This window comes from Amycolatopsis viridis, from assembly GCF_011758765.1.
Taxonomy (GTDB): Bacteria; Actinomycetota; Actinomycetes; order Mycobacteriales; family Pseudonocardiaceae; genus Amycolatopsis_E; species Amycolatopsis_E viridis.
The window spans coordinates 1568801-2022012 of sequence record NZ_JAANOU010000001.1; the positions used below are offsets into that span (position 1 = coordinate 1568801).

Sequence of the window (453212 nt, forward strand, 5' to 3'; positions counted from 1 at the left end):
TCCGCGGTGGCGTCGGTGAGCACGTCGGGCGTGTTGGTGACTGCGACACCCCGCCCGGCCAGCGCCGGCACGTCGATGTTGTCGTAGCCGACCGCGACGTTCGCCACGACCTTCAGCTGCGGCCCGGCCGCCTCGGCGACGGCGCCGTCGATGCGGTCGTGCAGCATGCTGACCACCGCGTCCGCGCCGCGCACGGCCTTGCGCAGCTCGTCGGGCGTCAGCGGGCGGTCCTCGCCGGACACCCACACCTCGCCGGCTTCGCGCAGCACCACCAGTGCCGCCTCCGGAACCTGCCGCGTCACCACGATTCGCATGGCCCCACTGTCGCAGCCCCGGGGTCGGGCGGCGACCGCTACCGCGGGTCCATCCCGCCCGGGCCGCCCTCGCCCTCGGGCTCGGCCTCGTCGGTGCCGACCTGGGGGTCCTGATCGCGGTAGGTGGGTTCGCTGTGCTCGCCGCCGACGTCCGCGTCCTGCTCTTCGCTCTCGGCGGTGACGGGATCTATCTCGGGTCCGCTCATGCCTCCACTCTTCCTTGCACCGCCCCGGTCGGCCAGCTATGTTCATATGAAGAACTTGTGTGCGTAATGCGAACACATCGAGTGAACGAGAGCAGCGCAATGGCCGAGACAACGTCGCTCCGTGATGCCGTCGCCCAGCTGGTGCACGACGGGGACACGGTCGCCCTCGAAGGGTTCACCCATCTGATTCCGCACGCCGCGGGCCAGGAGATCATCCGCCAGCGGCGCCGGGACCTCACGCTGGTCCGGATGACCCCGGACATCGTCTACGACCAGCTCATCGGTGCCGGGTGCGCCAAGAAGCTGATCTTCTCCTGGGGTGGCAACCCCGGCGTGGGCTCGCTGCACCGCTTCCGCGATGCCGTGCAGAACGCCTGGCCGGCGCCGCTGGAGATCGAGGAGCACAGCCATGCCGGCATGGCCAACCGCTACGTCGCCGGTGCCTCCGGTCTGCCGTTCGCGGTCCTGCGCGGCTACCGCGGCACGGACCTGCCCAGGCACACGGACACCATCAAGACCATCACCTGCCCGTTCACCGGTGAGGAGCTGGCCGCGGTCCCCGCCCTCAACCCGGACGTCTCGATCATCCACGCGCAGCGCGCCGACCGCGCCGGCAACGTGCAGATGTGGGGCCTGGTCGGCGTGCAGAAGGAAGCGGTGCTCGCCGCTCGGCGCAGCCTGGTCACCGTCGAGGAGATCGTCGACGAGCTGACCCCGGTGCCCGGTCAGGTCATCCTGCCGGCCTGGGCCGTCACCGCGGTCGCGGAGGTGCCCGGCGGGGCGCACCCGTCCTACGCCGCGGGGTATTCCGAGCGCGACAACGACTATTACGCGTATTGGGATTCCATTGGGCGGGAGAGGGACTCGTTCCAGCGGTGGCTGGACGAGAAGGTGTTCAGCCAGGAGGTGGCGAAGTGACCGCGACGGCCGAGCGGGCGTACACGTCCGACGAAATGATGTCGGTGGCCGCGGCCCGCGCCCTGTCCGGCGGGCAGCGCGTGTTCGTCGGCATCGGCCTGCCCTCCACGGCAGCCAACCTCGCCCGCCGCACGCACGCCGGGGACCTCGTGCTGGTCTACGAGTCCGGCACCCTCGGCTCCAAGCCCACCCGGCTGCCCGCCTCGATCGGCGACGGCATCCTCGCCGACACGGCGGACGCCGTCATCAGCGTCCCCGAGGTGTTCAACTACTGGCTGCAGCCCGGCCGCATCGACATCGGCTTCCTCGGCGCGGCCCAGCTGGACCGGTTCGGCAACATCAACACCACCGTCATCGGTCCCGACTACGCCAGCCCGAAGGTGCGGCTGCCGGGTGCGGGCGGTGCGCCGGAGATCGCCGCCAACTGCCGCGAGGTCTACGTCGTGGTGCGGCAGAGCAGGCGCAGCTTCGTCGAGCAGGTCGACTTCATCACCTCCTTCGGCCACGGCCGGGGCAAGGGCGACCGGGAGAAACTGGGCCTGCCCGGGGCCGGTCCGACGCTGGTGATCACCGATCTGGGCGTGCTGCGTCCCGACCCGGAGACCGCCGAACTCGTGCTGACCCAGATCCACGAGGGCGTCACGGTCGAGCAGGTCAGGGCGGCGACCGGCTGGGACCTGACGGTCGCGCCGGAGCTGACGACCACGCCGCCGCCCACCGAAGCCGAGCTGACGGCCCTGCGCGAGCTGAAGGCGGCACGGTGACACCGAACAACGCGACCGGCGCATTCGTCCTCGACGCCGTCCGGACCCCGTTCGGCCGTTACGGCGGCGCACTCGCCGGGGTCCGTCCGGACGACCTCGCCGCGCACGTGCTGCGTGCGCTCGCCGCCCGCACCGGCCTCGACCCGGCGGACGTCGACGAGGTCGTGCTCGGCGACGCGAACCAGGCCGGCGAGGACAACCGCAACGTGGCCCGCATGGCGGCGCTGCTCGCGGGCTGGCCCACCTCGGTGCCCGGCACCACGGTGAACCGGCTGTGCGGGTCCGGCCTGGACGCGGTCATGCAGGCCAGCCGCACCATCGCGACCGGCGACGCGTCCCTGGTCGTCGCCGGTGGGGTGGAGTCGATGAGCCGGGCGCCGATGATCCTGCTCAAACCCGAGAAGGCGTACGCGGCCGCGAACCAGACGTTGCACTCCAGCACGCTCGGCTGGCGCATGGTCAACCCGGAAATGCCCGGGCAGTGGACGATCTCGCTCGGGGAGAGCACCGAGCGGCTGGCGGAGAAGTACGGCATCACACGCGAGGCCCAGGACGAGTTCGCCCTGCGCAGCCACCGCAACGCGGCGACGGCGTGGGACGCCGGCTTCTACGACGACCACGTCGTCCCCGTGCCCGGCACCGGCCTGACCCGCGACGAGGGCATCCGCCCCGACTCGACGCCGGAGAAGCTCGCCGAGCTCAAGCCCGCCTTCCGCGCCGAGGGCACCATCACCGCCGGCAACGCCTCGCCGCTCAACGACGGCGCCTCCGCCGTCCTGCTCGGCAACCAGGCCGCGGCCGACCGGCTCGGCATCACGCCGCTGGCGCGCATCGCCGGGCGCGGTGCGGCCGGCGTGGATCCGGACGTGTTCGGCATCGGCCCGGTGCGCGCGGCGGAGATCGCGCTGGAGCGGGCCGGGATCGGCTGGGATCAGCTGGCCGCGGTCGAGCTGAACGAGGCGTTCGCCGCGCAGTGCCTGGCCTGCTTCGCCGACTGGCCCGAGCTCGACCCGTCGATCGTGAACGTCAACGGCGGCGCGATCGCGATCGGCCACCCGCTGGGTGCCTCCGGTGGCCGGGTTCTCGCGTCGCTGGCCCACGAGCTGCGCCGCCGCGGCGGCGGTTACGGCCTGGCGGCCATCTGCATCGGCGTGGGCCAGGGGCTCGCGGTCGTGCTGGAAGCGTGAGGAGAAAGGAAGACCGTGTCATGGCAGCACCGACGGGCAACAAGCTGATCCTGCCGCGATACCGGCGGGACCCGGAGGGCACGCACCCGCCGCTGGACTCGCCCGGATACCGGTCGACGGCGCTGCGGCACCCGAAACAGCCGCTCGTGCTGCTGCCGCAGATGCTCACCGAGATCACCGGCCCGCTGCTCGGCCCGGGCCGGATCGGTGAGCTCGACAACGACCTGACCCGCCAGCACGCCGAGGAGCCGCAGGGCCAGCGGATCCTGGTGCACGGCCGCCTGCTGGACGGCGACGGGCGCGGCATCCCGGACTCGCTCATCGAGATCTGGCAGGCCAACGCGGGCGGCCGCTACCGGCACATCGGCGACAACTGGCCGGCCCCGCTGGACCCGAACTTCGACGGCGTCGGCCGCACCGTCACCGACGCCGACGGCCGGTACGAGTTCACCACCATCAAGCCGGGTGCCTACCCGTGGAAGAACCACGACAACGCCTGGCGGCCCGCGCACATCCACTTCTCGGTGTTCGGCCAGGCGTTCACGCAGCGCCTGGTGACGCAGATGTACTTCCCGGACGACCCGCTGTTCTTCCAGGACCCCATCTTCAACTCGATCCCGGACGAGAAGGCGCGGCAGCGGATGATCTCCCGCTTCGACTACCGCCGCACCACCGACCACTGGGCGCTGGCCTTCGAGTTCGACATCGTGGTCCGCGGGCGTGAGCAGTCCGTCTTCGAGAACGAGGAAGAGGAAGAATGACGACCCCGTCGCAGACCGTCGGCCCCTACCTCGCGATCGGCCTGCCCTGGGCGGACGGCCCCACCGTGGTGCCCGAGGGCACCCCGGGCGCGGTGTGGATCCGGGGCACCGTCACCGACGGCGCGGGCAACCCGATCCCGGACGCGATGATCGAGACCTGGCAGGCTGATCCGCAGGGCCGCTTCGACCACCCGGACGACCCGCGTGGCCGGGTGCCCGGGTTCCGCGGCTTCGGCCGGTGCCCGACCGAACCGGACGGCAGCTACGCGATCCTGACCCTGGTGCCGGGCGCGATCCCGGGCGAGAGCGGGTCGATGCAGGCGCCGCACATCGACGTGTCGGTGTTCGCGCGCGGACTGCTCAACCGGGTCGTCACCCGCATCTACTTCCCGGACCACGCCGAGGCCAACGCCGCCGACCCGGTGCTGAACGCGGTTCCCGCGGAGCGGCGCGGCACGCTGATCGCGGAACGGACCGCGGACGGGTACCGCTTCGACGTGCGGTTGCAGGGCGCGGCTGAGACAGTGTTCTTCGATGTCTGAGCTGTTCGACCCCATGCTGGCCGCCGGGCCGGTCCGCGCCGAGGTGTCCGACGCCGCGTGGTTGCGGGGTCTGCTCGAGGCGGAGGCGGCGCTGGCCGCTGCGGAGGCGGACGCGGGCGTGATCCCGCGGGAGCACGCGGACCGGATCGCGGCGGTGGTCCGGGACAGCAGCTTCGATGCCACGGCGATCGGAGAGAAGTCCGTGGGCGTGGGCAACCCGGCCGCGCCGCTGGTGCGGGAGCTGACCGCGCAGGCTGGCGGCGAGGCGGGCCGGGTGGTGCACCTCGGTGCGACCAGTCAGGACATTGTGGACACCGCCGCGATGCTGGTGTCCCGGCGTGCCTCGGCGGTGCTGCTCGACGAGGCCGCGGCCTGTGCGGACCGGCTCGCGGAACTGACCCGGGAGCACGCCGGGACCGTCCAAGCGGGACGGACGCTGCTGCAGCAGGCGCTGCCGGTGACGTTCGGGTTCCAGACCGCCGGCTGGCTGTCCGGGCTCGACGCGGCGGCCGACCGGTTGCGCGCGCAGCGGTTCGCCGTGCAGCTGGGCGGTGCCACCGGCACACTCGCGTCGCTCGGCGAGCGGGGCCCGGCGGTGCTGGCCGCGTTCGCGCGGCGCCTCGGGCTGGACGAACCGGTCCTGCCCTGGCACACCGAGCGCACCCGGATCGCCGAGCTGGCCGCCGCGCTCGGCGAACTGTCCGGAGTGGTCGCCGGGATATCGCGGTCGCTGGTGCTGCTGGCCCAGACCGAGGTTGCCGAGGTGGCCGAGGTGGCCGAGGGCAGCGGCGGTTCGTCGACCCTGCCGCACAAGCGCAACCCGGTCGCCGCGGTCGCCGCGAACGCCGCCGCCCAGCAGGCGCCGGGGCTGGTCGCGACCCTGCTCGGCGCGATGGCGCAGGAACACCAGCGCGCCGCCGGGTCGTGGCACGCCGAGTGGCGCCCGCTCACCGAACTGTTCCGCAGCACCGGATCCGCGGTGCACTGGCTACGCACCAGCCTGGACCGTCTCCAGGTGGACGCGGACCGGATGCGGGCCAACCTGGACATCACCGGGGGCGCGCTGCTGTCCGAACGGGTCACCACCGCGCTGGCGGCCGAGACCGGCCGGCTCGAAGCGCACGACGCCGTCAGCGCGTGCACCCGGCGCGCCCTGGCCGGCGAGGGTGAGCTGGCGGACTTGCTGGCCGGGGACCCGCTGGTGGGCGAGCACCTCACCCGCGCGCGCATCGACGAACTGCTCGACCCCGCGGGCTACCTGGGCAGCGCCCGCCTCTTCACCGAACGGGTGCTGGCCGCGCACGAGAAGCGGGAGGAAACGCGGTGAGGGTCCACCACCAGACCACCGGCGACGGTGCATCCGGTGAGGTCGTCGTCCTCAGCAACTCCATCGGCAGCAACCTGCGCATGTGGGACCCGCAGGTGAAACCGTTGACCGACAACGGATTCCGCGTCGTCCGCTACGACACGCGCGGGCACGGGAACTCGCCGGTGCCGCCCGGCCCGTACTCCATCGCCGATCTCGGCGGCGACGTCGTCGAGCTGCTCGACACGCTCGGCGTGGCCTCCGCGCACTTCGTCGGCCTGTCACTGGGCGGCATGACCGGCGCCTGGCTCGGGCAGCACGTGCCGTCGCGGATCCGGTCGCTGACCCTGGCGTTCACTTCGGCCCGGCCGGGCAACGTCGACATGTGGACGCAGCGCGCGCAGCAGGTGCGGGCCGGGGGCATGGCGCGCGTCGCCGAGGGCAGCATCGGCCGGTGGTTCACGCCGGGCTGGATCGCCGCGCACCCGCAACGGGCCGCGGAACTGCGGCGGATGACCGAGACCACCCCGGCCGAGGGGTACGCGTCGTGCTGCGAAGCGATCGCCGGGCTCGACCTGACCGCGGGACTGGGCAGGATCGGCGTGCCGACCCTGGTGGTCTCCGGCGCCGACGACGCCGCCCTGCCGCCGTCGCACGGCCGGCTGATCGCCGAGGGCATCCCGGGCGCGCGCTTCGAGGTCCTCGCCCACGCGGCGCACCTGGGCAGCTACGAGCAGGCGGAGAAGTTCACCGAGCTGTTGCTGGAGCACCTGAAGGGGGCGCGATGAGCGACGAGCTGTACGAGGCGGGCATGCGGGTCCGGCGCGAGGTGCTGGGGGACGCGCACGTCGACCGCGCGGCCGGCAACGCCACCGACTTCACCCGCAAGTTCCAGGACTACATCACGCGTGCCGCGTGGGGCTCGATCTGGACCCGCGAGGGCCTGGACCGCAAGACGCGCAGCTGCATCACGCTGGCCGTGCTGACCGCGCTGCACTGCCACGGCGAGATCGCCATGCACGTCCGCGCGGCGATCGGCAACGGCCTGACCGCCGACGAGATCGGCGAGGTGCTGCTGCACGCCGGCGTGTACGCGGGCGTCCCGGCGGCCAACGAGGCGTTCGCGATCGCGCAGCAGACCCTGGCCGAAATGGGCGAACCCACCGCCCAGCCACGCGACCGGTAACCCCACCCGCACCCTCGACGCCGGTGCTTCGCACCACGTTAGATTGGCGAGCATGGCGGAACCGACCGAGCGCGGCGCGCACCACGTCCAGTCGCTGGAACGCGGGCTGGCCGTGATCCGCGCGTTCGGTGCCGGCGCACCGGAGCTGACGCTGTCCGACGTGGCCCGCTCGACCGGGCTCACCCGCGCGGCGGCCCGCCGGTTCCTGCTGACGCTGGCCGACCTCGGCTACGTGCGCACCGACGGCAAGCACTTCTCGCTGACCGCCCGCGTACTGGAACTCGGGTACGCCTTCCTGTCCAGCATGACGCTGCCCGAGGTCGCGCAGCCGCACCTGGAGCGCCTGTCGGCGGAGGTGCGCGAGTCCAGCTCGGTGTCGGTGCTCGACGGGGCCGACATCGTCTACGTCGCGCGGGTCGCGGTGTCCCGGATCATGACGGTGAGCATCAACGTGGGCACCCGGTTCCCCGCCTACGCCACATCGATGGGGCACGTGCTGCTCGCCGGTCTCGGCGAGGAGGGCTTCGCGGCGTACCTGGAGCAGGCGAACCTGGAGCGGCTCACCTCGCACACGCTGACCTCCCCGGCGGCGCTGCGAGCGGAGCTGGCCGCGGTCCGGCAGCAGGGGTGGGCGCTGGTCGACCAGGAGCTGGAGGAGGGCCTGCGGTCGGTGGCGGCGCCGATCCGGGACCGGCACGGCACCGTCGTCGCCGCGGTGAACGTGTCCACGCACGCCGGCCGCACCGCGCGCGAGACGGTGGTCGAGGAGATGGTGCCGCCGCTGCTGGCCGCCGCGAAGCGCATCGAGGACGACCTGGCCGTCGCGCCCGCGCAGGCCCGCCGTGGCTGAGTGCGCGGGTCTGCTGCTCGCGGCGGGTGCCGGGCGCCGGTTCGGCAAACCCAAGGCCCTGGTCGAGCTGGCCGGGGAACCGTTGCTGCGCCGGGCGTTGCGTGTCCTGGCCGACGGCGGCTGCGCGCCGATCCGGGTCGTGGTCGGCGCCCAGGCGGAGGACGTGCGTGCACTGCTGCCGTCCCCGGAACTGGCCGTGGAATCGCCGGACTGGGCCACCGGGATGGGCGCCTCGCTCCGCGCCGGACTGCGGGCCTTGCCCGAGGCGGACGCGGTGGTGGTGCACCTGGTGGACCTGCCGGGGGTGGACGCGCGGATCGTGGCGCGGCTGCGTGAGCTGGCCGCACCCGGGGTGGTCGCGCGCGCCGCCTACGACGGGGTGCCCGGTCACCCGGTGCTGCTGGGCCGCCGCTGGTGGCGCGAGGTCGCCGACAGCGCCTCCGGCGACCGCGGCGCGCGCGACTGGCTGCGCGGTCGCGCCGACCTGCGGCTGGTGGAATGCGCCGACCTGGGCGGCGGCGAGGACGTGGACACCCCGGCGGACCTGGCTCGTTAAGCGGCGACGACCACCCCGCCCACGCCGCTGCGGCCGACGGGTGTACCCACCAGATCGACGGTGACCCCGGAGCGGACGCCTTCGCCGCACACGGCGACGATCGCGCCGGTCACCTCCGTGACCAGCCGCGCGACGATTTCGTCCGCGTCCGGGCGGGCGAAGACGCTCTCCTTGATGCCGAAGGTGACGGCCGGCGCGGGCGACTCGGCCGGCTTGCCGCCGATGCCCCACCGGTTCGGCGGCAGGCCGATCAGCCGCACGTCCACGAGGTCACGTGCCCAGTCCCCGTACACCGCGACCACGGCGTCGGTCAGCGCTTCGATCAACGCCGTCTCGCGGCCGGTGAGGTCGCTTTCGAGGGCGTGGACGGTCAGGTGCGGCATGCCGACTCTCCTTGATGACAAATCATATTTGATGACAAAGCTAAATGGCTCCGAGTGGTGTGTCAACCACCCGCCGACCCCTTAGGGTGGAAGGGGTGAAGGTCAACTCACCCGAAGAGCTGGCGACGGAGCTGGACCGGGTCGGCTACCTCGCCGACGAGGGTGTCGCCACCGCCGCCTTCCTGGCGCTGCGCATGCAGCGCCCGTTGTTCTGCGAAGGCGAACCCGGCACGGGGAAGACCTCGCTGGCCGTGTCCCTGTCCGAGGCGCTCGGCCTGCCGCTGGTGCGCTTGCAGTGCCACGAGGGCATCGACGCGGCGCAGGCCCTGTACGAATGGGACTTCCCGCGCCAGCTGCTGCACCTGCGTGCGCTGGAGGCGGGCAGCGAGCGGCTGGACGTCGACACCGCCGAACAGTCGCTGTTCACCGAGCGGTTCCTGCTGGCCCGGCCGTTGCTACGCGCGCTCAAGGAGGCGCCGTGCGTCCTGCTGGTCGACGAGATCGACCGCGCCGACGACGAGTTCGAGGCGTTCCTGCTGCAGCTGCTCGACGAGAACGCCGTGACGATCCCGGAGTTCGGTGAGGTCCGCGCCGAACGCCCGCCGCTGGTGCTGCTGACCTCCAACCGCACCCGCGAGGTGCACGACGCGTTGAAACGGCGGTGCCTCTACCACTGGCTGGAGCACCCCGACCTGGCCCGCGAGGTCGCCATCCTGCGCCGCCGGCTGCCCGGCGTCGGCGAACGGCTCGCGACGCAGATCGCCGCGGCCGTCCGCCGGCTGCGTGAGCTGGAGCTGCTCAAGCCGCCGGGCATCGCTGAGTCGCTGGACTGGGCGCAGGCGCTGGTGACGCTGAACCGCTCCGAGCTGGACGCCGACATCGCCGCCCGCACGCTCGGGGCGGTCCTCAAGTACTCCGAGGATCTCGACCGCGTCCGCGCCAAGCTGGACGCGGTCCTGGCCTAGGCACCGTCCGTGGTGCCACGGCTCAACCACCCCCTCAGCGGGCGCGGTGGGCGAGCAGGTAGGCCTGCGGCGTCCCCTCGTGCTCGAAGGCGGGCTGCCGGACCAGCCGTGCGCTCACGGAGAACCCCGCACCGGCCAGCAGTTCCGTGATGCGGTCCGGCGGCAGCCGGTAGGCATCGTAGGAAACCGCGTGCCCGTAGGCCTGCTCGAAGCTCCGGCGCTCGTCGCCCACCTGGAAGGCCAGCATCAGGTGGCCGCCCGGCACGAGGACCCGCGCGAACTCCGCGAACACCTCCGGCAGCAGCTCGGGCGGGGTGTGGATGATCGAGTAAAAGGCGAGGATCCCGCCGAGGCTCCCGTCCGCCAGCGCGAGGTCCGCCATCGCGCCGACCTCGAACCGCAGGTGCGGGTAGCGCCGTCGCGCTTCGGCCACCATGCCGGGCGAGAGGTCGATACCGAAGACGGGGAGCCCCAGCGAGTCCAGGTAGGTCGTCACCCGCCCCGTGCCGCAGCCGATGTCGGCCACCTGCCCGCCGTCCCGGCGCACGTAGTCGGCGAAGAGCCCCAGCATGGCGCGGTCCTCGGGGGTCTGTTCCAGAAGCCCTTCGAGGAGCCGGGCGTAGTCGGCGGCCACGGTGTCGTAGGCGGTACGGGTCCGGTCGAGATGAGTCACACGGCGACGGTATCGAGCACGGGGTAGTCGGTGTAGCCCGATTCACCGCCGGTGTACATGAATTCTCTGCCCCGCAACGGGTTCAGCGGCGCGCCGGCCCGTAGCCGCGCCACCAGGTCCGGGTTGGCGAGGAACGCCCGCCCGAGCGAGACGAGGTCCGCGCCCGCCGCGAGCAGCCGCTCGCCCGCCCGCCTGCCCCCGTCCTCGGGCAGCGGGCCCGGCCACGGCAGTGCCGGGTTCGCGATCAGCACACCGGGCCACTCCGCGCGGAAGAACCCGTCCTCCGGATCGGCGAAGGCGACGTGCAGGTAGGCCAGCCCGTCGCCGGCCAGTTCACCCAACAGGGTCCGGTAGATCGCCCCGGTGTCGCCCTCTTCGATGCCGTTGGCCGTGTTCCCCGGCGACACGCGCACCCCGACGCGCTCCGCCCCGATCGCGCCGGCCACCGCGCGCACGACCTCGACCACGAACCGGACGCGGTTGGCGACCGGGCCGCCGTAGGAGTCGGTGCGGTGGTTGGTGTTCTGCGCGAGGAACTGGTGCAGCAGGTAGCCGTTGCCCGCGTGCACCTCGACACCGGCGAAGCCCGCGTCGATCGCATTGCCCGCGGCGGCCGCGAAGTCCGCGATCGTCGCCCTGATCTCGCCGGTGGTCATCTCCCGGGGTGTCACGGTGGGCTGGTGGCCGTCGCGGGTGAAGATGGTGCCCGGCAAGGGGATCGGCGACGGCGCGACCGGGTGCAGGCCGCTGTTGTCCGGGTGCCCGATCCGCCCGCCGTGCTGCAGCTGGAGGAACATGCGCCCGCCGGCCGCGGCGGTGACCCGGCGCCAGCCGTCCACCTGCGCGGCCCGGTGGATGCCCGGGATGTCGGGGTAGGTCTGCCCGACCTGGTTGGGGGTGGTCGCCTCGGCGATGATCAGGCCGGCTGTCGCGCGCTGCCGGTAGTAGGTGGCCATGATCGGCTGCGGGACGCCGTCCGCGCCCGCACGCGTGCGGGACATGGGTGCCATCACGAGCCGGTTGGGCAGGAGCAGTGAGCCGAGGCGGACCTCGTCGAACAGTGTGTTTGTCATGCGCCGAAGGTAAAACCTAGTATTGGTGCGAAGTTCAAGTCCGGAGGTGACGATGCGGATCGGCGAGCTGGCGCGGCGCACCGGGGTCAGTGAACACTCGCTGCGTTACTACGAGAAGCAGGGGCTGCTGACGGCCGAGCGCACCGCGGGCGGTCAGCGGGAGTTCGCCGAGGCCGCGGTCGACCGCGTCATCCGCATCCAGGAGCTGTTCGCCGCCGGGTTGTGCAGCGCGAAGATCGCGCAGCTGCTGCCCTGCATGCACGACGGCGGCAGCGGCCCATCCGAGATCGCCGGTGAGAAGCTGGTCGCCGACCTGCGCGGCGAGCGCGAGCGGATCAACCGGATGATCGGCGACCTGCTGCGTTCGCGCGAGGTCCTCGACGAGGTGATCGCCGCGGCCTCGGCCCGCTGAGGCCGTTCTCCGGCAGCGCGCGAGCCGCGAACCCCTTGCATCGGATTTTCGCGTAACAATGGGCGGGTGAGCACCAGCGACCCACTGCCGGGTTTCGTCGGTTTCGCGACCGCGCTGCGCGTGGCCGGCGTCGACTGCGGACCGCAGCGGGTGCAGGCGTACCTGGACGCGGTCGAGCGGCTCGACGTCGGTGACGCCGACCAGCTGTACTGGGCCGGGCGGCTCACGCTGTGCTCCGAGCCGGACGACCTGATCCGCTACGACGACGCGTTCGCCCAGTGGTTCGCCGCGGCGCCGCCGGAGCCGCGGCCGGCCACGGTCCGCCGCGAGCAGCGGTCCCGCATCGCGGCCCTGGTTTCCCAGTCCGCGGGCGAGGGCGAGTCCGGCGCGGACGACGACGAGCTGCGGGTCGCCGCCACCGACGCCGAGGTGCTGCGCGAACGCGACCTCGCGGAGCTGACCAAGGCCGAGCGGGAACACCTGCGGGAGCTGATGGCGGTGCTGCGCCCGCAGCCACCGATGCGCAAGTCGCTGCGCGTCCGGCCGGCGCGGCGCGGATCGCTGGACGGCGGACGGACCCTGCGGGCAATGCTGGCCGGCGGCGGGGAACCGGTCCGGCTCGTGCACCGCGACCGCGCGACGCGGCCGCGCCGGGTGGTGCTGCTGCTCGACGTGTCCGGCTCGATGAGCCCGTACGCCGACGCGTTGCTGCGGTTCGCGCACGTGGTCGTGCGCCGCGCGCCGGCCGCGGTCGAGGTGTTCACCCTCGGCACGAGGCTGACCAGGGTGTCCCGGCAGCTGCGGCAGCGCGATCCGGAGCGCGCCATGCTCGCCGCCGGCACCGCGGTGCCGGATTTCGCGGGCGGCACCCGGCTGGGCGAGACGCTGCGGATCTTCCTCGACCGCTGGGGGCAGCGCGGGCTGGCGCGCCGGTCGGTCGTCGTGGTGTTCTCCGACGGGTGGGAGCGCGGCGATCCGGCGCTGCTCGGCGAGCAGATGGCCCGGATGCGGCGTCTGGCGCACGCGGTGTTCTGGGTGAACCCGCACGCGGGACGCGAGGGCTACGCTCCGGTGCAGTCCGGCATCGCGGCCGCGCTCCCGCACGTCGACCGCCTGCTGGCCGGCCACAGCTTGGCGACCCTGGAACGACTGCTGCAGGAGATCCGCGATGCATGACGTACTGGACGAGTTGTACAAGCGCTGGAACGCGGGTGAGGCCGTCGGCGTGGGCACGGTGGTGGCCACGTTCTCGTCCGCGCCCCGCGCGCCCGGTGCGGCGATGCTGGTCGGCGAGGACGGTTCCGCGACCGGCAGCGTGTCCGGCGGGTGCGTCGAAGGTGCGGTGTACGAGCTGGCGCAGCAGGTCGTGGCCGACGGCGAGCCGGTCCTGCAGCGCTACGGCGTCAGCGACGACGACGCGTTCGCGGTCGGCCTGACCTGTGGCGGGATCATCGACATCTACGTCGAGCGGATCGACCGGCAGACCCTGCCCGAACTGGGTGACGTCGTCGATTCCGTCCACCGGGGGGAGCCGGTCGCGGTCGTCACGGTGATCGAGCACGAGGACCCGGCGCGGCGCGGGCGGCACATGATCGTGTGGCCGGACCGGACGGCCGGCACGCTCGGCACGGACCGGATCGACGACGCCGTGGCGGACGACGCGCGGGGCCTGCTCGCCGCCGGGCGCACCGGAACCCTGCACTACGGGCTCGAGGGTGAGCGGCGGGGCGAGGGCATGGCGGTGTTCGTCAACTCCTTCGAACCACAGCCGCGGATGCTGGTGTTCGGCGCGATCGACTTCGCCGCCGCGATGGCGCGCATGGGTTCCTACCTCGGCTACCACGTGACCGTGTGCGACGCGCGTCCGGTGTTCGCCACCGCCTCCCGCTTCCCGGACGCGGACGAGGTGGTGGTGGACTGGCCGCACCGCTACCTGCAGGCGGAGGCCGAAGCGGGCCGGATCGACCAGCGGACGGTGATCACGGTGCTCACCCACGACCCGAAGTTCGACGTGCCGTTGCTGGAGGTCGCGCTGCGCCTGGACGTCGGTTACATCGGGGCGATGGGTTCGCGGCGCACCCACGAGGACCGCCTCGCCCGGCTGGGTGAGGCGGGACTGTCGGAGGTGGAACTGTCGCGGTTGTCCTCCCCGATCGGGCTCGATCTCGGCGCGCGGACACCGGAGGAGACGGCGGTGTCGATCGCCGCGGAAATCATCGCGTTGCGGTGGGGCGGCGGCGGGCGGCGGCTCACCGAGCTGTCCGGGCGCATTCACGGCTGAGCCCTCCCGTGGGTCCGTGAGTGGGCACTTCGTGCACGGCAGTTCCGCGGATGCGGTGGTGGAGCAGGGATTCGCGCGCATCTGCGGGAGTCCGGTCCAAGCGTCACCCAACCAGGACTTGTCCGAACGGCATGGACGTAGCACGCTCGGTTGTGAAGCCGATCACCCAGCTCCCACCACTGGAGGCCTCATGCGCATCACCGTCACTGTGGACGGAACCGGCTACACCGACGAGGTCGAACCCCGCACGTTGCTCGTTCACTACCTGAGGGAGACGCTCGGGAAAATCGGCACCGTGGTCGGATGCGACACCAGCAACTGCGGTGCCTGCACCGTGCACCTCAACGGGCACAGCGTGAAGTCCTGCTCGGTCCTGGCCGTGCAGGCCGACGGCGCCGAAGTGACCACCATCGAGGGTCTGGCCCGCGACGGCCGGCTCCACCCGGTGCAGGAAGCGTTCCACGACAACCACGCGCTGCAGTGCGGGTTCTGCACGCCGGGCATGATCATGCAGTCCATCGACCTGCTCGCCGACAATCCGGATCCGGACGAGCAAGCCGTGCGCGAGGGACTCGAGGGCAACCTGTGCCGCTGCACGGGATACCAGAACATCGTCCGGGCCGTGCGGGACGCGGCACAGCGGATGAGCCCCGGCGCGGGGCCCGAGGCCGAGCGCGTGGCGGGCGACGACGTCAGCCGCACGTCCGGCGCGTTTGCGGGCGGAGGCGAGTGACATGACGTCGACGATCGAACCCGAGGTCGGCAAGGCGCGCACCCGCAAGGAGGACGCGCGGCTCATCACCGGCCGCACCCGCTGGACGGACAACATCACCCTGCCCGGCATGCTGCACGTGGCGATCCTGCGCAGTCCGTTCGCGCACGCCCGGATCAATTCCGTCGACACGTCCGCGGCACGGGACATGCCGGGCGTGGTGGCGGTCTACACGGCGCGCGATCTCGACCCGGACAGCGCGATCGGCATGCCCTGCGCGTGGCCGATCACGCCGGACATGAAGCAGCCGCGGCGGCCGGTGCTCGCCGCCGACCAGGTCAACTTCGCCGGCGAGGGTGTCGCCGTGGTGGTGGCCCGCAGCAAGGCGGAGGCCGCCGACGCGCTCGAGGCCATCGACGTGGACTACGAGGAACTGCCCGTGGTCCTCGGCCTGGAGAACGCCCTCGCCGAGGGCGCGCCGCTGGTCCACGAGGAGCTCGGCACCAACAAGCAGGCCACGTGGGTCTTCGACTCGGCCGAGGCGGGCACCGGGGAGAACGTCGAGGAAGCCATTTCGAGCGGCGAGGTGGTGCTCCGGCGCCGCTTCCGCCAGCAGCGGCTGGTGCCGGCGTTCATGGAGCCGCGGTCGGTCGTGGTCGACCCGACCGGCACCCAGATCACCATGTGGTCGGCCACCCAGGTCCCGCACATCCTCAAGACGATGACGGCCCTGACGCTCGGCATCCCCGAGCACAAGCTGCGCGTCATCGCCCCGGATGTCGGCGGCGGGTTCGGTGGCAAGATCGCCGTGCTGCCCGAGGAGACCATGGCAGTCCTCATCGCGCAGCGGCTCGGCAAGCCGGTCAAGTGGACCGAGACCCGCTCGGAGGCGATGCAGACCGCGCACCACGGCCGGGACCAGATCCAGGACATCACGATCAGCGCGACCCGCGACGGGAAGGTGACCGGCCTCAAGGTCGAGCTGATGGCCGACATGGGCGCCTACAACGGTCTCGTCGGCCCGGGCGTGCCGATCCTGGGCGCGTTCATGTTCAACGCGATCTACAAGATCCCGGCGTACCACTTCGCCTGCACCAACGTGTTCACCAACACCACGCTCACCGACGCCTACCGGGGCGCCGGCCGGCCGGAGGCCACGTTCGCGATCGAGCGGATCATGGACGAGCTCGCCGCCGAGCTCGGCATGGATCCGCTGGAGCTGCGGGAGAAGAACTGGATCAAGCACGAGGAGTTCCCGTTCACCACGGTGTGCGGGCTGACCTACGACTCGGGCAACTACGAGGCCGCCACCGCGAAGGCCAAGGAACTGTTCGACTACGAGGGCCTGCGCCGCGAGCAGCGGGAACGCCGGGAGCGCAACGACCCGGTCCAGCTCGGCATCGGCATCTCCACGTTCACCGAGATGTGCGGTCTCGCCCCGTCACGGGTGCTCGGCTCGCTCGACTACGGCGCGGGCGGCTGGGAGCACGCGGCGGTCCGGGTGCTGCCCACGGGCAAGGTCGAGGTGGTCACCGGCGCCTCGGCGCACGGACAGGGGCACGAGACGGCGTGGAGCCAGATCGTCGCCGACCGGCTCGGGGTGGCGTTCGAGGACATCGAGGTCATCCACGGCGACACGCAGTCCTCGCACAAGGGCATGGACACCTACGGGTCGCGGTCGCTGGCGGTCGGCGGCATCGCCGTGGTGAAGGCGGCCGAGAAGGTGGTCGACAAGGCCCGGACGATCGCCGCGCACCTGCTGGAGTGCTCGCCGGACGACCTGGAGTTCGAGGGCGGCAAGTTCACCGTCCGCGGCACCGACACGTCCACGACCATCCAGGACGTCGCGTTCGCGACGTTCGCCGCGCACAACCTGCCCGAGGGCATGGAGCCGACGCTGGACTCCGAGGCCGTGTTCGACCCGGAGAACTTCTCGTTCCCACACGGCACCCACCTCTGCGCGGCCGAGGTGGACACCGAGACCGGGCGGGTGCGGTTGCGCTCGTACGTCTGCGTGGACGACGTCGGCAAGGTGGTCAACCCGCTGATCGTGGAGGGGCAGGTGCACGGCGGTCTCGCGCAGGGCATCGCCCAGGCGCTCTACGAGGAGGCGGTGTTCGACGAGAGCGGCACGCTCACCACCGGCACGTTCGCCGACTACCTGCTGCCCTCGGCGGCCGACCTGCCGTCGTTCGTCACCGACCGCACGGAGACGGCGGCGACGTCGAACCCGCTGGGTGTGAAGGGTGTCGGCGAGGCCGGCACGATCGCGTCCACCCCGGCGGTGGTCAACGCGGTCGTGGACGCGGTGCGGCACCTCGGCGTCAACGACATCGAGATGCCGTGCTCGCCCATGCGGGTGTGGTCGGCGGTCCACCGCGGCCGGACCGACGCCGGTGGTGTCGGCTCGGAGGCCGGTGGCGGTCTGGGTTCCATCGACGCTTCGGGAGGTGCGCAGTGATCCCCGCTGCCTTCGACTACGTCGCTCCGTCCACTGTGGACGAGGCGGTGCAGGCCCTGGCCGCGGCCGGTGAGGACGCCAAGGTCCTGGCCGGCGGGCAGAGCCTGCTGCCGGTGCTGCGGATGCGGCTGGCGGCGCCGACCACGCTCATCGACCTGGGCAAGATCTCCGAGCTGCGGGGTGTCCGCGACGACGGCGAGGCGATCGTGATCGGGGCGATGACCACGCACTACGACGTGCAGCGTGATCAGCTGATCGCCGAGCACGCCGCGTTGCTGGCCAAGGCGACCGACACGGTGGCCGATCCGCAGGTGCGGCACCGCGGCACGTTCGGCGGCTCGATCGCCCACGCGGATCCGGCCGGTGACCTGCTGGCCCCCGCGCTCGCGCTGGGCGCCGAGATGGTGATCGCCAGCAGCAGCGGACGGCGGACGGTGCCGGCGTCGGAGTTCTTCCAGGACTTCTTCACCACGGCACTCGAGCCGGCGGAGATCCTGGTCGAGGTCCGGGTGCCCAAGCACACCGGCTGGAAGGCGCACTACGAGAAGTTCAACCGGGTGGCGCAGGCGTGGTCGATGGTCGCGGTTGCGGCCACGGTCCGCACCGACGGCGACACGATCGCCGAGGCCCGGGTGGCGCTGACGAACATGGCGTCGGTGCCCGTGCGGGCCACCGCGGTCGAGCAGGCGCTGGTGGGCCAGTCCGCGTCGGACGAGACGATCCGCTCCGCGGCCGCGCACGCGGCGGAGGGGACCAGTCCCACCGCCGACGGCAACGCGGACGTCGAATACCGGCAGGAGCTGGCGAAGGTGCTGACGGGCCGCGCGGTGTCGGCGGCGCTGGCCGGGGTGTAGGCCGGGCGGGCCCGCGGCCGTCCCGCCGGGGACGGCCGCGGGCCTGGCACCGTGCTCGACGGGGCGCCGATGCCGGTCCCGCGTACGCACCGGGCGCCGGTTCCGGCACTAAGGTGGTCCGAGGGACTCGAAGCTTTCTGGAGAAGGGAGGTCGGCCCGTGCGGCTCGACCATGAATTCACCGTTCCGGCCCCGCCTGCCGAGGTGTGGAAGGCGGTCACCGATCCGGAACGCGTTGCGCCCTGCATGCCCGGTGCCACCCTGACGAAGGTCGAGGGCGAGACGTTCACCGGGACGGTCAAGGTGAAGCTGGGCCCGATCTCCCTGCTGTACAAGGGTTCCGGCGAGTACCTGGAGACCGACGAACAGGCTCGCAAGATCGTGATCAAGGCGTCGGGCAAGGACTCCCGCGGAGCGGGCACGGCGGCCGCGACGGTCACGGTGACGTTGTCGGAGAACGACGGTGGCACGAAGGGCACCGTGGCCACCGATCTGAACGTCACGGGCCGGCCGGCGCAGTTCGGCCGCGGCATGATCTCCGAGGTCGGTGGCAAGATCCTGGACCAGTTCGCGGCGAACCTGGCGGACCGGCTCGGTACCGCGGAGAGCCCGGCCGCGGAGGAGAAGCCGGCCGAATCCGGGGTGACCACCGAGCCGGCGCCGGAGAAGCCCAAGCTCGAGTCGGTGAAGCCCCAGCCCCACGAAGCCGAGGCGATCGACCTCTTCGAGTACGCCGGGAGCTCCCTGACCAAACGCCTCGCGCCGATCCTCGCCGGGGTCGCCGCGGCGCTCGGAGTGGTCGCGATCGTCCGCCTGCTCCGCCGCCGCTGACGTCCGCCGCGGCCGGCAAGACCGGGTGGCTGCTGCGCTGACACCGCGCCAGCAGACCGGAGCGTCGCCCCGGGCACCGCATCAAGGTGCCCGGGACACCGGCCGCGCACGGTGGCCGCGACGGCTGTGCGCGCGGCCGTCGCCCACCTGGCGTCCGCGCACCGCCTGCCTGCAACCACCCCGCGGCCAACCGCGCACCCGTGTGCCCCGCCACCACCGGGAAGCGGCACGGCCCGGCGGCGGTTGTAAGCGGTGTGCGCAGCGAAACGGACGTGGTGGTGATCGGCGCGGGGCAGGCCGGCTTGTCGTCCGCCTACTTCCTCCGGCGGTCGGGTCTGGAATTCGTCGTCCTCGACGCGAACTCCCGGCCGGGCGGTGCGTGGCAGCACCGGTGGCCCTCGCTGCGGCTGGACAAGGTCCACGGCTTCCACGACCTCCCCGGCCTGGCCTTCCACGAGCAGGACGAGCACCGGATGGCGTCCGAGGTCGTGGCCGAGTACTTCGCGCGCTACGAGCGCACCTTCGACCTGCCGGTTCACCGCCCGGTCGAGGTGCTCGCCGTGCGTGATGCGGGTCCCCGCCTCCTCGTCGAGACCACCGGCGGTACCTGGGCCGCCCGCGCCGTCATCAACGCGACCGGCACGTGGACCCGCCCGTTCTGGCCGCACTACCCGGGGCAGGAAACCTTCACCGGCCGCCAGTTGCACACCGCCGACTACCGCACCGCCGAGGAGTTCCGCGGGCAGCACGTCCTGGTCGTGGGCGGCGGCACCTCGGCCGTGCAGCTGCTGATCGAGATCGCGGACTTCGCGAGCGGCACCACCTGGGTCACCCGCCGGCCGCCGGTGTTCCAGGACGCGGAGTTCGGCCCGGAACTGGGCCGCGAAGCCGTTGCGAAGGTCGACCAGCGGGTCCGGGCCGGGCTGCCACCGGCGAGCGTCGTGAGCGTCACCGGGCTGATGCGCACACCCCAGGTGCGCGACGCGCAGGCCCGCGGGATCCTCACCCGCAAGCCGATGTTCGACCGCATCACCCCGACGGGCGTGGTCTGGGCAGACGGCACCGAGCAGCAGGCGGACGTGATCCTGTGGGCCACCGGGTTCCGCGCCGCGCTCGATCACCTGGCGCCGCTGCACCTGCGCGAACCCGGCGGCGGCATCCGCATGGACGGCACCCGCGTGGTCGCCGAACCGAGGCTGCACCTGGTGGGTTACGGCCCGTCCGCCAGCACGATCGGCGCGAACCGCGCCGGCCGCACCGCCGTCCGCGAGATCCGGCAGCTGCTGACGACCCGGCCGGTGGAGACCGCGGCCGCGAGCTGAGCGCCCCTGCCCGCCGCGCCGCGCAAGCGCACCACCGAGTGCCACGCGCCTGCGCGGCGGCGAACCGGGTACGCGCTGCTCAGTTGGGCAGTGCGAACACCCGCCGGGCGTTGCCGCTCAGGTACAGCTCCGTCGCCGCCGGTCCCAGATCCAGGTCCGGCAGGCGCTTCAACGCGTCGGCCGGGGTCATCATCGGGTAGTTGCTGCCGAACAGCACGCGCTCCCGGCCGCGCCCGCGCATGAACTCCACCAGCTCCCCGGGCAGCCGGTGCACCGCGTACGCCGAGGTGTCCACGTGGAAGTTCGGGTACTTCGCGGCCAGGGACAGCACCTCCGCCATCCACGGGTAGCCCACGTGGCCGCCCACCACGGTCAGCTCGGGGAAGTCCAGCAGCACCTCGTCCAGGTACGGGATCGGCCGCCCCGGCTCGGACGGGCACAGCGGCCCGGTGTGACCGATCTGCGTGCAGAACGGCACGTCCTCCTCCACGCACGTCACGTACACCGGGTAGTAGCGCCGGTCGTTCGGCGGCAGGTTCCACAGCCACGGCACCACCCGCACCCCGACGAACCCGAGCCGGATGCACCGGCGGATTTCCCGCACCGCCCGCACCGGGTCGCGCAGATCCACCGACGCCACCCCGGCGAACCGGTCCGGGTGCGCGGACACGATCTCCGCCACCTCGTCGTTGGTGATCAGCGCCCCGTCCGGCCCGTGCCACGCGGACAGCAGCGCCACCCGCACACCGGCCTCGTCCATCGCGTCGAGCGTCCCGGACAGCTGGGGCGCGCGGCGCGCCATGCCCGTCCAGCGCACCAGCGTCTCCAGCCACGGCTGGTCCATGAACCGCTGGTTCGGCTGCTGCATCCACACGTCGATCACGTCAGCCATCGTTCGTCCCTTCCTTGGTCGACATCGTGCGGGCGACCCGCGCCACCAGGTCCACGGCGGACTCCGGTGGTGGCCGCCCCTGGGCCAGGTACCGCCGCACGACCGCGTACGGCAGGTCGACCAGCACCAGCAGCAGCTCGTCGGCACTCGAGCCGGTCTCAGCACGCAGCCGCCGCACCACGATGCGCAGCGCCTCGTCCAGCGCGGCGTCGTACCGGGCGTCCTCGGCGCGGTCCTCGGCCGACCAGGAGCTCGCGCCGAGCAGCCGTTTTCCCGCGTACAGCACCTGCGCCTCCCCGGGGCGCTCCCGGCACCAGCGCACGGCCGCAACCGCTGCGTCCAGGGGCCGTTCTCCGCACAGCACCGCGAGGTAGTCGCGGTGGAACCGCTGCACGGTGCGCAACCACAACGCGGCTTGCAACGCCGGCCGTCCCGGGAAGCGGTGGTAGACCGATCCGCTCGGCGCGCCCGCCTCGCGCGCCACCGCCGACATGGTGACCGCTTCCGGCCCGCCCGTGGCGAACAGCCGGACGGCGGCGTCCAGCAGTTCGTCGGCGGTATGCCGTGGTGGTCGGCCCATGTTTGTGGAGACTAGCCTCTAAAACTCGCGCTCGACAGCCCCTGTGTGCATCTCGATGGTGTTCCACGGACCCATGGGGGCTGTCCCGGCGACGCTGCGGTGTTCATCACGGCTTCGCGTTTCCGGTGGACGGCGGCATCCCGGCCGCGTACGTTACGCCGCTGTAGACTGAAGCCGGACAACTGAACACCAGGCCGTCACGAGCCGGAGCGGGAGAGTCCCCGGGTCACTGGGGCACCGAAGGAGCAACTTCCCCGTCAATCTCTCAGGTACCAGTTACCGCTCCGCGCCAGGCCACTCTGGAAAGCAGGCGCGCGCATCGCGCCTCACCCAAGGTGAAAGCCGCGAGCGCGGTGAAACTCTCAGGTGCCGATGACAGAGGGGGAGTTCCCGCCACCCGCAGATGAGGAGCTCCCGATGTCCTTCGCCGATCGTCACATCGGACCTTCCGAGCACGAACAGGCCAAGATGCTCGCCGAGTGCGGGTACGGGAGTCTGGACGCCCTGGTCGAGGCGGCCGTCCCGGCCGCGATCCGCACCTCGGGTGCGCTGGGCCTGCCCCCGGCCTCCGAGCAGGAGGCGACCGCCGAGCTGCGTGCGCTGGCGGCGAAGAACCGCCCGATGACCCAGATGATCGGCCTGGGCTTCAGCGACACCGTCACCCCACCGGTCATCCGCCGCAACGTGCTGGAGAACCCGGCCTGGTACACCGCGTACACGCCGTACCAGCCGGAGATCTCGCAGGGGCGGCTGGAGGCGCTGCTGAACTTCCAGACCATGGTGTCCGGCCTGACCGGCCTGAACATCGCCAACGCCTCCCTGCTCGACGAGTCCACGGCGGTCGCCGAGGCCGTTCTGCTGATGCGCCGCGCGTCGAAGGCGAAGTCGTCGCGCGTCGTCCTGGACGCCGAGTGCCTGCCGCAGACCATCGCGGTGGTGCGCACCCGGGCGGAGGCGGTCGGCATCGAGGTCGACGTGCGCGACCTGGGCACCGGGCTGCCGGAGGACTTCTTCGGCGTCGTCGTGCAGTACCCGGGCGCGTCCGGTGTGTTGCGCGGCAAGGGCTTCTACGAGGCCATCGGCAAGGTCGCGAAGGACGCCGGCGCGCTCTACACGGTGGCGGCCGACCTGCTGGCGCTGACGCTGATCACCGCACCCGGCGAGTTCGGCGCGGACATCGCGGCCGGGACCACCCAGCGCTTCGGTGTCCCGCTCGGCTACGGCGGCCCGCACGCCGGGTACCTCGCCGTGCGCCGGGGCCTGGAGCGGTCGCTGCCCGGCCGGCTGGTCGGCGTCTCGGTCGACGCGGACGGCAACACCGCCTACCGGCTCGCGCTGCAGACCCGTGAGCAGCACATCCGCCGCGAGAAGGCGACCTCGAACATCTGCACCGCCCAGGTGCTGCCGGCCGTGCTGGCCGCGATGTACGCCGTGTACCACGGCCCGGAGGGGCTCACCGAGATCGCGCGGCGGGTGCACGGGCTGGCCGCCGGGCTGGCCGGGGCGCTGCGGACCGCGGGCGTGGAGGTGGTGCACGAGGGCTTCTTCGACACCGTGCTCGCGCGGGTGCCGGGCCGGGCCGCCGCGGTCGTCGCCGCCGCGCGCGCGGCGGGCATCAACCTCGGCCGGGTGGACGACGACCACGTCCGGTTGGCCTGCGACGAGGTGACCACGGTGGACGTCGTCGACCGCGTGCTGCGGGCCTTCGAGGCCGGCCCGGGCATCGCCGAGGACGCCGCCGCGCTGCCCACCGGACTGGCCCGCACCAGCGAGTTCCTCACCCACGAGGTGTTCCACACCCACCGCTCGGAGACCGCGATGCTGCGGTACCTGCGCCGGTTGTCCGATCAGGACTACGCCCTCGACCGCGGCATGATCCCGCTCGGGTCGTGCACCATGAAGCTCAACGCGACCGCCGAGATGGAGCCGATCAGCTGGCCGGAGTTCGCGAGCCTGCACCCGTTCGCCCCGGCGGAGGACGCCGCCGGGTACCGGGAGCTGATCGACCAGCTGTGCGGCTGGCTCGCCGAGGTCACCGGCTACGACCAGGTGTCGCTGCAGCCCAACGCCGGCAGCCAGGGTGAGCTCGCCGGGCTCCTGGCGATCCGCGCGTACCACCGCGCCAACGGCCGGCCGGAGCGTGACGTCTGCCTCATCCCCTCCTCGGCGCACGGCACGAACGCCGCGTCGGCGGTGCTGGCCGGGATGCGCGTGGTCGTGGTGGCCTGCAACGACAACGGTGACGTCGACCTGGACGATCTGCGCGCCAAGGCCGAGCAGCACCGCGAGACGCTGTCGGCGATCATGGTGACCTACCCGTCCACGCACGGCGTGTACGAGGAGGGCATCGGCGAGATCGCCCGTATCGTGCACGAGGCCGGCGGTCAGGTCTACGTGGACGGTGCGAACCTGAACGCGTTGCTGGGCCTGGCCAAGCCGGGCGAGTTCGGCGGCGACGTGTCGCACCTGAACCTGCACAAGACGTTCTGCATCCCGCACGGCGGTGGCGGCCCGGGCGTCGGCCCGGTCGCGGTGCGCGCGCACCTCGCCCCGTACTTGCCGAACCACCCGCTCGCCGACGGTGCCGGCCCGGACACCGGGGTCGGCCCGATCTCGGCGGCGCCGTTCGGTTCGGCGTCGATCCTGCCGATCTCGTGGGCCTACATCCGGATGATGGGTGGCGCCGGCCTGACGAGCGCCACCAAGGTCGCCGTGCTCGCCGCGAACTACGTCGCCGCGCGGCTGTCCCCGCACTACCCGGTGCTCTACACCGGGCGGAACGGGCTGGTCGCCCACGAGTGCATCCTCGACCTGCGGGCGCTCACCAAGCGCACCGGCGTGACCGTCGACGACGTCGCCAAGCGCTTGGTGGACTACGGTTTCCACGCCCCGACGATGTCCTTCCCGGTCGCCGGGACGCTGATGGTCGAGCCGACCGAGAGCGAGGACGTCGGCGAGCTCGACCGGTTCTGCGACGCGATGATCGCGATCCGGCGGGAGATCGAACAGGTCGCCGAGGGCACCTGGCCGATCGAGCGGAGCCCCCTGCGCAACGCGCCGCACACCGCGGAGATGCTCACCGGCGACTGGGACCTGCCCTACGACCGCAAGACCGCGGTCTACCCGGCCGGTGTCTCCCCGAAGAACAAGTACTGGTCCCCGGTGCGCCGCATCGACGGCGCGCACGGTGACCGCAACCTCGTCTGCTCGTGCCCGTCCATCGAAGCCTACGGGAGCTGATCCATGCGGACCCCTCTGTACTCCGTCCACAAGGGACTGGGCGCGCTGTTCACCGATTTCGCCGGCTGGGAGATGCCGGTGCGCTACGGCAGTGAGCTGGCCGAGCACCGCGCGGTGCGGGAGGCCGCCGGGCTGTTCGACCTGTCGCACATGGGCGAGATCGAGGTGACCGGACCGCAGGCTGCGGACGCGCTCGACCACGCGCTCGTCGGCAAGCTGTCCGCGGTGAAGCCGGGCCGTGCCCGCTACACGATGATGTGCAACGCCACCGGCGGGGTGATCGATGACCTCGTCGTCTACCGGCTCGAGGACGAGAAGTACCTGGTGGTGGCCAATGCGGGCAACGCGCCGGAGGTGGCCGCGGAGCTCGCTGAGCGGGCCGCCGGTTTCGACGCGCGGGTCACCGACCGCTCCGCCGAGTTCGCGCTGATCGCGGTGCAGGGACCGCGGGCGGTGGATGTCCTCGGCGCGGTCACGGACGCCGACCTCGCCGGCCTGAAGTACTACGCGAGCGTCCCGGCGACGGTCAAGGGCCACGACGTGCTGCTCGCGCGCACCGGCTACACCGGTGAGGACGGTTTCGAGTTGTACGTGCCGCCGGACGAGGCGGCGGCGGTGTGGCACATCCTCACCGACGCCGGCGAGCCGCACGGGCTGGTGCCGGCCGGGCTCGCCTGCCGCGACACGCTCCGGCTGGAGGCCGGGATGCCGTTGTACGGCAACGAGTTGTCCACCGAGCGGTCGCCGTTCGAGGCGAACCTGGGCCGCGTGGTCAAGCTCGACAAGCCGGACTTCGTGGGCAAGGCGGCGCTGGCGGAGCGGCAGGATCCGGCCGAGGTGCTGGTGGGCCTGCGCGGCAGCGGGCGGCGCGCGCCCCGGCACGGGTACCGGGTGCTCTCCGGCGGGGAGCCGGTGGGCGAGGTGACCAGCGGCGCCCTGTCGCCGACGCTGGGCTACCCCGTGGCGATGGCGTACGTGCCGGTCGCGCTGAGCGCTCCCGGCACCGAACTGGCGGTCGACATCCGCGGCCGGGTGGAGCCGGTCGAGGTGGTCGGGCTGCCGTTCTACCAGCGGGAGACGGCTACCCGGTGAGTTCGCCGCGGCGGTGCAGCTCGTCGAAGACCAGCGCGCCCGCCGCGGAGAGCCGGTCGCGGTCGCCCGGACCCAGCCAGGCCAGCTCCGCCACTTCCGCCGAGGCCACGAGGGTGCCGCGGTACTCGGCGGTGTAGCAGGCCATCCGCACCACCCCGGCCTGCCCGTGGGCCGGGGCCTCGACCGTGCCGAAGTGGTGGACGGTCGCCGGGTCGATCGACACCGACAGCTCCTCGGCGACCTCGCGCGTCAGCGCCGCGAGGTCGCTCTCGCCCGGTTCGCGCTTGCCGCCCGGCAGGTACCACACCGTCTTGCCGTGCGAGCGCGCGGCGAGCACCCGCCCGGACTCCACCCGCACCCACGTCACCTTGTCGATCACCCGCCGGTCCCCGCCGGTCATGCGGTCACCAGCGCGAGCGTGAACCCGTCGTAGCCCTTCACACCCACGGTCTGCACCACGGTGGCCTCGACCCGCGGCTCGGCCGCGATCAGGTCGTGCATCTCCCGCGTCGCGACGATCGCGGGGTCGGTGCTGCCCGCGTCGGCGAGCGCGCCGCCGCGCACCACGTTGTCCACCACGATCACCGAACCCGGCCGCGACAACCGCAGTGCCCACCGGAAGTACTCCGGGTTGTTCGGCTTGTCGGCGTCGATGAAGACCAGGTCGAACGGGCCGTCGAGGGTGGGCAGCGTGTCCAGCGCCGCGCCGACCTTGACCTCGACGATCTCGCCGAAGCCGGCCGCGTCCAGGTTGTTGCTCGCCACCTCGGCGTGCTTCGGGTCGGCCTCCAGGGTCACCAGCCTGCCCTCCGGGGGCAGCGCCCGCGCCAGCCAGATCGTCGAGTAGCCGCCGAGCGTGCCGATCTCCAGGATCGACCGCGCGCCGTGCATCCGCGCCAGCAGGTGCAGCAGCTTGCCCTGCGCCGGGGACACCGCGATCTCCGGCAGCCCGGCATCGGCCGCGGCGGCCCTGGCGTCGTCCAGCACCGCGTCCGCGGCGATCAGCGTCCGGCCCACGTAGTCGTCGACCGCGCTCCACACGTCCTGGCTCACAGGAGCCGAAACTACCGGCGCGCCTTCGGGATCACCAGCGGAGTGCCCGTCTCCGGGTCGGGGATCACCGAGCACGGCAGGTCGAAGATCTCCTCGACGCACTCGGCGGTCACCACCTCCGCCGGCGTGCCGGTCGCCACCACCGCGCCGTCGCGCATGGCGATCAGGTGGGTGGCGTAGCGCGCCGCCTGGTTGAGGTCGTGCAGCACGGCGACCAGGGTGCGGCCCTGCTCGGCGTGCAGCTGCGCGCACAGGTCGAGGATGTCCATCTGGTGCGCGATGTCCAGGAACGTGGTCGGCTCGTCGAGCAGCAGCAGCTCCGTCTCCTGCGCCAGGGCCATCGCCAGCCACACCCGCTGCCGCTGCCCGCCGGACAGCTCGTCGACCATCCGGTCGGCCAGGCCGGACACCCCGGTCGCGGCCATCGACCGCTCGACGACCTCGGCGTCCTGGCGCGACCACTGGCGCAGCAGCCGCTGGTGCGGATACCGGCCGCGGGAGACCAGGTCGGCGACCGTGATGCCGTCCGGTGCGATCGAGCTCTGCGGCAGCAGCCCGAGCTTGCGCGCGACCTGCTTGGCCGGCAACGACGTGATGACCTCGCCGTCCAGGTAGACCATGCCGCGCCGCGGTTTGAGCAGCCGGCTCAGCGCCCGCAGCACCGTGGACTTGCCACACGCGTTCGGGCCGACGATCACCGTGAACGAATGGTCCGGGATGGTGACCGACAGACCCTCGGCGACCACGCGTCCGTCGTATCCCAGCGTCAGGCCGTCACCGCGCAGCCGGGTGCTGGTGATCGGCTCGGCGGCGAGATCCACGGTCTGGGCCATGGAGGTTAGGCTAACCTACCGAGCTGGCGAACGGTACGGACCGCGCCTACCTTGGCAGGGTGTTCGACGTCACGGATCTGACTCGCGTCGCGCCGGTGCTCGACTCGCGCGCCGTCACGTTCGAAAACCCCGCCGGCGAACGGGGCGCGGGTGGCCGGGCCGGCGGCGGACGCAAGGGTGCCCCCAGCCGGGTGATCGAGGGCGGTGAGCGCGTCACCCTGGCGGACCTCGCCGGCCCGGGCACCATCCGGCACATCTGGATGACGTTCCCGCCGGACCGGCCGGCCCGGATGCGCGCCGTGTACCTCGAGATCCGCTACGGCGGCCTGTCGTATCCCAGTGTTTCGGTGCCCTGCGTGGACTTCTTCGGTTCGCCGCACGGCCGCCCGGTCGCCTACGCCAGCGCGCTGACCAGCATGCCGGAAGCCCGCGGGTTCAACAGCTACCTCCCGATGGCCTTCGGCGAGCGCATCCGCGTCGACCTGGTCAACGGCAACCCGGACCCGATCGTCCTGTACTTCCAGATCGACTACACGCTCGGCGAATCCGCGTCCGGGCGCCTGCACGTCAGCTTCCGCCGGGAGAACCCGACGGTGGCGAAACGGGATTTCGTGGTGACCGAGGGTCTGCACGGCCCCGGCCGGTTCCTCGGCTGGGTGGGCGGCGTGCGGCCCATCGACGGCGGCCAGTGGTATGGCGAGGGCGAGGTGAAGGTCTACCGCGACGGTGATCGGGAGCTCCCCACGATCTGCGGGACCGGACTGGAGGACTACGTCGGATCGGCCTGGGGGATGGGACCGCACGCGGGGTTGTACTCGGGTGCACCGCTGGAGGTGCCCGGCCGCGGACCGATCCCCAAGTTCGTCGGGTTCTACCGCTGGCACGTGCTCGACCCGATCATGTTCAGCACCGACCTGCGGGTCACGCTGCAACAGATCGGCGCCGACCGGGGCGGGCTCGTCGAGCGGGTCGACGACTACTGCGCAGCCGCGTTCACCGTGTGCGAGAACGCCCAGCCGGTGCCGCCGGTGGACGTCGCCGCGGTCATCGCGGATCTGGAGTGACCTACCGGGACTGTTCGCCGACCACCACGACCGCGTCGCGCAGCGCCGCGCGCAGCCGGCCGACGTCGAGCGGTTCGAGCACCGCGGCTTCGCCCGGCGGTGCCACCAGGACCACCCGGCCGCTGCTCACCAACACCGTCAGGTCCCGCCGGCGCCCGGCCAGGTCCCGGCAGCTGATCGACCATTCGTCTGGAGCCGCCACGTCCGTCGCCTTCCTTCGGTGGGGGTGCGGATGATGAAGGGACGACCCCGGGAGCGGCGTGTGACGCGGTGGCGCGGAAAAAATGTCCGCAGTAACGTCAGGTGACTTGGTTCACTCTGTTGGGAGGGCACATGTCCGAGCCGAAGCGGATCGTGATCGTCGGGGCCGGTCTCGCCGGTGCTTCGGCCGCGGCCGCGCTGCGGGACAACGGCTACGACGGCGAAATCGCCGTTCTCGGCGCCGAGGCCCACCGGCCCTACGAGTTGCCGCCGCTGTCGAAGCGGATCCTGCTGGGCCAGTCGGACGAGCCGGACTGGGTGCGGGACGCGGACTTCTACTCCGGGCACGACATCGACCTGCGGCTGGGCACTGGCGCGACCCGCGTGGAGCTGGGCGCGCGGGTGGTGCAGGACGCGCGCGGCGGGCGGCACTCCTACGACCGGTTGCTGCTGGCGACCGGCTCGCAGCCGCGGACCCTGCCCGTGCGCGGGGTGGACCTGCCGGGCGTGTACTCGCTGCGCACCCTCGACGACGCGCTCGCGCTGCGGTCGGCGTTCGCGGGTTCCCCACGGGTGGTCGTGGTCGGCACGGGCTGGATCGGGACGGAGGCCGCGGCCGCGGCCCGGCAGCAGGGCGCCGAGGTGACGATGGTCGACGTGCTGCCCGGCCCGCTGTGGGTTCTCGGGCCGGAGATCAGCGAGGTGTTCGCCGGCCTGCACACCGAGCACGGCGTGCAATGGCGGCTGGGCAGCGGGATCACCGAGCTGACCGGCGGCCCGAGCGGGGTGACCGGGGTGCGGCTGGCCGACGGGAGCGAACTGCCCGCCGACGTGGTGCTGGTCGCCGTCGGCGCGGTGCCGCGCGTCGATCTCGCGCACGCCGCCGGACTCGAACTGGCCGACGAGGGCGGGGTCGCGGTCGACGCGTCGCTGCGCACGTCGGCGCCCGACGTGTACGCGGCCGGGGACATCGCGGCGCAGTGGCACCCCCGTTACGGGCGCCGCGTCCGCGTCGAGCACTGGGCGAACGCGAAGAACCAGGGCGCGCACGTGGCGGCGAACCTGGCCGGCGGGCAGGAGCCGTACACGCGCTCCCCGTACTTCTTCACCGACCAGTACGACCTTGGCTGCGAGTACCGCGGGCTGGCGGACCCGTCGCGCGACGAGCTGGTGGTCCGCGGTGACCTGGGCAAGCGTGAGTTCACCGCGTTCTGGTTGCGCGAGGGCCAGGTCACGGCGGCGATGAACGTGAACATGTGGGACGACGGCGACGCGCTGCAGGCTCTGGTCGACGGCGAAGCGAAGGTGACCCCGGAGCAGTTGCGCAATTCCGACCTCGCCGCGCTGCCCTGACCCTCCGAGCGGCCAACACGCCGCCCGGTGCGGCGAACACGCCACCCCCAGCGGCCAACACGCCACCCCCAGCGGCCAACACGCCACCCCCAGCGGCCAACACGCCGCCCGGTGCGGCGAACACGCCGCGCGGAGCGGCGAACACGCGGTGGTGGCGTGTTGGCCGCTCCGGGCGCTGTGTTTGCTGTTGCGGGCGCTGAGTTTGCTGGTCCGGGCGTCGTGTTGGGCATCCGGGGACGGGAGCGGTCCGCGCCGTGCCACCTGCTCGGCTGAAACGCGCTCGCGTACCACCCGTTTGGACCAATCTGCCCCTACCCTCTTGTGGTGACACACGGAGCGGCCAGGCGGGGCCGCGTCGCCAGTTGCCCGGATCCGGCGGCCGGTCCGGTGGCCGCGTTCGCCCATCGGCTGTGGACCCTCAAGCGCGCCGCCGGGGACCCCTCCTACGACCGGATGCGCACCGAACTGGGCGCGCTCGCGTCGAAGTCGGCGCTGTCGGCGGCCGCGCGCGGTCAGCGCCTGCCGTCGTGGGACACGACATGGGAGTTCGTGCGCGTCCTCGCGGTCGGCGTCCTCGGCGAACCCGAGGACGAGACCCGGGCCTGCTGGCGCGCCGCCTGGGAGCGGGCCCGGGACGGCGGGACGGCACCGGCTCCGGCGCCGCGGAGCGGGGGACGGGTGGTGGTGCTCGCCGCGGCGGTGGCCGTCGTTCTCGCGCTCGGCGTGGTCACGGCCGTCACCATGCTCCGCACGACCGAGCCGTCGGCCACCCCGCCCGCCCCGGCCGGGCCTGCCACGACGGTGCCTGCCACGGCCGGGCCCGCCACGACGGGGTCCGCTGTGGCCGACGTGCCGCCGCCGGCGCTCGCCCTGGCGCCGCTGGTGCCCGGGGACGCGTCGGAGTTCGGCGGCGACGTCACCGTGCCCGACGGCACGCAGGTGCCCACCGGTGGGCGGTTCGTCAAGACCTGGGAGTTGCGCAACACGGGCACCGTCCCGTGGGTGGACCGGTCGCTGCGCCGCGAGGGCGCTTTCGGTCCGGGCGACGGTTGCCGGACCCCTGCCGAGGTGCCCGTGCCGGAGACGCGGCCCGGCCAGGTCGTGCGGGTCTCGGTGGAGGTGCGCGCGCCGGCGGAGCCCGGGTACTGCCAGGTGTACTTCAAGATGGTCGACCGGGCCGGCCACGTGGTCCTGCCCGGCACCCGGGCGGTCTACTTCTTCGTCCAGGTGACCGGCTGATTCGGCTACCCGATCCGGTGGTCAAAGCGCTGAACTGCGCGAACATTGGTATTTGGCCGCCGGACAAGCCGTGGCCGACCGCGAGCTTCCGCACAGTGGTTCAGACCTCTTAGCGTCGTCGGCACCAGCTCGATCCGGCGAAGGAGATCCCCGATGCGGAACCCGATCAGAACCCTGGCGGCCGCGCTGCCCCTCGCGGTGGCCCTCCCGCTGCTCGCAACGCCCGCTGCGTCGGCCGTCGCCAACGTGTGCGTCGGCGGCCCGCTCATGGGTGGCCAGACGACCACCATCGGACTGGCTGCCGACCAGGCCATCAACATCAACGTGCACAACCACGACTGGCGCGGTCTGGCGCTCGTCATCCGTGACGTGCGGTGGGGCAACCAGCTGTGGAAGGGCATCGTCGCGCCCGGCGGCGACCAGAACGTGCGCACCGACGTCTTCGGTGAGCCGCCGATCGGCTACGAGATCGCGTTCGAGGTGACCTCGAACCTCAGCAACAACTACACCTTCGCCATCTCTTCGACCCGCTGCTACTGAGAGGACCCGACATGCGCACCCTCCTGCTCGCGGCCATCGCCGCCACCGCCGCCGCGACCGCCGCCGCACTGCCCGCCGCGGCCGCGGCCAGCCCCGCCTCGGCGGCGCCCGTCGCAGCCGGCAAGGACATCATCACCACCTGCGGCCCGGGCTACTCGGGCTACATCCGCCGCCCCGCCAAGGACGCGTTGTGCCTGCGTCCCGGCACCCGCAACTGGAACAGCTTCCAGGCGTTCGAGTGCCGCGGGAACCTCACCGTCTACTTCGCCAACGGCAAGCAGGTCGAGTGCGGTGCGGGGATCGACTTCGACTTCAACGGCGGGGTCGTCAAGACCGTGGCCCGCTGAGCGCTCCGGCCCCCGGGGCGACCCGGGGGCCGGGCGGCCGGGTCAGCGTCGCGAACACCAGCAGCGCCACCACCGCGAACGCGGCCATCACCAGCCCCATCGGCACGGCGCTCGCCGCGCCCCCGATGCTCACCAGCGGCGTCGCGAGGCCGCCCACCACGAACTGCATCACCCCGAGCAGCGCCGACGCCGCCCCGGCGTTGTGCGGGTGCTCGGCCAGCGCGAGCGACGACGCGTTCGGCATCACCAGCCCGATGCTGGACACCATCACCAGCAGCGGGACCAGCAGCACCCCCAGCGGCAGGCCGGTCAGCGCGGCCACGAGCACCCCGGCGCCGCCCACGGCCGAGGCGCACAGCCCCACCGTCAGCAGCGTCCGCTCCCGGAACCGGCCCACGATCCGCCCGTTGACCTGTCCGGCGATCACGATGCCCAGCCCGTTGGCACCGAAGACCAGGCTGTACTCCTGCGGGCTCAGCCCGTAGACCTCCTGCAGCACGAACGACGACGCCGAGATGTAGGCGAACAGCCCGGCGAACATCAGCCCGGCCGACAGCGCGTACCCGATGAACGACCGGTCCCGCAGCAGCCGCGCGTATCCCCGCAGCGTCCCGCCGAGGCGGGCTGGGCGCCGGCGCTCCGCGGGCAGCGTCTCGGGCAGTGCCAGCGCGGCGGCGAGCAGCAGGGCGGCGCCGAACAGGGTCAGCACCACGAACACCCCGCGCCACGACGTCAACCGCAGCACCTGCCCGCCGATCACCGGCGCCAGGATCGGCGCCAGTCCGCTGACCAGCATCAACATCGAGAAGAACTTCGTCATCGCGGTGCCGGCGAACAGGTCGCGCACGCAGGCCCGCGCGATCACCATCCCGGCCGCGGCACCCAGCGCCTGCACCGCGCGCCCGGCGATCAGCAGCTCGGCCGACGGGCTCAGCGCGCACAGCACCGACGCGACCGCGTACAGCGCGAGTCCGGCCAGCAGCGGGCGGCGGCGGCCGAGCGAGTCCGACAGCGGTCCGGCGACCAGCTGCCCGATCGCCAGGCCGATGATGAACGCGGTCAGCGTGAGTTGCAGGGTCGGTGCGGAACTGTGCAGGTCGTCCGCCATCCGGGGGAGGGCGGGCAGGTACATGTCGATCGACAGGGGCGCGAACGCGGACAGGCCGCCGAGGATGAGCGCGTAGCGCAGGGTGCCCGGGGTCCGCCCCACCTTCGCCGGTGCCGTGACCGCTGCCGTGCTCAATGCGCCTCCACTCGACGAGATCAACCCGGCAACTCGAACACCGTCCCGGCCGCCGGAATTCCCCCGTGTGGCCGCGACCACCCGGAAAGTCCACACTGGACGGTGACGCGATCAGCGGCTCCCCGGTGAAGCGGCCGGGCCGAGTGCGACGGGCATCACCAGCGTGGTGAACGAGCCCTGGTCGGCCGATCGCACCCGGGTGACCTGCAGCGGCCCGGCGAACTCGAGGAGCACGTCGGGTCCGACGCTCGCCTCCAGCGCGGCGCCCAGCACGGCCGGGTCGAACCCGATGCGCAGCTCACCACCCCCGATCGCGGGCAGCGCGGTGCCGCCGGCAGTGAGCCGGTCCGGACCGAGGAGGAGTTCGGCCGGGCCGGAGGCGGGCAGCGCGTCCCGCAGCGCGACGCGGTCGACGACGACCCGCTGGTCCGGAACGGGCAGCGCGTCGAGCAGGGTGCGGTAGTCGGGGAACTCGTCGTCCAGCAGGGGCAGTGGCCGCGACTCGCCGTGCGCGTGGAGGGCTCCGTCGCCGAGGATCACCTCGTCGTGGCGCGCCGCCCACGGGCCGAGTGCGGCCAGTTCGCGGGCGGGCACCACGAACCGGCCCGCGCCGCCGTGCGACGGGTGCAGGACGCGCAGCGCGAGCCGGTACCGGTCGGTCGCGACGAGGCGGACCTCGTCGCCGTCGGCCTCGATCAGCACGAAGTCCAGCGGCGCCCCGGCGGCGGGCGCGACCTGCCGGATCGCGCTCGCCAGGTCCACGCCGGGCAGCCGGACCGGTCCGGCCAGCAGTCGTCCGACGGCCTCGGTGGCGGCGCGGAACTCCTCCCGCAGCCGGCGCCGGTGCGCCTGGAGAACCGCGCGCGCCTCCGCCGGCGGCCCGTCCAGCACGGTCGTGACCTGCGCCAGCGGCAGCCCGGCGGCCCGCAGCTCGCGGAGCCGCAGGGCCCGGCCGACCTGGTCCTCCCGGTAGTAGCGGTAGCCGGTGACCTCGTCGACCCGCGCCGGCGTGAGCACCCCGCAGTCGTCGTAGAAGCGCAGCGCGCTCGGCGTGAGCCCGGCGCGCCGGGCGAAGGCGCTGATGGTCAGCATGCCGTCGATCCTGCGGCTTCGAGCGGGTCGAAGGTCAACAGCGGTTCAGCATGTCCGTCAGCGCGGCCTGCTCGGCCGTGGTCACACTGAGCTGGTAGTAGTGCTTGACCGCGATCCAGTCGGTCGCGTACGTGCACCAGAAGGACTCCAGCGGCGGCCGCCACTCGTCCGGGGCCTTGTCGCTCTTGGACTGGTTCACGTTGTCCGTCACCGCCCACAACTGCGGCCGCACCAGGTCGTTCGCGAACGCCTCGCGCTGCGCCTGGGTCCAGGCCGAGGCCCCGCTGACCCAGCTCTGCGCGAGCGGCACCATGTGGTCGATGTCCACATCGGACGCCTTGGTCCAGGTCGCGCCGTCGTAGGGGCTGACCCAGGTGCCGGAGACCGGCGAGCAGTCCGTGCCGACCACCACGTTGGTGCCCGCCCGTTTGAGCATTTCCTCGCGGGTGTTGCAGGTGCCTTCGACGGTGTCCCAGTGCGGGAACTTCTCCCGCGAATAGCCGTTGAGCGTTCCGCGCGGCTTGACCTGCAGCTCCGCGAGCTGCTGCCGCGCCACGCCCGGGTCGGTCCCCGGGTTCGCCCTCGACGGGGGCACCGGCCCCGGCCGCCACACCACCACCAGAACCGCCACCGCCACCGCCACGACCAACGGCACCCACACCCGAGCCTTCACGCCGGTGAGGGTAAGTGATCGACTACCGGCGGTACGCTGCTTCCTCCGGCGTGTCGACGCGGGGTGACGAGGAGGTGCGCATGGCCGAGCGCTTCGGTGGCTACCAGAGCGAGATCTACCTGCACGGTCTCGGCGGGACGACACCGCCGTTCACGACCGATCCGACGCGGCTGGCGGACTCGGCCCGCGAGGTGATGACCCCGCAGGCGTACGACTACGTCGCGGGCGGTGCGGGCTCGGGCGCGACGATGGCGGCCAACCGCGCGGCGTTCGACCGGTGGCGGCTGGTGCCGCGCATGCTCACCGACGCCACCCGGCGCGAGACCTCCGCCACGGTGCTCGGCGCGGAACTGCCCGCGCCGGTGCTGCTCGCGCCGGTCGGGGTGCAGTCGATCGTGCACCCGGACGCCGAACTGGCCACCGCCCGCGCCGCCGCGGCGCTGGGCCTGCCGATGATCCTGTCCACCGCCTCCTCCCACACCATCGAGGAGGTCGCCGCCGCCTCCGGCGACGGGCCGCGCTGGTTCCAGCTCTACTGGCCCGCCGACTCCGACGTCACCGCTAGCCTGCTGAACCGCGCGCAGAAGGCCGGCTACACCACGCTCGTGGTCACCCTCGACACCTGGACGCTGGCCTGGCGGCCGCGCGACCTCGACCGCGCCTACCTGCCCTTCCTCACCGGTGAGGGCCTGGCCACGCCGCTGTCCGACCCGGCCTTCCGCGCGCTGCTGGACACCCCACCCGAGGACGACCTGCTGTCGGCGGTGCTGCGGTGGGTGTCACTGTTCACCGGTACCGACCACAGCTGGAGCCAGCTGCCGTTCCTGCGCGAGCACTGGGACGGCCCGATCGTGCTGAAGGGCATCCAGCACGTCGACGACGCCCGCCGCGCGGTGGATGCCGGCGTGGACGGGATCGTGGTCTCCAACCACGGCGGCCGCCAGGTCGACGGCGCGATCGCGTCGCTGGAGGCGCTGCCGCCGATCGTGAGCGCGGTCGGCGACCGCATCGAGGTGCTGTTCGACTCCGGTGTGCGCACCGGCGCGGACATCCTCAAGGCGCTGGCGCTGGGCGCGAGGGCCGTGCTCGTCGGGCGGCCCTGGGTGTACGGGCTGGGCCACGCGGGCGAGGAGGGCGTGCGGCACGTGCTGCGCGGCCTGCTCGCCGACCTCGACCTCAGCCTGGCGCTCACCGGGCACCGCGGGATCGCCGAGCTGGGACCGGACTCGCTGCGGCGGTCCTGATCACGGGATATTCGCAGGACCCCGGGATCGTGCGCAGCTATCCTGGAGGCCGTATGTCTACCCGATCCCCCCTCGACGACCTCCGGGCCCGGCTGCCCGGCTTGATGCTGCGCGACGAGCACCGGTTGCGCCGCCGGCTCGACGGTGCCCGCCGGGCGCGTGACCGCGACCGCGTGACGCGGGAGATCGCGGCCGACATCGAGGCGGCCGAGGCCCGCGTGCAGCGCCGCCGCGCGCCGCGGATCCGCTATCCGGAAGAGCTGCCGGTCAGCCGGCGCAAGGACGACATCGCCGCCGCGATCCGCGACCACCAGGTGGTGATCGTGGCGGGGGAGACCGGCTCGGGCAAGACCACCCAGCTGCCGAAGATCTGCCTTGAACTGGGCCTGGGCGTGCGCGGGCAGATCGGTCACACGCAGCCCCGCCGCCTCGCCGCGCGCACGGTCGCGGAACGGATCGCCGAGGAGCTCGGGACCGAGCTCGGCAGCACCGTCGGCTACAAGGTGCGGTTCACCGACTCCTCCGGTGACGACACCATGGTCAAGCTGATGACGGACGGCATCCTGCTCGCCGAGATCTCCAGCGACCGGATGCTGCGCCGCTACGACACGCTGATCATCGACGAGGCCCACGAGCGCAGCCTCAACATCGACTTCATCCTCGGCTACCTCAAGCAGCTCCTGCCGAAGCGGCCGGACCTGAAGGTGATCATCACCTCGGCGACCATCGACCCGGAACGCTTCGCCGCGCACTTCGGCGGGGCGCCGATCGTCGAGGTGTCCGGCCGCACCTACCCCGTCGAGGTCCGCTACCGCCCGATCGTCGACCCGGACGCCCCCGAGTCCGATCAGGACCGCGACCAGGTCACCGCGATCGCCGACGCCGTCGGGGAACTGTGCGCCGAAGGCCCCGGCGACATCCTGGTGTTCCTGTCCGGCGAGCGGGAGATCCGCGACACCGCGGACGCGCTGAACAAGCTCGACCTGGCCAGCACCGAGGTGCTGCCGCTCTACGCGCGGCTCTCGGCGGCCGACCAGCACCGCGTGTTCAGCCGCCACGCCGGCCGCCGGATCGTGCTCGCCACCAACGTCGCCGAGACGTCGCTGACCGTGCCGGGCATCAAGTACGTCATCGACCCGGGCACGGCCCGCATCTCCCGGTACAGCCACCGCACCAAGGTGCAGCGGCTGCCCATCGAGCCGGTCTCGCAGGCGTCGGCGAACCAGCGCAAGGGCCGCTGCGGCCGCACCTCCGACGGTATCTGCATCCGGCTCTACAGCGAAGCGGATTTCCTGTCCCGGCCCGAGTTCACCGACCCGGAGATCCTGCGCACCAACCTCGCGTCGGTCATCCTGCAGATGACCTCGCTCGGGCTGGGCGACCTCGCCAAGTTCCCGTTCGTCGACCCGCCGGACCGCCGTCAGGTCACCGCGGGCGTGCAGTTGCTGCAGGAGCTCGGCGCGCTGGAGCAGTCCACTTCGGAGCGCCGGCTCACCGACATCGGCCGGCGGCTCGCCCAGCTGCCGGTGGACCCGCGCCTGGGCCGGATGGTGCTGGAGGGCGCGCGCACCGGGTGCGTGCGCGAGGTGATGATCATCGCCGCCGCGCTGTCCATCCAGGACCCGCGGGAGCGGCCGGCGGACAAGCAGGAGGCCGCGGCGCAGCAGCACGCGCGCTTCGCCGACAAGACCTCGGACTTCCTGGCGTACCTGAACCTGTGGGAGTACCTGCGGGACCTGCAGAAGACGTTGTCGAACAACCAGTTCCGCAAGCGCTGCAAGGCCGAGTTCCTCAACTACCTGCGTGTGCGGGAGTGGCAGGACATCTACAGCCAGCTGCGGCAGCTCGCCAAACCGCTGGGCGTCACGCTCAACTCCGAGCCGGCCGACCCGCAGCGCGTGCACACCGCGCTGATCGCCGGGCTGCTCTCGCACATCGGGCTCAAGGACGTGGAGAAGGGCGACTACCTGGGCGCCCGCGGCACCCGGTTCTCGATCTTCCCCGGCTCGGCCCTGTTCAAGAAGCAGCCGCGCTGGGTGATGTCGGCCGAGCTGGTGGAGACCTCGAAGCTGTGGGGCCGGGTCAACGCGCGCGTCGAGCCGGAGTGGATCGAGCCGCTGGCCCAGCACGTCGTCAAACGCACCTATTCCGAGCCGCACTGGGAACGCAAACGGGGCGCGGTGGTGGCCTCGGAGCGGGTCACCCTCTACGGCATCCCGCTCGTGGTGGGCCGCAAGGTCGACTACGAGCGGATCGACCCGGAGACCTCGCGTGAGCTGTTCATCCGCCACGCGCTCGTCGACGGCGACTGGGACACCCGCCACCGGTTCTTCACCGAGAACCGGGCCCTGCTCGACGAGGTCGAGGACCTGGAGAACCGGGCACGGCGCCGTGACCTGCTGGTCGACGACGAGACGCTGTTCGAGTTCTACGACCAGCGCGTGGGTCCCGAGGTCGTGTCCGCGCGGCACTTCGACAGCTGGTGGAAGAAGGTTCGCGAGCAGCAGCCGGACCTGCTCAGCTTCGAAAAGGCCATGCTGCTCAACGACGCCGCGCGGCAGGTGTCCGAATCGGACTACCCGGACACCTGGACGCAGGGCTCGCTGCGGTTCCCGCTGACCTACCAGTTCGAGCCGGGTGCCGACGCCGACGGCGTCACCGTGCACATCCCGGTCGCGGTGCTCAACCAGGTCACCCCGGACGGCTTCGACTGGCAGGTGCCGGGGCTGCGCGAGGAGCTGGTGACCGCGCTGATCAAGTCGCTGCCGAAGCAGCTGCGGCGCAACTTCGTGCCCGCGCCGGACACCGCCCAGGCGGTCCTGGCCCGGGTGGCGCCCGGCGACGGGCCGCTGCTCGACGTGCTGGCCCGCGAACTGGAGAGCCTGCGCGGCGTGCCGGTGCCACCGGGCGCCTGGCAGCTCGGCGCGGTGCCCGACCACCTGCGGATGACCTTCCGGGTGGTGAACGACAAGCGCCGCAAGCTCGCCGAGGGCAAGGACCTCGCGGTGCTCAAGGAGCGGCTGAGCGGCGAGGTGCGGGCGACGATCTCCGCGGCCGCGGACAGCATCGAGAAGGCCGGCCTGACCACGCCCGCGTTCGGGGAGCTGCCGAAGGTCTTCGCCGGCACACGGCGCGGGCACCAGGTGAAGGCGTACCCGGCGCTGGTCGACGAGGGTGACACGGTGGCCGTGCGGATGCTGGACACGCCGGTGCAGCAGCGGCAGCGGATGTGGCAGGGCACGCGGAAGCTGTTGCGGCTCAACCTGCCCTCGCCGATGAAGTTCATCAACCGCAGCCTCACCAACCAGGCGAAGCTGGCGCTCAGCCGCAACCCGCACGGCAGCGTCGCGGCACTGCTGGAGGACTGCGTCGACTGCGCGGTGGACAAGCTGATGGCGGACAACGGTGGACCGGCGTGGGACGAGGCCGGGTTCGGGGTGCTGCTGGAGAAGGTGCGCGGGGCGCTGAACCCGGCGGTGCTGGACGTGCTGTCCGAAGTGGAGAAGATCCTCGCGGCCGCGAACGAGGTGGAAGTGGCGCTGGCGGGCGCCCGTGGCCCGGCGGAGTCGCTGGCCGACATGCGCCGGCAGCTGTCCGGGCTGGTGTACCCGGGTTTCGTGACGGCGACGGGGTTCGACCGGCTGGCGAACGTGGTCCGCTACCTGCGGGGCATCGGCCGGCGGCTGGAGAAGCTGCCGTCCACGGGCACCAAGGACGTCGAGCTGATGCGCGACGTGGAGTGGGTGACGGGCGAGTACGAGGCCGCCGTCGCCGCGCTCCCGCCGGGTGTGCGGCCCGGTCCGGAGCTGCTCGAGGTGCGGTGGATGATCGAGGAGCTGCGGGTGAGCTTCTTCGCGCAGACCCTGGGCACCGCGCACCCGGTGTCGGTGAAGCGGGTGATCCGGGCCCTGGACGAGGCGGCCTAGCGCCGCACCGGATCGACGTCCGCCCTGGATGGTCCGCAACGATGGCTTCCCGAACGGGGAAGTCATTCCCATTCTTCGTGTCGAGGACGTCGAGGACGCTGCGGCGGCGGTCGCCTGGTACGAGCGGCTGGGCTTCGCCAAGCAGTGGGAACACCGCTTCGAACCGGAACGCCTGGACGAGTTCGGCCCGCTCAACCCTCAGCTCCACCCCGGGCCGCAGTGGGCTGACCGCGGACGGACGACGTTGCCTGACCCGGCCTGGCACCGGTTTTTGTCGGTGCCCCGGAGCACAATGGTGCGGTGCAGGTGATCGTGGCGGAAGAGGAGGGCGGGGCCTTCGTCGTGCTCGGCCCGGCCGGGCGGCGGGAGGTGCCCGCCGGTGAGCTCGCGGGCCACCTCGGCGCGATCGAGCGCGCGCACGCCCCGCGCTGGGTGTTCCCGGCTGTCGACCGCCTGTACCCGGTGCTGCTGCGCGCCGGGCTGCGCGTCAGCCGCTGCCACGACCTGTCCTTGACCGAGGGGTTGCTGCTCGCCGCCGAGAACCGGGCGGGTCAGCCCAAGATGCTCCCGGCGGCGTGGGCCCGCCTGCACGGCCGGGAGGTACCGCCGGACCCGCCGTCCCACGCCGATACCCAGCCGGTGCTGTTCGAGACCCGCGAGTCCGGTTTGCCCTCCGGCGTCGGTGCCGCCGAGGCCGCGCGGGAAGTGCTCGCCGACCAGGAGCGGCGCATCCGGGGCGTCGAGCACCCGGACCGGTTCCGCCTGCTGGTGGCGGCCGAATCGGCGAGCGCCCTCGTCGCTGCCGAGATGGCTGCCGACGGTCTGCCGTGGCGGGCGGACGTGCACGACGCGCTGCTCACCGAGCTGCTCGGTCCCCGGGTGCCGGCCGGGCAGCGGCCGAAGAAGCTGGTGGAGCTCGCGGCGCGGATCAGCGAGGCGTTCGGGGGGAAACCGGTCAACCCGGACAGCCCGCAGACGATCGTGCGCGCGTTCGGGCGGGAGGGTATCTCGATCCCGTCGGCGCGGGCGCACGTGCTGCGGAAGGTCGACCATCCCGCGGTGCCGCTGCTCATCGAGTACCGGGAGCTGTCCCGGCTGCACTCGGCCAACGGCTGGGCGTGGCTGGACGAGTGGGTCGCCGACGGGCGGTTCCGCCCGTCGTGGGTGGTGGGCGGTGTGGTGTCCGGGCGGTGGGCCAGTTCGGGCGGGGGCGCGCTGCAGATCCCGAAGACGCTGCGCGTGTGCGTGCGGGCCGATCCCGGCTGGAAGCTCGTGGTGGCCGACGCCGCGCAGCTGGAGCCGCGGGTGCTGGCGGCGTTGTCCGGCGACCGGCGGCTGGCCGAGGCGTCGGCGTCGACGGACTTGTACGCGCGGCTGTCGGAGGCGTTGTTCGCCGGCACGATGACCGCCGAGGAGGGCCGGCCGCGCGCGAAGATCGCGATGCTGTCCGCGATGTACGGCGGCACCGCGGGGGAGGCCGCGTCGCTGCTCGCGCTGTTGCGCCAGCGTTTCCCGGATGCGGTGTCCTATGTGGAGCGCGCGGCGCAGGCGGGGGAGCGGGGGGAGCGGGTGCGGTCACGGCTGGGCCGGGTGTCGCCGGCGCCGTCGGAGGCGTGGCGGGCCCTGACCGGCGGCGCGGACGAGGACGAGGGCCGCGCCCGTCAGGCGGCGCGCAACTGGGGCCGGTTCACCCGGAACTTCGTGGTGCAGGCCAGCGCGGCCGACTTCACGGCCGTCCTGCTCGCCACCCTCCGCCGGAAGCTCCCGGAGCCGGCGCACCTGGTTTTCTTCCAGCACGACGAAGTCGTGGTGCACACCCCCGCGGACCTGGCCCCCCGGGTGGAAGCGGCCATCACCGAGTCCGTGGCCGAGTCCGCGGCGCTGACGTTCGGGCCCGGGTGTCCGGTGCACTTCCCGATGGCCCCCACCACGGTCGACACCTACGCGGACGCCAAGTAGCGGCCGTGGAGGCCCGCTGCACCAGCCTGACCGGTGCACCTGCCCGGCGGATTCACTGCCCGGCCGGCCCGCGCAGGCAATCGCCACCCATCTGCCTGAGGCGGTCTTGGACTGTCGAGTCGCCCCCAGCTTCTCCAGCCGGTGGCGCATTCGCACGCCGTTCCGCTACTGTCCAGTAACCAAGACATACCCTCAGTACGGCCGGCCCAATGGAGGTGCTGTCCATGCGCATTCCGCCCCGCTTGTCCGTTCTTCCTGGCAAGGTGGCGGAGACCGCCCGCGGGATCGAGGTGATGTGGCGCGCCGGGCTCATCCCGTTCCCCCGTCTGGACGAGGGTGTGCGCAGCGTGATCGCGACCCAGAAGGTGGGACCGTTCGCCGCGGCGGCGCAGGTGTCCGCCCGGCGCGCGCCGGGCGCGATCGGCCTGGTGGACGAGCTCGGGCCGCTCACGTTCCGGGAACTGGACCTCCGGTCGAACGCGCTGGCCCGCGCCTGGGCGGAGCGCGGGGTCCGGCCGGGGACGGTGATCGCCGGGTTGTGCCGGGACCACCGCGGCCTGGTCACGGTGATGATCGCCGCGGGCAAGATCGGTGCGCGGCTGCTGCTGATGAACACCGGTTTCGCGAAACCGCAGCTCACCGACGTCGCCGCGCGGGAGAACGTCGAGGTACTCGTCCACGACCAGGAGTTCACCGGGCTGCTGTCCGGCGTTCCGGACACCGTCGACCGGTACCTGGCCTGGGTGGACGACCCCGACCCCGACGACCGCATCCCGGTGCTGGACGAGCTGATCGCCAGCACCGCCGACCGCCCCCTGCCGCCGCCGCCCCGCCGCGGCGGGTTCGTGCTGCTCACCAGCGGCACCACCGGTACGCCGAAGGGCGCCCCGCGGGACCGGACCTCCGTGCTGGGCACCGTCCAGTTCCTGGACCGCATCCCGCTGCGGGCCGGCGAGGCCACGTTCCTCGGCGCGCCGATCTTCCACGGCACCGGGATCTCCCAGTTCATCCTGTCGTTCGCGCTGGGCTGCAAGGTCGTGCTGCGCCGGCGGTTCGACCCGGAGGCCACGCTGCGCGGCGTCGCCGAGCACCGGTGCACCGCGCTGGTCCTGGTGCCGACCATGCTGCAGCGCATCGTCGACCTCGGGCCGGAGGTGCTGGGCAAGTACGACACGTCGTCGTTGCGGATCATCTTCGTCGCCGGCTCCGCGCTCTCCCCGGACCTGGGCAACCGGGCCACCGAGGCGTTCGGCGAGGTGATCTACAACCTGTACGGCTCGACCGAGGTCGCGGTCGCCACCGTCGCCACCCCCGAGGACTGGCGCCGGGCCCCCGGCACCGTCGGCCGCCCGCCGGTGACCTGCCGGGTGCACCTGTACGACGAGCAGGGCAGGCGGATCACCGAACCGCACGTGACCGGGCGGGTGTTCGTCGGCAGCGGCCTGTCGTTCGAGGGCTACACCGACGGGCGGCACAAGGAGATCATCGACGGGTTGCTGTCCACCGGCGACGTCGGCCACTTCGACGGCAATGGGCTGCTGTTCATCGACGGCCGGGACGACGAGATGATCGTCTCCGGCGGCGAGAACGTGTTCCCGGTCGAGGTGGAGAACCTGCTCGTCGAGCACCCGGACGTGCTCGAAGCCGCGGTGACCGGGGTGCCGGACGACGAGTTCGGCCAGCGTCTCAAGGCGTTCGTCGTGATCAAACCGGGCTCCCGGCTCGACGCCGACGCGATCCGCGACTACGTCAAGGGCAACCTGGCCCGGTACAAGGTGCCGCGCGACGTCGAATTCCTGCCCGAGCTGCCCCGCAACGCCACCGGCAAGGTCCTGCGCAACAAGCTGACCTGACGCGGTCACCCGATTGAGGTAGGGATCTACCGGGACGAGCCGTTCGGCGACGCTGTCTTGCCGGTCGGCGCTGGTTCCGGCTGGTCAGGTGACGGTACCGATCCGGTTCGGCACTATGAGTGATGTCGCGGCAGGCCGCGGCGGAATGCGCGGCCCCCTGCTGCCACAGGGAGCCGCGCGGGTTGTCGACCCATCCGGAGAGGAAGGCATCAACGTGCCCACCGTACAACCCGGGCCGGAACGGCACCGGATAGTGCTCGACGAATCGTTCTACGCCGTCGATGCGGCCACAGTGGACACCTCGCCGCCGGTGCTCCGCCCGGCGCTGAGCCGCACCGTCGCGCACTGCGGCCGGCTGTGGCGGGCGGTCCTGATCGGGCTGGCGGCCGTGTCGGCGCTGGCGATGATCGCGTTCGCCCTGGTGAAGGCCATCCAGCCGGCCGTGCTGTGCATGCTGGTGCTGGTGCTGGTGAAGGCGGCCGACCACGTGGCCGGCCGCCGGTTCGAGCGGGCGTGAGCGCCGGGCCGGTCCACCGTGACCGGCTCCTTCACTCCCAGGAGATGCCGAACACCCCGGGCCCGTAGTCGAGCGCCACGGCGTGCACGCCGCCGGCGGTGTCCAGGTGCAGCGCACGCCGTTCCTCGTTCTCCGCACCGGCGCGGCGCGCGTACTGCCAGCACTTCCGCAGCTCCCCGGCCTCGTCGAAACGGATCTCCAGCAGGTACTCCCGGATCGGGCGGCGGAACTCGCGGTAGTAGGTGTTCTCGCAGTCGGGGTAGGGCGGGCCGCCGTTGGTCAGCGTGTATTCGATCAGGTACGTCTCCCCGCGGTGGATCGGGCGGTCGAACACCAGTTCGGCGACGGTCAGGCCGTGCTCGGGGTCGACCTCGACCCGCCCGCTGCGGCAGTTGCGCAGCTCGTGCAGGGTGGGCGCGGGCGCACCGCCGTGGTCGTAGACGAGGATCCAGCGGTCCTGCTGGTCGGCCGTGGCGTGGAAGACCGAGCGCGTGGTCAGCGACCGCTGCCGCCCACCCGCCGCGATCTCGCACCGGTCGTGCAAGTTGAGCAGGTTGAGCCGGTGCTGCTGCTCCAGTGCGTGCGGTGCGCCGACCCGTTCCAGCAGGATGCGCAGCGCCTCCATCGGGAACTTCACGACCCCGTCCGCCTGGCGCCGGGACGGCAGCCCGCGCGGCCGCGGCGGCGGCAGCAGGGACAACAGCTCCCCGTGTTGCAGGCCGAGGACGTCTTCGAGCACCCGCACCGCGGAGATCGAGCTCGGCCGCTCGGGCTGCCGCTTGCCGGACTGCCAGTAGCTCAGCGCCGTGACGCTGACCGGGACACCGCCGGCCTGCAACCGGGCCTGGATGCGGTCCAGGCTCAGACCACTGCGGGCGATGGCCGACCGGAGGGTTTTGGCGAACGGGCTCGGCACCGCGCGCTCGGACGTGGACACCTGTTACCACCTGGAAATCGACTTCGCCACCCCGATCGTAGCAGTCAGTGACGCCCAGCCGCCGGACAAGATCCGCGGCGCAACCCCCGGACAGGCCCGGCCGTCCTTTCGGCACCGCTGGTTACGCTGCCGGTGGGAACCGGCGAGCGAAAGGACGGCCGATGGGCGCCATCTACCTGATCCGGCACGGTCAGGCTTCCTTCGGCGCGGCCGACTACGACCAGCTCTCCGGTACCGGCGTCGAGCAGGGCGCGGTGGCCGGCGCCGAGCTGCTGCGCCGCAAGGTTCGCTGCACCGAGGGCCGGACCGGGTCCCTGGCCCGCCAGCGCGCGACCGCCGAAATCGTCCTGGACTGGCTCGGCAGCGCCGCGCTGGCCAAGGAGGACCCGCGGTGGAACGAGTACGACCACGTCGACATCGTCGCCAACCACGGCGGCGGGGTGCGGCAGGACCCGGACGACCCGCGCGGCTACCAGGAGGTGCTCGACGCCTCGCTCGCCGCGTGGGCGCGGGCCGGCGACCGCGGTCCGTGCGCGGAGACCTGGCCCCGGTTCGCCGAGAGGGTGCGCGCCGCGCTGGCCGACCTGGTCGCCGTGCTGCGCAAGGGGGAGAGCGCGGTGGTGTTCACCTCCGGCGGGGTGATCGGGACGATCGCCGGGCACCTGCTGGGCGATCCGGAGATGGGGTTGCTGCGGCTGAACCGGGTCACCGTGAACTGCGGGATCACGAAGCTGGTGTCCGGACGGAGCGGGGTCTCGCTGGTGTCGTTCAACGAGCACTCGCACTTCGAGGGCCGGGACGCACGGCTGCTCACGTACCGCTGATCGCCGGGAACACGTCCTCGATCAGCGTCACCAGCGCCCGCGACAGGAGCGTGTGCACCTGGTCGCGGTCGAGGTCGCCGCGCAGCAGCCATTCCCGTCCGGCCGCCTTGACCATGCCGCCGTAGGCGCGGACCAGCGCGTTGCACGTCTCCGAGTGCACGCTGTCGACCTTGACGCCCAGCGCCTCCAGTACCCGCGCGGCGGAGCGCCGTTCGGCCTCGACGAGGATCGCCTCCACCTCGGGATCGCTGCCCAGCCCGTCCGGTGCGGTGGCGACCAGCCACGTCTTGCCGTGTCTGGTCACCAGGGTGAGGAACCAGTCGACCACCACCCGCGCCTTTTCCTCGAGCGGACCGTCGGTGACGATGTCCAGCGTAGCTTGCGGAAGTGTCACGGCGCGGCGGAGAACCGCCAGGTACAGCTCGCGTTTCGTGCCGAAGTAGTGGTTGATCAGCCCGCGGGCGACACCGGCAGCCGTTGCGATGTCCGACGTGGACACGTCGGCGTAAGGGCGCTCGCCGAACAAGCGTGCGGCGCAGGCGAAGATCTGCTCCCGGCGTTCGTCCGGTTCGAGTCGGCGCCACCGGGGCTCGGAGTCCGTCATGGCCGCCATGCTGGCACGGGCCACGCGGCCGAGTTGTCCTTTTCCGACAACTCGTGGAATACGTCATTCGATCGGCTGCCGGTATCAAGAGCGTTTCCCGGCGAAACGGGCCGGGAATACATGACGAAATTCTAACGGTATTGGAATTGCCCGTCGAATCTCCATTGTGCTGGTGGTCGTCACCCCACTGTGGATTCGCGGCCGCTCTGCGGCTCCGGCTACCGGTGCACGGGAGTTCGGCGAAGGGTCCGTGGTGGACGTCCTCGACCGGCGCGACCGGGCAGCGGCAGTGAGGCCGCCGCGCAGGTGTGCCCGGCCCTGGTCGAGCCCGGCCACTGCGGGGGACCGGCTACGCGCGGCGCCGCCGGCGGGGTCTCGCCGTGCTGCCCCGCAGCAGCACCTCGCCGGGCAGGCGGCGCACCCGGCCCCGGCTCGCGCTGCCCGGGTCCAGCGCCAGCTCGAGCGCCTCCGCACCGAGTCGTTCCAGCGGCAACGCCACCGTGGACAGCGGCGGCGCCAGGTCCCGCACCAGCGGCAGGTCGTCGAACCCGGTGACCGACACGTCGTCCGGCACCGAGAGCCCCGCTTCGCGCAGGGCGCTGACCACCCCGAGCGCCATCACGTCCGACGCGGTCAGCACGCACGTCGCCCGGTGCCGGGCCGCCAGCAACGCGCCCGCTGCCGCGTAGCCGCCGTCCCGGTCGAACGAACTTGTGAACACGTCCCGTTCGGACAGTTCGATCCCCGCCGCCGCCAGCCCTTCCCGGAACCCGGTGACCCGGTCCGCCACTGTGGTCAGCCGCTCCGGCCCGGTCACCACCGCGAAGCGGCGGTGCCCCAGCCGGTGCATCGCCTCCGCCATCGCCCGTGCGCCGCCGCGGTTGTCCGGCGCGACGGTGTCCGCCTTGAGCGACCGGTGGCGCGTCACCACCGCAACCCGCCCGCCGCCACGCCGGTACGGGTCCAGCTCGGCGGCCATCCGCCGCTCCCACGCCCGGTCCTCGAACGCCGACCCGGTCAGCAGGATCGCCGTCGCGCGCTGCGCCCGTAGCGCCGACACGCAGGCCAGCTCCCGATCCGGATCGGCGAACGTGCCGGCGAGCATCACCAGCAGCCCGTGGCTGTCGGCCACTCGCATCACCCCGCGCGTGATCGCCGCGAAGTACGGGTCGCTGATGTCGTGGCAGATCACGCCCACCGTCCGGCGCGAACCGCCGGCGAGCGCCTGCGCGTGCGCGTTCGGTGTGTACGCCAGCTCCGCGGCGGCCGACAGGACCCGCTCGCGCAGGTCGTCGCGCACCCGGGTGGTGCCGTTGAGCGCACGCGACGCTGTCGCGAGCGAGACCTCGGCGGTCCTCGCCACGTCCTCGAGCGTCACGTGCTGCCGGTCGCTCATCGTCCCTCCCCGCGGTCGACGTTGCGCCGAATTCTAGGTTGGTTTCCGGATTTTGCCTGGTCACGACCACCCGAGCGAGTGGGTGTCACTGTTCGCCCCGGCGGAAATACCAGCGTGGCTCACGGTGTTGCGCATTGGCGGAGAACCCTGTCCCCGCGAAAGGACCCGCGCATGCTCTACGGTGACGAACACGTCCGCCGGTACGAGGAGACCGATGGTGAAGTCGGTCACGACTGGGAGAACGGCGCCCCGACGCTGATCCTCACCACCCGGGGCCGCAAGACCGGTCAGGAGCGCAAGTTCGCCCTCATCTACCAGGAGCACGAAGGCGCTTACGCGTTGGTCGCGTCCAATGGCGGCGCGCCCCGGCACCCGGGCTGGTACCTCAACCTGCAGGCCCACCCCGAGGTCAAGGTGCAGGTCAAGGCCGACAAGTTCACCGCCAGGGCGCGCACCGCGACGGACGCCGAGCGCGAGGCGCTCTGGCCGAAGATGACCGCGGTGTGGCCGGCCTACGACGAGTACCAGACGAAGACCGACCGCAAGATCCCCGTCGTGGTGCTCGAGCGCGTCTGATCCGGGGCCGGTCGTGGGTCCGAGCACCCACGACCCGCCCGTCCCCGAAGGCATAGGGTGGCGGGTATGAGTGCGCATTTCGACGTTGTGGTGCTGGGCGCCGGGCCCGGCGGGTATGTCGCGGCGATCCGGGCTTCGCAGCTCGGCCTGAAGACGGCGATCGTCGAGGAGAAGTACTGGGGCGGCGTGTGCCTGAACGTCGGGTGCATCCCGTCGAAGGCGCTGCTGCGCAACGCGGAGCTGGCCCACCTGGTCACCCAGGAGGCGAAGACCTTCGGCATCAGCTCGGACGGGCCGATTACCTTCGACTACGGCGCCGCGTTCGACCGCAGCCGCTCGGTCGCCGACGGCCGCGTCAAGGGCGTGCACTTCCTGATGAAGAAGAACAAGATCCAGGAGTTCACCGGGCGCGGCACGTTCACCGACGCGCACACCATCGAGGTCGCCGGGGAGAACGGCACCGAGACCGTCACCTTCGACCACTGCATCATCGCCGCCGGCGCCACCACCAAGCTGCTGCCGGGCACGCAGCTGTCCGAACGCGTGGTGACCTACGAGGAGCAGATCCTCTCCCGCGAGCTGCCGGGCAGCATCATCATCGCGGGCGCCGGCGCGATCGGCGTCGAGTTCGCCTACGTGATGCACAACTACGGCGTCGACGTCACGATCGTCGAGTTCCTGGACCGCATGGTGCCGCTGGAGGACGCCGAGGTGTCCAAGGAGCTGGCCAAGCGCTACAAGAAGCTCGGCATCAAGGTCCTGACCGGCACGAAGGTCGAGAGCATCGACGACAGCGGCGCCAAGGTCAAGGTCACCGTCTCCAGCAACGGCAGCCAGCAGACCCTGGAAGCCGACAAGGTGCTGCAGGCGATCGGTTTCCAGCCCCGGGTCGAGGGCTACGGCCTGGAGAACACCGGGGTGGAGCTGACCGAGCGGCGCGCCATCGCGGTCGACGGCCGGTGCCGGACCAGCGTGCCGCACATCTTCGCGATCGGCGACGTCACCGCGAAGCTGATGCTGGCCCACGCGGCCGAGTCGATGGGCATCGTGGCGGCCGAGACGATCGGTGGCGTGGAGACCATGGAGCTCGACTACCGGATGATCCCGCGCGCCACGTACTGCCAGCCGCAGGTCGCCAGCTTCGGGCTGACCGAGGAGCAGGCGCGCGAAGAGGGCTACGACGTCCAGGTCGCCAAGTTCCCGTTCACGGCCAACGGCAAGGCCCACGGTCTCGCCGACCCGGGCGGGTTCGTCAAGATCCTGTCCGACGCCAAGTACGGCGAGCTGCTCGGCGCGCACCTGATCGGTCCGGACGTCACCGAGCTGCTGCCGGAGCTCACGCTGGCGCAGCAATGGGACCTGACCGTGCACGAGGTGGCACGCAACGTGCATGCGCACCCGACGCTCGGCGAGGCGGTCAAGGAGGCCATCCACGGTCTCGCCGGTCACATGATCAATTTCTGATTGACCTCCAGTTAACTGGAGGTGCCATCCTCGTTCTCACAGGTCGAGATCGAGGAGGTACCTCCATGAAGGCGGCGGCGTTCACCGAGCCCGGTGGCCCCGAAGTGTTGCGCACGATGGACCTCCCGGACCCCCAGGCGGGTCCGGGACAGGTCCGGGTCCGCGTGCGCGCGGCAGGCGTCCAGCCGTTCGACGCCGCGGTCCGGGCCGGCTGGGCACCACCCACTGCCACGGACTTGAGCTGGCCCCGGGTACCGGGCAACGAGTTCGCCGGAGTGGTCGACCAGGTCGGCGACGGAGCTGGGTGGTCCGTCGGCGACGAGGTGCTCGGCTTCAACGTGCTGCGCTGCTATGCCGAGTACGTGGTGGTCGGGGCGGACCAGATCACCGCCAAGCCGGCGAACATGCCGTGGACCGTGGCGGGTGGTTTCACGGCCGGCACCCAGACCGCGTACCTGGCGTTGCGGCAGCTCGGCGTAGGTCAGGGCGACACGGTGCTGATCCACGCCGCGGCGGGCTCGGTGGGCACCGCGGCGGTCCAGCTCGCGCGCCGGTGGGGAGCGAGCGTGATCGGCACGGCGAGCGAGGCGAACCAGGAGTACGTGAGTTCACTCGGCGCCACCCCGGTGGTCTACGGCGAGGGGCTGGCGGACCGGGTGCGCGCGCTCGCACCCGGGGGAGTGCACGCCGTCCTGGACGGCGCGGGCGGGGACGCGCTCGACCTGTCACTCACCCTGGTGAAGGAGCGTCAGCGCGTCATCACCCTGGTGGACCACGGCCGGGCGGGGTCGCTGGGCGTTCAGCTGGTGCGGGGGGAGCGCACGCCCGAGCGGCTGGCCGAGGTGGCCGCGATGTACGCGCGGGGCGAGCTGAGCTTCCTGGTGCGGCGCACGTACGCGCTGGACGAGGCGGCCGAGGCGCACCGGGAGATCGAGACCGGCCACGGACGTGGCAAAGTCGTGCTGACGGTGTAGGTGGCGGCAGCCTCGGGAGGTTCTGCGTGGGTGGGGTCGCGGTCGTGACGGGCGCGGGGTCGGGAATCGGCCGCGAGGTGGCGCGGGAGCTGCTGCGCGCGGGCTACCGCGTGGCGCTGAGCGGCCGGCGGCCCGGTCCGCTGGAGGAAACCGCGGCCGGAGCGCCGGACGCCCTCGTCCACGCGGCGGACGTGGCCGACCCCGCCCAGGTCCAGGCCCTCTTCGAGGCGGTGGCGGACCGCTGGGGCCGGGTCGACGTGCTGTTCAACAACGCCGGCACGTTCGGCCCGGCCGGTGACCCGGACGACATCCCGGTCGAGGCGTGGCAGCAGACGGTGGCGGTCAACCTGACCGGCGCGTTCCTGTGCGCGCGGGAGGCGTTCCGGATGATGAAGCACCAGGACCCGCGCGGCGGCCGCATCATCAACAACGGCTCCATCTCGGCGCACGCGCCGCGCCCCGGAAGCGTCGCGTACACGGCGACGAAGCACGCGATCACCGGACTGACGAAGTCGCTGTCCCTGGATGGGCGCCCGTACGACATCGCGTGTGGCCAACTCGACATCGGCAACGCGGCAACGGACATGACGGCCGGCATCGCGCGCGGCGCCCGCCAAGCGGACGGCCGCGAGCTGCCCGAACCCACCTTCGACGCCAGACACGTGGCCGAAGCCGTCCGGTACATGGCGGACCTGCCACTGACCGCGAACGTGCAGTTCATGACGGTGACGGCCACGAAGATGCCGTTCATCGGCCGAGGCTGAAACGTTCCCCCGCCATCCGGCGATAGGGGAAGTGACGTTGACTAAACTGCCAGGTCAGAACAGCCGGCGGGGTCGTCGGCGCCAGGCCCTCGTAGCTCAGCCGGATAGAGCAAGAGCCTTCTAATCTCTAGGTCGCAGGTTCGAGTCCTGCCGGGGGCACATCTTGGCCGGTCAGGACCCCGACATCCGATCAAGGCCCTGACCGGCCCATGCTCAACCCTCGTTTTTCGGCGGCTCGATCGCGGGTCGCGCTACGCCGCTTGAGCAAGTCCATGACCCAGCTCGGCGGCTGGATGGTGCGCATTCCGGCGATGGTCTTGGTGTGTTCCTGGACCAGCACCCCGCGGCCGGCGACCCGGATGACCGTTCCCCCGAACGTCACGGTGCCCTGCTCGAAGTCGAGATCGTCCCAGGTGAGGGCCAGCAGCTCACGAGCCCGGACAGCACGTCCACCATGTCGACGAGGTCCCATCGGCCGGCATCCGCCGAGGCGTGGAAGACGTCGAGCACCTGGCCGATCGTCTTGTCGTTGACCAGGCGTTCCCGCCTGCGCTTCTTCTTACCCAGGCTCTCGATCCCCCGGACCGGACAATCTTGACGCGCCCCCAGCGGTCGCCGCCCGTCGGGCCGGTGAACGCGTCGGAGACCGCCGCCCCGCATTGACCGGCGAACAATCCGCTCACCTCACCTGGGTCGACCACGCCTGCGCACTGCTCGCCGAACGAGACCCCCAACTCACCATCCTCGATGTCACCGAGCTCGATCCGGTCGACACCCGCCACGCTATTCACGCCACCCTCCGTCAGATCAGCCAGACGGGCGACATCGACCTGGTCTCGTGTGCGGGGCACCACGAAACCGCTGAGCCTGTCTCCTGCGCTGAGTCCTGCCCATCCGCGCCGAGTCGAAACCGACAGTCCGAAACGATGACCACGTTGGCAAAGCCACTGCGAGCACGCCGCCCCCATCGACCTGCTCGGCGCCCTGCGCATCGCCCGTGCCGCCGGAGCCGACGCACTGGCCGCCACGACCGACCGGCAGCGCGTCGAGCGCGAGTGGCACGGCCTCACCCACGTCGCCGCCCTGGGCAGCGCACCGAAAGCGCTGTGGCTCGACCAGGACCCTGGCCCTCGGCATGACGCTGCTGCCCGGCTCCCCGATCCTCGACGTCCTCGACCCGGCGTCGGCCATCAAGTCGTTCGCCAACACCACCCGCGCTCTCCAGAGGATTCCGCTGACAGAGCCGCTGGCCAGTCTGGAGCGCGTCGACTCCATCGGCCCCTCCATCGCCCGGCTCGCCGATGTCCGGCCCGGCCAGCTCGCCGACGCCGCCGACGATTCCCAGACCCCAGAGATGCTCGCTCGCCTGCACCGCTGGGGAGAACAGCGGCGACGCCGAACTGCTCGCGCAGCCCGCTGCCCGCGTCTACTCCCGTGGCGACGCAAATCTGCTCAACTGGCTCCACGATTGGCGAGTCCACTATGTCGCGGACTTCGAGTTCAGCGGCTTCTCCGATATCGCCATCGACGCCGCCGACCACATCGAGCAGATCGGCGCCCGATTCATTCCCGACGAAGTCTGGGCCGGCGCCGAAGCCACCTCGGCGTCACGCCGGAGAACCGCGCCCGGTTCGCGGCCGCGCAGCGCACCATCGCGCTGCGCTGGCTCGCCGTGCTTTGGAAGCCGCGCACCAAGCGGGTCGAGGAGTTCACCGCGCAGTACGAGTGGGTTTGGGCCCGTGCTGGTGCGGGAGGCGGATTCGTAGAGCATCCGCAAGAGTCTTCTCCCGCAGCGGCACGCCCCGCGTCGGCACAGCCGGTCGATCCGGGAGCGCGACACGGCCTTGGTGTCCTTATTGTTGTTTCGCGCTGCCGTTCGATGGATGCCGGCCGTTCCGGCGCGGTCCAGTTCTGTTTGTCGGCGCACCAGGCCAGCCAGGAGCCGATCGCGGCGCGATTGCGCTCTCGCCGGGTTGATCCTTCTGCGGGGTGGGTGCGACGTGCTCGTTTCGCTCTATGACAAGCTGTTCGTCCGCACGCCGGTCACCTGAACGCGGCGGCGTTGCGTGCCGCCCAGTCCGCGAACGGACGCGGCGCGCGGCCCAGCATCTGTTCGATGTCGGGGCTCACCTGCTGGATCACGGCGGGTGGCGTGCCAAGCAGGTCCAGGGTGTTCTCCACGACTGGCTCGGGCATGAATCGCACCATTGCGGACTTGGCCTCGGCGCGGGTCAGTTCCACGAACTCCACCGGTTCGCCCACTGCGTCGCCGATCGCCGCGGCTTGCTCACGGGGTGAGATCGGGGCAGGCCCGGTCAGGTCGTAGATCTTGCCGACGTGGCCGGGTTTCCGCAGCACCACCGCCGCGACGTCGGCGATGTCGAGCGGGTCGACGGCCGGCAGTGCGACGTCCCCGAACGGAGCCGCAACAATTCGTTGCGTGCGCACTGAATCCGCCCACTGGAAGGCGTTGGAGCTGAAGTTGCCGGGGCGCAGCATCGTCCACTCCAGGCCCGACGCGGTCACGGCGTCCTCCAGTTCGGAGGAATGGTTGCCGCTGCTGACGCCTTGCGAGGACAGCAGAACAACGCGGCGGACGCCGGCGGCCCGCGCGACGTCCATGACCTCGCCGAGGTTGCCGCCGGAGCTCACGAAATCGCCTGAGGTCAGCAGGAACACCGCGTCGGCGCCGTCGAACGCGCCCTTAAGGTTCACCGGTTGGGCCAGATCTCCTTGCCAGACACGGACTCCCGCTGGCACGTCTGTCTCGGAGATGCGCCGCGACACCGCCGTCACTACTTCTCCCGCGGCCGCCAGCGCCTGCACCAGCGGCCGTCCGACATTTCCGGTTGCTCCCGTAATCACGATCATGCGGACGACGCTAGCAACCGTTGTATAGTAGGTACCTAGAGGAAAGTATTGGACCGGAAGGGCAATCGTGACCGAGACCACAGTGGTGCGGGACTCCGCATGCGAGATCTCGCCGGTCGTCGACATCGTGTTCAGCCGCTGGACCACGCCCATTCTGTGGGCGCTCAACAACCATGGCAGGCAGCGGTTCGTGGAGCTGGAACGGCGAATCGGCGCGATCACGCCGAAGGTGCTCACTCAGCGGTTACGGCAGCTCGAACGCGACGGCCTGATCACTCGTACCTATCACGCCGAGGTGCCACCGCGGGTCGAGTACGAGATCAGTGCGCTCGGCCGCAGCCTCGGTCCGCTGTTCGCGACGTTGTCGCGCTGGGCCACGGCGAACCTGGACCACGTCGAGCAGGCGCGTCGCGAGTACGACGAGGCCGGCCTGCCCCGGCCGTAGAACGGTTCCCCAACATCCGCCAGGTCTACCCGCCCGAACGCGAAGCCCTCGGCGTGGTCGCGCTCGGCCTCTGGGACCACCGACACGTCCAAGCCGTCCACGCCCATGCCGCGCAGGAACCGGATCTTGTCCAGCTCGCCCTTGATCCCGCCGGGCGAGTAAGTGGTGGAGCCGCGGTGCAGCTCCACCATCCGTGACACGTCACCACGAGGCACCATTCGAATCCCCGTAGCGCGCCAGAGAAACGAGAATATCGAGGTGGGGGTCCACCTGCGGTTCTGGCCCCCGCGGCGCGGGGCGGGCGCGTCACCCTTCACGTGGTCGGCGACGCGCGCTCCAGGAATCGCAGCACGGCCAGGACTCGCCGGTGATCGCCCTTCGTGCTGGCCGGGCTCGCGATGATCCCGTGGGTGTTCTACCTCTCGGTCACCCTGCCGGCCAGCGCGCGGGACGCGCACTGGTCGCTCGCCTGGGTCGGCCTGGACAGCTGCGAGGCGCTGGCGCTGTTCGCCACCGGCCGGTTCCTGCTGCGGCGGGACAACCGGTGCATGCTGACCGCGGTCGGCACCGCGGTGCTGCTGCTCGTGGACGCCTGGTTCGACGTCACCTCGGCCGCGTCCGCCGCGGACCTGGCCACTGCGATCGTCACGGCGGTCTTCGTCGAGATCCCGATCGCGCTGGTCTGCGCCGTGCTCGCCGCGCGCGTCCTGCGCACCCCGTTCCCGCGCGGCTGACCGGCCGACGCGTGTCCGTTCCGTTCGCGCCCTGTCGCGCGTCACCGAGCAGAGCTGACCGATGCCGCTCATCAGCCGTCCCCCGGGCGAGACCGTCCTCGCCGGCGGCGCTGGCCTGGGTGGATGCCCAGACCGAGCGGCTCGGGGTGGCAGTGTCGCCCACGAACGGGTCAGATGCCGAACGTCGCCACCGGCGCCGTGGTGGGCTGGGGTGAGCCGCCCGCGGGTTCGACGGTCATCGCGATCTGCCGGACTCCTCGCAGCCCGTCGAACAGCAGGGGCTCGCCGCCGAGGACGCCGATCGAGCGCGGGGTGCCGCCGACGATGGTCCACGCCTGGTAGGCCGAGCCGGGAGGTGTGGCGGGCATGCCGGATACCAGCAGCAGCCCCCGGTCCAGCCGCTGCGAGACCAGCACGCTGCCGTGCTGCCCGGGCACGGCACGCAGATCCGGCGCCGACAGCAGTTCGGCGATCGCGTTGTCGCGGGCCTGGGTCTGGGCCAGCTCGCTGCGGGCGGCCGTGAGCTGGCCGGAGGTGCGGACCGCCACCACGCCGAGCCCGGCCGCCACCGCGACGGCGACCGCCGCGGCCACCGACACGAGGCGCAGCGCGAGGCGACGACGCGGCCTGCCGGACGTGACCGGTGGGTCTTGGCGCGTCTCGGCGATCCGGGTGAGGACCTGCGACTTCAGGTCCGGCGGCGGGGGCTGCGACACGGCGAGCCCGAGGCGGGCGGTGGTGGCCCGCAGTTCGGCGACCTCCTGGGTGCACTCGGCGCATTCGGCCATGTGCCGTTCGAACCGGCGCCGCTCCACCTCGTCCAGCGCGTCCAGCGCGTACGCACCGGTGAGCAGGTGCACGTCGGGCGTGGTCATCGGGTCACCCCCAGGCAGTCCCGCAGGCGGATCAGCCCGTCCCGCAACCGCGTCTTGATCGTCCCCAGCGGACAGTCCAGCAGCTCGGCGACCTCCGGGTAGGTTTTGCCGCCGTAGTAGGCCAGCACGACGGACTCGCGCTGCAGCTCGGTCAGCGTGGACAGGCAGCGGCGCACCTGCTCACGCTCCAGCCGGGCGGTCACCGCCTCCGCAACCTCGTCGAACTCCCGCCCCGATGCCATCGCCTGCGTCTTCTGCTCGCGGTCCACGCGGGCTTGCGCCGACCGCACCCGGTCGACCGCCCGGCGGTGCGCCAGCGTCAGCGCCCAGTTCACCGCGCTGCCCCGCGCGGGATCGAAACGCGCCGCGGTCCGCCACAGCTCCACCAGTACCTCCTGCGTGACCTCCTCCGACTGGGCCACATCACGCACCACCCGGCGCACGACGCCGTACACCGGCCCCGCCACCACCTCGTACAGCTGCTCGAACGCGACCTCACTGCCCCGAGCCACCTCGACGAGCAGGTCGTCGGCGCCCAGGCCGGCGCTGCCCGGCGCAGGCGCCGGGACTGCCCGCACGGAGTCATCCATCGCCCCATCCTCTCCCGGCGGGAGTGCGCCGGACAGGTGTGATTCGCACCGCGCGGCGCCGCGGATTGGCCTGTTCAGCGGTCCGGGAAATATTTCCGCCGCCCGGGACCAATACTCCGGGCCGTGGGCTCCGAAGACCGGACATGACTGCGCGCGATCCGACCACGACGGAACCTCCGGCCCGGACGAGGCCGGGTGTGCTGGTGGCGGCCTTGTGCGGGGTGCTGGCGTTGCTGGCCGCCCTGGCGGTGGGGCATCTCGTCGCGGGGTTCATCAGCGTCAACGCCTCTCCGTACCTGGCGGTGGGCAACGGGGCGATCGATCTGACCCCGGTGGAGTTGAAGGACTTCGCCGTTCGCACGTTCGGCACGCACGACAAGCTGGTGCTGCTGTCCGGTATGGCGGTGGTGTCGGTGGGGACCGCCGCGCTGGCCGGGCTCGCGTCGCGGCGTTCGCCGTGGCCCGGCACCGCCGTGGTCGCCCTGTTCGGGGTGGTGGGGATCGTCGCGGTCGCGGTCCGCCCGGACCTCGGACCGGTCGCGATCCTCGCCCCGCTCGCGAGCCTGGTGGCGGGGGTGGGAGTGTTCCGGCTGCTGCACCGGGCGGCGCGAACCCGGAGCGGCGGACGTGACGAGCCAGGGGCAGGCAAGTCCCGGCGATCGTTCCTGGTCACCGGCGCGGGGGTGCTGGCGGGCTCGGCGGTGGCCGGAGTGGGGGGCCAGCTCCTGGGTTCCGCCCGCGACGCCACGGCGTCCCGGGCGGCGGTGGGCCGGCTGGTGCCCGTGCGCACGGCTCCGGCGATCCCGGCCGACGCGGACTTCGCCAAGCTCGGCACCCCACCGTTCCTGACCCCCAACCGGGAGTTCTACCGGGTGGACACCGCACTGACCGTGCCGCAGGTGCGCACCGAGGACTGGTCGCTGCGCATCCACGGCATGGTGGAGGCGGAGAAGACCTACCGCTATTCCGACATCCGCAACCGGCCCCTCGTCGAGCGCACCATCACGATGACGTGCGTGTCCAACGAAGTCGGGGGACCGTACGTGTCCACGGCGAACTTCGTCGGTGTCGATCTGGCGGACCTGCTGGAGGAAGCCGGTGTGAAGCGCGGAGCGGAGCAGTTGTTGTCGTCCAGTGTGGACGGGTGGACCTCCGGGACCCCGGTGGCGGCGGTGCTGGACCGTGGTCGTGGTACGATGCTGGCGCTGGGTATGAACGGGGAACCGTTACCGCTGGAGCACGGCTTTCCCGCCCGGCTGGTGACTCCCGGCCTGTACGGGTATGTGTCGGCGACCAAGTGGGTCGTCGACCTGGAGGTCACCACGTGGGCGGCGCGGCAGGCGTACTGGCTCGAGCGCGGCTGGGGTGAGCAGGCGCCGATCAAGACCGAGTCCCGGATCGACACACCAACAGGGTTCCAGAAACTGCCCGCCGGAACGGTGCGCGTCGCGGGCGTGGCCTGGGCCCAGCACACCGGCATCGACAAGGTGGAAGTCCGGCTCGACAACGGGCCCTGGCAGCAGGCGACGCTTTCCGCACAGGTCGATGTGGACACCTGGCGTATGTGGTGGTCCGAATTGGAGGTCCGCCCTGGCTTGCATCAGGTCACCTGCCGTGCCGTCGATCGCAGTGGCTACACCCAGACTCAGGACCGTGCCGGCACCGTTCCCGACGGAGCCACCGGCTGGCACACCATCACCTTCACCGCGAAGTGAGAACCTTCGGTATTTCCCCAGTTTCCGCCAATCCGGTGCCGCACCGGCTTCGAATAGCGGATGACAGCACGGACACGGCCCTTCGCCCCCGTGACACCTTGGAATGGAGTGATTGTTGTGAAGACTGCTCGTATCGCTGGTGCCGCTCTCGTCTCCGCCGCCGCCCTCTCGCTGGCCGCGTGCGGCACCAACGACAACTCCGGCAGCGCGTCCGGGCCGCCAACAGCAGCGCGATGGCGCCCTCCGGTGCCAAGTCCGCCCCGATGACCAGCGGCGCGGGCATGGGCAACGGCGCCACCACGAACGCGGACGTTTTCGGGTCCGCGTGCGGTCAGCTGCCGCAGGGCAACGCGCCGGGCAGCCTGGACTCGATGGGCCCGGAACCCGTCGCGTCCGCGGCGTCAACCAACCCGTTGTTGACCAAGCTCGTCGCCGCGGTGAAGGCCACCAACCTGGTCGACACCCTCAACAGCCAGCAGGCCATCACCGTGTTCGCCCCGGCCGACAGCGCGTTCAACGCCCTGGGGGACGCGAAGTTCACCGAGCTCGCGCAGAACCCCAGCCAGCTCGCGCCGATCCTGCAGTACCACGTGCTCCCGCAGCGCTACGACGCCCAGGGCCTGCAGGCCGCGGGCAGCGTACCGACGCTGAACACCGACGGCGGCCCGATCAAGATTTCCGGCACCGGGGCCAACATGACCGTCAACGGCGCCAAGGTGCTCTGCGGCAACATCCACACCAAGAACGCCACCGTGTTCGTCATCGACACCGTGCTCAACCCCGGCACCAACAGGTAACCACGCACGACGTGGCGGGTCCCGTGAGCACGGGCCCGCCACGTCGCTTTCGCCGTCCTGGCCAGGAAGATGCGCTCCGCCGCAACAAGGTCAAGGGGTCTCGGGTCAACTTGGTGCGCACCTGCTGCATGCTGAAGCCATGGGTGCGGATGGCCTGGGTGCATTGCATGACGCGGACCTGGACGCAATCGAAGTGCGGGTCAGTGTCGCGACTGTCGTGGCCGGCACGCTCGTGCAGCGCCCCCGATACGTCGATGTCGCTGATCAGCGCTGGGACGAGAACTCTCAGTTCATCGCCGGGCGGCCGACGGCCAATACGCTGCCGCCCTACACACCACCCGGCGCAACCGAACCGGTCGTCGCGACCAGCTCCGTCGGCTACGACCCCGCCGGCCGGGTTATCACCACCACCGACGGCCGCGGCAACACGACCACCTACGGCTACGACGAACTGGGCAACCAGCGCCGCAAGACCGACCCGCCCGCCCTCTACGGGCAGGCCGGCGGCACCTGGATCGCCACCTTCGACCCGCTCGGCGAACAACTCATGGTCAGCGACCCGACCGGTGCGCAGACCTACGCCACCTACGACAAGCTCGGCAACCGGATCACGAGCACGGTCACCGAGCGAGTGCCCGCCCCCGCGCGCACATTGACCACCCGCTTCACCTTCGACACCCTCGGCAACCCGACCTCGGTCACCACCCCGTCCGGGGTGACCACCAAGGCCACCTTCGACGACGTGGGCCATCAGCTCACCGCCGTCTCCGGCGCCGGTAAGACCACCACCAGCACCTACAACGGCGCCGGCCGCGTCACCTCGGTCACCAACCCGCTGGGGGAGAAGACCACCACCAGCTACGACTGGGCCGGTCGCGTCACCGCCAGCACCGACCTCGACGCAGCCGGCACCGTGCTCCGCACCCGCAGCTTCGGCTACGACAACGCCGGCAACCAGACCAGCGCGACCGATGGCCGCGGCAAAACCACCACCCAGACCTTCGACGCCGACAACCGCCTCACCTCGATCACCCGCCCGGTTTCCGCCACCGAGTCGATCACCACCAGTTACGGCTACGACGCCACCGGGAACATCACCCGCGCCACCGACGGCAACAACCACACGACGGTCTTCACCGTCACGCCGTGGAACCTGGCCGAGTCCACCATCGAACCGGCCACCGCCCAGCACCCAGGCGCCGCCGACCGCACCTACACCGCCACCTACGACCGCAACGGACAGCTGGCCAGCCTGACCAAACCGGGCGGCGTCGTGATCACCAACACCTACGACGCGCTCGGCAACATCACCAAGCAAACCGGCACCGGTGCCGCCGTCGCCACCCCGGACCGCACCTTCACCTACACCGCCCGCGGCGACCTCCGCACCGTCTCGGCACCCGGCGGCACCAACACCTACACCTACGACGACCGCGCCAACCTCACCTCGGCCACCGGCCCGTCCGGAAACTCCAGCGCCACCTACGACGACGACAACCGCCTCGCCACCGCCACCACAGCGGCCGGCACCACCACCTACGGCTACGACACCGCAGGCCGCCTGGCCACCGCCGCCGACCCGCTCACCGGCACCACCGCCACCTACGGATACGACAACGCCGACCAGCTCACCACCACCGGCTACGGCACCGGCAACGCCACCCGCACCTACGGCTACGACCCACTCGGCCGCCTCACCAGCGACACGATCAAGGCCCCGGACGGCACCGTCACCGCGTCGGTGAGCTACGGCTACGACCCCGAAGACCGGCTCACCAGCAAAACCACCACCGGCACCGCCGGCGCCGCCGCGAACACCTACGGCTACGACGACGCCGGCCGCCTCACCTCCTGGACCGTCGGCAACACCACCACCGACTACGGCTGGGACGGCGCCGGCAACCTCACCCGCGACGGCCCCGACACCGCCACCTACAACGAACGCAACCAACTCCAAACCAAGGGCGGCACCAGCTACACCTACACCGCACGCGGCACCCTCGACACCCGCACCACCGGCGGCGCCACCACCCAGCTGGCCTTCAACGCCTACGACGAACTGACCACCGACGGCGACACCACCAACACCTACGACGCGCTCAACCGGCTCGTCACCACCGGAAACTCTGCCCTCAGCTACGCCGGTACCAGCCAAAACATCACCAACGACGGCCCCACCAGCTACACCTACACCCCCGCGGGTGCCCTGCTCGGTGCGAAGCAAGGCACGAGCGCGTCACTGGCCTTGACCGACCTGCACACCGACCTCACCGCACTCATCAACCCCGCCACCGGCGCCGTCACCGGATCCCGCAGCTACAGCCCCTTCGGAAAGGTCACCAGCACCGGCGGAACCCAGACCGCACTCGGATACCAGCACCAATACACCGACCCGGCCAGCGGCAACACCAACATGGGCGCCCGCTGGTACGACCCAACACGGGTGGGTTCAGTTCCCGCGATACCGCCGGCCTCGACCCCCGCGACCTAACCAACGGAAACCGCTACGCCTACGCTGCAAACAATCCGCTGAAGTACATCGACCCAACTGGTAATAGTGGGACTGACACCATTGTCCCGCCTGGTCTTGATAGAGACGAACAAATACGGCAATGGGCTGAGCGAGAGGGTGTGGGCCGGGACCCGCTGCGAGGAGCAAGGTTTGGCCGCGGCGGCTGGATCGGGGTTGGGTTCGCGCTGTATGAGCTTTATGAAAAGCTCACCAGACGCGGTGACGGTTTCAAGCATCCGTGGAAATGGAATCTCAGCCGTCGAATGCCGGGTGGCGGGGCTCCTGGTCCGAACGTGAACGAGCCTTGCTGCGGACTTCGCGGCAACACCCCCAATCGATCTCCCGGGAGGCTGTCGAAAAACTCCCGCTATCTCAGCAACCCTGGCAACTCTGCTGTTGCCGCGGCCGCAGCTGCCGCGGCAGCAGCCGCCAGGAAAGCTGCACGTCAACATCGTGTAGAGCAGGACGCGCGAACTTGGCACGCTCGGCCCGTCACCACACCAACCCTGGCGGAGGGCATTCAGGATCTGATCAACACGGTCCTCCCCAGCATCGACCTTGGCGTCCTTGACGCGACGCGCGTCAACGGCGATGACGATCCGTACCAGCCTGGAGTTGCTGCTGGATCCGGCGAGCCGGCAGCGCTCCCTGGGGCGCGGGGATATTTGAGCGACGCTTGCGCACAGCGAGGCAGTACCTCTGACAACGTCATTTGGTCATGCGTAGGATCGTCTGCGACGCCCCACGGCTTCGATGGTCGAGATCAGTTCGAGGCATTCGCCGCACTTCTTCGAGAAGGATTGGGAGACGCGGGTTTTGAGGGTACTTTCGCTGCTTTCCAGGGTAGTGCCGTCACCGGCAAGAGCTACAGGACTGGAGAACCGTTCGACGTTGGCAGGACAAGTGATTTCGACATCGCACTTGCCGGTCCAGAAATCTTTGCGGCAGCACAGGCCGCGGGAATCGGATTGCGAGGCAAGGGGACGCGCACAGGTCCGCTTCGCGCTCACGACCTGGCCGCTTTGGGTTTGACTGACTTGCGCGCAGACCTCAGCGATCTGGCTGGGAGGGATGTCAACTTCATGATCTATAGATCTAGCGAGGTCGCGCTCGGCAGGGCTCCGAGTATCATTGTCCCGTGACTAAACCTTCATATCTGTTGTTCGGAAGTTCAACTGTGAATATCGATGAGCTGTGTTCGTCGTTGCGCGATGTGCTAGATATAGACTTTGAACCTCGTCGTAGTGACTATCATGGCGGAGACTATTACCGGGCAGGCAAGCTTCGTGGTGAACACTTCATTCTTGAGAAAAATTGGCGGGACGAAGATGGCGAGTTGTTTGAGCCAGCGTATGAGGACTTCGATGTTATATTGGAGGTCAACGGCACTGCGAGGCCTGATGTGATTCGTGAGAGGCTTGCCGAAATAGAGGGGCTGATCTTTCTGGCCGAGCGTTGAGATGCTGTCAATTCAGAGAGCCTCCGGTTGTCCTGTGCCGGCCGTATGTCAGTGTCCGTGCGCACAGCGATGCGGAGCTCATGTCAGCTGGGGGCGCTAGCTGATTGCTCCGTTACTCCGGAGCAAATGCGGTACTGCATGAGATGTCGACAGCATGTGGCGGTAGGGCACAGCATGATGCCTGCCGCGGGTCGAGGCGGTGCGTCGCTCCTCGGTGCTGGCGCCGTCGCTTCGGGGGCGGACATGCCCGCCGATATGGCCGGGCCACCGCGGACGGCCGGCGGCCTGACACGCAGGCCGCCGACCGCGGCCGTTCTACGCGGGCGCGCCGGATCGGTCGGTGTTGACGTCCGCCAGCGGCACCGACGGGTCGGTGAGCCGGTCGATGTCGACGGCGCTGCCGGAGCGGATCAGGGCCTTGATCGGACCCGTGACGTCCCAGACGTTGACGTTCATGCCGGCGACGACCTTGCCGCCCTTGAGCCAGAAGGCGATGAACTCGCGGGCTGCCACGTCGCCGCGGAAGACGACCCGGTCGTAGCCGTCGGGGTGGCCCAGGAACTCCATCCCGAGGTCGTACTGGTCCGTGTAGAAGTACGGCAGCTCGTCGTAGACCGCGTCCACGCCGAGCATCCCGGCCGCCGCGACCGCGGGCTGCTTGAGCGCGTTGGCCCAGTGCTCGACGCGGAGGTGGCGCCCCAGCAGCGGGTGGTAGGCGTTGGCGACGTCACCGGCGGCGAAGATGTCGGGATCGCTGGTGCGCAGGTGCTCGTCCACCTGGATGCCGTTGTCCACGTCCAGCCCGGCCGCTTCGGCCAGCGCGGTGTTCGGGATCGCGCCGATGCCGACGAGGACCGCATCGGCCTCGATACGCGTGCCGTCGGCGAGGCGGACACCGCCCGGGCCGGCTTCCGCGACCTGGACGCCGAGCCGCAGATCGACACCGTGCTCGACGTGCAGGTCCGCGAACACCCGCGCGGCTTCGCGGCCGAGTGCGGGCAGCAGCGGCAGTTCGAGGGCCTCCAGCACGGTGACCTCCAGGCCGGCCTGCCGGGCCGCCGCCGCGACCTCGAGCCCGACCCACCCCGCGCCCACCACAGCGAGCCGCGACCCGGTCGCCAGCACTTGCCGCAGCGCTTCGGTGTCGCCGAACCGGCGCAGCCGCAGCGTGGCGTCCGCGCCCGGCAGAGAGCGGGGTTCCGCGCCGGTGGCCAGCAGGAGTTTGGTGTAGCCGACCCGGCTGCCGTCGCCCAGCACGACTTCGCGGGCACCGCGGTCGATCGCCGTGACCGCGGCGCCGAGCCGGAGATCGACGTCGTGATCGGTGTACCAGTTCTCGGGGTGCACGAACGCGCTCTCGCGGTCAGCTTTGCCGGTGAGCAGGTCCTTGGACAGCGGAGGCCGCTCGTACGGGCGGTGCTGCTCGTCGCCGAGCAGGACGATCCGCCCGTCGAAACCCTTCTCCCGCAACACCTCGGCGGCCTTGGCGCCGGCCAGCCCGGCCCCGATGATCACAAACGTCGGCGGTACCACAATCAGCTCCTCGATGACGACTTCGAATGGATGGGTCAGCTACCGACGCCCAGGGCCGCGAGCAGGACGAGGACCACGGTGGCGACCGCGACCAGCCCGTGCCCCGCGACCACGGCGACCGGGAAGTGCTGTTCAGGCGCCGCCTCCTTGCCCGAGGCGGGCGCGGTGCGGGCGCGGTAGCCGGGGACCCACCGGGCGAACATGGTGAAGCCCAGCAACGCCACCGGCACCAGCAGGACGAACGCGATCCACGCCAGGGTGGCGCCGCCGACGACCAGGTAGATGATCCACAGGACCAGCCCGGCCGCCGCGATGGCGAAGTGCCCGAAGATCAGCCCCGGGGAGAACCGGGAGCTGCCCGGTTCGCGAGTGCCGCCCTTGGCGATCCAGGTGCCCAGCATGACGAACCCGCCCACGGCGGTGACCAGCCAGGCGATCAGCGCGGCGATGTCCATGAACCCTCTCCTCGGTGTGGTGGTGTGGAACGGAACGCTCAGGACGAGCGGCGGGCCGCGGTGCGGTAACCCTCCGCCTGGGTGGACTCGGCGGCGACGCGGACGCCGTAGTGGTAGGCGAGCTTCCCGCCGAGGTAACCCGATGCGGCGAGCGCGACCAGCGCGGCCGCCGACAGCACCAGCGGGCCGATCCCCACCGGCCCCGGCTGGTCGTACGCGGCACGGCGCCAGAAGAAGCCGGCGATGTAGGCGGCGGTGACCGCGAGGTTGAGGCTCATGTGCGTCAGCCCCGTGCGGAACGCGGGAGTCCCGCTGGGGATCGCCAGCAGATCCAGCGTGCCCACCAGTGCCGCGGCGAGCGCCCCGACGACGCCGATCGCGACGAGCCACAGCGACCCCCTGGCCAGGAAGCCCGGGTCCGCCACGATCCGCGACCCGATGTCGAAGACCAGGCTGGACACCCAGGCGCCGATCGGCACGGTGACCAGGATCGGGTGGAAGGGGTGCCCGTAGGGGCCGGCCAGCGCCGCGCTCACCGGCCGCTTGGCCTGCTCGATGTCGTTGGCCATGTCGCCCTCCTTTTAGCCAACGAAGTTTGGTCTTATCGGCGGCCGAGGTCAAGGGGTCCTGCTCGGTGCGACCCGATCGGTTTTTTCGTCCAGTCAGATCGGCGCAACCACCGGCCGTTTCGCTGGTCGTGGGACAGCCGGTGGCCGGGACTCGGCGGGCGGTCACCAGCTGTGCGGGTGGAACCGGACCGCGGCCAAGGCCGACTTCGCCCGCGATCGCGCGGGCGGTGGCGCCGAGGAAGGCGGCGGAGAAGCCGTCGGTGAGGGCGGCCGGATTGCCGAGCTCGACACGCGGGCGCTCCAGCACGACCCGGCGGAACCGTCAGGCTGGTGCTCGTTGTGGTTGTGGTGTATTCGTCGAGGTGGCGGAACGATTCCGGGGTGGTGGCGCCGATGATGTTGCTGGTGGTTCTGCTTTGCTGTGTCGGCGCGCTGATTCTGGCCGCGGCCGGGTACGACCGGCGATTCCGGCGCGCCGGGCGGCGGAACGGGTTCTGGGAGCAAGTGACCGAACATCGTCGTGACCTGCACGCCACCCGGCACGTCCGGAACTGGATCTGCGACGACAAGTGGATGCGTGTTCGCCGGCGCCCCTAGTCCCGCGCGGACCGGCGGTGATCCCCGGCGGTTCGCTGCTCAGGGACGAGGTTTCCGGAGCGGCGCGGTTGTCGTGACGCTTTCCCCGGTATAGCTTGCCGCGAATGGGGATACCGGCAGTGGTGTTCGACATCGGCGGCGTCCTGGAAATCACCGGGGAGATGACCTTCAGCCGGGAGTGGGAATCGAAACTGGGGCTTTCCCCGGGCGAAATCGGGCGGCGGCTGGCCGATGTGTGGGCCGGGGGAACGGTCGCCAGGATTTCCGAGGACGACGTCCACCGTGCGATCGGTGACGAACTGGGTCTCGCCGGTGCGCAGGTCGAGCTGATGATGTCGCAGATGTGGACCGAATACCTGGGTGTCGCCAACGACGAGCTGATCGAGTACGTGCGGGGGCTGCGGCCCCGGTATCGCACCGGAATCCTGAGCAACAGTTTCGTGGGCGCACGTGAACGGGAGCAGGAGGCTTACGGCTTTCCCGCGCTCGTCGACGACCTCGTCTATTCCCACGAGGTCGGGATGACCAAACCCGATCCGCGGATCTACCAGCTGACCTGTGCCCGCCTCGGTGCCGCCCCGGAAGAGACGATCTTCGTGGACGATCTCGACGCCAACGTCACCGGTGCTCTCGACGCCGGCCTGCACGCGGTGCGGTACCGGGACAACGCAGACGATCGCCGGGATCGAGGCTGTTGCCTCGTCCACCGCGGCGGGCAGCGGAAGCCGAAACCCTGTCAGGTCCGCGTGAACGCGGTGACCGCCGTCTGGAAACCCCGCAGCGTCCAGTGCGTGTCGGTACCCAGGGCGACCATGTCGGCCCCACGGGCAGCCCACCGGCGGGCGGCTTCGATTTCGGTGGCGAAGACACCGGCCGATACCCCGGCTGCCTGAGCGGCGGCGATGATCCCCGCGGCGGCCTCGACGACGGTGGGATGGTCGAGTTCACCCGGCACACCGAGGGCGTGGGAGAGATCGACCGGTCCGACGAAGATCCCGTCACAGCGCGAGGTCGCGAGAATCGCGTCGAGCGCATCGAGCCCGGCCTCGCCCTCGATCATGAGGTGCACCTCGGTCGACTTGTTCGCATTGGCGAACCATTCGGGAGAACCGGCGAAGCCGGCTGCGCGGACGAACGGATTGGCGCCACGGTGCCCGGCCGGCGCGAACCGGGCGGCGGCGACGGCCCGCTCCGCGTCGGCGAGTGAGGCGATCTGCGGCACCAGGACGCCGTCCGCCCCGAGATCCAGCGCGGCGCCGATCGCCTGCGCGTCGTTGCTCGCGACCCGGACCAGCGCCGGCAGGTCGCGGGACCGCGCGGCGACGACGAGCTGAGCCAGCTGCGGCAGCCCGAGCGGCCCGTGCTCGGCGTCGAGGATGACCGTGTCGAAACCGGCGAGGGCGATCAGTTCGACCACCTCGGTGGCGTCGAGCAGGGCGAACGTCGCCAGTTTGGTGCGGCGAGCCATGGAAGTCCTCCCAGGTGAGTCAGCCGCGGCCGAAGAGGGGCATCGCGGTGGCCATGATGGTGATGAAGGGGATGTTGGCTTGGAGGGGAAGGCCGGCCATGTGCACGACCGTCCGGGCGACCTCCTCGGCGTCGAAAGTGGGTTCGGCGGCGCGGGTGTCGTCGGCCTGCCGGGTGCCGGCGGCGATGGTCCGGGTCATCGGGGTGTGTGCGTTGCCGATGTCGATCTGGCCGCAGGCGATGTCGTGGCGGCGGCCTTCGAGCGCCAACGCCTTCGTGAGCCCGGTGATCGCGTGCTTGGTCGCGGTGTAGGCGACGGTGTGCGGCCGGGGCACCTGCGCGGACACGGACCCGTTGTTGATGATCCGCCCACCGCGGGGCCGCTGGCGCAGCATCAGCCGGTAGGCGGCCTGCGCGCACAGGAACGCGCCGGTGAGGTTGGTGTCGACGGTGGCCGTCCAGTCCTGTTCGGACACCTCCTCCACCGGCTGCGCGGGCCCGGTCACGCCCGCGTTGTTGAACAACAGGCCGAGCGGTCCAAGGTGGTGGCGGGCCTGGTCGAACAGCGCCCCGACCGACGCCGCGTCCCGGACGTCGACGGGCACGACGGTCGCAGCGCCCGGCCCGGTGGCGTCGGCAGCGGTGTCGTGCAGGTGCGCCTCATTGCGGCCGGCGAGCACGACGTGGTACCCGTCACGGAGCAGTGCGTGTGCGACGGCCCGGCCGATCCCGGAACCGGCTCCGGTCACCACCGCTGTCTTCGGGGCGTGGGTGGTGGTGGTCAATGGCTGTCCCGGGGGATCGCGGCACCACGCGCGCCGGTGAGGAAGTCGAAGTCGGCACCGTGGTTGGCCTGGGTGACGTGGTCGACGTAGAGGCGGGTGTAACCACTGGCCGCCGCTGGTGTCGGCGCGGACCAGCGGGCGCGGCGCGCGGCGAGTTCGTCCGCGCTGACGTGCAGGTGGAGTGAGCGGTTGGGGACGTCGAGTTCGATCAGGTCGCGGTCCTCGACGAGGGCCAGCGGCCCGCCCACGGCGGCTTCGGGGGCGGTGTGGAGGACGACCGTGCCGTACGCGGTACCGCTCATCCTCGCGTCGGAGATGCGCACCATGTCGGTGACACCGCCCTGCAGGAGTTTCGCCGGGATGGGCAGGTTTCCGAGTTCGGGCATGCCCGGGTATCCGCGCGGCCCGGCGTTCTTGAGCACGAGCACGCAGGTGGCGTCGACATCGAGCGCCGGGTCGTCGATGCGGGCGTGCAGATCGTCGACCCCGTCGAACACGACTGCTCGCCCGCGGTGCCGGAGGAGTTCCGGTGACGCGGCCGATGGCTTGATGATCGCGCCGTCCGGGGCCAGGTTCCCGGTGAGCACGGCGATTCCGGCGGACTTCTGAACCGGTCGCGTGCGCGGCCGGATCACCTCCGGGTTCCAGCACTGCGCGTCGGCGAGGTTCTCGCCGAGAGTGCGTCCGTTGACCGTGGGTGCGTCCAGGTGCAGCAGATCGCCGAGCTCGGCCAGCAGCGCTGGGAGGCCGCCGGCTTCGAAGAAGTCTTCCATCAGGTACTGGCCCGCGGGTTGCAAGTTCGCCAGCAGCGGCACGTCGTGGCCCAGGTCGTCGAAGTCGGACAGGCTCAGCGGAACACCGAGCCGCCCGGCGATGGCCAGCAGGTGCACGACGGCGTTGGTGGAGCCACCGAGAGCGGCGACGGTCCGGATGGCGTTCTCCAGGGCGGTCCGGGTGAGGATGTGCGACAGCCGGAGGTCTTCGCGGACCATCTCGACGATGCGCCGTCCGGAGTCGTGCGCCAGCACCGCCCGCCGCGCGTCCGGCGCGGGGATCGCGGCGTTGCCGGGCAGGCTGAGCCCCATCACCTCGACGATGCTGGCCATCGTGGATGCGGTGCCCATCGTGTTGCAGTGCCCCGCAGAACGGGACTCGCACGCTTCCGCGGCGATGAAATCGCACTCGCCGAGGGTGCCTGCGCGAACTTCGTCGCTCATCGCGTACATCGCGGTCCCGCTGCCGATCGGCCGGCCCCGGAAGCGCCCGGTGAGCGCCGGTCCGCCGGAGACGACGATTGCCGGGATGTCTGCGCTGGCCGCACCCATGAGCAGCGCGGGAGTCGTCTTGTCGCAGCCGCAGAGCAGCACCACCCCGTCGAGCGGGTTCGCGCGCAGCGATTCTTCGACGTCCATGCTCGCCAGGTTGCGGTAGAGCATGGAGGTGGGGCGCAGCAATGTCTCGCCCAGGGACAGGACGGGGAATTCCAGCGGGAAGCCACCGGCTTCGTAGACACCCCGCCTGACGTGCTCGGCGAGCGTCCGGAAGTGGGCGTTGCAGGGCGCGAGTTCCGACCACGTGTTGCAGATCCCGATCACGGGCCGCCCGTCGAACATCCGGTGGGGCATGCCTTGCGATTTCATCCGGGAGCGGTGCAGGTAGCCCGACTTCCCGCGACGGCTGAACCACGCGTGGGAGCGCAGCCGGGCGGATTCTCCCTCGGCTGGGGGCACTGTCATGGGCGGTGAGCTCCATTCTGGACGGTCGTGACCGGGGCGGAGGTGAGGCCGAGCAGTTGTCGTGCTTCGGCCGGGGTGGCGGGTTCGAGGCCGAGCTCACGGATGAGGCGGACCGCCTTCTCGACGAAGTGGACGTTGTCCCGCAGTTCCCCATCGGTGTCGCGGATGTTGTCCTCCAGTCCCACCCGGATGTGGCCGCCCAGCAGGAGCGCGTGCGTGGTGGCCGGGAGCTGCGCCGCGCCGTGCCCGCTGACCGTGAAGATGCTTCCCGCGGGCAGGAGGTCGACCAGGTACTGCAGCGTTCTCGGGGAGTACGGCATCGCGCCCTGGAAGACCCGGTCCAGGCCGAAGCAGAAGTTCACCGCGTGCGGTGCCTCGTCGTAGCCGGCCTCGATGAGCGTGGTGACGTCCTGCACCAGGTGGGTGGGGCTGAAGACCTCCCACTCGGGCTTGACCCCGGAGTCTCGCATCGTGGTCGCGAGCTCGACAGCCTCTGCCGGGGAGGTGCTCATCAGCACTTCCCGGCCATCCACCGTGGCCAGCACCGTCATGGCGTTGAACGAGCACATCTCGGCGCCGGCCAGCGCGCCCAGTGCGCGTTGTCCGGCGGACGATTCCCAGCGTTGCGCGCCGCGCACGACCAGGTCGCCGTTCAGCCCACCGCCCGTCGAGTTGTTCACCACGATGTCACAGCGTTCCCGGACGAGCCGGTTGATGTGGCGGTAGATCTCGGGGTCGCAGGTGGCTTCGTCGTCCGGCCGCCGTGCGTGCAGTGCGGCCACGCTCGCGCCGGCGTTGTAGCAGCGGTAGACGTCCTCGGCGATCTCCTCCGGCTGGGTGGGGACGTGCGGTGTGTCGCGTTTGGTCAGGAAGCCCCCGGTCGGGGCGACGGTCACGATGACTTTCCGGGATGGCAACAAAACCTCCGAAGGATGCGCGCTAGCTCGCGGCACCGGGCTGGACGTTCGCCGTGCGCGCCTGTTCGCTGATGCGCTCCACGGTCCGCGGGACGACGGCGGTCAGTTCGGCGAGCTTCTTGTGGAAGGTGGATCGGGGGGCCGTGATGGACACCGATGCGACAGCGTGCCCGTCGGCGTCCAGGATGGGAGCGGCGATGCAGCACACCTCCTCGAGGATCTCGCCTTCGTCCAGCGCGTAGCCGCTGCGCCGGACCTCGGCGAGCTGCTCGCGCAGCGTTGCCGCGTTCGGGGTGGTGAACCGCGTGTAGGCCATCGGGGTGAAGTCACGCAGGTACGCCGCCACCGTGGTGGGATCGCTGAAGGCGAGGATGGCCTTGCCCATCGCCGTGCAGTAGGCGGGCAGCCGGCTACCCGCGCGCACGTCGATGCGGAACATCTGGCTGGACGGGATGGTGTCGGCGTACAGGATCGAGTCGCCGGAGAGGACGCCCAGGTTCACGGTTTCGTGGAACCGTTCCGACAGCTCGACCAGGTAGGGACGGGCGATGTCGATGAACCGGATCCGGGGGCGCACGCTGTCAGCGAGGCTGACCAGTTTCACAGTGAGGCGGTACTTGCGGGTTTCCCCGTTCTGCTCGACGAACCCGGCGCTCACCATGGTGGTGAGCAACCGATCCACCGACGGTTTGGTCAGCCCGAGCTCACGGGCGAGTTCCGACACGCCCGCCTCCGGGGTGGCCGCAAGCGCTTCGATCAGCCGTAGCGCGTTGGCGACCGAGCCGAGCCCGCGATCGCCCCGCACCGGGGTGTCCAATTCCTTGTCCATCAGCGCCCTCCCAGTTCGCTCTTGCGGTGCTCCGGCGAGCCCCCCGGCATCCTGCCCGGAACCGCGTCGGTTCGCGTGGCGTGGTGCTCCCGCTCCAGCGCCAGGCTGTCCCGGAGAGCCGAGTGGCGGCCAAGCACGAACACGAGTGCCGCGGCGATCAGCGACGCGACACCCAGCACGAGCACCCCGCCGGCGAAACTGCCGGTGGCGCTCTTGATGACGCCGATCAGCTGCGGGCCGAAGTAGCCGCTGGAGTTGGCCACCGTGTGGATCAGCCCGATGCCGGCGGCAGCGGCACCACCGGTGAGATAGGCGGTGGGCAGCGACCAGAACACCGACAACGAGGCGAGGATCCCGAACAGCGACACGCAGAATCCGGCGATCGCGAGCACCGGCACGGCCAGGCTCAGCCCGGCAACGGTCAACCCGGCCGCTGCGATCAACGCGGGGATGACGAAGTGCACCACGCGTTCCCGGCTCCGGTCGGAGTGCCGCAGCCACCACAGCAGGGGACCGATCGCCAGCAGGGCGGGCAGCGCTGCGAACCAGCCCACGGCCGTGTTGCCCAGGCCGAGGCTGTGCAGGACCTGGGGCAGCCAGAGGCTGTACCCGTTGTAGCTGAAGGCGATGAGGAAGTAGACCGCGCACAGCGCAAGCAGCCGCGGATCGCGCAACGCAGTGCCGATCGAGTGCTTCTTGACCGCGTCCTGCTGCCGGCGCTCCTGGTCGAGGGTGTCCTGCAGCCAGCCGCGTTCGGCTGGGGACAGCCACTTGACCTGGTGCGGTCCGTTGCGCAGCCACACGGCGCACGCGATGGAGACCACGACCGCGGGGATGCCGGTCAGGATGAACAGCCACCGCCATCCGGCCAGGCCGGCCACGCCGTCCATCTTCAGGATGTAACCCATGGCCGGTGAGAAGAGCGCCGACACCGCCAGCGAGGCCACGAACATCCCGTACATCCGGGCGCGGATCGCCTTGGGGAACCACCGGCTGATGAAGTAGATCGCGGCGGGTGAGTACCCGGCCTCGGCGGCGCCCAGCACGACGCGCATGACGATCAGGCTGGTGCCGCTGTGGATCAGGAATGCGGAGGCGATGGTGATCAGGCCCCACAACAGCATGATCCGGCTGATCCAGACGCGGGAGCCGACCTTGGTGAGGATCAGGTTGCTGGGCAGTTCGAGCAGGCAGTAAGCCCAGAAGTAGATCCCGGCCGCCAGCCCGTAGGTCGCCGCGGACAGCCCGAGATCGGCGTTCATCGTGAGCGCGCCGATGCTGATGTTGTTCAGATCGATCTTCAGGACGATCTCGCCGGCCATCAGCAGCGGGATGAAACGCCACACGACCTTGCGGACGACAGCGGCCTCAAGGTTTTCGGTCATCGTCACCTACCGGTGTCAACAGTGGACGGGGTGCGATCAGCTCGATCCGTATAGCGAACCGTTGGATCGCTAGGGTGAGCAGACGGTAGCCCACGTTCCTGGCGTCGGTCAATCTTCTGAGGCAAAGCAGGCGCGCTCAGCCTTGCGTTGACAAGCGCCAGCGGCGGAGGTTAGCGTCCTTTTCGCATCGTGAACTGATGGTACGTATAGCGATACGTTTTGGCAGGGAGCTCATGAAGAAGCTGATCATCGACGTGCGGCTGAACGAGTACGCGACGCGCGAGGAGAATCCCAACGTGCCGTGGTCGGCCGAGGAGATCGTGCGGGACGCAGCCGAATGCGCCGAAGCCGGAGCGTCCGCCGTGCACTTCCACGGCCGGGACGGCCGGACCGGCGCTCCCTGCAACGACACGTCCTACTACGCCGACGTGATCACCGGGATCCGGGAGGCGTGCGACGTCCTGGTGCACCCCACCCTGGGCTACGTCACCCAGCCCCCGGAGGAACGGCTGCAGAAGATGATCGATCTGGCGGCCGATCCGCGGACCAAGCCCGACATCGCTCCGGTCGACATGGCGAGCATCAACGTCGACGTCTACGACAGCGTCCGGCGACGCTTCGAGACCGAGGACCTGTTGTTCGCCAACCCCACCAGCAGGTTGCAGTACTTCACCCGCGAGCTCACGCGTCTCGGCATCAAGACGATCCACACGTGCTGGAACATCCAGTGCTCCCGGACCGTGGACGCGTTCATCGAGATGGGGCTGATCCCGGGACCCGCCTACCTCGCCGTGCTGATGTCCGAGCGCGGGTTGTTCGCCGGTCATCCGGGGAACCTGCGCGGCCTGCTGGCGCACCTGGACTTCCTGCCGCGCAACGGCCCGGTGGAGTGGATCGCGGGGTGTTACCCCGGCAGCGTCCTCCCGGTCGCCACCGCTGTGATCGCGGAAGGCGGGCACCTCACCCTCGGGCTCGGCGACTACCCGTTCCCCGAACTCGGCAAGCCGCGCAACGCCGACATCGTCCGGCTCGTCGCGCACCTGGCGCGCTCGATGGGCCGCGAGGTCGCCACTCCCGAGGAGGCGCGTCAGATCCTCGGGATCGGCGCGTGACCGCGGCCGGGCGGACGGGCCGGCTCAGCGGCAAGGTCGCGCTGGTCACCGGCGCCGGTTCGCGCGGCGAGGGGATCGGCATCGGCCGTGCCACCGCGATCCTGCTGGCCCGTGAGGGCGCCCGAGTCGGTCTGCTGGACCGCAACCGTGAGTGGGCGGACCTGACGCACCGGATGATCATGGACGAGGGTGGCGAAGCGGCGGTGATCGAGGCCGAGGTGACCGACCCGGGATCGTGCCAGGACGCGGTCCGCGCCGTGACCAGCAGGTGGCATGGGCTGGACATCCTCGTCAACGTGGTCGGCACGGTCGGCCCGCCCGGCACGGCCGTGGACGTCGACCTCGACGCGTGGGACCGCGGCATGCGCGTCAACGTGACGTCGATGGTGCTGACTTCGCGTGCCGCGATACCCGCGATGCGAGAACGCGGCGGCGGGGCCATCGTCAACATCTCGTCCATCGGCGGTCTCCTGGGTGGTGACCCCGCCCTGCTCTACCCGACGTCCAAGGGCGCGGTCGTCCAGCTCACCCGTGCCATGGCGGCACTGCACGGCCGCGAGGGGATCCGGGTGAACTGCGTCGCGCCGGGCGTCGTGTACACGCCGTTCGTCGTCGAAGCGGGCGGCCTGGATGAGGAGATGCGCGAAATCCGCAGGGAGAGCACGCTGCTCGGCATCGAAGGAACCGGGTGGGACGTCGGCTACGCGGTCCGCTACCTCGCCAGCGACGAGGCCCGGTGGGTCACCGGCGTGATCCTGCCCGTCGACGGTGGCTTCACCTCCGGGCGGCGCACCCAGCTGGTCGTCGGGTTCCACGACGACCAGCCGGCTGGGACGTAGGTGTGCGGCTGACCCGCGCACGGGAAGACCCCTGCCCCGCGACCGGGACAGGGGTCTTCCCATGCGACGGTTCGGCCGTCAGTACCACTTCTTGTCGCAGATGCGGCCGTCGTTGCCGTTGAAGATGCAGGGCTGCGCGACGAGGTCGTGCGCGGTGCCGGCGAACGTCGCCTCGAACCGCTTCACGAAGCCGGCCGGCTTGCCCTTCGTGCTGGCCACGTCCTGGGTGAAGGTCTGCTCGTGCCAGGGGATCATGTCGTCGGGGGTGACGTACCGGATGCGGAACACCGCCTCGTGCTTGTCGGCCGCCGTGTCCTTCACCCAGCCCTTCACCGTCCAGTAGTGCCCCTCGCACAGGGTGCCGTCGATCTCCGCGCCGGGGAACGCCCCGTGCACCTTGCGGCACTTCAGCGGCCCCGCCGCCCACGCCGCAGGCGTGGTGGCCAACGGGAGCAACACCGCGGACAGCACCGTCAGTGCGGTCATGGTGAGGGCTCGCAACTTCATGGAATCCCCTTCAGATCAACACGGGCCCGGGAACAGATGTGCTCTTCTCACGAAGAACGCAGACATCGCGGCAGAGACTAACAGAACCCGCATGTCGGAAAACCATCCGAAAGGGCGACGAACCAGACGCAACCCCCACCGTGCCTCCTGCGTCAGGCGGCGGTCTCGGCGACCGGGGTGGACCGGCGCTTGGCCAGGCGGTGTCCCAGCTCGGACAGCGCCAGGGCCAGCACCGCCACCACCGCACCGATCAGGCTGATCCACCGGGAGCCGATGGCGCCGATGCCCACCGCCCCGATCACGCCGGAGAAGGCGATCGCGAGGTAGAGGAACGCCGCGTTGAGCGAGATGAGCAGCGGTGCCGAGGCCGGGTTCAGGGCGATGAGCCGGGACTGCTGGGGCGTGGTGATGCCCCACGCGGCGATGCCGTAGACCACCGTGATGACGAGGGCGGCCGGGAACGAACCGGTCGCGAACGGCAGGACGACCAGGCTCGCCGCGAGCAGTGTGACCGCACCGCCGACCACCAGGCGCGCGCCGAACCGGTCGGCGAGCGTCCCCGCGTAGAAGTTGCCCGCCGTGCCGGTCAGGCCGAAGGCGAACATCAGCACCGCGAGCCGGGTGCCGTCGCCGCCGGTGGCCGGGGCGAACACCTCGGCCATGTAGGTGTAGACCACGTACGCGGCGGTGAACGCGACCAGTGTGGTGGCGAGGACGACGACGACGCGACGGTCACCCAGCGGCGCGAGGCGCTGGCGCAGCCCGCCCGGGGCCGCCACCGAAACCCGCGGGACGAGCGCGAGGACGCCGACCAGGCTCAGGACGGTGAGCAGGGTGATGAACCACATCGTCGCCCGCCACCCGAGCGCGCTGCCCACGACGGTGCCGATCGGTGCGCCCAGGGCGGTCGCGGCGGTCAGTCCGGTGGTGACGGCCGCGATGGCCCGGCCGCGGCGCTCGGGTCCCACCAGCGCGGAGGCGGTGACGCTGGCCGCCGGGATGTACAGGCCGGCTCCGGCGGCGGCGACGACCTGCGCGATCAGGACCCCGGGGAAGTTCGGGGCGAGCCCGGTGCCGACGACGCCAAGCAGGTAGAGCAGGACGGACAGCTTGAGCACCCGGTGGCGGGGCCACGCGGCGGTGAGGGTCGCCAGGATCGGCGACATCACCGCGCAGGTCAGCGCGAAGACCGTGACCACCTGGCCGGCGGTGGCGATGGAGACGTCCAGCGACCGGCTGAACTCGGGCAGCACGCCGGCCAGGACGAACTCGTCGGTACCGATCGCGAACGTGCCGAAGCCGAGCATCAGGACGCTCCGCCAGTGCGACGCGGCCGGGCCCTTTCCCGGCGTGGCGCCGCCACTGTCGGGTGTGGGCGTGCGAGTCATGACCCCTCCTCGGTACCGATCAGTTCCATTTGTCAGATGGTACTGATCGGTTCCGTTTTGCGTCAAGCGGGGCCGATCACCGCTCCCCGAGCAGCGCACGCAGCGCCTTGTTCTGTTCCTCCAGTTCGGCGATCCGTGCCCGGACGGGCGCGAGTGCCTCGGCGAGCTCGGCCTCGGAGTAGCGCGGGGTGATGTGCTGGTGGCAGTTCCAGTTGAAGCCCTCGACGCGGATGACCATCAGGCGTTCCACCCGCCCGTCCGTGCGCGTCTCGGTCAGCGTTCGCGTCAGCCCGGGATCCTCGTCGAGGGGGACGGCCCGGGCGTGCCCGAAGATCTTCAGGCGGGCCTGGTGCGGGTAGTCCATGAAGAACAGGGCCACCCGCCCGCCGGCCCGGACGTTGCCGGTGGTGATGTACTGCCGGTTGCCCCGGACGTCGGCGAACCCGAGGGTCTGCTCGTCCAGTACGTGCACGAAGCCCGCCGGGCCGCCGCGGTGCTGCACGTACGGCCACCCGGTCTCGCTGACGCTCGCCAGGTAGAACCCGTCCCGGGCCGCGATGAACGCCGCCTCGTGCGGGCCCAGCGGATCCGGCACCTCGCCCCCGGTGAGCGCGCGGGCGGCCGCCGCGGCGCTGCCGTTCTGTTCCTGTTCCCGGCGCACGCTCTCGGTGTACGCCAGGTGTGCGTAGCGGCTCATCTACTGTCCTGCCCCCTCGGTGTCCGCCGGGTCCGCCGGGTCGTCCGCGATCGCGGGCCGGGCGTCGAGGACGGCGGCGAGCAGCCCGGGGAAGCGCTGGTCGAGCTCCTCCCGGCGCACCTTGCTGACGCGGGTATTGCCGCGCAGCTCCATCTCGACCAGGCCGCTTTCCCGCAGCGTGCGCATGTGGTGCGTGACCGTGGACGGCTTGACCGGGAGGTCGAGCGCGCCGCAGGCGGCCTCGCCGACCTCGGTCAGCATCCGCACGATCCGCAGGCGCACCGGATCGGCCAGGGCGTGCAGCACGGTCCCGATGTCGACGCGAGCCAGGTCCGGTTGTGGCAGCCGGACGGCTTCCGACACGCGCATCCTCACCCCCCGGGTTCGATGACTGTTGAATCCTACGATAGCCATCGAAATAGCAGGTGTCATGCGCAGCCTCGTTGCTCGTGCCGGGAACCCCCCGGCACGAGCAACGAGGTGGTCAGCGCACCGTGCGGAAGAACGCGCGCACTTCCTCGGCGAACAGGCCGGGTTGCTCCCAGGCCGCGAAGTGCCCGCCGCGGTCGGGTTCGCTCCAGTGCCGGATGTCGGTGTAGCGCTGGGCCGCCCAGCGACGGGACGGGCGCGGCATCTCCTTCGGGAACACCGTGCAGCCCGTCGGCACCGGGACCGTGTCGTCGGTCGCCGTGTTGAACCACTCGCCGACCTGCCGGAAGCTTTCCCAGTACAGGCGCGCCGACGAGGCGGCCGTGCGGGTGAGCCAGTACAGCGTGATGTTGTCGAGCATCTCGTCGCGGGTCAGCACCTTCTCGGGGCGCCCGCCGCTGTCGGTCCAGGACGCGATCTTCTCCACGATCCACGCGCACAGCCCGGCGGGGGAGTCGGTCAGCGCGTAACCCACCGTCTGCGGCTTGGTGGTCATCTCCTCCGAGTACCCGGTCTCGTGCGCGGCCGCGTGGCGCAGGTCCGCCAGTGCCGCCTCCTCGGCCGGGGTGAGGTCGTCGAAGGTGGCCGGGTCCGGCGCCGCGATCGGGGGCATCACGTGGATGCCCGCCAGCTGGCCGCGGTCCTGCTGCCCCATGCTCGTGGTGACGCTGGTGCCCCAGTCGCTGCCCTGCGCGCCGTACCGCTCGTACCCGAGGCCGGCCATCAGCTCGCGCCACGCGGCGGCGATCCGCTGCACGCCCCAGCCCGGTGTGGTCGGCCGGTCGCTGAACCCGTAGCCCGGCAGCGACGGGACCACCACGTGGAAGGCGTCGGCCGGATCGTCCGGTTCGGTCAGCAGCGGGATGGCCTTTTCGAACTCCAGCACTGATCCGGGCCAGCCGTGCGTGAGGATCAACGGCAACGCGTTCTCGTGCGGCGAGCGGACGTGCAGGAAGTGGATCCCGACGCCGTCGATCTCCGTGCGGTACTGGGGCAGCGCGTTGAGGCGCCGCTCGGTCGCCCGCCAGTCGTACTGGGTGGCCCAGTACTCGCACAGCTCACGCAGGTAGGCCAGCGGCACGCCCTGCGACCAGTCGCCGACCGGCTCCTCGTCGGGCCACCTGGTGCGCAGGAGCCGCTCCCGCAGGTCGGTCAGCTCCTCCTCCGGGATGTCGATCTGGAACGGGATCACGTGCCGGTCCTCCTCGGTCGGTGTGGTGCGGCGGCGGCCGCCAGTGCGGACAGGATGTGCGGGGTGAACGGCTCCCCGGCGATCGCGGTGAGCGCACCCGCCCACCCGGCGACGAAATAGTCCCAGCCATCCTGTGTGGACAGTCCGTGGGTCGCCGCCTGGTGCAGGAACGTCAGGTCCCCCCGGTAGTTCAGGTCCCACACCACCGTGCCGGGGGTCCACGGGGCGTGGCCGGTGACCGGACTGCCGGGCCGGTCCTTGCCGAGCCCGGTGGCGTTGACCACCAGCGTCGCGTCCGGGACGAGGTGGTCGGCCGGCCCGGACAGGTGCACCAGCTCCGGCCGCGCGCCGATCCGCTCGGCGACCCGCTGCAGCGCGTCGAGCGCCGTCGGATCGATGTCGGCGAACACCAGCCGCTCCGGCGGATCCGGGCGGGGGACCCCCATCTCGACGTCCAGGTGCAGCGCCAGCAGCAGAGCGGTCGCTGCGCCGCCCGCGCCGAGGCACACGATCCGGCTGCCCGCGGGCGAGCCCAGGATCGCGGTCAGCGAGCGGGCGTCGTTGGCGTAGGCGGCCACCCGGTCGCCGGTGGCGAGCGTGTTGATCTCGCCGGTCAGCTCGACCAGCCGGTCGCGTTCGGACAGTTCCGCCGCGCACGCCCGGTACAACCGCAGCTTGTGGGCGGTCACCACCGCGCCCTGGACCAACGGGTTGCCGCGCATCGCGGCGAGCAGCCGCCGGTAGACCGGCGGCGGGCTGTCCGCCGGCAGGTCGATCCCGCGCAGCACCCACGACCGGCCCAGGGCACCCGCCCAGCCGTCGAACACGACGTGCGCCAGCGATCCCGCCGTGCTGATGCCGGCGAACAGGACCAGCGGCGGGCCGGTCCAGGTCTCGACGTCCTCGACCGTGATCACGTGGTCCGGCATGTCTCCCCGTTCTGCTCCACGGCCCGCCGCCACGCGGTCACCGTGCTGTCCAGGTCCTGGGCTCGTTCGAACACCGAGGCCCCGAAAAATCCGAAGCGGACCCCATCCTGCCCGGTTCGCGGGAACGCGGCAGGATCGGTCAGCGGACCCCCGTGCGCCAGCAGCGGCACGGTCCCGGCCGCCTCCGCCATCGCGGCGAGGGTGGCGGTGTGCTCGGCGGTCAGCGCGCCCGCGCGGGTGATCCCCAGGTGGGCGACGACCGCGTCGGCGCCGTGCGCCACCAGCGCCGCCGCCTGCTCGGGCGTGCACGCATACCCCCACGCCAGCAGCCCGCGGTCGCGCGCCAGCGCCATCAGCTCGACCTCACGCCGGTAGCCGAGCCCGGCGTCCTCCAGCGCGGCCCGCACCGGCCCGGACAGCAGCGCGGTCGTCGGTGCGTTGAGCACACCCGCCACGCCGTGCCCGGCCAGTTCGTCCAGCACCTGGTCGGGCGGGCGCAGGGCGTCGTTGGCGCACACCGTCGCCAGCACCGGCCGTCCGCCGGCCGCGGCCACCACCTCCGGGGCGATCCCGAGGGTCAGCTCGTTGGCGTTGGCCCAGGGCAGCAACCCGGCCACCGACGGGAGACCGCGGCGGCGCAGCACGCTGGAGTGGTAGGCGACGATGACGTCCACCCCCGCGCGGGCCAGTCGCCTCGCGGTGTCCCCGTCCCCGGCGGCCGAGGCCAGTAGTGCGTTCACAGCAGGTTCGCGTGGCGCTCGTCGAGCGCCGCGTCCGGGATCGCGTGGTCTTCCTGGAAGGCCCCGCACAGGACGTCGCCGAGCAGCAGGCACGCCTGCTCGAACAGCGAGCCGCCGTGCTGACGGCCCTGGGCCGGGACGACCACGACGAGGTCAGCCTCCGCGGCGAGCGGGGAGTCGGGTGTCGCGGTCAGCACGGCCACCCGCGCTCCCCGGGCACGCGCGACCCGGGCGTTCGCGAGCGGGCCGGCGGTGCGGCCGCTCGCGGACAGGCAGACCAGCAGGTCGCCATCCGTGATCGCGGGTGAAGTGGTCTCGCCGGCCACGTGGACCCGCAATCCGAGGTGCATCCACCGCATCGCCAGGGCGCGCGCCACCAGACCCGAACGGCCCCGCGCGTCGAAGAACACCGTCCGCGCCGAGGCGATGGCCGCGCCGAGAGCGGTCGCCGCGGCCGGATCGACGGAGGTCACCGCGTCGTGGACCTCCGTGAGCACCGACCGCGCCCGGTCCAGTACGTCAGGCATGTGCGTGCCCCCCGATCTGCGCCCGCGCGGCGACGAGCAGACGGTTGGCCGCCCGGTCGTCGTCCCGGCTGGTGAACCTGGCCTGCAACGCCGCGGTCAGCACCGGCGTGGCGATGCCCTGCCGGACGGCCTCCTCCGCGGTCCAGCGGCCCATGCCGGAGTCGGCGACGGCCGTGCCGACACCGCTGAGCGCGGGGTCGGCGGCCAGCGCGTCGACGGTCTGCTCCAGCAGGAACGACCGGGCCGAACAGCCCGCCTGCCACACGCGCAGCGCCGTGAGCGGGTCGAGCCCGTCGCGCGCGGACAGCAGCGCGAAGCCTTCCGCGTACGCCTGCATCAGGCCGTACTCCACGGCGTTGTGCACGGCCTTGACGAAGTGGCCGGAACCCGTGGGCCCGACCACGGCGACCGCGCCCGGCGCGGCCAGGGCCGTCAGCACCGGCTCGATGCGCTCGGCGTCCTCCGCCGCGCCCCCGACCGTCAGCCCGTACCCGTGCCGCCAGCCCCACTGGCCCCCGCTGACGCCGACGTCGAGGAACCGGATACCGGCCGCGGCCAGCCGTTCGGCCCGCCCGGCCGCCTCCCGCCAGTCGCTGTTGCCGCCGTCGACGACGAGATCGTCCTCCTCGAGGAGCCCGGCGAGCTCGTCGAGCACCCCGCCGGTCAGGGGCGGCGGCACCATCACCCACACCGCGCGCGGTGGCGCCAGGGCCGCCACGAGATCGGCCAGTGAACCGGTGGCGGTGATGCCCGCCGCGCGGGCCCGCTCGACCGCGTCCGCGGACGAGTCGGCGCCGACCACCTCGTGCCCGGCCTCGGTGATGCGGCGAGCCATGGGCCCGCCCATCTTCCCCAGACCAACCAATCCGAGCTGCATTCCTCGACCTTCCGCCAATGGATTGACATCGGATACATCCTTGATGCCAATATGGCGTGTCTACCTTCGCTCTAGTAGGACCAATCAAGGTCCGATTGGTTGGAATCGTCATGCACATCCAGGACGCGCTCGCCGACTGGTCCGCGCGGTCCGGGCCGCTGTACGCCCGGTTGTCCGCGGCCCTCACCGCGGCCATCGAGCGCGGCGACATCCCGCCCGGCACCGTGCTGCCACCGGAGCGGTCATTGGCCAAACGGCTGGCGATCGGCCGGAGCACGGTGATGCACGCCTACGCCCGCCTCCGCGAGGCCGGGGTCCTGGAAACCCGGCAGGGCAGCGGATCCTGGGTCACCGGCGGGCACCGGAACGGGAACGCGGAAGCCCCCCGGGACTCGCTGCCCGTCGCGGCCCTGCGGAACCCGGCGGCGCTCGTCGATCTCGCCACCGCCGCGCTGCCCGCGCACCGCCGCCTGCGTGACGCGGTCGCCGCGCTGGGCGTGGCCGACCCGGACACCGCGGCCGCGCTCGACACCCCCGGCTACCACCCGGCCGGGCTGCCCGCGCTGCGGGCCGCGCTGGCCGACCGGCTGACCGCGCAGGGCCTGCCCACGGCCGCCGACCAGGTGCTCGTCACCACCGGTGACCAGCAGGGCTTGTCGCTGCTGGCCGGGCACGCGCTGCCGGACCGGGAACCGGCGATCGTGGAGGCACCGACCAGCCCGGGCATCCTCGACGTGCTGCACGGGCTGTCCGTGCCGCTGCGGGGTGCCCCGCCGGTGACCGCCGGAGGTGACGAACTGCCCGCGCTCGTCGACCGCATCCGTCCCGGCCTGGTGTACCTCGTGCCGACGCTCAGCCCGCTCGGCCGGGTCCTCGGTGCCGGCGACCGGAAGCGGCTGGCGACCGCGCTCGCCGAGCGGGACACCCTGGTGGTGGACGACGTCAGCCAGGCCGGGCTGGTGTTCGAGCAGGTGCCGCCGCCGCTGGCCGCGTACGCGGAGTCGGACAACCTGCTGACCGTCGGCTCGCTCAGCAAGCTGCACTGGGGCGGGCTGCGGCTCGGCTGGGTGCGCGGGCCGGCGCCGCTGGTGGCCGCGCTCGCCCGCGCCAAGGCACGCGCCGACCTCGGCACCCCGGTGCTCGACCAGGTGCTGGCCACCCGGTTGCTCGGCGTCGAGGACGAGGTGCGGGCCGAGCGCGTCGCCGAGCTCCGTGACCGGCTCGCGCACGCCGGCGCCACGCTGACCGCGTTGCTGCCCGAGTTCCGGTGGACACCGCCCGAGGGCGGGCTGAGCCTGTGGCTGCAACTGCCCGCCGGGACGGCGACCGCGTTCAGCGAGGTCGCCACCCGGTTCGGGGTGGCGGTGGTACCCGGTGGCGTGCTGTCCCCGCGCGGGCTGTCCGACGACCACGTCCGCATCGTGTACGCGCGGCCGCCGGAGGTGTTCGACGAAGGCGTCCACCGGCTGGCCGCCGCGTGGGCGCGGTACCGGCACAGCGGCGACGACCAGCCGGTGCTGCTGTGACCACCCTGGGCGTCGACCTCGGCGCGACCCACCTCCGGGCTGGGCTGGTGGACCGGGCGGGCCGGCTCAGCGGCGTGACCCGGCAGGCGCTGCCACCCGATCCCACCGCCCGGCTGGACGCGCTCCGGTCCGTCGTGGCGGCCCACCCCGAGGTGTCCGCGGTGGGCCTGGCGGTCGCCGGTACCGTCCGGGACGGCGTGCTGACCTGGTCGGCGAACCTCGGGCTGTCCGGTGTGGACTTTGCGGCGGAGCTGGGCCGTCCGGTGACCGTGCTCAACGACGCCCGCGCCGCCGGACTGGCCGAGGCCCGCCTCGGCGCGGGCACCGGTGCGGCCACGGTCCTGCTGGTGACCGTGGGCACCGGGCTGGGCGGGGCGGTGGTGACCGGCGGGCGGCTGCTCGAGGGCGCCGGGCACGCCGGCGAGGTCGGTCACCTGGTGCTGGAGGCCGGGGGACCGCCGTGCCGGTGCGGCAACAGCGGGTGCTGGGAACAGCTCGCGGGCGGCGTCGCGCTGAACCGGACCGGCGCCGCGCTGGGCCCGGCCGGGGACGGAACACCCGGTGCCGCGCGACTCGCCGCCGCTGTCGTGGCCGGACAACCACGCGCGGTGGCCGCGCTGGAGCAGCACGCCCGGCAGTTCGCCCGCGGGCTGGACAGCCTCTGCGCCGTGCTCGCGCCGCACACCGTCGTGCTCGGCGGCGGCCTCATCGCCCGCTCCGGCCCGATCCGGGACGCCTACCTCGCCGCCGCGCGTACCCTGCGGTGGCACACCGGGGCGGTGCTCCCGGCGCAGCTCGGCGACGACGCCGGGGTCCTCGGCGCGGCACTGGCGGCCAATCCTTGCTGATTGGTTCTGGAAACCCCCGCCGCGGCGAGGTTTCCTGGTGCCATGCGCGATCGTCCATGGTGGCAGGACGCCATCGGTTACCAGGTGTACCTGCCGTCCTTTCAGGACAGCGACGGCGACGGCTGGGGCGATCTGCCCGGTCTGATCAGCCGTCTGGACCACCTCCACGACCTCGGCGTCACCTTGCTGTGGATCAGTCCGTTCCACCCCTCGCCGATGCGGGACCACGGGTACGACGTCGCCGACTACCGCGGGGTCGACCCGCGCTACGGCACACTGGACGATGTGGACAAGCTGCTGTGCGCCGCGCACGAGCGGGGCATCCGGGTCGTCGCCGACCTCGTGGTGAACCACACCAGCAGCGAGCACCCGTGGTTCCGCAGCGCGCGCCGGTCCCGCACCGACCCGATGCGGGACCGCTACATCTGGCGCGACCCCGCGCCGGACGGCGGCCCGCCGAACAACTGGCTCTCGCACTTCGGCGGTCCCGCGTGGACGTTCGACGAGCACACCGGCCAGTACTACCTCCACCTGTTCACGCCGGACCAGCCGGACCTCAACTGGCAGAACCCGGAGGTCGCCGACGAGGTCGACGACATCCTGCGCTTCTGGTTCGACCGCGGCCTCGACGGCTTCCGCATCGACACCGCGCACTACCTCACCAAGCACCCCGGACTCCCCGACAACCCGTGGCTGGCGGCGGAAGACGTGCCGGTGCAGGGCGGGGTGGCGGCCGAGTGGCTGCGGCAGGACCACCGGTACGACATCGAGCAGCCCTCGGCGATGGACATCCACCGCCGCTGGCGCGCGATCGCCGACTTCTACCACGCGGTGCTGATCGGCGAGGTGTACATCCTCGACCCCGCCCGGCTCGCCACCTACGTGCAGGCGGACGGCCTGCACTCCACGTTCTGGTTCGGACTGGTCGAGTCCGGCTGGGCGCCCGAGCGGGTGGCCACCATGCTGCGGGCCGCGGCCGCCGCCGCGCCCAACCTCGCCTGGGTGCAGAGCAGCCACGACCGCAAGCGCGCCGTCACCCGCTACGGCAGCGCCCGGCGCGCCATCGCGGTGGCCACTCTGCTGATGGGGCTGCCGGGCATCCCGTTCCTCTACAACGGGGAGGAACTGGGCCTGCCCGACGGGACCGTCCCACCCGGACACGCCCAGGACCCGCTCGCCGCGGCCGACGGCGGCAGCCAGTCACGCGACGGCGCCCGCACCCCAATGCCCTGGGAGCCGGGGCCGGGCCTGGGCTTCACCACCGCGCCGGCGGCGTGGCTGCCCTTCGGTGATCGCCGCCCGGGGGACACGGTGGCGGAGCAGCGGGACGACCCGTCCTCGCCGCTGTCGATACACCGCAGGCTGATCGCCGCCCGCGCCCGCACCGCGTGCGCCCGCACCGCACCGCTGTGGCTCGAGGACAGCGGGGACGTGCTCGGCTACCGCACCGGCCCGATCGTGGTCGCCGCCAACCTGTCCGAGGCACCGCACCCGTTCGACCCCGGTCCGGGCCGGTGGCGATGCGAGTTCGACACCGACGACCCCGAGGCGGACCGGGTGCCCGCCGAACTGGCGCCCGGCCAGGCGGTGATGCTGCGGCAGGAGGCGGCGGCTGCGGGGTGATGTGCCGACGCACGTGCGGGTGAGTGCCGCGACGCCGCGCAGCGGCGCGCGGAGTGGCCAACACGGCGCGCGGAGTGGCCAACACGGCGCGCGGAGTGGCCAACACGGCGCGCGGGGTGGTGAACACGGCGCGCGGAGTGGTGGTCCGGCCCCTGCGAGGGGCCGGACCACCGGGGATCAGAACGGCAGCCGCAGCACGAGCGAGTCCCGCACCGGGGCGTTCGCCGTGCGGATGCTGTCCAGTTCGGACGGTGACAGGGCGCGGCGGTAGAGCCGGACCTCGTCCAGGTCGCCCGTCAGCCCGAAGGTGCCGTCGAGGCGGCGGCCCAGCCAGAACTGGAACGACACCGTCTGGGTCACCGAACCGGCCGCGGCCGGACCGGCGGCCACCTGCGCGCCGTCGACCCACAGCACCAGCTGCCCGCCGGTGCGCTGCAACGCCACGTGGTGCCACTGCTGATCCGCGTAGGCACCCGCGGAGCTGATCTGCTTCGTGCCGGAGGGGGTGGTCATCGAGGCGATCAGGCGGTTCGCGGCCGGTTCGCCGCGCAGCCAGATCTGCGGCGCGGTCGAGCCCATGCCGCCCATCCAGAAGAACACCTGGTTGCTCGTCGACGCGCCGTAGTTCACCCAGCCGGTCCAGGTGAAGTCACCGTCCCCGACCAGCTGCGAGCTGTCGTAGGGCACGCGGACGAAGTCGTCCACGCCGTCCAGTTCCAGCGCGCTGCCGTAGCGGCCGGGGACCGTCGCCGGGTCGCCGATCAGGTAGGCGTTGGACCGCTGACCCGACACGTCCCGGGTCGTCGGGCCGGGCGAGTTGCGCCAGCCGAGCACGTCCTCGGCGAAGCGCGCGAAGCGGATCTCGTCCCGGGCGTCCACCGGACCGCCCTCGTACATCAGCCCGATCTCGGTCGTGGCCGCGTGCCGGCCGGTGATCTGCACCATGTCCGAGTAGCCGGACCAGTCGTCGGTGACCCGGGTGCCCTGCTCGGCGTCCTCCCAGCTCCGGCCGCCGTCGTAGGACGAGCGGATCATCATCCACCGGCGCCGGTCGGTGTCCGACGGCGAGGCGAACAGGATGCGGTCCGGTCCCGGCCGGTCCAGGCGCAGCAGCGAACCCTGCACCATCGGCGTCACCAGGTCGGGGATCGTCCGGAACGGCTGGCTGAACGTCTCCCCGCCATCCCGGCTGATCGCGAAGTCGCGGTTGCCGATGTCGGTGCCGCTCTGCTCGCGGCCACCGGCGTAGACCGACCCGTCGGCCAGCTCCACGACGCTGATCTCCGACGGCTTCTGCGGGAACGGCCCCTTCGCCTGGAACGGGTAGCTGTCCACCGCGCCGATGTGCCAGGTCTGGCCGTGGTCGTCGCTGTAGACGAGCGCGCCGTAGTTGACCACCGGGTTGGTGCCCTGCGCGGTCTCCGCGTTCACACCGAACACCAGGCGCCCGCGGTGCGGGCCCTTGCTGAGCTGGATGCCGTGCACCGGACCCGAGGCGTACCACGCGTCCCACTCCGGCCGGCTCGCCTGCGCGCTGATGTCGACGGGCGCCGACCAAGTCAGCCCGTCGTCGTCGCTGTACTGCACGTGCGGGGTGCGGGCGCACGGCACCGCGCAGCCCTTGCCGTCCGTGCGGCCGGCGTTGTAGGTGGTGATCAGGACGATGCGCCCGGTGGTCTGGTCCACGATCGGCACCGGGTTGCCGTGCGTGTCGCCGTCGCCGGGGTTGACGACGCTCAGCGGCGACCAGGTCTTGCCGCCGTCGGTGGAGCGCTTGAGGACGAGGTCGATGTCACCGGCGTCGCCGCAGTCGTGCACCCGGCCCTCGGCGAAGGCCAGGAGGGTGTCGTGGGTGCTCTTGACGATGGCGGGGATGCGGAAGCAGGAGTAGCCCTGCTCCTGCTTGGGGTTGAACAGCGCCTGCTGGTCGAACCCGGGTCTGGCGGTGTCGGCGGAGGCGGGGGTGCCCCCGAGCAGGCCGGCGAGCAGCACCGCTACCACGAGCGGGACCGCGCGCCACGCTGCGGACGATCTCATCTGCCTTCCCTTCGGTCAGTGGATGCGCAAAACCGCGACCCCGCGCGGCGCCAGCGTGTGCCGGGCCGCGGGCGCCGAGCCGGTGAGCAGGTCGGGTGCCGGTTCCGGCAGGCCGATCTGGACCTTTTCGGTGTTGTGGTTCAGCAGGAACAGGAACTCCCGGTCCGGCCCGGCCCGGCGCACGGCCTGCACACCGGCCGGCAGCCCCGGCAGTACCGGTGCCACGCCCGCCTCGGCGGCGATCCGGTCGACCAGGCGCCGCATCCCGTCCGGATCGGGCCGGGTGCCGAGGTACCAGGCGACCCCGGCGCCGTAGCCGTGCCGGGTGATCGCGGGCGAACCGGTCAGGTCACCGCCGGTGAACGCGTCGACGACCTCCGCGCCCTCCGCCGACATCGCCTCCGACCACAGGGTGCCGGTGGCGCCCGAGGTCAGCGGCACGGTCGTGCCCGGGGCGAGCGGCCAGAACTCCTCCACCCGCACGCCGAGCGTCTCGCGCAGCGGAGCCACCGGGTACCCGCCCAGGTGGGCGCGGTCGCAGGCGTCGACGATGCCGGAGAAGAACGACACCAGCAGGTGCCCGCCGCCCTCGACGTAGCGGCGCAGGCCCTCGGCGACCTCGTTCTCGAGCAGGTACAGGTTCGGCACCACGACCAGCCGGTACGCCGACAGATCACGGGTCGGCCGCACCACGTCGCAGGTGACACCGGCGTCGAAGAACGGCGCGTAGTGCGCGAGGTGCGCGTCGAGCTGGGTGACGTCGGCCGAGGGGTGCGCGTCCAGCTCCAGCGCCCACCAGCTGTCCCAGTCGTGCAGGAACGCCACGTCCGACCGCACGCGTGTGCCGGCCACGTCGGCCAGCGCCGCGAGGTCCTGGCCCAGCGCGCGGGCCTCGGCGAACACCCGGGTGTCCGCACCGGCGTGCGGCACCATCGCGGAGTGGAACTTCTCCGCGCCGCCGCGGCTCTGCCGCCACTGGAAGAACATCGCCGCGTCCGCGCCGCGTGCCACGGCCTGCAGCACGCCCTGGCGCATCACGCCCGGCGGTTTCGCGCCGTTGTGCGTGCGCCAGTTCACCGCGCTGGGCGCGTGCTCCAGCAGCATCCACGGCCGGCCGTCCTTCAGCGACCGCACCAGGTCGTAGCCGAACGCGGCCTCCACGTGGCCGCGCGGGTCGTAGGGCTCGGGGTAGGAGTCCAGCGACACGACGTCCTCGTGCGGTTCCCACGCGTGCCAGTCCAGCGCCTTCTGCACCAGGCCGACGAAGTTGGTGGTGAGCGGGACGTGCGGGGTCAGCCGGCGCAGCACCTCCGCCTCGGTGCGGTAGCAGCCCAGCGACGCGTCGGAGGAGAACCGCTGGTAGTCCAGCTGCTGGGCCGGGTTGCGGAACGACGGCGCGACCCGCGGTGGCTGGATCTCCGCCCAGTCCGAGTAGCCCTGCGACCAGAACGTGGTGGACCACGCGGCGTTGAGGGCGTCGAGGTTGCCGTAGCGCTCGCGCAGCCAGGACCGGAAGTCGGCGGCGGAGACGTCGCAGTAGCACGCCCGGATGTGGCAGCCGTACTCGTTGCCGACGTGCCAGATCTTCAGCGCCGGGTGGTCGCCGTACCGGGTGGCGAGCTGCTCCACCAGGCGGGCCGCGTGCTCCCGGAACACCGGGCTGGACGGGCAGAACTGCTGGCGCGACCCGGCCGACAGCCGGGTGCCGTCCTCGCGGACCGGCAGCACCTCGGGGTGGCGGTGGGTCAGCCACGGCGGCGGGGACGCGGTCATGGTCGCCAGTGCCACGCCGATGCCGGCGTCGGCGAGCTTGTCCATCACCGCGTCGACCCAGCCGAAGTCGTACTCGCCCGGCCGCGGCTCCACCTTCGCCCAGGAGAACACGCCCAGCGTCACCAGCGTGACGCCGGCCTCGGTCATCAGCTTGACGTCTTCGTCCCAGACCTCGGGCGCCCAGTGTTCGGGGTTGTAGTCGGCGCCGTAGGAGATCACAGCAGGCCCGCCTCGGTGAGCGTGCCCTTGATCCGGAGCAGTTCCTCGTCGTTGAGCGGGAGCTGCGGGGGCGCCATCACCGGGTTGTCGATGAACCCGCGCATCTTCATCGCCGCCTTGAACGCGCCCAGCCCGGCCGAGCCGCGCCCCATCCGCTCCGGCGGTGCGGCGCACGTGATGTCGAACAGCCGCAGGAGCCGTTCCTGCTCCCGCCGGGCCGCGGCGAGATCGCCCGCGCGCACACTGTCCCAGATGGACACGTACCCTCGCGGGTCCACATTGGCCAGTCCGGGCACCGCGCCGTCGGCTCCGATCTGCAGCGCCAGGTCCACGACCAGTTCCGATCCGGTGAACACGGCGAACCCGGACAGTCCGCGCTCCTGCCGTCCCAGCAGCAGCGCGCTGAACCCGGCCTCGTCACCGCTGGAGTCCTTGATGCCGGCGATCACGCCGTCCGCGGCCAGGCGCAGCACCATCTCCCGGTCCAGCTTGGTGTGCACCGCCATCGGGATGTCGTAGGCGAAGATCGGCAGCGTGGCCTGCGCGTGCAGCAGCCGGAAGTGCTGCTCGATCTCCGCGACGTGCGTGCGCGTGTAGTAGGGCGCGGTGATGACCAGTGCGTCCGCGCCGGCCTCCTCGGCGACGCGGATGTGCTCGGCCACCCGCAGTGTCGTCATGTCGATGCAGCCGGCCAGCACCGGGACCCGGCCGCCGACGTGCTCCACCGTCGTCTCGATCACCACCCGGCGCTGCCGGTCCGGCAGGAAGGCCACCTCGCTGGACGAACCGAGCACGAACACCCCGTGCACACCCGCGTCCAGCTGGACGTCCAGGTGCCGCCGCAGCGAGTCGACGTCGATCGTGAAGTCGTCCCGGAACGGGGTGCACAGCGGCGGGATGATGCCGGTGAATCGAGTCATCGAACACTCACTTCGAGTTCTGGGTGGATGCAGTGGTAGGTGTGCCCGGCGCCGGCCTCCGACGCCGGTGGCACCGCCTCGGCGCACTCGTCCGTCGCTTTCGGACACCGGGTGCGGAACGGACAGCCGCTGGGTGGGTTGACCGCGGACGGCACCGGCCCGGTCAGCACTATCGGTTCGATCGGGTTGAGCAGGCTCGGCGTCGCCGAGAACAACGCCCGCGTGTACGGGTGCCGCGCCTCGCCCGGGATGGCCGCCGCCGGTGCGTCCTCGACGATGCGGCCGAGGTACATCGTGACGATGCGGTCGCTCATCTTCCGCACGGTCTGGATGTCGTGCGAGACGAAGATCATCCCCAGGTTCAGCCGCTCGCGCAGGTCGAGCAGCAGGTTGAGGATCTGGGCACGCACCGAGACGTCCAGCGCGGAGGTCGGTTCGTCGGCGACCAGCAGGGACGGCTCCAGCGCCAGCGCCCGCGCGATCGCCACCCGCTGCCGCTGCCCGCCGGAGAGCTGGCCGGGTACCGCGTCGGCGACGCTGGCCGGCAGGCCGACCAGTTCCATCAGCTCGCGCACCCGTTCGGCGCGCTCGGCCGGCGTGCCGACCTGGTGCACGTCCAGCGGATCACGCACGATGCGGGCGATGGACATGCGCCGGTTCAGCGCGGTGGACGGGTCCTGGAAGATCATCCCGATGTCGCGGCCGAAGTCGCGCCGCACGGAACTGCGCTCCCACAACGGTTTCCCGCGGAACCGCACGACACCACGGGTGGGCTTCTGCAGTCCGACCACGACCTTCGCCAGCGTCGTCTTGCCGCAGCCGGACTCGCCGACCACGCCGATCGTCTCGCCGGGGCGGACGGTCAGCGACGCGTCGGTCAGCGCGTGCACGGAGTCGCGCCCGAGCAGTCCGGACGACCGGATCTTGTGCACGACGTGCACGCCGTCGAGTTCCAGCAGGCTCATGCCGGGGCTCCCTTCACCAGGACCTCCGGTGCGGTGATCGGTTCGGCGGGGTGGTGGCAGGCGACCAGGTGGTGCATGCCGTCACCGGCGACCACCGGCGGCTCGACCCGGCAGTGCGCCCGCGCGGCGGGGCAGCGGTCGGAGAACCGGCAGCCGGGGGCGAACTCGGCGGGCGGGGGGACGACACCCTTGATCTGGGTGAGCCTCGCATCGTTCTCCTCCAGCGACAGCACCGCGCTGAGCAGGCCGCGCGTGTAGTGGTGCCGCGGCGCGCCGACGATCTCCGCGGTCGTGCCGGCTTCGGCGACCTGCCCGCCGTACATCACCACCACGCGGTCGGCGACGTCGGACACCAGCGCCAGGTCGTGCGACACCAGCACGAGCGCGAACCCGAGTTCCTCCTGCAGGCGCAGCAGCAGCGCGATGACCTGCGCCTGGACCGTCACGTCGAGCGCGGTGGTCGGCTCGTCGGCCACGATCAGCTTGGGGCTGCGGGACAGCGCCATCGCGATCAGCACCCGCTGGCGCTGCCCGCCGGACAGCTCGTGCGGATAGGCCCCCAACGTCCGGTCCGGGTCGAGGTTCACGAGCTCGACGAGTTCACGCGGGCTGCGCGTGCCGCCGCGCCGGGTGAACTGCTTGAGCTGCGCGTGGATCGTCATCGCCGGGTTCAGCGAGCTGAGCGCGTCCTGGTAGATCATCGCGATGTCGTGCCCGAGGTGCCGGCGCCGCGCCGACGGTTTCATCGTCAGCAGGTCGTGCCCGTCGAACATCAGCCGGCCGGACAGCTGCGCGGTCCGCGGTTGCAGGCCGACGACCGACAGCGCGGTCAGCGACTTGCCGCAGCCGGACTCGCCGATCAGGCCCAGCACCTCGCCCGGCCGGACGGTGAACGACACGTCGTCGACCACGTTGACGCCGTTGTGCCGTTCCGGGAAGGAGATCGTCAGCCCCTCCACCGACAGCAGAGGTTCGCGGTCGGTGAGGGTGCGGGAACGGCGGCTGAGCCGCTCGCCGACCTCACGCAGGCCGCGGATCGGCAGCACCGGCGCGACGTTCTCGGCCGCCTCCTCGGCGACGACCGCCTTCGCGACCTCCGCGGCACGGGCGGTGCGGGCCGACGGCGCGGCCCACGCGTCGGAAATCCCTTCCGACAGCACGTTCAGCGCCAGCACGGTGATCAGGATCATCAGGCCGGGGAACAGGGTGGCCCACCAGCCGCCGGTCAGCACCATGTCCTTGCCGTCGGAGAGCACCGAGCCCCACGACGGGTCGGGCGGCTGGATGCCCGCGCCGATGAACGACAGCGACGCCTCGAAGACGATGGCGTCGGCGACCATCACCGTGCAGTACACCAGGATCGGCGCGGCGCAGTTCACCGCGACGTGCCGCACCAGGATGAAGAACCGCCGGGCGCCGATGATGTGCTCGGCCGCCACGTAGTCCTCGCCGTACTGCGCGAGCACGTTGGCCCGGACCACCCGCGCCACCGGCGGCACGTTGACGAACGCGATCGCGAAGATCAGCACCTCGATGCCGCGGCCGAACACCGCCACGAACACCGCGGCGAGCGCGATGCCCGGGAAGGCCATCAGCACGTCCAGCACGCGCATGATCACCGCGTCCACCGCGCGCCCCGAGGTGGCGGCGATCGCGCCGATCAGCGCGCCGGCGAGCAGCGCGAGCACGGCGGCCCCCAGGCCGATCGCGAGCGACCAGCGGGTGCCGTGCACCACGCGGGAGAGGATGTCGCGACCGGACTGGTCGGTGCCGAACCAGTGCGCGGCGTTCGGCCCGGTGACCTCGGTGCCCAGCGCGTACGGGTCCTTGACCAGCAGCGGTCCGACGAGGGCGACCAGCGCTAGCAGGACCAGCAGCACGACCGCGACCCAGGACGCCGTGCCGAGCCGCCGGAACCGGATACCGGGCCGGGACAGCCGTTTCGTGAGCCCGGGCCGGTACAGCTGCCGCATCACGACCGGCTCCGCAGGCGCGGGTTCACGATCAGGTACAGCACGTCGACGATCAGGTTGACCAGGACGAATCCGACGGCGATCGTGATCACGAAGCCCTGGACCTTCGCGGTGTCACCGTCGGTGACGGCTCGGATCATGTTCTGTCCCATCCCGGGCAGCGCGAACATCGTCTCGATCACGACGGCGCCGCCCAGCAGGTAGCCGACCCGCAGGCCGAGCACGGTGAGGGGGTTGATCAACGCGTTGCGGAGCACGTTCCGGCCGACGACCACCACCGGTGGCAACCCGCCGCCGCGCGCGGTGCGGACGTAGTCCTTGTCCAGTTCCTCCACCATCGAGGTGCGGATGATCCGGGTCAGCTGCGCGGCCACCGGCAGCGCCAGCGACACCGCCGGCAGGGTCAGCGAGTTCAACCAGCCGCCGAACGAGTCGGCCGGGCTGACGTACCCGCTGGTGGGGAACAGGCCCTGACCCACCGCGAGCCACTGCACGAGCAGCACCGCGATCCAGAACGCGGGCGCGGCGACGCCGGCCAGCGTGACGATCCGGATCAGCTGGTCCGGCCAGCGGTCGCGGAACAGCGCCGACGTCACGCCGAGCACGAGGCTGGCGACGACCGCGATCAGCAGGCCCAGCAGGGTCAGCTGCACCGTCAGCGGCAGCGCGGTGGCGATGGTGTGCCCCACCGGTTCCCGGGTGATCACGCTCGTGCCGAAGTCACCCTGCAGCAGGTGCCACACGAAGTGCACGTACTGCAGCGGCAGCGGGTCGAGCAGACCGTTGTCCCGGCGGAACTGGTCGAGCTGCTCCTGGGTGGCGTTCGCCCCGTCGAACGCGGCCAGCGCCGGGTCGACGGGGGAGAACTGCATGACCACGAACACGAACAGGATCACGCCGAGCAGCAGCGGGATCAGGGCGAGGATGCGCGCGAGCAGCATCCGGAGGACGACGACCATGGCGGCTCCCGCGGATCAGGCCGGCTTGGCCTGGTTGAGGTAGATGCCCGGGTAACCCTGCGCGCGGACGCCGTTGATCTTCCGCGCGTCCCACGCGGTGCCGAGCTGGGTGAACACCACGGGGTAGATGACCGCGTGGTCGGAGATCATGTCGAGCAGCTGCTTGGTGAGCTGCCTGCGGCGGGTCTCGTCGGTTTCGGACGCCGCCTGGTTCTGCAGTTGCAGCAGCGCCTGCGACTCCGGCCCGGTCCAGCGGGCGTAGGTGGTCATCAGCACCGAGGTGGTGTCGTAGTAGTAGCGCGTGAGCAGGTCCGGGTCGTTGCCGAACTGCAGCGGGTTGTTCGTGGTGGCGACCACCTCGAAGTCCTTGCCGCTGTCCAGTTTGGAGAACAGCGCCTTGGTGTCCTGCGAGTCGAGGGTGGTGGTCACGCCGATCGCGTCCCAGCCCTCCTTGATGACCTTGACGCAGTCGGCGACGAGCGAGGTGTTGGTGGTGGACAGCGTGACCGAGAGGTTGGTGATGCCGGCCTGCTGCAGCAATTCCTTGGCCTTGGCCGGGTTGTAGGTGAAGTCGTTGGCCGCGGGCTGCGAGGCCGGCAGCTTCGGGTTGATGAAGGAGGTGGCGGCGGTGCCCGCACCCTGCAACCCGATCTGGATCATCTTCTGCTTGTCGATGGCGTAGTGCAGGGCCTGCCGCACGCGCTTGTCGGTGAACGGCGCGTGGGTGGTGTTGAACATCAGGAACAGGTTGTTGCCGCCGTCGGCGAACTCGACCGTGCGGCCGGCCTTGCGCAGCTGGTCGGCGTTGGCTGGCGGGATGTTGTCGACGATCTGCGCCTCCGGGTTGCTGCCCGAGATGGCGGCCACGCGTGGTGCCGCGTCGACGATGGACTTCCACAGCATCGACTGGTAGGCGGCCGGGCGCGGGCCGTTGTAGTCGGCGAACTTCTCGAAGCGCGTGTAGGACAACGGGGCCTGCTCGACGACCTTGTACGGCCCGGAGCCGACGACCTTGCCGCCGGCGGCGTCGCTCCACTTGCCCTCGAAGACGTGCTTGGGGCAGATCTTCGCGGTCTGGATGCGCTGCAGCGCGTACGGGAAGGGGTGCTTGAGCACGAACTCCACGGAGTTCTCGCCGGTCTTGCGCACCTCGGCGAGCCAGTCCGCGAAGAAGCTGTGCACCAGCACCTTCTCCTTCGGGTCGAGCACGCGGGCGTAGGTGAACACGACGTCGTCGGCGGTCACCGGAGTTCCGTCGTGCCACTTCGCGCCGTCGCGCAGCTCGAACTTCAGGCTGGTCCCGGTCAGGTCGGCGGGCAGCGCCTTGGCGAGCCCCGGGAACGGGTCGCGCGTGATCGGGTCGCCCTCGACGAGCGACTCGTAGCAGTGCAGGTTCGCCGCCATGGAGAACGCGGACGCGGTCTGCAGCGGGTCCCAGGTCTGGTTGTTGCCGTAGCCGATGACCGCGGTGAGCGTGCCGGTCGAGTTGCCCGTGGAGTTGGTGGACGAAGGTCCGCCACAGGCACCCAGGGTGACCGAGAAGGCCGCGGCCGTGCCGGCCAGCCCGGTGTACCGCAGGAAACTACGGCGGCTGAGCCCGGACAAGCTGTGCGACATGACGTCTCCTGACTTGTGCTTCGTTGATCAAGCCTCAGCGGGGAAGTAGGACGTAGGACGTCCTGCGTTCGGGTGACTGTAAACATCGCCGTGCCCGGCGGTCAAGGGTCTGACGTAGGATGTCCGGAAATTCGGCGGTCAGCAGGCGGGGAGTTGGATGTGGCACGCCCTCAGCTCGGCGACGAAATCAGCAAACGGATCATCGACCTGATCATCGAGCGGGATCTGCCGCCCGGGTCGCCGATGCCCACCGAGCTGGACCTGATGGCCGACATCGGGGTGAGCCGCAACTCGATCCGCGAGGCGATCCGCGCGCTGCGGGCGCTCGGGATCGTCGAGGTCCGGCACGGGTACGGCACGTTCGTCGGCTCGGCCGGGTCCGAGGCGCTGCGCACCTGGCTGCTGTTCCGCACGCGGACACCCGGGGCCGGCACGACCGGCCGGCTGCGGGACCTGCTCGAGGTGCGGGAGATGCTGGAGACCGAGCTGACGCGGCGCGTGGCCCGGCGGCACCGGCCCGAGCTGATCGCCGACCTGGAGGAGCGCGTCGCCCGGATGCGCCGGAAGGGCCCGGACAGCGCGACCGCCGACCGCGAGTTCCACGACCTGATCTGCGCCGAGGCGGGGTTCGACCTGGCGCGCGAGCTGACGCGGTTGTTCTGGGACGTCTACCAGGCGGCGGAGTCCGAGCTGGGTGGTCCGGCGGGATCGGCGGTGACCACGGCGAAGCGGCACCAGGCGATCGTCGATGCGCTGGTCTCGGCCGACCCGGACGCCGCGGAGGAAGCCGTGCACCGGCATTTCGACGAGGTCCGCAAGCGGGCGAAGGCCGGTGCGTACGGCGGGCTGGGCGCGGCGACGCCCTGCTGACGGGTGCGTGCCCGGCCGTGCTGCCGCCGGGCACGCACTGCCCGCTCAGGCCAGGGTCTTGGCGAGCCAGGCGGCCTGCTCGGCGACCTGCGCGCCCTGCCCGCCCTCGTGCTGGTTCCACTCCCAGACCCGGATCTCGCCGGGGCCGCCGTAGCGGTTGAAGGCCGCGAACACCGTGGACGGCGGGCACACCGGATCCCGCAGCGCCACGCTGAACAACGCCGGCGCCGATGCCCGCGGGGCCAGCACCGCAGCGTCGAAGTACCGCAACGTGGCGAACGCCTCCGCCGACCGCTGGCGGTGCGCGGCCAGCCACGTCACCAGTTCCAGGTAGGGGCCGTCGGTCGCGATTTCCGCTCCACGCCGGAAGTGGCACAGGAACGGCACATCCGGCATCGCCGCGGCGATGTCCGGCGCCAGCGCGGCCGCGGCGAGCGTGATGCCGCCGCCCTGGCTGCCGCCGGCCACCACCATCCGGTCCGCGTCCACCGCCGGGTGCGCCCGCGCCGCGGCCACCGCCCGCACCGCGTCCACGTAGACCCGCCGGTAGAAGTACTGCGCCGGGTCCAGGATGCCCAGGGTCATGAACCCGGGCACGTGCGGCCCGGGCGGCGCGGGCATCGTGTCGGCGGTGGCGCCGGGCAGCGTTTTCCCGCCCTGACCACGCGTGTCCACCACGAGGTGGGCGTAGCCGAACGCCGACCAGGTGAGGACGTCGTGCGGCAGGCCCCGGCCCAGGTTGTACCCGAGGTACTGCACCACGCACGGCAGCTTCTCCGGCCGCTGCCGGGGCAGCACCAGCCACGCCGAGATCCGCTGGCCGTGCGCGCCCGTGAACGAGGTGTCGAACACCTCGACCGTGCGCAGCAGCGTCTCGTGCGGGCGGAACACCGGATCGAGGTCGAACGCCGCCGCCTCGGACAACGCGGCGGCCCAGAACGCGTCCAGGTCCGGCGGCTCCTCCAGCGCTGGGCGGTATTCCGACAACTCGGACAGGGGCAGATCGTAGGTGGTGGTCACCGGCATCCTCACTTCCGCGGGGTCCCGGCCGAGACTAATGCCGGAACCCCGCGGAAGTCAGTGCTCCATCCGCGCGACGACGCAGCGTCCACCGTGTCCACTGTGTCCACTGTGTCCACCGTGTCTACTGTGTACCAGGGGCAGCCACCGCCGGGCGCGGCGGAACGTCCTCACTCGACGGAGAACGCCGACGCGTACGCGTTCTCCGGGCAGACGATCCACGCGTAGTAGGTGCCCGGGCGGTGCCGGCCGGGACCGTGGCGTTCCAGTGCGTCGGCACGCCGGAGGGTACGACGTTCTCCAATGCGACCGATTCCGGCGCCGCGGACGCGTTGACGCAGTGCGCTTCCACGTCCACCACCTGGCCCGCGTGGACGAAGTCCGGCTCGACGTTGATCCACCCGCACGAACCGGTGCTGCCCGGGTCCGGCACGCAGTACCGGTGCGCGGTGGCGCTCGCGGACGGTGCGGCGAACAACGACAGCCCGAGTGCCCCGGTCGCGGCCGCCAGGACGATTCCCTTGAGGTGCATGACCATTCCTCCCAGTTGAGGTCGTACACCTCTCCTTACGCGGAGCGTGATCACGCGGTTGCCCCGCGGCGGGGGAATTCCGGTGCACCGCGTCCCGGCGACCGGTCATACTGCACGCATGCTGGCGGAGCTGACCGAGCGCGTGCGCCGGGGTGAACCGGTCACCTTCCTCTTCTTCTGGGGACACCGACCGGAACGGGACGGCAGTGTGGGGCGGGGGTGCCTGAGCCAGTGGTGGCCCGCGCGGTTCACGGTGGACGGCCGGGAGTTCGCCACGGCGGAGCACTACATGATGTGGCGCAAGGCGACGCTGTTCGGCGACCGAGCGACGGCCGGGGAGATCCTGCGGACGCCGGACCCGGCGACGGCCAAGGAACTGGGCCGCCGGGTGGCCGGGTTCGACGAGGACCGGTGGGTGGAGTGCCGGTACGGCATCGTGGTCGCCGCGTCGGTCGCGAAGTTCGGGCAGGACCCGCGGCTGCGCCGGTTCCTGCTCGGCACCGGGGAGCGGGTGCTGGTCGAGGCCAGCCCGGTCGACGCCGTGTGGGGGACCGGCGTGGCCGCCGACGACCCGCGCGCGAGCGACCCGGCGCGGTGGCCCGGGCTCAACCTGCTGGGCTTCGCGCTGATGGAGGCGCGCGCGACACTCGCCGGCTGATCCCCCGCGTGGCCGCCGTGCCCGCGTTTCTCCCGGCAGCGGGGCGGGCATTCCGGGACATGGGCGCGACGACGGTGATCGAGCGGGAGCGGAAGTTCGACTTCGACGACGGGCGGCCGGTGCCCCGGCTGACCGGGGTGGGACCGGTTGCGGCGCAGGCCGACGCGCGTGAATCCCACCTCGACACCATCTACTACGACACCCCGGACCTGCGGCTGGCCCGCGCCGGCGTGACGCTGCGGCGCCGCACCGGCGGGGACGACGAGGGCTGGCACCTCAAGCGGCCCGGCGCCGCCGGGGCGCGCGAGGAGACCCAGCTGCCCCTCGGCGACCGCATGCCGCCCGAGCTCGCCGAGGCCGCGCGCGAGTGGACGGGTGGCGCGGACCTCGTGGAGGTGGCGCACCTGCGGGTCGACCGGTTCACCCACGACCTCACCGACGACGACGGCCGCCGCCTGGCGCTGCTGACCGACGACCACGTGCGTGGCGCGCGGGCCGGTGATCAGGCCCACCTGGACAGCTGGCGCGAACTCGAGGTCGAGCTGGACGCCGGGGACCCCGGCCTGCTGGACACCCTGACCGCGGCCCTGCTCGCCGGCGGGGTCCGCCCGGCGCACTGGCCGTCCAAGCTGCGCCGGCTGCTCGCGGCCGAACTGGCCGCCGAGGGCAAGCACGGCAACGCCGGCGAGGCCGTGATGTCTTACCTGCGCGACCAGGTCGACGCTCTCCGGGTGCACGACGCGGGTGTCCGGCGCGGGGACCCGGACTCGGTGCACCAGTTGCGGGTCGCGATGCGGCGCTTGCGCAGCGCCCTGCGCGGATACCGGCGCCTGTTCGTGCGGGAGCGGGCCCGGTGGCTGGCGGACGAGCTGAAGTGGGCCGGGCAGGTGCTGTCCCCGGCGCGGGACGGCGAGGTGCGGCGCGAGATCCTGCTGGACGCGCTGGCGGAGTTCCCGCCCGGCCCGCAGATCGAACACGCCCGCCGCAGCCTCCTGTCCGGTTTGGACGAAGTGGCCGCGCGCGACCGGGAGACGCTGCTCGCCCGGCTGAACACCGAACGGTACGCGCGGCTGCTCGGCGCGCTCGACGAGTGGGTGGCGGACCCGCCGCTGACGATGTCCGCCGAGTCCGGCCGGCGCGAGCTGCGCACGGCTCTCCGCCAGGCGGACGAGCGCCTGTCGGCAGCGGTCGCCGCGGCCCGGGAAGCGCCCGACCCGGACACCGCGTTGCACGAGGTGCGCAAGAAGGCGAAGGCGGCGCGTTACATGGCGGACGCGGCTCGGCCGGTGCTGGGCAACCGGGTGCGAAGGTGGCGGCGGGCGGTCAAGGCGGCGCAGCGTGAGCTGGGCGAGTACCACGACCTGGCGGGCGCGGCCCGGCTGCTGCACGACGGGTCGTGGGACTCGGTGAGCGATGCGTTCGTGTTCGGCCGGTTGCACGAACGGTTGCGGGCCCGCTGCACCGCACTGCGCGCGGACTTCGAGCGACGGGAGCGGCCGGCCGCGCCGTGACTTCCCGGGAAATTCGGTGGAACGCGCCCGGCCGCTGGGACAGAGTGTGGTCGTGCCGTTCATCCGCGCGACGATCAGCGACCCCCAGCTCGCCCCCGAACTCCGGTCGTCCCTCGCCAAGGGGCTCACCGACCTGGCCGTCACGGTCCTCGGCAAGCCGCTCGACCGGACCACGGTGCACCTCAACCTCGTGCCGGCGGACCAGTACTTCGTCGGCGGAGCGCCCGTCGGCGAGGCGACCGGGGCGCACGTCGAGGTCAGCATCACGGCGGGCACGAACAGCGCGGACGAAAAGGCCCGGTTCATCCGCCGGACCTACGACCTCCTCCGCGACACGCTCGGCCTGCTGCCACCGGTCGCGGGGGTGGCGCTCTACGAGATGCACCCGGAGAGCTACGGGTACAACGGCGTCACCCAGTTCGAGTTCCGCCGCGGTCGTCACTGAGCCGCGCGCCGCCGGTCCGCGCGCAGGGCCGTGGTCAGGGCGTGCGCCTCCTTCAGCAGCAGCGCGCCCATCTGCGCCCGCCGCGGCTCGCGGAACCGGGATTCCACCCCGGTGAGGGTCAACGCCCACGCCGGTTCCCCGGACGAGCCGAACACCGCCGCGGCCATGCCCCAGCTGCCCTCGACCACCAGGCCCGGGTTGACCGAATACCCGCGTTCCCGGGTCTGCGCGATCCGCTCGCGCAGCGGCCCGGGCGCGTGCGCCGCGCCCCACCGCTCGGTCAGGTCGACGCGTGCCAGGTACTCGTCGATCTCCCGGTCGGACAGCAACGACAGCACCACCAGCCCGGCCGAGACCACGCCCAGCGGGAACCGCGCGCCCTCGTACAGCACGAACGAGCGGATCGGGAAGTCGCCGTCCTCCCGCAGCAGGCACACCGTCTCGTCGCCGCGCCGGGCCGAGAAGAACGCGCTCTCGCCGGTCGCCGCCGCCAGCCGGTGCACGCTCGCCCGCGCGTGCTGCGTCACGTCGTAACGCGCCGCGGCGGATTCACCGAGCAGGTACAGCTCCGGGCCGAGGTACCAGCGGCCGGTGCGGTGGTCGCGGTCGACGAACCCCTCGTCGGCCAGCGCCGCGAGCAGCCGGTGGGCCGTGGGCCGGGCCAGGCCCGTCGTGCGGGACACCTCGGACGTGGACGCGCCGGGCTCACCGGCCGTGGACAGCGCGCGCAGCACCATCGCGGCGCGGCCGATCAGGTGGGCTGGCGGCATGCTCCCATGCTACGTCCACTCAGTGAACGCGGTGGCCGCGCTCGTTCACCTGACGAGCGATGCCGTTACCTCGCTTGACCCGGTTTTCCCAGCTCCGGTTCACTTTCGCGCAGTGCTCATTCCACGGACGCTCGAAGGAGAGTTTCACGTGTCCAAGGTGTTCGGCGCGGCCGCCGACGCGATGGCCGGCGCGTTGCGGGACGGCATCACGATCGCGGTCGGCGGCTTCGGCCTGTCCGGAATTCCCTACGACCTGATCGAGGTCGTGCGCGACTCCGGGATCCGCGATCTGACGATCGTGTCGAACAACATGGGCGTGGACGGCAAGGGCCTGGGGTTGCTGCTGGAGAACAAGCAGGTCCGCAAGGTGATCGCGTCCTACGTGGGGGAGAACAAGCTGTTCGCGCAGCAGTACCTGGACGGCGCGGTCGAGGTGGAGTTCGCGCCGCAGGGCACGCTGGCCGAGCGGATGCGCGCCGGTGGCGCGGGCATCCCGGCGTTCTACACGAAGACCGGCGTCGGCACCCCGGTCGCCGAGGGCAAGCCGCACGCCGAGTTCGACGGCGAGACCTACGTGCAGGAACGCGGGATCGTCGCCGACCTGGCGCTGGTGCACGCGCACACCGCCGACCGCGAGGGCAACCTCGTGTACCGGATGGCGGCCCGCAACTTCAACCCGGTGGTCGCCACCTGCGGCCGCGTCACCGTGGCCGAGACCGAGGTCCTGGCCGACGGCTACGTCGACCCGGACCTGGTGATCACCCCGGGCGTGTTCGTCGACCGGCTGGTGGTCGCCGCACCGCGGGTGAAGGAGATCGAGAAGCGCACGGTGCGCCCGCGGGCGCTGACCGGAACGGAGGCGTGACCATGGGCTGGAGCCGCGACGAGATGGCCGCGCTGGCGGCGGCGGAGCTGCGGGACGGGGACTACGTGAACCTCGGCATCGGCATCCCCACGCTGGTGGCGAACCACATCCCGGAGGGCGTCCGGGTCACCCTGCAGAGCGAGAACGGCATCCTCGGCCTCGGTCCGTTCCCGTTCGAGGGCGAGGAGGACGCCGACCTGATCAACGCCGGCAAGCAGACGGTCACCGTCCAGCCCGGCGCGAGCTTCTTCGACTCGGCGACGTCGTTCGCCATGATCCGCGGCGGGCACATCGACCTGGCGATCCTCGGTGCGCTGCAAGTCGCCGCGAACGGGGACCTCGCGAACTGGACCGTGCCCGGCGCGCTGGTCAAGGGCATGGGCGGCGCGATGGACCTCGTCGCCGGCACCAAGCGGATCATCGTGATCACCGACCACGTGGCGAAGGACGGCAGCCCCAAGATCGTCGAGACGTGCACGCTGCCGCTGACCGGCGCGGGTGTGGTCGACCGGATCATCACGGACCTCGCGGTGCTGGACGTGACCCCGGACGGGCTGCGGCTGGTGCGGACCGCGCCGGGCGTCACGGAGGACGAGCTGCGCGACAAGACGGGCGCGAAGGTCCTCGAACCCCTGGCGGGCTAGGACTTCGCGCGCGGCCCGGGGATCCGTCCCGCGCGGGGGAGGACTCCGGTGGCCACGCGCCACCGCGTCAGCGGTCCGCCTCCGCGAGGGCCCGCCGGGCCGCCTCGCGGGCCTCCGCGAGCGACGCCGTGATCGTCAGGATGCCGTCGAGCCCCGTCATCTCCAGCGGGCGGGTCACGACCGGGGTCGGGCAGATCAGCGCCAGCGCCTGGTCGGCGGAGTGGCATTCGGCGGCGGTCTCCACCAGGACGGCCAGCCCGAGCGAGTCCAGGTGCTCGACCTCGGACAGGTCGAGGATGAGGGTGGTCAGCGGGACCGGGCCGGTGCTGTCGCGCGCCTCCTTGACGGCTTCGCGGACCCGCGAGGCCGTGCCGAGGTCGACCTCACCGATGATCGCGACGATCGCTTCGCCTCCCTCGCGTGTCCAGCGGGTGGCGAAAGCCTGGGGCACGATCCCTCCATCATCCGTACGGTCAGCCTGCACACCTTACCGGCAGCACCGCTGGTGACGCGGAGCAGGACCGCCGGCGGCCGGGCCGCCGGTGACCCGTCTTGCGTGCGGCCACCGGTTTACCCGGTGCGGCAGCCGGTGAAACCGGTCCACAGTGCACGCCGCGGTGTCAGGGCAGTGCGTCCGGCAGGCCGAAGTGCGCGAAGTGTTCCCGCCCCAGGAACGATGTGATCCCGGCGATCCGGCCGTCCCGCGGTGTCAGCACGGTGATGGACCAGGCTTCGAACGTCCCGCCGGGTGCGGAGCGCAAGTACGCGGCGACGCCGGTCGATCCGTTGGCGCCCACCAGGCGGTGCCGCCAGTCGCCGCAGATGGCCAGCGGGTACTGCCGCGCGAAGGACATCACCGCGCCGGTTCCGCGGTACCAGTGCGGCATCGGCGGCATCGCCCACGTCACGTCCTCGGTCAGCAGCGCCACGAGCGCATCCGCGTCGCCGCGCTCCAGCGCGCCGGCGTAGGCCGTCGCCAGGGTGCGCATCGTGGCGTCGGACGGTGCCGGAACGCGTGCGGGCATGGCCCGCCGCGCCCGTTGCAGCGCCGAGTTCACCGAGGCGGCCGAGGTGTTCATCATCGTCGCGATCTCCGCCGCGGAGAATCCCAGGACCTCGAACAACACCAGCGCGGCCCGCTGGTTGCCGGGCAGGTGCTGCAACGCGGCCACGAACGCCAGCTCGACCGCCTCCCGCTGCTCGGCTCGCGGGCCCGGTCCGGCCGGGTAGGGACCGAGCCAGGCGACCTCCGCGCGGGGCGCGTTCCCGGTGACCACGTGGTCGGCGGCCGGCCCGAGGTCCATCGGCAGCGCCCGCCGGCCGCGCCGCTCCACGGCGTCCAGGCAGACCCGCGTCGCCACGGTGTACAGCCACGACCGCAGCGAAGCGCGGCCCTCGAAGCGCGCCAGCCCGCGCCAGGCACGCAGCAACGCCTCCTGCACCGCGTCGTCGGCGTCGTGCACCGAACCCAGCATCCGGTAGCAGTGCGCGTGCAGCTCCGGGCGCAGCGGCTCGACCAGCCGGGCGAACGCGGGTCCGTCGCCCGTGCGCGCCCGCTCCAGGTCCACGGCCAGTTCGGTCACGAGCGATGATTCTGCCGCACGACGGCGGTCTCCACTTCGGAAAGCCAATCCCGGGAGGAACCATGAACCACACCGTGACCGCGAGCTCACTGCGCGTCCCCGGCGCCGAGCTCTACCACGAGGTCCGCGGACAGGGCCCGCTCGTCGTGCTCGTCGGCGCACCGATGGATGCGCGCCCGTTCGCCCCGCTCGCCGGCCTGCTCGCCGACGGCCACACCGTCCTCACCACCGACCCGCGCGGCATCAACCGCAGCCCGGTCGACGATCCCGGCCTTGATGTGACACCGGAGACCCGTGCCGACGACCTTGCCCGGCTCATCCGGCACGTCGACGCGGGACCCGCCACCGTGCTGGGTTCCAGCGGCGGCGCGGTGAGCGTGCTCGCGCTCGCGCAGGACCACCCCGGGCTGATCAGCACCGTCATCGCGCACGAACCGCCGCTGCCGGAGCTGCTCCCCGACCGCGACGCTCTGCGCGCGCAGAGTGAGGACATCATCGCGACCCATTTCGCCGGGGATCGCGTCGGCGCGTGGCGGAAGTTCCTGGCGATGGCGGACATCGACCTGCCGGAGGCGGTGTTCCAGCAGATGTTCGCCCAGGAGCCCAGCCCGCAGGACCTCGCCGATGCGGACTTCCAGTACGCCCACCTGTACCGGCCGACGACCCGCTGGCTGCCGGACGTGGCGAAGCTGCGTGCGCTGGGCGACCGCCTCGTGATCGGCATCGGCGCGGACTCCGCGGGCCAGATCTGCGACCGCACTTCCCGCGCCCTCGCCACGCTCGTCGGCATCGAGCCCGCCCCGTTCCCCGGCGATCACACGGGTTTCGCCTCGCAGCCGGACGCGTTCGCGGCCCGGCTGCGCGAGCTGCTCTGACCGGCAGGTGGGGCCGGCTCCCGAGGTATCAGGACGGTAAAGGTGTGCGTCCACCACTGGTGCCCGCGCAGCGCGCGCTCTAGGTTGCCAGGGAACTAGTCAAACCTTTGATCTTCTTTCCAACGGCGGGAAGGGATGGACATGACGCAGACCCCCGAGGCCTCGGCCCGGATGAGCCGGTCGCGCGACCGCGGGCAGCTGCGCCGCGTCGTCGGTGCGAGCCTCGTCGGTACGACGATCGAGTGGTACGACTTCTTCATCTACGCCTCGGCCGCGGGCCTGGTGTTCGGCAAGCAGTTCTTCCCCTCGCTGGACGCCACCGCCGCACTCCTGGCGTCGTTCGCGACCCTCGGGGTGAGCTTCGTGGCGCGGCCGATCGGCGGGATCGTCGCCGGGCACCTCGGCGACCGGGTGGGCCGCAAGGCGGTGCTCGTGGCGACGCTGCTGCTGATGGGGCTGTCCACGATCGGTGTCGGCCTGCTGCCCTCCTACCACTCGATCGGCGTCGCCGCGCCGATCCTGCTCGTCGTGCTGCGGCTGCTGCAGGGCCTGTCCGCCGGCGGCGAGTGGGGCGGCGCGGCGCTGATGTCGGTCGAGCACGCCCCCGCCGGCCGGCGCGGCTACTTCGGCTCGTTCCCGCAGATCGGCGTGCCGATCGGGCTGCTGCTGGCGAACCTGGTGTTCTTCAGCGTCTCCGCCGCCACCACCGCCGACCAGTTCGCCCGGTGGGGCTGGCGGATCCCGTTCCTGCTCAGCGTCGTGCTCATCGCCGTCGGCTTCTTCGTGCGGGCCCGGGTTTCGGAAAGCCCGGTGTTCAGCGAGCTGCGTGAACGCCGGGCCCGCCGGTCCGCGCCGCTGGCCGAGCTGCTGCGCACCAACCGCCGCGAACTGGTCGTCGCGATCGGGCTGTTCATCGCCAACAACATGGTCGGCTACATCCTGATCGCGTTCATCAACTCCTACGGCACCCGCACGCTCAAGCTGTCCAGCTCGACGATGCTGTTCGTCGGCATGGTCGGTGCGGTCGCCTGGGGTGTGTTCACCATCGCCGCCGGGCACTGGTCGGACACCTGGGGCCGCCGGCGCACGTATCTGATCGGCATCCTCGCGATGGGCGCGTGGACGTTCCCGTTCTTCCTGCTCTTCGACACCCGCGCGCTGCCGCTCATGCTGCTGTCGGTGGTCGTGCTGGGGTTCGGTCTCGGACTGACGTACGGTCCGCAGGCCGCGGCGTACAGCGAGCTGTTCCCCGCCTCGATCCGGTACAGCGGTGTCTCTTTCGCCTACGCGTTCGGCGCGATCCTCGGCGGCGGGTTCGCGCCGCTGGTGTCGACCTGGCTGGTCGGCGAGACCGGCACGTCGCTCGCGGTGTCCGGTTACATGCTGCTGGCCTGCCTGGTGACGCTGGCCGCGGTGCTGGCCCTGCGGGAGCGGCCGGCCGCGGAGCGGGAGGCGTTCGTCACCGGCGCCCGGTAGCTCACCGGCGCCGGTCGGACGGGAACGAGGTGTCCACGCGTTCCTCCTCGTGGTACGCGCGTTCCTCCGCGTAGGACTCGTAGGCTCGGTGGTCGGCCTCCGTCTCCGGGGGGCCGGCCAGCGCGCGCGGGTGCAGCCGGTCCGTGAGCACCACGTTGAGCTGCGCCCCGAGCAGCGTCACGATGCCCTGCAGGTAGAACCACCACAGCAGGGTGATCACGGTGGCGAACGTGCCGTAGGTGCTCTGCGCGTTGTGCAGGTACCGGCTGATGATCAGCGACGACAGCGTTTGCAGCACCCAGAACAGCACACCGGACAGCACCGCGCCGGGCAGCACGTCCCGCGTGGTGACGTCCCGGTCGGTCAGGATCCGGAACGCCGCGATGAACAACCCGATGTCCAGCACGATCGCGATGGCGTACCCGAGGATGCTCCCCAGCCAGCCCAGGTGCAGCAGGTCCGTGCCGCTGGAGACGAACCCGCTGATCATCGTGCTGACGACCAGGCCGAGCCCGATCGTCACCAGCACGAGCACGCTGCGCACGATCTGCTTGGGCAGGCTCGGCCGGGCGTGGTAGGGCAGTTCCCACACCGCGTTGAACGCGTTCTGCGTTGCGCGCACCACCGCGATCCCGCTCCACAGCGCGGTGAGCAGCCCGACGGTCAGCGCCCACCACGACCCGCTCAGCCCCTGCATGGCCGACGGGTTCAGCAGCGGGAACATCCTGCTCACCTGCCCGAGGACGTCGTTCTTCAGGTGTTCCGGCACGAAGAACCCGAGCAGGGTGATCAGGACGAGGAACAACGGGAAGATCGAGAAGAACGCCCAGAAGGCGATCATGCTCGCCAGGTTCGTGGACCGGTCCTCGACGAACTTGCGGGCCACCGCGACCGGTACGGACAGCGCCGTGTGCTCCTGCTGCACCGCGTCCACGCGGTCGAGGCCGGCCTTGGCCCGGCCGGCAACGCTTTCCCTGCTGTGCTGGCTCACGGTTGCACTCCCACCATCGGCGTCTGCGCGTGGCGGTGAGCTACCCCGTGCGGCGGTGGGTCAACCGGCTTGGGGGATGCGGGCCTCGGCGAGGGTGGCGCGGAGCACCGCGCGGTGGGTCTGCTTCGCTTCCGCGTAGCGGCGGCGGCCTTCCTCGGTGATGGTGACGAAGATGCCGCGCCGGTCCTGCTCGCACATCGCGCGGTCGACCAGGCCCTCCTTCTCCAGGCGCGCGACCAGGCGCGAGGTGGCGCTCTGGCTCAGGTGCACGGCGGCCAGGAGGTCGGCCGAGCGGCACTGGTGGTCGCATGTCGCGAGCCGCTCGAGGGCCTCGAACTCGCTCACCCCGATGCCGTGCCGGTCCTGCAGGCGGCATTCCAGCTCGCCGGAGACGGTGGCGTGCAAGGCCATCAGGTTGTGCCACTGCTGCACGAGGGAGGCTTCGGCGACGTCACCCATGGCACACACCATAGCATGCACAGGAATTTGATGCAAAGTCATTAAACCCTCTTGCATTAGATGCGTATGCATGTAATCTCGTGGCCATGACTTCTCCCGCCCACCTGTCCACCACCTCGACGCGATGGGACGCCCGGCTGTGGGCCGTGCTCCTGACCGTGTCCACCGTCGTGGGCCTGGACGCCCTCGACGTCTCGATGGTCGGCGTCGCGCTGCCGTCCATCCGGGCCGACCTCGGCCTGTCGACCAACGCAATGCAATGGGTCGTGAGCGGATACGTCCTCGGCTACGGCGGGCTGCTCCTGCTCGGCGGCCGCACGGCCGACCTGCTCGGCCGGCGCCGGGTGTTCCTCGTCGCGGTGGCCGTGTTCGCGGTCGCCTCGCTGCTCGGCGGTCTGGTCGACGACGGCGCCCTGCTCATCGCGAGCCGGTTCGTCAAGGGCCTGGCGGCGGCCTTCACCGCGCCCGCGGCGCTGTCGATCATCACCACCACGTTCCAGGAGGGCCCGGCCCGCAACCGCGCCATCAGCATCTTCGCCGTGTTCGGCGCCAGCGGGTACTCGGCCGGCCTGGTCTTCTCCGGGTTGCTGACCGAGGTCGGCTGGCGGTGGACGTTCCTGCTGCCGGTGCCGATCGCGCTGATCGCGCTGGTGTCCGCGATCAAGGTGGTCCCGGCCTACGAGCGGGACCGTTCGGCCGGCGGCTACGACCTGCCCGGCGCGATCACCGGCGCGGCCGGTTCGCTGCTGCTGGTGTTCGGCGTCGTCGAAGCGCCGGAGGCCGGCTGGGCCGCACCGCGGACGCTGATCACCTTCGCCGTCGCGGTGGCACTGCTGGTCGCGTTCGTGCTGATCGAGAAGCGCAGCGCGCACCCGCTGCTGCGGCTGGGGATCCTGCGGTCCGGACCGCTGGCGCGGGCGAACCTCGGGGGCGCGTTGTTCTTCGGCGCCTACATCGGGTTCCAGTTCGTGGTGATGCTGTACCTGCAGGACGTGCTGCACTGGTCGGCGCTGGAGACCGCCCTCGGGTTCCTGCCCGCCGCGCTGATCGTCGCGTTCGTCTCGCCGCGCATCGAACCGCTGATCGACCGGGTCGGCACCCCGGTCACCATCCTCGGCGGCGTGCTGGCGCACGTGATCGCGTACGCGCTGTTCCTGCGGATCGACGAGCATTCCGGGTACGCCGGGTCGGTCCTGCCCAGCATGATCCTGCTCGGCATCGGCTTCACGCTGGCGTTCTCGTCCCTGAACATCCAGGCGACCACCGGGATCAGCGATAACGAGCAGGGGCTGGCCGGCGGCCTGCTGAACACCTCGCTGCAGGTCGGCGGCGCGATCGGGCTCGCGATCGTCACGGCGGTCCTCACCGGCAGCGGCAAGGGCTCACTGCTGACCGGGCTGACCCCCGCGCTGGCGGTGATCACCGGTATCGCCGCCCTCGGGCTGCTGATCGCGATCTCCGGCGTGGTGCGCCCACGCCGCCTCGCCGCGGAGCCGGAGCTGGCACGCGTCTGAGGATCCGGGGGATGTGCGGGGCCTGTCGTCGGGGGACGGGCCCCGCACACACGCGTCCGCACCCACCCGCATGCGGGTCGTGGAAACCGTCCCCGGCGCTCCTGAAACCGGCGTGAAGCCCGGCTGAAGCCGCTTCCCTCGAGAGTCGCTCCCACACGAGGAGCACTCACCACGAGGAGGGGCGTTGACCACCACCACGAACCCGGCGATCGAGGTCGCCGGGTTGCGCAAGGCGTTCGGGGACAAGGTCGTGCTCGACGGGATCGATCTGCGCATCCCGGCCGGCTCGATCTTCGCCCTGCTCGGGCCCAACGGCGCGGGCAAGACCACCATGGTCCAGATCCTGTCGACCTACCTGCGGGCCGACTCCGGCAGCGCCCGCATCGCCGGGCACGACCTCGCCACGCAGGCCGACCAAGTGCGCGCCGCCATCGGCGTCACCGGCCAGTTCTCCGCCGTCGACAACAAGCTCACCGGCGAGGAGAACCTGTGGCTGATGGCCGACCTGCACCACCTGCCCAAGGCCGAGGGTCGCCGCCGGGCCGCGGACCTGATCGAGCGCTTCGACCTGGTCGAGGCGGGCAAGAAACTCGCTGCGGTCTACTCGGGCGGCATGCGCCGCCGGCTGGACCTGGCGATGAGCCTGGTCGGCGAGCCGCGCATCATCTTCCTCGACGAGCCGACCACCGGACTCGACCCGCGCAGCCGCCACACCATGTGGGACATCATCCGCGACCTCGTCGCCCGCGGCGTCACCGTCTTCCTCACCACCCAGTACCTCGAGGAGGCCGACGAGCTGGCCGACCGCATCGCGGTGCTCGACCACGGCGTGCTCGTCGCCGAGGGCAGCCCGGCCGAGCTCAAGCGCCGCATCCCCGGCGGGCACGTCGAACTGCGCTTCGCCGACGCCCGCACCCTCGACCTGGCCGCCCGCACGTTCGGCGAGGTCTCCCGCGACGACGAAGCCCTCACCCTGCAGATCCCCGGCGACGGCGGCGTCCGCTCACTGCGCGCCCTGCTCGACCGCATGGACCACGCCGGCATCGAGCCGGAGGCCCTGGCGGTGCACACGCCCGACCTCGACGACGTCTTCTTCGCCCTGACCGGACACCCAACGGAAGAGAAGGTTTCCCGCTGATGCCCGCGCTCACCGACTCCGCCACCATGCTGCGGCGCAACCTCCGCCACGCGCTGCGCTACCCGTCGCTGACGCTGAGCGTCGCCGCGATGCCGATCCTGATGCTCCTGCTGTTCAACTACGTCTTCGGCGGCGCGATCGGCGCCGGCCTCACCGGCAGGCCCGCCGGCGGCGACTACCTCGCCTACCTGGTGCCCGGGATGCTGTTGCTCACCGTGGGATCGGCCACGATGCCGGTCGCCGTGGCGATCTGCACCGACCTGACCGAGGGCATCGTCGCCCGCTTCCGCACCATGGCGATCGCCCGCGCGTCCGTCCTCACCGGACACGTCCTGGGCAACGTGATCCAGGCCGTGGCGAGCCTGGTGATCGTCCTCGGCGTGTCCCTGCTGCTGGGCTTCCGCAGCTCGGCCGGGGTCGGGGACTGGTTGCTCGTGGCCGCTGTCCTGCTGCTGCTCACGCTCGGGCTCAGCTGGTTCTCCGCCGCGCTCGGCCAGATCTCCAAGACACCCGAGGGGGCGAGCAACATCGTGATGCCGATGACGTTGCTGCTGCCGTTCCTGTCCAGCGCTTTCGTGCCGCTGGAGTCGATGCCGGCCGGCATCCGCTGGTTCGCCGAGTACCAGCCGTTCACCGCGGTCATCGAGACCCTGCGCGGGCTGCTCGCCGGCACGCCGGTCGGGTGGTACGGCTGGGCCGCGGTCGGCTGGGGGGTGGGCATCGCCCTGCTCGGCTACCTGTGGTCGAAGGCGCTGTTCAACCGCGAACCGACGCGCTGACGAGCTCCAGCGCCGCGGCGAGCAGGTCCTCGGGGGCCAGGCCGGCGTACTCCGACACCGCGGCGGAGTACGCCGGCCCGTCCGCGTTCACGACCGCGGCCCGGATCCCGGCGGGGCTCATCGTGGGCTGGAAGTTGCGCAGGAACCCCATGTGTTCGGCCAGCGCGATCATCCGCACGCCGGTCGGGTCGCCGCGGTCCAAGGCCACCATGCCGGCCGCCACGAGCGCCGCCCCGCGCACCGGCATCCCGATCAGGTACGCGGGCAGCTTCGCCGCCTGCTCGCTGAACAACTGCGCGACCAGCACCGGCAGTTCGCCAATCAGGTCCCCGATCAGGTCCAGCCGGCCGTGCTGCGCGTGGGCGACCACAGTGACGGCGGTCAGCTCCAGCGTCCAGGCATCCAGCCCGGGCGCTTCGCGCAGGCCGAGGAAGCCGTTGGCGCGCTGACGGGCGACGGCCTGCCGCCAGAGCACGAGGCCGCGGTCGACCTCGTTCCGCGCCAGCGCGATCTCGGCGCGCACGCCCATGTCGAAGGTGAGCAGGTCGAACCGGTCTTCCACGCCGGCGGAGCCGGACCCGGCGAGCAACCGTTCTGCCTCGTCGACCTCACCCGCTTGCAGTGCGGCGAGCATCAGACCCCAGCGGAGCCCGAGCGTGTCGGGCCAGGGCGTCACATCCTCCACCAACCGGATGGCCGCCCGCAGGTGCCGGCTGGCCGACACCGCGTCGCCGCGCTGCAGGTACAACTCGCCGATGCGGGCGTGTGTCATCAGCCGTAGCCACGCACCGCCCGCCTCCGCAGCGGCCTCGAGCATGCGCAGGGCCGCGGTGAGCGCCTGGCCGGCATCACCCTCGGTTTCCCACCGGTAGCTGTCCACGGCGCGCGCGACGAAGGCGAGCAGCGGGAAACCGCTGTCGCACAAGGCTTTCAGGGCGCGGCGGTCGGGAAGCATGATCTCGGGGAACGCGCACAGCGTGATCGACAGCGCCCGGATCAGGGTCGTCGGCGGCGCTTCGGGCAGACGCCGCAGGACGATCAGCGAGCGCATTGCGCGGGGGCCGCGGAGCATGAAGGCCGTCACGGTGCACGCGGCGGCCGCGCTCCGCGTCACCTCGACGAACGCGGGCTCCGGGTGGAAGTGCGCCAGCACGTCCGGGACCTCGACGGCCAGGCCGGCGAGGCGACCGAAGTTGGAGTCGAACATCCACAGGGCGCCCAGCGCCGCAGCCGCGGCCGCGACCGTCGGGCCGTCGGCGCGTTCGAGGCCCAGCCGGAGCGCCGCCGCGAGGTTGTCCCGTTCGGCCCGGATCCGTTCGGTGGCCGCGGAGGGGTTGTCCGCGAACACCGCTTCGTGGTGCGCCCGACCGAAATCCTGCGCCCAGGCGAGAAAATCGCCGGTGGCCCGGTCGGTTTCACCCGCCTCGTCCAGGCGGGCGGCACCGAACTCGCGGACCGTCTCCAGCATCCGGAACCGGGTGCCGGCGGGAGTGTCGCTCACCTTGAGCAGGGACTGCCCGGTCAGTTCGTCGAGGACGTCGAGCGTGTCCCGCTCACCGAGCAGGTGCCGGGCGGCGTCCTCGGTGAACCCGCCGGGGAAGACCGACAGCGCGCGCAGTCCGGCCTGGGCGGGTTCGTCGAGCAGGTGCCAGCTCCAGTCGACGACCGCCGCCAGCGTGCGGTGCCGCTGCGGCGCGTCGCGCGGGCCGCCGCGCAGCAGCGCGAACCGGTCGGTGAGCCTGCGGGCGATCTCGGCGACCGACAAGACCCGCACCCGCGCGGCCGCCAGCTCGACGGCGAGCGGCAGTCCGTCCAGGCGGCGGCACAGGCCGGCCACGATGTCCGCGGGCAGGTCGGCATCCGGCCGTGCAGCACGGGCTCGCTGCGTGAACAGCTCGACCGTCGCGGCCAGGCCCAGCTCCGGCAGCGGGTAGACCGATTCCGACGACAGCCCCAGCGGAGCCCGGCTGGTGGTCAGCACCCGCACGTCATGGGTTCTCGAGACCAGCGCCCCGACCAGCTCGGCGACCCCGTCGAGGACCTGCTCGCAGTTGTCCAGGATCAGCAACGCCGGAGCGGCACCGAGGACCTCGGCGACGCCGGACAGTTCGTCGGGTGGGAGCGGGGACCGCGACCGCAGCAGCTCCCCGACCCCGAGCGCGCTCGCGACGTGCCGCACCACGTCGCCGTCGGCGCGGACGGCGGCCAGCGGGACGAAATGCACCAGCGGCTGTTCGGCGTCCCGCCCGACGGCGTGCGCGATACGGGTCTTGCCGATACCGCCGGGGCCGGTGATCGTGGTGACCCGGGACCGGCGCAGCAGGCTGCGGATCGCCGCGAGGTCGTCGGTGCGGCCGACCAGGGGATTGGACTCGTGCGGAATACCGTGCCGGACGGCCGGCGCGCCCGCGCGCAACGTTTCGCGGTGCCACGCCTGCAGCTCGGCGTCCGGGTCGGTGCCGAGGTCGTCGCGCAGCTTCCGGCGGTAGGCCTCGTAACGCGCCAGTGCGGCGGACGGGCCGACCGTGGCGGACTCCGAGCGCAGGAGTTCCAGCAGCACTTCCTCGTCGCGCGGGTGCTCGCGGGCCGCGTCGGTGAGCGGTTCGATCGCCTCGGCGTGACGGCCCAGCCGGGACAGCGCCAGCCCACGGGCGCGGACCAGGAACCGGTGCGCGGGACGGAGTTCGCGACGCAGGGTGGACAGCGGGTCCAGTGCGTCGTCCGCCGTGCCGTCCCACAACCGCAGCCCGGCCTCGGCTTCGGCGAGCGCGGTGCGCGGGTCGCCGGTGCGGGCTGCGGACGCGTGCCGGTGCAACGCGGTGGTGTCGACCTGGCCCGCGGTCAGTGTGAGCCGGTAGCCGGCCGGTGTGCTGGCGATCAGGTCGGCGCCCAGCTGGGCGCGTGCCCGCGAAACGAGGATCTGCAGGGCTTTGACGGGGTTTTCCGGTTGTTCGTCCGGCCACAGCCCCTCGATCAGGCGGCCGGTCCCGCACCCGCCGGGCAGGTCGGCAGCGAGCAGCGCGAGAAGGTCCCGCAGACGCGGCGCGGTGATTTCGCGGCCGCGGCAGACGACCTCCGGCAAGAGGCGCAGCTCGACGGTCACCGGAGTAGGTTAGTCCGTCCGCGGGGCCGCCTTCTCCTGGCTCAGCGCGGTCCAGTGGAGTTTCTCCTGTTCCCGCCGCGGCAGGCCGGCGACCACGAGGTCGTAGGAGTCCTCGATCATCTCCCGGACCAGGTCGTCGGGCACCGAGCCGTCCAGGACGACCGTGTTCCAGTGCCGCTTGTTCAGGTGGTAGCCGGGCGTGATGGCCTCGTGGTCGTGCCGCAGCTGCACCGCCAGGTCCGGGTCGCACTTGAGGCTGATCCGCAGCGGCCGGGACTTCAGCGCGCTGAGCGCGAACATCTTGCCGGCGACCTTGAACACGCTGCTGGCCTCGTCGAACGGGAACTCCTCGCGGGCCCCGGGGAACGACAGGCACAGCTCCTTCAGCGCGGCAGGCGTCATGGTCCCAGGCTAACGGGTTGACACATTCCCATATGGGTATATATTGGGTGCATGGCACGGGCAGCGACGACAGCGGACGCGTTCAACGCGGTGGCCGAACCGCGGCGGCGGCAGATCCTCGACCTCCTGGCGGGCGGGGAGAAACCGGTGAACGAGCTGGTGGCGGTGCTCGCGCTGGCTCAGCCGCTGGTGTCGAAGCACCTGCGGGTCCTGCGGGAGGTGGGCCTGGTGGAGGTTCGTGACTCGGGGCGCCAGCGGGTGTACCGGCTCAACGCCCGCCCGTTGAAGGACATCGACGACTGGGTGAGCGGGTACCGGCGTTGGTGGTCCGGGCGCTTCGACCGGATGGACGTGGTTCTGGCGGAACTGAAGGAATCGGAGGACGGAGATGAGCACGGTGACCAGTAGTGGAACGGCAGTGGTGACGCTCCCGGCGGACAACCAGATCCTGATCACGCGCGAGTTCGACGCGCCGGCACGCCTGGTGTGGAAGGCGTGGACGACGCCGGAGCTGATCAAGCGGTGGTGGGCCGGTGAGCGCGGTGAGGTGACCTCGGTCGAGGTCGATCTGCGGGTCGGCGGCCGGTGGCGGAACGTGATGATCGCCGACGGCGGGTTCGAGGTCGCCTTCCACGGCGAGTACCGGGAAATCGTGGAGCACGAGCGGATCGTGTCCACCGAGGTGTACGAGGGCCTGCCGGACGCGTCCTCGCTGAACACGCTGACGCTGGTCGAGCGCGACGGGCGCACCACGTTGACGGTGCTGGCCGAGTACCCCAGCAAGGAGCTGCGCGACGGGCACCTGGAATCCGGGATGGAAGGCGGCATGCAGGAGTCGCTGGACAGGCTGGAGCAGGTGGCGGCCTCGCTGGGCTGACGCGGCGGAAGCGACGGGTGGGGGCCACGTACGCGTGGCCCCCACTGTCACGCGTCCAGAACTCCGCGCGCCACCAGCGTTTCCCGCAGGCGTGCCAGCATGGGCACCTGTCCTTTCACGAGCAGCTCGGCGGCCCGGTCCGGGTCCGTCCACTCCACACGGTCGACCTCGGGGAACTCCTGCACCCGCCCGGAACCCTTCGGCCACTCCATCTGGAACGTGTTGCTCTCGAACCGCGCCGGGTCGAAGTCGCCCTCGGCGGCGAAGGTCGTGACGACCTTGCCGCTCGACTGGCGGAACGAGCCCAGGTCCACGGTTTCCCCCGTCAGCACCGGTTCGCCGACTTCCTCCGCGAACTCGCGGCGGGCCGCGAGCAGCGGGTCCTCGTCGGTGTACTCGCCCTTCGGGATGGACCAGGCGCGCTCGTTCTTGCGCGCCCAGAACGGGCCGCCCATGTGGGCGATGAGCACCTCGAGCCGCCGGTCGCCGGTGAGCCGGTAGAGCAGGAACGCCGCGCTCTTCCTGGGCACCGGGTCACCACCCGTCGTGGTGGAGGACCTCGGACAGCGGCTGGCGTTTCGCCGGCTTGAACGTCTCGCCGGTGTAGAAGGCGGTCGGGATCAGCGCGGCCTGGCGGACGTGGCCGGGGATGCCGAGGAGCTCGGCGGCCTCCCGCTCGTAGGCCAGGTGCAGCGTGGTCCAGGCCGTGCCGAGGCCCAGGGTGCGGGCGGCCAGCATGTAGCTCCACACCGCGGGCAGGATCGAGCCCCACAGACCGGCCTGGTTGCCGGCCGGGAGGTCCCCGCCCGGCACGTGGATGGCCGGCACCAGCAGGACCGGCACCTCCGCCATGTGCTCGGCCAGGTAGTCGGCGCTGCTCATCACCCGGTGCTGGGTGGCGGCGCGGTCGGCGTCGTCCCGGTAGCGCTCCTCCGGCGAGGGGCCGCTCGCCCGGTAGGCGCGGTAGGACTTCGCGTAGAGATCGGCGAGCTGGGCGCGCAGATCCGCGTCGGTGACCACGATCCAGTGCCAGTCCTGCCGGTTCGACCCGGTCGGCGCCTGCAACGCGAGGGTGATCGCCCGCTCGATCAGCTCGTTGGGCACCGGACGGGACAGGTCCAGCCGCTTGCGCACGCTGCGGGTGGTGGTCAACAGCTCCTCTGGTGTCATGCCCCCGATCCTGGCACGGGCGGAATCACGGGTGTGGCACGCGTGGGCGCGCGGACTCGCTGCGGGTCCGGGGCTACGGCGGGCCCCTCGGACGTGGCGAGCGGGATGCGGGTGCGGGTGCGCCGGGTGACAATGCCGGGGCCGGTATTCGCCGAGGGCAAGGAGGCCGTCATGGCCGGGCACACCTACCGCGTCACCGAGATCGTTGGTTCGTCCAGCGAAAGCCTCGACGCGGCGATCCGCGGGGGCATCGAGCGTGCTTCGCGGACGTTGCGGGAGCTGGACTGGTTCGAGGTGACCGAGATCCGCGGCCACATCGAGAACGGCGCGATCGGCCACTTCCAGGTCGGCATGAAGGTCGGGTTCCGCCTGGAGGACGCGGACTGATCGGCGCGCGATCGGCGTTCTCGCGCCAGGATGAGGACCAACGGTGGGAACTGGATCACCGAGGCGGACTCGTCATTCTGGTCGGTAGGACGGAGACAGCACGGTTCGCAGCGGCGCCATCACGTCAGGAGTCAACCGGCAGGACTCCGCGCCGAACTCGATCATGGGAACGAACCCGAACGCCGCGGCAACCTCGTTGAAGAACACCGCCAGCTCCCGGGGGCGGGAACCACTCAACTCCATCTCGCCGGCATCCAGCAGCTCGCGGAGAAAATCGATCCGGTCAGCCGGCGTGCTCCCCTGCACGATGAACGAGAGCTCGTTCCGGACACCGACCGAGTCCTCCCACCTTCTCGTGGGGTTCAACGCGGGGTTCGCAGAGACATCCTCGACCATTCGATGAGCACCTTCCCCTGGCCACGAACGGCCCCAACAAAAACAGCGCTCCGGCCGGGGAAAGGCCACCCGAACGAGTCGTCGGTGGCTCCTCACCCGGCCGGAGCAGCGGTGGTATCAGTCGGTCGAGAGCGCCTGGACCAGGTCGCCGACCTGCGGATCCGTCAGGGCGCGGGCGACGTCGGCCTGGGCGACGATCCCGACCAGGTCGTGGCCGTCGATCACCGGCAACCGCCGCACCTTGTGGCTCGACATCGTGCGCAGGATTTCCTCCGCGTCGTCGTCGGCACCGATGGTGACGGCCTCCCCCTGGGCCAGTTCCCCGACGCTCAGGGCGCGCGGGTCCTTGCCCTCCGCCAGCACCTTGACCACGATGTCGCGGTCGGTCAGCATGCCCTTCAACCGGTTGTCCTCACCGCAGATGGGCATTGCGCCGACCTGCAGCTCCGCCATCCGCTTCGCGGCGTCGAGCACCGTGTCGCTGGTGCGGACGCACTCGGGGTCGGACGTCATGATTTCGCGAGCCTTGGTCATCTTCTCTGCCTGCCTCCGATCCACGCCGAACTGGGCCCTCCCCGCATACCCGGCCCGACCGGGGGCAAACGCGTCCGCCCGCCGCTGCGCCGCGGCCCGTTGGTTTACTCGACGCATGCCCGACCTCCAGATCCACTACGACGTCCCGGCCGGCGGTGACCTGGCCACCCACTACGCCCGCGGCGAGTCGCGGCCCATCACCGTCGTCGGCAACCCGGTGCTGCACGAGCGCTGCGCCGACGTCACCGACTTCGGCGACGACCTGGCCCGTCTGGTGTCCGACCTGTTCGCGAGCATGCGCACCGCCCGCGGCGTCGGCCTCGCGGCCAACCAGATCGGCGTGCCGCTGCGCGTGTTCGTCTACCTCTGCCCGGAGAGCTACGACCGCGCCGAGGACGAGGTGTGGCACGCCGGGCACGTGGTCAACCCGGTCGTGGAGGTCACCGGCGACGGCACCGGCGCGCACGCGGAAGGGTGCCTGTCCGTGCCGGGCGCGCGGGCGGTCGTCCCGCGTGCCGCCCGCGTCACGGTCCGCGGCTTCGATCTGGCCGGCAACCCCGTCGAGGTGACCGGACGCGATCTGCTGGCGCGGTGTTTCCAGCACGAGACCGACCACCTCGACGGCCACCTGTACCTCGACCACCTCACCGCCGAGGCCCGCGAGACGGCCCTCGGCGAGATGAGCGAACCCGCCTACCCGGTCGTCCCGAATCCCACCGCCGCGCAGGACGCCACCCGGTCGTGATCGAGGCGCCGGAGGTGGTCTCCCCGGCCGGCGCGGTTTCGCCGCACCGGCCGGGCCGGCCCGTCCGATGACGGGCCCGCGCACGCAGCTCAGCGATCCGCCGGGCGCGCGCGGTGTGGAGCCGGCGCGCGGGAGCGGGCGAGCGTGCGTGAGGTTCCGGTGTCTCCACTGTCGTCGGTGGATCCGCGACCGTCAAAGGGTTTTCCGTTAGGTTGGGCGAATCCCCGGCCCGGGTGTCGATCCGCGGGGGTGCCGTTCGTGTAGGGGGTGCAGACCGACCCGAGGAGGGACCATGACGCACTACCTGCTCACCATCTACCAGCCCGACGGCGAGCCGCCGGCACCGGAGATCCTCGACCCGATCATGGCCGATGTCGCGGCGTTCCAGGAGGAGCTGCAAGCGGCGGGTGCCTGGGTGTTCACCGGCGGCCTGCACCCGCCGGACACGGCGACCGTGGTGCGGCCGCAGGATGACGACGTGCTCATCACCGACGGCCCGTACCTGGAGGGCAAGGAGCACGTCGGCGGGTTCACCGTCATCCGCGCGGCCGATTTGGACGAGGCCCTGGAGTGGGGCCGCAAGGCCGCCCGGGCGACCACGCTGCCCGTCGAGGTCCGGCCGTTGACCGACGGGTCCCGCGGTTGACCGTGCCGGCCGCGGAGATCGCGCGCGTGTTCCGCGAGGAGCACGGCCGCGCGGTGGCCGTCCTGGCCCGCGTCTTCGGCGACCTCGACATCGCCGAGGACGCGGTCCAGGACGCGTTCACGACCGCCGTGCAGCGGTGGCCCGCCGAGGGCGTGCCACCCAGCCCGGCCGGCTGGATCATCACGACCGCGCGCAACCGGGCCATCGACCGGTTGCGGCGCGAAGCCACCCGCGACGACCGGCAGGCCCAGGCGGCCCTGCTGCACGCCCGGGACCAACCGGCGGAGGAGGGTGCCGTGCCCGACGAACGGCTCCGGCTGATCTTCACCTGCTGCCACCCGGCGCTGGCCCCGGCCGCGCGGGTCGCGCTGACGCTCCGGCTGCTCGGCGGGCTGACCACCGGTGAGATCGCCCGCGCGTTCCTGGTGCCGGAAAAGACGATGGCGCAACGGATCGTGCGCGCGAAGGGCAAGATCCGCGCCGCCCGGATCCCGTACCGGGTGCCGGCCGAGGCGGACCTGCCGGACCGCCTGCGGGCCGTGCTCGCCGTGCTCTACCTGATCTTCAACGAGGGCTACACGGCCCGCCGCGCCGAGCTGTGCGCGGAGGCGGTCCGGCTGACCCGGGTGCTGGCCGGGCTGATGCCCGACGAGCCCGAGGTGCTGGGGCTGCTCGCGCTGATGTTGCTGACCGAGTCCCGCCGTGCCGCGCGGACCGGGCCGGGCGGGGAGCTGGTGCTGCTGGCCGAGCAGGACCGCAGCCGGTGGGACCGGGCGCTGATCGCCGAGGGGCAGGCACTGGTGCGGCGGTGCCTGCGCCGCGGGCGGCCCGGGCCGTACCAGATCCAGGCCGCGATCAACGCCGTGCACAGCGACGCGCCCACGGCGGCCGCCACCGACTGGCGGCAGGTGGTGGCGTTGTACGACCACCTGATGGTCGTCGCGCCGTCGCCGGTCGCCGCGCTGAACCGGGCGGTCGCGGTGGCCGAGGTCGCCGGCCCGGCGGCGGGTCTCGCGGCGGTGGCGGCGCTGGAGCCGGCCGAGTACTACCTGTACCACGCGATCCGGGCCGACCTGCTGCGGCGGCTGGGCCGCACGGCGGAGGCGGTGCGGGCGTACGAGGCCGCGCTGGCGCGCACCGACAACGCGGCCGAGCGGGAGTTCCTGACGCGACGGCTGCGTGAGTGCGCGGGGTAGTGCCCCGCCCGCCGGACCCGGCCGCGGGCGGGGCTCCCCGCCGTCACACCTGCCGGGCCCCCGCACGACCGGCTTCGATGACGAAACTCGCCCGGGTGCGGACCGGCGCGCCGGGCCGGCTCACGTAGTCCACGACCCGGTAGTCGGCCGTCCACGCGGCACGCGTGATCGTGTTCCGCACGTAACCGCGCCGGCGGTTGATGAACTTGATGTGCGGGTTCTCCTGCAGCTGCACGCGATCCCCGGCGTTCTGGTCCGTCCCGTCGCCACCGGAGGAGATCGACGTGCCCACCAGTTCGGTCGCCACCGTCGCCGACGTCGGGTCCTCGAAGTCGGCCTTGACGTCGGCCACGTAGTTCGCGTGCACGTCACCGGTGATGACCACCGGGTTGCTCGCCAGCGCCAGCCGGTCCCGCACCAGGTTCCGCTCCACGTAGTAGTTGTCCCAGGCGTCGTCGCTGAACGAGTCGGCGGCGCCGGCGGTGAAGTCGCGCTGCGCGAAGAACACCTGCTGCGCGAGCACGTTCCACCGGGCGGTCGGCCCGGCCAGGTTGCGCAGCAGCCACTCCTTCTGCCGCGCACCCAGGATGGTGCGCGACGGGTCGAGGCGGGCGTCCCCGGCGACCTGGTCGTCGCGGTACTGGCGGGTGTCCAGCAGGTGCACGTCCACCAGGTCACCGAAGGTGAGCCGGCGGAAGATCTGGATGTCCGGCCCGCTCGGCCGCTGCGCGCGGCGCAGCGGCATGTGCTCCCAGTACGCCTGGAACGCCTGCGCGCGCCGCTGCCGGAACACCGCCGGGTCCTGGTCCGGTTCGGTGTCGGGCTGGGAGATGTCGCCGGCCCAGTTGTTCTCCACCTCGTGGTCGTCGAACACGACCGCCCACGGGAACGCGGCGTGCGCGGCCTGCAGGTCCGCGTCGCCCTTGTACTGCGCGAGCCGCACCCGGTAGTCGGCGAGCGTGAACGTCTCCGCCGCCGGGGTGTGCCCGCGGCCGATGCTGCCCTGGCCGCCGCCCTCGTAGATGTAGTCGCCCAGGAACGCCACCAGGTCCAGGTCTTCCCGCGCGAGGTGGGCGTGGGCGGTGTAGAAGCCGTCCGGGTAGTTCTGGCAGCTGGCGAACGCGAACGAGAACCGCTCCAGCCGCGCGCCCGGCGCGGGTGCCGTCTTCGTGCGGCCCACCGGGCTGATCTGGTTGCCGACGCGGAACCGGTAGAAGTACTCCGCACCGGGGCGCAGACCGGACACCTCGGCGTGCACGGTGTGCGCCGACTCCGGCCGCGCCACCTCGGCACCGGCCCGCACCACCTGGCGGAAGTGCTCGTCGGCGGCGACCTGCCACTCGACCGGCACCACCTTCGACGGCATGCCGCCCAGGCCGTCTGCGGCGAGTGGCTCGGGCGCGAGCCGGGTCCACAGCACCACGCCGTCGGGCAGCGGGTCGCCCGAGGCGACGCCGAGCGTGAACGGGTCGCGGACGGGACTGGCCGAGGCGGTGCTCCAGCCGGAGACGGCGGCCAGGCCGAGGGTGGCGGTTCCGGCGAGCAGGATCTGACGGCGGGTGGGGGACAGCTCGGACATGCGTCACCTTTTCGGGATCCGGAGAAGGCGGGCAAACGGTAGATCGGCTCCGTGACGCGCGGCCGAATGCGCGGTGGACGCGGGGTGGCAGGTCACCGTCGGCGGATCACAGTTGGATCACCGCGGTAGCGATCTGCGCCGAACGGGCGATCAGCGGGGTGTGCGCGTGTTGATCGAGGTGGTGGTCCTGGCCGTGGCCGTGGGCGGGGCGTTCTGGCTGGGGCGGCGCTCGGCCCGGCCGCGCCGCAGCGGGCCGGTGCCGGTGTTCCGGCTCGAGGCGCAGCCGCAGCAGTGGTACCGGCTCACCAACACCGGACCCGTCGCGGCCACCGGCGTGCGCATCGACTTCGGCGAGCACTACGACCGGTCCCTCACGCGCCGCCTGCCGGACTCCGCCGACCTCCCGCCGGGGGAGTCGGTCACGTTCCTCATGCTCGGCACCTGGGCCACCCCGCGGCCTGCGGAACTGCGGGTGAGCTGCGCCGAACTCGCCAAACCGGCCGTCGTCGCCGTACCGGAAGGCGCCGAGCCGCTCGCGTCCTGACCGGCCGGGCTAGCTTGGACACCAGGAGGCCGTACCGAGTGCCTCCACGAGGAGGGTCATGGCTTCCGTTTCCCGCATCGGCCTGGTGGTGCACGGCGGCAAGGAGAGCGCGCGGCGCACCGCGGGCGAAGTGCGCGCGTGGGCGGCCGCCCGCGGCATCCCGTGCACGGACATCGACGTGTGGGACGACTTCGACGGCCACCGGCGCCACGCCAAGGAGGAGGCCGAGCGCGCGGGGAACCCGGATCTGATCGTCACGGTCGGCGGGGACGGCACGTTCCTGCGCGGCGTGCGGGTCGCGGCGCCGGTCGAGTCGCTGGTGCTCGGCGTGAACGTCGGGCGCGTCGGGTTCCTCACCGAGGTCGCCACGGAGGACGTGATCGCCGCGCTGGACGCGGTGAACGACGGCGCCTTCCAGGAGGACTCCCGGATGACGCTCACCATGTGCGCGTCCCGGCCGCTGAGCATCCCGAAGGGCATCGAGCCGATGCTGCGCTACGGGCGCGGCCCAGCCCTGCCCCCGCCGACGCCGCGGCGGCGCGAGATGTCCGACGGCGAAGGCATCCAGCTCGACGTGCTGGGGCTCAACGACATCGTGGTGGAGAAGCTGGCGCGGGACCGGCAGGCGAGCCTCGCGGTCTACGTCGACGGCCGCCAGTTCGCCGTCTACTCCACCGACGCGTTCGTCGTGGCTTCGTCGACCGGCTCCACCGCCTACAGCTTCTCCGCGGGCGGCCCGATCGTCTCGCCCGGCCTGGACGCGCTGGTGTTCACGCCGGTCGCGCCGCACATGGTGTTCAACCGCAGCGTGGTGCTCGCGCCGCAGCAGCGGGTCGGGATCCGGGTGCTGGAGCGGTCCGGGGAGGCCGCGGTGAGCGTCGACGGGCAGCTGCGCGGCGTGCTGGAGCCGGGCGACTGGATCACCGTGCAGGCGTCGAGCCGGCGGGCGCGGCTGGTCCGCCTGGACGAACCGGACTTCCTGTGCCGGGTGCGCGACCGGTTCGGGCTCGCCGACTCGGTGGCCGCCCTCGCCGACGAGCGGCCCCCGCGCTGAGCTCGCCCCGTGGGATCATGGGGCGTGCCTGGTCTCGGAACGCAGATCCCGCTGGTCGGCCGCGTCCGGGAGCTGGACACCCTGCGTGCGGCCCTGCGCCGGTCCCGCGAGGGCCACGCGAGCGCGGTGCTGCTGGCCGGTGACGCCGGGGTCGGCAAGTCCCGCCTGCTGGCCGAGTTCGTCGACGGCGCCGGGCGGGACGGCGTGACGGTGCTGTCCGGCCGCTGCCTGGACGTCGGCGAGGCGGGGCTGCCGTACCTGCCGTTCGCCGAGGCGCTGAGCACGCAGCAGGAGGCGGCGCAGCGGTGGCCGGTGCTCGGGGGCCTGGTGCCCGGCCTGGCCACGCCCGAGCCCGCCGACCAGAGCGTGGAGCGGCTGCGCCTGTTCGACGCCGTGCACGCGCTGCTCGCCGACCTCGCCACGCCCGGCCCGGTGCTGCTCGCCCTGGAGGACCTGCACTGGGCGGACGCCTCGACGCGCGACCTCGTGCTGTTCCTGCTGTCCCGGCTGGACACCCAGCGGTTGCTGGTGGTGGCCACCTACCGCACCGACGACCTGCACCGCCGCCATCCGCTGCGCCCGTTGCTGGCCGGGGTGTCCCGGCTGCCCGCGGTCACCCGCGTCGAGCTGGCCCCGCTCGGCGCGGCCGACACCGTCGCGTTCGTCACCGCCCTCGCCGACGGCGCGTTGCCGGACGCCACCGTGCACACGGTCGCCGAACGCTCGGAGGGCAACCCGTTCTTCTGCGAGGAGCTGACTGCCGCCGCCTCCCGCGGCGTGACCCTGCCCGGCGGGCTGGCCGAACTGCTGCTGGCCCGCGTGGAACGGCTCAGTTCCGAGGCGCAGCGCGTGGTCCGCGCCGTGTCCGGCGCGGCGCAGCTCGTGGCGCACACGAGCCTGCGCACCGTGTGCGGCCTCGGCGAGGACGCGCTGGAGAGCGCGGTGCGGGAAGCGGTGCTGCACAACGTGCTCGTCGCCGCTGGGGACGGCTACGCGTTCCGGCACGCGCTGCTGCGCGAAGCGGTTTACGACGATCTGCTGCCGGGGGAACGGGTCCGCCTGCACGCCGCGTACGCCCGCCTGGCCGAGGAGAACGGCACCCCGGCCGCGCTGGCGCACCACAGCCTCCGCAGCCACGACCTGCCGACCGCGCTCGCCGCGTCCGTGCGCGCCGCCGGCCAGGCCGCGGCCATGCACGCGCCGGGCGACGCGCTGCACCACCTGGAGCAGGCGTTGCAGCTGTGGGAGGCGGTCGCGGACCCGGAGCGGATCAGCGGGCGCGACCGGCTGGCGCTGCTGCGGTCGGCGTCGGCGATGGCATCGGCGGCCGGTGAGGTCGACCGCGCCGTCACCTACGCCGGGTCCGCGGTGACCGAAGCGGACCAGCGCGACGACCCCGAGCTGGCCGCGGAGACCCGGCACCAGCTGGCCGTGGCGTTGATCCCGATCCACATGCACCGTGCCGAGGTGTCCAAGGCCGTGGCCGAGGCGTGGGAGCTGGTGCGCGACCGCCCGGCGAGCCTGGTCCGCGCGAAGGTGCTGGCCCTGCGCGCCCGTGCCTGGGTGTGGGGCGCGCCGGATGTGGACGTCGACGTCCTGCGCGGCCACGTCGAGCAGGCCATCGCGGACGCGCGGGCGGCCGGGGCGCCAGACGTCGAGGCGGACGGCCTGGTCACGCTCGCCGCCTTCGAGCATTGGCAGGGCAACACCGGGCTCTCCACCGAGCTGGGCCTGGCCGCCGCGGCCCGCGCCGCCGAGATCGGCGCGGTCCGCGTCGAGCTGCGCGCGCTGCACAACGTCGGCTCCAACTTCGTGCAGAGCGGGGACCTGCGTGCGGCGGCGCGGATGGCCGAGCGGGTGTGGCGGCGCGCGGAGGAGTCCGGGCTCGGCTGGAGCGACCTCGGCGTCGAGGGGCGCATCGGCGAGCTGTTCGACCTGTTCGCGCTGGGCGACTGGGACACCGCGCTCGCCCGCGCCGAGGTGCCGGGCGCGCCCCGGTTCGCGCGTGCCCGCATCGGCGCGTACTCCGCGCCGGTCCTGGTCGCGCAGGGGCGGTTCGCCGAGGTGAGGGCCCTCGCCGCGCGGCTGGCCGATCAGCACGACGACTCCCGCACCGGCGTGCTGCTCGGGATCGCGCTGGCCGAGGCTGCGCAGTGGCGCGGCGACCCGGCCACCGCGGTCGCGGAGATCCACGGCGTGACCGACCGCATGCGGACGCTGTCCCGGTCGAGCCTGGCCGAGACCCGCTGGGCCGTCGCGGTGGGGGTGTCCGCGCTCGCCGACCTCGCCGAGCAGGCCCGGCGCCGCGGCGAGGACGCCGGCGCGCTGGTCGAGGAGGGCACTCAGTTCGCCCGGTGGGCGGCCGACCCGGGCGAGCTGGTCTCGCCCGTCCAGATCCGGCTCGAGGAACGCCACCCCGACACCGAGGCGCCGACCGCCCGGCTCGCCGCGGAGCTGAACCGGTTGCGCGGCGACGACGACCCGGACAGCTGGGCGCGCGCAGTGGACCGGGCCGCGCCGATCCCGTACTGGCAGCTGCTCGCCCGCTGGCGATGGGCCGCGGCCCTGCTGGCCCAGGGCGAGCGGGACGCCGCGGCCGAGCAGGTCCGGCTCGTGCACGACGCCGCGACCGGGCTGGGCGCGCGGCCGCTGCGGGCCGCGGTGGCGGACCTGGCGAAGCGGGCCCGCCTGACGACTCCGGGTGCGGCGGCGCCGGCCGGGGACGTGCTGACCCCGCGCGAGCGGTCCGTGCTGGAGCTGGTGGCCGGCGGCCTGACCAACCGGCAGGTGGGGGAGCGGCTGTACATCAGCGAGAAGACCGCGAGCGTGCACCTGTCGCGGGTGATGGCCAAGCTCGGCGCCGGAAGCCGCACGGAGGCGGTGTCCCTGGCGCACCAGCGGGGGCTGCTCGGCTGACCCGATTGGCGGCGGGCGGTGATCCGGCGCAGCATCGGGACATGCCGACGCCCGAGCCCGTCGCCCCGATGCTGGCCGTTCCCGGACCCGTGCAGGACAGCGAGGGCTGGGCGTTCGAGTGGAAGTACGACGGCGTGCGGTGCCAGGCCGCGGTGTCCGGCGGCGACGTCCGGCTCTACTCGCGGCGGCTGCGGGAGGTCACCGCCACTTACCCCGAGCTCGCCGTGCTGGGCCGGGACCGCCGGACCCTGTTGATCGACGGCGAGGTCGTCGCGCTCGACGAGGACGGCAGGCCGGACTTCGGGCGCCTGCAGCAGCGGATGAACCTGTCCGCGCCCACGCCCGCGCGGCTGGCGTCGGTGCCGGTGGTGTTCTTCGCGTTCGACCTGCTGCACGAGGGAACCGCCGACTGCACCGGCCTGCCCTACGAAGAGCGCCGGGAACGGTTGCTGGCCCTGGGGATCGACCGCCCGGAGGTGCGGGTGCGGCGGCACTTCCGGGCGTCCGAAGTGGAGGGTGCGGAGCTGCTGCGGGCCGCCCGCGAGGTGGGCCTGGAGGGCCTCGTTTCCAAACGGCTCGACTCGCGTTACCAGCCGGGGCTGCGGTCGCCGGACTGGGTGAAGACGCCACTGACCCGCACCCAGGAGGTGGTGATCGCGGGCTGGACCGCGGGCGGGGGACGACGATCGGGCACGTTCGGCGCGTTGCTGCTCGGGCTGCACGACGAGACCGGGTTGCGCTTCGCCGGTCACGTCGGCACCGGCTTCACCGACCGGATGCTGGCCGACCTGCAGGACCGGCTGCGCCCGCTCGCCCGTCGCACCAGCCCGTTCGCCACCCCGGTGCCCCGCGAGTACGCCCGCCACGCGCACTGGGTGGAGCCGGAGCTGGTGGGCGAGGTGGAGTTCCGGCAGTGGACCTCCGACGGGCGGCTGCGGGCGCCGTCCTGGCGCGGGCTGCGGCCGGACCGGCACCCGGAGGAGGTCACGCGCGCGTGAGCCGGGTCCGCACCGCCAGACCGGCGCAGGCGATCACCGCGAGCCCGCCGAGCACGGTCGGCCAGGTGATCGCCTCGCGCAGCAGGAGGACCGCCCAGCAGATGCTCAGCACCGGCTGGACCAGCTGGATCTGGCTGACGTGTGCCATCGGCCCGATCGCGAGCCCGCGGTACCAGGCGAAGAACCCGAGGAACATGCTCACCACGCCGAGGTAGGCGAAGGCCGCCCACTCGGCCACGCCGCCCGCTGGCGGGTGCTGTGCCGCCGACGTCGCCGCGAGCGCGGCCATCACCGGTGCGGACAGCACGAGCGCCCACGAGATCGTCTGCCACGCGCCGAGTTCGCGGGCGAGCAGCCCGCCCTCGGCGTAACCCACCCCGGCCGCGAGCACGGCCCCGAGCAGCAGCAGATCGGACCAGTGCAGCCCGCCGAACCCCCCGCCCTGCAGCACCGCGAAGCCGACCGCGGCGCCCGCGCCGGCCGCCGCCGTCACCCAGAACCGCACCGGCGGCCGTTCCCGGCCGCGCAGCACCGCGATCACCGCGGTAGCGGCAGGCAGCAGTGCGATCACCACCGCGCTGTGACTGGCCGACGCGCTGGTCAGCGCGAACGAGGTGAGCACCGGGAAGCCGACCACCACGCCCGCGGCGACCACGGCGAGCCGCAGCCACTGGACGCCGCGGGGCAGCCGTTGCCGGGTGGCCGCGAGTGCACCGGCCGCGAGCAGTGCGGCGATCACGGCGCGGCCGCAGCCGATGAACAACGGTGACATCGTCCCGACGGCGACGCGGGTGAACGGCACGGTGAACGAGAACGCGGCCACGCCGAGCAGTCCCCAGCCGGGACCGCCCCGCGCGGGAGATAGCACCGGGCGCCCGGGGAGAGTAGCGCTACTATCCTGCTTCATGTCCGACGATAGCAGCGCGCGCATCGTCGCCGACCTCCGCGCGTGGATCGCGACCGCCCAGCCCGGTGCCCGGCTGCCGTCCACGCGGGCACTGGTCGCCCAGTACGCGGCTAGTCCGGTGACCGTGCAGAAGGCGTTGCGGACCCTCGCGGCGCACGGGCTGGTGGAGAGCCGGCCCGGGGTGGGGACGTTCGTGCGCGCGGCACGACTGGCCCGGCCCAGCGACTACGGGTGGCAGACCGCCGCGCTGGGCTCCCCGCGCCACCGCTTGCCGCGCGGGTCGGCGGCACTGCGCACTATGCCCAACGACGTGATCGCGCTGCACTCGGGTTATCCGGACCCCGAACTGCTTCCCGAGCGGCTGGTCCGGGCCGCGTTCGCCCGCGCGGCGCGTGGCGACGCGGCCGTGCACCGCCCGCCCGTCGCGGGGCTGCCCGGGCTGCAGGCGTGGTTCGCGGCCGAGCTCGGGGTGGCGGCGCCGGGTGACGTGGTCGTCTTCCCCGGCAGCCAGAGCGGGTTGAGCGCGGCGTTCCGCGGGCTGGTCGGTGCCGGCCGCCCGCTCGTCCTGGAGTCGCCGACCTACTGGGGCGCGATCCTCGCCGCGGCGCAGACGGGGGTACAGGTGGTGCCGGTGCCCAGCGGCGCGGACGGTCCCGACCCGGACGAGCTGGCGCGGGCGTTCCGGCAGACCGGCGCCCGCGCGTTCTACGCGCAGCCGAACTTCGCCAACCCGACCGGCGCCCGCTGGTCGCCGGAGCTGGCCGGCCGGGTCCTCGACGTCGTCCGCGAGCACGGCGCGTTCCTCATCGAGGACGACTGGGCACACGACTTCGGCATCGACGCCGACCCGGTGCCGCTCGCTGCGCGCGACGACGACGGGCACGTGGTGTACCTGCGGTCGCTGACCAAGAGCGTGTCCCCGGCGGTCCGGGTTGCCGGGCTCGTCGCGCGCGGCCCGGCGCGCGAGCGCGTCCTGGCCGGTGTCCGGGCCGAGGCGCTGTTCGTCAGCGGCATCCTGCAGGCGGTCGCGCTGGACGTGGTCACGCAGCCCGCGTGGCGCGGGCATCTGCGGGGCCTGCGTGACCAGCTGGCGGCCCGGCGCGACCTGCTCGTCCGCGCCGTGCGGGAGCACCTGCCGTACGCGCGCCTGGAGTCGGTGCCGCGGGGCGGGCTGAACCTCTGGGTGCGGCTGCCGGACACCGTCGACCCGGTGCGCCTGAGCCGGGAGTGCGAGGCGGCCGGGGTCGCGCTCAGCCCGGGTGGCGAGTGGTTCCCCGCCGAACCGCCCGGCGCCTACCTGCGGCTCAACTACTCCGGCCCGAACCCGGCTGCGTTTGCCGACGGTGCCCGGATCATCGGCGAGGTCCTGGCCCGGCAGTGACGGTCGATCCGGCCCGCGCCGCGGTCTAGTCTGGCTGGATGCTGCGGGTCCGCCTGCTGGGTGAGCAGGCGATCCTCGACGAGGCGACCGGATCGGTGGTGACCCGCTCGCCGAGAACCCTCGCGCTGGTGGCGTTCCTGGTCGTGCACGCCGGGGTGCCGCAGCCCCGGCAGCGCATCGCCGAGCTGTTCTGGCCCGACTCCACCGAGGCGCAGGCGCTGACGAACCTGCGCCGCGAGCTGCACCACCTGCGCCACGCGGTGGGCGACGAGTGCCTGGTGGTGACCGCGAAGGACCTGTGCTGGCGGGACTGCGCTGGTGTTCGCGTCGATGTGAGGGAGTTCGACACGGCGTGCCGGGCCGCGCTGGACGGTGACGCGGCGGCGGTGCTGGCCCGGGCGCCGGTGGCCGTTTCGGCCTACCGGGGTGAATTCCTGCCCGCCACCAACGAGGAGTGGGTGATCCAGCCGCGTGCCGAACTGGAATCCCGGTGCGTGCGGCTGTGCGACCGGCTGTGCCAGGCGCGCCGCGCGAGCGGGGACCTGACCGGCGCAGCGGACGTCGCGCGCACCCGGATCCGGTTGCGCCCCCTGGAAGAGCAGGGCTACCGGACGCTGATGGAGCTGCAGGCCGCGATGGGCGACCGCGCGGGCGCGGTCAGCACCTACCACCAGTGCGCGTCCACAGTGGAGCGTGAACTGGGGGTGGCGCCGGACGAGGCCACCCGGCGGGCGCTGCAACGGCTGCTCGCCGGGCGACCCGAGGGGGCGCGGCCGGCCACCACCGGACTCGTCGGGCGCACCCGCGAGCTGGCCGCCCTCGTCCGCCGCTGGCAGGCCGCCGCCGGCGGACGGCCCGGACTGGTGCTCGTGCGGGGTGGCGCCGGGGTCGGCAAGAGCCGTCTGGTCGCCGAGGTCGCCGACACCGCGCGAACGCAGGGTGCGATCGTCGCGATCGCGCAGTGCTTCGGTACCCCCGGGCGGCTGCCGCTGGCACCGGTCGCCGAGTGGTTGCGCACCCCCGTCGTCCAGGCCGCCACGGCGACCCTGGACCCGGTGTGGCGCACCGAGGTGGACCGTCTCGTACCGTCCGGCAGGGCGCGCAGCGAGCCGGGAACCGGGCCGCGCGCGATGGTCGACGCGTGGCAGCGGCACCGCTTCTTCGAGGGACTCGCCCGGGCGCTGACCGGGACTGGACGGCCGATGCTGCTGGTGCTGGACAACCTGCAGTGGTGCGACCAGGAGACCCTGGCGTTCCTCACGTTCTGCCTCGGCCTCGCCCCGCGCGCGCCGGTCCTCATCGCCGCGACCCTGCGCACCGACGACCTCGGCGAGCGGCCGGACATCGGCGACTGGACCACCCGCATGCGCGCCGCCGGACTGCTGGCCGAGCTGACCCTGAGCCCGCTGGACGAGGCGGATTCGGCCCGTCTGGCCGGCCTGATCTCCGGACGGCCGCCGGCGCCGGCCGATCGCCGGCTCCTGCACGCCACCACCGGCGGGTTCCCGCTCTACGTGGTGGAAGCCGTCCGCGGCGGGGCATTGCCCGGCAGCGGCCTGACCGACGTGCTGCGCAACCGCCTGGAGCAGACGTCCCCGGCGGCGCGCGCCGTCGCCGGGCTCGCCGCCGCGGTCGGCCGCGATTTCACGCTCGCCCTGCTCACCGAGGCCAGCGACCTGCCACCGGACACCGTCGTGCGGGCCGTCGACGAACTGTGGCGGCGCCGCCTCGTCCGCGCGACCGGCGACGGCTACGACTTCAGCCACGACCTGCTCCGGGACACCGCCTACGCACTGGTCAGCCCGCCGCACCGCTGGCTGCTGCACAGCCGGATCGCCCAGGCGCTGGAACTCCTGCACGCCGGGGACACCGGCCCGGTCTCCGGCCTGCTCGCCGAGCAGTACGCCCGGGGCGGGCGGCCGGACCGCGCGATCGCCTTCTACCGGCGGGCCGCGGAGTTCGCGTCCAGCACGTTCGCCCACGCCGAGGCGATCCGGCTGCACGAGGAGGCGCTGGAGCTGGTCCGGGCGCAACCCGATGGTGCCGGTGAGTCCAGTGATTCATCCGCCCGTCAGGAACTCGCGATCCTGGAGACGATGGCGGCACCGCTGAACGCCCGGCACGGCTACGCCTCACCGCAGCTGCAGCAGGCGCTGGAACGGACCATCGAACTCGCCGAACGGCTGCGTCGGCACGACACGATGCTCACCGCCCTGGTCGGCCTGTGGGGTTCGCGGTTCGTGCAGGGCCGCACGATCGACGCCGGCCGCGTGGCGGCCGAGGTGCTCGACCTCGCCGGAGAGGACTCCGAGCTGCGCTGCTCGGCCCATTTCGCGTTCGCCGGATCCGCCACCAGCCTCGGACGGCACTCGGAGGCGGTGCGGCACTTCGACCTGGCGGTCCGGCTGAGCCGGGGCGCGCCGTCGCTCACCGTCGGCACGCGACCGGACGTGCACGCGCTCGCGTGGGCCGCGCACCCGCACTGGCTGCTCGGACACACCGCGGAGGCCGTGGCGAGCTGCCGCGAAGCCCTTGTCCGCGCCCGCGCGGCCGGGCACCCGTACAGCCTGGCCGTCGCACTGGCCTACGCCGGGATCACGCACCAGATGTGCGGCGACACCGGCCGGCTCGGCGACACCGTGCGGGAGCTGGCCGAGCTGTGCGACCGCTACGGATTCGCCTACTACCGCGAATGGGGCCTGGTGCTGGGCGGCTGGCGGACCGGTGACCACGCGACGGCGCGCCAGGGCGTCGAGAACCTCCGCGCCGCGGGCTCGTTCGCGCGGATGCCGTACTGGCTGGCGCTGCTCGCCGACACCTCCGCGCCCGAGGCCGCCCGGGCGACCCTGGACGCGGCGATCGTCGCCGGGCAGGCCCGCGACGACGTGTGGTGGCTGCCCGAGGTGATGCGCAAACGCGCCGCGCTCGACGATCCCGGTGGCGCGGTGCCCCGGCTGCGGTCGGCGATCCGGCTCGCCCGCGCCCAGGGCAGCGTCGCGCTGCTCCGGCGGTGTGCGCACGACCTGGGCGTTCGGGCCGGCACGCCGTGACCCGGCGCGGGCGAACGCTGCGCGAACGGCCGGTCCCTAGCGTCGTGGCGACCCACCGGAGGAGGAACCATGACGACCATCGTCACCGCACCGTACGACGAACTCGCGGCCACGCTGCGCGGCGACCTCGTGCGGCCGGACGACCCGGACTACGACACGGCCCGGGCCGTCTACAACGGGATGATCGACCGGCGCCCGGCCGCGATCGTCCGGGTCCGCGACACCGCCGACGTCGTCTCGTGCGTGCGGTTCGCGCGGGCGCACGACATCACGATCGCCGTCCGCGGCGGCGGCCACAACGCCGGTGGCCTCGGCGTCGCCGACGACGCCCTGGTCATCGACTTCGCCCTGCTGCACAGCACCACCGTCGACCCGCGGCACCACACCGTGCGCGTCGACGCGGGGTGCACGTGGGCCGACGTCGACCACGCCACCGTCCCGTTCGGGATGGCCGTGCCGTGCGGGTTCGTCGGCTCGACCGGTGTCGCGGGCCTCACGCTAGGCGGCGGGATCGGCTACCTGTCCCGCCGGTTCGGTCTCACCGTGGACAACCTGCTCGCGGCGGACGTGGTGCTCGCCGACGGCACCCTGGTCACCGCGACCGAGACCGAGCACCCGGACCTGTTCTGGGCGTTGCGGGGCGGCGGCGGGAACTTCGGCGTGGTCACCTCGTTCACCTTCCGCGCCCACGACATCGGTGAGCACGGCGTGATCATCGGCGGCCCGGTGCTCTACGACCTGGCCGACGCGGCGGACGTGCTGCGCTGGTACCGGGAGCTGGTGCCGTCGCTGCCCGAGGAACTGTCCGGCTGGTTCGGGTTGCTGACGATCCCGCCCGCGCCGCCGTTCCCGGAGCAGCTGTGGGGACGCAAGGCGTGCGGCATCGTGTGGTGCTACACCGGGCCGCACGACCGCGCGGACGAGGTGCTGGCGCCGGTGACGAGCTACGGTGCGCCGCTCGTCGTGGGTGTGCAGCCGATGCCGCACACCGTCCTGCAGACCGCGTTCGACGCGTTGTTCCCGCCCGGGCTCCAGTGGTACTGGAAGGCCGACTTCTTCACCGAGATCACCGACGAGGCGATCGACGTCCACTGCCGGTACGGGCAGACCCTGCCGACGCCGTTCTCCACGATGCACCTGTACCCGATCGACGGCGCCGCCGCGCGGGTCCCGGCCGGGTCGACGGCGTTCGCCCACCGCGAGGGGGGCTGGGCGGGCGTGATCGTCGGCGTGTCGCCGGACCCGGCGGACGTGGACGCGATGTCGGGCTGGGCGAAGGACTACTGGTCCGAGCTGCACCCGACCTCGGCCGGCAGCGCCTACATCAACTTCATGATGGACGACGAGGGCCAGGACCGGGTGCACGCTTCGTACCGGGACAACTACGCCCGGCTGGCACGCGTCAAGGCCGCATACGACCCGGACAACGTCTTCCACGTCAACCAGAACATCCGCCCCGCGCGGTGACGGTGGCGTGCGGACCCCGAGGTGACCGCCCGGCGGGACCGGGCGGTCACCACGACCGCCGGGTCGCCGTGGCAGACTGCCGGGAGTCGATCTTCCGGCGGTTCGCACCAGCAGTAACACCAGCCCCTCCAGCAACACAACACGGTATGTCGTGTGGGTCACATCCGGGGTGTCGTTACCCTTCGCCACGCGAATGTCCGAGTAGTACGTCCCGGGGGGTCAGGTGCGCAAGACCAGCTCACGGCCGTGGCAGCGCCGGCCGCCGAGCCCGCAGCCGCCGCCGAGCAAGCCGCAGCCGATGCCCGGCCGCATCAGCCGCTGACGCTCCGGCCCGGCGCGGGTGGTATCAACCAGCATCCACAACAGCCTCGCCGCCGCTCCGAACCACTCCAAAATGGACTATTCGGGACCGGTGTGTCTCGGCGGTTTCCGATGACGAGCACGGTGCCGCCGGTTAGGCTGGGCGCATGCGTTTCGGACTCTTCGTTCCCCAGGGGTGGCGGCTCGACCTGACCGGCATCGAGCCCGCCCGGCAGTGGCAGACCATGCTCGACATCGCCCGGTACGCCGAGAACGGGCCGTACGAGTCGGTGTGGGTGTACGACCACTTCCACACCGTCCCGGTGCCCACGGAGGAGGCCACGCACGAGGCGTGGTCGCTGATGGCCGCGCTGGCCGCGAGCACCAGCCGCGTCCGGCTGGGCCAGATGTGCACCTGCATGAGCTACCGCAACCCGGCCTACCTGGCCAAGGTCGCGGCGACCACCGACGTGATCTCCGGGGGCCGCGTCGAGATGGGCATCGGCGCCGGCTGGTACGAGCACGAGTGGCGGGCCTACGGCTACGGCTTCCCGCCGGCCGGGCAGCGGCTCGGCATGCTCGACGAGGGCGTGCAGATCATGCGGCAGCTGTGGTCCACGGGCACGGCGACGCTGGACGGCAAGCACTACCAGGTCGATGGCGCCCGGTCCTACCCGCTGCCGCTGCAGGAAGGCGGCATTCCGCTGTGGATCGCCGGCGGCGGGGAGAAGAAGACGCTCCGCATCGCCGCCCGCTACGCCCGCTACACCAACTTCGCCGGTGGTGCCGAGGACTTCAAGCACAAGTCCGAGGTGCTCGCCGCGCACTGCCGCGACCTCGGCACCGACTTCGACGCGATCGTCCGGTCGGCCAACTACAACGTGGTCATCGGCGAGACCGAGAAGGACGTGGCCGACCGGCTGGCTTGGATCCGCGCGCACTACGAGCCGCACGTGCCCGCCGACGTGCTGGAGAACACGGTCGAATCGTTCCGCAACGGTCCGCTGGTCGGCACACCCGAGCAGGTCGCCGAGCGGCTCACCGAGCTGCGCGGTCTCGGCATGACCTACGCGATCACCTACTTCGCCGACATCGCCTACGACCGCACGTCGGTGGAGCTGTTCACCAACCGCGTCATCCCCGAGCTGGCCTGACCGCGAACTCGTCCAGGGCGGCGCGCATCGCCGCCCGCATCGCGTCGCTGCCGGTGTGGCCGGCGTCCTCGATCACCTGCAGATCGGCGTCCGGCCACACCTTGGCCAGCTCCCACGCGGTCTCCACCGGGCCGGACAGGTCGAGCCGGCCGTGGATGAGCTTGCCGGGGATGCCCTTGAGCCGGTGAGCTTCCCGGATCAGCACGCCCTCCGTCAGCCAGGCTGCGTTCGAGAAGTAGTGCGCGCAGATGCGGGTTATCGCGAGCACCTCGCGGGACGGCCGGTTGCTGTAGACGTTCGGCACCCCGTGGGGTTCCAGCGAAATCGCGGTGTCCTCCCAGGTGCTCCAGTCCCGCGCGGCCTTCGCTCGTACGGCGGGATCGGGGTCGGCCAGCAGCCGTGCGTACGCGGCGAGGACGTCGAAGGTGCCGCCCTCGACGTCACCGGCCCCGGCCCGGAACCGCTCCCGCTCCGCGGGGAAGAACCGGCCGACCTCGTGGTAGAGCCACTCGAGCTCGCGGCGGTCGGTGGTGGTGACCCCGGCGATCACGATCTCGCTGACCCGTTCCGGGTGCCGCTGGGCGTAGGCGAGGATCAGGGTGGAACCCCAGGAGCCACCGAACAGCAGCCACCGGTCGATGCCGAGGTGCTCGCGCAGCAGTTCCATGTCGGCGATCAGGTGCTCGGTGGTGTTGTGGGTCAGGTCGGTGGCCGGGTCGCTCGCGTGCGGTGTGCTGCGGCCGCAGTTGCGCTGGTCGAACAGGACGACGTGGTAGCGGTCCGGGTCGAAGTAGCCGCGCGTGCTGGTCCACGCGCCCGAGCCGGGGCCGCCGTGCACGACCGCGGCGGGCTTGCCGTCCGGGTTTCCGCAGGCGGCCCAGTGGATGCGGTTGCCGTCGCCCACGTCGAGCATGCCCTCGGCGTAGGGCTCGGCGGTCGGGTGGAGCTGGGTCATGGTCCCTCCAGACACAACAGTGCTGTTATATTAGCGCTGTGACGATTTCCCGGTCCGACCTGCTCGGCACCCGGCTGCGGAACCTGCTGGACCTGCTCGACGGCGACGTCGCCGCGGTGTACGCCGATCTCGGTCTGCCCTGGTTCCGGCCGCGATTCACCCCGGTCGTGCGGTTGCTGACCGCCTCGGGGCCGCAGCCCATCCGCGACCTCGCCAACGCCCTCGGGGTCACGCACTCGGCGGCGAGCCAGACGGTCGCGCAGATGGTCAAGGCGGACCTGGTGACGCTGAGCCCGGGCGCGGACGCGCGGCACCGGATCGTCCGGCTGACCCGCAAGGCGGAGGAGCTGCTGCCGGTGCTGGACGCGGAATGGGCGGCGACCACCGCGGCGGCGCAGGAGTTCGAAGCGGAGCTGGCCTACCCGCTGAGCGCGCTGGTTGACGAGGCGATCGAGGCCCTGCGGGCCCGGCCGATGCGGCAGCGGATCGCCGACGCGGCGCCGGAGCTGCTGGGCTGAGCACGTTTCCGCTGCGTCGCCCGGGGTACCACAACCCTTCGCACCCGGTGACCGCAGCGGAGGGCCGTCGTGCCGGAACCAGCGCAACTCGGTGAGCGAACCACCGCGGTACCGCTGCTGGGCCCGGCTGGGCTCGCCGGGCTCCGGCGCCACGTGCGGGAGCTGCTCGACGGCGAACGTCCGGAGGCGGCCGAACGCGCGCTCCTCGTCGTCGACACCCTCGCCGGCCTGGCCTGCCGGCACGCCCAGCCGCCGTGCACCGTGCGCCTCCGGCACCGTCCCGGCGCCCGCCTGCGGGCCGACCTCCGCGAGCTGCGCTGCCGCGCGCTGCCCGGCCACACGGCGTTGCGGCTGCCGCTGCACGTCCTGGACCGGCTCGCGCGCAGCTGGTGCGTCGACCTGCACGGCCACCACGGCGTGCTGTTCGCCGAAGTGGACCTGCGCCGCTGAATTCGGTTGCCGCTCGGTCTGCGGCTGCGTGAAGCTGCCGCCCGTGACCGAAGCCTTCTTCGCGTTGTTCTCCGGCCTGCCGCGGCAGGGCCCGGGCTCCGACGCCACCACCCGCCGGCTGCTCGATCTCGCCGGGCCACTGCCCGCGCGAGCGCGCGCGCTCGATCTCGGCTGCGGACCGGGCCGCTCGGCGCTCGTGCTGGCGAAAGCGGGCGCCCGCGTGATCGGCCTGGACACGCACCGGCCGTTCCTGGACCACCTCGCCCGCGCCGCTGAGGGGCTCGACGTCGAGACCGTGCACGCGTCGATGGCCGCGCCGCCGTTTGCGGACCGGACCTTCGACCTGCTGTGGGCCGAGAGCTCGGTCTTCGTGCTCGGGTTCGACGCGGCGTTGCGGACGTGGCGGCGGCTGCTCAACCCGGGTGGGGTGCTGGTGCTGACCGAGTGCGAGTGGTCCACCGAAACGCCTTCCCTGGCGGCACGGGAGTTCTGGGACCGGCACTACCCACTTCGGACCCGCGAGGAGAACACCGCCGCCGCGACCGCTGCCGGTTACCGGGTGGAGGCCGTGTTCCCGCAACCGGACAGCGACTGGTGGGACGAGTACTACGGCCCCCTGTCCGCTCGCGCCGACGCGGCCGTCACGACCGACCCGGCGATGGTCGCGGCAGTGGCGGCGGCGAGGGAGGAGATCGCGATGCGCCGCGACAACGGTCACGAGTACCGGTACACCGGCTTTGTTCTCCGCGATTCTCGCTCTTCCGGCCAGTAGTCGAGGTGAGTTGCGGTCGATGGAAAGCGCTCGGCTCATTGTGGGGCGCGTGGAGCAGCAAGATCCGCCTCACCTGCTTCCACGATGAGCCCATCACCGCCGCAACACGGGATCTGCTGTTCAGCTGTCCGCCGGATGGTGGCCGCTCGCTGGCACCTGACGCTGCTCATTGTCACCGATCCCAGGCCTCTGACCTGTGAAGAGTTGACCAGGTGCGGTTTTCGGTGCTGCTTGGGTACGGAGATCGGTTGTCGTGTCTTTTTTGCCGCGGCCGGTTTCTGCTATGGTCTCGCCTCGACCGTGTTGTCCTGTTGCGACGCACAGTTCTACGGTTGTCTTTTTCGCGCGGTGGAGGAGTTTAGTATGCGGAAGACCATGGGGGCTTTGCTCGGGGTGGTGATGGCTGGTGCGTTCTCGGTGGCCGCTGCCCCATCGGCCTCTGCCATTACCTGGGACCACACCATGAAGACCAAAGATGATAATCCGGGCGGGATCATCAAGTTCCGGGATGCCGGTGACGTCGTCGAAATCTGCGACCTCCAAGCAGACGGATATAACGTCGTCGGCGTCGTCGATGACGGCGTATGGGGGCACGGCTACAAAATCAAGGAGTCCCGTGGCCAGGGCCACTGCACACGGGTTGATGCTAAAAAGAACCGTGAGTACGACCTCTCCGAGAACCGGTACGTATCTTTTATGGTGTGCCTCGAAAAGGGTGGCGATGACAGTTACTTTTGCCATGACGGTGGCTGGTTGAACAAAAAGCGCTAGGGAATATTTGGACGATTCCCCCGCTTGTCGGAGCGTAGTACCTGCGCGATGCGGGTGTTTTGTCTCGTCGGTGGTGACTGGAATATATTGAGCTACCGGAATTGATTTTCGATAGTGGTGAAGTACCGGGCTCGATTGTTGTGTCGTGTTCCCGGTGACCGATTCACGTCTGGATCTCGGACTTATCTTTTGTCATGCCTGTCTTGGTGCGCGACAAGGGCAGATGCTTTTTTTTTCGCGCAGTTGATGTGAAGGGAGATTTGGTATGCGGAAGACCATGGGGGCCTTGCTGGGGGTGGTGATGGCTGGCGCGTTCTCGGTGGCCGCTGCCCCGTCGGCCTCCGCCGTCACTTGGGACCACACTATGAAGACCGATGATGACCGCCCCGGCGGCATCGTGAAGTGGCACATGATCGGTGATGTCGTCGAGGTCTGCGACATCCAAGCCGACGGTTGGGATGCCGTTGCGCATGTCGACGACGCTGCGGGGCACAGTTACACGATCCAGGCAGTCGGCAATGGCAGCTGCACGCGTGTCGATGCCAAGAAAAAGGGCAAATACGATCTTGCCGAGGTTCGGTACATTGGCTTCAAAGTGTGCCTCAAGAAGGGTAAAGTGGAGGATTTTTGCGACAATGCTGCCTGGTTCAACTACGAGCCCTAGGCTAGTCGCAGCGGTGTTGGCCGGATTCGCCGCGAAATCGGCGCCGTCTCGACGGACGAACCCACAGCAGGCCCGTATCTTCCGGCTGGTTGACCGCATGATGACTGGCGGGATGGCTGATGCGTTCTCGGTGTCCGTTGGCCGGTCGGCTTCCGCCGTACCCTGGGGCTGCACCACGAAGACCGATGGTGCTGCTCCGCAGCATCATCAAGTTCACGGCGGACGATTGAGCGATCTTCACGAGAAGCAGTCCGTCAAGTGGTTCATGCAGGACTCCAAGTACGCATGTCTGTGATGAGGCTCGGTGGTGGAATCCCCGAGTCTCTGGACGGTCGAGGGGCTTGCGGCTGATCGGCTGGGACCTGCAGGGGTGCAGGCCGAGGGTTGCTGGCCATCACCTGCGTGCGGGTGATGGCCAGCCCCGTATCAGCACAACGGTTAGGTTCTCGCGGTCCCGCCGATCCGCATCCGCGGTGGTGGGGAACGGCGGAGGGAACGACCGCATTGAAAGAATATGTGGTGCTGGTAAACCTGAGCCGCTGAATCTGGTTGCCGCGCGGTCCGCGTCTGCATGAAGCTGCCGCCCGTAACCGAACCCTTCTTCGCGTTGTTCTCCGGCCTGCCGCGGGAGGGCCCGGGTTCCGACGTCACCGGGCGGCTGCTCGACCTCGCAGCGCCACGGCCCGCGCGACCGCGCGTGCTCGATCCCGGCTGCGGACCGGGCCGCTCGGCGCTCGGGCTGGCGGAAGCCGCCCGCGTGACCGGCCTGGACGCACCGGCCGTTCCTGGACCAGTGCGCCCGCGCCGTCAAGGGCTCGATGTCGAGACCGCGCGCGCGATTCTCGCTCTTCCGGCCGGTGGTCGACGTGAGTTGCGGTCGACGGCGGGATCATCAAGTTCCGGGAAGCCGGTGACGTCGAGGAATGCGGTCTCCAAAAGGACGGCTGGGATGTCATCGGCATCGTCTATGACATCGGCATCAAGGTGTGCCTCAGGGACGGCAGCAAGGACAGGTTCTGCAACGATGCTGCCTGGTTCAACTTCGAGCCCTAGCACTAGTTCGCGGCGGCTCCGGAAGCTTCGTCGCGAAATCGGCGCCGTCTCACCGAATGATCCTACGGCAGGCCGGTGTCTTCCCCTCGGTCGTCGCATGGTGAGCGGCGGCTCGCAGGCGTCTGATCTCGTGGCAGCGCCGGAGAGACGCTGATTTGGGAGGGTCATACTTCCGTTCTCCGACGCGGTTTTCGGTACTGGCTGCGCAGAGGACGGTCTCCGGGTTGGCCCGGGGAGTTCCCGCGTGATCGGTCCGGGGCTTGCGGGGGCTTCGCCCAAGGGTTGCTGGTCACCACCTGCGTGACGCCGGTGATGACCAGCCTCGTTCACAACCGTTGAGTTCGCACGTTTTCCGGATCCTCGCAGCTCGGCGACCGCGATGGCGGGGGTCGGCGGAGGCGAATGGCTGTGATGAAGGAATTTCATCGAGGGTGGTGCGGTACTGGCCGCAGGAAGCCAGTTGCCCCAACGTGATCCCGCGAGTGGATTCTGCTACGGTCTGACATCGATCCCCTTTCGGCATGGCGTCGAACAACTTGCCCTCCGGGGCATCAGTTGCTCGTTTTTCGGCGCCATGGACGCGAAAGGAATTTGTAGCGTATGCGGAAGACAATGGTGGCTCTGCTCGGCGTCGCGATGGCCGTGGCCTTCTCTGTGGCCACAGCCCCGGCGGCCTCCGCCATCACCTGGGACTACACCATGAAAACCACCGACGGCGATCCGGGCGCTATCCTCAAGTTCAGGGCACACGAAGACGTCGTCGAACTCTGCGACCTCGAAGTCGACGGCTACGCCGCCTGGGCCTACATCGACGACGGCGGGTCCCACTTGTACCCCCTCCAGATCGGCGGCGGCCACAACAACTGCCGGCAGGTGAGCGAGAAGAAGAAGGGGAAGTACGACCTCGACGAGCACCGGTACATTTCCGTCCAGGTGTGCCTCGTCAAGGAAAACAGCGCCGCCAAGGGCTGCCGCGAGGCTGCCTGGTACAACGACTAGTTCCCAGCCATTTCGGCCCGAGATGCAACAGAGGCGGGCATCGTCGAAGCCGTCTCAATCTGTCACATCGAAGCCGACAGCTGGGCTGCGTTCGTCCACAGGGGAGGACAGTGTTGATCTCGGTCACTTGGCGTGACATTGCCGCCTGCCGGATTGGTCCGCAGCCCGGGTTCCGCCGGTCAGCCCCCGCGCGACACGGGGGCTGACCAGCCCGGCGAAGGAGGCCAGCGGCCCCGGCCGAGCTCGGCTGGCCTGATCCACCGGCCGCGAACACCTAGCCCTTCACGCAGACGACCTGCTTGAGGTGCGCGACCACCTCGACCAGGTCGGTCTGCGCCTTGATCACCGACTCGATGTCCTTGTAGGCGGCCGGGATCTCGTCGACCACGCCCTCGTCCTTGCGGCACTCGACGCCGCTGGTCTGGGCCGCGAGGTCGGCGGCGGTGAACGTCTTGCGGGCTTTGGTCCGCGACATCCGCCGCCCGGCGCCGTGTGACGCCGAGTGGAACGACGTCTCGTTGCCCAGGCCCCGCACGACGTACGAGCCGGTGCCCATGCTGCCGGGGATGATGCCCAGGTCACCTGCCCCGGCGCGGATGGCGCCCTTGCGGGTCACCAGCACGTCCACGCCGTCGTAGGTTTCCTCGGCCACGTAGTTGTGGTGGCACGAGATCGGCTCGTCGAACCGCACCCCGGGCACCTCGGCGGCGAGCGCCCGCTGCACGAGCGCGACCATCGTCGCCCGGTTGCGGGCCGCGTACTCCTGCGCCCAGAACAGGTCCCGCCGGTAGGCCGCCATCTCCGGTGTCCCGGCGACGAACACCGCCAGATCGCGGTCCGGCAGGTCCGCGTTGTGCGGCAGCTTCCGCGCGATGTCGATGTGCCGCTTGGCGAGTTCGTTGCCGATGCCGCGCGACCCCGAGTGCAGCATCAGCCACACCCGGCCGGCGTCCGGGCCGCCCTGTTCGAGGCAGACCTCGATGAAGTGGTTGCCGCCGCCGAGGCTGCCGATCTGGGCCCGCGCCCGGTCCCGCAGGTTCTGCACGCCCTCGTGCAGGTGCCCGAACGCCGACCAGAACTCGTTCCAGCCGCGCGTGCCGGGCACCCGGGCCGGGTCGACCGGGGTCTGGTGCAGCGCGAAGCCAACCGGCACGGCGTCCTCGATGCGCCGCCGCAGCCGGCCCAGGTCGTCGGGCAGGTCCCCGGCGGTCAGCGAGGTGCGCACCGCGCTCATGCCGCAGCCGATGTCCACACCGACCGCGGCGGGGGAGACCGCGTCGCGCATCGCGATGACACTGCCGACCGTCGCACCCTTGCCGTAGTGCACGTCCGGCATCACGGCCAGCCCGTGCACCCACGGCAGGTTGGCGACGTTGTGCAGCTGCCGCATCGCGGCGTCCTCGACGGACGCCGGGTCGGCCCACATGCGGATGGGTACCCGGGCGCCCTCGACTGCGGTGAACATCGGAAGATCCTTTCGCTGCGGTGGATCCCCAGGGTTACCCGGGAAACCGGCCGGAGCAACCGGATTTCAGTAGTCGTCGCGGCCGGTGAGCTGTTCCTCGAGCAGCTCGGCGGAGCTGGTGACCAGCGCGAGCGGGTCGACGAACTCGTTGAGGTCCAGGTTGGCCAGCGGCAGCGAGTGGCGGAGCACCAGGTACTCGCCCATGACGACCACCCCGCCGACGACGGTGGTGTGCCCCACCTCGGCGAGCACCGCAGGGACGTCGACCTCGTCCACGCGCGCGAACGGGGTCGCGATCTGGATCCACTCGTCCCGCCGGTCGAGCACCTCCCGCGCGATGACCACGATCTGGGTGCGTTCCTCCTCCTCGGGATCGGACTGGAAGCGGATGCGGATGCGCAGCTCGTCCGGCTCGTCCCGGACGACCTTGTACTGCTGCCGGATGAACGTCGCGAGATCGCGCCAGCTCGTCACCCCAGTGGTTCCCTTCTCGTGCCCGGACGGTCACGGGAAGTGAAGCACAACGGCACGACGCACGGGCCGGAAGCATCGAATTCCGGCGTCACCAACGGTTCAGGACACGGGCGCGGTGCGCCGGGCGGCTTCCCGGCGGCGGGCGCGGACCGTGGACGTGGTCCAGATGCCCAGCGCGATCAGGGGCAGCGCGGCACCGAACAGGCACGGACCCGCCCAGGCGAAGCGGTCGTACAACGTGCCGGCCAGCGCCGAGGCCACCGCGCCGCCGACGAAGATCGTCGTCATGAACACCGTGTTGATGCGGGCACGCGCGTCCGCCCGCAGGCCGTAGATCTCCCGCTGCGAAAGCACCTGGTGGCCCTGTACCGCGAGATCCAGCACGATCGCCGCGAGCGCCAGCACGATCAGCGAACCGGCGCCCAGCCAGGCCACCACCATCGCCACCGCGGCCAGCGCCAGCGCGATCCCGCTGCCGAGCCGGCCGTGGCCGCGGTCGCCCAGCCGCCCCGCGAGCGGTGCCGCCGTCGCGCCCGCCGCGCCGACCAGCGCGAACATCCCGACCTCGGTCTGCGTGAGCCCGTGCCGGCCGGTCAGCTCGAACGCCACGGACGTCCAGAACGCGGAGAACGCCCCGAACATCAGCGCCTGGCACGCCGCGCGCCGCCGCAGCGCGGGTTCCTCCCGCGCCAGCGTCAGGATGGACCCCATCAGCCGCCGGTAGCCCTCGTCGTGCGAAGGCCGGCGGTGCGGCAGGATCCGCCGCACGGCGACCGCGACCACCAGCATCAGCACCGCCGACACGACGTAGATCGTGCGCCACCCGAACGCCCCGGCGACCACGCTGGACAGGGTGCGTGCGAGCAGGATCCCCAGCAGCAGGCCGGTCATCACCGTGCCGACGAACCGGCCGCGCTGCTCCTCGGGCGCGAGGTGCGCGGCGAACGGGATGAGGATCTGCGCCACCACCGACGTCACCCCGATCAGCACCGAGGCTGCCAGGAACAACCCGAACACCGGCGCCATGGCCGCCACCACGAGCGCGAGCGCGGTGAACACCAGCGTGCGCGAGGCCAGCGCCCGGTTCTCCACCAGATCACCGAGCGGCATGAGCAGCGCGAGCCCGGCCGCGTAGCCGAGCTGGGTCAGCGTCACCACCAGCGCGGCGCTGCCCTGGCTCACGCCGAACGTGGACGCGATCCCCGCCAGCAGCGGTTGCGCGTAGTACAGGTTCGCCACCGTGGTGCCGCAGGAGAACGCGAGCACGACCATGATCAGCCGCAGGGTGCGGTTTTCCGGCATGACAGTGCCGACACGCGCCGCGGCCGCAAGATTCCCGGTGTGACCGCGCTCACCCGGCGAGGACGTCCTATGCGGACCGGATCCGCAGCCCGTCGAAGGCCACCGCCGCCACGGTCTCGGCGAGCTGGCCGGCGCTCTGCCCACCGCGCGGCCGGTACCACTCGATCAGCGAGTTCACCATGCCGAACAGCAGCCGGGCCGCGGTCGGCGGGTCGATGTCCGGCCGCAGGTCGCCCTCCTCCACGGCCCGGGTGACCAGGTCGGAGACGATGTGGTCGAACTCCCGGCGGCGGGCCAGGGCGTCCCGCTCCACCTTGGTGTTGCCGCGCACGCGCAGCAGCAGCGTCACGAACGGCAGGCGGTCCACCAGCACCCGCACGCTGCCGCGGACCAGGTACTCCAGCCGGTCGACCGCGCGCCCGTCGACCGCGTCCAGCTCGGCCACGATCTCGAACAACCCGTCCAGTGCCCGGTTCACCGCCAGCCGCAGCAATTCCTGTTTGCTCGGCACGTGGTGGTAGATGGCGGACTTGGTGATGCCGAGCTTGCGCGACAGGTCCTCCATGCTGGTGCCGTCGTAGCCGCGCTCGTTGAACAGCTTGACCGCGACCGCGAGCAGGGACTCCAGGTCGTAGCCCGGCCTGCCACGCCGGGCGGGCCGGGCTGGCGGTGCGGTCGTCATGGCCCCAGTATCCCAAGCACGCTCAGGCCGGTGGCCGCTGGTCGATCACGCGGCGCAGCTTGCCCATCGACCGTTCGAGGGTGTCCGGGTCGAGCACCTCGACGCCGACGCTGACGCCGACGCCGTCCTTGACACGGGCCGCGACCTCCGCCGCCGCCGACGCCCGGCGCTCGGCCGCGGTGTCCGGCCGCGCCTCGACCAGGACCGTGAGGTGGTCCATCCGGTCCTGCTTGGTCAGCTTGAGCTGGAAGTGCGGCGCCAGCCCGGCGGTGGCGAGCACGATCTCCTCGATCTGCGTGGGGAATACGTTGACGCCCCGCAGGATGATCATGTCGTCGCTGCGGCCGGTGACCTTGTCCATGCGCCGGAACGACGGCCGCGCGGTGCCCGGGCGCAACGCGGTGAGGTCCCGGGTGCGGTAGCGGATCACCGGCATGGCCTGCTTGGTGAGCGAGGTGAACAACAGCTCGCCCGTCTCGCCCTCGTCCAGCACGTGTCCCTCGACCGGGTCGATCACCTCGGGGTAGAAGTGGTCCTCCCAGATGTGCAGGCCGTCCTTGGTCTCCACGCACTCCTGCGCCACGCCCGGACCCATCACTTCGGACAGACCGTAGATGTCCACCGCGTGCAGGTCCATCCGCTGCTCGATCTCCCGGCGCATCTGCTCGGTCCACGGTTCCGCGCCGAAGATGCCCACCCGCAGCGACGACGACGCCGGGTCGATGCCCTGCCGCTCGAACTCGTCCAGCAGCGTGAGCATGTAGGACGGGGTCACCATGATGACTTCGGGCCGGAAGTCGGTGATGATCTGCACCTGGCGCGCGGTCATGCCGCCGGAGGCGGGGATCGCGGTGCAGCCCAGCTTTTCCACGCCGTAGTGCGCGCCGAGGCCGCCGGTGAACAGGCCGTAGCCGTAGGCGACGTGGACCTTCTGGCCCGGCCGCCCGCCGGCCGCGTGGATCGAGCGGGCCATCACGGTGGCCCAGGTGTCGATGTCGGCCTCGGTGTAGCCGACGACGGTCGGTTTGCCGGTGGTGCCGCTGGAGGCGTGGATGCGGCGCACCTGTTCCTGCGGCACCGCGAACATGCCGAACGGGTAGTTGTCGCGCAGGTCGTTCTTGGTGGTGCAGGGGAACTTCGCCAGGTCCGCCAGCTCGCGGCAGTCGTCGGGGTGCACCCCGGCCTCGTCGAACTTGCGGCGGTAGAACGGGACGTTCCGGTAGGCGTGCCGCAATGTCCACTGGAGACGCTCGAGCTGGACGGCCCGCAGCTCGTCGACGCTCATCCGCTCGGCGGGGGAGAGGTCGTCCGGTGCCGGTGCGGTGCCGAGGCGCTTCGCGGAGGGCACGTCGCTGTGCGTGGTGGTCATGGGGGCCGGCTCCTCAGTTCTTCGCTTGGCCGATCGTGCGGCTGCGGCCGCGGAATTCGGCGATCACCTCGCGTCCCGCGTCGGTCTCGCGGTGCACGGTGACGTCGTAGATGCCGTTGCGCCCGTAGCGCGTGCGTTCCTCCGCCGTGGCGACCAGCCGGTCGCCGAGCCGGGCGCTGGCGACGAACGAGATCTCGGCGCCGGCGGCGACGGTCACCGGGCCGTGGCTGTTGCACGCGCAGGCGAACGTGGTGTCGGCCAGCAGGAAGAGGTAGCCGCCGTGGGCGATGGCGTGCCCGTTGACCATCTGCTCGGTCACGGTCATGCGCGCGACGGCCCGTCCGTCGTGTGCCTCGACGAGTTCGATGCCGAGCGCCTTCGACGCGACGTCGTCGGCGAACATCGCCTGCGCGGCGTGGGACACGGCGGCACCGCCTCCAGGTTACTGACCGAATGGACGGTTAATAATGTGCGTCGTGCCGGGACACTGTCAAGACCCGTGGAAGACGGGCTTCGACTTGGCCAGAAAGGCTTCCACGGCGCCGCGGTGGTCGGCGGTGAGCCCGAGCCGCGCCTGCGCCTCGCCTTCCCCGCGCAGCACGTCCGGCAGCGGCGCGCCCCAGGACTCGGCCAGCGCCCGCTTGGCCGCCGCGTAGGCGAGCGTGGGGCCGGCGGCCAGCCGGGCGGCGAGCTCCGCGGCGGTCGCGGCGAGTTCGTCGGCGGGCACCACGCGGCCGGCGACACCCCACTCGGCGGCCTGCGCGGCGGTGAACGTGTCGCCGAGCAGGACCAGCTCGCTCGCCCGGGCCGCGCCGACCGCCCGCGCGAGCGTCGCCGACAACCCGGAGTCGCAGGTCAGGCCGATGCCGGTGAACGCGGTGCCGAACTTCGCGGTATCCGCGGCGATCCGCAGGTCGCAGGCCAGGGCGAGGCCGAGCCCGGCGCCGACGCAGGTCCCGTTCACGGCCGCGACCACCGGCTTCGGCATGGTCGCCAGCGTGGTGACGATCGGGTTGTAGTGCTCGTCGATGGTGGTGAAGGCGGTGGCCGGATCAGCGCGCAGCGCGTCGGCGTGCTCGGCCAGGTCCTGGCCCACGCAGAACGCCCGGCCGGTGCCGGTCAGCACGACCGCGCGGACCTCGTCGTCGGCGGCCACCCGCTCGAGTGCGTCCCGCAGCTCGGTTTTCAGGTCGGTGGTGAGCGCGGGCCGGAGCAGGGTCACGGTGGCCACCGCGCCGTCACGGGAAACGGAAACAACGTCGCCGGTGCTTTCGTCAGCCATGTCGAGACGCTACCATGAATTCCTGAACGTTCGGTTGGTAAATCCGCGGAAGCGAGGAACGATGGCCCAGCAGTCGACGAGGATGCTGCGCAGCTACGTCAGCGGCGCCTGGCGGACCGGCGAGGGTGAGGGGGCGCCCCTGCACGACGCGGTCACCGGCGCCGAGGTCGCCCGGATCTCCTCCGCCGGCATCGACATGGCCGCCGCGCTCGACCACGGCCGCCGCGTCGGCGGCCCAGCCCTGCGGGAACTGACCTTCCACCAGCGGGCCGCGCTGCTCAAGGCCGTGGCCTCCCACCTGCGCGAGCACCGAGACGAGCTGTACGAGCTGTCCGCCAGAACCGGGGCGACGCTCGGTGATTCCAAGTTCGACGTCGACGGCGGCATCGGCGTGCTGTTCGCCTACTCCAGCAAGGGCAAGCGCGAGCTGCCCAACGACACGGTCTACGTCGACGGCGACGTCGAGCCGCTGAGCAAGGGCGGCACGTTCCTCGGCCGGCACATCGCCACCCCGCTGCGCGGTGTCGCGGTGCAGATCAACGCGTTCAACTTCCCGGTCTGGGGCCCCCTGGAGAAGTTCGCCCCGGCGTTCCTCGCCGGCGTACCGAGCCTGGTCAAACCGGCCAGCCAGACCGCCTACCTCACCGAGCGGATCGTCGAGCTCATCATCGAGTCCGGGCTCGTCCCGGAGGGCACCCTGCAGCTGGTCTCCGGAAGCGCCGGTGACCTGCTGGACCACCTCACCGAGCAGGACCTGGTGTCGTTCACCGGCTCCGCCTCCACCGCGCAGAAGCTGCGCACGCACCCGGTCATCGTGCGCCAGGCTGTCCGATTCAACGCCGAGGCCGACTCGCTGAACTGCTCGATCCTCGGCCCGGACGCCCGGCCCGGCACGCCCGAGTTCGACCTCTACGTCAAGCAGCTGGTCACCGAGATGACCGTCAAGGCAGGCCAGAAGTGCACCGCCATCCGGCGCGCGTTCGTGCCGGCGGACCTGCTCGACGCCGTCGCCGAGGCCGCGCGCGAGCGGCTGGCGGAGGTCAGGATCGGCAACCCGGCGAACGCCGAGGTGCGGATGGGCGCGCTGGCCAGCCTGGAGCAGCGCGAGGAGGTGCGCCGCTCGCTGAAGGCGCTGCAGGACGCATCGAGCGTCGTGTTCGGCGACCCGGAGCACGTCGAGGTGGTCGACGCGGACGCCGAGCGCGGCGCCTTCATCTCCCCGGTGCTGCTCTCCGGCGACCCGGAGCGCGCCGAGCCGCACGAGGTCGAGGCGTTCGGCCCGGTGTCCACGCTGATGCCGTACACCTCGGTGGAGCAGGTCGTCGACTACGCGGCGCGTGGCCAGGGCAGCCTCGCCGGCTCGGTCGTCACCGCGGATCCGCAGTTCGCCCGCGAGGTCGTGCTCGGCGTCGCGCCGTGGCACGGCCGGCTGCTCGTGCTCGACCGCGACGACGCCGGGGAATCCACCGGCCACGGCTCCCCGATGCCCGGCCTGGTGCACGGCGGACCCGGCCGCGCCGGTGGCGGCGAGGAGATGGGCGGCATCCGCGGCGTGCTGCACCACATGCAGCGCACCGCCGTGCAGGGCAGCCCCAAGGTGCTCACCGCGGTCACCGGCCGCTGGGTGGCGGGCGCGCCGCGGGCGACCGAGGACGTGCACCCGTTCCGCAAGTCCCTCGCGGAGCTGAAGATCGGCGATGCGGTGGTGGCCGGTCCGCGGACGGTGACGCAGGAGGACATCGACCACTTCGCCGAGTTCACCGGCGACACCTTCTACGCCCACACCGATCCGGCGGCCGCGGCGGCGAACCCGCTGTTCGGCGGCATCGTGGCGCACGGCTACCTGGTCGTGTCGTTCGCCGCCGGCCTGTTCGTCTCGCCCGAGCCCGGCCCCGTGCTCGCCAACTACGGCCTGGAGAACCTGCGGTTCCTCACCCCGGTCAAGCCCGGTGACGAGCTCACCGTGACGCTGACCGCCAAGCAGATCACCCCCCGCGAGAACGCCGACTACGGCGAGGTCCGCTGGGACGCCGATGTGACCAACTCCGCGGGTGACTCCGTCGCCAAGTACGACGTGCTCACCCTGGTGGCCAAGGAGAGCAACTGATCATGACGCTGTCCGCGATACCGATCGACGACCTCGAGCAGCACTTCGAGCACACCATCGAGAAGGACCAGCGGATCGAGCCGCGGGACTGGGTGCCCGAGGGCTACCGCAAGACGATGATCCGGCAGATCGCGCAGCACGCGCACTCCGAGATCATCGGCATGCAGCCGGAGGGCAACTGGATCACCCGTGCGCCGTCGCTGCGGCGCAAGGCGATCCTGCTCGCCAAGGTCCAGGACGAGGCCGGGCACGGGCTCTACCTGTACTCGGCGGCGGAGACCCTGGGCGCGGACCGCGGCGACCTGACCGAGAAGCTGATCAACGGACGGCAGAAGTACTCCTCGATCTTCAACTACCCGACGCTGTCGTTCGCCGACGTCGGCGCGATCGGCTGGCTGGTCGACGGCGCGGCGATCTGCAACCAGGTTCCGTTGTGCCGCAGCAGCTACGGCCCCTACGCCCGGGCGATGATCCGGATCTGCAAGGAGGAGTCGTTCCACCAGCGGCAGGGCTACGAGCTGCTGATGACCATGATGAAGGGCACCCAGGCGCAGCGCGACATGGTGCAGGACGCCGTCAACCGGTTCTGGTGGCCGTCGCTGATGATGTTCGGACCGCCGGACGCCGAATCGGCCAACACCGCGCAGTCGATGGCGTGGAAGATCAAGCGGCACACCAACGACGAGCTGCGCCAGCGGTTCGTGGACATGACCGTGCCGCAGGCCGAGGCGCTCGGCGTCACGCTGCCGGATCCGGAGCTGAAGTGGAACCCCGAGCGCGGGCACTACGACTTCGGCCAGGTCGACTGGGACGAGATGAAGCAGGTCGTCGCCGGCAACGGGCCGTGCAACGCCGAGCGCATCGCCCGGCGTCGCCAGGCGCACGAGGACGGCGCGTGGGTCCGCGAGGCGGCGGCCGCGCACGCGCGCAAGAGGGCGGAGGCGTCGGCGTGAGCAAGAGCGAGTGGCCGCTGTACGAGGTGTTCGTGCGCGGTAAGCGTGGCCTCAACCACGTGCACGTCGGGTCGCTGCGCGCGGCCGACGACCAGATGGCCCTGCACAACGCCCGCGACCTGTACACGCGGCGCAACGAGGGCGTGAGCATCTGGGTGGTCAAGGCGGCCGACATCACCGCCTCGTCGCCGGACGAGAAGGACCCGTTCTTCGCGCCCTCCGGTGACAAGGTGTACCGGCACCCGACCTTCTACGACATCCCCGACAACGTTCCCCACATGTAAGGGGTGTCCTGTTGTGTCTTTTGACAACGCGTATGAAGCGCTGATCGACGCGCACGACGACTCCCGGTGGGCGTTCGGCACCGGTTTCGAGGATCCGCTGGCCGGGGTGGACACCTCGGTGCCGTCCGGTGTGGACGGTGTGGAGCTGGCGCAGTACTGCCTGATGCTGGGCGACGACGCGCTGGTGTTCTCGCACCGGCTGCAGCAGTGGTGCACCCGGGCGCCCGAGCTGGAGGACGAGGTCGCGATCGCCAACATCGGCCTGGACCTGCTCGGCCAGGCCCGGCTGCTGCTCGCCCGTGCCGGCAAGGCCGACGGCAGCGACCGGGGCGAGGACGACTACGCGTTCTTCCGCGCCGAGCACGAGTTCCGCAACGTGCGGCTCGCCGAGCTGGAACGCGGCGACTTCGGGCAGCTCATCGCGGTGCTGCTGGTGTTCTCGACCTGGCGGCTGGCGCTGTTCCAGCGGCTGCGTGACTCGGCGGACCCGGTGCTCGCCGCGATCGCGGACAAGGGCGTCAAGGAGCTGACCTACCACCGCGACTACGCCGCCCAGTGGGCCGTGCGGCTCGGCGACGGCACCGCGTTCTCCCGGGAACGCATGCAGGCCGGGCTGGACGAGATCTGGCCGTTCGTGGACGAGCTGTTCGTGCCGCACGAGATCGAGTCGCGGCTGACCGCCGCCGGTGTCGCGGCCGACCCGGCGACGGTGTGCGCCGAGGTCGACGAGGTGCTGGCGCAGGTGTTCACCGCGGGCACCCTGAACCGGCCGCAGGTGAGCGGCAAGGCCGGGGTGGACGGGCAGACCGGCCGGGGTGGCCGGCACACCGAGGCCATGGGCTACCTGCTCGCCGAGCTGCAGAGCGTGGCGCGTGCCCACCCGGAGGCAACATGGTGAGCGCCCGCGCCGTCGCGGAAACGGTCCGCGACCCCGAGCTGCCGATGCTGACGCTGGCCGACCTCGGCGTGCTGCGCGAGGTGTCCGAATCGGACGGTGCGGTGACGGTGGCGATCACGCCCACCTACACCGGCTGCCCCGCCATGGACACCATGCGCGACGACCTGGTGCACGCGCTGCGTGGCGCCGGGTACGAGCGGGTCGAGGTCCGCACCGTGCTGCAGCCGGCCTGGAGCAGCGACTGGATCAGCGCCGACGGCCGCCGCAAGCTCGCCGAGGCCGGGATCGCGCCGCCCGGCAGCGCGCCGCAGCGGCCGTCCGGCCCGATCCCGTTGACGCTGCACCCGCCGGTGCGCCGGGTGTCCTGCCCGCGCTGCGGCTCGGCGGACACCGAGCTGGTGTCGGAGTTCGGGGCCACCGCGTGCAAGTCGCTGGTGCGGTGCCGGGCCTGCGACGAACCCTTCGAGCACGTGAAGGAGATCTGAGGTGACCGCCGGCATCAAGTCCAGGCTGCGGGGCGATTTCCACAACCTCACGGTGGCCGAGGTGACGCCCCTGTGCGACGACGCCGTCGCGGTCACCTTCGACGTGCCGCCGGAGCTGGCGGAGGCCTACGCGTTCCGCGCCGGTCAGTCGCTGACCCTCCGCCGCACGATCGACGGGCGCGAGGAGCGCCGGTCGTACTCGATCTGCTCGCCGGAAGGCAGCAGGCCGCGGATCGGGGTGCGCGAGGTCCCGGACGGGCTGTTCTCGTCCTGGCTGGTGCACCAGCTGCGGCCGGGTGACGAGGTCGAGGTCGGCACGCCGACCGGCAACTTCACGCCCGATGCCGCGACGCCGGAGCACCACGTGCTGATCGCCGCCGGGTCCGGCATCACCCCCGTGCTGTCGATCGCGGCGACCGTGCTGCGCCACCCGGAAGCGACGGCCACCGTGCTGTACGGCAACCGCCGCACCGACACCGTGATGTTCGCCGACGAGCTGGCCGACCTCAAGGACCGCTACCCGGACCGGCTCGAGCTGGTGCACGTGCTCTCCCGCGAGCCGCGCGAGGCGGAGCTGTTCACCGGCCGGCTCGACGGTGCGAAACTCACCGCGCTGCTGGCGTTGATCCCGGACGTCTCCGCGATCGGGCACTGGTGGCTGTGCGGTCCGTTCGGGATGGTCACCGTCGCCCGCGAACGGCTGCGGGACGCCGGCGTACCGGCCGAGCGGATCCACCAGGAACTGTTCTATGTGGACGATGTGCCGCCGGAACCGGTGCGGCACGAGGAGAAAGCTCTCGACGGGGTGGTCACCCAGGCGACGATCGTCCTCGACGGACGGTCCACCACGGTCGCCGTGCCGCGGGACGTCCCGGTGCTCGACAGTGCGCAGAAAGCCCGGCCGGACCTGCCGTTCGCCTGCAAGGGCGGGGTGTGCGGCACCTGCCGCGCGAAGGTGACCGCCGGCGAGGTGGACATGCGCCGCAACTTCGCGCTCGAGGACAGCGAGGTCGACGCCGGGTTCGTGCTGACCTGTCAGTCGCTGCCGGTCTCGGACCAGCTCACGGTCGACTTCGACGTGTGATCCGTGTGATCGGCATCGCTTTCGCCGCGGCGGCCAGCGAACCCGCCGCGGCGAACGCGAGCACGACCCCCAGCACGCCGGACAACCACACCGACATCGCGACCGCCAGGTAGAGCTGGACGGCCGCGGTCGCCGCGAACACCACGGTCAGCACGAGCCAGACCGGACGGTCGGTGACCGGTGTCTTGGACTGGCCGAACCCCACAGCGAAACCCTCCCGTACACTTCGGATACTGCTGGTATCGTCGCCGGCCCGTGTGGAGTTACCGCCGCGCAGCAGCCGTGAGCTTGTCAACATTTGCCAGTTAGCGGCCAACACCCCGCCGCCACCGGCAAACACGCCGCGTCGAGCGGCAAGCACGCCGCGTCGAGCGGCAAACACGCCGCGGCGGCGTGTTTGCCCGTCCGCGCGCCGTGTTCGCCGCTGCGGGCGGCGTGTTCGCCGCTCCGGGTGGCGTGTTTGCCGGTCCGGGCGGTGTGTTGGCTGGTTCCGGACGTGACGGCGTTCACCAGTGCGTGCGGCGGACTTCCCGTCGGGCAGAATCACGCCGTGACCGTCACCGCCAAGGCCGCGCCAGGCGCCCGGAAAGCCGTGCTGAGCTGGGCGCTGTGGGACTGGGGAGCGTCCGCGTTCAGCGCGGTGATCCTCACCTTCGTCTTCACCGTCTACCTCACCAAGGGTGTCGCCGCCGACACGGAGAGCGGGTCGCAGGCGCTGGGCGTGGCGACCACGATCGCCGGGGTCGTGGTCGCCCTCCTCGCCCCGGTCACCGGGCAGCGCGGCGATGCCGGCGGCCGGCGCAAGCTGTGGCTCGGCGTGCACAGCGCCGTCGCCATCGCGTGCACCGCGGGGCTCTTCTTCATCCGCGACGAACCGTCCTACCTCCTGGCCGGGCTGGTCCTGCTCGGCGTCGGCAGCGTGTTCTTCGAGTTCGCCGAGGTCAGCTACAACGCGATGCTCGTGCAGGTGGCCACGCCGAAGACGATGGGCCGGGTGTCCGGATTCGGCTGGGGCATGGGCTACTTCGGCAGCGTCATCGCGCTGGCGATCGTGCTGTTCGCGTTCGTGCAGCCCGACGTCGGGCTGTTCGGCGTGACGTCCGCGGGTGGCCTGAACATCCGCGTGGTGGCGCTGTTCGTGGCGGTGTGGTTCGCGGTGTTCGCGCTGCCGGTGCTGCTGTTCGTGCCGGAGAACCCGCCCGCCGCCCAGCGGAACCGGGGCAGCTTCTTCTCCGGCTACGCCGTGCTCGGTAAGCGGCTCGCGACGCTGTGGCGCACCGACCGGCGGACGCTGGGGTTCCTCGCGGCGAGCGCGGTCTACCGCGACGGGCTGGCCGCGATCTTCACCTTCGGCGGGGTCGTCGCCGCCGGCACGTTCGGGTTCAGCCAGACCGAGGTGGTGCTGTTCGCGATCGCGGCGAACGTGACCGCGGGCATCGGCGCGGTGAGCGGTGGCCGGCTCGACGACCGGTTCGGGCCGAAGACGGTGATCGTGACGTCGCTGACCGCGCTGGTCGTCATCGGGATCGCCATCACCGCGCTGCCCGGCAAGGCGACCTTCTGGGTGTGCGGGCTGTGCCTGTCGGTCTTCCTCGGCCCGGCGCAGGCGGCCAGCCGCACCTTCCTCGCGCGGATCGTCGAGCCGGAGCGCGAGGGCGAGGCGTTCGGTCTGTACGCGACCACCGGCCGCGCGGTCAGCTTCCTCGGGCCGCTGGCGTTCAGCGGCTTCCTCGCCATTTTCGGCAGTCAGCGCGCCGGCATGGCCGGGATCGTGCTGATCCTCGCCGCCGGGCTGGTCGCGGTCCTGCCGGTGCGGGCGCCGGCCAGGCATGATGGATGACCATGGAGTCCACGCGTGTGGACCGCTGGCTGTGGGCGGTCCGCCTGACCAAGACCCGATCGGATGCCGCGGCTGCCTGCCGCGGCGGGCACGTGCGGGTCAACGACCGGCCCGCGAAGCCCGCGACGGGCGTGCACCCGGGCGACACGGTCCGGGCTCGCGTGCACGACCGGACGCGGATCGTCGAGGTGGTGCGGGTGATCGAGAAGCGGGTCGGCGCCCCGGACGCCGCGACCTGCTACATCGACCGCACCCCCGCGCCGCCGCCGGAAGCGGCGATGCCGGTGGCCCGCCGCGAGCGGGGAGCCGGCCGCCCCACCAAGCGGGACCGCCGCTTGCTGGACCGGTTGCGGGGTCAGGGCTGGTAGCCGTCCTGCCCGGGCGGGCTCAGCCGTGGTCCGCCCGCCACTCGGCGACGACGTGCTCCACGTCGAACGGCGCCAGGTTCAGCGGCGGGCCGGGCGGCGGGCGGCGGATCGCCGCGACGATCCGCTCGTTGATGTCGGCGAGGATCCGCCGCACCTCGGCCTCGGAACCGGCCGCGGCGGCGGCCGCGCGGGCCTGCGCCGCGTCCTTGCGCAGGGCCAGCGACGGCGGCAGGTAGGTCACGTTCTCGCGCGCCAGCTTCTCGCGCAGCCACGCGTTCTCGTCGTGCGGTTTCCGCAGCCACGCCAGCGGTTTCCCCGCGCCGGGCAGGTCGTCGAACTCGCCCCGCTCGGCCGCCTCGCGGATCTGCTTCTCCACCCACGTCTCGAAGCTGACGTCCGGGGGTTTGCGCTCGGTCACGGCCGCCTCCTCCCGTCTGTGATACCTGTCTACCACCGGGCACCACGCGCACTCCCTGTATTACCGTGCGGTAATGCACGCCGTCAGTGAGACAGCGGTGGCCGAGCCCACCCTCGCCGACCTGCTCGATCTCGAGGAGATCGACCGCGACCTCTACCGTGCCACGCGCGTTTTCGACGATCCGCTGCCGCTCTACGGCGGCCAGGTCGCCGCGCAGGCCCTCGCCGCGGCCGGCCGCACCGTGGAGCCGGAGCGGCTGCCGCACTCGCTGCACGGGTACTTCCTGCGGCCGGGCGACGCGACCCGGCCGACGATCTTCCACGTCGACCGCGACCGCGACGGCGGCTCCTATTCCGCCCGCCGGGTCGTCGCCGTGCAGAACGGCGAGGTCATCTTCAACATGTCGGCCTCCTTCCACCGCCCGGAAGAAGGTGTGGACCGTGAGGCGCACCCGGAACGCCCGGAGGGCGACCCGGAGGAGCTGCCCAGCGGCGGCATGCCCCGGCTGTTCTCGATGCGCGGCGCCCTCCCGCCGCAGCCGTACCCGGACGGCCAGTGGCCGACCCGCTTCTGGGCGCGGTGCGAGCTCCACCTGCCCGATGACCCGTTGCTGCACGCCTGCGTCCTGACCTACCTGTCGGACATCTCCTCGGGCGTGGCCGCGTTCGGCGATGAGAAGGCGTCCGCGTCGTCCAGCCTGGACCACGCCGTGTGGTTCCACCGGCCGGGGCGCCTGGACGAATGGGTGCACATGGACCTGGTGCCGCAGAGCGTCGCGGGCGGCCGCGGCTGGTACACCGGCACCGTCCGCACCCGCGACGGGGTGCTGCTCGCGAGCCTCGCGCAGGAGTGCCTGTTCCGGAACCGCAGGCGGTGACGTTCGCCCGGTGAAGGTCGATTTCGCGGTGCCGTTCGACAGCCCGGCCGACACCCGGGAGCTGATGCGGCGCGCGGAGCGCGACGGCTTCGACGGGGTGTGGACGACCGAGGTCAAGCGCGACCCGTTCGTCCCGCTCGCCCTCGGCGCCACGGCGACCTCGCGGATCGAGCTCGGCACGGCGATCGCGGTGGCCTTCGCCCGCAGCCCGATGACGGTCGCGGCGACGGCGAACGACCTGCAGGAACTGTCCGGCGGCCGGCTGCTGCTCGGCCTGGGCACGCAGATCAAGGCGCACGTCACGCACCGGTTCTCGATGCCGTGGTCACGCCCGGCCGCCCGCATGCGCGAGTTCGTGCTGGCATTGCGCGCGATCTGGGACGCCTGGCAGCACGGCACCCGGCTGAACTTCCGCGGCGAGTTCTACACGCACACGGTGATGACACCGATGTTCACGCCGGCGCCGCACCCGTTCGGGCCGCCGAAGGTGCTGCTGGCCGGGGTGGGCGCGGGTATGACGCGGGTGGCCGGGGAGGTGGCGGACGGCTTCCTGTGCCACGGCTTCACGACGGAGCGTTACCTGCGGTCGGTGACGGTGCCGGCGTTGCGGTCCGGGCGCGGGTCGCTGGACGGGTTCGAGCTGGTGGGTTCGCCGATGGTGGTGACGGGCCGCTCGGCGGCGGATATCGCGGCCGCGGTGGCTGCGACGCGCCGGCAGATCGCGTTCTACGGGTCGACCCCGGCGTACCGGGGCGTGCTGGAGCTGCACGATCGCGGAGCGCTGGGGGAGCAGCTGCACGCGCTCTCCCGGCGTGGCGAGTGGGACCGGATGGCCGCCCTCGTCGACGACGAGCTGGTGCACGCCATCGCGGTGGTGGGACCGCCGGCCCAGGCCGCGGAAGAAGTGCGCCGCCGCTACGCGGATGTCTTCACCCGCGCGACCCTGTACACGCCGTACCCGGCCGATCCGTCGGTGCTGGCCGAGGTAGCGGCGGCGGTCCGGGGGTAGCCGCTGCCCGCGGGCTGCCGGGAGCCATCCCGGACTCGCTCAGGACGGCGAGAAGTGGTCGTCGTCCTCCTGGTGGGGCGGGCGCTCGGTGGGGGCGCCCTCGTGCTCGGCCTGCTCGTAGGGCCTGGTGAGGTGCGCTTTGCGTGCGGCTTCCTTCGCCTCGGCGAGCGCCTTCCTCGATTCGGCCAGCTCGTCGTGCTCGTGGTCCGGCACGGTCGCCTCCCTTCGCTGCGGTCCGGCCCTCGGCTACCACTTCCGCCCGTCGGCAAACCAGCCGTGGGCGGAGGCGGACGCCGAACGGGGTTCAGCCGCGCGGGGCGTACATGATGACCGCGACACCGGCGAGGCAGACGAGCGCGCCGATGACGTCGAACCGGTCGGGCCGGTACCCGTCGGCGACCATGCCCCAGACCAGCGATCCGGCGACGAACACACCCCCGTAGGCGGCGAGGATGCGGCCGAAGTTCGCGTCCGGTTGCAGGGTGGCGACGAAGCCGTACAGCCCGAGCGCGACGACTCCGGCCCCGATCCACAGCCAGCCCCGGTGCTCCCGGACTCCCTGCCACACCAGCCAGGCACCGCCGATCTCGGCGAGCGCCGCCAGCACGAACAACGCGATCGAGCGCAGAACCAGCACGCCCGACCCTAGCCGTGGCGATCGACGGAACGGCCACCCGGCCGGGTGTTGCGACCGCGCGGCCGGCACGGTGCACCCGGCCACCGGCGCCGGCGTGTCCGGTCTACGGGCGGGGGATGTTGCGCAGGTTGCTGCGGGCCAGCTCGACCATCTTGCCCACGCCGCCGTTCAGCACGGTCTTGCTCGCGGCCAGGGCGAAGCCCCGCAGCATCTCACTCGTGATCTTCGGCGGGATCGACATCGCGTTCGGATCGGTGGTCAGCTCGACCAGCGCGGGGCCCGGGTGCTCGAACGCCTTGCTCAGGGCCGAGCGCACCTCGCCCGGGTGGTCGACCCGGGTCGACCAGATGCCGCACGCGGCGGCGATCGCGCTGAAGTCGACCGGCGTGTGGTCGGTGCCGAAGGACGGCAGGCCGTCCACGAGCATCTCCAGCTTCACCATGCCCAGGGACGCGTTGTTGAACAGCACCACCTTCACCGGCACGTCGTACAGCGACAGCGTCAGCAGGTCGCCCATCAGCATCGCCAGCCCGCCGTCGCCGGAGATGGACACCACCTGGCGGCCCGGGGAGGACAGCGCGGCGCCGATCGCGTGCGGCAGGGCGTTGGCCATGCTGCCGTGCCGGAACGACCCGATCACCCGGCGCCGGCCGTTCGGCGTCAGGTACCGCGCCGCCCACACGTTGCCCATTCCGGTGTCCACTGTGAACACCGCGTCGTCGGCCGCGACCTCGTCCAGGACCGCCGCGGCGTACTCCGGGTGGATCGGCGTGCGGTGCTCGATGTCGCGCGTGTAGGCGTCGACCACCTTCTCCAGGCTCCGGGCGTGTTCGCGCAGCATGCGGTCCAGATAGGACCGGTCGGTGCGCTGCCGCAGCCGGGGGAGCACCGCGGCCAGCGTCTCCTTCACCGACCCGTGCACCGCCAGGTCCAGCGGCGTGCGGCGGCCCAGGTGCGCCGGGTTGGTGTCGATCTGCACGGTGTGCGCCTGCGGCAGGAACCCGTCGTACGGGAAGTCGGTGCCCAGCAGCACCACCCGGTCCGCCTCGTGCATCGCTTCGTAGCACGCGCCGTACCCGAGCAGCCCGCTCATGCCGACGTCGTAGGGGTTGTCGAACTGGATCCACTCCTTGCCGCCCAGCGAGTGACCCACCGGTGCGAGCAGGCGGCCGGCCAGCGCCATCACCTCGTCGTGCGCATCCCGGCACCCGGCCCCGGCGAACAGCATCACCTTCCCGCTGCCGTCGAGGACCTCGGCCAGCTCCTCGATTGCCGCGTCGCGGGGCACCACCGGCGACGGTTCCACCAGGTGCACCGTCTCGTCCGCCGTGCCGACGGCCCGCCGCTCCGCCACGTCGCCCGGGATGCTCAGCACCGACACCCCGCCCTTGCCGACGGCCGTCTGCATCGCGATCCGCAGCAGCCGCGGCATCTGCTCGGCCTGCGACACCAGCTCGCTGAAGTGGCTGCACTCGGCGAACAACTGCTCCGGGTGCGTCTCCTGGAAGAACCCGGTGCCGATCTGCCCGGACGGGATGTGGGAAGCGATCGCGAGCACCGGCGCGCCGCTGCGGTGCGCGTCGTACAGGCCGTTGATCAGGTGCAGGTTCCCGGGGCCGCAACTGCCCGCGCACACGGTGAGCCGCCCGGTGATCTGCGCCTCCGCGGCCGCGGCGAACGCCGCCGTCTCCTCGTGCCGCACGTGCACCCAGTCGATGCCCGGGGTGCGCCGCACCGCGTCGACGACCGGGTTCAGACTGTCCCCGACGATCCCGTAGATGCGGCGAACCCCGCACTCCCGCAGGATCCGCACCATCTGCTCGGCCACTGTCGCCATCGCCCCACCTTTCCGCGTCTGGGATCCAGGGTCCTCTCGCCGCAGCGCGGACGTCCAGCCGACTTCACTCGTTGCGGGCAGAATCGAACAGTGTGTTTCCGCACGTTCGGGTGAGCGAGCGGAATTCAGGCGCGGGCACACGGTTCGAGTCGGCCCCGGACCTCGTCGAAGTGGTGGCGCACGGCGTCCTCGATACCGTCCGGATCGCCCGCCGCGATGGCGTCCACCACCAGCTGGTGCTTGGTGACCAGGGCGTCCGACGGCGTGCGTGGCGCGCCGATGAGCACCTCCGTCTGCCGGTAGACGCTCCAGAACAGGCGGATCAGCTCGGCGGCTAGCTCGTTGCCCGCCGCGGTGCAGATCAGCTCGTGGAACTCGCCGTCCGCGACCGCCGAGGTGGCCGGGTCCGCCATCCGCCGCACCCGCTCCGCGAGCTGGTCGAGCAGCGCCTCGTCCCGCTGCCGGGCGAGTTTGCGGGTCAGTTCGGTCTCCAGGATCTGCCGCACCTCCAGCAGGTCGCGCAGCCCCTGCAGGTCGTCCCGGGAGCGCGCGCGGGTGCGGAACAGCAGGGACGGGCTGAGGGCCGTCATGCTGGCGGCACCGACGAAGGTGCCGTAGCCGTGCCGGATCTCCACGATGCCCAGGGCCTGCAACGTGCGCAGCGCCTCCCGCACCGAGTTGCGCGCCGCACCGAACTCCGCCATCAGCCTCGGCTCCGGCGGCAGGGGGTCGCCGGGACCGAGCTGCCGCCGGTCGATGAGCTCGACGATCGAGTCGGCCAGTTCCTGGCTGCGCAGTGTCCGCACTCTTGCCACCATCCGAGGTCGTCGGCTACCGTCCCGGGCATCATACGACGTCCAACGTCCCACAACCAGTCCTCGACGCAGAGGTAGGACGCATGACCTCCCCGATCCCGTGGTACCGCCGCCTGGGGCCCGGACAGTGGAAGGCGTTCGGCGCAGCGTGGCTCGGCTACCTGCTCGACGGCTTCGACTTCGTGATCATCACCCTGGTGCTCACCGAGCTGCGCGACGAATTCCACCTGTCCCTGGCCACCGCCGCCACGCTGGTGTCCGCCGCGTTCGTGTCGCGCTGGCTGGGCGGGCTCGCGCTCGGCGCGTTCGGCGACCGCTTCGGCCGCCGCCCGGCGATGATCGCCTCCATCGTCCTGTACGCCGCCGGCACCGCGTTGTGCGGTTTCGCCTGGAGTTACTGGTCGCTGTTCGTCTTCCGCGCGATCGTCGGGCTCGGCATGGCCGGGGAGTACGGGGCCAGCAGCACCTACGTGATGGAGAGCTGGCCGAAGGACCTGCGCAACCGCGCCACCGGTTTCCTGCTGTCGGCCTACCCGATCGGGTCCGTCCTGGCCGCTCGCGCGTACGACCTGATCGTGCCGCACCTGGGCTGGCGGTGGCTGTTCTGGATCGGGATCGTGCCGGTTTTCGTGGCGTTGTGGCTGCGCCGGGCGCTGCCCGAGGCCGGGGACTGGACGGCGGAGGTCGGCTCCGGCAACGCGCGGTCGACGAGCGCGACCGCGCTGCTCGACCGGCGCTGGGCGGCGGTCAACGTGGTTGTCACGCTGGTGCTCGCGACCAGCCTCGTGCTGATCTTCTCCGGCCACGCCGGCGCGTTCTACCCGCTGTGCATCGCCCTGTGCGTGATCGGTTTCGTCGTGTTCGCCGTGCAGATCAGCGGCCGGGCGTGGCCGATGGCGGTCGGGCTGATGCTGACCGTGTTCTGCGCGTTCCTGTACTCGTGGCCGATCCAGTCGCTGCTGCCGACCTACCTGAAGACCGTGCTGCACTACAACGCCGGTCAGGTCGCGAACGCGCTGACCTGGGCCGGGCTCGGCTACGCAGCCGGGTCCTGCCTGGCCGGCGTCGTCGGTGACCGGTTCGGCACGCGGGCCACCTACGTCGGCGGGCTGCTGCTGTCGCTGGTGTTCGTGTTCCCCGCGTTCGCGCTCGGGTCCGGCAGCATCGTGCTGGTGTGGCTGCTGCTGTTCGTGTTGCAGGGCACCAGTTCCGGGATCTCGGGGCTGCTGCCGAAGTACATCGGCGACCACTTCCCGACCCGGACGCGGGCGGCGAGCCTCGGGTTCACCTACAACGTCGGTGCCCTCGGCGGCGCGGTCGCCCCGCTGCTCGGCGCGCAGGTGGCCGGTCACCTCGGGCTCGGTCCGGCGCTGGGCTGGCTCGCGGCCGGCCTGACGGTGCTCACCGCGCTGCTGGTGGGGTTCGACGTGCCGGCCCGGCTGGGCAGGCTCGGGAAGCGGAAACCGGCACCGGTCGGCTGAACCGCGCGCCGCGGGCGTGGCGGCGAACCCGGCCACCTCAGGACTCGTTCGCCGTGATCCACGCGGCGATCTGGGTGCGCGAGCTGAAGCCCAGCTTGGCCAGGATGTGCTCGACGTGGCTTTCCGCGGTGCGCTGGGAGATGATCAGCCGGCCGGCGATCTGGCGGTTGCTCAGCCCCTTGGCGACCAGGCCCGCGATCTCCTTCTCCCGGTTGGTGAGGGGATGGCGGGACGACGTCGCCGGGGCGGTCCGGGTCCGCCGCTCGTCCAGGGCGAACGCCACCGCGTTCTCGAACGACATCGCCGCGCCGCGGGCGTACTCCTGCTCGAACGCCTCGTCGCCCAGGGCGTCCCGGGCCGGCGCCGCGGCGTGCGTTTCCGACACCTGCCGCAAGGCCCGTTCGATGCGTCCCGCGCCGGACAGCCGCCACGCGGTCGCGGCGGCACCGAGCAGGCGGGCGGTCCGGGTGAACCGCCGGTCCGAGGCCGCGCACCAGGCCAGTGATTCCAGGGCCAGCGCGGTCCCGGAATGGTCGGCCGCAGGCTCACGCAGCCGGATCGCCTCCCGGTGCAGGCGTTCCGCGCGCCGTACGTCGCCGCGCCGCCACACCGCCAGCCCCAGCACCCACACGGCCAGCGCGGTGTACCACGGCGGGTTGCCGTGACTGGCGCACAACGCGACCGCCTGCTCCCCGGCGGTTTCGGCGTCCGGTTCGCCCAGCACGAACCGCGCCAGGGCCAGGTAGGACAGGATCTGCAGTGGCAGCCCTTCCTTGCCGATCGCCGCACACTCCTCCTGTGCCTTCTCCAGCAGCTCACAGGCCCACCGCGGGTCGCCGAGGAAGTAGCGGCTGACCCCCTCGCACACCAGCAGTTCGACGTCGACCGCCGGATCGCGCAGCTGCACGGCGATCGACCGGTACTCCTGCAGCCGGTCGTCGAAGCCCTTGCGCACCCCCAGCCAGGTGCAGGCGAGCAGCGACGCGTGCAGGGCGCGCGCCCGTTCCCGGCACGGCCCGCTGTCGCGCGCCAGTACGCGGTCCAGCCAGCGGCCGCCTTCCACGAGGTGGCCGCCCGCGATCCAGAACGTGGACAGGTTGCCCGCCATCTCCAGTGCGGGCCGCGGATCGGGCTCCTCGAGCCACGACTCCAGGGCGCCGCGCAGGTTGGCGTGCTCGCTCTGCAGCCGCGCGATCCAGTCCTGCTGCCGCTCGGTGATCTTCTCCGTGGTGAAGCGGCGGGCGAGCTCGCGGTAGTAGTCGCGGTGCCGTCGCACCGGTTCGGCCGGGTCGCCGCGCTCGGCGAGCCGGGCCGCGCCGAACTCGGCGAGGGTTTCCAGCATGTGGTAGCGCGCGCTGTGGCCGTAGGTGTCCCGCTCGCGCACCAGAACCGATTTGTCGACCAGGCCGGCGAGCACGTTCAGCACGGTGCTGTCATCAGCGTCAGCACCGTCGGTGCTGCCCTCGCTCCGGCACACGTGCTCGGCGGCGGGCAGGTCGAACCCGCCGCGGAACACCGACAGCCGCTCCCACGCCCGCTCCTCGGCGGGCAGGCACAGCTGGTAGGTCCAGTCCACCAGCGCCTCCAGCCCTTGCTGGCGCGGCGGCGCGGTGCGCGTGGCCTCGGTCAGCAGCGCGAACCGGTCGGCGAGGCGGTCGTTGAGCTCGGTCAGCGACAGGGTGCGCAGCCACACCGCGGCCAGCTCGATCGCCAGCGGCAGCCCCTCCAGGCGGCGGCAGATGGCGGCGACCAGCGCCTCGTTGGCCCTGGTGAGGGCGAAGCCGGGCGACACCGCGGCGGCGCGGTCGGCGAACAACGACACCGCGTCCCAGCCGTCCGCGCGATCGCTCGTCCCGCTCCCGATGGGCAGGTCGAGTGGCTCGACCGGCAGCAGGTGCTCACCCTCCACGGACAACCGCTGGCGGCTCGTGGCCAGCACGCGCAGGCCGCTCGTCGAGGCGAGCAGCTTGCCGGTCAGCGTCGCGCAGGCGTCGGCGAGGTGCTCGCAGTTGTCCAGCACCAGCAGCACCTGCCGGTCGGCGAGGAACCGGGCCAGCCGGTCGGCGGGATCGACGGCCTCGTCCCGCAGGCCGAGCGCGGTGGCGATGGTCTGCGGCAGCAGCGCCGGATCGTCGAGCGCGGCCAGCTCGGCGAAGTGCACCCCGTCCGGGAACGCCCGGGTCAGCCCCGCCGCGGCGCGCACGGCGAGCCTGGTCTTGCCCACCCCGCCCAGGCCGGTGAGCGTCACCCGGCGGGCAGCGGACAGCAACCGCCGGATCTCGGCGAGTTCCTGCCGCCGGCCGACGAAGCTCGTGAGCTCGCTCGGAAGTGTGCCCGCCACTGCATCAGCCTAGTTGGCGCCGGCGTTGATCGGTGCGGTCCGGACAGCTCAAATACCGGGGGTATCCGTCGGCCGGGTGGCCGCCTGGTGGTGCGAGCGCTTCTCGCGTAACGTCCGACCTGCGGTTATCTCGGCAGGAGCGGAGGGCCCCGGCGATGCGATCGATGTGGAAGGGCTCGGTGTCGTTCGGGCTGGTCACCATTCCGATCAACCTCTACACGGCCACCGAGAACAAGAACGTGTCCCTGCGTCAGGTGCACGTGGCCGACGGCGGGCGCATCCAGTACAAGCGCTTCTGCACGATCGACGGCGAGGAAGTGCCCTACGCCGACATCGCCAAGGGTTACGAAACCGACGACGGCGAGATGGTCGTGATCACCGACGACGACCTCAAGGACCTGCCGCTGTCCAGTTCCAACGTGATCGACGTGCTGGAGTTCGTCCCGCTCGAGGCCATCGACCCGCTGCACTTCGACCGGCACTACTACCTGGAGCCGCAGAAGGCGGCGGTCAAGCCGTACGTGCTGCTGCGCGATGCGCTGCACAAGTCCGGCCACGTGGCGATCGCCAAGGTCGCGCTGCGCCAGCGGGAGACCCTCGCCCTGCTGCGCGTGCACGCCGACGTCATGGTGATGACCACCATGCTGTGGCCGGACGAGGTGCGCACCCCCGACTTCGGTTTCCTGCGCGACGAGCTGCCCCAGGTCCGGCCGCAGGAGCTCAGCATGGCCGGCTCGCTGATCGACTCGCTGTCCGAGCCGGTGTTCGACCCGGGCAAGTACACCGACCACTACCGCGAGGCGCTGGAAGCGGTCATCGACGCCAAGATCGCCGGCAAGAAGACCACGCGGCCCGCGGGCCGGTCGCCCAAGACCGACGTGGTCGACCTGATGGCGGCGCTGGAGGCCAGCGTCAGCGAGGCCAAGAAGGCCCGCAAACCGGCCAAGCGGACGCCCGCCAAGAAGTCCGCGGGGACCTCGTCCACCTCGTCCACCTCGGGGCGTGGCCGCCGCTCACCCAAGAGTGCCTGACCGCACACCGACACGCCGGGGCGCCCTCCCACCGTCCGGCCGGGCTGGGTGGTACCAAGGTGCCGCAACCCCTACCGGCGGAAGGTGTCAGACATGGAGTGCCCCAGCTGCGCACGGGACCTCGACCACTGCCACGGCACCCTCGTCCTGCACGTGGACGCCCTGGTGGACTGCACCGAACCGGACTGCACGGACACCGACCTGGTGCGGCACCGCCTCACGATCCGGTGCGACGAGGTGGACGGCGGCTGCATCTGCACGGCCGACCACACCGTCGAGTACGCGCAAGCGTCCTGATCACCGCACCACGTTGAGCAGCGGCTCGCCGCGCGCGAAGCGTTCGAGCTGCTGCTCCACCAGCCGCTTCGCCCGCGGGTAGAACGAGTCCGAACCCCCTGCCACGTGCGGGGTGATGATCGATCCCGGCAGCTGCCACAGCGGGTGCTCCGGCGGCAGCGGCTCCGGGTCCACCACGTCGAGCGCGGCCCGCAGCCGGCCGTCCGAGACCTCCTTCGTCAGGGCCGCGGTGTCGATCGCGGTACCGCGGCCGACGTTGACCACCAGCGCCCCGTCCGGCAGGGCCGCCAGTTCCGGTGCGCCGATCAGCCCGCGGGTGGCCGGGGTGTCCGGCAGGATCAGTACGACGATGCTCGCGCCCGGCAGGAGGTCCGCCAGCTCGTCGACGCCGTGCACGCCCGCGCGCGGGGTGCTCGCCACGCGCACCACATCGGCCTCGCCGGCCAGCAGGTACCGCTCGATGGCCTGGCCGATCGAGCCGTAGCCGACCAGCAGGACGCGCTCGTCGGCGAGCGAGCGGGTGTGCTCGCGGTCCCAGGAGCCGGTGCGCTGCTGGCGGAACCAGCGCGGCAGGTTCCGCTGCGCGGCCAGGATCAGCGCGAGCGTGTGCTCGGCGACGCTCAGGTCGTGCAGGCCACGGCCGTTGGCCAGCGTGACGCCCGCGGGGATCAGCGGCCGCAGGCTGTCCACGCCCGCCGACAGCGACTGCACCGCCTTCAGCGATGGCATCCGCGCGATGAGTTCCGGCGGTTGCGGGCCGCTGTCGTAGGGCAGCACGTAGAACTCGACGCCGTCCAGGCCGGGCGGCGTCCCGGTGCCGTCGTAGCAGGCGGCTTCCAGGCCGGCCGGGACGGCGACATCGGACCAGGGGAGCAGAACTCGGGGCGTCATGCGACCTTCCTCTTCGGGGAGCGAACGGCGAACAGGACCAGCGCGGATGCGGCCATCGTGCCCGCCAGCATCAGGAACGCCGCGGCGTCGGTGCCGGTGGCGGTGCGCAACCAGCCCACCAGGTAGGTGCCGAGGAAGCCACCCAGGGCGCCGGCTGCGTTGACCAGCGCGACGGCGACCCCGGCGGTGCGGCGCGGCAGCAGCTCCGGGATCATCGCGAAGAACGGCCCGTAGGGCGCGTACATCGCGATCCCGGCGAGGATCAGCAGCGGGAACGACAGCCAGAAGGCGTTGTGGCCCGCCAGGTAGGAGCCGTAGAACGTGATCGCGCCGGCGAACAGCCACGGCCACACGTACCGGATCCGGCGGTGGGCGCGGTCGGACAGGCGCGAGTTGAGCAGCATTGCGACCACGGCGAAGGCGTAGGGCACTGCCGACAGCAGGCCGGTGGCGCCGATGCCGGCCGATGAGCCGGCCTTCACGATCGAGGGCAGCCAGAACACGAACCCGTAGACGCCGATGCTCCACAGCAGGTACTGCGCGGCGAGGATCAGCACGGACGGGGTGCGCAGGGCCTCGCTGAGCGGGTGGCGCTCCCCGGTCTCCGCGGTCGTCGCGAGTTCGGCCTGTTCCGCGGCGATCGCGGTGTCGACGGCCGCGCGTTCGGCCGGCGCCAGCCACGCCGCGTCGGCGGGGCGGTCGCGGACCTGCGAGCGGAAGACGAACGCCCAGACCAGCGCCGGGATGCCCTCGATGATGAACATGCCCCGCCAGTTGGTGGCCTCGACCAGGTAGCCCGAGGCCGCGGACAGCCACATGACGGTCACCGGGTTGCCGAGGATGAGGAAGGCGTTGGCCCGCCCGCGTTCGGCCTTCGTGAACCAGCGCGCGAGCAGGACCACGAGCGCGGGCAGCACCGCGGCCTCGACGGCGCCGAGCAGGAAGCGGACCACGATCAGCAGCACGACGGAGCTGAGCAGTCCCTGCAGCGTGGCGAGCAGGCCCCAGGCCAGCACCGACCAGAAGATCAGGCCGCGGACGCTGCGGCGGTCGGCGTAGAGCACCCCGGGGACCTGCAACAGGAAGTAGCCGGCGAAGAACGAGGCTCCGATGAGGCCGGACGTCGAACTCGTGATGCCCAGGTCCTCGGCCATGCCCCCGGCCGCGGCGATGGAGAAGTTCGAGCGGTCGAGGTAGGCCAGGCTGTAGGTGACGAAGACGATCGGGATCAGGCGCAGCCAGCGCTGTCTCCCCGGCGTCGTCGCCCTGCCGGTCACTGGCGGGCTCCCCATGTCGGCCTCCTTGCCGTTCTTTCCATAATATGGAAAACTATTCCGCGATATGGTGCCCGATGAGTGTGGGACCTCGGCCGGACGGCGTCAAGGGGTGGTGTGTGGCCGACATGGTGGGCAAGGCCCTGCGGGTGCTGTCGCTGCTCGGTGAGTACCCGGACGGGGTCGGGCTGTCCGAGCTGGCGCGGCGCGCGGGCTACCCGGTGAGCACCACGCACCGGCTGCTGAGTTCGTTGCAGGAGCAGGGTTTCGCGCGCAGCGACCCGGGATCCAAGCGGTACGCGCTGGGGTTGCGGCTGTTCGAGCTGGGGCAGCGGGTGTCGCACGCCCGCGGCTTCGCCGGGGTGGCGTTGCCGGTGCTGCGGACGCTGACGGAACAGACCGGCGAGCCGACGCTGATGGCGGTGCTCGACGGGCACGAACAGCTGTACGTGCATTCGGTGCAGGGTCCGCGGCAGATCCAGATCCGCGGTGAACCGGGGCAGCGCGGCCCGTTGCACTGCACGTCGATGGGGAAGTGCCTGGTGGCGTTCGCCCCGGAGCGGGCAGCACTGGTGGAGTCGCTGGAGCTGACCGCGCTGTCGCCACGGACGATCACCTCGCGAGCGGACTTCGCCCGGGAGATCGCCTCCGTGCGGGCGCGCGGCTACGCGGTGGCCGACGAGGAGCACGAGCCGGGGATAAGGGCGGTCGGCGTGCCGGTCCTGGCCCCGGACGGCACCGCGATCGCCGCCGTGTCCACGGCCGCGCCCGCGTACCGCGTGACGATGGCCGAGCTGGAGGCGTTCGTGCCCGCCCTGCAGGCCGCGGCGCGCGAACTGGCCGCGTCCCTGCCCCGCTGAACCGGGGCGCCCGATAACCGGTTGAAGCCCGGACACCGGGGTTGACTACGCTGTTCACACCGTGTTTCGACCCCGAGGAGCACCCCAGTGATCACCAGGATGTCGTCGCTGTTCCTGCGCACGCTGCGCGAGGATCCGGCCGACGCCGAGGTTCCCAGCCACAAGCTGCTGACGCGGGCCGGCTACGTCCGCCGGGTCGCGCCGGGCGGGTACTCGTGGCTGCCGCTGGGTTTGCGGGTGCTGCGCAGGATCGAGAACATCGTCCGCGAGGAAATGGACGCGATCGGCGGCCAGGAGATCCTGTTCCCCGCGCTGCTGCCGCGCGAGCCGTACGAGGCGACCGGCCGCTGGCGCGAGTACGGCGACGCCCTGTTCCGCTTGAAGGACCGCAAGGGTGCCGACTACCTCCTTGGCCCGACGCACGAGGAGCTGTTCGCGCTCACCGTGAAGGGCGAGTACAGCTCGTACAAGGACTACCCGGTCGTCCTGTACCAGATCCAGACGAAGTACCGCGACGAGGCGCGTCCCCGCGCCGGCATTCTCCGTGGCCGCGAGTTCGTCATGAAGGACTCCTACTCCTTCGACCTCGACGACGACGGTCTGTCGCGGTCCTACCAGCTGCACCGCGACGCCTACATCCGCATCTTCAACCGGCTGGGCCTGGACTACGTGATCGTCGCGGCCACATCCGGCGCGATGGGCGGCTCGGCGTCGGAGGAGTTCCTCGCCGTCGCCGAGACGGGTGAGGACACCTACGTCCGCAGCACCGAGTCCGGGTACGCGGCCAACGTCGAGGCCGTCGTCACGCCCGCGCCGCCGGAGCAGTCCGTCGAGGACAAGCCCGCGGCGCAGGTGCACCACACGCCGAACACGCCGACGATCCAGACCCTGGTGGACCACCTCAACAGCCGCGCCGACCTGGGCCGCACCTTCACGGCGGCGGACACCCTCAAGAACGTGATGGTGAAGATCCGCCGGCCGGGCGAGAAGGACTGGCAGATCATCGGCATCGGCATTCCGGGCGACCGCGAGGTCGACCCGAAGCGACTGGAGGCGTCCCTGGAGCCGGCGGAGGTCGCGCTGCTCGAGGAGGCCGACTTCGCCGCCAACCCGTTCCTGGTCAAGGGCTACATCGGCCCGAAGGCGTTGCAGGACAACGGGATCCGTTACCTGGTCGACCCGCGGGTGGTCACCGGCACCGCGTGGGTGACCGGCGCCGACAAGGCCGACCACCACGTCGTCGACCTCGTCGCGGGCCGTGACTTCCGGCCGGACGGCTACATCGAGGCCGCGGAGGTCCGCGAGGGCGACGCGTCCCCGGACGGCCGGGGCACGCTGGTCGCGGCGCGCGGCATCGAGATCGGGCACATCTTCCAGCTGGGCCGCAAGTACACCGACACGTTCCAGGTGGACGCGCTCGGCGCCGACTCGAAGCCGGTCCGCATCACGATGGGCTCCTACGGCATCGGGGTGTCCCGCCTGGTCGGCGTGATCGCCGAGCAGAGCCACGATGAGCTCGGCCTGGTGTGGCCGCGCGAGGTGGCACCCTACGACGTGCACGTGGTGATCGCGGGCAAGGACGAGTCGATCGCGGCGGGTGCGGAGAAGCTGGCCGCCGACCTGGACGCCGCCGGGGTGCAGGTCCTGCTGGACGACCGCAAGGCCTCGCCGGGTGTCAAGTTCGCGGACGCGGAACTCCTCGGCGTGCCCACGATCCTGGTGGTGGGCCGCGGCCTGGCGAAGGGCGTCGTGGAGGTCAAGGACCGCAAGTCCGGCGAGCGCGAGGAGATCGCCGTGGACGCGGTGGCCGGTCACCTGGTGAAGCTCATCCGCGGCTGAGCACCGGGAGCGGCCCGCCGGGCAGGCCGCTCCCGTCCCGGTCAGCCCTCGCCGAAGACGGCTGCCAGCACCCGGTTCGTGTCGCTCAGGTCGCGCAGCACGACCTGGGCACCTGCGTCGCGCAGCGCCTGCTCGTCGAAGCGGCCGGTTGCCACCCCCACTGCGACGGCGCCGTGCGCCCGCGCGGCGTCGATGTCGTGCGGCGTGTCGCCCACGACGACCACCGAGGCGGGTTCGAACGGTGATCCGTGTGCCGCCCGTGCCCGGTCGACCGCGTACGCCACCAGGTCGGGCCGGTGCGCGGAGAGGTCACCGTAACCGCCGATCTCGAAGTCCAGGTGCGTGTGCAGGCTGAACGCGGACAGCTTGTGCCAGGCGATGTCCCGCAGGTTGCCGGTCACCAGTGACTGCAACGCCCCGCCCGCGGCGGCCACCCCGGCCAGCGCCGCGGCGGCGCCGGGGAGCGCCAGGCCCTGCTTGCCGAGCTCCGGCAGCGCGGTCTCGGACACCGCGGTCAGCGCCAGCCACATCCGTTGGATGAGTTCCTCGGTCGGCTCGATCCCGTGCCGGGTCAGCACCTCCGCGGTGATGGCGCGCTCGGTCCGCCCGAAGAAGTCCGGCATCTCGGTCAGCGTCACGCCGGTCACCTCGGTGAGCACCTGCCGGTACCAGCCGCGGCCGGCGCCACGCAGGTCGATGAGGGTCTGGTCGATGTCCCACAGCACCAGCCGGTGCGTACTGCTCGTCACGTCCGCCGACGCTACCAACCCCGTTATTCATCAAGCGTTGACTTCTGCGTGGAGCCGCGTCTACGCTGAAATTCAACATTGGAAGAATTCAGTCGGAGGTTCCCATGACCGGAACATCCACGCGGCGGATCGCCGGACTCGCCGCCCTGGCCGGTGCGGTGATCGCGGTGGTGCTGGGGTTCCTCACGGTGGGCGTGCAGGCGTCGGTCGCACCACACGGACTTCCCGTCGCGGTCGCCGTGCCGGACCAGGCCGCGCCCCCGGTGCGGGCCGCGGCGCAGCACCTCACCACGGCGGGCGGCGACGCCCTGAGCGTGCAGGTCACCTCACCGGAACAGGGCAGGCGGCTGCTCGACGACAAGACCGTCTACGGCGTCCTGGAACTCGCCCCGGGGCAGGTCGGTGTCGTCGTGTCGGGCGCGGTCAACCCGGCCGGCACCCAGGTCGTGCAGCAGGCGCTCACCGGGGCCGGCCAGGCGCTGTCGGCCGCGATCTCGCAGGCGACCGGCACCCCGGCCGCGCCGGTGCGGGTGGAGACCGTGCACCCGGCGAGCCCGGCCGGCCGGATCGCGCCGCTCGCGGTGAGCATCCTGGCCTGGGTCGGCAGCCTCGCCGCCGGTGCGCTGCTGGTGCTTCTCGGACGGCGGTCCGGCGCGCGGATCGGCACCGCGGCCCGCCTGACGCAGATCGCGGCCACCGCGGTGCTGATCACCGCGGTCGTCGCGGGGTTCCTGGCCCTGTGGGACTCGTCGCTGACACCCGGCTGGGACGTCCTCGGTTACGTCCTGCTGACCGCGGCGGCGTTCGCGGCCGTGCAGGCCGCGTTGCTGCGGCTGCTGGGTATCCGGGCGATGGCGATCCTCGGCCCGCTCTACCTGCTCGCGCCGAACGTGGCCGGGCAGGTGCCGGAGCTGCTGAACCCGGCCTACCGGATCCTGCTGTGGTCGTGGGCGCCGTTCCGGTTCTCCACCGAGGGCATCCGCAGCCTGCTGCAGGGCACCCCGGGCGCCCCTGACGTGACCACCGGCGTGTGGGTGCTCGGCGCGATGCTCGTCGCCGGGCTGGTCGTGGTCCTCTGGCCCCGCCGCGCGCCGCGGCCGGCGCCTGCCCCGGCGGCCGAGCTTCAGCCGGCCAGGTAGCTGAACCGGACGCGCCGGACCGGGTTGTCGATGTTGGTGTCCACCAGGCAGATCGACTGCCAGGTGCCCAGCGCCGGTGACCCGCCCAGCACCGGCACGCTCGCGTACGGCGGCACCAGCGCGGGCAGCACGTGGTCCCGGCCGTGACCGGCGCTGCCGTGCTGGTGCCGCCACCGCTGGTCACGGGGCAGCAGGTCGTCCAGCGCGGTGAGCAGGTCGTCGTCGCTGCCCGCGCCGGTCTCCAGGATCGCCAGGCCCGCCGTGGCGTGCGGCACGAAGACGTGCAGCAGCCCGTCGGCGGCCTCCGCCTCGGCGAGGAACGCCTCGGCTTCCTTGGTCAGGTCGTGCACGACGGCCCGGCCGCCGGTCTGCACCTCGATCTCCGTGGAGTACATGCCTCTCACCGTAGGCGTCCCAACGGGTGGTACGCGAAATAGCGCGTGCCGCCCGATCGCTGGACGGTGGGAGGCGAAAGGAGCGAGGCATGGTTCATCTCGCGGTGGCACTGGAGGGCGCGGGCTGGCACCCCGCCGCGTGGCGCGAGCCGGACGCGCGCCCGGACGAGCTGTTCCGCCCGCGCTACTGGGGCGATCTGGCGACCGAGGCCGAACGCGGCCTGCTGGACTTCGTGACGATCGAGGACTCCCTCGGCGCGCCCCGGGACGGGCGCACCGACCGGGTGGACGGGCGGCTGGACGCGGTGCTGATCGCGTCCCGCGTCGCGCCGCTGACCCGGCACCTCGGGTTCCTGCCGACCGCGGTCGCCACCCACACCGAGCCGTTCCACCTGTCCAAGGCGATCGCCACGCTCGACTACGTCTCGTCCGGCCGCGCCGGGGTGCGGGTCCGGATCGCGAGCAGTCCCGAGGACGCACGGCACTTCGGCCGCCGCGAGTTCCCGGTGCCGCTGCCGGACCTGGCCGAGGAGGCCGGTGACTGGGTCGAGGTGGTGCGGCGCCTGTGGGACAGCTGGGAAGACGACGCGGAGATCCGTGACGTCGCGACCGGCCGCTTCGTCGACCGCGACAAGCTGCACTACATCGACTTCACCGGCCGGTTCTTCAGCGTGAAGGGCCCGTCGATCACGCCGCGCCCGCCGCAGGGCCAGCCACCGGTGGCCGTGCTCTCGCACATCGACGAGATCCACCGGCTCGCCGCCCGCTCCGCCGACCTGGTGTTCGTCACCCCGCACGACACCGAACAGGCGCGGTCGCTCTCGGCGGAGCTGCGCGGGCTGCGGCCCGATCTGCTCGTCTTCGGCGACGTCGTGGTGTTCCTCGACGAGACCGAGCAGGCGGCGCGGGACCGCAAGGCGCGGCTGGACGATCTCGACGGGGCCGAGTACACCTCCGATGCCCTCGTTTTCACCGGCACGCCCGCCGGGCTGGCCGACCAGCTGCTCGCGTGGCGCGACGCCGGGCTGACCGGTTTCCGGCTGCGCCCGGCCGCGCTGCCGCACGACCTCACCGCCATCACCCGCGGGCTCGTGCCCGAACTCCAGCAGCGCGGTGCGTTCCGCCGCGAGTACGAGGCCACCACGCTGCGGGGCCTGCTCGGCCTGAGCCGTCCCGCCAACCGTTACGCAGGAGCGTCGCGATGAAGCAGATCCACCTCGCCGCGCACTTCCCCGGCGTCAACAACACCACGGTGTGGAGCGATCCGCAGGCGGGCAGCCACATCGAGTTCTCGTCGTTCGCGCACCTCGCGCAGACCGCCGAACGCGCGAAGTTCGACTTCTTCTTCCTCGCCGAGGGCCTGCGGCTGCGTGAGCACGCCGGCCGGATCTACGACCTCGACGTCGTCGGCCGCCCCGACACGTTCACCGTGCTGGCCGGGCTCGCGGCGGTGACCGAGCGGCTGGGCCTGACCGGCACGATCAACTCGACGTTCAACGAGCCCTACGAGGTGGCCCGACAGTTCGCCAGCCTGGACCACCTGTCCGAGGGGCGGGCCGGGTGGAACGTGGTGACCTCGTGGGACGCCTTCACCGGGGAGAACTTCCGCCGCGGTGGATACCTGCCCGAGGACCAGCGGTACCAGCGGGCGAAACTGTTCCTGGACACGGCGTTCGAGTTGTTCGACTCGTGGCGCGCGGACGACATCGTGGCGGACAAGTCGTCCGGCGTGTTCCTGCGCGACCCGCGCGCGGGCGCGTTCGAGCGGCACGACGCGCAATTCGACATCGCGGGCCGGTTCACGGTGCCGCGCAGCCCGCAGGGCAGGCCGGTGATCCTGCAGGCCGGCGACTCCGACGAGGGCCGGGAGTTCGCGGCCGCGACCGCGGACGCGATCTTCACGCGGCACGGCACGCTGGACGCGGGGCGGAAGTTCTACGCCGACGTGAAGCGGCGCCTGGCCGCCTACGGGCGCGAGCCGCACCAGCTGCTGGTGCTGCCCGCGGCGACGTTCGTGCTCGGCGACACCGACGCCGAGGCCGAGGAGCTGGCGAGCGTCGTGCGGTACCAGCAGGTCAGCGGCCAGACGGCGATCCGGTTCCTGGAGCAGGTGTGGAACCGCGATCTGTCCGGCTACGACCCGGAGGGCCCGTTGCCCGACGTCGAACCGGTGGTCGGCGCGGACGCGCTCGCCAAGGGCCGAGCGCAGACCCGCATGTACCGGGACCCGGTGGCGACGGTGCGGGAGTGGCGGGAACTGGCGGCGGCGAAGAACCTGTCGATCCGCGACCTGGTGGTGGAGGTCAGCGGGCGGCAGACGTTCGTCGGCGCCCCGGCGACCGTCGCCGAGGCGATCAACACCTACGTGCAGGAGGACGCGAGCGACGGGTTCATCCTGGTCCCGCACGTCACACCCGGCGGGCTGGACCCGTTCGCGGACAAGGTGGTGCCCCTGCTGCAGGAGCGGGGCGTCTTCCGGAGCGAGTACGACGGCACCACGCTGCGCGACCACCTCGGCATCGATCGCTGAACCGCGCAGCCGGCGGGTCAGCTCCCGGCGGCGGAGAACACGACGGGCGGCGCCTTGCGGACCGCCGTGCGCGCGGTCTTCGCCGCCGGGGTGGCGGTTTTCCGGGCACCGGTGGTCCCGGAAGCCGCGGCGCGGGACGGCTTCGCCGCGGCGGCCTTCGGCTGCGCCGCGCTGTCCTGCTTCGTCCCGGCGCCGCCCCTGGTGCCCCGCTGCGCGCCGGACGTGGTGGTCTTCGGTTTCGCCGCGGACCCGGCCCGGGTGGCGCGTTTCGCCGTCGTTGCGGTCGCTGCGGTGGCTTTGGTGGCTTTCGGTTTCGTGGCCTTCGGTGTGGCGGTGGCCGGCTTGGCTGCCTTGGTGCCCGCGGCGGGCTTCGTCGTCGCGGTGGCCTTGCGGCCGGTGCCGGACTTCCCGGCGGTCTTCGCCGCGGTGGCCTTCGCGGCCGGAGCCGTGGTGGTGGTCTTCCGGCCCGCGGGCTGCGCCGCCGCGGCGGCGGACTTGGCCCGGGCAGCGGTGCCCGTGCGCGCCGGCTTCCCCGACTTCCCCGACTTCCCCGGCTTCCCGGTCTTGACGGTCTTGCCGGTCTTCGCCGTCTGCACCGCCTTCGCCGACGGCGCGGGTTCCGTGGTTTTCGCCGTGGTGGCAGGGGACTTGGCGCGGCGCGTGGCCGTCAGGCGGCGCGGCGGGCGCTTGCGGCCACCCGTCCGGCGGCCCGCGCGGACGTAGGTCCCGAGCAGTTCACGGAGGCTGTTCGCGTTCGGGTCCGAGAGGTCGATGTCGTACTCGACGCCGTCCAGGCCGAACCGCACCGTCTCCGCGGCCGGTTCGCCGTTCAGGTCGTCCAGTAGTTGCACCGCGGTGTTCTTCGCCACCGAAAACCTCCAGTACTCACGCGTTCGCGCCGAGAATACCCGCCCCACTTGCGCCGGCCGCCGGGCTGGTGTGCGCTGTGCCCATGGCCGACGAGACTTTTGACGTCATCGTGATCGGTGGCGGACCGGTGGGGGAGAACGCGGCGGACCGCGCCGTCAAGGGCGGCCTGTCCGTCGCGCTGGTGGAGCGGGAGCGGTTCGGGGGCGAGTGCTCGTACTGGGCGTGCATCCCGAGCAAAGCCTTGCTGCGACCGGGAAACGCGCTCGCCGCGGCCCGGCGCCTGCCGGGCGTGCCGGTGGGGGAGAGGCTGGATCCCGCGGCGGTGTTCCAGCGCCGCGACTACTTCACCGGCCGGGGCGACGACAGCGGTCAGGTCGAGTGGGCGCGTGGCGCCGGTATCGAGCCGATCCGTGGCCGCGGCCGTCTCACGGGTGAGCGCGAGGTCACTGTGGACGGCACCCGGGTGCTGCGCGCGCGGCACGCCGTGGTGATCTGTACCGGCAGCGTCCCGAAGACACCGCCGATCCCGGGTCTCGACGAGGTGCCGACGTGGGGTTCGCGTGAGGCCACCGCCGGCAGCACCGTGCCCGGGCGGCTCGCGGTCGTCGGCGGCGGCGTGGTCGGCGTGGAGATGGCGCAGGCGTGGGCGCGGCTCGGTGCGCGGGTGGACCTGATCGTCACCGGGCCGCGTCCGCTGCCGCGGTACCCGGACTTCGCCGGTGACGCGGTCGCCGAGGGCCTGCGGGCCGACGGGGTCCGGCTGCACACCGGTTCGGGCCTGTCCCGGGCGTCCTCAGTGGACGGTGCAGCGCAGCTGGAGCTCACCGGCGGCGAGACGCTGACCGCGGACCAGGTGCTCGTGGCGACCGGACGGCGGCCGGCCACCGACGATCTCGGCCTCGAGGTGGTCGGGCTGGCCCCGGGCAAGCCGCTGACCGTGGACGACAGCGGAATGGTGTCCGAAGTGGATGGTGAGTGGCTGTACGCGGCCGGTGACGTGACCGGCCGCGCGCTGCTGACCCATCAGGGCAAGTACGCCGCCCGGATCGTCGGCGACGTCGTCGCCGCCCGCGCGACCGGGAAGCCGGTCGATACCCGTCCGTGGGGCAAGCACAGCAGCACGGCCGATCACTACGCGGTTCCGCAGGTGGTCTTCACCGATCCGGAGGTCGCCTCGGTCGGGCTCACCGAGCCGGAACCCGGTGCGCGGCAGCGGGTGGTGGACATCGACATCGCGGTGGCCGGGTCGTCGCTGCACGCCGACGGCTACGCCGGTAAGGCCAGGATGATCGTCGACACCGAGCGTGCGGTGCTGGTCGGTGTGACGTTCGTCGGCCAGGACGTCGCGGAGCTGCTGCACTCGGCGACGGTCGCGATCACCGGCGAGGTGCCGCTGGACCGGCTGTGGCACGCGGTCCCGTCGTTCCCGACGATCAGCGAGGTGTGGCTGCGGCTGCTCGAGGAGTACGGCCTCTAGCCGGGAAAACCGTTTGCCCGCGGTAGGTGTGTGCGCCACCCTGTGCCAGGTGCGCGAAGATCACGAGCTGTCCCCGCCTGGCGGGCGGGTGCTGGCGTGGTCGGCGACCGGGCCGGCGGACGGCGTGCCGGTGCTGTTCCTCGCCGGAGCCGCCACCGGCCGGTCCATGACCTTCGGTGCCGAGCACCTCGACCGTGCCGGCGTCCGGCTGGTGACCGTCGACCGTCCCGGCATGGGCGGGTCGACATCCGATCCCGGCCGCACCGTGCCGTCCACGGCCGCGGACCTCGCGTGCCTGGTGGCGCGCCTCGGCGGCCCGGTGCCGGTGGTGGCGAACTCGCAGGCCGCGGTCTTCGGTCTCGCGCTCGCCGAGCGCGGGATCACCTCCCGGCTCCTGCTGGTGTCGCCCGCTGACGAGGTCGCCGATCCACGCGTGCGCGCCCAGGTGCCCGCCCCGCTCCAGGACGTGGTCGCGCGGGTGGCGGCGGATCCCGACGGCGCCCGCGCGTTCTTCGCCGAGCTCGGTCCGGATGGGATGGAACGCATGGTGCTGGACGGCGCCGACCCGGCCGACCGCGCGGTGTACCGCGAACCCGGGTTCCTGAGCCGCTATCGCGCCGCGCTGCGGGAAGGATTCGCCCACGGCGGGGCGGGCTACGCGACGGACACGCTCCTGGCGATGTCGCCGTGGCCGCTGGACTGGCAGGCGATCCAGGTGCCGGTGCTGGTGTGGTCCGGCGAGCGGGACCACGTCCACTCGCCGGATGGGGGTGCGCTGCTCGCCTCCCGCATCCCCGGCGCGCGACGCCGGATCGTGCCCGGCGCCGGTGCCGCCCTGCTCTGGACCCACGCCGCCGAAGTCCTCGCCGCGGCGACCGGCTAGGAGATCCGCACGCCGAGCGCCGCGCCCGCCACGCGAAGCAGGGTCGGATCGTCCGGCGCGGAGCGCCCGCCCGGGTAGGCGGCCAGCACGAGCCGGACCGCCTTGCCCGAGACGGCGCTCTGGTAGGCGGCTCCAGCGAGGTCCGGTTCGCGCGGCCACCGGTGGGTCTCGGTCGCCAGATCGGTGATGCCGCCGCTGCCCGGCGTGTCGGCGAGCTGTTTGAAGGCCGCGGCCTGCTCGTCGCTGCCGAACGTGAGCACGGCAACCGACACCACCACGGCCCGCCCGTTCACGGTCGCCTCGAAGCTGCCGCGTTCCATGCCCGCGCAGCCACCGGCCTGCAACCGGGCCTGCAGGTCCCCGTAGGAGTGCGCGGCACAGGTGCGGTCCGTGCCGCCGGCCCGTTCGGCGAACTCCACACCGGCGACGGACTGCCGCCCGGCGGGGACGGTGGTGGTCGGGGACGCGGTCACCGGCTCGTCGCCCCCGCCCGTGGTGGCCAGCAGGATCACGGCCACCACCAGCACCAGCGCCGCGGCGATCGCCGCGGCCGGCCGCCACGGCAACGGCCGCGGCGCCGGGATCGTGCGCACCGGCTCGGCCGCGGAGAGCCGGGACACCGGTATCGCGGCCTCGGGCAGGGGGACCACCGGTGGCACCGCCGCGGGTTCCGCCGGCCGCCGGCGCGGCCGCGGCCTGGCCGGCGGCAGCTTCACCGTCACCGGTTCTTCGGACGCGCTAAAGCCTTCGGCGGCCAGATCGTCCGGGGTGAGGGCGGTGTCCGGGGCGAGGGTGCCGATCAGCGCGCGTGCCTGGTCCGGTGTGCACGGCCAGGGGGCCGGGGTCAGCGAGGTGATCGCGGCCAGCAGGCTGTCCTGCGTGGGGAACAGGACGCGGACGTGGCCGGCGAGGTCGGCGGCCGGCTGCTCGATCTCCTCGGCGAACGGCCCGACCGCGATGATCGTCGCGATCGGCAGGTGCTCGGGCACGTCCGGGCGCAGGCGGTCGGTGACGGCTTCGGCCAGCGCAAGCGCGTGCGCCGCGGGGTTGACGACGTCAAGGTCGGCGACGAGCGGCCACCCGTCGGCCTTCCACTGGCCGGTCAGGGGCGCTTCGAGGCGGATCGCCGGACCGGGCAGGTCGACGCCGATCACGACGAGGACGGCGCGGGGGAGCACGACGATCGCCTCGACCGGTGGCCGGCCCGGCAGCGGGCGGGCACCGGCGAGTGCGACACCGCCGGCGACGTCGTCCCCGCGGCCCAGCGCGGCGAGCGCGGCCCGGACGTCGGCGGCGACGCGCGCGGGTTGTGGCTCCAGGCGGACCAACCGCACGGCGCACCTCCCCGAACTCGTCCGCGCGCGAATCACGCTAGCGCGCTGTGGGGCCGACGGGCCTCGATGGTGTGACGAGTGCGCGGAAGATCTCCCGCTTTGGTGGCACTGGGCGGCTCGTTGGTGATTGACAGTGATCGAGGTCGTTCTGTTAAGTGTTACTGGTTGCAGTCGACGGGGTGGCGCGGACGACAGCGCTCCCCCGGGCGGGGGGCCGGGCCGGCCCCCCGCGTGCCTGTGTTTGCTGCGACATCTGAGGTTCCTGTGGCGAAATGCCGTCGGCGGGGTGCAGAATGTGGGCAGTCACGTCAAGGACTGCTTCACCGCAGGCGTGCCGAGGCTCGCGAGGTCGTAGGGGAAGACGCCCCTCGTCGAGTAGCGGAGGTCAGCAGTGAGCACCCGTGGCGTGGTTTACGTCCACTCGTCGCCGTCTGCGGTGTGCCCGCACGTCGAGTGGGCGATCTCGGGCACCCTGGGTACCCGGGTCGATCTGAAGTGGACGGCGCAACCCGCCGCTCCAGGGCAGCTGCGTGCCGAGTGCACGTGGAGTGCGCCCGCGGGAACCGGCGCCAAGCTGGCGGCCGGTCTCAAGGCGTGGCCGATGCTGCGGTTCGAGGTGACGGAGGAGCCCAGTGCCGGCGTCGACGGCGAGCGGTTCTGCTACGTGCCCGGGCTGGGTCTGTGGCGTGGCCGCACGAGCGCGAACGGTGACATCGTCGTCGGGGAGGACCAACTGCGCACCCTCGTCGCGACGTGCCGTGCGGGGGAGCAGCTGACGCACAAGCTGGACGAGCTGCTGGCCGCCAGCTGGGACGAGGCGCTGGAGCCGTTCCGCCACGCGGGCGACGGGGCGCCGGTCACGTGGCTGCACCGCGTGGGGTGAGGTGGCTGCCCCGCGACGCTGGTCGCGGCGGTGATCGATGTCGCGGAAACCTGCTCCATCCGCGGGTGACCGCCCGCACTACGCTGCCGGTGTGACAGCCATGCCGGCGCCTCCCGCAGCACCACCCCGCTGGCTGGTGCCCGTGGTCATCGTGGTGGTGTCGATCATGGTCGGCGGCGGTCTCCTCGCCCGCGAGCTCTACCGCCTGCCGGAGGCCGTGCCGGACACCATCCTGGCCGAGTCCACGACCAACCGGCCGCTCGCCCAGCAACCGGGCCCGGACACCGTCGAGCTCACCCCGGACGCGGCGGCCCACCCCCGCAGCGAGGTCGTGCGCACGCTGCTCCAGACCTACTACGACTCGATCAACCACCGCGACTACGAGCTGTGGAGGACGGTCGTCACGCGGGAACGGATCCAGGCCAAACCCAGGAGCACCTGGCTCGACGACTACGGCAGCACTCGCGACGGCAGCATCCTCGTCTACCGCATCAACCCGGTTTCCGACGCGGAGCTGCGCGTCCTCGTCGGGTTCACCAGCACCCAGAACGCCGAGGACGCCCCGCCCGAACTCCCCGAACCGTGTGTCCACTGGCGACTGGTCCTGCCGCTCGCCCTCGAGTCCGGTGCGTGGAAGATCGACGCGGTCACCGGCTCCACCACCCCGGAGCTGTCCCGCTGCTGACGGCATGACGAAGACCCCGGCACCGGGCCGGGGTCTTCGCCGGGCAACAGAACCTACGCGCCGGTGAACAACAGCGCCGTGTTGTGTCCGCCGAACCCGAACGAGTTGCTCAGCGCGGCCGCGAGCTCCACCTTCCGGGGCTCCCCGGACACCACGTCGAGCTCGACCTTCGGGTCCAGGTGCTCCAGGTTCAGCGTCGGCGGCACCACCCCGTGGTACAGCGACAACAGCGTCAGGATGCCCTCGACCGCCCCCGCGCCACCGACCAGGTGCCCCAGAGCCGACTTCGGCGCGGTCACCACCGGGTGCTCACCGACGGCCTTGCGGATGGCGTTGGCCTCGCCGATGTCACCGACCACGGTGGACGTCGCGTGCGCGTTCACGTGCCCGACGTCGGCCGACGTGAGACCCGCCATGGTCATCGCGTTGGCCATCGCGGCGATCTGCCCGATGCCTTCCGGGTGGTTGCCGGTGATGTGGTGCGCGTCGGAGGTGATGCCGTACCCGGCCAGCCGGCCGTAGATCCGCGCGCCGCGGGCCTTCGCCCGGTCGGCCCGCTCCAGCACGACCACACCGGCACCTTCACCGAGCACGAACCCGTCCCGGTCGGTGTCGAACGGCCGCGACGCGCGCTCCGGCTCGTCGTTGCGCGTGGACACCGTCCGCGCCTGCGCGAACCCGGCGATGGTGATCGGGTGGATGCAGGCCTCCGCACCACCCGCCACCACCACGTCGGCCCGGCCGTTCTGGATCATCTGGTAGCCGTTGGCGATGCCCTCGGCACCGGAGGCGCACGCCGACACCGGCGAATGCACGCCGGCCCTGGCCTTGAGGTCGATGCCGACGTGCGCGGCCGGCCCGTTCGGCATCAGCATCGGCACGGTCAGGGGCGAGACCTTCCGGATGCCGTGCTCCTCGAGCAGGTCGTCCATGGCCAGCAGCGTCAGCGGGCCGCCGATGCCGGTGCCGATGGACACGCCGAGCCGATCCGGGTCGACGTCGGTGTGCTCGTCGCTGGGCTGTTCGAAACCGGCGTCCGCCCACGCCTGCCGGGCGGCGATGAGCGCGATCTGCTCACACCGGTCCAGCCGGCGCGCCTGCACGCGCGGCAGCTTCTCCGCCGGATCCTCGGCGAGCGTCGCGCCGATCTTGACCGGCAGGTCGAACCGCTCGACCCAGTCGGCCTCGATCCGCCGGATGCCGCTGCGGCCGGCGAGCAAGCCCTCCCACGTGGACGCGACGTCCCCGCCGAGTGGCGTCGTCGCGCCGATCCCCGTGATCACGACGTCGATGTTGCTCATGCGGAGTCTCCCCGAGGTTCGGCCGAAGAAATTCAGCTCGTGCTTACTTGGCGTTCGCGGCGACGTAGTCCACGGCGTCGCCGACGGTCTTGAGGTTGGCCAGCTCGTCGTCCGGGATCTTGACCCCGAACTTGTCCTCGGCCTGCACCGCGATCTCCACCATCGACAGCGAGTCGATGTCCAGGTCGTCGACGAAGGACTTCTCCAGGCTCACGTCGTCCTGCGAGACGCCCGCGACCTCCTCGACGATCTCCGCGAGGCCGTTGAGGATCTCCTGCTTGTCCGCCACGATGGTGTTTCCTTTCTGAGGGTTCGACACCGGCAGGCCCGTGCCTGCCGGCGATAGTGGTATCACGGGCAGATGACGACCTGTCCGGCGTAGGACAGGCCCGCGCCGAATCCAACCATCAGCACCACGTCACCCGATTTGACGGTGCCCGCTTTCCGCATGTGGTCCAGCGCCATGGGGATCGACGCGGACGAGGTGTTGCCGGAGAACTTGATGTCGTCGGCGACGATCAGGTCCTCCCGCGCGCCCTTGGCGCGCAGGCGCTTGGCGATCGCGTCCACGATCCGCAGGTTCGCCTGGTGCGGGATGAGCACGTCGACGTCCGACGGCTGCAACCCGGCCAGCTCGACCGCCCGCAACGCGATCGGGGCGATCTGCGTGGTCGCCCACCGGAAGACCGACTGGCCCTCCTGGTAGATGTAGCGGTGGTCGCGCATGTAGATGGTGTCGACCAGGTCCCCGGCGCTGCCCCAGGAGACCGGCCCGATGCCCGGCTCGTCCGACGGTCCGACCACCGCGGCGCCCGCGCCGTCCGCGAAGATGATCGCGTTGGCGCGGTCCACCGGGTCGACCACGTCGGTCAGCTTCTCCGCGCCGATCACCAGCACCCGCCCGGCCGAGCCGGCGCGGATCAGGTCGGAGGCGACGCCGAGGCCGTAGCAGAACCCGGCGCACGCGGCGTTGAGGTCGAACGCGCCGGCCGCCTTGACCCCGATCCGGTCGGCGACCTGGCCGGCCGCGTTCGGGATCGGTGACGGCATGGTGCAGTTCGGCACGATCACCGTGTCCACGTCGGCCGGCTGCAGGCCGGCGTCGGCCAGCGCCGCGTTGCCCGCCTTGACCGCCATGTCGACGAGCAGCTCGTCCTTGTCGGCGAACCGGCGCTCGATGATGCCGACCCGGTCCCGGATCCACTGGTCGCTGGTGTCCATGATCTGGGACAGGTCGTCGTTGGTGACGACGCGCTCGGGCTGGTAGCTGCCGACGCCGAGGATGCGGGTGGCGGCCGGGCCCTGCTTCTGGCGTAACACCGGGCTCACAGGATCTCCTTGGCGGCGGGCAGATCGGCGGGGGTCTTCACGGCGACGGTCTGCGTGACCGTGCCCTTGAGCTGGCGCTTGACCAGTCCGGTCAGGGTCCCCGCGGGCGGCAGCTCGACCGTCGTGGTGACGCCCAGCTCGACCAGGCCGTCCATCGTCAGATCCCAGCGGACCGGGCGCGTGACCTGCTTGACCAGCCGCTCCAGGTATTCGGCGCCGCTGGTGACCACGGTGCCGTCGGCGTTGGACAGCAGCGGGCGGACCGGGTCCTTCGGCGTGATGGACGCGGCGTGGGCGCGCAGGGCCTCCTCGGCGGGGGCCATGTACTGGGTGTGGAAGGCGCCGGCGACCTTCAGCGGCCGGACCTTCGTGCCCTCGAGCGGCTCGGCGACGATGCGCTCGATCGCGTCCTTGGCGCCGGAGGCGACGATCTGGCCGGCGCCGTTGCGGTTCGCCGCGACGAGGCCGTGATCCGCCAGCCACGCGACGACCTGGTCCGGGTCGCCCAGCATGACAGCAGCCATCGAGGTCGGCTCGATCGCGCACGCCTTCGCCATCTCGGCGCCCCGCACCGCGGCCAGGGCAACGGCCTCCTCGGGGGTGAGCACGCCGGCCGCGGCCGCGGCCGCCAGCTCGCCGACCGAGTGGCCGGCGACCGGGGCGCCGGACGGGACGTCGCCCAGCGCGTCGAAGGCCAGCAGCGAGAGCGCGACGATCAGCGGCTGCGTGATCGCGGTGTCCTGGATGGTCTCGGCGTCGGCCTCGGTGCCGAGGTGGACCAGGTCGAGCCCGGTCCGCTCCGACCACCGCGCGAGCTTCTCGCGGGTACCGTCGAGTTCGAGCCAGGGGGAGAACATGCCGGGCGCTTGGGAGCCCTGCCCGGGAGCGAGCACTGCTGTCACGCCTTCAAGGGAACATGCTCGCCGGCCGGGGCCGGGATGCCGCTGGTCACCAAGTCGGAGCGGCGATCTTGTAGAAGACCTACAAAGATGGCGCCCGGGTGCCCTCTTCCAGCGGCGATGTGTTGTCGGTTCCGGGCAGGCCGGAAGTGAAACCGGTCACCAGCAGCCTGTGACCGGCGGGTCACCAGAGGCCGCGCGCCCGGGCGAGCCTGCCGACGGTCAGGGCGACCCGCAGTACGAGGGCGTCGCGCGGCTCGGCGGGGTTGCGGCCGGTGAGCTCGGCTGCCCGCCGTAGCCGGTACCGCACCGTGTTGGGGTGCACGAACAGCTTCTTCGCGCACGTCTCCAGCACCCCGCCGGACTCCAGGTACTCGTCCACCGTCTGCAGCATGGTCGGCCCGGCGCTCTCCAGCGGCTGCGCGATCTCCTCGATCAGCAGCCGCTCGGCGTCGGCGTCCCCGGACAGGGCTCGTTCCGGCAGCAGGTCCGACGACCGCACCGGGCGCGGAGCCCCCGGCCAGCCGACCACCGCCCGCAGCCCGGACAACGCCTCGGCGGCGCTGCGGTGCGCTTCGGCGAGGCTGGGCACCGTCGGCCCGGCGACCACCGGCCCCTCGCCGAACGCGCCGGCCAGCTTGCCGAGCACCTCCCGCTGCCGGGCGTCACCGTCGGTCGGTCCGCCGGCCACCACGATCAGCCGGGTCCCCTGGACGCTGAGCAGCACCGGGCGCCCCAGCCGGGCCGCCAGGCGCCGCACCTCGAACACGACGCTCGGCGGGTCGTCCGACGGTGGCCGCCCGGCCAGCACCGTCGCCATCGCCGACGGCTCCCAGCCCAGCGCCGCGGCCCGGGACAGCACCGCTTCCTCGGCGTCGCCGCGCACGATGCCGTCCACGACCAGCGCCTCCAGCCGGGCGTCCCACGCGCCGCGTGCCTCCGCAGCGGCGGCGTAGGAGTTGGCCGTGGCGAACGCGATCTCCCGGCCGTAGCGGAGGATGCCCTCGACCAGCGCGGCGTGCTCCTCGTCGGTGGCGGCGAACTCCGGCAGCTGCTCCTCGAACACCTCCATCGCCAGCCGCACCAGCCCGACGGCCTGCCGCAGGCTGATCCAGCGGGACAGGTCCTCGGGCGCGCCGCGGAACGCCTCGGTGGTGAGCTTGAGCGCCTCCTGCGAATCGCGCAGCCAGTCCACGAACCCCGCCGCGCCGGTCTGGGTGATCAGCAGGATGCTCGCCCGCTGCTCGGCGGGCAGCCGGCCGAACCAGGGCAGCCGCTGCTCCATGGCGGCGACGCTGGCGGAGGCGAGGCGTCCCGAGGCGTGCTCGAGCCTGCGCAGCGTCTTCGCCGAAAGGCCGTGGTGCTTGGCCGGCCGCCTGCCGTTCGTCTGGGTCATCGCGGAACCGACTCTAACCGGCCGTCCGGTAAATGCGAGGCCGCCCGGCGCGTTGCGGTTCTCGCAGCGCCGGGCGGCCTTATCTCCCCGGTCCCCACCGGTAGGTCCAATATGGACCCAGTGGATATTTTCCGCCAGTCTTCTCACTCGATCGTGACAGAAATTTTCCACGGATGTAGCAGGGCTCACTGCGTGTGCCGGAATGCGGGCGGGATGTGGCAGGTTGTGCCGCAGACGGGAGGCGTCATGCACGTTCTGTTGCAGCACGGGTTGTCCGTTTTCGGGCAGTGGATCTCCATCGCGGAGCTGGCCGGCCAGCTGTGCGCGCTGGCCGTCGTCTTCCTCGCGCAGCGCCGCACGCTGTGGACCTGGCCGGTGCAGGTCGGCGCGACTGTGCTGCTGTTCGCCGTCTACGCGTCGGCGCACCTGGGCGGCCTGGCCGCCCGCCAGGTGGCGATCCTGCTGATCTCGGTCTACGGCTGGTGGGCGTGGACGCGGCGGCGCGACCCGGTGTTCGGGGTGATCGTGCGCGGTGGCCGGGGGGTCGAGCGGATCGTCATGGCCGCGGCGTTCGTGGCGGGCACCGTGGTGATGGCGCTGGTGCTCGACGCGCTGCACGCGTCCTGGGCGCCGTGGCCGGACGCGGCGATCTTCGTCGGCACCCTGGTGGCCTTCGCCGCCCAGGGACGCGGGCTGGTCGAGTTCTGGCTGGTGTGGCTCGTCGTCGACGCGATCGGCGTGCCGCTGCAGATCTCCTCCGGGCTGTACTTCTCGGCGGCCGTCTACCTCGTGTTCGCGGTCCTGGTCGTGCACGGCTGGTGGAGCTGGCACCGGGTCAGCGCGCGCGTCGAGCAGCTCACCACGGCGTCCCGCTAGCGCACCGTGACGTGGGCCGGCGTGAGGTCCGTGATCCGCCGCACTCCGAGCAGCTGCATGGTGCGCACGATCTCGCCGCGCAGGATGTCCACGCACCGCTGCACGCCCCGCTCCCCGCCGGCCATCAGCCCGTACAGGTAGGCCCGGCCGACCAGGCACAGCGAGGCGCCCTGCGCCATCGCGGCCACGATGTCGCCGCCGGACAGGATCCCGGTGTCCAGCCACACCTCGGCGTCGCCACCCACCGCGTCCAGCGTCGCCGGCAGTAGTTCCAGCGGGGTGGGTGCCCGGTCGAGCTGGCGGCCGCCGTGGTTGGACAGCACCACCGCGTCCGCGCCGCACTTGACCACCTCCCGCGCGTCGGCGGGGTTCTGGATCCCCTTGACGACCAGCTTGCCCGGCCAGGTCTCGCGGACCCACGCCAGATCGTCGAAGTTCAACGCCGGGTCGAACAGGGAGTTGATCAGCTCCGCGACGGTGCCGTTCCACGACTCGAACGACGCGAACGTCAGCGGCTCGGTGGTCAGCAGGTTGAACCACCACGCCGGGTGCAGGGCGCCGTCGGCGAACGTCCGCAGCGTCAGCGCGGGCGGGATCGTCAGGCCGTTGCGCACGTCCCGCATCCGCGCCCCGCCCACCGGCGTGTCCACCGTCAGCAGCAGCGTGCCGTACCCGTTGTCCCACGCCCGCTGCATCAGCTCCCGGCCCGCACCGTGGTCCCGCCACACGTACAGCTGGAACCACTTCCGTGCCTGCGGGGCCGCACTGGCGACCTGCTCGATCGAGACGGTACCCATCGTCGACAGCACGTACGGGATGCGTTCCCGCTGCGCGACCCGGACCACCGCCCGTTCGCCCTCGTGGTGCATCATCCGCGTGAACCCGGTGGGCGCGAACGCGAACGGCAGCGCCGACCGCTCGCCGAGCACCGGTACGCCGGTGTCCACATCGGACACACCACGCAGCACGCTGGGGTGGAACTCCACTGCGCGGAACGCCTGCCGGGCACGGCGCAGGCTCTCCTCGAGCTCGGCTGCGCCGTCGGCGTAGTCGAACACCGCACGCGGCGTGCGCCGGCGTGCGATCGTGCGCAGATCGGCGATGGTGTGCGCCTTCGCCAGCCGCCGGTCGGTCGGGTTCAGCTCGACCGGCCGGGGCCGCAGGATCCGCTGCAGCTCACGGGGCCGGGGGAGTCGGCGTCGCGTCATGGGACGACATCCTCGCGCACCGCGCCGTGACGGCCACCCCCGGTGCGGGGGCGGCCGTCACGGTCACGGGCGGATCAGGCGTTGCCGGCGTCGGTCAGCTGCGGACCCGCCGCGGTCACGTCGTCGATCCGGTACTTGCGCGCGGCCTCGACCACCTTGTCCTGCGCGACCTCGCCACGCTTGGCGAGCGCCGCCAGCGTGGCGACCGTGATCGACTCGGCGTCGACCAGGAAGTACCGCCGCGCCGCCGGACGCGTGTCGGAGAACCCGAACCCGTCGGTGCCCAGGGTGACCATGTCGGTCGGCACCCACGGGCGGATCAGGTCGGGTACCGCCCGCATCCAGTCCGATACCGCCACGACCGGGCCGGTCGCGCCGGACAGGGCCTGCGTCACGTACGGCACGCGCGGCTCGTCCGCCGGGTGCAGCAGGTTGTCCCGGTCGACCGCGACCGCCTCCCGGCGCAGCTCCGACCACGACGTCGCGGACCACACGGCCGCGCGCACGCCCCACTCCTCGGCCAGCATCTGCTGCGCCTTGAGCGCGTCCGGCATCGTCACGCCGGACACCAGGATCTGCGCCTCGGGACCGTCGCCCGCCGGCGCCTCCGCGTAGCGGTAGAGACCCTTGAGCAGGCCCGCCACGTCGAGGTTCTCCGGCTCGGCCGGCTGCCGGTACGGCTCGTTGTAGATCGTGATGTAGTAGAACACGTTCTCGCCGTTGCCGTCCGGGCCGCCCTCGCCGTACATCCGGCGCAGGCCGTCCCGCACGATGTGGGCGATCTCGAACGACCACGCCGGGTCGTAGGCCACCACGGCCGGGTTGGTGTGCGCCAGCAGCAGCGAATGCCCGTCCGCGTGCTGCAGGCCCTCACCGGTCAGTGTGGTGCGGCCGGCGGTGGCGCCGAGCACGAACCCGCGCGCCATCTGGTCCGCGGCGGCCCACAGGCCGTCGCCGGTGCGCTGGAACCCGAACATCGAGTAGAAGATGTAGATCGGGATCATCGGCTCGCCGTGCGTGGCGTAGGACGTGCCCACCGCCGTGAACGACGACGTCGACCCGGCCTCGTTGATGCCCTCGTGCAGCAGCTGGCCGTGCTCGGACTCCTTGTAGGCCAGCATCAGGCTCGCGTCCACCGACGTGTAGCTCTGCCCGTGCGGGTTGTAGATCTTCGCCGTCGGGAACATCGAGTCCAGGCCGAAGGTGCGGGCCTCGTCCGGGATGATCGGCACGATCCGGTGCCCGATCTCGCCGTCCTTGGCCAGCTCGCGGACCAGCCGGACGAACGCCATCGTGGTGGCGACCTCCTGCTTGCCCGAGCCCTTGCGCACCGCCTCGTACACCTTGTCGCCCGGCAGCACCAGCGACTTCGCCCGGTTGCGCCGCTCCGGCACGAACCCGCCGAGCGTCTTGCGGCGCCCGATCATGTACTGGATCTCCGGCGAGTCCGGGCCCGGGTGGTAGTACGGCGGCAGCTTCGGATCGCGCTCCAGCTCTTCGTCGCTGATCGGGATGCGCTGCGCGTCCCGGAACAGCTTCAGGTCGTCGAGCGTGAGCTTCTTCATCTGGTGCGTGGCGTTGCGGCCCTCGAACGTCGGGCCCAGGCCGTAACCCTTGATGGTGTGCGCCAGGATCACCGTCGGCTGGCCGTGGTTCTCCATCGCGGCCTTGTACGCCGCGTACACCTTGCGGTAGTCGTGGCCACCCCGCTTGAGGTTCCAGATCTCCGCGTCGGTCAGGTCCTTGACGAGGTCCTTCGTCCGCGGGTCGCGGCCGAAGAAGTGCTCGCGCACGTAGGCGCCGTCGTTGGCCTTGTACGTCTGGTAGTCACCGTCGGGGGTGACGTTCATCAGGTTGACCAGCGCGCCGTCGCGGTCGGCGTGCAGCAGCGCGTCCCACTCGCGGCCCCAGATGACCTTGATCACGTTCCAGCCCGCGCCGCGGAAGTACGCCTCGAGCTCCTGGATGATCTTGCCGTTGCCGCGCACCGGCCCGTCCAGCCGCTGCAGGTTGCAGTTGATGACGAACGTGAGGTTGTCCAGGCCCTCGCCCGCCGCGACGTGGATCAGGCCGCGCGACTCCGCCTCGTCCATCTCGCCGTCGCCGAGGAACGCCCAGACGTGCTGGTCGGAGGTGTCCTTGATACCGCGGTCGCGCAGGTACCGGTTGAACCGGGCCTGGTAGATCGCGTTCATCGGGCCGAGGCCCATGGACACGGTCGGGTACTCCCAGAACGACGGCATCAGGCGCGGGTGCGGGTACGACGGCAGCCCGCCGCCCTCGCCCGCGTGCGACATCTCCTGGCGGAAGCCGTCGAGCTGCGACTCGGTGAGCCGGCCCTCCAGGTACGCCCTGGCGTAGATGCCGGGCGAGGCGTGACCCTGGATGAACACCTGGTCACCGCCGCCGGAGTGGTCCTTGCCGCGGAAGAAGTGGTTGAAGCCGACCTCGTACAGCGCGGCCGAGGACGCGTAGGTCGAGATGTGCCCGCCCACGCTGACCCCGGGCCGCTGCGCCCGGTGGACCATGATCGCGGCGTTCCACCGGATGTAGGCCCGGTACCGGCGCTCGATCTCCTCGTCGCCGGGGAACCACGGTTCGTTCTCCGTGGGGATGGTGTTGACGTAGTCCGTCGCGGTCAGCGGCGGGACACCGACGTTGCGCTCACGGGCGCGTTCCAGGATCCGCAGCATCAGGTATCGAGCCCGCTGCTGGCCGCCCCGGGCGAGTGCCTCGTCGAACGAGTCGAGCCATTCGGCGGTCTCCTCCGGGTCGATGTCGGGCAGGTGGGCCGCCAATCCGTCGCGGATGACGCGGACCCGGGCCGGGGCCCGATCGCTGCTGGCTCCGTTGCCTGCGGCCTGGTGGTTCTGGGGGGCCAAGGGATCTCCTCGCCGGTCGTCACTTTCGAGTACGGGACACGGGTGCCTCTGGTGGCCGTGTCCTCTCTGTCATGGTCGTTCGATCCGAGCTTCCCGTCATCGCTACTGAGCGGTAACGTTCACCTAGTTCCGCGCGCGCACGCGCGCGCGTTATCTCTACCCTAGGCCAGGTGTCCCCGGAGGGGTTCCCGAGAGGGTCGTTTTGCGGTCGCGGACACGTCCCGGCGGGCCCTACGCTGCGCTACGAGTTGACAGAGATCCGGTGTGGACGGTTGCGCCGGAGCCGCCGGACGTGTTCGCTACACCCATCCGTATGTCGGGTGCGGCGGCGTCCTGCCGCCCGCGTCGTGAGTTGGAGGAGTGACAGCAGTGGTCGCCGCTGGAGACGCTGAGCACAGCAGCGTCGCCGAGAGGCTTGGCATCAAGCCGGACATGGTGGTTCAGGAGATCGGGTGGGACGAGGACGTCGACGACGACCTGCGTGCCGCGATCGAAGAACATATCGGCGGCGATCTCCTCGACGAGGACGCCGACGAGGTCATCGACGTGGTCCTGCTGTGGTGGCGGGAGGACGACGGGGACCTGGTCGACGCGATCATGGACGCGCGGTCGCCCCTCGACGAGAACGGTTTCATCTGGGTGCTCACCCCCAAGACGGGGCAGCCCGGGCACGTGGAGCCGAGCGAGATCGCCGAGGCGGTGCCCACCGTCGGCCTCGCCCAGACCTCGAACATCAGCGTCGGGCCGAACTGGTCCGGCACCAAGCTGGTGCCGCCGAAGTCCAAGTCGAAGCAGCGCTGAGAAGCCGCACGCTAAGGTGGGCGTGCGGCAAGCGCAACGTTGGCGATGGGAAGGTGCTTCGATGGCGATCGAGGTCGGTTCAGTTGCTCCGGACTTCACCCTGAACGACTACAACAAGCAGCCGGTCACGCTGTCGTCGTTCCGTGGCGACAAGCCGGTGCTGCTGGTCTTCTACCCGTTCGCGTTCAGCGGGATCTGCCAGGGCGAGCTCTGCCAGCTGCGCGACGAGTTCGCCGAGTACGACGGCCAGGGCGTGCAGGTGCTGGGGGTGTCGGTGGACACACCGTTCTCGCTCAAGGCGTGGGCCGAGCAGCAGGGTTACCAGTTCCCGCTGCTGTCGGACTTCTGGCCGCACGGTGAGGTGGCCAAGCTCTACGGCGTGTTCAACGAGGGCGCCGGCCTGGCCAACCGCGGCACCTTCCTGATCGACAAGGACGGCGTGGTGCGCTTCGCCGAGGTGAACCAGCCGGGTGAGCCGCGCGACCAGCTCGCCTGGAAGCGTGCGGTGGCCGAGCTGCCGGAATGATGCTCGCACCGGCGGGGTCCCTCGGGGCGCCGCCGGTCCGGGGCGCATAGCTCAGCGGAAGAGCACCTCCCTTACAAGGAGGGGGTCGCAGGTTCGAACCCTGCTGCGCCCACCCGTCCGGCCGCGCCGGTCGCGCGGAAAACCCGGTGCTCGCGGCGTTTCGTGCTGACAGACTGCGTGCCGTGGACCGTGACCTGATCTCGCGCCTCGCGCATGCCGATCACCCCGTCGCCGCACCGCTCGGTGACGAATCCGTGACCAGGCTGCTGGCCAGGGGCCTGCCGCGTCTGGACGCGCGCATCCTCGACCTCGGTTGTGGCGGCGGGGAGTGGCTGCTGCGTGCGCTCGAACTGCGCCCGCAGGCCCGGGGTGAGGGTGTCGACCTCTCCGCCGTCGCTCTCGAGCACGCTCGCCGGGAAGCCGAGCGGCGTGGCCTCGCCGACCGGCTGACCGTCCACCACTTGGACGCCGCCGAGTTCACCGGCCCGCCCGCGGATCTCGTCCTCTGCGTCGGCTCCACCCACGCGTTCGGCGGTCTGCTGCCGGCCCTCGCGGCGGCCCGGAAGCTGCTCGCGCCCGGTGGGCGGGTCATCGTGGGCGACGGGTACTGGGAACAGGAACCGAGCGCGGAGGCCGTCGAGCTGCTCGGCGACCTCGCGGACCTGCCCACCACCGTCGACATGGTGACCGCCGACGGCTGGGTGCCGGTCTACGGGCACCTCAGCACCCGGCACGAGCTGGACGACTACGAGTGGAACTGGAGCGGCTCCCTCGCCGAGCGGGCGCCCGACCAGCTCGCCACGGCGACCGAGCACCGGGACGAGTGGTTGCGTGGCTACCGGCACTGCTTCGGGTTCCTCACCCTCGTGCTCACACCCGTAGCGCGACGCTGAGCGGCACGCCGCGGATGACGGCCGGGTTCGCGAGCAGTGCCCAGACCATCGGCCCCTTTTCCGCCGCCCACGGTCCTGGTAATTGTTTTCCGGATCGGGCATCGGATTGTGGGAGGTCGACGGGTGGCTACCTCGAGGCGGGATTTCCTCCGTGCTGCCGCGCTGGTCGGCGCCTCCGCCGTGGCGGCACCGGCGGTACCCGCGAGCGCGGATCCCGGCGGTGCGGCACCGGGCGGCCCGGGCGCCGACACCACGTTCACCCCCGCCGACAAGCTGGGTTTCGGCACCGCGCGGTCGGCGAGCCCGGTCTGGTTCACGCTCGAGGGTGGCCGGCTCGCCGAGGTGTACCACCCGGACCTGAGCACGCCGGCGAGCCGGGAGACGCAGATCGTCGTCACCGACGGCCAGTCCTTTGTGGAGCGCGTGTCGGACGTCGAGCACCGCACGGAACTCCCGGACGAGGAGGTGCCCGCGTACCGGCAGACCGCGCGCGGCACCGGGTGGACGCTGACCACCCGGTACGTGACGGATCCGGACCGGGACACGGTGCTCGTTGATGTCGAGTTCCGGTCACGCCGGCCGCTGCGGGTGTACGTGCTGTACGATCCGGCGCTCGGCGGTGACGGCACCACCGACCACGCCTTTCCGCAGGCCGGTGCGCTCGTGGCGGCGAACGGCAGCAGCGCCGGCGCCCTGATGGCGGGCGGCGGGTTCAGCGAGTCGACCGTCGGCTACGCCGGGGTCAACGACGGGTGGACCGAGCTGGTCGCCGGCGGCGGCCGGCTGGCGCACCACTACGCGACGGCCGGGCCCGGCAACGTCGTTCAGCTCGGCCGGTTGCGGCTCGACGGCCTGACCCGCACCCGGGAGCTGATCGCCCTCGGCTTCGGCGCGGACGCCGACCACGCGGTGCGCGCCGCGCGGGCCTCGCTGGCCCGCGGATTCGGCCCCACCGCGTCGGCGTACGCCTCGGGGTGGCGGCACTACCTGGCCGGGTTGCCCGGGCCGCCCGCCGACGCGGACCGGCGCGTCTACCTGACCTCGGTGGTGGTGCTGGCCGCGAGTGAGGACAAGCGCAACCCGGGTGCGTTCATCGCGTCACCGTCGATGCCGTGGGCGTTCGGATTCGACCGGGCGGTGGCGCCCCGGTACGGGTCCTACCACCTGGTGTGGCCGCGGGACCTGTACCAGATCGCCACCGGGCTGCTCGCCGCCGGCGACCGGGCGGCCGCGGAACGCGCGCTGGACTACCTGCTGCGGGTGCAGCAGTCGGACGGGCACTGGCCGCAGAACACCACTGTGGACGGCACGCCGTTCTGGACCTCGGTCCAGCTCGACGAGACCGCCGCGCCGATGCTGCTGGCGTGGCTGCTCGACCGAGATGATCCGGCCACAGTGGACAGTCTCGCGCGCGGTGGCGATTTCCTGTTGTCCGACACGGGGGACGGGCACGCCTCGCCGTACACCGAGCAGGAGCGGTGGGAGGAGCAGAGCGGCTATTCCCCGTCCACGATCGCGTCGGTTATCGCCGGGCTGGTGTGCCTGGCCGACCTGATGCACCGGGCCGGGCGTGACCCGTCGCGGTTCCTCGCCGCGGCAGACCGGTGGCGGGCCGCGGTGGACGGCTGGACGGTGACCGGCAACGGGCCGTACTCGCCTCGCCCGTACTTCCTGCGGCTGACGAAGGACGGCAACCCCAACGCCGGGACGGCGTACCACCTGGGCAACAACAACCCCGGCACGACCGACCAGCGGGCCGTGGTGGACGCCGGTTTCCTCGAGCTGGTGCGGCTGGGTGTGCGGCAGGCGCAGGACCCGGTGGTGCTGAACTCGCTGGCGGTGGTGGACGCGCGGATCTCCACGCTGACGCCGTCGGGCCGGCACTGGCACCGCTACTCCGGCGACGGATACGGCGAACAGGCCGACGGCCGGCCGTGGAACGTGAACCGGCCGGACGTGGTGCGGACCTACGGCCGGTTGTGGCCGATCTTCGCCGGTGAGCGCGGCGAGTACGAACTGCTGGCCGGCAACCGCGACGCGGCCCGCGGAAGGCTGCGGGACATCGCCGCCTGCGCCGGCGAGACCGGGTTGCTGCCGGAACAGGTGTGGGACACGAACCCGCCCTACCCGGCCGTGCGACCGGGCACGCCGACCGCCTCGGCCACCCCGCTGGCCTGGACGCACGCCCAATACCTGCGGCTGGCGTGGTCGGTGGCGCGGGGGAGACCCGTGGAGTACCCCGACGTGGTGGCGACGCGCTATCTGACGGGCTGAGCGGCGAGCGGTCTACAGCTGCACGCCCCAGCACCGCGCGCGAACCTCCCGACCGCGCAACCGCTTACGCCCCACCCTCGGAACACCTGCACCGCAACGGAACCACTCACGCACAGACCTCCCCCACCGCGAAGCGGCAAAAAGATCACAAGAGTCCTCGCCGGACGGGTAGGCTCCGGGACGACCAAGGGTGCCTGGCGTCGCCTTGGCGGGGTGGTTCGCTGGGGCTGGCTTCGTGCTGTCTGTCGGAGGGTGGGCGGGTGCGGGAACGGGCGTTGGCGGCGTTGGCGGGGCTGGCGATCGGGGATGCGCTGGGCATGCCGACCGAGGGCAAATCGCCCGCGGAGATCGAACCGGTGACCGGCTTCGCGGCTGCCCGGGGCCTTCCGGCGGGTGCGGTCACCGACGACACCCAGCAGAGCGTCATCGTGGCTCGCCTGTTGATCGACGGCGGTGGCCGCATCGATCCGCACCGGTTCGCCGGGGCGCTGCTGGCCTGGGAACGGGATCTGCGCGGCCGCGGTGTCCACGGCTTGCTCGGGCCCTCCACCCGTGCCGCGCTGAACGCCGTCGCGGCGGGTGAACCCCTGGAGCGCGCCGGCCGGTACGGTGCCACCAACGGCGCGGCCATGCGCATCACGCCCGTCGGGATCGCCACGCCGCCCGACCTGGAGCTCCTCGTCGAGCGGGTGGTCGAGGCCAGCTGGGTCACCCACCACACCGGCGTCGCCCTGGCGGGGGCCGCCGCGGTCGCCGCCGCCGTGAGCGCGGGGATCGACGGGGCGGCCCTGCCGGACGCGATCGACGTCGCCATCGCCGCCGCCGAACTCGCCGCGCAGCGCGGGAACTGGGTCGCCGCCGCGGACGTCGCCGCCCGCATCCGCTGGGCACGCGACCTCGATCCCGCGCGCATCGCCACGGTGATCGGCACCAGCGTCGCCACCCAGGAATCGGTGCCCGCCGCCTTCGCGGTGCTCGCGCACGCCGACGACCCTTGGCACGCCTGCTGCACCGCGGCGAGCCTGGGCGGCGACACCGACACGATCGCCGCGATGGCCGGTGCCATCGCAGGAGCCTGCACCGGAGCCGGCGCCTTCCCCGAGGACGCCGTCCGCACGGTCACCGAGGTCAACGATCTCCCGCTACCCGAGCTGGCCGACGGCCTGCTGGAACTGCGTACCGGAACCCGCTGAGCGGTCACCCGTCCGCGCCACCACGTCCGCGGCCTCCGCCGCCCCGCCGCACGTCCGCACGATCTCCCGCATGCCACGCACGTTCTCCGCGATCCCGGCGTCCGACGACACCCGCAGCACCGCGTTGTGCAGCGCCTGCACCGTGACGTCCGCCCGGTCCAGCGTGACCCCCAGGCCCAGCTCCGTCAGCCGCGCCGCGTTCAGCCGCTGCTCCGCCATCTGCGGCACCGCGACCATCGGGACGCCGTGGTACAGCGCCTCCAGCACGCTGCCCATCCCCGCGTGCGTGACGAACGCCGACGCCATGGCCAGCACGTCCAGCTGCGGCACCATCGCCGCGATCTCCACGTCGTCCGGCACCGGCCCGAGCGCGGCCGGGTCCACGTGCCGGCCGATCGCCATGACCGTGTGCCAGCCCAGCCCGGCCGCCATGTCCAGACACGCCCGGAAGAACCCCGGCTGGTCGGTGAAACACGAGCCGAGCGAGACCAACAGCACCGGCTTGCCCCCCGGAGCCCGCCAGCGGCCCTGGAAGGACCGGTCGCCCAGCGCCGGACCGGTGAAGGTGTGCTCCGGCCCGAGCAGTTCCGGTGACATCTGGAACGCCCGCGGCACGAACACCACCTTCGGATCGGCGGTGGCCTGAAACTGTTCGACCGAGCACCCCAGCCCGTGGGTGTCGAGAAATCGCTGGAACCTCTGGTACACCGGCAGTTCCGACAGGCTCGTCACCCCGAACGCGACCTGCTCCCAGCCCGGGAACAGCGCGTGCGTCGGCGACAGCTGCACCATCGGCACACCCAGCTTGAGTGCCAGCACCTTTCCCGCGAACGCGACGAAGTCGTAGACGATCACGTCGGGCACGTCACCGGCGATCGCGGCCTCCAGCACGGGGAGCGCGGCCTGCGCCTCCCGGTGGTACACCTCCACGCCGGCCATCAGGTCCTCCGGCGGTGGCCCGCCGTCGCGCACTCCGGGCAGCACCACGGGTTCCGCGCCCACCACGCGTACCTGCGGGACGAACTCCGCGCCCACCGCGTAGGTCACCCGCCACCCGCGGGCGACCAGCTCGGCCACCACCGCGAGGGTCGGGTTGACGTGCCCGTGGTCCGCGACGTTGACGAACAGGGCGTGCTTCACCGCGCCACCCCGCCAGCCACGTGCTCGACCGGCGTGCAGTAGGGCAAGCCGGACAGCGTCTCGCCGCGGAAGAACCGGAGCGCGAGGTCCACGATCTCGGCGGGTCGTTCCAGGTGCACCAAGTGGTCGGCGCCGCGGATCGCGGTGAAGCGCGCGTCCGCGCAGCGGGCGGCAGCGGCGCGGCTCAGCCGCGGCGTGGTCAGCGGATCGTGCTCACCCGTGGTGACCAGAACCGGGACGGGGAGCACCGCACCGTCGTCACCGGCGTGGTCCAGCAGCCGCCGGGTGTTGTCCAGGTACTTCGCGACGTCGGCGCCGGTCATCGCGCCCACCAGCCCGGTGAGGCACCGGCGCACCGCGGCCTGGCGCTGCACGCCCGCCTCGCGGCTGAGCATCAGATCCAGCACCTCGGTCGTGAACTCGTCGTGCCGCCCCTGCTCGGCCAGTTCCACGCTGCGCGCGATGCGCTCCCGCAAGGGACCGGTCACGTGCGTCATCGTGCCGACCAGCAGCACGCGGCGCACCCGGTCGGGCCGCAGCTGCGCCCACCGGTGCGCGACACCGGTGCCGTAGGAGGCGCCGACGAGGTGCACCGGGCCGGGCGCGACGTGGTCGAGGAGGTGGTCGAGCGCGTCGGCCAGGAAGTCCACCCCGTACTCCGGCGGCAGCCGGTCCGCGGTGCCCCAGCCGGGCAGGTCGGCGGTGATCACGTCGGCGTGGCCGAGCAGATCGCGTTCCACGCGCCCCCAGGCGTCCTTGCGCTGGAACGCGCCGCCGACCAGGACGACCGGCTCGAGCCCGCCGCCCGATCCGTGCACCTTCCTGCCCTCGTAGGTGAATCCGCCGAACGTGAGCGGGACGATCTCCTGCCGGGTGGTCATTGCCGTCACAAGCATCTTCCTCGGTCGTGGTCGCGGCACGCCACGAAACCACGCCGTCGCTCGTTCTCGCGCCGCGGAAACCCGATGGAGCCAACATCTCCACACGCACGTGTGACCGGTGCCCGAGCCCCCGGGGACCGCTGTGTGCTACGCCGGCACCACCAACCCCCGACATCAGCAACCGGGTGACCTGGCGGAAGTGGTGCGCGGGCGGGCCGCGCGGACCGGTGCCGGCGCGGCCCGGGGCGTCAGTCCGCGAGGCTGAGGCCGGCGAGCTGGGCGCGGCTCGTGACGCCGAGCTTGGGGAACGCCCGGTAGAGGTGGTAGCTCACCGTTTTCGGACTCAGGAACAGTTGCCCGGCTATTTCCCGGTTGCTCATGCCGGTCGCCGCCAGGCGGGTGATCCGCAGTTCCTGCGGCGAAAGCGGTGGCGCCGGGTCACGGCCGGGCCGCGGGGAAATGCTGGCGCCGGCGGCGCGCAGTTCGGCACGGGCGCGGTCGGCCCACGGCGTCGCGCGAAGCCGTTCGAAGGTTGACAAGGCGGTGCGGAGGTGGAGCTGGGCATCGGTCTTGTGGCGCTCGCGGCGCAGCCGCTCGCCGAAGAGGAGGTGGGTGCGGGCGGCCTCCCACGGCCGGCCGGTGTCGGCGTGCAGGCGAACGGCCGTGCGGAACATTTCGTGCGCCTTGGGCCAGTCCTGTTCCATGAGCGCCCGGCAGCGGTGCAGCACCGCATCGGCCCAGCCGAGCCCGGATGCCTCGGCCCAGGCGGTGATCTGCTCCAGCGCCGCGCGCGCCGAGCGGTCGTGACCGCCGAGACGGGAGGCGGCTTCGATGCGGTCCGGGGCGTAGTAGACGCTCTGGATCTGGCGGCGGACCGGGCCCTCCTGGGCATGCTCGAGCCGTTCGAGCGCCTCCGCGAACCTGCCCCGGCCAAGATCGGCGAGGGCAAGGGCCCACTCGGCCCACGCCAGGCTGTTCACGATGCCGGTGGTGTCGAAGTGGTCGTGGCAGTGGGCGGCGAGTTCGGCGCAACGGTCGTATTCGCCGCGCACCGCGCAGATCCAGGCGAGCATCCCCTCGAGGTAGCCGGCCCGGTTGGGCTGGCCGGTGTCCGCGGCGATCCGCAGCCCGTCGGCCGCCGACGCTTCGGCGTCCCGGAACTTGCCGAGGTAGAGCTCGGATGCGGTGAGGGTGAGGTGTACCAGCGGTAGCCACCCGATCTCGCCGCGCGAGCGGCACTCGGCGGCGACGGCCAGGGAGATCTCCCGTCCGGCCTCGAAGTCGCCGACCAGGCCGGCGACGAAGGCGGCGTTGACCCGCAGGTCCGGACTGCTGGAGGACTTGCGGCCGTGGTCCACGAGGGCGCGCATGGTCGACAACGCCGCCGCCGGGCCACGTTCGAGGAACTCCGCCGCGCCGTACACCGCGGCAGCGGCGGGCCCCAGCCCGTGCTCGGGGTGCGGTCCCAGTTCGCGCAGCCGGTCCGCGGCGGCCCGCAGCCGGCCGGCGTCGCTGAGCTGCCACGCGTTGCGCGCCGCGTCGACCAGCAGGAGACCGGCCTCGGCACGGTCCTGGGCGGTGTTGCCTCCGGCGATGGTGCCGGCGGCGGCCAGCAGCAGCTCGTGCGCGGTACCGGGGTCGCCGTCGTCGAAGGCGGTGCGGGCGCGCAGGGCTTGTGCCCGTGCCCGTGTTCGGGGATCGTCGGTCAGCCGGGCGGCCGTGTCGAGCAGTGAGCCCGCCCTCGGGCCCAGACCGGCGTCCACGGCGGCCCTGGCGGCCGCGATCAGCCGGCGGGCACGCCGGCCCGGGTCGGCGGTGAGCTCGGCCGCACGCTCCAGCGCGGGTGCGGCGGCCTCGTGTCCATTGCGTTCCCTGGACCGGGCGGCGCTCTCCTCGAGGGCCAGCGCCGCCTGTTCGTCGGGGCCTGTCGCGGCGGCGGCCAGGTGCCAGGCGCGGCGGTCCGGCCGGTCGGTGAGCACAGCCGCGAGCGCGCGGTGCGCCGCTAGGCGCTCCTCGAAGGTGACGGCGCGCAGTGCGGCGCCACGCATGAGCGGGTGCGCGAAGGAGACGCGCCCGCCGGCGATCCGTACCAATCCGGCCCGTTCCGCGGCATCCGGTGCCCCGGCGTCAGCGCCGAGTCGCGCACTGGCGGCGAGGACCGTCGTGAGATCGCCGTCGTCCTCGGCCGCAACGACCAGCAGCCAGGTACGGGCTTGCGACGGCAACTCGGCGATCCGCGCGGCGTACGCGTCCTGGATGCGGCGCGGCAGCGGCAGCGGTTCGAAGGCCCGGGAATGGTCCGCCACGGTGCTGGGCAGTTCGACGAGGGCGAGCGGGTTGCCCGCGCTCTCGTCGAGGACCCGGCGCCGCAGCGGAGGGGTGAGCCCCGGCGCGTGCTCGGCCAGCACATCCCGGGCACTGTCGTCGTCGAGCCCGGCGAGCCGTAGCTCGGGCAGACCCGCCGCGTCGAAGCCGTCCCTGGCGGCCAGGACGAGGGCGATGCCCTCGGCGTGCAGGCGCCGGGCCGCGAACAACAGCGCGCGAGCCGAGCTGTGGTCGAGCCAGTGCGCGTCGTCGACCAGGCACAGCAGGGGACCGTCGGCGGCGAGCTCGGACAGCAGGGACAGCACGGCGAGGCCGACCATGAGCTGGTCGCCGCCGCCCTCCCGCGCGAGGCCGAACGCCTGCTTGAGGGCGGCTGTCTGCGGGGCGGGCAGCGCGTCGATCCGGTTCAGCGCGGGATGCAGGAGCATGTGCAGCGAGGCGTACGGCAACTCCGCCTCGGTCTCGAACCCAGCGGCCTGGACCACCGTCATGCCGTGGGTGTCGCGGGCTTGCGCGGCGGCGTAGGACAAGAGCGCGGTCTTGCCGATGCCCGGATCTCCCCGGAGCACCAGCGTGCCGCTGGACCCAGCCGACGCGGCGGCGAGGAGGGTGTCGAGCCTTGCCTGTTCGGGCCCCCTGCCGTGCAGCGGCGTCACCTCGGAGTTCCCTTCTGTCCAGTCCGGATCCTAGTCGGTTGTCCGGTACCGGCCGGACGACGGTCTTCCTAATGTCCCCTGGTAGGGGCGGTCGCCCCGGCCCAAACGAGCAGGACGGACCAGACCGTGATGACGATGATGACCGATACCGGCACCTCGGTGAAGCTGGAGGCGGTGACCCGTAGCTACCGGGGTGACGGCGGCGAGGTGACCGCATTGGACGACGTGTCGGTCACCTTCGGGCATGGGACGTTCACCGCGGTGATGGGTCCGTCGGGCTCGGGAAAGTCGACGCTGCTGCAGTGTGCCGCCGGCCTCGACCGTCCGAACTCCGGCCGGGTGTTCCTCGGCGGGACGGACCTCACCGCGCTGAGCGAGCGGAAGCTGACCCAGCTGCGCCGCGACAAGGTCGGCTTCGTCTTCCAGCAGTTCAACCTGATGCCCTCGCTTACCGCGGAGCAGAACGTCGCGCTGCCGCTGCGGCTGGCAGGTCGGCGGCCCGATCCCGATCTCCTGCGCCAGGGGCTGGCGTCCGTCGGGCTCGAGGACCGGCGCGGGCACCGTCCGGCGCAACTGTCCGGTGGCCAGCAGCAGCGGGTGGCGATCGCCAGGGCACTGGTCACCCGGCCCGCGGTGTTGTTCGCGGACGAACCGACCGGCGCGCTCGACACGGCGACCGGGCGCGACGTACTGCACTTGCTGCGCACGCTCGTCGACCGGCACGCCCAGACCCTGGTGATGGTCACCCACGACCCGGTGGCAGCTGCGTACGCGGACCGGGTCGTCTTCCTCGCCGACGGCCAGATCCGCGACGAACTGGTCGATCCCGATCCGCGCTCGGTGATGTCGCGGATGGTGCTGCTGGAGGCGTCGTGCTGACCATCGCGCTCAGTACCCTGCGCACCCGCTGGGTGTCCTTCGTAGGGTGCTTCTTCGCTCTGTTTCTCGGCGCTGGGCTGATCGCCGTGACCGGGCAGGTGCTTGCCAGCACGGTCACCACCGCTGACCGGGCGCCGCAGCGGTACGCCGCGGCACCGGTGGTGGTCGTACCCGGCGAGCTGACCGGACTGCCTCCGATCGCGGGGCAGCCCTCGCGGCCCGCGGAGCCGCGAGGGCTGCCCGCGGTCCTCGCGGCCGAGTTCCCGGACGCCGTGATCGACCGGGTCTTCCCCGCCGCGCTGGCCGGCGGTCCGCCGGCGACCGGGCGGCCGTGGTCTGCGGCGCGCGCCGCACCGCACCAGCTCACCGCCGGACGCCCGCCGGCCGTGGACGGCGAGATCGCGGCGAGCGTGTCGGCCCGCCAGGGAGTCACCCTCGGCGAACGGGTGCGGATCGTCACCGCGGGCGGTGCACAGACGTACACGGTCGTCGGCCTCACCTCAGCCGGCCCACAGGACACCCTGTTCTTCACCGACGCACGGGCCGCGGCGCTGTCGCCGAGAATCGACGCGCTGGCGCTGTGGCAACCGGCCGACGCCGTACGGGCCGTGGTCGGCGACCGCGGCCAGATCCTCACCGGCCAGGACCGGGCACTGGCCGACCCGACCAGGCACGACGACGACCGGGCGCGGAACAACGCCAACACCATCGCGGGTATCGCGGGTGGCTTCGCGGCGTTCGTGGCGATCTTCGTCGTGTCCTCGACGTTCGCGTTCACCGTGGTGCAGCGCCTGCGGGAGTTCGCGCTGCTGCGCACTGTCGGGGCAACCCGGCGCCAGGTGCGCCGGATGGTGCTCGCCGAGGCCGGGGCCGTCGCGGTCGTCGCGTCCGCACTGGGTGCGGTGGTCGGGCCCCTCGCCACCGGGTGGGCGCTGGACGGCCTGATCAGCCATGGCATGGCCCCGGCCTGGACCGTGGTGAGCCACTCGGCCGTCCCCGCGCTGGTGGCGTTCCCGGCCGGTGTTCTCGTCGCGCTGCTCGGCGCGGCCGCCGCGGCGTGGCGTGCCTCGCGCGTCGCCCCGGTTGAGGCGATGCGCCAGGCGGCGGCCGAGACGAGGCCGATGACACCGGTGCGCTGGCTGCTCGGTGTTGCCGCGCTCCTGGGCGGAATCATCAGCATGGCCGTCAACGCGGGGTTCGACCCCGAGTCGGCGGCCAAGAACAAGACGGCGATGCCGATCGTCATGCTGCTCGTCGCCGGCGTCAGCCTCCTCGCTCCGGTCGTGGTGCGGCCCGTCACCCGGGTACTGGCCAGACCGCTCGAGCGGCTGCGCGGCGCCACCGGCATGGTGGTGGCCGGTTCCGCCCTCACCTCCGCCCGGCAGACAGCCGCGGCCGCGGGGCCGGTGCTGGTGATGGTCGCGCTGGCCGTGTCACTGCTCGGCGGAGCCGCGACCGGCGACGCGGCGGACACCACCCGGCAGACCGCACCCGTGCGGGCCGAGTACCTCGTCCTGCCCACGACGGACGCGGGCCTCGACCGGGAGCTCGTCGGACGGCTGCGGACCATCCCCGGGGTCGACGTCGCCACCTCCACGCCGACCAGCGTGTACACCGCGGAAGGCCAGGACACCGTGCTGATCCAGCGCCCGGTCGAGGTCGTCGAGCCGGGTACCTTTCCGTCCGCCGTCCGGATCGCCCTGGCGGAAGGCTCGTTCTCCGCGCTCGACGAGCACGGGATCGTGGTCTCCGCCGACTGGGAGCGGGGCCTCGGCGAGAGCCTGCGTCTCCGCCGCGCCGACGGCTCCGCGACCACGCTCACCGTGGTCGGCGTGCTCGCCGCGGGAGCCAGCGCTGACGCCTACATCGCGCCGCCGGCCGTGGACCCCCCGGCCGCTCTGCCCAGCGTCGCCTACGTGAAGCTCCACGACGGCGCCCCGGGCGCGGCCGTCGAGGAGGCATTGCGCGGGGCGACCGAGGGGCACAACGCCCAGGTGGTGTCCCGCTCGGTGTGGGCCGACAGCCTTGCGGCTCACCGGGGCTCGGCGAGCAGGCTCGGACTGCTGGCCGTGCTCGGCGTCATCCTCGCGTACACCGCCATCGCGCTGGTCAACATCGCGCTGATGGCAGCGGCCCAACGGGCGCCGGAACGCCGGGCACTGCGTCTCGCCGGTGCCCGCCAATCCCAGGTGTTGCGCTTCGTCGCGGCGGAGTCCCTCCTGGTGGTGGCGATCGGCGTCGTCCTGGCCACCGCCACGGCGGCACTGGCGCTGACCGGGCAATGGGCGGCGCTCGTGCGCGTCGTCGGTCCGCTGCCGATCCACGTGCCATGGCTCGCGGCCGCGGCGGCGGTAGCCGGATGCGCACTCCTCGCCGTGCCGGCGTCGATCTTGGCCGCGGCGATCACGGACCGGGGCGGAAGACCGCGCACCGGCGCCCGATGACGGTCCGGTGACGAGCGTGAACCGGGGATCGACGAAGCGTCCGGCCACCGTTCCGGCGAGTTGACCCGGTTCGCGCTCGACCTGTTCCGGCGGCTCGGCCGGGAACCGCCGATCGTGACAGCCGTGTGGTGAACGGGCCACCGGGGCACTGGTGGGCGGTCGTCCCGGGCCGGTTGGATGGACCCATGACCGTGACGTTCCTGCTGCTCGCCCGCTTGCCCGAGGATGGGGCGGCGGCCTTCGACGCCTACGAGGATTCCGTGCTGCCGCTGCTGGCCGAGTACGGAGGGCGCCTCGAGCGGCGGGTGCGTTCCCTCGACGACCGCACCGAGGCGCACCTGGTGTCGTTCCCCGGTGAGCAGGAGTTCGCCGCGTACCGCGCCGATCCCCGGCGGGGTGCGTCCGCACCGCTGCTGGAGCGGTCGGGCGCCGTGGTGGAACTCCTGCCCGTCCGGGAGATCACTTTCCGGAACGGGTCGTCAGACCATTGACCAGCTAAGTGGCCGGTTCGTGGCCGAGCATGCCGGACGACCTGCCCTGACCGGGGCGCGCTCGAGCTGACCGGACCGATCCGGTCGATCAGCGGGCGGACCCGGCTCAGGCTGGGCTGCGTGCTCGTTGCCGTCGGCGGGCGGCGCGAGCACGCCGAGCAGGTTCCGCAGCTCGCTCATCGTGCCCCGGCCGGCAGGCCCCCGCCTCCAGTGCCGTCACCGCCTGTCCCCGTCCATCGTGCAGCGAGGACGCCGGCTGCGCACCTCCCCGGTCCCTCCGGATGGGAAGGACCGGGGAGGGCGGCGTTGCCGGTGCGTCCGGTTCAGGCCAGCTTTTCCACGGTCTCCACCAGGGTGCGCAGCTCGTCCTCGGTGTTGTAGTAGTGCACCGAGGCCCGCACCATGTGCGGCAGCTGCCGCACCTGCTGGTCGAACTGGTAGGAGGTGGGGCGGGCCACCGACGTGTTGACTTTCGCGCCGTGCAGGGCGTCCCGCACGTCCCAGGAGTCGACGCCGGCGACGCTGAAGGTCACGATGCCGCACTTGCGCCGGCCCTGGTCGTGCACCGTCACGCCGGGGATCCGGGACAGGTCCGCCCGCAGCTGAGCAGCCAGCGCCGCCACCCGCTCCTCGATCGCGGGCAGCCCGATCTCCATCGCGTAGTCGGCGGCGGCGCCGAGGCCCAGCAGGAGTCCGTAGTTGCGTTCCCAGGTCTCGAACCGCCGTCCGTCCGGGGCGATCTCGAACTCCTCCGGCGCGACCCAGGTGGCCGAGTGCAGGTCGAGCGTCGCGGGCTCCAGCCGTTCCCGCAGCCGCGGGTGCACGTAGAGGAAACCGGTGCCGCGCGGGCCGCGCAGGTACTTGCGGCCGGTGGCGGACAGCGCGTCGCAGCGCAGGCGGCGCACGTCGAGGTCCAGCTGCCCGGCCGACTGGCACGCGTCGAGCAGGAACGGGATGCCCGCGCGCTCGGCGATCGCGCCGACCTCCTCGGCCGGGTTGACCAGGCCGCCCTGGGTGGGGACGTGGGTGATCGAGATCAGCTTCACCCGGTCGTCCAGGCGGCGCTCCAGATCGGCGACGTCGAGCTGGCCGCTCTCGTCGTCCTCGACGACCTCGACCACGGCGCCGGTGCGGCGGGCGACCTGCAGGTAGGCGATCGCGTTGCTGGCGTACTCCGACCGGCAGGTGAGGATCCGGTCGCCGGGGCCGAACCGGAACGCGTAGAAGACCGCCTGCCACGAGCGGGTGGCGTGGTCGGTGAGCGAGATGTCGGCGGTGCCGGCGCCGAGGAACCGGGCGATCGAGCCGTACACGCCCTCGATCCGCTCGGCGTGCGCGGCGGCGGTCTCGTAGCCGCCGCGCACCGACTCCTCGCGCAGGTAGTCCAGCACGGTGTCGGTGACCCGGTCCGGCGGGAGGGACGAACCGGCGTTGTTGAGGTGGATGACTTCGCCGGTGCCCGGGGTCTCCTGGCGGAGGCGATCGACGGCTGCTGCGTCCAGTGTGGTCAAGGTCGTCACAGACCGACCATATTCGGGGTGGCGAGGCGGGGACACCTCTGGACGACGTCGTCCCAGTCGTATTCGGGGGCGACCCGGCGCAGCGCGGCCAGTGCCGCGGGCATGCGGGCCCGGTCCGCGCCGTCGGCGATCTTGACCGCGACCGTGGTGCCGTCCGGCAGGACCGCGATCTGCACGGCCTCCGCACCGTCCTTGGCGATCAGGCCGGGCACGGCGGTCATCAGCTGCGTGACGTCCCGGTTCGGGCCGGCGACCATCTCCGGGTGCTTGCGCATGGCCTCGGCCACGCGGTGCTCGGGTGTGCCGGGCGGTGCGGTGGCGACGCGCTGGACCGCGGTGGCCAGGCCGTGCAGGGAGATCGCGAACAGCGGGGCGCCGCACCCGTCGACCGCGGTGTGCGCGACCGGCTCGCCGGCGAGCTCGGCCACGGTGGCGGCGAGCCGGGTCTGCAACGGGTGTGCCGGGTCCAGGTATCCGGCGGTGGGCCAACCGTTCCGCTTCGCCGTGGCGAGCATCGCCGAGTGCTTGCCGGAACAGCAGTGCGCGAGCCGGCGGGGCGCGCGGCGGTCGGCGAGCCACTGGTCCCGCAGGACCGGATCGTGCGGGAGGTGCGCCGGGCACCGCAGGTCGTCCTCGCTCAGGCCCGCGTCGCCGAGGATCTGGGCGGCACCGGCCAGGTGGAACTCCTCCGCCGAGTGGCTCGCCGCGGCCAGTGCGAGCAGGTCGGGCGGCAGGTCGAGACCGAGCCGCACCATGCCGGCGGCTTGCATGAGCTTGGCCGTCGACCGGGGGTAGCCCGGCTCGTCGACCTCGCCCCGGGCTTCCAGCAGCGTCCCGTCGGGCGCGAGGACCACTCGCGATCCGAAGTGGACGCTTTCCACCCGACCGTCACGGAACACCTGGACCAGAGGGATCACCACGACGGCCAGGCTCGCCGCGGGCTTGCCGCCGTGTCAAGCGGACGCTCGTCACTTACACGGTTTTGATCACTCCGCCGTCCGCCAGGTAGTCGGCGCCGGTGAGGTTGCCCGCGCGTGGCGAGGCGAGGAACGTCACCAGCGCGGCCGTCTCCGCCGGCTCGCTCAGCCGTCCGGTGGTGATGCCCATCGCCGCCGGAACCCCGGCCAGGTACTCCTCCAGCGGCACCCCGGCGGCCGCGGCCAGCTCGCCCGCGTACCCGGCCGGGTCGGCCCAGTTCTGCGTCCGCGTCGGGCCCGGGCTGACGGTCAGCGCGCGCAGGCCCTGCGCGCCGAACTCCTCGGCCAGCGCCTTCGTCAGGTTGGTCAGGGCCGCCTTCGCCGTGCCGTAGTCGACCGGCGGGAACGCGGCCCGGGCGCCGATCGACGAGATGTTGATCACGACGCCGCGCCGGCGGAGCAGCCCGGGCAGCAGCGCACGGGTTACCCGCACGGTCGCGAACAGGTTCAGCTCGTAGGTCCGCTGCCACGCGTCGTCGTCGACGTCCAGGAAGCCGCCGGCCCGCATGCTGGCCGGCACCACCCCGCCCAGGTTATTCACCAGGATGTCCACGTCACCGGCGCGTTCGGCGAGCAGTGCCACTCCGTCCGGCGTGGTCAGGTCGGCCTCGATCCCGATCCCTTCGCTCACGCTGCGTGCCGCCGCGAACACGGTCACGCCTTCCGCGGTGAGCGCCCGCACGGTCGCCAGCCCGATTCCCTTGCTCGCGCCGGTCACGACCGCCGTCTTCCCGTCCAGCTGCAGGTCCACGTACTTCCCTTTCTTGAACTGTAGTTACAAAATCACGGCAGCGCGAAGCGCCGCGGAGCCGAACCGCTCAGAGCGCGCGCATCGCCGTCTCCGCCAGGCTCGCCAGCCGGTCCGGATCGGGATCGGCCTTGGCCAGCACGCGGATACCGTTGAGGGTGGTGAGCAGGAACGCCGCGAGGGCGCGGGCGTCGGCACCGGGGTCGATCTCGCCCGCGCGCTGGCCCTCCTCGATGGTGCTGCGGAACGCCGCCTCCTGACGCTCGAAGGTGCGGCGGACCAGGTGGTTGACCGACGGGTCGGACTCGCCGAACTCCACCGCGGCGTTGGCCACCAGACAGCCCCGGCGGTCGTCACGGGCCGCCTCGACGACCAGGTCGAGCGCCCTGCGCACCCGCTCCCGCGCCGGTCCTGCGCCGTCCAGGATCTCGATCAGCCGGACGGTCTCCCGCTCGTAGTACCGCCGCAGCGCGCGCTCGTAGAGAGCGTGCTTGCTGGTGAACGCGTTGTACAGGCTGCCGCGCCCGATGCCGAGGGCGTCGACCAGGCGCTGCGGCGTGGTGCCCGCGAACCCGTGCGCCCAGAACACCTCCATCGCCTTGTCCACGGCCGCGTCGACGTCGAAGGATTTCGCTCTCGCCACGGCTCGACCCTAGCTGATATTGGAACTTGAGGTCAAATAAAGTTCGCTCGGCACGTCGGCGCCGTTTTCGTCGGTGCCCCGAGCTACGCTGACTCTCCAGGCCGGCAGCAGGCGGCGTGAGGTCACAGGGGAGGTTTCTGCTGGTGTCGAACGATTCCTTCGTCCACCTGCATGTGCACACCGAGTACTCGATGCTCGACGGTGCGGCGAAGATCGCCCCGCTGTTCGCCGAGGCGAGCCGTCTCGGCATGCCCGCGGTCGGGATGACCGACCACGGCAACATGTACGGAGCGGACGAGTTCTACCAGCAGTCGCGCAAGGCCGGGCTGAAACCGATCATCGGCATCGAGGCCTACATCGCGCCCGAGTCGCGGTTCACCAAGAAGCCGGTGTTCTGGGGGCAGGCGTCGCAGCGCGGTTCCGACGAGTTCGGCGAGGGCGGCGACGTCTCCGGTGGCGGTGCCTACACCCACATGACGATGCTGGCGGAGAACGCCACCGGTCTGCGGAACCTGTTCAAGCTCTCCTCGCTGGCCTCGATCCAGGGCTACTACCGCAAGCCGCGGATGGACCGGGAGCTGATCGCCGAGAACGCCTCGGGCATCATCGCCACCACCGGCTGCCCCTCCGGCGAGGTGCAGACGCGGCTGCGCCTGGGCCAGAAGCAGGAAGCCATCCAGGCGGCGTCGGACTACCGGGACATCTTCGGGGCGGACAACTTCTTCCTCGAGCTGATGGACCACGGCCTGCCGATCGAGCGGTCGGTGCGCGAGGGGCTGCTGGAGATCGGCAGGCTGCTCGACCTCAAGCCGCTGGCCACCAACGACTCGCACTACGTCACCAAGGACCAGTCCGACTCGCACTCGGCGTTGCTGTGCGTGCAGTCCGGCAAGACGCTCAACGACCCAAACCGGTTCAAGTTCGACGGCGACGGCTACTACCTGAAGTCGGCCGCGGACATGCGCGAGTACTGGGACACCGAGGTGCCCGGCGCCGCCGACAACACCCTGCTCATCGCCGAGCGCGTCGAGTCCTACGAAGACGTGTACACGCACAAGGACCGGATGCCGGTCTTCGAGGTGCCCGACGGGCACGACGAGGCTTCGTGGCTGCGGGCCGAGGTCGACCGCGGTCTGGCGTGGCGGTTCCCCGCCGGCGCGCCCGATGGCTACCGCGAGCGGCTCGACATGGAGCTCGAGGTCATCATCGGCAAGGGCTTCCCGGCCTACTTCCTCGTGGTCGCCGACCTCATCAACTACGCACGCAAAGTCGGCATCCGCGTCGGTCCCGGCCGTGGTTCGGCGGCGGGTTCGCTGGTCGCCTACGTCCTCGGCATCACGAACCTGGACCCGATCCCGCAGAAGCTGCTGTTCGAGCGGTTCCTCAACCCCGAGCGCGTGTCGATGCCCGACATCGACATCGACTTCGACGACCGCCGCCGCGGCGAGATGATCCGCTACGCCACCGAGAAGTACGGCGCGGACAAGGTCGCCCAGGTGATCACGTTCGGCACCATCAAGACCAAGGCGGCGATCAAGGACGCCGCGCGGGTGCACTTCGGCCAGCCGGGGTACGCGATCGCGGACAAGATCTCCAAGGCGCTGCCGCCGCCGATCATGGCCAAGGACATCCCGCTGTCGGGCATCGTGGATCCGCAGCACGAGCGGTACGGCGAGGCCGCCGAGGTGCGCACGCTGATCGAGACCGACGAAGAGGTCTCCACGATCTTCAACACCGCCCGCGGCCTGGAGGGCCTGATCCGCAACGCCGGCGTGCACGCCTGCGCGGTCATCATGTCCAGCGAGCCGCTGATGGATGCCATCCCGTTGTGGCAGCGCGACGACGGGTCGATCATCACCGGGTGGGACTACCCGTCCTGTGAGGCCATCGGCCTGTTGAAGATGGACTTCCTGGGGCTGCGCAACCTCACCGTCATCGGCGACGCGATCGACAACATCAAGGCCAACCGCGGCATCGACATCGACCTGGACACCCTCGGCGTCGACGACCCGGAGACCTACCAGCTGCTCTCTCGCGGTGACACGCTCGGCGTGTTCCAGCTGGACGGTGGCCCGATGCGGGACCTGCTGCGGCGCATGCAGCCGACCGTGTTCGACGACATCGTCGCGGTCGGCGCGCTGTACCGCCCCGGCCCGATGGGCATGAACGCCCACAACGACTACGCCGACCGGAAGAACGGGCGGCAGCAGGTCAAGCCGATCCACCCCGAGCTGGAAGAGCCCCTGAAGGAGATCCTGGCCGACACCTACGGCCTGATCGTCTACCAGGAGCAGATCATGCACATCGCGCAGAAGGTCGCCGGCTACTCGATGGGCCGGGCGGATGTGCTGCGCCGCGCGATGGGCAAGAAGAAGAAGGAGGTCCTCGACAAGGAGTTCGAGGGCTTCGCCGCAGGGATGAAGGCCAGTGACCTTGTTCCCGGCGGTTTCTCCGCCGAGGCCATCCAGGCGCTGTGGGACACGATCCTCCCGTTCGCCGGGTACGCGTTCAACAAGTCCCACGCGGCCGCGTACGGCCTCGTGTCCTACTGGACCGCGTACCTGAAGGCGAACTACCCCGCGGAGTACATGGCCGCGCTGCTGACCTCGGTCGGTGACAACAAGGACAAGTCGGCGGTCTACCTGTCCGAGTGCCGCCGGCTCGGCATCAAGGTGCTGCCGCCGGACGTCAACGAGTCGGGCCAGCGGTTCGCCGCGGTCGGCGACGACATCCGCTTCGGCCTGGGCGCGGTGCGCAACGTGGGCGCCAACGTCGTCGAGTCGATCATCAAGACGCGCCAGGAGAAGGGCAAGTACTCCTCCTTCACCGACTTCCTGGACAAGTCCGAGCTGGTGGCCTGCAACAAGCGGGTCATCGAATCGCTGATCAAGGCGGGCGCGTTCGATTCGCTGGGCAACACGCGGCTGTCGATGATCCAGGTCCACGAGGACGCGGTCGACGCGGTCGTGCCGCTCAAGCGCCAGGAGGCGATGGGCCAGTTCGACCTGTTCGGGGCGTTCGGCGCGGACGGTGACGCGGCGGAGGCCGCACCGTCGTCGTCGCCGCTGGCGCACCTGAAGTTCGGTGACGAGGAGTGGCCGCGCAAGCAGTTGCTGGCCTACGAGCGGGAGATGCTCGGCCTGTACGTGTCGGCCCACCCGCTCGACGGTGCCGAGCGGATCCTGCGCAAGCACGCCCCGCGGCCGATCGCCGCGATCCTGGACAACCCGCCCAAGGAGGGCGAGCTGATCATCTCCGGGCTGATCACCTCGCTGGAGCGGCGGGTCAACAAGAAGGGTGAGCCCTGGGCCATCTGCACGGTGGAGGACATGGACGCCTCGCTGGAGGTGCTGTTCTTCCCCAAGTCCTACGCCATGTTCTCGGCAGATCTGGTCGAGGACAACGCGGTCCTGGTCAAGGGCCGGGTGAACTGGCGTGAGGACAAGATGTCCGTCTTCGGCGGTGGTCTCGTCCCGCTGGACCTGTCGGAGATCGGCAACGGTGACGACGAGCCGCCGCTGGTGCTGCGGTGCACCGCGGAGCGCCTGGACAAGAGCGTGGTCGGCGAACTGAAGTCGACCCTGCTCGCCCACCGCGGCGACACCCCCGTGCGCCTGAAGCTGGTGGGCAGGCAGCGCGAGACGACCTTCGCCCTCTACGACTACCCGGTCAAGGTCAGCTCGATGCTGATGGGTGAGCTCAAGGGCATCCCCGGCATCACCGCGGGCACCTAGGTCACCAGCGCCACGGCCACGCCGGCGACGGGCAACCGCCCGCGGCGCGGGCACCCGCAGCGGGCGCGATCTGCGAGCAGAAGCGACGATGGAGGAGTGACCCTCACCCGGCAACAGGATCCGCGCCGCTGGAAGGCCCTGGCCGTGACCCTCACGGCGGGGTTCATGGGCCTGCTCGACGTGAGCATCGTCAACGTGGCCCTGCCCTCGATCCAGAAGGGCATCGGCGGGGACGCCGGCACCGCGCAGTGGGTGGTGTCCGGATACGCGCTGGCGTTCGGTCTGGTCCTGGTGTCGGGCGGCCGGCTGGGGGACGCGCTGGGCCGGCGCCGCATGTTCCTCATCGCCCTGGCGGCGTTCGTGGCGATGAGCGCGTTCGCCGGTGCCGCGCCCACCGGCGAGGTGCTGGTGATCGCGCGGCTGCTCCAGGGTTGCGCGGCCGGGATGCTCACACCGCAGAACAGCGGCTTGATCCAGGACCTGTTCCAGGGCGCCGAACGGGGCAAGGCGTTCGGCGCGTTCGGCTCGGTGGTCGGCATCTCGACCGCGGTCGGGCCGGTTCTGGGCGGGCTCATCATCGCGGTGTTCGGCGAGGAGCACGGCTGGCGCTGGGTGTTCTACGTCAACGTGCCGATCGGTGTGCTGGCGTTCGTCCTGGCGTTGCGGCTGGTGCCCCACGCGGAGGGCCGCCCCGCCCGGCTGCGGCGCGAGATCGACTTCCTCGGGGTGCTGCTGCTCGGCGCGGCCGTCCTGTGCGTCCTGCTGCCGCTGGTGGAGTCCGAGCAGCAGGGTCTGCGCCGCCTGTGGTGGTTGTTCGTGGTGGCGGTGGTGGTCGGGTTCGCGTTCGTGCGGTGGGAACGGCGTGTGGTGCGGCGCGGGCGTCCGCCGCTGATGGACGTGCGGCTGTTCACCGAGACCCCGGGTTACGCGCCGGGCGCGGCGATCGGGGCGGTGTACTTCTGCGGGTTCGCCGGGATCTGGCTGGTGTTCGCCCTGTTCTTCCAGCAGGGCTTGGGGTATTCGCCGCTGGAGTCCGGTCTCGCGGTCACCCCGTTCGCCGTCGGCGCCGCCGTGTCGGCCGCGGTGGCGGGCCGCCTCGTCGCCCGGTGGGGTCGCCGCCTCACCGTCAGCGGCCTGTCCCTCGTCGCCTGCGGGCTGGGGGTGGTCGCGTTGCTGGCGTGGCTCGCGCCCGGACGAAACCTCGGGTTGGTCGTCGCGCTGCCCCTGCTCGCCGCCGGGATCGGGGGCGGGATGGTCATCTCGCCCAATACCACGCTCACCCTGGAGTGCGTGCCGACGCGGATGGCCGGGGTCGCCGGGGGAGCGTTGCAGACCGGGCAGCGGATCGGCACGGCGATCGGCACTGCGGTGCTCGCCTCGGTCTTCCGCGCGATCGTGCCGGCCACACACGGCGATTTCCCGGCCGCGCTTGCGGTGTCGATGCTGTGCGCCGTCGGGTTCGTCGTCGTGGCGCTGGGCCTCGGGATCGCGGAACTGCGGGCCAGGCGAGTACGCGGCTCGGACGATCAACTACCGAACGCTACTTCTGCTGCTCCATATGAGTGAGACTTTCCCGAAGGTGCTGGCTCTACGGAGAGCCACCGGGTAAACCTGATACAGCCTTCATGTTCCGGGTGGCAGCTACGCACAGTGGCGATGCGGGGCGGGTTCCGGGGATGGGAACCGTGCTCCGGGCTCTCCAGAGTGGACACTCAGGGTCACGCCCGGCCGTGCCGTCGGCGTCCGCGGGGGATCGTGCGGCGGCAGGAAGGCACCCGTGTGGGTGGGCCCGGATGAGGGGGAGCCGGGCCCACCCCTTTTTCTGTGCTGCAATGAGCGGACATTCGGCCGTCGGGGAGGGAAGGACATGTCCGTGGCACCGGCGAACCGGCGGTACCGGGTCTGGTACCGGCCGATGGCTGCACGCGACCGCGACGAGGAACACCGCGTCGCGACCCCGCTGGAGTTGTTGTTCGACCTGTGCTTCGTCGTCGCGGTCGGCCAGGCCGCGGGCGAGCTGCACCACGCCCTGTCGGAGAACCACGTCGGCCACGGGGTGCTCAGCTTCCTGCTGGTGTTCTTCGCGATCTGGTGGGGCTGGGTCAACTTCACCTGGTTCGCGTCCGCGTTCGACACCGACGACGGCCCCTACCGGCTGCTCACGTTCGTCCAGATCGGCGGCGCCCTGGTGGTCGCCGCGGGGGTGGGCCGGGCGTTCGCCGACGACTTCACCGTCATCGTGATCGGCTACGTGCTGATGCGCCTGGCGATGGTCGCGCAGTGGTTGCGCGCCGCCGCGAGCGAGCCGGAGTGCCGGCCCACCGCGTTGCGGTTCGCCGCCGGCATCACGGTCGTTCAGGCGGGCTGGGTGGCGCGCATCGCCGTGCCGGAGTCGTGGTTCCTGCCCAGCTTCCTGGTGCTCGCCGCGGCCGAGATGCTGGTGCCGGTGTGGGCCGAGCGGCCGGCACCGACCCGCTGGCACCGGCACCACATCGCCGAACGGTATGGCCTGTTCACGCTGATCGTGCTCGGCGAGACGGTGTTCGGCGCCACCAACGCGGTCCGGGAGGCCATCGGCACCGGCCACGACGTGCTCGGCCTGGTGCTGCTCGCGCTCGCCGGGCTGGTGCTGGTGTTCGCCATGTGGTGGCTGTACTTCGACCAGCCCGGCCACCAGCGGCTGGCCCAGTTCCGGCAGGGCTTCGCCTGGGGCTACGGCCACTACCTGATCTTCACCTCGGCCGCCGCCGTCGGTGTGGGCATCGAGGTGGCGCTGGACCGCGCGACCGGCGCCGGGCACGCACCGGGCCTGGTCGCCGCGCTGGCCACGACGCTGCCGGTGGCCGTGTTCCTGGTCAGTGTGTGGCTGCTGCACGTGGGGCCGCGCAACGAGTGCCGGCCCATCGCGATCGCCTTCCCGCTCGCCGCGGTGCTCGTGCTGGCGGCGTCGGTCACACCGGTGCCGGTGTACCTGGCCGCCCTGATCGCGGCGGCGCTGGTGGCCACCACCGTGATCGCCGCGCACGGCGAACCGGTCAGCGACTGACCAGCGCGGGCAGCACCTCGCCCAGCGGTTCTCGCAGCACGACGGCCGCCACGTCGTCGTAGGGCGTCTCGGACGCGTTGACGATGATCACCGGCGCTCCGGCGGCCGCCGCGACGTCCACCAGACCCGCGGCCGGATGCACGGTGAGCGAGCTGCCCAGCGCCAGCATCAGGTCGCAGCCCGCCGCGGCTTCCTGCGCGCGGTCCACCACCACCGGGTCGAGCGCCTGACCGAAGGAGATGGTCGCGGATTTGAGGATGCCGCCGCAGATTTCGCAGTCCGGATCGGACTCCCCGGCCCGCACCCGGTCCAAGGTGTCGTGCATGTCGCGGCGGTCGTCGCAGGACAGGCAGATCGAGTCGGCCATGGTGCCGTGCAGCTCGACGACCCGGTCCGGGGAATTCCCGGCCATCTGGTGGAGCCCGTCGATGTTCTGCGTGAGGACGGCCGAGAGCCGGCCCTGCCGTTCCAGCTCCACCAGCGCGAGGTGCGCGGCGCCCGGACGCGCCCACCACGCCGGGTGGTCCAGCCGGGCCTGCCAGGACTGCTCGCGCACTTCGCGGCTGGCGACGTACTCGTCGATGTGCGACAGCTTTTCCGCGGCCGGGTTCGTCGTCCACACACCCCGCGGGCCGCGGAAGTCCGGGATGCCCGAGTCGGTGGAGACGCCGGCGCCGGTGAGCGCGACGATCCGCGCGGCGCCGTCCACGAGCCGCCGTGCGTGATCGAGTTCCGGGACGGTCATGGCTCCCATGGTGCCGTCCCGGAACCGCGATCACCACACGGTCACTTGATCGCGCTGCCCTGCTGCCACTGATCCCAGGACAGCGCCCAGTCGCCGTAGAGGTCCCACACCGGCAGCGGCTTACCGCCGGAGTTGGTCACCTCCACGACGTCGCCCAGGCCCATGTTGCGGAAGAACCACTGGGCGTTCTCGTCGTTGAGGTTGATGCACCCGTGCGAGACGTTGGAGTTGCCCTGCGCCCCCACGCTGTGCGGGTTCTCGTGCACGAACTCGCCGTCGTTGGAGATGCGCTCGGACCACTTCTCGTCGGAGCTGTACCAGTTCGGATCGCCCTTGCAGACGCCGTAGGTGCACGAGTCCATGTGGTAGGTCTCGGCCTTGAACGAGATGACGTGCGGGCCGAGGTGGGTGGGCGTCGCGTCCTTGCCCATCGAAATGGGCATCGTCTTCACCACCTGGCCGTTGTGCAGGATCTGCATCTGCTCGGTGTTGCCGTCGGCCTTGGCGATCCAGGAATCGTGCACGTGGTAGGTCTCGGTGCGGTCCTCCGCGCCGTAGACGCCGTTGCCGAAATCGACGCCGTAGATCTTCGCCGACACGGTCAGCGTGGTGCCCGGCTGCCAGTACTCCTTCGGCCGGTAATGCACGTTCTTGTCATCGATCCAGTACCAGGAGCCCTGCTGCGGCGGATTCGACACCACCGACAGCTGCTTTTCCACGTCGGCCTTGTTCTTCACCGGGTAGCTGAACTGGAAGACGATCGGCTGGCCGACGCCCACCCCGGTCTGGGCGACCGCGCCGGGCGCGGGGATCAGGTTCGGATTGGCCTGTTTGGCCGGTGCCACCGTGGCGATCTGGCCCTGCTGGTCGACCGTCTTGCCGGCGCTGTCGGCGGCGTGGACGTCGACGGTGTAGGTGCTTGCGTAGCCCAGCGGTTCGGACGAGGTCCAGGTGGACTTGTCGGCGGAGAGCTGTCCCTTGACCGTGGTGTGCTTGGCGGTGTTCTGGACCGTCACCTCGGTGAGCGTGCCGTTGCTCGCCTTCACCACGATCGGCGTGGCGGGGCTGATGTTCTTGCCGTTCGCCGGTTCGATGGACACGGTCACCGCGGCCTGGCCGGAGCTCGCCGGCCCGGCCGTACCGCCGTTGTTCGTATCGCCCGAATTGCCGGAAGTGCAGGCCGACAGAAAGAGCGCCACGGCGAGCAGTCCGGCCGCGATCGGCGCCCTGCGGGGGGAAAGTAGAGTCTTTTTGACTGTCATGTGGTCTCTTTGCGGAAATCGTGGGCGGAACAAGCAAACTACCGTGCCCGCATAGACGCTTCCGCACCCGGTTTGTTGTGCGGGGGTGGTCCGCGTCACGGCGCCACCCACGGGTTCACATGACTTTCACGCCGGGGCCGCCGTAGAGGCCGGGGCCGTCGACGGTGACCTCGCGCAGGTAGATGCGCGCCGCCTGGTACGCGAGGTCGGTGAGCTCGTCGGTGCGGCTGAAGTCCAGCGGGCTCAGCCGGACCGGGCGCGGGCCGGGCAGGTACACGACCGGCACCTCCGCCGCGGCGATCGGCGCCTCCAGCACGGCCTGGTTGCGCATGCTCACCATCGCCGTGTACATCAGCACCTCGGCGAACGTCTGCGGTGGTGACGGGATCTGGCCGGGGAAGGCGCAGTCGAGCACGACCAGCGAGCGGGCGCCGAGGGCGAGCGCCTGCCGCATCGGCACGTTCGCGACCAGCCCGCCGTCGTAGAGCAGCCGGCCCTCGTGCTCGACCGGCGGGTAGATCCCCGGGATCGCGGCGCTGGCCAGCAGTGGCGGCCGCAGCTCGCCGGAGGTGAACAGCCGCGCCTCCCCGGTGTCCACCACGGTCGCGACGACGCCCAGCGGCAGTGCGAGGTCCTCGAACGTGGTGCCCGGGCCGAGGTGGTCGTCGACGATCGTGGCCAGCCCGATGTTCGGGAACAGGTGGGTCTTGCTGTGCCGCAGGGTGCGGACCTGGCTGAGCACCCCGCCCGGGAACGCCTCGTGGCGGGTCATGTGGGTCCACGTCTTGCGCAGCCGCTCGCCCGCGTCGTCCGGGTCCAGGGCGAGGACCGCGCCGTTGAGCGACCCGACGGACGTGCCGACGACGAGGTCCGGCCGGATCCCGGCCTCGGTGAGGGCGCGGAGCATGCCGACCTGCATCGCGCCCAGGCTGCCGCCACCACCGAGCACGAACCCGACCGGACGGGGAAGATCCACCATCCGACCACCTCCCTGTTCGCATGGTGCTCCGCGCCCCGCGCCCACGCCACGGGAGAACGGGTGGCCTTGGCCACCCCGATCCGGGGGGTTCCCTTCCGCACTACCGACGAGTAACACTGGTCACAAAAGTCTTGACGGCACACGGGGAGGTGCTCGGTGGTTGATCAGCCGAAGGTGACGGAGCAGGAAGCCCGCGCGGTCGCCGAGGAGGCCCGGGAGAGCGGCTGGCGCAAGCCGTCGTTCGCCAAGGAGCTCTACCTGGGGCGCTTCCGGCTCGACCTGGTCCACCCGCACCCGCGGGCCGACCCGGCCGCCGCGGCGAAGGCCGGGGCGTTCCTCACCCGCCTGCGCGAGTACGCCGAGACGCTCGACGGCGCGGTGATCGAGCGGGAGGCGCGCATCCCCGACGAGTACGTCAAGGGCCTGGCCGAGCTGGGTTGCTTCGGGATCAAGATCCCCGAGGAATACGGCGGGCTGGGGCTGTCGCAGGTCACCTACAACCGGGCGCTCGCGCTGCTCGCCTCGGTGCACCCGACGCTGGGCGTGCTGCTGTCGGCGCACCAGTCGATCGGCGTGCCGGAGCCGCTCAAGCTGGCCGGCACGCCCGAACAGAAGGCGAAGTTCCTGCCGCGCTGCGCGGAAGGCGCGGTCACCGCCTTCCTGCTCACCGAGCCGGACGTGGGGTCCGACCCGGCGCGCCTGGCCACCACGGCGACGCCCACCGGCGACGGCGGCTACCTGCTCGACGGCGTCAAGCTGTGGACCACCAACGGTGTGGTGGCCGAACTGGTGGTGGTGATGGCGCGGGTGCCGCGCAGCGAGGGACACCGGGGTGGGATCACCGCGTTCATCGTGGAGATGGACTCGCCGGGCATCACCGTGGAGCGGCGCAACGCGTTCATGGGCTTGCGCGGCATCGAGAACGGTGTCACCCGGTTCCACCAGGTGCGGGTACCCGCGGACGCCGTCGTCGGCGGCGAGGGCAAGGGTTTGAAGATCGCGCTCGCCACCCTGAACACCGGGCGCCTGTCGATCCCGTCGATGTGCGCGGGCGCGGGCAAGTGGTGCCTGAAGATCGCGCGCGAGTGGTCCGCGGCCCGGGTGCAGTGGGGCAAACCGATCGCGGAGCACGCCGCGGTGGCGAACAAGATCTCGTTCATCGCGGCCACGACGTACGCGCTGGAGAGCGTGCAGGAGCTGTCCGGCCACATGAGCGACGAGGGCCGCAACGACATCCGCATCGAGGCGGCACTGGCGAAGCTGTACGCGAGCGAGATGTCCTGCAAGATCGCCGACGAGCTGATGCAGATCCGCGGCGGGCGCGGTTACGAGACCGCCGAGTCGCTCGCCGCGCGCGGGGAGCGCGCCGTCGGGGTCGAGCAGCTGGTGCGCGACCTGCGGATCAACCGCATCTTCGAAGGTTCGACCGAGATCATGCACCTGCTCATCGCACGCGAGGCGGTCGACGCGCACCTCGCGGCGGCCGGGGCACTGGCGGACGCGGACGCCGGCCTGCCGGCGAAGGCGAAGGCCGCCGCGAAGGCCAGCGGGTTCTACGCGAAGTGGTTGCCGCAACTGGTCGCCGGACGTGGACAGGTGCCCACGTCGTTCGCCGAGTTCGGGCAGCTCGCCCCACACCTGCGCTACGTCGAGCGGACGGCGCGCAAGCTGGCGCGGTCCACGTTCTACGGAATGGCGCGGTGGCAGGCCGGGCTGGAGCAACGGCAGGGCTTCCTCGGGCGGATCGTGGACATCGGCGCCGAACTGTTCGCGATGTCGGCCGCGTGCGTCCGGGCGGAGATGCAGCGCGAGGACGACGCACGGGAGGGCGAGGCCGCCTACGAACTGGCCGACGTCTTTTGCCGGCAGGCACGACTGCGGATCGAGGCGCTGTTCGAAGCACTGTGGCACAACACGGACGAGGCCGACCGCCTGCTGACCGGCCGCGTCCTCGACGGCGCCCACACCTGGCTCGAAGAAGGCGTGCTGGACCCGAGCGAGGGCACCGGCCCATGGATCGCCGACTGGCGAGCGGGCGCTTCGACCGAGGACAGCGTGGCCCGCCGCTACGCAACCGGCTGAGCCGGCACCAGCGGTCGCCGCGCTGTCATCGGAAGGTGGCGCGCGGCGGGTTCCCCGCGTCGCGCCGCGCCGGTGTGACCAACTCCGGTCACCGGCGGGCTACTCCACGTTGCTGCTCTCCGCCGGGGTCGGCAGCTTGGCCATCGCCTTCTTCTTCTTCTTCCACCGCAGCAGGAAGAAGACGCCCACCGCGGCCAGCACGCCGACCACGATCAGGCCGCCGGTGCTCATCAGGCCCTCGATGCGCTTGGCCGCCTCACCCATCGCGGCGCCCAGGCTGATGTGCAGCAGGGACCAGCACGTCGCCCCCGCGGCGGCGGCCGGCAGGAACTTCCGGAACTCCAGCCCGGAAGTGCCGGCCGCGGCCGGGGTCAGCGTCCGGATCACCGGCAGGAACCGCGCGAAGAACACCGCCCACGCGCCGCGCCGGTGCAGCACGTCCGTCGCCTTGTCCCAGGCGTCCGTGCCGTACTTCTGGATCAGCTTGGTCTCGCGCAGCCGTGGCCCGAACTTCCGCCCGATCGCGTAGCCCAGTGAATCGCCGAGGATGGCGCACACCGCGACCACCGCCCACAGGATCAGGAACCGCGGCGCCGTGTTGGCGGTGGTCGCGGCGACCAGCAGGCCCGACTCGCCCGGGGCGATGAAACCGAGCCCGATGGTGCACTCGGCCAGCACGAGCGCGCCCGTCGCGCTGACCAGCGCCGGCTGCGGTAGTGCCTGCAGCCAGTCCAAGATGTCGGTTACCAACGCCACCAGCGATCCCCTGTCCGTTATGCCCTTGCTGCCCTGTTCACGCTACCGGCCACGGTATCGGGCACACAGTGCACTCACGTCAGGGAAAGACCCTGGCTTTCAGCGGGCCAGCAGGCTGCTGGCTTCCTGCGCGGCCGGCCCGGCCTCGGCCAGGTGCGCCAGGTTCTCCGGCAGTTCCTCGCCGCGGTGACGCTTGGTCTGGGCGTAGAGACGGCCCGCGCGGTAGGACGACCGGACGAGCGGCCCGGCCATCACACCGGCGAACCCGAGACCCTCGGCGACCTTGGCGTGCTCGACGAACTCCTCCGGCTTGACCCACCGGTCCACCGGGTGGTGCCGCACCGACGGGCGCAGGTACTGGGTGATCGTGAGAATCTCGCACCCGGCGTTCACCAGGTCGCGCATCGCCGGCTCGACCTCCTCGGGGGTTTCCCCCATGCCGAGGATCAGGTTCGACTTGGTCACCAGCCCGGCCTCGCGGGCGCGGGTGATCACCTCGAGCGAGCGGGCGTAGCGGAAGCCGGGGCGGATGCGCTTGAAGATCCGCGGCACGGTCTCCACGTTGTGCGCCAGCACCTCCGGCTCGGCGCCGAACACCTCGGCCAGCTGGCCGGGGTCGGCGTTGAAGTCGGGGATCAGCAGCTCCACACCGGTGCCCGGGTTCAGCGCGTGGATCTGGCGAACCGTCTCCGCGTACAGCCACGCCCCGCCGTCGGGCAGGTCGTCGCGCGCGACCCCGGTGACGGTGGAGTAGCGCAGGCCCATCGCCTGGACGCTCTCGGCGACCCGGCGCGGCTCCTCGCGGTCCAGCTCGGCGGGCTTACCGGTGTCGATCTGGCAGAAGTCGCAACGGCGGGTGCACTGGTCACCGCCGATGAGGAAGGTGGCCTCGCGGTCCTCCCAGCACTCGTAGATGTTGGGACAGCCCGCCTCTTCGCAGACCGTGTGCAGGCCCTCCCGGCGGACCAGGCCCTTGAGTTCGGTGAACTCCGGCCCCATCTTCGCGCGGGTCTTGATCCAGGACGGCTTCTTCTCGATCGGGGTTTCACTGTTGCGGACCTCGAGCCGCAGCAGTTTCCGACCTTCAGGCACAACAGTCACGCGCCCCAGCCTACGCCCCCGGTGCCGGAAAACGACCTTACGCGGGGTCCGGGGTGACGTCGGTCAACTTGGCCGTCAGCTCCCACAACCGGGCCCCGTTGTCCCGGTCGAGCGCGGCCCGCAGCGGCCGCACCACCGCGGGGTCGCCACGCATGCCGCCGAACAGGCGCGGGCCGAGGTAGTCGCCGCCGTTGACGTCCGGTGCGGTGGCCGCGATCAGCGACGGCAGCGCACCCGTGCGGACGCTCTGCGCGAGGAGCAGGTCGCCGAGGGCGGTGACACCGCCCATGACGGCCCGGACCACCGTGTTGCCCTGGGCCTTCGACATGGTCGAGCTGAGGTTGGTGGCGGTGTACCCGGGGTGGGCCGCGACGCTGAGCACGGCGTCACCGGCCGCGCGCAGCCGCCGGTCCAGTTCCAGCGCGAAGATCTGGTTGGCGAGCTTGGACTGCGCGTACGCCGCGGCCGGGTTGTAGCGGCGGTGCTCGAAGTTGGGGTCGTCGAAGTCGACCCGCCCGCCGGTCGCGGCCAGGCTGGACAGCGTCACCACGCGGGCGTGCGTGCCGCGGCGCAGGGCCGGCATGAGCAGCCACGTCAATGCCGCGTGGCCGAGGTGATTGGTGCCGAACTGGAGCTCGAAACCGTCCTTGGTGCGGGCCTGGGGTGCTGCCATCAGCCCGGCGTTGTTGATCAGGACGTCGAGCACGCCGCCGGTCAGCTCGCCGACGCGGGCCACCGCGGCCCGCACCGACGCCAGGTCGGCCAGGTCGAGCGCGACCAGCTCGGGCCGGCTCGCCGCGGCCGCGGCGACCGTGCGCAGCGCCTGTTCGCCGCGCTCGGTGTTGCGGCAGGCGAGCAGCACTCGAGCGCCCTTGCCGGCGAGCACGAGCGCGGTTTGCAGACCGAGGCCGGAGTTCGCGCCGGTGACCAGCACCGTGCGGCCCGGCTGGTCGGGGATGTCGGCCGCGGTCCACGTCTTCATGTTCGAGATAGTAAGGCGACGGCGCGGTTTCCGGGCCCTGACGAAGATCACGCGCTTGGGGCCAGCATCCGCCACAGGCGGTCGAACGGCCGCGCGGGCCGTACGCCCGGCCCCTCGGTCAGCAGCGCCTCGAATGCGGCGCCCACCTTGACGATCTCGGCCGCCGGTTCGTCCGGCTCGGCCAGCCCGGCGGCCACCGCGAGCATCGCCTGCTCGGCGCGGTGCGCGGACTCGAGAGCGGGGTGGTCGTCCCGGTGCGCGGCGACGACCTGGTGGAGCGTCTGGTTGCGGCGGACCGCCGCGGTCCAGGCGCGCTTGACCGCGTCCACGTGGTCGTCGTCCCCCGCCGCCTCGGCGCGCAGGTGCCCGCTGAGCAGCTGGGTCCACTTGTGGTGCAGCGCGAGCATCAGGTTCTCCCGGCTGCCGAAGGTTTCTGCGGCCCCCGGGATCTCGTCGAAGGGCAGCGGGCCCCGCGGGTCGCGGGCCGCTGCGGTCAGGACGGCGTCCAGGATGTCGCGCCGCCGGTAGAAGTCGTTCCAGCTCATCGCGTGACCGCCTACTGAGAGTTTGAAGCATACCGTCGGTATGGTGCCGACACCGTGAACATACCACGGGTATGGAAACCGAAACCGGCGTAAGCTTGTGAGCGTGGTGACAATGCGGTCCAGGCGCCTCGACTATTCCGAGTCCACGCGGTCGGCCCTGGTGAGCAGCGCGGTCGAGCTGTTCACCAAACGGGGATATGCGAACACTTCGCTCGACGAGGTCGCCAAGCGCGCGCGGGTCACGAAAGGGGCGCTGTACCACCATTTCAGCGGAAAGCAGGCGCTGTTCGAGGCCGCGTTCGCGAAGGTCGAGAGCCAGGTCCTGGGGCGGCTGGAAGAGATCATGGCCGGCGGCGGCGCCCCGTGGGAGCGCGCCCTGGCCGGGCTGCGCGGGTTCATCGCCAGCTGCCTCGACCCGTCTTACCAGCGCATCGCGATCCACGAGGCGCCGGTGGTGATGGGCTGGGAGCGCTGGCGGGAGGCCGAGGACAGGGCGAGCTTCGGGCTGATCCGGTCGAGCCTGGAGGACCTGATCGAGGCCGGCGAGGTCGACGAAGTGCCGGTCGAGGTCACCGCACGGCTGCTGTTCGGCGCCCTGCACAGCGCGGCCACCGAGATCGCGAGCTCGCCGGACCCGAAGAAGGTCGGCGCGCAGGTCGAGCAGGTGATCATGCAGTTGCTGCACCGCGTTCGCCGCACCAGCTGAGTGGTTAGGCTGACGGGGTGGACCTGAGGATCTTCACCGAACCGCAGCAGGGTGCGAGCTACGACGACCTCCTGCGCGTCGCCAAGGCAACCGAGGACAACGGCTTCGACGCCTTCTTCCGTTCCGACCACTTCCTGAAGATGGGCTCGGCCTCCGGGCTGCCCGGGCCGACCGATGCGTGGGTGACCCTGGGCGCGCTGGCGCGCGAGACCTCCCGCATCCGGCTGGGCACGCTGGTGACCGCCGCGACGTTCCGGCACCCGTCGGTGCTGGCGATCTCCGTCGCACAGGTGGACCAGATGTCCGGCGGCCGCGTCGACTTCGGGCTGGGTTCGGGCTGGTACGACGCCGAGCACGAGGCGTACGGCATTCCCATGCCGGAGATCAAGGAGCGCTTCGACATCTACGCCGAGCAGCTGGAGATCATCACCGGCCTGTGGGAAACCCCGGACGGTGAGACGTTCTCCTTCACCGGCAAGCACTACCAGCTCAGCGACGCGCCCGCGCTGCCGAAGCCCGCGCAGTCGCCGCGCCCGCCGGTGATCATCGGTGGTGGCGGCAAGAAGCGCACCCCGGCGCTCGCCGCGCGCTTCGCGGACGAGTTCAACGTGGCGTTCGTGGACGCCGCCACCGGCGCTGCCCAGTTCGAGCGGGTCGACGCGGCCTGCCGCGAGATCGGCCGTGACCCGTCCGGCATCATCCGGTCGGCCGCGCAGGTGGTGGCCGTCGGCAAGGACGACGCCGAGTTCGCGCGCCGGGCCGCGGCGATCGGGCGGGAGACCGCCGAGGTCAAGCAGAACGGTCTCGCCGGCACCGTCGCCGAGGTGGTGGACAGCATCGGCCGGTACCGGGAGGCCACCGGCATCACCCGGCTGTACCTGCAGGTGCTCGATCTGTCCGATCTGGACCACCTGGAGCTGATCGCGTCCGAGGTGGCCCGGCAGCTCTGATCGCCCGCGCCCTCCGGCCCGCGCTCAGGGCCGGAGGGCGAAGGTGACCCCGGGCGCGGACGGTGCGGTGTCCTCGCGGCGCAGCCACCGGTCGTCCGACACGGCGAGCTCCCCGTCGAGGGCGGCGAGCACGGCGTCGCGGGCCAGGGGGAGTGCCTCGGCGACCGGGACGTCGCGCTCCAGTTCCTGCGACAGCGACGTGGTGCCCGCGTCGCGGATACCGCAGGGGATGATCTTGTCGAACGCCGACAGGTCGGCGTTGCAGTTGAGCTCGAAGCCGTGCATCGTCACGCCGCGCTGCACGCGGATGCCGATCGCGGCGATCTTGCGCTCCGGGCCGCGCTCGTCGGCCGGCACCCACACGCCGCTGCGGCCCTCGACCCGTCCGGTGTACACGCCGAACTGGTCGCACACCCGGATCAGCGCTTCCTCCAGCCGCCGCACGTAGTGCACGACGTCGATCGGGTCGCCCAGCTTCACGATCGGGTACCCGACCAGCTGACCCGGCCCGTGCCAGGTGATCTTCCCGCCGCGGTCGACGTCGATCACCGGTGTCCCGTCGGTGGGCCGGTCGGCCTCCTCGGTGCGCTTGCCCGCGGTGTAGACCGACGGGTGCTCCAGCAGCAGGAGCGTGTCCGGGGCGTCCGCGGAATCCGCCCGGGTGTTCACCAGTTCGCGCTGCAGGTCCCAGGCTTGCTGGTAGTCGATCAGCCCGATGTTCTTGACGCGGATCGGGGTGCTGGTGGCACGGCAGGACTGTGGACTCACGATGGGCACATTACGCCGATGGCGCAGCGGCCGGGACGGGCTGTGGCGGGAGCAACCGCACCGCCCACGCGGTGAGCAGACCGACCCCCAGCACGCCGAGCACCGCGCCCACCGTGTCGCTGAGCCAGTGCACCCCGAGCACCACCCGGCTCGCCGCGCACAGCACGGTCGCGACCGCGAAGAACGCCGCCACCCACCGGGTCAGCCTGGGCGCCAGCCACACGCACAGCAGCACCGCCGCGAGGCCGGTGCCGCAGATCGACACCACGTGGCCGCTCGGGTAGCTGAACTCCGGGTACGCGCGGGGCCGGGCGCGCACGAACAGCGGCTTGGACACCACGCTCACCAGCCGGGTCAGCGCGAGCACCCCCAGTACCCGCAGGCCCACGCCAGCCGCGCGGCGCAGCCCGCGCCACCAGCACAGCACGATCCCGAGGGCGAGTGCGACCGCGAACACCGCGGGCACCACCGGTCCGAACACGTCGCTGACCACCTGCGCGATGCGGCCCGGCGTTCCCCGCCACCAGCCCTGCACCCACCCGGCGACGGTCAGGTCGACCGCGGTCGGCGGCCCGGCGACGGCCACGCCCAGCCCGAGGAACAGGACGAGGAACACCGCGCCGAGCGCCGGCCACCTCCTCACAGGGCGACCGCCAGTGCACCGACGAGATCGGTGTGCACGAACGTGAACCCGGCCTTCTCCAGCACCGCCGGCACCGCGCGCTGCGAAACCAGCGCCATCTCGTCGGCCACCTCGCCGAGCGCGGCGCGCAACGCGAACCCGGGCACCCACCACGGCGCGGGACGCCGCAGCACGTGCGCGAGCGCCCGCGTGAACTCCGCGTTGGTGGCCGGTTCCGGCGCGCACAGGTTCACCGGGCCGGACACCGTTTCGTGCTCGAGGAGGAACCGGACCGCCGACACGTGGTCGCGGAGGCTGATCCACGCCATGTACTGGCCGCCGTCGCCGAGTCGCCCGCCGAGCCCGAGCCAGAACAACGGCTTGAGCGGCCCGAGCAGGCCGCCCGGACCGAGCACCAGGCCGGTGCGCAGGTTCACCACGCGCGATCCGGCCTCGGCCGCCGGCGCGGTCGCCGACTCCCACGCCTCGCACAGCTCGGCCAGGAAACCCTCGCCCCGGGGCGCGGACTCGGTCACCACCGTGTCCCCGGTGTCGCCGTAGTAGCCGATCGCCGAGGCGTTGACCAGGGCCGGGATGCGGTACTCGGCCACCGCCTCGGCGAGCACCTCCGTCGGCTCGATCCGGCTGTCCCGGATCATCTGCTTGCGTGCCGCGCTCCACCGCAGGCCCATCGGCGCGCCACACAGGTTCACCACAGCCGTCACGTCCTCGAACGCGCGGTCGTCGATCCGGCCCGCCGGCGGATCCCATGAGTGCTCGTCCGCGGCCCGGGCCGCGCGCCGCACCAGCCGCCGCACGTCGTGGCCCGCGTCGCGCAGCGCGGCGACGAGCGCCGAGCCGAGGAGCCCGCTGGAACCGGCGATCAGTACACGCATACCCCGATCGTTGCTCACGCCGCCGGATCGCGCACGTCCCCCCGCGGTGCGGCGGCACATGAGAACCCCTCCTCCGCGTGGGGCGGAGGAGGGGTTCTCACGAGTGGCGGTGTTACAGGCCCAGCTCGTCCTCGAAGTGGCCTTCTTCCAGGCGGTTCTTGACCGTCGTCAGGAACCGGCCGGCGTCGGCACCGTCGATCAGGCGGTGGTCGTAGGTCAGGGCCAGGTAGGCCATCGACCGGATGGCGATGGTGTCCTGCCCGTCGGCGTCGGTGACCACGACCGGCCGCTTCACCACCGCGCCGACGCCCAGGATCCCGGACTGCGGCTGGTTGATGATCGGCGTGTCGAACAGGGCGCCGTTGCTGCCCAGGTTGGTCACCGTGAAGGTGCCGCCCGACAGCTCGTCCGGCTTGATCTTGTTCGCGCGGGTGCGGGCCGCGACGTCCGCGATCGCCCGGGCCAGGCCGGCCAGGTTCAGCTCGCCTGCCTTGTGGATGACCGGGGAGATCAGGCCCTTCTCGGTGTCCACCGCGATGGCGAGGTGCTCCTCGCCGAAGTAGGTGATCTCCTTCTTCTCCTCGTCCAGGTAGGCGTTGATGTTCGGGTGCTGCTTGAGCGCCTCGACCGTCGCCTTGGCGAAGAACGGCAGGAACGTGAGCTTCACGCCCTCGCGCTCCTGGAACGAGGCCTTCGCCTGCTGGCGCAGCCGGGCGATCTTGGTGACGTCCACCTCGAACACCTGGGTGAGCTGCGCCGAGGTCTGCAGCGACTCGCGGGTGCGCTGCGCGATGACCTGGCGGATCCGGCTCGCCTTCTGCACGGTGCCGCGCAGCGCGGCCAGCTCCGGCGAGGCCGCGGCCGGCGCCTTGGCGGCGGGTGCGCTCGGCGCCGCGGCCGGCGCCTGCGCGGCGGGTGCGCTCGGCGCCGCGGCCGGCGCCTGCGCGGCGGGTGCGCTCTGCTTCTGCTTGGCCTCGGCCGCCGCCAGCACGTCCTGCTTGCGGATGCGGCCGCCGACGCCGCTGCCGGTCACGGTTGACAGGTCGATGCCGTGCTCGGAGGCCAGCTTGCGAACCAGCGGGGTGACGTACGGGCCGCTGCCGTCGCCGTCGCTCGCGGCCGGGGCGGCCTGCGGCTGCGGGGCGGGCTGCTGCACCTGGGGCTGCTGCGCCTGGGGCTGCGGGGCGGGCTGCTGCGGAGCGGGGGCCTGCGCGGCCGGTTCCGGCTTGGGCTCGGGCTCCGGTTCCGGCTTGGGCTCCGGCTTCGGCTCGGCCTTGGGCTCCGGCGCCTTCTGCTGCTCCTGCTGCGGCGCGGGCGCGGCGTTCGCGTCACCGATGATCGCCAGCGTGCCGCCGACCTCGACGGTCTCGTCCTCGCCCACGCTGATCTCCAGCAGGGTGCCGGCGATCGGCGAGGGGACCTCGGTGTCGACCTTGTCGGTCGAGATCTCCAGCAGCGGCTCGTCCACCGCGACCTGGTCGCCGACGGACTTCAGCCAGCGGGTGACGGTGCCCTCGGTGACGCTCTCGCCGAGCTCCGGCAGGGTCACCGGGGTGCCCTGGGCGGACCCGCTCGGCGCCGGCTGCGCCTGCGGTGCCGCCTGCTCCTGCTGCGGCTCGGGCTGCGGCTCCGGCTGCGGCTCCGGCTCCGGCTGGGCCTGCCGCGCGGACTCCTGCTCCTGGGCCGGGGCGGAGTCGCCGCCGGAACCGTCGTCGATCACCGCGAGCGTGCCGCCGACCTCGACGGTCTCGTCCTCCTGGGCGACGATTTTCTGCAGGGTGCCGGCGACCGGGGAGGGGACCTCGGTGTCGACCTTGTCGGTGGAGATCTCCAGCAACGGCTCGTCGACCGCGACCGTGTCGCCCTCCTGCTTCAGCCAGCGGGTGACGGTGCCCTCGGTGACGCTCTCGCCGAGCTCCGGCAGTGTGACGGAGAAGGCCATCGTGAATTGACTCCCTTGAATCTTGTCGGCTGCGGTCCGGCTCAGCTGTGCACGTGCAGTGGCTTGCCGGCCAGGGCGAGGTGTGCTTCGCCGAGGGCCTCGGTCTGGGTCGGGTGGGCGTGGATCAGCGGAGCGACGTCCTCCGGGAACGCCTCCCAGTTGTAGATCAGCTGGGCTTCGCCGATCAGTTCGCCGACCCGGTCCCCGACCAGGTGCAGGCCGACGACCGGCCCGTCCGGCGCCTTGATCACCTTGATCGCGCCGGAAGTCTTGAGGATCTGGCTCTTGCCGTTGCCCGCGAGGTCGTAGGTGAGGGTCTGCACGCCGGAGCCGTAGCGCTCCTTGGCCGCCGCCTCGGTCAGGCCCACCGAGGCGACCTCGGGGTGGCTGTAGGTGACGCGGGGGATGCCGGCCTCGTCGATCGGCTTCGGCTGCAGCCCGGCGATCTCCTCGGCCACGAAGATGCCCTGGGCGAAACCGCGGTGCGCGAGCTGCAGGCCGCGCACGATGTCGCCGACCGCGTAGACGTTCGGCAGGTTGGTGCGCAGCCGCTCGTCGGTGACGACGAACCCGCGCTCGATCTCGACCCCGGCCTCCTCGTAACCGTGGCCCGCGGTGTTCGGGCCGCGGCCGACGGCGACCAGCAGCAGGTCCGCCTCCAGCGTCTCACCGGACTCCAGCGACACGCTCACGCCGTTCTCGTCCTGCTTGGCGCCGGTGAACTTCACCCCGGTCTTGAAGGCGATCTTGCGCCGGCGGAACGCGCGCTCCAGCTGCTTGCTGGCGAACTCGTCCTCGGCCGGGACCAGCCGCGGCAGCGCCTCGACGATGGTCACGTCCACGCCGAAGGAGGCCCACACGCTCGCGAACTCGACGCCGATGACGCCGCCGCCGAGCACGACCACCTTCTCCGGGATCCAGTCCAGGGTCAGCGCCTCGTCGCTGGCGATGATGCGCCCGCCCAGTTCGAGCCCGGGCAGCGTCCTGGAGTACGAGCCGGTGGCCAGGATCAGGTTCTTGCCCGTGTAGCGGGTGCCGTCCACCTCGACGGTGGTGCCGCCGACGAACGTGCCGGTGCCCTCGACGACGGTGACCTGATGGGCCTTCGCCAGGCCCTGCAGCCCCTTGTACAGGCGGCTGATGACCCCGTCCTTGTACTTGTGGACGCCGGCGATGTCGACGCCCTCCAAAGTGGTCTTCACGCCGAACTGCTCGCCCTCACGGGCGGTGTCGGCGACCTCGGCGGCATGGAGCAGGGCCTTGGTCGGGATGCAGCCGCGATGCAGGCACGTCCCGCCCAGCTTGTCCTTCTCGATCAGGATGACGGACTGCCCCAGCTCCGCGGCGCGGAAGGCCGCCGCGTAGCCGCCGGATCCGCCACCGAGGATCACCAGGTCGGCGCCAGCGTCGCTCACGTCGTTTACTCCTCGTTTTACGTCCAAACCCTCATCATCTTGTCACTACGGAGTCGGGGGCTGCGAGGTAGCCGGGGTGTGTTAATCGGCGCACTTTGGATCAACGGGATAATGGCCGGGGAGGGCAGGCGGAGATGAGGTGGTCGAGGTGGGTCTGTTCGACGGTCTGAAGCGCCGGCGCGGTGCCGGGAAGGCAGGCACGCTGCGCCGCGCCACCGACGCGGACCTGCGCCACCTGACGGCCTGGGCGGACGCGCGGCGCGGCGTCGAGGCCTACGTCGAGCCCCGCACGACCGTCACCGAGACCACGGTCGTCCTCATCGCGCACGACGGCGAATGGACCAGGCGGCGGATCGGCAGCCTCGGCGCCGCCCAGCAGTTCGGCCGCAAGCACGCCATCCCGGTCTACGAGGTCGCGAAAGTCGGTTACCCCACGCGCATGCGTGAGTACACCCAGCGGCGGAAGCGCGCGCAGAGCTGATCCGGCCGTCCGGGTGGCGCCGCGCGCGGCGCCACCCGGACGGCGGGGTGCTCGTCAGCCCTGGTCGGCGATGTCCGCGAGCACCGCGGCGATCGTCCGGACCGGGACGCCCGTGCCGCCCTTGCCGGTGTAGCCCCACGGCGCGCCGGTGTTGAACGCCGGGCCGGCGATGTCGATGTGCGCCCACGGCAGGCCCTCGGCGACGAACTCGCGCAGGAAGATCCCCGCGGCGAGCATGCCGCCCCACCGGTGCCCGGTCACGTTCGCCAGGTCGGCCAGCCGCGAGTCCAGGTCGCCGCGCAGCTCCTCGGGCAGCGGCATCGGCCAGCCGCCCTCACCGGTGGCCTGCGCGATCGCCGCCACCCGGTCGCGGAACTCGTCGGAGCCCATGATCCCGGCGGTGCGGTTGCCGAGCGCGACCATCTGCGCGCCGGTCAGCGTCGAGGTTTCGATCAGGTAGTCCGGGTCGTCCTCGGCCGCGCGCACCATCGCGTCGGCCAGCACCAGACGGCCCTCGGCGTCGGTGTTGAGGACCTCCACGGTCTTGCCGCCGTACATGCGCAGCACGTCGCCGGGGCGGTAGGAGGTGCCCGACGGCAGGTTCTCCGCGAGCGGGATGCTGGCGGTGACCTCGAGCGGGTACTTCAACCGGGCCGCGAGCACGACCGAGGCGAGCACCGCGGCGGCCCCGGACATGTCCGAGGTCATGTGGTCCATGTTCGCGGCCGGCTTGATCGAGATGCCGCCCGAGTCGAACGTGATGCCCTTGCCGACGAGCGCGACCTTCTTGGCCGCCTTCGGGCCCCGGTAGGACACCCGCACCAGCCGCGGCGGGCGGGACGACCCGCCGCCGACACCGAGGATGCCGCCGAAGCCCTTGCGCTTGAGCTGCTTTTCGTCGAGCACCTCGAACTCGAGGTCCTCGGCTTCGGCCAGCTTGCGGGCCCGCTCCGCGAAGGACGCCGGGTACAGGTCGTTCGGCGGGGTGTTGATCAGGTCGCGGGCGATGGTGACGGCATCCGCGATCGCGGTCGCGGCCTTCAGCGTCGCGGTGTGCGCCCGCTTGGTGCCTGCCTGCGGCGTGGTGAAGTCGGCGGCCGCCAGCGGCGCCTCGCCCGGCTCGGACTTGTACTCGGTGAACCGGTAGGCGCCCAGCGCGGTGCCTTCGACCGCGGCCTGCAGGTCCACAGCGGACAGTGTGACGACTGCGCGCGCCGTGCCGGCGAGCGCGCGGCCGGCGGCACCGGCGGCGCGGCGCACCTGCTCGGCGGTCACGGTGCCGTCCTCGGCCGCCCGGCCCAGGCCCACCGCGAGCACGACCGCGGCGGGCAGCTTGCCCAGCGTGGGCAGCTTCACGATCTCCTCGGCCTTGCCGGTGGCGCCGACGGTGGCCAGCACGTCGGCCAGCGTCCCGTCGAAGGCCGCGTCGACGGCCTCGGCGCCGGGCGCCAGGGTCACCGCCTTGCCGCCCTGCAGCGTCCCGACCACCACGACCTCGGCGCGGCTCTTACCGAGCGCGGCGCCGGTGTTCTCGATCAGGGCAAACTTCGGCACGGTCACTTGTGGCTCCTCGCGCATCTGTCGACGGTCGTGCCGGGTCGGCTACCCGGCGAGGTCGTGAGCCATGCTAATGAGGACGGAGCCCGGTGGGAGAGGCAGGTGGTGGGCGTGCGGCTGGCGGCGGGACTGCTGATCGCGCTGGCCGTGGGCGCCCGGGCGGGCGGCTGGTGGCTGCTCGGTGGCGCCGTGGTGGCGGCCCTGCTGGCGTGGTGCGTGCCGGAGGGACCCGTGGTCAGGGCGAACCCGGCCCGGCTGCTGTCCGCGGCGGGTCTGGTGTCGCGGCTGGCGCTGGTGCCGTTGTGCGCCTCGGTGTTCGCCGCCTACCTCGTCCCGGGGCAGCGGTGGGCCGCCGCGGTCTGCGCCCTGGTCGTGACCGCCGCGGGCGCCGCCGGGCTGCGGCTCGCGCGGTACGCGCGGGCGTGGCTGCTCGGCGTCCTCCTGGTGGCGGCTGCCGGGTTCGTGGCGTTGTGCTTCGCGATCGAGCCGGCCCAGCCGGTCACCGCGCCGCGGTTCACGACCGGCGGGCTGCTGGCGTCCGCCGCGGTGCTGTTCCCGTTGCTGCCCCGGCGGAAACCGGCGTGGCTCGCGGGCTCGGTGATCGCCGTGCTGGCGGTCGCCGCGGGCGCGCTGTACCAGCTCGGCCCGGTGCGGCTGGCGTTGTCCGGGGTGCCGGTGCGCGACGCGCTCGCCGCGGTGGACGGTCAGGCACTCGATCCGCTGCTCGCCGGGGTGGTCGTGCTGTCCACTGTGCCCGCTGCGGTGCTCGCGATCGGGGGTGTGCGGGAGGAACTCGCGTGGCGGTGGGCGTCCGTCCCCTGTGGACTGATCGCGGCGGCGGCCGCGGCGCTGCTGGATCCGGAGCAGGCGCTGCTGCTCGCCGCGGCGGCCGCCCTGGCCGAGGTACTGGTGACCGCGGTGCTGTCGATGACCACCGGGATCACCGCGCGGGCGGTGATCACCGCGGTACTGGCCGTGACACTGCTGGCCTGGCTGCCGCCGTTCGCTCTGCTCGGTACGGTCGTGGCGGTCGCGGCCGCCACCGCGGTCACGCGACGGTCAGGAACGCCAGCAGGGTGATGACGGCGGTCACCACCGCGAGGATCACCACCGACTTGACCGGCAGGTCGCGCGGGAAGGCGCGCTTGTCGTGGATGCTGCGCCACCACACCACACCGAAGATCGCGGCGACCAGGCCGATGATCCCGCCGAACACGCCGAGCAGCGCGTAGCCGAGCAGCATCAGCTCCCCGGCGGCGAAGGTGAGCAGGACGGCCGTGATGAAGGTGCGGACGTCGGAGGCGGGGCCCGCGGACACCGAGTTGTCGGTCGCGCGTCGCGGCAGGTTGGCGGTCACCGGGACATGGTAAGTGAGTCGGCGATTCTCGGAAGTCCAACTAACCGCTATTCTGGGCCGATGACGACCACGATGCCCTTCACCCGTACCCCGCACCCGTCACCCGCTTCGGCGGAGCGTGTAGCCGAGGTACTGGCGAAGCCCGGCTTCGGAACGGTCTTCACCGATCACATGGTCTCGATCCGCTACAGCAAGGACCGCGGCTGGTACGACGCCGGCGTCGGCCCGTACGAGCCGATCACGCTGGACCCGGCCACCTCGGTGCTGCACTACGCGCAGGCGATCTTCGAGGGCCTGAAGGCCTACCGGCAGCCGGACGGGTCGATCGCGACCTTCCGCCCGGAGGCCAACGCGGCCCGCTTCCGCCGGTCGGCGGTGCGGCTGGCCATGCCGGAGCTGCCCGACGAGCTGTTCCTCGGCTCGCTGCAGGAGTTCCTCGCGGTCGACGGCCGCTGGGTGCCCAGCCGGCAGGGCGACTCGCTGTACATCCGCCCGTTCATGATCTCCACCTCGGTGGGGCTGGGCGTGAACTCGCCGGCCAACGACTACCGGTACCTGTTGATCGCGTCGCCGGCCGGTTCGTACTTCGCCGGCGGGGTCAAGCCGGTGAGCGTGTGGCTGTCCACCGAGTACGTGCGGGCGGCGCCGGGCGGCACCGGTGCGGCGAAGTTCGCGGGCAACTACGCGGCGTCCTTCGTGGCGCAGGCGCAGGCCGTCGAGCAGGGCTGCGACCAGGTGGTGTGGCTCGACGCGGTGGAGCGCCGCTACGTCGAGGAGATGGGCGGCATGAACCTGTTCTTCGTGTTCGGCTCGGGCTCCGACGCCCGCGTCGTCACGCCGGAACTGACCGGTTCGCTGCTGGCCGGTGTCACGCGTGACTCGCTGCTCCAGCTGGCCGCCGACCGCGGCCTGCCGGTCGAGGAGCGCCGGATCTCCACCGAGGAGTGGGAGAAGGCGGCGGCCTCGGGTGAGCTGACCGAGGTGTTCGCGTGCGGCACCGCGGCGGTCATCACGCCGGTCGGCCGGGTCAAGTACGCGGGCGGCGAGTTCACCATCGCCGGCGGCGAGCCCGGTGAGGTGACGATGCAGCTGCGGGCCGAGCTGACCGGCATCCAGGAGGGCACCCGCCCCGACCGGCACGGCTGGATGCGCAAGATGGCCTGATCCACCTCCGACGAGCAAGGCCCCCGCACCGGTGTTCCCGGTGCGGGGGCCGCTGTTCGTCAGCCCTGGGTCGCCCGCCGGATGAAGTCGACCTGCTCCGGCGACGGACCACCGTGCTGGTGCTGGATCTCGGCCGAGTTCTCGGCCTGCATCCGGTACAGCGAGTCCCGCAGGCCGGGGTCGCCGCCGTGGAACGCCTCCAGCAGCGACATCCACTCGCGGCCGAGTTCCCGGCCCTCCGCCGACGCCGGGTCGGTCCCGGTCTCGACGGCGCGCTGCACGCGCGGGATCAGGTCCTGCCACTTCCGCTGGACGTCCTCCTGGTCGCCGAGCCGCGAGCGGCGTTCCGCCAGCTCCGCCAGCTGTGTTTCGCTGAAGTACTGCCGCACCGTCTCGTTCACGGTGGTCACCTCCCTGATCAGAGCCAGGAAGTCGGTGACGCCGGCCTGCTCGCCGAGGGTCGAGAGCATGGTGGTGAGGTGCGCATGCAGGGTGCGCATCGCCACCAGCTGCCGGTCCAGGTGCTCCCGGTGCCGTTCGAGGAGTTCACCGAGACCGGACGTGCCCGCCAGTGCGGCGCCGATGTCCTCGAGCGGCAGGCCCAGCTGCCGCAGGGCCAGCACCTCGTACAACCGCCGGACGTCGGGCTCGTCGTAGAGCCGGTGCCCCGAGTACGTGCGCCCGGACGGACGCACGAGCCCCACGTGGTCGTAGTGGTGCAGGGTCCGCACCGTGAGCCCGGTGGCTTTCGCCAGCTCGCCGACCTTGTACAGCATGCCGTTCACCCACTTCCACCTGCGCTTGTGCGCCGGTGTGCACGACGCTAAGACCTGACGTGACGTGAGGTTCAAGCGTTCGGCGGGGTGACCGCGGCCTCGTCGTGGGTGGGCAGGTCGGTCAGCAGCCGGGCGGCCGTGACGACCAGCGGGAGCGCCGTGGCGGCGCCGGTGCCGTCGCCGAGCCGGATGCCGAGGTCGACGATCGGTTTCAGGTCGAGGTGCTCCAGCACCATGCTGTGCGCCGGTTCGGCGTCCGCGTGCGCGGCCTGCCACCACGCGCGCGCCCCCGGCGCCAGCTCCTCGGCGACCAGCGCGGCGGCGCCCACGACCAGCCCGTCCAGCAGCACCGGGGTGCGCCGCACCGCGGCTTGCGCGAGGAACCCGGCGAGTGCGGCCAGGTCCGCTCCGCCGGCCGTGCGCAGCAGCGCGACCGGATCGGGCAGCACCGCGCGTGCCCGCCGCAGCGCGTCCCGGACCGCGGTGGCCTTGCGCATCCAGGCGTGGTCGTCGATGCCGGAACCGCGGCCCACCACGGCGACCGGTTCGGCGCCGGTGAGCGCCGCGACCAGTACGGCGGCGGGGGTGGTCGCCCCGACGCCGATGCTGCCCGCGACCAGCAGGTCCGTGCCCTCGTCCACCTCGGCGTCGGCGATCGCCATCCCGGCGCGCAGGGCGGCGTGCACCTCGTCGCCGGTGAGGGCGTCCTCGACGTCGATCGACCCGGACCCGGCCCGGACCTTGAACTCGGCCACCGGCGTCTCCCCGTGCACCGAGAGATCGACCACGCGCAGCCCGGCACCGGCCACCGCGGCCGCCACGGCCACCGGGCCGGAACCCTTGAGCAGGGCGTGCACCAGCTGCGTGGTCACCTCGGGCCGGTAGGCGGAGACGCCCTTCGCGGCGATCCCGTGGTCCCCGGCGAACACCACGATCCGCGGCCGCTGGAACCGGCGCGGCGGCACCGCGCCCTGGCAGGCCGCGACCCACGCACCGAGAGCCTCCAGCTCACCCAGCGACGCGACCGGCTTGAGCAGCTCGGCGTGCCGGCGCAGCGCCTCGGCGCGGGCGGGCTCGTCGGGATGGGGGACTCCGGCAAACGACACGTCGGTCACGCCGTCAACCTATCGTCAGCCCGCGCGGGCGGTGAGGCGTGGATCGTCCTCCACCACGCCCAGCAGCACCGAGTCGATCTCGGTGAGCAGATCGGTGTCCAGCCGCACCCCGGCCGCCTTGACGTTCTCGTGCACCTGCTCCGGGCGGGAGGCGCCGATGATCGCGGACGAGACGTTCGGGTTCTGCAGCACCCACGCGACCGCGAGCTGCGCCAGCGTCAGCCCGGCCTGCGCGGCCAGCGGCTCCAGCCGGGCCACCCGCTCGAGCACTTCGTCGCGGAGGAACCGCTGCACGAACCGCGAGCCGGTCTCGTCGGTGGCGCGCGAGCCGGCCGGCGGCGGCTGGCCCGGCTGGTACTTGCCGGTCAGCACGCCCTGCGCGATCGGCGACCACACGATCTGGCTGAGACCCTCCCGCTCGCTCGCGGGCACGACCTGCGGCTCGATGACCCGCCACAGCATGTTGTACTGCGGCTGGTTGGACACGAACGGGATGCGCAGCTCCCGGGCGAGCGCCGCACCGCGGGTGATCTCCTCGGCGGTCCACTCGGAGACACCGATGTAGTGCACCTTGCCCTGGTGGACCAGGTCGGCGAACGCGGTGAACGTCTCCTCCAGCGGCACCGACGGGTCGAACCGGTGCGCCTGGTACAGGTCGATGTGGTCGGTCTGCAGGCGCTTCAGCGACGCGTGGCAGGACTCCATGATGTGCTTGCGGCCGAGTCCGCGGTCGTTCGGACCGCCCGGGCCGGTCGGCCAGAACACCTTGGTGCAGATCTCCAGGCTCTCCCGGCGCTGACCGGCCAGGCCACGGCCGAGCACCGACTCGGCGGCGGTGTTGGCGTAGACGTCGGCGGTGTCGAAGGTGGTGATGCCGGCGTCCAGCGCGGCCCTGATGCACGCCTGGGCCTGCTCCTCCTCGATCTGGGAGCCGTGCGTGAGCCAGTTGCCGTAGGCGATCTCACTGACGGTCAGGCCACTGCGGCCGAGACGGCGAAATTCCATGGCGGCGAGCCTACGCCGAACTGGTTCGCCTTGCTAACGACCTGGGGCGGCTCCAGGTCAGGAGACGGTTTCGCCGACCTTGACCCGCGGCTTCGGCATCCGCAGCTTGCGGATCTGGCTGGCGCGGACGAACGCGTACCAGCCGATCGAGCGGCCGCTGACGGTCTCCTTCGGGAACTTCTGCCGGACCAGCCGGGTGATGCGGCGGCCGTTGAAGTAGCCCTCCACGGCCATCACGACGAGGGCGACCATGCACAGCAGCGTCACGTACTGCTGGATCACCGGAACCGGCACCAGCAGCACGATGAACACCAGGATCGCCAGCGGCATGAACGCGCCCAGGAAGTGGCGGCGCGAGTCCACCAGGTCCCGCACGTACGCCTTGACCGGGCCCTTGTCCCGCGGCAGCAGGTAGCGGTCGTCACCGGCGGCCATCCGCTCCTGGCGCTCCTTGGCGAGCCGGCGGCGCTCTTCCTTGCTCGCCGGGTTCGCCTTGCGGAGCTCGCGGTTGCGCTTCATCGCCTCCCGCATCGTGCGCGGCGGGGGAGCGACGGGGCCGCGGCGCTTGCCCTCGGCCTCCTTGCGCTTGGGCGTCGGCCTGCCCTTGCTCGGGGTGTAGCCCCGGGTGTGAGATTCGACGCTTTCGGCCACCTCGGCCGCCTCGATCTCGGGGCTGTCTGCGGTGGTCGTGCTGCTACGACGAAGAAACCTCACCCGACCAGCTTATTCCAGACCTCGGCGTCCGTGTTCAACCCCCTCGTCGATGTGCCACCATGGAGGCGAGCGCCAAAGCGGGAACCAGCCCGGAACAGATCGGGTGTCCCCGGTGTTCCACCAGGGAGGAGCACCCCCCACCCGGTGCACGGCAAGACCCCGAGGGAGAGCTATGACTACCGCTGAGCAGACCGGCACGCAGGCCGAAGCTGGCGAGGCCACCCACGGCGTGACCTTGAGCGACGCCGCGGCCAGCAAGGCCAAGGCCCTGCTGGAGCAGGAAGGCCGCGACGACATGCACCTGCGCATCGCGGTCCAGCCCGGTGGCTGCGCGGGCCTGCGCTACCAGCTGTTCTTCGACGAGCGCACGCTCGACGGCGACCTGTTCCGCGACTTCGACGGCCTGCGCGTCGCGGTCGACCGGATGAGCGCGCCGTACGTCGAGGGCGCCGTGATCGACTTCGTCGACACGATCGAGAAGCAGGGCTTCACCATCGAGAACCCGAACGCCACGGGCTCCTGCGCCTGCGGCGACTCGTTCCACTGAGTTACGCGGACACGACAACGGGCGCCGGTCGAAGACCGGCGCCCGTTGTCGTGTCCGGGTAACTAGTAGTCCTCCAGCCCGACTACCTGGGCGTGGCAGGCGTCGTCGACGGCCCAGTCCCCCGGCGCCGGCGGGCGGGGCACCGAGGCGCGTGCCACGCGCAGGTCGGCGGGGATGTCGGCGCAGTCGTCGATCAGCTCGGCGATGGTCTCCGGATCGGTCATGGTGCTCACGCACCCGACCGTAGGTCGAGCCGGGCGCGCCGGACAGGTCTACCAGCTAGTAGTGTCGGTCGGCGGGTCAGTTTTACTCCGACGGGGTATTTCCCGCCGGTAACTCGAGTTCGGGAGCCAGGGAGAACCGGTGGGAATCAACGCCCGCATCGCCGTGTCCGGCAGCATCGCAACCGACCATCTCATGCACTTCCCCGGCCGGTTCGCCGAGCAGCTGGTCGCCGACCAGCTGCACCGCGTGTCGCTGAGCTTCCTGGCCGACGACCTGGTCGTCCGCCGCGGCGGCATCGGCGCCAACATCGCCTTCGGCCTCGGCGTGCTCGGGGCGAGCCCGGTGCTGGTGGGTGCCGCGGGCGCGGACTTCGCCGACTACCGGTCCTGGCTGGAGCGCCACGGCGTGGACACCTCCGGTGTGCTGATCTCGGAGCTGGCGCACACGGCGCGGTTCGTGTGCACGACCGACGACGACCTCAACCAGATCGCCACCTTCTACGCCGGGGCGATGGCCGAGGCCCGCAACATCGAGCTCGGCCCGATCGCCGGCCGCGTCGGCGGGATCGGGCTGATGCTGATCGGCCCGGACGACCCGGAGGGCATGCTGCGGCACGCCGAGGAGTGCCGGCAGCGCGGCATCCCCTTCGCGGTCGACCCGTCGCAGCAGCTCGCCCGCATGGACGGTGAGCAGGCGCGCCGGTTCCTCGCCGGCGCCCGCTACCTGTTCACCAACGGTTACGAGTGGGAGCTGCTGCTCCAGAAGACCCGCTGGTCCGAGTCCGATGTGCTGGACCACGTCGGCATCCGGATCACCACGCTCGGCGAGAAGGGCGTGGAGATCGTCGGCCGCGACGGGCTGGCTCTCGAGGTCGGCGCCGTGCCCGAGCTGACCAAGGCCGACCCGACGGGCGTCGGCGACGGCTTCCGCGCCGGGTTCCTGGCCGGCCTGAACGCAGACCTGGATCTGGAGCGCTCGGCCCAGCTGGGGTCGATGATCGCGGTGCTCGTGCTGGAGACGATCGGGACCCAGGAGTGGACGCTGGACCGCGCCTCCGCTCTCGCCCGCATCGGGGACGCGTTCGGTCCGGACGCCGCCGCCGAGATCGCGCCCGCGCTGCCCGTCTGAGCCCGGCGCCACGCGGGACGGACCGGCCGCCGCCGTCCGGCGGCTGCGGTCCGTCCGCGCACCGCGGCCGGGTCAGATCCGCACCGGGTAGACCGGCTCCGGGATCTCGGGCTTGATGCGGTGCTCGACGAAGATCCCGTGCCAGATCATGAAGACCAGCAGCGCCCAGATCCGCCGGCTGTGGTCGAGCGTGCCGGCCTTGTGCTCGTCCAGCAGGCGCTGCACGGCGCGCTTGTCGAGCAGCTCGTCCGTGCGCGAGTCGGCGATGATGCCGCGCGCCCAGTCGTACATCTCGTCGCGCAGCCACAGCCGGATCGGCACCGGGAAGCCCAGTTTGCGGCGGTTCAGCACGTGCGCGGGCACGATGCCCTCCAGCGCGCGGCGCAGCGCGTACTTCGTGGTCTCCTTGGTGATCTTCTGGTCCAGCGGGATACCGGCCGCGACCTTGAAGACCTCGGCGTCCAGGAACGGCACCCGCAGCTCCAGCGAGTTCGCCATGGTCATCTTGTCGGCCTTGACCAGGATGTCGCCGCGCAGCCAGGTGAACAGGTCGACGTGCTGCATGCGGGCGACCGGGTCCCAGTTCGCCGACGTGCGGTAGTGCTCGGCCGTCACATCGCGGTGGCCGACACCCTCCTGGAACGTCTTGAGCACCCCGCGCAGCTGGTCGTCGCGGAAGATGCGGGCGTTGCCGTAGTAGCGCTCCTCCAGCGGCAGCGCGCCACGGCGCAGCAGGTCCTTGCCGCGGGTGCCCTCCGGGATCCGCTCGGACACCTTGCCGAGCACCCGGCGCACGGTCCCGGGCACCTTCTCGAACGGCGCCAGCGACAGCGGCTCGTTGTAGATCGTGTAGCCGCCGAACAGCTCGTCCGAGCCCTCGCCGGACAGCACCGCCTTGACGTGTTTGCGCGCCTCCCGCGCGATGAACCACAGCGGGACGAGCGCCGGGTCGGCCACCGGGTCGTCGAGGTACCAGACGATGAGCGGCAGCGCGTCCATCATCTCGTCGGCCGACACCGTGCGGATGATGTGTTTCACCCCGATCGCCGCCGCCGACTCGGCCGCCACGTCGACCTCGGAGTAGCCCTCGCGCTCGAACCCGGTGGTGAACGCGATCAGGTTCGGGTTGCGCTCCTTCGCCAGCGCCGCGATCGCCGTGGAGTCGATCCCGCCGGAGAGGAACGTGCCGACGGTGATGTCCGGGTCGGCGATCATGTGCTTGCCGACCGAGTCGCGCATCACGTCGCGGATGCGCTCGTGCAGGATCTTCGCCTCGGCCTCGCCGCGCACCGGCTTCGCGGCGAACTCCGGGAAGAAGTACCGCTCGATCCGCGGGGTCCCGCCGGGGGAGACGGTGAACGACGTGCCGGACTCGATGCGCCGGATCCCGGTGTGCAGCGATTCGGGCTCGGGCACGTACTGCAGGGTCAGGTAGTGCTGGAGCGCCGTGCGGTCCAGCTCGTGGGTGATCCCGAGCACGCCGGAGAGCTCCAGCAGCGACTTCTTCTCGCTGGAGAACGCGGTGCCGCCGGGGCCGGAGGCGTAGAACAGCGGTTTGATGCCGAACGGGTCGCGTGCGCCGAAGATCACCTTTTCGTCCGCGTCCCAGATCAGGAACGCGAACATGCCCCGCAGTTTCGCCACCGCGGAGCGGCCCCAGTAGTGGTAGGCGGCGACGATCGCCTCGCCGTCGCCCGCTGTGGCGAACTTCGCACCGTGCTCGGCGATCAGCTGCTCGCGCAGCTGGAGGTAGTTGTAGATCTCGCCGTTGAAGTTGAGCGTGTAGCGGTTCGGCGATTCCGGCGGGCCCCAGGTCAGGGGCTGGTGGGCGTGCTCGACGTCGATGAACGCGAGCCGGTTGAAGCCGTAGACGACCTCGGCGTCGGTCCAGGTGTCGCGCTCGTCGGGACCGCGGTGCCGCTGGCACCGCATCGCCTCGCCGACGGCTTCGCGCGCCTTCGCCGCGTCGTTCTCACTGGCACACACCAGTCCAAGCAGGCCGCACACGGATATTCACACCTCGAGGTCGTGGCCGGATGTCGAGCGCCCAGTATGCCCGCAGCCCCCGCCACCAACGGTCACCCCTTGGACTGCGGATCGGGGGAACTCGGCTAGGCTCCCGCTGGTAAGCCAGAAATCGTCAAGGAGGCCTGGGTTGAAAGGGCGCTGCGCAGTGGGCAGGGATGAGCGCACTCCGGCATCACGTTCGGCGAAAGTGGGTAAGGTCGCCGCGCTGGCCGGGCTCGTCGCGCTCCTGGCGACCGGGTGCTCCGGTGACGAGGTGCTTCGGTTCGGGTGGCCCGTCGGCGTGACCAAGGAGTCCGAGGACATGCGTGTCCTCTGGACCTGGTCGGTCATCGCCGCGCTCGCCGTCGGTGTCGTCGTGTGGGGCCTGATCTTCTGGTCGGTCGCCTTCCACCGCAAGAAGAAGAGCGACCAGCCGGGCGACCTGCCGCGGCAGTTCCAGTACAACGTGCCGCTCGAGCTGTTCTGCGTCGTGCTGCCGCTGGTGATGGTCTGCGTGCTGTTCTTCTTCACCGCGACCACCGAGAGCAAGGTGCTGGCCAAGGAGCCGGACCCGGACGTCACGGTCGACGTGATCGCGTTCCAGTGGAACTGGGAGTTCGACTACCCGGGCGCGCCGAAGGACGCCAACGGCCAGGTCATCAAGACCGTCGGCAGCTCGAGCGAGATCCCGATCCTGGTCCTGCCGACGGGCAAGCGCATCCAGTACAACCTGCGCTCCGCCGACGTCATCCACTCCTTCTGGGTGCCGGAGTTCCACTTCAAGCGGGACGTGTTCCCGGACCCGGACAAGAACAACCAGGACTCGTCGTTCCAGAACACGATCGACCGGACGGGCGCCTTCGTGGGCCGGTGTGCCGAGCTGTGCGGCACCTACCACTCGGGGATGAACTTCGAGGTCCGCGCGCTGCCGGCCGACCAGTTCGACCGCTACATCCAGCTGCGGACCCAGATCAACCCGGCCACCGGGCAGCCGAACACGACTGCCGAGGCGCTGGCCGCGCTGAACTGCGGCGAGCTGTGCGCGCCGCAGGCGACCACGACGAAGCCGTTCAACACCGACCGCACGCTGCGGACGCAGTCCGGCTGAGCCGGTTGGTTCCCGTGGGTGTTGGAAGCATGAGCACAGTGAGGACAGCGTCATGAAGGTCGAAGCCCGGATTTTCGACTTGGTCACCGCTTTCGCGTTCTTCATCGCGATCGTCTACGGCGTGTGGACCGGGCTGGGCAGTGGCCACGGCGTCGAGCCGGTCGGCCTGGTCGCGCTCATCCTGACCGGCGGGCTGTCCCTGCTGGCGGGCAGCTACATGCGGTTCGTCGGCCGCCGGATCGAACCGCGCCCCGAGGACCGCGACGACGCCGAGATCAGCGACGGCGCGGGTGAGATGGGCTTCTTCAGCCCGGGCAGCTACTGGCCGATCGGGCTGGCCGGTGCGGCCGCGTTCATGGGGCTCGGCCTCGCCTTCTTCCACGTGTGGATGCTGATCGTCGGCGGCATCCTGATCCTCCTCGCCGTGGGCGGTCTGGTGTTCGAGTACCACACCGGCCCGAACCACGAGTAAGGGTTCGCGGAGCGCCGCTTCCGAGCTGTTCGACGAGGGCCCACCGGTTTGTCACCACCGGTGGGCCCTCGTCGTCGTGCTCTGCGGGGTGTTTTGTCCCGGACCCCGGTGGCAGCGATCAGCGGAACGCGGCCCACCGCGCCAGCAGATCGGCCGCTGCGCCGGTGTCGATCGCCTCGGCGGCTCGCACCAGGCCGGCGGACAGATCGTCCACCAGGGACTCGCTGAAGCCGGTGTCCGCGGCCAGCGCGCCGGCCGCGTTCAGCAGCACCGCATCGCGCACCGGCCCCGGCTTGCCCGCCACCAGCTCGCGGACCACTTCGGCGTTCACCGCGGGGTCGCCGCCGCGCAGATCCTCCGCCGTGGCGCGCGGGATGCCCAGCTCGGCCGGGTCCAGGCGCTCGGCCCGCACCGCACCGTCCGCCACGACCCACACCGAGCTGGTCGTGGTGGTGGTCAGCTCGTCCAGACCGTCGTCGCCGCGGACGACCAGCGTCGTGGTGCCCCGGCGGGCGAACACGCGCGCCAGCACCTCCGTCTTGTCCGCGAAGGCGCACCCGATCAAGCCCGCCCGCGGCTGCGCCGGGTTGGTCAGCGGGCCCAGCAGGTTGAACGCCGTCGGCACCCCCAGCTCCCGCCTGGGCGCACCCGCGTGGCGGAACCCGGGGTGGAACACGGGCGCGAAGCAGAAGCCGATGCCCAGCTCGTTCACGCACCGCCGGACACCCTCCGGCGGCAGGTCGATCGCGACCCCCAGCGCCTCCAGCACGTCGGCGGTGCCGGCCTTTGACGACGCCGCCCGGTTGCCGTGCTTGACCACCGCCACGCCGGCGGCCGCGGTGACGAGCGAGGCCATCGTGGAGATGTTCACCGACCCGGACCGGTCACCGCCGGTACCCACGATGTCCACCGCGGGCGGGTCGATCTCCACCCGCTTGGCGTGCGCGAGCATCGCGTCGGCCAGGCCGATGACCTCCGCGGGGGTCTCGCCCTTCGCGCGCAGCGCGATCAGGAAGGCGCCCACCTGGGCGGGGGTGGCCTCCCCGGACATCACCTGGTCCATCGCCCACGCGGTGTCCTCGGCGGACAGGTCGGCGCCGGCGATCAGCTGGTTGAACAGCGTGGGCCAGTTCTGCGTGCCCATGGTCACCTTTCCTCCAGGCCGGCGAACCGGCCTGAGTTCGTCGCGGCGCCTCAGCCCCGGACGACCGGGACCCGGCGGGCCCGCAGCACGTCCGCGACCGTCTCCGCCGCGGTCAGCGGGTCGAGCGGATGGACCAGGACGGCGTCGGCCCGGGACCAGGTGGCCAGCCAGCGGTCGTCCTTGCGGCGCACGGCGACGACGATCGGCGGGCAGTCGTCGATCTCGTTCTTCAACTGCCGGCACAGCCCGATGCCGCCGGTCGGCTGGGCCTCGCCGTCCAGGATCGCCAGATCGACCGCGCCCTCGTCCATTTCGGCCAGCACGTCGGCGACGCCGGCGGCCTCGACGTAGTCGACCCGGCCCAGGTCGGTGGCGGGCCGGCGACCGACCGCCGTGATGATCGACTCCCGCACCTCCGGTCGATGGCTGAACACCAGGATCCGCGTGGACTGTTCGGACAAGTCGACCCTCCGGCTTCGTCGCTGTACTGGTCGTGTCGATGCTAGCCGTCCCGCCCGGTTCCACCCAGGCCCATCGGCTGTAACGCGTCCCAGCCGAGCCAGTCGCCGTCCAGCCGCTGCGCCAGCCCGGCCATGCGGGCGCGTTCCTGCGCGCAGTGCAGTGCGTCGAGCTTCTGCACCCGCAGCGCGTGCACCCGGACGGGCCCGCCGGCACTTGGCTCCGGGCGCAGCTCCCACCCGTCCTGCGCCAGGACCGCGGCGGCCTCGGTGACCCGGTCCGGTGGCAGGACGAGGTGGTGGCGCAGAATCGCCGGTTCCGCCGCGCGCCAGCGATGTGATCTCGCCAGCACCGCGGAGTCCGCCTCGGCCACGTCGAACGCCTCGGCCACGACGGCGACACCCTCGGCATCCACGGTCAGAACCGGCTCGTCGCGCTTTCGCAGCAGGTCACGCACCCGATCGAAGAAACTCACGCCCTGATCCTCACCCTCCGCGTCCACCGGTGTGACCGACACCCCCGGCGCGGCGTGCCGGACCCGAGCAAGCAGGTCGCCGCGCAGGGAGACATAATGCGACCCGTGACAACGGCAGCTCCCACCATCAGCCAGCGGGTGCACTCGCTGAACCGGCCGAACATGGTCAGCGTCGGCACGATCGTGTGGCTCTCCAGCGAGCTCATGTTCTTCGCCGGGCTGTTCGCGATGTTCTTCACGGTCAAGGCGCAGAACGCCACGGGGGTCTGGCCGCCGATCAACGCGGCGACCGGCGAGCCCATCCACCTGGACATCCCGTACGCGCTGCCCTTCACGATCATCCTGGTGGCGTCGTCGTTCACCTGCCAGCTCGGCGTGTTCGCCGCGGAGCGTGGTGACGTCTACGGGCTGCGCCGCTGGTACGTCATCACCCTGATCATGGGCGCGATCTTCGTCGCGGGTCAGGCCGGTGAGTACGTCTCGCTGATCGATGAGGGCGTGACCATTCCGTCCGGGCCGTTCGGCACCGTGTTCTTCCTGGCGACCGGGTTCCACGGTCTGCACGTGATCGGTGGTCTCGTCGCCTTCGTCTTCCTGCTCATCCGCACGAAGCTGAGCAAGTTCACCCCCGCGCAGGCGACCTCGGCGATCGTTGTGTCGTACTACTGGCACTTCGTCGACATCGTGTGGATCGGCCTGTTCGCGGTCATCTACATCATCCCGTGACCGCGCCCGCCACCCATGGACCGGCCTGAACTGACAGCAAGGGTTGCCGAAGAATGACCACCAGCAAGAACTCCTCCAGGCGCCGCTTCGGCGCCCGCACCAAGCTGCGCCGCCGCCTCGCCGGTGCGCTCGCGCTGGGCGTGGCGCTGGTCGGCGTGGGTCTCGGTTACGCCATCCTGGTGCCGCAGCCGCAGACCGCGCAGGCGCAGGGCGACCCGGCGCAGCTGCGCCTGGGCCAGCAGGTCTACAACAACAGCTGCATCACCTGCCACGGCGCGAACCTGCAGGGCGTGGAGGACCGCGGGCCGAGCCTGATCGGCGTCGGTGACGCGGCTGTGTACTTCCAGACTTCGTCCGGCCGCATGCCGGCGGTCCGGCAGGAGGCGCAGGCGGAGCGCAAGCCGCCGAAGCTGACGCCGGAGGAGATCGACGCGGTCGGCGCCTACGTCCAGGCCAACGGCGGCGGGCCGGAGCGCCCCGCCCAGACCGGTGCGGCGCTGCGCGGGGACAACCCGGCGCGCGGTGGCGAGCTGTTCCGCCTCAACTGCGCGTCGTGCCACAACTTCACCGGCCAGGGTGGTGCCCTGTCGGCCGGCAAGTTCGCGCCGGAGCTCGGCCCGGCCACCGAGGACCAGATCTACACCGCGATGCTGACCGGTCCGCAGAACATGCCGAAGTTCTCCGACCGCCAGCTCACCCCGGACGAGAAGAAGGACATCGTCGCCTACGTCAAGTCCGTGTCCGACGGGAACAACAACCCGGGCGGTAACGGTCTGGGCGGTCTGGGGCCGGCTCCCGAGGCGCTCGTCGCGTGGATCGTCGGAATCGGCGCCATCCTCGGCGTGACTCTGTGGATTGGATCGAGGGCATGACTAGCATGGAAGACCACCCGGGCGCGGGGCGCGAACCGGGTGTTCCCCAGCCTTCCGAGGCCGAACTGGCCGAGATGGACCGCGACGAGCTGGTCAAGCTGGGCACGAAGCTCGACGGGGTCGAGCTGGTCGACTACCCGGACCCGTGGCCGGTCAAGGGCACCCGCGCGGAGAAGCGCGCGGAACGGGTCATCGCGCTGTGGTTCACCATCGCGGCGCTGGCCGGTCTCGGCTTCCTGGTGACGCTGTGCTGGCCGCAGTGGTGGGAGTACCGGGCACCGGACACCGGCGAGTACGAGAAGTACGCGCTTTACACCCCGGTGCTGGGCGCCACGCTGGGCATCTCCATCCTCGCCCTGGGCATCGGCGTGCTGCTGTACACGAAGCGGTTCATCCCGAGCGAGCTCGCGGTGCAGGAACGGCACGACGGCGACGGCAAGGGCTCGGCCGAGATCGACCGTCAGACGATCGTCGCGCAGCTGGCCGACGCGGGTAACCGCAGCACCATCGCCCGCCGTTCGCTGGTCAAGCGCACCGCCGGCCTCGGTGCCGGCGTGATGGGCCTGGGCCTGGTCGGCCTGCCGGTCGCGTCGTTCATCAAGAGCCCGTGGAAGGGCGAGCCGCAGGACACCCTGTGGCACACCGGCTGGTTGCCGCAGCACCCCGGTGAGGTCGTCTACATGCGCCGCTTCACCGGCAAGTCGGACGAGATCGTGCTGGTCCGCCCGGAGGACCTGGATGCGGGCGCGATGGAGACCGTGTACCCGTTCCGCGAGTCGGAGCGGGGCAACCACGAGGCGCTGTCCGCGGCGTTCATGCGCTCCGACAACCCGGTCATGCTGATCCGCCTGCGGCCCGAGGACGCGAACCGCGTCGTCAAGCGCAAGGGCCAGGAGGACTTCAACTTCGGCGAGTACTACGCCTACACGAAGGTGTGCAGCCACGTCGGGTGCCCGACCTCGCTGTACGAGCAGCGGACCAACCGGATCCTGTGCCCGTGCCACCAGTCCCAGTTCGACGCGCTGGAGTACGGCAAGCCCATCTTCGGCCCGGCGACCCGTGCACTTGCGCAGCTCCCCATCACCGTCAACGATGAGGGGTACTTCGTGGCGCGGGGCGACTTCATCGAACCCGTCGGCCCCGCCTTTTGGGAGCGCAAGTCATGAGTTCACTCACCACGCCGACCCGGGGCTCGAGCATGCTGGAACGGCATGCCGCAGAGGCCGCGAACAACATGGACCAGCGGTACCGCCTGGCCAAGGGCCTGCGGCACCAGATGAACAAGGTCTTCCCGACGCACTGGTCCTTCCTGCTCGGCGAGGTCGCGCTCTACAGCTTCATCGTTGTGATCATCACGGGTGTCTACCTGACCCTGTTCTTCGATCCGTCGATGGCCGAGGTCACCTACAACGGGCCGTTCAAGAACCTGCAGGGCGTCGAGATGTCCCGCGCGTTCCAGACGACCCTGCAGATCTCGTTTGAGGTGCGCGGCGGCCTGTTCGTCCGCCAGCTGCACCACTGGAGCGCGCTCGTCTTCACCGCGGCCATGATGGTGCACATGTTCCGGATCTTCTTCACCGGAGCGTTCCGCCGGCCGCGTGAGGCCAACTGGGTCATCGGCGCGCTGCTGCTGATCCTGGGCATGTTCGAGGGCTTCTTCGGCTACTCGCTGCCCGACGATCTGCTGTCGGGCACCGGTGTCCGCGCCACCATGTCGGGCATCGTCCTCTCGGTGCCGGTCATCGGCACCTGGCTGCACTGGGCGCTGTTCGGCGGCGAGTTCCCCGGCGACGTGATCGTGCCGCGGCTGTACGCGGTGCACATCCTGCTGCTGCCGGGCATCATGCTCGCGCTGGTCGGCGTACACCTCGCGCTGGTCTGGTACCAGAAGCACACCCAGTTCCCGGGTGTGCGCCGCAAGGAGACGAACGTCGTCGGCGTGCGGATCATGCCGGTGTTCGCGCTCAAGGCCGGCGCGTTCTTCGTCGTCGTCACCGGCGTCATGGCGATCATGGCCGGCGTGTTCCAGATCAACCCGATCTGGAACCTGGGCCCGTACAACCCGTCGCAGGTGTCCGCGGGCTCGCAGCCGGACTGGTACCTGGCCTGGGCCGACGGCATGCTCCGCGTGTTCCCCGCGTGGGAGCTCTACCTGGGCAACTACACGGTCCCGGCGGTGTTCTTCGCGGGCGCGGTCTGGATGCCGGTCCTGATCGGGCTGCTCCTCGCGTACCCGTTCATCGAGCGGAGACTGACCGGCGACACCGCGCACCACAACCTGCTGCAGCGTCCGCGGGACGCACCGGTCCGCACCAGCATCGGCATGATGGCGCTGGCGTTCTTCATGGTGCTGGAGCTGTCCGGGTTCAACGACATCATCGCGGACAAGTTCGACATCTCGCTGAACGCGACCACGTGGGCCGGCCGGATCGGGCTGCTGGTGGCTCCGCCGCTGGCGTACTTCATCACCTACCGCATCTGCCTGGGCCTGCAGCGGTCCGACCGCGAGGTGCTCGAGCACGGCATCGAAACCGGCATCATCAAGCGCCTGCCGCACGGTGAGTTCATCGAGATCCACCAGCCGCTGGGCGGTGTGGACGGCCACGGCCACGCCATCCCGCTGGAGTACCAGGGCGCGTCGGTGCCGAAGAAGATGAACAAGCTCGGTGCGGCCGGACGTGCGGTGCCGGGCAACCTGCTGGCTCCGGACCCGGTGGAGGAGACCGCGGCGCTGGACCGCGCCCGCGGCAACGGGCACGGCAACGGGCATGCCTCCGGCGAGATGCCGGAGCAGGGCGAGGTCCCGGCCGGCTGGCACACGCCGGACCACTAGATCACCCACGAGAAGGGCCCCGGGTCGCGTACCCGGGGCCCTTCTCGTGTTCGTGGTGTCAGTCGGCGTCCTCGACACCGATCGCGAAGGCGGATTCGGTGTCGGCGGTGGAGTAGGACCGGAACGCGATGTGCGTGTCGGTGTCGATCACCCCGGGCACCTTGCCGATCTTCGCCGGGATGAGGTCGGCGAGCTCTTCGTGGGCGTGCACGCGCACGATCGCGATCAGGTCCACGTCGCCGGCGCACGAGTACACCTCCGCCACGCCGTCGATGTCGGCGATCGCCTGCGCGGTCTCCGGGATGCTGTCCGCCACGGCGTGAATCAGCACGATCGCGGTGATCACTCGCGTCCTCCTCGTCAATTGGGTAGCGCGGCGATCGTAGCTCCCCGCGGCGTCACCCGGCCTGCTCCAGCGACACGGCCGTGGTGACCCGTTCCAGCCAGCCCCGCCACGGCCCGGCGCCGTGCGCGGGCTCGGACCACGGCACGGCGGTGCGCACCAGCCGCACGCCGGGACGGGTGAGCCAGCGCAACAGGATCGACGTCTCCTCGGCGGGCGCGCCGAACAGCGGGCCGGCGCCGGGTTCGACCGTCTCGGCGGCGGCGACGAGCTGCTCGACCACCGGCATCGGTGGCACGCCGCGGCGCGCCACGCCGGCGGAGGCGAGCCTGCCGTGCCGGATGACCGCGAACTCCCAGCCGCGGTTGCCGTCCGGGGCGGCGGCGACCAGTTCCGGGATGGCGGCCAGCGAGGACAGCCGGTGCGCCCGGTCCACGGCCCGCACCAGGACGGCGAGCTCGTCCCGCCGCCGTGCGGCCTGCTCGAAGTGCTCGGCTCCGGCCAGCTCGTCGAGCTGGCGTCGCGCGGAGTCCAACGGGCGGGTGCCCCGGCCGGACACCAGGTCGGCGATCGCGCGCACGCCGGGGGAGTACTCCTCGACGGTCTGCCGCCCCGCGCACGGCGCCCCGCAGCGGCCCAGCTCGGCGAGCGCGCACGCCCGCCCGGTGGGCGAGTGCGCGGGGATCCGCTGGGTGCAGGTGCGCAGGCCCACGGCGCTCGCCAGCGCGTCCGCTGCGATCTTCGCCGTCACCTGCGACGAGAAGGGTCCGAGCGCGCCGTCCTTGGGCAGCCGGACCACGGACAGGCGCGGGAACGCTTCGTCGGTCAGCACGATCCACCACGACTTGCGCGGGTTCTTCGAGCGCCGGTTGTAGGACGGGCGGTGCGCGGCGAGCAGCCGCAGCTCCCGCACCTGGGCTTCCAGCGCGTGACTGCACTCGATCCCGTCGACCCGCTCGGCGAGCGCGACCATCTCGCGGATCCGGCCGCGGCTCTCCGAGCCGGTGAAGTACTGGCGCACGCGGCGCCGCAGGTTGCTCGCGGTGCCCACGTACAGCACTTCGTCGCCCGGTCCGCGGAACAGGTAGACGCCCGGGCGTTCCGGCAGGTGGGCCGCCAGGCCGCGCTTGCGGCGCTGGGCGGGCGTCACCTCGGGCAGGTAGTCGAGCAGCTCCTCCAGCGAGTGCACGCCGACGTTGCCGACCCGTTCCAGCAGCGCGTGCAGCACGTGCACGGTGGCGCGGGCGTCTTCCAGTGCGCGGTGGTTCGGCGTGACCGGCGAGCCGAACAACGCCGCCAGGGCGGATAGCCGGAAACTCGGGCTGTCCTGCCGGGTGAGCACCCGGCGTGCGAGCCGCACCGTGCACACCACCGCCGGTCTGGGCCACGGGTAGCCGTGGTGCAGGCAGGCCGCGCGCAGGAAGGACGTGTCGAACGGTGCGTTGTGCGCAACGAGCACGGCGCCGCTCGCGAACTCCAGGAACGCGGGCAGCACCCGTTCGATCCGCGGCGCGTCGTGCACCATTGCCGACGTGATGCCGGTCAGCGCGACGATCTGCGGTGGGATGGGCGTGCCGGGATCGACGAGGGTGGCGAACTCACCCAGCACCTCGCCACCGCGGACCTTCACCGCGCCGATCTCGGTGATGCCGTCCGGCCCCGGCTTGGTCCCGGTGGTCTCCAGGTCGACGACGACGAACGTGGTGTCCCGCAGCGGCGTGCCGAGTTCGTCGAAGGTCAGTTGCGCGCCGTCCGGCAGTTGCATGATCGGCACCCTAAGGAGGGGGACCGACAATCCGGATCACGCCGAGACGGGTGATCGTTACCGAAGCGGACTACCCTGAACGGATGTTTCCTTCAGTGCCCGCCGAAGAGCCCGAAGACCCCGGTCTCCGGGACACCTCGGCGAGCGCGCGCCCGGAGCCGGACGGCAAGTCGGTGACCTGGCGCGATCTGCCCGAGCCGGTCCGCGGACGGCTCGCCGAGCTCGCCGCCGAGGCACTGGGGAAGATCCCGCGCATCGACATTCCGCAGCAGCTGCGTCCGGTGGCGAAGTTCGCGCCGGCGAAGCGGGCGAAGCTGGGCGCTGCGGCGTTGCTCACCACCCTGGAGGACTCGACGGCCTTCCGCACCGCGGTCCTGGAGTGGGTGCGCGAGTACCGCCCGGACGTGCTCGACCCGAACGATCCGGACCCGGTGGCCGCGGCCGTGGCGGCCGTCCTGCTGGGTGAGGCCAGCGCGGCGACCCGCGTGCGGCTGGTGGTCAAGAACGCGGCGGAGACGGCGTTGCGGGCTGAGCGCGACGCTGCCGTGGCACGCAGCCAGCGCCTGGAGGCGGAGCTCGCGCGGGTGCGCGACGAGCTGGCGGCCGCCCTGGACGCGGTCGACGGCGCGCGCCGGGAGCGGGAGGAGGAGCTGACCAGGCTCCGCAACCGGCTGCGCGCCCAGGGCACCCAGCTGCGGCAGGCCCAGGACGAGGCGGAGGAGGCACGTGAGCTGCTGACGCAGGCTGACGCGCGCCGGGAGCAGGAGGTGGCCGCGGTGACCGCGCAGCTGGAGCGTGAGCGCCAGCGCGTGGCGGCCGAGCGGGCCCGGGCGGACCGCGCGGCGGCCGACGCGGAGATCGCGCGCCAGTCCGCGAAGGAGGCCCGTGCCGCCGACGAGGTGCGGCTGTCCCTCCTGGTGGAGACCCTGCACGGCGCGGTCGCGGGGCTGCGCCGGGAGCTCGCGCTGGACACCAGCTCGCGCCGGCCCGCGGACACCGTCGCCGGCGCTGCACCGGGCACCGGCGCGGGGCGGCAGGTGCGGGACCCGGTGGTGCTGGACCGGCTGCTCGCGCTGCCCGCGGTCCACCTGATCGTCGACGGGTACAACGTCACGAAGACCGGTTACCCGGAGCTCGCGCTGGCCGATCAGCGCAACCGTCTGGTGCAGCAACTGGGTGCGCTGGCGGCGCGCACGGGCGCGGAGGTCACGGTGGTGTTCGACGGCGCCGAGGTGCTGTCCGTGCCGACGGTGAGCGCCCGCGGGGTCCGCGTGCTGTTCTCGGACCCGGGCGTGATCGCGGACGACGTGATCCGCTCGCTGGTCTCGGCCGAGCCCCAGGGGCGGCCGCTGGTCGTCGCCTCCAGCGACCGTGCGGTGGCCGATTCCGTTCGCCGAGCGGGCGCGCACCCGGTCGCATCGGCGGTGCTGCTGGCCCGGCTGGGGCGGGTCTGAGGACTTTTTCCGCCACATTTCTCCTGGTCAGCGGGTTTTTTGTGCACGGTTGGTCCATTCGTTCGATACGCGGTCCCGAAATTGTCGGTGGTCGCTCGTAACGTGCATCCCAGCAAGACTCGAGGAGGCTGGAAATGACCGACCACACCGTCATCATCGACTGCAACCGGTGCACTCTGCGGGGCCGCGCGTGCGGCGAGTGCGTGCTGAGCGTCATGGTCGACGCACCGCCCGTCGTCGAACTGGACAGCGAGGAGCTGGCCGCGGTCCAGCTCCTCAGTGAGGCCGGACTGGTCCCCCCGCCGCGGGTGATCTCGCGAGGGCGCCGCCCGCACGTCCGGCTGCCGGAACGCCGAGCGGGCTGACAGTCCCTCGCGTGCGGCCCGCACCGGTCCGGTTCCCGGCGCGCGCGGGCGATGCCGTCGCCAGGGCGGTTCCCGGCGCCGGTCGGCTCGAGCACCTCGATCGGGCGCCTTGATCGGGTACTGCGGTAGGGCACTGCGGTCGTGCACTGCGGTGGGGCACTGCGGTGGGGCACAGAGGTGGGCCGGGTACGGCGGGCGCGAAGCCGTCGCGGCACGGGTTCCGGAGCTCGTCCAAGTGGATGTGACGAGAGCTGGGCCGGGGTCGTGGCGCTGTCCGCGGAGCTGGCGGGCCGTACGCCGCCCGTCCACCCGCCGGTGGTTGTCCACGACGCGCTCCGAGCGGACGTCGGTGGTGGCGCGCGGATTTCCGGCGCCAACAGCGTTGCTCGTCCCAGCTCAGGGACGAGCTTCTGTCGCCTGTCTCGGACAGGGGACCACCGCCTTGCCAGTGATGGGACCGCCTTGCGATGGCAGTAGTCACCGCCGACCGGGACCGGTGCCGGGCCGCGAAAATCTTCGTCGAGGTCGAGTTTGCCGCCAGGACGCGACATCACCAACGAGCCCTGCCGTCGAAAAATGCGCAGGGGTGGACCGTCGCCGCTACCTCCTACAAACTGGCCAGGATCGCGGTCGCACGGCGGGCGGTGTCCGGATCGGGGTGCCGGGTCGCCAGCTGGAGCAACTCACGTGCCCCTGCCCGATCGCCCTCCTCCAGTAGGATTTCCGCCAGCACGTAGGCGGAGACCGGCGCGTACACGTCGTGCCCTGACCGCACCGCGAACCACAGCGGGGCCTTCGCGGTGTCGTAGGCGCCCTCGGTCGCCATCGCCGCACCCAACGTACAGCCCGCGTACGGGGCGAATTCGGCATCCCCGGTCGCCATGCAGCGCTCGAAGGCCACTGCGGCCCCGGACAGATCACCGGCTGCTTGCAGGTGGAGGCCTTCGGTGAAGGCGGCTTCGGCCGCGCCCATCCCGGCCAACAGCTCGGCCTGTGCGTCGCCGAGCGACTTGAGCGCCTCCCTGGCCAGGGTCGCGGTCTCCTCATCCGAACAGTGAGTGGCGACCTCGAACATCTGCGCCGCTCCCGTCAGTTCGCCGTGCTGTCGGTACAGCGACGCCAGCGCGAACGCGGCCTGGCCGCCGTGGTACTGGCCCCCGAACTCGATCGCAAACTTGAACGCGCCCTCGGCCATAGCCGGATCGCTGTCCGCCACCAGCCGGCCCAACGCGTTCGCAGCCTGTGGCGCGATCTCTGGGTCAGCGGACTCGACCGCCTTCACCAAGACGTTCTGGGCGCCCGGCACGTCTCCGGAGGCCGCCAGACGCAAGCCCATGTCGAGCAGGTGCCGGGGTGAACCGAAGTCGATCATCAGTGCCCTGTCGTCCGGAGGGAAGGGATGTGACACCTGCTTGAGGGGCCGCGGCCTGTAGACAGCCGAGTTCGTTGGTGTTCGCTTCGGGCGCGACGCGCCCGGCGAACGACTTCGGGTTCCGGCCCGGTGAAGCGGCACACGAGCAGCATGGTGCAAGGGTGCCACGCTGGCTTGCCGGCTCGAGGCCGACCTCCTGATCTGCCGGTGCCGGACCGCTCCTGCCGCATGGAGAGCGTGTCGTTGGTGGGCGACGTGCCGGTGAGCATGGGATGCCCCACTGCGTGGGCGTAGCGTTCGGCTGCTTTCACGCTGATGCCGAACAGATCGCACAGGCGACGGACGTCTCCTTGTGCCGCGCTGGCTTCGTCGAGGATCCGATCTTCGCGAACGGCTTGAAGGGACAGACCGAGAGTCGTGTTGATCCAGCTGTGGCTGACTTGAGTCAAGCGGACGGCGGTCTTGGTGTTGATGAGGAGATGGGGTTGGCGGTGGCAGGCCACCGGCGAGCTCGGTGATCGAGCCAGGCCGCGAGCGGCGCACGCACCGGCGGCCAGCAGGACGACGCGGCGTGGGATGGGCCCGGCAGGCTGAGTACAACCCGCTTGCCAGGGACACTGGCAGCGTTGACCCGGGACAACCGGGAGTTTGAGCATCACGAGCCGAGAGAGCGACGCCCGACCAGCGCGAACTCGACCGACCGGCACGACTGACGTCGGTGAGCGGCTCACGGCGGCCCTGGCCGCGACATGGCGCGCGATTCAGACCCGCCATCCCGACGTGCCGCCGACCGTGCTCACGCTCGGCGCCTCCCAGGCCACCCAGCTGTGCTGAATGCCCGAGAACCGGTGGCCGGCCGATCTAGAGATCGTGGCGCGCGGGCACCGCCTGGTGGCCAGCCACGAGGTGCTGCGCCACGGCGCTGAGGGAGCTCTGCAGGCACTGCTGCACGCGGCCGCGCACGGCCTGGCCGCCGCACGGGGCATCACCGACACGTCGCGGCGCGGCCGATACCACAACAATCGGTTCGTCGCGCTGGCCGAGGAACTCGGGCTCGAAGTGGCCGACGCGGGCAGGCCGGGCTGGGCGGTCACCACCGTGCCGCCGGCCACCGCCGCCGCGTACACAGCCGAGCTGGACGACCTCTCGCCCGCCCTGGCTGAGCTGCCGGAACCGCAGCCCTACCGGCCACCGGCCGAAGCGCAGCACAGCCGAGGCAAGTTGCGCGCCGTCGTGCCCGCAACCGCTGCCGATCTGGGCCGGCCCTGCACTGCCAACGAGCGCGGCGCGGCTGTCGCCGGTGCGCGACCAGACCGTGGGCGGCGGCCGGGAAAGCGGGCCATCCCGCGGAACCTGCTGGTCAGGGCGACGAGCGTGTCCCGCGCTTGAGTTTCGGGCACCGGCCCGGGCCGGACGGGCTCCGCCCGAACCCCGCGGCGGGTGGGAGGGAGCCGCCCCGGTGCTGGGGTGCAGCTGCGGCGTCCTGCCACCCGGGCGCGGGGCGGTGGCTCAGGCTCGTCGGTCGACACGCCGAAGGCGACAAACGGTCGATTCCGTCGATAAACGGTAAGTAGTCGTGGTGTCGCCAACTATGGTGTTGGTCACACTCGCCGGGGAACTGCTGGTCCGAACGAGGAAGGAGACGGTTACGGAAAGTTTTTACCTGATGCCTGGTGGACGCGAAGGCGACTGTTTCGTAACCTGGCCGAGATCTCGCGCCCGGCAGCCGTCGCGCCCGCGGCGGCGACGCGAGATTGTCGCCGAAGCAGCTTGTCGGGGAGCTGCGCCGGACCCGCGCACGGACCCAGATGCGCTACCCCCTGCGTCTGGAACCTGACGGGATACCGCCGTGAAACCGGTTCGGGTGTGTGTGTCCACCCGGATCCGGTGCGGGTGGAGGATTCCCCGGCCTCCCCGCGGTGGCCGGCGGCGACATGAGTGCAAAGGAGACACGCGCGGCGTGCAGTCGCAACCCATCAAGCGCGTGGTCGCAGGAGCCCTCGCCGCCGCCGCGGTACTCGCGGTCGGTGGCTTCCCCACGGCTCCGGCCGGCGCGGTCCCCCTCCCGGCCCCGCAGCAGCAGCCCGCCAACTCGGCGGACGCCCTCGCGCAGTACCGGCAGCTCGCCACGCAGGCCGAGCAGCTGAACCAGGAGGCACTGCAGGCGCAGGCCGACCTGGATGCCAAGCAAGCGGACCTGAACCGCGCCAACGCCGACCTCGCGGCCGCCACCACCGCCGGCCAGCAGGCGCTGGCCGCCAAGAGCCGGTACCAGGGCGTGGTCGACCAGTTCGCGGACGCCTCGTTCGTCGGGGGGGTCCAGTTCAACAAGTTGTCCGCCTTGCTGAACGGCACCTCTGCCCAGGACTTCCTGGAGCGCTCCTCGGCTCTGGAGGTGCTCGCCGACGAGAAGAACAAGGCGCTCGCCGACTACAACGCGGCGATCCAGGCGGCCGCGGCGGCGCAGGCCGCGGCGGCCGATGCCCAGGCACGCTCGCAGACGGCCAAGGACGCCGCGGCGGCGCTGCTCAACGACCTGCACGCGCGGCAGGCCGCGCTGCAGACCCAGCTCGACCAGCTGAACCAGGTGCGGCAGCGGCTCACCGCGTCCGAGCGCGCGTCGCAGAAGGACGTCGGTGGCAGTGCGCCGACCTTGCCCGCCCCGACGCAGGCCGCGCAGACCGCCATCAACGTCGCGCTGAGCAAGCTCGGCAGCGACTACGTGTGGGGTGCCACCGGGCCCACCACGTTCGATTGCTCGGGCCTGACGCTCTACGCCTACGGCAAGGCCGGCGTCACGCTGCCGCGTACCAGCCAGTCTCAGGCGACGGTCGGCATGGCCGTGTCCCGGTCCCAGCTGCAGCCCGGCGACCTGGTGTTCTTCGGCTCGCCGATCCACCACGTCGGGATCTACCTGGGCGACGGCAAGATGGTGCACGCCCCGGAAACCGGGGACGTCGTCAAGGTTTCGCCCCTGCAGAACGACTACGTCGGGGCCCGGCGCGTGGCCGTGAACTGAGTCCGCGCAGCACGTTTCGGGGGCGGTACCGGCCGGCAGCCGGTGCCGCCCCCAGCTTTTCCGCCCTAGTAGTCTCCAGCCGTGCTTCGGACCCTGCTGGTGACCAACGACTTCCCGCCGCGGCCCGGGGGGATCCAGAACTACCTGAACTCCTTCGCGCGCCTGCTGCCGCCGGACCAGCTCGTCGTCTACGCGCCCTCCTGGGACAAGCCGTCCGGTTCGCACCCCGAGTTCGACGCCGCCGCGCCCTTCGAGGTGGTCCGGCACCCCACCTCGCTGATGCTGCCCACCCCCGACGTGCTGCGCCGCGCCAAGGAGATCCTGCGGGCGCACGACTGCCAGGCCGTCTGGTTCGGCGCCGCCGCCCCGCTGGCCCTGCTCGCCCAGCCGCTGCGGTCGGCCGGTGCGGAGTGGGTCGTCGCCAGCACCCACGGGCACGAAGTGGGCTGGTCGATGCTGCCGCTGGCCCGCCAGGCACTGCGCCGCATCGGCGACACCACCGACGTGATCACCTACGTCAGCAAGTACACCCGCGGCCGGTTCGCCTCCGCGTTCGGCCCGTCCGCCGGGCTGGAACTGTTGCCACCCGGCGTGGACCCGGACGTGTTCAAGCCGGACGACGGCGCTCGCGCCGAGATCCGCGCGCGGCACGGACTCGGCGACCGGCCCACCGTCGTGTGCGTGTCCCGTCTCGTGCCGCGCAAGGGACAGGACATGCTCATCCACGCCCTGCCCGAGCTGCGCCGCCGGGTTCCGGACGTCGCACTGCTGCTGGTCGGCGGCGGCCCGTACCGGAAGACCCTGGCGCGGCTCGCAGACGAGCTCGGTGTCGGCGGCGACGTCATCCTCACCGGCTCGGTGCCCTGGCCGGAGCTGCCCGCGCACTACGCGGCCGGTGACGTCTTCGCGATGCCCGCCCGGACCCGGGGCAAGGGCCTGGACGTCGAGGGCCTGGGGATCGTCTACCTGGAGGCGTCGGCGACCGGGCTGCCGGTCGTCGCGGGCAACTCGGGCGGCGCGCCCGAGACGGTGCTCGACGAGGTCACCGGCCACGTCGTCAACGGCCGCGACGTGCACCAGCTGGTCGAGACGCTGACACCCCTGCTCACCGACCCGGCCCGCGCCCGCACGATGGGTGCCGCCGGGCGGGCGTGGGTGACCGGGCACTGGCGGTGGGACCTGCTCGGTGCCCGGCTGCGGTCGTTCCTCGCCGGGGAACCCGTCACCGCCTCCTGATCGCGCCGGCGGTGCTCCGCCACCCGGGGAGCTATCCCGGCCCGGGCCGGGGACGTTCGAGGAGGGCGGGGTGCCGGGGATCGTCGGCCCGCACCACGATGTCCGCGATCTCGGCGGGCCGCACCTCCTCCGCGTAGCGTTCGAACGCCGGCAGCGCCCACTGCGCGTCCTCCGGCAGGCGGCGCCGCAGCGCCCCGGGCGACAGTTCCAGGTGCACCGTCAGCTCGAACGGCAGCCCCCGCCCGAGCAGCATCTCCCCGTCCGCGATCAGCACACCCGGGGCCGGCAGCCGCACCCGCGCCAGTCGTGTCGCCCGGTCGCGCGCCGCGTCCCACAACGCGGGCAGCACGAGCCCGCTTCCATTGCCGCTCAACGGATCGAGCACCTCGCGCCGCAGCGCTCCCTCGTCGAGCCACGACCAGTACCGGGAGTCCGGGTTCTCCTTGCCGTATTCGAACCGCAGCGACGCCGGCCGTAGGAAATCCACAGTGGACACCCGCTGCACCGCGCGACCGCGCACCCGCAGCGGGTCGACCAGCGCGTCGGCGAGGTCCGCGGTACCGGCCGGTCCGTCCACGGCGACCCGCACCCACGGAGCGTCCAGTGCGAGCACCCGCTCGGTGAGCTCACCGGCGAGGCGTTCGAGGGTGATGGGCCGATACCGCACGATCCACCATCGTGCCCCATCGTTGCGCCGGAAATGTCGGTGCCTCCTGCCATCATGACCCCATGACCAACGAAGTGGGCCGGACGGCCGGCGCGGGGTGGCAGATCGGCGTGTCCCGGACCCTGCCGCACCCGGCGAGCGCGGTCTGGGCGTTCCTCACCAGCGCGGAGGGCGCCGCGATCTGGCTCGGCACCGCCGTCCCGGAGCGCCCGGGCGAACGTTACGAGACGGCGAGCGGCACCGCGGGCGAGGTGCGCAGCTTCCGCGAGCTCGACCGGATCCGCCTCACCTGGCGGCCCCGCGACTGGGATCACGAGTCCACCGTGCAGGTGACGGTGTCCGGCTCGGGGGACCGGAGCGTGCTCCGCTTCCACCAGGAATGGCTGGCGAACGCGGAGGAGCGCGCGCGGCAGCGCGAGCACTGGACGGGGGTGATCGACCGGGTCGCCGACGCGCTGGGTGGCTGACTGCGCTGGGTGGCTGACGGTGCCGGTGGCCAAACGTGCTGGGTGGCTGACCGTCCTGCGTGGCCGACCCGGTGGCTGACCGTCCTGCGTGGCCGACCCGGTGGCTGACCGTGCTGGATGCTGACCGCGCGGGGTCCGGCCGCCGGGGCACGATTCGCCGGCACCGTCCGTTGACGACGTGCTGGAGCACCGACGTCACTGGGAGGACCGCGCATGCCCGTGGTGGACGAACCCGTCAGACTGGGCGACGACATCATCCAGGATCCGCACGCGCTGTACCGCGTGCTGCGGGCGGAACGGCCGGTCCGGCCCGCGATCGCACGGCACGGGCTGCGCATGTGGCTGGTGTCGGGCTACGCGGAGGCCAAGGCGCTGCTCGCGGACCCACGGCTGCGCAAGGACGCGGACCGGGCCCACGCGCTGTTCGAGTCGCACCTGGCCGCGGCGGGCGTGACTGCCGGGCCGGATCCGTCGGGCGACCTGCTGCGCCGCCACCTGCTCAACACCGATCCGCCGGACCACACCCGGCTGCGCAAGCTGGTGAACAAGGCGTTCACCGCGCGCACCGTCGCCCGGCTGCGGCCGCGGATCGAGCGGATCACCGACGAGCTCCTGGACGCGATGGCGGCCAAGGCCCGGGTCGACCTGCTGGACGCGTTCGCCTATCCGCTGCCGATCACCGTGATCTGCGAGTTGCTCGGAATCCCCGACCAGGAGCGCGGCGAGTTCCGCGAGTGGTCCGCCACGTTGCTCAACTCGGGTTCGGACGAGAGCCTCCACCAGGCCGCCGGTGCGATGGCGGGGTACCTCACCGGCCTGATCGAGGCGAAGCGGGCGGTGCCCACCCAGGACCTGCTGTCCGATCTGGTGCACGTGTCGGCGGAGGGCGATCAGCTGTCGCACGAGGAGCTGGTGGCGATGGCGTTCCTGCTGCTGGTCGCGGGGCACGAGACGACGGTCAACCTCATCGCCAACAGTGTGCTGTCGCTGCTGCGGCACCCGGACCAGCTCGCGCTCCTGCGGTCGGACCCGCCGTTGCTGCCCGGCGCGATCGAGGAGTTCCTCCGGTTCGACGGCCCGATCAACATCGCGACGCTGCGGTTCACCGCCGAGCCGGTCCGGATCGGTGACGCTGAGATCCCGGCAGGCGAGTTCGTGATGATCTCGCTGATCGGGGCCAACCGCGACGGTGAGCGGTTCACCGACCCGGACCGTCTCGACGTGACGCGCCCGGCCGGCGGCCACCTCGCGTTCGGCCACGGCATCCACTACTGCGTCGGTGCGCCGCTGGCGCGGCTCGAGGCGGAGGTGGCACTGGGGCGCCTGCTCGGCCGCTTCCCCGGGTTCGGGCTCGACGGCGATCCGGGAGAGCTGCGCTGGCGGGAGAGCACGCTCGTGCACGGTCTGGACACGCTCCCGGTCGTGCTGGGCTGAGCAGCCGGTCCGGGGCGTCCGCGGACGGCGCCGCTGTCCGTAAATGGGAAGCTAAACTACCCATGAGGAAACGCCCACAGGGAGGAACGCCGGATGCGCATGGCGGAGCTGAGCCGGGAGTCGGGCGTCCCGGTCGCGACCATCAAGTACTACCAGCGCGAGGGCCTGCTGCCGCCGGGCGAGCTGACCAGTCCCAACCAGGCCCGCTACGGCCCGGCGCACGTCCGGCGGCTCAAGCTGGTCCGGGCCCTGCTGGAGATCGGCGGCCTGACGGTCGCCGCCGTGGCGGAGGTGCTGGCGGCCATCGACGACCCGGGCATTTCGACGCACAAGGTCCTCGGCCTGGCGCAGCACGGTCTGCCGATGCCCACCCGGGAGGTGACTGCGGAGGATCGCGCCTGGGCGATGGGCCGGATCGAGGACATCGCGCGGCAGCGGGGCTGGCAGGTGCACCCGGAGCTGCCGGTGGTGGAGTCGCTGGTCGGCGTGCTTTGCGCGTTGCGCCAGGTCGGGCACGAGTGGGTGCTGGAGGCGCTGGACCGCTACGCGGAGGCCGCGGCGTCCCTCGCCGAAGCCGACGTGACGGCTCTGGGCCGCCTGGACGCGACCGAAGCGGTCGTCGAGGGCTCCGTGGTGGGGACGGTGCTCGGTGACGCGCTGTTCGCCGCGCTCCGGCGCATGGCGCACGCCGAAGTCTCGCGGCGAAAGTTCTCGGCCTAGGCCAGCGGCGGCCGACCGGGCACCGGGGAACAGGCGACCCGCCGACCCCGGCGGTGGCGGGTGTCCGAACAGGACGGTCCGGGTACAGCGGCGAAACCCGGCCATGCGGCGTATTTCACCCGATCCGGCGCGGTCGGCGCCGCTGCCCGGATCACCGGCTACCGCCGGTCACCGCCGCGTGCGGGTGTCGATCATCCCGGTGACGGCGGTCAGCTGCGCCTGGCCCCCGGACGTTCCTGACCGTCACACGGTCGTCGTACGCGGCTGCGAACACGGGTGGACATACCGGACATCTCCGGCGGCTTTCGGTATCTCTGGTGCTACCGGCGTCACCGACGACGGTCTGCGCCCGCTACTTCACCCCGGGAGACCTGCATGATCGACAATTCTGCCCAGGAGCGTGAGCACGCCCCGCCCCGCTCGTGGCGGTCCGCGCTGGACGACCTCCGCCACGACATCCCGGCCTCGCTGGTCGTCTTCCTGGTCGCGATCCCGCTGTCGCTGGGCATCGCGCTGGCCTCCGGGGCGCCGATCGTCGCGGGTCTGATCGCCGCGATCGCCGGCGGCCTCGTGGCCGGTGCGCTCGGCGGCGCGCCGCTGCAGGTCAGCGGTCCCGCGGCCGGGCTCACCGTGATCGTGGCGGGCACGATCGAGGAGTTCGGCTGGGCCGCCGCCTGCGCCATCACCGTGCTGGCCGGTGTGCTGCAGATCCTGCTCGGGCTGAGCCGGATCGCGCGCGCCGCGCTGGCCCTGTCCCCGGCCATCGTGCACGGCATGCTCGCCGGCATCGGCGTCACGATCGTGCTGTCCCAGCTTCCGCTCGTCTTCGGTGGCACCGCTCAGACCTCGCCGATCGGCAACCTGCTGCGGCTGCCGTCCCTGGTCCTCGATCCGCACGGCGCCGCCACCCTGACCGGCCTGGTGGCCCTGGCCGTCGTGCTCGGGTGGGGCAAGCTGCCCGCGACGGTCCGCAAGGTGCCCGGACCGCTGGCCGCGATCCTGGCCGCCACCGCGCTGTCGCTCGTCGCGGGCCTGGATGTGTCCCGTGTGGACGTTCCGGGCAACGTGCTCGACCTCGGTTTCGTGCCGGAGTTCCCGGACGGCGGGTGGGTCGACTTCGGCGTCGCCGTCGTGACCATCGCCCTGGTCACGAGCGTCGCGACCCTGCTGTCCGCGGTAGCCGTGGACAAGATGCACGCCGGTCCGCGGGCGAACCTCAACCGCGAGCTGGTCGGCCAGGGCGCCGCGAACGTGCTGTCCGGCGCGTTCGGCGGGCTGCCGGTCGCCGGCGTGATCGTGCGCAGCTCGACCAATGTGCAGAGCGGCGCCCGCACGCGGATGTCCGCGATCCTGCACGGTGTCTGGATCCTGCTGTTCGTCGCCGTCCTCGCCGGGGCGCTGCGCAGCATCCCGCTGGCCGCCCTCGCCGCGCTGCTGGTCCACGTCGGCGCGAAGCTCGTCAACCCGGCCCAGATCCGGGAACTGCGCCGACACGGTGACCTGCCGGTCTACCTGGTCACGCTGGTCGGCGTCGTCGCCCTCGACCTGCTCACCGGTGTGCTGATCGGCTTCGCGGTGGCCGCGCTGACCATGCTGCACCGCCTGCTGTGGGCGCGCATCCACACCGAATGCGACGGCGGCCAGTGGCGCGTCGTCGTCGAGGGAGCGTTGTCCGCGCTGTCGATCCCGCGCCTGACCGCGGTGCTGGGCACCGTTCCGCGCGGCGCGGCGGTGACGCTCGAACTCGTCGTCGACTACCTCGACCACGCCGCGTTCGACACGCTGTCGGACTGGCAGCGCTCCCACGAGGAGGCCGGCGGCCACGTGGTCGTGGACGAGATCGGGCACCCGTGGTTCGCTCGCGGCAAGGCCGGTGAACCCACCGTGCACAAGGCCAGGGCGCAGCGGATCGCGCCGCGCTGGTTCGCGCCCTGGTCGGAATGGCAGCGTGCGCACCAGGGGGAGCCCGTCTCCGTCCCGGAGCAGCGCGGCCCGCGGGAGAGCTCGATGCGGCGCGGCATGGTCGAGTTCGAGCGGCGCACCTCGCAGCTGGTCCGCCCGATCCTGGGCCGGCTCGCCGACACCCAGGACCCGGAGACGTTGTTCATCACCTGCGGCGACGCGCGGATCGTGCCGAACCTGATCACCAGCAGCGGTCCCGGCGACCTGTTCACGGTGCGCAACATCGGCAACCTGGTGCCCGACCACGCGGAGGGCGCGGACGCCTCGGTCGGCGCCGCGGTCGAGTACGCGGTCGGGGTGCTCGGGGTGCGGGAGATCGTGGTGTGCGGGCACTCGTCGTGCGGGGCGATGACGGCGCTGCTGGGCGGTGCGCCGGTGGACGCCCCCGGGCTGCGGTCCTGGCTCACGCACGGCGAGCCGAGCCTGGCGCGGTCCAGGACCCACCCGCCGATCCGCGTGGCCGGCGAGCTGCCCGGTTCCGCGGCCGACCAGCTGGCCCTGCACAACATCCTGCAGCAGCTGGACCGGTTGCGGGAGTACCCGGCGGTCGCGGCCGCCCACCGACGCGGCGAGCTCGACCTGGTCGGGATGTACTTCGACGTCGGTGCCGCGCGGGTGCACCTGTACGACCCCGGGTCCGGCGCGTTCACCTCCGCCGCCGCGGCGGGGAGCGAACCGGGGCACCGGATGGTCACCGGTTAGCCACGGACCGGGCACCGCCCGGTCCGGTGCCGGTACTACTGTCGGATCCCGTGAGCGTGCTGGTTGTGACCGGGACCGGAACGGGCGTCGGCAAGACCGTGGTGACCGCGGCGCTCGCTGCTCTCGCGCATGCCGAGGGCCGCCGGGTCGCCGTGCTGAAACCCGCCCAGACCGGGGTCGGCCCGGACGAACCGGGAGACGTCGACGAGGTGGCCCGCCTGGCCGGCGGAGTGACGACGCGCGAGTTGCGGCGCTATCCCGACCCGCTCGCCCCGGAGCGGGCGGCCCAGCGGAGCGGGATCGCGGTGGTGCGGCCCGCGGAGGCCGCGCACGCGGCGAGCGAGCTCGCCGAGACGCACGACCTCGTGCTGATCGAGGGCGCGGGTGGGCTGCTGGTCCGCTTCGACGGCGACGGTGCCACGCTGGCCGACGTGGCGTGGGCGCTGTCCGCCCCGCTGCTGGTGGTCGCGCAGGCCGGGCTCGGCACGCTCAACCCGATGGCGCTGACCGCCGAGGTGGCGACCGCGCGCGGCCTGAACGTGCTGGGCGTGGTCATCGGCTCCTGGCCGGCACAGCCGGATCTCGCCGCGCTGTGCAACGTCACCGACCTGCCGGTGGCCGCCGGGGCGCCACTGCTCGGTGCTCTCCCGGAGGGTGCGGGCGAGCTGGACCGGGCGGCGTTCCTGACGGCCGCCCGTGCCGGGCTGTCCCCCTGGTTCGGTGGCGACTTCGACGCGGAACGGTTCCACAAGGGCCTGTCCACTTGAGACGGGACGGGCATCGCTGAGCGGTTGCGTCCGCGCCGGTGCTCTCGCCGCGCGAACGGGCCGGGCGACGCAACCGACACGGTGCGTGCACGGCCGAGGCGACCGGCTAGTCTCGTTCCGGCGGAACACGCGGGAACGGAAGGGGTGCGGTGGCCGACTCGTCGCCGGTGCAGGCCAGGCCGGGAGGCCCCGGCTCGGAGTTGCCTGCTGTGCTGTTGACCCGCAGGCCGGCCCGGCCGCGGGTCGTCGTCAAGGCCGACCTGCTGCCCGCGGTCAGCCTGCTGTCGCTGATCGGGATCGCCGGCATTCCGCTGGGCTGGGTGTGGTCGCTGCTCGCGCCGCCCGAACGCGTGCGTGTCTTCGACGGCGGGCAGCTGGTCCCGCTGCAGCTGGAGAGCTGGCACCGCTTCGACGGCTTGGCGGTCTTCGCGCTGATCGGGATGGCCGCCGGGGTGGTCACCGGTGTCGCCGTGTGGATGCTGCGGGAACGCCGCGGGCCGGTGATCATGATCGCCGCGGTGCTCGGCGGGCTGCTCGCTGCCTGGCTCGGCACCCAGATGGGAGTCGCGTTCGCCAACGGCGCCTACGCGGTCACCACCACGCCGGCCGTCGGAGATGTGATCGAGCGTGCCCCGCGCCTGGAGTCGATGTCGGTGCTGGTCGCCCAGCCGCTGGCGACCGCCCTGGTGTACGGCGTGCTCGCCGGCTGGAACGGACGCGAGGACCTCGGCCGCAGGCTGGGCTAGGAACACACACGGCCGGGACCCCTTGTCGGGATCCCGGCCGTGGGCTTGTCTCAGGCGGCCTCGGCGCGGCGGCGCGAGCGGACCAGGCTCCGCCGCTCCTGCTCGGTGGTGCCGCCGAAGATGCCGTTGTCGAGACCGGCGTCCAGTGCGTAGGCCAGGCATTCGGCGCGCACCGGACAGCTTGCGCACACCGCCTTGGCCCGTGCGACCTGCCGGGCGCCCGGGCCCATTTCGGACACGGGGAAGAACAGCTCAGGGTCCTCGTCCCGGCAGGCGGCACTCGTACGCCAGTCGATCACGTCGCGGCTCATGGCGTGCCGCCTCCTCTCGTTGCGTTGCGTTCCAGCTGGCGCTCCCGGCACCAGCAAGGGCGATGAGCACAGGAAAAAGCCCATCTTGTTCTTGCTGCGGTATCTGGGTTGCCACGCCGGGCTCGGATCAATCACCTTGATCCTGGCGGGCCGGTGGCAGAGGGCTGTTGCCAGCGCCGAAGGTCCAACGGTACCAGGAAGATCGTTGTTCCCCAGGGTCCGCGAAAATGTTTCCCCGTCCGTGTGACCCGATTCACGGTTTGCCGCGGTGGCTCAGTTCAGGCTGGCGGGCAGCCCCAACTGGATCAGCTCGGGCGGGGGAGCGGGCACAGCCCGCAGCTTGGACAGGAAGCCGGCCTCGCGCCGCAGCATCCGGCTCACCATGCGCAACCGCCGCAGCGGGTGGGTCTCCTCGAGCAGCTCCTGCCGGTCGGCCAGCGGCAGGAGGCAGTCGGCCGCCAGCAGGTAGGACAGTGCTCCGGGTTCGATGCCCGGTTCGGGCGCCGCCCAGGTGTCCCGGTGCCAGGCGGCCTCGCAGTAGGCGGTGTGCGCGGCGAGCGCTGCGCGCCGCAGGCCGTGTACGGCGTGGGCCGCGGCGGGCGGCAACGGCGCGTCGTCGACCCACTCGATCCGGCCCACCAGGTACGGGGCGCGGCTGACGTGGATCTCCAGGACGCGGAACCGGCGTTCCCCGCGGGTGACGATGTCGAAGCGCCCGTCGGGCAGCCGTTCGCTCTCCCCGAGCAGGGCGGCACAACCGATGCCGTGGACGTGCTCGACGTGCTCGACCTCGCGGACGGCGGAGGTGCGGATCGCCACGATCCCGAAGCGCCGGTCCGGCACCGCGCCGGTCAGCAGGTCGACCACGAGCTGCCGGTAACGCGGTTCGAACAGGTGCAGTGGCAGGGTGGCGCCGGGCAGCAGAACGGTTTGCAGCGGGAACAGGGGGATGGTCTCTGTCGCTCTTTCCTGCCGCTCCGCATCCACGGCTACACGGTACGTCGATCCCGTGGTTCTCGCTCAACGTCGGGGCGGCGGACGGAACACCGCGAACGGGTCTGTCACTTGGATGCCCTTCCCGGTGAACGAGAACAGCGCGGCCGGCCGGCCGCCGCTGCGGCCGGGCGGCGCGGTGTGCCCGGTGGGGGAGAGCAGGCCGCGGCGGGACAGCACGCGCTGCAGGTTGGTGGCGTCGACCTTGTAGCCCAGCGCCGCCGAGTACAGCTCGCGCAGGGCCGAGATGGTGAACTCGCGCGGCGCCAGTGCGAAGCCGACGTTGGTGTAGGACAGCTTGGAGCGCAACCGGTCGCGGGCGCGCAGCACGATGTCGCGGTGGTCGAACGCGGTGCGCGGCAGGTCGTTCACCGGGTGCCAGCGGGTGTCCTCGGGGACCTCCGGGTCGACGCCGCAGGGGACCAGGCCGAGGAACGCGGTGGCGACCACGCGTGGCCCGGGCACCCGGTCCGGGGCGCTGAACACCGCGAGCTGCTCGACGTGGGTCAGCTGCCGGACGTCCACCTTCTCCGCGAGCTGCCGGCGGACGGAGGTCTCCACGTCCTCGTCCGGCCGCAGCCGGCCGCCGGGCAGCGACCAGCGGCCGAGGTGCGGATCCAGCGCGCGCCGCCACAGCAGGACCTGCAGTGTGGCGGAACGCACTTGCAATACCGCCGCCAAAACCTCGTGTGCCAGGGGGGCGCTGTTGTTAATATGGCTCCGCACGGTTTTCGATTGTAAGGCGAAAACCAGCGACTGGTCCAGGAGGGCCGATGACTGCAGCGAGTGTGGATCTCACCCCGTATGGCGGCGTGGAGCCGGACGAGGCGTGGGCGGAAGAGGTGCGCAAGCTGGCGCGCGAGCGGGACGCCGTGCTGCTGGCGCACAACTACCAGGCGCCGGCGATCCAGGACATCGCCGACCACACCGGGGACTCCCTCGCGCTGTCCCGGATCGCCGCCGCGAGCGACGCGTCGACCATCGTGTTCTGCGGTGTGCACTTCATGGCCGAGACCGCGAAGATCCTGTCGCCGGACAAGACGGTGCTGATCCCGGACGCGCGGGCCGGCTGCTCGCTCGCCGATTCCATCGACGCCGCCCAGCTGCGCGCGTGGAAGTCCGAGCACCCCGGTGCGGTCGTGGTGTCCTATGTGAACACCACGGCGGAGGTCAAGGCGGAGACGGACATCTGTTGCACGTCGTCCAACGCGGTCGACGTGGTGGCCTCGATCCCGGCCGACCGCGAGGTGCTGTTCTGTCCGGACCAGTTCCTCGGCGCGCACGTCAAGCGCAAGACCGGGCGCGAGAACCTGCACATCTGGGCCGGCGAGTGCCACGTGCACGCCGGCATCAACGGCCCCGAGCTGGCGCAGCGCGCGGCCGACAACCCGGATGCGGACCTGTTCATCCACCCCGAGTGCGGCTGTGCGACCTCGGCGCTGTACCTGGCCGGTGAGGGCGCGGTGCCCGCGGACAAGGTGAAGATCCTCTCCACCGGCGACATGGTGCAGGAGGCCCGTGCCACCAAGGCGAAGTCGGTGCTGGTGGCCACCGAGGTGGGCATGCTGCACCAGCTGCGCAAGGCCGCGCCGGGCGTGGACTTCCGTGCGGTGAACGACCGCGCGTCGTGCGCCTACATGAAGATGATCACCCCGGCGGCGTTGCTGCGCGCGCTGCGGGAGGGTGCCGACGAGGTGCACGTCGACCCGGACGTGGCAGCTCGCGCCCGCGCCTCGGTGCAGCGGATGATCGAGATCGGGCAGCCCGGCGGCGGCGAATGACCAGCCCGGTTATCGACGGCGAGTCGAAAACCGCGTGCTGGGAGGCGCGGGCCGATCTGGTCGTGCTCGGCACCGGGGTGGCCGGGCTGACCGCCGCGATCCGTGCGCAGGAGCTCGGGCTGCGGGTGCTGGTCGTCACCAAGGCGGCGGTCGCCGATGGCAACACCCGGTGGGCCCAGGGCGGTGTCGCGGTGGTCCTCGAGGACCAGCACGACGAGGGCGACTCCATCGCGCGGCACGTCGAGGACACGCTGGTCGCCGGCGCCGGCCTGTGCGACACCGACGCGGTCGCGGCGATCCTGGCCGGCGGCCCGCGCGCGGTGTCCTGGCTCCGGTCGGTGGGAGCCCGGTTCGATCCGGGCGTCGCCGGCCTGCTGGCCCGCGCCCGCGAAGGCGGGCACAGCGCGTTCCGCGTCATCCACGCCGGTGGGGACGCGACCGGGGCCGAGGTCGAGCGGACGCTCGTCGCCGAGGCCACCGGCCGGCGGTTGCCCGTCCTGGAGCGGCACATCGCGATCGATGCGCTGCGCACGCCGCGCGGGGACGTGGCGGGCGTGACGGTGCTGGACCCGGAGGGCAGGCCGGGCGTGCTGCGGGCGCCCGCGGTGCTGGTCGCGACCGGCGGGACGGGTCAGCTGTACCAGGCCACGTCGAACCCGGAGATCGCCACTGGCGACGGGGTGGCACTGGGGTTGCGGGCCGGGGCGGCGGCCGCCGACCTGGAGTTCGTGCAGTTCCACCCGACCGTGCTGTACACGCCGGGCGCGCGTGGCCGGTGCCCGCTGGTCACCGAGGCCGTGCGCGGCGAGGGTGCGGTCCTGGTCGACGGCGCGGGCGCGTCCGTGATGCAGGGCGTGCACCCGCTGGCCGATCTGGCTCCGCGGGACGTGGTGTCCGGCGCGATCATCCGCCGGCTGGCCTCCGCGCCGGGCGGGATCGACGACCACGTGTTCCTCGACGCCACCGGTGTGTCCGGGTTCGCCGCTCGGTTCCCCACGGTTTTCGCGGCCTGCCGCGCGATCGGCGTGGACCCGGCGCGCGACCCGATCCCGGTGACGCCGGCGGCGCACTTCGCGTGCGGCGGGCTGGTGGCCGGCACGGACGGCCGCACCGGGGTGCCCGGCCTCTACGCGGCCGGGGAGGTCGCGCGGACCGGGCTGCACGGGGCGAACCGGCTGGCGTCCAACAGCCTGCTGGAAGGGCTGGTGACCGGTACCGCCGCCGCGCAGGCCGTGGCCGCGGACCTCGCCGCCGGGGTGCTGGGCGACCCGAAGCAGGCGGTGGCACCGGTGCCCGCTCCGGTGCGCATCGCCCAGCGGGACGCGCTCCAGCGCGCGATGAGCCGGTACGCGGCGATCGGGCGGGACGCCGAGGGGCTGGCCGTGGCCGGTTCCGTCCTCGACCTGTCTACTTCGGACGGTCTACTGCGGACGCACGCGGACGTCGAGGACGCGGCGCTCACCCTGGTCGCCCAGGCCTTGCTGGCCGCGGCGGCCCGGCGCACCGAGTCCCGCGGCTGCCACGTGCGCACCGACCACCCGGCGCGGGACGACCTGCGGTGGCAGCGCAGTCAGCTCATCCGCCTCACCCCGTCCGGCCAGCCGGTGCTGGCCGACCCCGTCTGCTCGGAGGAAGTGGCATGACCCTGGACCAGGACGACGTCCGCCGCGTCGTGGAGACCGCGCTGGCCGAGGACCTGCGGTACGGACCGGACGCGACCACCGCGGCGACGGTGCCCGCCGGGGCCACCGCGATCGCGGAGATCACCCCGCGCGTGGACGGCACGCTCGCCGGTGTGCCGGTCGCGCTGGCCGTGTTCGACGCCGTGCTCGGCTCCGGGTACGCGGTGCTCGACCGGGCCGAGGACGGCAGCCGGCTCGTCGCCGGCACCCCGGCGCTCGTGGTGCGCGGCCCGGTGCGCGGGCTGCTCACCGCCGAGCGGACGGCGCTGAACCTGGTGTGCCACCTGTCCGGGGTGGCGACCGCCACCGCCGCATGGGTGTCCGCAGTGGACGGTACCGGGTGCGGGATCCGCGACTCCCGCAAGACGTTGCCCGGCCTGCGGCTGCTGCAGAAGTACGCGGTGCGGTGCGGCGGCGGGGTGAACCACCGGATGGGCCTCGGGGACGCGGTCCTGATCAAGGACAACCACGTCGTCGCGGCCGGCTCGGTGACCGCGGCGCTGGCCGCGGCCCGCGAGCACGCCCCGGAATTGCCGTGCGAGGTCGAGGTGGACACCCTCGATCAGCTCGACGAGGCGCTCGCCGCCGGTGCCGACGAGATCCTGCTGGACAACTTCACCCCGGAGCAGTGCGCGGAAGCCGTGCGGCGCAAGGACGAGCTGTCGCCGAAGACCCGGCTGGAGGCGTCCGGCGGGCTGCAGCTGGCCAACGCGCGCCCGTACGCCGAGACCGGGGTGGACTACCTGTCGGTCGGCGGGCTGACCCACTCCTCGCCCGCGCTCGACCTCGGCATGGATCTCCGCTGACCGGACGCGATCAGGTGCGGAACGGCAGGTGCGCGTTCGTCTCCTGGACCAGGCCCGCCAGGTCCGGCAGTTCGCGCACCTCGCGCCCGGCCGCGCGCAGCGTTTCCGCGCCCACGCAGTCCACGAACAGGTCCGGCTCGCGCCAGGCGAACACCACCCGCGGGATGCCGGAGTCCAGGATCCGCTGCGTGCACGACACCGGCCGGGAGGCGCGCGCACTGCACGGTTCCAGCGAGGAGTAGATCGTCGCGCTCGCCAGGCGCGGGTCGTCGCCCAGTTTGGCGAGCGCGACCTCCTCCGCGTGGTCGTGCGGAGCGGTCTCGCCCGAGTACCCGGTGGCCAGCACCCGGTCGGCCGCGTCGGTCACGATCGCGCCGACCCGGAACGTCGCCGACGGCGGGCAGTTCGCCGCCAGCGCGATCGCCTCCCGCAGCCGCCGGTGGTCGCGCGCCGCCTGACCCAGGTGGTACCGCATGAACACCACGTCACCGATCCGCCGGGTCTCGGTCAGCTGCAACCGCCCCGGCGGGAACCGGCCCGGGCCCACGAACCGCGGCGCCGCCGCCTCGCCGACGAACACCGGCGCGATCGCCAGGTGCAGCTCGTCGACCACGCCCGCGGTGAGGAACTGGGTGTGGACCGCGCCGCCGCCCTCGACCATCAGCCGTCCGACGCCGCGCGCGGCCAGATCGGCGAGCACGCGCCGCAGGTCCAGCGGGCGGCCGCCGTCGACCACCGTCGCCACCGCACCGAGCCGGTCCCGCACCGGCGCCGGTGCCGAGGTGTAGACGAGTTTTTCGACGTCGCCGGTGGTGAAGAAGTTCGCCGCCGGGTCGAGGTCGCCGCTGCCGGTGATCGTGACCTTCGCCGGGTGCGCGCGCCCGGACCGCACCAGCAGCCGCGGGTTGTCGGTGCGGATCGTGCCCGCCCCGACCAGGATCGCGTCCACCCCGGCCCGCACCTCGTCGACCCGCGCGAAGTCCTCCTCGTTGGACAGCAGGAGCCGCTGGTCGCTGGTGTCGTCCAGGTAACCGTCCAGGGACACCGCCGCGGAGGCGATGACGTACGGGCGCGTGCTCACGTCCGGTGAGTCTGCCATCCCGGATCCCGGACCGCGTTGACACCGGACGCTCCGGGCACTTTCGTGCAGGATGGAAGAAAATCATCGTCCGCTGGGGGTGCGTAGTGTCGAACGCCGCCGCGGTGCTCGGCGCGATCCGGCGCGAGGGCCCGCTGTCGCGTGCCGCGATCGCCGAGCTGACGTCGCTGAGCATGCCGACGGTCAGCCGTCAGGTCGCCGCGCTCGCCGAGGCGCGGCTGGTGCGGGACGTGCCGGACCTGGCGCGGCCGGGCGCGGTCGGCCGGCCGCGGGTGCCGGTGGACATCGACGACACGGTGCTCGCCGCCTGCGGCGTGCACATCGGTGTCCGTACCACCACGTTCGGCCTCGTCGACCTGCGCGGACGGCTCGTCGCCAGCGAGAAGATCCCGACCCCGCGGGGCAGCGCGGAGGACGGGCTGGCGTTCCTCGCCGCCAAGGTCCGCGCGTTCCTGCGCCGCCGGCGGGAGCGACGGGTGGTCGGCCTCGGGCTCGCCACCGGCGGGCAGGTCGACACCACCCGCGGCCTGATCAGCCACGACCGGCTGGGCTGGCACCGCGCGCCGGCGCGGGCCGTGCTGTCGCGCGGCACCGGGCTGCCGGTGCACGTGGACGGCCACGTGCCCGCGATGGCGCACGCCGAGCTGCTGTTCGGCGAGGGCAAGCAGTACCCGAGCCTGCTCTACTTCTACGCCCGGCAGGTCGTCGGCGCGGCGATCGTGGTCGACGGGGTCCTGCACCGCGGCCCCGGTCAGGCCGGTTCGGTGGCGCACCTGCCGGTCGGCGGCGACGTGCGCTGCGGGTGCGGCCGGACCGGGTGCCTCGAAGCGACGATCAACGACCAGACCGACCGGGGTGCACTGGCCGACCGGGCCGCGACGATGGGGCGTGCGGTCGCGCTGCTGCGCGACATCGTGAACCCGGACCAGGTCGTGCTGGGCGGCCAGAACATCACCGACGCCCCCGAGCACCTCGCCACCCTGCTGCACGCCTTCGCCGCGACGACCGCGCTGCCCGGGACTGACCTGGTGACGGTCACCCGGTTCGGCCCCGACGTCCAGGCAGTCGCGGCGTGCACCGGTGTTCTCGCCGGCATCTACGCCGACCCGGGACCGCTCATGGCGTAGCGGTCAGCGGGGCAGCGCGAGCGGCAGCGTGCGGCGGACCGCGGCGGCGTGCCGGCCGTAGAGCGGGACGACGGGCAGGTCCAGGTCCCGTGGCCGCGGTGGACGCCGTGCCTGACCGTAGCGGGCCAGCCGCAGGGTGACGTCCTCGGTGAGCCGCCCGAGCCGGTTGCGCCGCAGGGTGCACGCCGCCACCGTCAGTGCCGCCCCGCGGGCCGCCGCGGTCAGCAGTACCGGCAGGTCGGCCCGGGTCAGCGGCGCGAACCCGGCCTGGGTCGCGCGCCCGGCCGACCACGAGCGCCACCGGTCGGTCACCGTGCTGCGCGGTGGGAGGTCCGTGCCCAGCGTGGCGCGCAGCTCGGCGGCCAGCTCGCCGGCTTCGAGCAGCGTGCTGCCGTACCCGGCGCGGGCGAGCGCGCCCATCAGCGTCAGCGCCGCGCGCGTCGTCGCCCGCAGCTCGCCGGCCTCCCCGCCGCCGCGGGCCAGCGCCGCCAGGGGCGCCTCGTCGGGCCGGTACCGCACCGCGACCAGGAACGTCCGGTCGCGCAAGCCGGTGCGCACCACCAGTTGCGCGCTGGACAACGGGATCTCCGGGTTCTCGCACGCGGCCCGCAGGAGATCCAGCACCTTCGCCACGTCCGGTTCGACGCCCGCATGCAGCCGGATGACCGCCGTCCAGCCATCCCCGACACCGGCGACCCCGAACCGGTTCCCGGCGCGGTCGGCGTGCTGCCGCAACCGGAAGTCGTGGGCGAGCACCCGCAGCGGATCCGCGGCCTGGCGGCGCTCGTCGTGCTGGAGCAGCCGGTAGGACACCCACGTGCCCGCCCACCCGGCGAGGTGACGCCCCGCGAACCGGACGGACGTGGCCCCGATGACCAGGACCGCGAGCACGATCACCAGCGGCGCGGCCGGCAGCACGCCCTGGACGGCGAGCAGCACGGCGATCAGGGCGGACTCCCAGACCGCGACCTGGGCGAAGGAGATGGGCAGCACCGACGGTGCCAGGGTGAACCGGCGGGGCCGGGATGTGTGGGGTGCCGTTCCGCCACCGGCGGAGACCCCCGCGTCGGCAGCGGTCAACTCGCTTCTCCTTGCTCCTGGTACAGAATAAACGGAAAAGCCGGGTCCGCTGCCGGGAAAAATGCCCACAGGGAGTGAGTTCTGATGACCGCGAGCGAGGGCGGGCCCATCCGGGCCGGCGTCATCGAGGACCACCCGCTGTACCGGCACGCGGTCGCGAACGTGCTGTCCGGGGCCCGCGACGTCGAACTCGGTCCGGTCGCGGAGTCGGTCGCCGCGTTCGCCGCCGCCGGGGAACCGGCCGGCTGCGTCGTCGTGCTGGACCTGAAACTGCCCGGGGTCACCGGTACGCGGGCGGTGCACGAGGTCGTGCGCATGGGCCACCAGGTGCTGGTGGTGTCCGCGCACGCGGGGCAGGACGAGGTGCTGGGCGCGATCTCCGCCGGTGCCCGGGGCTACCTGTCGAAGGACGCCGACGGCGACGACATCCTGCACGCGGTCCGCGAGATCGCCGCCGGGAACTCCTACGTCTCCCCGACGCTGGCGTCCTACCTGCTGGACTCCACCCGCCCGCGGGCCGGGTCGCGCAGCGTGCTGTCCGACCGGGAACGGCAGGTGCTGTCGCTGCTGGCGGCGGGGGAGCGGGACGCCGACATCGCCGCGGCGATGGAGATCAGCGTCCGCACCGTCCGTTCCTACCTCGACCGGATCCGCGACAAGACGGGCCGCCGCCGGCGCCCCGAACTGACCCGGCTCGCCATCGAGGAGGGGATGGTCTAGAGCCGCCGGTTGGCGAGCGCTCCGGTGGCGTTGCGGGCCTGGCCGGTGACCTCCGGGTCGATGTCCACGACGACCGAGCCGGGGCCCGCGCCGAGCTGGGCGTGCACGCGGCCGAAGCCGTCGGCGACGGTCGAGAACCCGATACCGGTCGGCGCCTTCGGGTTCACCTCGACACCGGCGGCGGCCGGGTCGGCCTGCCCGCAGCCGAGTACCCAGCAGCCCGAGTCCAGCGCGCGCGCCCGCACCAGCACCTCCCACTGGTCCCGCTTGCCCTCCCCGGCGCCCCACGACGTGGGCAGCACGACCGCGGACGCGCCCCGGTCGGCCAGCGCGCGGAACAGCTCCGGGAACCGCACGTCGTAGCAGGTGGCGAAGCCCAGGGTCACGCCGTCGACCTCGACCGTGACCGGCTCGCTGCCGGGCGCGACCGTGTCGGACTCGCGGAACCCGAACGCGTCGTAGAGGTGGATCTTGTGGTAGCCCAGGTGGTGTCCGAGGCCCGTGATGAGCAGCGTGTTCCGCACCCGCCCGTCGTCGTTCGGTGTGAACATGCCGGCCACCACGAGCACCCGGTGCTCGTCGGCGATCGACGCCACCGACTTCGCCCACGGCCCGTCCAGCGGCTCGGCGACCGGCCCGAGCGGTACTCCGAACCGCGCCATCGTGGCTTCCGGGAACACCACGACCCGCGCCCCGTCGCCCGCCGCGCGCGCCACGCCCTCCCGGATCGCGGTGACGTTCTCCGCGGGCTCGGCACTCGATGTGAGCTGGCACAAGCCGATCCGGAGCACGGGCTACCTCCCTGGTCGTCGTCCACGTTCCAACTCGTACCCTAGACCCATGTTGAACCGCATCGACCTGCGTGGACGCGTGCCGTCCGCCACGGAACTCCGAGCCACGCTCCCGCGTGCCGAGATCGACGTGGACGCGGCGCTGCATCAGGTCCGCCCGGTGGTCGAGGCGGTCCGCGCCCGCGGGGTCGAGGCGGTGCTGGAGTACACCGAGCGGTTCGACCGGGTGCGCCCGGAGAGCGTCCGCGTGCCGCGGCCGGAGATCGAGGCCGCGCTGACCACGCTCGACCCGGCGGTGCGTGCCGCGCTGGAGGAGGCGATCGAGCGCGCCCGCAAGGTGCACGCCGACCAGCGCCGCACCGACGTGACCACGACGGTCGTCGACGGTGGCACGGTCACCGAGCGCTGGGTGCCCGTCGAGCGCGTCGGCCTCTACGCCCCCGGCGGGCTGGCCGTGTACCCGTCGAGCGTGGTGATGAACGTGGTGCCGGCGCAGGTCGCGGGTGTCGGCTCGCTGGTGCTGTGCTCGCCGCCGCAGGCGGAGTTCGGCGGGCGCCCGCACCCGGCGATCCTGGCCGCGGCGGCACTGCTGGGCGTCGACGAGGTGTGGGCGGTCGGCGGTGCGCAGGCCGTTGCGCTGCTGGCCTACGGCGGCACCGACACCGACGGCGCGGAGCTGGTCCCGGTCGACCTGGTCACCGGACCCGGCAACATCTACCTGACCGCCGCCAAGCGCCTGCTGCGCGGCCTGATCGGCATCGACTCCGAGGCCGGCCCGACGGAGATCGCCATCCTGGCCGACGACACCGCCGACCCGGTGCACGTGGCGGCCGACCTGGTCAGCCAGGCCGAGCACGACCCGCTCGCCGCGAGCGTGCTGGTCACCACCTCGGCGGAGCTGGCCGACGCCGTGGACCGGGAGCTCGCCGGGCGGGTCGCGGCCACGAAGCACACCGAGCGCATCGGGGAGGCGCTGCGCGGCAAGCAGTCCGGCGTCGTCCTGGTGTCCACTGTGGATGACGGTCTGCGGGTGGTGGATGCCTACGCCGCCGAGCACCTGGAGATCCAGACGGCCGACGCGCGCGCCGTCGCGGCCCGCGTGCGCAACGCGGGCGCGGTGTTCGTCGGCCCGTACGCGCCGGTGTCGCTCGGCGACTACTGCGCGGGGTCCAACCACGTGCTGCCCACCGGCGGCTACGCCCGGCATTCGTCGGGGCTGTCCGTGCAGAGCTTCCTGCGCGGCATCCACGTCATCGACTACAGCGAACAGGCGCTGCGCGAGGTGGCCGGCAAGGTCGTCGCGCTCGCGAACGCCGAGGACCTGCCCGCACACGGGGAAGCGGTCACCGCGCGCTTCCCGGGAGGAGTTCAGTGACTTCCGACGAGGTCCGCCTGGAGGACCTGCCGCTGCGCGAGGACCTGCGGGGCCGCAGCCCCTACGGCGCGCCGCAGCTGGACGTCCCGGTCCGGCTCAACACCAACGAAAACCCGTACCCGCCACCGCAGGCACTGGTCGACGACGTCACCGAGGCGGTCCGCGAGGTGGCCGCGAACCTGCACCGGTACCCGGACCGCGACGCGATCGCTCTGCGCCAGGACCTCGCCGCATACCTGTCCGGGGCCACCGGCGTGCCGCTGACCGAGCGGAACCTGTGGGCCGCCAACGGGTCCAACGAGGTGCTGCAGCAGATCTTGCAGGCGTTCGGCGGTCCCGGCCGCAGCGCGCTGGGTTTCGAGCCGTCCTACTCGATGCACCCGATCATCGCGGCGGGCACCCGCACCGACTGGGTCCCGGCCCCGCGCCGGGACGACTTCATGCTCGACACCGAGACCGCGGCGCGGATCGTCGGCGAGCGCAAGCCCGACATCGTGTTCGTGACCAGCCCGAACAACCCGACCGGCGGCTCGATCCCGTTCGCGGAGCTGGAGCTGGTGCTGCGGGCCGCGCCGGGCATCGTCGTGGTGGACGAGGCGTACGCGGAGTTCTCGTCGCAGCGCAGCGCCGTCGAGCTGATCGGGTCCTACCCGGCGCAGCTGATCGTGTCGCGCACGATGAGCAAGGCGTTCGCCTTCGCCGGGGGCCGGCTGGGCTACCTGGCGGCCGCCCCGGCGGTGATCGACGCGCTGCAGCTGGTGCGGCTGCCCTACCACCTGTCGCTGCTGACGCAGGCGGCCGCGCGCGCGGCGCTCCGGCACGCGGACGCGACGCTGGCCACGGTCGCCAAGCTCGCCGCCGAGCGCGAGCGGGTCGCCGAGAGCCTGCTGGGCCTGGGCTTTTCCCCGGTGCCCAGCGACGCCAACTTCATCCTGTTCGGCCGCTTCGCCGACGCGCGGGCGAGCTGGCAGAGCTACGTGGACAACGGGGTGCTGATCCGCGACGTCGGCATCACGGGTCACCTGCGGGTGACCATCGGCACCCCGGAGGAGAACGACGCCTTCCTGGCGGCGAGCAAGGAGGTTCCGCGGTGAGCCGCGTCGGCAAGGTTTCCCGGACCACCAAGGAGTCCTCGATCACCGTGGTGGTCGACCTGGACGGCACCGGGCAGGTGGAGGTGTCCACCGGGGTGCCGTTCTACGACCACATGCTCAACTCGTTCGGCGTGCACGGGTCGCTCGACCTGAAGATCGACGCGACCGGTGACATCGAGATCGACGCGCACCACACGGTCGAGGACACCGCCATCGTGCTCGGCCAGGCGATCCGCCAGGCGCTGGGCGACAAGTCGGGCATCCGCCGCTTCGGCGACGCGTGGATCCCGATGGACGAGACGCTCGCCCACGCCGCGATCGACGTGTCCGGGCGCCCGTACTGCGTGCACGTGGGCGAGCCCGAGCAGTTCAACACCTTCACCATCGGCGGGAACTACCCGTTCGTGCTGACCCGGCACGTGTTCGACTCGCTGTCGTTCCACGCGCAGATCGCCCTGCACGTGCGGGTCGTCCACGGCCGGGACCCGCACCACATCGCGGAGGCCCAGTACAAGGCGGTCGCCCGTGCGCTGCGGGCGGCGACCGAACCCGACCCGCGCGCGGGTGGCATCCCCTCGACGAAGGGTGTGCTGTGAGCAAGGAGGTCGTCGCCGTTCTGCTGCTGGCGCTCGGCGGTTTCCTGGTCGGCGGCGTGTACAGCACGTGGAAGACGGCCAAGGTGCTCGCGGCCGCGTTGCTGGTCGCGGCACTCCTGGCCGTCGGCGGCGCGATCGCCTGGCTGGTGTCCTAGCCCCGCGCGCGTTCCAGTGCGTGGTGCTCGTCGAGGTGCCTGGCGAGGCTCTCGCCTTCCACGTCGACGTTCGGCAGCACGCGCTGCAGCCACTTCGGCAGCCACCACGCGTGCCTGCCGAGCAGGGACATCACCGCGGGCACGATCGTCATCCGCACCACGAACGCGTCCACCAGCACGCCGAACGCGAGCGCGAAGCCGATCGACTGGATCAGCGACAGCTCCGCCGCGACGAACCCGGCGAACACGCTGATCATGATGAGCGCGGCCGCGACCACCACGCGGGCGCCGTGCCGGAACCCGCTCACCACCGCGTCGCCCGCGTCGGCGCCGTGCACGAAGTCCTCGCGCATCCGGGTCACCAGGAACACCTGGTAGTCCATGGCGAGGCCGAACAGCACGCCGATCAGCAGGATAGGCAGCATGCTCATGATCGGCCCGGTCGACTTCACGCCGAGCAGGCCGGTGAGCCAGCCCCACTGGAACACCGCGACCACCGCGCCGAACGTCGCCGCCACCGAGCCGAGGAAGCCCAGGGTCGCCTTCAGCGGCACCACGAGCGACCGGAAGACCAGCATCAGCAGCAGGAACGCCAGCCCGACGATCAGGCCGAGGTAGGGCAGCATCGCGCCGGCCAGCTTCTCCGACACGTCGATCTGCAGCGCCGTCTGCCCGGTCACCGACAGCTTCGCCCCGGTGGCGCCGGAGAGGCGGTGGGACTGTTCGCGGATGTTCGCGACGAGCTGTTCGGTCTCCGTGCTGCTCGGCCCGCTCTTCGGGATCACCGTGACCAGCGCGGTGTCGCCGTCGGCGTTGAACTGCGGCTGGGTCACCCGCGCGACGTCCGGCAGCCGGGAGATCGAGTCGGTGGCCCCGGCCGCGGCCAGGCGCGGGTCGGGGGCCCCGGCTGAGTCGATCACGACGATCAGCGGGCCGTTGGTGCCCTCCCCGAACCCCTTGCTGATCAGGTCGTACGCCTTGCGCTGGGTCGAGTCGGGCGCGGCCGTGCTGTCGTTGGGCAGCCCGAGCTGCATGCTCAGCGCCGGGATCGCGACGACGAGCAGGCCGAGCACGGCCGTGACCAGCACCGGGATGCGGTGCCGTCCGACGTACCGGGCCCAGCGCTCGCCCAGGGCGGGCTTGCCGTGGTGCTTCGGGCGGGACCGCTTGCCGATCACCTTGCGCCCGGCGAAACCGAGCAGCGCGGGCAGCAGGGTGAGCGCGATGAGGACCGCGACGGCCACCGTCGCGGCGGCGGCGATGCCCATCTGGCCGAGGATCGGGATGCCCACGACGGTCAGGCCGGCCAGCGCGATGATCACCGTCAGGCCGGCGAACACCACCGCCGAGCCCGCGGTGCCCACCGCCCGCCCGGCGGCCAGTTCCGGGTCGTGCCCCCCGGCGAGTTCGTGCCGGTAGCGGGAGACGATGAACAACGCGTAGTCGATCCCGACGGCGAGGCCGAGCATCAGCGCCAGGACCGGGGTGTTGGAGTTCAGATCGGCGAAGCCGGACACGGTCAGCACGCCCGCCATGCCCACCCCGACGCCGATCAACGCGGTCAGCAGCGGCAGCCCGGCGGCGACGATCGAGCCGAACGTGATCGCCAGCACGAGGGCCGCGATGAGGACGCCGACGCCTTCGGTGGCCTGGGAACCGGGCACGCCCTGGATCGCGTCGCCACCGAACTCGACGGTGAACCCGGCGTGTTGGGCCGGATCGGCCGCCGCTCTGAGAGCTGCCCGGTCGCCCTCGGTGACATCCGTGGCCGGAACCCGGTAGCTCATCTGGGCCATCGCCACCCGTTCGGTGACGGTCTTGGCCTGGTACGGGTCGGCGACCGTGGCGACGCCGGGAGCGGACTTGAGCCGGCCGACGAGGTCCTCGACCGCGGCGCGCACGTCCGGTTCGGCCAGCGTGCGACCCGCCGGGGCCTCGATCGCCACGCGTGCCGTCGCGTTTCCGGGCGAGGCCTGCGGGAACTTGTCCTTGAGGTGGTCGATGGCCTGCTGGGCCTCGGTGCCCGGGATGGTCACCGAGTTCGACATCTGCCCGGACAGGGCGAGCGCCCCGCCGCCGAGGGCGAGCAGGACCGCCGCCCAGACGCTCGCGACGAGCCAGCGCCGGCGGAAGGAGAACCGGGCGAGACGGTAGAGCAGGGTGGCCACAGGCCGGCTCCAATACGGTCGGGTGACATCTGATCCGGTGATCCCGAAGCTAGCCGATCGGCAAGTGCACTACAAGCCGATCGGCTAGTGTGTGACTAGCCGCACGGCTAGTGCCATCCGCGTTTGCCGGACCTGTCGCCGGTCGCGTACCCTTCGGTCGCCGAGGAGGAGGTTCACCAGTTCGATGGCAGCCGTGGCCGGACACGAGGACACCCGTACGCGTTTGCTCGCCACGGCGCTGAAGCTGTTCACCGAGCACGGCGTGGAGGGCACCTCGCTGCAGATGATCGCCGACGAACTCGGGGTCACGAAGGCGGCGGTGTACTACCACTTCAAGACGAAGGACGAGATCACCGAGGCCGTGGTCGAGCCGGGGCTGCGCGAGCTGGAGTCGATCGTGGCGGCCGCGGCCCGCCAGCGCAGGCCGGGCGCACGCATCGACCACCTGCTGGCCGGGTTCGTCGACGTGGTGGTGCGGCACCGGGCGCTGGTGGCGTTGTTCTCGGGTGATCCGGGGGTGGCGCGGGCGCTGGAGAAGCACTTCTTCCGCAAGGAGAGCTTCATGACCGGGATGATGACGATCCTCACCGGCCCCGATCCCGACGCCGCGCGCGTGGTGGCCGTGCACGCCGCGCTGGGCGGTATCGCCCTGGCCGGCGGCGCGCAGGAACTGGCCCGCTTCAGCGACGACGTCCTGCGCGAGTCGCTGCTCGACGTGGGACGCAAGCTGCTGGGCCGTCCCCGGCGCCGCCCCGCGGTGCCGTCCTGAGCGCGCGGCCTCGCGTCCACCTCAGGTCAGCGGCAGCGTCAGGCACGCGGCGCTCGCGACGAAGCCGCGCCGCTCGTAGTAGCCGCGGGCGCCCCGCACCGCGACGCTCACCGCGACGGCCCCGGCCGTGCGTGCCCGCTGGATCACCGCGTCCACCAGGAGCCCGCCGATCCCGTGTCCGCGGTGCCCGGTGTCCACCACGAGTTCCAGCAGCTGACTGACCGGCCCGCCGGAATGCAGCGACAGCACGCGAGCGGCCAGGACGTAGCCGACCACCTCGCCGTCCCGGTCCGCCACCAGGAAGTCCGTGTCGTCGTACGTCGTCGCCGCGATCAGCTGTTCGTAGTTGTGTTCGAAGACCGGCCGGGCGGCACGGCCCTCCGTGGCCTGACCGAGCAGGGTGAAGACGGCTTCGGCATCGGTGACATCGGCTGGCCTGATCCGCACCCGCTCATTGTCGTCAGTCAGTGACGGCGCAGGTACTCCGGAGGCACCGCCCGGGTGAGCCAGACACCGTTCGCGCTCACCTGGAAGCGGTACCCGTCGCGCGCCATCGCCGCGGCGTCGACGGTCAGCACGACCGGTCTGCCGTGCCGGGCTCCCACGCGCAGCGCGGTCTCCCGGTTGCCGGAGAGGTGCACGTCGTGCCGCGATCCCGGCCGCAGGCCCTCGCGGCGGATGGCGGGCAGGAACCGCTCGGCCGTCCCGTGGAACAGCACGTCCGGCGGGGCCGCGTCCGGCAGCCCGAGGTCGACGGCGACGCTGTGCCCCTGGCTCGCCCGGATGAGCGTCCCCGTCTCGTCGAACGCGAAGCGGCGTTTGTCGTTGCCCGCCACCACCGCGTCGAGTTCCGCCCGGGTGAGTGACAGACCGTGCCGGGCCAGAGCGGTGAGCAGATCGGCCACCGGGACCCAGCCGCCCGGTCCGAGTGCCAGCCCGATCTCCGCCGGCCGGTGCCGCAGGTGCCGGGAAAGCCGCTTGGACACCCGGGTCATCGTCTTTTCGTTCATTCCGGCGTCCAGTTACGCACCGGCGGCCCAGCCGGTGCAAGGTTTTTTGTCGGCCCAGGCTGGTAGGCAGGACGCAGGCACCCGAAGGAGGCCGATGTCCAATGCCCGCCGACGCCGCGCTGCTCGACCTGTGGACCGAGCCGCAGGAGCGCGAATGCCTGCTCTGCTACGTGACGCGAATGCGCGCCGATTTCGGCTGCGACGGGACGATGCGCTGGACGCGGCGGTGGCGGACCCGCCGCGCCCCGGCGGTCACCTCGCTCGACCGGATCTTCCGGCAGCACCGCACCACGTGCGATTGCGGCGTGCCGTCCGCGTTCGGGGCCGGCCCGGTGCGCCACGGCGACGCCGTCACGACGCTGCCGCCACCCTGCTCCGGGGTCCGCCGCGGCTCGGCACAGCCCTGCCCGGCCTGGCAGCGCCCGCCCCACCAAGCCCCGCCGCCGGGCGGGAAACGGTCATCCGGCACGGGCTCCGGCCCGGCTACGCCCCGCCCTCGGCGGCGGGCTTGAGCCCGCGTGCCCCCGGGCCGTACTGCGCCATCCGGTCGTCGGTGTTGTAGAGGCCGCACACGCGCAGCGACAGGCAGCCGCAGCCGACGCACCCCGTCAGCCGGTCACGCAGCCGCTGGAGGGCGTCGATGCGGGCGTCGAGTTCGTCCTGCCACCCGCGGGACAGCCGCGCCCAGTCGGCCTTCGTCGGCGCGTGGTCGCGGGGCAGGGTGGACAGCGCGTCGTGGATCTCCTCGAGGCTGAGGCCCACCCGCTGCGCCGCGCGGATGAACGCGATGCGGCGCAGCACCGACCGCGGATAGCGCCGCTGGTTCCCCGCCGAGCGCTCGGACGAGATCAGGCCCCGGTCCTCGTAGAATCGCAGGGCGGTGTGCGGCACGCCGCTGCGCTCGGCGACCTGGCCGATGGTCAGGTGGTCGGCAAGCTTGGTCACGCGGCCAGCCTATCCCCGACTTCGACTTAAGTCGAGGTTGGTCCGTGGTGGCCTGGGCGACACGACCGGCGTCCCGGGAGACGCCCGGGCGCGGCGGAGTCCACTGTAGATGTGCTGGCGAGGCGCCGGACCGGGGGTACCGGAGGTCTCGCCGGATGCGCGCGCCGGGGCCGGTCGGCGGAGGGACTCCGGCCGGCGACGGGGTGGCCGTCGAGCAGCTCCCCGTCAGCGGCCGTGCCGAACCGCTCGGCGCGGCCGAGCACCGGCGTGCGGCCTCACTTCTGGCGTGGCGCGTGCTCCGGCAGCAGGCGGCACAGGGCGTCGACGGTGACCTGGAGGTCCTCGGACGCCGCGGCGGCCTGTTCGAGTGTGCTGTGGATCGTCTGGACCGTCAGCAGCTCCAGGTCGTGCTCCCGCTCGCGCAGACCCGGGCAGTCCCGCAGTTCGTCGAGCACCCCGGTGACCGCCGCGGCCAGCCGGTCCAGGCCGTCGAGCAGGTCACGCACCTCGTCCGCGCCCAGGGCGACGCTCACCAGCTCGTCCAGCCGCTTGGCCAGCCGGGCGGCCTGCTCACCGGCCAGCGTTCCGGGCCCCTGAGCTTCGCTCTGCGACGACATGGTCACTCCCTACCGCGGGCGCCCTCCTGGTGCCTTCCCCCTTCCGGCCCACTCAAACGTCACGGCGCCACCCGGGGCGACCGCGGGCCCGGAACCCCTAGACTGGCCAGGTGGCTCGCGTCGTGATTCTGGACTACGGATCGGGGAACCTGCGCTCCGCCGAGCGCGCTGTGCGGCGCGTCGGCGCCGAGGTCGAGGTGACCGCCGACCCGCATGCGGCGCTCGAAGCCGACGGCCTCGTCGTACCGGGCGTGGGCGCCTACGCGGCCTGCATGGCCGGTCTGCTGTCCGTGGGCGGCGAGAAGATCATCGGCAGCCGGCTCGCCGGCGGACGGCCCGTGCTCGGAATCTGCGTGGGCATGCAGATCCTCTTCGAGCGGGGCGTCGAGCACGGCGTGGAGACCGCGGGCACGGGTGAGTGGCCCGGCACCGTGGAACGCCTGCACGCCGACGTCGTCCCCCACATGGGCTGGAACACCGTCCGCGCGCCGGCGGACTCGCAGTTGTTCGCCGGCCTGGACGCCGGCACGCGGTTCTACTTCGTGCACTCCTACGCCGCCCGGCGCTGGGAGCTCGACTCCGGCCTGCCGGGCCAGCAGCCGAAGGTGACGTGGTCGCACCACGGTGAGGACTTCGTCGCAGCCGCCGAGAACGGGCCCCTGTGGGCGACGCAGTTCCACCCCGAGAAGTCCGGCGACGCGGGCGCCCACCTGCTGGAGAACTGGCTGCGCACCCTGTGAGACGGGTCCTGCCCGGGCCCGTACCCTCCGGCCGGCGCAACCCCGTTGCTCCTTATAGTGGCCGCGTGACGTTCACCCTGCTTCCCGCTGTCGATGTGGCCGATGGCCAGGCCGTGCGTCTCGTCCAGGGCGAGGCCGGCACGGAGACCTCCTACGGCAGCCCGCTGGAGGCGGCCCTGGCCTGGCAGCGCGACGGCGCCGAGTGGATCCACCTGGTCGACCTCGACGCCGCGTTCGGCACGGGTGACAACCAGGAGCTGATCTCCCGCGTGGTCGGCGAGCTGGACGTCCAGGTCGAGCTCTCCGGCGGCATCCGCGACGACTCCTCCCTGGCGGCCGCGCTCGCCACCGGCGCCCGGCGCGTCAACCTGGGCACCGCCGTGCTCGAAGATCCGGAGTGGACCGCCAAGGTGATCGCCGCCTACGGTGACCGCGTCGCGATCGGGCTCGACGTGCGCATCACCGAGCAGGGGCACCGGCTCAAGGGCCGCGGCTGGACCAGCGATGGCGGTGACCTGTGGGAGGTCCTGGAACGCCTGGACCGCGACGGCGCCGCCCGCTACGTGGTCACCGACGTCAGCAAGGACGGCACCCTCCAGGGCCCCAACCTCGACCTGCTCGCCGAGGTCGCCGCCCGCACCGACGCGCCGGTGATCGCCTCCGGTGGGGTGTCCAGTTTGGACGACCTGCGTGCGCTGGCGGGCCTGGCGCCCGACGGGGTGGAGGGCGCCATCGTCGGCAAGGCCCTCTACGCCGGGGCGTTCACCCTGCCGGAAGCCCTCGCCGCGGTCAGCCCGCGAGCCTGATCGCCAGCCCCACGGTCCGGCGGCGGCCACGCAGCCTGCTGAAGAACATCGTCACCCGACCGACGATCCCGTACTTGCGCGCGATCACCGTCCGCACCCGTTCGGTGGCTTCGTCGTCCAGGATCCGTGCGCGGCCCCGCACCACCGGGCCGTGTACCGAGTTCCCGCGGAGGTCGCAGCCCTGCACCGTGATCTCCGGGTTGTTGCGGATCCGCTTGACCTTGCCCGCCGTGCGCTCGCTCCAGACCACGATCTCCCCGGCGTCCCCGGCCGCCCAGACCGGTGTCGGCACCGGGGCGCCGGACTTGCGGAACGTGGTCAGCAGGAGGAACTTCTCGGCGGCGATCCGCTCGAATTCCGACATGCCGCCACGGTAGCGCGGATCACGGGGTGCGGCGCCGGAGCGTGACCGCGCCGAGGACGAGGGCGAGCAGCACGCAACCGGCCACCACCAGCACGTCCCGCACCGTCGTGACGTCCAGTGTGGAGGACGTGGTGACGCGGCCCAGTGCCTCGACCGCGTACGACAGCGGCATTACGTGCGACAGCCAGTTCAGCACCCAGCCCATCTCGTCGCGCGCCGCGAACAGCCCGCACAGCAGGAACTGCGGCAGCACGAACACCGGCATGAACTGGATCGCCTGGAACTCGGTGCGGGCGAACGCGCTGACGAACAGGCCCAGCGCCACGCCCAGCAGCGCGTCGAGCAGTGCGATCAGCAGCAGCACCCACAGCGAGCCCGCGATGACGAGCCCGAGACCCACGCTCACCCCGCACGCGACCCCCACCTGCACCACCGCGAGCAGCCCGAACGCCAGCGCGTAGCCGAACAGCAGGTCCAGTTTGCCCAGCGGCGTGGTCATCAGCCGCTCCAGGGTGGTGCTCGTGCGTTCCCGCAGCGTGGCGACCGAGGTGATGAGGAACATCGTCAGGAACGGGAAGACCCCCAGCAGCGCCGGTGCGATCCGGTCGAACTGCGCGGCGGAGTTGAACACGTACCGCAGCAGCAGCATCAGCACCGCGGGGACCGCGACGAGCATCACGACGGTGCGTGGATCGTGCCGCAGCTGGGTCAGCACCCGGCGCGCGGTCGCGAGGGTGATGGCCGGGTTCACGGGATCGCCCCCTCGCGGTGGCGGATGAGGTGCAGGAACGCCTGCTCCAGGTCGGCCGCGCCGGTGCGGGCGCGCAGCGCGGCGGGGGTGTCGTCGGCGAGCAGTGTGCCCTCGCGCATCAGCAGCAGCCGGTCGCACCGCGCGGCCTCGTCCATGACGTGGCTGGACACCAGCAGCGTGGTGCCCTGCGCGGCCAGCCGCCCGAACATCTCCCACAGGCTGTCCCGCAGCACCGGGTCCAGCCCGACCGTAGGCTCGTCCAGCACCAGCAGCTCGGGCTCGCCGAGCAGCGCGACCGCCAGGTTGGCCCGGCTGTGCTCCCCGCCGGAGAGGGTGCCGATGAGCTCGTGCGCGTGCTCGGTCAGGCCCACCTCGGCGATGACCCGGGTGACGTCGGCGGAGGGCACCCGCAGGATCGAGGCGAAGTACTGCAGCGCCTCGGTGACCGTGAGGTCGGTGTAGACGGCCGGGTTCTGCGTCGCGTACCCGATCGTGCGCCGCAGCGCCGGGCTGCCGGCCGGGTGGCCGAGCACCGTGACGGTGCCACCCGCCACGATCTGCACGCCGACGACCGCCCGCATCAGGGTCGTCTTGCCGCAGCCGCTCGGCCCGAGCAACCCGGTGACGGTGCCGCGCGGTACCGCGAACGTGACGCCGCGGACCACCTCGCGGCCGCCGCGGACGACCCGGAGGCCGTCCACGCCGACGGCGTAATTGGTCACGCGTTGAATTCTGCGCCGGTGACGGAGGCCCGGTCAAGCGTCAGGTCGCCGTCTCCTGTGGACTCTCCAGCTCGCCGAACCGGGCCAGCGCGAGCGCCGCCGCGACCGCCAGCACGAACCCGGCCACCGCGGCCGTCCCGAACCCGGCCCGCGTCGAATCGCCCAGCACGAGCACGCCGATCACCGACGGCACCACGGTCTCCCCGACGACCATCAGCGCCGTCGCCGTCGTCACGCTGCCCCGTTGCAGGGCCGAGGCGAAGAACAACATCGCGAGCACCCCCGCGGCGGCCAGGGCGTACGCGGCCGGATCGGTCAGCACGCTCCCCACGCCGGTCACGGTCAGCACCCGGCCGGCCAGTGCCACGGTGCCGAAGCACAACCCGGCGATCAGCCCGAGCGCCGGCGTGCGGATCCGCTCCGGCGCGCGGCCGGCGCCCCAGCCGGCCACGGCCAGCACCGCGACCACCACGAGCAGGCCTGCGTGGAACGCGGTGCCGACCGGCGCCGAGCCCTCGCTCTGCGCGGAGGCACCGAGCAGCGCCAGCCCGGCGCACACCACGGCGATCGCGGTCCACTCCCGGCGGGCCAGCCGCGCACCGACCGCGAGCGCGGCCACGGCCGTCACGGCGAGGCTCGCGGCCAGCGCGGCCTGCACCACGAACAACGGCAGCACCCGCAACGCGACCAGCTGTGCCACGAACCCCAGCGCGTCCAGGCCGAGGCCGAGGACGTACCGCCACTGCCGCAGCACGCGCACCAGCAGGCGGGGGTCCACACCGGACCCCCCGTCGTCGACCGCGCGCGCCGCGACGGCCTGGAACACCGAGGCCACGCCGTAGGCCACCGCGGCGGCCACCGCGCAGAGCAACCCCCACCACACGGCGACCACTCTAGGCCGGTGCGCGGTCATCTACCCTGGTGGCATGGGTGTAGCGGTCAGGGTGATCCCGTGTCTGGACGTCGACGCGGGCCGGGTGGTGAAGGGCGTCAACTTCGCCGACCTCCGGGATGCCGGTGATCCGGTGGAGCTGGCGCGGGCCTACGACGCGGAGGGCGCCGACGAGCTCACCTTCCTCGACGTGACCGCCTCCTCGGGCAACCGCGAGACGACCCTCGACGTGGTCCGCCGTACCGCCGAGCAGGTGTTCATCCCGCTGACCGTCGGCGGCGGGGTGCGGGCCTGCGACGACGTCGACCGCCTGCTGCGCGCCGGTGCGGACAAGGTGAGCATCAACACGGCCGCGATCGCCCGGCCCGAGCTGCTGCGCGAGGCGTCCCGCCGGTTCGGCGCGCAGTGCATCGTGCTGTCGGTCGACGCCCGCCGGGTCCCCGAGGGCGCCGAGCCGACGCCGTCCGGCTTCGAGGTCACCACCCACGGCGGCCGCCGCGGCACCGGCATCGACGCGGTCGACTGGGCCCAGCGCGGCGAGGAGCTCGGAGTGGGGGAGATCCTGCTCAACTCGATGGACGCCGACGGCACCAAGGCCGGGTTCGACCTGGAGCTGATCGAGAAGACGCGCAAGGTGGTCAGCGTGCCGGTGATCGCCAGTGGTGGCGCGGGCGCGGTCGAGCACTTCCTGCCGGCCGTGCGGGCCGGGGCGGACGCGGTGCTCGCCGCCAGCGTGTTCCACTTCGGACAGTTGAAGATCGGTGCGGTCAAGGACGCCCTGCGCGCCGGCGGGGTGGAGGTCCGGTGAGCCTGGCACCCGAACTCGCCGGGCGCCTCAAGCGCAACGCCGACGGGTTGGTCTGCGCGGTCGTGGTCGACCACGCGACGTCCGACGTGCTGATGGTGGCGTGGATGAACGACGAGGCGCTGGAGCGCACCCTGACCACCCGGCGCGGCACGTACTACTCGCGCAGCAGGCAGGAGCTGTGGGTCAAGGGCGAGACGTCCGGGCACGTGCAGCACGTGCGCGAGGTCCGCGTGGACTGCGACGCCGACACGCTGCTGGTGCGCGTGGACCAGACCGGGCCCGCCTGTCACACCGGCAGCCGCACCTGCTTCGACGGCGGCGAGCGGCTCCTGCTGGCCGACGAGGGCTAGCGCCTGTCGCGAAGCCTGTTCCGCCGCCGGCAGCGGGCCCGTCGGTGACAGCAGATCCTCGGGCCCGAGCCGGGCGCCTCGATGGCGGCGGTGACCGTGGGGAACTGGGGCGCGCCCGGCCGCGCCCGCCGCTCATGCCACGGCGGTGGCGATCACGTCCAGCGCGGACTGCGGGGCCCGGCCGAGCAGATCGGCCAGGTCGCCGGCGGTTTCGGCCATGAAACCGGCCGCGATGACGGAGTAGGTGGAGACCACGATCGGGATCTGCCAGCCCGGGACACCGGCGGTGGTGAGCGCCTCGCGGAGCTGGGCCAGTGTGCCGGGCTCGTAGACGACGTCCCGTCCGGTTGCCTCGGCCACCGCGCGGGCGATGTCGGCGCCACCGATGGCGTGCTCGCCGACCAGTTCGTAGATCTTGCCACCGTGGCCGGCGGGCTCGGCCACGATTTTGGCGGTGACCTCCGCGAGGTCCGCACGGGCCACCGCGGCCAGCCGTCCCTCTCCCAGCGGGCCCGTGAACCTGCCGGTGGCCGCGGCCTCGGCCGCACCCGGGATGCTCATCTCGGCGTAGATGCCGTTGCGCAGGATCGTCCAGTCCGTACGGCCGGCCATCAACCGGCGCTCCGTCCAGCGATGCGGCAGCGCGAACGCGAGGTGGTCCCCGGCCGCGGACAGGCTCGTGTAGACGATGTGGCCGACCCCGGCCTGCTCCGCGGCGTCGATGGCGGCTCCATGGCGTGCGATGACCACGTCGTCCTCCGCGTATCCCGCGGAGATGAGCAACACCACTTCCGCGCCCTCGAACCCCTTCGTCAGACTCGCCGGGTCGTCGAAGTCGATGTGGCGTGTCGGCACGTCCACCGACAGCTGATCCGGAGTCCTGCTTGCCGCCCACACGCCCTCGTTCTCGGTCAGGCGCTCCAGCACAAGGCTGCCCAGCCCACCCGACGCACCGGTCACCAGGATCAACGCTGCCCCCTCGCTATGGTTCTCTTCGGTAACCGCACCATTGTCGGCCGCGGCCGGGCGGAGCGTAAGGAGGCACGTCAATGTCGGTGAGGCACACCGGGGTAACCACCGATCCCGCCATCGTCCGTGACGACGAACAGATGGCCTGCGATGTCCGGGAGGTCCTGGACCGCATCGGCGACAAATGGACGGTGCTGGTGATCAACGAGCTGGCGCACGGCGTACGCCGCTTCCGGCAACTCCAGCGGGACGTCCCGGGCATCTCCCAGCGCATGCTGACCCTGACCCTCCGCCGCCTGGAACGCGATGGCCTGGTCGCACGCACCGTCTATCCGACCGTTCCGGCCCGCGTCGAGTACGCGCTGACTCCCACCGGTCACAGCCTCACGTTCGTACTGAAAGCCGTCGCCGACTGGGCGGCGGAGCACCGCGACACGGTGATCGAGTCCCGCGCCAGCTGGGACAGCGGGACCGGAACGCCTGGCCCCGGTGTGGAGAGGCCGGCCGGGTTCGCCGCGCCGGCGCCCGGCGGAGTGGCCGGGGTTCGCTCCGGCAGCGGCCTGCCGGCGCGGTCCGGCTAGTCGATCTCGCCGGTGAGGTAGCGCTGCAGCGTCGGCCCCACGGCCGCCGCCAGCGTGTCGATGCCGGTGGCCGGGAACGGCTCGAACTTCGCCACGTACCGGGCCATGCCCATGCCCGCGATCTGCGACGCGCACAGCGCCGCGCGCAGTTCCGGCCGGTCCGGCGACACGTGCCGGACCACGTTCTCCAGTACGTGCCGGATCAGGAAGTCCTTGAGGCTCAGGGCCGCCTGCTCGTGCCCGGCGATGCTGCGCACCAGCGCGGGGAACGCACCGCCCTCGGTGGAGTCCCAGGCGGTGAGGAACCGCCGCACGATGCGTTCGCCGAGCTCCTCCACCGGCCCGTCCATCAGGTCGGACAGGAGCTGCACCGGGTCGAACGGCAGCTTCAGCACGGCCTGCGCGAACAGGGCCTCCTTGCCGCCGAACCAGTGGTTCACCATGGCCGCGTCGACACCCGCCCGTGCCGCGATGGCGCGGACGGTGGCGCCTTCGTAGCCGCTTTCGCCGAAGACCTCGCGCGCGGCCTCCAGCAGCGCGGCCCTGGTGTCCTGGCCGCCGGGCCGCCGGCCGCGCCGCCGGGCGGGCGTAGGCTGTTCCGCGGTGCTCACCCCGCCATCATGACGCGAACACGGGTAAAATTCAACGTTGCGTGAATTAGCGCCCGGTGCGAAGAGTGTCGGACCCGGGCGGCACAATGGCTCCATGGTCAGTGCGAATCCCACCGACGGCGGCCTCGGTTCGGTGAGCCCCGCACGCGACGAGTTCCGCGCCCTCGCCGAGGGCCGTCGCGTGATCCCGGTGGTCCGGCGCCTGCTCGCCGACGGCGAGACGCCCGTCGGGGTCTACCGCAAGCTCGCGGCCGATCGTCCGGGCACGTTCCTGTTCGAGTCGGCCGAGAACGGGCAGTCGTGGTCGCGCTGGTCGTTCATCGGTGTGCGCAGCCCCGCCACCCTGACCGTGCGCGACGGTCAGGCCGTGTGGGAGGGCGCGCCGCCGGTGGGCCTGCCCTCCGGTGGTGACCCGCTGACCGTGCTGCGCGAGACGGTCGCTGCCCTGCACACCGAGCCGCTGCCCGGCATGCCGCCGCTGACCGGCGGGATGGTCGGCTACCTCGGCTACGACGCGGTGCGCTGGCTGGAGAAGCTGCCCGAGCTGGCCGAGAAGGACCTCGACATCCCCGAGCTGACCATGCTGCTGGCCACCGACCTGGCCGCGATGGACCACCACGAGGGCACGGTCACGCTGATCGCGAACGCGGTCAACTGGGACGACAGCCCGGAGCGGGTCGACGCGGCCTACGACGACGCGCTGCGCCGCCTGGCGGAGATGACCGAGCGGCTGGGCGCTGCCGCACCGGCCACCGCCGCCGTCTTCGAGCGCCCGGCGCCGGAGTTCGAGCGCCGCCGCACCCAGGCCGACTACTACGCGGCGGTGGAGAAGGCGGTCGAGGCGATCAAGGCCGGTGAAGCGTTCCAGGTCGTGCCCTCGCAACGGTTCGAGATCGCCACCCAGGCCGACGCGCTGGACATCTACCGCGTGCTGCGCACCTCCAACCCGAGCCCGTACATGTACCTGCTGCGGCTGGACGGGTTCGACATCGTCGGTTCCAGTCCCGAATCGCTGGTGACCGTGCGCGACGGCCGGGCCACCACGCACCCGATCGCCGGCACCCGCTGGCGCGGCGCTGACCCGGAGGAGGACGCGCAGCTCGCCAAGGACCTGCTGGCCGACGAGAAGGAGCGCGCCGAGCACCTGATGCTGGTCGACCTCGGCCGCAACGACCTCGGCAAGGTGTGCAAGCCGGGCACCGTGCGGGTGGTCGACTTCTTCGCGATCGAGCGCTACAGCCACGTCATGCACATCGTCTCCACGGTCACCGGTGAGCTGGCCGAGGACAAGACCGCGTTCGACGCGGTCGCGGCGTGCTTCCCGGCCGGCACGCTCTCCGGCGCACCGAAGGTGCGCGCGATGGAGCTGATCGAGGAGCTGGAACCGACCCGCCGCGGCCTCTACGGCGGGGTGGTCGGCTACCTCGACTTCGCCGGGGACGCCGACACCGCGATCGCGATCCGCACCGCCCTGATCCGCGACGGCGTCGCCTACGTGCAGGCGGGCGGCGGGGTGGTCGCCGACTCGGTGCCCGAGTACGAGGACAACGAATGCCTGAACAAGGCGCGCACGGTGCTCTCCGCGGTCGCGGCCGCGCAGACCATGGTGCCGCCGCGGAAGCTGGATCCCGCTGATGACGCCGCCAGCATCCAGTAGACGTCCACTGTGGATCGTCGCGGTCGCGCTCCTGCTGGCCGCGGCGGCGCTGTGGGGCTCCTCGCGGCTGGTGTGGTCCGCCGAGCTGCGCGACGCCGGCGTGCGCGGGACGGTGCTGGAGGAGCACACCGGCGCGCAGATCTCCGGCGCGCTGGTCCCGCTCGCCGTGCTCGCGCTGGCCGGGGTCGCCGGGCTGGTCGCCGCGAGCGGCTGGCTGCGGCGCGTCCTGGGCGTGGTGGTCGCACTGGCCGGCGTCGCCGCCGGCTGGATCGCCGTCGACGGCTGGCGGTTCGGCGGTTTCCCCGCGGGCGCGCCCGCCGGGCAGATCTTCGCCGGGCGCGGACTGGCTCTGCTGGCGGGAATTCTGATGCTCGTCGCGGGGTTGATCGCTGGCAAGGGCGCCGGGCGCATGGCGAAGCTGGGTGCCCGTTACCAGGCCCCGGCGGGCCGCAAGAAGGCCGCGAAGGATCCGGACACCGAACTGTGGGAGGCGCTCTCCGAAGGAGAAGATCCGACTACCGAACGGTAGGCCACCGTTTTCGCTACCGGACAAGGCAAGTCCGACCCGGAACCGGTCCGCACAAGTGGGCGGGTTAGCATCTTTTCTGCGGGAAGGGGAAGGTGTTTGTGAGCCAGCTTTCGAGTGAATGTGCGACAACCGGTGAGGTTGCGCCGTGACCGTTCTCGAAGACATCGTCGCCGGCGTCCGGGAAGATCTGGCCGAACGGGAGAAGTCGCTCCCGTTCGACGAGCTGAAGCGGCTCGCCGCGCAGGCGCCGCCACCGCGGGACGCGCTGTCCGCGTTGCGTGACTCGTCGATCGGCGTCATCGCCGAGGTCAAACGCCGCAGTCCGTCGAAGGGCTCGCTGGCCGACATCCCCGATCCCGCCGCGCTCGCCAAGGACTACGAGGCCGCCGGTGCCCGCGTCATCAGCGTGCTCACCGAGCGGCGCCGGTTCGGTGGATCGCTCGCGGACCTGGACGCGGTCCGGGCCGCGGTCGACGTGCCCATCCTGCGCAAGGACTTCATCGTCAGCCCCTACCAGGTGCACGAGGCCCGCGCGCACGGCGCCGACCTGGTGCTGCTGATCGTCGCCGCGCTCGAGCAGAACGCGCTGGCGGCCCTGCTCGACCGCGTCGAGTCGCTGGGCATGACCGCCCTGGTCGAGGTGCACAACGCCGAGGAGGCCGACCGCGCGCTCGAGGCCGGGGCCAAGGTGATCGGCATCAACGCCCGCAACCTGCACACCCTCGAGGTCGACCGGGACGTCTTCGGCCGCCTCGCGCCGGGCCTGCCGTTCGAGACGGTGAAGGTCGCCGAGTCCGGCGTCCGCGGCCCGGGCGACCTGATGGCCTACGCCGGTCACGGGGCCGACGCGGTCCTGGTCGGCGAGGGCCTGGTGGCCTCGGGTGACCCGAAGGGCGCCCTGATGAAGCTGGTCACCGCCGGATCCCATCCCGCATGCCCGAGGCCGAGCCGATGAGCGACCAGCACCACGGGCACGACGAGCACGACCCCGACGAGCGCGGCTACTGGGGCCCCTACGGCGGCCGGTTCATGCCCGAGGCCCTGATCGGGGTCGTCGACGAGGTGTCCGCCGAGTACGACAAGGCTCGCGTCGACCCGGACTTCCAGGCCCAGTTCAAGCGCCTGCTGCGTGACTACGCCGGACGACCGTCGCTGCTCACCGAGGCCGAGCGGTTCGCCGAGCACGCCGGCGGCGCGCGCATCTTCCTCAAGCGCGAGGACCTCAACCACACCGGCTCGCACAAGATCAACAACGTGCTGGGCCAGGCGCTGCTCACCAAGCGGATGGGCAAGAAGCGGGTCATCGCCGAGACCGGCGCGGGCCAGCACGGCGTCGCCACCGCCACCGCCTGCGCCCTGATGGGCCTGGAGTGCGTGGTCTACATGGGCGAGGTGGACACCGAGCGGCAGGCGCTGAACGTGGCGCGCATGCGCCTGCTCGGTGCCGAGGTCGTCCCGGTGAAGACCGGGTCCCGCACCCTCAAGGACGCGATCAACGAGGCGCTGCGCGACTGGGTCGCCAACGCCGACACCACGCACTACCTGTTCGGCACCGCCGCCGGGCCGTACCCGTTCCCGATGATGGTGCGCAACTTCCACAAGGTCATCGGCGAGGAGGCGCGCGCGCAGATCCTCGAGCAGACCGGGCGGCTGCCGGACGCCGTCGCGGCGTGCGTCGGCGGTGGCTCCAACGCGATCGGCATCTTCCACGGCTTCATCGACGACCCGGACGTCCGGCTCGTCGGCCTGGAGCCCGGCGGCGAGGGCATCGACGGCGACCGCCACGGCGCGACCCTGACCAAGGGCTCGCCGGGAAACCTGCACGGCGCCATGTCGTACCTGCTGCAGGACGAGGACGGCCAGACGATCGAGTCGCACTCCATCTCGGCCGGCCTGGACTACCCGGGCGTCGGCCCCGAGCACGCGTGGCTCAAGGACAGCGGCCGCGCCGAGTACCGGCCGATCACCGACGCCGAGGCCATGGAGGCGTTCGCCCTGCTCTCGCGCACCGAGGGCATCATCCCGGCGATCGAGTCGGCCCACGCGCTGGCCGGTGCGATCCAGCTCGGCCGTGAGCTCGGCCGGAACGGACTGGTCGTGGTCAACCTGTCGGGCCGCGGCGACAAGGACATGGACACGGCCGCGCAGTACTTCGGATTGGTGGACCAGTCGTGAGCCTGGCGGAACTGTTCGCCCAGACCCGCAGCGAGGGCCGGGCGGCCCTGGTCGGCTACCTGCCCGCCGGCTACCCGACCGTGCCCGGTTCGAAGGACCTGTTCGCGGCCCTGCTCGACGGGGGCGCGGACCTCGTCGAAATCGGCGTGCCGTACTCCGATCCGGTGATGGACGGCCCCACGATCCAGCTCGCCGCGGACGCGGCGCTGAAGAACGGATTCCGGCTGCGCCACCTGTTCGAGGTGGTCGAGTCGGTGTCCGCTCGCGGTGGCCACGCGGTCGTGATGACCTACTGGAACCCGGTGCGCCGGTACGGGGTCGAGAAGTTCGCGCGCGACCTCGCCGCCGCGGGTGGGCTCGGGATCATCACGCCGGACCTCATCCCGGAGGAGGCCGGCGAGTGGGTGGCGGCGTCCACGCAGCACGGTCTGGACCGCATCTTCCTGGTCGCGCCGTCGTCGTCGGAGGAGCGGATCGACCTGACGGTCAAGGCGTGCTCCGGGTTCGTCTACGCGGCCGCGGTGATGGGTGTCACGGGTGCCCGCGACCAGGTGAGCAGCGATGGCGCCGACCTGGTCCGCCGCACCCGGGCGCACACCGATCTGCCGATCGGCGTGGGGCTGGGTGTCCGCTCCCGGGAGCAGGCCGCCGAGATCGCCGGGTACGCCGATGCGGTGATCGTGGGATCGGCGCTGGTGTCGGCCGCAGCCGGTGGCACCGAACCGGTGCACGCGCTGGCCGGTGAGCTCGCCGAGGGTGTGCGGCAGGCCGTGGCTCCGGCGTGAGCCGGCACCAAACCCGTAGCCGTGGCGGGCGATGATCGGCAGACTGTCGGCATGGCCCACGAACTCGCGCAGGTGAACACCGGGCGGCCGGCTGCACCGTTGACCTCGCCCCAGCTCAAGGACTTCGGGGCCGGGAGGTTCCCGCCCGGTGGTGCCGTCGCCGGGCCCGGGCAGGCCGACTGGTTGTGCCGGGCATGAGCACGGGGAAGGTGCTGTCGGTCAACATCGGCTCGAAGCGGGAGCTGCGCGAAGCCGACCTCGGCGTCACCGGGATCGACAAGCGGCCTGTCGACGGTCCCGTCGCGGTGGCCGCGCCGGGGCCGCGCGGCGTCGGTGCGAGCGGGGTCGCCGGTGACGTGGTGTGCGATCTGCGCCACCACGGCGGCGACGACCAGGCGGTGTACGTGTACGCGCGGGAAGACCTGGACTTCTGGGCCGGGGAGCTGGGCCGCGACCTGGCCCCGGGCGTGTTCGGCGAGAACCTGACCACGACCGGACTCGACGTGACCGGTGCGCTGATCGGGGAGCGGTGGCGGGTCGGGGAGTCGCTGCTGCTGGAGGTGACCTCGCCCCGGATCCCGTGCCGGACGTTCGCCGCCTGGCTGGGCGAGCGCGGCTGGGTGAAGACCTTCACGCGGCGTGCGGTGCCCGGCGCCTACTTCCGGGTGCTGGAGCCCGGGTCCGTGCGGGCCGGGGACGTGGTGCGGGTCGTGTCGCGACCGGACCACGGCATGACGATCGGCATGACGTTCCGGGCGTTCACCACCGAACCTGCGCTGTTGCCGCGGCTGGCCGGCGTGGACGCCCTGCCGGAATACGACAAGCGCCATGTGCGCCGCGCGGTGGAGCGGCAGGGAGCGTCCGCGGGCTAGGACCGTCGTACCCGGAGGGGGAGTGCGCTCGCGTTTCGAGCGAACCACGGGGCAACATCCGAAAGGGCCGGCGGATCCGGGCTGCTTCGTGCCAGGCACGACGCCCCGCGCCTCCTGCAGCGGTTTCCGGTCGGATTGCCGCCGCTGCTTCCGGCCGGGACCGAGTTGCTCGTCCTGGACCGGGCGGGATGCCGGACCGGGTGCTCGAGGCAGCGCTACGCCCAGGCGGCCGTGCAGTCTACCTGGTCGTCGACCCGGACGTCCTGGTCGAGCTGGCCGCCACCCTCGACCTCACCCGCTGAGCCCGGGGTGGCAGGCTGGGGGCATGGCCCGGCCTTCTCCGCTCCAGGTGCGCAACCTCGTCATCGCCGTGCTGGCGGCTCTCGTGGCGATCTGGAACGTCAGCCACGGCGGGCAGTGGTGGATCACGGCCCTGTTCGGTGCCGGGTGCGTGCTCGCGCTCGGGTCGGCCGCACTCAACCGCGCGGGCTGACCCGTACCCCGCCGGACGGGCACGCTACGGTGGCGACGTGAATTCCGCCTCGGCTGTGTTCCTCGCAACGATCCCGAGCCCGGACCGCGGCGTCTGGCACCTGGGGCCGGTCCCGATCCGCGCCTACGCCCTCTGCATCATCGCGGGCATCGTCGTCGCCATCTGGTGGGGTGACCGCCGCTGGGTGCAGCGCGGTGGCACGAAAGGCACGGTCGTGGACATCGCCGTGTGGGCCGTGCCGTTCGGGCTGGTCGGCGGGCGTCTCTACCACGTCATCACCGACTCGTGGCGGTACTTCGGCGCGGGCAAGGATCCGGTCAAGGCGCTCTACATCTGGGACGGCGGCCTCGGCATCTGGGGCGCGATCGCCCTCGGCGCGGTCGGCGCGTGGATCGGCTGCCGCCGCAAGGGCGTGCCACTGCCGGCCATGGCGGACGCGATCGCCCCGGGCATCGTCGCAGCGCAGGCCGTCGGGCGGCTCGGCAACTACTTCAACCAGGAACTCTACGGCGCGCACACCACGCTGCCCTGGGGCCTGGAGATCTACCAGCGCTTCGACCCGGGCAACCCCGGGATCCCCGATCAGTCACCGGGCGGCATCGCGTTCGGGCACATCCCGCTCGCCGACAGCCCGGTGCACCCGACGTTCCTGTACGAGCTGATCTGGAACCTGCTCGTCGCGGCACTGGTCGTGTACGCCGATCGGCGGCTGCGCCTGGGCCACGGCCGCGCGTTCGCCCTGTACGTCGCCGGTTACACGCTGGGCCGCTTCTGGATCGAGCTGATGCGCACCGACGACGCCACCCACATCCTCGGTCTGCGGGTCAACACCTGGGTGTCGCTGCTGGTCTTCGCCGGCGCGGTGGTCTACTTCGTCGCCGCCCGGCGCCGCGGGCCGCGGGAGGAGCCGGAGACCTTGCGCAGCAAGGGTGACGAACCGGCCGAGCCGGTGGCGAGCAGCGAGACCAGCGACCGCGAGTAGGGGGTCCGGTCATGGCCGCGGGTTCTCCGGCACGGGTACGGGACGGATCGGCAGCACGGCCAGGCCGCCCTGCCCGGTCGTGTGCACCTCCGCGGACGCGCCGTAGTACTCGGCCAGCGCTTCGGCGGTGAGCACCTGCGCCGGGGAGCCGGCGGCGACCGCCCGGCCGCGGTCGAGCAGCAGCAGCTGGTCGGCGTACTGGGCGGCGAAGGTCAGGTCGTGCAGCGTCGACACCACCGTGATGCCGTCCTCGCGCCGGAGCCGGTCGATCAGTTCCAGCAGCGCCTGCGCGTGCCCGAGATCCAGGCCGGTGGTGGGCTCGTCGAGCAGCAGCAGGCTCGCCCGCTGCGCCAGCACCCGCGCCAGCACCGCGCGTTGCCGCTCGCCGCCGGAGAGCATGTCCATCCGGCGGCCGGCGAGCCCGGCCAGGTCCAGGCGCGTCAGCACTTCCTCCACAATGGACAGGTCGGCTCGGCTTTCCCTGGCCAGCAGGCCGAGATGCGGCGTGCGGCCGAGCAGCACGTAGTCGGTCACCGTCAGTCCCGCGGGCACGGCCGGATCCTGCGGCGCGTAGCCGACGATCCGGGCGAGTTCCTTGCGCGGCACCCCGGTCCGGCCGCCGATGCGCACTTCCCCTTGCGCCGGAAGGAGTCCGGCGACGGTTTTGAGCACAGTGGACTTCCCGGCGCCGTTCGGGCCGACGATCGCCAGCCAGCCGCCCTCCGGTACGTCGACCGAAACACCGTCCAGCACCGGGCAGTCGCCGTACCCGGACCGCATTCCCCGCAGCGACAGCGCGGTCACGACAACCCCCTCCGCGACGAGCGCAGGATCCAGGCGAAGAACGGCGCCCCGGTGAACGCGGTGACCACGCCCAGCGGCAGTTCGCCGGGCATGATCGTGCGCGCCAGCTGGTCGGCCAGCACCAGGAACGCCGCCCCGCCGATCAGCGACAGCGGGATCACCACGCGGTAGCTCGCCCCGGCGAGCAGGCGCACCACGTGCGGCACCACGATCCCGACGAACCCGATGAGCCCGCTCACCGACACCGCGGCCGCGGTCGCCAGCGAGGCCGAGGCGAGCAGGACCAGCCGGATGCGCCCGGGCCGCAGCCCCAGCGAGGCGGCCTCGGCGTCGCCGAGGGCGAGCACGTCGAGCAGCCGCGCCGACAGGCACAGCACGACCGCCGCGACCGCCACGTACGGCAGCGCGATCGCGACCTCGCGCCAGCCGCTCACCGAGAGACCGCCGAGCATCCACGTGTAGACCTGCCGGATCGTGTCCGTGTTCAACTGCTGCGCGAACGTCTGCACCGCGGTGAGGAACGACGCGACCGCGACCCCGGCCAGCAGCAGCGTGCTCGTGCCGCGGCCCGCGGACCGGCCGACGAGCCAGCTCAGCCCGACCCCGCCGAGCGCACCGGCGAACGCCGCCAGCGGCAACGGACCCACGACCCAGCCGGTGACCGCCGGGGCGAGCACGACGACCAGCGTGGCCGCCATGCCCGCCCCGGCCGCGGCACCGAGCAGGTAGGGATCGGCGAGCGGATTGCGGAACACGCCCTGGAACGTGGCACCGGACACCGCGAGCGCGGCGCCGACGATCCCCGCCAGCAGCACCCGCGGCACGCGCAGCTGCCACACGATCGCCGCTTCCCGTGCCGACAACGGTGACCGGCCGCCGGTCACCTGCGCCCAGAGCTCGGCGAGCACGCGCTGCCAGCCCAGGTCGCTCGCGCCCACGAGAACCGCGCCGAGAAGCGCGGCCGCGAGCACCAGCACACCGGTGAGCAGCACCGGTGCACGCAGCCGGGACCGGGTGTCAGGCACCGGCCTTCGCCACCGCGTCCGCCACGGTCCGGACGAGTTCGACGATGCGCGGGCTCCACCGGGAGGCGATGTCGTCGTCGAGCGCGATCACCTGCTGGCGCTGCACGGCGGTCAGCGTGTTCCAGCCCGGCCGCGCGGCGACCGTCTGCGCGCTCTGCCCGCAGCACTTGCTGTCGGCGAGGAAGACGAGATCCGGGTTGGCCTGCAGGATGCGCTCGGCCGACAGCTGGGGGTAGCCGCCGTTCGCCTTCGGGTCGGTCCCGTCGGCGATGTCGGTCAGCCCGAACCGGGTGAGCACCTGGCCGATGAAGGTGGCCGAGGTCGCGCTGTAGTACGTCGGGTCCAGCTCCCAGTAGTACGACAGCGGACGCGCCGGCTTGCGGGTGCCCGCGACGACCTTGTCGATGTCGTCCCGCGTCTGCCGCGCCAGGCTTTCGCCCTCGGCCTGGTGCCCGGTCGCCTTGCCCAGCGCCGCGAACTGCGCGTAGGCGTCGTCGAGGGTCTTGGCGTCCGGCATCACCAGGGTCTTCGTGCCGATCTTCGCCAGGGCGTCGGCCAGGCCGAAGGTGTCGGCGTAGACGACGACCAGGTCCGGGTGGTAGGCGGCGATCGCCTCGGGATCGGGGCTCAGGCCGGACAGCTGGGTGTGCGGCGCCTGCGCGGGATAGTCCGAGGCCGAGTCGACGGCGACGACCTGTGACCCCGCGCCGAGCGCGAACAACGTCTCGGTGGCCGACGGTGACAGCGACACGATGCGCTGCGGCTGCCGGTCCAGCGTCACGGGCGGGGCGCCGGGGGCGGCGACCGTGACGGGGAAGGTGCCCTCGGTGTCGGGCGGGGCGGCGGAATCCTCCGACGGCCGGGTGGCGCACCCGGTCAGGACGAGCAGCAGCGCGAGGAGCGGTGCGAAACGACGGAACACAAGAAATCCTCGGGTTTCCGGCCGGCGTCACGGGGCCCCGTCCCGCACCCAGGCGTTACGGACGCCGCACCCCTGCGCCGGGGGCGTTCTGGCGTCGGCGCGGCGGCAGGCGACCTGGCTCGACCGGGGTGTGCACGCAGCGCACCCGGGTCATCACAGTTGCGGCACAGCACCGGGTTCACACCGGTTTCGCGGCCGCCGCGTCACTGGTCGGCAAGCCGCTGACCAGCGTGAGGAACGCTACCACCGCTGATTCTGGTCAATCGCGGCGATACTCGCGTAATCTTCACGGGATCGCGCGCGGCGTAGAGTCGGGGACAGCACCGGCCGCAGCCCATCAAGAACGATGTCGTTCCTCGCAGCCAGATCGTTACCGATCGGATGAGAAATTCCACAGGCGAGAGGGTGCCGTCATGTTTCCTGGGTGTTAAGGTCGCGCTAATCCAAGGGCCATCGTCGTCCCGCAGCAGTACCGGGGGAACTTTCCGAACTGATTGAGACGACGAAGGAGGTCCCCGCATGATCTTCTCCGCCAACCCGGGCAAGCAGGGCCTGTACGACCCTGCCCTGGAGCAGGATTCGTGCGGCGTGGCGATGGTGGCCGACATCCAGGGCCGCCGCACGCACGCCATCGTCACCGACGGGCTGACGGCGCTGATCAACCTGGACCACCGGGGTGCCGCGGGCGCCGAGCCGACCTCCGGCGACGGCGCCGGGATCCTCGTGCAGCTGCCCGACCAGCTGCTCCGCGCAGAGGCCGGGGTCACGCTGCCCGAGCCCGACGCGCAGGGCCACCACCGCTACGCCGCCGGCATCGCGTTCCTGCCCGCCGAGGAGGAGGCGCGGGGCAAGGCCGTCGCGCTGATCGAGCGCCTGGCCGGCGAGGAGAGCCTCGAGGTGCTGGGCTGGCGCGAGGTGCCGGTCGACCCGGACGGTGCCGGCCTCGGCCCCACCGCGCGGTCGGTGATGCCGCACTTCGCGATGCTGTTCGTGGCCGGCGCACCGGACGCCGACGGCGTGCGCCCGTCCGGCCTGGAGCTGGACCGGCTCACGTTCTGCCTGCGCAAACGCGCCGAACACGAGAGCAGGAACATCGCGGACGCCGGGTCCGAGGGCGTCTACTTCCCGTCGCTGTCCTCGCGCACCATGGTCTACAAGGGAATGCTCACGCCCGAGCAGCTCCCGGCGTTCTTCGGCGACCTCCGCGACCCACGGCTGACCAGCGCCATCGCGCTGGTGCACAGCCGGTTCTCCACCAACACGTTCCCGTCCTGGCCGCTGGCGCACCCGTTCCGGTTCGTCGCGCACAACGGTGAGATCAACACGATCCGCGGCAACCGCAACCGCATGCGTGCGCGTGAGGCGCTGCTCGAGTCGAGCCGGATCCCGGGCGACCTGACGCGGCTGTACCCGGTCTGCTCACCGGAGGCGTCCGACTCGGCGTCCTTCGACGAGGTGCTGGAGCTGCTGCACCTGGGCGGCCGCAGCCTGCCGCACGCGGTGCTGATGATGATCCCCGAGGCGTGGGAGAACCACACCACGATGGACGCGCAACGGCGCGCGTTCTACCAGTACCACGCCAGCCTGATGGAACCGTGGGACGGCCCGGCCTGCGTGACCTTCACCGACGGCAGCCTGGTCGGCGCGGTCCTGGACCGCAACGGCCTGCGCCCCTGCCGCTGGTGGCGCACCGCCGACGACCGCGTCGTGCTGGCCAGCGAGGCCGGCGTGCTGGACGTGCCGCCGGACCAGGTGGTCGCCAAGGGCAGGCTCAAGCCGGGCCGCATGTTCCTGGTGGACACCGAGGCCGGCCGCATCGTCGCCGACGACGAGATCAAGTCGCAGCTGGCGCAGCAGCACCCGTACGAGGAGTGGCTGCACGCCGGCCTGCTGCAGCTGGCCGACCTGCCCGACCGCGACCACGTCACGCAGAGCCACGACTCCGTGCTGCGCCGTCAGCTCGCCTTCGGTTACTCCGAAGAGGAACTGAAGATCCTGCTCGCGCCGATGGCGGAGAAGGGTGCCGAGCCGCTCGGCTCGATGGGCACCGACACCCCGCCCGCGGTGCTGTCCAAGCGGTCGCGCCAGCTCTACGACTACTTCAAGCAGAACTTCGCGCAGGTGACCAACCCGCCGCTGGACGCGATCCGCGAGGAGCTGGTCACCTCGATGAGCCGGATCATGGGTCCGGAGCGCAACCTGCTCGACCCGGGCCCGGCCTCGTGCCGGCACATCCAGCTGCCCTACCCGGTCATCGACAACGACGAGCTCGCCAAGCTCATCCACATCAACGACGACGGCGACCTGCCCGGATTCGCCTGCACCGTCCTGTCCGGACTGTTCGAGGTGGACGGCGGCGGCAAGGCGCTGGCGGAGGCGATCGAGCGGGTGCGCCGCGAGGCGTCCGAGGCGATCGCCGCCGGCGCCCGCACGCTCGTGCTGTCCGACCGGGACTCCGACCACCGGATGGCGCCGATCCCGTCGCTGCTGCTGGTTTCCGCGGTGCACCACCACCTGGTGCGCACCAAGGAGCGGCTGCGGGTGGCGCTCGTCGTGGAGAGCGGGGACGCCCGCGAAGTGCACCACATCGCACTGCTGCTCGGTTACGGCGCCGCCGCGGTGAACCCGTACCTGGCGTTCGAGACGATCGAGGACATGATCGCCCAGGGCGCGATCAGCGGAATCGAGCCGCGCAAGGCCGTGCGCAACTACGTCAACGCGCTCGTCAAGGGCGTCCTGAAGATCATGTCCAAGATGGGCATCTCGACGGTCGGCGCCTACACCGCGGCGCAGGTGTTCGAGTCGCTGGGGCTGTCGCAGGAACTGCTCGACGAGTACTTCACGGGCACGGTGTCCAAGCTCGGCGGCGTCGGCCTGGACGTGCTCGCCGAGGAGGTCGCGGTCCGGCACCGCCGGGCCTACCCGGACAACCCCACCGACCGCGTGCACCGCCGGCTCGACAGCGGCGGCGAGTACGCCTACCGCCGCGAGGGCGAGCTGCACCTGTTCACCCCGGAGTCGGTGTTCCTGCTGCAGCACGCCAGCAAGACCCGCCGCGACGAGGTGTACCGCCGCTACAGCGAGGAGGTGCACCGCCTTTCCCGCGAGGGCGGCGCGCTGCGCGGCCTGTTCAAGTTCCGCACGCAGGGCCGCACGCCGGTACCGATCGACGAGGTCGAGTCGGTCGAGTCGATCTGCCGGCGCTTCAACACCGGCGCGATGTCCTACGGCTCGATCTCCGCCGAGGCCCACCAGACGCTCGCGATCGCGATGAACCGCATCGGCGGCCGGTCCAACACCGGTGAGGGCGGCGAGGACCCGGAGCGGCTCTACGACCCGGAGCGGCGCAGCGCGATCAAGCAGGTCGCCAGCGGCCGGTTCGGGGTGACCAGCGAGTACCTGGTCAACGCCGACGACATCCAGATCAAGATGGCGCAGGGCGCCAAGCCCGGCGAGGGCGGTCAGCTGCCGCCGAACAAGGTGTACCCGTGGATCGCGCGCACCCGGCACTCCACGCCGGGCGTGGGGCTGATTTCGCCGCCGCCGCACCACGACATCTACTCGATCGAGGACCTGGCGCAGCTGATCCACGACCTGAAGAACGCCAACGAGCAGGCCCGCATCCACGTGAAGCTGGTCAGCTCGCTCGGCGTCGGCACCGTCGCCGCGGGTGTGTCCAAGGCGCACGCGGACGTGGTGCTGATCTCCGGTCACGACGGCGGCACCGGCGCCTCGCCGCTGAACTCGCTCAAGCACGCGGGCACGCCGTGGGAGATCGGCCTGGCCGAGACCCAGCAGACCCTGATGCTGAACGGCCTGCGCGACCGCATCACCGTCCAGGTCGACGGTGCCATGAAGACCGGCCGCGACGTCGTCGTCGCGGCACTGCTCGGCGCCGAGGAGTACGGCTTCGCGACCGCGCCGCTCATCGTCGCGGGCTGCATCATGATGCGCGTCTGCCACCTGGACACCTGCCCGGTCGGCGTCGCGACGCAGAACCCGGACCTGCGCAAGCGCTACACCGGCCAGGCCGAGCACGTGGTGAACTACTTCCGGTTCGTCGCGCAGGAGGTCCGCGAGCTGCTGGCCGAGCTGGGCTTCCGCACCCTGGACGAGGCGATCGGCCGGGCCGACGTGCTGGACACCGACGAGGCCGTGCACCACTGGAAGGCCACCGGGCTGGACCTGACGCCGATCTTCGAGATGCCTGCCGACACCCCGTACGGCGGGGCGCGGCGCAAGATCCGCGAGCAGGACCACGGCCTCGAGCACGCGCTGGACCGCACGCTGATCCAGCTGTCCGAGGCCGCGCTGGAGGACGCCCACCCGGTCCGGCTGGAACTGCCGGTGCGCAACGTCAACCGCACCGTCGGCACGCTGCTGGGCTCGGAAATCACCCGCCGCTACGGCGGGGAGGGCCTGCCCGACGGCACGATCCACATCCGGCTCACCGGATCGGCGGGGCAGTCGCTCGGCGCGTTCCTGCCCCGCGGCGTCACGCTGGAGATGGTCGGGGACGCCAACGACTACGTGGGCAAGGGCCTGTCCGGCGGGCGCATCATCGTGCGCCCCGACCCGGACGCGACGTTCGCCGCCGAGCGTCAGGTCATCGCCGGCAACACGCTGGCCTACGGTGCGACCGCGGGGGAGATGTTCCTGCGCGGCCAGGTGGGCGAGCGGTTCTGCGTACGCAACTCGGGCGCCGTCGTCGTCGCCGAGGGCGTGGGCGACCACGCCTTCGAATACATGACCGGCGGCCGCGCGGTGGTGCTCGGCCCGACCGGACGCAACCTCGCCGCGGGCATGTCCGGCGGCATCGGCTACGTCCTCGACCTCGACCAGGGCAACGTCAACGGCGAGATGGTCGAGCTGCTCCCGCTGGAGCCCGAGGACCTGAACTGGTTGAAGGACATCGTGACCCGTCACCACGAACTCACCCGCTCGGCGGTCGCCGCGTCGCTGCTCGGCGACTGGCCGCGCCGCTCGGCGAGCTTCACCAAGGTGATGCCGCGCGACTACAAGCGCGTGCTGGAGGCGACCAAGGCCGCCAAGGCCGCCGGGCGGGACGTCGACGAGGCGATCATGGAGGTGGCGTCTCGTGGCTGACCCCAAGGGCTTCCTGAAGTACGAGCGGGTCGAGCCGCCCAAGCGCCCCAAGGCGCACCGCGCCGAGGACTGGCGCGAGGTCTACGCCGACCTCGAACCGGCCGAGCGCGACCAGCAGGTGCGCACGCAGGCCACCCGCTGCATGGACTGCGGCATCCCGTTCTGCCACTCCGCGGGTTCCGGCTGCCCGCTGGGCAACCTGATCCCGGAGTGGAACGACCTGGTGCGCCGCGGTGACTGGGCCGCGGCGAGCGACCGCCTGCACGCGACCAACAACTTCCCGGAGTTCACCGGGAAGCTGTGCCCGGCGCCGTGCGAGGCCGGCTGCACGCTGTCCATCTCGCCCCTGTCCGGGGGCCCGGTCGCGATCAAGCGCGTCGAGGCGACGATCGCGGAGAAGTCGTGGGAGCTGGGCCTGGCCCAGCCGCAGGTCGCCGAGGTGGCCAGCGGTCAGCGCGTGGCCGTGGTCGGGTCCGGCCCGGCCGGGCTGGCCGCCGCCCAGCAGCTCACCCGCGCCGGGCACGACGTGACGGTGTTCGAGCGGGACGACCGGCTCGGCGGGCTGCTGCGCTACGGCATCCCCGAGTTCAAGATGGAGAAGAAGCACCTCGACCAGCGCCTGGCCCAGCTCAAGAAGGAGGGCACGCAGTTCGTCACCGGCTGCGAGGTCGGTGTCGACATCACCGTCGAGGAGCTGCGGGCGCGCTACGACGCGGTCGTGCTCGCGGTCGGCGCGCTGCGCGGCCGGGACGACACCACCACGGCGGGACGGGAGCTCGCGGGTATCCACCTGGCGATGGAGCACCTGGTGCCGGCCAACAAGCAGTGCGAGGGCGACGGGCCGTCGCCGGTCCACGCGCACGGCAAGCACGTCGTGATCATCGGCGGTGGGGACACCGGCGCCGACTCCTACGGCACCGCGATCCGCCAGGGCGCCGCGTCGGTCACCCAGCTGGACCAGTACCCGATGCCCCCGTCGACCCGGGACGACGACCGGTCGCCGTGGCCGACGTGGCCGTACGTGCTGCGCACCTACCCGGCGCACGAGGAGGGCGGCGAGCGGAAGTTCGGCGTCGCCGTGCGGCGGTTCGTGGGCGACGAGAACGGGCACGTCCGCGCGATCGAGCTGCAGCAGGTCAAGGTCGTCAAGGACCCGGAGACCGGGCGTCGCGAGGTGGTGCCGGTCTCCGACGAGATCGAGGAGATCCCGGCCGACCTGGTGCTGTTCGCGATCGGGTTCGAGGGCGTGGAGCACATGCGGCTGCTCGACGACCTGGGCATCTCGCTGACCCGCCGGGGCACCATCTCGTGTGGTCCGGACTGGCAGACGGAGGCCCCCGGCGTGTTCGTCTGCGGCGACGCGCACCGCGGCGCGTCCCTGGTGGTGTGGGCGATCGCGGAAGGCCGCTCGGTGGCCCACGCGGTGGACGCCTACCTGACCGGCGCGTCCGACCTGCCGGCACCGGTCCACCCGACCGCGCTGCCCCTCGCGGTGGTCTAGCCCGCCCGGCCGCCCGGACCCACCCGGCCCCGGGCGCCCGCAAGCCAATACACCGCCCGGACCAGCCAACACACCGCCGGGACCGGCGAACACGCCGCCCGGAGCGGCGAACACGCCGCCCGGACCGGCGAACACGCCTTCCGCAGCGGCGAACACGCCTTCCGCAGCGGCGAACACGCCGCCGCGGCGTGTTTGCTGCTCGTCGCGCCGTGTTTGCCGGCCGGGGCGGCGTGTTGGCTGCTGGTGGCGGCGTGTTGGCTGCTGGTGGCGGCGTGTTGGCTGTTGGGGGCGGGTGGGGCCGGACGGCCGGGCCTGGCGGAGTGGGTGGTGCCGCCGCTGCGCGCCGCGGGAGTGTGACCGGCTCGGGGCGGAGGCCGATCTCCGCGGTGCACCCCATATCCTGGGGTGGTGAACTGGACCGTGGACGTGCCCGTCGACACCCTTCCCGCGCTGCCGCCCCTGCCGCCGGAACTGCGTGCCAGCCTGGACGACGCCCTGTCCCGCCCGGCGGCGCAGCAGCCGGAGTGGCCGGACGCCGACGCGGTCTCCCGGGTCCGGCACCTGCTCGAGGCCGTGCCGCCGATCACGGTGCCCGCCGAGATCGACCGGCTGCAGAGCCGCCTGGCGATGGTGGCCCGCGGTGAGGCGTTCCTGCTCCAGGGCGGTGACTGCGCCGAGACGTTCGAGTCCAACACCGAGCCGCACATCCGCGCCAACCTGCGCACCCTGCTGCAGATGGCCGTGGTCCTGACGTACGGCGCCAGCCTGCCCGTGGTCAAGGTCGGCCGCATCGCCGGGCAGTACGCCAAGCCCCGCTCCAACGCCACCGACGCGCTCGGCCTGCCGGTCTACCGCGGCGACATCGTCAACTCGCTCGTCGCCAAGCCCGAGCTGCGCGTGCCCGACCCGGGTCGCATGATCCGCGCCTACGCCAACTCCGGCGCCGCCATGAACCTGGTCCGCGCCCTGACCGGTGCCGGCATGGCCGACCTGGCGCAGGTGCACGACTGGAACAAGGACTTCGTGCGCACCTCGCCCGCCGGCGAGCGCTACGAGGCGCTGGCCGGCGAGATCGATCGCGGCCTGCGGTTCATGTCGGCCTGCGGCGTCACCGACACCTCGCTGCACTCCACCGAGATCTTCGCCAGCCACGAGGCCCTGCTGCTCGACTACGAGCGCGCCATGCTGCGCATGGACAACGCCAACGCGGCCAACCCGAAGCTGTACAACCTGTCGTCGCACTTCCTGTGGATCGGTGAGCGCACCCGCCAGCTCGACGGCGCGCACATCGCGCTGGCTGAGCTGCTGGCCAACCCGATCGGCGTCAAGATCGGCCCGACCACCACGCCGGAGCAGGCCGTCGAGTACGTCGAACGCCTCGACCCGCGCAACGAGCCGGGCCGCGTCACCCTGATCTCCCGCATGGGCAACGGCAAAGTCCGCGAGGTGCTGCCGCACATCGTGGAGAAGGTCGAGGCCACCGGGCACAAGGTGATCTGGCAGTGCGACCCGATGCACGGCAACACCCACGAGTCGTCCACCGGCTACAAGACCCGCCACTTCGACCGCATCATCGACGAGGTCCAGGGCTTCTTCGAGGTGCACCACAAGCTGGGCAGCTACCCCGGTGGCATCCACGTCGAGCTGACCGGCGAGGACGTCACCGAGTGCCTGGGCGGGGCGCAGGAGATCTCCGACTCCGACCTCGCCGGGCGGTATGAGACCGCCTGCGACCCGCGGCTGAACACGCAGCAGTCGCTGGAGCTGGCCTTCCTGGTCGCGGAGATGCTGCGGGGCTGACCAGGCACCGGCCGGGTCAGACGGCGAAGGTGTCCGCCACCGCTTCCCGCGGGTTCTCCAGGGGTGCGGGCAGCGCGAACTCGGTGACCGTGCGCCACGGGCCGTGCTCGTCGTTGCCCGCGACCAGCCGGACACGGTCGATCCGCGCGTGGATCGGGAGGACCGCCGCGGCGTCCTCGGCCGCCCGGCGGCGGGTGTGCGCGTCTCCCGTGCGGTGGTCGGCCACGGTCAGGTGGGGCACCGTGTCCGGGTGCCGGCCGTCGTAGGGCTGGTGGCCCGGGAACCGCTCGCACACCGCCCTGGTCAGCGCCCGGAAGTGCGCATCCGGTTCCGGCGCCAGCCACACGACCTCCGACCCGAACCACCCGACCTGTGAAAACGCGCAGTCGAACGCCTCGATCCCGATCAGCGCGGCTTCCAGGTCGGCCACCGTCCGCGCGTCGATGTCCTTGGGGGGCACGAACGGGTAGAGCACCGTCACGTGCGCGGGCACGTTGCGCCGGTGCCGGGTGACCAGGTGGTCGGTCTCGGGCACGGGGACGACGATGGCGCTCTGCGTGGCACGGCGGAGCCACTGCGCGTCGGGGACCGGCATGGCTTCATCATGACTGACGCCCCCGGCGATCGTCAGATGGACCGCTCGTACAGCGCAGCTGCGGACTTCAGCACCGCGTCCTGGAGCGATCCCGCGTCCGGCACCGCGTCGGCGTTCATCTGGAGTCCGATGTGGACGTGATCGCCGTACGTGGCCGCCGCGATGCCGACCGCGTGCCGCGGCGCCAGCGGCACGAACGGGTAGACCTCGCACAGCGGCGCGCCGTCCAGTGACAGGTCCAGCTTCGGCAGCGGCACGTTCGTGATCACGGTGTCGAACAGGACACCCGCCGCCCGGCCGGCCATCTTCGCCGTCAACCGGTGCAGCCCGGGCGGTAACCGGTCGGCCAGCACCGGCAGCGCGCCCGCCCCGCGCTGCGGCCCCGCCGCCTTGTTCCGGTTCATCGACCGGCGGATCTCCCGCAGCCGCCGCACCGGGTCGTCCAGGCGCACCGGCAGGTCGTACAGGTAGCCGGACAGCTGGTTCGCGCCCCAGCTGCCGTCCCGGCCCCGCATGCTGACCGGGATCAGCGCCCGCAGCGGGGACGCGTCCGGGCGCTGCCCGCGGTTGATCATCCATTCGCGCAGCGCACCGGTCACCACCGCCAGGACCACGTCGTTGGGGGTGCCGCCGTGGGCGGTGCGGATGGCGCGGACGTCGGCGACCGGCAATCGGACGAACCCGAGCCGCCGTCCGGCCGAACCGGGCGCGCTCAGCGGCGACGACGGGTAGGGCCGTGCGGCGCGCAGGACCGCGGACGCGATCGCCGCGTTCTCCCCGGCCTGCGTGATCGCCGCGGTGACCCCGTCGCGCAGCGCTTCCAGCGGCGGGCGGGGCTCGGCCCGGCGGGTGGCGGCGTTGTGGGCGTCGGCGAACATCCGCGTGATCGGCAGCTCGTCCAGCAGCCCGGCGGCCACGGCGAACGCGCCGGCTCCGTCGGTGAACGCGTGGTGGAGCTTGAGCAGCAACGCGTACCGGTGGTCGTCGAGTCCGGTGACGACTTCCAAGTCCCACAGTGGCCGGTCCATCGGCAGTGGCTGTTCGATCCACTCGGCCGCGTGCACCGCCAGCGGGTCGTCGGCGCAGAACCCGGCGAGCCGGTGCACGCGGATGTGCCGGTGCGGGTCGAAGTCCGGGTCGTCGGCCCAAGTGGCGCCACCCGGCGGGAACAGCGACGGGCGGACCCGCTGCCGCAGCCGGGGGATGCGCCGCGCGCGGTCGGCGAGCAACCCGGCCACGGCCTGCGGATCGATCGGTGCGCCCGGCCGGAAGATCACCGCCGCCCCCATGTGCATGGGGGTGGATTCCCCTTCCAGGCAAAGGAAAGCCACGTCCAGCCCACTGAGCTGACGGCCAGCCATAGACGACCCCTCTACGGTCGGTGACAACGGAATTGCCTGCTACTCGAGCAAACGGACGTGACGAAACGGTAGTCCATTTGTTTCGGCAGCGCTAACTGTTCCGATTTCTCACTCGAACGGGGTATTGGTCCTTTGTGGACGTGAAAAGGATGTGATCCGCTATTCGATCACGGAAATACTTCCAGTTTCACCTTCTTGCCGCGTTCGACCCGCTCGCCGGGTTCGGGATCCTGCCCGACGACGATCGAGAAGTTGCGGGTGCGGCCTTCGACGTCGGCCTGCAGCCCGGCGTCGCCGAGCAGCCGGATCGCGTCCGGCACCGGGCGTCCGACCACCGACGGGACCTCCACCGCGGTCGAGACGTAGACCCCGACCCGCTTGCTGCCCTGGGCGTCGACGGCGGTGCCCGCGGCCGGGGTGGTGCGGGTGACGCTGCCACCCGGCACGTTCTCGGAGAATTCACCGCCGGCGTCGTAGGGCTCGAACCCGGCGTTGCGCAGCCGCTGGAACGCGTCGTCCCGGCTCATTCCGGCGACGGCGGGTACCGGGGTGGGCGGCGCCCCCTTGGACACGCCGATCTTCACGGTCGCACCGATCGGCAGTGGCGTTCCGGAGTCCGGGTTGATCGTGAGCACCTTCCCGGCCGGCACCGCCGAGCTGTAATTGTCGGAGCCGGGCTCGCGCTGCGGGGTGAGCCCGGCGTCCCGGATGGCGGCCTCCGCCTGTGCCAGATCGATCCCGGGGCGGATGTCGGGCACCGTCGGGCGGCCCGAGGACAGCTGCACGACGACCGTCGTGCCCTTCTTCGCCGACGCGCCGGCCGCCGGATCGCTGCCGATCGCCTTGCCCGCCGGGACGGTGTTGTGCCGCTGCCGCACCACGGTGACCGAGAGCCCGGCGTCGTGCATGGTTTTCTCCGCCGCGACCTGGTCCAAGCCGGCCACCGACGGGACGGCGACCGTTGCCGCCGCGTCCTGGCCGACGGTGAACCACCAGATCCCGCCGCCCGCCAGCGCCAGCAGCAGCGCGGCGAGCACCGCCCACAGCACCACCGGACGGCGCCGGACCGCCGCCGGCTGCTCCTCCTCCGCGGGCGGCGCCGGCGGCGGCTGCGGCACGGGCGCGTTCTGCGGCCGGACCATGGCGCGGGTGCCGCGCGGGCCGGCGACCGGATTCGCGGCGGTCACCGGGGAGAACGCCGGAACGGTCCGGTCGGGGTCCGCGGCCGGGGCCGGGGCGGGCACCGGCCTGGGCGGCAGCACCGGGATCGGCGCCGGGGCGACGCCCAGGGCGGCCCGCACGTGCCGCAGCTCCTGCAGGAACGCGGCGGCGTCCGCGGGCCGGGCCTCGGGGTCGCGGCGCGTCGCGCGCAGCACCAGGTCGTCGAGCGCGGCGGGGATGCCCGGCTGCACCGTGCTGGGCGCCGGCACGTCGTCGTTCACGTGCCGGTAGGCGACCGAGATCGCCGTGTCGCCGGTGTAGGGGGCCTGCCCGGTCAGCATCTCGTAGAGCACGATGCCGGCCGAGTAGACGTCGCCGCGTTCACCGGCCGCACCCGTGGTGACCTGCTCGGGCGCCAGGTAGGCGACAGTGCCGAGGATGATGCTGGAACTGGTGGTGCCCGCGCTCGCCACGGCGCGCACGAGCCCGAAGTCGGCGACCTTCACCACCCCGCTCGGGGGCTGACCGGTGTGCCCGATGAGCACGTTCTCCGGCTTCACGTCCCGGTGCACGAGCCCGGCCTGGTGTGCGGCGGCCAGCGCGGCCAGCATCTGCTCGGCGACGCTCAGCGCCAGCGGCGCGTCCAGCCTGCCCCGCTGGTCCAGCAGGTCGCGCAGCGTGCCGCCGTCGACCAGCTCCATCACGAGGAACACGTGCGAGCGGTCGCCCGCGACGTCCACGCCCTGGTCGTGCACGGTGACCACGTTCGGGTGGTGCAGCTTCGCGGCCAGCCGCGCCTCGCGCTCGAACCGCTCGACGAACGACCGGTCGTCGGCGAACCGCGGGTCCATGATCTTGATGGCGACCGGACGGTCCAGCCTCGTGTCCGACCCCCGGTAGACCGCCGACATGCCGCCGCGGGCGAGGAGGCCGTCGACCCGGTAGCGCCGCTCCAGGAGCGTTCCGGCCAGGCTGGTGTCCGTGCTCGTCACGGTTGCCGATCGTACGGACATCGGCGGAGCCGCCGGACCCGCCCCGGACCGCCGGAGTTGAGGTTTCGTTACGCCGTTCGCGCGACATTGCGGACAACCAGGCCAGATGTGGCACCCTGTCTTGCGTGAGTGCGATCCCAGTCGCTGATGACGTTCTCGACGCCGACGTGGCCGTGCTGCCGCTGGCGGAGGTGGCCCAGGAAATCGGGCTGTCGGTCAACAAGGTCCGGCAGCTGCTGCGGGACGGTCAGCTGCTCGCGGTACGCCGCGGCGGCGACCTGGTCGTCCCGGCCGACTTCCTCGTCGGCGGCCAGACCGTGAAGGGCCTCACCGGCCTGCTGACGGTGCTGGCCGACGCCGGGTTCAGCCGGACCGAGATGCTGCGGTGGCTCTACACCTCGGACGAGACCCTGCCCGGCAGCACCCCGATCAACGCCCTGCGCACCAACCACGGCACGGAGGTGAAGCGCCGGGCCCAGGCGATGGCGTTCTAGCGGCGTCCGAGCGGAGTTCCCGTGGTGTTGCGGGGCGGGCGCGTGCCGCCGCGCCCCGCAACACCGGTGGCTCAGCCGTTCTGCTCGTCGCGCCAGGCGATCCACTTCTTCAGCAGGTCCAGGTCGTAGTCCGGGCCGCTCGCCGCGACGGTGAACAGGCTGACGCCCAGCTCCCGCAGCTTCGGGCCCAGCTCGTCCGGTTCGCTCTGCACCGCAGTGGAGATCTCGATCTCCGCCGCGTCGCGGCCCACCTCCGCGCAGTGCTGCCGGAGGATGCCGGTCTTGCGCTCGATGGTCTCCAGGTCGCCGAAGCTGTGCCAGATGTCGGCGTGCTTCGCGACCAGCCGGAGGGTCTTCTTCTCCCCGCCGCCGCCGATGAGCACCGGGATGTCCCGGGTGGGCGCCGGGTTCAGCTTGGCCAGCCGGGACTCGATGCGCGGCAGCGACTCCGCGAGGTTGTCCAGCCGTCCGCCGGCGGTGCCGAACTCGTAGCCGTACTCGTCGTAGTCCTTCTCGAACCAGCCGGAGCCGATGCCGAGGATCAGCCGGCCGTCGCTGATGTGGTCGACCGTGCGCGCCATGTCGGCGAGCAGTTCGGGGTTGCGGTAGCTGTTGCAGGTGACCAGTGCGCCGATCTCCACCCGGGAGGTCTGCTCCGCCCAGGCGGCGAGCATCGTCCAGCACTCGAAGTGCAGGCCGTCGGGGTCGCCGGTCAAGGGGAAGAAGTGATCCCAGTTGAACAGCACGTCCACGCCGAGGTCCTCGGCGGTGGATGCGGTGTCGCGGATGGTCTGGTAGTCGGCGTGCTGCGGCTGGAGCTGCAGCCCGATCCGGATCGGCTTGGTGGTGTCGCTCATGCCGTCAGCCTAGCCACCGGTGCGCGAACCGCCCAGCAGGCCGGAACCGGTTGCCCGTCCCGGGCTTCCACCTGGATCGCACTCCAGGTGGTTGTCCACTGTGTACCGATCAGAACACGCGCTGGGTGGCGGTCTCGGCCAGCCCCGCCAGCCGCGCGGCGGCGGGTTCGGCCAGGTGGGCGCGTTCCAGCGCGGTGAGCGCGGTGGAGGTGAGCGCGGTGATCTGCACCTCCACCGCGTCGACCGCGCCGACCTCGGTCAGGGTGCGGCGCACGGTGTCCACCTCGTCCTGGGCGAGATCGGCGCCGATCGCGTCGGCGATGAGCTTGCGCTGCTCCGGGTCCTCGGCCATCTGCAGGCCGAGCGCGACGAGCAGGGTGCGCTTGCCCTCGCGCAGGTCGTCACCCGCCGGTTTCCCGGTGACCGAGGGATCCCCGAAAACCCCCAGCAGGTCGTCGCGTAGCTGGAAGGCGACACCCAGGTCGCTGCCGAACTCGTGCAGAGCCGCGATCCGCGCCTCGTCCGCGCCGGCGAGCGCGGCACCCAGGTGCAACGGGCGCTGCACCGTGTAGGCGGCGGTCTTGAGGCGGCACACCCGCAGCGCCGCCTCCGGCGTGGTGTCGCCGACGGCTTGCGTGCGCACGTCCAGGTACTGGCCGGCCAGCACCTCGGTGCGCATCGCCCGCCACGCCGGGTGGGCTGCCGCCAGCGTCGCGGGCGGCAGCGGGGCGCCGGCGAACATGTCGTCGGCCCAGGCCAGCGCCAGGTCACCGAGGAGGACGGCGGCGGCCATGCCGAACGTTTCCGGCGCGCCGAGCCAGCCGTGGGCCCGGTGCTCGCGGGCGTGCGAGACGTGCACGGTGGGCCGGCCGCGACGGGAGTCGGAGGAGTCGATCAGGTCGTCGTGGATCAGCGCGCACGCCTGCACCAGCTCCAGGCTGGCCACGGCCCGCAGCACGCCCTCGGTGTCCGGGCCGCCCGGGTCGCCGCCCGCGCCACGCCAGGCCCACCACGCGAACGTGGGACGGAGCCGCTTGCCGCCGCCGAGCACGAAGCGGGTGAGCGCGTCGACGCCGGAGCCGAACGCGGGCTCCCCGGCCCGGATGTCCGCGCCCGCCTCGGTCAGGAACGCGGCGAGGTGGCGTTCCAGGTGCTGGGGCAGGTTGGCGTCGAAGTCCATGAGCCTATCGTCGGGGACGGCCACCGGGCGCGCTCGCCAGGGGTGCGCGCGATGTGACCGGCACCCGTAGGCTCGGCGGCGTGGCCACCCTGGTGACGTTCCACGCCCATCCGGACGACGAGTGCATCGCCTGCGGCGGGATCATGCGCAAGGCCGCCGACGAGGGCCACCGCGTGGTGCTCGTCGTCGCGACCCGCGGCGAACACGGCGAGGTCCCGCCCGGGTTCCTCGCCGATGGTGAACCGCTGTGGCAGCGCCGGGTCGTGGAGACCCGCGCCGCGGCCGGGATCCTCGGCGCGAAACGGCTGGAATTCCTCGGGTACACCGATTCCGGGATGATGGGTGCCCCGGAGAACGACCTGCCCGGCTCGTTCTGGCAGGCGCCGGTCGAGGACGCGGCGGCGAAGCTCGCGGCGATCCTGCGCGAGGAGGGCGCCGACGTGCTGACCGTCTACGACGACCACGGCACGTACGGGCACCCCGACCACATCCAGGTGCACCGCGTCGGGCTGCGCGCGGCCGAGCTCGCCGGGACGCCCCGGGTGTACCAGAGCACGGGCAACCGCGACCACATGCGCGCCGGGCTCGAGCTGTTCGCGGCGCAGGCCGCCGAGACCGGGGTGCGGATCCCCGGCATCGACGGCCTGGCCGAACTGGGCAAGCCGGCCGCGGAGATCACCGCCGCGGTCGACGTGCGGCCCTGGCTGGACGCCAAACGCGCCGCGATGCGCGCGCACGCCAGCCAGATCAGCGAGCAGTCGCTGTTCCTGGCGATGCCGGCGGACTCCTTCGCCTACACCTTCGGCACCGAGTGGTTCATCCGCGCGGGACAGGGACCGGGCATCACCGAGACCGACCTGATGGCGGGGCTTTAGCCTTCCTCGATCAGCCCGATCCGCACCCGGCCGTCCGGCCCCACCGACCAGCCGGAGTTGTACGCGATCTCCCAGATCAGCCCGTTCGGGTCGCGGAAGTGGCCGTGGTAGCCGCCGAACGCGGCCCGCTGCCCGGGCTTCACGATCTCCGCGCCCGCCGCGGCGGCCTCGGCCAGGCACTGGTCGACCTCCTCGGGGCTGTCCCGGTTGTACGACAACGTCAGCCCCGCCGGCCCGGTCACGGCCGCGCCGCCGAGATCCTCGGCGAACTTCACCGCGTCGAACAGGCCGAGCGCGACGCCGGGCGCCACCTGGAAGAACAGGATCTCGCCGGGCACGTCCAGCAGAGGCCGCCAGCCCAGCCCGGTCACGTAGAACTCGCGGGCCGCGTCGGTGTCGCGGGTGGCCACGGTGATGATCTGCACGCTCTGTTCCATACTCGGCAGCATGGCAGGGGAGCCCGGCGCGGGCTTGAACGAAACGGACGTCTACCGGGAATGGCCGGCTTCCGGGGCGGTGCACTGCTGGTGGGCGCAGCGGACCGCCGGTCACCGCCTGCAGCGGGTCGTGCCGGACGGTGCGGCAGACCTGATCGTGGCGTCCACCGGGGTGGCGTACCTGGTGGGGCCGACGCTGTCACCCGCCCTGCACCGGCTGCCGGCCGGCGCGGAGCTGCGCGGGCTGCGGTTGCGGCCGGAGGCGATCGCGGCGGTGCTGGGCCTGCCCGGGCACGAGGTGCGGGACGCCGTGGTGCCGTTGACCGCGGTGCTGCCGGACGCCGCGGCCCGTGTGGTCGCGGATTCGGTGTGGCGCGGCCAGTTCCCCGCCGCGCTGACGCCCCGGCGCGGCGATGCACGCGTGCGGCACGCGGTGCGCCGGATCTGGCGCGGTGACCCGCTCGACTCGGTCGCCGCCGGTGCCGGGGTGACGGGTCGCCAGCTGCGCCGCCTGGTCACCGAGCAGGCCGGGCTCGGGCCGAAGGCGCTCCAGCGCGTCGCGCGGTTCCAGCGGTTCCTGCGCCACGCGGACTCGGGCGGTGCACTGGCCGTTGCCGCGGCGGCCGCCGGGTACGCCGACCAGGCCCACCTGACGCGCGAGACACGGGAGCTGGCCGGGGTGACGCCCGCGGTGCTGACGCGGGAACGGCACGGGCTGGCGGCGCCGGACGGCGCCGGAGCGGTGGCGGTGTTCGCGGCGGCCTAGCAGTGCTCGGAGACGAGCACCGCCCGCGTACCCGGCTCCAGGGCCTGGAAGATGTGCGGGACGTCGCCGGGGTAGACGATGTAGTCGCCGGGGCCGAGTTCGACCGGGTCGTCGGTCACACCGACCAGCGCGCGGCCCGCGCAGAGCACCACGTGCTCGACCACGCCGAGCGCGTGCGGGTCGGCGCGGCGCGGCGGGCCCGGTTCGGCGGCGACGCGGAAGAGGTCCCGGCGGGCGTGCGGCGGGCAGGACGACACCAGCGTCGTCACGTAGTCCGAGCGTTCCGAGCGGAACGCGGGCCCCTCGTCGGCGCGGAGGACCCGCACCTGCGGCCGCACCGGCTGCACCAGGCGCGCGAACGGGACGTCGAGCACGAGGCTGAGCGCCCACAGCGTTTCCACGCTCGGGTTGCCGCTGCCCGCTTCCAGCTGGGACAAGGTCGACTTGGCGATACCCGCCCGCTTGGCGACCTCGCTCAGCGACAGGCCGGTGCGGGCGCGCTCGCGCCGCAGCGAAGCGGCGATGACGTCGAGTGGTGCACTCCGGTCAGCCATGCGTGTTCGCTCCAGAAGTCCAGTCGTTCGCCTTGACGAACGCTCGCGTGTCCGTTCAGTATAAGAGCCGATGCGTGCGATTTACCGAACACTCGACCCTCGCCTGATGCGCGACGTGGCGCTGGTGGCGCTGGCGGACGGCGTCGTCGGCGTGTCCTACGGCGCCATCAGCACCGGATCCGGGTTCGGCTGGTGGCTCCCGGTGGTGATGTCGCTGCTGGTGTTCGCCGGGGCCGCCCAGTTCCTGTTCGTCGGGCTGGTGGCCGCCGGGGGCAGCCCGTTCGCGGCGGCGGTCGCCGGCCTGCTGGTCAACAGCAGGCTCCTGCCGTTCGGCATGGCGGTCAGCGACGTGCTCCGCGGCCGGGGACGGGTGCTCGGCAGCCACCTCCTGACCGACGAGGACGTCGCCTTCGCCCTCGCCCAGGAGGATCCGGGGCGCCGCCGCACCGCGTACTGGGCGTGCGGTATCTGCATCTTCCTGTGCTGGAACCTCGGCGTGGTGGTCGGCGCCTTCGCGGGCACCGTCATCGGGGACACCGACGCGTTCGGCCTGGACGCCGCGTTCCCCGCCGTGCTGCTCGCGCTGGTGCTGCCGTCGCTGCGAGACAGCCGGACCCGGCGGGCTGCGCTGGCCGGAGCGGTGGTCGCGCTCGCCGTGACGCCGTTCCTGCCCGCGGGTCTGCCGGTGCTGCTCGCGCTCACCGGGGTGCTCGTGCTGGTGGTGCGGCGATGACCATCCTGATCGGGATCGCGGTGCTCGCGGTCGGCACCTTCGCGTTCCGGATCGCCGGGCCGGCGTTGCAGGCCCGGATCCAGATCCCGCCCAAGGTGCAGAACCTGATGACGATCGCGGCGGCCGTCCTGCTGGTCGCGGTCGTGGCGACGCAGGCACTGACCCAGGGCCACTCGTTCGCCGGGTTCGCCCGTCCGGCCGGTGTCGTGGTCGGCGGCGTGCTGGCCTGGCGGAAGGCACCGTTCCTGGTGGTGGTCGTGGCCGCAGCCGCGGTCACCGCCCTGCTGCGACTGGCCGGCGTGCCCTGACCCGGCCTCGCGGGTGGCCCCACCGCAACGGTGCGCTCCGGCGCTCGTCCGCGACAGGCGCCCGGAAAACGCCACCGCGCAGCGGATGCGCCGCAACGAGCGCCGCGGTACGCCAACACGGCGCGCGGACGGGCAAACACGCCGCGCGGACGGGCCAACACGGCGCGCGGACGGGCCAACACGGCGCGCGGGAGGGCAAACACGCCGCCCGGACGGGCAAACACGGCGCGCGGGAGGGCAAACACGCCGCGCGGACGGGCCAACACGGCGCGCGGACGGGCCAACACGGCGCGCGGGAGGGCAAACACGCCGCCCGGACGGGCCAACACGGCGCGCGGGAGGGCAAACACGCCGCCCGGACGGGCCAACACGGCGCGCGGACGGGCCAACACGGCGCGCGGGAGGGCAAACACGCCGCCCGGACGGGCAAACACGGCGCGCGGGAGGGCAAACACGAAGATGCGGCGTGTTTGCTGCTGCGGGCGGCATGTTTGCTGCTCCGCGCGGTGTGTTTGCCGCCGCCGGCGGTGAGCGGGCCGATGCCACGGCCGGGGTGCGGTGCGGCACTGGTGCGGTGCGGCCCGGCTGGCGCGCCGGCCGTTGCGCACCTCGCGGATATCCGGCGCGACGCGTTCAGCGCGCGGGCTCAAGCCCTCGAACCGCTGCGTCCGCCGTGCACCGCCGAGGGCCCGGGCTGCAGCGCCGGGGCGGCGGTGAGTGCCTCGATCCGCCTAGCCGTGCAGGCGGCCGGCCTCGGCGCGGATCGCCTCGGACAGTGCGGCCGTCGGGCCGGTCGCCGCGCGCGTGCTCAGCTGGAACTGCACCTCGCCCGGATCGGGCAGTCCGTGGCCGGGTGGCAGTTCCGCCAGCCCGGCCGGCACCAGGCTGCGGGCGAACACCGCGACCCCGAGCCCGGCCAGCGCCGCCGCGCGCAGGCCGTTCAGGCTGCCGCTCGTGCACACGATCCGCCACGGCTTCCCGTTGTCCCGCAACGACTCCAGTGCCCTCGCACGGGTGATGCTCGGCGGCGGGTAGGCGATCAGCGGCACCGGCTGGCCCGGCTCCGGGGTGAAGCCCTCGCGGCCCACCCACACCAGCGGGTCCGTCCACAACGGACTTCCCGTCTCGTCGCCCGCGCGTTTCTTGCCCAGCACCAGGTCCAGCTCACCCCCGCGCAGTTTCTCGTACAGCACACCGGAGAGGTCCACGGTCAGCTCGAGGTCCACCAGCGGGTGCAGCCGCCGGAACTCGCGCAGGATCTCGGGCAGCGGCCCGACCACGAAGTCCTCCGACGCGCCGAACCGCACCCGGCCGCGGAGCTCCGGCCCGGTGAAGTAGGCCAGCGCCCGTTCGATGTCGTCCAGGATCGTTCCGGCGAACCCGATCATCGCCTCGCCGTCCGGGGTGAGCTCGACCGAGTGGGTGTCGCGCAGCAGGAGCTGCTGCGCGGTGGCGTCCTCGAGCTTGCGCACGTGCTGGCTCACCGTCGACTGCCGCAGCCCCAGTCGCTGGGCGGCGCGGGTGAAGCTGCGGGTTTCGGCCACGGTGAGGAACGTCCGCAGCCACACGGGGTCCAGCACGCCACCTCCATCGCGTTCCGCGATAGCAGTTATGCCGCTCATCATACTTCACAATCGGCCTGGCCGGGCGGACCATGGAACCGTGATGAGTCCCGCCGCGCTCCTGGCCAAGCTCCGGATCGATCCGTTCATCCTCGGCATCCTCGCCGCGGTCGGGATCGCCTGCCTGGTTCCGGCGCGCGGACAGGGCGCGGAGGTCGCGTCCTGGGTCACCTCGATCGGCGTCGGGCTGTTGTTCTTCCTCTACGGCGCGCGCCTGTCCACCGCCGAGGCCGTCGCCGGATTCCGGCACTGGCGGCTGCACCTGGTGATCCTGGCCACCACGTTCGTTCTGTTCCCGCTGCTCGGCCTGGCCACCAAACTCCTCGTGCCGGCCGTGCTGACCCCCGCGCTCGCCGCCGGGATCGTCTTCCTGTGCACGCTGCCCTCGACCGTGAACTCCTCGATCGCGTTCACCTCGATCGCCAAGGGCAACGTGGCCGCCGCGATCTGCGCCGCCTCGTTCTCCAGCCTGCTGGGTATCGTCCTCACCCCGCTGCTGGCCGCGCTGCTGCTGGAGAGCTCCGGCCACGGCTTCTCCCTCGACGCCGTCACCTCGATCGTGCTGCAGCTGCTCGTGCCGTTCGTCGCCGGGCAGATCGCGCGGCGCTGGATCGGGGGGTTCATCGCCCGGCACAAGAAGGTCCTCGGCCGCGCCGACCGCACGGTGATCCTGCTCGTGGTCTACGCCGCCTTCAGCGAGGGCGTCGTCGCCGGCATCTGGCACCAGCTGACCCCGGTCGCGCTCGGCGGCCTGGTGGTCGTGAACCTCGCGCTGTTCTACACCGTGTTCTGGATCCTCAAGCTGCTCACGCCGAAGCTCGGCTTCGACCGCGCGGACCGCATCGCGATCATCTTCGCCGGGTCGAAGAAGAGCCTGGCCAGCGGCCTGCCGATGGCCGCGGTCCTGTTCCCGGCGCAGACGGTCGGCCTGATCGTGCTGCCGTTGATGCTGTTCCACCAGGCCCAGCTCATGATCTGTGCGGTGCTCGCGCGGCGGTGGGGGGCGCAGGCCGAGGCGGGGCAACCGGCCGTCGCTGGGTCCGGTTAACCGTTCCCAGGACGCGGACCACATTTCCCACTCTGCGGACACCGGTTACGATGGCCGGCATGACGTCGGTGATCGAGCGCCTCCGCGGGGACTCCCCGGCGTTCTCCATTGAGTTCTTCCCGCCGCGCGACCCGGCCGACGAGGCCGTGCTGTGGCGGTCGGTCCGCGAGCTGGAACCGCTGGATCCCGCCTATATGTCGATCACCTACGGTGCGGGCGGCTCCAGCCGGGACGGCACCATCCGCAGCATCGCGCGGGTGGCGACCGAGACCACGCTGGTACCGATGGCGCACCTGACCGCGGTGGACCACACCGTCGCCGAGCTGCGCAACGTCATCGGCTGGTACGCGGCCGTCGGGGTCCGCAACATCCTCGCGCTGCGTGGCGACCCGCCGGGCGACCCGTACGGCGACTGGGTGCCGCATCCGCAGGGCCTCTGCTACGCCGAGGAACTGGTGTCGCTGGTGCGGTCGCTGGGCGATTTCTGCGTCGGCGTGTCCGCGTTCCCGTACGGGCACCCGCGCTCGCCGGACCTGGACACCGACACGAAGTACCTGGTGCGCAAGTTCCGGGCGGGCGCCGACTTCGGCATCGCCCAGCTGTTCTTCGAGGCCGAGGACTTCCTGCGGCTGCGGGACCGGGTCGCCGCCGCGGGCTGCGACGCGTTGCTCATCCCCGGCGTGATGCCGCTGACCACGCCGCGCACCCTGCACACCACCATCCGCCTGTCCGGTGCGCCCGCGCCGCGGCGACTGCTCGACCGGCTCGAGCCGCTGGCCGGCGACCCGAAGGCGTTCCGCGCCGAGGGGCTGGACGTGGTCACCGAGCTGTGCGAGCGGCTCATCGCCGAGGGCGTGCCGGATCTGCACTTCTACACGTTCAACCGCGCCAAGGCCACGCGCGAGGTGGTCCGCCGGCTCGGTCTGGTGCCCGCGCGCGCGTAATGCGGTTGCCACATTCGGTAGGTTTGCGTGCATGGGTGTGCACCAGATCTGTGACCGGTTCGTCGAGGACTTCGCCGCCGCGCACCCGGTCGCGGCGACCGAGCTGGGCATCCCCGGCTACGACGACCAGCTGACCGACTACTCGCCGGAAGGTCACGCCGCCCGCGCCGCCCTGGCACGACGGGCACTGGCCGCGGTCTCGGCTGCGGAACCGGCCGACCCCGGGGAGCGCGCCGCGAAGGCGGTCTTCACCGAGCGGGTCGGGCTGGACGTGGAGATCCACGAGGCCGGCCTGGACCTCGCATCGCTCAACGTCATCGCCAGCCCGGTGCAGGAGCTGCGCATGGTGTTCGACCTCATGCCCGCGGACACGCCCGAGCAGTGGTCGGTGATCGCGCGGCGCCTGGCGAAGGTGCCGCAGGCGGTGGACGGCATCCGCGCCTCCCTGCTCGCCGCCGTCGAGGCGGGCAACCCGCCCGCTCTGCGCCAGGTCACCAAGGTGGCCGAGCAGGCCGAGACGTGGGCCGGGCTGTCCGGGGAAACCGGGTTCTTCGCCAACCTCGTCTCCGGGGCGCCGGAGGGCGCCGTGCGCGCCGACCTCGACCGCGGGGCCCGCGCCGCCCAGGAGGCGTACGCCGAGCTGGCCGGGTTCCTCCGCGCCGAGCTCGCGCCGAAGGCCCGCGTGAAGGACGCGGTCGGCGAGGACGCCTACCGCTTGTGGTCGCGGTACTTCATCGGTGCGCGGCTCGACCCGCGCGAGTCCTACGAATGGGGCTGGGCCGAGTTCCTGCGGCTGGAAGCCGAGATGAAGGCCGTCGCCGGACGCATCGCCCCGGGCGGCACGCTCGCCGACGCCGCCGCCGTGCTGGACGCGAACCCGCGCTACCAGGTACAGGGCCGTGACGCCTTCGCGCGGTGGATGCAGGAGCTGTCCGACACCGCGCTCGCCGAGCTGCGCGGCAAGCACTTCGACATCCCGGACCCGCTGATGGCGCTGGAGTGCCGGATCGCCCCGCCGGGCGGGGGCGCCGGCGCCTACTACACCGGCCCCAGCGAGGATTTCACCCGTCCCGGCCGGATGTGGTGGTCGCTGCCGCCCGGCCGCGACGAGTTCACCACCTGGCGTGAGGTCAGCACCGTTTACCACGAGGGCGTGCCCGGGCACCACCTGCAGATCGCGACCGCCGTGCACGAGCGGTCGCTGAACCGGTTCCAGCGGCTGATGGCCTTCACCTCCGGCCACGGCGAGGGCTGGGCTCTCTACGCCGAGCGGTTGATGCAGGACCTCGGGTACCTCGCGGACGACGGCGATCTGCTCGGCATGCTCTCCGAGCAGCTGTTCCGCGCCGCGCGGGTGATCGTCGACTTCGGGATGCACCTCGAGCTGGAGATCCCGGCGGGCACCGGGTTCCACGAGGGCGAGCGCTGGACGCCCGAGCTGGGCCTGGAATTCATGCTCACCCGCACGATCACCGACGAACCGCTGGTGCGCGACGAGATCAACCGCTACCTCGGATGGCCCGGGCAGGCTCCGGCGTACAAGCTGGGGGAGCGGCTGTGGATCGAGGCACGCGAGGACGCCCGCAAGCGCCAGGGTGACCGCTTCGACCTGAAGGACTTCCACACGAAGGCACTCCGCCTCGGCGGCATGGGCCTGGACACGCTGCGCGAGCAGCTGGCCGAACTGGACTGACACCGCCCACGAGGAAGGACAGCGCGATGCACCGGGTCTTCCTGGTCACCCCGCCGCCGCCGGCCTAGCGGGGCGACCCACACCGCACACCCGCCGCCGGGGCAGGCACACGGCCGCTTCCGGCGACGGACGCCCGCCCCCCGGCGGCCCGCCTCCACGGCGGCACTCCCAGCCCGCCACCGCCACCCCCGGCCCGGTGTTGGCCGTTGCGGTCGGCGTGTTTGCCGTTCCGGTTGGCGTGTTTGCTGCTCCGGTTGGCGTGTTTGCCGCTCCGGCTGGCGCGCTGCCCATCCGGCGCCGCGCTCGCTCGGGCAGCACGGCGGCACGAGCCTGGCGGCGGTAGTGCGGTAGCAACTCCCATCGCGCCGTTCCCGGCGCACGCGTCGCCCCGCGTCGACGGTCATCATCCGTTTCCGATGCTGGAGCGACTTGTCATGTCTGTTTCCCTCGACGCGCCCGCGCGTACCCGATCGACTCTCACGCTTCTGCTCGCCGGTCTCCTGTGGGGCACCGGCGGCCTGTCCGGGTCGCTGCTCGCCGCCCGCGCCGGGCTGCACCCGATTTCCGTTGCCACGTACCGGTTGCTGGTCGGCGGTGCGGTGGTCGTGCTGTTCCTCGCGCTGACCGGTGGCCTCCGCGGAACGGTCTGGACCAGGGCGGTCGTCCGCCGGATCGCGGTCGCCGGCGGGCTGCTCGGCTCGTTCCAGGCGACCTACTTCGCCGCGGTCGGCCTGTCCTCGGTCGGCACCGCGACCATGGTGACCATCGGCAGTGTGCCGGTGTTCGTCACGGTCGCCCTGGCGATCCGGTCGCGCCACCTGCCGCGGCCGGCGACCCTGCTGTCGGTCGCCCTCGCGCTGGCCGGACTGGTGCTCCTGTCCGCCGGTCCCGGCCACTCCGGCTGGCGGCTGGCCGCCGGCGTTGCGTTCGCCCTGCTCGCGGGGGCCGGGTTCGCCACGCTGACGTTGGTCCTGCGCCGCCCGGTCGTGGGCCTGGACCACCAGCGCACCACGGCGTTCGGCTTGCTGGCCGGTGGCGTCCTGCTCCTGCCGGCGGCGCTGGTCCTCGGCATGGCGCTGCCGTTGCGGATCGACGTCCTCGCCGTCGCGCTCTACTTCGGCGTCGTGCCGACCGGGCTGGGCTACGCGGCCTACTTCCGGGTCCTCGGCGCCGCGTATCCGGTCGTCGCGGCGCTCGCGACCCTGCTGGAACCGCTGACCGCCGCGATCCTGTCCGCGGTTGTGCTGCACGAGGACCTCGGCGTCCAGGGCTGGTGCGGCGCCGCGCTGCTGGCCACCGGCCTGCTGGTGGGCTACCTGCGGTCCTGAGGCTCCAGGGGCAGGGTGCGGCCGAGGATGGCGAACGGGCGTGGATCGCCGGCGAAGTGGTAGTTGCGCAGCGCGTCGGCGAACCCCAGGCGCCGGTACAGCTTCCACGCCCGGCTCGGCCCTTCCGGCGTCGACAGCAGGACGTGCCGGTTGGGCACCCCGTCGAGCAGGCGCCGCAACAGGTCCTCGCCGATCCCGCGGGCCTGGCTCGCCGGGCGGACGTGGATTTCGGTCAGTTCGAAGTAGTCGGACAGCCACCGCTGCGCGAGCTCCTCGCCGCCGGACGACGCCAGCCCGCGCCGCACCTGCTCGTGCCACCACTGGCCGGGCGCGCCCTGGTAGCCGTAGGCGAGGCCGAGCATCGTGCCCTCGGCGTCCAGTGCGGCGACGCAGCGCCAGCCGTCGCGCAACGCGTGCGTCAGCCACATCGGGGCGCGTTGCTCGGCCGTGCCGGGCGGGTAGCGCATCGCTTCGACGTAGATGTCCAGAGCTTCCCGCAGGCGGGTGCGGAAGTCGTCCGCGGACAGCCGGGCGTAGGACAGGGACGTGGTCATGACGCCACGTCCGCGGGCTGCCCGCCGGTGACGGCGACCAGGTCGTCGAAGGTGGTCGGGAACACCGACTTGGCGTGCCCGGCCGCTGCCCACACCGTGCCGTAGTCCCGCAACGCGGTGTCGACGAGCGTGCGGACCGGGGCCGGGTGCCCGAACGGGGCGACGCCCCCGATGACCTGACCGGTGTGCTCCCGCACGAACGCCGGATCGGCCTTCTCGACCGATTCCGCGCCGATCAGGGCGGCGAGCGTGCCGGTGTCGGCCCGGTGGGCACCGGAGGTCAGCGACAGCAGCGGTTCGATCCGGTCGGCGAACACCGCGCGGAAGACGAGGCTGTTGGCGATCGCGCCCACCTCGACGCCGAGGGCCTCGGCGGCCTGCGCCGCGGTGCGCACCTCGGCCGGCAGGATGCGGATGCCGGCAGCGGCGTCGTGCCTGCCCGCCTCGGCGAGCGCGGCAGCGACCTTGGCCACCGCCGGATGGTCCAGGCTGCTCATACCGATATGAGATCACGTGCCACGACGGCCTGCGACGCGTGTCCCCGGTGTGCTGCCGGGGACGCCCGGAAGCAGGTCTTCACACGGTGCCTCCCGAAGCCGTTTTCGTTGCACGCCAACGAGATTTCCCGCGGGGTGGGTCCGGTGGGGTCGTGACACCGGGCAGGTGGGCGGACGGCGGACCGGCCCGGCGTGACGTGGTGCAGGTCGCCGAGGGGCCGGAACGGGTTCCCGGCACGTTTCGTTCCGACCTGATCGGGTGATCACGTGCGGCACACCACGTCATTCGAGGACTTGAACGAACACGTGTTCGAAGCTACTCTGGAACTCGATCGAACAAGAGTTCGACATCCGGTGAGCGCTCGCCGGTCAGGTCGCCCGGTGCTGGGACGGGGGAAGCGTTTCGGCACCGGGCGCCGCCATCGCACGTTGTCCGCAAGGGAGGGGCAATGTCCATTGCCGTCGCATCCCGCGCCGCGCAGAGGCAGCCGGCGCTGCCACTACCGGTCCGTCCGCCGGCGGCACCCGCCGCCACGGCCCTGCTCGCCGACGCCCGGCGCGGCATCGGCGAAGCCCGCCACGCCGCCCAGCCCGCGCCGAAGTTCATCGCGGCGTACCTGGCCGCACTCCGCGCGGGCGCCGCGGTGCTCGCCGCGCGCGGCCGGCCCCACCGGGGCCGCGCACGTCCGGCCAGTGTCTGGGTGCTCCTCGAGACGGCCGCGCCCGAGCTGAGCGACTGGACGGCGTACTTCGCCGCGCACTCGGCGGCCCGTGCCGCGGCGCAGGCGGGCAACACCCGCCGGATCACCGCCGAGCGCGCCGACGAGCTGCTCCGCCAGGCGTCGCGGTTCGTCGAGCTGGCGCGGGGTCTGGTGCACGGGCGGACGTCCGCGCCGCAGCCGGGCCGGGTGCGGCAGTGCGGCACGCCACCGGCCTTGGGAAAGGCGTCCCGGCGGTAATGGGCGGGCAAGCACTCGTCGACCACGGCCGCCTGCTCGACGCGCTCGGCGTCGAGGTCGAGCTGCTTCTCGACACGGCCCGTGAATCTCCGGGGGACACCCCGGTGCCGACCACGCCCGGCCTCACCATCGGTGAGGTGGTCCGGCACCTCGGCGGCGTCTACCGCGTCGCCACCGGCTGGATGACCGGCGGCACGCGGCCGGCCCAATGGCAGGACGGCCCGGCGCCCGGCCAGACCGGGGAGGAGTACCTGCGGGACGGGCTGGCCGCGCTGTACCGCGAGCTCACCGCGCACGACCCGGGCGAGTACGCCGCCGGCTGGTGGCCCGCGGACCGCACCTACGGGTTCTGGTGCCGCCGGATGGCGCACGAGACGACCGTGCACCGCATCGACGTGCAGAACGCGGCGGACGCGATCGTGGCCGAGATCGACGACGAGATCGCCCTCGACGGGGTGGACGAGATCCTCGCGCTGTGGTTCGGGCAACGGCTGCCGATGCTCGGCCTGTCCGGCACCTTCGCCGGAACGGTCGCGATCCGCACCGGCGGCCACAACTGGATCGCCCGCGCGGGGCCCGGCGAGACGACCGCCTGGCGCTGCTCCGGCGCCGAGGCCGAACGCGCGGACGGTATCGTCACCGGCTCACCGGCCGCGGTCTACCAGTGGTTGTGGGGGCGCCTGGGACACGCAGCGGTGGCCTGGGAAGGCGATGACGATCCGATCGGGCAGTTCTGGGCGCTGCTGCGCCTGGCCACGAGGTGAAATCCGGGACGTGGGGAAGCGTTGCCGGATATCGTCGCGGGCATGGCGACGCGCGTGGACAGCCTGGTGATCGACGGGAACCGCCCCGGCGAGCTCGCGCGGTTCTGGGCGGAATTGCTGGGCTGGACGATCACCTACGTCCAGGACGACGAGGTCGGGGTCGGCGCGCCGGGTGACGACGGCCTCGACCTCGTCTTCGGGACGGTGCCGGAGGTGAAGGACCCGGCGGTGAAGAACCGGGTGCACCTCGACCTGGCCAGCACCTCGCCGGAAGACCAGGCGGCCACCGTGGACCGGGCCCTGGCCCTGGGTGCGCGCAAGCACGACATCGGGCAGGGCGCCGTCCCGTGGGAGGTGCTGGTGGACCCGGAGGGCAACGAGTTCTGCGTGCTCGAGCCCCGCCCCGGCTACACCACCACCGAAGCCCTCGCCGCGGTCGTGATCGACTCCCGGGACCCACTCGCGCAGGCATCGTTCTGGGCCGAGGCAACCGGATGGCGGATCGCGAACCAGGAGCCGGGGATCGTCGGGTTGCGCGCGCCAACCGGACGCGGGCCGTGGCTGGAGTTCCTGCGCGTCGGCGAGCCCAAGACCGGCAAGAACCGGCTGCACCTCGACGTGGCGCCGTTCGCGGACGGCGACACCGCTGACGAGGCCGGCCGGCTGTGCGGACTCGGCGCCCGGCGCCTCGACATCGGGCAGGGCGCGGTGCCGTGGGAGGTGCTGGCCGACCCGGAGGGCAACGAGTTCTGCGTGCTCTCGCCGCGCTGAGTGTTTCCGGCCGGTTGCCCACTGCGGGCGCGCCCTGACACGGCCGAAACACCGGTGTCCACGACCGGCAACATGCGGTGGCGACCATGACGTGATGGAGAGTCGAACGGGAACAACACGAACCCCGCCGCGGCCGGTGATGCCCGATCCGGGTGCGGTGTCGCCGGTCGTCTGGCGGGTGCGGATCCGGATGGACGACGATCCCGGCACGCTCGCCCGCGTCGCCGTGCGGCTGGCCGGCCTGGGGTGCAACATCCTGGGATTGGCCGTCCTGCCGGTACCGGGCGGTGTGCTGGACGAGTTGGTGGTCCGGCCCGCGTCCGGGCTCAGCAGGGAGCGGCTGGTCGAGGCGATCCAGGCCGAGGGGTGCGAGTGCGCGTGCCGCACCGATGCCGACGTCCGCGAGCTGGTGGATGGCCCGGCCGCGACGCTCACCGCGGCCGGGCGGGCGGTCGACGACCCGGCGCGGCAGGCCGAGGTGCTGTGCGAGGTGCTCGCCGCGGACCTCGTCACGGCCGTGCCGCTCGCCGAGGCGAACCCGGCGCGCGTCGAGGGCGGACATCGGGTGGTGTTCGCCGTGGACGGGCGGACCGCACTGGTGGCGCGGCGGCGGTGGGCGCCGTTCGTGCAGCTGGAGGTGGCGCGCGCGGAGGCGCTGCTGCGCCTGCTGGACCGCGCGCGGCGCGCCGTGACCAGCCCGCTGGCCGTCACGTGTGCCGACGGTGCGGCGATCGTGCTGCGCGAGGGCAGGCCGGCGGACGCGGAAGCGGTCTCCGCGCTGCACGGCCGGTGCTCGATGACCACACTCTTCGAGCGGTACCACACCGGGATGCGCACCGTGCCGCGCCGCTGGCTGCACCGGCTGCTGATGCCGCCGCGCGGCCTGAGCCTGCTCGCGGTCTGCGGGCGCGACGTGATCGGGGTCGGGCAGCTGATCCCGGGCCCGGGGGAGATCGCCGAGGTGTCGCTGCTCGTCGAGGACATCTGGCAGCGCAACGGCGTGGGGACGGCGCTGCTGAAGCGTCTGGCGGAGATCGCCGGCGCCCGCGGGTGCCGCCGCCTGGTGGCGATGTCCCTGCCCGGGCGCGACGCGATCCACCGGACCGCGTGGCGCGCCGGGCTGGCGCCGGAACCGCCGGAGGAGGAGGGGCTGCTGCGCATTGACCTCCGTCCGGCCGGACCGCATCTACTGAGCGACCTGTAGTGCGGGACGATCTGGGCGGCAGTGTCAGCCCGCGGGTGCGGTCGAGGGGACGTGCCGCGTGGTTGCCGGAGCCCGGAGCGCGGCCGGCGCGCACGACCTACTTCCGCACCGGGTCCGCCCGCCCGATCACTGCGCTGGGCGAGGCGTAACCCGGCCGGCCACGGGGCCGGGCGGGGCCGGGCGGGGCCGGGGTGGTCACCGGCTCCAGAACCAGTCCTTGTCCCGGGCCTGTTTGAGTGCCTCCCGCTTGCGGTCCTTGTCGAGCCGGTCCAGGTAGAGCGTGCCGTCGAGGTGGTCGACCTCGTGCTGCAGGCACTGCGCCAGCACGCCCTTGCCCTCGACGGTGACCGGCTCGTTGCGCAGGTCGACGCCGCGCACCACCGCGCGGGTGGCGCGCCGCGTGGGGAACCACAGCTCCGGCACCGACAGGCAGCCCTCGTTGATCTCGTGCGTCTCGTCGGACAGCTCCACGATCTCGGGGTTGATCACGTACCCGAACAGGTTGTCCACCTCGTAGCTGAACACCCGCAGGCTCACACCGATCTGCGGCGCCGCCAGCCCCGCGCGTCCGTCCGGCCGCACAGTGTCCAGCAGGTCGGTCACCAGCTGCTCGAGCCCCTTGTCGAACCGCGTCACGGGGTCGCAGACCGTCTTGAGCACCGGGTCGCCGAAGTACCGCAGCTCCCGTAACGCCATCAGGTCGTCCTCTCACTCGTTCAGGTCACGAAAAGTAAATCGTGTTCGCCGCGAGTGAGCCAACGCAGGGTGACGTGATCTCACGCTCGTAGTCGCAGTCCCTTCGGCGTCGCCCGGAAACCGGCGTCCCGCAGGACGTCGGCCAGCGCGGACGTCAGCGCCTGCTCGCCGTCGGCGCGCTGGACCGCCAGCTGTCCCAGCCAGCCTTCCCGGACGGCGCGGGACAGGGCGTGTGCGGCTGCCTTCAGCACCGGCTCGTCCTCGGTGAACGACAGCAGCGACCGGCCACCGCGCTCGACGTACAGCGCCGGCACCCCGTCGACCAGCACCACCAGGGCACCGGCCTTGCGCGCGGGACGGTGCTTGGTGTCACCCGGCACCGCCGGCCACGCCAGCGCCGCGCCGTAGGGCTGCGCCGGATCCGTCGCCGCGAGCACAACCGCGTCGGCCACCGCGTCCGGTCGCCGCGTGCCGCCCTGATCGGACATGGCACGCAACCGGTCCACCGCCCCGCGCGCGGCGAACTGCGCGGCTCCCAGGCCCTCCACCACGTAGCCGCGGATCACCTGCCCCGAGTCCTCCATCGCGCGCAGCACCTTGTAGATCCCGGAGAACCCGCCGGTGACCCGCTCCGTCTCCAGCGCACCGCGCGTCAGCACGCCGTGCCGCTCCAGGAACGCCTCGGTGCGGGCGTGCGTGCGCCGAGTCGGGTCCGGCTCCCGCAGCGGCGTCAGCGCCCACCGCCCGGCCACCGTCGGCGGGCCGGTGCGCGAAGGCATCGCGGGACGGCCGGCCCGCATCCGCCCGTACCGGCTGCGCGGCGCCGCCTGCCGGGGTTTGTGCGCCGCGCCCTTGCCCGACACCAGCGCCCGCAGCGGCGCCAGCGTGTCGCCGGTGACCGTGCCCGTCCACACCAGGTCCCACAACGCGGCCACCACGTCAGCGTCGCCCGGGGCGCTGTCCACCAGCGGCGTCACCCGGTCGACCAGCTGGCGGAAGAACAACGCGCCACCGTCGAGCGCGCTCAGGACCGCCTCGTGCAGCGGGCCCGCCGGCACCTCCTCGCCGACCTCCGGCAGGAGCAGGTCGGCCACGTCCGCGGGCGCCAGCGACACCCATCCGTCACCACCGGCCAGCGCACCGGCGCCGCACCAGACCACCTCGCCCGCGGTCATCAGCTCGTCCATCAGCGCCGGGTAGTACCCGGGCAGGCGGCTTGGCAGGATCAGTGATTCCAGCGCGCTCGCCGGCAGCGGCGCGCCCGCGAGCTGCTCGACCACCGACAGCACGTCGTCGACGCTCGGCGCCGCCCGCATGCGCGCCCCGATCCCGTGCCAGGACGGCAGGAACCGGCCCAGCGCGGCGGGTTCCACCGGCTCGACCTCGGCTCGCAGGCGCGCCAGCGAGGCGCGCCGCAACCGACGCAGCACCGCCGCATCGCAGTACTCGGTGCCCGCGCCGTACGTGTCCGGATGCCCCACCGGGCGCAGCTCGCCGCGCACCAGCCGGCCCTCCGCGGTCAGCCGGTCGAGCACCCCGGTGACTACGGCGGGCCCGAGCCCGAACCGCTCCGCCGCTTGGTGCGCGGAGAACGGCCCGCGTGCGCGCGCGTACCGGGACAGCAGGTCCCCGAGCGGATCGGCCACCGGCTCGGTGAACGCCTCCGGGACCCCGATCGGCAGCGCCACCCCGAGTGCGTCCCGTACCCGGCCCGCGTCCTCGATGGACAGGTTGCGGTCCTCACCCGCGATGCGCACCCGGATCACCCGGCGCTGTCCGGCCAGCTCGTCGAGCCACTCCGGCCGGACGCCCCGCGCCGCGGCCTCGGCGTCGGAGAGATCGCCCAGGAACCGCAGTAGATCCGCGGTCTCCTCGGCGTTGCGCGCCTGCCGGTCGGGCTCCAGACGTTGCAGCGACCGCTCGACCTCGTCGACCACGTCGGCGTCGAGCAGCTCCCGGATCGCCTCGGTGCCGAGCAGCTCGGCCAGCAGGGTGGAGTCCAGCGACAGCGCCGCCGCCCGGCGTTCCGCGAGCGGCGCGTCCGTCTCGTAGAGGAACATGCCGACGTAGCCGAACATCAGGCTGCGTGCGAACGGCGACGGCGACGGCGTCTCCACCTCGGCGACCTTCACCCGCCGCGCCCGTACGTCGGCCATCAGCTCCCGCAGCCCGCCCACGTCGTAGACGTCCTGCAGGCACTCCCGCATCGCCTCCAGCACCACCGGGAAGCGCTCGTACTTCGCCGCCACCGCGAGCAGTTGCGAGGCCCGCTGGCGCTGCTGCCAGAGCGGGGTGCGCCGCCGCGGGTCGCGCCGGGGCAGCAGCAGCGACCGCGCCGCGCACTCCCGGAACCGCGCGGCGAACAGGGCCGAGCCGCCGACCTCCGCGACGATGATCTGCTCGACCTCCTCCGGATCGATCAGCACGTCGTCGGTGCCGATCGTCACCTCGGCGCCGTCGCTGTCCAGCGCCTCCGGCAGCCGCAGCACGATCCCGTCGTCGGAGTGCATCACCTGCGCGTCCACGCCGCGCTGCTCACGCAGCCGCGCCGCGATCGCCAGCGCCCACGGCGCGTTGACCTGCGCCCCGAACGGCGAGTGCAGCACCACCCGCCAGTCGCCCAGCTCGTCGCGGAACCGTTCGAGCAGGATCGTGCGGTCGTTGGGCACGTGCCGCGTCGCCGAGCGCTGCTCGGTCAGGTACGTCAGCAGGTTGTCGCAGGCCAGCTCGTCCAAACCGGCTTGCCGCGCCCGCGAACGGGCCTTCTCATCGTCCGAAGTAGACAGTTCGCGGACGAATGCGCCCAGCGCGCGGCCGAGTTCGAGCGGGCGGCCCGGTGCGTCGCCCTTCCAGAACGGCATCCGCGCCGGCTCACCCGGAGCCGGGACCACGATGACCCGGTCGTGCGTGATGTCCGTGATCCGCCACGACGACGTGCCGAGCAGGATCGTGTCGCCCACTCGCGACTCGTAGACCATCTCCTCGTCGAGCTCGCCGACCCGCGAGCCCGGGCTGCCGTCGCTGCCCGGCGTCATCACCGTGAACAACCCCCGGTCGGGGATCGTCCCGCCGGAGGTGACCGCGAGCCGCTGCGACCCCGGCCGCCCGCGCAGCTCACCCGCCACGCGGTCCCAGGTGATGCGCGGGCGCAGCTCACCGAACTCCTCGCTCGGGTACCGCCCGGCCAGCATGTCCAGCACCGCCAGCAACGCGTCGTCCGGCAGCGCGGTGAACGGCGCCGCCCGCCGGACCGTCGCCGCCAGCTCCTCGACCGACCACGGCTCCAGCGCCACCATCGACACGATGTGCTGCGCCAGCACGTCGAGCGGGTTGCGCGGGTAACGGATCGCCTCGATCGCACCGGCGGTCATGCGCTCCGACACCACCGCGCACGACACCAGATCGCCCCGGAACTTCGGGAACATCACCCCGGTGGACACCGCGCCGACGTGGTGCCCCGCCCGGCCGACTCGCTGCAGCCCGGACGCGACCGTCGGCGGCGCCTCGATCTGCACCACCAGATCCACCGCGCCCATGTCGATTCCCAGCTCCAGCGACGACGTGGCGACCACGCACGGCAGCAGGCCGGACTTCAGTTCCTCCTCGACCCGGGTCCGCTGCTCGCGCGACATGGAACCGTGGTGCGCCTTCGCCACCGTCGCCTCGGCGCCCGTGGTGAGCCCGGACTCGCCGATCGCCTCGGCGGGGAACCGCTGATCGGCCGCCAGCTCGGTCTGCTCCGCCGCCAGCTCGTTCAGGCGTGCCGTCATCCGCTCGGCCAGGCGGCGGGAGTTGGCGAACACGATGGTCGACCGGTGCTGCCGGATGAGCTCCAGGACGCGCTGCTCCACCGACGGCCAGATCGACGGCCGCCGGACCGCCGCGCCGGCGATCTCCTCCTGTGTGCCGATGCCACCCTCCGACGGCAGCAGCGCGTCCAGCCGCTCCAGCGGGCTCGGCGCCGGCGCGTCCAGGTTGGCCATGTCCTCGACCGGGACCTCGACCCGCACCTCGATCGTCTTCGCCGTCTCCGGCTGCACCACCCGCACCGGGCGGCCGCCGGTGAGGAACGAGCTCACCTCGTCGATCGGCCGGACCGTCGCGGACAGGCCGATCCGCTGCGCCGGCTTCGGCAGCAGCGCGTCGAGCCGTTCCAGCGACAACGCCAGGTGCGCGCCCCGCTTCCCGCCTGCCACCGCGTGCACCTCGTCCAGGATCACCGTCTCGACGCCGCGCAGGGACTCGCGGGCCGACGAGGTGAGGATCAGGAACAACGACTCCGGCGTGGTCACCAGGATGTCCGGCGGGGCCTTGAGGAACGCCCGCCGCTCGGCCGGCGAGGTGTCACCGGTGCGCATGCCGACCGTGATCTCCGGTGGCGTCCGCCCGAGACGGTGGCTGGCCTGCCGGATGCCGGCCAGCGGCGCCCGCAGGTTGCGCTGCACGTCGACCGCCAGCGCCTTCAGCGGCGACACGTAGAGGACCCGGCAGCGGCGCTGGGCGTCCGCGGCGGGCGGTTCGGCCGCGAGCCGGTCCAGGGCCCACAGGAACGCGGCGAGCGTCTTGCCCGACCCGGTGGGCGCCACCACCAGCGCGTGCTCGCCCGCCTGGGCCGCCCGCCACGCCCCCGCCTGCGCCTGCGTGGGCGCGGCGAAGGCACCCGCGAACCAGTCGCGGGTGGCGGGCGAGAAGAGCTCCAGCACGTCGGTCACGGATCCATCATGAACTCCGGGTACGACAATTTCCCGCGGGTGCCCCGTGCCGGTCCTGGCGAGCGTGGCAACATCAGTCCTCGCCTGGGTGATCGTGAGGGGAAGAGCTGTGCGCATCCTGTCGGTGGATCTCGGTACGTCCAACACCGTGGCAGTGCTGTCCGCGTACGGCAGGGCGCCCCGCGTGGTCGAGGTGGACGGGTCCGCCACCATGCCCTCGGCGGTGTTCGCCGAGGAGAACGGCACCCTCGTGGTCGGCCGCGACGCCGAGCGGCGCGCCCGCCTTGACCCCACCCGGTTCGAACCCAACCCCAAGCGCCGCGTCGACGAACAGACCCTGCTGCTCGGCCAGGACGTCGTCCCGGTCAACGAGGCGCTGGCCGCCGTGCTGCGCCGCGTGCTCGACGAAACCACCCGCCAGCTCGGCGGCGAGCTGCCCGACGAGGTCCGGTTGACCCACCCCGCCCAGTGGGGCCCCACCCGGCGCAACGTGCTGCTGTCGGCGGCCCGCCTGGCCGGCCTGAACGGTCCGCTGCTGCTCGTCCCCGAGCCGGTCGCGGCGGCCGCCCACTTCGCGTCCCTGCCCGGCCGCGTGCCCGCACCCGGCCAGGCGCTCGCGGTGTACGACCTCGGCGCGGGCACCTTCGACGTCGCGGTCGTCGGGGCCACCCAGAACGGCTACGTGGTGCTGGCCGAGGACGGCCTGCCCGACCTCGGCGGGCTCGACGTCGACCAGGCGCTGATGGTGCACGTCGGCCGCGAGGTCTCGCACGCCGACCCGCAGCGCTGGCAGCGGTTGCTCCGCCCGGAGTCCACCGCGGACCGGCGGGCCCGGCGCGCGCTGCAGGAGGACGTGAAGGCCGCCAAGGAGTCGCTGTCCCGGCTGCCGCAGACCGAGGTGCCGATGCCCGAGCCGTTCAGCGACGTCCTGGTCACCCGCGGCGAGCTGGAGGCACTGGTCCGCCCGGCGCTGCTGCGCAGCGTCGAGCTGCTCGGCCGGACGATCGCGGCGGCCGGTCTGTCCCCGGACCGGCTGTCCGGCATCTACCTGGTCGGCGGGTCCAGCCGGCTGCCGCTGGTCGGGTCGATGATCGCGGAGAAGCTCGGGGTGGTCGCCACCAGCCTGGACCAGCCGGAGACCGCGGTCGCGCTCGGCGCGCACCACGTGGCGCGCGACGGCATCAGCATGCGCACCCAGAACGTCGAGGGGCGGATGGCGTCCACCGGTGTCCCCACCGCGTTCCCGCCACCGGTCGCCACCGTGCCCGGCACCCCGCCGGGCGGCTACCCGTACCCGCCGGCGGGGTTCCCGCCGGGCGGGCCGTCGAACTTCCCGAGCCCCCCAGCCCGTCCCGCACCGCGCTCGAACCGGAAGAAGCTCGTCGCCGGCATCACCACGGTCGTCGTCCTGCTGCTCGTCGCCGGCGCCGCCTTCCTGTGGTGGCCGTCCGGCTCGCCGGCCGCCACCTTCAGTGCGACCGACTGCGACCCGCCCGGCGCGGTCGACGCGCAGGGCTTCACCGGCTGCCTGCGCCAGCTGGCCGGCACGATCGCCGACGGCAAGTGCGTGCCCGGCGCCGGCACCGGGGACATCGCCCCGCCCCAGAGCGCGAACATCGGCGTGCTGACCACCTGCTCGGCGCCCGCGCTGGCCGGGGCGCAGGTCACCTACCTGCACGGCGTCTCGCAGGCCAGGGTCAGGGAGTACACCGACCGGCTGCTCGGCGCCGTGGGCGGCAACCAGGTGCGGGCCGCGTGGAAGGGCAACGGCCTGGACGGCAGCTACTCGTCGGCGTCCGGGCGCACCGCCGCGGTGCTGGTGTTCACCGTCGCCGACCGCCCGCTGGCCGGCGTGATCTACCAGAAGGCGACTGGGGGGCAGGCCCCGCTGCCGGCGGGGGACCTGGCCACGTACTTCGAGAAGAACGTGCAGCCCGGCGAGTAGCTACTTCCGGTTGCGCATGTTCCACAGCGCGCGCAGGGCCACGACGATCGCGGCGATCAGGACGGCCGCCGAGGCGACGGCCATCGCCACCGGTCCCCAGGACGGCATCTCCTGCGCGGAGGTCATGCCCTCACGGTACCGGGCACGCGGGCCGTTACCCTGGGTTCGATGCGCATCACCGTGTTCCGCAGGCTGATGGCCGACGAGTTCGGCCCCGGCCGGGCGGAGATCCTGGCGAAGGACCACGTCTTCAGCGGCCTGGGCGGCCGGACCGTCGAGCAGGCACTGGCCGAGGGCACCCCGGCGAAGGAGATCTGGCGGGCGGTGTGCGCCGAGTTCGACGTGCCGCCGGAGCGCCGGTGAGCTCCGCCGGGAAAACCGGCGCTTCCGGGCGTGTCGCTCTTGCCTCGAACACGTGTTCGGCTATTGTGTTGTCCACATCGGGGTCAACGATCCACAGCCTCGTCTCGGCGCCCGGAATTGTCGGACCCCGCCCGTAGTCTCGGGCCCACAGCGAACAAACCCGAATACCAGCCCCACAGGCTCCGCAAACGACGAGGTGGATTTCCATGCCAGCAGCACCCGACAAGGACAAGGCGCTCGAACTCGCCCTGGCCCAGATCGACAAGCAGTACGGCAAGGGCTCGGTCATGCGGCTGGGCGAGGAGACCCGCCCGCCCATCGGCGTGATCCCGACCGGCGCCATCGCCCTCGACATCGCGCTGGGTATCGGTGGCCTGCCGCGCGGCCGGGTCATCGAGATCTACGGCCCGGAGTCCTCGGGTAAGACGACGGTCGCCCTGCACGCGGTCGCGAACGCCCAGAAGGCCGGCGGCATCGCGGCGTTCATCGACGCCGAGCACGCCCTCGACCCGGAGTATGCCAAGGCGCTCGGCGTCGACACCGACGCGCTGCTGGTGTCCCAGCCCGACACCGGTGAGCAGGCGCTGGAGATCGCGGACATGCTGATCCGCTCCGGCGCGCTCGACATCCTGGTCATCGACTCGGTCGCCGCGCTCGTGCCGCGCGCCGAGATCGAGGGCGAGATGGGTGACTCGCACGTGGGTCTGCAGGCCCGGCTGATGAGCCAGGCGCTGCGGAAGATCACCGGTGCGCTGTCCAACTCCGGCACCACCGCGATCTTCATCAACCAGCTGCGCGAGAAGGTCGGCGTCATGTTCGGCTCGCCGGAGACCACCACCGGTGGTAAGGCGCTGAAGTTCTACGCGTCGGTCCGGCTCGACGTGCGGCGTATCGAGACGCTCAAGGACAGCGGCGAGGCCGTCGGCAACCGCACCCGCGTCAAGGTCGTGAAGAACAAGGTCGCGCCGCCGTTCAAGCAGGCCGAGTTCGACATCCTCTACGGCGTCGGCGTGTCCCGCGAGGGTTCGCTGATCGACATGGGGGTCGACCAGGGCATTCTGCGCAAGTCCGGCGCCTGGTACACCTACGAGGGCGACCAGCTCGGCCAGGGCAAGGAGAACGCGCGGAAGTTCCTGCGGGACAACCCGGACATCGCCAACGAGATCGAGAAGCGGATCAAGGAGAAGCTGGGCATCGGCCCGCAGGTCGACGCCGAGGCGGCCGAGCCCGCCCCGGTCGACTTCTGATCGATGCCGAGGTTCGACCCGGCGGAGCTGTCCCGGGACGAGGCGTGGAAGAAGGCCAAGGAGGTCTGTTTCGACCTCCTGGCCGTCCGCGCCCGCACCAAGGACGAGCTTCGGCAGGCGTTGCGGCGCAAGGGTTTCGACGAGGAGATCCGCGAGCAGCTGCTCGGCAAGCTGGACGACGCCGGGCTGGTCGACGACGCCGCGTTCGCCGAGCAGTGGGTGCGTTCGCGCCACGCGTACCAGGGCCTGGCGCGCACCGCACTGGTCGCCGAGCTGAAACGCAAGGGCGTCGACGCGGAGGTGGCCGCGCAGGCGGCGGGGGAGATCGACCGCGAGTCCGAGGAGCAGCGGGCGCGTGAGCTGGTGCGCAAGCGCCTCCGCACGATGACTGCGCTGGACGAGCAGACCGCGACCCGTCGTCTGCTCGGTACGCTCGCGCGCAAGGGCTACCCGCAGGGCCTGGCGTACACCGTGGTGCGCGAGGAGCTCCGCAACGCCGGCGCCGACTCCACCCCGCTGGACGACGCTGCCCTGGACTGACGGTGGCGAGAGGTGCTGCGCCGCTGACCTGGCGTCTGCCGGCCGTGCGCGAAGCCTTTCAGCCGACCCGAAGTTGCTGGTTGCCGCCGTACTGTTTGCGGCGCACCGATCGGGACGGCCGCTGCCCGCCGAGCTCGCTCATCCTGACCACGTGAAGAAGCCCACCGCACCCGCGGTGGGCTTCTTCACGTCCGCGTCGAAGGCAGGCGGACGGCTACCGCGAAAGGGGCCGCGTAGCCGAGCGATCCGCCGGCCAGGGATGGATCGCGATGGTCCCGGAGAAATGATCGTGGCTCAGAGCGGATGGCGGACCGGCTCACCGCCGAGCCACGGCACGCGCCGAGGCAGGACCGGCGACTCGGAGCAGCACGTCTCGGCCGTCGGCGGGTACGCCCGATCCGTGCAAGAGCGCATCTCGCGACCACACCAGCCGACGACCTCAACTACCCACCGCTGGGACTGTCATCCACTGGCGGTTTCCGGCCGAGTCCTCGGTTACGTGGGGCCTCACGAGTCCGATGAGGCCCGTAGCGCGGCGCCGATCAGCTCGAGCCCCTCGCGCAGCCGGTCGATCGGCTCGTGGGCGAAGCCGAGCCGGAAGGTGCCGGCTTCGTCGCCGAACCACTCGCCCCGCGCGACCGACACCCCGGACTCGCCCAGGCGCTCGTAGAAGTCCGCCACACGCACCCGCGCGCCGAGCCGCAGGCAGCAGAACGCGCCCGCGTCCGGCCGGATCCACGTCACCCGGCCGTCCTGCCGTGAGATCCACTCTGCGACCACCTCGAGCGCCGCCGTCATCCGCGCCCGCTTGCCGGCCAGCACCTCGTCCGCCCGGCGCAGCAGCTCCAGCGCGAGGAACTCGTCCAGCGTGCCGCACGCCACCGCACTCGTGAACTTCGCCCGGCGCAGCTCCTCGTACCACTCGGGGTCGCGCACCGTCAGCCACCCGATCCGCAGCCCGGGCGCGCCGTGCGCCTTCGAGAACGACCCGCACGTCATCACCTTGGGCGACAACGACGCGAACGACGGTGTCGCGGTGTACGCCGCTTCACGGTAGTTCTCGTCGATCAGCAGCATCGCCTCCGGGCACACCGACGCCATCACCGACAGCGCCGCGTCGATCTCGTCCCGGGTGAACGCCACCCCCGCCGGGTTCTGCGGCGTCGCCAGCATCACCAGCCGCGTCCGCGGCGACAGCGCATCCCGCAGCGCGGCCACGTCCAGCCGGTATCCGTCGTCGAACCGCAGCTGCACCGTCCGCACCCGTTCGGCGAGCCCCTGCGCCAGCCCCAGCATCGGCGGGTACCCCGGCTGCACCACCACGACCTCGCCCGCGGCGATCAACCCGGTGAGGAACAGGGCCGTGCCCGCACCCGTCGTGACCAGCACCTCGTCCGCGGACACCCCGAGCCGCTCGCCCAGCAGCTTCCGCAGCTCCACCTGCCCGGCGGACGTGCCGTAGCCCAGCGGGAAGTCCGCCAGCCGGCCGGCGTCGACGAGGTCGGCGACCGTCAGGTCACCGCAGGTGCTCTCGGCGAGGTCGTAGCGGGGGCTGTCATCCAGCAGGCTGGTCATCGCGCTGGGCGGGAAACGTCGCATGTCTGTCACCCTGACACTCCGGACCGGCACCGGCCAGTGCCAATGGGGCCGCATTGGCACCCGGGTAGGCGTCCCACGCCCGCCGCAGCCGCCGTACCGCTTCGGTCGACGTCTCCTCCGGGAGGGTGAACGGCACCCTGATGTGCTCACCGCTGGACTCGTGCGCGGCCAGCGAACTGCCTTCCAGCAACGCGACCCCGTACCGCAGCGCGAACTGGGCGAAGCGCCGCGAGTCCACCCCCGGCAGCCGGATCCACAGCGTCTGGCCGCCCGCCGGGGTGCGGAACTCCCACGACGGCACCGCCGAGCGCAGGTCCCGCACCACCTGGTCGCGCCGGTCCCGCAGCTCACGCTGCCGCTGTTCGGCCAGCTCGCCGAGCCGCGCGAACAGCGCGACCCCGATCGCCTGCGCGACGACGTCGGTGCCGAGGTCGGCGACCGCCTTGAGCCGCGCCAGGTCCGCCGCCGTCCGCGCGTCGGCGCGGACCCACCCGATCCGCACGCCGCCCCAGATCAGCTTGCTCAGCGACCCCACGCTGATCACCTCGTCGCCGTGGCGGGCGAGCGGCGCGGGCGGCGGGCCGTCGAGCGCGAGATCGGCGAGCACGTGGTCGTCCACCAGCGGCACCCCGTGCGCGGCACACAGCGCCACCACCCGCCGTGCCGCGGCGGACGGCAGCACCGAGCCGGTCGGGTTCTGGAACGCCGGCACCAGGTACACCAGCCTGGCCCCGGCCACCAGCTCCGCCAGCGCCGGGACCGACACGCCATCGGCGGTCAGCGGCACCCCGAGGATGCGCGCCCCGGTCCCGCGGAACGCGTCGATCGCACCCGGATAGGTCAGCTCCTCGACCACCACCGTGTCGCCGGGTCGCACGAACAACCGGGCCAGCAGCGAAATCCCCTGCTGCGCGCCCGAGGTCACCACGATCTGGCCGGGTTCGGTCGGCAGCCCCCGCGCCGCGTAGTAGTCCGCGATCGCCTGCCGCAGCGCCGGGATCCCGGACGGGTGGTAGCCGATCCCGAAGTCACCGGCCGTGCCGACGGCCTCCGCGACCAGATCCGGGAAGCCCGCGGGCTGGGGTGGCGCGGCGCAGGTGAGGTCGATCAGGTCCGGCACCGGGTCGAGCAGGTGCAGGAACATCGGGTTGAACTGGCTGACCACGCCGCGGCCGGGCCGGGGCGGGCGCCGCACGAACGTCCCGCTGCCGCGCCGCCGTTCGACGAGCCCGTGGTCGCGTAGCACGTCGTAGGCGGCGACCGCGGTGTTGCGGCTGATCGCCAGCTCGGCCGCCAGTGCCCGTTCGGTCGGCAGCCGCCCGTCCGCCGGGATCTCGCCGCGCTCGATCAGCGCCTCCAGCCGCGCGGCCAGCTTCTGGTAGAGCGCCTCCCGCCCGCTCGACCACCGCCCGAGCAGCTCCGCGAGCCGGCCAGCGTGCATGTCGTCCTCCTCATTCGACGGCGACCACCGCGCCGTCCGCTCCCAGGCGGGTGGTCGGCAGCACCGGGCCGCGGGCTTCGCGCACCCACCACGCTCCAGTCTCCCGGCGCTCCCGTGGGGTGGTGAAGCGGTACCGGTAGAGATTCGCCCGCACGTAGGTCGGACGTCCGCCGTGGAACGGGTCGTGCCGCAGCAGCTTCAGCGTCTCCGGGTCGGCGGCCAGCAGCTTCTCCGCCAGGCCCGGCAGCCACGACTGGGCGTACCGGGTGGACAGCGCGGCGAACCACATCAGCCAGTCCAGCCGCAGGTGGTACGGCGCGAACTGGGGTGGGCGGCGCCGCGGGTCCCCGGGTTTGCCCTTGAACTCGTACTCGCGCCACACCGTGTCCTCGTCGGGCCGGGGATCGTCGGTGGCCTCGATGACGATTTCGTGCCGCACCTTGGTGACGGTGCCGAACGCGCCGTAGGTGTTGACCAGGTGCAGCTGGTCGAAGCTGGTGTTCATGACCTGCCGCCGCGACACCAGGTTCCGGGCCGGCCGGTAGCTGAGCACGACGACCAGCACGGTCAGCCCGATCAGGAGACCGCGGTGCCACACCGGTGATCCGGGCAGCGGTGGGGCCTGCACCGGGAAGATGTCCACAACGGACACCGCGAGGGTGATCGTGAGGAAGTTCAGCCACGCGAAGTTGCCGCTGGCGACCAGCCACAGCTGGGTCGCGATGATCAGCAGCGCGGCTGCACTCGCGGCCGGCTGCGGCGCGAACAACGCGAACGGCACGACGAGCTGGGTGCCGTGGCTGGCCGCGGCCTCCACCTTGTGCAGTGGTCGGGGCAGGTGGTGGAAGTACCAGCTCAGCGGGCCGGGCATGGGCTGGGTTTCGTGGTGGTAGCAGAGGCAGGTCAGGTCGCGCCAGCACGCGTCGCCGCGCATCTTGATCAACCCGGCGCCGAACTCGAGCCGGAACAGCACCCAGCGCAGCAGCCACAGCACGAGCACCGGTGGTGCGGTGTCCGCCGGGCCGAGGAAGATCGCCAGGAACCCGGTTTCGAGCAGCAGTGATTCCCACCCGAAGGAGTACCACAGCTGCCCGACGTTGACGATCGACTGGTACAGCACCCACGGCACCGTCCACGCGAGCATCGCGGCCCACACCGGCAGGTGGTCGGACAACCCGAGGACGAGCGCCGAGGACACCACGACGCCGGACCACGCGACGGTCGCGAACAGACGGTCGGAGTAGCGCCAGTGGAACAGGCTGGGCGCGCGGCGGAACGGCACGCGCCGCACGAAGTCCGGGACCGGCAGCAGGCCACGCTCGCCGAGCAGCGGCTTGAACTGCAACGCCGCGGCGAGGAACGCGACCAGGTACATCGCCGCGAGCAGGCGCTGGAACACCAGCCGGGCCGCCCAGTAGCCCGGATCGGTGAACCACTCCCACGTCACGGCGATCTCCCCGGTCGCGACCTGCCGCGGGGCGGGTACCCGGACGGCCCGGCCCCCAATCGGGGAGCCGGGCCGTCCGCGGCAACGTGGGCCCGCTGGGTCAGCGCAGTGCCGCGGCCTCGCGCGCCAGCTGCTCGATCCGGCCGAAGTCACCCGCTGTGACGGCGTCCGCCGGCGTCAGCCAGGACCCGCCGACACAGCCCACTGTGGACAGTGCCAGGTACTTCGGTGCGTTCTCCGGGGAGATCCCGCCGGTGGGGCAGAACCGCAGCCCCGGCAGCGGCCCGGCCAGTGCCTTGAGGTACGCCACGCCGCCACTGGCCTCGGCGGGGAAGAACTTCAGCGCGGTGATCCCGTGCTCGGCGGCCCGCATCGCCTCGGACACCGTGCTCACGCCCGGCAGGAACGGCAGCCCGGTGCTGGACACGGCTTCCAGCAGCCGGTCCGTGCAGCCCGGTGTGACCAGGAACGCCGAGCCCGCGTCCGCCGCCTGCCTGGCCTGTTCGGGGGTCACCACGGTGCCCGCACCGACCACGATGTCCGGCACCTCGGTGGCCACCCGCTCGATCGCGGCGAGCCCGGCCGGCGTGCGCAGCGTCAGCTCGATCGCCCGGATCCCGCCCGCGACCAGCGCTTTCGCCAGCGGCACCGCGTCCGCCGCGTCGTCCACCACGACGACCGGCAGCACCGCGGACAGCTCGAGCACGTCATGACCTGTCTTCACGTCTCTCCTCACACTCGCGCCGGCGCACCGAAGTGCGCCGGGGTCATCGGCCCGAAGACGCCGGCGCCCTGGTCGGCCGGCCCGACCGCGCGCCGCAGCGCGGTGAACAGCTCGCGCCCGGTGCCGACCCAGGCTGCCTCGTCCGGCGGTGCGTCCCGCACCGGCCGCGCGGCCAGCTCGGCCTCGTCAACCAGCACGTCGAGCCGCCCGGCGCCGGCGTCGACCACCACCAGGTCGCCGTCGGCGACCCGGGCCAGCGGACCGCCGGCGGCGGCTTCCGGGGTCACCTGGATCGCGGCCGGGATCTTGCCGGACGCACCGGACATCCGGCCGTCGGTGACCAGGGCCACCCGGTGCCCGCGGTCCATCAGCACGCCGAGCGCCGGCGTGAGGCCGTGCAGCTCCGGCATGCCGTTGGCCTGCGGTCCCTGGTTGCGGATCACCACCACGACATCCCGGTCCAGCTCACCGGCCCGGAACGCCTCGGTGAACCCGTCCTGGGTGGTGAAGACCCGGGCGGGCGCGCGCACCACGCGGTGCTCCGGGGCGACCGCGGACACCTTGATCACCGCACGGCCGAGGCTGCCGGAGAGCATCCGCAGCCCGCCGTCGGGTGCGAACGGGTTGTCCACCGGCCGCAGCACGTCCTCGTCCAGGCTGCGGGCCGGCACCTCGCGCCACCGCAGCGAACCGCCGTCCAGCACCGGTTCCGAGCGGTACCGCCACAACCCGTCCCCGGCGACCGTCCGGACGTCGGGGTGCAGCAGCCCGGCGTCGAGCAGCGTGCCGACCAGGACCTGCACGCCGCCGGCCGCGTGGAAGTGGTTGATGTCCGCGTTGCCGTTGGGGTAGACGCTGGCGAGCAGCGGCACCACCGCGGACAGGTCGGCGAAGTCGTCCCAGGTCAGCTGGATCCCCGCGGCTGCCGCGATCGCGACCAGGTGCATGGTGTGGTTGGTGGAGCCGCCGGTGGCCAGCAGCGCCACCACGCCGTTGACCACCGAGCGCTCGCTGACCACCTCCGCCAGCGGCGTGTACTCGTCGGCCCGGGACAGGGCGACCACGCGGCGCGCGGCTTCCTCGGTCAGCGCCTTGCGCAGCGGTGTGCCGGGGTGCACGAAGCTCGCGCCGGGCAGGTGCAGGCCCATCACCTCGACGACCAGCTGGTTGGAGTTCGCGGTGCCGTAGAACGTGCAGGTGCCCGCCGAGTGGTAGGACGCGGACTCGGCCGCCAGCAGCTCCTCGCGGGTGGCGCGGCCCTCGGCGTGCAGCTGCCGCACGCGGGCCTTCTCCTTGTTGGGCAGGCCGGAGGTCATCGGACCGGCCGGCACCAGGATCGCCGGCAGGTGGCCGAAGGCCAGCGCGCCGATCAGCAGGCCGGGCACGATCTTGTCGCACACGCCGAGCAGCAGCGTGCCGTCGAACATCTCGTGGGACAGGGCGATGCCGGTGGCCATCGCGATGACCTCGCGGCTGAACAGGGACAGCTCCATTCCGGCGCGCCCCTGGGTGATGCCGTCGCACATGGCGGGCACGCCGCCGGCGAACTGGGCGACCCCGCCGGCCTCGCGCGCGGCGTCCTTGATCCACGCGGGGAACTCGTCCAGCGGCTGGTGCGCGGACAGCAGGTCGTTGTAGGCGGACACGATCGCGATGCCGGGCTTGCGCAGCCCGCGCAGTGCGATGCGGTCGGCTCCGCCGCAGGCGGCGAATCCGTGGGCGAGGTTGCTGCAGGCGAGGCCGGCGCGGGCGGGTCCTTCGGCGCGGGCGGCGGCCATGCGTGCGAGGTAGGCGCTGCGGGTGTCGGCACTGCGCGCGGCGATGCGCCGGGTGACTTCCTCGACGACGGGGTGGACGGGTGTTCGGGCTTCGGGCACGGGAGAACCACCTGGAACTCGTCGGCTGGTCCGGCTGACGACTTCGCTGGCGTCGCACGGTCGTGGCAGTGGCCACAGTAGCTGGCGGACGTGCCTGGACAAAATCGATTAAGAAGATCGTTTCAGGTGACCGTCGTCACATGCCCGATCTAGGGTGTGTTACTTGTCACATTGCATACCGGGCGGCAGAGTCGCTACTAGCCGCCGAACCAACCGGAGGTAGTCATGACCACCACCGAACTCGCCGAACTGCGCCGGACGATCGGCCAGCTCAAGCAGTGCGTCGGCGCCCTGCGGTCGCGCTACGGCGACGCCTCCGCGGTCCGCCGGCTGGCCAACGACATCGAGCGGCTGGACATCGACGCGAGCGACCTGGAGCAGCCCGGCGTGCCGGCCCAGCCCCGGCCGCTCGACCCGTCGGCCGTCGTGAAGATCCCCGACGGCCCGTACGACCCGGCCCTGTGGCAGGGGGCCGACGACGAAGGGGTCGGCGGATACCACCGTGACCAGCGGTGAGCGCGCCCGCCACCGGCGACACCACTGCGGGGCGCGCCCGGATCAGCGCACGCACCCTGCGCACCGATCGGTGGTGGGTCCCCCCGCTGTTCACCACGATGGGCCTGGCCGCGTTCGTGATCTACGCGGGCATCCGGTCCTTCGTGCGCACCGCGTACTACGTGCCGGAATACCACTACCTGACGCCGTTCTACTCGCCGTGCCTGAGTGACTCGTGCGTGCCGGGGTCGTCCCACTTCGGCACGCCGATCGGCGCGCTGCCGGGCTGGATCCCGCTGGCGTTCCTGTCGCTGCCGTTCCTGCTCGGCTTCCGGCTGACCTGCTACTACTACCGCAAGGCGTACTACCGGTCGGTGTGGTTCTCCCCGCCGGCGTGCGCCGTCGCCGAACCGCACGGCCGCTACACCGGGGAGACGCGGCTGCCGCTGATCCTGCAGAACGCGCACCGCTACTTCTTCTACGCCGCCTTCCTCATCTCGATCATCAACACCTACGACGCGGTCATCGCCTTCCACGGCCGCACCGGCGGGTTCGGCTTCGGGCTGGGCAACCTGGTCCTGGCCGGCAACGTGATCATGCTCTGGGCCTACACCCTGTCCTGCCACTCGTGCCGGCACGTGGTCGGCGGGCGGCTCAAACACTTCTCCCGGCACCCGGTGCGGTACTGGCTGTGGACCCAGGTCACCCGGCTCAACAACCGGCACATGCTGCTGGCCTGGATCACCCTCGGGACGCTCGTCGTCACCGACCTCTACGTGATGCTCGTGGCGAGCGGCGCGTTCCCCGATCCGCGGTTCGTGGACTGACCGGCACGACACGGACGACACAGACGACAAGGACCCGAAAGACCAGGTGGGCAGGCCATGGCGGAAGTCGAGCGGCACAGCTACGACGTGGTGGTGATCGGCGCCGGCGGCGCCGGTCTGCGCGCGGTGATCGAGGCGCGGCAGCGCGGGCTGTCGGTGGCGGTGGTGTGCAAGTCGCTGTTCGGCAAGGCGCACACGGTCATGGCCGAGGGCGGGTGCGCCGCGGCGATGGGCAACGCGAACGAGCGGGACAGCTGGCAGGTGCACTTCCGGGACACCATGCGCGGCGGCAAGTTCCTCAACAACTGGCGGATGGCCGAGCTGCACGCGAAGGAGGCGCCGGACCGGGTCTGGGAGCTGGAGACCTACGGCGCGCTGTTCGACCGCACCCCGGACGGGCGGATCAGCCAGCGCAACTTCGGCGGCCACACCTATCCGCGGCTGGCGCACGTCGGCGACCGCACCGGGCTCGAGCTGATCCGCACCATGCAGCAGAAGATCGTCTCGTTGCAGCAGGAGGACCTGCGGGAGTTCGGTGACTACGAGGCCAAGCTGAAGGTCTTCGCCGAGTGCACGATCACCGAGCTGCTCAAGGACGGCGACCGGATCGCCGGGGCGTTCGGGTACTGGCGGGAAAGCGGCCGGTTCATCCTGTTCGAGACGCCGGCGGTGGTGCTCGCGACCGGCGGCATCGGCAAGTCGTTCAAGGTCACCTCGAACTCGTGGGAGTACACCGGTGACGGGCACGCGCTCGCGCTGCGCGCGGGGGCCGATCTGATCAACATGGAGTTCGTCCAGTTCCACCCGACCGGCATGGTGTGGCCGCCGAGCGTCAAGGGCATCCTGGTCACCGAGGGGGTGCGCGGGGACGGCGGCGTGCTGAAGAACTCCGACGGCAAGCGGTTCATGTTCGACTACGTGCCGGACGTGTTCAAGGGCCAGTACGCCGACTCCGAGGACGAGGCCGACCGCTGGTACACCGACCAGGAGAACAACCGCCGCACACCGGACCTGCTGCCGCGCGACGAGGTGGCGCGGGCGATCAACTCGGAGGTCAAGGCCGGGCGCGGCTCCCCGCACGGAGGCGTGTTCCTGGACATCGCCAGCCGGATGAGCGCGGAGGAGATCCGCCGCCGGCTGCCGTCGATGTACCACCAGTTCAAGGAACTGGCCGATGTGGACATCACCGCCGAGGCGATGGAGGTCGGCCCGACCTGCCACTACGTGATGGGTGGCATCGAGGTCGACCCGGACACCGCGGCCTCCAGCGTGCGCGGGCTGTTCGCCGCGGGGGAGTGCTCCGGTGGGATGCACGGGTCGAACCGGCTGGGCGGCAACTCGTTGTCCGATCTGCTGGTGTTCGGCCGGCGGGCGGGTCTCGGCGCCGCGTCCTACGTGGAGGGTCTGGAATCCCGCCCGTCGGTGCGGGAGTCCGATGTGGACCAGGCGGCCCGCACCGCGCTGGTGCCCTTCGACCCGCCCGCGGAAGGGGTCGAGGAGAACCCCTACACGCTGCACAGCGAACTGCAGCAGTCGATGAACGACCTGGTCGGCATCATCCGCAAGTCCGAGGAGATCGAGCGGGCGCTGGCGAAGCTGGACGAGATCAAGAAGCGGATCCGCAACGTCACCGTCGAGGGGCACCGGCAGTTCAACCCGGGCTGGCACCTGGCGGTGGACCTGCGCAACATGCTGCTGGTGAGCGAATGCGTGGCGCGCGCGGCGCTGATGCGCACCGAGAGCCGTGGCGGGCACACCCGGGACGACTACCCCCAGATGGACTCCCGCTGGCGCAACACGCTGCTGGTGTGCAGCGCCTCCGGGGACGATCCGCTGGCCCTGCACGTCACCGTCACACCGAAGGACCAGCAGCCGATGCGGCCCGACCTGCTGGAGCTGTTCGAGCTGAGCGAGCTGGAGAAGTACTACACCGAAGACGAGCTGACCGGGCACCCGGGGAGGCAGTCGTGAGCTACAAGGCGTCGTTCCGGGTCTGGCGCGGTGACGCGTCCGGCGGCGGGCTGCAGGACTTCACCGTCGAGGTCAACGAGGGCGAGGTCGTGCTCGACATCATCCACCGGCTGCAGGCCACGCAGTGCTCCGACCTGGCGGTGCGGTGGAACTGCAAGGCGGGCAAGTGCGGCTCGTGCTCCGCGGAGATCAACGGGCGGCCCCGGCTGCTGTGCATGACGCGGATGTCGGTGTTCGCCGAGGACGAGGTCGTCACCGTCACGCCGATGCGGACGTTCCCGGTGATCCGCGATCTGGTCACCGACGTGTCGTTCAACTACACCAAGGCGCGCGAGATCCCCGCGTTCACGCCGCCGCCGGGCCTGAAGCCGGGCGAGTACCGGATGAAGCAGGCCGACGTGGAACGGTCGCAGGAGTTCCGCAAGTGCATCGAGTGCTACCTGTGCCAGAACACCTGCCACGTCATCCGCGACCACGAGGAGAACAAGGAGCACTTCGCCGGGCCGCGGTACCTGATGCGGATCGCCGAGCTGGAGATGCACCCGCTCGACGTGGCCGACCGCCGCCCGGCCGCGCAGGCCGAGCACGGGCTGGGCTACTGCAACATCACCAAGTGCTGCACGGAGGTCTGCCCGGAGAACATCCACATCACCGACAACGCGCTGATCCCGATGAAGGAGCGCGTGGCGGACCGCCGGTACGACCCGGTGGTGTGGCTGGGCAGCAAGATCTTCCGGCGGAAGGCGGAGTAGCGGGCCGTCACGGGGACACCATCGCGTCCACGGTCTCCGGCGCGAGCATCTCGTCCGCGACGATCCCCGCGACGCCGGTGAGCGTGGTGTTCACGCCGACCGCGCACGGCCCGATGTCAAGGCTGTCCAGCGAGCTGGTGTGCGCGTGGGACAGCACCACCTCGCGCAGGCCCGCCAGGAACGGCGGCAGCACCCCGATCGCGCCGCCGACCCGCACGTACCTCGGGTTGACGATGGTCACCACGGTCGCCAGGACGGTCCCCACCAGCCGCCCGGCCTCCCGCGTCACCCGGACCGCCTCGGCCTCACCCGCGCGGACCCGGCGCAGCACGTCGCCGGAGGTGCGCACCCCGGTCGGGCGCAGCGTGCGGATGACCGCCTGCCCGCTGGCGATCGCCGACACGCAGCCCCGTCGCCCGCAGTCGCACCGCAGCTCGGACCCCTCGATGCGGATGTGCCCCACCTCGCCGGCGCACCCGGTCTCCCCGCGGTGCACCCGCCCGGAGATCACCATCCCGGCGCCGATACCGGTGCCGACCTTCACCCCGACCAGCGCGGCCCGGGGCCGGTTCATCTCGCAGTACGCGCCGAACGCCAGCGCGTTCGCGTCGTTGTCCAGGAACACCGGCACCGACAGCGTGTCCGCGAAGGGGTCGCGCAGCCGAACGCCGCGCCAGTCCGGCATCGACGGCGGGGCGATCGTGGTGCCCGCCTCGTAGTCGATCTGCCCGGGCACGCTCAGCCCGACGGCGCACAGGCTGTCCGCGCGGCCCGACCCGGCGAGCAGTTCGCGGCCGGCCGACAGCAGGAACGACAGGGTGTCCTCCGGCCGGTGCCCGGCCGGCAGCGCGCGGTGGGTCTGCCCGAACACCGTGCCGCGCAGGTCGGCAACCGCGATCGTGGCGTGCCGCTGGCCGATGTCGGCCACCAGCGCGGTGCGGCCCACGTCGTTGGCCGCCAGTACCTCGGCCGGACGGCCGCCGCTGGACGCGCGGTGGCCCTCCTGCCGGAGCAGTCCCAGTCGCTGCAGCACATCGAGGCGCTCGACCAGTGTTGCGCGGGACAGGCCGATCCGGTCCTGCAGTTGCTGCCGCGTCAGCGGTCCCTCGCTGCGCAGGATCGCGAGGATGTGGCCCGCCGAGGTGGGCGTGCCGGTGCGTGCCGGGGGCATGTTGACAGGATCTCCCGCGAGGACTTATGTTCAGCGCCCAGACAGAAGTGTAGACGACGACAGGGGTGGAACTGAATGCGCGCGGCCCGCCCGATCGGCAGCGGCCCCACCCGTCGTACCGTCCTGCGGGGGCTCTTCCTGGCCGGCGCCGCCTCGATGGCGGCCGGCTGCGTCGGCTTCGCGACGACGGGCGGCGGCGGGATGGTCTTCCTGTCCACGCAGTTCCGCCCGGTCGCCGAGGCCGAGCGTTTCCGCGGGTTCCTGACGCGGACGTTCCCGGGCGCGGTCAGCTACGTCACCATCGAGGAAGGCCCGTTCGCCAGCCAGGTGCAGAGCCAGGTCGGCGCCGGCCGCACCCAGGTCGGTCTGCTCGGCGGCTCGCACAGCGACCTCGCGCCGCTCGCCGGGACGTACCTGGAGGACGTCTCCGGAGTGCCCGCAGGCCACGGCTACCCGGCGGAGTACCTGGCGCTCGCCAAGGCCGGTACCGCCCAGTCCTGGTACGTCCCGTGGGCGCAGGCCAGCTTCGTGCTCGCCGCGCACGAGGACGCCCTGCAGCACCTGCCCTCCGGCGCGGACCCGGACACGCTGACCTACGACCAGTTCCTGGACTGGGCCATCGCCGCCCGCCGGGCCAACGGCAACCGGCCGATGCTCGGCCTGCCGTGCGGCCCGAAGGGGCTCATCCACCGCTTCCTGCAGGGCTACCTGCTGCCCTCGTTCACCGGCGGCCAGATCACCACCTTCCGCTCGCCGGAGGCGGTCACCGCCTGGCGGTACCTCAAGGAGCTGTGGGCCAACACCAGCCCGTCCAGCACCACCTACGACTTCATGCAGGAGCCGCTGCAGTCCGGTGCGGTGCGCATCGGCTGGGACCACGTCGCGCGCCTGGTGTCCGCGCCGGGCACCGAGCCGCAGCGGTGGCGCATGCTGCCCGCGCCGCGCGGTCCGCACGGCCTCGGCTACATGGCCGTCGTGCTCGGCCTCGCCATCCCGAAGGGCAGCACCGACCGCCGCCAGGCCGAGCAGGTGATCGCCGCGCTGTCCACCCCGCAGGCGCAGGTCGAGCTGCTGCGGTCGAACGGGTTCTTCCCCGTGGTCGATGCGCCGATCCCGGACGACCTGCCGCCCGCCCTGCAGCTGGAGGCCGGTGCGGTGCAGCGCCAGCGGGACGCGCCGGGCGCGATCCTGTCGCTGCTGCCGGTCGGCCTGGGCACCCGCGAGGGCGAGGTCACCAAGGCGTTCAAGGACTCCTTCCGGGCGATCGTCCTGGAGGGTGCCGACATCCGGTCCACACTGGACAACCAGGCGAGGGTGCTGCAGAAGGTGTTCGACGACCTGAAGGTGCCGTGCTGGGCGCCCGACCCACCGGCACAGCGTTGCGAGGTGGCCTGACATGGCGGTGGCCACCATCCGTGCGGGGAGCAGGCGCCGCCGGGCCGGGTCGCCCTGGCTGCTGCTCGCGCCGTCGATCGTGTTCATGCTGGCGCTGTTCGGCTGGCCGGTGGTGCAGGCGCTGATCTCGGCGTTCACCGACGGCTCCGGCTTCACGCTCGCCGCGTGGGAGCGCCTCTTCGGCGACCCGTACTTCCTCAAGGCCCTGCGCAACACCCTGCTGCTCATCGTCATCGTGGTGCCGGTGCAGCTCGTGCTGGCGGTGGCGATGGCACTGCTCGTGCAGGCCCGGCCGAAGTTCCTGTCCGGCCACTTCTACCTGTGGACCGTCCCGCTCGCGGTGTCCGAGCTGGCCGCCGGGCTGGTGTGGCTGTCGGTGTTCGACAACCGCGGCTACCTGAACTCGCTGCTGGTGTCGTGGGGCCTGTCCGACACCGGCGTGCAGTGGCTGAACTACACCCACACCGGGACGATGCTGCTGGCCGTGGTGATCGCCGAGGTCTGGCGCGCCACCTCGCTGGTGTTCGTGATCGTCGTCGCCGGCATCCAGATGGTGCCCAAGGACTTCGACGAGGCCGCCCAGGTACTCGGGGCGAGCGCGTGGCAGCGGCTGTGGCACGTGACGCTGCCGCAGCTCAAGCCGAGCCTGCAGGTCGCGCTGATCCTGCGGACGATCCTCGCGTTGCAGGCCTTCGCGGTCGCGCAGGCGCTGACCGGCCGCGATTTCCCGCTGCTCGTCGGCGAGACCTACCAGTGGTACGTCAACCTGCAGAACCCGGCCGTGGCCAGCGCCGCCGCCCTCGTGGTGCTCGTCCTGTCGCTGGTGACCGCGGTGGTCTACCTGCGCACCATGCGGCAGCGGGAGGCGGCCGAGTGACCACGACCACCACGACCCTGCCCCCGGTGGACCGGGCGCCGCTGCGCCGTCGTCGCCGTCGCGCGATCGCCGTCCAGGTCGCCTGCATCCTGGTCAGCCTGTTCATGCTCGTGCCGATGATCCTGATCGGGCTGGCCGCGGTGTCCTCGCCGCAGGCACTGCTGGAGTTCCCCAAGCCGCTGATCCCGAGCGACTTCTCCGCCGACACGCTGCTCGCGTTCATCCAGGCCACCGGAACCGTTCCGGCACTGGGCAACTCGCTGCTGACCGGCATCTACACCGTGGTGCTGTCGGTGCTCGTCGGCGCCCCGGCCGGATACGCGCTGGCCCGCCAGGTCTTCCGCGGCAAGGACGCCTACCAGGTGTTCATGCTGCTGGCTCGCGCGCTGCCGATCGTCGTGCTGTCCGTGCCGCTGGCCACGATGTTCCTCAACTCCGGCGTCTACGACACGGTGTTCTCGGTGACGCTGCTGCACACCACGCTCGCCATGCCGACGACCGTGCTGATCAGCGCGAGCATCTTCGTGTCGGTGCCCGCCGACGTCGAGGAAGCCGCCCGGGTGTTCGGCTGCGGCCGGTTCGAGGCGGCGCGCCGGGTGGTGGTCCCGCTCGCGCTGCCCGGCCTCGCCGCGTCCTCGATCTTCACGTTCGTGTTGTCCTGGAACGAGATCCTCGGCGCCGCCGTGATCACGCTCGGGCACCGGACACTGCCGGCTCAGGTGCTGGCCTCGCTCGGGGAGGCGCCGCAGGCGTACCGGTTCGCCGGTGGCTTCGCGCTGATCCTGCCCGCGCTGGTGTTCATCCTCGTGATGCGCCGGTACCTGGTGAACATGTGGGGGACCACGCTGCGATGAGGGAGCACAATGGCTGAGGTCGTCTTGCACGAGCTCGTGAAGACCTACCCGGGCGGCACCACCCGCGCCACCGACGAGGTGTCGCTGCACGTGGCCGACGGCGAGTTCATGGTCCTGCTCGGCCCGTCCGGGTGCGGCAAGACCACGCTGCTGCGGATGGTCGCCGGGCTGGAGACCCCGGATGCGGGCCAGATCGTCATCGGTGGCCGGGACGTCACCTACCTGGAACCGCGGCGGCGCAACCTGTCCATGGTCTTCCAGTCCTACGCGGTGTTCCCGAACAAGAAGGTCGCCGACAACATCGGGTTCGGCCTGCGGGTGCACGGTGTGCCGGCGGACGAGGTGCGCAAGAAGGTCGAGTGGGCGGCGGAACTGCTGCAGCTCACGCCCTACCTGGACCGGTACCCGGCGAAGCTGTCCGGCGGCCAGCGGCAGCGCGTCGCGGTCGCGCGCGCGATCGTGATGGACGCCGACGTGCTGCTGATGGACGAGCCGCTGTCCAACCTGGACGCCCTGCTCCGGCTGTCCTTCCGGGCCGAGCTGAAGAAGCTGGTCAACGAGATCGGCGTGACCACCCTGTACGTGACGCACGACCAGGTCGAGGCGCTGTCGCTGGGGGACCGGGTGGCGGTGATGCGGGACGGGCGGATCGCGCAGTGCGGTGACCCGGTTGCCGTCTACACCGAACCCGCGGACGAGTTCGTGGGCGGGTTCCTCGGCAGCCCGCCGATGAACTTCCTCACCGGGACCGTCACCGGCGACGGGACGCGGATCGATCTCGGCGGCCAGACGCTGCCCATTCCGCGGGCGCTGGAGACCTTCCGCGGCCGGGAACTGCGGCTGGGCATCCGGCCCGAGTCGATCGCCGTGGCCCCGGACGGGGACGGCCTGCGCGGCGAGGTGCAGGTGTTCGAACCGCTGGGCTCCGCCACCCTGCTCACCACGGAGCTGTGTGGCCAGGTGCTGAAGGTGCAGGCACCGGCGAGTTTCCGTGCCGAGCCCGGTCAGACCCTGCGTCTGGGCCTGCCGCCCGAGCAGTGCCGGTGGTACGACCCGGAAACCCAGCTCCTGCTGGCGACGGGGTAGCGGACCGTGACCGTGACCAACCGTGCCGGGGAACCCTCCGGCGGCAGAAGGCCGGCCCGCTACGCCAGGGCCACCCTGGCCGCGCGGGCCGCCCGGGTGCTGCGGGACAACGACACCGGCACCGTGATCACCGCGGCGCCACGGCTCTACCCGCACATGTGGAGCTGGGACGCCGCGTTCATCTCCGTCGGCCTCGCCCGGCTGGACCTGCCGCGCGCGATCGCAGAGCTGGAGACCCTGTTCCGGGCGCAGTGGCGCAACGGCATGGTGCCGCACATCGTCTTCACCGGCGACGAGGACGCCTACTTCCCCGGCCCGGACCGCTGGGGCACCGACGCGGCCGCCGACGGGCCGCGCGGCGTCCGCACCTCCGGGATCTGCCAGCCGCCGGTGCACGCGATCGCCGTGCAGCGGATCCTCGAGGTCGCCCGCGCCTCCGGACCGCAGGAGCGGGCCGAGGCGGAACGGTTCGGCCGGTCGATCTGGCCGGCGCTGTACTCCTGGCACCGCTGGCTGGTCGAGTACCGCACCCCGGGGCACAGCGGCCTGATCGCGATCGTGCACGGCTGGGAGTCCGGAATGGACAATTCGCCGCGGTGGGACCTGCCCTACGCGGCCGTGCGGCCCGGTGCCGAGCTGCCCCCGTACGTGCGCAAGGACGTGCGGATCGTCGGTGATCCGAGTGAGCGGCCGACCGACCAGGAGTACGACCGCTACCTGTGGCTCATCGAGGAGATGCGCCGCGCCGGTTACGACCAGCGGGAGGTCGTCCGCAATTCCAGCTTCCTCGTCGGCGACGTGTTCATCACCGCGCTGTTCGCGGTGTCCTGCGACGTGCTGCTGGAGCTGGGCAGCGAGTTCGGCCGGCCCGCCTCGCAGCTGGCCGATCTGGCGGACTGGGCCTCCCGGGCACGGCACGCGGTGGCGGCGAGCTGCCACCCGGTGTCCGGCATGGCCCGCGACCGCGACCTGCGCGCCAACCGGTGGCTGGACACGCAGACCATCGCCGGGTTCGCGCCGCTGCTGTGCGGGGGAGCGCCGGACGAGGTGCAGCTGCGGCTGCTGTCGCTGCTGGACAGCGACCGCTGGTGCGGGCACCCGGACCTGCTGGCGCCGGTGCCGCCGTCGGTCTCGCCGATGCGGCCCGGCTTCAACCCGCGCCAGTACTGGCGCGGTCCACAGTGGCCGGTCGTCGCCTGGTTGTTCGGGTGGGCGTTCGAACGCCGCGGATGGCACGAGCGCGCGCGCGAGCTGCGGGCGGCCGGGCTGCGCCTGACCGGCGACGGTGCGTTCGGGGAGTACTACGAACCGTTCACCGGCGAGCCGCTCGGCAGCACCGACCAGTCCTGGACCGCGGCGGTCGTGCTCGACTGGCTCTGCGACGACGACGGCTGACGCCGGTCACCAGACGCTGCCGGTACCACCGAGCTCGAGGCGGCCGTCGCGCATCTCGAACACGGCGCCGTCGGTGAGGTTGCGCGGCAACGGCGCGTCACGGGGCCGCCAGAGGCTCACCGGCATGGGTGTGGACCAGACCTCGTTCCGCCCGTCGACCCGGAACCCGAGCGAGATCTCGTAGGTGCCCGAGCTGACCGACGCCAGCGCCACGTGGAAGCGCTCGACGCCGCCGGGCTCGATCACCCTGGACAGCGCGTAGTCCCGTTGTTCCCCGGCTCGCGCGCCGAGCACCACCGCGTACACCTCCGCAGCCGGCCGCATCGCCGGCAGCCGGAGGTGGTGGTCGTAGGAGAACCCGGACTCGTCGAGCCAGAGCGGATCCGACCCGAGTTCCGTGCGGGCGATCTCGCGGATCTCCCCGTCGGGAGTCTCGTAGGTGCCTTCGACGACGACCCGCACCGGCAGCCGGTCCAGCGGCGGGCCGAGGCTGAGCCAGTGGTGCGCGATCGGCGGCCGGTCCCGCTCGGCGTCGGAGAGCAGGACCCGGTACTCCGGTGACCGGCGGGCCGCGTCGTCCCCGTCCCGGCCGCGCCCGGCGAGCGCGTCGAGGAGTTCCCGTCGGCGCCGCCGCAGTTCGCTGATCCTGGCGGCGGTGGTGGAGGCCGGTTCGAGGGTGAGCACGGTGCTGGTCGCGCCCGGACCGACCACCGGTGCGGTGCCGGTGGCGCGGTCTTCGAAGAGATCCGGCAGGAGCGGATCGGCGAGCCGCAGCCGTATCTGCCGGGCCGGGCCCCATCCGGTGTTGCGCACCTGCACGGTCAGCGCACCCCCGACGACCCGCTGGTCGAGCGACAGCACCGGCGTCCGGTCCAGGGTGAACGCCGCCACCCGTACCGCGAAGGCGTCCAGGACGGCGGTGGCGTCACCCCGGTTGACGAACTTGCAATCGATCGAGCCCACCGCGAACCGCTGTCCGGCCACTTCGAACCCGGCGGGCTCCGCCGGTTCGGACAGCGCCGGGTCGAGCGAGGTGCTGACGAGCGAGACCGCCGATCGCTTGAGCGTCGGGCGCAGCCGGACGAGGGCGGTGAGCACGAAACCGGCGAACCCCAGCACCACGGCCAGCACCGCCAGCCAGAACACCTTCGAGACGATCGAGTCGACCACCGCGAACGTGTCGCTCGACTGGAGCGGGGTCAGCACCGGCAGGCCGAGCACCTGCTCGTAGATCAGGTAGAGGATCAGCGCCGTCAGCCCGGCGAGGGTGAGCGGCGTCCGCAACCGGCCGGCGATCCGGACGAGCGTCTCGAGGTGGTTCCCCTCCATGATCCGATGCTATCGGCGGATCGGGCGCGCACGGGGGCGAACAGCAGAACGGGGGCGCGGCGACCGCTCGCCACGCCCCCGTTCCCGCGCGGGATCAGGCCACGCCCACGACGTCCTCGGTGGCCGGCGGGCGTTCGGTCTCCACGTGCTTCTTGCTGCGCCGCTGTCGGCGTTCGATGAAGTTGGCCAGCGCGGTGAGCAGCAGGCACAGCGCGATGTAGATCGCCGCGACCACGATCGTCGACGGGACGATCGGCCGGCTGAACGCGCCCTGCGAACCGATGTAGCGCGCGTAGTACAGCAGCTCGGGGTAGGTCACCAAGAAGCCCAGCGCGGTGTCCTTGAGCAGCACCACGAGCTGGCTGATGATCGTCGGCAGCATCGAGCGGATCGCCTGCGGGATCAGGACGAGCGTCATCACCTGCGTCTTGCCCATGCCCAGCGCGTAGGCCGCCTCGCTCTGCCCCTTCGGCAGCGCCTGGACACCGGCGCGGAACACCTCCGCGAGCACCGAACCGTTGTAGAGGGTGAGGCCGAGCACCACCGCGGCGAACGGCGGCAGGGTCACGCCCAGGGCCGGGGCGCCGTAGTAGAAGAGGAACATCAGGATCAGCAGCGGAATGGCGCGGAAGAACTCGACGATGAACGTCGAGACGCCCCGGACCCACGCGTGGTCCGACAGCCGGCCGGCGGCGAAGATCGCACCGAACACCAGCGCCAGGACGGCCCCGAGCGCGAACGCCTTGACCGTCGCCAGCAGTGCCGTCACCAGGTCACGCTGGACCTGCGTGTACTGCAGCCACTGCCACTTGCGGGCGGTGAACTGCCCGCTGTCGTAGAAGCGGTAGACGATGTAGGTGAGGATCGCCGCCACGGCCACGATCCCGAGCACCGCCATCAGCCGGTGCCGCACGCGGGCCTTCGGACCGGGAACATCGAACAGGACGTTGCTCATCGCGCCACGCTCCAGCGCCTTTCGAGAGCCCGCTGCGCGAACGACAGGATCGCGACCAGGATGATGAAGCCGAGCGCGACCCACAGCAGGCCGATCAGCTGGTTGTCGCCGCGCTCGGACAGGTACTGGCGGATCGCGCCGGCTTCGGTGACCGAGAACCCGGCGGCGATCGTGGTGTTCTTCAGCATGCCGATCAGCGTGCTCATCAGCGGCGGCACCACCGAGCGGATCGCCTGCGGCAGGACGATCTGGCCGAGGATCTGGCTGAACGTCAGGCCGAGCGCACGGGCGGCCTCGGCCTGCCCGACGGGCACCGTGTTGATGCCCGAGCGCACCACCTCGCAGATGAACGCCGACGTGTAAATGGTCAGCGCCACCACGGCGGCGGTGAAGTAGGACAGCTCGAGGATCTCGAGCAGCGGATAGGCGAACACGAGGAACACGAAGACCAGCGTCAGCGGTGTGTTCCGCAGCAGCGTCACGTAGGTGGCGCCGATGGCGCGGAACACCGGCACCGGGCTGACCCGCAGACCGGCCAGGAACGTGCCGAAGATCAGGCTGGCCACCCCTGAGATCAGGAACAGCTTGATCGTGGTCCAGAAGAACGGACCGTAGAGGTCCAGGTTGTCGAGCAGGACGTCCATCGAGCCTTCCCCGCCGCGGTTGGTGAATGGGTGCACAGGGAGTGGCCGGTGAGCGCGAGCGCGCTCACCGGCCACAACGGATGGTCAGTAACGCTGGATCGCCGGCGGCTGAGAAGGCGAACCCGACTTGCCCAGGGTGGCGTCGTAGATCTTCTGCCACGTGCCGTTGTCGATGGCGGCCTGGAGCAGGTCGTTCACCTTGCCGCGCAGGGCGGCGTCGTCGCGGTTCAGGCCGATGCCGTAGGGCTCCTGCGAGAACGTCTTGCCGACGACCTTGAGGTTGTCCGGGTCCTGCGAGGCGTAGCCCTTGAGGATCGCGTCGTCGGTGGTGAGGGCGTCGACCTCCTTGGTCAGCAGCTTGTCCACGCACTGCGAGTACTTCTGGAACTCGACGATGTTGCCGGGCTCGGTGAGCTGCTGGTCACGCACGCGCTGGATCGGGGTGGACCCGGTGATCGAGCAGACCTTCTTGCCCTTCAGGGTCTCCGGACCGGTGATCGAGCTGTCGTCCTTGCGCACCAGGAGGTCCTGGCCGGCCATGAAGTACGGGCCGGCGAAGGAGACCTGCTGCTTGCGCTTGTCGGTGATGGTGTAGGTGCCGACGTAGTAGTCAACGTTGCCGTTGCTGATCGCGGCCTCACGGGCGGCCGAGTCGACCGTGGTGAAGTTGATCTTGCTCTCGTCGAAGCCGAGACCGGCGGCGACCATCTTCGCGATCTCGATGTCGAAACCCTGGAACTTGCCCGTCGTGGGGTCCTTCAGGCCCATCCCCGGCTGGTCGTCCTTCACGCCGATGGTCAGCTTGCCGGCGCCCTTGATCCGGGCGAAGGTCGGCGAACCGGCCACGTCGACGTTCTGCGCGACGGTGTAGGTCGGCAGCGCGGCGGCGTTCGAGCCGGTGTCGCCGGTGCCGGAGCCGGAGGGGGTGCCCTCCTTGCCGCAGGCGGTCAGCGTCAGGGCGCCGACGAGCAGCCCCGCTGCCAGGGTGCGGATCTTCATCTGGATTCCTGTTCTCCCGGGATCAGGCGGCGCACGCGCCGCGGGAACTGAACTAGTGCGTCAGGATCTTGCCGAGGAAGTCCTTGGCGCGGTCCGACCTCGGCTTGGTGAAGAACTCGTCCGGCGTGGTGTCCTCGACGATCTCGCCGTCGGCCATGAACACCACCCGGTTCGCGGCGCGGCGGGCGAAGCCCATCTCGTGGGTCACCACGAGCATGGTCATGCCCTCGCGGGCCAGCCCGGTCATGGTGTCCAGCACCTCCTGGACCATCTCCGGGTCCAGTGCCGAGGTCGGCTCGTCGAACAGCATCACCTTCGGCTTCATCGCCAGGGCGCGCGCGATCGCCGCCCGCTGCTGCTGACCCCCGGACAGCTGCGCGGGGTACTTCTGCGCCTGGTTCGCGATGCCCACCCGGTCGAGCAGCTCCATCGCCGTCTTGCGCGCCTCGTTCGGCCTGATCCGGCGGACCTTCACCGGCGCGAGCATCACGTTCTCGACGATGGTCTTGTGCGCGAACAGGTTGAACGACTGGAACACCATGCCGACCTCGGCCCGCAGCGCGGCCAGCGCCTTGCCCTCCGCGGGCAGCGGCTGACCGTCCACCGAGATCTCCCCGGAGTCGATCGGCTCCAGCCGGTTGATCGCACGGCACAGCGTGGACTTGCCGGAGCCGGACGGCCCGAGGACCACCACGACCTGGCCCTGCGGCACTTCCAGGTTGATGTCCTTGAGCACGTGCAGGTCGCCGAAGAACTTGTTCACGCCGGCAGCCCTGATCATCGCTGGTGCTGACGTAGCTGTGCTCATCTGCCCTCCATAGCCCGGCTCATGCGGCGATCTAACACCGTGTGGCAACACGGCGCCCGCATATCGCGGCAAACGCAACCCAGGTGTCATCCGTTCTGCCCGTTTTGCTGCGGACGGTGACCCCGGGTGCGGGTAACTGTAGTCAGGCAAGCCGCGCAGCTCGGAGGGGGTCGGTTCACTCGAACGGGGTACCGTCCTGCGCTCGGCTTCGTCGCGCTCGATACTCGGGTGGTGACTGTACGCAACCTCCGCGCGGCGGCCGCCGCGCTCGTGCTCGCCGGGCTGTGCACCCTCGCCGCGCCGGCCCAGGCCGCGCCCGGCTACTCGGTGACCCTCAAGGCCGGCCCGTACCGCACCCAGGCGGACTGCCAGGCGGTGCTGCCGTCCTGGCCCGGCCACGTCTGCACGTTCATCCCGGACCTGCTGCCCGGGCCCATTCCGGAAGGCTGGTACGTCGCGCTCCAGAGGTGACGCGCGCGCGGCCGGGTGAGCCGGGAGCGTTACGCTGGTAGCCGTCATGTCTCGTCCGACCAGCGAACCTACCAGCGAACACGGTGCCCGATGACCGGTGGCAAGACGTTCCAGATCCGCACGTTCGGCTGCCAGATGAACGTGCACGACTCCGAGCGCCTCGCGGGGCAGCTGGAGGAGGCGGGCTACGTTCCGGCAGGCGCCGGTGACGTGCCCGACCTCGTCGTGTTCAACACGTGCGCGGTGCGGGAGAACGCGGACAACAAGCTCTACGGCACCCTCGGGCACCTGCGCCCGGCCAAGGACGCCAACCCGGGCATGCAGATCGCCGTCGGCGGCTGCCTGGCCCAGAAGGACCGCAGCGAGATCGTCCAGCGCGCCCCCTGGGTGGACGTCGTGTTCGGCACCCACAACATCGGCGCGCTGCCGGTGCTGCTGGAACGTGCCCGGCACAACGCCGAAGCCCAGGTGGAGATCCTCGAGTCGCTGGAGACGTTCCCCTCGACGCTGCCCGCCCGCCGGGAGTCGGCCCACTCCGGGTGGGTCTCCATCTCGGTCGGCTGCAACAACACGTGCACGTTCTGCATCGTGCCCGCGCTGCGCGGCAAGGAACGCGACCGGCGGCCGGGCGAGATCCTCGCCGAGGTCGAGGCGCTCGTCGCCGAGGGCGTGCTGGAGGTGACGCTGCTCGGGCAGAACGTCAACTCCTACGGCGTGGAGTTCGGCGAGCGGGACGCGTTCTCCCGGCTGCTGCGCGCCTGCGGCCAGATCGACGGGCTGGAGCGGGTGCGGTTCACCTCGCCGCACCCGGCGGCCTTCACCGACGACGTCATCGACGCGATGGCGCAGACGCCGAACGTCTGCCCGCAGCTGCACATGCCGCTGCAGTCGGGTTCGGACCGGATCCTGCGGGAGATGCGCCGGTCCTACCGGTCCAGCCGGTTCCTGTCCATTCTGGACAAGGTGCGGGACCGCATCCCGGACGCGGCGATCACCACCGACATCATCGTCGGGTTCCCCGGCGAGACCGAAGCGGACTTCCAGGCCACCCTCGACGTGGTGCGCCAGGCGCGGTTCTCCAGCGCGTTCACCTTCCAGTACTCCAAGCGGCCCGGCACCCCGGCCGCGGAGATGCCGGACCAGCTGCCCAAGCAGGTCGTGCAGGAGCGTTACGACCGGCTGGTCGAGCTGGTCAACGAGATCGCCTGGGAAGAGAACCGCAAGCTCGTCGGCCGCAAGGTCGAGCTCCTGGTCGCCGAGGGCGAAGGCCGCAAGGACACCGAGACCCGGCGGATGAGCGGCCGTGCCCGGGACGGGCGGCTGGTGCACTTCACGCCCACCGGTGATGCGGTCGCGGGATCGGTGCGGCCGGGCGACGTCGTCGAGACGGTGATCACCTACGGCGCGCCGCACCACCTCGTCGCCGACGGCGACGTGCTCACGCACCGGCGCACCCGCGCCGGGGACAACGTGGAGGCGGGCCGCCGGCCCAAGACCGGCGGGGTGAGCCTCGGCCTGCCCGCGTTCGGCCGCCCGGCGCCGCAGCCGGTGACGACGGGCGGGTGCGGCCTGTGACCGACGACTACGACCGGCTCGCCGCGGACGTCGATCACGCCGTGACCAAGGCGTCCCGGACGGTCGAGCTCGGCCGCCGCGGATTCGTCATCGCGGTGCTCGTGTTCGTGCTGCTGGTCGGGCAGCTGCTGCCCTGGGTCGGGGACCACGTCGGCTGGGAGGTGCTGCTCGGCCGTGGCGGCGGCATCCCGCAGCTGTTCGCCACCACGTCCACCGTGATCGGTGTGCTGGCCTCGGCGCTGACCCTGATGACCCGCCGCTGGTGGCTGGCGTGGGTGTGCGCGATGGGCGGCTGGTTCGCCTCCGTCGACGGGCTGCTCGCGATCTGGTCGCAGCAGTCATCGGTGGCCAACGGCGCCACCGGCCGCGGGCCCGGGATCGGCATGATCATCGCCCTGATCGCGATGATCCTGCTGGCCGCCCAGTGGATGCGCACCGCCTGGTCCCGCACCTGAGGCGAACCGCGGCGCCAGGGACCGCGCGAGCCGGCGGAACAGCGCCACGTCCGGGTTCCGGTCACCGGCCCGGGTGGCGAGCACGCTGTGGTCCCACGGCGCGTCCACCACGGGCACGCACACCGTCCCGGGCCAGCGGTAGAAGCGCGCGAACGAGCTGAGCGCGGAGCCCGCACCGCGGCCCGCGGCCACGCTCATCAGGACTTCCTGCGGGGTGACCGCGTGGTCCGGCCCCGGCCGCGGGGCCTCCCCGCCGCGGGCGGGCGTGAAGTACAGGTAGTCGGTGAACGGCCGCGGGGTGTGCCGCGGCAGCGCGACGAACGGCAGGTCCAGGACGTCGGCGAGGCGCAGTTCGCCGGCCGCGGCGAGCTCGGAGCGCGCCGGGATGACGACGATGCGGGCCTCGGTGGTGAGCACGTCGACGGCGATCCGCTCGTCGGTCACCGCGGGGCGTACGAACGCCACATCGACGCGGTGCTCCAGCAGTGCGCTGGTGTGCTCGGTGAAGGTGAGCGCCTCCAGGGTCAGCTGCACGTGCGGGCGCAGGTGCCGGAAGGCGGAGATGGCGGCCGGGGTCAGCTCGGCCGAGCCGTGCCCCATGACGCCGACGCGCAGCACGTCGGCGTCCGTGGCGAGGCCGGCGATGTCCTCGACCGCAGCGTTGGTGGCGTCGACCAGGCCGCGGGCGTGACCGAGGAAGCGGTGCCCGGCGGGCGTGAGCCGCACCGGCGACCGGTCGAACAGGGCGACCCCGAGCTCGCGTTCGAGCTGCTGGATGTGGGCGGTCACCGCGGCCGGGGACAGGAACAGGCGTGCCGCGGCCCGGCCGAAGTGCCCTTCCTCGGCCACCGCCAGGAAGGACGAGAGGCGGCGCAGATCCACTCCCCGACGGTAGGCCGGGGCACGGCGTTCGCCAAGGTGATCCGTGGCATCCCCGGCGGGGGCGGAGCGTTCGGAATTCGTGAACGATCTGGTTCGTGCGCGCCCGGGTGGGTTACAACCCGGGTATGACGGAGAGTGCCGTGCTGCCCGCGACCCGGCCGATGTGGCCGCGGGCGGCCTGGTTGATCACGGCGGCGGGGTGGGGGGCGAACCAGTTCTCGCCGATGCTGGGTGCCTACCGCCGCGAGCTGGGCCTGTCCGCGGCGACGGTGACGGGGCTCTTCGCGATCTACGTCCTCGGCCTGGTGCCCGGCCTGCTGCTCGGCGGGCCGGGCGCCGACCGCTACGGGCGGCGGGCGGTCGTGCTCGGCGCGGTGGCGCTGTCGGTGCTGGCGACGGGCGCGCTGCTGCTCGGCGAAGTGGGTGTGCCGTGGCTGGGGGTGGGGCGGTTCGCGTCCGGGTTCGCGATGGGTGCGGTGCTCGCGGCGGGCAGTGCGTGGGTGAAGGAGCTGTCCCATCCGCCCCACGACGACGCCCCGGAGGGCACCGGCGCGCGGCGGGCGAGCCTGTTCCTGTCCGCCGGGTTCGGCCTCGGCGGCCTGGTCGCGGCACTGATCGCGCAGTGGGCGCCGCTGGATGTGGCCTACCTGCCGCACCTCGTGCTGTCCACGGTCGCGCTGGTCGCCGCGGTGCGGGTGCCAGAAACCGCACCGCGGGTGGTGCCGGGCAAGCGGGTGACCGGGATCCGCGACCCGCGGTTCCGGCGGATGGTCGTGCCGGTGGCGCCGTGGGTGTTCGCCGCACCCGCGACCGGGTTCGCCGTGTTGCCGTCGGTCGTGGAGAGGCGTCTCGGCGGGGCGGAGACCGTGTTCGCCGGGGTGGCGATCGCCGTCGTGCTCGGTGCCGGGCTGCTGATCCAGCCGGTCGGCCGGCGGCTCGCGGCGCGCGCGGTGCTGCTGCCCGCGCTGATCGGCCTGGCGGCGATCGGGTTCGGCATGCTGCTCGGCACCGCGGCCGCGGTCACGGGCGGGCCTGCGTTCGCGTTGCTCGCCGACGCGGTGCTCGGGTGCGGATACGGCTTGTGCGTGACCTTCGGGCTGACCGAGATCGCCCGGATCGCCCCGCCGGAGGGCCTCGCGCGGCTGTCGGCGGTGTGGTGGGCGCTGACCTACATCGGGTTCTGCGCGCCGTACGTGTTCGCGCTGCTGACGAAGGTGACGACACCGCCGGTCATCCTCGGCGCGGCGGCGGTGCTGGCGTTCCTGACCGGCGCCGGCGTGGCGCTACGGCACCGGACCGCATCGTCCTGACGCGAGCACATCACCCGAGCCGCCGCCACAAGCAGCAAACACCCCGCCACAAGCGGCAAACACCCCGCCACGAGGGGCAAACACCCCGCCACGAGCGGCGAACACGCCGCGACGAGCGGCAAACACGCCGCGGCCGTCGTGTTGGCTGCTCCGGGCGGCGTGTTTGCCGTTGCGGGCCGCGTGTTTGCCGTTGGGGGCGGTGAGTTGGCGGTTGCGGGCGGTGAGTTTGCCGTTGCGGGACGGGCGGCGTCGCCCGGCCAGCCCTGACCGTGAATCGAGGCGCCACCCGCACTGGAACCGAAGGCGGCGTTCACCGCGCTCGCCGGGTCTTACCGCGAGGGGTGAGCGAGCGGCCCCTCCGCACGCAGCGGAGGGGCCGCGAGGCAGCCGGTCGTGGGCTTCGTGGGCTTCAGCGGTCCGCGACCGCCTGCTCGGCCGCGCGCATCCATTCGCGCCATTGCGCCGCCTGCTCCTCGGCCTTCTTCGCGCGACGCTCGTCCCCGGCGGCGCGGGCCTTGGCCGCCTGCGCCTCGAACTGCTCGACCCGCTCGCGGAACTGCGCGGCGCGCGCCTGCGCTTCCGGGTCGCTGCGGCGCCACTGGCTGTCCTCGACCTCGCGGACGCGGTCCTGCACGGCCTTCAGCCGGCCGTCCAGCTCGCGGATCCGTTCCCGCGGCACCTTGCCGATCTCGTCCCACTGCTCCTGGATGCGCCGCAGCTGCGCCTTCGCCGCGTCCAGGTTCACCCCCGGGTCGATCTTCTCGGCCTCGGCGAGCAGTTCCTCCTTGCGCGTGGCGTTCGCGGCGAACTCGGCGTCACGCTCGGAGAAGATCGCCGACCGGCGGGAGAAGAACGCGTCCTGCGCGCCGCGGAAGCGCTGCCACAAGGCGTCGTCGGCCTCCTTGGGCGCCCGGCCCGCGGCCTTCCACTCCGCCATGAGCTCCTTGTACCGGGCGGCGGTCGGGCCCCAGTCGGTCGAGTCGGCCAGCGCCTCGGCCTCGGCGATCAGCTCTTCCTTGCGGGCCTTGGCTGCCGCCCGCTGCTTGTCCAGTTCGGCGAAGTGCGAGCCGCGGCGCCGGTTGAACGCCTCGCGTGCCTTGGAGAAGCGCTTCCACAGCTCGTCGTCGGTCTTGCGGTCGACGCCCTTGATCGTCTTCCACTCGTCCAGGATCGCGCGCAGCCGGTCACCCGCGGCCTTCCACTGCACCGATTCGGCGGCGATTTGCTCGGCCTCCTCGGCGAGCGCCTGCTTGCGCCCCACCGCGGCCGCCCTGGCCTCCTCGCGCTCCTGCTTCGCGGCGGCGAGCGCGGTCTCGGCGTGCGCCACGATCTGGTCGATCCGCGCCGACAGCGCCCCGAGGTCACCGACGACCGCGGCGGTCGGCAGGCTGTCCCGCAGCTGGGTGGCGGTGGCGAGCGCGTGCTTGGGATCGCCGGCACCGGACGACAGGCGCGTGCCGAGCAGTTCCACCTCGGTCCGCAGGTCGTCGAAGCGGCGCGCGTAGTGCAGCAGCCCTTCCTCCGGCGAACCGGCCTGCCACACCCCGACGGCGCGTTCCCCGTCCGCGGTCCGCACGTAGACGTTGCCCTCGTCGTCCACCCGCCCCCACCGCGCGGGGTGCGGCTCGGCCGGCGGGACCGGCACGCCGTGAGCGGTGGCGGGCGTGTGACCGTGGGGCACCTGGTGGGGCGCCGGGGTGCCGGTGTTCTCGTCGGACATCGCAGGCTCCTTATCGCCTGTCGGCCCGCCTGGTGGCGGGCGCCCCGCGGGCGCGCGGGGCCGGGTCATGCTGGTATCGATCCTCTGGCCGCATTCAAGCAGTTCAGCGCCGCTCGTGGTACTCGGTTGGCGAGTCGGAGCGGGTGATTCTACTTCCGGGCCGCGTGGGGTCGCTGTGATCGCTCGACTCGCTGCGCTCCGTGTCCACCGGCTGCTCGCCGGTGGCTGCCGGTAACCTCGACGGGTGTGATCGTGCAAGCCGTGGTGGTACCGCAGCCCCCGCTGCTCGTGCCCGCTCTGTCACCGGGTGCGAGCGCCGACCTGGAGTCCCTGCGTGCGGCGTGCCGCGCCGCGGTGCGGCGGCTCGCCGCCGTCACCCGGGAGTGGATCGCGGTCGGCGCCGGGCTTCACGAACGGGTGGTCGAGCCGGGCGTCTCCGGCTCGTTCCGGGGCTACGGGGTGGACGTTGCGGTCGCGTTGTCCGCCGGTCCCGTCAGCCCGGCCGAGCTTCCGCTGCCTGCCCTCGTCGCGGGCTGGCTGCGTGAGCAGGCGGCGGCGGACTCCGTCCGGGTGCACCTGGTGGACGGTGACCCGGCCGAGTGCGAACGCCTCGGCAAGCAGCTGGCCCACGGTGAGCGGACCGGCCTGCTGGTCCTCGGTGACGGCTCGAACCGGCACGGCCCGAAATCCCCCGGCAGCGAGGACGAGCGCGCCCCCGGCTTCGACGACACCGTCGCCCGCGCCCTGGCCACCGGGGACACGGCCGCGCTGCGGGCGCTCGACCCGGACCTGGCGGCGGAGCTGGGCGCCGGCGGCCGGGCACCGTGGCAGGTCCTGGCCGGCACCGGCGACGACTGGCGCGCCGAGCTGCTCTACTCCGCGGCGCCGTTCGGTGTCGGTTACCACGTCGCGGTGTGGGAGCGCGGGTGAACCCGATCGCCGTCGTCGGCCCCACCGCGACCGGCAAGTCCGAGCTCGCCATCACGATCGCCCGGGCGGTCGGCGGTGAGGTGGTCAACGCCGACGCGCTCCAGCTCTACCGCGGCATGGACATCGGCACCGCGAAGGTGCCCGAGGCGGAGCGCTGCGGCATCACCCACCACCTGCTCGACGTCCTCGAGGTCACCGAGACGGCTTCGGTCGCGGCCTACCAGCGCGACGCGCGGGCCGTCATCGAACGCCTGCTGGCCGAGGGCACGGTCCCGGTGCTGGCCGGCGGTTCCGGTCTGTACGTGCAGGCCGTGCTCGACGACCTGCGCTTCCCGGGCACCGACCCCTCGGTGCGGGCGCGGCTGGAGGCCGAAGCGGCCGAGGTCGGCGCCCCGGTCCTGCACGCGCGGCTGAGCAGCCTCGACCCCGCCGCGGCCACCGCGATCCTGCCCAGCAACACCCGCCGGATCGTCCGGGCACTGGAGGTCATCGAGATCACCGGGCAGCCGTTCTCGGCGAACCTGCCCGAACCCGGCCCGGCACGCTACGGCACCCTGCTGATCGGCATCGACCGGGACACCGCGGACCTGGACCGCCGGGTCGAGGTGCGCGTGGACCGCATGTTCGCGGCGGGCCTGGTCGCCGAGGTGGAGTCGCTGCTGGAGCGGGGCCTGCGGGAGGGCAGGACCGCCTCCCGGGCGCTGGGGTACCAGCAGGTGCTGGCCGAGCTGGACGGCGGCCGGGACTTCGCGGCCGCGGCCGAGGCCACCAAGCAGGCGACGCGCCGATTCGTTCGCAGGCAACGATCCTGGTTCCGTCGCGACGCCCGGATCCGGTGGTTCGACGGCGCGGACCCGGACGTGGCCGCGCGAGTGCTCTCCGTGCTGGCCCAGTAGTCTGAGCGTGTGGCAATCGAGTTCCTCAAGGGGCATGGCACCCAGAACGACTTCGTGGTGCTCCCGGACCCCGACGGGCGGCTGGACCTGACAGCCGGGCGGGTCGCCGCGTTGTGCGACCGGCAGCGCGGGCTCGGTGCCGACGGCGTCCTGCGGGTGGTTCGCCGGGACGCGGTGGACGCCCCGGCCGCGGCCGGCTCGGCGGGGGAGTGGTTCATGGACTACCGCAATGCGGACGGGTCCATCGCCGAGATGTGCGGCAACGGGACGCGCGTCTTCGCGCGCTACCTCGTCGAGACGGGGCTGGTGTCCGGGCGGGAGTTCGTGATCGGCACGCGGGCCGGCGACCGGCCGGTGGTGGTGCATCCCGATCTGTCGGTGACCGTGCAGATGGGCCCGGCCTCGATCACCGGTGCGTCGGTCGCCATCGTGGACGGGCACGACTTCTCCGGCGTCGCGGTGGACGTGGGCAACCCGCACCTCGTGTCCATTGTGGATGACGACATCGACGAGCTGGACCTGACCCGTGCGCCGCGCTACGACAGCGATTTCTTCCCGGACGGGGTCAACCTCGAGTTCGTCAACCCGCTCGGCGAGCAGCGCCTGAAGATGCGCGTCTACGAGCGCGGCGTGGGCGAGACGCGGGCGTGCGGCACCGGCACGGTGGCGGCCGTCGCGGCCGCGCTGCACCTGGCCGGCACCGACACCGGGAAGTCCACTGTGGACGTGCCTGGTGGCCGGGTCGAGGTCACCGTGGAGCGGGGGGCGTCGACGCTGACCGGGCCGGCGGAGTTCGTGGCCCGGGGTGAGCTGGATCCGGCGTGGTGGGAGCAGGCGGGCTGACCGGCAGGTCCCGCATCCGCCGCAACGGCGACAGCAGCACCGGCAGCATCGACACCGCCATCAGGGCGCACCCGGCCCACACCGTGGGCCGGACCCCGATCGCCCCGCCCAGCGCGCCGCCGGCCAGGCCGCCCAGCGGCATCGTGCCCCACACGACGAACCGCACGGTCGCGTTCATGCGGCCGAGCAGCCGGTCCGGGCAGATGGCCTGCCGGTAGCTGACCTGGGCGACGTTGTAGACGACGATGCCGTACCCGGCCGCGACCAGGCCCAGCACGCCCAGCGCCACCGACCACCCCGGCCGCGCGAGCGGCAGCAGCAGTTGCAGCGGCCAGGTCACCAGCGGCACCAGCCAGATCGCCCTGGCCTGGCCGAGCACCCGCGTCCAGAACCCGGCGGTCAGCGCGCCCAGCACCCCGCCGCCGCTGCCGATGGCCAGCACCAGGCCGACGGCCGACGGGCTCAGGCCCAGGTCCCGGGTGAGGAACAGGACCTGCATGGAGATCACGACGGTGCCGGCGAAGTTGCCGCCCGAGGTGCACAGCACGATGGCGCGCAGCGGCCGGTTGCCGAACACGAACCGCAGGCCCTCGGCGATCTGCGTGCGCAGCGGGGTGCCGTCGTGCGGTTCGGGCTCCGGTTCCGGGGTGCGGATGCGCAGCAGGAACAGCGCCGACGCGAGGTAGCCGGCACCGGTCGCGAGCACGGCGTTGGCCGCTCCCGCCAGCTGCACGAGGCCACCGCCGATGCCGGGGCCGGCCACCTGCGCGACCGACTGGCTGGTTTGCAGCTTCGCGTTGCCCTCCAGCAGGCGCTCCCGGCTGACCAGCGACGGCAGGTACGACTGGTAGGAGATGTCGAAGAAGACCGTCCCCACGCTGACCAGCAGGCCCACCACGATGAGCTGGGCCAGCGACAGCGCGCCGGCCCACCACGCCACCGGGACGGTCAGCAGCAGCGCGGCGCGGGCGAAGTCCGCGCGCAGCATCAGCGGCCGACGCCGCATCCGGTCCACCCAGACCCCGGCGGGCAGCCCGATCAGCAGGAACGCGGCGTTCTCCGCCGCGGTGAGCAGGCCCATCTCGCCCGGGGTGGCGGCGAGCACGGTCGCGGCCAGGAGGGGGAGCACGGTCTGCCCGACGAAGGTGCCGGCCTGGCTGACCGTGTCACCCGCCCAGAGCAGCCGGAATCCTGGGTGGAACCAGAGGGAGTCACGTCGGGGCACCCCGATAGGGTGAACGACCGATTGGAATCCGTCAATCACTTGGCGGACTACGCTGAGCCGGTGGGAGACCGCCGCCGCGCCAGCGAGGCCGAAGCCAGTGCGCTGGCCTCGGGAATACGCCTGCGCATCATCCGGTTGACGTTTGCGGAGGCGCTGACGAACAAGGAGATCGCGCAACGTCTGGACCGCGACCCGGCCACCACGCTGCACCACGTGCGCAAGCTGGTCGACACCGGTTTCCTGGCGCCGCAGCCGCCGCGCCGCGGCAACCGCGGCGCGAAGGAGATCCCGTACCGCTCCACCGGCAAGTCCTGGGAGCTGGACGGCACCGGCGACCGCGCCTTGTCCGAGGCGATCCTGGAGGCCTACCTGGCCGAGGTCGCCGAGCTGGACCGCGGCGAGCTGGACCAGTCCCGCCTGGTCATCCGGGTGGATGCGGCGGTCCGGCGCGAGTTCGAACACCGCCTGGCCGGCCTGCTGGACGAGTTCAAGGAGCGCTCCAGCCCGGAGGGAGCCGAGCAATTCGCCGTCTACGTGGCGGTGTACCCCAGCCGCTAAAGGATTCGGACAATCCCGCGACCCGTGGGACCATGGAAGGACGATGACAGAACTGACCTACACCAACCCCGCCCTCGACCCGTCGACGGGCGAGCTGGAGCTGTCCGACCGCGCCTCGCTGCGGCGGGTGGCGGGGCTCTCCACCGAACTGTCGGACATCACCGAGGTCGAGTACCGGAAACTCCGCCTCGAACGCGTGGTGCTGGTGGGCGTGTGGACCGAGGGCACCGCGGAGCAGTCCGAAGCCTCCCTCGCCGAGCTCGCGCGCCTGGCCGAGACCGCGGGCTCCGAGGTGCTCGAAGGACTCGTGCAGCGCCGCTCCAAGCCCGATCCGGCCACCTACATCGGCTCGGGCAAGGTGCGTGAACTGTTCGACATCGTGGTCGCCACGGGCGCCGACACGGTCATCTGCGACGGCGAGCTCTCGCCCGGCCAGCTGCGGCAGCTGGAGGAGCGGCTCAAGGTCAAGGTGATCGACCGGACCGCGCTGATCCTGGACATCTTCGCCCAGCACGCGCGCTCGCGCGAAGGCAAGGCCCAGGTCGAGCTCGCCCAGCTGCAGTACCTCATCCCGCGTCTGCGCGGCTGGGGTGAGTCGCTGTCCCGGCAGGCCGGTGGCCGCGCCGGCGGCGCGAACGGCGGCGTCGGCCTGCGTGGTCCCGGTGAGACGAAGCTGGAGACCGACCGCAGGCGCATCAACAAGCGGGTGGCGAAGCTGCGCCGCGAGATCGCCGCGATGGACACCATCCGGGCCACGAAGCGGGGCCGCAGGGTCGCCAACGAGGTGCCCAGCGTCGCGATCGTCGGCTACACCAACGCCGGCAAGTCCAGCCTGCTCAACGCGATCACCGGCGCCGGTGTCCTGGTGGAGAACGCGCTGTTCGCCACCCTGGACCCGACCACCCGGCGCGCGGCGACCCCGGACGGGCGGACGTTCACGCTGACCGACACGGTCGGGTTCGTCCGGCACCTGCCGCACCAGCTGGTCGACGCGTTCCGCTCGACGCTGGACGAGACCGCCGACGCGGACCTGCTGCTGCACGTGGTGGACGGGTCCGACCCGGCACCGGAGGAGCAGGTCAACGCGGTGCGCCAGGTGCTCACCGAGATCACCGCCAGCCACGAGAGCCCGCTGCCGCCGGAGCTGATCGTGATCAACAAGGCGGACGCGGCCGACGAGCTGTCGCTGGTCCGGCTGCGGCACCTGCTGCCGGGCGCGCTCGTGGTGTCGGCCAGGACCGGCGAGGGCGTGCCGGAGCTGGTCGAGGCGCTGGCCGAGCGGTTGCCACGGCCGGACGTGGTCGTCGAGGCGCTGGTGCCCTACACCCGTGGCGAGCTGGTCGCCCGGGCGCACGCCGAAGGCGAGGTCCTCGCCGAGGAACACCTGCCCGAAGGCACCCGGCTGAGCGCGCGGGTCCGCCCGGACGTGGCGTCCGCCCTGGAGGCGTACGCGGTGAACGGCTCACCGGCCTGAGATCGGTACCGTGGCTCGGGTGAGCCTCGGAAGCACTGCGCCGGCGCTGGTCCTGTCCGTCTTGCTGGGGCTGGGTGCGGGACCGGCGAGCGCGGCGCAGGTGCCGTCGCCGGAACCGGTGTGCTCGGTGACGGACAAGCGGCTCGGTGAGCTCTCCGGCCTGGTGAGCGACGGGTCGCGGTGGTACGCGATCAACGACGGCGGAACGAAGGTGCAGATCTTCGTGCTGGGCCGGGACTGCGCGGTGCAGCGGGTGATCACCGGCAGCACCGATCCGTACGACGTGGAGGATCTGGCGCGGGCCGCGGACGGAACCTTCTGGCTCGCCGACACCGGCGACAACCGCAAACAACGCGGCACCGTCGCCCTGCTCGCCGTCACGCCGGAGGGCAGGGTGACGCTGTACCGGCTGACCTACCCCGACGGGCAGCACGACACGGAGGCGCTGCTGCTGGACGCGTCGGGTACGCCGTACCTGGTCACGAAGTCCCCGTTGGGTGAGGCCGGGATCTACCGGCCGGCGAAGGCGCTCGCGAGCCCCGGGCCGACGCCGCTGGAGCGGGTCGGCTCGATCACCATCAGGTCCACGGACACGCGCGGCGGTCCCGTCGCCGGGTTCGGGTCGGTGCTGATCACCGGCGGTGCGGTGAGCAAGGACGGCACGGTTGTCGCCTTGCGGACCTACACCGATGCCTACCTGTTCCCGGCGCCCGACCGGGACGTGGCGGCCGCGCTGCGACGCGAGCCGGTGCGCATCCCGCTGCCGGACGAACAGCAGGGGGAGGCGATCGCCTTCGAGCCCGACGGCACGCTGCTGTCGGCGTCCGAAGGAACCGGTCAGCCCGTGCGGGCGGTGCGCGGGGCGGCGGCGCTGGTGGCCACGGAGGCGACGGCCAACGGCCAGGCGTCGGGCGCGGGCGGGGAGGCGCCCGGCCCCTCCGCCGGGCCGGGCGGGATGGCGCCGGTGCCCGCGCTGCTTCTCGCGGTCCTGGTCGCCGGAGGCGCGGTGTTCGCCTGGACCAAGCTGCGGAAGCGGTTCGGCCGCTGATCGTTTCGAACGACCGGGCGATCTTCCGCGTGCACGCGGCCAAACCGCCGGAAACCCTCGGTCAGAGGCGGCGGATCACCGCGACGACCTTGCCCAGGATCGTGGCCTCGTCGCCGGGGATCGGGTCGTACGCCTCGTTGTGCGGCATCAGCCAGACGTGGCCGTCCTTCTGCTTGAACGTCTTCACCGTGGCCTCGCCGTCGATCATCGCGGCCACGATCTCGCCGTTGTTGGCGGTGGGCTGCTGGCGCACGACCACCCAGTCCCCGTCGGTGATCGCGGCGTCGACCATCGAGTCACCGGTGACGCTGAGCAGGAAGACCTCGCCCTCGCCGACGATGTCCTTCGGCAGCGGGAAGACGTCCTCGATGGACTGCTCGGCCAGGACCGGCCCGCCGGCGGCGATCCGGCCGACCAGCGGCACGTACGCGGGCTTGGGCATCGGCGTGGTCTCCGCCTCGGCCTGGGCGGTCAGCACCCCGACGGCACGCGGGCGGTTGGCGTCCCGGCGCAGGTAACCCTTGCGCTGCAGCGTGCGCAGCTGGTGCGACACCGACGAGGTGGACGTGAGCCCGACCGCCTCGCCGATCTCCCGGACGCTGGGCGGGTAGCCGAAGCGGTCGATCCACGCCTTGATGACCTCGAGGATCTGCTGCTGGCGCGGGCTCAGGCCCTCCTCCACGTCCTCGGGGTCGGGGAGGGGATGCACGTCCCCGAACCGGCCCCCGGGCCTGCGGATCGTCTCGCCCGTCTCTTGCGACACCCTGCTGCCTCCCAGCTCTGGAGCGGCCGGGACGCGCACCCGCGCGACCGGCGCTGTCCGCCTCTGCTGGTCACCCACAGTAGTGCACCGGACAGCAAACATCAAACAACTGTTCGACGACACGCCGGGGCGTGCTCGATTTTGTCGTACCCGGGTGGTACACATTCGCACGGGAGTTCGATAGAACGGTTGTTCGACCGGCGGTCCACGCCGCGGGTCGGGGATCTGCGAGGAGGTTCCGCCATGTCGGTACTGACGTACCAGGGTCCGGGGAGCGGGCAGCGGCTGGTCCGGCGCGCGCCGGAGGACGGCGGGCGCACGGCGCTGCGCCCGCGCCGGCCGGAGGTCCGGCGGCCGCCGACGCGCTCGCGCGTCGCCGCCGGGCGCGGTTCCGGGCCGGTCGCCGCGTGCTCGCGCCGGGTCGCGCCGCGCTGGCCGTGGCTCGCCGCGATCGGCGCCGCCATCGCGCTCACCGTCACCGGGTTGGGTGCATTCGCCGGGTCGTTCGGTCCGGGCGTCCCGGAGCGGACGGCCACGGTCGCGGTCGCGCCGGGGGAGACGCTGTGGGATCTGGCGCGGCAGTACGCGCCGGACAGCGACACGGGCGCCGTGGTGGAGCGCATCGAAGCGCTGAACCACCTGCCGGCCGGTTCCGTGGTGCCCGGTCTGTTGCTCACCGTGCCGGTCGGGTCCGGCTCCGTGACACCCGCACCGTGAACCGCGCCGCCATACCTCATCACTCGCTCGTGTCGCTTGCGCCCCGCCTGCACGCGATCTAAGGTCCACCGCTATATCTAGTAGTTACATGGCTGTAGTTGGTCCACAAGTTGGGGTAGACTGAGGACGAGTTGTCCACAGGCGGTGGGTGTTCATCCACCGGGCATCCACATCTCGATCACCAGGCCGGGTCGTAGCGTGGCGACGCGGGCTGGGGTGGGTGCCGCCCGTTGAGACGCGAGAGGGGAAGGTGGCCGAGACGATGCGGTGTCCGTTCTGCCGTCACGCCGATTCCCGGGTCGTCGACTCACGGGAGGTGGACGAGGGGCAGGCCATCCGCCGCAGGCGGTCCTGCTCGGCGTGCGGGCGCCGGTTCACCACGTCCGAGACGATGGTGCTGGCGGTCGTCAAGCGGTCTGGCGTCACCGAGCAGTTCAGCCGGGACAAGGTGGTCCGGGGCGTTCGCCGGGCCTGCCAGGGCAGGCCGGTCGACGACGACGCCCTGCAGCAGCTCGCCCAGCGGGTCGAGGAGTCGATCCGCGCGGCCGGAGTCGCCGAGATCCCGAGCCACGAGGTCGGCCTGGCCATCCTCGGGCCGCTCCGGGAGCTCGACGAGGTCGCCTACCTCCGGTTCGCCAGCGTCTACCGCTCCTTCTCCTCGGTCGAGGACTTCGAGAAGGAGATCGCGGACCTGCGCAAGGCCATGGCTGAGAAGCACGGCGACGACAGCGCGGCCCGGGCATGAGCCCGGCGCGTAGCGGGAGGGACGGATCCATGACCGAAACCGTGGGCGCGAACACGGCGAGCGGCAAGGCGGCCAAGCGGGGCAAGCGGGGGCTGAAGATCAGCCGGGTGTTCACGACCGAGGGCGTGCACCCGTACGACGAGGTCACCTGGGAGCAGCGTGACGTCGTCATGACGAACTGGCGGGACGGGTCGATCAACTTCGAGCAGCGGGGCGTCGAGTTCCCCGAGTTCTGGTCGATGAACGCCACCAACATCGTCACCAGCAAGTACTTCCGCGGCGCGGTCGGCAGCCCGCAGCGCGAGCGCAGCCTCAAGCAGCTCATCGACCGCGTCGTGAGCGCGTACGTCAAGGCTGGCACCGAGCACGGTTACTTCGCGACGGCCACCGACGCCGAGGTCTTCGAGCACGAGCTAACCTGGATGCTGCTGCACCAGGTGTTCAGCTTCAACTCGCCGGTGTGGTTCAACGTCGGCACCTCCTCCAAGCAGCAGGTCTCCGCCTGCTTCATCCTCGCCGTCGACGACACCATGGAGTCGATCCTCGACTGGTACAAGGAAGAGGGCATGATCTTCCGCGGCGGCTCCGGCGCGGGCATCAACCTCTCCCGCATCCGGTCGTCGAAGGAGCTGCTGTCCTCCGGCGGCACCGCCTCGGGTCCGGTGTCGTTCATGCGCGGCGCCGACGCCTCCGCGGGCACCATCAAGTCCGGCGGCGCCACCCGCCGCGCGGCGAAGATGGTCGTCCTGGACGTCGACCACCCGGACATCGAGGAGTTCATCCAGACCAAGGCGCGCGAGGAGCAGAAGATCCGCGTCCTGCGCGACGCCGGGTTCGACATGGACCTCTCCGGCGCCGACATCACGTCGGTGCAGTACCAGAACGCCAACAACTCGGTGCGTGTCACCGACGAGTTCATGCGTGCCGTCGAGTCGGACGGCCAGTTCGGCCTGCGCGCCCGCCTCACCGGTGAGGTGCTGGAGACCGTCGGCGCGAAGAAGCTGTTCCGCTCGATGGCGCAGGCCGCGTGGGAGTGCGCCGACCCGGGCCTGCAGTACGACGACACCATCAACGACTGGCACACCTGCCCCGAGTCGGGCCGGATCACCGCGTCGAACCCGTGCAGCGAGTACATGCACCTGGACAACTCCAGCTGCAACCTGGCGTCGCTGAACCTGCTGAAGTTCCTCTCCGACGACGGCACGTTCAACGGTGAGCTCTTCGTCAAGGCGGTCGAGTTCATCATCACCGCGATGGACATCTCGATCTGCTTCGCGGACTTCCCGACCGAGGCGATCGGTGACACCACCCGCAAGTTCCGCCAGCTGGGCATCGGCTACGCCAACCTGGGTGCGCTGCTGATGGCCACCGGTCACGCCTACGACTCCGACGGCGGCCGCGCGCTCGCGGCGAGCATCACCTCGCTGATGACCGGGACCTCCTACCGGCGTTCGGCGGAGATCGCGGGTGTGGTCGGCCCGTACGAGGGCTACAGCCGCAACGCCGAGGCGCACCAGCGGGTCATGCGCAAGCACGCCGCGGCCAACGACGCGATCCGCACCATGCACACCAACGACGCCGCGATCCGCGACCTCGCCACCCGCGAGTGGCAGAGCGGTATCGAGATCGGCACGAAGAACGGCTGGCGCAACGCGCAGGCCAGTGTGCTGGCCCCGACCGGCACGATCGGCTTCATGATGGACTGCGACACCACCGGGATCGAGCCGGACTTCTCGCTGGTGAAGTTCAAGAAGCTCGTCGGTGGCGGCTCGATGCAGATCGTGAACCAGACGATCCCGCGGTCGCTGAAGACCCTGGGCTACCAGGACGAGCAGATCGAGGCGATCGTCGAGTACATCGCCGAGCACGGCCACGTGGTCGATGCGCCGGGTCTGCGCCCGGAGCACTACGAGGTGTACGACTGCGCCATCGGTGAGCGTTCCATCGCGCCGATGGGGCACGTGCGGATGATGGCCGCGGTGCAGCCGTTCCTGTCCGGCGCGATCTCCAAGACGGTCAACATGCCGGAGTCGGCGACGGTCGAGGACATCGAGGAGATCTACTTCCAGGGCTGGAAGCTGGGCCTCAAGGCGCTGGCGATCTACCGCGACAACTGCAAGGTCGGCCAGCCGCTGTCGAGCGGGAAGAAGAAGGCGGAGACCGCGGAGGTCGCGGAGCCGGAGAAGGTTGTCGAGTACAAGCCGATCCGCAAGCGGCTGCCGAAGAAGCGCCCCAGCCAGACGCTGTCGTTCACGGTCGGCGGTGCCGAGGGTTACCTGCACGCGGGTTCCTACCCGGACGACGGGCTGGGCGAGATCTTCGTCAAGCTCGGCAAGCAGGGGTCGACGCTGGCCGGTGTCATGGACGCCTTCTCGATGTCGATCTCGGTGGGTCTCCAGTACGGCATCCCGCTGGAGTTCTACGTCTCGAAGTTCTCCAACCTTCGTTTCGAGCCGGCCGGGATGACGGACGACCCGGACATCCGGATCGCCACCAGCGTGCTGGACTACCTGTTCCGGCGCCTGGCGCTGGACTACCTGCCGTACGAGAAGCGGGCCGAGCTGGGCATCTTCACCGCGGCGGAGCGTGCGGCCCAGGTCGAGACCGGGTACGGTGCCCAGCCCGCCGAGCCGGAGAACGTGGACCTCGAGGAACTGCGCAGCACGGTCGATTCGAGCCCGGCGAAGTCCGAGTCGGCGGAGCAGCCCCACGTGGCGCACAGCACGGCCGAGTTGATGGAGCTGCACCTCGGCAAGGCTGCGGACGCCCCGCTGTGCATGACCTGCGGCACCAAGATGCGTCCCGCGGGATCCTGCTACGCGTGCGAGGGCTGCGGCGCCACCTCCGGTTGCAGCTGAGCGGGCACGTTCTCGACAGGTGAAGTGACTGGTCGGAGCCGGGGCGGCAGTTGCCGTCCCGGCTCTGCCGCGTCTGGTCCCGATGGCGTTCGAGTACGTTACGTACTTGACGTACCTGAGCGTGCGGGGTCTCCTGGTGGGGATCACCGGGAGGCTGGCATGTCTGCTGTTCACTACGACAGCTACAGCGATGCGCGCGCACATCTGAAGGACCTGCTGGATGCCGCCGAGAAGGGCCGGGTCGCCACGGTCAGGCGGGACTCCGCGACGGCCGCCGTGGTGGATGTCAGGCGGCTGCGCCACTTCCTCGCGTCGCTCGTCCCCTCGCGCGCCCAGGCCGTCCCGGAAGCCGGGGGCTGGTCGGTGTTCATTCCGGGGCTGCCGGTGGCTGCGGACGGCGCGTCGTTCGACGAGGCGGTCGGCGAGATGATCGACGCCCTGCGGGAGTACGCGCAGGACTGGCAGGAGCGCCTGCTGGATGCTCCGAATCACCGGGACAACTGGGGTTTGGTGCAGTTGATCAGCCTCAGTGACGACGGGCAGCTACGCGACTGGCTTGTCGGCGCAGCACGGTGACCACCTGGCCACAGCCGACTCGCCAGGATCACGAGACGTTCTGCCGGGTCGAGGAGTGGCGCCGGGTGCGCGACGCTCGCGGCCGGACCGGAACACACCACGTCACGTACGAACCCGATCTCGCCGACGGCAGGGTTCTCCGTACCCGCATCTCGCACCCGGTGGACCGCGGCGGCTACGGCCGGGGCATGGGGAAGCACATCCTGCGCGACCAGCTCGACGTCGAGGAACCGGAGTTCTGGTCGTGCGTGCACGACCGCGTCGCACCGCCTCGCGGGACACCTGCGCCGCCCGCAGGGGCTCTGCCGGCCGATCTCGTGCACATCCTGATCTCGCGCGTCGGTCTCGACGAGGCGGAGGTGGCGAAGATGAGCAAGGACGAGGCGGTCGCCCGGGTTCGGCGCTACTGGATCGAGGGCACCTGACCGGCGCGTTCGGCACCGCTGTCACATTCCGGCGCCGTCGCCGGTCTCTTCGGTATGAGCGAACCCATTCTCGTCACGGGCGGAACCGGTGTCCTCGGCCGGGAGGTCGCCCGCTGCCTCCTCGCGCCGGGGCGCGAGGTCCGGATCCTCAGCCGCCGGGCGAAGCCCGTCGGCACCCCCTACGCGTGGCACACCGGTGACCTGCGCACGGCTGACGGCCTGGACGCGGCGGTCGCGGGCGCCGGTGTGATCGTGCACTGCGCGACCACTCTCGGTGCGAAGGACGCCGCCACCACGCGAACGCTCGTCGAAGCCGCCCGGCGGGCCGGTGCACCGCACCTCGTGTACATCTCGATCGTCGGCGTCGACCGGATCCCGCTGCCGTACTACCGGGCCAAGCTCGCCGCGGAGGAGGCCGTGATCGCGTCCGGTCTGCCGTGGACGGTCCTGCGCGCCACGCAGTTCCACGATCTCCTGTTCCGTGGGCTGGAGGTTCAGCGGCGCCTCCCGGTCGTCTTCCACCCGGCCGGGTTCCGCTTCCAGCCGGTCGACTCGCGCGAGGTCGCGCAGCGCCTGGCCGGACTCGCGCTCGGCGACCCCGCCGGCCGCGCACCCGACCTGGGCGGACCGGAGGTCCGCGACGTCACCGACCTCGCCCGGCTCTACCTCCGCGCTCGCAACCGCCGCCGCCCGCTCGTGCCGGTTCCCATCCCCGGCGCGGTCGGCCGGGGATACCGCGCGGGCCACCACCTCACCTCGAACGCCACCGGCCACAGGACGTTCGAGCAGTTCCTGGCGGACCGCACGTGAGGTGCCGCGCGGCCGACTAGGCGGCCATCGCGTAGAGCACCTCGCGCAGTGCGTCCTCCCGGTCGGTGCGCCACACGACGCGCAGCGCCAGTTCCGCGCTTTCCGGTACCGGCAACGCGACCAGCGTGCCGTCCGCGAGGTCGCCGCTGACCACGAAGTCCGGCAGCAGCGCCACGCCCAGTCCCTGGGTGACCCACGCGCGGATCGTGGAGACGCTGTCGAACTCCAGCCGCCGGCCGGTGGTGCCGAGCAGGCGGTCGGCCGCCATCCGGAACGAACACCCCGGCGGGGTCACCAGCAGCACGTCGTCCCGCGCGGTCTGGCCCGGCCGGGCGACCAGGTACAACCGCACGGTGTCGATATCGGCGAACGACAGATCACCGCCGTCGAACCCCAGGGTCCCGAGTGCCGGTCCGGTGTCCAGCAGCAGTCCCGCGTCCAGTGATCCGTCCGACACCGCCCGCACCATCGGTTGCCGCATCAGCGACCGCACCGCCAGGTCGACGTCCGGCCGCCGGTCGCCGAGACGGGCGACCACCGCCGGCAGCCGCGTCGCCACCAGCGTCTCGAGGGCGCCGACGGTGAACCGGGTCCGTTCGTCGCTCACCAGCCGCCGGATCGACTCGGCCTGGTCGAGCAGCCGCCGCGCCTCGGGCAGCAGCAACCGGCCGCGCTCGGCCAGCTCCATCCCCGTCGGCTTCCGATCGAACAACACCACCCCGAGCGAGGTCTCCAGCGACCGCACGTGCTCGGACACCGTCGCCGGGGACAGCTCGAGCCGCTGCGCCGCGGCGGACACGGTGCCCGCCGAAGCGACGGCGACGAACGCCCGCAACTGTCGCAACTCCATGAGAACCATTCTAGTGATCCGGCGTTCGGGAAAACCGAAAGCGGCGTCCGGACCGGCCTGTTGAGCGGTGACGGCGGGAACCGGAGAGTCACTGTCGTGACGACAACGACTCGCCGAGGCAGTCTGCTCGGCATCTCCCTCGCCTACTTCCTGGTCCTGCTGGACACCACCGTGCTCACCGTCGCGCTGCCCGGCATCCGCGCCGATCTCGGCGGATCGGTCGCCGGGCAGCAGTGGGTGGTCAACGGCTACACCGTCTCCTTCGCCGCGTTCCTGCTCGGCGGCGGCGCACTCGCCGACCGGTTCGGCCCGCTGCGCGTGTTCCGCGTGGGCGTCGCGAGCTTCGGCGTCCTCTCGCTGGTGTCGGCGGCCGCCCCGGACCTGACCCTGCTCGTCGTGCTGCGCGTCCTGCTCGGCGTCGCGGGCGCGGCGTGCCTGCCCAGTTCACTCTCTTTGATCAGCCGCCTGCACCCGGAACCGGCCGCGCGCGCGAAGGCGCTCGGCGCCTGGGCGGCGATCACCGGGGTGGCGCTCGCGGCCGGCCCGATCGCCGGTGGGCTGCTGGTCGATCTGGCGGGCTGGCGAGCGGTGTTCCTCGTCAACGTGCCGCTCGCGGTGGTCGGTCTCGCCCTGACCCGCGGCCGGGAGACGACGCCGGCCGGGCGCGGTTTCGACGTGAAGACCCAGCTCGCCGCGTGCGCGTTCCTCGGTCTGCTGACCGAGGCGATCGTGGACGCGCGCCCGCTCGCCGGTGTCCTCGCGCTGCTGGTGCTCGTGCTGTTCGTCCACTGGGAGCGTCGCGCCACCGCACCCACCGTGCCACCGGTGCTGGTCCGCAGCCGCGGCGTCGCGGTGAACCTGTTCGCCGGCGCGGCGGTGAACTTCGTGCTCTCCGGCGCGTTGTTCGCGGTGACGCTGCTGCTGCAGAACGAGCGGCACCTCACCCCGGTCGAGGCCGGGCTGGCGTTCCTGCCCCTGACCCTGCCGACCGCGTTCAACCCGCTGCTGACCAGCCGGATCGTCGCCGCCCGCGGGCCGCGCCTGCCGGTCGTGGCCGGTCTGACGCTGCTGACCGCCGGGGCCGCCGGCCTGGCCGCGACCGTCCACGCGCCCTACCCGCTGCTGGCGTGCGGCCTCCTGCTGCTGGGGTTCGGTGTGTCCCTCGCCCTGCCCGCGCTGGTCACCGGTGTGGTGACCGCTGCGCCCGACGGGTACGCCGGTACCGCCGGTGGCCTGCTCAACGCCGTCCGCCAGGTCGGGGCGACCGTGGGCGTCGCGGTGATGGGCGCGGTGGTGGCCACCGGCGAATTCGGCTGGGCGTTCCTGCTCGCCGCCGCGGTGGCGGCGGCCGGTCAGCTGCTGAGCTTCTGCCAGAGGAACTCGAACAGCAAGGCCCACTTGTAGGCCAGCTGCTCGTTGTCCGCCGCGGCGCCGTGCCCGCCCTCGATGTTCTCGTAGTACCGCACGTCGTGCCCCTGCTCGCGCATGCGCGCCATCATCTTGCGCGCGTGCGCGGGGTGCACCCGGTCGTCGCGGGTGGACGTCATGAACAGCGTGGGCGGGTAGGTCCGTCCCTTGTGGACGTTCTGGTACGGCGAGTACTGCGCGAGGTACGCCCAGTCCGCCGGGTCGTCGGGGTCGCCGTACTCGGCCATCCAGGAAGCGCCGGCCAGCAGCAGGTGGTAGCGCCGCATGTCGAGCAGCGGCACCTGGCTGACGATCGCGCCGAACAGCTCCGGGTACCGGGTGAGCATGACGCCCATCAGCAGGCCACCGTTGCTGCCGCCCTGGATGCCCAGCCGCTCCGGCGTCGTGATGCCCCGCTCGACGAGATCCCGGGCGACCGCGGCGAAGTCCTCGTAGACCAGGTACCGGTTCTCCTTGATGGCGCCGGTGTGCCAGCGGGGGCCGTACTCGCCGCCGCCGCGGATGTTCGCGAGCACGTAGGTACCGCCGCGTGCCAGCCATCCGCGGCCGATCACACCGCTGTAGGCGGGCAGGCGGGACACCTCGAACCCGCCGTAGCCGGTGAGCATCGTCGGCCCGTGGCCGCCTCGCGGCCGCACCACGAAGTACGGGATGCGGGTGCCGTCGTCGGAGGTGGCGAAGTGCTGTTCGACGGTGATGCCCGTCGCGTCGAAGCGGGCCGGGGCCTGCTTGAGGATCTCGGTGCCGCTACCCACCTGCCCGTAGGACAGCGTCGCGGGCTGGGTGAAACCGCTGGTGTTGAGCAGGTACTCGTCGCTGTGGTCGGGATCGGTGTCGATGATCTCCGCGGTGCCCAGTTCCGGCGCGCCGGCCAGCGGCTCACGCCGCCAGCCGTCCTCGCCGGGCGTGAGCACGTGCAGCTCGGTGTGCACGTCGGCGAGGGTGGTGAGCAGCAGGTGGTGCTGCGTCCAGTGCCAGGATTCCAGCGACGTCCGCCCGTCCGGCTCGAACAGGACGGTCAGCTCGCGGTCCCCGGCGAGGTAGGCGTCGAAGTTCGCGGCGAGCAGGGTGCCCGGCGCGTACTCCTGGCCGCCGACGGTCCACGCGGTGCGCGTGCGGATCAGCAACCACTCCCGGTGGCTGGTGGTCTGCGCGTCCTCGGGCACGTCGAGCTTCACCAGCCCGCCCGGGGTGCGGAGGAACTTCTCGGTGCGGTAGAAGTCGATGGCGCGGCCGACGAAGTCGCGCTCGAACCCCGGCGTCGGGTCGTGGTAGGCGAACACCGCCACGTCGTCCGGCTTGCCTTCGAAGACCGTGACGGCTTCGGACAGCGGAGTGCCCCGCCGCCACTCCTTCATGACCCGCGGATAACCCGACGCGGTCATCGAACCGGGGCCGAAGTCGGTGCCGACGTAGATCAGGTCCTCGTCGATCCAGCCGACCCGGCTCTTCGCCTCGGGCAGTTCGAAGCCACCCACGACGAACTCGCGAGACTCCAGGTCGAACTCGCGCACCACCGCCGCGTCCGCGCCACCGCGGGACAGCTCGGCCAGGCCACGCCGGTACGACGGCCGCAGCACCGCCGCGCCCTGCCACACCCAGTTCTCGCCCTCGGCCTCGGCGAGCGCGTCCACGTCGAGCAGGACGTCCCAGTCGGGACGATCGGTGCGGTAGGAGTCGAGCGTGGTCCGCCGCCACAGGCCGCGCGGGTGCGCCGCGTCCTGCCAGAAGTTGTAGAAGTACTCGCCGCGCCGGCGGATGTAGGGGATCCGGTCGTCGGCGTCGAGCACCTCGCGGGCCTCGGCGCGCAGCTGCTCGAACCGCGTGCTCGGCGTGAGCTCGGCGACCGATTCGGCGTTGCGCTGCCGAACCCACTCGAGCGCCTGCTCGCCGGTCACGTCCTCGAGCCAGAGGTACGGGTCTTCGTCAGCCATGTCCCCATCCTGCCAGGTGGGGATCGTTTTCAACGCCAGGCGGGGTCCCGGCCGGTCAGCGCGAGGAAGCGGTCGAGCTCGCTCGCGCCGGGGCCGACCTCCACGACGGGCGCGAAGACGTCGTCGTCCGGGCGCGGCCGGGAGCGCATCCGCTCGGCGAACAGCAGCGCGACGTGCACGGCCTCGGCGTCCGGCTCGTAGGGGACGTCGAAGGTGCGGGCGAGGTCCCAGCCGTGGGCGACCGAGTCGACCAGGTGCATGGTGAGCGCCACGGAGCCGGGGAAGGTGCCGAACTCCCGCACGGTCACCTCGCGGGTGAGCACGGCGTCGTCCGCCGCGGCGTCCAGGAAGGCGTCCACGGACTCGCGGTAAGCGCGGTAGGGGCCGGGGTCGAGCGAACCGATGTGCCAGTCGGCTGCTGCGCCCTCGCGCAGCGCCACGGCGAAGGCGCGGTTCTCCCGGACCTGGTGGGTGAGCAGGTCGCCCAGCGTCCAGCCGGCACACGGGGTGCGCAGGCCGAGATCGCTGACGCCGGAGACGATCTTGTCCATCGTCGCGAGAACCCGGCGGTCGAGGTCACGGATGTCCATGCCGCCACCCTACGAACACCAGTGGCCTCGTCGAAGGGCCAAAACCGGGTATTTCGAGGTGGGCTAATTAGGCTCGGGGGATGGACATCCAGATCGAGCTGGGACCCGGCCGGGGCCGGCGGGATGCCATCTACCGCCAGATCCGCGACGCGATCCTCGACGGGCGGCTGCGCGCCGGGGACACGCTCCCGCCGACCCGTGAGCTCGCTCAGCGCCTCGCGGTCTCGCGCACCACGGTCAGCGCCGCCTACGACCGGCTGATCGCGGAAGGGTTCCTGGAGTCCCGGGTGGGATCGGGCACCTTCGTCGGCGCGGGCGCGCGGCGCGACGTGCGCCCGGCGGGCGGTGCCCCGGCGTCCCTGACCCCGGTCGCGGTGTGGCACGACGTGCCCGGGCCGCCGCACCGGTTCTGCGAACAGCCGGAGTTCGACTTCCGCACCGGCGCCCCCGACGTGTCCTTGTTCCCGTTCGACACCTGGCGCCGGCTGGTGACCCAGCAGTTGCGCCGGTCGCGCCGCGACGTGCTGACCTACGGTGATCCGGAGGGGCATCCCGCGCTGCGGGAGGCGATCGCCCGGCACATCGGCGTGTCCCGGGCGGTGCGGGTCACCCCCGACGACGTCCTGGTGACCAACGGCTCGCAGCAGGCGCTGGACCTCGCCGCGCGCGTGCTGATCGAGCCCGGCGCGCGGGTCGCGGTCGAGGACCCCGGCTACCCACCCCCGCGGCAGCTGTTCACCACCCTCGGCGCCCGGCCGGTCGGCGTGCCGGTCGACGAGGAGGGCATCGTGGTCGACCACATCCCGGCCGACTGCCGGCTGGTGTACGTGACACCGTCGCACCAGTACCCGCTCGGCGTGCCGATGTCGATGGCGCGGCGCGTGGCACTGATCGAGTGGGCGCGCCGGCACGACGCCGCGATCCTGGAGGACGATTACGACACCGAGTTCCGCTACACCGGCCGGCCGCTGGAGCCGTTGCGCAACCTCGATCCCAGTGGACGCGTGCTCTACATCGGATCGTTCTCGAAGGTCCTGCTGCCCGGCTTGCGCCTGGGTTTCCTCGTCGCCCCGCCGGGGCTGCGTCCCGCGCTGGCCAAGGCGAAGTACCTGACCGACTGGCACTCCGCGAGCGTCACGCAGGCGGCGCTGGCGGAGTTCATGGACACCGGTGAGTTCGCGCGGCACCTCCGCCGCACCCGGCGCGAGTACGCCGCCCGGTGGGAGGTGGTGTGCCGGGTCGTCGAGCGGGACTTCCCGTGGCTGCGGCTGATCCCGTCGTCGGCCGGCCTCCACGTGAGTGCTCTCAGCTCCAAACCGGTGCGCCCGGTGGTGCGAGCCGCGCGGCAAGCCGGGGTGCGGATTTCCACGCTGGGCGACTTCACGACCGTGCCGGACGCCCTGGACGGGCTGGTGTTCGGCTTCGGCGCCATCCCACGGGAGCGGATCGAGCCCGGATTGCGGGCTTTCGCGGAGAGCGACCGGGCTCTAACCTGATGTGAGCCGGGTCACGTCCAGCTGGAGGCTGCCGATGCGGATCGCCGACGTACTGCGGAGCAAGGGGGACTGGGTCGCCACGGTACGGCCCGAGTCGTCCATCACCGATCTGCTCGCCGGCCTGTCCGAGCACAACGTGGGCGCGATGGTCGTGGTGGGCGACGACGGCATCGCCGGCATCGTGTCGGAACGGGACGTGGTGCGGAAGCTGCACGAACGCGGCCCGGCCCTGCTGGAGCGGCCGGTGTCGGAGATCATGACGACGCTCGTCGCCACCTGCACCCCGCGCGATTCGGTGGACGACCTCAGCGTGCTGATGACGACGCGGCGAGTGCGGCACGTGCCGGTCATCGAGGACGGCAGGCTCGCCGGAATCGTCAGCATCGGCGATGTGGTCAAGACCCGGATGGAACAGCTCGAGGCGACGCAGCAGCAGCTCGCCGCCTACATCGCGCAAGGCTGAGCGCGCTCTTCCCAGCTCCGGAGGATCCGGTCGAGGGCGGGACGGATGCGTTCGCGGGCCTCCGCGCGGGGCACGCCGTCCATGAGCAACCGGTCGTAGCCGGTGTCCAGGTGCCGGATCGAGGCGATCACCGCGAGCCGCACCGCCTCCTCGCCGAGTGCCCGCCCGGCGGCCGACCGTCCCACCCGTCCGCTGCCGCGGGTTCCGGCGTGCTCGGCGATCGCCCGTGCCCGGTCCGGCGGGCAGCCCGGGTAGAGCCGGCGGATGGTGTCCGCGAACGCCGCCTGGAAGTCCACGTCCTGGGCGGCGCGCCGCTGCGCGTCGCGGTCCCGCCGGCGGGCGCGGGCGTCCTCGTCGGCGAGACACTGCTGTTCGGCCCGGTCGAGGGCGGCTTCCTCGACGAGGATCCCCTGGCGCTCGTAGCGTTTGCGCCGCCGGTTGAAGCGCTGGACCAGCACGCAGAGAGTGCTTTCCTGCTTGGCGCGGCGCGACAGGGCGGCGTTCCCGGCGGGCAGCAGGACCAGGTGGTCGAAGTCGGCGCAGGCGAGGCAGAGCGGGCCCTCGGGAAGCAGGAGGTCGCCCGCCCGGCCGGCCGCACCGCACCCCGCGCACGTCCACGCCGCATCGGCCGGGTTCACCGCCAGGTCGGGTGCCTTGTTCTGCCGCTCGGTCAGGCGGGCCCGCTGCTCCTCGGTGAGGTTCGGCGCCAGCCAGTGCGTGCGGCAGAGCCGGTCCAGCGCGTCGTCACCGGTGAACCGCAGGTCGCCCCGCTCCCGGGTGGCCGCGGTGTACGCGGTGTCGGCCGGGGTCAGCCCGTTCTCGCGCGCCCACGCCTGGAGGCAGCGGAGAGCCTCGCCGATGCGCGCGTCGTCGACGGGGAGCGCCGCGGTGAGGGGGCTGAACCGGCCCCGGCGCCACTCCTCGATCCGGGCCGCCCGCACCCAGCCGAGCCCGGCGAACACGTCGACCGGAGCAACGTACTTGCGCTGTGCGAGCGCCGAAGCCGCCACGGCGGCGACGCGGCTGTTCAGTTTCCCGGCCATCGGGCGCAGAGTCTAACCGCCCTTCCGCGCACCGGGACGAGCATCCACTGTGGACGCTGGACGGGGCGGGGATCTTACCGCACACCTCCGACAAGACGGCGTAGTCCGCCGCCCGGGTCACAGATTTGTCCACATCGGCCTCAGCCATCCACAGAATTTCGTTCTGTTCTTCGACTGCTTGTTTCCTGCCGCATAGTGGGTCCATGACTTCCACGACCACCACCGGCACGGACGGCCGCATCATCGTCCGCATCTCCGACCCGGGCGAGCTCGTCGCGGCCGTGCCGCACCTGCTGTCGTTCCGGCCCGGTCCCTCCGTGATCCTCCTCAACCACAGCCGCGGCCGGGAACGCCGGATCATCCCGGTGATCCGCGCCGACCTGCCCGGCGAGCCGCACGAGCGCGACGTGGTTCGCGAGCTCGTCGACAGGCTGCTCCGGCATCCCGGGGCGGGGGTGACCGTCGTGATCGTCGGCTCGCGCCTGGGGCACCGGGCACGGCCCGGCGAGTTGCCGCACCGGAGCTTGACCCAGCGGCTGATCACCGCACTCGACGAGGCCGGCCGGCCGGTCGACCACGCGTTGTGGGTGCCGGAGATCCGCGGCGGGGCGCCCTGGACGTGCTACCACGACGACTGCGGTGCGGGTGTGCTGCCGGACGATCGCGAGACCGTCATGGCGGCAACGATGGCGACGCGCGGCTGGGTGACCCACGACAGCCGGGAGGAGCTGGTGCGGCAGCTCGATCCGGACGACCCGGCCGCGCTCGACCGGAGACAACGGCTGCTGGACGACGCGGTGGAGGCGCTGGCCGGTACGGGCCGATCCGCCGAGGAGGAGCGTGCCGGGCGCCTCGCCGTGGTGCGCGCTGCCCTCGGGCGGGCCGTCCGGGGAGACTTCGACCTGAGCGACGACGACGTGGTGTTGCTGGCGATGGCTCTGTCGGACCTGAAGGTGCGCGACCGGTGCCTCACCACGGCCGAGCCGCCGGGCGAGCCAGCGGCGATCGCCGCCGAGCGACTGTGGCTGGAACTGGTGCGCCGCACGCCGCCCCCGGAACGCGCGGAGGCGGCCGTCCTGCTCGGCTACGCCGCCTACCGCCGCGGCGACTGCGTCCTGGCGGGCCTGGCGTTCGGCAACGCCCTCGCCGCCCACCCGGGCCACCGGCTCGCGGAGCTGCTCCAGATCTGCCTGCACCGCCAGCTGCCGCCGGACGCGCTCGGCAGACTGAGCCGCGCCCAGGAAGGCAACCTCATGCCGACGGACCCGTAGCGCGGATGACCGGCCCTCCCCGCACCACGGCTCCCCGCCGCGTAGAGCGGCCGGGTTGCCACCGGCGGGGGTCAGCCGACTGGCCCGACCCGGCTCGCCCGCCGGTACTGGGCACGTCCGGCGCCAGCGGCCGATCACCTCAATTGTGGCTCCAGCACCGGAACATCCGCTGGGTGGCCTACCTGCGCATCGCGGCGACAGCGCCGATCACCTCGGCCGCGCCGGTCGGCGGTCGTCCGGGCTGCCGGGGCTGCCGGGGCTGCCCGGGCGGCCGCTGGGGCTCGCCTGGGGCGTGCGGGTCTGCGCCGGCTGCCGGTGGCCCCGCGCGTGGACGAGCATGGCCGCCGGGCCGCCCTGGTCACCGCCGGACACGACGGCCACAGGGTCACGACGACTACCGTCGGCCACACCCCTGGCCGGCCGGGCCACCCCGGCTACCAGGGGTCGGTGCCGTGGCCGCCGCCCGTCCTCCCGGCCACCGCCGGTCACCCGGCGGCTGTCCAGCAACCCTGCCCCAGCCCGAGCTACCGGCCCCCGCAGGCGTCACCGGCGGCCGGGCAGGTACGGACCCGAGGGGTCAGCCCGCGAGGCCCCGCCGCTCCTGGGTGAAGCGCCACGCGTCGCTGACGATGTCGTGCAGGTCGGCGCGCTCGGGCTTCCACCCGAGCTCCTCGCGGGCCCGGTCGCTGGCGGCCACGAGGATCGCGGGGTCGCCGGCGCGGCGGGGCGCCACCTCGGCGGGGATGGGGTGACCGGTGACGGCCCGGCACGCTTCGATGACCTGACGCACCGAGAACCCGGTGCCGTTGCCCAGGTTGTAGATGCGGTGCTCGCCCGCCCGGGCGTGGGTCAGGGCCAGCAGGTGGGCGTCGGCGAGGTCGGCGACGTGGATGTAGTCCCGGACGGCCGTACCGTCCTCGGTGGGGTAGTCCTCGCCGAAGATGCCGACCTGCGGGCGCTGCCCGGTGGCGACCTGCAACACCAGCGGGATGAGATGGGTTTCGGTGGTGTGCCGCTCCCCGTAGCGGCCGTAGGCGCCGGCCACGTTGAAGTACCGCAGGCTCACGGCCGCCAGCCCGTGTGCCCGCGCGTAGCTGGTGATCGCGTGGTCGATCGCGAGCTTGGACGCACCGTAGGTGTTGGTCGGCATCGTCGGCGCGGACTCCGGGATCGGGCTGCGCTCCGGCTCGCCGTAGGTCGCGGCGGTCGAGGAGAACACCAGGCGGGGCGTGCCGTGCGCGCGCATCGCATCGAGCAACCGGATGGAGGTGATCACGTTCCCGTGCCAGTACTTGGCCGGGTCCTGCATCGACTCGCCGACGAGAGACTTCGCCGCGAAGTGCAGCACGCCGTCGAAGCCCTCGCCCAGCAGGGACGCGGTCGCGTCGGCCGCGTCGCCCTCGACGAAGCGCGCACCGTCGGGGACGGCGTCGGCGTGGCCGGTGGACAGGTCGTCCACCACCACGACCTCGTGCCCCGCTTCCAGCAGACGGGCGGTGCAGACGCTGCCGACGTAACCGGCACCGCCCGTGACGATCAGCTTGAGGCGCGAGGAGTCGGAAGCCATGGTCTTGTCGAAAGCCTTTCTCGAAGACGACAGGGAGGTGACACCAGTGTGGACCAGCGACCGGTGAACCACGCACCGGTCCCGCCCCGCCGGATTACAGCTCGTCGCGCCGGGCCCCGGCGGAGGGGACCGCCACGAAGGCGCGCGGAGCGCGGTAGCCTGCGCGGTCGAACGCCGCCATGACCGCCGCCTCGACCGCGTCCACAGCGGACTCCGGAACGAGTGCGATCGCGGTGCCGCCGAACCCGCCGCCGGTCATCCGTGCGCCGAGGGCGCCGGACTCGACGGCCACATCCACCGCGAGGTCCAGCTCGGGGCAGGAGATGCGGTAGTCGTCGCGCATGCTCGCGTGCGAGGCGGACAGCAGGGGGCCGATGTCGCCGATCCGGCCGTCGCGGAGCAGGGCGACGACGTCGAGCACGCGCTGGTTCTCGGTGACGACATGGCGGACGAGGGGGGCCAGGTCACCGGGCAGCCGGGCGAGCGCGCCGGCCAGGTCGTCCGGCCCGACGTCCCGCAGCGCCTTCACGCCGAGCAGGTCCGCGGCGCGCTCGGTGCCCTTGCGGCGCTCGCCGTAGCCGCCTTCGCTGTGGGCGTGCTTGACGCGCGTGTCGATGGCCAGGATGCGCAGGCCCGCGGCGGCGGCCTCGAAGGGGACCTGCTCCATCTCGCCGGACCGGACGTCGAGGAACAGGACGTGACCGTCGATGCAGCACAGTGAGGCCGTCTGGTCGAGCACGCCGGTGGGGGCGCCGACGAACTCGTTCTCGGCGCGCTGAGCCCAGCGGGCGATCTCGGAGCGGCGGTCCAGGTCCGGGTTCTCCTCGCCGGCCAGCCCCAGCAGGGCCAGCGCCACGGCGCACTCCAGCGCGGCGGACGAGGACAGCCCGGCGCCGGTGGGGACGTCACCGGCCAGCACCACGTCGGCGCCGCGATCGGCACCGTGGTCGCGGAGCACCCAGGCCACGCCGGCCGGGTAGGCGCCCCAGCCCGGCACGCTGCCGGGGCGCAGCTCGGGGATCGTCACCGGCTCGGTGTGCTGGATCTGGCCGTCGGAGCCGAGGGATGCGACGGTGAGCACCTGGTCGGACCGCGGGGACGCGGCGGCCGCCAGGCGGTGCGGCAGCGCGAACGGCAGCACGAAACCGTCGTTGTAGTCGGTGTGCTCGCCGATCAGGTTGACCCGGCCCGGCGCCGACCACACCCCGGCCGGGGGCCGGCCGTGCACGGACTCGAACGCCGCCGCGGCCGCGCGGGCGGAGCTCACTTGGCCTGGGCCAGGACGGCGTGGAGCACCGACATCGGCACCTGGACCGCACCGAGCTCACCGGTGACCTCAGCGGTGCCGCCGCCGTCCGCGCGGCGGACGGACACGACGCTGCCCGGGGCGACGCCCGCGTTCTTCAGGTCCACCATCAGCTTCTCGTCGAGCTGGATGTGCTCAGCCAGCCGGCGGATCTCCGCCTTGCCGCCGCCGGAACGCGCGAAGTCGTCCAGCCGCACGAGGTCCGCTTCGGCGGGCGGTGCGGGCAGCCCGCCCTCGCCGAGCTTGTCGAGCCCCGGGATGGGGTTGCCGTAGGGCGAGGTGGTCGGGTGGTCCAGCAGCCGGACGAGCTTGCGCTCCACCGCCTCGCTCATCACGTGCTCCCAGTGGCACGCCTCGGTGTGCACGTGCTCCCACTCCAGGCCGATCACGTCCAGCAGCAGCCGCTCCGCGAGGCGGTGCTTGCGCATGACGGCGATGGCCAGCTCCCGCCCGTGCTCGGTCAGCTGGAGGTGGCGGTCGTCGGCCACGCGCACCAGCCCGTCGCGTTCCATGCGGGCCACGGTCTGGCTGACCGTCGGACCGCTTTGCTGCAGCCGCTCGGCGATGCGGGCGCGCAGCGGTACGACACCTTCCTCTTCGAGCTCGAAGATGGTCTTCAAGTACATCTCAGTGGTGTCGATGAGATCGTTCACGATGTCCCCTTCGTCCGCGACAATCCATGGTAGTCGCTCCGGGCGACGGTCACCCCAGGTGACCAGGAGGATAATCGCGCCCCGCGCGGCTACCATCGGACGTCATGCAGCCCGCCGTCGTCTGGGATCCCGCACTGCTTGGTTACGACCTCGGCGGTGACCACCCGTTCAACCCGGTGCGGCTCGACCTGACCGTGCGGCTCGCCACCGAGCTGGGTGTTCTCGACGGTGTGGAGCTGCTCGTGCCCGAGCCCGCCACCGACACCGAGCTGTACCGCATCCACTCCGAGGAATACCTGGCGGCGGTCAAGCTCGCCCCGGCCGTGGGCTGGGAGGTCGGCCACGGCCTCGGCACCGCCGACAACCCGGTGTTCAGCGACATGCACGACGCCTCCGCGCTGGTGGTGGGCTCGACGCTGCTGGGTGCCCGCAAGATCGCCGACGGCGCGGCGCGCCGCGCCGTGAACATCGCGGGCGGACTCCACCACGCGATGCGCGACAACGCGGCCGGGTTCTGCGTCTACAACGACTGCGCGGTCGCCATCTCGTGGCTGCTCGACCACGGCTTCGACCGCATCGCCTACATCGACACCGACGTCCACCACGGCGACGGTGTGCAGGCCGCGTTCTACGACGATCCCCGCGTGCTGACCGTGTCGCTGCACCAGCACCCGTTCACCCTGTGGCCGGGCACCGGGTACAGCGGCGAGACCGGTTCTGGCGAGGCCGAGGGCACGGCGGTGAACGTCCCGCTGCCGCCCGGCACCCGCGACGCGGGCTGGCTGCGGGCCTTCCACGCAGTCGTGCCGTCGCTGCTGGCGGTGTTCCGCCCGCAGATCCTGGTCACGCAGTGCGGCGTGGATTCGCACGAGGAGGACCCGCTGGCCGACCTGGCGTTGTCGGTCGACGGGCACCGCACGATTTACGCCACTCTGCGTGACCTCGCCGAGCGGCACACCGACGGCCGCTGGCTCGCCGTGGGCGGCGGCGGATACCAGTTGATCCGGGTCGTGCCGCGCTCGTGGACCCACCTGATGGCCACGGTGCTCGACCGCGACGTGAAGCCGGAGACGCCACTGCCGCCGAATTGGGTCGGCACGGTCCTGCGGGCCGCGCCGAGCGCCGAGCTGCCCCCGGAGATGACCGACGGTCGCGACACGACGTTCCGGCCCTGGGGCGACGGGGTGGACGACCCCGTCGACGTCGCGATCCGGGACACCCGGCGAGCGGTGTTCCCGCTGCACGGCCTGGACCCGGACGATCCGAGGGACTGACCGCGATGATCCGAGGAATCGACGCGAGATGAGCACCAGCGACACGCCCGGTGGCGCCCAGCAGGACCAGCCCGCCGGCCAGGGCCGGGCCGCCGGTGCCACCCCGCCCGGTGCGGGACCGGGGATCCGCGCGGGCCGGGGGAGTGGGGCCGGTGCGGGCGCCACTGCGGGTTCGGACCGCGGTGAGGGCCGGGTGCGCGGTGCGGGTCCGAACCCCGCTGCCGCCTCCGGCGGTGGCGCCGGCACACAACCCGGCGCCGACGCAAGCGACGATGCCGCCCCGGCGGGTGGTGCCGGGACTGCCGCGGAGGGCGGCGTGGCCTCGCCGGGCAGCCCGTCCGCTGGGGGCGGTGCTGCCGCGCGGGGCAGCGCAGGGCCGGGGGCCGGTGCTGCCCAGGCAGGCGGTGCAGGTTCGGGGGGTAGCGCCGGTCCGCAGAGCAGCCCGGCCCCGGAGGGCGGCGCGGCCGCGCAGGGCAGCACGGCCGCCGAGGGCAGTGCCGCCGCGGAGGGCAGCGCAGATCCGGCAGGCAGTGCCGGTCCGCCGGGCAGCGCGGACCCCGGAAGCAGTGCTGCCCGGGACAGCGGAACCGCCGCTGAGGGCAGCACCGCCCCGGAGCGCAGTGCAAGCCCGGAGGGCGGCGCCGTCCCGGAGGGCGGTGCTGCTCCGGAGGGTGGTGGCGCACCGGACGGTGGCGCTCCGGACGGCAGGGCCGCCGCAGCGCGTAGCGCAGGCGGCCCGGCCCCCGAAGGCCCTGCCGCCGCCGAGCCCGGTGCTGGTCCGGACCCCGGTGCTGGTCCACAGCGCGATGCGGGTCCGGAGGGGAGCGCCGGCCCGGAGAGCGGTGCCGGTCCCGGGAAGGGGCAGGGCGACCAGCCTGGCCCCCGCGACCCGTACGACTACCCGCGCCACTGGGAGGCCGACGTGCTGCTCAGTGACGGCGGCACCGTCCACCTGCGCCCCATCGTGCCGAGCGACGCGGACGCCCTGGTGGCCTTCCACGGCAAGCTGTCCGAGCGCACCCGGTACCTGCGTTACTTCGGCGCCTACCCGCGCATCCCGCAGCGGGATCTGGAGCGGTTCTCCGTGGTGGACCACCACGACCGCGTGGCGTTCGTCGTCCTGCTCGGGGACGACATCATCGCCGTGGGGCGGTACGAGCGGCTCGGTGACCGGCCGTCGGCCGAGGTGGCGTTCGTCGTCGACGACGCGCACCAGGGGCGCGGCATCGGGTCGATCCTGCTGGAACACCTGGCCGCCGCGGCGTCGGAGAGCGGTCTGCGGCGGTTCGTCGCCGAGGTGCTCGCCGAGAACGCTTCGATGGTGCGGGTGTTCCGCGACGCCGGTTACCAGGTCAGCCGCGCCATCGAGGAGGGCGTGCTGCACCTGGAGTTCGACATCGATCCTACCGAGGAGTCCCTCGCCGTCGCCCGTGCGCGCGAGCAGGCCGCCGAGGCCCGCAGCGTCTACAACCTCCTCCACCCCGGCTCGGTCGCCGTGATCGGTGCCTCCGCCGATTCCACGAAGGTCGGCTACTCGGTGCTGTCCAACCTGCTCGCCGCCGACTTCGCCGGCACCGTCTACCCCGTCAACCCCGAACACCGCTCGGTGCGCGGGGTGCGCGCGTATCCGTCCGTGGTGGACATCCCGGACCCGGTGGACCTGGCGGTGGTCGCGGTCCCGGCCGACCAGGTCGAGTCCGTTTTGGACGGTGCGCTGGCCAAGGGGGTCAAGACCCTGCTCATCGTCACCGCGGGGTTCGGTGAGGCCGGCCCGCACGGCCTGCACGCCGAGCTGCGGCTGGTCGGCGAGGCGCGGGCGCACGGCATGCGGGTGGTCGGCCCGAACGCGCTCGGCGTCCTCAACACCGACCCGGCGGTGCGGCTCAACGCGACGCTCGCGCCCCGGCTGCCCAAACGCGGCCGCGCGGGATTCTTCTGCCAGTCCGGCGCCCTGGGTACCGCGATCCTCGCCGACGCCGAGGCGCGCGGGCTCGGCCTGTCCACGTTCGTCTCGGCCGGCAACCGCGCCGACGTCTCCGGCAACGACCTGCTCCAGTACTGGGAGACCGACCCGAACACCGATCTCGTGCTGCTCTACCTCGAGTCGTTCGGCAACCCGCGCAAGTTCGCCCGGCTCGCGCGGCGGCTGGGCCGCAGCAAACCGATCGTCGCGGTGAAGTCCGGGCGGCACGCCGTCCGGCCGCAACTGGCCGCGACCTCGGCGGAGGTCGACGAGTCGAGCGTGCAGGCGCTGTTCGAGCAGGCCGGAGTGGTGCGGGTGGAGACGCTGGCGCAGCTGTTCGACACCGCGCTGGTGTTCGCGCACCAGCCGTTGCCCGCCGGCCCGCGGATCGGGATCGTGGGCAACTCCAGCGCGATCGGGCTGCTCGCCGCCGACACGGCCCGCGCGCAGGGGCTGCGCCTCGCGTTCGACCCGGTCGACGTCGGACCGCAGGCCGGCCCGGAGGACTTCGCCGCCGCGGTGCGGGAGGCGCTCAACAACCCGGAGACCGACGCGCTGGTGGCGGTGTTCGTGCCGCCGGTGTCGATCCCGGGCAGCACCTACGCGCGCGCCTTGCGCGAGGCGGCGCAGGAGCTGGACCAGGGCAAACCGATCGTTTCGACGTTCCTGGCGGCGGAGGGGGTGCCCGCCGAGCTGGCCGTCCCCGGTCCCGACGGCGCCCCCGGTCCCGGGTCGATCCCGTCGTTCCCCAGCCCGGAACGGGCGGTGAACGCGCTGGCGAAGGTCGTGCGGTACGCGGCGTGGCGGCAGCGGCCGCAGGGCACCCTGATCCGCCCGGACGGGATCCACCTGGAGCAGGCCGAGCAGGTGGTGCGGGACATCCTGGCCGGCGGGGACAAGAACGTCGTGCTCGAGGACCACGACATCGTGCGGCTGCTCGGGTGCTACGGCATCGACGTGGTGCCCTTCCGGATGGTGTCCAGTGCGGACGCCGCCGTCGAGGCGGCCGGGGAACTCGGCTACCCGGTGACGGTCAAGGCCGTGGACGAACGGTTGCGCGGCAGGCCGGATCTCGCGGGGGTGCGACTGGACCTGGCGTCGCCGGACGCGGTGCGGCGCGGGTACGCGGACCTGAGCGAGGTGTCCGGCGAGCGGGACGTCTACGTGCAGAAGATGGCGCCGAAGGGCATCTCCTGCCTGATCGGGCTGCAGGACGACCCGTCGTTCGGCAGCCTGGTGTCGTTCGGGCTATCCGGGCTGGTGAGCACGCTGCTGGGGGACCGGGCCTACCGGGCGGTGCCGCTCACCGACGTGGATGCCGCGACACTCGTCCGCGAGCCGAAGAGCGCCCCGCTGCTGACCGGTTACCGCGGTGACGAACCGGCGGACCTGGCGGCGCTGCAGGACATGGTGCTGCGGGTGGCGGCGCTGGCCGAGGACCACCCCGAGGTGCGGGCGCTGACGCTGGACCCGGTGGTCGCCTCCCCGGAAGGCGGGTTCGTCGCCAACGCGCGTGTCGTGCTGGGCCCGCCGCCCGCCCGCCCGGACACCGGGCCGCGGCGGCTGCGACCGATCGATGCACGGTTCTGACACCCGGCGCTATGCCGTGCCGGGCTGGTGGACCCGGTAGGCACAGTCCCGGTGCGGGCGGGTCCAGACCGGGCCGGCGCAGCGCAGCCCCTCGGCCGCGAGGCACCGTTTCACCACCTTGTGCGTCGACGTGCGGGGGAGTTCCGCAACGATCCGCACGAACCGCGGCAGCTGTTTGGGGCCCAGGTCCGGTTGTGCCGCGAGGAACGCGCCGAACGATGCCGGGTCCAGCGGATCCGACAGCACCAGCGCGGCCATCACCTGATCGCCCACCGCGGGATCGGGGACGGCGTACACCGCGGCCTCCGCGATCGCCGGGTGGCGGAGCAGGATCCGCTCGATCGGGGCGGTGCCCAGGTTCTCGCCGTCCACGCGCACCCAGTCGCCCAGCCGGCCCGCGAAGTAGCAGAACCCGTCCTCGTCGTGGTAGGCGAGGTCGCCGGTGTGGTAGCGGCCGTCGCGCATCCGCTCGGCGTCGGCGCTCGGGTTGCGGTAGTACCCGGCGAACGCGCCGGGCCCGCTGGTGTTCACCAGCTCGCCCACCACCCCCGGCGGGCACACCGCGCCCGTGTCCGGGTGCAGGATCGCGACCCCGTCCGGCAGCCGTCCCAGCGAGCCCTCCGGGGTGTCCGGGGTGCGGGCGAAGCCGATGCCGCCCTCGGTCGATCCGAACGCGTCCACCACCTGGCAGCCGAACCGCCGCGCGAAGGTGGCCAGATCCGCCTGCGCGCCCTCGTTGCCGTACACGATCCGCAACGGGTTGTCGGCGTCGCCGGGCAGCGGGGGTGTCGCGAGCACGTACGACAACGGCTTGCCCACGTAGTTCGCGTAGGTGGCGCCGAACCGCCGGACGTCAGGCAGGAACCCGGATGCCGAGAACCGGCGCCGCAGGGCCAGCACCGCCCCGGCGGCCAGGGCCACCGACCAGCCCGCCATGATCGCGTTCGAGTGGAACATCGGCATCGAGACGTACACGCAGTCCGATGAGGACAGTCCGAACCGGTCGGCGAGCATCCGCCCGGGGGCGGCGATCTTGTCGTGTGTGCACCGCACGGCCTTCGGATCACCGCTCGTGCCGGACGTGAAGATCAGCATCAGCAGGTCGTCGCCGGAGGCGGGCGCCGGGTTGAGGGCAGCGCCCGCGTGCGCGGCCAGCAGCGCGGCCCACTCCGGACCGTCGAGGTCCAGCACCGGCACGTCCAGCCCGTCCAGCAGCCCGGCGTGCCGTCCCTCGGTGAGCACCAGCTCGCAGTCCGCGAGCCGGACGTCCCGCGCCAGTGCCGCGCCCCGGCGCGTCGGGTTCAGCCCCACCAGCACCGCACCCGCGAACGCGCAGCCGCCGAGCAGGAACGAGAACGACGGCACGTTGTCCGCCAGGATCCCGACGTGCTTCCGCGGCCCGGTGAGCAGCGCACGCAACACCGCGGCGTGCTCCGCGCACTGCTGCACGTGCTCGCGCCAGGTCCACACCGAGTCGGCGAACCGCAGGCCGGGCCGGTCGTCGGTGGCGCGCGCCAGCAGCAGCTCGGTGACCGTCATGACGGTGCCGCCGCGAGCGCGTCGCCCAGCGCGCGCAGCTGCGCCGTTGCCCCGCCGAGCGTGAACTCCAGCCGTTTGGCCGCCACGAAGTACCGGTGCAGGTCGTGGCCGGTGTCGATGCCGACCCCGCCGTGCACGTGGACCGCGGTGTGCGCGACGCGGTGCCCGGCCTCGGCGGCCCAGTACTTCGCGGTCGCGACCTCCGCGGCGGCCGGCAGCTCCTCGGACAGGCGCCACGCGGCCTGCCACAACGTCAGCCGGACCGCCTCCACGTCGACGTAGGCGTCGGCGAGCCGTTGCCGCACCGCCTGGAACGCCCCGATGGCGTGCCCGAACTGCTCACGGGTGCGGGCGTAGTCCGCGGTGCGGTGCAACGCGCTGTCCAGCACCCCGAGCTGCTGCGCGCACAGGCCGACCGTCGCGTGCTCGCGCAGCCGGACCGCGGAGACGGGCAGCCGGGCGTCGGCCCGGACACCGCTGAGCGAAACCAGCCCGGCGTCGGCGTGGTCCACCACGCTCTGCGGCTCGCCCCGCGCGGGCACCACGAACACCGCCGTCCCGTCCGGGGTGCGCGCGGGCACGACGAGCGCGTCGGCGACCGCGGCGAACGGCACCGCGGTCTGGGTGCCGGACAGGCGCCAGCCGGAGCCGTCCGGTTCCGCCGTGAACCCGCACGGTGCCGCGGCGTCCGGCAGCGCGAGCGCGAGGACCGCCTGCCCGCGCACGGCGGGCACCACCCACCGCTCGATCAGCCGCCCGTCCCCCGACCCGGCGATGGCGGTCGCGGCGACCACGGTGGGCAGGTAGGGCAGCTCCGCGACCGTGCGGCCGATCTCGGTCAGCACCGCGCACTGCCCGAGCAGCCCCAGGCCACCGCCGCCGGCCGCGGCGGGCAGCGCCGCGTCGATCGCACCCACGCGGGCCAGCCCGGCCCACGCCCCCCGGTCGAAGCCGCCCTCGCCGTGCGGGCTGGGTGCCGCCTTGTCCGCCAGCACCCGCGCGACCAGCGCGGCCAGTTCGGTGACGTCCTCGCCCAACGCGAAGTCCACGGTTCCTCCTCAGCGGGTGACGGGCAGGGACAGGGCGGACGCGGCGATCAGGTCACGCTGGATCTCGTTCGTGCCGCCGCCGAAGGTGAGGATCAGCGCGGACCGGTGGGCTCGTTCCAGCCGGCCGCGCAGCACCGCACCGGGGGATCCGGCGCGCACCACCGCGCCGGGGCCGACGACCTCCATCAGCAGCCGGTACGCCTCGATCGCCAGTTCGGTGCCGAACACCTTCGTCGCCGACGCCTCCGCCGGGCCCAGTTCGCCGGAGCCGGCCGCCCACGCGATCCGCCAGTTGCGCAGCTTCAGGTACTCCGCGTGCGCGTGCACGCGAGCCAGGTGCATCCGGACCCATTCGGCGTCGATGACCCGGCTGCCGTCCGGCTGCGCGGTCTGCCGTGCCCAGCGGCGCACCTCGTCCAGCGCGGCGAGGATCGGCGCGGCCGAGGTCAGCGCGACCCGCTCGTGGTTGAGCTGGTTGGTGATCAGCGGCCAGCCGGCGTTCTCCTCGGCGATGCGGGCGGTCACCGGGACGCGCACGTCGTCGTAGTAGGTCGCGCTCGTGCCGGGCCCGGCGACCGTGTGCACCTTCGTCCAGGAGAACCCGGGCGCATCGGTCGGCACGACGAGGATGCTCAGGCCCCGGTGCCGGTCCGCGTCCGGATCGGTGCGCGCGGCCAGCCACACGTAGTCGGCGTACTCGATCAGGCTGGTCCACATCTTCCGGCCGTTGATCACGTAGGAGTCGCCGTCGCGGACCGCCCGGGTCCGCAGCGACGCCAGGTCGGTCCCGGCCTCCGGCTCCGAGTAGCCGATCGAGAAGTGCAGCTCGCCGGCGGCGATGCGCGGCAGGTAGAACGCCTTCTGCTCCGGCGTGCCGAACCGCATGATCGTCGGGCCGATCGTGCCGACGGTCAGGAACGGCACCGGCACGCCGGCCACCGCCGCTTCGTCGGTGAAGATCAGCTGGTCGAGCATCGGCCGGGCCTGCCCGCCGTGCTCCGCCGGCCAGCCGATCGCGAGCCAGCCGTCCCGGCCCAGCTCGCGCACGATCTCCTGGTACGCCTTGCCATCCCCGTACTCGCCGCCGTCGCCGGCCAGCGCCTCCCGGCGCTCCGGGGTCATCAGCCGGGCGAAGTAGTCGCGCAGTTCCGCGCGCAGCCGTTCCTGCCCGGGCGTGTAGCTGATCCGCATGCCGTCACCTCCGGCCCGCCCGGTCGTTGCTGGAAGCAGACCGGTCCGTGGCGCTAGTCTAGAACACGTTCTATTTCTATCAGCTGTGCAGCCGAGGAGGAAAGCCATGGAGGTCGCGGTCGACCGGACGCTGTGCGAGGCGAACGAGGTGTGCATCGGGTTCGCGCCCGCCGTGTTCGAGCTGGACGAGGACGAGGAGCTGCGCGTCCTCACCCCGTCGGTGCCCGAATCAGAAGTAGAACGTGTTTCGCGTGCCGTGGCCGCGTGTCCGAAGAACGCGCTGTTCATCCGGGACTGATCGAGGCAAACGGGGGCTTGTCTCGAACGAGAACAGATTCTAGTCTGGCCCTCGTGGAAGGTGATGTGGAACCGCGGGTGGCCGTCGTCACGGGTGCCGGGGCGGGACTGGGCCGGGCGGAGGCGCTCGCCCTGGCCCGCGCGGGCGTGTCGGTGGTGGTGAATGACGTCTCCGACACCGCGGGGGGCGTCGTGGACGAGATCGAGTCCGCGGGGGGCAAGGCGCTCCTCGTCACCGGCGACGTGGGTGAGCGCGCTACCGCCGATGCCCTCGTCGAGGCCGCCGTGGAGCACTTCGGCGGGCTGCACGTCGTCGTCAACAACGCCGGCGTGCTGCGCGACCGGATGATCTTCGCCATGTCCGACGAGGAGTGGGACACCGTGATCCGCGTGCACCTGCGCGGGCACTTCCTGTTGTCCCGCAACGCCACCGCGTACTGGCGCACCTGGTCGAAGGCGACGGGCCGGCCGGTGCCTGCGCGCCTGATCAGCACCGCGTCCGAGGCGTTCCTGGTCGGTTCCGCCGGTCAGCCCAACTACGCGGCGGCCAAAGCGGGCATCGTCGGCCTCACCGTCGCCATCGCCCGCGGTGCCGCGCGCTACGGCGTGCGGGCCAACGCCATCTGCCCGCGCGCCCGCACCGCGATGACCGCCGGGGTCTTCGGCGACGCCCCGGCCCAGGGGGTGGACCCGCTCTCGGTCGAGCACGTCGCCCCGCTCGTCGCCTACCTGGCCTCCGACCGGGCGGACCGGATCAACGGTCAGGTGTTCGTGGTGCACGGCGGGATGGTGGCGCTGCTGCGGCCGCCCGCCGTCGAGCGGCGCTTCGACACCGTAGGTCCATTGTGGACAGAAGGGGAGCTGGACTCCACCGTGGGCGCCTACTTCGACGAGCGAGACCCCGAGGCGATGTTCGCCGCCACCGAGATCCTGGAGCTCCCATGACACTCACCGTGCTGCCGCACCGCGAAGCCGCCGGGCTCCGGCCCGGCCGGCTCTACCTCGACGGCCATTGGGTACCGGGCACCGGCGGTGACTCCTGGATCCACCGGCACCCGGCCACCGGGGAGGAGATCGGCGAGTTCGCCGTCGCCACCGCGGCCGACGTCGACGCCGCTGTGGCCGCGGCCCGGGCGGCCTTCGAGTCCGGGGCGTGGTCGCACTCCCGGGCCGGAACCCGCATCGCGGTGCTGCACCGGTACGCCAGCCTGCTTCGGGAGCACGCCGCGGAGCTGCGGGCGTTGCAGGCGCTGGACAACTCGGTGCCGCTGTCGTTCAGCAGCACGATCTACGCCACGTCCGTCGGCGCCGCCGCGGACGTGTTCGACCACCACGCCGGCTGGGTCGACAAGCTCGGCGGCGAGACCCTGACCCCGTACCAGGGCGGCGACCACCTGGCGATGACCTTCCGCGAGCCGATCGGCGTGGTCGCGGCGATCCTGCCGTGGAACGCGCCCTTCCTGCTCTTCGCGCAGAAGGTCGCCCCGGCGCTCGCCGCCGGATGCACCCTCGTGCTCAAACCTTCGGAGTACTGCACGTTCACCGTGCTGCGCATGGTGGAGCTGCTCGCCGAAGCGGGACTGCCGGCGGGAACGCTCAACGTCGTCACCGGCCCAGGTGACCCGGTCGGCGAAGCGCTGATCAACCACCCCGGGGTGGACAAGGTCAGCTTCACCGGCAGCCGCGCGGTGGGCAAGCGCATCGTGGCGGCCTCCGCCGGCACGCTCAAGCGGGTCTCGCTCGAACTCGGCGGCAAGAGCCCCGCACTGGTGTTCGCCGACGCACCCAACGTCGCGCTGGCCGCGGCCACCGTGGTCGGCGCGGTCACGATGGGGCTGTCCGGCCAGGCGTGCGTGGCGAACACGCGGGCGCTGGTGCACCGGGACGTCTACGACGAGTTCCTCGGCGCCGCCGCGGGCATGGCCCGGGCGATGACCTACGGCGACCCGTTCGACCCGGCCGTGCTGGCCAGCCCGCTGATCAACGACCGGCAGCTGGACCGGGTGCTCGGTTACATCGAGAAGGGCAAGTCCGAGGGTGCCCGGCTGGTGACCGGTGGCGAGCGGCTCGGCGGTGACCTGGCCTGCGGCAACTTCGTCGCCCCGACCATCTTCGCCGACGTGGACAACCACGCCACCATCGCGCAGGAGGAGATCTTCGGCCCGGTCCTCGCGGTGGTCCCGTTCACCGGCGAGGACGAGGCGGTGCAGCTGGCCGGCGACACCGAGTACGGCCTGGGTGCGGGCGTGTTCACCGCCGACGTCCAGCGCGCGTTCCGGGTGGCGCGGAAGCTGCGGGCCGGCACGATCGGCATCAACGGCTTCCAGATCGAGCCGCACCTGCCCTTCGGCGGGTTCAAGCAGTCCGGGCTCGGCCGTGAGGGCGGGAAGTCGTCCATCGAGGCCTACACCGAGCTCAAGTCCGTGTACCTGCCACTGACCGACGAGATGATGTGATGGGACGCCTCGACGGCAAGGTCGCGCTGATCACCGGCGCGGCGCGCGGACAGGGTGCGGCCGCGGCCCGGCGTTTTGCGGAGGAGGGCGCCCGCGTCCTGGTCGCCGACGTCGCCGATGACGACGGCGCGGCGCTCGCCGCGGAGATCGGCGCGGTCTACCAGCACCTTGACGTCTCCCGAGAGGACGACTGGGACGCCGCGGTGCGGCGCGCCGAGGACGAGTTCGGCGGGCTGACCGTGCTGGTGAACAACGCCGGAATACTGCACTTTTCCGAGCTTGCGGAGACGTCACTGGCCGATTACCAACGGGTCGTCGGGGTCAACCAGGTCGGCGCGTTTCTCGGGATGCGCTCGGTCGTTGGACCGATGACACGGGCCGGTGGCGGCTCCGTCATCAACGTGTCCTCTGTGGAGGGTCTGGCCGGCATGCCGTTCCTGATCGCCTACACGGCCAGCAAGTTCGCGATCCGCGGCATGACCAAGGTGGCCGCGCTCGAACTGGGTGGCCGGGGGATCCGGGTCAATTCGGTCCATCCCGGGATGATCGACACCCGGATGGTGTCCGACGCCGCGGGCGGCGCCGACGTCGACACGTCCTGGGTGGGCCGGAAGGTCGCGCTGGGACGCGTCGGGCAGCCGGCGGAGATCGCGCAGCTCGCAGTGTTCCTGGCCAGCGACGAGAGTTCCTACTGCACCGGTGCGGAGTTCGTGGCCGACGGCGGTGCGACGGCCACCCACGCGCTCAACTCCCACGGGTGATCGACTTCACGGGAATACGAAGTGAACACCGCTAACGCAAAACGGTTTCCCACCGAGGAGTAAGACTCAGAGCAAACGAGGGCTGGGGTCGCGGAGGTGTGATGGGGTCACGCACGGGAACGCTGACGGTACCGGGCACCGCCGCGCTCGCTCAGGTCGGCCGCCTGTCCACACTGGCCTGGCAGGTGCTGCGCGCCATCCCGCGCCGGCCGTTCCAGTTCCGCGAGTGGATCTTGCAGTGCTGGTTCTTCGCCAGCGTCACCATCCTGCCGACCGCGCTCGTCGCGATCCCGTTCGGCGCGGTGATCGCGTTGCAGCTCGGGTCGCTCACCCAGCAGATCGGCGCCCAGTCGTTCACCGGCGCGGCCAGCGCACTCGCCATCGTGCAGCAGGCCGCGCCGTTGATCACCGCCCTGCTCGTCGCCGGTGCGGGAGGAAGTGCGGTCTGTGCGGACATCGGGGCGCGCAAGATCCGCGAGGAGATCGACGCGATGGAGGTGCTCGGGGTCAACCCGGTCCAGCGCCTGATCGTGCCGCGCGTGCTCGCCGCGATCGTGGTGTCGGTGCTGCTCAACGGCCTGGTCAGCGTGGTGGGCGTGCTCGGCGGCTACTTCTTCAACGTCGTCCTGCAGGGCGGCACCCCGGGCGCGTACCTGGCGAGCTTCAACGCGCTGGCGCAGCTGCCCGACCTCTACGTCAGCGAGATCAAGGCCGTGCTCTACGGGTTCGTCGCCGGGGTCGTGGCCGCCTACCGCGGGCTCAACCCGGCCGGCGGGCCGAAGGGCGTCGGCGACGCGGTGAACCAGGCCGTGGTCATCACCTTCCTGCTGCTGTTCCTGATCAACGTCGTACTGACCGCCATCTACCTGCGGATCGTTCCGCCGAAGGCGCTGTGATGACCGCGGAGACACTGGACCGGCGGCCGGGGGTGCCCGACCGGACGCTCGAGATGATCGCGCGGCCGGGCGCGATCCTGGAGGGACTGGGCAGCCAGCTCTCCTTCTACGTCCGCGCCCTGGCCTGGGCGCCCCGCACGCTGCGCCGCTACCGCAGGGAAACGCTGCGCCTGCTGACCGAGGTCTGCTTCGGCACCGGCGGTCTCGCGGTGATCGGCGGCACACTCGGCGTGATGATCGGCATGACCCTGTTCACGGGTCTCATCGTCGGCCTGCAGGGCTACGCGGCGCTCAACCAGCTCGGCACGGCCGCGCTCACCGGGTTCATCTCGGCCTACTTCAACACGCGGGAGGTGGCGCCGCTGGCCGCCGGGCTCGCGCTGTCGGCGACCGTGGGCTGCGGCTTCACCGCCCAGCTCGGCGCGATGCGGATCTCCGAGGAGATCGACGCGCTCGAGGTGATGGCGGTGCCCAGCCTGCCCTACCTGGTCACCACCCGGGTGCTGGCCGGGCTGGGCGCGGTGATCCCGCTGTACGCGGTCGGCCTGCTCTCGTCCTACCTGGCCTCCCGGCAGGTCACGGTGTGGCTCTACGGTCAGTCCGCGGGCACCTACGACCACTACTTCGGGCTGTTCCTGCCGCCGGAGGACGTGCTGTGGTCGTTCGGCAAGGTGATCGTGTTCAGCGTGCTGGTGATCCTCTCGCACTGCTACTACGGCTACACCGCGAGCGGCGGCCCGGCCGGTGTCGGCGTGGCGGTGGGCCGCGCGGTGCGGACGTCGATCGTGTTGATCTCGGTGCTCGACTTCTTCCTCAGCCTGGCCGTGTGGGGTGCGACCACGACGGTGAGGATCGCCGGATGAGACGGGCGGTGCTGTTCCGGCGGCTGGGGTACCAGGTGCTCGGCCTGGTGTTCCTCGTCGTGTGCGGGCTGTTCTTCGCCACCACCATCGCCGCCTACCACCAGGAGTTCACGCCGGTCGCCCTGGTGCGGCTGGAGACCGACCACGTCGGCAACCAGCTGCGGAAGGGTTCCGACGTCAAGATCCGCGGTGTCGTGGTGGGCGAGGTGCGCGCGATCGAGGCGTTCGGCGACCACGCAGCGCTCCAGCTCGCGCTCGACCCGGCCCAGCTGGACGTGATCCCGGCCAACGTGTCGGCGCGGCTGCTGCCCAAGACCCTGTTCGGCGAGCGTTACGTGGCCCTGCAGATCCCGCCCGGCCCGGTGCCGCGGCACCTCGCAGCCGGTGACGTCATCCCGCAGGACCGCAGCAGCTCCGCCATCGAGCTGGAACAGGTGCTGGACAACGTGATGCCGCTGCTGCAGGCCGTCCAGCCGCAGAAGCTGGCGAGCACGCTCGGCGCGGTCTCCACCGCGCTCGACGGCCGGGGCGGACAGCTCGGCGCCACGCTGGTCCACCTGTCCGAGTACCTGGGCGGGCTGAACCCGTCGCTGCCGGACCTCAAGGCCGACATCAGCGGGCTGGCCAACGTGGCCGACACCTACAACCGGGCCGCGCCGGACCTCCTGCAGGCGCTGGCCGACCTGACCACCACCACGAAGACCCTGGTGGACGAACAGCAGACGCTGGCCCAGGTGTGGGCGACGGTGACCACCGCGAGCGACGACCTGGACAGCTTCCTGCGGGTCAACCAGGCCAACCTGATCCGCCTCACCGTGACCTCACAGTCCACTCTGGACGTTCTGGCCAAGTACGCGCCGGAGTACCCGTGCCTGCTCCAGCAGCTCGCCGACGCGGTGCCGCGCGCGTACCAGGCGTTCGGGTACGGCACCGACCGGATGAACCACGTGACCATCCGGTTCGTCGCCGACCGCACCAAGTACGAGCCGGGCCGGGACGAGCCGGCCTACCTCGACAAGCGCGGCCCGCGCTGTTACCCGATGGTGCTGCCGCCCGGCCGGTGGCCGCAGTACCCGCCCGGCGGCCCGGTCCAGGACGGGTCCACCCACCCGCCGGCCGGTCCCGGCGCAAGCGTGCCGTTGCCCAGCAACGGGATCATCGCGAGCGGCTCGTCCACCACCGCTTCCATCGCCAACTCGGCGGCCGAGCAGGACCTGATCGCGGCGCTGGTGTCCCCGGCCGCGCCGCAGGACGTGCCGGGCTGGGCGAGCCTGCTCGCCGGACCGCTCTACCGCGGGGCGGAGGTGGAGGTCCGGTGAGGGGGTTCCTGCCGGCGCTGATCAAGATCAGCGTGTTCGCGGCCGTGACGGTCCTGCTCACCGGGATCCTCGGCGCGACCATCGCGAACACGAACTTCGGCGTCACCGACACCTACACCGCGCGGTTCACCGACGCCTCCGGGCTGCACGAGGGTGACGACGTGCGGATCGCCGGCGTCAAGGTCGGGCAGGTCGACGGCATCACGGTCACCCAGGACGGCGACACCAGCTACGCCGACGCGCACTTCACCGTGCAGTCGGCCTACCGGCTGCCCGGTGCGGTGACCGCCACGGTGAAGTACCGCAACCTGGTGGGCCAGCGGTACCTGTCGCTGGGCACCACCGTCCCGGGTGAGGACCAGCTGCCCGCCGGCGGCATGATCCCGCCCGAGCGCACCCAGCCCGCGCTGAACCTCACCGTGCTGTTCAACGGGTTCAAACCGCTGTTCGCCGCGCTGGACCCGCAGCAGGTCAACCAGCTCTCCTACGAGATCATCCAGGTGTTCCAGGGTGAGGGCGGCACCATCGAAAGCCTGCTGTCGCACACCGCCTCGCTCACCCGCACCATCGCCGGGCGCGACCAGGTGATCGGCCAGGTCATCGCAAACCTCAACACCGTGCTCACCACGGTCAACGAGCACGGCCCGCAGCTGTCCGAGCTGATCGGCCAGACCCAGCAGCTGGTGTCCGGCCTGGCCGCGCAGCGCGGCCCGATCGGCGACGCGGTGTCGGCGCTGGGCGAGCTCACCGACGCCACCGCCGGCCTGCTCGCCGACGCGCGCCCGCCGGTGCAGCAGGACATCGCTGCGCTCGGCACGCTGTCCGGCACGCTCGCCGATTCCGGGCAGCTGATCGACCAGCTGCTCAAAAAGCTGCCCGGCAACCTGGAGAAGTTCACCCGGACCCTGAGCTACGGCAGCTGGTACAACTACTACCTCTGCAACCTGACCGGCACCATCGGCATCACCTCGCTGAACATCACGCTGCCGATGCTCCCCCTCCCGGCGACCGAGCTTCCGGACAGGTGCCGGTGATGAAGCCGCTCAAGGATCGCAACCAGGCCGCTGTCGGCGCGGTGACGCTGGTGCTCGTCGTCCTGGTGACACTGGTGTCCTACTTCTCCGACCAGCTGCCGCTGCTCGGCACCGGGACCACCTACCAGGCGTACTTCGCCGAGTCCGCGGGGCTCACCGCGGACAACGAGGTCCAGGTGGCCGGGGTGAAGGTCGGCAAGGTCACCGGTGTGTCGCTGGCCGGGAAGCAGGTGCTGGTCAGGTTCACGGTGGAGCGCACCAGGGTCGGCGACGCATCCACCGCCTCCATCGAGATCAAGACGTTGCTGGGGGAGAAGTATCTGGCGCTGAAACCCCGGGGCCGCGGCGCGCAGGACCCGGCCGACCCGATCCCCGTCGAGCGGACCACCACGCCGTTCCAGCTGCAGGATGCGTTCCAGCAGCTGACCGCCACCGTGGGTGAGATCGACACCACACAGCTCGCGCGCAGCTTCGACGCGGTCGCCGATGCCCTCAAGGACACCCCGCAACCGTTGCGGGACACGCTGTCCGGCCTGTCCGCGCTGTCGCGCACGGTGTCCTCACGCGACCAGGAGCTCGCGAACCTGCTCGCCGGCACCCGCCAGGTGTCGCAGACGCTCGCCGGCCGCAACGCGCAGCTCACCGCGATCATCACCGACGGCAACCTGCTGCTCGGTGAGCTCCAGCAGCGCCGGGACGCGATCAAGGCGCTGCTCACCGGCACGCAGCAGCTCGCGGCCCAGCTGTCCGGCCTGGTCGCCGACAACCGGGCGCGGCTGCGGCCGACGCTGGACCGGCTCGGCGAGGTCACCACGATCCTGCAGAACAACCAGGACAACCTGAACCGCAGCCTGGCGCTGCTCGCGCCGTTCACCCGTGTCGGCGCGAACGCGACCGGCAACGGGCGCTGGTTCGAGGGCTACATCTGCGGCCTGCTGCCACCGGTGATCAAGGCCGGCGGGCTGTCGGTCAACCCGGAGGGCTGCACGCCGCCGCTGTCGGCGCCGGACCAGGGAGTGGGGGGCCGATGACGCTGGACAGCCACGCCGCACGCGGTGCGTACCGCTGGGTTGCTGCCGGGTGCGTGGCCGCGCTGCTGGTGACCGCCGGGCTGTACCTGGCGCTGCGGGACACCGGCGGCACCCGCATCTCCGCGCTGTTCGACAAGACCGTCGGGCTCTACGCCGGATCGTCGGTCCGCGTGCTCGGTGTGCCGGTCGGCGAGATCACCGGTGTCACGCCGGAAGGCGCCGTCGTGCGGGTCGACATGCGGATCGACGGGGACGTGCGGATCCCGGCCGGTGCCGGTGCCGTGGTCGTCGCGCCCAGCCTGGTCAGCGACCGGTACGTGCAGCTCACCCCGGCCTACGACAGCGGACCGGTGATGGCGCCGGGCACCGTGATCCCGCAGGACCACACGGCGACGCCGATGGAGCTGGACGACCTCTACAGCACCCTGGACAAGCTGTCCACCGGCCTCGGGCCGGACGGCGCCAACGCGCACGGCGCGCTGTCCGACCTGCTGAACACCGCGGCCGCCAACCTCGACGGCAACGGCCTGAACCTGAACAGCACCGTCACCGAGCTGGCGAACCTGTCGCGCACGCTGGACGACTCCAAGGACGACCTGTTCGCCACCGTGCGCAACCTCCAGTCGTTCACCACCACGCTCGCCGGCAGCGACGCGCAGCTCGACGAGTTCTACCGGCGGCTCGGCGACGTCACCGGTTTCCTCGCCGCCGACTCCGGCGACGTCAGCGCCGCGCTGGCCGCGCTCGGCTCCTCGCTGGGGGACGTGCAGAGCTTCGTCGCCGAGAACAAGGACCTGCTGACGTCCAATGTGGACAAATTGGCGAGCATCACGCAGGTGCTGGTGGACCAGCGGGCGGCCCTGGCCGAAGTGCTCGACGTCGGCCCGACCGGCATGACGAACTTCATCAACTCCTACGACGCGGCCTCCGGCAGCATCGCCATCCGCTACAACGCCAACGAGTTCACCAATCCGCTGATCACCACACTGTGCCGGCTGATCAAGGCGTCCACCCCGGTCGGGCTGCCCACCACGGTGAGCGACGTGTGCCAGGCGATCGCGCCGGTGGTGGAGGGCATCGCGAAGGTGCCCTCGATCCCGCAGCTGCTCGCCGACATCGGCAGCGGCAAGCTGCCGCCGCTGCCCCTGCTGCCCCTGGTCGACATCCCGGAGGCCGGCCGATGACACGGCTCACCGGACTGCTCGCCGGGGTGCTGCTGCTCGTGGCCGGCTGCGGGCCGGCCGGGTTCTCCGGGCTCTACCACACGCCGCTGCCGGGCGGGGCGGACCTCGGCGACCACCCGTACCGGATCACCGCCCGGTTCACCGACGTGCTCGACCTGGTGCCGCAGGCCGCGGTGAAGGTCAACGACGTGCCCATCGGCCGGGTCGACGTGATCGAGCTGGCGCCCGACACCAGGTCGGCGGTCGTCACCATGAGCCTCAACGGCGGCGTGCGGATGCCGGAGAACTCCTTCGCCCAGCTGCGCCAGTCCAGCCTGCTCGGCGAGAAGTTCGTCGAGCTCGCCGAACCGGCCGGCCAACCGGCCCCCGGGTCGCTGCACGAGGGCTCGGTGATCCCGCTGGACCGCACCAACCGCAACCCCGAGGTCGAAGAGGTCCTCGGCGCGTTGTCGCTGCTGCTCAACGGCGGTGGGATCAACCAGCTGGCGGACATCACGCGGGAGCTCAACCACGCGCTCACCGGCAACGAGGCGGAGATCCGGGCGCTGCTGGCGCGGGTGGACGAGATCGCGACCGAGCTGGACGGGCAGAAGTCGGAGATCATCCGCGCCATCGACGGCCTCAACCGGTTGTCCGGCACGCTCGTCGCGCAGACCGCGAACCTCACCACGGCGCTGACCGATCTGGCGCCCGGCATGGCCGTGGTGACCCGGCAGCGGGACCAGCTCGTCGGCATGTTGCAGTCGCTCGACCGGCTCTCCGGGGTGGCGGTGGACACGATCAACGCCAGCCGCGAGTCGCTCGTGGCGGACCTGCGGGCGCTCGCGCCCACACTGTCCAAACTGGCCGAAGCGGGGACGAACCTGCCGGAGGCGCTGAAGATCCTGCCGACCTACCCGCTGCCGGACGTCGCCGGGGACGTGGTCAAGGGCGACTACGCGAACGTCACCGCGCGCCTGGACCTCAACCTGGACGCGATCTTCGAAAACATCGCGAACTCCGGGCACCTCCCGGTCATCCAGCTGCCCAAGAACACCGGGAGCATCCCGTCGTCGTCGGCCGCGGCGCCACCACTGCCGATCCCGCCGCCGGCCGCGCAGGCGGCCCCGTCCGCGCAGCAGCAGGCCGGCCTGCTGACCGGGCTCGGCGGCCTGCTCGGCACCCTGCTGGGAGGCACGCCGTGATCACCCGCAAGCACCGGATCCAGCTGATGGCGTTCCTGCTGATCGCGCTCGCCTCGGTCGGCTACGCCGGCGGCGAGTACGCGGGCCTGGACCGGCTGTTCGGCACCAGCGGCTACCGGGTGACGGCGAACCTGACCGAGTCTGGTGGCATCTTCGCCGGCGCCGAGGTGACCTACCGCGGTGTCGCGGTCGGCCGGGTGAGCAGGCTGCACCTGACCGACGAGGGGGTCGCCGTCGACCTGGACATCACCTCCGCCGAGGAGATCCCGGCGGACACCCGGGCCGTGGTCGCGACGCGGTCGGCGGTGGGCGAGCAGTACGTCGACCTGCGTCCCCAGCACCAGGACGGGCCGTACCTGGCGGACGGGTCGGTGATCACCAGCGACCGGACGGCGATCCCGGTTTCGCCGGACACCGTGCTGGCCGACCTGGACCGCCTGGTGTCCAGTGTGGACACCAGGTCGCTGCGGACGGTGGTGGACGAGACCTACGACGCGTTCGCCGGCAGCGGCCCCGACCTGCAACAGCTGCTCGACACCGCGAACTCCGTCACCGCCGCCGCGGCGCAGAACCTGCCGCAGACCACGAGGCTGCTCGCCGACGGGCGGGTCGTCCTGGACACGCAACAGCGGCAGGCCGGCACCATCACCTCGATGGCGGCCGGGTTGCGCACCATCGCCGACCGGCTCAAGGGCGCCGACCCCGACCTGCGCAAGGTCATCGAGACCACGCCCGGGCTCGCGCGGGACCTCGACACGATCCTCGCGACCTCCGGCACCGACCTCGGGGTCCTGGTCGCCAACCTGCTCACCACCGCGCAGATCACCTCGGTGCGCACCGACGCGATCGAGGAGCTGCTGGTCGCCTACCCGGTGATCTCCGCGTTCACGCGCTCGGTGTGGTCCAACGGCGAGGGCCACCTCGGGCTCGTGCTGAACTTCTTCGACCCGCACTCGTGCACCAAGGGCTACGAGACCACCCGGGAACGCCCGGCCAGCGACACCAGCGAGGCCCCGGCCAACACGCAGGCGTACTGCGCCGAGCCGCCGGGCAGCCCGACCGGGGTGCGCGGCGCGCAGAACGCGCCGTACGCGGGCAAGCCGGTGAACCCGGCCAAGGCGTCGCAGCCGGCGCCGGCGGCGCCCGCGCAGGGGACGCAGCTGCCCGGGGTGCTGGGGCTGGCCGCGGGGACCGCGAGCACGCTCGGGCAGCTGCTGGGGCTGCCGGGATGAGGCGGATCCCGCGCCTGCTGGGCGCACTGGCGGTGGTCGCGGTGCTGGCGGTGCTGGCCGCGGCGTGGTCCGGGTGGGGCTGGTGGCGCGCCGCATCCGACGACGGAGCGGTGCGGGGACGCGACCGGGACGCGGTGGCCGCCGCCGCGGGTGACGCGCTGGTGGCGCTCAACACCATCGACTACCGGGACGGGAACGCCGCGCTCGACCGGTGGATCGCGGTGACGAGCGGGCAGCTGGGCACCTCGCTCAGCGGTGACCGGCAGGCGCAGGTGGCGCGGGCCACGACCGCGAAACTGGTCACGACCGCCTCGCTGCGGCAGATCGCGGTGACCCAGCTGGCCGGCGATACGGCACGGGTGATCGCGGTGCTGGACGTCTCGATCGCCGCGAACGGCGCCGCGCCGCAGCCGGGCCGCAGCCATCTGACGGCGGACGTGGCGCGAGCCGGCGGGACGTGGCGCATCACCTCGGTGCAGGCGGCCGGATGACGCCACGGGTCGCGACCTGGGTGTCGGTGCTCACCGCGGTCATCGTGCTGGCCGGCGGGTTCGCCGGGTGGGCCGCCGTGCAGGCCGGCCGGTGGCACACGGCGAACGAGGCGCTCGCGGACACCACCGCCACCGGCGAGGTAGGGGAGCAGATCAGCGCGGGGCTGAAGGCCGTGTTCTCCTACGACTACGGCAACCTGGCCCGCACCGAGCGCGCCGCGGCCGCGGTCCTGGTGGACGAGGCGGTGACCCAGTACCGGGACACGTTCGCCGCCGCCGGGCAGCAGGCGTCCGCGCAGAAGCTCATCCGCACCACCACGGTGTCCGCACTGGGGGTGCAGGACCTGCGCGGGGGCACCGCCCGGGTGCTGGCGTTCCTGGACCAGCAGACCCTGAACACGACGACCGGGCAGCAGACGTCCTCCTCGGCCGCCCTGGCGGTGACGGCCCGCAAGGTGGACGGCGCGTGGAAGATCGCCGCCCTCGACCCGCAGTAGCGGCGCGGCTACTTCTGGTACAGGCCCTCGATGAACCCGGCGTAGTTCTTCGTCACCACGTTGCGCTTCAGCTTCAGGCTCGGCGTGATCTCGCCGCCTGCTTCGCTGAAGTCCTTGTCCAGGATGACGAACTTCTTGATCGCCTCGGCGTGCGAGACCTGCTTGTTCGCCTCGTCCACCGCGCCCTGCACGGCGGCGAGCAGGTCCGGGTCCTGCGCCAGGTCCGCGACCGTGGCGCCGGCCGGCTTGCCGTTCTGCTGCTTCCAGGACGGGAAGAACTCCTCGTCGATCGTCACCAGCGCGGCGATGAACGGGCGCTGGTCGCCGACCACCATGGCCTGGCTGATCAGCGGGTGGGCGCGCATGGTGTCCTCGAGGCCGGACGGCGCGACGTTCTTGCCGCCCGCCGTCACGATGATCTCCTTCTTGCGCCCGGTGATGCGCAGGAACCCGTCGCGGTCGAGCTCGCCGAGGTCGCCGGTGTGGAACCAGCCGTCCTCCAGCGCCTCCTTCGTCGCGGTCTCGTTGTTGAAGTAGGCGCCGAACACCACGTCACCCTTGAGCAGCACCTCGCCGTCGTCGGCGATGCGCACCGAGGTGCCGGCCACCGGGCGGCCCACCGTGCCGACCCGGAACGCGTCCTGCGTGTTGACGTTGGCTGCCGCGGAGGTCTCGGTCAGCCCGTACCCCTCGAACACCGGCACGCCGATGCCGCGGAAGAAGTGCGCCAGCCGCGCGCCCAGCGGCGCCCCACCGGACACCGCGGCGATGCACCGGCCGCCCAGCGCGGCCCGCAGCTTGCCGTAGACCAGCTTGTCGAACAGGAAGTGCTGCGCCTTCAGCGCCAGGCCCGCCCCGCCGGAATCCTGCGCCTCGCTGTAGGACACGGCGACCTGCTCGGCCGCGTCGAAGATCTTGCCCTTGCCCTCGGAGTGCGCTTTCTGCTTCGCGCCGTTGTAGACCTTCTCGAACACGCGCGGCACGGCCACCACGAACGTCGGCCGGAACGTGCCGAGGTCGGCGACCAGGTTCTTCACGTCCGGGGTGTGCCCGAGCGTGACGCGCGCGGTGAACGCGGTGACCGCGATCGCCCTGGCCAGCACGTGCGCCAGCGGCAGGAAGCACAGCAGCGAGTTGCCCTGCTCCATCAGCTGCGGGAACGCGTTGATGTCGGCGCGGATCTCGGCGAGCAGGTTGCGGTGGGTCAGCTCGACGCCCTTGGGGCGGCCGGTGGTGCCGGAGGTGTACACGATGGTGGCCAGGTCGCCGGCCCGCACCGCGCGGCGCCGGTCGTGCACGGTGTCGTCGGCCACCTCGGCGCCCAGCGTGGTCAGCTCGTCCACGGCGGGACGGCCGGCCTCGATCTGCCAGGTGTAGCGCAGCTCCGGCAGCCGGTCGCGGACCTCGTCGACGGCGGCGAGGTGCTCGCCGGTCTCCACGAACACACCCTTGGCGCCGGAGTCGGACAGGATCCAGGCGACCTGCTCCGGCGAGGACGTGTCGTAGATCGGCACGGTCACCGCGCCCGCCGCCCAGATCGCGAAGTCGATCAGCGTCCACTCGTAACGGGTCTTGGACATCAGCCCCACCCGGTCACCGCGCTCGATCCCGGCCTCGACCAGGCCCTTCGCCACCCCGATGACCTGCGCGGCGAACTCGCGGGCGGTGATGTCCAGCCACGAGCCGTCCACCTGGCGCCGGAAGCTGATCACGTCGGGGAACCGCTCGGCGTTCGCCCACACGATGTCGGCGAGGTTCTCGTCGTCGGCAACCGGCTGCACTGCCGGGGCGCTGTACTCGCGCACGGTGGACCTCCGTGGTTCAAGGGTGTTACTCGCCAGTCACAACTTAGCGTCGGTGACACCTTACGACCAAGGGGGCGGGCCACCGGCACCTCGGGGCGTGACATCCTGCTGGGCGTGAGCACGCTCAACGGTGCGCCGCCGAGCATCGACATCGTCGACGAGACCTTCCTCGCGGTACCGCCCGGCACGGTGGCCGCGGTGTTCGCCGACCCGGCGGCGTGGCGGCGGTACTGGCCGGACCTGGTGCTGGAGGTCTACACCGACCGCGGCGACGAGGGCCTGCGCTGGACCGTGCGGGGTGCTCTGGTCGGCACCATGGAGGTCTGGCTGGAGCGCACGCTCGACGGCACCCTGCTGCACTACTTCCTCCGCGCCAGTCCGCAGGCGCCGATGAGCCCGCGGCAGCTGCGCCGCGAGTTCGACCGGCGCGCCCGCGCGGCGAAGGCGGTGGCGCTGGGACTGAAGGAGATCCTGGAGGACGGCCGGGAGCCCGGTGTCCCCCCGGCGGGTTCGCCGCGTCGCTAAACTGGGGGATCATGCGGGTTCACGTCGTGTCGGACGTCCACGGCAACACCGAGGCCCTGGCACGGGCCGGGGAGGGCGCCGACGCGCTGATCGTCCTCGGCGACCTGCTGGACTTCGTCGACTACCACCAGCACGACCAGGGGATCCTCGGCACGCTGTTCGGCGCGGAGAAGGTCGCCACGTTCGCCCGCCTGCGGCGCGAGGGCACCCGCGAGGAGTCGATCGCCTTCTCCCGCTCGCTGTGGTCCAGCCTGGACGACCCGGCCGCGGCCGTCGCGGAGGCCGTCCGCGAGCAGTACGCGGCGCTGTTCGCGGCGATGACCACGCCCACGTACGCGATCGCCGGCAACGTGGACTCGCCGGACCTGTGGCCGGAGTTCGCCGGGGACGAGGTGCGGCTGGTGGACGGCGAGGTCGTCGAGATCGGCGGCCTCCGGTTCGGCTTCACCGGCGGCGTGGTGCTGCCGCCGGGCGCGACGATCCGCCGGTCCAACCCGGTGTGGCGGCCCTACCTGCGCACCCAGGAGGAGTTCGACGAGGCCGTCGGCAAGCTCGCCGACATCGACGTGCTCTGCACCCACCAGCCGCCGGCGCTGCCGGAGCTGACCTACGACGTGGTGGCCCGGCGGCACGAGCTGGGCTCGTCGGCGCTGCGCGGGCTGATCTACGCGGAACAGCCGCGGTGGTCGCTGTTCGGGCACGTGCACCAGCCGCTGTCGGCGCGGCTGCGGGTCGGCCGCACCGAGTGCCGCAACGTCGGCCACTTCAAGGTCACCGGGCGGCCCTGGGTGCTGCGGTGGTGACTGCGGTGCGAACCGGGCGCAGGCGGTAACCTCTCCGCCATGGCCGAGCAGTCCACGCAGTCCATCGAGGTCGAGGCGCCGCCGGAGAAGGTCATGGCGGTGATCGCGGACTTCGGGTCCTACCCGGAATGGGCCAAGCAGGTCCGGGAGACCGAGGTGCTCGCCACCGACGACGCCGGCCGCGCCAAGCAGGTCAAGCTGACGCTGGACGCCGGTCCGATCAAGGACGTCTACACGCTGGAATACGACTGGGCCGCCGACGGCCGCTCGGTGAGCTGGCACCTGGTGCGCGGGCAGATGCAGAAGGCGCAGGACGGCCGCTACGAGCTGGTGCCGGCCGGGGAGGGCCGCACCCGGGTCACCTACACGCTGTCGGTGGAGCTGGTGCTGCCGATGATCGGGCTGCTGCGCCGCAAGGCGGAGAAGATGGTGATGGACACCGCGCTCAAGGAGCTCAAGCGCCGGGTGGAGGACCTCGCCTGAGGGCGGGGCGGCGCATGACGCGGCTGCTGCTGTTCACCGGCAAGGGAGGCGTCGGCAAGACGACGCTGGCCGCGGCGACCGCCGCGGCCCTCGCCGCACGCGGGTACAAGACCCTGGTCGTGTCCACCGACCCGGCGCATTCGCTCGGTGACGCGTTCGGTGTCCCGCTCGGTGCTGAACCGTCCGAGGTGGACAGCCGGCTGCACGGCGCGCAGGTGGATTCGCGCGGGCTGGCCGACGACATCTGGCAGGACCTGCGCGCCCGGCTCAAGGGCGCACTCGCCGGGGCCGGGGTGGACGCGCTGGACGCCGAGGAACTGAGCGTGCTGCCCGGCGTGGACGAGCTGCTCGCGCTGACCGAGGTGCAGCGGCTGGCCGAGGCCGGCCGCTGGGACGTGGTGGTGGTCGACTGCGGCCCGACCGCGGAGACCCTGCGGCTGCTCGCGCTTCCCGAAGCGGTTTCCGGGTACCTGGACAAGGTGTTCGGCTGGCAGCTCACGGTCACCGGGTCGCGCGGGCTCGCCCGGTCGATACGCGACCTCGCCGCGCACGTGGGCGCGCTGCGGGACCTGCTGACCGATCCCGCCGTCACGACCGTGCGGCTGGTGCTGACCCCGGAGCGGGTCGTGGTGGCCGAGGCGCGGCGCACCCTCAGTTCGCTGGCGCTGCGCGGTATCCGGGTCGACGGGCTGATCGTGAACCGGCTGGTGCCGGCGCCCGGGGTGTGGGGCGGCCCGGCGGCGTCCTGGATGCGCACCCGCCGCCGCCAGCAGGAGCAGGTGCTCGCCGAGCTGAGCGGGGAGCCGGCTTGCGTGGAGCACCGCGCGGCCGAGCCGGTCGGGTTGCCCGCGCTGCGCGAGATCGCCGCTGAGCTCTACGGCGAGCGGGACCCGTTGGCGGGCCGGGGCGGCGACCCCACGCCGCTGCTCCAGGTGACCGAAGTGGACGGTGGGTACCGGTTGCGGCTGGCGCTGCCGCTCAACCGCGACGCGCGGCTCGACCTGGCACGGGTGGACGACGACCTGGCCGTCACGGTGGACGGGTTCCGCCGCCTGGTGGCGCTGCCGGAGGCGTTGCGCCCGTGCCGGATCACCGGCGCGGAGTCCGGCGCGGACGGGCTCGTGGTCTGGCTGGCCGCCCCTGGGGAGGACGCATGACGACCGGTGAGGGGGCCACTGCGGCGAGCCTGGCGGAGGAGATCCGGCTGCTCGTCGAGATGGTCGTCGAGCGCGCGGCGCCCTGGCTGGACGGGGTGGTCGCCGCCGGGCACGGCGAGCCGGAGACGCCGGCGGACGGCACCGACTGCGGCTGGTGCCCGTTGTGCGCGGTGGTCGCCCTCGTGCGCGGGGAGAAGCCCGAGTTCGCGGCCCGCGTGCTGGAGCAGGCGGCGCAGCTGATCGCGTTGCTGCGCGCGGTGCTGGCCGACCGGTGGGAGCCGCAGGAGGGCGTGCACATGCCCGGGTTCCAGCCACCCCCGCGGCCGCGGCCGGAGTCCGGCCGGGTGCAGCGCATTCCGGTGCAGTGGCGGGAGAGCTAGTGCTCGCGATCGGTCTGGACGTCGGCGGCACGAGTGTGCGGGCCGGGGTGGTGGACGAGCACGGCTCGGTCCTGGACACCGCCCGCACGGGCACGCCGGGCACGGAGTCCGCGCTGGAGGACGCGATCGGCGGGGTGATCGACGAGCTGCGCAACCGGCATGACCGTGCCGGTGGGGCCGGTGGGGCCGGCGAGGTCGGCGCCGTGGGGCTCGCGGTCGCCGGGTTCGTCGCCGGCGACCGCCGCACGGTGATGTTCGCGCCGCACCTGGCGTGGCGGCACGCCCCGGTGGCGGACCGGATCGCCAAGCGCGTCGGTCTGCCGGTCACGCTCGAGCACGACGCCAACGCCGCCGCGGTGGGGGAGCACCGGTTCGGCGCGGCCCGCGGTGCGCACGTGGCGGCACTGGTGGCGATCGGCACCGGCATCGGCGCGGGCCTGCTGCTGGACGGCCGGCTGTACCGGGGCGCGCACGGGGTCGCGCCCGAGCTGGGGCACCTCACCGTGGTGCCGGACGGCCGGGCCTGCCCGTGCGGCAAGTACGGCTGCTGGGAGCGTTACTGCAGCGGGACGGCGCTGGCGGCGACGGCGATCGAGCTGCTCGCCCGCTACCCGGGCAGCTCGACGGTCCTGGCCCGGGACATCGCCGCGGACCCCGGTGCGCTCACCGGGCGGCGGGTGGCCGGCGCGGCGCGCGACGGCGACCCGCTCGCGCAGCGCGCGGTCGCCGAGCTGGCGAAGTGGCTCGGCGAAGGACTCGCGCTGGTGGCGGACGTGTTCGACCCGGAGATCGTGGTGATCGCGGGCGGGGTGTCGGAGTCGGCGCCGCTGTTCCTCGACGAGGCGCGCGAGCACTACGCGGCCGCGATCACCGGCGGCAGGCACCGGCCGCTCGCGCGGATCCGCACCGCGCAGCTGGGCGACGATGCCGCCCTGGTCGGCGCCGCCGCGCTCGCGCTCGAGGCGCGGGCGGTGCGATGAGGTGTGCCAAGCTGGACCTATGACCCCGGATGACGGCGACGGCTTCGTGTACTGCGAACTCGGCCATCGGCATTGGGGCATCCACGGCGCCGCCGGCCTGCTGCTGACCGACCCCGAGCGGGGAGTGCTGCTGCAGCACCGGGCGTGGTGGACGCACCACGGCGAGACGTGGGCACTGCCCGGCGGCGCGCGGCGCGGCGACGAGACGGCGCGCGAGGCGGCGACGCGGGAGGCCGGGGAGGAGGCCGCGGTGCCGGCTGCCGCGGTGCGGCCCACGGCCGAGTCGGTGGTGGACCACGGCGGCTGGAGCTACACGACGGTGCTCGCGTGCACCCGGCACCCGGTGCGGGAGCGGGTGGTCAGCGAGGAGAGCGCCGAGCTGCGGTGGGTGCCCCCGGAGGAGGTCGGCTCCTACCCGTTGCACGTGGACTTCGCGACCGCGTGGCCGGCGCTGCACGCGCAGCTCGGCCGCGAGCTGGTGCTGGTCGTGGACGCGGCGAACGTGGTCGGGTCGCGGCCGGACGGGTGGTGGCGGGACCGGGCCGGTGCCGCCGAACGGTTGCGGGACCGGTTGTCCGGGCTGGTGCACGAGGGCGTGCGCAGCACCGACGTCGGCCTGGGCGGCGCGGAGTGGTCGTGGTGGCCGCGGGTGCAGATGGTCGTGGAGGGGCAGGCGCGGGACGTGCCACCGGCCGATGACGTCGAGGTGATCGCGGCGGTGCGTGACGGTGATGCGCAGATCGTGGAGAGCGTGCGCAAGGCGCGGGACGCCCGCCCGCGTGATCACATCGTGGTGGTCACCGCGGACCGGGAGCTGCGGGCGCGGGTCGAGGCCGAGGGTGCGGGCGTGCTGGGCCCGGCGGCGCTGCTGAACCTGGTCGCGGACTAGGACCGGTTCCGCCGGTCGTGCTCGGGACCAGCGGCGGCAGAAAAAAGACCGACCGGTCGCTTTTATGTGTATGCTGATCGGTGTGATGGAGAAGCGGCGGGACGCCCGGCTCGAACGGGGGCGGCGGACCCGGGAGACCGTGCTCGATGCGGCGGTCGCGCTGGCGTCGGTGTACGGCCTGGAAGGGCTGACGTTCGGCCGGCTCGCCGAGCACCTGGGCACGAGCAAGTCCGGGCTGTTCGCGCACTGGAAGGACAAGGAGCACCTGCAGCTCGACGCGATCGACCGGGCGCGTGCGCAGTGGACCGACCGCGTGATGGCGCCTGCGCTGCGGGCTCCGGCGGGGGTGCGCCGCGTCCTCGCGCTGCACGAGGCGCGCATGGCCTTCTACGCCGAGGGCGTGCTCCCCGGCGGCTGCTTCTTCCTGGCCGCGCAGACCGACTTCGACGACCGGCCCGGGGTGGTCCGGGAGAAGACGGCGCAGTCGTTGCACGACTGGCTGGGCTTCGTCCGGTCCGTGGTCGAGGAGGCGATCGCGCTCGGTGAACTGCCCGGCGGCACCGACGCGGGTCAGCTCGCCTACGAGATCGACGCGCTGGGCGAGTCCGCGGTGATCCATTCGCGGTTCGTCGGCCCGGACACCACTTTTCCGCGCGCCCGCCGCGCCGTCCTGGACCGGCTGCGTGCCCTGGCCGTCCACCCCGATCTGCTACCGGAGGAATGAACAGTGCTGAGAACGTCGTGGGTTGCCGGACCGGCCGAGGCCGCCGGTCCGGTGCTCGTCAGCGTCACCGACTACACCTCGAACCGGCTGTGGGACATGCCGGGGATCTACCGCGCGGGCCGCCGGCTGGCCCGGCACTGGCCCAGCCTCGATGGTGCCGTCGGGCACTGGCTGTGGGCGGAGCCGCTGCAACGCCGGTCCGGGTCGGTCTCGGTGTGGCGGAGCAAGCAGGCCCTGCGGGGGTTCGTCGGGCTGCCCGAGCACGTGCGGATCATGCGCACCTACCGCGACCGCGGGAGCATCCGGTCCACCACCTGGACCGTCGAGGACCCGGACCTGCGGACCGTGTGGGCGCAGGCCTCGGAGTTCCTCCGCCAGGCCGCCTGACCGGGAGCTCAGCCCAGGGCCGCGGTCAGCTGGTCCACCCCGGCGGCCATCAGGTCGGCGAGGTCCGCCAGGGGGTCGCGCAGCCACTGTTCGTACGCGGCCAGTGCGATCCCGAGCGCGGTGTAGGCGACCGTCTGCGGGGCCAGCGCCGACGCGGGCACGCCGAGCCGTCCGGCGACGAATTCCGCGATCACCTGCCGCCAGTCCGCGTACCGCAAGGTCGAGTGCGCCTGGAGCGCCGGGGTGGTGAGGATCAGCTCCATCCGCTGCCGGTGCCACACCGCTTCGGCGGGGTCCACCCGGTTGAAGCGGACCAGCGCGTCCCGCAGCACGTCGGGCAGCGGGAGGTCCGGCGGGTAGGCGGCGAGCCGCTTGCGCATCCTGTCCAGCTGGCCGTCGAAGTCGCCCCACGCGATGTCGTTCTTCGACGGGAAGTAGCGGAAGAACGTGCGCCGTCCGATGCCGGCGGCCTTCGCGATGTCGTCGATCGTGGTGCGGTCGAAGCCGCGGCTGGCGAACAACGCGAACGCCGCGTGCTCGACCTCCGCCCGCGAAGTGATCGGCTTGCGCCCCGCGCGGGGCGCCGGATCCGCCTTTTCGGTCATCCCTCTTCCATTCGGCACTCGGTGCCATTATTGTCCGGGAAGCGCGGCCGCACCGCAGCGGCCGGATCGCCGAAGGGAGCATCGCATGTCCGACGCCGAGAACGCCGCCCCCGCTGTGGAGGACACGCTCGTCGAGGAGGACCTGCTGGTCGAAGAGGTCTCCATCGACGGCATGTGCGGCGTCTACTGACCGGCGTGTTCGATCCGGACCGCGCCTACCGGTGCTCCCCGCGGGTCGCGTTGCGGCCGGAACCGTTCGGGGCGCTCGCCTACGACTTCGGCACCCGGAGGCTGTCGTTCCTGAAGACGAAGATCCTGGTCGAGGTGGTGCGCACGCTCGGGGACCAGCCCGACGTGCACACCACGCTCGACGCCGCCGGCGTCCCCGCCGACCAGCGCCCGGCCTACCTCGCGGCGCTGGCAGGACTGGCCGAGAACGGCACGATCGAACCGCGCTGAACCCACCACGAAGGGCGTGCGATGAAGCTCGTCGAACACTTCAAGCAGGGGCTCACCTCGCCCATCTGCCTGACCTGGGAACTGACCTACGCCTGCAACCTCTCGTGCGTGCACTGCCTGTCCTCGTCGGGACGCCGTGACCCGCGGGAGCTGAGCACGGCGGAGTGCAAGGCCGTCATCGACGAGCTGCAGCGCATGCAGGTCTTCTACGTCAACATCGGCGGTGGCGAACCGACCGTGCGCGCCGACTTCTGGGAGCTCGTCGAGTACGCGGTGGACCACCAGGTGGGTGTCAAGTTCTCCACCAACGGCGTGAAGCTCACCCCCGAGCGGGCCCGCTGGCTCGCCGCCAGCGACTACGTGGACGTGCAGATCTCCCTCGACGGTGCCACCGCCGAGGTCAACGACCACGTGCGCGGGCCCGGTTCCTACGACACCGCGATCCGGGCGATGCGGAACCTGAGCGACGCCGGTTTCCGCAACTTCAAGCTGTCCGTGGTCATGACCCGGCACAACGTCGGGCAGCTCGACGAGTTCAAGGCCATCGCCGACCGCTACGGCGCCCAGCTGCGCATCACGCGGCTGCGCCCGTCCGGCCGCGGCGCCGACACCTGGGACGAGCTGCACCCGACCGCCGGGCAGCAGCGGCAGCTCTACGACTGGCTGGTCGCGCACGGCGAGCAGGTCCTCACCGGCGACTCGTTCTTCCACCTCAACGCGCTCGGCTCGGACCCGCTGCCCGGTCTCAACCTGTGCGGCGCGGGCCGCGTGGTGTGCCTGATCGACCCGGTCGGCGACGTCTACGCCTGCCCGTTCGCCATCCACGAGGAGTTCCTGGCCGGCAACGTCCGCGATGCGGGCGGGTTCGCCGGTGTGTGGCGCACCTCGGAGCTGTTCGAGCGCCTGCGCGGTCCGCAGACCGGTGGTGCGTGCACGTCGTGTTCGGCCTACGACGCCTGCCAGGGCGGGTGCATGGCGGCGAAGTTCTTCACCGGTCTGCCGCTGGACGGGCCGGATCCCGAATGCGTCCAGGGCCGGGGGGAACTGGCGCTGGCCGGCGTGGGCACGCCCGCACCGCGCTCGCACATCGACCACTCGCACTCCACGACCCGCAAGAGCCGCCAGAGCCGGAAGGTGCCGGTCAGCATCGGGTTCGGGCCGCCCGAGGCCGGCGCGCGGCCGGACCGGGCCTGCGACACCAGCCCGCTCGCGGGGTTCCAGCCGGCGCGATGACCGGGCTGACCGGCCCCGTCCGGGTCGGCGGCCACACCGCCCCGAGCCGGGTCCTCTTCGGCCCGCACGAAACCAACCTCGCCTGCGGCCGGGCGCTCGCGGACCGGCATGTCGCCTACTACCGGCGGCGCGCCGAGGGTGGCGCGGGGATCGTGGTCACCGAGACGGCCAGCGTGCACGCATCGGACTGGCCCTACGAACGCGCGCCGCTGGCCGCCGCGTGCGGACCGGGCTGGCGATCCACCGCGGACGCTTGTCGTCCACACGGGACACTGGTGGTGGCCTCGCTGGGACACACCGGCGGGCAGGGGAGTTCGGCCTACCACCAGTCGGCGCTGTGGGCGCCGTCGCGGGTGCCGGACCCGGTGAGCCGCGAACTGCCGATGGAGATGGAAGAGCCGGAGATCAGCGCGCTGATCGCCGGGTTCCGCGACTCCGCGGCGCTGGCCGTCCAATCCGATGTGGACGGTGTGGAGATCGACGCCGGGCAGTACTCGCTGATCCGGCAGTTCTGTTCCGGGCTGACCAACCAGCGGCGCGACGCCTACGGCGACCGCGGACGGCTGCTGCGGGAGGTGCTGGCCGTGGTCCGGGCGGCCATCGGCGACCGGATCCTCGGGCTGCGCCTGGCGTGCGACGAAGGCGCCCCGTGGGCGGGGATCACGCCGGAACAGGCGGCCGAGCTCGTGCCGGACGTGGCCGGCCTGCTGGACTACCTGGTGCCGGTGCGGGGTTCGGCGTTCGCGGACTCCCGCCCGGATCTGCATACCGGGCCGGCCTTCAACGCCGGGTTGTGCCGCAGTCTCGCCGGGCCGGTGACGACGGTGCTGCAGGGCGGTGTGGTCGACCCCGCCGACGCGGAACGCGCACTGGCCTACGCCGGGCTGGTCGAGATGACCCGAGCGCTGATCGCCGACCCCGACCTCGTCCGGCACGTCCGCGCCGGGCGGGCGCCCCGGCCGTGCGTGCTGTGCAACCAGATGTGCCGGGTGCGGGATCCGCGCAACCCGGTCGTCAGCTGCATCGGCGAGCCGCGCAGCGGGCACGAGACGGAGGATCCCCTGGGCGGGCCGGGATCCGGTGCGGTGCTGGTGGCCGGCGGCGGACCGGCCGGGCTGGAGGCCGCCCGCGTGCTCGCGCTGCGCGGGTTCGACGTGGAGCTGACCGAGCGGGACGACCGGCTCGGCGGCATGGTCCGGATCGCCGCGCGGGTGGCGGGCCGCGAGCGGCTCGGCCAGCTGGTGGACTGGCTGGAGGCCGAGGTTCGGCGGCTGGGCGTGCGGGTCTCGACCGGGGTGGAGACCCGCGAGCCGGACGGGCGGCCGGTGATCGTCGCGACCGGCAGTACCGCCGGGCCCCGGGACTACGCCGTCGAGGGCGGTGCGGTGCTCGACGTGGTGACCGTGCTGGCCGGTGCCGCCCTGCCGGACGGGCCGGTTGTGGTGCACGACCCGGTCGGCGACTGGGTCGGCGCCGGGGTCGCGGAGCTGCTGGCGGGCCGCCGTGCGGTGGCGATCGTCAGCCCGGACCCGGCGATCGCTGCCCGGACGGGCGACCTCGCCGGCGTCAACACCCGGCTGCAGCGGGCCGGGGTGACGCTGGTGAAGCGGTCCCGCCCGCGGGTGGTGCGGCGGGACCACGTGGTGGCGGAGGACGTGCACACCGGGGCGGTGCGGGAGCTGCCGTGCGCGGTTTTGGTCCACTGTGGACATCGGTGGCCGGATCCGGCGTTGCCCGGCATCGCCGTCGGGGACGCGGTGGCGCCGCGGACGATCCACGAGGCCGTCCTGGAGGGCAGGCGCGCGGCGGTGGCGCTGTGAGCCTGCTGTTCGAACCGCTGCGGCTGGGGCCGGTCGAGGTGCGCAACCGGATCGTGTTCGCCGCGCACCTGACCAACTACGCGGCCGGCAACCTGCCCACCGAGCAGCACGCCGCGTACTACGCCGCCCGTGCCGCGGGCGGTGCCGGACTGATCATCTCCGAGGAGCACGTCGTGCACCCCTCGGACTGGCCCTACGAGAAGGTGATCCACGGCTACCGGCCCGAGGTGGTGCCCGGCTACCGGCGGATCACCGGCGCGGTGCACGCACACGGTGTGCCGATCTTCGCGCAGCTCAACCACAACGGCGGTCAGGCGTGGTCGCGGTACTCGCGCCGCGTGGTGTGGGCGCCCTCGCCGGTGCCGGATCCCCTGTTCCGGGAGGTGCCCAAGGCGATGTCGCACGCGGAGATCGCCGAGGTCGTCGCCGGGTACGGCCGGGTCGCCCGGCACTGCGCCGAGGGCGGGTTCGACGGGGTGGAGATCCAGTGTTCGCAGTCCTCGCTGGTGCGCGGGTTCCTGGCGCCCGCGACGAACCTGCGGACCGACGACTACGGCGGGTCGCTCGCGAACCGCGCGCGGATCCTGCGGGAGATCATCGGCACCGTGCGCGCGGCGATCGGGCCGTCGCGGGCGCTGGGCGTGCGGCTGTCCGGTGACGACCTGGTCGAGGGCGGTGTCACGCTCGGCGAGGCGGTCGAGGTGGCGCGGATGATCGCGCCCGGCATCGACTACCTGAACACCTCCATCGGGGTCGCGACCGCGTCGTTGTACCTGGTCGAACCGTCAATGGCGGTGCCGCGCGGGTACGCGCTGCCGGTGGCCGGGGCGTTCCGGCGGGCGGTGTCGCTGCCGGTGGTCGGCATCGGGCGGATCAAGGACCCGGCGGAGGCCGAACGCGCGCTCGCGGAGGGTCTGTGCGACCTGGTCGGGGTGGTGCGCGGGCAGATCGCGGACCCGGAGTTCGCCGGCCAGGCCCGCGCGGGCCGGCCGGTGCGCACCTGCCTGTCGTGCAACCAGGAGTGCGCCGGCCGGGTGGGGCTGAACCGGTGGCTGGGCTGCGTGGCGAACCCGCGCGCCGGGCGGGAGGCGGTGCCGTTGCCCGAGCCGGGACCGCGGCCGAAGCGGGTACTGGTCGTGGGCGGCGGCCCGGCGGGTCTCCGGGCGGCGGCCACGGCCGCCCAGCGGGGGCACCACGTGACGGTCTGCGAACGGGCGGCGTCGGTGGGCGGGCAGATCGCGCTGGCGGCCACGGCGCCCGGGCGGGCCGAGCTGGGGGACCTGGTGCGCGACCTGTCGCGCGAGTGCCGTGCGGCGGGTGCGGACGTGCGGACCGGGGTGGCGGTGACCGCAGCCCAGCTGCTGGCGGAGGCGCCGGACGCGGTCGTGCTGGCGACCGGGGCCCGCCCGGTGGTGCCCGAGTGGGCGGCGGGCCTGCCGCGGGTGGTGCACGCGCGGGACGTGCTGGGCGGGGTGTCGCCGTCGGGATCGGTGGTGGTGATCGACGAGACCGGTTTCCACCCCGCGACCTCGGTGGCGGAGCTGCTGGCGCAGCGCGGGTGCCGGGTGACGCTGTCGACACCGGCCATGGTCGTGGGACAGGACCTGGGGACCACGCTGGACCGCGAGCTGTTCGGGCGGCGGGCGCACGCGCTCGGGGTGGCCGAGTCGACGGACGAAATGGTGCTGGATGCCGCCGCGGCGGAGGATGGGGGCGTGGTGTTGCGGGTGCTCAGGCACACGACCGGCGAGGTCCGGCAGGTCCGCTGCGACTGGGTGGTGTGCGCGACGCACCAGGCACCGGAGGATTCGCTGTGGCACGCGCTGCGCGACGCGCCCTTCCCGGTCCTGCGGGCGGGTGATTGCCTGGCCCCGCGGCGCGCGCACGCCGCGGTGGTGGAGGGGCACCGGGCGGGGGTGTCGTTGTGAACGGCCCGGCCGGGTGCGGTGGGGTGGTTCCGCGATGCGGGCTGAGCTGGCACGCTCCGGGCGTGGAGATGATCAGGTGACCGCGCGGGTGGCCGTGGTGACCGGGGCGGCCCGGGGCATCGGCGCGGCCGTCGTGCACCGGCTCGCCGACGAGGGCTGGCGCGTGGTCGCGGTGGACATCGCCGCGGACCTGCCGGGCGTGGCCTACCCGCTCGGGCGGCGTGAGCAGCTCGCCGGGATCGCCGCGAAGTGGCCCGGACAGGTGATCGACGTCGTGGCCGACGTGCGCGACCAGCGGGCGCTCGACGAGGCGGTCCGCGTCGCCGAGCGCGAGTTCGGCGGGCTGGACGCGGCCGTCGCCGCGGCCGCGGTGATGGCCGGCGGGCGGCCGCTGTGGGAAACGACCGATGCCGAATGGGAATCGCTGTTCGGCACCGGGGTGGACGGCGTCTTCCACCTCGCCCGCGCGGCCGTGCCGGCCCTGCTGCGCCGCCCCCAGCCGCGCAGCGGGCGCTTCGTCGCGCTCGCCTCCGCCGCGGCCCACACCGGGTTGTGGCGGCTGGCCGGCTACAACGCGGCCAAGCACGCCGTCACCGGATTGGTCCGCGGTCTCGCCACGGACCTGCGCGGCACCGGCGTCACCGCGACGGCGGTGTCGCCCGGATCGACCCGCACCCCGATGCTCGCGGCCACCGCCGCGTTGTACGAGCTGGACGACGTCGAGGAGTTCGCCCGGCACCAGCTCGCCGAGCGGCTGCTCGAACCCGAGGAGGTGGCGGCCGCGGTGTGCTGGCTCTGCGGACCCGACGCGAGCGCGATCACCGGCACGGTGGTGCACGCGGACGGGGGGTTCACGGCATGACGGTGCTGCGCGTGGATCCCTCGACGAAGGCGGTCGCCGGGGGGCGGGTGCTCGTCGGCGGTTCGCCGCTGCGGGTCATCACCCTGTCCGCCACCGGCGCCCGGCTGTACGCCGCGTGGGCGGCCGGCGCCGAGGTCGGGGACATGCCCCACCACCGGCGGCTCGCCGAGAAACTCGTCCTCGCCGGCATGGTCCACCCCGGCTACGCCGAGGCCACGCTGACCCCGCGGGACGTCACCGTCGTCGTGCCCGTGCGCGACCACGCCGACCGGCTCGCCGCGCTCCTGCCGTGCCTGGCCGAGGTCCGCGAGACCCTGGTGATCGACGACGGGTCGGCCGTGCCGGTCCCGCACGCCGTCGACCGCCACCCGGTGCCGCGCGGCCCCGCCGCGGCCCGCAACACCGGCTGGCGCAAGGTCACCACCGAGCTGGTCGCCTTCCTCGACGCCGACACCCGGCCCCGGCCGGGCTGGCTCCCACCGTTGCTCGCGCAGTTCGAGGACCCCGCGGTGGTGGCCGTCGCGCCGCGGGTGCGCAGCGCGCCCGGCGACGGGGCGCTGGCCCGCTACGAACGCCACGAGTCCGCTTTGGACATGGGTTGCGTCCCGGCTCAGGTGCGCCCGCGCGGGCGCATCACCTACCTGCCCACGGCCGCGCTCGTCGTCCGCACGTCGGCGCTGCGGGCGATCCACGGGTTCGACGAGGACCTGCGCTTCGGTGAGGACGTCGACCTGATCTGGCGGCTCGTCGACGCGGGCGGGTCGGTGCGGTACGAGCCGCGGTCGGAAGTGGTGCACGAACCCCGCACCACCTGGCGGGCCTGGCTGACGCAGCGCTACAGCTACGGCACCTCCGCCGCCCCGCTGGCGCGCCGGCACGGCCGCACCGCGCTCGCACCGGTCCGGGTGTCCGGCTGGACGGCCCTGGCGTGGCTCGCGCTCGCCGCCGGGCGTCCGAAGACCGCGGTGGCGATCGCGCTCGCCACCGCGGCCCTGCTTCCGCGCAAGCTGGCACCCCTCGGCGTGCCGGCGGGCGAGGCGCTGGGCATCGCCCTGCGCGGGCACGTCGCGGCCGGGCGTTTCCTCGCCGGTGCGCTCACCGGAGCGTGGGGTCCCGCGGCGGTCCCGCTGCTCGCGCTGACCCGGCGCGGCCGCCGCGTCCTCGCCCTGGCCTACGCCCGGCACCTGCTGGACTGGGTGCGGACCCGGCCGGACCTCGACCCGCCCCGGTGGCTGCTGGCGCGCGCCGCCGACGACCTCGCCTACGGCGCCGGGGTGTGGCGCGGGTGCCTGCGCGAGGGCGAACCGGGGCCGCTCGTCCCCGACCTGTCGAACTGGCCGGCCCGCCGGCCGCGACGTGCCGCCGCCGATCCGCCGCGCGGTGCCGCGCCGGCCGGGACCAGACCGTGAACCTCGCCGATCTCGCCTGGCCCGAACTGGGGGAGCGCCCCCTCCTGGCGGTGCCGCTGGGCGCCACCGAACAGCACGGCCCGCACCTGCCGTACACGGTGGACACCGAGATCGCGGTCGAGCTGTGCCGCCGCCTCGGCCGGGCGCGGCCGGAGATCGTCGTGGCACCCGCGATGCCGTTCGGATCCAGCGGGGAGCACGCGGGTTTTCCGGGCACGCTGTCGATCGGCCAGGAAGCCACCGAACTCGTCCTGGTCGAGCTGGTGCGCTCCGCGGACGCCTTCGCCGGGGTGCTCCTGGTGTCCGCGCACGGCGGCAACGCGATGCCGGTGCGCCGCGCGGTGCGGACACTGCGGGCCGAGGGGCGGAACGTGCGTGCCTGGTCGCCGGACGGCCCCGCCGGTGACACCCACGCCGGGCGGCTGGAGACGTCGGTGATGCTGGCGGTCCGGCCGGAAGCCGTGCGCACCAACCGTTTCCAGGCCGGCGTGACGCGTCCGCTGCCCGAGCTGATGGGGCGGTTGCGCGGCGAAGGCGTGCGCGGGGTCAGCCCGAACGGGGTGCTGGGCGACCCGGCCGGGGCGAGCGCGGAAGCGGGGCGCGCCACCCTCGACCGATGGACGGACGGTCTACTTGACGCTGCCGCATCGCTGGCCGGAGATGGCATGATGTAGCCGTCGGCGGATGAGACCCCTGTCACAAAGAGGTGATCGGCGTGAAGACCAAGGCCGCAGTCCTGCACTCCGCGGGAAAGCCGTTCGAGATCGAGGAACTCGAGCTCGACGGGCCGCGTGAGGGTGAGGTTCTGATCAAGTACACGGCCGCCGGGCTGTGCCACTCCGACCTGCACCTGATCGACAACGATCTCGTGCCGCGGTTCCCGATCGTGGGCGGGCACGAGGGCGCCGGCATCATCGAGGACGTCGGCCCCGGCGTGACCAAGGTCCAGCCGGGCGACCACGTCGTGTGCTCGTTCATCCCGAACTGCGGGACCTGCCGCTACTGCGCCACCGGCCGGTCCAACCTGTGCGACATGGGCGCCACGATCCTCAACGGGAACCTGCCCGACGGCTCGTTCCGCTTCCACCGCGGCGGCACCGACTACGGCGCCATGTGCATGCTGGGCACGTTCAGCGAGCGCGCGACGATCTCGCAGCACTCCGTGGTCAAGGTGGACGACTGGCTGCCGCTGGAGACCGCGGTGCTCGTGGGCTGCGGAGTGCCGACCGGCTGGGCGTCGGCGAACTACGCCGGCGGTGTCCGGGCCGGTGACACGTGCGTGGTGTACGGCATCGGCGGGATCGGCATCAACGCGGTGCAGGGCGCGGCGCACGCCGGTGCCGCCAACGTGATCGCGGTGGACCCGGTGGAGTTCAAGCGCGAGAAGGCGCTCGAACTCGGTGCCACGCACGCTTTCGCCACCGCCGCCGAGGCCGCCGAGAAGGTGACGGAGCTGACCTGGGGCCAGATGGCCGACCAGGCGCTGATCACCGTCGGGACGGTGGACGAGCAGGTCGTGACGGACGCGTTCAACGTGATCGGCAAGGGCGGCACGGTCGTGATCACCGGGTTGGCCAACCCGGAGAAGCTGACGGTGCACCTGTCCGGCGGCGTGATGACGTTGTTCGAGAAGACGGTCAAGGGCACGCTGTTCGGGTCGGCCAACCCGCAGTACGACATCGTCCGGCTGCTGCGCCTGTACCAGGCGGGGCACGTGAAGCTGGACGAGCTGGTGACGAAGCGCTACACCCTGGACGAGGTCAACGAGGGCTACCAGGACCTGCGCGACGGGAAGAACATCCGCGGCGTGATCATGCACTCCGCGGACTGAGACGCGGTCCGGGTGCGGGCGGAGGCCGGTGGTCTCCGCCCGCACCGCTGTCCGGGGCTGGACCGTTCGGCCGAGCGCTGTACGACGTTCGGCTGTGTCTGCGTCACAGTTGTGTGGCACGCGGCTGTCATCCCGTCACAGAGATGCGCAGGCACGGCTACTCATCGTTGACCCTGCCGGAGCCCGATTCCTATCGTGACCGCGATCAACGTGGATCTCGGAAGGACTTCTCGATGGCGCATCAACGGCGATCGCCCGCGCCCGGTGACGGGGCCCCGGCCCTGGAACGGCGCCGGTTCCTCGGTTATCTCCTCGCCGCGCCCACCCTGGCGGTCGCGGCGAAGCTCGGCGGTGATCTCGCCGCCCCCGCACCGGCCGGCGCCGCGATCCCCACCCTCCCCGGCCCGGCCGACGTCCTGGACCTCGGCGACGCCCTCACGCTCGCCGCGATGCCGACCTCCGGCCTCATCGCGATCCAGGTCAACCGCGACGACACCGTGTCCTTCGCGGTGCCCCGCGCCGAGGTCGGCCAGGGCATCACGACCACGGTCGCGATGCTCATCGCCGAGGAGATGGACCTGCCGCTGAGCAAGGTCGGCGTCAACCTCGCCGACGCCCGCCCGGAACTGGTGTTCAACCAGCTCACCGGCGGGTCGAACTCGGTGCGCTCGCTGTACAACCCGGTGCGCACCGCGGCGGCGATCGCCCGCGCCCGCCTGCTGGCCACCGCGGCCGCGCAGTGGAAGGTCGACGCTGCCACGCTCACCGCCCGCGACGGCGTCATCCGCTCCGCCTCCGGGCGGAGCGCCAGCTACGGTTCCCTGGCCGAGGCCGCCGCCGCCGCGCGCACCGAGGAGGTTTCCGCCACCCTCAAGAAGACCTCCGAGTTCCGCATCATCGGCAAGCCCACCACCCGCATCGACGCGCTCGACGCGGTCACCGGGCGCAAGCGCTTCACGATGGACCTCCAGGTCCCGGGCGCGAAGCCGACCATGGTCTGCCGCCCGCCGACGATCAACGGCACGGTGCGGTCGGTCGCCAACCTCGCCGAGGTCAAGGCGATGCCCGGCGTCACCGACGTCGTCACCGTCTCCAGCGGCGTCGCCGTGCGGGCGGACACGTTCGGCCAGTGCATCGACGCGGTCCGCGCGCTCAAGGTGGACTGGGGACCGGGCACAGTGGACGGTGAGTCCGACGCGACCGTCGAGGCGAAGCTGCGGGCCGCCGCGCTGCCGCTGGCCGTGCCGCCGGTGCTGACGCAGTCGATCGACGCCGAGTTCGTGTTCGCCTTCGCCAGCAACAGCGCACTGGAGACCAACTGCGCGATCGCCGACGTGCGGGCCGACCGGGCCGAGATCTGGTCCGGCCTCAAGTCGCCGATCGTGACGCAGGAGAAGGTCGCCGCGATGCTCGGCCTGCCGGTCCCCGCGGTCAAGGTGCACGTCGTCACCGGCGGCGGTTCGTTCGGGCGCAAGCTGTTCGGCGACGCCGCGCTGGAGGCCGCGGAGATCTCGAAGAAGATCGGCAAGCCGGTCAAGCTCATGTGGCACCGCGCCGACGACGCCCGGCACGGCCGCACCCACCCGATGTGCCTGTCCCGCGTGCGGGTCAACCATGCCCTGGGCAACGTGGTCAGCTACGAGCAGCGGCACACCAGCGTCACCACCGACTTCGGTCACGGCCTCGGCGAGATCCTCACCGCCGTCGCGGCGAAGCTGCCGGTCGGCGACGTCGGGTTCTCCCAGACCGTGTTCATGCTGTCCACCTCGATGCCCTACAACTTCGGTGCCACCACGCAGCTGCTCAACGAGGTGCCGCTGAAGTTCCACACCGCCAGCATGCGCAACGTGTACTCGCCCAATGTGGTCTGCGCGCGCGAGCTGATCGTCGACCAGCTCGCCGCGAAGATGGGCCAGGACCCGTTGACGTTCCGGCGGAACTTCCTCAAGGACGACCGCATCCGCAAGGTCCTCGACAAGGTCGCCGAGGTCGGCAACTGGGGCCGGAAGATGCCCGCCGGCACCGCCCAGGGCATCGCGCTGCACCACGAGTACAAGAGCGTCAGCGCGGTCCTGATGGAGATCGACTGCCGGCCGGAGACCGTCAACCGCAAGATCCGCAACGGCGTCGCCGGGCCGCGCGTCACCAAGGCGGTCGCGGTCGTGGACGCCGGCCTGCCGATTAACCCGAAGGGCCTGGAGGCGCAGACGATCGGCTGCGTCAACGACGGCATCGCGCTCGCGCTCACCTCGAGCCTGCACATCGACCAGGGCCTGCCGCTGGAAGCGAGCTGGGACAACTACTTCTACACCCGGCAGTGGAACACGCCGCCGGAGATCGAGGTCGTGGTCCTGCCCGCCACCACCGGTGAGCCCGGCGGCGCGGGCGAGCTCGCGGTCGCCAGCTCGTTCGCCGCGGCCGCCTGCGCCTACGGCCGCGCGGTGGGGAAGATGCCGACGCGCTTCCCGATCAACCACGGCACGCTGAGCTTCGAGCCGAAGCCGAAGGTGCCGCCGGTGCCCGAATCGCCGGTCGACGGCCTGGCCCACACCTTCTGAGGAGACTTCGTTGTCCCAACACACTTTCACGGTCAACGGCAAGCGGGTCACGGTCGACGCCGACGACAAGGTCCGGTTGCTCTGGGTGCTGCGTGACCTGCTCGGCATCACCGGTCCGAAGTACGGCTGCGGTATCAACGTGTGCAAGGCGTGCACGAGCCACATCAACGGCAAGGCGTTCAACCCGTGCTCGGTGCCGGTGTCGGCGATCGGGCCGGACGACGAGATCACCACCATCGAAGGGCTGGCCGACCCGGAGACCGGCGAACTGCACCCGATGCAGCAGGCGTGGCTCGACCGGGACGTCGCGCAGTGCGGCTACTGCCAGCCCGGTCAGATCATGGCGGCCATCGCGAAGGTCAGGCAGGCCCGCGCGGAGGGGCGCGAGATCAGCGACGCCGACTTCGACGAGATCCGCAACATCTGCCGCTGCGGTACCTACTCGCGCATCCGGGAGGCGGTGCGGACCGCGGCGGCCGAGATGAAGTGATCGTCCGCGGTTACGCCGGCAAAGCCCCGCATCTCTCCGCAGATGCGGGGCTTTGTGCTGCGGTTGCGCACAGTTGGACACTTTCGTGTTAGATGTCCACTCGCGAGCCCTCGACGAGGAGGACGGACATCTCATGAGGTACACGGGCGCCGACCCCGCGGTGGCCGGCCTGGCCGGCCGCGCCCTGACGCGGTTGCCGGAGATGACCAAGGCGACCTACGAGCAGATTCTCGGGGAGATGACCGTCTACCGCGAGGAGCGGTTCGTCTCCCACGACCAGTTGTTCGCCTCCTGCCGCGACAACCTCCAGTTCCTGGTCCGCGCCCTGTCCGAGCCCGGCGCACCCGACTTGTCCCAGGCACGCGCGACCGGCCGCGACCGAGCGCTGGCCGGCGCCCCGCTGCCGGAGTTGCTGCGGGCGTTCCGGATCGGGTTCACCGAGGTGTGGCAGTGCTTCGTCGAGCTGACCACGCCCGCGCAGGACGTCGCCACGCTGGTCGCGGCGACCACCGCCATCTGGGACCTGATGGACGACTACACCGAGGACCTGACCTCGACCTACCGCGCGACCATGGCCGAGATCAGCCGGACCCGGCAGAACCGCAGGCTGGCGCTGGTGGAGGCGCTGTTCGCCGGGGGCAGCGCCACCGAGGGCACGCTGTGGGACATCGCGCGGATGCTCGACCTGCCCCTGGAGGGCACGTTCGTCGTGGTCGCGGCGGAGGCGCCGGGGCTGGGCCAGGAGGCGTTGCCGCTGATCGAGACCCGCTTGCGGGAGCGGCACCACGCCTCGGCCTGGCGGCTCACGCCCGAGCTGCAGATCGGGGTGGTGTCGGTGCGCGACGCGGACGGGGTGCTGGAACTGCTGCGGGACAACCCGCGCGCGCGAGTAGGGGTCAGCCCGGTGTTCGCCGGCCTCGGCGACACGGCCAGGGCGCTGCACCTGGCCCGCGTGGCGATGAACAGCCTGCCGCCCGGGACGAAGGACGTCGCGCGGTTCCAGGAGTCACCACTGGCCGGGCTCGTCGCGAGCGACCCGGAGGCGTCCGCGCAACTGGCCGGTCAGGTGCTGCGGCCGATCCTGGAGCTGCCCGGCGAGGAGGGCAACGTGCTGCTGCTGACGCTGCGCGCCTGGTTCGACTGCGGCGGGTCCACCAAGCAGATCGCCGAGCGGGTCTACTGCCACCCGAACACCGTGCGGCACCGGGTGAAGCGGATCACCGACGTGCTCGGCCGGTCGCTGACCGACCCGGCGGACATCGCGGAGCTGGGTGCGGCGCTGCGGGCGTTGTCCATGTTCGGCGACCGCGCCCGCAGAGCCGTGCGTACCGGACACCGGACCTAGTCGAGCTTCTTGCCGGTCGCCTTGGCGAACGCGCGCGCACCGGCGCGGTCGACCGCCGCCTTGACGCCGCCGAAGATCGCGCCCTGCAGCACCGCCGCGGTGATCACCTCGCGGGTGGAGTAGTCCGACGACGTGGCCTCCGGTGCCTCGTCCTCCCCGGTCGCGGCCCGCCAAGCCTGCTTGAACAGCATGCCGGCCAGGATCCCGCCCAGCGCGCTCACGGCCAGGCTCAGCGGCTTGTACAGCAGTTTCATCCCGTCACCTCTCCACAGTGGACCCCCGCTCCACCGTCCGGGTACCCACGGTCGCCGCGGGTGACACCCGGCCCGTTGTGCGAGGTCGTGGCAAGGGCGTACCTTGGCGCGATACTTCGCCGGGAGGGTGGGGGCTCGTGGTCAGGGGCAAGGTCGTCCGGTTCGACGAGGTGCGCGGGTACGGTTTCGTGGCGCCGGAAGGGGGTGGTGAGGACGTCTTCATGCACGTCAACGATCTCGACGCGGACAAACGGCTGATCACGCCCGGTGTGGTCGTGGAGTTCACGGTCTCCGACGGTGAGCGCGGCCGCAAGGCGTCGGACATCCGGCTGGTCGGCCGGCCCGCCGAGGGCGAGGGCCCGCCCCCGGCGCACGACCTCCGCGAGGAGCTGACCGAAGCGCTGCTCGCCGGCGTGCCGACGCTGACCGCCGAGCAGGTGCTGAGCGTCCGCCGCGTCGTCCTCGACGTCGTCCGCGACCACGGCTGGCTCGGCCGGTAGATGTTTCACCCCCCGGGCCGCGGGCACACGGACGGGCATGAAGGCTGTTACCTGGCACGGCAAGCGTGACGTCCGCGTGGACGACGTCCCGGACCCGCGGATCGAGGAGCCCACGGACGCGATCGTCCGCGTCACCTCGACCGGCATCTGCGGCTCCGACCTGCACCTGTACGAGGTGCTCGGCCCGTTCCTGGACGCCGGGGACATCCTCGGCCACGAGCCGATGGGCGTCGTCGAGGAGGTCGGCCCCGGCGTGCCGAACCTCCGCCCCGGCGACCGGGTCGTGGTGCCGTTCAACATCTCCTGCGGCCACTGCTTCATGTGCGATCAGGGGCTCCAGTCGCAGTGCGAGACCACCCAGGTGACCGGGAAGGGCAAGGGAGCCGCCCTGTTCGGCTACACCAAGCTCTACGGGCAGGTGCCCGGCGGGCAGGCCGAGTACCTGCGGGTCCCGCAGGCCCAGTACGGCCCGGTCAAGGTGCCCGAGGGGCCGCCGGACGACCGGTTCGTCTACCTCTCCGACGTCGTGCCCACCGCGTGGCAGGCCGTCGAGTACGCCGGCATCCCCGACGGCGGCA

440 protein-coding genes, 2 tRNA genes, 2 pseudogenes and 1 riboswitch (2 of these 445 running past the window's edge) are annotated in these 453212 nt (G+C 72.1%); of the genes and pseudogenes, 259 read left to right on the plus strand and 185 right to left on the minus strand.

Features of this window, described 5'->3' with window-relative positions:
* On the minus strand, nt 1–314 hold the start of the coding sequence (locus FHX46_RS07770) for a 2-hydroxyacid dehydrogenase (protein WP_167111958.1). It extends 661 nt beyond the left edge of the window; only the first 314 of its 975 coding nucleotides appear in the window; its start codon is at nt 312–314; the stop codon falls past the left edge of the window.
* A gap of 38 nt (nt 315–352) precedes the next feature.
* Complete coding sequence (locus tag FHX46_RS07775) at nt 353–520, minus strand: hypothetical protein (RefSeq protein WP_167111959.1); 168 nt, start codon at nt 518–520, stop codon at nt 353–355.
* A 99-nt stretch (nt 521–619) separates the two neighbouring features.
* On the opposite strand from FHX46_RS07775, the gene FHX46_RS07780 reads away from it, so the two are divergent.
* Genes FHX46_RS07780 through FHX46_RS07825 form a run of 10 tightly spaced genes read left to right on the plus strand, consistent with a single transcriptional unit; the run spans nt 620 to nt 8590 of the window.
* A complete protein-coding gene (locus tag FHX46_RS07780) occupies nt 620–1438 on the plus strand; it encodes a CoA transferase subunit A (protein ID WP_167111961.1) in 819 nt (272 codons plus the stop codon).
* A 35-nt stretch (nt 1439–1473) separates the two neighbouring features.
* On the plus strand, nt 1474–2202 hold the full coding sequence (locus tag FHX46_RS07785) for a CoA-transferase subunit beta (RefSeq protein ID WP_167121250.1): 729 nt from the start codon (nt 1474–1476) through the stop codon (nt 2200–2202).
* Nucleotides 2199–3389, plus strand: coding sequence for a thiolase family protein (locus tag FHX46_RS07790; RefSeq protein WP_167111963.1), 1191 nt, complete (start codon nt 2199–2201; stop codon nt 3387–3389). Before FHX46_RS07785 ends, FHX46_RS07790 begins: the two co-directional genes overlap by 4 nt.
* Nucleotides 3390–3409: 20 nt before the next feature.
* Nucleotides 3410–4150 carry a protocatechuate 3,4-dioxygenase subunit beta gene (pcaH, locus tag FHX46_RS07795; RefSeq protein ID WP_167111965.1) on the plus strand — a complete coding sequence of 247 codons (741 nt, stop codon included), beginning with the start codon at nt 3410–3412 and terminating at the stop codon, nt 4148–4150.
* Complete coding sequence (pcaG, locus tag FHX46_RS07800; RefSeq protein ID WP_167111967.1) at nt 4147–4692, plus strand: protocatechuate 3,4-dioxygenase subunit alpha; 546 nt, start codon at nt 4147–4149, stop codon at nt 4690–4692. Before pcaH ends, pcaG begins: the two co-directional genes overlap by 4 nt.
* Entirely contained in the window at nt 4685–6019 is a 1335-nt protein-coding gene (pcaB, locus tag FHX46_RS07805; protein WP_167111969.1) for a 3-carboxy-cis,cis-muconate cycloisomerase, read from the plus strand. The genes pcaG and pcaB overlap by 8 nt, the downstream gene beginning before the upstream one ends.
* Complete coding sequence (pcaD, locus tag FHX46_RS07810) at nt 6016–6786, plus strand: 3-oxoadipate enol-lactonase (protein ID WP_167111970.1); 771 nt, start codon at nt 6016–6018, stop codon at nt 6784–6786. The genes pcaB and pcaD overlap by 4 nt, the downstream gene beginning before the upstream one ends.
* Entirely contained in the window at nt 6783–7184 is a 402-nt protein-coding gene (gene pcaC, locus FHX46_RS07815; protein WP_167111973.1) for a 4-carboxymuconolactone decarboxylase, read from the plus strand. Before pcaD ends, pcaC begins: the two co-directional genes overlap by 4 nt.
* A 52-nt stretch (nt 7185–7236) precedes the next feature.
* Nucleotides 7237–8034, plus strand: coding sequence for an IclR family transcriptional regulator domain-containing protein (locus FHX46_RS07820; protein WP_167111975.1), 798 nt, complete (start codon nt 7237–7239; stop codon nt 8032–8034).
* Nucleotides 8027–8590 carry a nucleotidyltransferase family protein gene (locus tag FHX46_RS07825; protein ID WP_167111977.1) on the plus strand — a complete coding sequence of 188 codons (564 nt, stop codon included), beginning with the start codon at nt 8027–8029 and terminating at the stop codon, nt 8588–8590. Before FHX46_RS07820 ends, FHX46_RS07825 begins: the two co-directional genes overlap by 8 nt.
* Here the strand turns inward: FHX46_RS07825 and FHX46_RS07830 are convergent.
* Nucleotides 8587–8973, minus strand: coding sequence for a tautomerase family protein (locus tag FHX46_RS07830; protein WP_167111979.1), 387 nt, complete (start codon nt 8971–8973; stop codon nt 8587–8589). The genes FHX46_RS07825 and FHX46_RS07830 overlap by 4 nt on opposite strands.
* A gap of 95 nt (nt 8974–9068) precedes the next feature.
* Here FHX46_RS07830 and FHX46_RS07835 point away from each other — a divergent pair, with 95 nt between their 5' ends.
* The gene (locus FHX46_RS07835) at nt 9069–9938 is read left to right on the plus strand and encodes an AAA family ATPase (protein ID WP_167111981.1); all 870 of its coding nucleotides are present in this window, start codon (nt 9069–9071) and stop codon (nt 9936–9938) included.
* Nucleotides 9939–9972: 34 nt separating this feature from the next.
* Here FHX46_RS07835 and FHX46_RS07840 read toward each other — a convergent pair whose 3' ends face one another.
* Nucleotides 9973–10611: a class I SAM-dependent DNA methyltransferase gene (locus FHX46_RS07840; protein WP_167111983.1), complete on the minus strand. Its 639-nt coding sequence runs from the start codon at nt 10609–10611 to the stop codon at nt 9973–9975.
* Nucleotides 10608–11684 carry an oxidoreductase gene (locus FHX46_RS07845; protein ID WP_167111985.1) on the minus strand — a complete coding sequence of 359 codons (1077 nt, stop codon included), beginning with the start codon at nt 11682–11684 and terminating at the stop codon, nt 10608–10610. Before FHX46_RS07845 ends, FHX46_RS07840 begins: the two co-directional genes overlap by 4 nt.
* A 25-nt stretch (nt 11685–11709) precedes the next feature.
* Here FHX46_RS07845 and FHX46_RS07850 point away from each other — a divergent pair, with 25 nt between their 5' ends.
* The 8 genes from FHX46_RS07850 to FHX46_RS07885 all read left to right on the plus strand — a co-directional run bounded on the left by FHX46_RS07850 (nt 11710) and on the right by FHX46_RS07885 (nt 20556).
* A complete protein-coding gene (locus FHX46_RS07850; protein ID WP_313886057.1) occupies nt 11710–12096 on the plus strand; it encodes a MerR family transcriptional regulator in 387 nt (128 codons plus the stop codon).
* A 66-nt stretch (nt 12097–12162) separates the two neighbouring features.
* On the plus strand, nt 12163–13272 hold the full coding sequence (locus tag FHX46_RS07855) for a vWA domain-containing protein (RefSeq protein ID WP_167111987.1): 1110 nt from the start codon (nt 12163–12165) through the stop codon (nt 13270–13272).
* Nucleotides 13265–14377 carry an XdhC family protein gene (locus tag FHX46_RS07860; protein ID WP_167111989.1) on the plus strand — a complete coding sequence of 371 codons (1113 nt, stop codon included), beginning with the start codon at nt 13265–13267 and terminating at the stop codon, nt 14375–14377. Before FHX46_RS07855 ends, FHX46_RS07860 begins: the two co-directional genes overlap by 8 nt.
* A 190-nt stretch (nt 14378–14567) precedes the next feature.
* Complete coding sequence (locus FHX46_RS07865; RefSeq protein WP_167111991.1) at nt 14568–15110, plus strand: (2Fe-2S)-binding protein; 543 nt, start codon at nt 14568–14570, stop codon at nt 15108–15110.
* 1 nt (nt 15111) lies between these two features.
* A complete protein-coding gene (locus FHX46_RS07870) occupies nt 15112–17550 on the plus strand; it encodes a xanthine dehydrogenase family protein molybdopterin-binding subunit (RefSeq protein WP_167111993.1) in 2439 nt (812 codons plus the stop codon).
* A complete protein-coding gene (locus FHX46_RS07875) occupies nt 17547–18404 on the plus strand; it encodes an FAD binding domain-containing protein (protein ID WP_167111994.1) in 858 nt (285 codons plus the stop codon). The genes FHX46_RS07870 and FHX46_RS07875 overlap by 4 nt, the downstream gene beginning before the upstream one ends.
* 158 nt (nt 18405–18562) lie before the next feature.
* Nucleotides 18563–19234, plus strand: coding sequence for an SRPBCC family protein (locus FHX46_RS07880; protein WP_167111996.1), 672 nt, complete (start codon nt 18563–18565; stop codon nt 19232–19234).
* A gap of 254 nt (nt 19235–19488) precedes the next feature.
* The gene (locus FHX46_RS07885) at nt 19489–20556 is read left to right on the plus strand and encodes an FAD-dependent oxidoreductase (protein ID WP_167111998.1); all 1068 of its coding nucleotides are present in this window, start codon (nt 19489–19491) and stop codon (nt 20554–20556) included.
* A gap of 79 nt (nt 20557–20635) precedes the next feature.
* Here FHX46_RS07885 and FHX46_RS07890 read toward each other — a convergent pair whose 3' ends face one another.
* Nucleotides 20636–21448, minus strand: coding sequence for an amidohydrolase family protein (locus tag FHX46_RS07890; RefSeq protein ID WP_167112000.1), 813 nt, complete (start codon nt 21446–21448; stop codon nt 20636–20638).
* Nucleotides 21441–22028, minus strand: a complete 588-nt coding sequence (locus FHX46_RS07895; protein ID WP_167112002.1) for a TetR/AcrR family transcriptional regulator — start codon at nt 22026–22028, stop codon at nt 21441–21443. Before FHX46_RS07895 ends, FHX46_RS07890 begins: the two co-directional genes overlap by 8 nt.
* Nucleotides 22029–22228: 200 nt before the next feature.
* Nucleotides 22229–22320, plus strand: a riboswitch (glycine riboswitch).
* 125 nt (nt 22321–22445) lie between these two features.
* Here FHX46_RS07895 and gcvP point away from each other — a divergent pair.
* Together gcvP and gcvT are read left to right on the plus strand one after the other, a co-directional pair.
* Nucleotides 22446–25268 (plus strand): aminomethyl-transferring glycine dehydrogenase, encoded by a 2823-nt coding sequence (gene gcvP, locus FHX46_RS07900; protein WP_167112004.1) that lies wholly within the window; start codon nt 22446–22448, stop codon nt 25266–25268.
* A 3-nt stretch (nt 25269–25271) separates the two neighbouring features.
* Nucleotides 25272–26360: a glycine cleavage system aminomethyltransferase GcvT gene (gene gcvT / locus FHX46_RS07905; RefSeq protein WP_167112006.1), complete on the plus strand. Its 1089-nt coding sequence runs from the start codon at nt 25272–25274 to the stop codon at nt 26358–26360.
* On the opposite strand, the gene FHX46_RS07910 is transcribed toward gcvT, so the two are convergent.
* The 3 genes from FHX46_RS07910 to FHX46_RS07920 are packed head-to-tail and all read right to left on the minus strand — an operon-like array spanning nt 26350 to nt 28246.
* Nucleotides 26350–26760, minus strand: coding sequence for an NUDIX hydrolase (locus FHX46_RS07910; protein WP_167112008.1), 411 nt, complete (start codon nt 26758–26760; stop codon nt 26350–26352). The two genes, gcvT and FHX46_RS07910, sit on opposite strands and share 11 nt — an antisense overlap.
* The gene (locus tag FHX46_RS07915; protein ID WP_167112010.1) at nt 26757–27413 is read right to left on the minus strand and encodes an O-methyltransferase; all 657 of its coding nucleotides are present in this window, start codon (nt 27411–27413) and stop codon (nt 26757–26759) included. The genes FHX46_RS07910 and FHX46_RS07915 overlap by 4 nt, the downstream gene beginning before the upstream one ends.
* An 11-nt stretch (nt 27414–27424) precedes the next feature.
* Entirely contained in the window at nt 27425–28246 is an 822-nt protein-coding gene (locus FHX46_RS07920; protein ID WP_167112012.1) for an ABC transporter ATP-binding protein, read from the minus strand.
* Nucleotides 28247–28305: 59 nt separating this feature from the next.
* On the opposite strand from FHX46_RS07920, the gene FHX46_RS07925 reads away from it, so the two are divergent.
* The gene (locus tag FHX46_RS07925) at nt 28306–29310 is read left to right on the plus strand and encodes a glycoside hydrolase family 172 protein (RefSeq protein WP_167112014.1); all 1005 of its coding nucleotides are present in this window, start codon (nt 28306–28308) and stop codon (nt 29308–29310) included.
* Nucleotide 29311: 1 nt separating this feature from the next.
* On the opposite strand, the gene FHX46_RS07930 is transcribed toward FHX46_RS07925, so the two are convergent.
* A complete protein-coding gene (locus FHX46_RS07930) occupies nt 29312–29512 on the minus strand; it encodes a hypothetical protein (RefSeq protein ID WP_167112016.1) in 201 nt (66 codons plus the stop codon).
* Nucleotides 29513–29643: 131 nt separating this feature from the next.
* Between FHX46_RS07930 and FHX46_RS07935 the strand changes: the two genes are divergently transcribed.
* The 4 genes from FHX46_RS07935 to FHX46_RS07950 all read left to right on the plus strand — a co-directional run bounded on the left by FHX46_RS07935 (nt 29644) and on the right by FHX46_RS07950 (nt 32990).
* Nucleotides 29644–30864, plus strand: a complete 1221-nt coding sequence (locus tag FHX46_RS07935) for an NAD(P)/FAD-dependent oxidoreductase (RefSeq protein ID WP_167112018.1) — start codon at nt 29644–29646, stop codon at nt 30862–30864.
* 324 nt (nt 30865–31188) lie between these two features.
* Complete coding sequence (locus tag FHX46_RS07940; RefSeq protein WP_313886058.1) at nt 31189–32103, plus strand: NBR1-Ig-like domain-containing protein; 915 nt, start codon at nt 31189–31191, stop codon at nt 32101–32103.
* A gap of 153 nt (nt 32104–32256) precedes the next feature.
* On the plus strand, nt 32257–32643 hold the full coding sequence (locus tag FHX46_RS07945; RefSeq protein ID WP_167112020.1) for a hypothetical protein: 387 nt from the start codon (nt 32257–32259) through the stop codon (nt 32641–32643).
* A gap of 11 nt (nt 32644–32654) precedes the next feature.
* Nucleotides 32655–32990 (plus strand): hypothetical protein, encoded by a 336-nt coding sequence (locus tag FHX46_RS07950; protein WP_167112022.1) that lies wholly within the window; start codon nt 32655–32657, stop codon nt 32988–32990.
* Here FHX46_RS07950 and FHX46_RS07955 read toward each other — a convergent pair.
* The 3 genes from FHX46_RS07955 to FHX46_RS07965 form a co-directional block, all read right to left on the minus strand.
* Entirely contained in the window at nt 32971–34233 is a 1263-nt protein-coding gene (locus tag FHX46_RS07955; RefSeq protein WP_167112024.1) for a Bcr/CflA family multidrug efflux MFS transporter, read from the minus strand. The two genes, FHX46_RS07950 and FHX46_RS07955, sit on opposite strands and share 20 nt — an antisense overlap.
* 111 nt (nt 34234–34344) lie before the next feature.
* Nucleotides 34345–35325, minus strand: a complete 981-nt coding sequence (locus FHX46_RS07960) for a MerR family transcriptional regulator (RefSeq protein WP_167112026.1) — start codon at nt 35323–35325, stop codon at nt 34345–34347.
* A 34-nt stretch (nt 35326–35359) separates the two neighbouring features.
* Nucleotides 35360–35998, minus strand: a complete 639-nt coding sequence (locus FHX46_RS07965; protein ID WP_167112028.1) for an HNH endonuclease family protein — start codon at nt 35996–35998, stop codon at nt 35360–35362.
* 80 nt (nt 35999–36078) lie between these two features.
* Between FHX46_RS07965 and FHX46_RS07970 the strand changes: the two genes are divergently transcribed.
* The 6 genes from FHX46_RS07970 (at nt 36079) to FHX46_RS07995 (ending at nt 45497) form a co-directional block, all read left to right on the plus strand.
* Complete coding sequence (locus FHX46_RS07970) at nt 36079–37242, plus strand: alpha-hydroxy-acid oxidizing protein (RefSeq protein WP_167112030.1); 1164 nt, start codon at nt 36079–36081, stop codon at nt 37240–37242.
* Nucleotides 37243–37346: 104 nt separating this feature from the next.
* The gene (gene hrpA / locus FHX46_RS07975) at nt 37347–41168 is read left to right on the plus strand and encodes an ATP-dependent RNA helicase HrpA (protein ID WP_243871493.1); all 3822 of its coding nucleotides are present in this window, start codon (nt 37347–37349) and stop codon (nt 41166–41168) included.
* A 28-nt stretch (nt 41169–41196) separates the two neighbouring features.
* Nucleotides 41197–41478 (plus strand): hypothetical protein, encoded by a 282-nt coding sequence (locus FHX46_RS28230; protein ID WP_208401879.1) that lies wholly within the window; start codon nt 41197–41199, stop codon nt 41476–41478.
* Nucleotides 41469–43127 (plus strand): bifunctional 3'-5' exonuclease/DNA polymerase, encoded by a 1659-nt coding sequence (locus FHX46_RS07985; protein WP_167112034.1) that lies wholly within the window; start codon nt 41469–41471, stop codon nt 43125–43127. Before FHX46_RS28230 ends, FHX46_RS07985 begins: the two co-directional genes overlap by 10 nt.
* A gap of 224 nt (nt 43128–43351) precedes the next feature.
* Nucleotides 43352–44980, plus strand: a complete 1629-nt coding sequence (locus tag FHX46_RS07990; protein WP_167112036.1) for an acyl-CoA synthetase — start codon at nt 43352–43354, stop codon at nt 44978–44980.
* A gap of 214 nt (nt 44981–45194) precedes the next feature.
* The gene (locus FHX46_RS07995; protein WP_208400057.1) at nt 45195–45497 is read left to right on the plus strand and encodes a hypothetical protein; all 303 of its coding nucleotides are present in this window, start codon (nt 45195–45197) and stop codon (nt 45495–45497) included.
* A gap of 31 nt (nt 45498–45528) precedes the next feature.
* On the opposite strand, the gene FHX46_RS08000 is transcribed toward FHX46_RS07995, so the two are convergent.
* The gene (locus FHX46_RS08000; protein WP_167112038.1) at nt 45529–46434 is read right to left on the minus strand and encodes a hypothetical protein; all 906 of its coding nucleotides are present in this window, start codon (nt 46432–46434) and stop codon (nt 45529–45531) included.
* 161 nt (nt 46435–46595) lie between these two features.
* On the opposite strand from FHX46_RS08000, the gene FHX46_RS08005 reads away from it, so the two are divergent.
* A complete protein-coding gene (locus tag FHX46_RS08005) occupies nt 46596–47258 on the plus strand; it encodes a histidine phosphatase family protein (protein ID WP_167112040.1) in 663 nt (220 codons plus the stop codon).
* Here FHX46_RS08005 and FHX46_RS08010 read toward each other — a convergent pair.
* Both FHX46_RS08010 and FHX46_RS08015 read right to left on the minus strand, forming a co-directional pair.
* Complete coding sequence (locus tag FHX46_RS08010; RefSeq protein ID WP_167112042.1) at nt 47245–47862, minus strand: TetR/AcrR family transcriptional regulator; 618 nt, start codon at nt 47860–47862, stop codon at nt 47245–47247. The genes FHX46_RS08005 and FHX46_RS08010 overlap by 14 nt on opposite strands.
* Nucleotides 47863–48211: 349 nt before the next feature.
* Nucleotides 48212–49258 carry a LacI family DNA-binding transcriptional regulator gene (locus tag FHX46_RS08015; protein WP_167112044.1) on the minus strand — a complete coding sequence of 349 codons (1047 nt, stop codon included), beginning with the start codon at nt 49256–49258 and terminating at the stop codon, nt 48212–48214.
* 171 nt (nt 49259–49429) lie between these two features.
* On the opposite strand from FHX46_RS08015, the gene FHX46_RS08020 reads away from it, so the two are divergent.
* From FHX46_RS08020 to FHX46_RS08040, 5 genes are all read left to right on the plus strand, one after another.
* Nucleotides 49430–49834 (plus strand): nitroreductase family deazaflavin-dependent oxidoreductase, encoded by a 405-nt coding sequence (locus tag FHX46_RS08020; RefSeq protein WP_167112046.1) that lies wholly within the window; start codon nt 49430–49432, stop codon nt 49832–49834.
* Nucleotides 49835–49900: 66 nt separating this feature from the next.
* Complete coding sequence (gene lpdA / locus FHX46_RS08025; protein WP_167112048.1) at nt 49901–51298, plus strand: dihydrolipoyl dehydrogenase; 1398 nt, start codon at nt 49901–49903, stop codon at nt 51296–51298.
* 65 nt (nt 51299–51363) lie between these two features.
* Nucleotides 51364–52272: an NADP-dependent oxidoreductase gene (locus FHX46_RS08030; RefSeq protein ID WP_167112050.1), complete on the plus strand. Its 909-nt coding sequence runs from the start codon at nt 51364–51366 to the stop codon at nt 52270–52272.
* Nucleotides 52273–52298: 26 nt separating this feature from the next.
* Entirely contained in the window at nt 52299–53036 is a 738-nt protein-coding gene (locus tag FHX46_RS08035) for an SDR family oxidoreductase (RefSeq protein WP_167112052.1), read from the plus strand.
* An 85-nt stretch (nt 53037–53121) separates the two neighbouring features.
* A tRNA-Arg gene (locus FHX46_RS08040) sits at nt 53122–53195 on the plus strand.
* Nucleotides 53196–53414: 219 nt separating this feature from the next.
* Here FHX46_RS08040 and FHX46_RS28775 read toward each other — a convergent pair.
* Complete coding sequence (locus FHX46_RS28775; protein WP_279589436.1) at nt 53415–53546, minus strand: hypothetical protein; 132 nt, start codon at nt 53544–53546, stop codon at nt 53415–53417.
* Nucleotides 53547–54171: 625 nt separating this feature from the next.
* Here FHX46_RS28775 and FHX46_RS28420 point away from each other — a divergent pair.
* Complete coding sequence (locus tag FHX46_RS28420) at nt 54172–55056, plus strand: hypothetical protein (protein WP_243871243.1); 885 nt, start codon at nt 54172–54174, stop codon at nt 55054–55056.
* 23 nt (nt 55057–55079) lie between these two features.
* Here FHX46_RS28420 and FHX46_RS08050 read toward each other — a convergent pair whose 3' ends face one another.
* Complete coding sequence (locus tag FHX46_RS08050) at nt 55080–55907, minus strand: NAD(P)H-binding protein (RefSeq protein ID WP_167112054.1); 828 nt, start codon at nt 55905–55907, stop codon at nt 55080–55082.
* A 67-nt stretch (nt 55908–55974) separates the two neighbouring features.
* On the opposite strand from FHX46_RS08050, the gene FHX46_RS08055 reads away from it, so the two are divergent.
* A complete protein-coding gene (locus FHX46_RS08055) occupies nt 55975–56352 on the plus strand; it encodes a winged helix-turn-helix transcriptional regulator (RefSeq protein ID WP_167112056.1) in 378 nt (125 codons plus the stop codon).
* Between the two features lie 380 nt (nt 56353–56732).
* Nucleotides 56733–57086 (plus strand): hypothetical protein, encoded by a 354-nt coding sequence (locus FHX46_RS08060; RefSeq protein ID WP_313886059.1) that lies wholly within the window; start codon nt 56733–56735, stop codon nt 57084–57086.
* A gap of 170 nt (nt 57087–57256) precedes the next feature.
* Here the strand turns inward: FHX46_RS08060 and FHX46_RS08065 are convergent, their stop codons facing one another.
* Together FHX46_RS08065 and sigK are read right to left on the minus strand one after the other, a co-directional pair.
* The gene (locus FHX46_RS08065; protein WP_167112058.1) at nt 57257–57961 is read right to left on the minus strand and encodes an anti-sigma factor; all 705 of its coding nucleotides are present in this window, start codon (nt 57959–57961) and stop codon (nt 57257–57259) included.
* Nucleotides 57958–58551: an ECF RNA polymerase sigma factor SigK gene (gene sigK / locus FHX46_RS08070; RefSeq protein ID WP_167112060.1), complete on the minus strand. Its 594-nt coding sequence runs from the start codon at nt 58549–58551 to the stop codon at nt 57958–57960. Before sigK ends, FHX46_RS08065 begins: the two co-directional genes overlap by 4 nt.
* A 143-nt stretch (nt 58552–58694) precedes the next feature.
* Between sigK and FHX46_RS08075 the strand changes: the two genes are divergently transcribed.
* The 5 genes and pseudogenes from FHX46_RS08075 to FHX46_RS08095 all read left to right on the plus strand — a co-directional run bounded on the left by FHX46_RS08075 (nt 58695) and on the right by FHX46_RS08095 (nt 65034).
* Entirely contained in the window at nt 58695–60266 is a 1572-nt protein-coding gene (locus FHX46_RS08075) for a molybdopterin-dependent oxidoreductase (RefSeq protein WP_167112062.1), read from the plus strand.
* A 117-nt stretch (nt 60267–60383) separates the two neighbouring features.
* A pseudogene (locus FHX46_RS08080) lies at nt 60384–61063 on the plus strand (fasciclin domain-containing protein).
* 139 nt (nt 61064–61202) lie between these two features.
* Nucleotides 61203–63554, plus strand: coding sequence for a hypothetical protein (locus tag FHX46_RS08085; RefSeq protein WP_243871244.1), 2352 nt, complete (start codon nt 61203–61205; stop codon nt 63552–63554).
* Nucleotides 63555–63694: 140 nt separating this feature from the next.
* On the plus strand, nt 63695–64717 hold the full coding sequence (locus tag FHX46_RS08090) for a hypothetical protein (protein ID WP_167109606.1): 1023 nt from the start codon (nt 63695–63697) through the stop codon (nt 64715–64717).
* Nucleotides 64714–65034 (plus strand): hypothetical protein, encoded by a 321-nt coding sequence (locus FHX46_RS08095; protein WP_167112064.1) that lies wholly within the window; start codon nt 64714–64716, stop codon nt 65032–65034. The genes FHX46_RS08090 and FHX46_RS08095 overlap by 4 nt, the downstream gene beginning before the upstream one ends.
* A gap of 315 nt (nt 65035–65349) precedes the next feature.
* On the opposite strand, the gene FHX46_RS08100 is transcribed toward FHX46_RS08095, so the two are convergent.
* Genes FHX46_RS08100 through FHX46_RS08110 form a run of 3 tightly spaced genes read right to left on the minus strand, consistent with a single transcriptional unit; the run spans nt 65350 to nt 67591 of the window.
* A complete protein-coding gene (locus FHX46_RS08100; RefSeq protein WP_167112066.1) occupies nt 65350–66567 on the minus strand; it encodes an FAD-dependent oxidoreductase in 1218 nt (405 codons plus the stop codon).
* Nucleotides 66568–66602: 35 nt separating this feature from the next.
* Entirely contained in the window at nt 66603–67022 is a 420-nt protein-coding gene (locus FHX46_RS08105; RefSeq protein ID WP_167112068.1) for a hypothetical protein, read from the minus strand.
* 38 nt (nt 67023–67060) lie between these two features.
* Nucleotides 67061–67591 carry a DUF2231 domain-containing protein gene (locus tag FHX46_RS08110; protein WP_167112070.1) on the minus strand — a complete coding sequence of 177 codons (531 nt, stop codon included), beginning with the start codon at nt 67589–67591 and terminating at the stop codon, nt 67061–67063.
* 381 nt (nt 67592–67972) lie between these two features.
* Here FHX46_RS08110 and FHX46_RS08115 point away from each other — a divergent pair, with 381 nt between their 5' ends.
* On the plus strand, nt 67973–68188 hold the full coding sequence (locus FHX46_RS08115; protein ID WP_167112072.1) for a hypothetical protein: 216 nt from the start codon (nt 67973–67975) through the stop codon (nt 68186–68188).
* A gap of 104 nt (nt 68189–68292) precedes the next feature.
* Nucleotides 68293–68829 (plus strand): annotated as a pseudogene (locus FHX46_RS29115) (HAD family hydrolase); the annotation flags it as partial.
* Between the two features lie 95 nt (nt 68830–68924).
* Here the strand turns inward: FHX46_RS29115 and FHX46_RS28430 are convergent.
* Genes FHX46_RS28430 through FHX46_RS08140 form a run of 6 tightly spaced genes read right to left on the minus strand, consistent with a single transcriptional unit; the run spans nt 68925 to nt 75307 of the window.
* Nucleotides 68925–69656: an HpcH/HpaI aldolase family protein gene (locus FHX46_RS28430; RefSeq protein ID WP_243871245.1), complete on the minus strand. Its 732-nt coding sequence runs from the start codon at nt 69654–69656 to the stop codon at nt 68925–68927.
* Between the two features lie 19 nt (nt 69657–69675).
* The gene (locus tag FHX46_RS28235) at nt 69676–70440 is read right to left on the minus strand and encodes an SDR family oxidoreductase (RefSeq protein WP_208400058.1); all 765 of its coding nucleotides are present in this window, start codon (nt 70438–70440) and stop codon (nt 69676–69678) included.
* Nucleotides 70437–72176 carry an IlvD/Edd family dehydratase gene (locus FHX46_RS08125; RefSeq protein WP_208400059.1) on the minus strand — a complete coding sequence of 580 codons (1740 nt, stop codon included), beginning with the start codon at nt 72174–72176 and terminating at the stop codon, nt 70437–70439. The genes FHX46_RS28235 and FHX46_RS08125 overlap by 4 nt, the downstream gene beginning before the upstream one ends.
* A complete protein-coding gene (locus tag FHX46_RS08130; RefSeq protein WP_208400060.1) occupies nt 72173–73072 on the minus strand; it encodes a BKACE family enzyme in 900 nt (299 codons plus the stop codon). Before FHX46_RS08130 ends, FHX46_RS08125 begins: the two co-directional genes overlap by 4 nt.
* A gap of 43 nt (nt 73073–73115) precedes the next feature.
* The gene (locus tag FHX46_RS08135) at nt 73116–73922 is read right to left on the minus strand and encodes an IclR family transcriptional regulator (protein ID WP_167112078.1); all 807 of its coding nucleotides are present in this window, start codon (nt 73920–73922) and stop codon (nt 73116–73118) included.
* The gene (locus FHX46_RS08140; RefSeq protein ID WP_167112080.1) at nt 73922–75307 is read right to left on the minus strand and encodes an MFS transporter; all 1386 of its coding nucleotides are present in this window, start codon (nt 75305–75307) and stop codon (nt 73922–73924) included. Before FHX46_RS08140 ends, FHX46_RS08135 begins: the two co-directional genes overlap by 1 nt.
* 233 nt (nt 75308–75540) lie before the next feature.
* Between FHX46_RS08140 and FHX46_RS08145 the strand changes: the two genes are divergently transcribed.
* The gene (locus FHX46_RS08145) at nt 75541–76419 is read left to right on the plus strand and encodes a BKACE family enzyme (protein WP_167112081.1); all 879 of its coding nucleotides are present in this window, start codon (nt 75541–75543) and stop codon (nt 76417–76419) included.
* Nucleotides 76416–77258 carry an SDR family NAD(P)-dependent oxidoreductase gene (locus FHX46_RS08150; RefSeq protein ID WP_167112083.1) on the plus strand — a complete coding sequence of 281 codons (843 nt, stop codon included), beginning with the start codon at nt 76416–76418 and terminating at the stop codon, nt 77256–77258. The genes FHX46_RS08145 and FHX46_RS08150 overlap by 4 nt, the downstream gene beginning before the upstream one ends.
* 78 nt (nt 77259–77336) lie before the next feature.
* On the opposite strand, the gene FHX46_RS08155 is transcribed toward FHX46_RS08150, so the two are convergent.
* The 9 genes from FHX46_RS08155 to FHX46_RS08195 form a co-directional block, all read right to left on the minus strand.
* Nucleotides 77337–77765 (minus strand): hypothetical protein, encoded by a 429-nt coding sequence (locus FHX46_RS08155; RefSeq protein WP_167112085.1) that lies wholly within the window; start codon nt 77763–77765, stop codon nt 77337–77339.
* 152 nt (nt 77766–77917) lie between these two features.
* Entirely contained in the window at nt 77918–79153 is a 1236-nt protein-coding gene (locus FHX46_RS08160; RefSeq protein ID WP_167112087.1) for an MFS transporter, read from the minus strand.
* 76 nt (nt 79154–79229) lie between these two features.
* Nucleotides 79230–79850, minus strand: a complete 621-nt coding sequence (locus FHX46_RS08165) for a pyridoxamine 5'-phosphate oxidase family protein (RefSeq protein ID WP_167112089.1) — start codon at nt 79848–79850, stop codon at nt 79230–79232.
* Nucleotides 79851–80219, minus strand: a complete 369-nt coding sequence (locus FHX46_RS08170) for an ArsR/SmtB family transcription factor (protein WP_167112091.1) — start codon at nt 80217–80219, stop codon at nt 79851–79853.
* A 115-nt stretch (nt 80220–80334) separates the two neighbouring features.
* Nucleotides 80335–81471 (minus strand): epoxide hydrolase family protein, encoded by a 1137-nt coding sequence (locus FHX46_RS08175; RefSeq protein WP_167112093.1) that lies wholly within the window; start codon nt 81469–81471, stop codon nt 80335–80337.
* A complete protein-coding gene (locus FHX46_RS28435) occupies nt 81468–82400 on the minus strand; it encodes a shikimate dehydrogenase (RefSeq protein ID WP_167112095.1) in 933 nt (310 codons plus the stop codon). The genes FHX46_RS08175 and FHX46_RS28435 overlap by 4 nt, the downstream gene beginning before the upstream one ends.
* The gene (locus FHX46_RS08185; protein ID WP_167112097.1) at nt 82385–83140 is read right to left on the minus strand and encodes a phosphoenolpyruvate hydrolase family protein; all 756 of its coding nucleotides are present in this window, start codon (nt 83138–83140) and stop codon (nt 82385–82387) included. The genes FHX46_RS28435 and FHX46_RS08185 overlap by 16 nt, the downstream gene beginning before the upstream one ends.
* Nucleotides 83137–83667 (minus strand): 6-phospho-3-hexuloisomerase, encoded by a 531-nt coding sequence (gene hxlB / locus FHX46_RS08190; protein ID WP_167112099.1) that lies wholly within the window; start codon nt 83665–83667, stop codon nt 83137–83139. The genes FHX46_RS08185 and hxlB overlap by 4 nt, the downstream gene beginning before the upstream one ends.
* Complete coding sequence (locus tag FHX46_RS08195) at nt 83660–84544, minus strand: NADP-dependent phosphogluconate dehydrogenase (RefSeq protein WP_167112101.1); 885 nt, start codon at nt 84542–84544, stop codon at nt 83660–83662. The genes hxlB and FHX46_RS08195 overlap by 8 nt, the downstream gene beginning before the upstream one ends.
* A 110-nt stretch (nt 84545–84654) precedes the next feature.
* Between FHX46_RS08195 and FHX46_RS08200 the strand changes: the two genes are divergently transcribed.
* The 3 genes from FHX46_RS08200 to FHX46_RS08210 are packed head-to-tail and all read left to right on the plus strand — an operon-like array spanning nt 84655 to nt 88541.
* Nucleotides 84655–86070 (plus strand): aminotransferase-like domain-containing protein, encoded by a 1416-nt coding sequence (locus tag FHX46_RS08200; protein ID WP_167112102.1) that lies wholly within the window; start codon nt 84655–84657, stop codon nt 86068–86070.
* Nucleotides 86067–86918, plus strand: coding sequence for an ROK family protein (locus FHX46_RS08205; protein WP_167112104.1), 852 nt, complete (start codon nt 86067–86069; stop codon nt 86916–86918). Before FHX46_RS08200 ends, FHX46_RS08205 begins: the two co-directional genes overlap by 4 nt.
* A 42-nt stretch (nt 86919–86960) precedes the next feature.
* A complete protein-coding gene (locus FHX46_RS08210; protein WP_167112106.1) occupies nt 86961–88541 on the plus strand; it encodes an alpha-amylase family glycosyl hydrolase in 1581 nt (526 codons plus the stop codon).
* 177 nt (nt 88542–88718) lie between these two features.
* On the opposite strand, the gene FHX46_RS08215 is transcribed toward FHX46_RS08210, so the two are convergent.
* From FHX46_RS08215 to FHX46_RS08245, 7 genes are read right to left on the minus strand one after another with little or no spacing between them, the layout of a single operon-like run.
* Nucleotides 88719–90578: a sialidase family protein gene (locus tag FHX46_RS08215; protein ID WP_167112108.1), complete on the minus strand. Its 1860-nt coding sequence runs from the start codon at nt 90576–90578 to the stop codon at nt 88719–88721.
* 15 nt (nt 90579–90593) lie between these two features.
* Nucleotides 90594–92570 carry a beta-galactosidase gene (locus FHX46_RS08220; protein WP_167112110.1) on the minus strand — a complete coding sequence of 659 codons (1977 nt, stop codon included), beginning with the start codon at nt 92568–92570 and terminating at the stop codon, nt 90594–90596.
* The gene (locus FHX46_RS08225; RefSeq protein ID WP_167112112.1) at nt 92567–93490 is read right to left on the minus strand and encodes a dihydrodipicolinate synthase family protein; all 924 of its coding nucleotides are present in this window, start codon (nt 93488–93490) and stop codon (nt 92567–92569) included. The genes FHX46_RS08220 and FHX46_RS08225 overlap by 4 nt, the downstream gene beginning before the upstream one ends.
* On the minus strand, nt 93487–94455 hold the full coding sequence (locus FHX46_RS08230; protein ID WP_167112114.1) for an oligopeptide/dipeptide ABC transporter ATP-binding protein: 969 nt from the start codon (nt 94453–94455) through the stop codon (nt 93487–93489). Before FHX46_RS08230 ends, FHX46_RS08225 begins: the two co-directional genes overlap by 4 nt.
* A complete protein-coding gene (locus tag FHX46_RS08235; protein ID WP_167121259.1) occupies nt 94452–96428 on the minus strand; it encodes a dipeptide/oligopeptide/nickel ABC transporter permease/ATP-binding protein in 1977 nt (658 codons plus the stop codon). The genes FHX46_RS08230 and FHX46_RS08235 overlap by 4 nt, the downstream gene beginning before the upstream one ends.
* Complete coding sequence (locus tag FHX46_RS08240; protein ID WP_167112116.1) at nt 96428–97387, minus strand: ABC transporter permease; 960 nt, start codon at nt 97385–97387, stop codon at nt 96428–96430. Before FHX46_RS08240 ends, FHX46_RS08235 begins: the two co-directional genes overlap by 1 nt.
* A gap of 15 nt (nt 97388–97402) precedes the next feature.
* Nucleotides 97403–99004, minus strand: coding sequence for an ABC transporter substrate-binding protein (locus FHX46_RS08245; RefSeq protein WP_167112117.1), 1602 nt, complete (start codon nt 99002–99004; stop codon nt 97403–97405).
* A 159-nt stretch (nt 99005–99163) separates the two neighbouring features.
* Between FHX46_RS08245 and FHX46_RS08250 the strand changes: the two genes are divergently transcribed.
* Nucleotides 99164–99874 carry a FadR/GntR family transcriptional regulator gene (locus tag FHX46_RS08250; protein ID WP_167112119.1) on the plus strand — a complete coding sequence of 237 codons (711 nt, stop codon included), beginning with the start codon at nt 99164–99166 and terminating at the stop codon, nt 99872–99874.
* A gap of 45 nt (nt 99875–99919) precedes the next feature.
* Here the strand turns inward: FHX46_RS08250 and FHX46_RS08255 are convergent, their stop codons facing one another.
* Nucleotides 99920–100894 carry an acetylxylan esterase gene (locus FHX46_RS08255; RefSeq protein ID WP_313886062.1) on the minus strand — a complete coding sequence of 325 codons (975 nt, stop codon included), beginning with the start codon at nt 100892–100894 and terminating at the stop codon, nt 99920–99922.
* Between the two features lie 102 nt (nt 100895–100996).
* Here FHX46_RS08255 and FHX46_RS28780 point away from each other — a divergent pair, with 102 nt between their 5' ends.
* From FHX46_RS28780 to FHX46_RS08275, 5 genes are all read left to right on the plus strand, one after another.
* Nucleotides 100997–101122, plus strand: a complete 126-nt coding sequence (locus tag FHX46_RS28780) for a hypothetical protein (RefSeq protein ID WP_279589441.1) — start codon at nt 100997–100999, stop codon at nt 101120–101122.
* Between the two features lie 14 nt (nt 101123–101136).
* On the plus strand, nt 101137–101445 hold the full coding sequence (locus tag FHX46_RS08260; RefSeq protein ID WP_167112123.1) for a hypothetical protein: 309 nt from the start codon (nt 101137–101139) through the stop codon (nt 101443–101445).
* 99 nt (nt 101446–101544) lie between these two features.
* Nucleotides 101545–102084 (plus strand): NADAR family protein, encoded by a 540-nt coding sequence (locus tag FHX46_RS08265; protein WP_167112125.1) that lies wholly within the window; start codon nt 101545–101547, stop codon nt 102082–102084.
* A gap of 59 nt (nt 102085–102143) precedes the next feature.
* A complete protein-coding gene (locus tag FHX46_RS08270) occupies nt 102144–103595 on the plus strand; it encodes a CYTH and CHAD domain-containing protein (RefSeq protein WP_167112127.1) in 1452 nt (483 codons plus the stop codon).
* 52 nt (nt 103596–103647) lie between these two features.
* A complete protein-coding gene (locus FHX46_RS08275) occupies nt 103648–104040 on the plus strand; it encodes a tautomerase family protein (protein WP_167112129.1) in 393 nt (130 codons plus the stop codon).
* On the opposite strand, the gene FHX46_RS08280 is transcribed toward FHX46_RS08275, so the two are convergent.
* The gene (locus FHX46_RS08280; protein WP_167112131.1) at nt 104034–104810 is read right to left on the minus strand and encodes an IclR family transcriptional regulator; all 777 of its coding nucleotides are present in this window, start codon (nt 104808–104810) and stop codon (nt 104034–104036) included. The genes FHX46_RS08275 and FHX46_RS08280 overlap by 7 nt on opposite strands.
* 148 nt (nt 104811–104958) lie before the next feature.
* On the opposite strand from FHX46_RS08280, the gene FHX46_RS08285 reads away from it, so the two are divergent.
* A complete protein-coding gene (locus tag FHX46_RS08285; protein ID WP_167112133.1) occupies nt 104959–105675 on the plus strand; it encodes a CoA transferase subunit A in 717 nt (238 codons plus the stop codon).
* A gap of 2 nt (nt 105676–105677) precedes the next feature.
* Nucleotides 105678–106319: a CoA transferase subunit B gene (locus FHX46_RS08290; RefSeq protein ID WP_167121261.1), complete on the plus strand. Its 642-nt coding sequence runs from the start codon at nt 105678–105680 to the stop codon at nt 106317–106319.
* 67 nt (nt 106320–106386) lie between these two features.
* On the opposite strand, the gene FHX46_RS08295 is transcribed toward FHX46_RS08290, so the two are convergent.
* Both FHX46_RS08295 and FHX46_RS08300 read right to left on the minus strand, forming a co-directional pair.
* Nucleotides 106387–106770: an STAS domain-containing protein gene (locus FHX46_RS08295; RefSeq protein ID WP_167105808.1), complete on the minus strand. Its 384-nt coding sequence runs from the start codon at nt 106768–106770 to the stop codon at nt 106387–106389.
* A 169-nt stretch (nt 106771–106939) separates the two neighbouring features.
* Nucleotides 106940–107902: a sigma-70 family RNA polymerase sigma factor gene (locus FHX46_RS08300; protein WP_167112135.1), complete on the minus strand. Its 963-nt coding sequence runs from the start codon at nt 107900–107902 to the stop codon at nt 106940–106942.
* Nucleotides 107903–107964: 62 nt separating this feature from the next.
* Between FHX46_RS08300 and FHX46_RS08305 the strand changes: the two genes are divergently transcribed.
* On the plus strand, nt 107965–108777 hold the full coding sequence (locus FHX46_RS08305; RefSeq protein WP_167112137.1) for an alpha/beta fold hydrolase: 813 nt from the start codon (nt 107965–107967) through the stop codon (nt 108775–108777).
* 141 nt (nt 108778–108918) lie between these two features.
* Nucleotides 108919–110253 carry an MFS transporter gene (locus tag FHX46_RS08310; protein WP_167112139.1) on the plus strand — a complete coding sequence of 445 codons (1335 nt, stop codon included), beginning with the start codon at nt 108919–108921 and terminating at the stop codon, nt 110251–110253.
* A gap of 1 nt (nt 110254) precedes the next feature.
* On the opposite strand, the gene FHX46_RS08315 is transcribed toward FHX46_RS08310, so the two are convergent.
* Both FHX46_RS08315 and FHX46_RS08320 read right to left on the minus strand, forming a co-directional pair.
* A complete protein-coding gene (locus FHX46_RS08315) occupies nt 110255–111244 on the minus strand; it encodes a YihY/virulence factor BrkB family protein (RefSeq protein ID WP_167112140.1) in 990 nt (329 codons plus the stop codon).
* Nucleotides 111245–111304: 60 nt separating this feature from the next.
* Nucleotides 111305–111703, minus strand: a complete 399-nt coding sequence (locus tag FHX46_RS08320) for a MarR family winged helix-turn-helix transcriptional regulator (RefSeq protein ID WP_167112142.1) — start codon at nt 111701–111703, stop codon at nt 111305–111307.
* An 86-nt stretch (nt 111704–111789) separates the two neighbouring features.
* On the opposite strand from FHX46_RS08320, the gene FHX46_RS08325 reads away from it, so the two are divergent.
* The 3 genes from FHX46_RS08325 to FHX46_RS08335 all read left to right on the plus strand — a co-directional run bounded on the left by FHX46_RS08325 (nt 111790) and on the right by FHX46_RS08335 (nt 115134).
* Entirely contained in the window at nt 111790–113217 is a 1428-nt protein-coding gene (locus tag FHX46_RS08325; RefSeq protein WP_167112144.1) for an MFS transporter, read from the plus strand.
* 184 nt (nt 113218–113401) lie between these two features.
* On the plus strand, nt 113402–114355 hold the full coding sequence (locus tag FHX46_RS08330; RefSeq protein WP_167112146.1) for an ATP-binding cassette domain-containing protein: 954 nt from the start codon (nt 113402–113404) through the stop codon (nt 114353–114355).
* A complete protein-coding gene (locus tag FHX46_RS08335) occupies nt 114355–115134 on the plus strand; it encodes an ABC transporter permease (protein ID WP_167105826.1) in 780 nt (259 codons plus the stop codon). Before FHX46_RS08330 ends, FHX46_RS08335 begins: the two co-directional genes overlap by 1 nt.
* On the opposite strand, the gene FHX46_RS08340 is transcribed toward FHX46_RS08335, so the two are convergent.
* Both FHX46_RS08340 and FHX46_RS08345 read right to left on the minus strand, forming a co-directional pair.
* Nucleotides 115112–118237 (minus strand): ATP-binding protein, encoded by a 3126-nt coding sequence (locus FHX46_RS08340; protein WP_167112148.1) that lies wholly within the window; start codon nt 118235–118237, stop codon nt 115112–115114. The genes FHX46_RS08335 and FHX46_RS08340 overlap by 23 nt on opposite strands.
* A gap of 9 nt (nt 118238–118246) precedes the next feature.
* The gene (locus tag FHX46_RS08345) at nt 118247–118639 is read right to left on the minus strand and encodes an MmcQ/YjbR family DNA-binding protein (protein ID WP_167112150.1); all 393 of its coding nucleotides are present in this window, start codon (nt 118637–118639) and stop codon (nt 118247–118249) included.
* Between the two features lie 51 nt (nt 118640–118690).
* Between FHX46_RS08345 and FHX46_RS08350 the strand changes: the two genes are divergently transcribed.
* Nucleotides 118691–119047: an ArsR/SmtB family transcription factor gene (locus FHX46_RS08350; protein ID WP_167105835.1), complete on the plus strand. Its 357-nt coding sequence runs from the start codon at nt 118691–118693 to the stop codon at nt 119045–119047.
* Nucleotides 119028–119516, plus strand: a complete 489-nt coding sequence (locus FHX46_RS08355) for an SRPBCC family protein (RefSeq protein ID WP_167112152.1) — start codon at nt 119028–119030, stop codon at nt 119514–119516. The genes FHX46_RS08350 and FHX46_RS08355 overlap by 20 nt, the downstream gene beginning before the upstream one ends.
* Before the next feature lie 47 nt (nt 119517–119563).
* Here FHX46_RS08355 and FHX46_RS08360 read toward each other — a convergent pair whose 3' ends face one another.
* Complete coding sequence (locus FHX46_RS08360) at nt 119564–120046, minus strand: NUDIX domain-containing protein (RefSeq protein WP_167112154.1); 483 nt, start codon at nt 120044–120046, stop codon at nt 119564–119566.
* 4 nt (nt 120047–120050) lie between these two features.
* Nucleotides 120051–120686 carry a nitroreductase family protein gene (locus tag FHX46_RS08365; RefSeq protein WP_167112155.1) on the minus strand — a complete coding sequence of 212 codons (636 nt, stop codon included), beginning with the start codon at nt 120684–120686 and terminating at the stop codon, nt 120051–120053.
* Nucleotides 120687–120818: 132 nt separating this feature from the next.
* On the opposite strand from FHX46_RS08365, the gene FHX46_RS08370 reads away from it, so the two are divergent.
* Nucleotides 120819–121073: a dodecin gene (locus FHX46_RS08370; protein WP_449224103.1), complete on the plus strand. Its 255-nt coding sequence runs from the start codon at nt 120819–120821 to the stop codon at nt 121071–121073.
* A 72-nt stretch (nt 121074–121145) separates the two neighbouring features.
* On the opposite strand, the gene FHX46_RS08375 is transcribed toward FHX46_RS08370, so the two are convergent.
* Both FHX46_RS08375 and FHX46_RS08380 read right to left on the minus strand, forming a co-directional pair.
* Nucleotides 121146–121469 (minus strand): hypothetical protein, encoded by a 324-nt coding sequence (locus FHX46_RS08375; protein ID WP_167112157.1) that lies wholly within the window; start codon nt 121467–121469, stop codon nt 121146–121148.
* Nucleotides 121470–121586: 117 nt separating this feature from the next.
* Nucleotides 121587–122003 (minus strand): CBS domain-containing protein, encoded by a 417-nt coding sequence (locus FHX46_RS08380; protein ID WP_167112159.1) that lies wholly within the window; start codon nt 122001–122003, stop codon nt 121587–121589.
* A 115-nt stretch (nt 122004–122118) separates the two neighbouring features.
* On the opposite strand from FHX46_RS08380, the gene def (FHX46_RS08385) reads away from it, so the two are divergent.
* The 3 genes from def (FHX46_RS08385) (at nt 122119) to FHX46_RS08395 (ending at nt 124590) form a co-directional block, all read left to right on the plus strand.
* Complete coding sequence (def, locus tag FHX46_RS08385) at nt 122119–122748, plus strand: peptide deformylase (protein WP_167112161.1); 630 nt, start codon at nt 122119–122121, stop codon at nt 122746–122748.
* Nucleotides 122749–123040: 292 nt separating this feature from the next.
* Nucleotides 123041–123394, plus strand: coding sequence for a YciI family protein (locus FHX46_RS08390; protein WP_167112163.1), 354 nt, complete (start codon nt 123041–123043; stop codon nt 123392–123394).
* Nucleotides 123391–124590, plus strand: a complete 1200-nt coding sequence (locus FHX46_RS08395) for an RNA polymerase sigma factor (RefSeq protein WP_167112165.1) — start codon at nt 123391–123393, stop codon at nt 124588–124590. The genes FHX46_RS08390 and FHX46_RS08395 overlap by 4 nt, the downstream gene beginning before the upstream one ends.
* 43 nt (nt 124591–124633) lie before the next feature.
* On the opposite strand, the gene FHX46_RS08400 is transcribed toward FHX46_RS08395, so the two are convergent.
* Entirely contained in the window at nt 124634–126169 is a 1536-nt protein-coding gene (locus FHX46_RS08400; protein WP_167112167.1) for an alkaline phosphatase D family protein, read from the minus strand.
* A gap of 166 nt (nt 126170–126335) precedes the next feature.
* On the opposite strand from FHX46_RS08400, the gene FHX46_RS08405 reads away from it, so the two are divergent.
* Genes FHX46_RS08405 through ligD form a run of 4 tightly spaced genes read left to right on the plus strand, consistent with a single transcriptional unit; the run spans nt 126336 to nt 131681 of the window.
* Nucleotides 126336–126713: a hypothetical protein gene (locus FHX46_RS08405; protein ID WP_313886063.1), complete on the plus strand. Its 378-nt coding sequence runs from the start codon at nt 126336–126338 to the stop codon at nt 126711–126713.
* A gap of 58 nt (nt 126714–126771) precedes the next feature.
* Nucleotides 126772–127767: an NAD(+)/NADH kinase gene (locus FHX46_RS08410; RefSeq protein WP_167112169.1), complete on the plus strand. Its 996-nt coding sequence runs from the start codon at nt 126772–126774 to the stop codon at nt 127765–127767.
* Nucleotides 127768–127791: 24 nt separating this feature from the next.
* Nucleotides 127792–130683, plus strand: a complete 2892-nt coding sequence (locus FHX46_RS08415; RefSeq protein WP_167112170.1) for a helix-turn-helix transcriptional regulator — start codon at nt 127792–127794, stop codon at nt 130681–130683.
* Between the two features lie 41 nt (nt 130684–130724).
* Nucleotides 130725–131681, plus strand: coding sequence for a non-homologous end-joining DNA ligase (gene ligD / locus FHX46_RS08420; RefSeq protein WP_208400062.1), 957 nt, complete (start codon nt 130725–130727; stop codon nt 131679–131681).
* Here ligD and FHX46_RS08425 read toward each other — a convergent pair.
* Nucleotides 131668–132549, minus strand: coding sequence for a DMT family transporter (locus FHX46_RS08425; protein WP_313886064.1), 882 nt, complete (start codon nt 132547–132549; stop codon nt 131668–131670). The genes ligD and FHX46_RS08425 overlap by 14 nt on opposite strands.
* Nucleotides 132550–132586: 37 nt before the next feature.
* On the opposite strand from FHX46_RS08425, the gene FHX46_RS08430 reads away from it, so the two are divergent.
* The 3 genes from FHX46_RS08430 (at nt 132587) to FHX46_RS08440 (ending at nt 138486) form a co-directional block, all read left to right on the plus strand.
* Nucleotides 132587–133969 carry an aminotransferase-like domain-containing protein gene (locus tag FHX46_RS08430; RefSeq protein ID WP_167112174.1) on the plus strand — a complete coding sequence of 461 codons (1383 nt, stop codon included), beginning with the start codon at nt 132587–132589 and terminating at the stop codon, nt 133967–133969.
* Nucleotides 133970–134007: 38 nt separating this feature from the next.
* The gene (locus FHX46_RS08435; protein ID WP_167112176.1) at nt 134008–137019 is read left to right on the plus strand and encodes an ATP-binding protein; all 3012 of its coding nucleotides are present in this window, start codon (nt 134008–134010) and stop codon (nt 137017–137019) included.
* A gap of 69 nt (nt 137020–137088) precedes the next feature.
* Complete coding sequence (locus tag FHX46_RS08440; protein ID WP_167112178.1) at nt 137089–138486, plus strand: FAD-binding oxidoreductase; 1398 nt, start codon at nt 137089–137091, stop codon at nt 138484–138486.
* Nucleotides 138487–138705: 219 nt separating this feature from the next.
* Here the strand turns inward: FHX46_RS08440 and FHX46_RS08445 are convergent, their stop codons facing one another.
* Nucleotides 138706–138843, minus strand: a complete 138-nt coding sequence (locus FHX46_RS08445) for a hypothetical protein (RefSeq protein ID WP_167112180.1) — start codon at nt 138841–138843, stop codon at nt 138706–138708.
* 110 nt (nt 138844–138953) lie between these two features.
* Between FHX46_RS08445 and FHX46_RS08450 the strand changes: the two genes are divergently transcribed.
* On the plus strand, nt 138954–139940 hold the full coding sequence (locus tag FHX46_RS08450; RefSeq protein ID WP_167112182.1) for an LLM class F420-dependent oxidoreductase: 987 nt from the start codon (nt 138954–138956) through the stop codon (nt 139938–139940).
* Here the strand turns inward: FHX46_RS08450 and pip are convergent.
* A complete protein-coding gene (pip, locus tag FHX46_RS08455) occupies nt 139921–140895 on the minus strand; it encodes a prolyl aminopeptidase (RefSeq protein WP_167112184.1) in 975 nt (324 codons plus the stop codon). The two genes, FHX46_RS08450 and pip, sit on opposite strands and share 20 nt — an antisense overlap.
* Before the next feature lie 38 nt (nt 140896–140933).
* Here pip and FHX46_RS08460 point away from each other — a divergent pair, with 38 nt between their 5' ends.
* From FHX46_RS08460 to FHX46_RS08485, 6 genes are all read left to right on the plus strand, one after another.
* Nucleotides 140934–141413, plus strand: a complete 480-nt coding sequence (locus FHX46_RS08460) for a MarR family winged helix-turn-helix transcriptional regulator (RefSeq protein WP_167112186.1) — start codon at nt 140934–140936, stop codon at nt 141411–141413.
* Between the two features lie 69 nt (nt 141414–141482).
* Nucleotides 141483–141863 (plus strand): hypothetical protein, encoded by a 381-nt coding sequence (locus FHX46_RS08465; protein ID WP_167112188.1) that lies wholly within the window; start codon nt 141483–141485, stop codon nt 141861–141863.
* 43 nt (nt 141864–141906) lie between these two features.
* Nucleotides 141907–142635: a class I SAM-dependent methyltransferase gene (locus FHX46_RS08470; RefSeq protein WP_167112189.1), complete on the plus strand. Its 729-nt coding sequence runs from the start codon at nt 141907–141909 to the stop codon at nt 142633–142635.
* A gap of 363 nt (nt 142636–142998) precedes the next feature.
* Nucleotides 142999–143406: a hypothetical protein gene (locus FHX46_RS08475; RefSeq protein ID WP_167112191.1), complete on the plus strand. Its 408-nt coding sequence runs from the start codon at nt 142999–143001 to the stop codon at nt 143404–143406.
* Nucleotides 143407–143671: 265 nt separating this feature from the next.
* Nucleotides 143672–144070 (plus strand): hypothetical protein, encoded by a 399-nt coding sequence (locus tag FHX46_RS08480; RefSeq protein ID WP_167112193.1) that lies wholly within the window; start codon nt 143672–143674, stop codon nt 144068–144070.
* Between the two features lie 1653 nt (nt 144071–145723).
* On the plus strand, nt 145724–146122 hold the full coding sequence (locus FHX46_RS08485; protein ID WP_167112195.1) for a hypothetical protein: 399 nt from the start codon (nt 145724–145726) through the stop codon (nt 146120–146122).
* Nucleotides 146123–146396: 274 nt separating this feature from the next.
* Here FHX46_RS08485 and FHX46_RS08490 read toward each other — a convergent pair whose 3' ends face one another.
* From FHX46_RS08490 to FHX46_RS08520, 7 genes are all read right to left on the minus strand, one after another.
* Nucleotides 146397–147587: an RtcB family protein gene (locus FHX46_RS08490; protein WP_167112197.1), complete on the minus strand. Its 1191-nt coding sequence runs from the start codon at nt 147585–147587 to the stop codon at nt 146397–146399.
* Between the two features lie 66 nt (nt 147588–147653).
* Nucleotides 147654–148061: a hypothetical protein gene (locus tag FHX46_RS08495; protein WP_167112199.1), complete on the minus strand. Its 408-nt coding sequence runs from the start codon at nt 148059–148061 to the stop codon at nt 147654–147656.
* Between the two features lie 99 nt (nt 148062–148160).
* Nucleotides 148161–149363: an MFS transporter gene (locus FHX46_RS08500; protein ID WP_167112201.1), complete on the minus strand. Its 1203-nt coding sequence runs from the start codon at nt 149361–149363 to the stop codon at nt 148161–148163.
* A gap of 67 nt (nt 149364–149430) precedes the next feature.
* The gene (locus tag FHX46_RS08505; protein WP_167112203.1) at nt 149431–150045 is read right to left on the minus strand and encodes a TetR/AcrR family transcriptional regulator; all 615 of its coding nucleotides are present in this window, start codon (nt 150043–150045) and stop codon (nt 149431–149433) included.
* A gap of 22 nt (nt 150046–150067) precedes the next feature.
* Nucleotides 150068–151414: a phenylacetate--CoA ligase PaaK gene (paaK, locus tag FHX46_RS08510; RefSeq protein WP_167112205.1), complete on the minus strand. Its 1347-nt coding sequence runs from the start codon at nt 151412–151414 to the stop codon at nt 150068–150070.
* Between the two features lie 13 nt (nt 151415–151427).
* A complete protein-coding gene (gene paaI / locus FHX46_RS08515) occupies nt 151428–151817 on the minus strand; it encodes a hydroxyphenylacetyl-CoA thioesterase PaaI (RefSeq protein WP_167121269.1) in 390 nt (129 codons plus the stop codon).
* An 87-nt stretch (nt 151818–151904) separates the two neighbouring features.
* Nucleotides 151905–152696, minus strand: coding sequence for an enoyl-CoA hydratase/isomerase family protein (locus tag FHX46_RS08520; RefSeq protein ID WP_167112207.1), 792 nt, complete (start codon nt 152694–152696; stop codon nt 151905–151907).
* 61 nt (nt 152697–152757) lie between these two features.
* Between FHX46_RS08520 and paaZ the strand changes: the two genes are divergently transcribed.
* Genes paaZ through paaE form a run of 6 tightly spaced genes read left to right on the plus strand, consistent with a single transcriptional unit; the run spans nt 152758 to nt 158507 of the window.
* Nucleotides 152758–154803 carry a phenylacetic acid degradation bifunctional protein PaaZ gene (paaZ, locus tag FHX46_RS08525; RefSeq protein ID WP_243871248.1) on the plus strand — a complete coding sequence of 682 codons (2046 nt, stop codon included), beginning with the start codon at nt 152758–152760 and terminating at the stop codon, nt 154801–154803.
* Nucleotides 154804–154805: 2 nt separating this feature from the next.
* On the plus strand, nt 154806–155756 hold the full coding sequence (paaA, locus tag FHX46_RS08530) for a 1,2-phenylacetyl-CoA epoxidase subunit PaaA (RefSeq protein WP_167112209.1): 951 nt from the start codon (nt 154806–154808) through the stop codon (nt 155754–155756).
* Complete coding sequence (gene paaB, locus FHX46_RS08535; RefSeq protein ID WP_017984160.1) at nt 155753–156040, plus strand: 1,2-phenylacetyl-CoA epoxidase subunit PaaB; 288 nt, start codon at nt 155753–155755, stop codon at nt 156038–156040. The genes paaA and paaB overlap by 4 nt, the downstream gene beginning before the upstream one ends.
* 13 nt (nt 156041–156053) lie before the next feature.
* Entirely contained in the window at nt 156054–156938 is an 885-nt protein-coding gene (gene paaC / locus FHX46_RS08540) for a 1,2-phenylacetyl-CoA epoxidase subunit PaaC (RefSeq protein WP_167112211.1), read from the plus strand.
* On the plus strand, nt 156932–157423 hold the full coding sequence (gene paaD / locus FHX46_RS08545) for a 1,2-phenylacetyl-CoA epoxidase subunit PaaD (protein WP_167112213.1): 492 nt from the start codon (nt 156932–156934) through the stop codon (nt 157421–157423). The genes paaC and paaD overlap by 7 nt, the downstream gene beginning before the upstream one ends.
* A gap of 1 nt (nt 157424) precedes the next feature.
* Nucleotides 157425–158507, plus strand: coding sequence for a 1,2-phenylacetyl-CoA epoxidase subunit PaaE (gene paaE / locus FHX46_RS08550; RefSeq protein ID WP_167112215.1), 1083 nt, complete (start codon nt 157425–157427; stop codon nt 158505–158507).
* On the opposite strand, the gene FHX46_RS08555 is transcribed toward paaE, so the two are convergent.
* The gene (locus tag FHX46_RS08555) at nt 158485–158712 is read right to left on the minus strand and encodes a hypothetical protein (protein ID WP_167112217.1); all 228 of its coding nucleotides are present in this window, start codon (nt 158710–158712) and stop codon (nt 158485–158487) included. The two genes, paaE and FHX46_RS08555, sit on opposite strands and share 23 nt — an antisense overlap.
* A 345-nt stretch (nt 158713–159057) precedes the next feature.
* Here FHX46_RS08555 and FHX46_RS08560 point away from each other — a divergent pair, with 345 nt between their 5' ends.
* Both FHX46_RS08560 and FHX46_RS08565 read left to right on the plus strand, forming a co-directional pair.
* On the plus strand, nt 159058–160347 hold the full coding sequence (locus FHX46_RS08560) for an MFS transporter (RefSeq protein WP_167112219.1): 1290 nt from the start codon (nt 159058–159060) through the stop codon (nt 160345–160347).
* Nucleotides 160348–160349: 2 nt separating this feature from the next.
* A complete protein-coding gene (locus tag FHX46_RS08565; protein ID WP_167112221.1) occupies nt 160350–160715 on the plus strand; it encodes an RNA-binding S4 domain-containing protein in 366 nt (121 codons plus the stop codon).
* Nucleotides 160716–160734: 19 nt separating this feature from the next.
* Here FHX46_RS08565 and FHX46_RS08570 read toward each other — a convergent pair whose 3' ends face one another.
* Nucleotides 160735–161133 carry a DnaJ family domain-containing protein gene (locus FHX46_RS08570; RefSeq protein ID WP_167112223.1) on the minus strand — a complete coding sequence of 133 codons (399 nt, stop codon included), beginning with the start codon at nt 161131–161133 and terminating at the stop codon, nt 160735–160737.
* A 73-nt stretch (nt 161134–161206) separates the two neighbouring features.
* On the opposite strand from FHX46_RS08570, the gene FHX46_RS08575 reads away from it, so the two are divergent.
* Complete coding sequence (locus FHX46_RS08575; protein WP_167112225.1) at nt 161207–162010, plus strand: acyl-CoA thioesterase; 804 nt, start codon at nt 161207–161209, stop codon at nt 162008–162010.
* 10 nt (nt 162011–162020) lie between these two features.
* Nucleotides 162021–163019: a TIGR03617 family F420-dependent LLM class oxidoreductase gene (locus tag FHX46_RS08580; RefSeq protein WP_167112226.1), complete on the plus strand. Its 999-nt coding sequence runs from the start codon at nt 162021–162023 to the stop codon at nt 163017–163019.
* Between the two features lie 39 nt (nt 163020–163058).
* Here the strand turns inward: FHX46_RS08580 and FHX46_RS08585 are convergent, their stop codons facing one another.
* From FHX46_RS08585 to FHX46_RS08600, 4 genes are all read right to left on the minus strand, one after another.
* Entirely contained in the window at nt 163059–163232 is a 174-nt protein-coding gene (locus FHX46_RS08585) for a hypothetical protein (RefSeq protein WP_167112228.1), read from the minus strand.
* A 91-nt stretch (nt 163233–163323) separates the two neighbouring features.
* Nucleotides 163324–163656 (minus strand): YnfA family protein, encoded by a 333-nt coding sequence (locus FHX46_RS08590; RefSeq protein ID WP_167112229.1) that lies wholly within the window; start codon nt 163654–163656, stop codon nt 163324–163326.
* Between the two features lie 103 nt (nt 163657–163759).
* A complete protein-coding gene (locus FHX46_RS08595) occupies nt 163760–165493 on the minus strand; it encodes a pyruvate dehydrogenase (protein ID WP_167112231.1) in 1734 nt (577 codons plus the stop codon).
* Nucleotides 165494–165618: 125 nt separating this feature from the next.
* Entirely contained in the window at nt 165619–166299 is a 681-nt protein-coding gene (locus tag FHX46_RS08600; protein ID WP_167112233.1) for a FadR/GntR family transcriptional regulator, read from the minus strand.
* 92 nt (nt 166300–166391) lie between these two features.
* Between FHX46_RS08600 and FHX46_RS08605 the strand changes: the two genes are divergently transcribed.
* Nucleotides 166392–167789, plus strand: coding sequence for a sialate:H+ symport family MFS transporter (locus FHX46_RS08605; protein ID WP_167112235.1), 1398 nt, complete (start codon nt 166392–166394; stop codon nt 167787–167789).
* Nucleotides 167790–167826: 37 nt separating this feature from the next.
* Here the strand turns inward: FHX46_RS08605 and FHX46_RS08610 are convergent, their stop codons facing one another.
* Nucleotides 167827–170130, minus strand: a complete 2304-nt coding sequence (locus tag FHX46_RS08610) for an ATP-binding protein (RefSeq protein WP_167112237.1) — start codon at nt 170128–170130, stop codon at nt 167827–167829.
* A gap of 155 nt (nt 170131–170285) precedes the next feature.
* Between FHX46_RS08610 and ku the strand changes: the two genes are divergently transcribed.
* Nucleotides 170286–171161, plus strand: a complete 876-nt coding sequence (ku, locus tag FHX46_RS08615) for a non-homologous end joining protein Ku (RefSeq protein ID WP_167112239.1) — start codon at nt 170286–170288, stop codon at nt 171159–171161.
* A gap of 93 nt (nt 171162–171254) precedes the next feature.
* Complete coding sequence (locus FHX46_RS08620; protein ID WP_167112240.1) at nt 171255–171458, plus strand: hypothetical protein; 204 nt, start codon at nt 171255–171257, stop codon at nt 171456–171458.
* Here the strand turns inward: FHX46_RS08620 and FHX46_RS08625 are convergent, their stop codons facing one another.
* Complete coding sequence (locus FHX46_RS08625) at nt 171459–172349, minus strand: 2-hydroxyacid dehydrogenase (protein ID WP_167112242.1); 891 nt, start codon at nt 172347–172349, stop codon at nt 171459–171461.
* Nucleotides 172346–173641, minus strand: coding sequence for an MFS transporter (locus tag FHX46_RS08630; protein ID WP_167112244.1), 1296 nt, complete (start codon nt 173639–173641; stop codon nt 172346–172348). Before FHX46_RS08630 ends, FHX46_RS08625 begins: the two co-directional genes overlap by 4 nt.
* Nucleotides 173642–173700: 59 nt before the next feature.
* Between FHX46_RS08630 and FHX46_RS08635 the strand changes: the two genes are divergently transcribed.
* Together FHX46_RS08635 and FHX46_RS08640 are read left to right on the plus strand one after the other, a co-directional pair.
* Entirely contained in the window at nt 173701–174483 is a 783-nt protein-coding gene (locus FHX46_RS08635) for an IclR family transcriptional regulator (RefSeq protein WP_243871249.1), read from the plus strand.
* Nucleotides 174484–174570: 87 nt separating this feature from the next.
* Complete coding sequence (locus tag FHX46_RS08640; protein WP_167112246.1) at nt 174571–176322, plus strand: proline--tRNA ligase; 1752 nt, start codon at nt 174571–174573, stop codon at nt 176320–176322.
* Between the two features lie 41 nt (nt 176323–176363).
* Here the strand turns inward: FHX46_RS08640 and FHX46_RS08645 are convergent, their stop codons facing one another.
* The gene (locus FHX46_RS08645; RefSeq protein ID WP_167112248.1) at nt 176364–177071 is read right to left on the minus strand and encodes an HAD family hydrolase; all 708 of its coding nucleotides are present in this window, start codon (nt 177069–177071) and stop codon (nt 176364–176366) included.
* A 104-nt stretch (nt 177072–177175) separates the two neighbouring features.
* Between FHX46_RS08645 and FHX46_RS08650 the strand changes: the two genes are divergently transcribed.
* Complete coding sequence (locus FHX46_RS08650) at nt 177176–178210, plus strand: ABC transporter permease (RefSeq protein WP_167112250.1); 1035 nt, start codon at nt 177176–177178, stop codon at nt 178208–178210.
* Here the strand turns inward: FHX46_RS08650 and FHX46_RS08655 are convergent.
* Nucleotides 178195–178605: a secondary thiamine-phosphate synthase enzyme YjbQ gene (locus FHX46_RS08655; protein ID WP_167112252.1), complete on the minus strand. Its 411-nt coding sequence runs from the start codon at nt 178603–178605 to the stop codon at nt 178195–178197. The genes FHX46_RS08650 and FHX46_RS08655 overlap by 16 nt on opposite strands.
* Before the next feature lie 89 nt (nt 178606–178694).
* On the opposite strand from FHX46_RS08655, the gene FHX46_RS08660 reads away from it, so the two are divergent.
* Together FHX46_RS08660 and FHX46_RS08665 are read left to right on the plus strand one after the other, a co-directional pair.
* The gene (locus tag FHX46_RS08660; protein WP_167112254.1) at nt 178695–179810 is read left to right on the plus strand and encodes an LLM class flavin-dependent oxidoreductase; all 1116 of its coding nucleotides are present in this window, start codon (nt 178695–178697) and stop codon (nt 179808–179810) included.
* Nucleotides 179807–181135, plus strand: a complete 1329-nt coding sequence (locus FHX46_RS08665) for an NtaA/DmoA family FMN-dependent monooxygenase (RefSeq protein WP_167112256.1) — start codon at nt 179807–179809, stop codon at nt 181133–181135. The genes FHX46_RS08660 and FHX46_RS08665 overlap by 4 nt, the downstream gene beginning before the upstream one ends.
* Before the next feature lie 17 nt (nt 181136–181152).
* Here the strand turns inward: FHX46_RS08665 and FHX46_RS08670 are convergent, their stop codons facing one another.
* Nucleotides 181153–182004 carry a histone-like nucleoid-structuring protein Lsr2 gene (locus FHX46_RS08670; protein ID WP_167112258.1) on the minus strand — a complete coding sequence of 284 codons (852 nt, stop codon included), beginning with the start codon at nt 182002–182004 and terminating at the stop codon, nt 181153–181155.
* Nucleotides 182005–182087: 83 nt separating this feature from the next.
* On the opposite strand from FHX46_RS08670, the gene FHX46_RS08675 reads away from it, so the two are divergent.
* Nucleotides 182088–183482: a dihydrolipoyl dehydrogenase family protein gene (locus FHX46_RS08675; RefSeq protein WP_167112260.1), complete on the plus strand. Its 1395-nt coding sequence runs from the start codon at nt 182088–182090 to the stop codon at nt 183480–183482.
* 49 nt (nt 183483–183531) lie between these two features.
* A complete protein-coding gene (locus FHX46_RS08680) occupies nt 183532–184365 on the plus strand; it encodes an alpha/beta fold hydrolase (protein WP_313886065.1) in 834 nt (277 codons plus the stop codon).
* Here the strand turns inward: FHX46_RS08680 and FHX46_RS08685 are convergent.
* Nucleotides 184362–185699, minus strand: a complete 1338-nt coding sequence (locus FHX46_RS08685; RefSeq protein WP_167112261.1) for a hypothetical protein — start codon at nt 185697–185699, stop codon at nt 184362–184364. The two genes, FHX46_RS08680 and FHX46_RS08685, sit on opposite strands and share 4 nt — an antisense overlap.
* 391 nt (nt 185700–186090) lie before the next feature.
* Here FHX46_RS08685 and FHX46_RS08690 point away from each other — a divergent pair, with 391 nt between their 5' ends.
* Together FHX46_RS08690 and FHX46_RS08695 are read left to right on the plus strand one after the other, a co-directional pair.
* Nucleotides 186091–186582, plus strand: a complete 492-nt coding sequence (locus tag FHX46_RS08690) for a DUF3145 domain-containing protein (protein ID WP_167112263.1) — start codon at nt 186091–186093, stop codon at nt 186580–186582.
* A gap of 100 nt (nt 186583–186682) precedes the next feature.
* Nucleotides 186683–187267, plus strand: coding sequence for a hypothetical protein (locus FHX46_RS08695; protein WP_208400939.1), 585 nt, complete (start codon nt 186683–186685; stop codon nt 187265–187267).
* A gap of 53 nt (nt 187268–187320) precedes the next feature.
* Here the strand turns inward: FHX46_RS08695 and FHX46_RS08700 are convergent, their stop codons facing one another.
* From FHX46_RS08700 to FHX46_RS08720, 5 genes are all read right to left on the minus strand, one after another.
* Entirely contained in the window at nt 187321–188568 is a 1248-nt protein-coding gene (locus FHX46_RS08700) for a beta-ketoacyl-[acyl-carrier-protein] synthase family protein (protein ID WP_167112265.1), read from the minus strand.
* Between the two features lie 43 nt (nt 188569–188611).
* Nucleotides 188612–188857 carry an acyl carrier protein gene (locus tag FHX46_RS08705; RefSeq protein ID WP_167105997.1) on the minus strand — a complete coding sequence of 82 codons (246 nt, stop codon included), beginning with the start codon at nt 188855–188857 and terminating at the stop codon, nt 188612–188614.
* 62 nt (nt 188858–188919) lie between these two features.
* A complete protein-coding gene (locus FHX46_RS08710) occupies nt 188920–189897 on the minus strand; it encodes a beta-ketoacyl-ACP synthase III (protein ID WP_167112267.1) in 978 nt (325 codons plus the stop codon).
* Complete coding sequence (locus tag FHX46_RS08715; RefSeq protein WP_167112269.1) at nt 189894–190799, minus strand: ACP S-malonyltransferase; 906 nt, start codon at nt 190797–190799, stop codon at nt 189894–189896. Before FHX46_RS08715 ends, FHX46_RS08710 begins: the two co-directional genes overlap by 4 nt.
* Nucleotides 190800–190980: 181 nt before the next feature.
* Complete coding sequence (locus tag FHX46_RS08720) at nt 190981–192192, minus strand: PucR family transcriptional regulator (RefSeq protein WP_167112271.1); 1212 nt, start codon at nt 192190–192192, stop codon at nt 190981–190983.
* Nucleotides 192193–192438: 246 nt separating this feature from the next.
* Between FHX46_RS08720 and FHX46_RS08725 the strand changes: the two genes are divergently transcribed.
* On the plus strand, nt 192439–193068 hold the full coding sequence (locus FHX46_RS08725) for a nicotinamide mononucleotide transporter family protein (RefSeq protein ID WP_167112273.1): 630 nt from the start codon (nt 192439–192441) through the stop codon (nt 193066–193068).
* Here FHX46_RS08725 and FHX46_RS08730 read toward each other — a convergent pair.
* Entirely contained in the window at nt 193065–194276 is a 1212-nt protein-coding gene (locus FHX46_RS08730; RefSeq protein ID WP_167112275.1) for an alpha-hydroxy acid oxidase, read from the minus strand. The genes FHX46_RS08725 and FHX46_RS08730 overlap by 4 nt on opposite strands.
* A 74-nt stretch (nt 194277–194350) precedes the next feature.
* Nucleotides 194351–197158: a pyruvate dehydrogenase (acetyl-transferring), homodimeric type gene (gene aceE, locus FHX46_RS08735; RefSeq protein WP_167112277.1), complete on the minus strand. Its 2808-nt coding sequence runs from the start codon at nt 197156–197158 to the stop codon at nt 194351–194353.
* Between the two features lie 369 nt (nt 197159–197527).
* Here aceE and FHX46_RS08740 point away from each other — a divergent pair, with 369 nt between their 5' ends.
* The 6 genes from FHX46_RS08740 to FHX46_RS08765 all read left to right on the plus strand — a co-directional run bounded on the left by FHX46_RS08740 (nt 197528) and on the right by FHX46_RS08765 (nt 202845).
* Nucleotides 197528–197959, plus strand: coding sequence for a DUF3052 domain-containing protein (locus FHX46_RS08740; protein WP_167112279.1), 432 nt, complete (start codon nt 197528–197530; stop codon nt 197957–197959).
* A 61-nt stretch (nt 197960–198020) separates the two neighbouring features.
* Nucleotides 198021–198485: a peroxiredoxin gene (locus FHX46_RS08745; protein WP_167112281.1), complete on the plus strand. Its 465-nt coding sequence runs from the start codon at nt 198021–198023 to the stop codon at nt 198483–198485.
* A gap of 40 nt (nt 198486–198525) precedes the next feature.
* Nucleotides 198526–198597 (plus strand) — tRNA-Val (locus FHX46_RS08750).
* A 70-nt stretch (nt 198598–198667) separates the two neighbouring features.
* Nucleotides 198668–199378, plus strand: coding sequence for an SAM-dependent methyltransferase (locus FHX46_RS08755; RefSeq protein ID WP_167112283.1), 711 nt, complete (start codon nt 198668–198670; stop codon nt 199376–199378).
* A gap of 123 nt (nt 199379–199501) precedes the next feature.
* Nucleotides 199502–201652, plus strand: coding sequence for a glycoside hydrolase family 15 protein (locus tag FHX46_RS08760; protein WP_313886066.1), 2151 nt, complete (start codon nt 199502–199504; stop codon nt 201650–201652).
* 260 nt (nt 201653–201912) lie between these two features.
* Nucleotides 201913–202845, plus strand: coding sequence for an ADP-ribosylglycohydrolase family protein (locus FHX46_RS08765; RefSeq protein ID WP_313886067.1), 933 nt, complete (start codon nt 201913–201915; stop codon nt 202843–202845).
* Here the strand turns inward: FHX46_RS08765 and FHX46_RS08770 are convergent.
* From FHX46_RS08770 to FHX46_RS08780, 3 genes are all read right to left on the minus strand, one after another.
* Nucleotides 202795–203985: a macrolide family glycosyltransferase gene (locus FHX46_RS08770; protein ID WP_167112285.1), complete on the minus strand. Its 1191-nt coding sequence runs from the start codon at nt 203983–203985 to the stop codon at nt 202795–202797. The genes FHX46_RS08765 and FHX46_RS08770 overlap by 51 nt on opposite strands.
* Nucleotides 203982–204866, minus strand: coding sequence for an alpha/beta fold hydrolase (locus FHX46_RS08775; RefSeq protein ID WP_243871250.1), 885 nt, complete (start codon nt 204864–204866; stop codon nt 203982–203984). The genes FHX46_RS08770 and FHX46_RS08775 overlap by 4 nt, the downstream gene beginning before the upstream one ends.
* 248 nt (nt 204867–205114) lie before the next feature.
* Nucleotides 205115–207847 (minus strand): helix-turn-helix transcriptional regulator, encoded by a 2733-nt coding sequence (locus FHX46_RS08780; RefSeq protein WP_167112289.1) that lies wholly within the window; start codon nt 207845–207847, stop codon nt 205115–205117.
* A 135-nt stretch (nt 207848–207982) separates the two neighbouring features.
* Between FHX46_RS08780 and FHX46_RS08785 the strand changes: the two genes are divergently transcribed.
* From FHX46_RS08785 to FHX46_RS08795, 3 genes are all read left to right on the plus strand, one after another.
* Complete coding sequence (locus tag FHX46_RS08785) at nt 207983–208726, plus strand: ABC transporter ATP-binding protein (RefSeq protein ID WP_243871251.1); 744 nt, start codon at nt 207983–207985, stop codon at nt 208724–208726.
* On the plus strand, nt 208720–211170 hold the full coding sequence (locus FHX46_RS08790; RefSeq protein ID WP_167112290.1) for an FtsX-like permease family protein: 2451 nt from the start codon (nt 208720–208722) through the stop codon (nt 211168–211170). The genes FHX46_RS08785 and FHX46_RS08790 overlap by 7 nt, the downstream gene beginning before the upstream one ends.
* Before the next feature lie 185 nt (nt 211171–211355).
* A complete protein-coding gene (locus FHX46_RS08795) occupies nt 211356–211661 on the plus strand; it encodes a hypothetical protein (protein WP_167112292.1) in 306 nt (101 codons plus the stop codon).
* Nucleotides 211662–211984: 323 nt separating this feature from the next.
* Here FHX46_RS08795 and FHX46_RS08800 read toward each other — a convergent pair whose 3' ends face one another.
* From FHX46_RS08800 to FHX46_RS08815, 4 genes are all read right to left on the minus strand, one after another.
* Nucleotides 211985–213172: an aminotransferase class V-fold PLP-dependent enzyme gene (locus FHX46_RS08800; RefSeq protein WP_167121285.1), complete on the minus strand. Its 1188-nt coding sequence runs from the start codon at nt 213170–213172 to the stop codon at nt 211985–211987.
* Nucleotides 213173–213177: 5 nt separating this feature from the next.
* Nucleotides 213178–214095, minus strand: a complete 918-nt coding sequence (locus FHX46_RS08805) for an asparaginase (protein WP_167121287.1) — start codon at nt 214093–214095, stop codon at nt 213178–213180.
* Nucleotides 214096–214153: 58 nt separating this feature from the next.
* Complete coding sequence (locus tag FHX46_RS08810) at nt 214154–214909, minus strand: SDR family oxidoreductase (protein WP_167112294.1); 756 nt, start codon at nt 214907–214909, stop codon at nt 214154–214156.
* Nucleotides 214910–214976: 67 nt separating this feature from the next.
* Complete coding sequence (locus tag FHX46_RS08815; protein ID WP_167106051.1) at nt 214977–215549, minus strand: TetR/AcrR family transcriptional regulator; 573 nt, start codon at nt 215547–215549, stop codon at nt 214977–214979.
* A gap of 143 nt (nt 215550–215692) precedes the next feature.
* On the opposite strand from FHX46_RS08815, the gene dnaE reads away from it, so the two are divergent.
* From dnaE to FHX46_RS08830, 3 genes are all read left to right on the plus strand, one after another.
* A complete protein-coding gene (gene dnaE / locus FHX46_RS08820; RefSeq protein WP_167112296.1) occupies nt 215693–219283 on the plus strand; it encodes a DNA polymerase III subunit alpha in 3591 nt (1196 codons plus the stop codon).
* A gap of 165 nt (nt 219284–219448) precedes the next feature.
* A complete protein-coding gene (locus FHX46_RS08825) occupies nt 219449–220849 on the plus strand; it encodes an MFS transporter (RefSeq protein ID WP_208400959.1) in 1401 nt (466 codons plus the stop codon).
* Nucleotides 220850–221150: 301 nt separating this feature from the next.
* Nucleotides 221151–222329 (plus strand): low temperature requirement protein A, encoded by a 1179-nt coding sequence (locus FHX46_RS08830; RefSeq protein WP_167112300.1) that lies wholly within the window; start codon nt 221151–221153, stop codon nt 222327–222329.
* On the opposite strand, the gene FHX46_RS08835 is transcribed toward FHX46_RS08830, so the two are convergent.
* The 3 genes from FHX46_RS08835 to FHX46_RS08845 all read right to left on the minus strand — a co-directional run bounded on the left by FHX46_RS08835 (nt 222319) and on the right by FHX46_RS08845 (nt 225315).
* Nucleotides 222319–223074 (minus strand): SIR2 family NAD-dependent protein deacylase, encoded by a 756-nt coding sequence (locus FHX46_RS08835; protein WP_167112302.1) that lies wholly within the window; start codon nt 223072–223074, stop codon nt 222319–222321. The two genes, FHX46_RS08830 and FHX46_RS08835, sit on opposite strands and share 11 nt — an antisense overlap.
* A gap of 41 nt (nt 223075–223115) precedes the next feature.
* Nucleotides 223116–224336, minus strand: coding sequence for a L,D-transpeptidase (locus FHX46_RS08840; RefSeq protein ID WP_167112304.1), 1221 nt, complete (start codon nt 224334–224336; stop codon nt 223116–223118).
* 115 nt (nt 224337–224451) lie between these two features.
* A complete protein-coding gene (locus tag FHX46_RS08845; RefSeq protein ID WP_167112307.1) occupies nt 224452–225315 on the minus strand; it encodes a patatin-like phospholipase family protein in 864 nt (287 codons plus the stop codon).
* A gap of 156 nt (nt 225316–225471) precedes the next feature.
* On the opposite strand from FHX46_RS08845, the gene FHX46_RS08850 reads away from it, so the two are divergent.
* Nucleotides 225472–227397 carry an acyl-CoA dehydrogenase family protein gene (locus FHX46_RS08850; RefSeq protein WP_167112309.1) on the plus strand — a complete coding sequence of 642 codons (1926 nt, stop codon included), beginning with the start codon at nt 225472–225474 and terminating at the stop codon, nt 227395–227397.
* A gap of 99 nt (nt 227398–227496) precedes the next feature.
* Here the strand turns inward: FHX46_RS08850 and FHX46_RS08855 are convergent, their stop codons facing one another.
* The 4 genes from FHX46_RS08855 to FHX46_RS08870 all read right to left on the minus strand — a co-directional run bounded on the left by FHX46_RS08855 (nt 227497) and on the right by FHX46_RS08870 (nt 230781).
* Nucleotides 227497–228153: a DedA family protein gene (locus tag FHX46_RS08855; RefSeq protein ID WP_167112310.1), complete on the minus strand. Its 657-nt coding sequence runs from the start codon at nt 228151–228153 to the stop codon at nt 227497–227499.
* 99 nt (nt 228154–228252) lie between these two features.
* Entirely contained in the window at nt 228253–229254 is a 1002-nt protein-coding gene (gene lipA, locus FHX46_RS08860) for a lipoyl synthase (protein WP_167112312.1), read from the minus strand.
* A gap of 37 nt (nt 229255–229291) precedes the next feature.
* Nucleotides 229292–230236, minus strand: coding sequence for an oxidoreductase (locus FHX46_RS08865; protein WP_167112314.1), 945 nt, complete (start codon nt 230234–230236; stop codon nt 229292–229294).
* Nucleotides 230237–230283: 47 nt separating this feature from the next.
* The gene (locus tag FHX46_RS08870) at nt 230284–230781 is read right to left on the minus strand and encodes a hypothetical protein (RefSeq protein WP_167112316.1); all 498 of its coding nucleotides are present in this window, start codon (nt 230779–230781) and stop codon (nt 230284–230286) included.
* 112 nt (nt 230782–230893) lie between these two features.
* On the opposite strand from FHX46_RS08870, the gene FHX46_RS08875 reads away from it, so the two are divergent.
* Both FHX46_RS08875 and FHX46_RS08880 read left to right on the plus strand, forming a co-directional pair.
* Entirely contained in the window at nt 230894–231487 is a 594-nt protein-coding gene (locus tag FHX46_RS08875) for a TetR/AcrR family transcriptional regulator (RefSeq protein ID WP_167112318.1), read from the plus strand.
* 17 nt (nt 231488–231504) lie between these two features.
* Entirely contained in the window at nt 231505–232437 is a 933-nt protein-coding gene (locus tag FHX46_RS08880) for an LLM class F420-dependent oxidoreductase (RefSeq protein ID WP_167112320.1), read from the plus strand.
* Nucleotides 232438–232461: 24 nt separating this feature from the next.
* Here FHX46_RS08880 and lipB read toward each other — a convergent pair whose 3' ends face one another.
* The 5 genes from lipB to lpdA (FHX46_RS08905) all read right to left on the minus strand — a co-directional run bounded on the left by lipB (nt 232462) and on the right by lpdA (FHX46_RS08905) (nt 238080).
* On the minus strand, nt 232462–233205 hold the full coding sequence (gene lipB / locus FHX46_RS08885; RefSeq protein ID WP_390622597.1) for a lipoyl(octanoyl) transferase LipB: 744 nt from the start codon (nt 233203–233205) through the stop codon (nt 232462–232464).
* 10 nt (nt 233206–233215) lie between these two features.
* Nucleotides 233216–233848, minus strand: a complete 633-nt coding sequence (locus FHX46_RS08890) for a phosphatase PAP2 family protein (RefSeq protein WP_167112323.1) — start codon at nt 233846–233848, stop codon at nt 233216–233218.
* A complete protein-coding gene (locus FHX46_RS08895) occupies nt 233845–234723 on the minus strand; it encodes a TIGR01777 family oxidoreductase (protein WP_167112325.1) in 879 nt (292 codons plus the stop codon). The genes FHX46_RS08890 and FHX46_RS08895 overlap by 4 nt, the downstream gene beginning before the upstream one ends.
* A 112-nt stretch (nt 234724–234835) precedes the next feature.
* On the minus strand, nt 234836–236665 hold the full coding sequence (sucB, locus tag FHX46_RS08900) for a 2-oxoglutarate dehydrogenase, E2 component, dihydrolipoamide succinyltransferase (protein ID WP_167112327.1): 1830 nt from the start codon (nt 236663–236665) through the stop codon (nt 234836–234838).
* 41 nt (nt 236666–236706) lie between these two features.
* Entirely contained in the window at nt 236707–238080 is a 1374-nt protein-coding gene (lpdA, locus tag FHX46_RS08905; protein ID WP_167112329.1) for a dihydrolipoyl dehydrogenase, read from the minus strand.
* A 139-nt stretch (nt 238081–238219) separates the two neighbouring features.
* On the opposite strand from lpdA (FHX46_RS08905), the gene FHX46_RS08910 reads away from it, so the two are divergent.
* On the plus strand, nt 238220–238561 hold the full coding sequence (locus FHX46_RS08910; protein ID WP_167112331.1) for an oxidoreductase: 342 nt from the start codon (nt 238220–238222) through the stop codon (nt 238559–238561).
* A 54-nt stretch (nt 238562–238615) separates the two neighbouring features.
* On the opposite strand, the gene FHX46_RS08915 is transcribed toward FHX46_RS08910, so the two are convergent.
* Complete coding sequence (locus tag FHX46_RS08915) at nt 238616–240121, minus strand: leucyl aminopeptidase (protein WP_167112333.1); 1506 nt, start codon at nt 240119–240121, stop codon at nt 238616–238618.
* Between the two features lie 108 nt (nt 240122–240229).
* Here FHX46_RS08915 and FHX46_RS08920 point away from each other — a divergent pair, with 108 nt between their 5' ends.
* The gene (locus FHX46_RS08920) at nt 240230–241198 is read left to right on the plus strand and encodes a hypothetical protein (protein ID WP_313886068.1); all 969 of its coding nucleotides are present in this window, start codon (nt 240230–240232) and stop codon (nt 241196–241198) included.
* On the opposite strand, the gene FHX46_RS08925 is transcribed toward FHX46_RS08920, so the two are convergent.
* Complete coding sequence (locus tag FHX46_RS08925; protein ID WP_313886069.1) at nt 241167–241475, minus strand: hypothetical protein; 309 nt, start codon at nt 241473–241475, stop codon at nt 241167–241169. The two genes, FHX46_RS08920 and FHX46_RS08925, sit on opposite strands and share 32 nt — an antisense overlap.
* A gap of 60 nt (nt 241476–241535) precedes the next feature.
* Here FHX46_RS08925 and FHX46_RS08930 point away from each other — a divergent pair, with 60 nt between their 5' ends.
* Complete coding sequence (locus FHX46_RS08930) at nt 241536–242639, plus strand: branched-chain amino acid aminotransferase (protein ID WP_167112335.1); 1104 nt, start codon at nt 241536–241538, stop codon at nt 242637–242639.
* A 59-nt stretch (nt 242640–242698) separates the two neighbouring features.
* Here FHX46_RS08930 and FHX46_RS08935 read toward each other — a convergent pair whose 3' ends face one another.
* The 4 genes from FHX46_RS08935 to FHX46_RS08950 all read right to left on the minus strand — a co-directional run bounded on the left by FHX46_RS08935 (nt 242699) and on the right by FHX46_RS08950 (nt 246249).
* Nucleotides 242699–243415, minus strand: a complete 717-nt coding sequence (locus FHX46_RS08935) for a MerR family transcriptional regulator (protein WP_167121293.1) — start codon at nt 243413–243415, stop codon at nt 242699–242701.
* Between the two features lie 71 nt (nt 243416–243486).
* Nucleotides 243487–244530: a nicotinate-nucleotide--dimethylbenzimidazole phosphoribosyltransferase gene (gene cobT, locus FHX46_RS08940; protein WP_167112336.1), complete on the minus strand. Its 1044-nt coding sequence runs from the start codon at nt 244528–244530 to the stop codon at nt 243487–243489.
* Between the two features lie 15 nt (nt 244531–244545).
* Nucleotides 244546–245535 carry an aldo/keto reductase family protein gene (locus FHX46_RS08945; RefSeq protein WP_167112338.1) on the minus strand — a complete coding sequence of 330 codons (990 nt, stop codon included), beginning with the start codon at nt 245533–245535 and terminating at the stop codon, nt 244546–244548.
* 57 nt (nt 245536–245592) lie between these two features.
* Complete coding sequence (locus FHX46_RS08950; RefSeq protein ID WP_167112341.1) at nt 245593–246249, minus strand: DUF3043 domain-containing protein; 657 nt, start codon at nt 246247–246249, stop codon at nt 245593–245595.
* A gap of 172 nt (nt 246250–246421) precedes the next feature.
* Here FHX46_RS08950 and FHX46_RS08955 point away from each other — a divergent pair, with 172 nt between their 5' ends.
* Nucleotides 246422–246796, plus strand: coding sequence for a HesB/IscA family protein (locus tag FHX46_RS08955; RefSeq protein WP_167112343.1), 375 nt, complete (start codon nt 246422–246424; stop codon nt 246794–246796).
* 62 nt (nt 246797–246858) lie between these two features.
* On the opposite strand, the gene FHX46_RS08960 is transcribed toward FHX46_RS08955, so the two are convergent.
* A complete protein-coding gene (locus tag FHX46_RS08960; RefSeq protein WP_167112345.1) occupies nt 246859–247029 on the minus strand; it encodes a hypothetical protein in 171 nt (56 codons plus the stop codon).
* Nucleotides 247030–247159: 130 nt separating this feature from the next.
* On the opposite strand from FHX46_RS08960, the gene FHX46_RS08965 reads away from it, so the two are divergent.
* Nucleotides 247160–248149: a carbohydrate kinase family protein gene (locus tag FHX46_RS08965; RefSeq protein ID WP_313886070.1), complete on the plus strand. Its 990-nt coding sequence runs from the start codon at nt 247160–247162 to the stop codon at nt 248147–248149.
* Nucleotides 248150–248221: 72 nt separating this feature from the next.
* Here the strand turns inward: FHX46_RS08965 and asnB are convergent, their stop codons facing one another.
* The gene (gene asnB, locus FHX46_RS08970; RefSeq protein ID WP_167112346.1) at nt 248222–250156 is read right to left on the minus strand and encodes an asparagine synthase (glutamine-hydrolyzing); all 1935 of its coding nucleotides are present in this window, start codon (nt 250154–250156) and stop codon (nt 248222–248224) included.
* A 166-nt stretch (nt 250157–250322) separates the two neighbouring features.
* On the opposite strand from asnB, the gene ctaC reads away from it, so the two are divergent.
* Nucleotides 250323–251264, plus strand: a complete 942-nt coding sequence (gene ctaC / locus FHX46_RS08975) for an aa3-type cytochrome oxidase subunit II (RefSeq protein WP_167112348.1) — start codon at nt 250323–250325, stop codon at nt 251262–251264.
* A 52-nt stretch (nt 251265–251316) separates the two neighbouring features.
* Entirely contained in the window at nt 251317–251736 is a 420-nt protein-coding gene (locus FHX46_RS08980) for a cytochrome c oxidase subunit 4 (protein WP_167106140.1), read from the plus strand.
* A gap of 118 nt (nt 251737–251854) precedes the next feature.
* Here FHX46_RS08980 and trpD read toward each other — a convergent pair whose 3' ends face one another.
* Genes trpD through FHX46_RS08995 form a run of 3 tightly spaced genes read right to left on the minus strand, consistent with a single transcriptional unit; the run spans nt 251855 to nt 253814 of the window.
* Nucleotides 251855–252880 carry an anthranilate phosphoribosyltransferase gene (gene trpD / locus FHX46_RS08985; RefSeq protein WP_167121296.1) on the minus strand — a complete coding sequence of 342 codons (1026 nt, stop codon included), beginning with the start codon at nt 252878–252880 and terminating at the stop codon, nt 251855–251857.
* 50 nt (nt 252881–252930) lie between these two features.
* Nucleotides 252931–253341: a hypothetical protein gene (locus FHX46_RS08990; protein WP_167112350.1), complete on the minus strand. Its 411-nt coding sequence runs from the start codon at nt 253339–253341 to the stop codon at nt 252931–252933.
* Between the two features lie 41 nt (nt 253342–253382).
* Complete coding sequence (locus tag FHX46_RS08995) at nt 253383–253814, minus strand: hypothetical protein (RefSeq protein WP_167112352.1); 432 nt, start codon at nt 253812–253814, stop codon at nt 253383–253385.
* Nucleotides 253815–253910: 96 nt separating this feature from the next.
* Between FHX46_RS08995 and ctaE the strand changes: the two genes are divergently transcribed.
* The 4 genes from ctaE to qcrB are packed head-to-tail and all read left to right on the plus strand — an operon-like array spanning nt 253911 to nt 258245.
* On the plus strand, nt 253911–254540 hold the full coding sequence (gene ctaE / locus FHX46_RS09000; protein ID WP_167112354.1) for an aa3-type cytochrome oxidase subunit III: 630 nt from the start codon (nt 253911–253913) through the stop codon (nt 254538–254540).
* Nucleotides 254541–254593: 53 nt separating this feature from the next.
* Nucleotides 254594–255412, plus strand: a complete 819-nt coding sequence (gene qcrC, locus FHX46_RS09005) for a cytochrome bc1 complex diheme cytochrome c subunit (protein ID WP_167112356.1) — start codon at nt 254594–254596, stop codon at nt 255410–255412.
* Nucleotides 255413–255417: 5 nt separating this feature from the next.
* Nucleotides 255418–256578 carry a cytochrome bc1 complex Rieske iron-sulfur subunit gene (gene qcrA / locus FHX46_RS09010; protein WP_167121299.1) on the plus strand — a complete coding sequence of 387 codons (1161 nt, stop codon included), beginning with the start codon at nt 255418–255420 and terminating at the stop codon, nt 256576–256578.
* Nucleotides 256575–258245 (plus strand): cytochrome bc1 complex cytochrome b subunit, encoded by a 1671-nt coding sequence (gene qcrB, locus FHX46_RS09015; protein WP_208400071.1) that lies wholly within the window; start codon nt 256575–256577, stop codon nt 258243–258245. Before qcrA ends, qcrB begins: the two co-directional genes overlap by 4 nt.
* 58 nt (nt 258246–258303) lie before the next feature.
* Here qcrB and FHX46_RS09020 read toward each other — a convergent pair whose 3' ends face one another.
* Together FHX46_RS09020 and FHX46_RS09025 are read right to left on the minus strand one after the other, a co-directional pair.
* Entirely contained in the window at nt 258304–258591 is a 288-nt protein-coding gene (locus tag FHX46_RS09020; protein ID WP_020421862.1) for an Lrp/AsnC family transcriptional regulator, read from the minus strand.
* 52 nt (nt 258592–258643) lie between these two features.
* Nucleotides 258644–260353: a DEDD exonuclease domain-containing protein gene (locus tag FHX46_RS09025; RefSeq protein WP_167112358.1), complete on the minus strand. Its 1710-nt coding sequence runs from the start codon at nt 260351–260353 to the stop codon at nt 258644–258646.
* An 83-nt stretch (nt 260354–260436) separates the two neighbouring features.
* On the opposite strand from FHX46_RS09025, the gene FHX46_RS09030 reads away from it, so the two are divergent.
* Together FHX46_RS09030 and FHX46_RS09035 are read left to right on the plus strand one after the other, a co-directional pair.
* A complete protein-coding gene (locus FHX46_RS09030; RefSeq protein WP_208400073.1) occupies nt 260437–261807 on the plus strand; it encodes an NYN domain-containing protein in 1371 nt (456 codons plus the stop codon).
* Nucleotides 261808–261941: 134 nt separating this feature from the next.
* Nucleotides 261942–262172, plus strand: a complete 231-nt coding sequence (locus FHX46_RS09035; RefSeq protein ID WP_167112360.1) for a hypothetical protein — start codon at nt 261942–261944, stop codon at nt 262170–262172.
* Between the two features lie 607 nt (nt 262173–262779).
* On the opposite strand, the gene FHX46_RS09040 is transcribed toward FHX46_RS09035, so the two are convergent.
* Nucleotides 262780–263544, minus strand: a complete 765-nt coding sequence (locus FHX46_RS09040) for a tetratricopeptide repeat protein (RefSeq protein WP_167112362.1) — start codon at nt 263542–263544, stop codon at nt 262780–262782.
* 834 nt (nt 263545–264378) lie between these two features.
* On the opposite strand from FHX46_RS09040, the gene FHX46_RS09045 reads away from it, so the two are divergent.
* The 3 genes from FHX46_RS09045 to FHX46_RS09055 all read left to right on the plus strand — a co-directional run bounded on the left by FHX46_RS09045 (nt 264379) and on the right by FHX46_RS09055 (nt 267799).
* On the plus strand, nt 264379–264933 hold the full coding sequence (locus FHX46_RS09045; protein WP_167112364.1) for a hypothetical protein: 555 nt from the start codon (nt 264379–264381) through the stop codon (nt 264931–264933).
* Nucleotides 264934–265504: 571 nt separating this feature from the next.
* On the plus strand, nt 265505–266563 hold the full coding sequence (locus tag FHX46_RS09050) for a C40 family peptidase (RefSeq protein WP_167112366.1): 1059 nt from the start codon (nt 265505–265507) through the stop codon (nt 266561–266563).
* A gap of 81 nt (nt 266564–266644) precedes the next feature.
* Entirely contained in the window at nt 266645–267799 is a 1155-nt protein-coding gene (locus FHX46_RS09055) for a glycosyltransferase family 4 protein (RefSeq protein ID WP_167112368.1), read from the plus strand.
* Between the two features lie 31 nt (nt 267800–267830).
* Here the strand turns inward: FHX46_RS09055 and FHX46_RS09060 are convergent, their stop codons facing one another.
* Nucleotides 267831–268466: a uridine kinase gene (locus FHX46_RS09060; RefSeq protein ID WP_167112370.1), complete on the minus strand. Its 636-nt coding sequence runs from the start codon at nt 268464–268466 to the stop codon at nt 267831–267833.
* 62 nt (nt 268467–268528) lie between these two features.
* Here FHX46_RS09060 and FHX46_RS09065 point away from each other — a divergent pair, with 62 nt between their 5' ends.
* From FHX46_RS09065 to FHX46_RS09090, 6 genes are all read left to right on the plus strand, one after another.
* A complete protein-coding gene (locus tag FHX46_RS09065) occupies nt 268529–268933 on the plus strand; it encodes an SRPBCC family protein (RefSeq protein WP_167112372.1) in 405 nt (134 codons plus the stop codon).
* 213 nt (nt 268934–269146) lie between these two features.
* Nucleotides 269147–270367: a cytochrome P450 family protein gene (locus FHX46_RS09070; RefSeq protein WP_167112373.1), complete on the plus strand. Its 1221-nt coding sequence runs from the start codon at nt 269147–269149 to the stop codon at nt 270365–270367.
* A gap of 93 nt (nt 270368–270460) precedes the next feature.
* Nucleotides 270461–271087, plus strand: coding sequence for a MerR family transcriptional regulator (locus tag FHX46_RS09075; protein ID WP_167112375.1), 627 nt, complete (start codon nt 270461–270463; stop codon nt 271085–271087).
* A 375-nt stretch (nt 271088–271462) separates the two neighbouring features.
* Nucleotides 271463–273751, plus strand: coding sequence for a SulP family inorganic anion transporter (locus FHX46_RS09080; protein WP_167112377.1), 2289 nt, complete (start codon nt 271463–271465; stop codon nt 273749–273751).
* A 50-nt stretch (nt 273752–273801) separates the two neighbouring features.
* Nucleotides 273802–274518, plus strand: a complete 717-nt coding sequence (bioD, locus tag FHX46_RS09085; RefSeq protein WP_167112379.1) for a dethiobiotin synthase — start codon at nt 273802–273804, stop codon at nt 274516–274518.
* A 149-nt stretch (nt 274519–274667) separates the two neighbouring features.
* Complete coding sequence (locus tag FHX46_RS09090) at nt 274668–275264, plus strand: DUF2567 domain-containing protein (RefSeq protein WP_167112381.1); 597 nt, start codon at nt 274668–274670, stop codon at nt 275262–275264.
* Between the two features lie 50 nt (nt 275265–275314).
* On the opposite strand, the gene FHX46_RS09095 is transcribed toward FHX46_RS09090, so the two are convergent.
* From FHX46_RS09095 to FHX46_RS09105, 3 genes are all read right to left on the minus strand, one after another.
* Nucleotides 275315–275575 (minus strand): WhiB family transcriptional regulator, encoded by a 261-nt coding sequence (locus tag FHX46_RS09095; protein ID WP_167112382.1) that lies wholly within the window; start codon nt 275573–275575, stop codon nt 275315–275317.
* A gap of 273 nt (nt 275576–275848) precedes the next feature.
* Nucleotides 275849–276562, minus strand: a complete 714-nt coding sequence (locus FHX46_RS09100; RefSeq protein ID WP_167112384.1) for an LON peptidase substrate-binding domain-containing protein — start codon at nt 276560–276562, stop codon at nt 275849–275851.
* A 33-nt stretch (nt 276563–276595) separates the two neighbouring features.
* Nucleotides 276596–277237, minus strand: a complete 642-nt coding sequence (locus FHX46_RS09105) for an NUDIX hydrolase (RefSeq protein WP_167112386.1) — start codon at nt 277235–277237, stop codon at nt 276596–276598.
* A gap of 104 nt (nt 277238–277341) precedes the next feature.
* On the opposite strand from FHX46_RS09105, the gene nadA reads away from it, so the two are divergent.
* From nadA to nadC, 3 genes are read left to right on the plus strand one after another with little or no spacing between them, the layout of a single operon-like run.
* Complete coding sequence (nadA, locus tag FHX46_RS09110; RefSeq protein WP_167112388.1) at nt 277342–278349, plus strand: quinolinate synthase NadA; 1008 nt, start codon at nt 277342–277344, stop codon at nt 278347–278349.
* Complete coding sequence (locus tag FHX46_RS09115) at nt 278346–279992, plus strand: L-aspartate oxidase (RefSeq protein WP_208400075.1); 1647 nt, start codon at nt 278346–278348, stop codon at nt 279990–279992. Before nadA ends, FHX46_RS09115 begins: the two co-directional genes overlap by 4 nt.
* Nucleotides 279989–280837, plus strand: a complete 849-nt coding sequence (gene nadC / locus FHX46_RS09120) for a carboxylating nicotinate-nucleotide diphosphorylase (RefSeq protein WP_167112390.1) — start codon at nt 279989–279991, stop codon at nt 280835–280837. The genes FHX46_RS09115 and nadC overlap by 4 nt, the downstream gene beginning before the upstream one ends.
* A 10-nt stretch (nt 280838–280847) precedes the next feature.
* On the opposite strand, the gene FHX46_RS09125 is transcribed toward nadC, so the two are convergent.
* The gene (locus FHX46_RS09125) at nt 280848–281918 is read right to left on the minus strand and encodes a dihydrofolate reductase family protein (RefSeq protein WP_167112392.1); all 1071 of its coding nucleotides are present in this window, start codon (nt 281916–281918) and stop codon (nt 280848–280850) included.
* A gap of 104 nt (nt 281919–282022) precedes the next feature.
* Between FHX46_RS09125 and FHX46_RS09130 the strand changes: the two genes are divergently transcribed.
* Nucleotides 282023–283063, plus strand: a complete 1041-nt coding sequence (locus tag FHX46_RS09130; RefSeq protein ID WP_167112394.1) for an ROK family transcriptional regulator — start codon at nt 282023–282025, stop codon at nt 283061–283063.
* A 3-nt stretch (nt 283064–283066) separates the two neighbouring features.
* Here FHX46_RS09130 and FHX46_RS09135 read toward each other — a convergent pair whose 3' ends face one another.
* Nucleotides 283067–284143, minus strand: coding sequence for a type VII secretion protein EccE (locus tag FHX46_RS09135; protein WP_167112396.1), 1077 nt, complete (start codon nt 284141–284143; stop codon nt 283067–283069).
* 84 nt (nt 284144–284227) lie between these two features.
* Between FHX46_RS09135 and FHX46_RS09140 the strand changes: the two genes are divergently transcribed.
* Nucleotides 284228–284863, plus strand: coding sequence for a response regulator (locus tag FHX46_RS09140; RefSeq protein ID WP_167112398.1), 636 nt, complete (start codon nt 284228–284230; stop codon nt 284861–284863).
* Here FHX46_RS09140 and FHX46_RS09145 read toward each other — a convergent pair.
* Nucleotides 284860–285654 carry a carbon-nitrogen hydrolase family protein gene (locus FHX46_RS09145; protein WP_167112400.1) on the minus strand — a complete coding sequence of 265 codons (795 nt, stop codon included), beginning with the start codon at nt 285652–285654 and terminating at the stop codon, nt 284860–284862. The two genes, FHX46_RS09140 and FHX46_RS09145, sit on opposite strands and share 4 nt — an antisense overlap.
* A gap of 49 nt (nt 285655–285703) precedes the next feature.
* On the opposite strand from FHX46_RS09145, the gene hisD reads away from it, so the two are divergent.
* The 4 genes from hisD to FHX46_RS09165 are packed head-to-tail and all read left to right on the plus strand — an operon-like array spanning nt 285704 to nt 288874.
* Nucleotides 285704–287029 (plus strand): histidinol dehydrogenase, encoded by a 1326-nt coding sequence (gene hisD, locus FHX46_RS09150; RefSeq protein ID WP_167112401.1) that lies wholly within the window; start codon nt 285704–285706, stop codon nt 287027–287029.
* Nucleotides 287026–288123, plus strand: a complete 1098-nt coding sequence (locus tag FHX46_RS09155; RefSeq protein ID WP_167112403.1) for a histidinol-phosphate transaminase — start codon at nt 287026–287028, stop codon at nt 288121–288123. The genes hisD and FHX46_RS09155 overlap by 4 nt, the downstream gene beginning before the upstream one ends.
* On the plus strand, nt 288120–288719 hold the full coding sequence (gene hisB / locus FHX46_RS09160; protein WP_167112405.1) for an imidazoleglycerol-phosphate dehydratase HisB: 600 nt from the start codon (nt 288120–288122) through the stop codon (nt 288717–288719). The genes FHX46_RS09155 and hisB overlap by 4 nt, the downstream gene beginning before the upstream one ends.
* Nucleotides 288716–288874, plus strand: a complete 159-nt coding sequence (locus FHX46_RS09165) for a hypothetical protein (RefSeq protein WP_167106226.1) — start codon at nt 288716–288718, stop codon at nt 288872–288874. Before hisB ends, FHX46_RS09165 begins: the two co-directional genes overlap by 4 nt.
* Here FHX46_RS09165 and FHX46_RS09170 read toward each other — a convergent pair.
* Nucleotides 288871–291042, minus strand: a complete 2172-nt coding sequence (locus tag FHX46_RS09170; protein ID WP_167112407.1) for an MMPL family transporter — start codon at nt 291040–291042, stop codon at nt 288871–288873. The genes FHX46_RS09165 and FHX46_RS09170 overlap by 4 nt on opposite strands.
* Before the next feature lie 184 nt (nt 291043–291226).
* Here FHX46_RS09170 and FHX46_RS09175 point away from each other — a divergent pair, with 184 nt between their 5' ends.
* A complete protein-coding gene (locus FHX46_RS09175; RefSeq protein ID WP_167112409.1) occupies nt 291227–291811 on the plus strand; it encodes a TetR/AcrR family transcriptional regulator in 585 nt (194 codons plus the stop codon).
* 21 nt (nt 291812–291832) lie between these two features.
* Here FHX46_RS09175 and FHX46_RS09180 read toward each other — a convergent pair whose 3' ends face one another.
* Entirely contained in the window at nt 291833–292258 is a 426-nt protein-coding gene (locus FHX46_RS09180; protein ID WP_167112411.1) for a GNAT family N-acetyltransferase, read from the minus strand.
* A gap of 17 nt (nt 292259–292275) precedes the next feature.
* Nucleotides 292276–292821 carry an RNA 2'-phosphotransferase gene (locus FHX46_RS09185; RefSeq protein WP_167112413.1) on the minus strand — a complete coding sequence of 182 codons (546 nt, stop codon included), beginning with the start codon at nt 292819–292821 and terminating at the stop codon, nt 292276–292278.
* Between the two features lie 101 nt (nt 292822–292922).
* Between FHX46_RS09185 and FHX46_RS09190 the strand changes: the two genes are divergently transcribed.
* Nucleotides 292923–293333 carry a DUF2695 domain-containing protein gene (locus FHX46_RS09190; RefSeq protein ID WP_167112415.1) on the plus strand — a complete coding sequence of 137 codons (411 nt, stop codon included), beginning with the start codon at nt 292923–292925 and terminating at the stop codon, nt 293331–293333.
* Here the strand turns inward: FHX46_RS09190 and soxR are convergent.
* Together soxR and FHX46_RS09200 are read right to left on the minus strand one after the other, a co-directional pair.
* The gene (gene soxR, locus FHX46_RS09195) at nt 293305–293766 is read right to left on the minus strand and encodes a redox-sensitive transcriptional activator SoxR (protein WP_116115551.1); all 462 of its coding nucleotides are present in this window, start codon (nt 293764–293766) and stop codon (nt 293305–293307) included. The two genes, FHX46_RS09190 and soxR, sit on opposite strands and share 29 nt — an antisense overlap.
* A gap of 275 nt (nt 293767–294041) precedes the next feature.
* On the minus strand, nt 294042–294383 hold the full coding sequence (locus FHX46_RS09200) for a hypothetical protein (protein ID WP_208400077.1): 342 nt from the start codon (nt 294381–294383) through the stop codon (nt 294042–294044).
* Nucleotides 294384–294493: 110 nt separating this feature from the next.
* Here FHX46_RS09200 and hisH point away from each other — a divergent pair, with 110 nt between their 5' ends.
* On the plus strand, nt 294494–295123 hold the full coding sequence (hisH, locus tag FHX46_RS09205) for an imidazole glycerol phosphate synthase subunit HisH (RefSeq protein WP_167112419.1): 630 nt from the start codon (nt 294494–294496) through the stop codon (nt 295121–295123).
* 65 nt (nt 295124–295188) lie between these two features.
* Nucleotides 295189–295929: a bifunctional 1-(5-phosphoribosyl)-5-((5-phosphoribosylamino)methylideneamino)imidazole-4-carboxamide isomerase/phosphoribosylanthranilate isomerase PriA gene (gene priA, locus FHX46_RS09210; RefSeq protein ID WP_167112421.1), complete on the plus strand. Its 741-nt coding sequence runs from the start codon at nt 295189–295191 to the stop codon at nt 295927–295929.
* Here priA and FHX46_RS09215 read toward each other — a convergent pair.
* The 4 genes from FHX46_RS09215 to FHX46_RS09230 are packed head-to-tail and all read right to left on the minus strand — an operon-like array spanning nt 295913 to nt 298649.
* A complete protein-coding gene (locus tag FHX46_RS09215; protein WP_167112423.1) occupies nt 295913–296293 on the minus strand; it encodes a PPOX class F420-dependent oxidoreductase in 381 nt (126 codons plus the stop codon). The two genes, priA and FHX46_RS09215, sit on opposite strands and share 17 nt — an antisense overlap.
* A 19-nt stretch (nt 296294–296312) precedes the next feature.
* Complete coding sequence (locus tag FHX46_RS09220) at nt 296313–297044, minus strand: ABC transporter permease (RefSeq protein ID WP_167112425.1); 732 nt, start codon at nt 297042–297044, stop codon at nt 296313–296315.
* The gene (locus FHX46_RS09225; protein WP_167112428.1) at nt 297041–297766 is read right to left on the minus strand and encodes an ABC transporter ATP-binding protein; all 726 of its coding nucleotides are present in this window, start codon (nt 297764–297766) and stop codon (nt 297041–297043) included. Before FHX46_RS09225 ends, FHX46_RS09220 begins: the two co-directional genes overlap by 4 nt.
* A 40-nt stretch (nt 297767–297806) precedes the next feature.
* Entirely contained in the window at nt 297807–298649 is an 843-nt protein-coding gene (locus tag FHX46_RS09230; RefSeq protein ID WP_167112430.1) for a DMT family transporter, read from the minus strand.
* 43 nt (nt 298650–298692) lie between these two features.
* On the opposite strand from FHX46_RS09230, the gene hisF reads away from it, so the two are divergent.
* Entirely contained in the window at nt 298693–299466 is a 774-nt protein-coding gene (gene hisF, locus FHX46_RS09235; protein WP_167112432.1) for an imidazole glycerol phosphate synthase subunit HisF, read from the plus strand.
* Entirely contained in the window at nt 299463–299816 is a 354-nt protein-coding gene (hisI, locus tag FHX46_RS09240; RefSeq protein ID WP_167112434.1) for a phosphoribosyl-AMP cyclohydrolase, read from the plus strand. The genes hisF and hisI overlap by 4 nt, the downstream gene beginning before the upstream one ends.
* Nucleotides 299817–299948: 132 nt before the next feature.
* Here the strand turns inward: hisI and FHX46_RS09245 are convergent, their stop codons facing one another.
* Entirely contained in the window at nt 299949–300776 is an 828-nt protein-coding gene (locus FHX46_RS09245; protein WP_208400079.1) for an NAD(P)H-binding protein, read from the minus strand.
* Nucleotides 300777–300865: 89 nt separating this feature from the next.
* Between FHX46_RS09245 and FHX46_RS09250 the strand changes: the two genes are divergently transcribed.
* Nucleotides 300866–301366 (plus strand): winged helix-turn-helix transcriptional regulator, encoded by a 501-nt coding sequence (locus tag FHX46_RS09250; protein WP_167112438.1) that lies wholly within the window; start codon nt 300866–300868, stop codon nt 301364–301366.
* Here FHX46_RS09250 and FHX46_RS09255 read toward each other — a convergent pair.
* The gene (locus tag FHX46_RS09255) at nt 301363–301977 is read right to left on the minus strand and encodes a TetR/AcrR family transcriptional regulator (RefSeq protein WP_167112440.1); all 615 of its coding nucleotides are present in this window, start codon (nt 301975–301977) and stop codon (nt 301363–301365) included. The two genes, FHX46_RS09250 and FHX46_RS09255, sit on opposite strands and share 4 nt — an antisense overlap.
* 94 nt (nt 301978–302071) lie before the next feature.
* Between FHX46_RS09255 and FHX46_RS09260 the strand changes: the two genes are divergently transcribed.
* The 9 genes from FHX46_RS09260 to lgt all read left to right on the plus strand — a co-directional run bounded on the left by FHX46_RS09260 (nt 302072) and on the right by lgt (nt 309470).
* Nucleotides 302072–303634 carry an anthranilate synthase component I gene (locus FHX46_RS09260; protein ID WP_167112442.1) on the plus strand — a complete coding sequence of 521 codons (1563 nt, stop codon included), beginning with the start codon at nt 302072–302074 and terminating at the stop codon, nt 303632–303634.
* Nucleotides 303612–304163 carry a Trp biosynthesis-associated membrane protein gene (locus tag FHX46_RS09265; RefSeq protein WP_167112444.1) on the plus strand — a complete coding sequence of 184 codons (552 nt, stop codon included), beginning with the start codon at nt 303612–303614 and terminating at the stop codon, nt 304161–304163. Before FHX46_RS09260 ends, FHX46_RS09265 begins: the two co-directional genes overlap by 23 nt.
* A 145-nt stretch (nt 304164–304308) precedes the next feature.
* Nucleotides 304309–305118: an indole-3-glycerol phosphate synthase TrpC gene (gene trpC / locus FHX46_RS09270; RefSeq protein ID WP_167112446.1), complete on the plus strand. Its 810-nt coding sequence runs from the start codon at nt 304309–304311 to the stop codon at nt 305116–305118.
* Nucleotides 305097–306338 carry a tryptophan synthase subunit beta gene (gene trpB, locus FHX46_RS09275; protein ID WP_167112448.1) on the plus strand — a complete coding sequence of 414 codons (1242 nt, stop codon included), beginning with the start codon at nt 305097–305099 and terminating at the stop codon, nt 306336–306338. Before trpC ends, trpB begins: the two co-directional genes overlap by 22 nt.
* Nucleotides 306335–307123 (plus strand): tryptophan synthase subunit alpha, encoded by a 789-nt coding sequence (gene trpA / locus FHX46_RS09280; protein ID WP_313886071.1) that lies wholly within the window; start codon nt 306335–306337, stop codon nt 307121–307123. The genes trpB and trpA overlap by 4 nt, the downstream gene beginning before the upstream one ends.
* Before the next feature lie 51 nt (nt 307124–307174).
* Nucleotides 307175–307321, plus strand: coding sequence for a hypothetical protein (locus FHX46_RS28440; protein WP_243871252.1), 147 nt, complete (start codon nt 307175–307177; stop codon nt 307319–307321).
* Nucleotides 307318–307995 (plus strand): MOSC domain-containing protein, encoded by a 678-nt coding sequence (locus FHX46_RS09290; RefSeq protein WP_167112450.1) that lies wholly within the window; start codon nt 307318–307320, stop codon nt 307993–307995. The genes FHX46_RS28440 and FHX46_RS09290 overlap by 4 nt, the downstream gene beginning before the upstream one ends.
* 325 nt (nt 307996–308320) lie before the next feature.
* A complete protein-coding gene (locus FHX46_RS09295) occupies nt 308321–308488 on the plus strand; it encodes a hypothetical protein (protein WP_167112452.1) in 168 nt (55 codons plus the stop codon).
* A 55-nt stretch (nt 308489–308543) separates the two neighbouring features.
* Entirely contained in the window at nt 308544–309470 is a 927-nt protein-coding gene (lgt, locus tag FHX46_RS09300) for a prolipoprotein diacylglyceryl transferase (protein WP_167121309.1), read from the plus strand.
* Nucleotides 309471–309479: 9 nt separating this feature from the next.
* Here lgt and FHX46_RS09305 read toward each other — a convergent pair whose 3' ends face one another.
* From FHX46_RS09305 to FHX46_RS09315, 3 genes are read right to left on the minus strand one after another with little or no spacing between them, the layout of a single operon-like run.
* A complete protein-coding gene (locus FHX46_RS09305) occupies nt 309480–310274 on the minus strand; it encodes an ABC transporter ATP-binding protein (RefSeq protein WP_313886072.1) in 795 nt (264 codons plus the stop codon).
* Nucleotides 310271–311299, minus strand: a complete 1029-nt coding sequence (locus FHX46_RS09310) for a FecCD family ABC transporter permease (RefSeq protein WP_167112454.1) — start codon at nt 311297–311299, stop codon at nt 310271–310273. Before FHX46_RS09310 ends, FHX46_RS09305 begins: the two co-directional genes overlap by 4 nt.
* Nucleotides 311292–312221, minus strand: coding sequence for an ABC transporter substrate-binding protein (locus FHX46_RS09315; protein ID WP_167112456.1), 930 nt, complete (start codon nt 312219–312221; stop codon nt 311292–311294). The genes FHX46_RS09310 and FHX46_RS09315 overlap by 8 nt, the downstream gene beginning before the upstream one ends.
* Nucleotides 312222–312740: 519 nt before the next feature.
* Between FHX46_RS09315 and gltB the strand changes: the two genes are divergently transcribed.
* From gltB to FHX46_RS09330, 3 genes are all read left to right on the plus strand, one after another.
* Nucleotides 312741–317327 carry a glutamate synthase large subunit gene (gene gltB, locus FHX46_RS09320; RefSeq protein ID WP_167112458.1) on the plus strand — a complete coding sequence of 1529 codons (4587 nt, stop codon included), beginning with the start codon at nt 312741–312743 and terminating at the stop codon, nt 317325–317327.
* A complete protein-coding gene (locus FHX46_RS09325) occupies nt 317320–318828 on the plus strand; it encodes a glutamate synthase subunit beta (RefSeq protein WP_167106303.1) in 1509 nt (502 codons plus the stop codon). Before gltB ends, FHX46_RS09325 begins: the two co-directional genes overlap by 8 nt.
* Nucleotides 318829–319236: 408 nt before the next feature.
* The gene (locus FHX46_RS09330; RefSeq protein WP_167106306.1) at nt 319237–320628 is read left to right on the plus strand and encodes a class II 3-deoxy-7-phosphoheptulonate synthase; all 1392 of its coding nucleotides are present in this window, start codon (nt 319237–319239) and stop codon (nt 320626–320628) included.
* Nucleotides 320629–320644: 16 nt separating this feature from the next.
* On the opposite strand, the gene FHX46_RS09335 is transcribed toward FHX46_RS09330, so the two are convergent.
* From FHX46_RS09335 to pknB, 3 genes are all read right to left on the minus strand, one after another.
* Nucleotides 320645–321223, minus strand: a complete 579-nt coding sequence (locus tag FHX46_RS09335) for a 2'-5' RNA ligase family protein (protein ID WP_167112460.1) — start codon at nt 321221–321223, stop codon at nt 320645–320647.
* Between the two features lie 32 nt (nt 321224–321255).
* Complete coding sequence (locus FHX46_RS09340; protein WP_167112462.1) at nt 321256–322584, minus strand: wax ester/triacylglycerol synthase family O-acyltransferase; 1329 nt, start codon at nt 322582–322584, stop codon at nt 321256–321258.
* 167 nt (nt 322585–322751) lie between these two features.
* On the minus strand, nt 322752–324737 hold the full coding sequence (gene pknB, locus FHX46_RS09345; protein ID WP_167112464.1) for a Stk1 family PASTA domain-containing Ser/Thr kinase: 1986 nt from the start codon (nt 324735–324737) through the stop codon (nt 322752–322754).
* 125 nt (nt 324738–324862) lie between these two features.
* On the opposite strand from pknB, the gene FHX46_RS09350 reads away from it, so the two are divergent.
* Nucleotides 324863–325231 (plus strand): Rv2175c family DNA-binding protein, encoded by a 369-nt coding sequence (locus tag FHX46_RS09350; RefSeq protein ID WP_167106319.1) that lies wholly within the window; start codon nt 324863–324865, stop codon nt 325229–325231.
* Nucleotides 325232–325302: 71 nt separating this feature from the next.
* Here the strand turns inward: FHX46_RS09350 and FHX46_RS09355 are convergent, their stop codons facing one another.
* Both FHX46_RS09355 and FHX46_RS09360 read right to left on the minus strand, forming a co-directional pair.
* On the minus strand, nt 325303–326088 hold the full coding sequence (locus FHX46_RS09355) for an LLM class F420-dependent oxidoreductase (RefSeq protein WP_167112466.1): 786 nt from the start codon (nt 326086–326088) through the stop codon (nt 325303–325305).
* A gap of 109 nt (nt 326089–326197) precedes the next feature.
* Nucleotides 326198–327268 carry a polyprenyl synthetase family protein gene (locus FHX46_RS09360; RefSeq protein ID WP_167112468.1) on the minus strand — a complete coding sequence of 357 codons (1071 nt, stop codon included), beginning with the start codon at nt 327266–327268 and terminating at the stop codon, nt 326198–326200.
* 80 nt (nt 327269–327348) lie between these two features.
* Between FHX46_RS09360 and FHX46_RS09365 the strand changes: the two genes are divergently transcribed.
* The gene (locus FHX46_RS09365) at nt 327349–328143 is read left to right on the plus strand and encodes a PIG-L family deacetylase (RefSeq protein WP_167112470.1); all 795 of its coding nucleotides are present in this window, start codon (nt 327349–327351) and stop codon (nt 328141–328143) included.
* Here the strand turns inward: FHX46_RS09365 and FHX46_RS09370 are convergent.
* On the minus strand, nt 328140–328580 hold the full coding sequence (locus tag FHX46_RS09370; protein ID WP_167112472.1) for a VOC family protein: 441 nt from the start codon (nt 328578–328580) through the stop codon (nt 328140–328142). The two genes, FHX46_RS09365 and FHX46_RS09370, sit on opposite strands and share 4 nt — an antisense overlap.
* Nucleotides 328581–328590: 10 nt before the next feature.
* Between FHX46_RS09370 and FHX46_RS09375 the strand changes: the two genes are divergently transcribed.
* Entirely contained in the window at nt 328591–329346 is a 756-nt protein-coding gene (locus FHX46_RS09375; protein ID WP_167112473.1) for a helix-turn-helix domain-containing protein, read from the plus strand.
* Here the strand turns inward: FHX46_RS09375 and FHX46_RS09380 are convergent.
* Nucleotides 329343–329900: a helix-turn-helix domain-containing protein gene (locus FHX46_RS09380; protein ID WP_167112475.1), complete on the minus strand. Its 558-nt coding sequence runs from the start codon at nt 329898–329900 to the stop codon at nt 329343–329345. The genes FHX46_RS09375 and FHX46_RS09380 overlap by 4 nt on opposite strands.
* Before the next feature lie 70 nt (nt 329901–329970).
* Between FHX46_RS09380 and FHX46_RS09385 the strand changes: the two genes are divergently transcribed.
* On the plus strand, nt 329971–330633 hold the full coding sequence (locus tag FHX46_RS09385) for an AzlC family ABC transporter permease (RefSeq protein ID WP_167112477.1): 663 nt from the start codon (nt 329971–329973) through the stop codon (nt 330631–330633).
* Nucleotides 330630–330941 carry an AzlD domain-containing protein gene (locus tag FHX46_RS09390; RefSeq protein WP_167112479.1) on the plus strand — a complete coding sequence of 104 codons (312 nt, stop codon included), beginning with the start codon at nt 330630–330632 and terminating at the stop codon, nt 330939–330941. The genes FHX46_RS09385 and FHX46_RS09390 overlap by 4 nt, the downstream gene beginning before the upstream one ends.
* A 731-nt stretch (nt 330942–331672) precedes the next feature.
* Here FHX46_RS09390 and FHX46_RS09395 read toward each other — a convergent pair.
* Nucleotides 331673–332521 carry a LysR family transcriptional regulator gene (locus FHX46_RS09395; protein WP_167112481.1) on the minus strand — a complete coding sequence of 283 codons (849 nt, stop codon included), beginning with the start codon at nt 332519–332521 and terminating at the stop codon, nt 331673–331675.
* An 82-nt stretch (nt 332522–332603) separates the two neighbouring features.
* Between FHX46_RS09395 and FHX46_RS09400 the strand changes: the two genes are divergently transcribed.
* The 4 genes from FHX46_RS09400 to FHX46_RS09415 all read left to right on the plus strand — a co-directional run bounded on the left by FHX46_RS09400 (nt 332604) and on the right by FHX46_RS09415 (nt 337576).
* The gene (locus tag FHX46_RS09400) at nt 332604–333611 is read left to right on the plus strand and encodes a bile acid:sodium symporter family protein (protein WP_167112483.1); all 1008 of its coding nucleotides are present in this window, start codon (nt 332604–332606) and stop codon (nt 333609–333611) included.
* 59 nt (nt 333612–333670) lie between these two features.
* Nucleotides 333671–334555 (plus strand): methylenetetrahydrofolate reductase, encoded by an 885-nt coding sequence (locus FHX46_RS09405; RefSeq protein WP_167112485.1) that lies wholly within the window; start codon nt 333671–333673, stop codon nt 334553–334555.
* A 31-nt stretch (nt 334556–334586) separates the two neighbouring features.
* Nucleotides 334587–336248, plus strand: a complete 1662-nt coding sequence (locus FHX46_RS09410; protein WP_167112487.1) for a DUF885 domain-containing protein — start codon at nt 334587–334589, stop codon at nt 336246–336248.
* A gap of 434 nt (nt 336249–336682) precedes the next feature.
* The gene (locus FHX46_RS09415) at nt 336683–337576 is read left to right on the plus strand and encodes a DMT family transporter (protein WP_167112489.1); all 894 of its coding nucleotides are present in this window, start codon (nt 336683–336685) and stop codon (nt 337574–337576) included.
* Here FHX46_RS09415 and FHX46_RS09420 read toward each other — a convergent pair.
* On the minus strand, nt 337561–338130 hold the full coding sequence (locus FHX46_RS09420; RefSeq protein WP_167112491.1) for a GNAT family N-acetyltransferase: 570 nt from the start codon (nt 338128–338130) through the stop codon (nt 337561–337563). The genes FHX46_RS09415 and FHX46_RS09420 overlap by 16 nt on opposite strands.
* Nucleotides 338127–338627, minus strand: a complete 501-nt coding sequence (locus FHX46_RS09425; RefSeq protein WP_167112493.1) for a YbaK/EbsC family protein — start codon at nt 338625–338627, stop codon at nt 338127–338129. Before FHX46_RS09425 ends, FHX46_RS09420 begins: the two co-directional genes overlap by 4 nt.
* Before the next feature lie 449 nt (nt 338628–339076).
* Here FHX46_RS09425 and FHX46_RS09430 point away from each other — a divergent pair, with 449 nt between their 5' ends.
* The 4 genes from FHX46_RS09430 (at nt 339077) to FHX46_RS09445 (ending at nt 342325) form a co-directional block, all read left to right on the plus strand.
* The gene (locus tag FHX46_RS09430) at nt 339077–339586 is read left to right on the plus strand and encodes an SAV_6107 family HEPN domain-containing protein (RefSeq protein WP_167112495.1); all 510 of its coding nucleotides are present in this window, start codon (nt 339077–339079) and stop codon (nt 339584–339586) included.
* Complete coding sequence (locus tag FHX46_RS09435; RefSeq protein WP_167112497.1) at nt 339586–340350, plus strand: maleylpyruvate isomerase N-terminal domain-containing protein; 765 nt, start codon at nt 339586–339588, stop codon at nt 340348–340350. Before FHX46_RS09430 ends, FHX46_RS09435 begins: the two co-directional genes overlap by 1 nt.
* 42 nt (nt 340351–340392) lie before the next feature.
* Nucleotides 340393–341121 carry a VOC family protein gene (locus FHX46_RS09440; RefSeq protein WP_167112499.1) on the plus strand — a complete coding sequence of 243 codons (729 nt, stop codon included), beginning with the start codon at nt 340393–340395 and terminating at the stop codon, nt 341119–341121.
* Between the two features lie 139 nt (nt 341122–341260).
* Nucleotides 341261–342325, plus strand: a complete 1065-nt coding sequence (locus FHX46_RS09445) for a GNAT family N-acetyltransferase (RefSeq protein WP_208401021.1) — start codon at nt 341261–341263, stop codon at nt 342323–342325.
* Between the two features lie 195 nt (nt 342326–342520).
* Here the strand turns inward: FHX46_RS09445 and def (FHX46_RS09450) are convergent, their stop codons facing one another.
* Nucleotides 342521–343021, minus strand: coding sequence for a peptide deformylase (def, locus tag FHX46_RS09450; protein ID WP_167112503.1), 501 nt, complete (start codon nt 343019–343021; stop codon nt 342521–342523).
* An 80-nt stretch (nt 343022–343101) separates the two neighbouring features.
* The gene (locus tag FHX46_RS09455) at nt 343102–347733 is read right to left on the minus strand and encodes an ATP-dependent helicase (protein WP_167112505.1); all 4632 of its coding nucleotides are present in this window, start codon (nt 347731–347733) and stop codon (nt 343102–343104) included.
* A gap of 109 nt (nt 347734–347842) precedes the next feature.
* On the opposite strand from FHX46_RS09455, the gene FHX46_RS09460 reads away from it, so the two are divergent.
* Nucleotides 347843–349678, plus strand: coding sequence for an Hsp70 family protein (locus FHX46_RS09460; RefSeq protein WP_167112506.1), 1836 nt, complete (start codon nt 347843–347845; stop codon nt 349676–349678).
* Here FHX46_RS09460 and FHX46_RS28785 read toward each other — a convergent pair whose 3' ends face one another.
* A complete protein-coding gene (locus FHX46_RS28785) occupies nt 349679–349804 on the minus strand; it encodes a hypothetical protein (protein ID WP_279588894.1) in 126 nt (41 codons plus the stop codon).
* 42 nt (nt 349805–349846) lie between these two features.
* On the opposite strand from FHX46_RS28785, the gene FHX46_RS09465 reads away from it, so the two are divergent.
* The 3 genes from FHX46_RS09465 (at nt 349847) to FHX46_RS09475 (ending at nt 351828) form a co-directional block, all read left to right on the plus strand.
* Nucleotides 349847–350041, plus strand: coding sequence for a DUF3046 domain-containing protein (locus tag FHX46_RS09465; protein ID WP_167106380.1), 195 nt, complete (start codon nt 349847–349849; stop codon nt 350039–350041).
* Nucleotides 350042–350247: 206 nt separating this feature from the next.
* Entirely contained in the window at nt 350248–351288 is a 1041-nt protein-coding gene (recA, locus tag FHX46_RS09470) for a recombinase RecA (protein ID WP_017983956.1), read from the plus strand.
* Nucleotides 351289–351291: 3 nt separating this feature from the next.
* Nucleotides 351292–351828: a regulatory protein RecX gene (locus tag FHX46_RS09475; protein WP_167112508.1), complete on the plus strand. Its 537-nt coding sequence runs from the start codon at nt 351292–351294 to the stop codon at nt 351826–351828.
* Between the two features lie 507 nt (nt 351829–352335).
* On the opposite strand, the gene FHX46_RS09480 is transcribed toward FHX46_RS09475, so the two are convergent.
* The 5 genes from FHX46_RS09480 to edd form a co-directional block, all read right to left on the minus strand.
* The gene (locus FHX46_RS09480) at nt 352336–353427 is read right to left on the minus strand and encodes a pyridoxal phosphate-dependent aminotransferase (protein WP_243871253.1); all 1092 of its coding nucleotides are present in this window, start codon (nt 353425–353427) and stop codon (nt 352336–352338) included.
* Nucleotides 353384–354868 (minus strand): aminotransferase-like domain-containing protein, encoded by a 1485-nt coding sequence (locus FHX46_RS09485; RefSeq protein ID WP_167112510.1) that lies wholly within the window; start codon nt 354866–354868, stop codon nt 353384–353386. The genes FHX46_RS09480 and FHX46_RS09485 overlap by 44 nt, the downstream gene beginning before the upstream one ends.
* 10 nt (nt 354869–354878) lie before the next feature.
* Nucleotides 354879–356315 (minus strand): lipase maturation factor family protein, encoded by a 1437-nt coding sequence (locus tag FHX46_RS09490; protein WP_167112512.1) that lies wholly within the window; start codon nt 356313–356315, stop codon nt 354879–354881.
* 100 nt (nt 356316–356415) lie between these two features.
* Nucleotides 356416–357039 carry a bifunctional 4-hydroxy-2-oxoglutarate aldolase/2-dehydro-3-deoxy-phosphogluconate aldolase gene (eda, locus tag FHX46_RS09495; protein WP_167112514.1) on the minus strand — a complete coding sequence of 208 codons (624 nt, stop codon included), beginning with the start codon at nt 357037–357039 and terminating at the stop codon, nt 356416–356418.
* Between the two features lie 8 nt (nt 357040–357047).
* Entirely contained in the window at nt 357048–358916 is a 1869-nt protein-coding gene (edd, locus tag FHX46_RS09500; RefSeq protein WP_167112516.1) for a phosphogluconate dehydratase, read from the minus strand.
* Between the two features lie 225 nt (nt 358917–359141).
* Here edd and FHX46_RS09505 point away from each other — a divergent pair, with 225 nt between their 5' ends.
* Genes FHX46_RS09505 through FHX46_RS09520 form a run of 4 tightly spaced genes read left to right on the plus strand, consistent with a single transcriptional unit; the run spans nt 359142 to nt 362961 of the window.
* The gene (locus FHX46_RS09505) at nt 359142–359432 is read left to right on the plus strand and encodes a hypothetical protein (RefSeq protein ID WP_167106401.1); all 291 of its coding nucleotides are present in this window, start codon (nt 359142–359144) and stop codon (nt 359430–359432) included.
* Nucleotides 359429–360238, plus strand: coding sequence for a hypothetical protein (locus FHX46_RS09510; RefSeq protein ID WP_167112518.1), 810 nt, complete (start codon nt 359429–359431; stop codon nt 360236–360238). The genes FHX46_RS09505 and FHX46_RS09510 overlap by 4 nt, the downstream gene beginning before the upstream one ends.
* Before the next feature lie 57 nt (nt 360239–360295).
* A complete protein-coding gene (locus FHX46_RS09515) occupies nt 360296–362209 on the plus strand; it encodes a fumarate reductase/succinate dehydrogenase flavoprotein subunit (protein WP_167112519.1) in 1914 nt (637 codons plus the stop codon).
* Nucleotides 362206–362961, plus strand: coding sequence for a succinate dehydrogenase/fumarate reductase iron-sulfur subunit (locus FHX46_RS09520; RefSeq protein ID WP_167112522.1), 756 nt, complete (start codon nt 362206–362208; stop codon nt 362959–362961). Before FHX46_RS09515 ends, FHX46_RS09520 begins: the two co-directional genes overlap by 4 nt.
* 7 nt (nt 362962–362968) lie before the next feature.
* On the opposite strand, the gene FHX46_RS09525 is transcribed toward FHX46_RS09520, so the two are convergent.
* Nucleotides 362969–364132, minus strand: coding sequence for an ROK family transcriptional regulator (locus tag FHX46_RS09525; RefSeq protein ID WP_167112524.1), 1164 nt, complete (start codon nt 364130–364132; stop codon nt 362969–362971).
* 75 nt (nt 364133–364207) lie between these two features.
* On the opposite strand from FHX46_RS09525, the gene FHX46_RS09530 reads away from it, so the two are divergent.
* The 5 genes from FHX46_RS09530 to ggh are packed head-to-tail and all read left to right on the plus strand — an operon-like array spanning nt 364208 to nt 369739.
* Nucleotides 364208–365527, plus strand: coding sequence for an ABC transporter substrate-binding protein (locus tag FHX46_RS09530; protein ID WP_167112525.1), 1320 nt, complete (start codon nt 364208–364210; stop codon nt 365525–365527).
* Nucleotide 365528: 1 nt separating this feature from the next.
* Nucleotides 365529–366404 (plus strand): carbohydrate ABC transporter permease, encoded by an 876-nt coding sequence (locus FHX46_RS09535; RefSeq protein ID WP_167112528.1) that lies wholly within the window; start codon nt 365529–365531, stop codon nt 366402–366404.
* Complete coding sequence (locus FHX46_RS09540) at nt 366401–367258, plus strand: carbohydrate ABC transporter permease (protein ID WP_167112530.1); 858 nt, start codon at nt 366401–366403, stop codon at nt 367256–367258. Before FHX46_RS09535 ends, FHX46_RS09540 begins: the two co-directional genes overlap by 4 nt.
* Nucleotides 367259–367267: 9 nt before the next feature.
* Nucleotides 367268–368344, plus strand: coding sequence for an ABC transporter ATP-binding protein (locus tag FHX46_RS09545; RefSeq protein ID WP_167112532.1), 1077 nt, complete (start codon nt 367268–367270; stop codon nt 368342–368344).
* Nucleotides 368345–368350: 6 nt separating this feature from the next.
* Nucleotides 368351–369739: a glucosylglycerate hydrolase gene (ggh, locus tag FHX46_RS09550; RefSeq protein WP_390622598.1), complete on the plus strand. Its 1389-nt coding sequence runs from the start codon at nt 368351–368353 to the stop codon at nt 369737–369739.
* 6 nt (nt 369740–369745) lie between these two features.
* Here ggh and FHX46_RS09555 read toward each other — a convergent pair whose 3' ends face one another.
* The 5 genes from FHX46_RS09555 to FHX46_RS09575 all read right to left on the minus strand — a co-directional run bounded on the left by FHX46_RS09555 (nt 369746) and on the right by FHX46_RS09575 (nt 374447).
* Nucleotides 369746–371068, minus strand: a complete 1323-nt coding sequence (locus tag FHX46_RS09555; protein WP_167112534.1) for a hypothetical protein — start codon at nt 371066–371068, stop codon at nt 369746–369748.
* Between the two features lie 94 nt (nt 371069–371162).
* Nucleotides 371163–372023 carry an amino acid ABC transporter permease gene (locus FHX46_RS09560; RefSeq protein ID WP_167112536.1) on the minus strand — a complete coding sequence of 287 codons (861 nt, stop codon included), beginning with the start codon at nt 372021–372023 and terminating at the stop codon, nt 371163–371165.
* Nucleotides 372020–372667: an amino acid ABC transporter permease gene (locus FHX46_RS09565; protein ID WP_167112538.1), complete on the minus strand. Its 648-nt coding sequence runs from the start codon at nt 372665–372667 to the stop codon at nt 372020–372022. Before FHX46_RS09565 ends, FHX46_RS09560 begins: the two co-directional genes overlap by 4 nt.
* Nucleotides 372668–372751: 84 nt before the next feature.
* Nucleotides 372752–373666, minus strand: coding sequence for a glutamate ABC transporter substrate-binding protein (locus FHX46_RS09570; RefSeq protein WP_167112540.1), 915 nt, complete (start codon nt 373664–373666; stop codon nt 372752–372754).
* A gap of 52 nt (nt 373667–373718) precedes the next feature.
* A complete protein-coding gene (locus FHX46_RS09575; RefSeq protein WP_208401029.1) occupies nt 373719–374447 on the minus strand; it encodes an amino acid ABC transporter ATP-binding protein in 729 nt (242 codons plus the stop codon).
* A 258-nt stretch (nt 374448–374705) separates the two neighbouring features.
* On the opposite strand from FHX46_RS09575, the gene FHX46_RS09580 reads away from it, so the two are divergent.
* The 3 genes from FHX46_RS09580 (at nt 374706) to FHX46_RS09590 (ending at nt 376975) form a co-directional block, all read left to right on the plus strand.
* Nucleotides 374706–374945: a hypothetical protein gene (locus tag FHX46_RS09580; protein ID WP_167112543.1), complete on the plus strand. Its 240-nt coding sequence runs from the start codon at nt 374706–374708 to the stop codon at nt 374943–374945.
* 90 nt (nt 374946–375035) lie between these two features.
* Nucleotides 375036–376520 carry a tRNA (N6-isopentenyl adenosine(37)-C2)-methylthiotransferase MiaB gene (miaB, locus tag FHX46_RS09585; protein ID WP_167112545.1) on the plus strand — a complete coding sequence of 495 codons (1485 nt, stop codon included), beginning with the start codon at nt 375036–375038 and terminating at the stop codon, nt 376518–376520.
* A complete protein-coding gene (locus FHX46_RS09590) occupies nt 376517–376975 on the plus strand; it encodes an Rv2732c family membrane protein (protein WP_167112547.1) in 459 nt (152 codons plus the stop codon). Before miaB ends, FHX46_RS09590 begins: the two co-directional genes overlap by 4 nt.
* Here FHX46_RS09590 and FHX46_RS09595 read toward each other — a convergent pair.
* A complete protein-coding gene (locus FHX46_RS09595) occupies nt 376859–377857 on the minus strand; it encodes a LysR family transcriptional regulator (RefSeq protein ID WP_167112548.1) in 999 nt (332 codons plus the stop codon). The genes FHX46_RS09590 and FHX46_RS09595 overlap by 117 nt on opposite strands.
* 125 nt (nt 377858–377982) lie before the next feature.
* On the opposite strand from FHX46_RS09595, the gene FHX46_RS09600 reads away from it, so the two are divergent.
* A complete protein-coding gene (locus FHX46_RS09600; RefSeq protein WP_208400082.1) occupies nt 377983–379167 on the plus strand; it encodes an MFS transporter in 1185 nt (394 codons plus the stop codon).
* 409 nt (nt 379168–379576) lie between these two features.
* On the opposite strand, the gene FHX46_RS09605 is transcribed toward FHX46_RS09600, so the two are convergent.
* On the minus strand, nt 379577–380887 hold the full coding sequence (locus FHX46_RS09605; RefSeq protein ID WP_167112550.1) for a DUF349 domain-containing protein: 1311 nt from the start codon (nt 380885–380887) through the stop codon (nt 379577–379579).
* A gap of 246 nt (nt 380888–381133) precedes the next feature.
* Between FHX46_RS09605 and FHX46_RS09610 the strand changes: the two genes are divergently transcribed.
* From FHX46_RS09610 to dapF, 3 genes are read left to right on the plus strand one after another with little or no spacing between them, the layout of a single operon-like run.
* Nucleotides 381134–381817: a class III extradiol dioxygenase subunit B-like domain-containing protein gene (locus FHX46_RS09610; RefSeq protein WP_167112552.1), complete on the plus strand. Its 684-nt coding sequence runs from the start codon at nt 381134–381136 to the stop codon at nt 381815–381817.
* The gene (gene miaA / locus FHX46_RS09615) at nt 381814–382713 is read left to right on the plus strand and encodes a tRNA (adenosine(37)-N6)-dimethylallyltransferase MiaA (RefSeq protein WP_167112554.1); all 900 of its coding nucleotides are present in this window, start codon (nt 381814–381816) and stop codon (nt 382711–382713) included. The genes FHX46_RS09610 and miaA overlap by 4 nt, the downstream gene beginning before the upstream one ends.
* A gap of 9 nt (nt 382714–382722) precedes the next feature.
* Nucleotides 382723–383556 (plus strand): diaminopimelate epimerase, encoded by an 834-nt coding sequence (gene dapF / locus FHX46_RS09620; protein ID WP_167112556.1) that lies wholly within the window; start codon nt 382723–382725, stop codon nt 383554–383556.
* Here dapF and FHX46_RS09625 read toward each other — a convergent pair.
* The gene (locus FHX46_RS09625; protein WP_167112558.1) at nt 383462–384781 is read right to left on the minus strand and encodes an MFS transporter; all 1320 of its coding nucleotides are present in this window, start codon (nt 384779–384781) and stop codon (nt 383462–383464) included. The genes dapF and FHX46_RS09625 overlap by 95 nt on opposite strands.
* Nucleotides 384782–384883: 102 nt before the next feature.
* Here FHX46_RS09625 and FHX46_RS09630 point away from each other — a divergent pair, with 102 nt between their 5' ends.
* From FHX46_RS09630 to FHX46_RS09640, 3 genes are read left to right on the plus strand one after another with little or no spacing between them, the layout of a single operon-like run.
* Complete coding sequence (locus FHX46_RS09630) at nt 384884–385339, plus strand: ArsR/SmtB family transcription factor (protein ID WP_208401035.1); 456 nt, start codon at nt 384884–384886, stop codon at nt 385337–385339.
* Nucleotides 385340–385382: 43 nt separating this feature from the next.
* Nucleotides 385383–386813, plus strand: a complete 1431-nt coding sequence (gene hflX, locus FHX46_RS09635; RefSeq protein ID WP_167112562.1) for a GTPase HflX — start codon at nt 385383–385385, stop codon at nt 386811–386813.
* Between the two features lie 19 nt (nt 386814–386832).
* Nucleotides 386833–387861 (plus strand): hypothetical protein, encoded by a 1029-nt coding sequence (locus tag FHX46_RS09640; protein ID WP_313886073.1) that lies wholly within the window; start codon nt 386833–386835, stop codon nt 387859–387861.
* Nucleotides 387862–387922: 61 nt separating this feature from the next.
* Here the strand turns inward: FHX46_RS09640 and lexA are convergent, their stop codons facing one another.
* Nucleotides 387923–388624 carry a transcriptional repressor LexA gene (gene lexA, locus FHX46_RS09645; protein WP_167112564.1) on the minus strand — a complete coding sequence of 234 codons (702 nt, stop codon included), beginning with the start codon at nt 388622–388624 and terminating at the stop codon, nt 387923–387925.
* Between the two features lie 243 nt (nt 388625–388867).
* Here lexA and FHX46_RS09650 point away from each other — a divergent pair, with 243 nt between their 5' ends.
* The 6 genes from FHX46_RS09650 (at nt 388868) to FHX46_RS09675 (ending at nt 394755) form a co-directional block, all read left to right on the plus strand.
* Complete coding sequence (locus FHX46_RS09650; RefSeq protein ID WP_167112566.1) at nt 388868–389341, plus strand: LysM peptidoglycan-binding domain-containing protein; 474 nt, start codon at nt 388868–388870, stop codon at nt 389339–389341.
* Nucleotides 389342–389603: 262 nt separating this feature from the next.
* Nucleotides 389604–390086, plus strand: a complete 483-nt coding sequence (gene nrdR, locus FHX46_RS09655; RefSeq protein ID WP_167106484.1) for a transcriptional regulator NrdR — start codon at nt 389604–389606, stop codon at nt 390084–390086.
* A gap of 29 nt (nt 390087–390115) precedes the next feature.
* Nucleotides 390116–392944 carry a vitamin B12-dependent ribonucleotide reductase gene (locus FHX46_RS09660; protein WP_167112568.1) on the plus strand — a complete coding sequence of 943 codons (2829 nt, stop codon included), beginning with the start codon at nt 390116–390118 and terminating at the stop codon, nt 392942–392944.
* 159 nt (nt 392945–393103) lie between these two features.
* A complete protein-coding gene (locus FHX46_RS09665) occupies nt 393104–393520 on the plus strand; it encodes a prevent-host-death protein (RefSeq protein WP_167112570.1) in 417 nt (138 codons plus the stop codon).
* A complete protein-coding gene (locus FHX46_RS09670) occupies nt 393517–393945 on the plus strand; it encodes a cytotoxic translational repressor of toxin-antitoxin stability system (protein ID WP_167112572.1) in 429 nt (142 codons plus the stop codon). The genes FHX46_RS09665 and FHX46_RS09670 overlap by 4 nt, the downstream gene beginning before the upstream one ends.
* Nucleotides 393946–393999: 54 nt before the next feature.
* Nucleotides 394000–394755, plus strand: a complete 756-nt coding sequence (locus FHX46_RS09675) for an SDR family oxidoreductase (RefSeq protein ID WP_167112574.1) — start codon at nt 394000–394002, stop codon at nt 394753–394755.
* Between the two features lie 16 nt (nt 394756–394771).
* On the opposite strand, the gene FHX46_RS09680 is transcribed toward FHX46_RS09675, so the two are convergent.
* A complete protein-coding gene (locus FHX46_RS09680) occupies nt 394772–395605 on the minus strand; it encodes a LysR family transcriptional regulator (RefSeq protein ID WP_167112576.1) in 834 nt (277 codons plus the stop codon).
* A 96-nt stretch (nt 395606–395701) separates the two neighbouring features.
* On the opposite strand from FHX46_RS09680, the gene FHX46_RS09685 reads away from it, so the two are divergent.
* Nucleotides 395702–397009 carry an MFS transporter gene (locus FHX46_RS09685; protein ID WP_167112578.1) on the plus strand — a complete coding sequence of 436 codons (1308 nt, stop codon included), beginning with the start codon at nt 395702–395704 and terminating at the stop codon, nt 397007–397009.
* Here FHX46_RS09685 and FHX46_RS09690 read toward each other — a convergent pair.
* Both FHX46_RS09690 and FHX46_RS09695 read right to left on the minus strand, forming a co-directional pair.
* Nucleotides 396958–398967, minus strand: a complete 2010-nt coding sequence (locus FHX46_RS09690; protein ID WP_167112581.1) for a prolyl oligopeptidase family serine peptidase — start codon at nt 398965–398967, stop codon at nt 396958–396960. The two genes, FHX46_RS09685 and FHX46_RS09690, sit on opposite strands and share 52 nt — an antisense overlap.
* A gap of 29 nt (nt 398968–398996) precedes the next feature.
* Nucleotides 398997–399557: a TIGR03086 family metal-binding protein gene (locus tag FHX46_RS09695; RefSeq protein WP_167112584.1), complete on the minus strand. Its 561-nt coding sequence runs from the start codon at nt 399555–399557 to the stop codon at nt 398997–398999.
* Nucleotides 399558–399637: 80 nt separating this feature from the next.
* On the opposite strand from FHX46_RS09695, the gene pdxR reads away from it, so the two are divergent.
* Nucleotides 399638–401053: a MocR-like pyridoxine biosynthesis transcription factor PdxR gene (gene pdxR, locus FHX46_RS09700; RefSeq protein ID WP_167112586.1), complete on the plus strand. Its 1416-nt coding sequence runs from the start codon at nt 399638–399640 to the stop codon at nt 401051–401053.
* A 34-nt stretch (nt 401054–401087) separates the two neighbouring features.
* Entirely contained in the window at nt 401088–401516 is a 429-nt protein-coding gene (locus tag FHX46_RS09705; RefSeq protein WP_167106512.1) for a CBS domain-containing protein, read from the plus strand.
* Here the strand turns inward: FHX46_RS09705 and FHX46_RS09710 are convergent.
* Nucleotides 401498–402559, minus strand: a complete 1062-nt coding sequence (locus FHX46_RS09710) for a DUF2293 domain-containing protein (protein WP_167112588.1) — start codon at nt 402557–402559, stop codon at nt 401498–401500. The two genes, FHX46_RS09705 and FHX46_RS09710, sit on opposite strands and share 19 nt — an antisense overlap.
* A gap of 203 nt (nt 402560–402762) precedes the next feature.
* Between FHX46_RS09710 and FHX46_RS09715 the strand changes: the two genes are divergently transcribed.
* Nucleotides 402763–403830, plus strand: coding sequence for a DUF4192 domain-containing protein (locus FHX46_RS09715; RefSeq protein WP_167112590.1), 1068 nt, complete (start codon nt 402763–402765; stop codon nt 403828–403830).
* 207 nt (nt 403831–404037) lie between these two features.
* Here FHX46_RS09715 and FHX46_RS09720 read toward each other — a convergent pair whose 3' ends face one another.
* The 4 genes from FHX46_RS09720 to FHX46_RS09735 all read right to left on the minus strand — a co-directional run bounded on the left by FHX46_RS09720 (nt 404038) and on the right by FHX46_RS09735 (nt 407356).
* Nucleotides 404038–404211, minus strand: coding sequence for a hypothetical protein (locus FHX46_RS09720; protein WP_167112591.1), 174 nt, complete (start codon nt 404209–404211; stop codon nt 404038–404040).
* 196 nt (nt 404212–404407) lie between these two features.
* Nucleotides 404408–405397: a UDP-glucose 4-epimerase GalE gene (gene galE / locus FHX46_RS09725; RefSeq protein ID WP_167112593.1), complete on the minus strand. Its 990-nt coding sequence runs from the start codon at nt 405395–405397 to the stop codon at nt 404408–404410.
* Nucleotides 405398–405491: 94 nt separating this feature from the next.
* Nucleotides 405492–406664 (minus strand): galactokinase, encoded by a 1173-nt coding sequence (galK, locus tag FHX46_RS09730; RefSeq protein WP_167112595.1) that lies wholly within the window; start codon nt 406662–406664, stop codon nt 405492–405494.
* On the minus strand, nt 406661–407356 hold the full coding sequence (locus FHX46_RS09735) for a metal-dependent transcriptional regulator (protein ID WP_167112598.1): 696 nt from the start codon (nt 407354–407356) through the stop codon (nt 406661–406663). Before FHX46_RS09735 ends, galK begins: the two co-directional genes overlap by 4 nt.
* Before the next feature lie 104 nt (nt 407357–407460).
* On the opposite strand from FHX46_RS09735, the gene FHX46_RS09740 reads away from it, so the two are divergent.
* Both FHX46_RS09740 and FHX46_RS09745 read left to right on the plus strand, forming a co-directional pair.
* Entirely contained in the window at nt 407461–408630 is a 1170-nt protein-coding gene (locus FHX46_RS09740) for an acetoin utilization protein AcuC (protein WP_167112600.1), read from the plus strand.
* A gap of 922 nt (nt 408631–409552) precedes the next feature.
* Entirely contained in the window at nt 409553–412183 is a 2631-nt protein-coding gene (locus FHX46_RS09745; RefSeq protein WP_167112602.1) for a bifunctional acetate--CoA ligase family protein/GNAT family N-acetyltransferase, read from the plus strand.
* 9 nt (nt 412184–412192) lie between these two features.
* On the opposite strand, the gene FHX46_RS09750 is transcribed toward FHX46_RS09745, so the two are convergent.
* From FHX46_RS09750 to FHX46_RS09760, 3 genes are read right to left on the minus strand one after another with little or no spacing between them, the layout of a single operon-like run.
* Entirely contained in the window at nt 412193–413722 is a 1530-nt protein-coding gene (locus tag FHX46_RS09750; protein WP_167112604.1) for a long-chain-fatty-acid--CoA ligase, read from the minus strand.
* On the minus strand, nt 413719–414771 hold the full coding sequence (locus FHX46_RS09755) for an acyl-CoA dehydrogenase family protein (RefSeq protein WP_167112607.1): 1053 nt from the start codon (nt 414769–414771) through the stop codon (nt 413719–413721). The genes FHX46_RS09750 and FHX46_RS09755 overlap by 4 nt, the downstream gene beginning before the upstream one ends.
* 9 nt (nt 414772–414780) lie before the next feature.
* A complete protein-coding gene (locus FHX46_RS09760) occupies nt 414781–415962 on the minus strand; it encodes an acyl-CoA dehydrogenase family protein (protein ID WP_167112609.1) in 1182 nt (393 codons plus the stop codon).
* A gap of 106 nt (nt 415963–416068) precedes the next feature.
* On the opposite strand from FHX46_RS09760, the gene FHX46_RS09765 reads away from it, so the two are divergent.
* The 14 genes from FHX46_RS09765 (at nt 416069) to FHX46_RS09830 (ending at nt 429207) form a co-directional block, all read left to right on the plus strand.
* Nucleotides 416069–416260, plus strand: a complete 192-nt coding sequence (locus FHX46_RS09765) for a ferredoxin (protein ID WP_167112611.1) — start codon at nt 416069–416071, stop codon at nt 416258–416260.
* 53 nt (nt 416261–416313) lie between these two features.
* Nucleotides 416314–417204 (plus strand): 3-oxoacyl-ACP reductase, encoded by an 891-nt coding sequence (locus FHX46_RS09770; RefSeq protein WP_313886075.1) that lies wholly within the window; start codon nt 416314–416316, stop codon nt 417202–417204.
* Nucleotides 417201–418715: an aldehyde dehydrogenase family protein gene (locus FHX46_RS09775; RefSeq protein ID WP_167112613.1), complete on the plus strand. Its 1515-nt coding sequence runs from the start codon at nt 417201–417203 to the stop codon at nt 418713–418715. The genes FHX46_RS09770 and FHX46_RS09775 overlap by 4 nt, the downstream gene beginning before the upstream one ends.
* Nucleotides 418715–419476 (plus strand): glucose 1-dehydrogenase, encoded by a 762-nt coding sequence (locus FHX46_RS09780; protein ID WP_167112615.1) that lies wholly within the window; start codon nt 418715–418717, stop codon nt 419474–419476. The genes FHX46_RS09775 and FHX46_RS09780 overlap by 1 nt, the downstream gene beginning before the upstream one ends.
* Before the next feature lie 101 nt (nt 419477–419577).
* Complete coding sequence (locus FHX46_RS09785) at nt 419578–420372, plus strand: MlaE family ABC transporter permease (protein ID WP_167112617.1); 795 nt, start codon at nt 419578–419580, stop codon at nt 420370–420372.
* Nucleotides 420372–421235, plus strand: a complete 864-nt coding sequence (locus FHX46_RS09790; protein ID WP_167112619.1) for an MlaE family ABC transporter permease — start codon at nt 420372–420374, stop codon at nt 421233–421235. The genes FHX46_RS09785 and FHX46_RS09790 overlap by 1 nt, the downstream gene beginning before the upstream one ends.
* Complete coding sequence (locus tag FHX46_RS09795) at nt 421232–422554, plus strand: MCE family protein (protein ID WP_167112620.1); 1323 nt, start codon at nt 421232–421234, stop codon at nt 422552–422554. The genes FHX46_RS09790 and FHX46_RS09795 overlap by 4 nt, the downstream gene beginning before the upstream one ends.
* Nucleotides 422551–423588, plus strand: a complete 1038-nt coding sequence (locus FHX46_RS09800) for an MCE family protein (RefSeq protein ID WP_167112623.1) — start codon at nt 422551–422553, stop codon at nt 423586–423588. Before FHX46_RS09795 ends, FHX46_RS09800 begins: the two co-directional genes overlap by 4 nt.
* A complete protein-coding gene (locus tag FHX46_RS09805) occupies nt 423588–424619 on the plus strand; it encodes an MCE family protein (protein ID WP_167112625.1) in 1032 nt (343 codons plus the stop codon). The genes FHX46_RS09800 and FHX46_RS09805 overlap by 1 nt, the downstream gene beginning before the upstream one ends.
* A complete protein-coding gene (locus FHX46_RS09810; protein WP_167112627.1) occupies nt 424616–425803 on the plus strand; it encodes an MCE family protein in 1188 nt (395 codons plus the stop codon). The genes FHX46_RS09805 and FHX46_RS09810 overlap by 4 nt, the downstream gene beginning before the upstream one ends.
* Nucleotides 425800–426987: an MCE family protein gene (locus tag FHX46_RS09815; protein WP_167112630.1), complete on the plus strand. Its 1188-nt coding sequence runs from the start codon at nt 425800–425802 to the stop codon at nt 426985–426987. Before FHX46_RS09810 ends, FHX46_RS09815 begins: the two co-directional genes overlap by 4 nt.
* The gene (locus FHX46_RS09820) at nt 426984–428219 is read left to right on the plus strand and encodes an MCE family protein (RefSeq protein ID WP_167112631.1); all 1236 of its coding nucleotides are present in this window, start codon (nt 426984–426986) and stop codon (nt 428217–428219) included. The genes FHX46_RS09815 and FHX46_RS09820 overlap by 4 nt, the downstream gene beginning before the upstream one ends.
* Nucleotides 428216–428710: a hypothetical protein gene (locus FHX46_RS09825; RefSeq protein WP_167112633.1), complete on the plus strand. Its 495-nt coding sequence runs from the start codon at nt 428216–428218 to the stop codon at nt 428708–428710. Before FHX46_RS09820 ends, FHX46_RS09825 begins: the two co-directional genes overlap by 4 nt.
* A complete protein-coding gene (locus FHX46_RS09830; RefSeq protein WP_167112635.1) occupies nt 428707–429207 on the plus strand; it encodes a hypothetical protein in 501 nt (166 codons plus the stop codon). The genes FHX46_RS09825 and FHX46_RS09830 overlap by 4 nt, the downstream gene beginning before the upstream one ends.
* An 8-nt stretch (nt 429208–429215) precedes the next feature.
* Here FHX46_RS09830 and FHX46_RS09835 read toward each other — a convergent pair whose 3' ends face one another.
* On the minus strand, nt 429216–431012 hold the full coding sequence (locus tag FHX46_RS09835; RefSeq protein ID WP_167112637.1) for an AMP-dependent synthetase/ligase: 1797 nt from the start codon (nt 431010–431012) through the stop codon (nt 429216–429218).
* Between the two features lie 114 nt (nt 431013–431126).
* Here FHX46_RS09835 and FHX46_RS09840 point away from each other — a divergent pair, with 114 nt between their 5' ends.
* From FHX46_RS09840 to FHX46_RS09880, 9 genes are all read left to right on the plus strand, one after another.
* On the plus strand, nt 431127–431537 hold the full coding sequence (locus tag FHX46_RS09840) for a polyketide cyclase / dehydrase and lipid transport (protein ID WP_167112639.1): 411 nt from the start codon (nt 431127–431129) through the stop codon (nt 431535–431537).
* Between the two features lie 11 nt (nt 431538–431548).
* Entirely contained in the window at nt 431549–432340 is a 792-nt protein-coding gene (locus tag FHX46_RS09845; RefSeq protein WP_167112641.1) for a metallophosphoesterase family protein, read from the plus strand.
* Between the two features lie 39 nt (nt 432341–432379).
* A complete protein-coding gene (locus FHX46_RS09850) occupies nt 432380–432823 on the plus strand; it encodes an SRPBCC family protein (RefSeq protein ID WP_167112643.1) in 444 nt (147 codons plus the stop codon).
* A gap of 14 nt (nt 432824–432837) precedes the next feature.
* On the plus strand, nt 432838–433980 hold the full coding sequence (locus tag FHX46_RS09855) for an ArsA family ATPase (protein ID WP_167112645.1): 1143 nt from the start codon (nt 432838–432840) through the stop codon (nt 433978–433980).
* The gene (locus tag FHX46_RS09860) at nt 433977–434360 is read left to right on the plus strand and encodes a hypothetical protein (RefSeq protein ID WP_167112647.1); all 384 of its coding nucleotides are present in this window, start codon (nt 433977–433979) and stop codon (nt 434358–434360) included. Before FHX46_RS09855 ends, FHX46_RS09860 begins: the two co-directional genes overlap by 4 nt.
* A gap of 14 nt (nt 434361–434374) precedes the next feature.
* The gene (locus FHX46_RS09865) at nt 434375–435340 is read left to right on the plus strand and encodes an ROK family protein (protein WP_167121324.1); all 966 of its coding nucleotides are present in this window, start codon (nt 434375–434377) and stop codon (nt 435338–435340) included.
* A gap of 19 nt (nt 435341–435359) precedes the next feature.
* The gene (locus tag FHX46_RS09870; protein ID WP_167112649.1) at nt 435360–436229 is read left to right on the plus strand and encodes an NUDIX domain-containing protein; all 870 of its coding nucleotides are present in this window, start codon (nt 435360–435362) and stop codon (nt 436227–436229) included.
* An 85-nt stretch (nt 436230–436314) separates the two neighbouring features.
* Nucleotides 436315–436953 (plus strand): TetR/AcrR family transcriptional regulator, encoded by a 639-nt coding sequence (locus FHX46_RS09875; RefSeq protein ID WP_167121325.1) that lies wholly within the window; start codon nt 436315–436317, stop codon nt 436951–436953.
* A gap of 3 nt (nt 436954–436956) precedes the next feature.
* A complete protein-coding gene (locus FHX46_RS09880; RefSeq protein WP_167112651.1) occupies nt 436957–437340 on the plus strand; it encodes a hypothetical protein in 384 nt (127 codons plus the stop codon).
* 8 nt (nt 437341–437348) lie between these two features.
* Here the strand turns inward: FHX46_RS09880 and mftR are convergent, their stop codons facing one another.
* Nucleotides 437349–437945 carry a mycofactocin system transcriptional regulator gene (gene mftR, locus FHX46_RS09885; RefSeq protein ID WP_167112653.1) on the minus strand — a complete coding sequence of 199 codons (597 nt, stop codon included), beginning with the start codon at nt 437943–437945 and terminating at the stop codon, nt 437349–437351.
* Between the two features lie 85 nt (nt 437946–438030).
* On the opposite strand from mftR, the gene mftA reads away from it, so the two are divergent.
* The 12 genes from mftA (at nt 438031) to FHX46_RS09945 (ending at nt 451880) form a co-directional block, all read left to right on the plus strand.
* Nucleotides 438031–438135: a mycofactocin precursor MftA gene (mftA, locus tag FHX46_RS09890; RefSeq protein WP_167106612.1), complete on the plus strand. Its 105-nt coding sequence runs from the start codon at nt 438031–438033 to the stop codon at nt 438133–438135.
* Nucleotides 438120–438404, plus strand: coding sequence for a mycofactocin biosynthesis chaperone MftB (gene mftB, locus FHX46_RS09895; RefSeq protein WP_167112656.1), 285 nt, complete (start codon nt 438120–438122; stop codon nt 438402–438404). The genes mftA and mftB overlap by 16 nt, the downstream gene beginning before the upstream one ends.
* A 21-nt stretch (nt 438405–438425) precedes the next feature.
* A complete protein-coding gene (mftC, locus tag FHX46_RS09900) occupies nt 438426–439637 on the plus strand; it encodes a mycofactocin radical SAM maturase (protein WP_167112658.1) in 1212 nt (403 codons plus the stop codon).
* Nucleotides 439634–441457 (plus strand): mycofactocin system FadH/OYE family oxidoreductase 1, encoded by a 1824-nt coding sequence (locus tag FHX46_RS09905; protein WP_167112659.1) that lies wholly within the window; start codon nt 439634–439636, stop codon nt 441455–441457. The genes mftC and FHX46_RS09905 overlap by 4 nt, the downstream gene beginning before the upstream one ends.
* Nucleotides 441454–443385: a mycofactocin system FadH/OYE family oxidoreductase 2 gene (locus FHX46_RS09910; RefSeq protein ID WP_167112661.1), complete on the plus strand. Its 1932-nt coding sequence runs from the start codon at nt 441454–441456 to the stop codon at nt 443383–443385. The genes FHX46_RS09905 and FHX46_RS09910 overlap by 4 nt, the downstream gene beginning before the upstream one ends.
* Nucleotides 443386–443461: 76 nt before the next feature.
* Nucleotides 443462–444247, plus strand: coding sequence for a mycofactocin-coupled SDR family oxidoreductase (locus FHX46_RS09915; RefSeq protein WP_167112663.1), 786 nt, complete (start codon nt 443462–443464; stop codon nt 444245–444247).
* A complete protein-coding gene (mftF, locus tag FHX46_RS09920; RefSeq protein WP_167112665.1) occupies nt 444244–445656 on the plus strand; it encodes a mycofactocin biosynthesis glycosyltransferase MftF in 1413 nt (470 codons plus the stop codon). The genes FHX46_RS09915 and mftF overlap by 4 nt, the downstream gene beginning before the upstream one ends.
* On the plus strand, nt 445653–446330 hold the full coding sequence (gene mftE / locus FHX46_RS09925) for a mycofactocin biosynthesis peptidyl-dipeptidase MftE (RefSeq protein ID WP_167112668.1): 678 nt from the start codon (nt 445653–445655) through the stop codon (nt 446328–446330). The genes mftF and mftE overlap by 4 nt, the downstream gene beginning before the upstream one ends.
* Nucleotides 446331–446371: 41 nt before the next feature.
* Nucleotides 446372–447487 (plus strand): NDMA-dependent alcohol dehydrogenase, encoded by a 1116-nt coding sequence (locus FHX46_RS09930; RefSeq protein ID WP_167112670.1) that lies wholly within the window; start codon nt 446372–446374, stop codon nt 447485–447487.
* A gap of 233 nt (nt 447488–447720) precedes the next feature.
* Entirely contained in the window at nt 447721–450045 is a 2325-nt protein-coding gene (locus FHX46_RS09935) for a molybdopterin cofactor-binding domain-containing protein (RefSeq protein ID WP_167112672.1), read from the plus strand.
* A 10-nt stretch (nt 450046–450055) separates the two neighbouring features.
* Entirely contained in the window at nt 450056–450535 is a 480-nt protein-coding gene (locus FHX46_RS09940; RefSeq protein ID WP_167112673.1) for a (2Fe-2S)-binding protein, read from the plus strand.
* Nucleotides 450536–450668: 133 nt separating this feature from the next.
* A complete protein-coding gene (locus FHX46_RS09945) occupies nt 450669–451880 on the plus strand; it encodes a PucR family transcriptional regulator (protein WP_167112675.1) in 1212 nt (403 codons plus the stop codon).
* Here FHX46_RS09945 and FHX46_RS09950 read toward each other — a convergent pair.
* Nucleotides 451877–452134, minus strand: coding sequence for a DUF4235 domain-containing protein (locus FHX46_RS09950; RefSeq protein ID WP_167112677.1), 258 nt, complete (start codon nt 452132–452134; stop codon nt 451877–451879). The genes FHX46_RS09945 and FHX46_RS09950 overlap by 4 nt on opposite strands.
* Before the next feature lie 137 nt (nt 452135–452271).
* Between FHX46_RS09950 and FHX46_RS09955 the strand changes: the two genes are divergently transcribed.
* Nucleotides 452272–452634, plus strand: a complete 363-nt coding sequence (locus FHX46_RS09955) for a cold-shock protein (protein WP_167112679.1) — start codon at nt 452272–452274, stop codon at nt 452632–452634.
* Nucleotides 452635–452671: 37 nt separating this feature from the next.
* Nucleotides 452672–453212: the start of a zinc-dependent alcohol dehydrogenase gene (locus tag FHX46_RS09960; RefSeq protein WP_167112681.1), read on the plus strand. It continues 650 nt past the right edge of the window; the window shows 541 of its 1191 coding nt (coding positions 1–541); the start codon lies at nt 452672–452674; its stop codon lies beyond the right edge, outside the window.

Bases quoted from the DNA above. Each gene is read 5' to 3' on its own strand.
- FHX46_RS07775 (WP_167111959.1), bottom strand. From the start codon at position 520: ATGAGCGGACCCGAGATAGATCCCGTCACCGCCGAGAGCGAAGAGCAG.
- FHX46_RS07780 (WP_167111961.1), top strand. From the start codon at position 620: ATGGCCGAGACAACGTCGCTCCGTGATGCCGTCGCCCAGCTGGTGCAC.
- FHX46_RS07785 (WP_167121250.1), top strand. From the start codon at position 1,474: ATGATGTCGGTGGCCGCGGCCCGCGCCCTGTCCGGCGGGCAGCGCGTG.
- pcaH (WP_167111965.1), top strand. From the start codon at position 3,410: ATGGCAGCACCGACGGGCAACAAGCTGATCCTGCCGCGATACCGGCGG.
- pcaG (WP_167111967.1), top strand. From the start codon at position 4,147: ATGACGACCCCGTCGCAGACCGTCGGCCCCTACCTCGCGATCGGCCTG.
- pcaB (WP_167111969.1), top strand. From the start codon at position 4,685: ATGTCTGAGCTGTTCGACCCCATGCTGGCCGCCGGGCCGGTCCGCGCC.
- pcaC (WP_167111973.1), top strand. From the start codon at position 6,783: ATGAGCGACGAGCTGTACGAGGCGGGCATGCGGGTCCGGCGCGAGGTG.
- FHX46_RS07820 (WP_167111975.1), top strand. From the start codon at position 7,237: ATGGCGGAACCGACCGAGCGCGGCGCGCACCACGTCCAGTCGCTGGAA.
- FHX46_RS07830 (WP_167111979.1), bottom strand. From the start codon at position 8,973: ATGCCGCACCTGACCGTCCACGCCCTCGAAAGCGACCTCACCGGCCGC.
- FHX46_RS07845 (WP_167111985.1), bottom strand. From the start codon at position 11,684: ATGACAAACACACTGTTCGACGAGGTCCGCCTCGGCTCACTGCTCCTG.
- FHX46_RS07860 (WP_167111989.1), top strand. From the start codon at position 13,265: ATGCATGACGTACTGGACGAGTTGTACAAGCGCTGGAACGCGGGTGAG.
- FHX46_RS07865 (WP_167111991.1), top strand. From the start codon at position 14,568: ATGCGCATCACCGTCACTGTGGACGGAACCGGCTACACCGACGAGGTC.
- FHX46_RS07870 (WP_167111993.1), top strand. From the start codon at position 15,112: ATGACGTCGACGATCGAACCCGAGGTCGGCAAGGCGCGCACCCGCAAG.
- FHX46_RS07890 (WP_167112000.1), bottom strand. From the start codon at position 21,448: ATGGCTGACGTGATCGACGTGTGGATGCAGCAGCCGAACCAGCGGTTC.
- FHX46_RS07895 (WP_167112002.1), bottom strand. From the start codon at position 22,028: ATGGGCCGACCACCACGGCATACCGCCGACGAACTGCTGGACGCCGCC.
- gcvP (WP_167112004.1), top strand. From the start codon at position 22,446: ATGTCCTTCGCCGATCGTCACATCGGACCTTCCGAGCACGAACAGGCC.
- gcvT (WP_167112006.1), top strand. From the start codon at position 25,272: ATGCGGACCCCTCTGTACTCCGTCCACAAGGGACTGGGCGCGCTGTTC.
- FHX46_RS07910 (WP_167112008.1), bottom strand. From the start codon at position 26,760: ATGACCGGCGGGGACCGGCGGGTGATCGACAAGGTGACGTGGGTGCGG.
- FHX46_RS07920 (WP_167112012.1), bottom strand. From the start codon at position 28,246: ATGGCCCAGACCGTGGATCTCGCCGCCGAGCCGATCACCAGCACCCGG.
- FHX46_RS07935 (WP_167112018.1), top strand. From the start codon at position 29,644: ATGTCCGAGCCGAAGCGGATCGTGATCGTCGGGGCCGGTCTCGCCGGT.
- FHX46_RS07945 (WP_167112020.1), top strand. From the start codon at position 32,257: ATGCGGAACCCGATCAGAACCCTGGCGGCCGCGCTGCCCCTCGCGGTG.
- FHX46_RS07950 (WP_167112022.1), top strand. From the start codon at position 32,655: ATGCGCACCCTCCTGCTCGCGGCCATCGCCGCCACCGCCGCCGCGACC.
- FHX46_RS07960 (WP_167112026.1), bottom strand. From the start codon at position 35,325: ATGCTGACCATCAGCGCCTTCGCCCGGCGCGCCGGGCTCACGCCGAGC.
- FHX46_RS07970 (WP_167112030.1), top strand. From the start codon at position 36,079: ATGGCCGAGCGCTTCGGTGGCTACCAGAGCGAGATCTACCTGCACGGT.
- hrpA (WP_243871493.1), top strand. From the start codon at position 37,347: ATGCTGCGCGACGAGCACCGGTTGCGCCGCCGGCTCGACGGTGCCCGC.
- FHX46_RS28230 (WP_208401879.1), top strand. From the start codon at position 41,197: ATGGTCCGCAACGATGGCTTCCCGAACGGGGAAGTCATTCCCATTCTT.
- FHX46_RS07990 (WP_167112036.1), top strand. From the start codon at position 43,352: ATGCGCATTCCGCCCCGCTTGTCCGTTCTTCCTGGCAAGGTGGCGGAG.
- FHX46_RS08005 (WP_167112040.1), top strand. From the start codon at position 46,596: ATGGGCGCCATCTACCTGATCCGGCACGGTCAGGCTTCCTTCGGCGCG.
- FHX46_RS08010 (WP_167112042.1), bottom strand. From the start codon at position 47,862: ATGACGGACTCCGAGCCCCGGTGGCGCCGACTCGAACCGGACGAACGC.
- FHX46_RS08015 (WP_167112044.1), bottom strand. From the start codon at position 49,258: ATGAGCGACCGGCAGCACGTGACGCTCGAGGACGTGGCGAGGACCGCC.
- FHX46_RS08020 (WP_167112046.1), top strand. From the start codon at position 49,430: ATGCTCTACGGTGACGAACACGTCCGCCGGTACGAGGAGACCGATGGT.
- lpdA (WP_167112048.1), top strand. From the start codon at position 49,901: ATGAGTGCGCATTTCGACGTTGTGGTGCTGGGCGCCGGGCCCGGCGGG.
- FHX46_RS08030 (WP_167112050.1), top strand. From the start codon at position 51,364: ATGAAGGCGGCGGCGTTCACCGAGCCCGGTGGCCCCGAAGTGTTGCGC.
- FHX46_RS28420 (WP_243871243.1), top strand. From the start codon at position 54,172: ATGACGCTGCTGCCCGGCTCCCCGATCCTCGACGTCCTCGACCCGGCG.
- FHX46_RS08050 (WP_167112054.1), bottom strand. From the start codon at position 55,907: ATGATCGTGATTACGGGAGCAACCGGAAATGTCGGACGGCCGCTGGTG.
- FHX46_RS08065 (WP_167112058.1), bottom strand. From the start codon at position 57,961: ATGACCACGCCCGACGTGCACCTGCTCACCGGTGCGTACGCGCTGGAC.
- sigK (WP_167112060.1), bottom strand. From the start codon at position 58,551: ATGGATGACTCCGTGCGGGCAGTCCCGGCGCCTGCGCCGGGCAGCGCC.
- FHX46_RS08075 (WP_167112062.1), top strand. From the start codon at position 58,695: ATGACTGCGCGCGATCCGACCACGACGGAACCTCCGGCCCGGACGAGG.
- FHX46_RS08085 (WP_243871244.1), top strand. From the start codon at position 61,203: ATGGGTGCGGATGGCCTGGGTGCATTGCATGACGCGGACCTGGACGCA.
- FHX46_RS08105 (WP_167112068.1), bottom strand. From the start codon at position 67,022: ATGGACATCGCCGCGCTGATCGCCTGGCTGGTCACCGCCGTGGGCGGG.
- FHX46_RS08110 (WP_167112070.1), bottom strand. From the start codon at position 67,591: ATGGCCAACGACATCGAGCAGGCCAAGCGGCCGGTGAGCGCGGCGCTG.
- FHX46_RS28430 (WP_243871245.1), bottom strand. From the start codon at position 69,656: ATGGCTCGCCGCACCAAACTGGCGACGTTCGCCCTGCTCGACGCCACC.
- FHX46_RS08125 (WP_208400059.1), bottom strand. From the start codon at position 72,176: ATGACAGTGCCCCCAGCCGAGGGAGAATCCGCCCGGCTGCGCTCCCAC.
- FHX46_RS08135 (WP_167112078.1), bottom strand. From the start codon at position 73,922: ATGGACAAGGAATTGGACACCCCGGTGCGGGGCGATCGCGGGCTCGGC.
- FHX46_RS08140 (WP_167112080.1), bottom strand. From the start codon at position 75,307: ATGACCGAAAACCTTGAGGCCGCTGTCGTCCGCAAGGTCGTGTGGCGT.
- FHX46_RS08145 (WP_167112081.1), top strand. From the start codon at position 75,541: ATGAAGAAGCTGATCATCGACGTGCGGCTGAACGAGTACGCGACGCGC.
- FHX46_RS08155 (WP_167112085.1), bottom strand. From the start codon at position 77,765: ATGAAGTTGCGAGCCCTCACCATGACCGCACTGACGGTGCTGTCCGCG.
- FHX46_RS08160 (WP_167112087.1), bottom strand. From the start codon at position 79,153: ATGACTCGCACGCCCACACCCGACAGTGGCGGCGCCACGCCGGGAAAG.
- FHX46_RS08165 (WP_167112089.1), bottom strand. From the start codon at position 79,850: ATGAGCCGCTACGCACACCTGGCGTACACCGAGAGCGTGCGCCGGGAA.
- FHX46_RS08170 (WP_167112091.1), bottom strand. From the start codon at position 80,219: ATGCGCGTGTCGGAAGCCGTCCGGCTGCCACAACCGGACCTGGCTCGC.
- FHX46_RS28435 (WP_167112095.1), bottom strand. From the start codon at position 82,400: ATGCCGGACCACGTGATCACGGTCGAGGACGTCGAGACCTGGACCGGC.
- hxlB (WP_167112099.1), bottom strand. From the start codon at position 83,667: ATGCCTGACGTACTGGACCGGGCGCGGTCGGTGCTCACGGAGGTCCAC.
- FHX46_RS08195 (WP_167112101.1), bottom strand. From the start codon at position 84,544: ATGCAGCTCGGATTGGTTGGTCTGGGGAAGATGGGCGGGCCCATGGCT.
- FHX46_RS08200 (WP_167112102.1), top strand. From the start codon at position 84,655: ATGCACATCCAGGACGCGCTCGCCGACTGGTCCGCGCGGTCCGGGCCG.
- FHX46_RS08210 (WP_167112106.1), top strand. From the start codon at position 86,961: ATGCGCGATCGTCCATGGTGGCAGGACGCCATCGGTTACCAGGTGTAC.
- FHX46_RS08215 (WP_167112108.1), bottom strand. From the start codon at position 90,578: ATGAGATCGTCCGCAGCGTGGCGCGCGGTCCCGCTCGTGGTAGCGGTG.
- FHX46_RS08225 (WP_167112112.1), bottom strand. From the start codon at position 93,490: ATGACTCGATTCACCGGCATCATCCCGCCGCTGTGCACCCCGTTCCGG.
- FHX46_RS08230 (WP_167112114.1), bottom strand. From the start codon at position 94,455: ATGAGCCTGCTGGAACTCGACGGCGTGCACGTCGTGCACAAGATCCGG.
- FHX46_RS08235 (WP_167121259.1), bottom strand. From the start codon at position 96,428: ATGCGGCAGCTGTACCGGCCCGGGCTCACGAAACGGCTGTCCCGGCCC.
- FHX46_RS08240 (WP_167112116.1), bottom strand. From the start codon at position 97,387: ATGGTCGTCGTCCTCCGGATGCTGCTCGCGCGCATCCTCGCCCTGATC.
- FHX46_RS08245 (WP_167112117.1), bottom strand. From the start codon at position 99,004: ATGTCGCACAGCTTGTCCGGGCTCAGCCGCCGTAGTTTCCTGCGGTAC.
- FHX46_RS08265 (WP_167112125.1), top strand. From the start codon at position 101,545: ATGCTGGCGGAGCTGACCGAGCGCGTGCGCCGGGGTGAACCGGTCACC.
- FHX46_RS08270 (WP_167112127.1), top strand. From the start codon at position 102,144: ATGGGCGCGACGACGGTGATCGAGCGGGAGCGGAAGTTCGACTTCGAC.
- FHX46_RS08280 (WP_167112131.1), bottom strand. From the start codon at position 104,810: ATGCCGCCAGCCCACCTGATCGGCCGCGCCGCGATGGTGCTGCGCGCG.
- FHX46_RS08290 (WP_167121261.1), top strand. From the start codon at position 105,678: ATGGGCTGGAGCCGCGACGAGATGGCCGCGCTGGCGGCGGCGGAGCTG.
- FHX46_RS08305 (WP_167112137.1), top strand. From the start codon at position 107,965: ATGAACCACACCGTGACCGCGAGCTCACTGCGCGTCCCCGGCGCCGAG.
- FHX46_RS08310 (WP_167112139.1), top strand. From the start codon at position 108,919: ATGACGCAGACCCCCGAGGCCTCGGCCCGGATGAGCCGGTCGCGCGAC.
- FHX46_RS08320 (WP_167112142.1), bottom strand. From the start codon at position 111,703: ATGGGTGACGTCGCCGAAGCCTCCCTCGTGCAGCAGTGGCACAACCTG.
- FHX46_RS08325 (WP_167112144.1), top strand. From the start codon at position 111,790: ATGACTTCTCCCGCCCACCTGTCCACCACCTCGACGCGATGGGACGCC.
- FHX46_RS08335 (WP_167105826.1), top strand. From the start codon at position 114,355: ATGCCCGCGCTCACCGACTCCGCCACCATGCTGCGGCGCAACCTCCGC.
- FHX46_RS08345 (WP_167112150.1), bottom strand. From the start codon at position 118,639: ATGACGCCTGCCGCGCTGAAGGAGCTGTGCCTGTCGTTCCCCGGGGCC.
- FHX46_RS08350 (WP_167105835.1), top strand. From the start codon at position 118,691: ATGGCACGGGCAGCGACGACAGCGGACGCGTTCAACGCGGTGGCCGAA.
- FHX46_RS08355 (WP_167112152.1), top strand. From the start codon at position 119,028: ATGAGCACGGTGACCAGTAGTGGAACGGCAGTGGTGACGCTCCCGGCG.
- FHX46_RS08365 (WP_167112155.1), bottom strand. From the start codon at position 120,686: ATGACACCAGAGGAGCTGTTGACCACCACCCGCAGCGTGCGCAAGCGG.
- FHX46_RS08370 (WP_449224103.1), top strand. From the start codon at position 120,819: ATGCCGGGGCCGGTATTCGCCGAGGGCAAGGAGGCCGTCATGGCCGGG.
- FHX46_RS08375 (WP_167112157.1), bottom strand. From the start codon at position 121,469: ATGGTCGAGGATGTCTCTGCGAACCCCGCGTTGAACCCCACGAGAAGG.
- FHX46_RS08380 (WP_167112159.1), bottom strand. From the start codon at position 122,003: ATGACCAAGGCTCGCGAAATCATGACGTCCGACCCCGAGTGCGTCCGC.
- def (WP_167112161.1), top strand. From the start codon at position 122,119: ATGCCCGACCTCCAGATCCACTACGACGTCCCGGCCGGCGGTGACCTG.
- FHX46_RS08390 (WP_167112163.1), top strand. From the start codon at position 123,041: ATGACGCACTACCTGCTCACCATCTACCAGCCCGACGGCGAGCCGCCG.
- FHX46_RS08400 (WP_167112167.1), bottom strand. From the start codon at position 126,169: ATGTCCGAGCTGTCCCCCACCCGCCGTCAGATCCTGCTCGCCGGAACC.
- FHX46_RS08410 (WP_167112169.1), top strand. From the start codon at position 126,772: ATGGCTTCCGTTTCCCGCATCGGCCTGGTGGTGCACGGCGGCAAGGAG.
- ligD (WP_208400062.1), top strand. From the start codon at position 130,725: ATGCCGACGCCCGAGCCCGTCGCCCCGATGCTGGCCGTTCCCGGACCC.
- FHX46_RS08430 (WP_167112174.1), top strand. From the start codon at position 132,587: ATGTCCGACGATAGCAGCGCGCGCATCGTCGCCGACCTCCGCGCGTGG.
- FHX46_RS08435 (WP_167112176.1), top strand. From the start codon at position 134,008: ATGCTGCGGGTCCGCCTGCTGGGTGAGCAGGCGATCCTCGACGAGGCG.
- FHX46_RS08440 (WP_167112178.1), top strand. From the start codon at position 137,089: ATGACGACCATCGTCACCGCACCGTACGACGAACTCGCGGCCACGCTG.
- FHX46_RS08445 (WP_167112180.1), bottom strand. From the start codon at position 138,843: ATGCTGGTTGATACCACCCGCGCCGGGCCGGAGCGTCAGCGGCTGATG.
- FHX46_RS08450 (WP_167112182.1), top strand. From the start codon at position 138,954: ATGCGTTTCGGACTCTTCGTTCCCCAGGGGTGGCGGCTCGACCTGACC.
- pip (WP_167112184.1), bottom strand. From the start codon at position 140,895: ATGACCCAGCTCCACCCGACCGCCGAGCCCTACGCCGAGGGCATGCTC.
- FHX46_RS08475 (WP_167112191.1), top strand. From the start codon at position 142,999: ATGCGGAAGACCATGGGGGCTTTGCTCGGGGTGGTGATGGCTGGTGCG.
- FHX46_RS08480 (WP_167112193.1), top strand. From the start codon at position 143,672: ATGCGGAAGACCATGGGGGCCTTGCTGGGGGTGGTGATGGCTGGCGCG.
- FHX46_RS08485 (WP_167112195.1), top strand. From the start codon at position 145,724: ATGCGGAAGACAATGGTGGCTCTGCTCGGCGTCGCGATGGCCGTGGCC.
- FHX46_RS08490 (WP_167112197.1), bottom strand. From the start codon at position 147,587: ATGTTCACCGCAGTCGAGGGCGCCCGGGTACCCATCCGCATGTGGGCC.
- FHX46_RS08500 (WP_167112201.1), bottom strand. From the start codon at position 149,363: ATGCCGGAAAACCGCACCCTGCGGCTGATCATGGTCGTGCTCGCGTTC.
- FHX46_RS08505 (WP_167112203.1), bottom strand. From the start codon at position 150,045: ATGACGACCGCACCGCCAGCCCGGCCCGCCCGGCGTGGCAGGCCGGGC.
- paaK (WP_167112205.1), bottom strand. From the start codon at position 151,414: ATGACCACCACGCACAGCGACGTGCCCTCCGCGAAGCGCCTCGGCACC.
- paaI (WP_167121269.1), bottom strand. From the start codon at position 151,817: ATGTTCGCCGACGACGTCGCGTCGAAGGCGCTCGGCATCGAACTCGTC.
- FHX46_RS08520 (WP_167112207.1), bottom strand. From the start codon at position 152,696: ATGGCTGACGAAAGCACCGGCGACGTTGTTTCCGTTTCCCGTGACGGC.
- paaZ (WP_243871248.1), top strand. From the start codon at position 152,758: ATGGCCCAGCAGTCGACGAGGATGCTGCGCAGCTACGTCAGCGGCGCC.
- paaA (WP_167112209.1), top strand. From the start codon at position 154,806: ATGACGCTGTCCGCGATACCGATCGACGACCTCGAGCAGCACTTCGAG.
- paaD (WP_167112213.1), top strand. From the start codon at position 156,932: ATGGTGAGCGCCCGCGCCGTCGCGGAAACGGTCCGCGACCCCGAGCTG.
- FHX46_RS08565 (WP_167112221.1), top strand. From the start codon at position 160,350: ATGGAGTCCACGCGTGTGGACCGCTGGCTGTGGGCGGTCCGCCTGACC.
- FHX46_RS08575 (WP_167112225.1), top strand. From the start codon at position 161,207: ATGCACGCCGTCAGTGAGACAGCGGTGGCCGAGCCCACCCTCGCCGAC.
- FHX46_RS08595 (WP_167112231.1), bottom strand. From the start codon at position 165,493: ATGGCGACAGTGGCCGAGCAGATGGTGCGGATCCTGCGGGAGTGCGGG.
- FHX46_RS08605 (WP_167112235.1), top strand. From the start codon at position 166,392: ATGACCTCCCCGATCCCGTGGTACCGCCGCCTGGGGCCCGGACAGTGG.
- ku (WP_167112239.1), top strand. From the start codon at position 170,286: ATGCGATCGATGTGGAAGGGCTCGGTGTCGTTCGGGCTGGTCACCATT.
- FHX46_RS08620 (WP_167112240.1), top strand. From the start codon at position 171,255: ATGGAGTGCCCCAGCTGCGCACGGGACCTCGACCACTGCCACGGCACC.
- FHX46_RS08625 (WP_167112242.1), bottom strand. From the start codon at position 172,349: ATGACGCCCCGAGTTCTGCTCCCCTGGTCCGATGTCGCCGTCCCGGCC.
- FHX46_RS08630 (WP_167112244.1), bottom strand. From the start codon at position 173,641: ATGGGGAGCCCGCCAGTGACCGGCAGGGCGACGACGCCGGGGAGACAG.
- FHX46_RS08635 (WP_243871249.1), top strand. From the start codon at position 173,701: ATGAGTGTGGGACCTCGGCCGGACGGCGTCAAGGGGTGGTGTGTGGCC.
- FHX46_RS08650 (WP_167112250.1), top strand. From the start codon at position 177,176: ATGACCGGAACATCCACGCGGCGGATCGCCGGACTCGCCGCCCTGGCC.
- FHX46_RS08655 (WP_167112252.1), bottom strand. From the start codon at position 178,605: ATGTACTCCACGGAGATCGAGGTGCAGACCGGCGGCCGGGCCGTCGTG.
- FHX46_RS08660 (WP_167112254.1), top strand. From the start codon at position 178,695: ATGGTTCATCTCGCGGTGGCACTGGAGGGCGCGGGCTGGCACCCCGCC.
- FHX46_RS08665 (WP_167112256.1), top strand. From the start codon at position 179,807: ATGAAGCAGATCCACCTCGCCGCGCACTTCCCCGGCGTCAACAACACC.
- FHX46_RS08675 (WP_167112260.1), top strand. From the start codon at position 182,088: ATGGCCGACGAGACTTTTGACGTCATCGTGATCGGTGGCGGACCGGTG.
- FHX46_RS08695 (WP_208400939.1), top strand. From the start codon at position 186,683: ATGCCGGCGCCTCCCGCAGCACCACCCCGCTGGCTGGTGCCCGTGGTC.
- FHX46_RS08700 (WP_167112265.1), bottom strand. From the start codon at position 188,568: ATGAGCAACATCGACGTCGTGATCACGGGGATCGGCGCGACGACGCCA.
- FHX46_RS08720 (WP_167112271.1), bottom strand. From the start codon at position 192,192: ATGACCCAGACGAACGGCAGGCGGCCGGCCAAGCACCACGGCCTTTCG.
- FHX46_RS08725 (WP_167112273.1), top strand. From the start codon at position 192,439: ATGCACGTTCTGTTGCAGCACGGGTTGTCCGTTTTCGGGCAGTGGATC.
- FHX46_RS08730 (WP_167112275.1), bottom strand. From the start codon at position 194,276: ATGACGCGACGCCGACTCCCCCGGCCCCGTGAGCTGCAGCGGATCCTG.
- FHX46_RS08745 (WP_167112281.1), top strand. From the start codon at position 198,021: ATGGCGATCGAGGTCGGTTCAGTTGCTCCGGACTTCACCCTGAACGAC.
- FHX46_RS08775 (WP_243871250.1), bottom strand. From the start codon at position 204,866: ATGACCACCCGGCAGGAGATCGTCCCGCTCACGTTCGGCGGATTCACC.
- FHX46_RS08785 (WP_243871251.1), top strand. From the start codon at position 207,983: ATGATGACCGATACCGGCACCTCGGTGAAGCTGGAGGCGGTGACCCGT.
- FHX46_RS08795 (WP_167112292.1), top strand. From the start codon at position 211,356: ATGACCGTGACGTTCCTGCTGCTCGCCCGCTTGCCCGAGGATGGGGCG.
- FHX46_RS08825 (WP_208400959.1), top strand. From the start codon at position 219,449: ATGGGCCTGCTCGACGTGAGCATCGTCAACGTGGCCCTGCCCTCGATC.
- FHX46_RS08830 (WP_167112300.1), top strand. From the start codon at position 221,151: ATGTCCGTGGCACCGGCGAACCGGCGGTACCGGGTCTGGTACCGGCCG.
- FHX46_RS08835 (WP_167112302.1), bottom strand. From the start codon at position 223,074: ATGACCGTCCCGGAACTCGATCACGCACGGCGGCTCGTGGACGGCGCC.
- FHX46_RS08840 (WP_167112304.1), bottom strand. From the start codon at position 224,336: ATGACAGTCAAAAAGACTCTACTTTCCCCCCGCAGGGCGCCGATCGCG.
- FHX46_RS08845 (WP_167112307.1), bottom strand. From the start codon at position 225,315: ATGGTGGATCTTCCCCGTCCGGTCGGGTTCGTGCTCGGTGGTGGCGGC.
- FHX46_RS08865 (WP_167112314.1), bottom strand. From the start codon at position 230,236: ATGAAGACGTGGACCGCGGCCGACATCCCCGACCAGCCGGGCCGCACG.
- FHX46_RS08870 (WP_167112316.1), bottom strand. From the start codon at position 230,781: ATGAGCTGGAACGACTTCTACCGGCGGCGCGACATCCTGGACGCCGTC.
- FHX46_RS08875 (WP_167112318.1), top strand. From the start codon at position 230,894: ATGCGGTCCAGGCGCCTCGACTATTCCGAGTCCACGCGGTCGGCCCTG.
- FHX46_RS08895 (WP_167112325.1), bottom strand. From the start codon at position 234,723: ATGCGTGTACTGATCGCCGGTTCCAGCGGGCTCCTCGGCTCGGCGCTC.
- sucB (WP_167112327.1), bottom strand. From the start codon at position 236,665: ATGGCCTTCTCCGTCACACTGCCGGAGCTCGGCGAGAGCGTCACCGAG.
- FHX46_RS08930 (WP_167112335.1), top strand. From the start codon at position 241,536: ATGACGACCACGATGCCCTTCACCCGTACCCCGCACCCGTCACCCGCT.
- FHX46_RS08935 (WP_167121293.1), bottom strand. From the start codon at position 243,415: ATGCTGTACAAGGTCGGCGAGCTGGCGAAAGCCACCGGGCTCACGGTG.
- FHX46_RS08945 (WP_167112338.1), bottom strand. From the start codon at position 245,535: ATGGAATTTCGCCGTCTCGGCCGCAGTGGCCTGACCGTCAGTGAGATC.
- FHX46_RS08955 (WP_167112343.1), top strand. From the start codon at position 246,422: ATGACTACCGCTGAGCAGACCGGCACGCAGGCCGAAGCTGGCGAGGCC.
- FHX46_RS08980 (WP_167106140.1), top strand. From the start codon at position 251,317: ATGAAGGTCGAAGCCCGGATTTTCGACTTGGTCACCGCTTTCGCGTTC.
- trpD (WP_167121296.1), bottom strand. From the start codon at position 252,880: ATGGGCACGCAGAACTGGCCCACGCTGTTCAACCAGCTGATCGCCGGC.
- ctaE (WP_167112354.1), top strand. From the start codon at position 253,911: ATGCGACCCGTGACAACGGCAGCTCCCACCATCAGCCAGCGGGTGCAC.
- qcrC (WP_167112356.1), top strand. From the start codon at position 254,594: ATGACCACCAGCAAGAACTCCTCCAGGCGCCGCTTCGGCGCCCGCACC.
- qcrA (WP_167121299.1), top strand. From the start codon at position 255,418: ATGGAAGACCACCCGGGCGCGGGGCGCGAACCGGGTGTTCCCCAGCCT.
- qcrB (WP_208400071.1), top strand. From the start codon at position 256,575: ATGAGTTCACTCACCACGCCGACCCGGGGCTCGAGCATGCTGGAACGG.
- FHX46_RS09025 (WP_167112358.1), bottom strand. From the start codon at position 260,353: ATGCAACTGCCGGACGGCGCGCAACTGACCTTCGACGAACTCGGCACG.
- FHX46_RS09030 (WP_208400073.1), top strand. From the start codon at position 260,437: ATGTTTCCTTCAGTGCCCGCCGAAGAGCCCGAAGACCCCGGTCTCCGG.
- FHX46_RS09035 (WP_167112360.1), top strand. From the start codon at position 261,942: ATGACCGACCACACCGTCATCATCGACTGCAACCGGTGCACTCTGCGG.
- FHX46_RS09040 (WP_167112362.1), bottom strand. From the start codon at position 263,544: ATGATCGACTTCGGTTCACCCCGGCACCTGCTCGACATGGGCTTGCGT.
- FHX46_RS09045 (WP_167112364.1), top strand. From the start codon at position 264,379: ATGCCCGAGAACCGGTGGCCGGCCGATCTAGAGATCGTGGCGCGCGGG.
- FHX46_RS09065 (WP_167112372.1), top strand. From the start codon at position 268,529: ATGACCAACGAAGTGGGCCGGACGGCCGGCGCGGGGTGGCAGATCGGC.
- FHX46_RS09070 (WP_167112373.1), top strand. From the start codon at position 269,147: ATGCCCGTGGTGGACGAACCCGTCAGACTGGGCGACGACATCATCCAG.
- FHX46_RS09075 (WP_167112375.1), top strand. From the start codon at position 270,461: ATGCGCATGGCGGAGCTGAGCCGGGAGTCGGGCGTCCCGGTCGCGACC.
- FHX46_RS09080 (WP_167112377.1), top strand. From the start codon at position 271,463: ATGATCGACAATTCTGCCCAGGAGCGTGAGCACGCCCCGCCCCGCTCG.
- FHX46_RS09095 (WP_167112382.1), bottom strand. From the start codon at position 275,575: ATGAGCCGCGACGTGATCGACTGGCGTACGAGTGCCGCCTGCCGGGAC.
- nadA (WP_167112388.1), top strand. From the start codon at position 277,342: ATGACTGCAGCGAGTGTGGATCTCACCCCGTATGGCGGCGTGGAGCCG.
- FHX46_RS09115 (WP_208400075.1), top strand. From the start codon at position 278,346: ATGACCAGCCCGGTTATCGACGGCGAGTCGAAAACCGCGTGCTGGGAG.
- nadC (WP_167112390.1), top strand. From the start codon at position 279,989: ATGACCCTGGACCAGGACGACGTCCGCCGCGTCGTGGAGACCGCGCTG.
- FHX46_RS09140 (WP_167112398.1), top strand. From the start codon at position 284,228: ATGACCGCGAGCGAGGGCGGGCCCATCCGGGCCGGCGTCATCGAGGAC.
- hisD (WP_167112401.1), top strand. From the start codon at position 285,704: ATGTTGAACCGCATCGACCTGCGTGGACGCGTGCCGTCCGCCACGGAA.
- FHX46_RS09175 (WP_167112409.1), top strand. From the start codon at position 291,227: ATGGCAGCCGTGGCCGGACACGAGGACACCCGTACGCGTTTGCTCGCC.
- FHX46_RS09185 (WP_167112413.1), bottom strand. From the start codon at position 292,821: ATGAACGAAAAGACGATGACCCGGGTGTCCAAGCGGCTTTCCCGGCAC.
- FHX46_RS09190 (WP_167112415.1), top strand. From the start codon at position 292,923: ATGCCCGCCGACGCCGCGCTGCTCGACCTGTGGACCGAGCCGCAGGAG.
- FHX46_RS09200 (WP_208400077.1), bottom strand. From the start codon at position 294,383: ATGTCGTCGCAGAGCGAAGCTCAGGGGCCCGGAACGCTGGCCGGTGAG.
- FHX46_RS09215 (WP_167112423.1), bottom strand. From the start codon at position 296,293: ATGTCGGAATTCGAGCGGATCGCCGCCGAGAAGTTCCTCCTGCTGACC.
- hisF (WP_167112432.1), top strand. From the start codon at position 298,693: ATGGGTGTAGCGGTCAGGGTGATCCCGTGTCTGGACGTCGACGCGGGC.
- FHX46_RS09250 (WP_167112438.1), top strand. From the start codon at position 300,866: ATGTCGGTGAGGCACACCGGGGTAACCACCGATCCCGCCATCGTCCGT.
- FHX46_RS09260 (WP_167112442.1), top strand. From the start codon at position 302,072: ATGGTCAGTGCGAATCCCACCGACGGCGGCCTCGGTTCGGTGAGCCCC.
- FHX46_RS09265 (WP_167112444.1), top strand. From the start codon at position 303,612: ATGACGCCGCCAGCATCCAGTAGACGTCCACTGTGGATCGTCGCGGTC.
- trpB (WP_167112448.1), top strand. From the start codon at position 305,097: ATGCCCGAGGCCGAGCCGATGAGCGACCAGCACCACGGGCACGACGAG.
- FHX46_RS28440 (WP_243871252.1), top strand. From the start codon at position 307,175: ATGGCCCACGAACTCGCGCAGGTGAACACCGGGCGGCCGGCTGCACCG.
- FHX46_RS09290 (WP_167112450.1), top strand. From the start codon at position 307,318: ATGAGCACGGGGAAGGTGCTGTCGGTCAACATCGGCTCGAAGCGGGAG.
- FHX46_RS09295 (WP_167112452.1), top strand. From the start codon at position 308,321: ATGGCCCGGCCTTCTCCGCTCCAGGTGCGCAACCTCGTCATCGCCGTG.
- gltB (WP_167112458.1), top strand. From the start codon at position 312,741: ATGATCTTCTCCGCCAACCCGGGCAAGCAGGGCCTGTACGACCCTGCC.
- FHX46_RS09335 (WP_167112460.1), bottom strand. From the start codon at position 321,223: ATGCCGGTCCCCGACGCGCAGTGGCTCCGCCGTGCCACGCAGAGCGCC.
- FHX46_RS09340 (WP_167112462.1), bottom strand. From the start codon at position 322,584: ATGGCTGGCCGTCAGCTCAGTGGGCTGGACGTGGCTTTCCTTTGCCTG.
- FHX46_RS09355 (WP_167112466.1), bottom strand. From the start codon at position 326,088: ATGAGCGACACCACCAAGCCGATCCGGATCGGGCTGCAGCTCCAGCCG.
- FHX46_RS09360 (WP_167112468.1), bottom strand. From the start codon at position 327,268: ATGGACTTCGACGCCAACCTGCCCCAGCACCTGGAACGCCACCTCGCC.
- FHX46_RS09370 (WP_167112472.1), bottom strand. From the start codon at position 328,580: ATGGAACAGAGCGTGCAGATCATCACCGTGGCCACCCGCGACACCGAC.
- FHX46_RS09375 (WP_167112473.1), top strand. From the start codon at position 328,591: ATGGCAGGGGAGCCCGGCGCGGGCTTGAACGAAACGGACGTCTACCGG.
- FHX46_RS09380 (WP_167112475.1), bottom strand. From the start codon at position 329,900: ATGGCTGACCGGAGTGCACCACTCGACGTCATCGCCGCTTCGCTGCGG.
- FHX46_RS09385 (WP_167112477.1), top strand. From the start codon at position 329,971: ATGCGTGCGATTTACCGAACACTCGACCCTCGCCTGATGCGCGACGTG.
- FHX46_RS09390 (WP_167112479.1), top strand. From the start codon at position 330,630: ATGACCATCCTGATCGGGATCGCGGTGCTCGCGGTCGGCACCTTCGCG.
- FHX46_RS09405 (WP_167112485.1), top strand. From the start codon at position 333,671: ATGACGTCGGTGATCGAGCGCCTCCGCGGGGACTCCCCGGCGTTCTCC.
- FHX46_RS09410 (WP_167112487.1), top strand. From the start codon at position 334,587: ATGGGTGTGCACCAGATCTGTGACCGGTTCGTCGAGGACTTCGCCGCC.
- FHX46_RS09415 (WP_167112489.1), top strand. From the start codon at position 336,683: ATGTCTGTTTCCCTCGACGCGCCCGCGCGTACCCGATCGACTCTCACG.
- FHX46_RS09420 (WP_167112491.1), bottom strand. From the start codon at position 338,130: ATGACCACGTCCCTGTCCTACGCCCGGCTGTCCGCGGACGACTTCCGC.
- FHX46_RS09425 (WP_167112493.1), bottom strand. From the start codon at position 338,627: ATGAGCAGCCTGGACCATCCGGCGGTGGCCAAGGTCGCTGCCGCGCTC.
- FHX46_RS09430 (WP_167112495.1), top strand. From the start codon at position 339,077: ATGTCCATTGCCGTCGCATCCCGCGCCGCGCAGAGGCAGCCGGCGCTG.
- FHX46_RS09435 (WP_167112497.1), top strand. From the start codon at position 339,586: ATGGGCGGGCAAGCACTCGTCGACCACGGCCGCCTGCTCGACGCGCTC.
- FHX46_RS09440 (WP_167112499.1), top strand. From the start codon at position 340,393: ATGGCGACGCGCGTGGACAGCCTGGTGATCGACGGGAACCGCCCCGGC.
- FHX46_RS09445 (WP_208401021.1), top strand. From the start codon at position 341,261: ATGCCCGATCCGGGTGCGGTGTCGCCGGTCGTCTGGCGGGTGCGGATC.
- def (WP_167112503.1), bottom strand. From the start codon at position 343,021: ATGGCGTTACGGGAGCTGCGGTACTTCGGCGACCCGGTGCTCAAGACG.
- FHX46_RS28785 (WP_279588894.1), bottom strand. From the start codon at position 349,804: ATGACCTCCGCGCAGGAGATGCCGTCCTGGGGACCGGTGGCGATGGCC.
- FHX46_RS09465 (WP_167106380.1), top strand. From the start codon at position 349,847: ATGCGCATCACCGTGTTCCGCAGGCTGATGGCCGACGAGTTCGGCCCC.
- recA (WP_017983956.1), top strand. From the start codon at position 350,248: ATGCCAGCAGCACCCGACAAGGACAAGGCGCTCGAACTCGCCCTGGCC.
- FHX46_RS09475 (WP_167112508.1), top strand. From the start codon at position 351,292: ATGCCGAGGTTCGACCCGGCGGAGCTGTCCCGGGACGAGGCGTGGAAG.
- FHX46_RS09480 (WP_243871253.1), bottom strand. From the start codon at position 353,427: ATGCGACGTTTCCCGCCCAGCGCGATGACCAGCCTGCTGGATGACAGC.
- FHX46_RS09485 (WP_167112510.1), bottom strand. From the start codon at position 354,868: ATGCACGCTGGCCGGCTCGCGGAGCTGCTCGGGCGGTGGTCGAGCGGG.
- FHX46_RS09505 (WP_167106401.1), top strand. From the start codon at position 359,142: ATGACCACCACCGAACTCGCCGAACTGCGCCGGACGATCGGCCAGCTC.
- FHX46_RS09515 (WP_167112519.1), top strand. From the start codon at position 360,296: ATGGCGGAAGTCGAGCGGCACAGCTACGACGTGGTGGTGATCGGCGCC.
- FHX46_RS09525 (WP_167112524.1), bottom strand. From the start codon at position 364,132: ATGCCCCCGGCACGCACCGGCACGCCCACCTCGGCGGGCCACATCCTC.
- FHX46_RS09530 (WP_167112525.1), top strand. From the start codon at position 364,208: ATGCGCGCGGCCCGCCCGATCGGCAGCGGCCCCACCCGTCGTACCGTC.
- FHX46_RS09535 (WP_167112528.1), top strand. From the start codon at position 365,529: ATGGCGGTGGCCACCATCCGTGCGGGGAGCAGGCGCCGCCGGGCCGGG.
- FHX46_RS09545 (WP_167112532.1), top strand. From the start codon at position 367,268: ATGGCTGAGGTCGTCTTGCACGAGCTCGTGAAGACCTACCCGGGCGGC.
- FHX46_RS09555 (WP_167112534.1), bottom strand. From the start codon at position 371,068: ATGGAGGGGAACCACCTCGAGACGCTCGTCCGGATCGCCGGCCGGTTG.
- FHX46_RS09560 (WP_167112536.1), bottom strand. From the start codon at position 372,023: ATGAGCAACGTCCTGTTCGATGTTCCCGGTCCGAAGGCCCGCGTGCGG.
- FHX46_RS09565 (WP_167112538.1), bottom strand. From the start codon at position 372,667: ATGGACGTCCTGCTCGACAACCTGGACCTCTACGGTCCGTTCTTCTGG.
- FHX46_RS09570 (WP_167112540.1), bottom strand. From the start codon at position 373,666: ATGAAGATCCGCACCCTGGCAGCGGGGCTGCTCGTCGGCGCCCTGACG.
- FHX46_RS09575 (WP_208401029.1), bottom strand. From the start codon at position 374,447: ATGATCAGGGCTGCCGGCGTGAACAAGTTCTTCGGCGACCTGCACGTG.
- miaB (WP_167112545.1), top strand. From the start codon at position 375,036: ATGACCGGTGGCAAGACGTTCCAGATCCGCACGTTCGGCTGCCAGATG.
- FHX46_RS09600 (WP_208400082.1), top strand. From the start codon at position 377,983: ATGACGGAGAGTGCCGTGCTGCCCGCGACCCGGCCGATGTGGCCGCGG.
- FHX46_RS09605 (WP_167112550.1), bottom strand. From the start codon at position 380,887: ATGTCCGACGAGAACACCGGCACCCCGGCGCCCCACCAGGTGCCCCAC.
- hflX (WP_167112562.1), top strand. From the start codon at position 385,383: ATGACAGAACTGACCTACACCAACCCCGCCCTCGACCCGTCGACGGGC.
- FHX46_RS09650 (WP_167112566.1), top strand. From the start codon at position 388,868: ATGTCGGTACTGACGTACCAGGGTCCGGGGAGCGGGCAGCGGCTGGTC.
- nrdR (WP_167106484.1), top strand. From the start codon at position 389,604: ATGCGGTGTCCGTTCTGCCGTCACGCCGATTCCCGGGTCGTCGACTCA.
- FHX46_RS09660 (WP_167112568.1), top strand. From the start codon at position 390,116: ATGACCGAAACCGTGGGCGCGAACACGGCGAGCGGCAAGGCGGCCAAG.
- FHX46_RS09665 (WP_167112570.1), top strand. From the start codon at position 393,104: ATGTCTGCTGTTCACTACGACAGCTACAGCGATGCGCGCGCACATCTG.
- FHX46_RS09675 (WP_167112574.1), top strand. From the start codon at position 394,000: ATGAGCGAACCCATTCTCGTCACGGGCGGAACCGGTGTCCTCGGCCGG.
- FHX46_RS09680 (WP_167112576.1), bottom strand. From the start codon at position 395,605: ATGGAGTTGCGACAGTTGCGGGCGTTCGTCGCCGTCGCTTCGGCGGGC.
- FHX46_RS09690 (WP_167112581.1), bottom strand. From the start codon at position 398,967: ATGGCTGACGAAGACCCGTACCTCTGGCTCGAGGACGTGACCGGCGAG.
- FHX46_RS09695 (WP_167112584.1), bottom strand. From the start codon at position 399,557: ATGGACATCCGTGACCTCGACCGCCGGGTTCTCGCGACGATGGACAAG.
- pdxR (WP_167112586.1), top strand. From the start codon at position 399,638: ATGGACATCCAGATCGAGCTGGGACCCGGCCGGGGCCGGCGGGATGCC.
- FHX46_RS09705 (WP_167106512.1), top strand. From the start codon at position 401,088: ATGCGGATCGCCGACGTACTGCGGAGCAAGGGGGACTGGGTCGCCACG.
- FHX46_RS09710 (WP_167112588.1), bottom strand. From the start codon at position 402,559: ATGGCCGGGAAACTGAACAGCCGCGTCGCCGCCGTGGCGGCTTCGGCG.
- FHX46_RS09715 (WP_167112590.1), top strand. From the start codon at position 402,763: ATGACTTCCACGACCACCACCGGCACGGACGGCCGCATCATCGTCCGC.
- galE (WP_167112593.1), bottom strand. From the start codon at position 405,397: ATGGCTTCCGACTCCTCGCGCCTCAAGCTGATCGTCACGGGCGGTGCC.
- FHX46_RS09740 (WP_167112600.1), top strand. From the start codon at position 407,461: ATGCAGCCCGCCGTCGTCTGGGATCCCGCACTGCTTGGTTACGACCTC.
- FHX46_RS09750 (WP_167112604.1), bottom strand. From the start codon at position 413,722: ATGACGGTCACCGAGCTGCTGCTGGCGCGCGCCACCGACGACCGGCCC.
- FHX46_RS09760 (WP_167112609.1), bottom strand. From the start codon at position 415,962: ATGCGGATCAGCTACACGCCCGGGCAGGAACGGCTGCGCGCGGAACTG.
- FHX46_RS09765 (WP_167112611.1), top strand. From the start codon at position 416,069: ATGGAGGTCGCGGTCGACCGGACGCTGTGCGAGGCGAACGAGGTGTGC.
- FHX46_RS09775 (WP_167112613.1), top strand. From the start codon at position 417,201: ATGACACTCACCGTGCTGCCGCACCGCGAAGCCGCCGGGCTCCGGCCC.
- FHX46_RS09780 (WP_167112615.1), top strand. From the start codon at position 418,715: ATGGGACGCCTCGACGGCAAGGTCGCGCTGATCACCGGCGCGGCGCGC.
- FHX46_RS09785 (WP_167112617.1), top strand. From the start codon at position 419,578: ATGGGGTCACGCACGGGAACGCTGACGGTACCGGGCACCGCCGCGCTC.
- FHX46_RS09790 (WP_167112619.1), top strand. From the start codon at position 420,372: ATGACCGCGGAGACACTGGACCGGCGGCCGGGGGTGCCCGACCGGACG.
- FHX46_RS09795 (WP_167112620.1), top strand. From the start codon at position 421,232: ATGAGACGGGCGGTGCTGTTCCGGCGGCTGGGGTACCAGGTGCTCGGC.
- FHX46_RS09805 (WP_167112625.1), top strand. From the start codon at position 423,588: ATGAAGCCGCTCAAGGATCGCAACCAGGCCGCTGTCGGCGCGGTGACG.
- FHX46_RS09810 (WP_167112627.1), top strand. From the start codon at position 424,616: ATGACGCTGGACAGCCACGCCGCACGCGGTGCGTACCGCTGGGTTGCT.
- FHX46_RS09815 (WP_167112630.1), top strand. From the start codon at position 425,800: ATGACACGGCTCACCGGACTGCTCGCCGGGGTGCTGCTGCTCGTGGCC.
- FHX46_RS09825 (WP_167112633.1), top strand. From the start codon at position 428,216: ATGAGGCGGATCCCGCGCCTGCTGGGCGCACTGGCGGTGGTCGCGGTG.
- FHX46_RS09830 (WP_167112635.1), top strand. From the start codon at position 428,707: ATGACGCCACGGGTCGCGACCTGGGTGTCGGTGCTCACCGCGGTCATC.
- FHX46_RS09845 (WP_167112641.1), top strand. From the start codon at position 431,549: ATGCGGGTTCACGTCGTGTCGGACGTCCACGGCAACACCGAGGCCCTG.
- FHX46_RS09850 (WP_167112643.1), top strand. From the start codon at position 432,380: ATGGCCGAGCAGTCCACGCAGTCCATCGAGGTCGAGGCGCCGCCGGAG.
- FHX46_RS09855 (WP_167112645.1), top strand. From the start codon at position 432,838: ATGACGCGGCTGCTGCTGTTCACCGGCAAGGGAGGCGTCGGCAAGACG.
- FHX46_RS09860 (WP_167112647.1), top strand. From the start codon at position 433,977: ATGACGACCGGTGAGGGGGCCACTGCGGCGAGCCTGGCGGAGGAGATC.
- FHX46_RS09870 (WP_167112649.1), top strand. From the start codon at position 435,360: ATGACCCCGGATGACGGCGACGGCTTCGTGTACTGCGAACTCGGCCAT.
- FHX46_RS09875 (WP_167121325.1), top strand. From the start codon at position 436,315: ATGGAGAAGCGGCGGGACGCCCGGCTCGAACGGGGGCGGCGGACCCGG.
- mftR (WP_167112653.1), bottom strand. From the start codon at position 437,945: ATGACCGAAAAGGCGGATCCGGCGCCCCGCGCGGGGCGCAAGCCGATC.
- mftA (WP_167106612.1), top strand. From the start codon at position 438,031: ATGTCCGACGCCGAGAACGCCGCCCCCGCTGTGGAGGACACGCTCGTC.
- mftC (WP_167112658.1), top strand. From the start codon at position 438,426: ATGAAGCTCGTCGAACACTTCAAGCAGGGGCTCACCTCGCCCATCTGC.
- FHX46_RS09905 (WP_167112659.1), top strand. From the start codon at position 439,634: ATGACCGGGCTGACCGGCCCCGTCCGGGTCGGCGGCCACACCGCCCCG.
- mftF (WP_167112665.1), top strand. From the start codon at position 444,244: ATGACGGTGCTGCGCGTGGATCCCTCGACGAAGGCGGTCGCCGGGGGG.
- FHX46_RS09935 (WP_167112672.1), top strand. From the start codon at position 447,721: ATGGCGCATCAACGGCGATCGCCCGCGCCCGGTGACGGGGCCCCGGCC.
- FHX46_RS09945 (WP_167112675.1), top strand. From the start codon at position 450,669: ATGAGGTACACGGGCGCCGACCCCGCGGTGGCCGGCCTGGCCGGCCGC.
- FHX46_RS09950 (WP_167112677.1), bottom strand. From the start codon at position 452,134: ATGAAACTGCTGTACAAGCCGCTGAGCCTGGCCGTGAGCGCGCTGGGC.